This is a genomic window from Ensifer sp. R1-3 (genome assembly GCF_056739175.1).
On record NZ_CP096515.1, the window covers coordinates 170,193 to 620,267 of the forward strand.

Sequence of the window (450,075 nt, forward strand, 5' to 3'; positions counted from 1 at the left end):
CTTGCCGCGCTGCCGAGCCTGCGCGCCTTTGCGATGTCGCTGATCGGGCGGCACGACCGGGCGGACGATCTCGTGCAGGACACGATCATGAAGGCCTGGGCCAAGCAGGATCATTTCGAGATCGGTACCAACATGAAGGCCTGGCTTTTCACGATCCTGCGCAACGAGCTTTACAGTCAGATGCGCAAGCGTGGGCGCGAGGTGCAGGACAGCGACGGCCACTTGACGGAAACGCTTGCGCATCACCCGGAACAATACGGCTCGCTCGATCTGCAGGATTTCCGCCGGGCGCTCGAACAGTTGCCGCCCGATCAACGCGAAGCGATCATCCTTGTGGGGGCCTCGGGCTTCTCCTACGAGGAGGCCGCCACGATCTGCGGCTGTGCGCTCGGAACGATCAAGAGCCGCGTCAACAGGGCGCGTCAGCGGCTGCAGGAAATTCTACAGGTCAGGGGAGAAAACGACTACGGGCCTGACGAGACCTCCGCACCCATCACCTCGCGTGCCTTCGTTTCGTGAATCGATCCTGCAGCGCGGTCGTATCGGACGCGCAAGGGCCGCGGTAGCACCTCGATTTGTTGCATGTCCTTGAATCGGTAACGATTCAAGGACATATGCAGTAGAGCGGTGCCGGATAGCGGTGGCTCGGGAACGGAAGCGGGCATTCCGAGGGCTGCGTTCGATCGACGGAGCGCGGTCGCCATATTGCTCCAATTTGCTGTATGTTTTCATCCTTGGATCGGCTCCGGTCGAAGGAAACATTCAGCGGAGCCGAATTTCAGGTGCCTGCGCGAGTTTGGAGTTCAGGCCGGATGCGTGAAAAGACAGAGGCGATGCTTCCAGCGGTAGCGCAGGTGCTCGACGCGCCGGAGCGGCTCGGTGTCCTTCAGGCTGCCGTGCCGGACATGTCGGTCCCCGACGAGGATTTCGACGGGCTGGCGCGGCTTGCCGCGAGCCTTTTCGACGCGCCTATCGCTCTCGTCAGCCTGGTCGATCGCGAATGGCAATGGTTCAAGGCATGCATCGGAACGACGGAAACGCGGTCGCACGTTCGCGAGTCCTTCTGCGTTCATACGATTGCGGCAGGCGATGGCGGCCCCTTCCTCGTGCTTGATGCCTCCCGCCATCCGGCGTTCCGCCACCGCCGGGCGGTCGGCAGTCCGCCATTCGTGCGCTTTTATGCGGGCGCGCCGATTGTTCTGGACGGTCAGGCGATAGGAACCGTCGCGGTTCTCGATGTCGAGCCCCGGTCCGAGGTCTCGGCCAAACGGCAAAGCGAGCTGCAGCGCATCGCAGGTGTCGCCGCCTCGCTGTTCAAGCTGAAGGACGAGGCGCGCCGCCGTGCGCTCAAGGAGGCCGCGCTTTCCCGCGAGGAGCAGCGGCTCGCCATGGCGCTCGACGCGGCCAATGTCGGCAGCTGGCTCTGGGACATTCGCGCGGGTACGGTCTCCGGCAATGGCGCGATGATGCGCATGTTCGGCCTTCCGCCGGAGCGCACCGTCGGCGCTAAGGCGATCTTCTCCGCCATTCATCCCGAGGATCGCATCCCGACCTTCTCGAAGCTCCGTCAGGCGATGGCTGCCAACGAGGAATATGACGGCATGTTTCGCATCGGCACGAACGGGCGATGGCTTCTCGGCCGCGGCCGCGTGCACGACCGGGACAGCAAGGGCGCGCCCCTGAGCTTTCTCGGCATGACGATCGACGTATCGGACCAGCAGGCGTCGGTGAACCGTACGCGGCTGTTGCTGAAGGAGCTCAACCACCGGGTCAAGAACACGCTTGCAATGCTCCAGTCGCTTGCCCGCCAGACGCTCCGGCAAACGAGTGACCCGGCCGAGTTCATGACCGCCTTTGCCGGCCGGCTTCAGGCGATTTCCGAGGCGCACGGGCTCCTTTCCGACTACGAATGGGGCACGATCCACCTGTCGGAACTGATTTCGAAACAGTTGCTGCCCTATGTCAGCGATTATTCCCAACAGGTCGAGCTGCACAAGGACGAGATCCTGCTGGGTCCCGACCAGGCCGTCGGGCTTGGACTGGTGCTGCACGAATTGGCGACGAACGCCGTAAAATACGGCGCGCTCTCGGTCCCGACGGGGAAGATCGTGCTGACCGCGCGCCGCGTGGTCGAGGACGGCGAGTCCGTGCTGCATCTCACCTGGACCGAAGTGGGCGGCCCGCCCATTCGCGAGCCGCGTCGCCGCGGTTTCGGCTCGATCCTGATCGAGCGCAGCCTGGACAAGATCATCGGGAGCTCGGTGAAAGTCGAATATCTGCCTGCGGGGGTCACGGCGTTGATCCGGCTGCCGCTTTGATGATTTGCCCCTCATCCGCCTGCCGCACCTTCTCCCCGCAAGCGGGGCGAAGGGGACTCGCGGCACGGTTCGCCCCTCGGTTATCAAGGAAGATGGTGAGCCCGAGGCTTGTCCCTTCTCCCCGCTTGCGGGGAGAAGGTCGCGGCAGCGGGATGAGGGGCCACCCAAGTGCGGAATTCCAAACTATCGATCGTCGCTGCGTTTGCGGCCGCGGCTCAGTCCGAGCAGCGCGGCAACGGCAATCCCGGTCGCCGCGCCCAGCAGCGGCTGCTTGCGCAGGATGCTTGTCACTGCGACGAGCGCAAGATTCGTCCGCATCGCCGAACGGCGCCGGCGTTCGTCGGCAAGCCGGCGGTCGCGGGCGTTCAGCCCGGCCATGACGCCGATGACGACTAGGGCGGTCACCACCAGGGCGGCGGTTACCGTCAGCGCTGCGGCGACGGGCGAATAGCGCGCCGAGAGAAGCAGGGCGATTGCGATCAGGGCGAAGACGTAGGCGCTGCCGAGAAGCACGGCGATGATGGCCCAGAGGACCGCATTGCGCTTATAGCGCGACGCCGCAGCGGCGGCGTCGAACGCAAGCAGGGCCGACAGGACAGTCCCGAGTGTCCCCATAAGGTAGCTCCCCTTCATACTCGGTCAACGCGATGCCTGGCAGGTCCTCATCGGCGCAGCAGAGCGGCTGCGATGAGGCCGATGACGGCTGCGGTGCCGAGTGTCGCAAGAGGATGCTCGCGTATCGTCCGACGGACCTCCCTTTCCGTATCCGCATAGCGGCCGCGCAAGTCGGAAAGCATCTGCTCGCCGCTCTCCATCAGGGCGTGCAGGTCGGTTTCGGCCTGGTCACGGGCGCCGTGCGCCTTGGCCTTTGCGTCACGCGAAGCCGCAGCGCCGCGGTCGGCAATCAGCGCCATGAGCTGCGCGATGTCTTCGCGTATTTCGTTCAGCTGATCCTCTACCGACGGGTCGATCGCGCTGCCGTTGCGCTTGCGGCTGCCCGAGCCTGAGAACATGCCTGTCGCCATTGTCTTCTCCCTCGCTGCTGTGCCGGCGCGAAACGGCCGGCATGTGATCGGTTCATGCGAATCGGCCGGCGAAGGCACACTCCCCGGCTCTTTTGTGCGCCCGATAGGACACGCGGCGGCGCGATGTACACGCCGGCATTGTAGATCAACGCATGAGGGAGGAATTTGTTTCGGTAAATCCTGACGTTGCCGCGGTGAGCTCAGCTTCACATCGTGGCGGACTGCGGCAATACGAACGGGATATCGTGTGCCGGAGCGACGCTCACCCGCATTCGGCAGCCGAAGACCGCTTCCATGGTCTCGTCGGTCAGCACGTCTTTCGGTGCTCCGCGCGCCCGGATGCGGCCGGCTTTCATCATCACGATCTGATCGGCAAACATCGATGTAAGGTTGAGATCGTGCATGACCGCGACGACACCGCCGCCGTCGGCGCAGAATTGGCGCGCAAGCCGCATGATCGTGAGCTGGTGGCGGATGTCGAGGCTCGATACCGGCTCATCGAGCAGGAGATAGCGCGGTTCACCGTTCGCGACCGGGGCCGAGATCTGGCAGAGGACGCGCGCGAGCTGGACCCGCTGCTGTTCCCCGCCCGATAGCTCCTGGTAGAAGCGCCCGGAAAATCCGGCAAGATCGACCGCCTCGAGCGCCTGGTCGGCAATCCGGCCGTGGGCGGAAGCCTCGCCGTCGTTGGCCATGAGGCCGAGGCGCACGATCTCCCGAACGGTGAACGGAAAGGAAATGACGGTCGACTGCGGCAGCACGCCGCGCTTGAGCGCAAGCTCCCATGGTTTCAGGCTTGCGATGTCGCGACCGTTGATGGTGACCTTACCGGTCGACGGCGTGAGCTCCCCCGAGATCGCCTTCAAGGTCGTGGTCTTTCCCGATCCGTTCGGGCCGACGATTGCAGTCATTGCACCGGGGGCGGCATCGAGGGAGATGCCGTGCAGCACCTGTCTTCCGGCGAGGCGAACGGAAATATCGGATGCTCTGATCATGGCCGCAGTCAAAGTCCCATGTTCGACCGGCCCCTGAGCAGCACCCAGAGAAAGAAGGGCGCACCCACGAAGGCGGTGATGATGCCGATCGGCAGTTCGGCCGGCGACACGATCGTGCGGGCGAGCATGTCGGCGAAGATCAGCAGCGTGCCGCCAAGCAGGGCTGAGGCCGGCAGCAGGTAACGATGATCCGGGCCTATGACCAGCCGCAGGAGATGCGGAACGACGATGCCGACGAAGCCGATGCCGCCGCTGACGGCCACCGACGCGCCGGTGGCGCCGGCGACGCTGAAGACGGCAATGTTTTTCAACCGCTGGACCGGGACGCCCATGTGATAGGCAGCGGCTTCGCCGAGCGTGATGGCGTTGAGCCCGCGCGCCAGGAAAGGGACGACTGCAAGAGACACCAGGATGATCGGTCCGGCGGCGGCGATCTTGGTCCAGTTGGCGCCGGCAAGCGATCCGAGGCCCCAGAAAGTGAGATCGCGCAGTTGCTTGTCGTCCGCGATGAAGACGAGTACGCCCGTCACTGCACCGGCAAGCGCGCCCAGCGCAATGCCCGCCAGCAGCATCGTCGCGACCGACGTCTGGCCGCCGCGGGTCGCGATCCGGTAGAGCAGCAGCGTGGTGGCAAGGCCGCCGAGGAAGGCGCCGAAGGGGAGGGCATAGAAGCCGAAAACTGCGAAGAGCGGGCCAAAGGCAACGTCACCGAGCACGATCAAAAGCACCGCGCCGAGGCTTGCGCCGGAGGAAACGCCAACGAGGCCGGGATCGGCCAGCGGGTTGCGGAAGAGGCCCTGCATCACCACGCCGGAAACGGCAAGCGACGCGCCGACGAGCATTCCGAGCACGGCGCGCGGCAGGCGAATATCGAGGATGATGATGCGGTCGCGCGCGCTCATGGCCTGATCGGTCTCGCCGGAGAGCCAGCGAAAGATACTGGAAAGCGATGCATCCGCCGCGCCGGTCGTTATCGACGTCATGAACGTCGCCGCCGCAAGCACCGCCAGCACTGCGATCAGGCAACGCGCCAGGCCCGCCCGGTCTCCGCTGCGCCAGTCGCGGACGATCCGGGCGGCAAGTGCCGGCCTGCGCATCGCGCCTTCCATGGCCTCACTGCGAGGCATTGGTCTTCTTTCCGTAGATTGCGGCGTTCAGTTCGCGGATGGCACCTGCCGTGCGGGGGCCGAAGCCGAGCAGATGCAGCCCATCCATGCGGATCAGTGCCTTGTTCTTCGCAGCCGGGGTCAGGCTGAGCGCCGGAAGGGCGAAGAGTTCGTCGGGGCCTGCAGCGTGGCTCCCGCCGCGATTCATCATCAGGACTACATCGGGCTTGGCCTCGATGATCGCCTCCTCAGTCAGTGCCTTGTAGCCGGGCAGGGTGCCGACGGCGTTGACCGCGCCGGCAAGCTCGATGATGCCGGCGGCGGCGGTGCCGGTACCGGAGGCGAGAACCCTGCCGCCCTGGGTGCTTAGAATGAAGAGGACACGCTTGCGCTCGCCTTGCGGGCGAGCGGCACTGTCGGCCACGGCGGCGGCGAGATCCTTCTCCACGGATTGCGCGAGCGTTTCGGCCTTTTCCTTCACGCCGAGGAAAGCGCCGATCGCGCGGATCTTATTGACGATGCCGTCCTTGTCATAGGTCTCGGGGACGCTGGTGAAGGGAATGTTCGCCTCTTTGAGCACAGCGAGCGCTTCCGGCGGGCCGCTGCCCTCGACGGCGACGATTGCCGTCGGATTGACTGCGAGGACGCCTTCGGGCGCCAATTGCCGCATGTAGCCGACATCCGGCAGCTTGGTTGCCGCCTCCGGGTAAATGCTGGTGGAATCGCGGCCGACGAGGCGGTTCTCCTCGCCGAGCGCATAGATGATTTCAGTAATCGCGCCGCCCACCGAGACGACGCGGGAGGTGTCCGGCTGCTCGAGCACCTCGGCCATCGCCGGGCGCAGGAAAGGCGGGGCTCCCGGCGCAAGCGAGGGCAGCACGAAGGGCGCCGACAGCGCGAAGGCCGCGAGGGCCATTTCCCAACGCCGAAGACGGCGGATAGCGAAGCCGTTCATCATCACTTCCTTCGAATCAATGCATGTCGTCCCAAACCGCCGCCCGGTTGGGCGGCACCATCAGGCCGCGACGACGGCTTCCAGACGGGGCAGCTCCTCGACCAGGCTGCGCCATTCGGCCCTCTCCGAGGAACCTTCCTTACGCTTCCCGAAAAACTGGATGATCATCTCGCCCTTGGCGTCGAGCCCTTCGAGGGAGGTCACGTGTCCGTCCGCGGTCGGCTTGCGCACGGCCCAGAGCTCGGCGATATGGTCGGTGCGCAGATGCAGATGGAAGGTTTCATCCATCACGTTCAGCCACGGCCCCATCGTGCCGATCTTGACGACCGGACCGGAATGAATCTGGATGACGCCGCCATTGCCGACGAAGCACATGATCGGCAGCGCCGTCTCTGCAGCACTGCGCATCATCATCTCGATGCAGGCCGTGTCGAGCCGCCAGGCGAAGTCGTCGCCGATCGCGTGCAGCGCCCGGCGCCGTCCGATATTGAGCTTGCGCAACATGCCGGGGAACTGATGCGTGTCCGTGAGCTTCGACCAGCGGTCGCGCAGCTCTGCCGTATCGACTGCGGCATCGACCGCATCGTCGGTTGCGGGCGCGCCGGCATCGGCGATGAAGTCCTGCGACTGGTCGTCCAGGCGAAGATCTTCGACCATCTTATCATAGGCGGCGAGGTTCGACTGGGGACGCAGATGAACCTTGTGGACGGCATGACCCCACTTGTCGAAGAACTGCAGGCTGCGGCGAACCTCCCCTTTCGCATCCGTCTTGGTCACGGCGAAACCATGTGCCCAGGCGCCCGGAAAGATGCGCAGGTCGATTTCGGAGCCAAGCACCAGAGCCGCGGCGTGTCCTTGCTTGATGTTCTCGTAGACGCCGACCTTTTCGTGGACGGCGCTTTCGTTGCGGGTAAGCGCAAGGACTTCGCCCAGCTCCTCGACGCGCTCGAGGAAGCGGCCGGCGCTGCTTTCGATCCGGACGGCGGTGAGGCCGCATTCGGCAGCGACGAGCGCTGCCTCCGAAATGCCGAGCTTCGCGGCGATGTCACGTTCGCGCAGCTTCGGATTCTCGGCGCGATAGGCCCGGATTTCGGACGGGGTGGGGCGCATGCTCTCAGTCATCGTCATCTCGCTACTTGTTCAGAATCAGCTTGCCCTGGCGGGTGATCTTCATCCGGTAGATCGTCCCGTCGTGGGAAATGAGAATCTCGTTGTGGCCGCGGAAGAGGTCGTGGCTCTCGACGATCGGTTGCGGCCGGTTCAGCGGCGCCACGGTTTGCGGGGATCGTGGATTATCGGTGTCGTTCGGTGTCACGGTCTTGCCAATTCGCGAGTTGGAGACGAGACGAGCGCGTCATCCATTGGTCCCGCCCATTCCATTTAGTATCTTGACTTCATTACTCATATTTCTTTAAGGACGCAATACCGGAATGTTGCGGTCAACTTAAAAGCAACGCGTGCGGGGACCCAATGGACCGACGCGGACAGCGAGTGGTGTCAGGATGACTTATTTTTCCCGTTTTGCCTTTGCGGCCTGCGTAGCTCTCGTCACGGCAGGGGCAGCCCGAGCGCAGGATGCCGCCGCGCCGGCCGGCCTTTCGATCGAGCTCAACGAGATCGCGCCGTCGGAAAAAGGATGCAAATTGACCTTCGTCGCCGGTAACGCGCTGGCTCAGTCGCTTTCGAAGGTTTCGTTCGAATTCGTGCTCTTCGATCAGAAAGGCCTGGTCGAGCGCATGGCCGTGCTCGATTTCAGGGATCTCCCCGCGGGCAAGACGAAAGTCAGGCAGTTCGATCTGCCGGGTACGAAATGCGAGGCGGTGAAGAGCCTGCTGATCAACGATGCACCGACCTGCGTCGGCGAAGGCGTCGACAAGAGCGCCTGCATGACCGACCTGAAGACCGGCTCGAAATCGGCCGTGGAACTCAAGGGCTGAGGTTCGCGTCCTCGAAATTGCCGGCGGAAGGCAAGACAGAATGAAACACATGGCGAAATGGGCGGCGGCGATCGGCCTTTCCCTACTGGCGCATGCCGGCGGGGCGATGTTGCTTGCGCCCGAAGAGGAAAAGGAGCTGGCGCTCATCGCCGGCGGCTCCACCGTGGAAGTGTCGCTGCTCGGCAATGCTTTCGAAGATACCGTCCAGGCGGGGGACCCATCCGAAGTGGTGGAGCCGGCGGAAGAGACGCCCGAGGAACTGAAGCCGACCGAAAGCGAACCGACGGAAGAGGTGGTCGAAGCCGTGGAGCCGGTGCCGACCGAACCTGTCTCCCAGGAGCCGTCCGAAATGACGCCGACGGAAGCGGACGTCATCCTTCCCGCAGGAGAAATGCCGGCGAGCCAGGTCGAAGAATCAGACGTGATCGCAAGCATCGCTCCGGTCGAGACCGTCATTCCGCAGGAGAGACCGGACCCTGAGGAAGTCCTGAAGCCCGAAGTCGAGAAGGTTGAGCCGAAGAAGGAGCCGGCGAAGAAAAAGAAGGTCGTCCGGAAAAAGGCAGGTGAGGGCGGCACTCAGGCGAAATCGCAGAAAAAGGGCAAGGCCGACGGCGCAGAGACTGCCACGGCGGCTGCCGCCACGGGAGAAAGCCGGGGCGCCTCGCGGGAAATCGGCAATGCCGCGGTGTCGAACTATCCCGGCAAGGTCAGAAGAAAGCTGACCCGCGCTATTCGCTACCCGGCCGAGGCTAGACGGCAAGGCCTGCGTGGAGTTGCCCATGTCAGCTTTACCGTAACGTCCGGTGGTGGGGTGGCAAGGGTCGGCATAACGAAGAGCGCCGGTTCGCCCGTCCTTGATCAAGCCGCGTTGGAAACCGTGCGCCGGGCAGCACCCTTCCCAGCCATTCCCGCCGGGGCGGGGCGCGACAGATGGGAATTCAACATTCCGGTGGCCTTCACCCGGTGAATTCAGGCTGCGACCTGCTTCCGCGAGCAAGGAATATGCCGCGGGAGACAGGCTCTAAAAATATGATTAAAGCACTCATGTTTATACTTTACTCCCTCTATCAAGTTTTATAGGTTGCCTCCGTCACGCAACCGATCGGTGTGTGCCAAATCTGATTGGCGATGGACGGCAATGCCGGCGTCGCGGAGCAAGACGGAGACGACGGATGGGTGGCAAGCGGCACCAGAATTCAGGCAAGGGCGGCAAGGGCAGGGCGAAAGACGCGGCGAGCGCGCCGCAACCGAATGCCGGCAAGGTAACGCTCGAGGGCCGCAGCTTCCTCTATGTCGGCGGGCGCGACTGCCAGGTCGCGCATCTGCGCCAGATCGCCAGTTCCTACGGTGCGGAACTCATCCACCATGACGGTGGTTTACGAGAGGCGGTATCGCGCATCGATCGTGTCCTGCCCTCGGTCGACTGCGTCTTCTGCCCGATCGACTGCATCAGCCACGATGCGTGTCTTCGCGTGAAGACGGGCTGCAAGAAGTGGGGCAAGGCCTTCGTGCCGCTGCGCAACGGCTCGAAGTCGAGCCTCGAGCGGGCGCTTCAGGATCTGACCGGAAACGGCAGCGAGAATTGAACCATATACGAGCGGTCAGACGGCATTCCTGCCGGCCGCATGGAGCTTTCAAATGCATGACGAGCGTCCCGATCAGATGACGATGATCGGTCTCCACAAACTCGCTTCTCAATTCGGTGACGGACTGGTCCCCGAGCTCTACGAGCTTCTCACCCGCCGGGCACGGATGCTGGAGGAAAACGAAAACGTGACCGAGTTTCCCAGCTGGCAGGCGCGCCCGCCGGCGAGGGATCCTCTCGGCCTTGCGCCGCCGAGCGAGGGAGCTATCCTGCCGTTTCCGCGAATGAACGCGCAGCCCGTCTCGCAAAAGAAGGCCTAGGAGAGTTAACGCATGTACTTCGCCATGAACCGTTTCCGTGTCGCAGCCGGTCAGGAGGAGGCCTTCGAGGCGGTCTGGAAGGCGCGCGACTCTTCTCTCTCGGAGATGCCGGGCTTCATCGAATTCCATCTGCTGCGCGGCGACAGCGTGCCGGAGGAAGGTTACACGCCCTTCATTTCGAAGTCGGCCTGGGAGAACAGGGACGCCTTCATCGCCTGGACCAAGTCCGACAATTTCCGCGCGGCGCACCGAAGCGCCGGCGAAAACAAGGCAATGTATCTCGGTCCGCCGAAGTTCGAGGGCTTTACCGTCGTCGAGGGTGCCTGATCTTAGGCCTGTCGAAGGCACCTAGCCTTTGAAGCTGCGCAGCTTTCCGGAAATACCCTACGTCTCACGCGTCCTCATCACGCTTCCGAAGCAGGAATGCCCCGATCGCGACGGCAAGCCAGCCGGCCATCATCGTCAGGCCCCCGAGCGGCGCTGACATTGGAAAGAGGCCGTGGCCCGAGAAATGGCGCATGGTGAGGTCTCCGGCAAAGAGTGCCGTGCCTGCCGCCAGCAGCAAGGCAGCGAGGGCGGCGGTGCGGAAGTGCGCCCATCCGGCATGAAGCGCGACCAGCGCCGGTGCGTGGGCGAGGCACATGGCCGATGCGCCGCCGAGAAGACGCGGATCGCCATGCGAAGCGGCGGCGGCACTCGCGACGCCGAAGAGGCCCATGAGGCCGGCGACGAAAAGCATGGTCGAGCGCAGTCCGCTGTTCGGCATCCTGGCTATTCCTTGTTCTGCATATGATGGGCGAGCCGGGTGATCGGCTCCAGAATGATCTCCCTCAGCTTCGGGTGGGAGACGGTTTCTTCGAGTGCGCGGGTGAAGCAGAGAAGCCATTCGTCGCGCTCGACAGGCCCGATCCCGGCAATGAAGTGCCGGCGGCGCAGCATGGGATGGCCGCGTTTCTGCACATAGATCGGCGGTCCGCCAAGCCAGCCGGTCAGATATTCGTAGAACTTCTCCTCGCTGCCGGTCAGATCCGGCGGGTGGATCGCGCGGCAGTGCGCAGCCTCCGGCAGGCTGTCCATCAGTTCGTAGAAGCGCTGCGTCAGAGCACGCACGGTGGCATCGCCACCGATCGCCTCGTAAAGCGTCGTCGTTTGCGGTTCCGTCATGGTCACAATCCTCGCCGGGATTGGTACAGCGCGCGACCCGGGCGGGCAATGGCTCGCCATTCCTTCGCTTGCGGCTTTTCGGCGCGGCAGGCCTGCTCGTTAGGAGGAGGCGTGGAAAACGTGTCGCCTATCGCTCAAGCCAGTTTTCCAGACTAAGGCCACGAACGCGGCTGAACTCACGGATATTGTCCGTCACCAGCGTCAGGTCCAGCGCATATGCATGCGCGGCAATCAACAGATCGTTGGAGCCGATGGTCTGCCCCAGAGACTCCAATTCCGCACGAATGCTGCCATATCGGGTGTCGGCCGGAATATCCAATGGCAGCACCGGGACGATTTCCAGCAAGCTTTCGACCTTGGCGAGCAACTTCGCCGATCCCATTTTTGTGCAACCATACCGCAACTCGGACGCGACGACGATGCTGGTGTAAATCTCCTTCGGGCCGATCCGTTCGATGCGTTGCGCAGCCGGTCCGAACGGATTGTGAATGACGTCGCTGATAATGTTCGTATCGAGAAGATACCCGTTCAAAAGATTTTCTCCGGCCGGGCGGGCATATCCTCAACATCCGGGAACCGGTCTTCAGGTCCGAGGGGAGCTTCCTTCTTCCACTCCGCGAGAAGCTCCACGATATCGGCTGGCCTGGCTATCGGTTCGATGATGAGTCTCGTTCCTTCGCGACGGATCAACACACGGTCTCCAGGCAACTCGAACTCCGCAGGAATACGGACTGCCTGGCTGCGGTTATTGCGGAACAGCTTTACTTCTTTAGGTCGCGATGACGGCAACGGGACGGGCATGGCATTCGTCTCTTTTGTATATGCCTAAATGTATATGCCGAACCATGTCAGATCAAGTATGATCTGCCTCGGCGCGACAAACACCGCCTGAAGAAAGTGACTTGACAAACCGTCCAGACGGTATGTTTATGGGCCATGACAAGCGCCCCCTCCAGGAAGAAGCAACCGCAACGCGTCCGCCGGCAATTGCTGGAGGTTGCGGCACGCCTGTCGCTGGAGCAGGGCATCGCCGCGGTGACCCTCGACGCCGTATCGCAGGCGGCGGGTGTCAGCAAAGGCGGGCTGCTGCACCATTTCCCCAACAAGCTGGCTCTCCTCGACGCCCTCTTCGATGACCTCGTCGCGCGTTTCGACAGCGCCCTCGACGAAGCGATGGCTGGAGATGCCGTCGAAAAGGGACGCTTTACGCGGGCCTATCTCGGCGTCTGTTTCGCGCTCGACGCCGAGGCGGAGGCGCAAGGCTGGCAGATGCTGACCATTGCGCTCCTGGCCGAGCCGCATCTCAAGGAGCGTTGGCGCGAATGGGTGGCGCGCCGGTCCGCGCAATTCGCCGCCACGGACAGTTCGCCAAGTTGCCTGCTCGCCCGCTTCGCCGCCGATGGCGTCTGGCTGTCGGATCTGATGCGCAGCCATGACATCGAAGCACCGACCCGGGCGATCCTGCTTCAGAAGCTCAACGCGCTTTCGCTGGAATAGAGGGGCCAGACCGGTGCCGCTTTCCCATACTTCGATCGGAGACGTTCCTTGAATCCCGCCACGCTCTACACTGTTCTGGTGATCGCCATCGTCTTCGAAGTGCTCGGCACTTCCGCCATGCAGGCGGCGCAGCATTTCACGCGGCTGACCCCCACCGTGCTCATGGTTCTGTGTTACGCAGTCGCCTTCTTCTTCCTCTCCTATGCGCTGCGCTACATCCCGGTCGGCATCGCCTATGCGCTCTGGAGCGGCCTCGGCATCGTGCTGATCTCGATCGCCGGCTACGTGGTTTTCGGTCAGAAGCTCGATCTGCCGGCCATTCTCGGGCTGGCGCTCATCATCGCCGGCGTGCTCGTACTCAACCTCTTCTCGAAGTCCACGTTCCATTGAGCGCGTGAAGATCGCGGCCGGCGTCCTGCAAGTTTTCGCTACAGCCTATCCACTGAAATTCCCGGATATTCATTGAAATGCGCGATCCGTTTCAATAGCATCGCGCTTCGTCTCCGTCCGGACGCGAGGTGGCGATGTCCCATCCCGATCCCCTTGATATAACGAAGGAAAATTTGGGAATGCAGGCGGTTTTCGACGGCCATAACGATGTGCTTTTGCGCCTTTGGCAACATGCACGCGGCGGTGCCGACCCAGTGGCGGAGTTTTCGGAGGGGACCGACAAGGGCCATATCGATGCGGCGCGCGCCAAGGCAGGCGGTCTCGCAGGCGGCCTCTGTGCGATTTACGTCCCATCCGGCGATCTGGTGCTCAAGACGCCGGATGAGAATGGCCATTACGCGACGCCCATGGCGGCGCCGCTCGACCACTTGCCTTCGCTCGCGACCGCGATGGAGCTTGCCGACATCGCGTTCAAGCTCGACCGCGCAGGCGCCTGGCGGCTTTGCCGCTCGGTTGAAGAGATACGTGCGGCGATGGCCGACGAGGTGTTTGCCGCCGTCCTGCATATGGAGGGCTGCGAGGCTATCGGGCCCGACCTCGCGGCGCTCGAGACCTTCCATGCCGCCGGACTTCGCTCGCTCGGCCCCGTATGGAGCCGTCACAACGTATTCGGCCATGGCGTTCCCTTCGCCTATCCGATGTCGCCCGATACGGGGCCCGGCCTTACCGAAGCCGGCTTCGAACTCGTGCGCGCCTGCAACCGGCTCGGCATTCTGATCGACCTCGCGCACATCACGGAAAAGGGTTTCTGGGACGTGGCGAAGACGACCGACCAGCCGCTCGTCGCCAGCCACTCCAATGTTCATGCGCTGACGCCAGTCGCCCGCAACCTGACCGACCGGCAGCTCGACGCCATCCGCGAGAGCCGCGGGCTCGTCGGCCTCAACTATGCGACGACGATGCTGCGCCCCGATGGGCAGGAGAACGCGGCGACGCCGCTTTCCGACATGGTCCGCCACGTCGACTATCTGGTCGAGCGTATGGGTATCGACTGCGTGGCGCTCGGATCCGATTTCGACGGCGCAACCATCCCCGAGGAAATCGCCGACGCGGCGGGAAATCAGAAGCTCGTTGCCGCGCTGGAAGACGCCGGATATGGTGACGCCGAACTGGCAAAAATATGCCGGGAGAACTGGCTGAGAGTTCTGGGTCAGGCATGGCACGAGCCTGCCTGATCATCATGAAGAAAAGCCCGAGAAGGGTTAAAAGAGGGAAGCGCAACATGATGCATAAGCTCAACGGACGTTTTCGAGTTCTTGCCGCCTCGGCGGCACTCGCCATGGCGATGGGTGCGGCCCAGCCGGCCTTCGCGGAAACGCCGAAGGATACGCTGGTCGAGGGCTTCGCGTTCGACGACATCATCACCATGGATCCGGGCGAAGCTTTCGAGCTCTCGACCGCCGAGATGACCAGCAATACCTACAGCCTGCTCGTCCGGCTCGATCTCAACGACACGTCCAAGGTCGTCGGCGATCTCGCCGAAAGCTGGACGGTCTCCGATGACGGACTGACCTATACGTTCAAGCTCAAATCCGGCATGAAATTCGCCTCCGGCAATCCGATCACCGCCGAGGACGTCGCCTATTCGTTCGAACGCGCCGTCAAGCTCGACAAGAGCCCGGCCTTCATTCTCACGCAGTTCGGCCTCACCGGCGACAATGTCACGGAAAAGGCGAAGGCCGCCGACGCGGAGACCTTCGTCTTCACGGTCGACCAGCCCTATGCGCCGAGCTTCGTGTTGAACTGTCTGACGGCGACGGTTGCTTCGGTCGTGGACAAGAAGCTCGTGCTCGAGCACGTGAAATCCGTGACGCCGAGCGACGAGTACAAATACGACAACGATTTCGGAAATGAATGGCTGAAGACCGGTTATGCCGGGTCCGGCCCGTTCAAGCTGCGCGAATGGCGCGCAAACGAGGTCGTGGTGCTGGAGCGGAACGAAAACTTCTACGGCGAACCGGCGAAACTCGCCCGCGTCATCTACCGCCACATGAAGGAAAGTTCGGGCCAGCGGCTCGCGCTCGAAGCCGGCGACATCGATGTGGCGCGAAACCTCGAACCCGGCGATTACGAGGCTGTCGGCAAGAATGCCGATCTGGCGACGGCGAGCGCTCCGAAGGGGACGGTCTACTATATCAGTCTCAATCAGAAGAACGAGACGCTGGCAAAACCCGAGGTACAGCAGGCCTTCAAGTATCTGGTCGACTATGACGCGATCGGCGCGACGCTGATCAAGGGCATCGGCGAGATCCACCAGAGCTTCCTGCCGAAGGGCGTGCTCGGTGCTCTCAACGAGAATCCCTACACCTTCGACGTCGCCAAGGCGAAGGAACTGCTGGCGAAGGCCGGCTATCCCGACGGCTTCACGGTCACGATGGACGTGCGCAACACTCAGCCGGTGACCGGCGTTGCCGAATCCTTCCAGCAGACGCTGGCGCAGGCGGGCGTGAAGCTCGAAATCATTCCGGGTGACGGCAAGCAGACGCTGACCAAGTACCGCGCGCGCAACCACGATATGTATATCGGCCAGTGGGGCATGGATTATTTCGATCCGCACTCGAATGCCGATACATTCACCAACAATCCGGACAATTCCGACGAAGGCACGAACAAGACGCTTGCATGGCGCAACGCCTGGGACGTTCCGGAACTCAGCAAGAAGACCAAGGACGCGCTCCTCGAACGCGACAGCGCCAAGCGCGCCGATATCTACAAGGAGCTGCAGAAGACGGTTCTGGAGAATAGTCCGTTCGTCTTCATCTTCCAGCAGACGGAGGTCGCCGGGCTTCGCGGCAACCTCCAGGGCTTCAAGCTCGGACCGAGCTTCGACACCAACTACGTCTGGAACGTATCCAAGGAATAGTCGAAAGGACCGTTCCCTTGAGCATGAGCGGAATTGAACCCATGAGCGGGCGCCGGCGCGCCCGTTCCCGGAAGGCGTTTGTCGCGGTACTGCAGTTTCTCGTCGTCGTGGCAACCACCTATCTCGGCCTTCTCGCCGTCACCTTCTTCATCGGCCGCGTCATCCCGATCGATCCGGTGCTTGCCGTTCTCGGCGATCGGGCGCCGAATCACGTCGTGGAACGCACGCGCGAGGCGATGGGGCTCAACCTGCCGCTTTACCAGCAGTTCTTCATCTACTGCCGGCAAGCATTCACCGGCGACTTCGGGACTTCTGTGCTGACCACCAATCCGGTCATGGCGGATATCCGCCGCGTCTTTCCGGCGACCATGGAACTCGCGACGCTCGGAACGCTGATCGGTGCATTCATCGGCGTGCCGCTCGGCGTTCTCGCCGCCGTCAAGCGCGGCAGCATCGCCGACCAGCTGGTTCGCGTCATCGGCCTCGTGGGCTATTCCGTGCCGATCTTCTGGCTGGCACTGCTCGCGCTGCTCGTCTTCTATGCGCGGCTGCAATGGGTCGCCTATCCCGGCCGCATCGATATCGTCTACGAATACAGCTTCACGCCGGTTACCGGTTTCTACCTCCTGGACTCGGCCTGGCAGGGCCAATGGGATGTCTTCCGCGACGTCTTCCGGCACATCATCCTGCCGGCTTCGCTGCTCGGCTATTTCTCGCTCGCCTATATCAGCCGCATGACCCGCAGCTTCATGCTGAACGAGCTGCAGCAGGAATATATCGTTGCGGCGCGCGCCAAGGGGCTTTCTGAGGCGCGGATCATATGGACGCACGCGCTGCGCAATGCGGCGGTGCCGCTGGTGACGGTGATCGCGCTCTCCTATGCCGGCCTGCTCGAAGGGTCGGTCCTGACGGAGACCGTATTCGCCTGGCCGGGGCTCGGCCTCTACATCACCAATTCGCTGCAGAATGCCGACATGAATGCCGTTCTCGGCGGCACGATCATCATCGGATCGGTCTTCATCGCCATCAATCTCCTGTCCGACCTTCTCTACCGGACGCTTGACCCGAGGACGCGCGCCCGATGAGCCTTGCCAGCGAAACACGCCCGATGACGCGCCGCGAGTGGCTGCTTTCAGATCGCCCGCAGTCGCGGATCCAGGCTCGGCTCGGCCGCGCCTATATGACCTGGCGGCGCTTCTCCGCCAACCGGCTTGCGGTGCTCGGCCTTTGCATTCTGCTGGCGCTCGTATTCGTTGCGATCTTTGCCGATGCGCTCGCGCCTCACTCTCCGGTCATCGGAAACCTTGCCGGCGCACGGCTTCTGCCGCCCGGCAGCGAAGGCTACCTGCTCGGTACGGACGACCAGGGCCGCGATATCCTGTCCCGGCTGATACACGGTTCGCGGCTGACGCTCCTCGTCGTCCTTCTCGTCGCAATCATCGCGGCACCGGTCGGCCTGATCGTTGGCGCCGTCGCCGGCTATGCCGGCGGATGGGTCGACGCGGTCCTCATGCGCATCACCGACATCTTCCTCGCCTTTCCGAAGCTCGTGCTGGCGCTCGCCTTCGTCGCGGCGCTTGGCCCGGGGATCGAAAATGCGGTGATCGCAATCGCCATCACCTCCTGGCCGCCCTATGCGCGCATCGCCCGCGCCGAAACGCTGACGGTGCGCAATTCCGATTACATCGCCGCGGTGCGGTTGATGGGCGCGTCGCCGCTGCGCATCGTCTTCCGCCATGTCATGCCCATGTGCATGTCGTCGCTGATCGTCCGCGTTACGCTCGACATGGCCGGCATCATCCTGACTGCGGCTGGCCTCGGCTTCCTCGGTCTCGGCGCCCAGCCGCCGCTGCCGGAATGGGGTGCCATGATCGCCTCCGGCCGGCGCTTCATCCTCGACCAGTGGTGGGTGGCGACCATGCCCGGCATCGCCATTCTGATCGTCAGCCTCGGCTTCAACCTACTCGGCGACGGGCTGCGCGATGCGCTCGATCCGCGGGAGAGCGGCCAATGAGCGCGCTTCTGACCGTCGAGGACCTCCGGGTCCGGTTCCCGACGCGCACTGGGGTTGTCGAGGCGGTCCGCGGCGTTTCCTTTACCCTCGGGCGCGAGCGCCTCGGCATCGTCGGCGAAAGCGGCTCCGGCAAGTCGCAGACGGGCCGCGCCATCATGGGGCTGACGCCGCCGCATGCGGAGGTGACGGCGAAACGGCTTGCCTTCGAAGGAATCGACCTTCTTTCGGCCTCCCCGAAACTCCGGCGGGACCTGCGCGGCAAGCGCATCGCCATGATCCTGCAGGATCCGAAATATTCGCTGAACCCGGTGATGAGCATCGGACGGCAGATCGTCGAGACCTTGCGGCGGCACGAGAAGGTCGGCCGCGCGGAAGCGCGGGAGCGGGCGCTCGACATGCTCGCGGCCGTGCAGATCCGCGATGCTTCCCGCGTCTTCGACCTCTATCCGCACGAGGTCTCGGGCGGCATGGGGCAGCGGGCGATGATCGCGATGATGCTGGTTGCCGGGCCGGAACTCCTGATCGCGGACGAGCCGACCTCGGCGCTCGACGTGACGGTTCAGCTCGAAGTCCTCGCGATCCTCGACAAGCTGGTGGCGGAACGCGGCATGGGGCTGATCTTCGTGTCGCACGACCTGCGCCTCGTCTCGTCTTTCTGCGACCGCGTTCTGGTGATGTATGCGGGCAGGATCGTCGAGGAGATCGCCGCGTCGGAACTCGGCAATGCCAAGCATCCCTATACACGAGGGCTCCTGAACTGCATGCCGGTGATCGGGGCGGATCGCCATCCATTGCCGGTTCTCGACCGGAAACCGGAGTGGGCGCTATGACCGAGGCCGTATCCGTCGAAAATCTGAGCGTCGTCTTCGACGAGTTCAAGGCGCTCGATGCCGTCAGCGTGGATGTCGCGAAGGGCGAGTCCTTCGGCCTCGTCGGCGAATCCGGCTCGGGCAAGTCCACCCTTTTGCGCGCCGTCGCCGGGCTCACCGCCGCAAGCGAGGGGACGATCCGCGTTTCGGGCCGCGAGGTTCGTGGCACGCGGCGTGACAAGGCCTTTTATCGGGCGGTGCAGATGGTGTTCCAGGATCCTTACGGTTCGCTGCATCCGCGCCAGACGGTCGACCGGCAACTGATGGAGCCTCTGGCGATCCACGGCATCGGAGACGGCGAGCGCCGCATCCTGAAGGCCCTGGACGAGGTGGGCCTCGGTTCCAGTTTCCGCTTCCGCTATCCGCACCAGCTCTCCGGCGGCCAGCGCCAGCGCATCGCGATCGCACGTGCGCTTATCCTGGAGCCCTCGATCCTGCTCCTCGACGAGCCGACCTCCGCGCTCGACGCGTCCGTGCAGGCGGAAGTGCTGAACCTTCTCGAAGAGGTGCGGCGCGACCGCGGCCTGACCTTCATCATGGTGAGCCACGACCTCGGCGTCGTCACGCACATGTGCGAGCGGCTGGCCGTGATGCAGAACGGCCGCGTGGTGGAGCGGCTGAGTTCGGCTGACCTGGTGGCCGGCCGCATTGCCGAGGAATATACGCGCAACCTGATGGTCGCGAGCAAGGGGTTCAGGCGGGAAGCGGTGGCACAAAGCGCGTAGGGAATGGACCCTCTGTTCAACCGGGTTGATACTCGACATTTTAGACCGGGATGATGGTCGACAGATTCTGGGTAGGGTTGTGTGCGTCAAGTTCTGCAAAATGGGCGGTCATGCGTGCTGGTCATGCGGCTTGACGGAGTGCGAGTTTCTTGTGCTCTCGCAGGTCGTCCATGTTGATGTAGCGATTGGCCTCCATCCAGTTTTCGTGGGTTTCGACGGCGAGGGCGCGGACGAGTCGTAGGCAGCTCTCGGTGTTGGGAAAGATGCGCACGACGTAGGTTCTGCGGCGGATTTCCTCGTTGAGGCGTTCCAGCATGTTGGTGCTCTTGAGGTGCTTGTGATGCTGGCGCGGCAGACGAAAGAAGGTCAGCGTCTGCTCGATGGTTTCCTCAACCCAGGAGGTCAGGCGCGGATAGCGGGCCGACCATTTTCCCAGCCACGCGGCGAGATCGGCCTTCGCCTCATCAAGGTCGCGGCGATCATAGAGCCATCGAAGCTCCTGCAGGCAATCGTCGCCATGTTTGCGCGGCAGGTGATCGAGGGCGTTCCTGAGGAAATGCACGTAACAGCGCTGCCAGGCAGCTTCCGGGATCACCTCGCCAATTGCCGCGACGAGACCGGCATGGTCGTCGGAGACCACCAGTTCGACGCCCTTCAAACCGCGCCCTTTCAGCCTGACGAGGAAGTCCTTCCAGGCGCAACGGCTTTCACGGCCGGCCATCTCGACCGACAGGATCTGCCGCCGTCCGTCCCAGTCGATGCCGACAGCGATCAACACCGCCTGGCTCATCACCACACCGGCCTCGCGCACCTTCTCATAACGGGCATCGAGAATCAGGTAGGCAAACGGCTCTTGAAGCGGGCGCTCGGCAAAGGCCTTCAGGCTCTCGTCCAGCCGCTTGTTGATCGCCGAGATCGATGACGCCGAGAAGGCATGGCCGCACAGCTCCTCGGTGATCGCCTTGACCTTCCGCGTCGACACCCCTTGCACATACATCTCCGCCAAGGTTGCCACCAGCGCCCGCTCGGAGCGCTGATAGCGTTCGAACAATTCGGTGGAGAAGTGCCCCGAGCGATCCTGCGGCACCCGCAGCTCGAGCTTGCCCACCCGCGTGATCAGCGTGCGGCCATAGTGGCCCGAACGGTAGCCGAGCCGCTCCGGCGTGCGCTCGCCTTTCGCAGCTCCCAGCGCCTCGTCCATCTCCGCTTCCAGCACCTCCTGCATCACCGTGCGGATCACCTCGCGCAGCCCATCGGGGTTCGAAAGCAAAATGTCTTTGACGGCGGCGCTGGCTGTCTTACCTTCAGTCTTGGTCATGGTGGCGTTCCTTCCAGGGAATCAGGTGACGTCAACATCACCAGCCTGCCATGACCGCCTCTCTCAGTGAATTTGCAGAACCTTCAGCACACTACCCTGGGTAGCCGCGGTCTGAACCCCCCCGTTGCCCCTCACCCTAACCCTCTCCCCGCGCGCGGGGAGAGGGTTAGGGTGAGGGGCAGGGCCTTGCTTCGGGACAATCTGCCCTGCGGGGGAGATGCGCGGCAGGGCAGAGGGGAAATTGCTGATACCCACCCGGATCCCGCTCCAGATCACGATGTTTTTAGGTCCGATCGACTAGAAATGTGAAGGTGTTCGGTTCCAACAAGTTAAGACGCGGGATGCAGGCGGAAAACCGCACGCACTTTTCCTCATCCCGCTCTAACCCCGCGGCAGCTTGTCCCGTCCGATCAACGCGCCATGGTGGCCGATCACGGCGGCCGCAATACGGGCGGCGAAGGCCGCGGCATCTGCCGGTCTGTCGCCGCTGGCAAGACGGGCGAGGAAGGAGCCGTTGAAGCTGTCGCCGGCGCTGGTCGTGTCGACAACGGCGGAAACCTGCGAGGCGGGAACGTGAACCCGGTCTTCACCCGTAAAATCGAGCGTGACGCCGTTTTCACCATCCTTGACCGCAACGTTTTCGGCGCCGAGCGCGCGATAGCGCTCGATGGTCGCTTCCACTGATGCATCGCCGAAATGCGTGGCCTCGTCGTCGAAGCTCGGCATCACCATCGTTGCCGCCCGGCCACCGGCTTCGATCGTCGCGCGCATCCGAGCGGCGTCGTCCCAAAGGCGCGGCCGGATGTTCGGGTCGAAGACGACCTGCCGTCCGCCCGCCTTTGCCCGCCGAAGCTCCGCAAGCAATGTTTCTGCCGCGTCCGGCGACAGGATCGCCAGGGTGATTCCCGAGAAGAACACCACATTCGCCGCCTCGATCGCCGCCCGCAGCCGATCGGGATCGTCGGCGAGCAGTTTGGCAGCGGAAGTCGAGCGCCAATAGGAGAAGCTGCGCTCGCCGTCCTTGAGATGGATCATATAGAGGCCGGGCGTCCGGCCTTCGATCCTGCGGATGTGCGCCGTGCCGACGCCGGTGCTCTCGATGAAGGCCAGCAGCTCGTCCGAAACGGTGTCGGTCCCGACGGCCGTGAAATAATCGACCGTCCAGTCCGCCGGCAGGAAGAGCCGGGCGTAGTAGGCGGTATTGAAGGTGTCGCCGGCATAGCCCTTGCGCAGCATGTCACGCTCCGCCTGCATGAGCTCCACCATGCATTCGCCGATCGAAAGCAGTTTCCCCGCCATTCAGTCCTCCCTTTCCGCTGATCCGAATTAAGCGCATGTCACTGCGCGAGCAAGCGAATGTTGACGACGGCGTTTACTCGAAGAAGCGGTGAAGATAAATCTGGCATTGCTAAATCAATCATGGAGAGTTGCGCATGCCGGCGGCATCGGGATCTGACGAAAACTGGTGGCGCGGAGCGGTGATCTATCAGGTCTATCCGCGATCCTTCCAGGACACGGACGGCGACGGAATGGGCGACCTTCGCGGCGTCACCCGTCGGCTTCCCCATATCGCCTCGCTTGGGGTCGATGCCATCTGGCTCTCGCCCTTCTTCACCTCGCCCCAGGCGGATATGGGCTATGACGTTTCGGATTATTGCGACGTCGATCCCATGTTCGGCACGCTCGCGGATCTCGACGAGATGCTGGCGGAGGCCCATCGGCTGGGGCTCAAGGTGATCATCGACCAGGTGATCTCGCATACATCCGACCGGCACCCCTGGTTCGTCGAAAGCCGCTCGAGCAGGACCAATCCCAAGGCGGATTGGTATGTGTGGGCCGACCCGAAGCCGGACGGCACGGCGCCGAACAACTGGCTTTCGATCTTCGGCGGTCCGGGCTGGGAATGGGACGGGGTGCGCCGGCAGTACTACCTGCACAATTTCCTCTCCTCGCAGCCGGACCTCAACTTCCACAACCCGGAGGTTCAGGAGGCGGTGCTCGCGACGGTCCGCTTCTGGCTCGACCGCGGCGTCGACGGTTTCAGGCTCGATACGGCGAATTTCTATTTCCACGACCGGCTTCTGCGGGACAACCCACCGCTGGTGCCGGATCCGGACGCGACGAGCCGCGATGCGCCGGAGGTCAATCCGTACGGAATGCAGGACCACCTATATGACAAGACGCAGCCGGAAAACCTCGATTTCCTGCGCCGGTTTCGGGCGGTGCTCGATGAATATGGCGGCCGCGCGACAGTGGGGGAGGTCGGGGACGGGTCACGCTCGCTGCAGACGGTTGCCGCCTATACGAGCGGCGGCGACAAGCTGCATATGTGCTATACCTTCGACCTGCTCGGACCGGAATTCACCGCGCGCCACTTCCGCCGCTGCGTCGAGAATTTCCAGTCGACGGTGACGGACGGCTGGGTCTGCTGGGCCTTTTCCAATCACGACGTGATGCGTCATGTCAGCCGCTTCGCGCTGCGCGAGGCCGACCGGGAGCGCGTGGCGAAGCTTGCGATCTCGCTGCTTGCCAGCCTGCGGGGCACCATCTGCCTTTATCAGGGAGAGGAGCTCGGCCTGCCGGAGGCGGAGCTTGCCTTCGAAGAATTGCGCGACCCATACGGCATCCGCTTCTGGCCGGCCTTCGCCGGACGTGACGGGTGCCGGACGCCGATGGTCTGGGAAAGAGAACTGTCGAATGCCGGCTTTTCCGCCGGAACCCCCTGGCTGCCGGTTCGCGATGGGCACCGGATGCTGGCGGTGGACGCGCAGGAGGGCGTGGAAGGGGCGGTGCTCGAGCACTATCGCCAGACCCTTGGGTTCCGTCGGGCGCAGTCCGCGCTGGTCGACGGAGACATGATCTTCCTGGGCACCAACCAGGACCTTCTGGTCTTCACGCGGGAAAAGGACGATGAGCGGCTGCTGTTCGTCTTCAACCTGACCCAGGAGCCGCAGACGTTTCACCTCCCGACGACGCTCGTCGCCGAGCCGCATCCGATGCCCGGTTTTGCACCGGTTTTCGCTGATAATGCGATCAAGCTCGCCGCGCTCGACGTTTTCTGCGGGAGGTTGCGTTAGAGCACTTCCAGGAAAAGTGTGTAACGGTTTTCCGTCCGGAAGTGCGTTAGATCAAACGGTTAGAGCATTTCAGTTTTTCCATGAAACAGTGAAGGGCTCTAGTGGAGTTGAGGTGCCGCTGCGACAGTGAATGCGGCACCCCCTCTGGCCAGAGGGGGCTTTCCGGATGCCGCGCCTCGACCGTCACCCGATCAGCATGAACCTGTCCACATCCACCAACCCGCGGTCGGAAATCTTCAAATGCGGGATCACCGGCAGCGGCAGGAAGGCGAGTTGCAGGAAGGGCTCTTCCAGCGTGGCGCCCAGGGCGAAGGCGGCCTGGCGCAGATGGTGCAGGGTGTCTCGCACGCGCTCGTAAGGTTCGAGGCTCATCAGGCCGGCGACGGGCAGGGCGATCTCGCCGGTGACCTTGCCGTCATGGACGACGACGAAGCCGCCCTTGATCTCGCCGAGTCGATTGACGGCAAGTGCCATGTCGTCGTCATTGACGCCGACGACGCAGATATTATGGCTGTCATGCCCGACGGTGGACGCGATCGCACCCTTCTTCAGGCCGAAGCCCTGGACGAAGCCATTGGCATGATTGCCGTTGACGCCGTGGCGCTCGATCACGGCAACCTTGATGATGTCCCGGTCGAGATCGACGCCGGTCCGGTTGCCTTCGGCGGGCAGGCGATACCGGCGGTGTTCGGTGATGATCTTTCCGGGCAGGACGCCGAGCACCGAAGTCTCGCCTTCGTTGTAGGGGAGGCCGAAGTCCGCGGCCTTGACTTCGCGTGCCTTGACGCTGTCGAGCCCCACCGGTTCGACCGGCTTGCGTCCGGCGAAGAGTGCATCCGTAACGCGCCGCCCGGCGGAAAGGACGAGTTCGGCCTTGCAGTTTTCCAGGCTGTCGACGACGACGAGGTCGGCGCGCCAGCCAGGTGCTACGAGGCCGCGATCGCGCAGGCCGAAGGCACGCGCGGCGGAAATCGAAGCGGCGCGATAGATGGCGAGCGGCTCGACGCCGGCGCTTATAGCCGTGCGGATCATATGGTCGAGGTGGCCCTGCTCGGCGATATCGAGCGGATTGCGGTCGTCGGTGCAGAGAGCCAGATAGGGCGACAGCCGCTCGGTGAGGATCGGCATGAGGGCCTGCAGGTCCTTGGACACGGAGCCTTCGCGTACGAGGATGTGCATGCCCTTGCGTATCTTTTCGAGCGCTTCCTCCGCGCTCGTGCATTCGTGATCGGTGCGGATCCCCGCCGCGAGATAGCCGTTCAGTTCCTTGCCGCGGAGCAGAGGAGCATGGCCGTCGATATGCCCGTCCTGGAAAGCATCTAGCTTGGCGAGGCAAACCGGATCCTTGTTGACCACACCCGGGAAGTTCATGAATTCGGCAAGGCCGATTACCTTCGGGTGATGACGGAAGGGCGTGAGGCGCCCGACCGGCAGGTCGGCACCGGACGTCTCCAGGTGGGTCGCCGGCACGCAGGAGGAGAGCTGGACGCGGATGTCCATGACCGTCTCCATCGCCGAATCCAGGAAATACTGGATGCCTTCGGTGCCGAGCACATTGGCGATCTCGTGCGGATCGCAGATAACAGTGGTGATACCGAGCGGCAGCACGCAGCGGTCGAACTCGTGCGGGGTAACGAGCGACGATTCGATGTGGAGGTGCGTGTCGATGAAGCCGGGAACGACGATGCGGCCGGTAACGTCGATCTCCTCGCGGCCCTCATAGTCGCCGCAGGTACCGACGATGCGCTCGCCCGAGATGGCGATGTCGGAGGCGACGAGCTCGCCGGTGACGAGATCGAAGAACCGCCCGCCCTTGAGCACGATGTCTGCCGGTTCACGGCCGACGCCCTGATCGATGAGACGCTCCAGCGCTTCGGACATGTGTGCACCTCGCCCTTGATGTTGATTCACGACAATAACCCTCTCCCCGGATCCGGGGAAAGGGCTTCGCAGCTGGTGAGGAACGCGTCAGATGTTGTTCTTCAGCACGTCGCGCAGCTTGTCGAAAAGCTCGTCGATCTGTCGCTTTTCGATGATCAGCGGCGGCGACAATGCAATGATGTCGCCCGTGGTGCGGATCAGGAGGCCTTTCTCATAGGCCTTCAAGAAGGCCGAGAAGGCGCGCTTCGTCGGCTCCCCTGCGATCGGCTCGAGCTCGACCGCGCCGATCAGTCCGATATTGCGGATGTCGATGACATGCGGGCAGTCCTTCAGCGAGTGCAGCGCCTCCTCCCAATAGGGGGCAAGCTCGGCGGCGCGCGTCAGCAGGCCTTCTTCCCTGTACGTGTCCAGCGTTCCGAGTGCCGCTGCCGAGGCGATCGGATTGCCCGAATAGGTGTAGCCGTGGAAGAACTCGATAAGGTGTTCCGGCCCGGTCATGAAGGCATCGTGGATTTCCGATGTCACGAAGACCGCGCCCATCGGAATGACGCCGTTGGTAAGCCCCTTGGCCGTGGTGATGATATCGGGCTTCACGTCGAAATATTGAGCGGCGAAGGGCGTGCCGAGACGGCCATAGCCGGTGATCACTTCGTCGAAGATCAACAGGATGCCGTGCTTCGTGCAGATTTCGCGCAGCTTCTGGAGATAGCCCTTCGGCGGGATGAGAACACCGGTCGAGCCGGCGACGGGCTCGACGATGACTGCTGCGACCGTCGAGGCGTCATGCAGGGTGACGATGCGCTCGAGTTCGGCTGCGAGATCGGCGCCGTGCTCGGGCTCGCCGCGGCTAAAGGCGTTCTTGGCCGGCAGGTGCGTGTGTGGAAGGTGGTCGACGCCCGTCAGCAGCGTGCCGAACATCTTGCGGTTGGCGACGATGCCGCCGACCGAGATGCCGCCGAAGTTGACGCCGTGATAGCCGCGTTCGCGGCCGATGAGCCGGAAGCGCGAGCCATTGCCCTTGGCGCGGTGGTAGGCGAGAGCGACCTTCAAGGCGGTATCGACCGACTCCGACCCTGAGTTGGTGTAGAGAACGTGGTTCATGCCCTCGGGCGCGATATCGACCAGCCGATTTGCGAGCTCGAAGGCTTTCGGATGGCCGAGCTGGAAGGCCGGCGCGTAGTCGAGTTCGCCCGCCTGTTCGCGAATCGCCTCGGTGATCTTCGGCCGACAGTGGCCTGCATTGACGCACCAGAGCCCCGCGGTCCCATCGAGAACCGTCCGCCCGTCATGGGTGGTGTAATACATGTCCTTGGCGCCGACGAACAGCCGCGGCTCCTTCTTGAACTGCCGGTTCGCCGTGAACGGCATCCAGAAAGCGCTGAGATCGTTGGGCGTGGTGTTCAGGCGGTTGGACATGTGTTTCCTCCTCGTCGAGTCCCGGCAATCCGGATTTGCCAGGCCGGATTCTTTACCCGCTGGTCAAACTATCAGCCCGCCGATGGGCGTCAAGCCAGGCGAAACGATCCGCTTTTCACGGCCTGGATCACGGCACTCAGCGTGTCCTCCCGGGTGTGTCCTTCGGTCGGGAGAACATGCCGTTCAAGGGGGCCGAGCGATGAGAGTTGCTGATGAAGCGCTGCGATGGGCACCGGGTCGGTCAACGTGTCACCGCCGCGCTGTTGGCAGCGCCGGATGGCTACATCGAGCGGCGGACGCAGAACGACGTAGTGGAGCGGTGCCGTTATTTTCCTGAACGGTTCCAGGAACCACGGTCCGACGATCCCGTCCACAACGACGAAATAGCCGCCACGTGCGTAGGTTGCGGCCACTTTCGTCAGCACATCGACGACGACGGCGTTTTGTTGGTGAGCTTCAGGCAAATAGGGTGGGATCGCCCCGTTCTTGATGAAATGCCAGAAGTCGTCGCAGTGAAGATGGACCTTCGACGATCCGGGCTCTGCGGCGAGCGCCTGCGCTGTCGTGGTCTTTCCGGAGCCGGGTGGCCCGGTGAGGACGAGAATTTCGCTTTCAAGGTTCATGGCGCGATCATGTAGCACGATGCTGCGGGCCAGTCAGCGACAGGACGGAGGAGAAGGCTGCTCACCCGCCAAAAATGAAGCCCCGCGATCGGATCGGCGGGGCTTGAGGAGGCGGTGCTGTTCGGTCGAAGGACGTCTTGGGAGATTACGCCGATTTGCGAACGAGAGGCTTTTCTTCCACGGCATCGGTGTCGTCGCCGTAAATGTCGGATAGTGCGCCCAGAATCTTCAATACGGCGTCGGACGAGCTCGAATAATAGATCGTCTGTGCGTCACGACGGGTGCTGACCAGATTCTGCGCACGAAGCTTCGAAAGGTGCTGAGAAAGAGCCGATTGGCTCAGCCCGACCTTATGGGCCAGGGCGCCAACCGCCATTTCCTCCTTGACGAGAGAGTCGAGGATGAGCAGGCGTTTCGGATTTGCCATGGCCGAAAGGAAACCGGCTGCTATCTCGGCGTCCTCGTGTTTTTCAGGCGGAAGAGGCTGCATCGTGTGCTCCATGCGAAAATTCATCACACGTAGTTATGATTGATGAAGCACGATAATTAGCCGTGATGCATAAAAGGGCAACCACCCCCTGCAAGAAATGGGGGTAGCTAAGATGCGATTAACGGTAAAGTTTTTTTAGAATTGGCCGTAATTCGGCCGCGTCGGCAAGGGGCGTCTCAAACTCCAGGCGGCGCAGACGGTCGCCGTCCGACAGGTCGAGCCCTGCCGAATCGATGCCGACGATCTTCCAGTCGCCTTCGGGTGCGCGGCAATGAGTGGTTGCATAATATCTCACGGCTTCGGCGTGATCGGCGTTCATGTGCTCGATCGCGCCGCCTTCCATCTCCGCGATCGCGGCCGCGGCCGGTGACGCGATGGCAAGATCCTCAGCCGTCAGCACATAGGCGCGGCCGAAGCCGCCATTGAGGCTTGCCCGCAATGGGTTGAGTCGGAAGAAGCCGAAGTCCGGAAAATCGACATAGAGTTTGGACTTGGGGTGCCGGCGAAGGAATCGTTCGCGAAGACGCAGGTGGAGCGCGCAATCCCGCGGGACAGCCTCCGCCTCGCACTGGACCGTCAGTCGCGGATGGGCGAGCGGGTCGCCTTTGCCCGGCTCGCCGGTCAGCAGCGAAGCACGCCGGTCCGCCGTGAGCGCTTGAGTATGGGTCGAAAGCCGCGACACGAGGATGACCGGCGTTCCGTCGATGTCGATGCCGACGAGTACACGGCTGACGAAGGGGAAACCATCGCTCGCCGGCTCTATCGCGGCAAGCGCGCCGCTTCTCGCCGAACGAAGAAGCACACGGGCAAGCTTGCGTGCTTCCTCGTCCGTCTCGCGCAGCACATTGGGTTTCTCGCTCATGATCGCCTCCTTCCGGCGGGCCGCGTCAACCTTTGTTGCGGTGGCGCGTCAACCCTTCGACGATGTTTTGCGCGTCGATGGTCCCGACGACGGAGCCGTTGTCGACCACACCTATGCTGCCCGGCTGGCGCGACATGGCGTCGAGAATATCGACGAGCGGCGTGGTGGGCCTGGCCGTTGCCGAAACGCCGGTACTGGCGGCGGCTCGCCCGACGCCGGTCTGCATCACATCCTTCGCCGTCAGCATGGTGATCGGGTTCATGTGCTGGACGAAATCGGCCACGTACTGATTTGCCGGCTTCTTCACGATCTCCTGCGGCGTCCCGCACTGGATGATCCTTCCGCCTTCCATGATGGCGATGCGGTTGCCGATGCGGAAGGCCTCGTCGAGATCGTGGCTGACGAAGATGATCGTCTTTTTCAGCCGCCGCTGGAATTCGAGCAGTTCGTCCTGGAGGCGCGTGCGGATCAGCGGGTCGAGAGCCGAGAACGGCTCGTCCATCAGCAGGATCGGGGCGCCGGTGGCAAAGGCTCTTGCGAGGCCGACCCGCTGCTGCATGCCGCCCGAGAGCTCGTTGACCTTGCGGTCTGCCCACTTGGCCAGGTTAACGAGTTCAAGCTGCTCGCCGACTCGCTTTCTTCGTTCGGCATCGGCAACGCCGGCCAGTTCGAGCCCGAACCCGACATTGTCCGCCACCGTTCGCCACGGCAGGAGCGCAAACTGCTGGAACACCATCGAGACCGTATGCATGCGGAAGTCGCGGAGCGACTTGGCGTTGCAGCGATAGGGGTTCAGCGATCCGTTCGCGGTCTTGACCTCGACCTCGCCGCGCACGACCGGCGCGAGGCCGTTGACGGCCCTGAGCAGCGTCGACTTGCCGGAGCCGGACAGACCCATCAGAACGAGGATCTCGCCTTCATTGATGGTCAGCGAAGCGCCGGCCACGCCCAGCACCAGGCCCGTGGCTGCACCGATCTCGTCGCGCGTCTTGCCCTGGTCGACCATCTGCACGGCAAGTTGCGGGTTCTTGCCGAAGATGATGTCGACGTTCTTGAAAACGACGGCGTCGCTCATGCGCCTTCTCCTTCATCGGACGAGCGGAAAAGACGGTCGAGAACGATCGCGAGAATGACGATACAGAGACCGGACTCGAATCCCCTGGCGATGTTTACCGTGTTCAGAGCCCTGAGGACAGGCACGCCGAGTCCGTCGGCACCGACGAGCGCCGCGATCACCACCATCGAGAGCGACAGCATGATGGTCTGGGTCAGGCCCGCCATGATCTGCGGCATGGCGAAGGGCAGTTCGACTTTGCGCAGCACCTGCCAGGGCGTCGCGCCGAAGGATTCGGCGGCCTCGACCAGCGCCGGCGGCGTCGAGATGATGCCGAGCCGCGTCAGCCGGATCGGCGCGGGGATGGCGAAAATGACGGTGGCGATCAGCCCGGGTACCATTCCCAGTCCGAAAAGGATCAGCGCCGGAATGAGGTAGACGAAGGTGGGGATCGTCTGCATCAGGTCGAGGATCGGCCGCATGATCGAGTAGATCCAGGCACGGCGCGCGGCAGCTATGCCGAGGGGCACGCCGACGGCCATGCTGACGAAGGTTGCCGCAAGGACCAGCGCCAGCGTCTCCGTAGTCTCCTGCCAATAGCCCTGATTCACGATCAGGAGCAGCCCGAGACAGGTGAAGGCGGCAATGCCGAGGGAGCGCCGGAACCACCATGCGAGCGCCGTCACGACGGCGATGATGATAAGCGGGTGCGGCGTCTGGAGGATGTAGAGCAGGACCGAAATGATCGCCGAAAGCACATTGGCGAGCTGGTCGAAGAACAGGTTGAAATTCGTCGTCAGCCAGTCGACGAAAGACTTCGCCCAGGCGCCGATCGGGATGGGGTTTTCAGTCAGGAATTCCACGAAACAGGGTCCCTCTTGCCAGGGTCAACACTCAGGTCGGAAGACCGGTGGAAAAAAGGCGGGGTGTTTCCCCGCCTCACTGCATTTCCCATATCGGAGCCGATTTGAGCATGGAACATGCAGCAATTCAAAATGCTACGCGTGATCTGCCGCCGATCAGAGGCCGAGGGCGGCCTTGACCGCGGCCATCCCGTCGCCGCCATCCTTGGTCGTGACCCCCGCAAGCCAGGGTTCGATGCTCTGCGGATTGTCCTTCAACCACCCGGCCGCAGCTTTCTCCGGGTCTTCACCGTCGTTGAGGATCTTGCCCATGATCTCGTTCTCCATCTGGAGGGAGAACGAGAGATTCTGGAGAAGCTTGCCGACATTCGGGCATTCGGTCGTGTATCCGGCGCGCACATTGGTGTGCACCGTCGCACCGCCGTAATTCGGGCCGAATACGTCATCGCCGCCGGAAAGATAGGTGAGCTTGAAATTGGCGTTCATCGGATGCGGTTCCCATCCGAGGAAGACGATCGGGTCGCCGGACTTTTCGGCGCGGGCGACCTGGGCCAGCATCCCCTGCTCGGAGGATTCGACGACTTCGAAGCCCTTGAGATCGAAGGTGCCTTTTTCGACCATGTCGATGATCAGGCGGTTGCCGTCATTGCCCGGTTCGATGCCGTAGATCTTGCCGTCGAGTTCGTCCTTGTGGGCAGCGATATCCTTGAAGTCCTTGATGCCGAGCTCCGCGCCCTTGGCATTGGTCGCAAGCGTGTATTTCGCGCCTGCGAGGTTTTCGCGCACCGTCTCGACGGATTTATCCTCGCGGTAGGGGGCGATATCCGCTTCCATGGTCGGCATCCAGTTGCCGAGGAAGACGTCGATGTCCTTGTTCTTCAGCGATGTGTAGGTAACCGGCACCGACAGCACCTTCACGTCCGTCTCGTAGCCGAGCGCCTCGAGGATGGTCGTCGCGGTCGCCGTCGTCGCTGTGATATCGGTCCAGCCGACGTCGGAGAAGCGGACGGTGCCGCAGCTTTCCGGCTCGGCTGCAAAAGCGCTTCCGGCAGTCAGGGTTGCCATGCAAACGGCTCCCGCCAGCATGAATTTGAGAGAAAGCGTCCTTATCATCGTCGTCGTTCCCCTGCCTTATGTTCTTTTTTTAGCCAAACACCAATGAAGCGCGAATTCAAGCGCCCTGGCGTTTAAAGAAGTGTATTGCCTCAGTACATTAACGGGATGCACAATGCGACGCCTGATGTCGCAATGCCCGCGAAATGCCGGCCCGCCGAACCGATCAGCACTTGCGGGCCAAAGCATGTGCGTCCTTGCCGAAAACTGTGAGTCGCTGCGGGATGCTCTGGTCATCGGACGCGTGCCCCGTCATGTAGCGGGCACGATGTCCGGAGATGGGACCATGTCCAAACTTTATTTCAGCTATGCGACGATGAATGCCGGCAAGAGCACGCTGCTCCTGCAGGCCGCCTACAACTATCAGGAGCGCGGCATGCGCGTCGTGATGCTGATAGCAGCCTTCGACGATCGCGCCGGCCAGGGTCGCATCGCGTCTCGCATCGGGCTGGAATCGGAGGCGATCCCCTTCCGCGCAGAGGATGATCTCCATGGGCTGATCGAGCGCCTGAACGGCGACGGCTCCGGTGAAATCGCCTGCGTCTTCGTGGACGAGGCGCAGTTCCTCGGTGAAGATCAGGTCTGGCAGTTGGCGCGTGTGGCGGATCGCCTCGGCATTCCGGTCATGGCCTATGGCCTGAGGACGGACTTCCAGGGCAAGCTCTTCCCCGGCTCCATGGCCCTGCTCGCTATCGCGGATGAGTTGCGCGAAGTCAGGACCATCTGCCATTGCGGGCGCAAGGCAACGATGGTCGTCCGCCTCGACGGCCGCGGCAAGGTCATGCGGGAGGGCGCGCAGGTGGATGTCGGCGGCAACGAGAAGTACGTCTCCTATTGCCGTCGCCATTGGGACGACCGGATGCGCGAAGGCTGACGCGCAAGCCGACCGGCGGCGATGCACCGGCCCTGCTGCCCTGCACTCGAAAAAGCGGCCACCGCCCTTGTCGTTCCGTGCTAAACATCCTTTATATAAGTGCAATCAAGGGCTGAAACGGTCCGGCGTGCACTGCTGGCTGGCTTGAGGGGAGAAGGCAATGGCGACGCTGCAGAATTTTGATACGGAGATCGAGAAGACCAGAACCGTCGTCAAGGACATGCGCAGCAAGCTCGAGCAGTCCGGCGTCGTTCTCGAGCAATTCGCCAAGGCGGACACCAGGCTCGGCGACGTCAATTTCGATATCGAGAACGCCCGCATCCAGGACGTCGTCAACCAGCAGAAGGTGATGGAAGCCAACATCGCCGATCTGATCATCGGACTGGAAGACGCGACCAATGTCTTCGGTGCCGAGTTCGAGAGCATGAAGAGCTATACCGGCTACGAGAAGTTCATCGGCATCTTCTCAAGGCAGAAGATGCAGCGCTTGCGCACCGATCGCGTGCGCAACATGTCGCTTGCAGGGAACCTGCAGGAACTGCTTTCGAAATCGGACACCATCGTCGGCATCCTCAAGGACCAGAAGGCGATCCTCGACCAGCGATACAAGACCTCCGAGCAGAGCCTCATCCAGGTGATCGAGCGCCGCAAGGGCACGATGGCGGCGCTGGAACAGACGCAGAAGCGGATCGAAGAGCTCAACCCGCTGCTGCTCGATATCGAGAACAGGATCGCCGCCTCGACAGACCAGAAGACCCGAACCGACCTCGAGGGCGAGCGCTCGCAGCTTGCGACCGAATACAACGAAAAGCAGGCGAAGGAGCAGGAGCTTCTGGCCGAGAGCCAGACGCTCGAACGCTACACGGCCATGTTCCAGACCTTCGTCGATTCGCTGAACAACCAGATCGCCGCCCAGAACACGCTGATCAACAAGCTGACCATCGACACGGAACAGCGCATCGTTCTCTACAAGGCGCTGGAAGATTCGTTGAAGACGGCTGCGCAGCAGGACGTGGCACACAAGATCAACACGCTCGGCAGCCAGGTGGACACGGCCGCCGAGGAGACCATGGCCGGGATCGGCGCGGCCGCGCAGCGCCACATCGGCGACTTGCTCGAGATGCATGAAAAGAACATGCTTGCGACGCAGGATATCCAGCGGCGCAAGAAACTCGCCGACGACGCCTTCGCGCGCCGCTTCCAGACGGTGATGGACAAGCATAATGCCGCAAATTATGTGAAGCAGTGATCGGCAAGACGGCAATGACCCGATTTCCGACCGCCTTTCGGCATTGGCCGGGAGAGCTGCCATGAATACCGCCATTTCTCCGGCCGTCAGGCAATATTTCGGCTCCATCCGCGCGGCGCTCGCAGGGCTCGAGCTCTTCCTCGGAGACCGCAATTCGCCGCTTTACCGTGACACAGTCGTCGGCGAGATCATCGTTCCCTATCTTGCCCGGCTGAAAGCCTCGATCGCCTGCTGGGAAAACCGGATCGGTTTCGTCGAACAGTTTCGCATCTCGCGCGCCGAAAGCGGCTTTCCCGTTTTCCAGAACGTGCTGGAACTCGAGAACGACCGGCAGAATGCGGAGAAGCGGCTTGCGAGCATTCCTTCCGCCGATGCGCTGCGCGAGGAGATGGTCGATTTCATCCTGAGGCAGAAGGCGTTCCCCGAGGCGCTTCAGGCGCGCATGGCCGAAAGGCTCTATCTGGAGCAGATCGGCAAGGGGGATATCTTTTCGCCGTTCGTGCTGCCGGAGACGATCCGGGTCGCGGTCAATTCGAAGACGATGCGGCCCTTTTACGTCGTTTCCTGGGGCGCGTTCGACGGCAGCCAGACGCTGCCGATGATCTATATGGCGACGATCGAGGATTCCTCGGAAAATATCGTCGAGATGCTGGTGACCGAGGATGGCAAGCTCAATCCGGACGTCCAGATTCCGCTGCCGGTCGGCGGCCTGCTCAATCCGGAGCTCGCAAGCCGTTTTGACGATTTCGCCTCCAAGAACAGCACCTATTCGCTGACGCCGGTGACGATCGCCACCAATCTCGACAGGGACTTCCCGGAACTGCATCCGAAGCAGCTTCGGCGGATCGTGCTCGGCCCCTTCTATTCGGCGGGCATCACCGAGAACAATGCGAGGATCAACGACATTCTCTCCAGGGTGCGCAAGACCGAGAATGCGTGGCTGCTCACCTGGACGGTGCAGGAAGTCTTCTCGAAGGCGGAGCGGCCGGCGACGCGCGGCTTCTGGTCCTCCACCCAGGCGCAGGAGGAGTTTCACATCGACACCGCCGATCTGGAGGCGGCGCGCATGGGGGTCAGCGCTTACGAGAAGCATGCCCTGGTGCCGCATGACGCGTACCAGGCGCTCTATGCCTCCGGCGAGGCCGCCCAGGTCTTCGGCGATTACAAGGTGCATGTCATATCCGGCAACCAGGTGGTGAGCGAGGTCTGAGCCATGGCATTGAACACAGGGCTGACGACGCTGCATGAGGACGAGATCGCCAGACATCAGGCGGTGGCGCAGAGCCTGGTCACCAAGCTTGCCATTGTCGAGCGGGACGATGGCGCCGCCGCCACACCGCTGGCAGGAACGGGGCGCCGTTTCGTCTCGACGGTCTCGACCGGCGGTCAGCGCCGCAGCCGCGAGGTCGAACTCGCACGCACCATCCAGGCGGTTCGCAGCGCCGATCCGCTCCTGTCGCCGGCGCAGCATTCGGTACTCTATCGCACCCGCCGCGGTATCCAGGTGGCGATGGCCGTTGCCGATGTCTTCGCGCGGCAGACCAACCTTGAACAATTGCAGGCGCGTAACGCCACCGCGCCGCTGACCGGCGAGGATGCGGCTCATTTCAAAGCGCTGCTCTCTGCTTCGGCCTATATCGCCGCCTTCACGCTTGCCGCCTATCTCGGCGCGACGCTGCAGGGAGAGGGCGAGCCGGTGGACGATGCCGCAGAGCCGGATTTCCTTTTCGACACGCCGCAGGATGCGCTGAAAACCATGGTTGCCGGTCTCGACCGCAGCATTGCCGGTGCGCCGGACGAGCTCGCGCTGGTCGCACGGGCCCGGGCCTTTTCCCGCATCGCGATCGAGGGGCTGATTGCGCGCAAGGCGCGTTTCACCGGTCTGCAGAATTTCGAGAGCGTGCACATCCGGCTCGACCAGGACGATTTCACGCTCAACGGTTTCGACGTCGCGCCCGGGCAGAAGCGCAAGCCGCTGGTGATGACCTTCAAGAAGCCCGAGGAGATCATCGGCAACCACATCGCCAAGTACCAGGCGCTGAAGCTCGCCAAGATGCTGATGGCCTACGACTTCGACCGGCAGATGAACCCTTTCGTCGAACTCGGCGGTTTTCTGTTCACCTTCATCGGCGACGGCATGCCGGGCACCGGCAAGACGATCCTGATCCAGATGCTCGCCGGCATGCTGCACGAATATTGCGGCATCGCCGGTTATCCCTTCCATTACGAGAATTTCGGCGTCGACCAGATTTCCTCCTATCAGGGCAAATCGGGGCAGAATTGCAAGGAATTCGTCAACAATGTCGTGAACCCGCGGGCGATCGGCTTCGGCACGATCGACGATGTCGACCAGGTGGCGGCAAAGCGCTCCGACGACCGTGCCTCGGCCGGTCAGCACGAGGTGACGGCGGTGCTGATGGAGAGCTTCGCCGGCGCCTCGACGGTGGTGCGCGGCAACTGCACCTTCGGCATGTTCTCCAACTATCCGGAGAATGTCGACGACGCGCTGCGCCAGCGCGCCGGCGCGCGCTGGCTGGTCGACGGGCCGCAGACGGAGGACGACTATATCGACATCTTCGCGCTGCTCGTCGGCAAGAACCACCAGATCCCGCTCGGCGAGCATGATCTCTATGCCGGTCAGGAGATCAAGCGCGCCGTCTCGCAATCCTATGCCGCGCATGCGCAGCCGCAGGAGGAGGGGCTTGCCGCGGTCTGGGAACGCTATCAGAAGGAGAAGGGCAAGATCGCCACGCTCGCCGATGTCGGCGGCTATCTGCATATGATCAAGGAGGCGGAACCCCGCTTCACCGGGCGCGCGATCAGGAACATCACCGATGCCGTCAAGCTGAGGGCCATGGACGTCGAACTGCCCGACGACTGGTTCAAGGACGCCGGCTCGTTCATGCATAGGCCCTACGACGAGAAGAAGGCGATGATCGAGGAACTGCGAGGCCCGATCACCATCGACATGGTGCTGCAGGAAATCAATCGCTATGCCGATAGCGAGTTCCGCTACACCGACAAATCCGACGATGCGGCCGTCGGCGAGATCATCCGCCGCGAGCGCCAGCGCGAGAGGGCGATCCGAGAGATCGAGACGATGAAGCGCGAGGGCAGGTGGCAGGGATGACGGTTGTGTTCGCGGCATTTGCCCTCCACCTCGGGGCTGCCCCTCACCCTAACCCTCTCCCCGCGCGCGGGGAGAGGGGACGAGATCCCATGGGCGCGTTGTCGGGTGCGATTGAACACAACGGTGTCCCCTCTCCCCGCGCGCGGGGAGAGGGCTAGGGTGAGGGGCAAGAGGGCGGACCAAAAGAAATGAGAGGAGCGAACGAACGCAAGACAGAACGCGCGAGAGGTCTGCGGCAAAGCGACAACGATGCAGAAGCGCTCCTTTGGTCGGAGCTGAGAGACCGGCGTCTAAACGGCTTCAAGTTCGTCCGGCAGGTCGCCATCGGTCCTTACTTTGCTGATTTCGCCTGCCGTGATGAGAGGCTGGTCGTCGAGGTCGACGGCAGGCAGCATCAAATCGGCAGCGGCGATGCGAGGCGCGACAAGTTCATGGTCATGAATGGATGGAGTGTGCTCCGCTTCTGGAATACGGACATCTTCAATGACCGCGCCGCGGTACTGGAGACGATCGTGGCGGTGCTCGAGAAGCGGTTGGTGCGGGAAGTGAGGAGTGCGGATTTGACGTTCATTCCGGGGGAGAAGAAGAGATGAGTCCGGTGTTGAACTTGGCGTCTCGGTCTGCCCCTCTCTTCAGCCTATTGCCCCTCACCCTAACCCTCTCCCCGCGCGCGAGGAGAGGGGACGCCGTTGTGTTCGACCGCACCCGACAACGCGCCCATGGGATCTCGTCCCCTCTCCCCGCTTGCGGGGAGAGGGTTAGGGTGAGGGGCAGAACGCTGAGGAGCATGGCCGCATGAAGCGCCTTTTGGAAGCGGAGCTCATCTATGGACGGCTGCTTGACATTTCCGAGCCGCATCTCGTCGCGCGCTACAACAAGGCTCTCAAAGGCTTCGGGCTGAAACCGACGGCTCTTCAGCGGTTCAGCATCGACATGACCGGCTTCTCTCCCGAAATCGCCGAGGAAATCGGCGACCGCGACTATCTGGATCCGAACCGGGTCAACCGGCGCTTCATCATCCTGACGCCGGCGCAGGCGGAGCTGCCGGTCGTGCACACGAGCTTCTCCAACACTGCGGCACTGATGCACGAATTCTTCAACGCCAATGGCCGCGCGATCAACGCGATCACCATCAAGGATGCGCTCTACGGCGAGATCGAGGATTCGGTCTCGGTCGTCGAGGACATTGACGATCTGCTTTCCATCAATGAAGTCCGCTTTCGGGTGCTTTCGGCCGAGGACATGCTCGGCAAGGCGACCGAACTGCGCGAGCTCGTGGACCGGCTGAAAAAGGTGCCGAACGCCTGGGCGGACGACGCGATGCTCGATCGGATGGTCGAACTCGCCAGGACGACCGGCGACATAAGGCAGAACGTGCTCGTGCCGGACGAACTCGTCTTCCGCCATGAGGCCTTCTGGGCCAATCACTTCGGCGGCGTCTACGTCTTTCTTGACGAGAAGACGACGACTGTCATCTGCGACCCCTCGGTGCCCGGTTTCCGCCGGTCGCGGCCCTGGCAGGTGAGCTACATCGCCATAACCGACCACGCCCGCATCTATGACTTTCTGGCGACGACCAACCGGCTGCAATTGCCGCAGGCATCCTGGGTGCAGGAGTCCGGCCTGTTCCAGCATCGCGCGGACATGGTGATCCGCGGGCTCGTCGACGCCGCCGACCCGAATGCAGACCTGATGAATGTCGACCGGATATGGCTGCAGACCTGGATCCACCGCAATGCGGCGCTCGTGGCGCGCGACGGGATTTACCCCTTCCTTCAGGAAATGGCGCGGGCGATCGCCGCGACGGGCACGGTCAGGATGCAGGACGTCGCCGCGGAGAACCGGTTCCTGCTCGTCCGGGCCGCCCCGCAGCATCCGGATCAATGGCTCGTCAACCGCCTGATCTCCGAACTCGTCCCGCGCGATTTCGTCTCGCGCTTCGTGTTCGACAAGCAAGGCTTCTACAAAGCCTATGAGGGCTACAGCGAAAAGTTCCGCGAATATGTTGTTGCGACACTGACCGGCACATATCTCAAGGACAAGGCCGCCTTCCGTCACAAGCTTTACGGTCTCAAAGAGGAATAAAACATGTTCGATCCGATCGTTGCGTTCTTCCAGCGTGTATTCACGGCGATCGGCCGTGGCATCGGATTGGCGGTGGCGTGGCTTCTCTGGCCGTTCGTCGCGCTCGGCAACTGGTATGGGGGACGAAGCTGGATCATCAAGGGGCCGATCGGCCTGATCCTCCTCTGCCTCGTGCTCTTCTACGCCTACTTTGTCTGGCAGACGCAAGCCTGGACGAATTTCGACCCGGACTATGTCGACCGATACAAGCTCGCCGACCGCAGGACGCCGGCCGGTTCACCCGTCAGCGGTCCGGGGGCAACAACGGGACAGTCAGGCTCGGCGGCTGACGCAAACCAGGCCGCCGCGGTCGCTCCTTCCGGTGCGGACAGTACGACCGAAGCCCTTGCCGTGGCCCAGCTTCCGGCCGGGACGGTCTGCCAGACTTCGGCCATCGTCGACGTGGCGGCCGACCTCATCGACCTCAATGTCAATCAAAATGCCTGGATATCGTCGATGCTCGGCTACAAGCTCGGCTTTTTCGGGATTGACTGGGACGACACGCCCTGGCTCGACAACAAGGCGTCCTTCCAGCGCGGCGTCAACCAGGCGGTGCGCCGCACGTCGGTGGAACTCGTCGATTCGCTTGGGCGCGTCCGTGGCACGTCGGGGGTCAACAACGAGCTCCAGAACGCGCGCGGAAGCATCCAGTTCGACGAGGAAACCTGGTATTTCGGCCTGAACCCCTTCGGCCCCAAAACCCCGACCCCGAGCTTCTACCGCTCGGCTATGCGCGATCTCAGGAAGTTCAACGTCTCGCTCGGCAAGTGCGAAGCGATCTTCGACGGCCGATCCGACAACATGGTCGAATTCCTCGACCGGGTCGCGAACGATCTCGGCAATACCTCGGCGATCATCCGCGAACGTTCGGAGTTCCACAATGGCGGCTGGTTCGACACGCGGGCGGACGACCGCTTCTGGTTCGCCTTCGGCCAGCTCTACGGCTATTACGGCATTCTCTCGGCCGCCGGCGCCGATTTCGAGAATGTCGTCACCCAACGCGGCCTGGCGCCGATCTATACCGAAACGATGAAGCAGCTTCGCGCGGCGCTCAGGATCCAGCCGCTCATCATCTCGAACGGACGCGAGGACGGCTGGATCATGCCGACGCACCTGGCGACGATGGGCTTCTACATCCTCCGGGTTCGATCGAACCTCGTGGAGATGCGCGATATTCTTGCCCGTTGACGGGCGGCATGTCAGCGTAAGCGATAGGAAACGGAACTTGCGCATTCTCGCGGAGGAGGCGGGATGCGCGGGGCAAACTGGGGGGAAGCCGTGGGAGAGGTAAAGTCCGACATCGAGATCGCGCGCGCCGCGCGCAAGCAGCCGATCATGGAGGTCGGCGCGAAGCTCGGCATTCCGCCGGAGCATCTGCTTCCCTACGGCCATGACAAGGCCAAGGTCAGCGCCGAATTCATCGCTGCGCAAAACGAGAAAAGGAACGGCCGGCTCATTCTGGTGACGGCGATCAACCCGACGCCGGCGGGCGAGGGCAAGACGACGACGACCGTCGGCCTCGGCGACGGCTTGAACCGCATCGGCAAGAAGGCGATCGTCTGCATCCGCGAGGCGTCGCTCGGTCCCTGCTTCGGTATCAAGGGCGGGGCGGCGGGCGGCGGTTACGCCCAGGTGGTGCCGATGGAGGACATCAATCTCCATTTCACCGGCGATTTCCATGCGATCACGTCGGCGCATAATCTGCTCTCCGCCTTGATCGACAATCATATCTATTGGGGCAACGAGCAGGCGATCGACATTCGCCGCATCGCCTGGCGGCGGGTCATGGACATGAACGACCGGGCGCTTCGCCAGATCGTCGGCTCTCTCGGCGGCGTCGCCAACGGCTATCCAAGAGAGACCGGCTTCGACATCACCGTCGCCTCGGAAGTCATGGCGATCCTGTGCCTGGCTATGGACATCAAGGATCTCGAAAAGCGGCTCGGCAACATCATCATCGGGTACCGTCGTGACAAGAGCCCGGTCTTCGCCCGGGATATCAAGGCGGACGGGGCGATGGCGGTACTGCTCAAGGACGCGATGCAGCCGAACCTGGTGCAGACGCTCGAGAACAACCCCGCCTTCGTCCATGGCGGCCCCTTCGCCAATATCGCGCATGGCTGCAATTCGGTCGTGGCCACCACGACGGCGTTGAAGCTTGCCGACTATGTGGTAACCGAGGCCGGCTTCGGCGCCGATCTCGGCGCCGAGAAATTCTTCGACATCAAGTGCCGCAAGGCAGGGCTCACGCCCGATGCCGCCGTAATCGTCGCGACTGTCCGCGCGATCAAGATGAACGGCGGCGTGAAGAGGGAAGACCTCGGGAGAGAGAGCATCGAGGCGGTCAGGAAGGGGTGCGCCAATCTCGGCCGCCACATCCAGAACGTCAAGAAGTTCGGCGTACCGGTGCTCGTCGCGATCAACCATTTCACCTCCGATACCGAGGCCGAGGTCCGGGCGATCAAGGATTATGTCAGAACGCTCGGTTCCGAGGCGGTTCTGTGCAAGCACTGGGCCGAGGGTTCGGCGGGCATCGAGGAGCTCGCTTACAAGGTCGTGGACCTCGCCAATGCCGGCCATTCGCAATTTTCGCCGCTCTACCCCGACGAGATGCCGCTCTTCCAGAAGATCGAGACGATCGCCAAGGACATCTATCACGCAAGCGAGGTGATCGCCGACAAGCTGGTGCGCGAACAGCTCCGGACCTGGGAAGACCAGGGCTATGGCGATCTGCCGATCTGCATGGCGAAGACCCAATATTCCTTCTCCACCGACCCGAACCTGCGCGGAGCACCGACGGGCCACGCCGTGCCGATACGCGAGGTTCGGCTGGCCGCCGGCGCCGGCTTCATCGTCGTGATAACCGGCGAGATCATGACGATGCCCGGCCTGCCGAAGGTGCCTTCTTCGGAGCGGATCCGGCTGAACGAGCAGGGGTATATTGAGGGGTTGTTCTGAGGTGATTAGAGCTGGGCTGCTCCTCTCCCAGGCTGCCCCTCACCCTAGCCCTCTCCCCGCAGGCGGCAGGGCTATCGCATATGAGCGATAAGAGAAGTGAGGAATTCGTCATCCCAGCCCGCCTTTTTAATTTTCCGGCGGATGGAGGCCTTGTCGGGGTGCGATCGCAAGAGGTTGAGAGCGATCTTGCGCAAGAACGCAATGTTCTGCGGGCCGTTGTCCTTGCGGTTTCTGGCGGCGTCCTCGCGGAAATGCAGGTTGTTTTCGATTTGCCAATGGGTTCTTACAACCTCGATCAGCGCGCTCGGCGACATGGTGGTGGAGAGCAGGAAGTAGCGGACATGGCTGGTCAAATGGCCGTTGGTATGACGGCTTGTGGTCTCGACGCAGCCGATGGCCTGCAGGCCCGGAAAGTTGATATCGTCGACAGCCACAACGCTGGCACGGCGTGTCTCGGTGCGGTCATGGGCAGTCTCGGCTGCAATCTGGATGCTCTCGACGTGGTCGGCGTCCTCGATGCGGGCGAGCGCCTGGGCCAAGAGGCCGGGCTGGTTGGCCTTCAGTGCCAGAGCATAATCGCCGCCGGCAGCGAGGATGGCGCGGGCGGTGTCGGGCCGGCAATGCAGGGCATCGGCGGTGACGATAGAGCCCTCCAGTGCCAGCAGCGCGAGCGCATCGAGAGCCCCTTGCACCTCATTGCGGCCCGGCGCGAGCTTTTGGCCAATGACCAGACCGGGACCGGCAGCCCAGACATTGACGAGGTGGAGTGGCGTGGCCTTGGCGGCGCGCCGGTAGGCACCGCGCACCGCCTTGCCATCGATCGCTACCACCCCTTCGAGACCCTGCGCAAAGCTCGCCGTGAGACGGCGAAAGGCCGCGTCAAAGGCATCCGGATCGAGATGGCGGAAGACTGTGGAGAAGGTGTCATGGCTGGGAATGCCATAGGGCAGCGGCACGATTGTCTTCAGCCATTTTTTCTTGGCGACACCGAAATCGGCCATATCGGTACAGCTTTCCGCACCGCAGACAATCGCCGCAACGGCAATGAACAGGATCGACGTCAACGGATGGCGCGCATTGCGACCGCGCGGATCGGGCAAATCTTCAAAGCAAGCGGCAAATCTACTCATCGAGACCTCCAAGTCAGCGGAGAACTCCAAGAATCGATTTGCCGCAACAAAACAACCGCTTATTTGCTAAATGCGATTCCCCTGCCGCAGGCGGGGAGAGGGGACGAAGGAGGCGCCGCTTGTGTCCTTCTCCCCGTGAAAACGGGGAGAAGGTGGCCGGCAGGCCGGATGAGGGGCGGCCGCACCCCCTCAACGGCAATAGCGGTACCCGTTTTTCCGCTCGATGACATCCAGATGCAAGTGGTCTTCATGCGCCGCATCGCTGCCCGGATCGAGCACGGTCGTGAAATAAAGGCAGGCCGACGCCGTGACCGCCCGCTGGAATGCGCCGGTAAGGGTTCCGTCCTCGTCGCGGGGCTGGATCTCGACGGTCTTGCCGTCGCTGAGAGTGAACGAGGCGATGTCGACCGCGTTGCCGCGCGCATGTTCGGAGATCTTCCCGGTGTCTGCATTGTTCCTCAGGCGGCAGACATAGGTCGAGGCCTGGTTCAAGGCGGTAATGCGGGTCTCGGGGCTGAAGGCGCTGCTCGTGGCCGGGGCCGCCGTTTCCTTGGTCCAGCGGGCCAGCGCCAGCGCGGCTTCGCAGCGCATCACTCCCTCGGGCTTCAGGGTCACGCCCGGCAGGATCGCGCGGACCTCAATCGGCTTGTCGATGCCGCACCCCTTGCCGTCGTCGATGCGGTCTACTTCGGAAAAGCTGCTCCCGAGCGATTTGAGTTCGGAGAGACAGGACGCATATTCCTGCGGGTTTTCCTTTTCGATCGCCAGGACCGGCACGGCGTCGAGGGCGTCGTCCTTCCAGCCCGGGGGTAGATCCCCGTCGGCGCGAGCATCATTCCCCGTCCGACCATTGGACTTTTCCTCTGCATCGGCACCATTCGCCGGCGGCGTGGCGGGCTTGGGCGTCGGCGTCGGCTGATCATCGCCGCTCGAGGGTCGCGCCAAAGGCATCGGACCCCGTTCGGGCAGCGTTGCTCCCGAAACGAGAAACGCGACGATCAAAATTATCCCGGCGTGGCGCATGCAGGTCCTCTCCATCTCTCTGCGGCCCCAGTCGGCGAAACGCACGAAGGAACGATCCTGTTTCAAATTGTGCTGAAACTGAGGACGAGGGCGGTTCGCAGGCGATGGAGATGAAGATCGGACCCCTAGATTTATATTGACAATCACACTCATGTTTTCTTATGTGACGAAAATAAGGCGCAAATAGATCGCCTTGCCCGATTCCGCACTGCCCAGCCAGCCCTTGAGTTCGCCGCTCAACAGCAAGCCCGGCCAACACTTTCAAAGGACTGGTCCATGCTCAACCGGCATCATCGCCTGGCGCTTTTGGCTTGCACGGCATTCGTCACCCTAGCCGGAACAACATTTTCCTACGCCCAATCCACTGAAGGGCCAGCGGGAGCCGGCGAAAAGCAGGGGCGCGTGACGGTATTGAAGAAGCTCTCTGTCAAAGGAGGCGAGAAACAAGGCGTGGCCGATACGCCGCTCGCGGAACAAGTGACGGAGGAAGAGCTCGATAACAACCAGATTACGAGCTTCGAGGATCTGGGCAGGAGCCTCGAGCCGGGCGTGAACTTCAACCGGACCAGCGGGAGCGTCAATATACGCGGCCTGGAAGGGCCGCGCGTCCTCACGACTATTGACGGTATTTCCATCCCCTTCATCGATGATGGCGCGCGTGACGCCGACGGCGGCATCGACAGCTTCGATTTCTCTGCGCTTTCGACGATCGACATCGTCCGCGGCGCCGATTCCAGCCGCGCTGGCGGTGGCGCGCTGGGTGGCGCGGTGGTTCTCAACACGCTTGAGCCGGAAGATCTCATCGGCGAAGGCAAGACCTGGGGTGGAATCTTTAAATTCGCCTATGACGGCGAAGACGACAGCCTTGGTGGGTCCGCTGCCGTAGCTGCGCGCTACGACAACACCGCGGTCCTTTTCCAAGGCGGGTATAAAAAGGGCAATGAGCAAGAAAGCAACGGCGATGTCGGCGGCTATTCCACGACGCGCACGGAGGCCGACCCCGCCGACTACGACCAGAACAATCTCCTGTTCAAGGTCCGGCAATATACCGACAGCGGCCATACTTTCGGGTTTACGGCCGAGCGCTTCGACCGCGACAAGGATATCGACTTCTTGTCCGGCCAGAGCCTTACCGGCAATTACCGGCCGGGCGACTACGACAAACTGGACAACACCCGGCGCGAGCGTCTGTCGCTGGACTATGAATTCGAAGCCACCGATGACAACGCCTGGTTCGACAGTGCCTCGGCCACGGTCTATTGGCAGCGCCTGCTTCGTGAAAACGGTCTCGACGCCTTCCGCAGCACCTCGGTGATCGGCGACTATTCCCGACTCAACGAGGCGGAGGATGAAAGCTTCGGCGCAAGCGGCTACGTCGACAAGTACTTCGACATTGGCTCCCTCCAGCACAAAGTTACGCTCGGCGGCGAATTTGCCATCGGGAAGCTACACCAATATTCCTCGGGCGAGGATAGCTGCGACACGGCGCCGAGTCCTTCCTGCAACTTCCTGCACACAAACCAGTCGGACAGCCCCGACGTCGACAGCAGGAAGATCGGCATCTACCTGCAGGATCGCATCTCCATCGGTGACGGACCTTTCGCGCTGACGCCGGGTCTGCGCCTCGACTGGTACGACTACGAGCCTGAAAACACCGCAGCCTACATGCGCAACCCCAACTATGACGGATTGCCGCCAGGGCAGAGCGACCTGGCACTGTCGCCGAAGCTGCTTGCGACTTACCAGGCAACGGAAGACGTCGAACTTTTCGCGCAATGGGCAATGGCCTTCCGGCCGCCGACCGCCGAAGAACTATATCTGAACTATGGTGCGCCGGGCAGCTATCTGAGCATTGGCAATCCCGATCTCAAGCCCGAAACGAGCCATGGGTTTGAAATCGGCGCAAATCTCGGGGACGACGACTTCGGCGGCCGAGTCAGCGCATTCTACAACCGCTATAAGAACTTCATTGACGAACGCTTTTCTCGCGATCCGACCGGCACCTACCCGATCGGCATCACCGAGGCGATAAACCGTGCCAACGTCTCCATTCACGGGATCGAGGTGTCGGGCCACAAGGTCTTCACCAACGGTATCCATGTGCGCACCGCGCTCGCCTTCGCCTATGGCCGGGATTTGGACACGGACGAAGTGCTTGGCTCCGTTGCTCCGCTCAAGGGAGTCCTCGGCGTCGGCTACGCCACTGAGACTTGGGGAACCGATGTCATTCTGACGGCTGCGATGGACGTTTCCGACAAGTCGACCAACAACTTCAAGGCGCCGGGTTACGGTATCGTCGACGTGACCGGCTGGTGGGAACCGGAGCAGATGCCGGGTCTCCGGGTGAACGCGGGCATCTACAACGTCTTCGACAAGACCTATTGGGACGCGATCAACACGCAGCAGGACTCGTTTATTCAGCCCGCCGAGTACTATTCGGAGCCGGGTCGCACCTTTAAGATTTCGCTGACCCAGCGGTTCTGAAGATCGAACGACAACAGATGAGAGGGGCGGCCGCTGTGGCCGCCTTCTTTTTTCACAGAGCCTGATAAGCTCCGAGGTTTTTCCCGCTTGCGCGCCATCGCAAGCCGCGCTAACACTTCCGCCCATGGCAAACACGCAGAACATTTCGATCTGGTGGTGGGCTCGCTGAGGCGGCCTTGACCAGTCATGCGTGATTGAGAGATGGAGCCGCCCGGAGATTTCGAGGCGGCTTTTTTCGTATTCGGGCCGCGTGGAAAGACCGGGCTTTTACGGAGCGAGACGAATGGCAGCGGTAATTCTGGAAGACGGCGCGGAGAGTTATACCACGAAGGGTGGCATCGTCGTCACCCGCAGGCGGCGCGAGGCATCCTACAGCGACGCGATCGCCGGTTATGTCGACAGGCTGGACGAACGCCGCGGCGCGGTCTTTTCCTCGAACTACGAATATCCCGGCCGCTATACCCGCTGGGACACTGCGGTGGTCGACCCGCCGCTTGCCATCTCCTCCTTCGGTCGCTCGCTCTGGATCGAAGCCTATAACGAACGCGGCGAAGTGCTGCTGGCGCTGATCGCCGAGGATCTGAAGTCCGTTGCCGACATCACGCTCGGCTCGCTTGCCGCCCGCCGCCTCGACCTCACCATCAACGAGCCCGATCGTGTCTTCACCGAGGAAGAGCGGTCGAAGATGCCGACGGTCTTTACGGTTCTTCGCGCGGTGACGAACCTCTTCCACTCGGAGGAGGACTCGAACCTCGGCCTCTATGGCGCTTTCGGCTACGACCTCGCCTTCCAGTTCGATGCGATCGAACTGAAGCTTTCGCGTCCGGACGACCAGCGCGACATGGTTCTCTTTCTGCCGGACGAGATCCTTGTGGTCGATCACTATGCGGCCAAGGCCTGGATCGACCGCTACGATTTCGCCAGGGAGAACCTTTCGACCGAGGGCAAGGCAGCGGACATTGCTCCCGAGCCGTTCCGCAGCGTCGACAGCATCCCGCCGCACGGGGATCACCGCCCGGGCGAATATGCCGAGCTCGTCATCAAGGCGAAGGAAAGCTTCCGTCGCGGCGATCTGTTCGAGGTGGTGCCGGGGCAGAAATTCTACGAGCGCTGCGAAAGCCGCCCGTCCGAGATTTCCAACCGGCTGAAGGCGATCAATCCGTCGCCCTATTCCTTCTTCATCAATCTCGGCAACCAGGAATATCTCGTCGGTGCTTCGCCGGAGATGTTCGTGCGCGTTTCCGGCCGGCGCATCGAGACCTGCCCGATCTCCGGTACGATCAAGCGCGGCGACGATCCGATCGCCGACAGCGAGCAGATCCTGAAGCTCTTGAACTCGAAGAAGGACGAGTCCGAGCTCACCATGTGCTCGGACGTCGACCGCAACGACAAGAGCCGGGTCTGCGTGCCGGGCTCGGTCAAGGTGATCGGCCGGCGTCAGATCGAGATGTATTCGCGGCTGATCCACACGGTCGATCACATCGAGGGGCGCCTGCGCGACGATATGGACGCCTTCGACGGGTTCCTCAGCCACGCCTGGGCGGTGACCGTTACCGGCGCGCCGAAGCTCTGGGCCATGCGCTTCATCGAGAGCCACGAGAAGAGCCCGCGTGCCTGGTATGGCGGCGCGATCGGCATGGTCGGCTTCAACGGCGACATGAATACCGGGCTGACCTTGCGTACCATCCGCATCAAGGACGGGATCGCCGAGGTGAGGGCGGGTGCGACGCTCCTCTATGATTCCAATCCGGAAGAAGAAGAAGCCGAAACCGAACTGAAGGCCTCTGCCATGATTGCAGCCATCCGCGACGCGAAATCCGCAAACAGCGCCAAGTCAGCGCGCGATGTCGCCGCCGTCGGCGCCGGAGTCAGCATCCTGCTCGTCGATCACGAGGACAGCTTCGTCCATACCCTGGCGAACTACTTCCGCCAGACCGGCGCGTCCGTCACCACCGTGCGCACGCCGGTGGCCGAGGAAATCTTCGACCGGGTCAAGCCGGACCTCGTCGTGCTTTCGCCCGGTCCCGGCACCCCGAAGGACTTCGACTGCAAGGCGACGATCAAGAAGGCGCGGGCGCGGGACCTGCCGATCTTCGGCGTCTGCCTGGGGCTGCAGGCGCTCGCGGAGGCCTATGGCGGCGACCTTCGTCAACTGGCGATCCCGATGCATGGGAAGCCCTCGCGCATCCGTGTGCTCGAACCCGGCATCGTCTTCTCCGGCCTCGGCAAGGAGGTGACGGTCGGGCGCTATCATTCGATTTTCGCCGATCCGTCCAATCTGCCGCGCGATTTCGTGATCACGGCCGAAAGCGAAGATGGTACGATCATGGGCATCGAACACAGCAAGGAGCCGGTGGCGGCCGTGCAGTTCCATCCGGAATCGATCATGACGCTCGGCGGCGACGCCGGCATGCGGATGATCGAGAACGTGGTTGCCCATCTCGCCAAGCGGGCGAAGACCAAGGCAGCCTGACCTCCTGCGCGTCGGCTGGACCGGCTCGAGGCATTCGACCGTTTGACAAGCGGCCCGTGATCGCCCATATGGCGCCCATGATCCGCCTGCGCGAAAACCCGCGCGGGCGGTTTTGCATTTGAATGGCCTTGCATCTGCAACTCGTTTGCATCTGCAGGAGGAATGAAGATGACCGGAACCGACAATAGAACCATCCTGCGACTCGCCTTCTGGGGCATCCCCCTGTCGCTGGGCGTGATGGGCCTTAAGATGCTCGCCTGGTGGGTGACGGGCTCGGTGGCGCTCCTGTCCGACGGGCTGGAATCTTCCGTCAACGTGGTCGCCGCGGTGATCGCCTATGCGATGATCGGCTATGCGGCAAAGCCGGCCGATGCCGACCACCCCTTCGGGCATCACAAGGCGGAATACTTCTCCGCAGTCATCGAAGGCGTGCTGATCGTCCTGGCGGCGTTGCTGATCATCTGGGAGGCCATTCCCGAAATGATGGCACCGGTGCTTCTGAATGCACCGACGCTCGGCCTCGCAATCAACTTCGCTGCCGGCGTCGTCAATGCGATCTGGGCCTATGTGCTCATCCGCGCGGGCAGCCGCCATCGCTCGCCGGCACTGAGTGCGGACGGCCAACACATTCTCTCGGATGTCGTGACCTCCGTGGGCGTGCTCGTCGGCCTTCTTCTTGCCATCGCCACGGGCTACGCGATCCTCGATCCGCTGCTCGCCGTAATTGTCGCGGGCAATATCCTGTTCCAGGGCTGGAAAGTGATTTCGCGTTCGGTCGACGGGCTGATGGACAAGGCGGTGCCTGCGGACGAGGAGGAGGCGATCAAGGCGGCGATCGCGGCCAATGCCGGCGGCTCTCTCGGGGTCCACGACCTGAAGACGCGTCAGGCGGGCCCGGCGATCTTCGTGGATTTTCACATGGTCGTGCCGGAGGCGATGGCGGTCGGTGACGCGCACGACATCTGCGACCGGATCGAGGATGCGATTCGCGTCGTACATCCGGGCGCGGGGATCGCCATTCACGTCGAACCGGAAGGCGAAAAGGCGCACGGGGTGCGCGTCAAAGTTAGTGGAGCATCACGGAAATGACCAAGACTGACGTATCGGGACTTTCACAACTGGGGGCAAAGGTCGATCTGCCCCAAAGCCCGGAAGAGGCGGTGCTCGAAAGAGTGCCGAGCGGGCATGGCGGCACGGATTTCGTCGTCCGCTTTACGGCGCCCGAGTTCACCTCGCTTTGCCCGATGACCGGGCAGCCCGATTTCGCCCACATCGTCATCGACTATGTGCCTGACGGCTGGCTGGTGGAGTCGAAATCGCTCAAGCTGTTCCTGCATTCGTTCCGCAACCACGGCGCTTTCCACGAGGATTGCACGATCGAGATCGCCAAGCGCCTGGTTTCGCTTCTTTCTCCGAAGTGGCTCCGGATCGGCGCCTACTGGTATCCCCGCGGCGGCATCCCGATCGACGTTTTCTGGCAGACGGGAAACCCGCCGGAGGGCGTCTGGCTGCCGGATCAGGGCGTGCCGACCTATCGCGGACGGGGATGATGGCGTCTGCGCATTTGCAATGGCGGGCTTCATGAGCAGGCGCCACGCCGGTGACGAAATTCTGCTTCCGAAACTGCCCACGGGTCGGGAATGGACGCCGGTTCGTCACGGCGAATCCGGTGACCGCGTCGTCGCAGCGACGGCGGCGCCTATGCGAAGATTGCGAGCGGCAAGGCCGCAGCACTGCTCGAGGGGGAGCGCGATCGTGTCGCCTGGCTGGCGCCGTTCCGCCTGGGCTCGCCCTCCGTCTGCGAGTGGATCGCGGCAGAGAATGAAGCATGCCTCGTCATCAGCGCGCTGCCGGGTGTGCCGGCAAGCGAGCTCTCCGCGGTCGATCTCAAGAAAGCCTGGCCGTCGATCCTGCGGCAATTGAAGCTGCTGCATGAATTGCCGACGGAAGCCTGCCCTTTCGGGCGGCGGCTCGCGTCGATGTTGGACCGGGCTGCGGATGTCGTCCGGCGCGATGCCGTCAATCCGGATTTCCTGGCCCCGGAGGATCAGAACACTCCGCCGGGCGAACTGCTCGACGCTCTGCGGGCCGAACTGCCGAGGCACCTGATCGACGAGTCTTCCGATCTCGTAATCTGTCATGGCGACGCATGCCTGCCGAACTTCATGGTCGATCCGGATACACACCGCTGCACGGGCGTGATCGACCTGGGTCGGCTCGGAACGGCGGATCGATACGTTGATTTTTCGCTTCTGCTTGGCAATGCTCGCGAAAGCTGGACCGGAGAAGCCGATGCGGAGACCGCGCGGGACTGCCTCTTCGACATTCACGGGATCTCGGCACCGGACGAAGACCGTCTCACTTTCTATCTTCGGCTGGATCCGCTGACCTGGGGATGAGCCGCCTGCCGCTTCAGACGGATTGACCTATTGATCAAGCCGAAGTGCTTTTGACAGGCCGATCTTTTCCAGTTCGGTCTGGAGTATCGGGTCGAAAGCGACCTTCCTCCAAAGCACTCGGTAGCCGAGATGCCGGTAGAGCTGAAGCGCCCGCTCGTTCCGGGCCGCCACCTGGATTGCGGCTTGCCCGTATCCACGCTCGGCGATTTGCGCTTCGAGCGCCTTTATGAGGCCCGATCCGGCGCCCCGTCCTTCGAAGGCGGGAGCCACCCAGATATCGCTGATGACGTCGTCATCGTGTTCGCGGGCGCCGAGACCGGCAGGTTCTCCGTCGACTTCAGCGACGAGAATGCGAGGCCCCAGTTCCCGCACGAACGGCAGGAACGGGTTCTTCTGTTCGGTGGCCGCTGCAACATGTGCCGGCACAAGCGGCTTTATGCCTTTGCGCCAGGCTGCAAGGCCGATTTGAGCGAGAACGTCCGCCTCCTGCGGCAGCGCACAGCGAACCAGCATCATCCGAAAATCAAGACCATACCCGCTATGGCCGTTATTCCGCCGACAACACGAGTGACGACGCCGCGGTCCGCAAGCCGCGCGAGCTCCATGCCGAGACCGATGCCGGCAATGTGCAGGAGAACGGTCGAGATCACGAAGCCTGCTGCAAACGACCAGGTGCCGGCCATTCCCAATTCTCCGCCGTGGGCATGGCCATGGAAGAGCGCGAAGACAGAGACGACGGCTGCAGCCGTTGTCGCGTCGAGCCGGACGGCCACTGCGACGACCAGACCGAGCGCCACGACGGAGGCGAGGATGGCCGGTTCGACAAAGGGCAGGGGAGCGCCCGCCCGGGCGAGGACGAAGCCGAGCACCATCGTTGCGACAAAGGCAGCCGGCACGCTCCACAGCGCCCTGCCGCCGATCTGGGCCGCCCAAAGGCCGACAGCGATCATCGCAAGGATGTGGTCGGCTCCGAACAGCGGATGGGAAAGGCCCGCCATCAGCGACCCGTGTTCGGCTGGATCGAGATGGGCGAAGGCCGGTGCGGAGGAGCCGGCGAAGAGCGCGGCTGCGAGAAGGACGGATTTCTTCATTCTGGGCCCCCATACAGACATTGATGACCCGCTGATCTTATTGGGCTCCTGTCGGCTGTCCATACGTCATTTGGCGGGCCCTGTGCTGGTCGGCCTTCTTCTTGCCATCGGCACGGGCTACGCGATCCTCGATCCCTTGGTTGCGGTGATCGTCGCCGGCAATATTCTCCTTCAGGGCTGGAAGGTCATTCGCTTTCGGTCGACGGTCCGATGGACAAGGCGGTGCAGGCGGACGAGGAGGAGGCGATCAAAGCGGCGATCGCGGCCAATGCCGGCGGGTCGCTCGGGGTCCACGACCTGAAGACGCGGCAGGCGGGCCCGTCGACCTTCGTGGATTTTCACATGGCCGTGCCGGAGGCGATGGCGGTCGGTGACGCGCACGATATTTGCGACCGGATCGAGGACGCGATCCGCGCGGTCCACCCGGACGCGAGGATCGCCATTTTGTCGCGAGGTAGGAACCTTTTGTGATTGCTTGCTGGGCGTCCGCCCATTTTGCACGCCGGACGGTATCTTTGAAGGAGAGGTTTGCGAGAACGCGGGACGATTTCCGACGGCAGACGAACATGGATGGCCATCCCGGCTGCCGTCGTCGTTATGGTCTCGGCCTGACGGTTCTATCAGAACCGCGAGCGTATGCCCGCCATAACAGTCAGCGGCGCCCCGGGACGCGCGCCGGATGGGGAAAAGCCGGCATTATAGGTTTTGTTGAACAGGTTCTGGGCCACCCCGTACAGTTTCATATTCGGGCTTAGATCGACTTCAGCCGAGAGGTCCACCAGTATGCGGCTATCGACCCGATCCGATTCGGCAACCGGACCGCTTCCGGCCGTAGCCCGTGCGACATCCACCCAGTTGATCAGCGTATTCAACCGCGCCCGTTCCATTTCCAGGCCGACGCCCAGCGTTATCTGGTTCTGCGGGGTATAGGGCAGCTCGTCGCCCGCCGTTACTTCGCCCCATAGGTCATAGTCGCTCTCGAAACTCGACCGGAACCTGGCGTTCGTGTAGGTGTAGGCAAGCGTTACCGGAACCTGGAAGCCGTTGCTATCGATACTGCCGAATGTGCGGCCAACGGTCAATTCGATGCCTTTGACGCTGACCTCGCCGCCCTCGAACTGATCACCAATGGTGCAATTGCCTCCGGTGGATGCGGTGCAGGTTCCAAGCAGGTTCGAGTAGCTGTTGATGAAGCCTATGGCGCCGGCGCGCCAGCCGTCGGAATCATACTTCACGCCGGATTCGTAGTTCCATGAAGTCTCGGGATTCACGTCCGATCCCGGAGCGGGGCTGGCAAAGCCGCGATGGACACCGGCCACCAGCAGAACCTCGTCGGTGGCGCTCCAGGTTGCCGACAGACCGGGGATGAACACATCGACATAGGACTGTTTTGCAGTGGTCGGCCCGTTGCGGCCGGGGTCGGCGCTCCCCCAGTTCGTCTGGTCCAGATTGATCGATTCATAGCGCAGGCCGGGAACGAAGGTGAACGGTCCGGCTTCGATCGTGTCGCGCGCGAAGAAAGCCCATGCCTTGGCTTCATTCAGGCGGTTGGACTGGCTGCCCGGCGCGCCCGCGGAGGTCAGGATCATGCGCCCATTGACCATCTGGTAGCGATCGTCCTGCTGGAAGCGGTCTTCCTCGTCCTGATGATAGCGCGCGGACAATTCGAGTTCGTGGCTGAGTTCGCCGGTATCGAAATTCGTGGTCAGCACGCTTTGAATGCCGGTCGCCTGATAGGCGCGGGCGTTGTTGCGCACACGCAATGCCCCCGCTCGGCCGGTATATCCGTCCGCACCGACGATATCGGCCATCTGCGTCGAATACGTATCGGGGTCCGCCAGGATGTTGCTGAGGGATACCCAGCCGGTATCGGAGTCGTTACGGACATCGTTGAGCTTGTACCAGGCCCGCGTGGTATCGGTACGGTAGACGGTCGTCGTCAGGTTGATGTCGGGTGTGATCTCGTAACTGTGGCTGAATTGATAGATATTATGCGCGGCGTCGATCACGTCCTTCTGACTGGCGTTATAGCGCCTGAAAGGCGTGTCCTTGAAATCGTCCAGGGTCAGGCCGAGATAGGTCTCATTGCTGGTTTCATCGTAGTTTTGATACTTGAACTCGAAATTCTGCGTTCCATCGGCCGTGCGAAAGCCCAGCTTGCCGCCCCAATCGGTGAGATCGAATCCGGTATCGCCGCCGCGATCGATATCCTTGAAGCCATCCGATTTATCGTAAAGCCCTTCGATGAGTCCGCCGATCTCGAACGCGTCGCCCAGCGGCGCCCAACCTCCGGTCCAGGCGTGGACACGTCGGCCGCCATAGCTGCCACCGAGAATGTCCGCCTTTCCGGTCAGCGTTCCGATATCGGAATCGGGAATAGGGGTCGAGAAAAGATTGATCGCGCCGCCAACGGTCATCGGACCGTATTTTATTGCTGCCGGTCCCTTGGCCACCTCTACCCCCGACATGCGCGCCATCTTGGGAAAATAATAGGCCGCAGGCGCCGCATAGGGTGCCGGCGCGATCAGGATGCCGTCTTCCATGACCGTTATGCGGGCATTGCGGTCTGTACCCGAACCACGGATGCCTATGTTGGGCCTAAGGCCGAACCCCTCTTCCTCTTGAAGATAAACACCCGGAATCTGCCGCAATACCCGATTGGGGTCGCTATAGGAAAAGCGCTCCATATCCGCCAGGTCCAGCCGCTGGACCGAACCGCCGATCGCGAATGCGTCGGATTTGTCCGCGGTGACGATAATAGGAGCGAGCAAAGTTCTGTTTTCTTTGGGAGCTTCTTGCGCTTGCACAAGTATAGGCATGCTCCAAAAGCCGGCACCAACTACAATTGCCAGGCGACTCGCGCTTGATCTCCATAGAATCATTCTAAATTTCCCCTCTGCCCCCAGAGTTGCCAGTTCAAAACTTCTAATATGAAATTATTCTATACCTAACAAGTCAAGATTTTACGTAGATCGTACGAATTATCGCGTGACAAAACCAAACTGGTATGCGTTAGTGATTCGAGAAAGGAGGTTATGTCCATATAAGTTCACAATAGTACTTATAAATTGCTAAGCAACGACCGTATAATACTATAAACATTACTAAATATTGGAATATAATTTCAAATAGAATATAAATTATACTAATTCCATCTAAAGATGCGAATTTCTGGATTCGGGTTGTTGGAGATCAGGCAAGCCGTTGCAACGTATCGTCACGGCGCGGCGGTGGTTCGCATTGTTTTCGCCGTCGAGTCGCATTATCTGGTTGGAAGACATTTCATGAGGAGTCCGAAGAATGCGGAACGACGACGACCAGGAAGAAAAGAAGACCGAATTGCCCTTGGGCAAGGAGACGGAGGCGAACCTTTTCAAGTCGCGTTCGATTTTCATTTACGGAACGATCACCCAGGAATTGGCGCAGAAGGTCTGCTCGCAGCTCGTGGCGCTCGCCGCGGCCAGCGACGACGATATCCGCCTATTCGTCAACTCGCCGGGCGGCCATGTCGAATCCGGCGACAGCATCCACGACATGATCAAGTTCGTGAAGCCGAAGGTCTGGACCATCGGCACAGGCTGGGTCGCGTCCGCCGGCGCGCTCATCTATGTCGCCGCGCCGAAGGAGCAGCGCCTGTGCCTGCCGAACACCCGCTTCCTGTTGCACCAACCCTCGGGCGGCACGCGCGGCATGGCTTCCGACATCGAGATCCAGGCGCGCGAGATCATCAAGATGAACGAGCGTCTGAACCGGATCTTCTCCGAAGCGACCGGACAGCCGGTCGACAAGATCGCCAAGGACACGGATCGCGATTACTGGCTCGGTGCGGAAGAGGCGAAGGCCTACGGTCTCGTTTCGCGCATCGTCACCTCCATCGCGGAGATTTAGTCCGGGCGGCCCCTCATCCGCCTGCCGGCACCTTCTCCCCGCAAGCGGGGCGAAGGGACTCGTGGTGCCGCTTCAGTTTCCTCGCGGGGAGAGGACTAGTCCGAGTTAAACCCCAGGAGAGGGCGCTCTTGCTCCCTCTCGCCAAGGCGTGTATAGGCTTTTCCATGACTCAGGCTGACGCACATAAGATCGCAGCGATCTTTTCGGGACACGATGCCAATCGTGCTCCTGCGCGCGCCTTCGCCTCCCTTCTTCTTCTCGGCCTTATCCGCGGTTGCCGGGTTCGCTGAGGAGCGCCCGGCGGCCGAAAAGCCTTGCCGGCACCTGCTCCTCGAAATCCAGAAAAGCTGAACCAAATCGCGCGGCCCCCGCGGCATCGCCATCGCAATGTCCTGAATGATTGGCTATTGCATGCGGCAGGCTACGCTCAAGTGACGAAGAGAAGCTGCACATGATTTTGAAATCGCATTCCATCAAGACCGGCATGCCCGAGGCGGCTGTGAAATATCAGCCCTATCCGCAGATCGCGCTGCCGGATCGCACGTGGCCGTCAAAGGCGATCACCGAGGCGCCTATCTGGTGTTCCGTGGATCTGCGCGACGGCAACCAGGCGCTCGTCGATCCGATGGGTCACGACCGGAAGGCGCGCATGTTCCACCTCCTCCTGGACATGGGCTTCAAGGAGATCGAGATCGGCTTCCCCTCCGCGTCGCAGACGGATTTCGATTTCGCCCGCTGGTGCGTCGAGGAAGGCAACGTTTCCGAAGACGTGTCCCTGCAGGTGCTGGTCCAGTGCCGGCCGGAATTGATCGCGCGGACCTTCGAGGCGCTTGAAGGTGCGCACCGGCCGATCGTACATTTCTACAATTCGACGAGCGAGCTGCAGCGCCGCGTCGTCTTCGGCAAGGACGTGGCCGGCATCAAGCAGATCGCGACCGACGCCGCCAAGATGATCACCGACATGGCCGCGAAAGCGGGCGGCGGTTATCGCTTCGAATACTCGCCGGAAAGCTTCACCGGCACCGAACTCGAAGTGGCATTGGAGATTTGCAACGCCGTGATCGAGATCGTCCGGCCGACGGCGGACAACAAGCTCATCGTCAACCTGCCCTCGACCGTGGAGATGGCGACGCCGAACATCTATGCCGACCAGATCGAATGGATGTGCCGCAATCTCGACAATCGCGAGAACCTGATCGTCTCGCTGCATCCGCACAACGATCGCGGCACCGGCATTGCCGCCACCGAGCTGGGGCTGATGGCGGGCGCCGACCGTGTCGAGGGGACGCTCTTCGGCAATGGCGAGCGCACCGGCAACGTCGATGTGGTGACGCTGGCGCTCAACATGTTCACGCAGGGCGTCGATCCCAAGCTCGACTGCTCGGACATCGAGCGGATCAAGGAAGTCTACGAATATTCCAACCAGATGGTCATTCCGGAACGCCACCCCTATGTAGGCGAACTGGTCTACACGGCCTTCTCCGGCTCGCATCAGGATGCCATCAACAAGGGCATGAAGGCGATCAAACAGGCGAACAAGCCGACCTGGGAGGTACCCTATCTGCCGATCGATCCGCGCGATGTCGGACGCAGCTACGAAGCGATCATCCGCATCAACTCGCAATCGGGCAAGGGCGGTATCGCCTATATCCTGCAGGAGGACTACGGTATCAATCTGCCGCGCAATCTGCAGATCGAGTTCCGTGAGGAAGTCCAGCGCATTACCGACGAGGAAGGTAAGGAGCTGCCCTCGAAGCGCATCCATCAGCGCTTCATCGAAAGCTATGTCGAGCAGCCGGGCGCGCGCATCAAGTTCGTCGACCATCACACCTACCCGGCAGGCGAGCACAAGGGCCTGCGCGTCGTTGCCGCCGAAATCACGGATGGCGGCGAGACCAGGCAGATCGAGGGCAAGGGCACGGGCCCGATCGACGGCTTCATCAATGCGCTGTCGATCTATCTCGGCATTGAACTCTCGGTGGCGGATTACTCCGAGCATTCGCTGCAGCATGGTTCGAACGCCGCTGCGATCGCCTATGTCGAGGTCGAGTATCCGGGCGGCAAGCTCTTCGGCGTCGGCATCAACACCAATATCGTGGCCGCCTCACTGGAGGCGATCGTCTCGGCTGCCAACCGCGTGCTGGACGTGACGGGGAAGTGACGCACTTGTCCTCGTGAGGGCCCCTTGCCCTGACCCTCTCTCCGCGTGCGGGAGAGGGGGAGCGCCCATTGAGCCGATTTCTATAGGTGGGCTATCCGTTTCGGTATATAAGGATATCCGCGAAAGGATATCCTTATGGCTCTCTACATCAAAGATCCCACCGTGGACCGAATGGCGGAAAAACTTCAAGAACGCCTAGGTGTCCGCACAAAAACAGATGCTGTCCGCATTGCTCTTCAACACGAACTGGATCGTGTGGAAGACGAAATTCCGTTGCGCGAAAAGCTGGCCGCGTTGCGGCAACAGGCGCGCGACCGGCTAGGCCCGCCCGTTCACGGGGTTGATATGAAAAAGCTTATGGATGAGCTTTGGGAGGAGGGCGAGTGAGCTTCGTCGACGCCTCCGTCATCGTTGCGATATTGAACGAGGAACCCGGCTTTGAGGAATTGGAAAAGCGCCTGAGCGACGCGGACGGGAAGCTCTGCGTTTCGCCGCTCGTGCGTTTCGAGGCGGTCGCCGCTCTCACGAGACTGCGCATCATCGCCACCAAGGGCAAAGCAGATCGCAGCGATTTGATTGGCGAAGCCCGTGAGTTGGTCGACAGCTTCATTCAGGCGCTCAGTGCAAGCGAGGTCACGATCGATTCCCACACGGGCGTTCGCGCCCTCGATGCGATGGCCCGCTACGGGAAAGTCGCGGGCCACCCGGCGGCCCTAAATCTCGGTGATTGTTTCGCCTATGCGGCCGCGAAGGAGTCTGGGCTGACCCTGATCTACAAGGGGAATGATTTCTCGCAAACCGACCTGGGTTAGAGCACTTCCGCCTTTCTCCGAAAAGCGGAAATGCTTCCAACATTGACTCATATGCGATAGCCCTGCCTCCTATGGGCAGAAGGTCGCGGCGGCTCGGGGCAGTTCCTCGGTGTTGATCAGTCTCAAATATTCGCCGCCACCGTTTCGGCAAGGTCCTGCAGAGCGGGATCGGATGACGGTCCGATCATCACGAATGAGACGCCTTCGCGTTCCCAGGAGACCAAGCCGAGGTCGCCGCGGATGGTCTCGCTGAATTCGTCGGATTGCTGTCCATCGCCTTGCTTGAGAAAGCAGATGGTGAAAACTTCTGCCTCGCGGTCACGATAGACGAGCTGGGCGACCGGTCTTCCGTTGGCGGCGAGGAGCCTCGCGCCTTCGAAGGACAATCCCTTGCGGTCGAGGTTGGGGACAGTGAAGCTCACGCCGACGCTTGCGGCAAGCCAGGTCTCGATCTCTGCCGCCTGCGTTCCCGGCACCTCGACCAGATGCTCCTTCTGGCGCGAAAAGATGCGGTGAGATCCGACGATATCGTCGATCCAGGGGCGGTCATCGGCCTGGTTCATCGGCTCGGCGAAATCCGTGGCGCTGCCGAGAATGAAGCCGGCGGCTCCGCCGAGCAGGAAAAGGGCGGTGGAAGCGGCGAGGATGCGCGGCCAGATGCGGGCGCTTCGCCTTGGAAGACTGGCCGTCGTTACCCGCTCCGACTTCGGGTTGATGCCGGGGCCTTGCTTTATCTGGCGTACCAGCGCCAGCGGCACCGGATCATGGAGGAAGTTTTCGAAAGCCCCGTTGCCGTAGGCGCTGCCCGACTTGAGCTTTTCGAGCAATGCCCTTGCCTCGTCGTCGCGTGCGAGAAGAGCGTCAAGTTCGGATTTTTCGCTTTCTGCGAGTTCGCCGTCGATATAGGCGGACAACCGCACCTCGAGCGCTAGCCCCTTCGTTTGCAGCAACGGTCAGGCCCTCCTTTCCGTATTTTCGGACAACATGGCTGCGAGCCTGAGCCGCGCCGTCGACAGTCTGCTCATGACCGTACCGACCGGGATGCCGAGGATCTCCGCCGTTTCCCGATAGCTGTGGCCTTCGACATTGACGAGGAGGAAGACGCTTGCCAGTCCCTCCGGCATGGACAGGATCATCTTCTGCACCTGATTGGCATAGGCGGCCTTTTCGGCCGTTGCTTCGACGTGCGGTTCGTCCCGCTCGAAAACGTCGACCGCACCGGCGCTGCGCACCTTGCGCTTGCGGATTTCGTCCACCCAGAGATTGCGGGTCATCGCATAGACCCAGCTTTCCAGCCGGCCCTCGCCGTTCCAAAGGTGACTGCGCGCGATTGCCCGCTCGCAAACTTCCTGGACAAGATCGTCGGCGTCATTGGCATTGCGGGCCAGCGTGATCGCGAAGCGGCGCATTTTGGGCAGCAGGCTGACCAAATCCCGTCTGAAATCCTTCATTTCTGCCGCTGGGCGCATTGCTCTTCCAGTGAAACGTGCCGGATCGCGCGTCCATTCGCCATCCGGACGCACCATCAATGATATGGAACATTTGGTCCTAAGTCTGCAAGGGAAGAGCCGGAACGGAAAGAGGTTTTTGCGCCCCGGCAACGGTTTTCCCCACGGCGCCGCGCGTCCTTGAATCGGCCGGGATCGAAAGGCTTCCGGCGCTTCAGAAATACGTCGTTTCGGCGAGCACCACGCCGGTCGCGTCCGGGTTGATCGCGTAGCGCTCCCGGGTCAACCGCCAGTCTCCGGGCTCGCCGTCGACGGAAAAGAGATTATAGGCGGCGACGGGCTTGCTGCCGCCGGGACCCTGCGAGGCGGATGCGATGCCGACGACCGGCACCGGCCCCGTATGCCCCTTGAGCCAGTGGAGCGTATTGAGATGCGTGTGGCCGTGCAGAACCAGCTCGGCCCCGCCCGCGGAGATGGTGGCAGCGAAACGGCGGATGCCGATCATGCGCTTGTGCATCGAGGTCGCGCCGCGGATCGGCGGGTGATGGATCATGACGATGCGGAACAATCCGGCTTCGCCGGCCTGGCGAAGGAGGTTGACCGTCGCGCGTGCCTGTCGCGGCCCGAAATAGCCGCTGGCGGCGAAAGGGGGAGTGGCCACAGCCGTCGAGCAGCCGATCAGCGCCACCTTGCCGCGCACCCGCATATAGGGAAAGCAGGCATGCTTCTTCATCCAGCCGCTGGGGCCGTCATCGCCGCGCATGAAGGGATACCATGCATGCGTGATCTTCTCGTATGCGCCGGGCACATAGGCGTCGTGGTTGCCCGGCACGACCGAGATTTCATTGGGGTCGCCCGCTTCCGCAAGCCATTCGGTAACCGCCTCGATCTCCAGGGAAGAGGCGAGATTGACGAGATCTCCGGTAATCGCCAGGTGATCCGGATTGCGCACCTCGATGTCCTTCATCAGGCAGTCGAGCGTCCCGGGAAAGAGGTGGCGCACCCTGTTCCTGTGCCAGTTGACGAATCCGGTGATCCGCTTGGAGGCGAGTTCGCGAAGGGAGAGATCGGGCAACGGCCCCAGATGGACATCGGATATATGCGCAAGTTTGAACATTGATCCCGTCTAGCGCATATTCCCGTGAAGGGGAATCAGTAATGGACTATTCCCGGACACCGCGAATGTGAGGAGAAGGCGTATGGACGAGAGCCGCGGGCCGGAGATGCCCTCCTGGCGGCTCCGCTTTCTGACGCGGTTTGCCCATGTTTATTTCGCCCTGGCGCGCGGCATGACGCTCGGCGTGCGGGCTGCCTGTTTCGACGATGAGGGGCGGGTCTTTCTCGTAAGGCATTCCTATCTGCCGGGCTGGCATCTTCCCGGCGGCGGACTCGACCGCAACGAGACGGCGGTGGAGGGCCTTGCCCGCGAGCTCAGGGAGGAGGGCAACCTCGTGCTGACGACGGCACCGCTGCTCTTTCAGGTCTACTACAACCGGCGCACCAGCAAACGCGATCACGTCATCTTCTTCCGCTGCGATAATGTCCGCCAGGAGCGGCCGAAGCGTGCGGATCTCGAAATCGCCGCGGCGGGCTTCTTTCCGCTCGACGACCTTCCGGCGGACACGACCCCTGCAACCCGGCGCCGGCTGGCGGAGCTTGCGGGAGACGTAGTGCCGGATAGGTTCTGGTAGGCGACTGATCGCGTCGGATCGCCCCCTCATCCGCCTGCCGGCACCTTCTCCCCGCAAGCGGGGCGAAGGGACAAGCGGCTAGCTCCATTTTCTCTCATCCTGGTTCAAAGGCTATCCCGCCCGTGCGGCGCTTCAAGGTCGAGCGCCGGCCCCACCGGCACGATGCCCGTGGGATTGATCGTCGTATGGCTGCGGTAATAATGCGCCTTGATGTGGTGCATATTCACCGTCTCGGCGACTCCCGGCACCTGGTAGAGCTCGCGCAGATAGCCGTATAGGTTCGGATAGTCCGCAATGCGGCGGATGTTGCATTTGAAATGGCCGACATAGACCGGATCGAAACGGACGAGAGTCGTGAACAGCCGCCAATCGGCTTCGGTCAGGCGGTCTCCCGTGAGATAGCGCTTGGACGCGAGGCGGTTCTCCAGTTCGTCCAGCATGGCGAAGAGGGCGGTGACGCTCTCCTCATACGCCGCCTGGCTGGTTGCGAAGCCGGCCTTGTAGACCCCGTTGTTGACCGCGTCGTAGATGCGCGCGTTGAGCGCGTCGATTTCCGGCCGCAGTTCCTGCGGGCAGAAGTCTTCCGTCGAGCCTGTCAGACGATCGAAGGCCGAGTTGAACATGCGGATGATTTCGGCGGACTCGTTCGAGACGATCGTGTTCTTCCGCTTGTCCCAGAGGACCGGCACCGTCACCCGGCCGGAATAGACCGGGTCGGCGCGCAGATAGACTTCCCAGAGCATGCGCGAGCCGAAGAGGTGATCGGCGGTGCCGCCGTTCTCGCCCCCACGATCCTCTCCCCCACGCTCTTCGCCCTTGAATTCCCAGCCGTTGGCCAGCATCAGCGGGTCGACGACGGAAAGCGAGATGAGGTCTTCGAGCTTCTTGAGCTTGCGGAAGATCAGCGTGCGGTGCGCCCAGGGGCAGGCAAGGGACACGTAGAGATGATAGCGGCCCGCTTCGGCCTCGAAGCCGCCTTCGCCGGAAGGGCCGGGCGATCCATCTGCAGTGATCCAGTTGCGGAACTGCGATTCACTGCGCTTGAAGTGACCGTTCGTTGCACGCGTGTCGTACCAGACATCCTGCCAGACGCCATTCACCAGCCTACCCATGGGCCAACTCCTTTCGATCGTTTGCTGACGCCATAATTAGTGCTGAGAACCGCGGCCGATAGATGTGAAATTCCGAACAGTGCGTTTTACCCTTTGACTGGCGGCGTTTTTCTGCTATCGGCGAAAAGGTAGCTCTTTCATCTGGGAAACGATCACCACCATGATCCTGTCGGGAAGCCTGCGACGACGCTGATGCTGCAAACGCCCATTCGGGGCGAGCCATCCTCCATGTCCGTTCGCATGCCGGTTCTCGACACATGAAAAAGCACGATCTCGTCTATCTGACCGAAGACGCATCCCACGACGCAGCCATCGAAATCATCAATGAAGAGGCCTTCGGGCCGGGTCGCTTCACCCGCGCCGCCGCGCGGATTCGCGAGCAGGGACCCCATGACCGGGCGCTCTCCTTCATCTGCGCCGATAATGGCGAAACGATCGCATCGGTCCGGATGACGCCGGTGACCGCCGGCTCGGTGAAAGGACATCTGCTCGGCCCACTTGCCGTCCGGCCCTCGCACAAGAACCAGGGCATCGGCCGGGAACTCGTCCGCATTGCAGTCGAAGCGGCGCGCCGGAAGGGCTCCGAAGCGGTTATCCTCGTCGGCGATCCGCCCTATTACCAGCCGCTCGGTTTCGAGAAGGTGCGCCATGGCGCGCTCCAATTCCCGGGTCCCGTCGATCCGGCGAGGGTTCTCGTCGTGCCGGTCGCGCCGGACGTTCACGCGCGGCTTGAAGGCATGATCGCCTGGCGGGATGACGGCGCCACCTGCCTCACCGCGCGCGCGGAGGCGCAAGGGGCGGCTGCCTGATACCTCGCCGGCGTTTACCGGCCCTCGCGATACCAGGTAGCCGAGATGAGGAAGAGCAGTGCCGCCAGGCCGAAGAGCCCCGCGAAAAGCGAAAGAGAATCGATGCCTTTCAGCACCGTCTCGTCGGTCATGCGCAGCGACAGGCGTTGATCGTCGGCGACGCGGACGGCGCCGCGAACCGGGAGGATAGACGGGAGGTCGACCGGTCCGTCGGCGCTCGCCAGACGGCGGACCAGGCCCTTCGTCTTCTCCGCCCAGGGTTCGATCTTCTCTTCCGTGGAAATCGCCGCCTTGAATTCGGGCGCATCGACGTTGCCGACATGGACGAGCGTCGTCAGTTCGTCGTTGGCAACTTCGAAGAGGCCGATTTCATTGGTCTCGACCTCAGCCTTGTAGAGCCCCGGCTCGCCTTCCGTGAGCGTGACTTCCTGGGTCCGGCCGGAAGGATAGGTGAGGGTTGCCTGGCCGGGATCTCCTTCGATCGTCTGGCGCGTGATCTCGAGCGTCCGGCCCATCGCGCGGGCGGTAAGCGCCTCCTCTTCGAGCGCCGGTTCCTGCATCAGCCAATGCGCCGTGCGGCGATAGAGCGAGACATGCGGCCCACCCCCTTCGAAGCCGCGCGCCCACAGCCAACCCTGGTCGGAGAGCAGCATGGCGACACGCCCCTTGCCGACGCGGTTGAGGACCAGCAGCGGCTTGCCGTCTGCCGCTTCCATCACCGTCTGGCCGAGCGGCCTGTCCACATCGACGGTACGGAACCAGCGGCCCCAGGCCGGCGGTTCGTCCGCTGCCCCTTCGAGCCCGCGGGTGACCGGATGCTTCTTTCCTTCCTCCGAGAGCCGGGGGAAGAACGCCTTCTCGTTCATGACGCCGGTCGGCGTTGCCGGCAGCACCGCCGCAAGCGGGGTCGCGGCGATCGAATCGTCGCCGGCGTGCTCCGGCCCGGCGGCGATCAGCAACGCTCCACCGTTCTGCACGTATTGGGCTATGTTGTCGTAATAGAGGATCGGCAGCACGCCACGATGCTGGTAGCGATCGAAGATGATGAGGTCGAATTCGCTGATCTTGTCGACGAAAAGCTCCCGCGTCGGGAAGGCGATGAGCGAGAGTTCGTTGATCGGCGTGCCGTCCTGTTTCTCCGGCGGCCGCAGAATGGTGAAATGGACGAGATCGACCGCGGCGTCGGATTTCAGGAGGTTGCGCCAGGCGCGCTCGCCCGCATGCGGCTCTCCGGAAACGAGGAGCACGCGAAGATTTTCGCGGATGCCGTCGAGCACATGGACGGCGCGGTTGTTCGTCTCCGTCACTTCGCCGGCAACCGGATTGACGGCGAATTCGAGGATGTTGTTGCCGCCGCGCGGTACGGTAAAGGTAAACGGAACGTCCGTGCCGGGCTCCGCCTGCTCCGTGGCGATCTCGTTGCCGTTCAGGCGGATCGTCACCTCGGCGCTGCCGCCGGGAGCCGCGCCGTCGTCCACGACCCGGAAGGTCATTCTCTGCTGTTCGCCGACGATGCCGAAGCGGGGGGCGCTGACGATTTCGATGCGCCGGTCGAACTCGTCCGGCTTGCCGCTGATCAGGGCGTGGACGGGTGCATCGAAGCCGAGCTTCTGGTTGACATCCGGCACGTCGTGGATCTGGCCGTCGGTAATGAAGATGGCGCCGCCGACACGGGCGGGCGGCACGTCTGCAAGCGCCGTTGTCAGGGCGCCGAAGAGCCTGGTCGAGGGCGCCTCGGTTTCCTCGCCGTCGGCGGCTTCGACGATGCGCGCCTCGATCTGGGGGAAACGGGAAAGGCGTTCCTTGAGACCTTCGAGCGCCTGGTCCGTCTGCGCGCGGCGGTCACCGTTCTCCTGGCTCTGGCTGCGGTCGACAACGACGGCGACAATGGTGGAGAGGGGTTCGCGCTCCTCTTGGAAGAGGACGGGATTTGCAAGCGCAAGGCAGAATGCGGCAAGCGCCGCCGCCCTGATCCAGGCTCCGCGAACGCCGCGCCAGATGCCGAGTGCCGCCAGAACGGCTGCGACAAGCGTCAGTGCCGCGAGATAGGGCCAGGCGAGAAGCGGCGAGAAATCGATTGTCATCGCCGGGTCCTCATTGTCCGAGCCGCTCGAGCAGGGCGGGCACGTGCACCTGGTCGGCCTTGTAGTTGCCGGTCAGCATGTACATCATGATGTTGACACCGGAGCGAAAGGCGTATTCGCGCTGCATTTCGTCCGGCGGCACGGTCGGCAGCAGTGCGACTCCATTCGAATCCACTGCCCATGCACCGGCAAAGTCGTTGCCGGTGATGATGATCGGCGTCACCCCGTCGCCCGGTCGCGCCGGCCGGTTGCTCGGTTCCTCGCGACTATCGAGCTGGGATTCGATCCAGAGGGGGCTGCCGGTATATCGGCCGGGAAAATTCGTCAGCAGATAGAAGGCCTTGGTCAGGACATGGTCGGCCGGAACCGGCTCCAGCGGCGGTATGTCGAGATTGCCGAGGATCGCCTGGAGACGTTCGGTGTTCGCGCTGGTGCCGTTCGATGAAGAGCCGAGCGAGGAAAACTGATCGCGCGTGTCGAACAGCACCGTGCCGCCCGCCCGCATATAGGCATCGATTCGGCTGACGGCTTGCGGGCTCGGCATGGGCGCGCTGGCGGAAATCGGCCAGTAGATGATGGGGTAGAGGCTCAATTCGTCCTTGGAGATGTCGAGGCCGACGGGCGCGCCGGGCTCGAGCGTGGTGCGATAGGTCAGGAAGTCGGTAAGGCCTCTCAGCCCGTCTTCGGAAAGGCGGTCCACCTCTTCCTCGCCGGTGACCACATAGGCGAGGTGCGTGGTGTCCAGCCGCTCGAGGATGCGCTGGTCGTCCGGACGCGCGTCGTCGGCATAGGCCTGCGGCGGGGCGAGGGAGAAGGTTCCGGCGAGGACTATGATGATTGCCGAAGTGGCCCTTGCCATCCGAGCGCGTGAAAAGACGCCACCCATGAAGAGAACGATCAGGGCGTCCGCGAGCAGCAGCAGGAGGGCGAGCGTCATCAGCGCCGGCTTCAGCGACCAGCTTTCCGCACCGGCCAGCCGCTCGGAGGTATGGGGGCCGGCGGTGGTCATGTCGATCCGCTTGAGCTCGGCGTCGCGCGGTAAGAGATTGAGCGCCGTGAAGCCGTCCTCGGAGCCGTAGAGCCCCGGAGGATTGTCGGCTGTCGCGACCGGTGCCTTGCCGGGCACGATGTCGAGGGGACGGGCATTGCCCGTTTCGGCGACGAGCACGCCATCGGCGTTCAGAAGCCGGTAGGGCGGCAAGGTCTGCGCCTTCACGGCCTTGCCGTCGCTGGCGATACCGCCGCCGCGCGAAAGCTGAACGCTGCGGCGGAGCATCTCGACGAAATGGCCCGAGATCGGCAGGTTCGACCATGTGGCCTCGGCGCTGACGTGAAAGAGCACGATGCGGCCCGCCCCGCGTGTCGCAGTCGTGACCAGCGGTGTGCCGTCGGCGAGGTTTGCCCATGTGCGCTCCGCCAGATCGGCTGTCGGTTCGGCCAGAACCTGCCGCTTGACGAGAATGTCGGTGGGGCGGGCCATGCCGGCGAAGGGGCTGTTGCCGGGATAATCGGCGAGCGGCTGCGGTTCGGACCAGGAGAGCGCGCCGCCGAGCGCCCGTTCGCCCTGGCGAAGGGTGACCGGGACGAGCGGATCGTCGGCAGGTGCGGCTGCCAGCCGGGGGCCGGCGAAGCGGATCAGCGTGCCGCCATTGTCGATCCATTTCGCAAGCAGGGGGTAGGTCTCTTCCGGCAGCCGGCCGATGTCGGCCATGATCAGAACCGAGGGACGCTGCTCCAGAAGCTCCGGAATCGCAACGGCAAGATCGCTCTGGCGGGGCTCGACGAGATCGGCATAGGGGGCGAGCGCCCGATTGATATAGTAGAGCGGCGAGAGCAGCGGCTGCGACAGGTCACGTGCCTCGCCGCTCAACAGAGCCACGCGACGGCGGCGGAAGCCGTCGTCGAGGAGATGCTGGGCGCCGGCAGTCGCGGCTCCTTCGATGCCGATGCGGGCGAAGTCGTTGCGCAGTTCGAACGGGGCCTCGATCATCCCCTTGGCGGTCGCTGCGCCGGGTGCGAAATCGATCGTACCACTGGCGATCGCACGGCCGCGGGTATCGAAGGCAACGATGGGAAAGGAACGGCCGTCGTCGGTCTTCAGCCGGCTCGCCGTCACCGACATGCCGCCGGACTCGTTGCTTGTCGCGGTGAGTGCCACGGCCTCGCTGCCGTCCGCTTCGATCACCTTGAGGCCGGCCGCGCCGATCCCGGCCAGTGCCTCCATCGTCTTGCCGTCGCCCCCTTCGATGCCGTCGGTGAGGAAGGCGACCGTTCCGGGAGGAGCGTCTTCGAAGGCCGCCTGCAAGGCCGCGATTGCGGAACCGCGGTCGGCAGGCAGCGGTTCGGGTCTCGCCGCCGCCAGCCGGTTGCGCGCAGTGCTCGCCGATCCGGGCGTCGCGTCGTGCTGGCGCTCTCCGGTGAAGACGATAGAAACCGCAACATCCTTCGCCTCGGCATCGTCGATCAGCGCCGAGGCGGCTTCGACACGCCGCTCCCAGTCGGGTGCCGTTGCCCAACTGTTGTCGATCAGCAGCGCCAGCGGCCCGGAGGTCGCGAGCGTATTGCTGCGCGGGTTGAAGACGGGGTCGGCGATCGCGAAGATGACGGCGGCGGCCATCAGCATCCTGAGAAGGGTCAGCCACCAGGGGCTTTTCGAGGGCGTCTCCTCGCGCTTCATCACCGAGGCCAGGATGCGCAGCGGCGGGAAGATTTCGGCCGCAGGTCTCGGGGGCGTCATGCGCAGCAGCCACCAGATCACCGGCAGTGCCACGAGTGCTGCCAGAATGGCGGGGTTGGCAAAAATGAAGGAGAGGCCGCCGATCATGAGAGCCCCCCATGGACGGCTCGGCCCGGCATGCCTGAAAGATGCATATGCACCGCGACCAGAGCTTCCGACGCCGCCCGATCGGTTCTGTGCGGAATGAAGGTCCAGCCGAGATGGCGCAGGCTCGTGCCCAGGCTGTCGCGGCGGGCGCGATAGGCACGCTGGTAATCCTCGCGCAGGATCTCGGCGCGCCCCGCGGTCAGCTTCTCGCCGGTTTCGGGGTCGGTGAACTCGGTTCTGCCGGCATAGGGGAAGACTTCCTCCGCCGGATCGGCGATCTCCACGACATGGCCTCGCAGGCCCCGGCGGGCGAGTGGTCCAAGTCGTTCCATCACCCGGTCGGCCGGGTCGAGAAAATCGCCGATCAGAACCAGGTCGCTGGCGCCGCGTATCATCCCGGTATCGGGCAGGCCCTCCGAAAGCGGACTATGCATGATTGCGGTTGCCAGCCGCTCGGCGGCATTGCGTGCCGAAACCGGCTCCATCACGCCGGGGCAGCCGATTCGCTCGCCGGAACGGGCGAGAATTTCGGCAAGCGCCAGCATCAGCACCAGAGCGCGGCTTTCCTTCGAAACGGCGCCGAGCGTCGATTTGTACATCATCGAGGGCGAGAGATCGGCCCAGAGCCAGATCGTGTGCGCTGCCTCCCATTCGCGGTCGCGAACATAGGTGTGGTCGTCCTTGGCGGAGCGGCGCCAGTCGATGCGCGAAAGGCTCTCGCCGTCGCTGTAAGGGCGGAACTGCCAGAAGTTCTCGCCGATGCCGCGCTTGCGCCGGCCGTGCCAGCCGGTGATTACCGTGTTGGCGATCCTGCGCGCTTCGACGAGACAGTCTGGCACGAGCATCGCGCGCTGCTGCGCGCGCGACAGGACCTCACCGGACGGGGTACGCGCGACAATGTGCCCGATCGAGGCCATGCGTCAGCCCTTGGCCCGCTTCACCAGGTCGGCGATGACGTCGCGCACCGACATGCCCTCGGCGCGGGCGGCGAAGGTCAGCGCCATGCGGTGCTGGAGAACCGGCTCGGCGAGCGCAAGGACGTCGTCGATCGAAGGGGCAAGCCGCCCGTCGTAGAGCGCGCGGGCGCGGGCGCAGAGCATGAGCGCCTGTCCGGCGCGCGGACCCGGTCCCCAGGCAACATTCTTGTCGGTGTCGGCATTGCCGTTGCCGGGGCGTGCGGAACGTACCAGCGCCAGAATGGCGTCGACCACCTTCTCGCCGACAGGCATCTGACGGATCAGCCCCTGGACCTGCTGCAGGCGGCCTGCGTCGATCACCGGCCGCGCCTCGGTTTCTGCGAGGCCGGTCGTCTCCAGCAGGATCTGTCTTTCGGCAGCAAGCTCGGGGTAGCCGACATCGACCTGCATCAGGAAACGGTCGAGCTGGGCTTCGGGCAGCGGATAGGTGCCCTCCTGCTCCAGCGGGTTCTGGGTTGCGAGCACGTGGAACGGCTGTGGCAGGTCCTTGCGGTCGCCCGCGATGGTGATGTGATACTCCTGCATCGCCTGCAGCAGGGCCGACTGCGTGCGCGGCGAGGCGCGGTTGATCTCGTCGGCCATCAGGAGCTGCGTGAAGATCGGGCCAGGAATGAAGCGGAAGGAGCGATGACCGGCCGCGTCCTGGTCCATCACCTCCGAACCCAGGATATCGGAAGGCATAAGGTCGGGCGTGAACTGAATGCGGCTGTTGTCGAGCCCGAGAACGGTGCCGAGCGTGGCGACGAGCTTGGTCTTGGCGAGCCCCGGAACGCCGACAAGCAGCGCGTGTCCGCCGGAAAGTACCGCGAGCAGCGTCTGTTCCACGACGCTCTCCTGACCGAAAATGACCTTGCCGATCTCGGCGCGGACCAGCGCGATCTCTCCGAGCGCCGCCTCGGCTGCGGCGACGATCGCCTTTTCGTCGGCCAGTTCGGTCGCGCCTCTCATTACACTCATTGCAAGTCTCCCGGTCGTCCGCTTCTGGATCGATCGCCGATGCCGGCTGTCCAGTTCCTGTTTTTCAATTTAGACCCCGCGGGGCGGCTGACAAGCCGCCGCCGTCGCACTATCTCGTGAGCTTGACACCAAAGCCTGAAACATTGCGTTCCAGGCGCGAATGCGGACATATGCGCCGAAGCGAGCTTGTGGTGCATACCCGACGCTACAGCGCCGCGTCTTATCAGACGCGCAAGGCTTGCTGTAGCATTTTTAACTGCTGCATGCTTTGTCCTCGATCGGCTGTGATCAAGGGAACATGCAGCAGGCAACGGCGTCATGCTTCGGACGCAAGATCGAGACCAAACGGGACGGAACGATGGCAGAAGCCAAGATTCAGCAAACGGGCGATGCGGCCGGCCTGGCGGCGCTGATCGCACGCGCTGCCGGGCAGACGGGCGGCGAGGCGAGAGGGTTGCCGCCGGTCGACCGCTGGAATCCGCCGTTCTGCGGCGACATCGACATGGAAATCCGGGGCGATGGAACCTGGTTCTACATGGGCACGCCGATCGGCCGCCAGCCGCTGGTGAGGCTGTTCTCGACCGTGCTTCGCAAGGACGACGACGGCAAGACCTACCTCGTCACGCCTGTGGAAAAGGTCGGCATCCGGGTCGCCGACGCGCCGTTCATCGCCGTCGAGATGAGCGTGACCGAGAAGGACGGCGACAGGGTGCTGACCTTCCGCACGAATGTCGGCGACGTGGTGGAGGCGGGGCCGGAGCATCCCTTGCGCTTCGTCATCCACGGCGACAATCGCGAACTCAAACCCTATCTCCATGTGCGCGGGCGGCTGGAAGCGCTCGTCTCGCGACCGGTGATGTACGACATCGTCGAGCTCGGCGAGACCATCGCGGTGGAAGGGGTGGAGATGTTCTGCGTCAAATCGGCCGGAGCGATCTTCCCGATCATGCCCGCGGCCGAGCTGGAAGCTTTGTCCCGATGAGCAGTCACCCATACTCCGCCGACGAATTCCGTCGCCGCGCGCTGCAGCAGGCGGGGGGGCCGATCGAGACTTCCTGGCGCGATCACGGCGACTTCCTGCTGAACCCGGGCATCGTATCCTATCTCGAGTCCCTGCATCTGAAGGACGCCGCAGTCCTCGTCCCCGTCGTCGACGACGGCGAAGACGCCAGCGTCATCTTCACCCAGCGCACCTCGAATTTGCGCAAGCATTCCGGTCAGGTCGCTTTTCCGGGCGGTGCGGTGGATCCGGAAGACCACTCCATCGAAGTCGCCGCGCTCCGCGAGGCCGAGGAGGAGATCGGGCTCGATCCGCGTTTCGTCGAGACGGTCGCGCGGCTGCCGCATTACATGGCCATGTCCGGCTTCCGCATCACGCCGGTGCTTGCGGTGGTTCAGCCCGGCTTCGTGCTCGAGCCCAATCCGGAGGAAGTGGAGAGCGTGTTCGAGGTGCCGTTGTCGTTCCTGATGAATCCGCGAAATCATGGACGAGGAAGCAGTCACTGGCAGGGCGCTGAGCGCCATTTCTATCGCATGCCCTATGGCGAAAGGAACATCTGGGGGATCACCGCGGGGATCGTCCGCATGCTCTATGAAAGGCTCTATGCATGACTTCCATTGTCGCCGAGCGCTGGTTTCAGGCTCCTCATCTGCGCCGCATCTTCGACCTGTTGAACGCCGATGGCGGCGAGGTTCGGGTCGTCGGAGGCGCGATCCGCAACAGCCTCATGGGTTTACCGGCCGGTGATGTCGACCTGGCAACCACCTGGCGTCCCGAGGAGGTGACCGAGCGGGCGGGGGGCGCCGGCATCAAGGCGGTGCCGACGGGAATCGACCATGGCACCGTGACGCTCGTCATCGAAGGTGTTCCCTATGAGATAACGACCCTGCGCCGCGACGTCGCGACCGACGGGCGTCGCGCCGAAGTGGCCTTCGGGACCGACTGGAAAGCGGATGCGGAACGCCGCGACTTCACCATCAACGCACTCTATGCCGGTGTGGACGGCGAGATCATCGACCATGTCGGGGGCCTCGGGGACATCGAGACGCGGACGGTGCGTTTCATCGGCAGCGCGGCCGAACGCGTGGCGGAGGATTATCTCCGTATTCTTCGCTTCTTCCGTTTCTTTGCGCATTACGGCAGCGGCCGTCCGGACGCCGAGGGCCTGAGGGCCTGCGCCCAGGCCCGCGCGAAGCTCGCCACGCTTTCCGCCGAACGCGTGTGGACGGAGACGAAGAAGCTGCTTTCGGCCGACGACCCGGGTCGCGCGCTCCTGTGGATGCGGCAGGCGGGTGTCCTGAGCGAGATACTGCCCGAGACCGAGAAATGGGGCATCGACGCCATCCCGGCGCTGATCGCGGCGGAGAAGAGTTTCTCCTGGAGGGCGGACCCGCTCCTGAGGCTTGCGGCGATCGTCCCGCCGGACGCCGCCCGGCTCGAGGCCATGACCAAACGTCTGCGGCTGTCGAAGGCGGAGAGCGCTTACCTCGACCGGTTCGCCGAAGCGCCGGAAATCGCCGCTACTCTTGCGGATGCGGCGCTCGACCGCCAGCTCTATCGCCATGGCACCGAAGGCATCGTCGTCCGGCTGAGGCTTGCACTTGCCTCGGCGCGCCGCAAGGCCGAAACCGATCCGGCATTCCTTGCCGACAGCGCGTCCTTTCATCGGCTCCTTGCACGGGCGGAGAAATGGCAGCGGCCCGTCTTCCCGTTGAACGGTGCCGATGTCCTCCAACTGGGGATTCCCGCCGGTCCTAAGGTGGGGGAGGTGCTGGCAGAGCTCGAAGCCTTCTGGGTCGAGCGCAACTTCAGCGTCGAGCGGGCGACCCTCGTCGCCCGGCTCGAGTCGATGGTGCGGTCGGGTTGAAACCGGTTCGGGCCGCGGTCAGGCGACCTTGGTTTCGTCGACGATGCGGGCCTTGATGTTGTCGACCATGTTTTCGCGGATGATCGTCTCGCCATGAGTCTCGCGCATGTGCTCGACGACCCGGCGCACGATTTCCGCATCATTGTCAGCGCGGGTGTGCCAAGCGCAACCCGGGACGAGCGAACCGCATTCGAATAGGCGCATGGTGTTCCTCCTTCCTACAATCGGCAAAGCCTCCCCTAGAAAAGCCTAGCATCAACCCGCGCTCTCGCCAAATTGTTCCGGCCCGGACCCCGAGCGAAGAAAATCCTGTAAACGGGCACTTTGTTGGTGCTATGCCTGTGACAATAGAGGATCCAGCAAAGGCCGCATTCACACATGACCGCTGTTCAATCGGAACTGATTTCCGCTATCAGAAGCATTCCGGACTATCCGAAGCCCGGCGTCATGTTCCGCGACATCACGACCCTGCTCGGCAACCCGCGGGCATTCCGCCGGGCGATAGACGAGCTCGTCCATCCCTATGCCGGTACCAAGGTCGACAAGATCGCCGGCATCGAGGCGCGCGGCTTTATCCTGGGCGGCGCGATTGCGCACCAGCTTTCGGCCGGCTTCATACCCATTCGCAAGAAGGGAAAGTTGCCGCACGACACGGTGCGGATCGCCTACAGTCTGGAATACGGCGTGGACGAGATGGAAATGCACAGGGACGCGGTCGCTCCCGGCGACAAGGTGATCCTCGTCGACGACCTGATCGCCACCGGCGGCACCGCCGAAGGCGCCGCCAAGCTCCTGAAGCAGATGGGTGCGGACATCGTCGCAGCCTGCTTCATCATCGATCTGCCTGAGCTCGGCGGACGCAAGAAGCTCGAAGCGCTCGGCGTCAATGTGCGCACGCTCATCGAATTCGAGGGGCATTGAGCCCACCGGTTCATAGGCTAGGACCAAACAGCTGGCCCCGGCCCTTCAAGCGAATTCGATGACCTTGCTCTCGAAGCGGATGACCGGCTCGCCGTGCTGGTTCTCGCCCTCGCAGAGGATCGTGTTGATCCGCCAGCCGGGTCGCGAGGCGACGATCCGGGCCTCCAGTAGAGTGACCGCATAGGTGATCGTGTCGCCGGCATAGACCGGCTTCAACCACCTGAGTTCCTTGAACCCGGGCGAGGGGCCGAGCTTCGGCGCGTGCAATCCCTCGGCTGCAAGGCGGCGGATCTCCTCCTTCCAGAACCGCAGGAAGCACTGCATCCAGCCGGCGCTGGTATGCCAGCCGGAGGCGCAAAGGCCGCCGAAAAGCGACTGTCTCGCCTGCTCCTCATCGACGTGGAAGGGTTGCGGGTCGAAATCGCGGGCGAAGCGGACGATGTCCTCCGCGGTGAATGTCAGGCTGCCGGTGACGACCTTTCGCCCGGCCTGGTAGAGCTCCTCCAGCGTCATCATGCGCGCGCCTCCCCATTGCGGCGCCTGAACATGACAGAGCATTCCGAAACCGCCACGGCTTCGCCGCTCTGGTTCTCGATCTCGTTGCGAAACTTGACGAGGCCGATCGCGGGCTTGGTCTTCGACGGGCGCGCCTCCAGGACCAGGCTGAAGCCTGAAAGGACATCTCCGGCAAGGACCGGCTTCTTCCACTCCATGAAGTCGATGCCCGGTGACCCTTGCGAGGATGAATTGCCCAGAAAAGCATCGATCATCATCCGCATGCCGACCGCGCTCGTGTGCCAACCGGAAGCGGCGAGGCCGCCGAGAATGCTGCTCTTGCCGACCTCTTCGTCCAGATGCATGGGCTGCGGATCGAACTCACTGGCGAAGGCGATCATGTCGTTGGCCTGCATCAGGACCGGGCTGTAGTCGAAACGCCGGCCCTGAGTGAAATCCTCGAAATACAGCATGCCTCATTCTCTCCTTCACGCCGCCGCGCGTCCTGACATCCTCACAAAGGCCCGCCCTTACGTGGCTTCAGCCTGGCCGATTTTCCAGGTTACGCATGTCGATTGTTCATTGGATCACCTTACTGAAAGTCGTGCGTGGCAACTTTTCCCGCAAGGATCCGCCCGTGACAGAATTGAACAAGGCCCCTGGCGGCAGCCGCCGAAAAGGGACTCATATCAGCCGATCGTGTCAATGATCTTGATGCTTTTATTTCGGCGCGGGAGTGATTGCCGGACCGGCAAAGGCCGTAGCAAGGCGGCCATGACGAGACACTTTGGGCATGCCGTCCGGCGTTCGCCGCCCATGCAGGTTCTGCAGCTGGATCACGATGATTTTAGGCCGGGCCGACCTGGAATCATGAACGTGATCGGTTCTGACAAGTTGAGACGCGTGACGCGGGAGGAAAACCGCACACAGGTTTTCCTCATCCGCTCTAAGTATTGAACCGGAAATGGATGACGTCGCCGTCCTGGACGACGTATTCCTTGCCTTCGTCGCGAGCCTTGCCGGCCTCCTTCGCGCCGTTTTCGCCGCCATAGCCGATATAGTCGTCATAGGCGATCGTGTTGGCGCGGATGAAGCCGCGTTCGAAATCCGAGTGGATGACGCCGGCGGCCTGCGGCGCCTTGGTGCCGCGCGGGATCGTCCAGGCGCGCGTCTCCTTCGGTCCAACCGTGAAATAGGTGATGAGATCGAGGAGCTTGTAGCCGGCGCGGATCAGCCGGTCGAGGCCGGCTTCCTCGAGACCGAGCGCCGCGAGGAATTCCTTCGCTTCCTCTTCCGGCAGCTGCGCCACTTCGGACTCGATCGCCGCCGAAATGACGACCGTTTCGGCGCCCTGCTCCCTGGCCATCTTCTCGACGGCGCGCGTATGCTCGTTGCCGGTCGCGGCGTCGCTTTCGGCGACGTTGCAGACGTAGAGAACCGGGTGCGAGGTGAGCAGGTTGAGGCTCTGGAGAATGCGCAGCTCATCGGCGTCGAGCTTGGAAAGCAGGGTGCGCACGGGCTTGCCTTCCTGCAGCAGCTTCAACGATGCTTCCATGATGGGAAGCTGCGCCATCGACTCCTTGTCCTTGCCGGTCGCACGCTTGCGCGTCTGTTCGGCACGCCGTTCGAGGCTGTCGAGATCCGCGAGCATCAGCTCGGTCTCGATGGTGTCGGCGTCTTCGACCGGATGGATACGGCCTTCGACATGGGTGATGTCGTCATCCTCGAAACAGCGCAACACGTGCACGACGGCATCCACCTCGCGGATGTTGGCGAGGAACTGGTTGCCGAGGCCCTCGCCCTTGGACGCGCCGCGCACCAGCCCGGCGATGTCGACGAAGGAGATGCGCGTCGGGATGATCTCCTTCGACTTGGCGATGTCGGCGAGCTTGCGCATGCGCGGATCGGGCACGGCGACTTCGCCGGTGTTCGGCTCGATCGTGCAGAACGGATAGTTCGCCGCCTGCGCCGCCGCCGTCTTTGTCAGCGCGTTGAAGAGTGTGGACTTGCCGACATTCGGCAGCCCGACGATACCGCATTTGAAGCCCATGGCTGAAACCCGTCGTTCCTGATTGCTTGGCCGTGGCTATGGGATAAAGGAGAGGGACGGTCAAGCTTTTCGCGCATTTCCGATTGCCTCCGGAGGCGAGTTTCACTTGAATGCGCGCGATCGGAGGGCGATATTGGCAATACTGGATGCGGAAAACGCAGCGCGGTTTGCCACGCCGCAGCCGGCGCGGCCGCCAACGCTTTTCTCATGTCATCGACGGCGGATTATCGATGAGCGACAATGATGTAGCCGCAAAGCGCCTGACCAAGCCGAAGCTCGAGCGGCCGAAGCTCTACAAGGTCCTGCTCGTCAATGACGACTTCACGCCGCGGGAATTCGTGGTCATGGTGCTCAAGGCCGTTTTCCGCATGAGCGAGGAGGCGGGCTACCGCGTGATGATGACGGCCCACAAGATGGGCACTTCGGTCGTGGTGGTGTGCGCGAAGGACGTCGCGGAGACCAAGGCCAAGGAGGCAACCGACCTCGGCAAGGAGGCGGGCTTTCCGCTGCTGTTCACGGCAGAGCCGGAGGAGTGAGGCAGCGGCCCGCGCGGTTGGAGCGGATGCGGGCGGAAAACCGCTCCCACTTTTCCTAATCCCCTTTCGGCCCGAACATCTTCTTCAGCATGTCGGCCATAGGGCCCGTCACCGGCAGCTTTTTCGGCTGGGCCGTGGTACGTGCCTGATGGATATGGGATTGCGCCGCCTGCTTCTTCACAGCGACGGGCTTTTCCTTCTCGGGCTTGCCTCCCGTTGCCAGTGCGATCTTGTTCATGAGCTGCGAATCCTCGCCCTTCACCAGCATCGCGGCATTGTCGGCGATGGCCTCGAGCAGGAGCGAAAGCCAGGCCTGGTCGGCCTTGGCGAAATCGCCGAGCACATGCGCGTGGACCAGATCCTTGACCCCCGGATGGCCGATGCCGAGCCGCAAACGGCGGTATTCCTTGCCGCAATGGGCGTCGATGGACTTGATGCCGTTGTGCCCGCCGTGGCCGCCGCCGGTCTTGATCCGGGCCTTGCCGGCGGGAAGGTCCAGTTCGTCATAGATGACGACAATGTCCCTCGGCGCGAGCTTGTAGAAGCGCATCGCGTCGCCGAGGGCTTCGCCGGAGAGGTTCATGAAGGTCTGCGGCTTCATCAGCAGGACGCGTTCGCCGTCGATCTCTCCTTCGGAGATCTCCGACTTGAATTTCCTCGACCAGGCGGAAAAGCCCTGGCGCCGCTGAATGGCGTCGACGGCCATGAAGCCGATATTGTGGCGGTTGCCGGCATATTTCGGGCCGGGATTGCCAAGTCCCGCGATGATCAGCATGCGGCCAAACTCCTGATGCTCCGCCTCTGGGCAGTGGCGATGCAGAGCGGTTGCGGGCACGCCTGCCCCTCGTCCCGCTGCCGCGACCTTCTCCCCGTTCTGACGGGGAGAAGGGGTATGCCGCGCCCTCTCAGGTCCCCTCTCCCCGCAGGCGGGGAGAGGGTTAGGGTGAGGGGCGAACCTTGCCCCGTCAAGTCATGCAGCCACCCCAAATCACCGACATCGAGGCGAGTCAATGCCAATCTCGCCGCCAGCTGAGGGTGCACCGTTTCAAAAGAAAACCCGCCCCACGAAAATGGGACGGGTTTCTTTCACTCGGGGCGCGGCACGGCCCGGATCGGGCGACCGCTTGAAGCAGAGATCAAGCCTCTTCTTCGCCGCCCTCGGCTTCTTCAGTCGGTTCGGCTTCCTGCGTGCGGCCGGTGATCGTGGCGACCGTGAAGTCGCGATCGGCGATGACCGGGGTCGCGCCTGCGGGGAGCTTGACGTTCGAAATGTGGACGGTGTCGCCGATCTTAAGGCCGGTGAGGTCGACCGTCAGGGATTCCGGAATGTTGTCCGCGGAAACGTTCAGCTCGACTTCGTGACGAACGATATTCAGTGCGCCGCCCTGCTTGAGGCCCGGGGACTTCTCTTCGTTTTCGAAGTGAACAGGAACCTGAACGGAGACCTGGCTGCCCTTCGAAACGCGAAGGAAATCGACGTGCATGGTGAAGTCGCGGACCGGATCGAGCTGATAGTCCTTCGGCAGGACGCGGATCTTCTCGCCGTTGACGTCGATCGTCGCAACGGTGGTCATGAAACCGCCGGCATGGATCTTCATCGTCACCTCCTTGGTGGACAGCGCGATGGAAAGCGGGGGCTGCTTGTCACCATAGATGACAGCCGGAATAAGACCGTTGCGGCGAAGTTCACGGGAGGACCCCTTACCAACCCGATCGCGCGTCTCGGCCTTGAGCTCGTAAGTTTCGCTCATAGGTAGACCTTTCTGTGTTATTTGGAGAGTTCGTCCGTCAAAGGCGGAAAAACCTGAAGCCGCCGGGCGGCTTCATCCGCGTTGCCTCCAAGGGTGTCTGCGCGGACGCGGGGTCCATAGCCGAGAACGGGCTTAAATGCAAGGCGCGGCGTTAGGCCGAGCACGCATCACCCCTTACCCTTGGCGAAGCGCGCCAGCGCCAGCATCAGGCCGCCCGCGACAAGGCCCCAAAAAGCCCCGGACACGCCGGCGAAGCCCACGCCCGAGGCAGTGACGAGAAAAGTGATGGCGGCCGCCTCTCGCGTTTCGGCATTCGTGAAGGCGGCAACTGCGGAGCTCGAGAAGGCGCCGATCAGCGCGAGGCCGGCAACCGCCTCGATCAGCACCGATGGCGCGAGGCTGACGAAGGTCGTGACGGCTCCGGCCAGGAGGCCGAAGACGACGTAGGCGATGCCGGCATTGATCGCCGACCAGTAGCGGCGGGCGCGGTCGGGATGGGAATCGGAGCCGGCGCACATCGCCGCGGTGATCGCCGCAAGATTGACCGCATGTCCGCCGAAAGGTGCGCTCAGCAGCGTGAAGAGCCCGGTCGTGGCGAAGAGGGGACCCGGATCGGGGTGGTAGTCATTCACCTTCAGGACCGCGATGCCGGGAATGTTCTGCGAGGCCATCGTGACGATGAAAAGCGGAAGAGCGATGCTGATCAGGGCGGAGGTGCTGAAGGAAGGCGAAACGAACTCGGCCTGCGGAACGAGCGCGGCGGAGAGCCCGGCCAAGGCGCCCTCCGGCATGTCTACCCCAAGCGCGACGACAAGAACGAAGGCGATGAGCGCGGCCGGGACGGCATAGAGCCTGCTGACGCTGCCGACGACCGCCCAGGCAAGAACGATCGGCAGGCCGAAGAGGGGATTGAAGGCGATCGCCTTCACCGGCGCGAAGCAGAGACTGAGGAGCACGCCCGCAAGCATCGCATTCGCCAGCGCCGGCGGAATGGCGGACACGATCCTGCCGAGCGGCTTCCACAGGCCGGCGATGATGATCAGCAATCCGCAGACGAGAAAGGCGCCCACGGCGGCGTTGAATCCGCCCTCCACCACGCCGGAACTCGCGAGCAGGGCCGCGCCCGGCGTCGACCAGGCGATGCTGACGGGAAGCCGCGTGACGGTGCTGACGAGGATGGCGCAGACACCCATCGAGATCGACAAGGCCATCAGGCCGGAGGCCGCCTGCGCCTCGTTCGCGCCGACGCCGGTAAGCCCGTGCAGAACGACCGCAAAGGAGCTGGCAAAGCCCACGAATGCAATCAGCACGCCCATGAACAGGCTTTGGACGGAGAAATCACGAAGCATGGCTGACAACCGGATGTTGCGACGAGTCGGGAATATCGTTTCGAGTAGCACATCATCCGGCCTGTCGATACCGCCTGTCGGTACAGCCCTGCCGAGCGCCCTCGGTGCGGGGAGAAAGACTTTAGTCAGGGTGGACCTGCCGCTGGATCGATGTCTATAGTTAGAAAGGGGGAATATGCCGTTGCAGAGTTCGGCGCCCGTTTGCGCCGCAGAACGCTGTCCAGGCGGAGGAGGAAGCGTGGATTCTTTCCGCGCGCTTCGCTTGTGAGCGTCGATCAGCCACGGGTCGGTTGGCCCGGTCGCCGCGATCCAGGGAGGGAGCGAATGCCTTCAATCAGGGACCACTCCGAGCGGGTCTACCGCATCGCACATCAGTCTTCCGCTGCGGTGACTTCGCCGGTCGCTGCATCGTGGCGCCGTTGCATGACGCTGCACGGCCTGGCGCCGGAGGAAGCGCGTTCGCCCTGGCGTCTTTCGGAGATCGAGTTCCGGCAGGCGCGCGAAAGCTCCGGCGCCCTCATCGCAGAGGCGGCCGGCGAGCTCGACCGGCTGTTCGCCACTGTCGGCAAGGCCGGGTGCTGCCTGCTGCTTACCGACGGAAAGGGCGTTGCACTGGAACGACGCGGGGCCGGCGGCGACGATGCGGACTTTCGCGGTATCGGGTTGTGGTCGGGAACCGTGTGGAGCGAGGCGAGCGTCGGGACCAATGGCATCGGTACGGCGATCGCGGACGAGCGTCCGGTCGTAATCCAGCGCGACCAGCACTTCCTCAGCCGCAATATCGGCCTGAGCTGCGCCACGGCGCCGATCCGTGACGAGAGCGGCAAGCTCGCCGCGGCGATAGACATCTCCACCTGCCGTGACGACGCATCCGAGGCGACGCTTTCGATTCTCTCGCAGGCGGTGCGCGATGCCGCAGCGCGAATCGAGGCCAATCTTTTCCGCCGCGCTTTCGTCGGCGCCCGCATCGTTCTCGTACCCGTCGACCGGGCGGGACCTGCACTGCTTGCGGTCGACCGTGACGATCTCGTTCTCGGCGCGACGCGGGCTGCCCGGCTGTGGCTCGGGCTCGACGACGAGCGTATCGCCGCCGGCGTCCCGGCTTCCGACCTGCTTCAGGAAGACCTCCCGGGCGAGGGCGGCGAATTGCCGGACGCGGAACGTGCGGCGCTGCGCCGCGCGCTCTCCCGGGCGAAGGGCAACGTGTCCATGGCGGCCGATCTCCTCGGCATCAGCCGCGCGACCCTCTACCGCAAGATGAAGCGATTGGCCCTGAACTGACAGCATCGCGATGGGCGAGGGGACTTCGCGGGGTGCGGCTTGTCCCTTCGCCCCGCTTGCGGGAAGAATGTGCCGGCAGGCGGATGAGGGGCAGCTCCCAGCGGACGATGCTGCGACGCAGCAGCGCAGCAGGCGCCCACCTGTCGCAATTCTGAAACAGTCGGTGCCATCAACCGCGGCGCCGCCCTACCGGAAAAGCGCATTCGGCCTCACTCTCCTTCCACAGCAACCGCACCGCTGTCTTTTCCAAGGGAGGAAGTCCATGCTGCATCAGAAGATCGTCGAGAACCCCTACAAGCAGAAATACGGGAACTTCATCGGCGGCGAATGGCGCGAACCCGTTGCAGGCCGCTATTTCGACAACACGACGCCGATCACCGGCGGCACGCTTTGCGAGGTCGCGCGTTCGGACGCCGCCGACATCGAGATCGCCCTCGACGCGGCGCACGCCGCAAGGGAGAAATGGGGCCGGACCTCGACGACGGAGCGGTCGAACATTCTGATGAAGATCGCCGCCCGCATGGAGGACAATCTGGAGCTTCTGGCACGGGCGGAAACCTGGGACAACGGCAAGCCGATCCGCGAGACGATGGCCGCCGACATTCCGCTGGCGATCGACCATTTCCGCTATTTCGCGGCCTGCATCCGTGCGCAGGAAGGCTCGATCGGCGAGATCGACCACGACACCGTCGCCTACCATTTCCACGAGCCGCTCGGCGTCGTCGGCCAGATCATTCCCTGGAACTTCCCGATCCTGATGGCCGCCTGGAAGCTTGCGCCGGCGCTTGCCGCCGGAAACTGCGTCGTGCTGAAGCCGGCTGAGCAGACACCGGGCTCGATCCTCGTCTGGGCGGAACTCATCGGCGACCTCCTGCCGCCGGGTGTCCTCAACATCGTCAACGGCTTCGGCCTCGAAGCGGGCAAGCCGCTCGCCACCAGCCCGCGCATCGCCAAGATCGCTTTTACCGGCGAGACGACGACCGGACGGCTGATCATGCAATATGCCAGCCAGAACCTCATCCCGGTCACGCTGGAGCTCGGCGGAAAGTCGCCGAACATCTTCTTCGCGGACGTCGCCAGCGAGGACGACGACTTCTTCGACAAGGCGCTGGAAGGCTTCGCCATGTTCGCGCTGAACCAGGGCGAGGTCTGCACCTGCCCGAGCCGGGCACTGGTACAGGAGAGCATCTACGACCGCTTCATGGAGCGGGCGGTAAAGAGGGTCGAGGCGATCCAACAGGGCAATCCGCTCGATGAAGCAACCATGATCGGCGCCCAGGCTTCGAGCGAACAGCTCGAGAAAATCCTCGCCTATATCGAAATCGGCAAGGAGGAAGGTGCCGAGGTGCTGACCGGCGGCGGGCGCAACGTGCTCGAAGGCGATCTTTCCGGCGGCTACTACGTCAAGCCGACCGTATTCCACGGCCACAACAGGATGCGCATCTTTCAGGAGGAGATTTTCGGGCCGGTCGTGTCGGTCACGACCTTCAAGACGGAAGCCGAGGCGCTGGAAATCGCCAACGACACGCTCTACGGGCTTGGCGCCGGCGTGTGGAGCCGCGATGCCAACCGCTGCTACCGCTTCGGCCGCGCGATCGAAGCCGGCCGGGTCTGGACGAATTGCTACCACGCCTATCCGGCGCACGCCGCCTTCGGCGGTTACAAGCAGTCCGGCATCGGGCGCGAGACGCACAAGATGATGCTGGATCACTATCAGCAGACGAAGAACATGCTGGTCAGCTACAGCCCGAAGGCGCTCGGCTTCTTCTGATCCGGCCGCTGTATTTTCCCTGGATGCGGGCGGGGCCGTGCAATCGTCCTCGTCCCGCGCCAGCCTGATCCCTCCCGGCGGGCTCCCGATGCTTCATCGGGGGCCTTCCGGCTTCTGCGAATGAGGAGATGCAAATTGAGCGACGGTGCAATGGAGCCGCGCGTGCTTGCGACGGATGCGGCGATCGACCTCATCCGCGAAATCCGGCGCGATCATCCGGATATACTCTTTCATCAGTCGGGCGGCTGCTGCGACGGCTCGTCGCCCATGTGCTACCCGGCGGACGATTACATCGTCGGCGACAACGACGTGAAGCTCGGCGAGATCGACGGCGTGCCCGTCTATATCAGCTCGAGCCAGTACGAGGTCTGGAAACACACGCAGCTGATCATCGACGTCGTGCCCGGCAGGGGCGGCATGTTTTCGCTGGATAACGGCCGGGAGAAGCGCTTCCTCACCCGCTCGCGCCTGTTCGGTGGCGGCGAGGTTTGCCTGGTGCAGCCCCGCGGCTGACCACGGGAAATTTGTTCGCTTTTTGTTCGGTTCGTGCTATCGCTGGTCATCTTCAAACGGCGGATGACGGGGCATGGAAAAGCAGCAAGACAAGCATCTGAAATTCCGCGCCTTGCACGATCGCGAGGGCAATTTCGTAATTCCCAATCCCTGGGATGCAGGTTCTGCGCGCATTCTCGCGGCGGTCGGCTTCGAGGCGCTGGCGACGACGAGCGCCGGGCTTGCCTTTTCCATCGGCCGGAGGGATTCGGCGGCGGCTCTTGCGCGCGACGTCATATTGCAGAATGCCCGCGATATCGTCGAGGCGACCGAATTGCCTGTGTCCGCGGATCTGGAGGACGGCTTCGGTAAGGATCCCCTGTGCTGCGCCGAAACGATTTCGCTGGCGGCAGGCGTCGGGCTCGTCGGTGGCTCGATCGAAGACGCAACCGGTGATGCCGCCGATCCGGTTTTCGAGTTCGGCCTGGCCGTGGAACGTGTTGCCGCCGCCGCGGAGGAAGCCCGCAAGCACCCCTTTATCCTGACCGCGCGGGCCGAGAACTTCCTGTGCGGGCGGGCCGATCTCGACGATACGATCCGGCGCCTCGTCGCATTCGAGGAGGCCGGTGCGGATGTCCTCTATGCGCCGGGGCTTCCTGACATCGAAGCGATTCGCACGGTCTGCTCTGCCGTCAAACGCCCGGTCAATGTGGTCATGGGGCTCGCCGGGCAGGTCTACACAGTGGAACAACTGCAGGAGGCGGGCGTGAAGCGCATCAGTGTCGGCGGCTCTTTTGCACGGGCGGCCCTTGCGGCACTCATGAGCGCGGCACGAGAGGTCAAGGAGCACGGCACTTTCACCTATGCGAAAAGTGCCATGCCCGCCCGTGAGGCAGCATCATATATGCTGGACGTCAAAAGGTGATGCCGGCCGCGTCTTGACGAGACGCTCGGCGTCGTAAACGTCAATCGAACAGGCTCGATACCGATTCTTCCTGGCTCGTGCGGCTGATCGCCTCGCCGAGCAGTGCGGCGGTCGAGATCACACGGATATTGTGCGCCGACTGCACTGCCGTCGTCGGCTGGATCGAATCGGTGATCACCAGTTCTTTCAGCATCGAGGACGTGACGCGCGCGACGGCGCCGCCGGAGAGGACGCCGTGGGTGATATAGGCGGTGACGCTGGTCGCACCGTTCTTCAGCAGTGCCTCGGCGGCGTTGCAGAGCGTACCGCCGGAATCGACGATATCGTCGATGAGGAGGCAGTCCTTGCCGTTGACTTCGCCGATGACGTTCATGACTTCCGATTCACCGGGGCGGTCGCGACGCTTGTCGACGATCGCCAGCAGACAGTCCAGCCGCTTGGCGAGGGCCCGGGCACGCACGACGCCGCCGACATCCGGCGAAACGACCATGACGTTCTTGAGATTGTAGTTCTCCTTGACGTCTCGCGCCAGGATCGGAATGGCGTAGAGGTTGTCGGTCGGGATATCGAAGAAGCCCTGGATCTGGCCGGCGTGCAGGTCGAGGGTCAGAACGCGGTCGGCACCGGCTTCGGTAATGAGATTGGCGACCAGCTTGGCGGAGATCGGCGTGCGAGGACCGGGTTTTCGGTCCTGCCGGGCATAGCCGAAATAGGGGAGCACGGCGGTGATGCGGCGAGCTGAGGAGCGACGAACCGCGTCGATCATGATGAGAAGTTCCATCAGATGATCGTTCGTGGGGAAGGATGTCGACTGGACGATGAAGACGTCCTCGCCGCGCACGTTCTCGCCGATCTCGACGAAGATTTCCTGATCGGCGAAGCGCCTTACTGTGGCTTTGCCGAGCGGCAGGTTGAGATAGTTGCAGATCGCTTCGGCCAGCAGCCGGTTCGAATTGCCTGCGAAAACCTTCATTGACGGTCCGCCTTGAGCTGGCGCGGCCACGTCCGGTCGTCCGGGGGGGTGGGTTCTCCGCGCAGATTCCGTGAGCCATTCCGATTGCGGGCAATCACTGCGGACGGCCGCTGTCAGAGCTGATCGGCCGCTTTTTAGCGTCCTTGAAGGTGAATGCAAGGGGATTGCTGCGGCGCAGCGCTCAATATCCGAAAAACTTTGCGTCAGCCGGCCAGGATGACGGCGATTCCGGGCCGGTTGGCCGAAAATCGGAGAACGCGGGCAAGCGGAGCCCGAGCGGAGGCGCTATCCCGCGGTCGACCGACGCCATTCGACATAGGCGTCGATCGTCTGGCTGGCGATCGCCTCCATCGTTTCTGCCGGGACGGCGCTCCAGGGGTCGGCCGCGGTCTTTGCAACGGAGTCCTGTCCCTGGATGCGGTGCAGGCGATTGCCGCTGCCGTCGAGTATGTCCCAGACATAGACGACCGTCGTCTTGCCGCCGTCGTTGAGCGCTGAAAAATATCCCTTGAGGATATGGTCGCTGGTTTTGTCGGTGGAGCTTTTGATCGCGAGCCCCTGGCTGCGCGCCGAGGCGCCGAGCTGCTTCGAGAGCGGCGTGACCGCCTGGACCGGCGCGCCGATGATCGGCAGAAAACGGATTCCGCCCGAGCCCGTCGTAGCTGCTGCAGGCGATGCGGCGGCTTGCTGCGTTTGCGCGGGCGCCTGCGTTGTTTCGACCGGTGTGGGCTGTTCGCCGCCATTCTCTTGCGTCGCTTCTTCCACAGGCGGTGCCTGATGCCGAGCGATCTGGGTCGGCGCCGCCTGAGGCTGCATCGTCTGTACCGGTGCTTCACCGCCGGCGAGACGGTTAGCCTGGCCTTCCAGCGTGCCGGCCGGGTCGGTGTAGTCGCTATAGCCGACATTGCCGGCTGCATGCTGCGGAGGCGGGCCTGAAATGTTCGGCTGCGCCGCGAAGGCGGCCGAGCGGCCCGGCGGCACGCTTTCCACCGGCATCACCGCGGTCTGCGCCGACATGGCGTCGAGATCCGACTGGGTCACCGGAGGGGAGCGGAAACTGCCTTCGCCCACGTCCACCTGCGGGATCAAGGCGTCTGTCGTGTTGCAGCCGGCCAAGGCTGCGGCAAGGCCAAGGCTTGCGATCGGATTGATCTGCTTGCGCATCGTTCCCACCGTCTCCGCTCGAACATCCCGGCGCCGGATGCGGCGGCTGCAGCGCCGGCGCGCCCTATTGGACGCGCAAAGGTCGCTGCAGCAGGATCAGCCGCCGGCGCGTTCTTCACTTCCGACGGAAATCATAGGGCGATTTCCTTACGCAGATATGAAGTCCAGTCCGTAGCGCGAGAGCGGGCGGGGGGTGTCGGCCGTGGTGAGATAGGTCTGGCCGAGCGTCATGGCGGTGCCGCTGTCCGAGTCCATGATGATCATGTGGACGAAGAGGGACATGTCCGGCTCGATCTCCTGCGGATTGCCGATATGGAACATCTGGTGCTCCATCCAGGAGGGCGAGAAGCGTGCGCCGAGCGAATAGCCGCAGGCGTTCAGACGGTGCCGGGCAAGGCCGCGCTCGTCCATGATCTTGGCATGCACGTCGAAGACGGTCCCGAAGGTATTGCCGGGTCGAAGCACCATTTCGATAGCCTGGATCGTTTCCCGGCAGGCGCTGTAGAGCTCGCGGTGACGGTTGGTGGGCTCGCCGATCACGACCGTGCGCATCATCGCCGCATGGTAATGGGCGCTGACACCGGCCCATTCGAGCGTGAGCTGATCATTGGCGTCGAGGTTGCGCCGGCCCGCCTTGTAGCGGCAGAGCAGTGCGTCGGCCCCGGAACCGATGATGAACTCATTGGCCGGATAGTCGCCGCCGCCGGCGAAAACGGCGCCCTGCATGGCCGCGAGGATATCCGCCTCGCTACCGCCCGGGCGGATGAGCGGCAGCGCCGCGTCGAGCGCGTCGTCGGCAAGGCTCGCCGCCTTCTCGACATGAGCGATCTCCGCCGGGCTCTTGATCAGACGCAGGCGGCTGACGAGCAGCGACGCGTCGACCAGTTCCCCGAAAGTGGAGAGCTGGTGGTCGACGAGGCGCGCCGTTCTTCCGGTCATGCCGTGCGTGTCGTATTCGACGCCGATGCGGCGGCCGAGGAGATCGAGTTCGCTGAGCAGGTTCTTGAGGTCCATGGCCGGATCGGCATTGACCCGATCCACCCATATTTCGATGCGCTCGATATTCGACGTATGACGCGCCTGGCGCAGGTCGGCCGAACGGGTGAGCAGGACCATCGAACCATCCCGCTTGACCACGAGCGACTGGAAGAAGCAATAGCCGAAGGTGTCGTAGCCGGTCAGCCAGTACATGCTCTCCTGCGCGAAGAGCAGTATCGCGTCGAGCTTTTCTTCCTGCATCTTGGCCGTGAGCCGCGCCAGGCGGGCCGCATATTCTTCTTCGGCGAAATGAAGCGCCATCTCAAACCTCCCGTATGGAAATCGCTGATATCTGCCGCCCGTAATCAGGCTCCTGCCTGTGCGTCGTTCGGCGATAGGAGAAGAAGCGGTCTTCGTCCGCATAGGTGCAGATGCCGAGGTTTTCCGCAGTCACGCCGGCCTCGGCCAGCCGCCGGACCGTCAATCCGGGAAGGTCGAACATGGCATGGCCGTCGCGGCCCGACGGCGTGAAAAACGACGCATAGCTTGCCTCAGTGGCGACGAAGCGGGCTACGAATTCGGGGCCGACCTCGTAGTGGCTCCGGCTGATCGACGGTCCGAGGCAGGCGATGATGCGCTCGCGGCGGGCACCGAGCGAGATCATAGCCTCGATGGTGCTTTCGAGCACGCCACCCAGCGCGCCCTTCCATCCGGCATGGGCGGCACCGATCACGCCTGCTTCCGGATCGGCGAAAAGGACCGGGCCGCAATCGGCGGAGAGAACGCCGAGGACGATGCCGGGCGTTGCCGTCACCAGCGCATCGGCATCCGGCCGCGCGCCGTCGTAACCGGCGTCGACGATGATCGCGTCCGGCGAATGCACCTGGTGCACCGTGGCAAGCCGTCGTGGCTCCGCGCCGAACCAGCGGGCGACCCGGGCTCGGTTCTCGCCGACCCGTTCCCGCTCGTCGTTCGAGCCGAGACCGACATTCAAACCGCGGTAGATGCCCTCGGAGACCCCTCCCTGGCGCGTGAAATAACCATGTGCAATTGCCGGGCCTGCCTTTGCGCCGAAGAGCGGGCTCTGCACAGGGGATAGCGAGGCATCATCCTGCATTCGGTGTTTTCGCCCTCGTGATTTTCTAAGCTTCGTTGGAATTGAGGGCGCGTTGCGGCCCGTCGACTTGCAGCTGATTTGCCGGCGCGATGTTGACCCGGCAGGCGGGGACTGTCAATCGCCCTGCCGGGGCGAGGGACCCGAGGCGGCGCACGGCCGGCGCTAAGACGCCTTCTTCCGGAAGGGCGCCAAGGCGACTTCCGGACTGCTTACCACCAGCACCTTGAACAGCTCTCCCATCTTTCCCGCGCCGGAGCCCGCAAGCCGCTCGACATCGTCGCGGATGCTTTCCTGAGTCGTCTCGTCCTTGTCCCGGCCGAGAGTCGAGGCGCGTTCCAGGAGGCCGAGGCCGACCAGGAAATCACCCTGACGGACAAGTCCGTTGATCTGCACGCCCTCCGCTTTCGCACGGCTCGCCAACTGCTCGAAATCGACATGGCTGGTCAGGTCGGCGAGACCGGGATTGGCAAGCGGCGGATCATATTCGTGATTGCGGACGGCCTGCAGCGTGTCGCCGTAGCCGGTCGCCAGATGGCCGTAGTCGATAATGATCGCCGTGCCGCCGCCGGCGCGGAGGCGCTCGCAGAGCGCGGCCATCACCGCGTCGCGGGCGGGGGAGATCTCGAAGATCGTGCCTTCCGCGACGGCTGGCGCGGGAGAGGGCAGCAATGCGGGATCAATGCCGGCAATGCCTGCAGCAAAGGTCAATCGGCCCTCCGAATCGAGGCCGACCATGCGCTCACGGAACCCCTGTGCGGTCCGCACGAACTGACGGATCGGAATTGCGTCGAAAAGTTCGTTCGCAGCCAGGAGCAGGAATCCGGAGGGGAGGCTGTCGAAGCTCTCATGCCAGCGGACCTTGCCTTCGTGTTCGGCCAAGGTCTCGGCCTGCAGCCTGCGAAGCCGGTCGCTGGTTTCGACGAGATGAACGGTCGCTGTCCGGTATAGTGCCGGCGCCAGCCGCCGGATGACGCGGAGCATGTCGGACATCATCGTGCCGCGGCCCGGACCGATCTCGGCGATAATCGCGTCCTCAGGCGTGCCGTGCTGCTGCCATGCATGCACGAGGAATATGCCGATCATCTCCCCGAAGAGCTGGCTGATCTCCGGCGCGGTGGTGAAGTCGCCCGCCCGTCCGAACGGTTCGCGGACGCGATAATAGCCGTGCTGCGGATCGGCAAGGCAGAGGGAGAAATAGTCGGTCACGCTGATCGGCCCGTTGGTCCGGATCAGCGCCTCGATCTTGTCGGCGAGAGGATTCGTCATGACTTGTCCAGTCAAGCGGCGGCAGCCGCGCTGCGCGCCCGCGCAATGGCCCAGATACCGACCAGTGCCATCGGCAGTGAAAGCACCATGCCCATGGTAAGCCAGTCTCCGGCAAGATAGCCGATCTGTGCGTCCGGTTCGCGGAAGAACTCCACGAAAATGCGGCTCGCGGCATAGCCGCAGACGAAGATGCCGGTGACGAGGCCGGGCATTTTCAGGGCTCTGCGGCGATAGACGAACCAGGCGAGCACGACGAGAAGCACAATGCCCTCCAGGGCCGCCTCGTAAAGCTGACTCGGATGACGGGCGAAGGGGCCTCCCGTCGGGAAGACGACCGCCCAGGGCATCGAGGACAGGCGGCCCCAGAGTTCTCCATTGATGAAATTGGCGATGCGCCCGAAGAAGAGCCCGATCGGCACCACTGCTGCCACGACGTCGAACAGGCTCCAGAGGGGGATCGCGTTCCTTCGCGCAAAGATGATTATCGCCAGGGTCGTGCCGAGAAGGCCCCCATGGAAGGACATGCCGCCGTTCCAGATCTGGATCGCGCGGACGGGATTCTCGAGGATGGAGCCGAGATCGTAGAAGAGGATGTAGCCGATGCGCCCGCCAAGCACGATGCCGCCGGCCGCCCAGAGCAGGAAGTCGTCGAGCTGCGCCAGGTTGAAGGGGGCGGTGCCGTTGCGCCAGAGCGAAGCGTTCTGGATGATGCGGCGCGCATAGAGCCATCCGAGCAGTATACCCGCGACATAGGCCAGCCCGTACCAGCGCACGGCGAGCGGCCCTATCGTGAAGATGACGGGGTCGATTTCGGGGAAGGGTAGGATGGCGAGGCGGGTCGCGATTGTTTCCAAGGTCTTCTCTCGTGCCGGACCGATGATTTCGGCGGAACATGACGAGCGAATCCGGCGCGGTCAAGCACCGCTGCCGCCGCGCAACGACGCCCCAGCCTCTTTCGAACGTAGAAAGGCGGCCGCAGCACGCTATACTGCCCCATTGCCTCATCGCGAATTCAAGGGTCCTGGAGAACGATGAGCGGCGTCGCGGACGTCATTTTCCTTGCATCCTCACTCCGGGGACCCTACCTGAAATCATGAGCTCCGCCGCATGTGGCGGGATGGAAATGGAGACCGGAAAGATGAGCACAGGCGCCAACCGTATTCTCGATGATCTCGCCCGGCTGATGACGGATGCGGCGGGCGCGGCCCAAGGGGTGCGGCGCGAGGTCGAGGCGGCATTCCGGGCGCAAACCGAAAACTGGCTGAATTCGCTCGATGTCGTGAAGCGCGAAGAGTTCGAAGCGGTCAAGGAGATGGCCGCGCGGGCACGGGACGAAAACGACGCTCTCCTTGCTCGCATCGAAGCGCTGGAAGCACGTTTGGCCGCGACCGGTCCGGCGGCCGCCGACATCACGACGGGCAAGTAAAAGAACCTGCCTCACGCCGGCCTTCGATCGTCGTCGACCATCGAACCGCGTGCCTTTGCGGTTCTCACGGAGGCGGATGCGGCGCGGGGCCAATCGGCCACCCCGCCGTCGCCCGACGCATTTCACTTCGCTGGCGTCACGGTTAACAAAAACTGAAAAGTTTTCCACCTGTGGACACTGGCAAAAAACCTTTATCGCAGAGTCGTTTAAGCAGCCGCGCTGAATCAGAATCATAGCGCGGGGCGCTATTCTTCCCGGCAATTTTTAGGCTCAGGGGCTGGCACGCTGACTCTGCCGTTATACACTGATTTTAAATGATGATTCGACACGGACCATGCAAGCTCCGGGCAGGGTAAGTAAGCCAGGATAGTCGCAGGTCCAGCAATCATAGTGTGTTCGTATCCGGTACTGGGTTTGCAGTGTTGCGTCCTGTGAGCGTGACTTTGCGCGCCTTAGCCGCGCCTTTAGGGTGATGCATGAGCCTTTTGGAAATGGAAGCCGAGCGCCAGTCCAACCCGGTCGATATGATCGAGTTCGTTGCCGCGAACAATGACTGGTCCTTCGAGCGATCCGGCGAAGACGAGATCGCCATGACCGTCGAAGGCAGGTGGGCGGACTACCATGTTTCCTTTTCCTGGATGGAGGAGTTCGAGGCGCTGCATCTGGCGTGCGCCTTCGACATCAAGGTGCCGGACAGCCGCGCAAACGAGGTGATCCGGCTTCTGTCCCACATCAACGGTCAGGTGCTGATGGGTCATTTCGATCTTTGGCGCCAAGAAGAAGTCATCATCTTCCGGCAATCTCTGTTGCTCGCCGGTGGAGCGGAACCGACGAACCAGCAGGTCGAGGTGCTCCTTTCGAACGCGCTCGACGCCTGCGAGTCCTATTTCCAGGCGTTCCAGTTCGTCGTTTGGTCGGGCATGGATGCGCAGCGCGCGGTCGACGCGGTATTGTTCGAGACCGTTGGGGAGGCATGAAGTGAGCATTGCCGTTTCGGGTCCGATCGTGCTCGTCGGCGCCGGCAATATGGGCGGCGCCATGCTCGCGGGCTGGCTGAAAAGCGGAGTGCGTAGCAGCGACGTTCTCGTCATCGATCCGGGCCCGTCACCGGCGATGGCAAAGCTCCTGGCGGATAGCGGTGTGCAACATGCGACCTCCGCTCCGGCGGGCGGTAAGGCGGGCGCGATCTTCCTCGCGGTCAAGCCGCAGGTGATGGAAACGGTGCTGCCACCCCTGAAAGGGCTCGTCGGTCCGCAAACCGTGATCGTTTCAGTGGCCGCCGGCAAGACGCTGGGTTTCATCGAGCGGCACCTGGGTGAGGCGGCGACGGTGCGCGCCATGCCGAATACGCCGGCCATGATCGGACGCGGTGTGACCGGCGCCTTCGCGAATGCTCGCGTCAGCGAGGCCCAGCGCGCGCTGGTGCATGATCTGCTGAAGGTCAGCGGCCCGGTCGAATGGGTCGGGAGCGAAGCGGATATCGATGCCGTGACCGCCGTCTCCGGCAGCGGCCCGGCCTATGTCTTCTATCTCGTCGAGTGCATGGCGGAGGCCGGGCGCAAGGCCGGACTCGAGGCGGACCTAGCCATGCGTCTTGCTCGGGAAACCGTCGCGGGGGCTGGTGAACTCCTCCATCAGTCCCCCGACGATGCAGCGCGCCTGCGGCAGAACGTCACTTCGCCCGGCGGTACCACGGCGGCTGCGCTGGCGGTATTGATGGCGGATGACGGCATGCAGCCGCTCTTCGACCGGGCCGTTGCGGCGGCGCGCAAGCGCGCGGAAGAGCTGGCCGGGTAATTCCTGGCGAGACAGCGTGTCCCGCAATTCACTCTGAAGTTGTCGCAATCGTTCACGCTTTTGGTCGTATGTCGAATCGGCCCATCGACGTGATCCGGGGAACATTCATGACCGAAATCATTTCCTATGCCGATTTCGAGCGCGTCGACATTCGTGTCGGTACAATCGTAGAGGCGGAGCCCTTTCCCGAGGCACGCAAGCCGGCAATCAAGCTCAAGATCGATTTCGGCCCTGACATCGGCATCAAGAAATCCTCCGCGCAAATCACGGTGCACTACAGGCCCGAGGAACTCGTCGGCAGGCAGGTTCTGGGTGTCGTCAATTTTCCGCCGCGCCAGATCGGCCCCGTTCGTTCCGAGGTGCTCACGCTCGGCTTCGAAGACGAGGCCGGCGCGATCGTGCTCGCATCCACCGACAAGCCGGTGCCGAACGGCAAGAAGTTGATGTGATCTTCCCCGTATTTACGTCGGCACACGCACCGTCGCTCGCAGGCCGCCGAGGGGGCTGTCTGCGAGCGTGACATTGCCGCCATGGCTGCGGGCGATGTCGCGGGCAACGGCGAGGCCGAGGCCGGTGCCGGAACTGTCGAGATTGCGGGCCTCGTCCAGGCGGAAGAACGGTTTGAACACGTCTTCGCGTGACCGTTCGGGAATGCCCGGTCCGTCGTCATCGACGGTGATGGTCAACCATTTCGCGCTCTGGCGCGCCTCGATGTGCACGGTGTTCGCATAGCGATAGGCGTTGGACGCGAGGTTGGAGACGAGCCGCGTGAAGGCGTTCGGCCTCACGTGAATTTCGTTCTCGCCCTGGATCGCGGTTGTCAGCGTCTTGCCATACAGCTCCGCCTCCGCCGCAAGCCTGGCCATCAGATCGCTGAGTTTCAGCCGGCCGACATCCTCTTCCGCGTCTCCTCGGGCGAAGGCGAGATAGCCTTCCAGCATGTTCTGCATGTCCTCAACGTCCTGGTTGAGGCTCTCGAGGTCCGGATTGTTGCCCACAAGTGCCAGCTGCAGCTTGAACCGGGTCAGGATCGTCCTCAAGTCGTGGCTGACGCCGGTCAGCATCGCGGTGCGCTGTTCGATCTGGCGCTCGATCCGCTCGCGCATCAGGATGAAGGCGAGACCGGCGCGCCGGATTTCATTGGCACCCCGCGGTGCGAAATCGTCGATCTTCTGTCCCTTGCCGAAGCTCTCCGCTGCGCTTGCCAGCGCCAGGATCGGCCTGATCTGCCCGCGCAGGAAGAGAATGGCGATCGTCAGCAAGACGAGCGATGCGCCGACCATCCAGACGAGGAAGATGTGTGTGTTCGATGCATAGGCCTGATTGCGGCGGGCATAGACCCTGAGAATGCGGTCGTCTTCAAGCTTGATCCGGATTTCCACGATCTTCGAATTGCCGACGGTATCGATCCAGAAGGGACGCCGGATCTGGTCCGAAATCTCCTCGCTGAGGATCTGGTCGAGGATTTCGAAGAAGGGCTTGGGACGCGGCGGCGGCAGCTCTCCGCCCGGCTCGACGGTTATGTTGAGGTCGAGCTGATCGCGGGCGATGCGGACGATCTGGTCGATATCGCCCTCCCGCGGGAAGGTCGTGATCAGGTCGACGATGGCGGCGATGTCGTTGGTCACCGCCGAGGAGAGGCGCTGGGTGACGAGTTGCCAGTGCCGCTCCATGAACACGAAGGCGACCACGGACTGTAGCAGCACCATCGGGATGACGACGATCAGAATCGAGCGCGCGTAAAGACCCATCGGCAGCCGGCGCCGCAGCCAGCGGACCACGCGCTTCCAGCCGCCGTCCGCGGGTGTCGTTCCTTCGCGCTTCAAACCGTCAAAGCTTGCCATGGCCCTTGATCCGGCCCTCGTTTCTGGCCCATCGTCAGTCAACGCTCAGCCGGTAACCGATGCCGCGAACGGTCTGCAGCCATACGGGGTTGGAAGGATCGTCCTCGATTTTACGCCTTAGCCGGTTTATCTGCACGTCGATCGTGCGCTCGCCGACCTCGGCGTCGTCGCCGATCAGCTCGTGGCGCGGAATGGTTTCGCCGGCGCGCTGCGAAAACAGCGTCATGATCTCCTGCTCACGGTCGGTGAGGCGAATATGGTCGGCCCCGCGGCGCAGTTCCTTGCGCACTACCGAGAAGGTGTAGGGCCCGAAAATAACCTGATCGACCTTGTGTGTCTGTGTCGGCTGGTTGCGGCGCAGAATGTTGTTGATGCGGAGCACGAGTTCGCGCGGCTCGAAAGGCTTCGGCAGGTAGTCGTCGGCGCCCGCCTCCAGCCCTTCGATACGCGAATTCGCCTCCGCCAGGGCCGTCAGCATGATGATCGGCACGGACTTGATCTGCCTGAGACTTTGCGTCAGAGCGATGCCGCTTTCCCCCGGCATCATCACGTCGACGACCAGAAGATCGAAATCGATGCCTATCAGCTTTCGCCGGGCCTCGTCGGCATCGGCTGCCGTCGTTACGCGAAATCCCTGTTCGACCAGATAGCGGTTGAGCAGGTCGCGGATGCGCCGGTCATCGTCGACGACCAGAAGATGCGCCGCATCGTCGGAGACTGTCGCCTTTGCTATCATCATTCGGTACCCTCATTGCCGGTCAAGCCGGAAAGGCTGCGCCAAAAATGCCGGAGACCGTGCAGCACATGCGCCGCGGTCACCCATTCTCATTCAAGGGGCTACCCGTTTTGCCACGAACGACGAGCCGACGTCCAATCAGACGCGCACAGGTCGCGTAACATTTTGAATCGTTGTGTGACTCTCGGGCGCCTTCCCTGCAGTGCCGCACGTCCGGCGGACGCGCAATGGCCGCTGTAGCACTTAAGCCGCTGCATGTTTTTCTCCTTCAATGGGCGAGGATCAAACGAAACATGCAGTGGATCAGCCCGCAACGTCATTCATCATATTGGCGAGAAACCGCTTCACGGTTTCCCGCGCACCCGGTCCGGCCTTTGCCAATGCATCGGCTATGCGGCGGGACTGTGGCTCGGCAAGCGCCCGCGCCAGGGCCTGGCCGTCCGGTGTCGTGTAGAGCATGCGCTGCCGCCGGTCTTCGGGACCGGTCACCTGCCGGATATAGCCGGAATCGATCAACTGCTTGAGGACGCGGGCAAGGCTCTGCTTGGTGATCTTCAGCGTTTCAAGAAGATCCGCGACCGTCATGCCGGGTTCGCGGTTGACGAAATGCACGACGCGATGATGCGCGCGGCCGAATCCGCTCTTCTCGAGAATGGCGTCCGGGTCGCCGGTGAAGTCGCGATAGGCAAAGAAAAGCAGCTCGATGATCTCGAAATCTATCGTGTCCACATCTTCGCCAGCGCTGTCGCTTATGCTCTTGTCCCTGATCTGGCCGACCACGCGGTCATATCCTTTCAATCGAAATGCCGTTCGAAACATACCGCAATATATGTCAGTTTGGTTGACATATTTCCATCGAGTCGCAGGCATCCAGATCGAAGACGTGCAAATTTACGCATATCGCGCCTCGGCGATACGCAGAAAAGGCGGCCGCAGCCGCCTTTTGCCTTGCGATGGATATCGCCTGAAGGCTCACGCGTGCTTGCCGACGAACTGCCCGACAATGCCGTTGAGAACGCCGCCGCCGATGAGGGCGCCGATGGCCTGCATGGCCAGACCGGTCGCGGCGGCCTCTCCGCCAAGCATCTGGATCAGGAACCCGCCGCCGAGGCCGCCGATGGCTCCGACGATCGTGCGTGCCACGACTCCGAATGCCTGCTGCTTCAGCATGGCGCTGGCCGCGTTTCCGCCAGCTGCCCCCGCAATCAACTGGGTAATGATAGGCACTAATGCTTCCATCGATCCCTCCGTCCTGCGACCCCTCATCCAGAGCCGCGACATACCGGACAACCCGGCACGGGAAGGTTGAAGCTGAAGGGGAGATTTGTCAATTTTGCCACCACTGGTGTCGGCCACAGGTGACGATCCGGAAGCGGGGCTGGGGGATAGTCGTTTGAGTTGTTTCGGGAATTCGTTTCGGGGCGCGCGAGAGGGCACGAGGAGCCGCGAAGCCGCACCACTCGTGCCCTCTACTCTCGGCGCGTTTTGGACGGGTGATTCGCCGTGACGCAGCGTTCTGCAATTGACGCTGCGCCACCATGCCTTTTCCCTTTTCGCTGACGCTCAGCGATAGACGTAGACGACCCTTCTTGTGCCCGGATCGACAAGGACGGGCTGGCCATTGATGGTCACGTACTGATACTCGTAATCAGGAATGGGCTGGACGGCCACCGTGTTCGGCAGCGTGGCGCCGACCACGGCTTCGCCCTCTACATAGACGGTGTCGACCGGATTCTCGGTGATATAGGTGCGCACCGTGGGAGGCGGAGTCACCGCTTCGACCTCCTCGACCGGACCCACCAGTTCGAGCGGTTCGGACGGCGCCACCACGGTCTCGCCCTCATAGGCGACCGTAGGGACCGAGAGTTCCGTGCGGCGCTCCTGGATAATGGCGGTCGTGCCGCCCATGTCCGTCGCCAGGTAACGGGCGTAAGCCCAGCCGCGCAGGCCGTTGACGTCTATGCGGCACCAGTTGCTTCCCTCCATGCAGCCATCGAGCACGGCAGCGCTGCCGCGTGTGGCGACGCCGACCGCAGGGTATTGGGGGCCCGGTCCGGCGCGCACATTAAGGTCCGTCAGCGTCGTTGCGCTCATTTCGGCATAGGCTGCGGGAATGGCGGCGAGCATCGCACCGGCTGCCAAAGCCGCTCTGAGCGAGGCCGCTTTGAACAGAGTCGGAGAGAGAGTCTTCATCATCTTGCTCCTCTTTCATTTGCAGGCCAGAACGCGCCGCGCCTCAGGGATGTTCCCCCCGTGACATCACGAAATGTGAGGATGAAACATATTGCCGTCGTCAAGCGTTGCCCGGGCTGACGGAAGCTGACGAAGTCTTCCCTATATTGTCGCCGGCAATGCGCGGCCGATTTATCGATTTCTGCCCGACACAGGCTGGCTCCAGCCGGGAGTGACGAGATGCAAGGTGAGTTATCGGACGATGCCAAGCTTGCTGCCAAGCGGTTGCGTCCGCTGGTGGTGGTCGTCGTGACAGCGAAGCTCGTGGTTTCGGTGCTGCTGCTCGCGACGGTGCAATATTCGCCGCCGGCTTCGGAAATCGTGGCACTGCGCTGATTTGCGCTGTCATACCGCTCGCTTATCGCTATAGCTGGGAAAACGGCCTGGATCGGGAAGGGCTTCTCACTTCCAGGCCACCTCACGAGCAAGAGCGAGGCATGGTCCGATGTTACAGGCAGGCATTATCCCGGTAACGCATTTCGAGCAGAACTGTACGGTCCTGTTCGATAGCGAGACCAAGGAAGGCGTGGTCGTCGATCCCGGCGGCGACGTCGACATCATCCTGCAGACGATCCGCGAAAACGGCATCGCGTTGAAGGCTATCTGGCTCACACACGGCCATATCGATCACGCCGGCGGCGCCAAGGAATTGAAAGACGCACTGGGGCTCGACATTGTCGGACCCCACAAGGACGACCTGCCGCTGCTCGAACGCCTGGAGGATCAGGCGGAGCGCTTCGGCCTCGCGATGAAGGTTCAGAACGTCGTGCCGGACCGCTGGCTTGAAGAGGGCGATACCGTCTCCTTCGGCGACCACGTTTTCGAGGTCTTGCATTGCCCCGGCCATGCGCCCGGTCATGTGGTCTATTTCAACCGGGCACAAAATTTCGCCCATGTCGGCGACGTGCTTTTTCACGGCTCCATCGGCCGTACCGACCTGCCGGGCGGCAATCATCAGCAGCTTCTGGATTCGATCCGGGACAAGATACTGCCACTCGGCGACAATGTGGGCTTCATCTGCGGCCACGGCCCGGGCGGGCAGATCGGCGAAGAGCGGCGTACCAATCCGTTTCTGCGCGGTCTTTGACCGGTGCGAAAATGAAAAGGGCGCATGACTTCTCCAGTCATGCGCCCTTTCGGTTCGTACGCGGCGGCTTTCAGCCGGCGTTGCAGAAATGGCTGCGGCCGTCATAGCCGACGAAGGTTCCGCTGTCCGGATTGAACGAGCGATAGCGCTGCGAGCAATAGCGATACCAAGCCGGTGTCCAGGGCTCGAGGCCGTAGGTCTCGACCGCCACCGGACGATAGACGGGCCGATAAACCGGGCGCGGACGATAGACGGGGCGGGGCTCGTAATAGTCGGGCTCCGGATCGATATAGACCCGCTCGCCGTAATAGCGCGGCGGCGGCGGCGAGGCGATCGCGCTGCCGATGAGCGCGCCCGCGGCCAAGCCAACTGCGCCCGCTACCCATGCATCGTCGTTATTGCGATGGCGGTGCCCTGCCTGGGCGGTGCCGAAGGTCGGGATAACGATGGCGGCCGCGGCGACCGACAGGACGGCTGCTTTGATGAATTTGTTCATGGGCTTCAATCCTATGCATGCGACCGGATGGTTTCCGGATTTCATGATGAACAAAGTCTATATAAGCCAAACTGAACGGAGCCTGAACGAAAAAACCCGGCAGAACTGCCGGGCTCGAACTTAACTTTCAGCAGAGAACAGCGTTAGCCGACGATCTGCAGGTTGACCGCCTTCGGTCCCTTGCCGCGGCGATCCGGCTCGGTGTCGAAGGACACCTTCTGGTTTTCCGTGAGACCGCTCAGGCCCGAGGCCTGCACGGCAGAAATATGTACGAAGATGTCCGCGCCACCGTTTTCAGGCTTGATGAAGCCAAAGCCCTTGTCTGTGTTGAAGAATTTTACAGTGCCAGTCTCGGCCATGCGTCAGGTCCTTTTCTCTCCACCCGCGTTGCGGGCAGCATTGCAGTTTTGCCCGATATGGGCGTGGGGGCAGTTCTCGACAATTGAGGAAAGGGTCCTGGTTATCGCGACCAGCCGCAGGAAGGAATAACAGCCTCCCCCCGTTGGCCGCCCGGAGTGGGTTGCGTCTCCGGCCCGCTTTTATTCAAGATCTTCCCGTGTTCGCAGATTGCCCGAACACAGTAAGAGTGATGGGTTTATTTTGAATTGGCAAGCAAAACTTTTCTGACGAGGTATTGCGTCTTCTCATTGCTCAAAAAGAGGTCAGTTGGTCGTTTTGACTCGCGTATTCAAAAAGCATTGCAAGCTGTTGAATTCAAAGCTTTTCGACCAAAGATTGGGGCGCGGCAGGATCATTTGCGCCAAATTCCGTCGCTCATGGGTATGCCGCAACTTTGTGCAGCCTGGTTTCCCGGTCCAAGCGCCTGATATCGCTTGTCGTTCACGCAGCGCACGGTTCCGAGGGACCATCGCCTTCATGCCTACAGAAAAACTGCAGGATATATTCCCGGCTCAAGCGAAATTCGCCGTTCCAAGCAAAATTGAGGGGTTTCGGAGAGTATTAGTAGTATTAACCCGGGCGCCAAGCGCGCGGAGAAATTGCACGGAACGGGCATCAGAAGCCGCAGTTCAGACAGCAGCTTGCGCGGCCTCGCGACGTTTCTTCGTCAGTTCCGGCACGAGCTCGACCGCAAGCATCGCCAGGAAGATGACGGCGCAGCCGACGTAGCCGACCGGAGTGATGGTCTCGCCGAGCAGCAGCACCCCGAACAGGGCGGCGAAGAGCGCTTCGCTCGAGAGGAAGATGGCAGCCTGCGGCGCCGTCGTATAGCGTTGGCCTACGACCTGGCAGATGAAAGCGATGCCGCTTGAAAAAATGCCGGCGTAGAGGATCTGCGGGAGGGCGCCGTTGATCGCATCGAGGCTCAGCGGCTCGAACAGGCCGGCCAGTACGCAGCCTGCAACGGCGCAGACGGCGAACTGCGTCATCGACAGGAGCATCGGCCGGCCCGTGGCCGGAGCGAATAAGCCGACCAACATCAGCTGAACCGCCCAGAACAGGGCGCAGACGATCGTCAGCATGTCCCCGCCGGTCAGCGCCGAGAGCGCGCCGCCGCTCAGGAGAAAGATGCCGAAAGCCGCGAGCAGGGCGGCCGGCCAGATGACCCAGTGCGGCCGGCGGCGCAGGAACACGACAGTCAGTACCGGCACGAATACCACGTAGAGCCCGGTCAGGAAGCCGGAATTGGTGACGGTGGTGGTGAGCAGGCCGTATTGTTGCGTGACGGCTCCGCCGAAAAGCGCCAGTCCGACGAAGACGAAGTTGCGCATGGCGTTTCGCGGCAAGGGCGTAGCGGCCTGCTTCTTTTCAAGGAGCGCCAAGGGCAGTGCCACGAGTGTCGCGATCGCAAAGCGCAGGCCGATGAACCAGAGCGGTCCGATCGCGTCCATCGCCGTCGACTGCGCTACGAAGCCCGCACCCCAGATTGCACCGGAGAACAAGAGGAAGAGATTGGCTTGAATGCGAGTCACCGCTTGGCTCCGGGGTCGTGGTCCTGCTCACGGGAGGCGCGCGATCTTCGCGCCATATTCCGCGACTTTCGAGAATCACCCCGAAGCCATGCTGCTCAGGTGATTGCGACCTCGCTCTATCAGTTGCGATTTTTGCGGGCAAGCCGCTCCGTGTTGCCGTCAGGCCCGACAGCCGTTCCCCAGCGGGCTCATTGCGTCGGAGCTTTGGAGACCCTGAGCACTGCGCCGTCCTCCTCGTCGGTGACCATGATCAGAGCCCCGTCGGAAGCGACGATGACGTCGCGGATGCGGCCGAATTCTCCGTCGAACAACCGTTCCTCGTTGGTGACAGCGCCGGTCTCGTCGCGGTCCAGGCGGGCAAGCAACTGGTACTTCAGTGCAGCGACCAAAAGGTCGCCGTTCCACTCCGGAAACATGCTGCCGCGGTATACGGCGATCGCGCCGGGCGCAATCGATGGGTCCCAATAGAAGAGCGGCTGCTCAAGACCTTCCTTCGCGGTGCCTTCGCCGATCTCGACTCCGGAGTAATCCTTGCCGAAGGTGATCACCGGCCAGCCGTAATTTCTGCCCGGCTGCGGGTTGTTCACCTCGTCGCCGCCGCGCGCGCCGTGCTCAACGGTCAAGAGCTTGCCGCCTTCGGGGTCGAAGGTGATTCCTTGGGGGTTGCGGTGCCCTATGGACCAGATTTCCGCCAGCCCGCCGGTACCGCCGCGATAGGGATTGGAGGCGGGAATGCTGCCGTCGGCGTTGATGTGGAGGATCGAGCCGGCATGGTCGCGGGAGTCCTGGGCGCGTTCGCCTTCGCCGCGATCGCCGATGCCGAAGAACAGGCTGCCGTCCTTGTCGATGGCGATGCGCGAGCCGAAGTGCTGCCCCTTCCGGGTGAACTTGTTCATCCGGAAGATCTCCTTCACTTCCGTCAGGCTCTGCTCGTCCTGCGAAAGAGCCGCCCGCACGAGGACGGTGCCGTAGCCGCCATCACCGCGGACGGAGAGAGTGAGATAGAGTGTCCTGTTCGTTGCGAATTGCCGATCGAGGGCGACGTCCAGAAGGCCGCCCTGGCCGTGTGCGGCCGCTGTGGGCACCCCCTTGATCGCAGCCGACAGCTTGCCGTCGCGCAGAATGCGCAGCCGGCCCGGTCGTTCGGTGACGATCAGCGCCCCGTCGGGCATGGCTTCGACCGCCCAGGGATGCTCCAGTCCGGAGGCAAGCGTCTCGACGAGGACGGTTCCTGTCTGCGTGGGAAATTCCCGCGTCTCCTGCGCGGCGGCAGGGGACGAGGCGAAGGCGAGAAAGAGCGAGACTGCAGCCGCCATCGGGAATGCAAATACTGTTGCTATGTCCCTTGAGCCGCCAGCATTCCAGCGCGTGTGCCGCATTGCATTCCTCCGGTCCGTCCGTCTGCGCAAATGCATCGTGCCGTCTCGGAGGTCCGAACGCGCGAGCAACGCACAAACTGGAGCGGCACGCACCGGCCTTCAAGTCAAATCGGATCAAAACGGCTTTATCGCACCGACCCTGTGGTGAGCGGTCCCGGCGCTTCTCGGATCGCCTCGAGGCGCCTCGGCTGGGGTTCGCGTTCCGTCGCGGGAGGGTGTCGTGCTTCGTTTCTCTGGAGCAGGTACTGCGCGACCTCGTCCTTGGCCTTCATGTAGAAGCCTTTACCGACGAGCATCAGGCCGGCAAGGGCGAAAAGGGCGACAATCGCCACGACGACCGTCTGGATCGCCGACAGTCGTGCGAAGAGGTCGGCGCTCGGCTGCGACCCGTTATCGTTGTCAGCCATGGCGCCCGGCCTCGGACTGGACGTGAGCCGTCGCGGGCTGCTGCCCGATGTCGGCTTGCGTAGTCACCTGCGTCATCAATCCGAGGACCATCACGATGCAGGCCGCAAGTGCGGCGAGCGCGATATAGAACCCCCAGCGTGCCTCGCTGCGGCGGGTGCGCGAGGCGGCGACTTCATCATCGAGAAACATAGCATACCCCCAAGATGCCGATGCATCCGCATCGCGAAATGGCGCTTGGAAATCGGCTCTTGCGGGACGGAATTGCGGCGCGCTGAGACAGTTGTTGTGGCGAAAAAAAGGCACGCCTCGGCCGCGAAAAAAGCGCCGGAGTTTCCGGGCGGGGGCGCGTCGACCGATGTGCGTCGGCAGCCGCTCGGCCGCATGAGGTCATCCGGTTTCGATCGATCGCTTTGATCGCACCTATGAAACTTTGTCATGGTGACGCATTTTGCGCTGCCTTGCCGCCGTTTTTCGCCTGAAGCGCTTGCAAGACCGGGCGTCTTTCGACATAGACCTAACCGCTATGGAACCCCGGTTTTCCGTACCGTAGCGCCTCACGCCGTCTCGAAACGATCAGGAAACACACCATGGCCTTCCTTGCCGATGCCCTTTCCCGTGTAAAGCCTTCCGCCACCATCGCTGTTTCGCAGAAAGCCCGCGAGTTGAAAGCGAAAGGCCGCGATGTCATCGGCCTCGGCGCAGGGGAGCCGGACTTTGACACGCCTGACAACATCAAGAAGGCCGCGATCGACGCGATCGATCGCGGCGAGACGAAGTACACGCCGGTCTCCGGCATTCCGGAACTGCGCGAAGCCATCGCGAAGAAATTCAAGCGCGAGAACAATCTCGACTACACCGCGGCGCAGACGATCGTCGGCACCGGCGGAAAGCAGATTCTCTTCAACGCCTTCATGGCGACGCTCAACCCGGGCGACGAAGTGGTGATTCCGGCACCGTACTGGGTCTCCTATCCGGAAATGGTGGCGCTGTGCGGCGGCACACCCGTCTTCGTCCCGACCAAGCAGGAAAACAATTTCAAGCTCAAGGCCGAGGATCTCGACCGCGCGATCACGCCGAAGACCAAGTGGTTCGTCTTCAACTCGCCGTCCAACCCCTCGGGTGCGGCCTATTCGCATGAGGAGCTCAAGGCGCTCACGGACGTTCTCATGAAGCATCCGCATGTCTGGGTCCTGACGGACGACATGTACGAGCACCTGACCTATGGCGACTTCAGGTTCGCGACCCCGGTCGAAGTGGAGCCCGGCCTCTACGAGCGCACGCTGACGATGAACGGCGTCTCCAAGGCCTATGCGATGACCGGCTGGCGCATCGGCTACGCGGCCGGGCCGCTTCATCTCATCAAGGCGATGGACATGATCCAGGGCCAGCAGACTTCGGGCGCCGCCTCGATCGCGCAGTGGGCGGCCGTCGAGGCGCTCAACGGTCCGCAGGACTTCATCGGGCGCAACAAGGAGATCTTCCAGGGCCGCCGCGATCTCGTCGTCTCGATGCTGAACCAGGCCAGGGGCATTTCCTGCCCGACGCCGGAAGGCGCCTTCTACGTCTATCCGTCCTGCGCCGGGCTGATCGGCAAGACCGCGCCTTCGGGCAAGGTCATCGAAACGGATGAGGATTTCGTCTCCGAGCTTTTGGAGACCGAAGGCGTGGCTGTGGTCCACGGCTCGGCCTTCGGCCTCGGCCCAAACTTCCGCATCTCCTACGCGACTTCCGAGGCGCTGCTGGAGGAGGCTTGCCGCCGCATCCAGCGCTTCTGCGCCGCCTGCAGATAATTCTCCTGCAGACGACATGAAGAAGCCCGCCGTCACCGGCGGGCTTCTTCATGTTCAGAGCTTGATTCAGCGATCTGCCAGTCCGATTCAAGCAGCAGTCCTACCCCATTGAAACAGAATCATTTTCGCTTCCGGATCACTTCGACGACGGCGGAGATGTCGTCGCCGTGGCCGCCACTGTCGACGCGGTCGCCCGCCAGCCGCAACATGGGTCGCATGAAATCGGGGGCGACGCCCTGTTCTTCGCTTGCCCTAACGATGTTCTCGAGCGCGATCTTCTGCATGGCGATGTTGGAGACGACATCGCGGCCGTGCATGCCGCTGTCGATCTTGCCGGCGAGGTCGGGCAGGGTACCGCTCATCGCCTCGATCCAGGGCAGGAGCAGCGGCAGGAAGTCGACGGCCTTGCCTCCGTAGCCGGCGCTGGTCACCAGCGCGCTCGCATGCAGGAAGCCCGAGAAGAGCCCGTACATGCCTGATAGCAGCGCTATGTCGTAGAGCGAAGCCAAACCCTCGTCCTCACCAAGGTGACGGCTTTCGGCAAGGGCTTCGAGGGTTGAACTGTGCCGATCGAATAGCGCACGCGAGCCGCTGTAAAGGATCAGGGCGCCGGCCCCGCCGATCATCGGCGGTATCGCCATGATCCCCCCGTCGAGATAGATCGCTCCCCTTGCCGCCAGCCACGTGCCGAGTTCCCTGGCGTCACCCGGCGTGCCGTTCGTCAGGTTGAGGAGGTCACGGCCGGCAAGCGCCTCCTGCGCCTGTTCCAGGACCGCACGTGCGGCGGGGTAATCGACGAGGCAGAGGATGGTGAGCTCGCTCGCCGCAATTGCTTCGGCCGGGCTTTCCGCGATCTTCGCACCGGCGCCGGCAAGCGGCTCGGCGCGCGATCGCGTCCGGTTCCAGACCGTGACGGTATGGCCGTTCTTGAGAAGCGTTCGTGCAAGCGCCGTACCCATGGCGCCCAGGCCGAGAATTGAAATGCTGCTCATTGATTGTACCTTTCTCGAAATCATTCAGGCGGCGGTCGAGAGCTTCTGGCCGAGACCGCCGTCCACGGCGAGTTTCGCCCCGGTCGTGAAGGTCGCCTCGAAGGCGAGGAAGAGCACGGCGCGCGCCACTTCATCCGCGGTGCCGTTGCGCTTCATCGGCGTGATGTTGTCGCCGAGCGTCTTGAACTCGGCGCGCTCGGCTTCGGTGATGCCGGCGACGCCCTTGGTCGGCGTATCGATGAAGCCGGGGCTGACGCTGTTGACCCGGATACCGCGCGGCAGAAGCTCGGCGGCGAGCACGGATGCGAAGGAGACGAGTGCCGCCTTGCTTGCGCTGTAGACGCTCATGCCCGGATGGCCGCCCTCGTCGGCGACGGAGGAGGTGAAGACGATCGATCCGCCTTCGCGGATCAGAGGCGTCAGCCGTTGCACGGTGAAGAAGGCGCCCTTGGTGTTGACGGCAAACTGGCGGTCATAGGAAGCCTCGCTCACCTGATCGAAGGGCTCCAGTTCCGAGACGCCGGCATTGATGTGCAGGAGATCGATCGCTCCGAGCGTCTGACCGGCGGCCGCACCGAGCACGGCGATTTCGTTGAGATCGGCGATGTCCGAGCGCAGTGCATGCACGCGCGGGCCGAACTCCTCCCTGATGCGGGCGATGTTGCTCTCGTTGCGGCCCGTGAGCAGTACCTCGGCGCCGCCCTCTACAAGCCGTCTCACGGTCGCCAGGCCCATGCCGTGGGTCCCGCCGATGACGATCGCCTTCTTTCCCTGATAGTTGCCCATGTCCGTTTCCTTTCGGTTCAACAATGATGATGAATAGATGCACTTGTGGACGAACTTGTGCTAGATGGCTCTGTGTGGACCTATCGTCCATGTTTGTGGATGATGGAAAGCCATGGCCAATCTCAACGACTTCACGTTCTTCGTTCACGTCGTAGACCACGGGGGGTTCGCGCCCGCCGCGCGCGCGTTGAACCTGCCGAAATCGACGCTCAGCAAGCGCGTGGCCGAACTCGAAAAGGATCTCGGCGTGCGGTTGATCAACCGCACGTCGCGTCATTTCGCGGTGACCGAATCCGGCAAGGATTTTTACCGCCACGCGGCGGCGATGATGATCGAGGCGGAAGCGGCGGAGAATGTCGTCAGGGGCAGACTTGCCGAACCGAGCGGCACGGTGAGGATCACGGCTTCGGTGCCGACCGCGCAGCTGTCGCTGGCGCCGCTCTTGCCGCAGCTCGCACTTGCCTATCCGAAGCTGCGCGTGACGCTGCATGCGACGGACCGCTTCGTCGATGTCATCCAGGAAGGCTTCGATCTTGCCGTGCGAGACCATTTCGCACCGCTGCCGGATTCCGGCCTCATCCAGCGCCGCATCGGATTCCAGGCTAAGCTGATCGTCGCCTCACCGCTCTATTTGCAAGGGAACGGCACTCCCGAACGCCCGGAGGATCTCGATCATCATGATGGGCTGCTCACGTCGCTGGCGTCCGAAGGCTGGGTGATGGAGCGCGCCGATGGGTCGACCGTGTCGGTCTCGCCGAGGCCGCGTTTCGTGGCCGACGAATCCCGCGTCCTGCGAGAAGCAGCTCTCGCGGGTCTCGGCATCACCACCTTGCCCGGCAAGCTTTGTCAGCAGGAGATCGAAAGCGGCACGCTTATCCGCATTCTTCCCGAGTGGACCGCCGGCAAGGTGATGACGACGATCTTGATGCCGCACCGGCGCGGGCAGCTTCCCTCCGTGCGGGCAACGGTCGATTTCATCGCCGAGCGTCTCGTCGACGGCTGATGCAGGAAGGCCCGCACGAGGCGGGCCTTGAGAACAACTCAGCGCTCGGCGAGTGCCGGTTCGCCTTTCTTCTCGCGAATGAGATTCAGGAAGCGGCGGAAGAGATAATGGCTGTCCTGCGGGCCTGGCGATGCTTCCGGGTGATGCTGGACGGAGAAGACCGGTCTGCCGTCGACGCGCAAGCCGCAATTGGTGCCGTCGAAGAGCGAGATGTGAGTCTGTTCAACACCTTGCGGAAGCGAGTTCGCATCGACCGCGAAGCCGTGGTTCATCGAAACGATCTCGACCTTGCCGGTGGTGTGGTCCTTGACCGGGTGGTTGGCGCCGTGGTGTCCCTGGTGCATCTTCTCGGTCCTGGCACCGAGCGCCAGTGCCAGCATCTGGTGGCCGAGGCATATGCCGAAGACCGGGATATCCGTCTTGAGAAGGTCCTGGATGACCGGCACGGCATATTCGCCCGTCGCGGCCGGGTCGCCCGGGCCGTTCGACAGGAAGATGCCGTCCGGCTTGAGCGCCAGGACTTCCTCGGCGCTCGTCTGAGCCGGGACGACGGTGACACGGCAGTTCAGGCCGGCGAAGAGGCGGAGGATGTTGCGCTTGACGCCGTAGTCGAGAGCCACGACGTGATAAGCGGCGTCGGTCTCGCCCAGCGTCGAGTAGCCCTCGTTCCAGACCCAGGGCTTCTCGTTCCAGCGGTAGGACTGGCCGGAAGTGGCGACCTTGGCGAGATCGAGGCCCTCGAGGCCGCTCCAGGCCTTTGCCTCGGCTTTCAGCGCCTCGACGTCGAAGACGCCTGCCGGGTCGTGGGCGATGACGGCGTTAGGCATGCCGTTTTCGCGGATCCAGGCCGTCAGCGCCCGGGTGTCGATGCCGCAGAGCCCGATGATGCCGCGCGCCTTCAGCCAGGCGTCGAGGTGCTTGGCTGCGCGGTAGTTGGAAGGCTCGGTGATGTCGGCCTTGAAGATGACGCCGACGGCACCGTGGCGGGCGGCAGGCGTCAGATCCTCGATGTCCTCGTCATTGGCGCCGATATTGCCGATATGCGGAAAGGTGAACGTGACGATCTGCCCGAGATAGGAGGGGTCGGTCAGGATTTCCTGGTAACCGGTCAACGCCGTGTTGAAACAGACCTCGGCCTGAACCTTCCCGGTCGCGCCGATGCCCTTGCCTTCGATCACCGTGCCGTCGGCCAGAACGAGCAGGGCAGTGGGTTTCTGGATTGTCCATGCGGGTGTCGCGGTCATCGTCTCTATCCCGTTGTGGCCGAAAGCGAGGCTTGAAAGCCGGTCGGTTCAGGGCCATTTCAGATCGCATGCGGCATGGCGCGCGGAAACCCCGCGGGAGAAAGTTCATGCCGATGTACGTGCAGGTGCCGGAAAATAGCCAAAGGCTCTGGCAAGGTCAACCAGCCGCTGTGAATTGTATGGAAATAAAATGCCTTATAATTCAATCGGTTGCCAAAGACGTTTGATTGTACCTGCCGCACTGGTTTAAGACGATGACAAAAGAACGCATCGAACCGGCCCCGCAGATAAAGCCCTGGGGTCGGTTTCGACATGGAGTTAAGACATGCGCGAGCATTTCGCCAATGCACTGAAAGAAGCCCTCAAGGCCAAGGATACCCGGCGCGTCTCGACCGTCCGGCTCATCCAGGCCGCGATCAAGGACCGCGACATCGCCAATCGCGGCCACGGCAAGGACCCGGTCGGCGACGACGAGATCCTGCAGATCCTTGCGAAGATGATCAAGCAGCGCGAGGAATCGGCCCGCGTCTATGACGAGGGCGGGCGGCCGGAGCTTGCCGAGCAGGAGCGGCAGGAAATCGCCATCATCAACCAGTTCCTGCCGGAGCAGCTTTCCGAGGAAAAGGTCAAGGAAGTCTGCGCCAAGACCGTCGAGGAAATCGGTGCGCACGGGCTGCGCGACATGGGCAAGTGCATGAACGCCCTGAAAGAGCGCTATCCGGGCAAGATGGACTTCGGCAAGGCCTCCGGGGTGGTCAAAGACCTCCTGAAGTAAGCCGCAGCGCCCGCTTCGGCGGGCGCGCCTTCCCTGGGCGGCTGACGGCAAACGACCCGCGCCGCGCCGGCCGACAAGCGTTACCCCTTGGCTTTAGCGCATGCCTGTGAATAGCGGGCAAGGCGCAGGCTGCCTGTGGCTTCCTTCGGCCATGCCGCTTATATGGAGGTTTGCGTGCATGTCGTTGCCCGAAGCCGCTGCACGGGCTCGGGCGACATGCAGTAGAGGTAACCATGCGCTTTTCACCGTCCTTTCTCGATGAGATACGCGACCGCGTCCCCATTTCGGACGTGATCGGCAAGCGCGTCACCTGGGACCGACGCAAGACCAATGTTTCGCGCGGCGATTATTGGGCCTGCTGCCCGTTCCACGGCGAGAAATCGCCGAGCTTCCACTGCGAGGATCGCAAGGGCCGCTATCATTGCTTCGGCTGCGGCGTTTCCGGCGATCATTTCCGCTTCCTGACCGAGCTCGAGGGCCTGAGTTTTCCGGAGGCCGTGCAGCAGATCGCCGATCTGGCGGGCGTCCCGATGCCGCAGCCGGACCCGCAGGCCGAGCAGCGCGAGCGGGAACGTACGAGCCTGCTCGACGTCATGGAACTGGCGACGCAGTTTTTTCAGGATCAGCTTCAGACGGCGAACGGGGCAAAGGCGCGCGCCTATCTGCGCGAGCGCGGACTGACCGGCCGCACGATCGAGACGTTCCGTCTCGGTTTTGCACCCGACAGCCGCAATGCGCTGAAGGAGTTTCTGGCCGGCAAGGGGATCGGCAAGGAGCAGATCGAGGCCTGCGGCCTCGTCGTGCACGGCGACGGCATTCCGGTCTCCTACGACCGCTTCCGCGACAGGATCATGTTCCCGATCCCGTCCGCGCGAGAAAAGGTGATCGCCTTCGGCGGGCGCGCCATGTCGCCGGACGCCCCGGCCAAATATCTGAACTCCAACGAGACCGAGCTCTTTCACAAGGGCAATGTGCTCTTCAATTTCGCCCGCGCCCGGCGGGCCTCGCAGGGTGCCGATGGCGCAGGCACGATCATTGCCGTCGAAGGCTATATGGACGTGATCGCGCTTCATCAGGCGGGGATAGAAAATGCCGTTGCGCCGCTCGGTACGGCGCTTACCGAAAATCAGCTCGATCTCTTATGGAAGATGACGACCCAGCCGGTGCTCTGCTTCGACGGCGACGGCGCCGGTGTCCGCGCCGCCCATCGGGCCGTCGATCTCGCGCTGCCCCATTTGAAGCCGGGCCGGTCCGTGCGCTTTGCCCTGTTACCGGAGGGCAAGGACCCGGACGATGTGGTGCGCCATGACGGACGCGAGCCCTTCGACAAGGTGCTCGCCAATGCCCGCTCGCTGGCCGACATGGTCTGGCAGCGCGAGGTGCAGGGCGGGGATTTCGACACGCCGGAAAAGCGCGCCGAACTCGAAGCGCGGCTGCGGCAGGTGACCTCGGTAATCGCCGACGAGAGCGTGCGCCGCCACTATGGGCAGGACATGCGCGACCGCCTGAATGCGTTTCTCCAGGGGAGCGCGCCGTTCAGAGGCGAAAGGCGGCCGTTCGAGCGGGGCGGGAGGCAGGCGGGCAGGCAGGGCGGCAGGGGCTGGTCGCCGGCTCCCAATCCGGTCATGGGCGCGGCCGTGGAGGCTGGGACCGCCGGTAGTTCCAAACTCAATCAGATGCTGAAGGCCGGCGGCTCGCTTCGCCCGCCGGTACTTCGCGAGAGCGTGCTTGCATTGACGATCGTCAATCATCCGCAATTGCTGTTCGACGAGTATGACGAGATCGCCACGATCGAGTTCGACCACCGTGATCTGCAGCGCTGCTGGGCTGCGGTTCTGAACGCCGCGGCGGCCAACGGATTGCGGCTGACGCGGGAAACCCTGATGGAGCAGCTCGAGGCGGAGGGTTTCTCGGCGCTGATCGGCGCCCTGGACCAGCAGGTGCGCTATGCGCGGCTCTGGACGGCAACGGCGGCGGCGGCTCCGGAGGATGCGCGCGAAGGTTATCTCCAGGCCCTGACGCTTCATCGGCGGACGAAGGCGCTGCTCTGGCAGAAGCGGGAGCTCGAGCGGGAGATCGCGGAAGCCACGGCCTCCGAAGACGTGGAGCAGGGTCAGCGGCTCGTGCGCGCCATGGAGGAGGTGCAGCTCGAGCTGCACCGGATGGACAAGCTCGAAGCGATCATCGAAGGCTTCGGCGTGCTTTCCGGCCGCGTCAAGGGGCCGGCGGCTCGGTAGCCGATACTCTCACGACGGGCAGGTTGAGCAGCGGCCCGAGCGGGTTTGCCTTCGATCAGCCTCGACTCCATACTGCGTGCTCCCGATGAAAGCGATTCCATGCCCGAAAGCCACAACACCGGCCGCCTGTTCGAAACGGAAGGCGTCAGCAATCCCCTCGATCTCCTGAAGCGTATCTACGGTTATTCCACCTTCCGCGGCCAGCAGCAGGCGGTCGTCGACCATGTGGTTGCCGGTGGCGATGCCGTCGTGCTCTTTCCGACGGGGGCGGGAAAATCGCTCTGCTTCCAGATCCCGGCGCTCTGCCGCCGGGGCGTCGGCATCGTCGTTTCGCCGCTGATCGCCCTGATGCGCGATCAGGTGGAAGCGCTGAAGCAGCTCGGCATCCGGGCCGCGGCACTCAACTCTTCATTGACGCGGGACGAGGCGATTGCCGTCCGCCGCGCACTTTCGAGAGACGAACTGGATCTCCTCTACGTGACGCCGGAGCGCGCCGTCACCGATGGCTTCGCCGAAATGATCGCCGATGCCGATATCGCCCTTTTCGCGATCGACGAGGCCCATTGCGTATCGCAATGGGGACATGACTTCCGCCCGGAATATCGCGGCCTCGGCTGCCTCGCCGAGCGCTTTCCCGGTGTGCCGCGGATCGCGCTTACCGCCACCGCGGATCCCCACACGCGCGACGATATGATCGAGCGGCTGGGACTCGGCGGAGCGCGCGTTTTCGCCTCCAGCTTCGACCGCCCGAATATCGCCTATGAGATCGTGGAACGCGATCAGCCTCGCCAGCAATTGCTGCGCTTCCTGTCGCGCTTCAAGGATGCAAGCGGCATCGTCTATTGCCTGTCGCGCGCGAAGGTCGAGGACACGGCGGAATGGCTCGATGCACAGGGCATCCGTGCGCTTCCCTATCATGCCGGCATGGAGCGGGCGGCGCGCGACGCGCATCAGGATGCATTCCTCAAGGAGGAAAACCTGTGCCTCGTCGCAACCGTCGCTTTCGGCATGGGAATCGACAAGCCGGATGTGCGCTACGTCGCCCATCTCGATCTCCCGGGCTCGGTCGAGGCCTACTACCAGGAGACGGGGAGGGCGGGTCGCGATGGTCTGCCTTCTGAAGTGTGGATGGCCTATGGCATGGCGGATGTCATTCAGCGCCGGCGGATGATCGACGAGGGCGGAGCGCCCGAGGAAATCAAACGCATCGAGCGGGCGAAACTCAATTCGCTGCTTGCCACCTGCGAGACGGCAGGCTGCCGGCGCCAGGCCATCCTCGCGCATTTCGGGGAGGCTCATCCTGGCGGCTGCGGTCATTGCGACACCTGCCTGAAGCCGGTCGAGACCTGGGACGGCACGGAAGCGGCGATCAAGGCCCTTGCCGCCGTCTACCGCACCGGAGAGCGCTTCGGAACCGGCCATCTGATCGATGTGCTTACCGGCAGCGTCAACGAGAAGACGGAGCGATTCGGCCATGTCGACATGCCGGTCTTCGGGGCCGGCAAGGACCTGCCGGCGCGCACCTGGCAATCGATCTTCCGGCAATTGCTCGCCGCAGGGCTGATCTCCGTGGACCACGGCGCCTTCGGAGCGTTGAAGCTCGAGCCCGAGGCCCGCAGCGTCTTTCGCCGCGAACGGCAGGTGCTCTTCCGCAAGGACCGTCCGAGTTCCGGCAAGGCCAAAACCGCACGCGGGTCGAAGCCGGCCAGCGAACGATCGGACCTCGCGGGATCCGATCTCGAACTGTTCGAGCGGCTCCGGTCCGAGCGCCTGTCTCTCGCCCGCGAGATGGACGTGCCGCCTTATGTCGTCTTTCCGGATACGACCCTGATTGCGCTTGCCAAACGGCGTCCGCGCGATTTCGAGGAGCTGCTCGACGTTCCCGGCATCGGCGAGAGCAAGCGGGAGAGATATGGCGAAGCGTTTCTCGCTGTGATCGAGGCGTTCGAGGGCTAGGGTCGAATGATCATCCGCCCCTCATCCGCCTGCCGGCACCTTCTCCCCGCAAGCGGGGCGAAGGGGACTCGCGGCAGCGGCATACTCGTTCCCTCGCCCCGCTTGCGGGGAGAGGGTTGGGGTGAGGGGCAAACCACGTGGCGTCGAAACAAATTCCATGAGCGGTGCCATCGTGTTAGTCCTCTACAGCGCCGCGCGTCTTATCAGGCGCGCAAAGGTCGCTGTAGTAGACGGTGATGTCCTTTGATCGCGAGCACCCAGCCATGACCACGGCCTTCCTCTCCCATCTCCGTTCGGAACTCGAAGACCTCAAGCAGGCCGGGCTCTACAAGTCCGAGCGTGTCATCACCTCCAAGCAGTCGGGCGAGATCGAAGTCGCTTCCGGCGAGCGTGTCCTGAATTTCTGCGCCAACAACTATCTCGGCCTCGCCAACAGCGAGGAGCTTGCGCAAGCGGCGAAAAGCGCGCTCGACCGTTACGGCTACGGCATGGCCTCGGTGCGTTTCATCTGCGGCACGCAGGAGGAGCACAAGGAGCTCGAAGCGCGCATATCCTCCTTCCTCGGCATGGAGGACACGATTCTCTATTCCTCCTGTTTCGACGCGAATGGCGGTTTGTTCGAGACGCTGCTGGGCGAGGACGACGCGATCATCTCCGACGCGCTGAACCATGCCTCGATCATCGATGGCGTGCGCCTCTCCAAGGCCAGGCGCTTTCGTTATGCCAACAACGACATGGCAGCACTGGAAGAAGAGCTGAAGAAGGCGGAAGGCAGCCGTTTCAAGATGATCGCCACCGACGGCGTCTTCTCGATGGACGGCATCATCGCCAATCTCCAGGGCGTTTGCGATCTCGCCGAGAAATACGGCGCAATGGTCATGGTGGACGACAGCCATGCGGTCGGCTTCGTCGGCAAGCATGGGCGCGGCTCCGCCGAACATTGCGGCGTCGAAGGACGGGTCGATATCATTACCGGCACGCTCGGCAAGGCGCTTGGCGGCGCTTCGGGCGGGTATACGTCGGCGAAGGCCGATGTCGTCGAGTGGTTGCGCCAGCGCTCGCGGCCCTATCTGTTTTCCAATACGCTCGCGCCCGTCATCGCCGCCGCTTCTCTCAAGGTTTTCGAGCTGATCGAAAACGGCGACGCTCTGCGCAACCGCCTTTACGCAAACGCGGCGCTCTTCCGGAGCGAGATGTCCGGCCTCGGCTTCACGCTTGCCGGCGAGGGTCATCCGATCATTCCGGTCATGCTTGGAGATGCGGCGCTCGCACAGGAGATGGCTGCGCGCATGCTGAAGAAGGGCGTCTACGTCGTCGGCTTCTCCTTCCCGGTGGTGCCGAAAGGGCAGGCCCGCATCCGCACGCAGATGTCCGCCGCGCACAGCGAAGCGGATGTCCGCCGTGCCATCGCGGTCTTCGAGGAGGTGGGCCGCGAACTGGGCGTGATCTAATTGGCACAGGCGAGGATCGAGCGATGACCAACATGATGAAGGCACTGGTCAAGACGAAGCCGGAGGTCGGGCTCTGGATGGAGCGCGTGCCGGTGCCGGAAATCGGGCCGAACGACGTCCTGATCCGCGTCAGGAAATCGGCGATCTGCGGCACCGACGTCCACATCTGGAACTGGGATCAATGGGCGGAGAAGACGATCCCGGTGCCGATGGTCGTCGGACACGAATTCATGGGCGAGGTCGTCGAGGTCGGGCCAGCCGTCAGCAAGCATCATGTCGGCGAGCGGGTTTCCGGAGAAGGTCACATCGTCTGCGGCAAATGCCGCAATTGCCGCGCGGGCAGGGGGCATCTCTGCCGCAACACGCTCGGCGTCGGCGTCAACCGCCCCGGATCCTTCGCCGAGTTCGTCTGCCTTCCCGAATATAATGTCGTGTCGATCCCCGACGACGTGCCGGACGAGATCGCCGCAATCTTCGATCCCTTCGGCAACGCCGTGCATACGGCGCTCTCCTTCGATCTCGTCGGCGAGGACGTTCTGGTCACCGGTGCCGGGCCGATCGGCATCATGGGGGCGATGGTGGCCAAGCGTTGCGGTGCCCGCAAGGTGGTGATCACCGACATCAATCCCGTTCGTCTCGATCTCGCGCGCAAGCTCGGCATCGACCACGTCGTCGACGCGTCGAAGGAAAATCTTGCCGACGTCATGCGGGTGATCGGCATGACCGAGGGCTTCGATGTGGGGCTGGAAATGTCGGGCGCGGCGCCCGCTTTCCGCGACATGATCGACAAGATGAACAATGGCGGCAAGATTGCGATCCTCGGCATTGCGCCGGCGGGCTTCGAGATCGACTGGAACAAGGTCATCTTCAAGATGCTCAACCTCAAGGGCATCTATGGCCGCGAAATGTTCGAGACCTGGTACAAGATGATCGCCTTCGTCCAGGGCGGGCTCGACCTCTCGCCGATAATCACCCACCGTATCGGCATCGACGATTTTCGCGACGGCTTCGAGGCGATGCGCTCGGGCAATTCCGGCAAGGTGGTGATGGACTGGTAGACGGAGCCGCAGTCGCGATCAATTGCCAGGGCATTCTTCCGGAAAAACCGTGCAACCCTTGTCTTTCTTTGGGGCGCTCCTACATGTTGAGCGAAAGCTGATAAACAGCGCAAAAACCCGTCCATGAGCGTTTTTTGCCGATTTAGGCGGTTTTTCGCCGGAAACGCTTGACGGGATGAAAAATTCTGGGAATCACCATTTCAAGCAGAAATGGCGACATGGTACGGCGGATAGGAAATCATGCCAGGGACGTTTCAGTGGCAGGACTGTCGAAGCTTGCCCGTTCATCGCTGTCGTGGTTAATCAGGAATTAAATATCATCCCGTTACGTCAGGGGAAATAATCGGTGGCGGGTACGCGGCGTGCCCGGACCTCCGAGTGGCATTGATTACCGGGCGCCGGCCGGTTGCGACAAGGAAAGCGACGAATAAATGGCAACAAAAGTCAAAGAAAACGAAGAAGCCGACGTTGAACGTGAAGGTGCACCGGACGGTCCGCTTCTCGATCTTTCCGACGATGCTGTCAAGAAGATGATCAAGGCCGCCAAGAAGCGCGGCTATGTGACCATGGACGAGCTCAACTCCGTTCTGCCCTCCGAAGAAGTGACTTCCGAGCAGATCGAAGACACGATGTCCATGCTTTCCGACATGGGCATCAACGTCATCGAGGACGAGGAAGCCGAGGAGGCTGCCGCCAGCGACGACGATGACGGCGCCGACGAGGGCGAAAGCGAAGGCGGCGAACTCGCGCCTGCTAGCGGCACCGCACTTGCAGCCAGCAAGAAGAAGGAGCCGACCGATCGCACCGACGATCCGGTGCGCATGTATCTGCGCGAGATGGGCTCCGTGGAGCTTCTCTCGCGCGAAGGCGAAATCGCCATCGCCAAGCGTATCGAGGCCGGCCGCGAAACGATGATTGCCGGGCTCTGTGAGAGCCCGCTTACCTTCCAGGCGTTGATCATCTGGCGCGACGAGCTGAACGAGGGCCAGACGCTGCTGCGCGAGATCATCGATCTCGAGACGACCTATTCCGGCCCCGAGGCAAAGGCTGCACCGCAGTTCCAGAGCCCGGAAAAGATCGAAGCCGACCGCAAGGCGGCGGAAGAGAAGGAAAAGGTCCGCAGGACCCGCACTGCGGCGAACGACGACGACATCACCAATGTCGGCGGCGAAGGCCAGGCACCCGAGGAAGAGGAGGAGGACGACGACGAGTCGAACCTCTCGCTCGCGGCGATGGAAGCGGAACTGCGTCCGCAGGTGATGGAGACGCTGGACGTCATAGCCGAAACCTACAAGAAGCTCCGCAAGCTGCAGGACCAGCAGGTGGAAGCGCGCCTTGCCGCGACCGGCACTCTGTCGCCGGCGCAGGAGCGCCGCTACAAGGAGCTGAAGGACGAACTGATCAAGGCCGTGAAGTCGCTGTCGCTCAACCAGAACCGCATCGACGCCCTGGTCGAGCAGCTCTACGACATCTCCAAGCGCCTGACGCAGAACGAGGGCCGCCTCCTGCGCCTGGCCGAATCCTATGGCGTCAAGCGTGAGGCGTTCCTGGAGCAGTATTCCGGCGCCGAGCTCGATCCGAACTGGATGAAGTCGATCAGCAATCTCGCCGGCAAGGGCTGGAAGGAGTTTGCCAGGGCCGAGAACCAGACGATCCGCGACATCCGCCAGGAGATCCAGAACCTTGCGACGGAGACCGGCATTTCCATCGCCGAGTTCCGCCGCATCGTATCCATGGTGCAGAAGGGCGAACGTGAAGCGCGTATCGCCAAGAAGGAGATGGTCGAAGCCAACCTTCGTCTGGTGATTTCGATCGCCAAGAAGTACACGAACCGCGGTCTGCAGTTCCTCGATCTGATCCAGGAAGGCAACATCGGTCTCATGAAGGCGGTCGACAAGTTCGAGTATCGCCGCGGCTACAAGTTCTCGACCTATGCCACATGGTGGATCCGGCAGGCGATCACCCGTTCGATCGCCGACCAGGCCCGCACGATCCGCATTCCGGTGCACATGATCGAGACGATCAACAAGATCGTCCGCACCTCGCGCCAGATGCTGCACGAGATCGGCCGCGAGCCGACGCCCGAGGAACTGGCGGAAAAGCTCGCAATGCCGCTCGAGAAGGTGCGCAAGGTCCTGAAGATCGCCAAGGAGCCGATCTCGCTCGAAACGCCGGTCGGCGACGAGGAAGATTCGCATCTCGGGGATTTCATCGAGGACAAGAATGCGTTGTTGCCGATCGATGCGGCCATTCAGGCGAATCTGCGCGAGACGACCACGCGCGTGCTCGCCTCGCTCACGCCCCGCGAGGAGCGCGTGCTGCGCATGCGTTTCGGCATCGGCATGAACACCGACCATACGCTGGAAGAAGTCGGCCAGCAGTTCTCGGTCACCCGCGAACGCATCCGGCAGATCGAAGCGAAGGCGCTGCGCAAGCTCAAGCATCCGAGCCGTTCGCGCAAGTTGCGCTCGTTCCTGGACAGCTGATCCCTGGACCTTTTCATCGATGACAAAGCCGGGCCCAGTGCCCGGCTTTGTTATTTCGGCTCTACTCCCGGCGCAAAACCGTACGTCATTCTCCTCGAATTGCTTTATACTTTGCGTCCCGAGGCCGCACATGAATGCGCGAATGCGCGCCGGCCTTTTTCAGATACAGGGCATCTTGAGCGCCTTCGGCCGAAGGCGGGATGCTTTGCGGGAGGTGTGAGATGACGACTTACGTTCTGCTTCTCAATTGGACTGAGCTCGGTATCAGAAATGTGCGCGAGTCCCCGAAGCGGCTCGACGCGGCAAGGAGGCAGCTCGAGGAGATGGGCGGTTCCTTCAAGGACTTCTACCTGACGATGGGCGAACACGACATGGTTGCGATCTGCGAAGCGCCTGACGACGCAGTCGCCGCGCGGTTCGCTATCACGCTCGGCATGAACGGCAATGTGCGTACGCGTACGCTGAAGGCCTTCCCAGAGGCCGCTTACCGCGAACTGATCGGCACGCTCTGATAGAGCGCTTCCGGATCGCCCCTCATCCGCCTGCCGACACCTTCTCCCCGCAAGCGGGGCGAAGGGGACTCGCGGCGCCTGCCGCATATATTCTCCCCCACAAGGGGGGAGACGACAAGCGGCTTGACCTTCACCTATCCCAAACGATGCCGTCGGCAGACCGTATTGGAAGCGAAAGCCAGGCGGTTTCTCTCCGCGGCAACGGCTCCCGCCAGAGGAGCAGATCCGCATATGCCCTAGCCCGCAAGCGAGCTCGAGGGTTAGTCCTCGTTAAAGGGGTGAGGGGCAGACCACCTTCGCGCACGCGTAAAAACCGATCCTTAAGATTTACGTCTTATCAACCTCTCTCAAACGAGAGGTTCCGCGATGCGTTGGGTTTTTGTCGTCGTCCTCCTGTTGTTGGCCGGCTGCGGAACGGTGCCGAGAGAAACCCGGAACGCCTGTGCGGTTTTCGAGCAGCGAGATGGTCTTTTCAACAATTGGCGCCGGGCTGCTTATGCGGCAGAGCGCGAATATGGCGTGCCCGTCCCGGTGCTGATGGCGACGATCTATGCGGAGTCCGGCTTCCGCCATAATGCCAGGCCGCCGCGGACGAAGCTCCTCGGCTTCATCCCGTGGACAAGGGTCTCTTCAGCCTACGGCTATTCGCAGGCGCTTGACGGCACCTGGGCGCGCTACCAGGCCGAGACGGGCCGATGGACGGCGCGCCGGTCGGATTTCGGCGACGCGATCCGCTTCATCGCCTGGTATCACAATCAGAGCCACCAGCGGAACGGCATCGCCCTGAACGACACCTACAGGCTCTATATCGCCTATTATCACGGCCACAGCGGCTATGCCCGCGGCAATTGGAGCGATACCGCAAAGGCCGGCGCCAAGAGAGCATCCGGCATGGCCGCGAACTACGCGCGCCAGTTGCGCGGCTGCGGCTCGTGACGCGAGCGGGTGGCGGCAGCCATCAAAATGTCGTTCCCCTGTCGGAACCTGTGCTCTTCGATCGTCCTGGTGATGTCTTTCAACACGTGGAGGAGACGAAAATGGCGTATGTGGACGGTTTTCTCGTTGCAGTACCGACGGCCAACATAGAGGCCTACAAGAAGCTGGCGAGCGCGGCGGGCGCGGTGTGGAAGGAGCATGGCGCGCTCAATTACGTCGAATGCCTCGCAGACGACGTGCCCTATGGCGAACTCACATCATTCCCGCGCGCGGTTCAGGCAAAGGACGACGAGACCGTCGTCTTCTCGTGGATCGTCTACCGGTCGCGTCAGGACCGGGACGCGATCGTCGCCAAGGTAATGGCGGATCCGAGACTCCAGGGCGACGAATGGAAGTCCATCTTCGATGGAAAACGCATGATCTATGGCGGGTTCGAGCCCTTTCTCGAATTATAGGATCGGCGTTGCCGGCTGCTGTACGATCCGCTCATCATGGAGCGAACCGGATGCCGGGCGGGCCCCGTACGTCTCTGGACAAGCGGGGCCACCACAAAGCAGGCGGAGGGGGAATGGCGCAGACCGTCATAACCATATCTACGAAGGGGCAGGGGCTTTACGAGTTCACCGCCGAGGCTGACGGCTTCGTGCGTGCGTCCGGCGTGGCCGAGGGATTGCTCACGGTGTTCGTCCGTCATACTTCCGCTTCGCTGATCATCCAGGAGAACGCCGATGCGGACGTGAAGCGTGACCTCCATGCCTTCTTCCACCGGCTGGTGCCGCCGTCCTCCGATCCATCGATGAGCTGGGTCGTCCACACCATGGAGGGGCCGGACGACATGCCGGCGCATATCAAGGCGGCACTCACGCAGGTTTCGCTCGGCATTCCCGTCATGCAGGGGCGCCTGGCGCTTGGAACCTGGCAGGGGCTTTATCTCTTCGAACACCGCGACCGGCCGCACCGCCGCGAGATCGTCCTGCATCTCGGCAGCTGACGAGGCGCAGGTCCGGCAGTAACCGTCCGGGCGGACGTTGCCATTTTCTCTTTCCGCGCCGCCCGCGCTCTGCGGTAGAGTGAAGCGGAGGCCAATTTCGGAGGAGAGAATGACAGACGCCCAGACGATAGCCAGCCATTTCATCGAAGCTCTGAACGACCGCGACTTCGACACGCTTTCACGCCTCGTCGGCGAGGACGTCGCGTTCGACTCGCTGACCGGGGAGCGGACCCTCGGCGCCGGCGCGCTCAGGAGCTGGGTGATGAATTATTTCCGCCATTTCGACGAGAGCTTCGGCGACGTCGTGTTGATGCGAGACGCCGCCGGTGAGCGCGTGGCGGCGGATACGACCGCGCGCGGCACCTATCGCGAGACGATGGCCGGCTTTCCCGAAGCCTCCGGTCAGGCCTACTCCATTGCGAGCGTTTTCGTCTTCGAGATCGAGGACGGCCTCATTGCGCGCCTCAGCCACTACCGCAATAGCCGCCTCTTCGAGCGGGAGCTCGCGAGCCCGATCTAGCCGTTTGACCCAACGCACTTCCGGACGGAAACCGTTACAAATTTTTCCTGGAAGTACTCTTTCCTGCCGGATCAATAACTTAGCCTGCCGTAAAGCGCCTGGGGACGAAGCGATTCGTCGCGCGTCAGGGGCGTGATCAACCTGAATACTGCATGAACGGAGGGTTCCGGTGCCGTTCAGTTTGGCCGGCCTATGTTTGCCTCAATCGTCAACCAGAACCGCTTCGTCACACCGGAGAAAAGCAATGAAAAAGTTCCTCGTTAACGCCGCCGTCGCTGCCGTGATCGGATTGACCGGTCTGGTTTCCACGGCCTCGGCTCAGTCGCTCACCCTGGAATTGGGTCCGGGCGGCGGCGTCCACTACCGCGACCACGACCGCCACGACGACTGGCGCGATCGCCGGCACTACGACCGCCGCGACCGTCGCGGTCGCTGTGCACCCGGCCTCGCGGTCGACAAGGCACGCGACCGTGGCCTTCGCCGCGCCTATGTTGCGGACGTGACGGGTCGCCGCGTCGTCGTCGAAGGCCGCCGTCACGGCCACCGCCAGGCGATCGTTTTCGCCAACGCCCGCGGATGCCCGATCATCGGCCGCTGGTAAATCCAAGGATTTCCGTCCCGTCTCCCCCGGCCGACGGAAATGGAGCCCTCACGCCCTGGCGTGGGGGCTCTTTGCTTTGCGACCGCGCTACTGATTGACGGCGAATGTCACGTTGACGGTGACGTTGTAAGCATTCTCGCCGGTTGCCATCGGAACCGAATCAGCGGCGGCAAATTCCTTGGCCATGCTGCGGACCACGGGGATCGGCTCGGGCCGGGAGGGCTGCTCCGCGATCTCGATAACGCGTCCGAGCGAGACCCCCGCCGCCTCGGCCAGAACCTTGGCCTTGTTGATGGCGTCAGCGACCGCGGCCTTGCGGGCTTCCGTGATCACGGCATCCGGCTTGTCGTTGGTGAACTCGATCCCGCCGCCCTGATTGACGCCGAGGGTGACGGACTTGTCGAGGATCTCGCCGAGCTGCCCCAGATCCCGCACGCGCACGCCGACGCCGTTGACGACCTGATAGCCCACCAGTTCCGGCGGCCGATTACCGCCGTCATTGTTCGGCGGATAGTGATACTGGGGATTGATCGAGAAGCCGCTCGTCTGCAGATCGCGCTCGGCGATCCCGGCCTGCTTCAAGGCCGAGAGCACGTCTGCCATCGCCTTGTTGTTGGCATCGAGCGCTTCGCGCGCGGTCTTGGCGTCCTTGACGACGCTGAGCTGCAGGATCGCCATATCCGGAGCGGTCGTCGAGCGGCCCTCGCCGGAGACCTTGATCACCGCCTGACGGCCCCTGACGCCGTCCGGACGCCCCTTGCCATCCCCCTTGCCGGCGGTGCTTTCCTGCGCCGCCGCTGCGGCTGCAAAGGCGCCGGCAAAGGCGGCTGCGACTGCGGCGACATGAACGGTACGGGCAATGCGTGTAGAAAACATGGACGTTTCTCTCCGGTTGTTTATCCTCGATTCCATGCTTACCGATTGTGTAGCTATTGCGGCAATGGCTTGTCGGCAAAAAGGTTTTACGCTAGAGCCTGCACAGCGGACTGCCATTGGTCCGCAACCGCCGGCGACGACGGCAGGGCCTGTAGCTCAATGGTTAGAGCCGGCGGCTCATAACCGCTTGGTTGGGGGTTCGAGTCCCTCCGGGCCCACCATTTATTTTCAGTATGTGATGATGAATGGCGGCATTCCAATCTCCGTTTGTCGTTGCATCAGCGGGAACGATGAATGTGGGCCGATTCCAACCTAAGAACGACCTTCGTGAGAGTTGCACTCGAAACTCACAGGGATTGGGGATAACCGGTGAGACCTCAGCCGCCTCATTCTCTCTTCGCTGACATCAACTCTCCGGCCTTCGTCCCGGCTGAAGACATGCCTGAATGGATAGAGGCAACCTTCCTCGATCCGTCGTCTCCGTTCCGCAAAGATGTCCGAGCGATCGTCGATGCAGCCAACCAGCCGCCAGTGATCGCGAGAGGGCAGATCGCCATGCTTGCGGCACCTGCCAGCTAAGGGTGGCCTTAGGTCAGAGGTATTCTAAGGTTTGGCCCTTCTGGCCGTAGCCGAAGACTCGGAATCCACTTTCGGTCTCTTCCCCAGGTAGGTGAATCGCCTTCAGGGCATCTCTGATCGCTTCTCGGTGAGCGGGATCATCAGCGGTGATGTCCACGTACAAGATGCTGGCATAGTCACCTGACCGAAAATGATGGAACCACTCACGGTGATAGCCGGAGTAGTGGCCATTGACGTCCTTGCAACGCCAGAGCGGTCGCCGATCAAGCGCATGCATCGCCAGACGCAGTTCGTCCCACTTTGTGTTGTTCATGACGGAGTGCTGCGGATACACTGATTTTCGCTTCCGGGTGATGAGTCGACCTGACCGGCGCCTGACCGAGAAATAGCAAAAGCAAATTTCTGCGAAGACGTGAAGACCTTCATCGTGCAAAGGGTCGCCTGCTTCCACACGCCTTCGATCTTCGTCGATGCGGTCAGGAAGACGATTACGCACCGTTTGTAGAAGGCTACAATTCGACGAAGAAGGCCCGTAGTAACCTGGCAGCGAAGTGGAGGGTGTGGCTCGAAGACCCGCAAGACCTTCCTCGATGATACGGCGACTATCGCCATCAGCCATCTCGCGGTTCGGCTGCGCACTCTCCAGCGAAAGGCAGTGAACCAGGGCAAGATGCGGCGGCGTCATTGCTCAGCGTAATGTTCATGGATACGGGATGGGGTTCATACTGCGATATGACACAGACGAAATCCACTGACCCGTTGCCATTCGTACCCGCAAGGCCGAAGCCAAGCCGCGGATAGAAATCCGAAACCATTGCGTTGCGCTCTGTTGGTATATAGCGCCCGCGAATGCTGACCACACCGGCAGACACCGCCTCCTCGATCAGGCTGTTCATCAAGCACTGTTCAACGCCCCGCTCAAGGACGCGGCACGATTGCAGCCAGGTGTCGATCTCCCATTCGGAACCCTTCTTGAGGACAATGACGACTCCGATCGTCCCGTGCTGTGCAAACTTATCGTCGAGCCTTATCTGCCAACCGATAAAGTTTGGATCTCCCTGCATGCGCCGAACGTCTTCCTCGTTGTAGCGGCGCGTGGTCAGGTTGAACTGGTTGGACTTGTTGATGAGTTGAACGATGCGCGGGCGGCCTACCTCGTCGAAGGGTGAGATGGTCATCCGCATCTCTAGGGACTTCAGATACTCCTCATAATTGCCCACCCGCGCGCGGATCTCCGCAACTGCCGCACGCCCCCCGTAGCTGTTTGCCCGCGCCAGATCGTCGCAGTTCAGCGGCAGATGGTCGAAAAGACCTGAACCCGCGACGCGATCGATGAAGAAGGACGGATCCTCGCCTACCTCAATTGTGGAAACGAGCGGAAGCTCCCGTCGGACGCGTTCGCGTTCGGCAGGATTGTCGTCAACATAGGCAAGTGACTCAAGACCGAGACCGAGTTTTTCGGCGATCGCACGAATATTAGTGGCCTTGTCGTCCCAATTGGCCTGAAACACGGCGATGTGCTCTTCTTTTAATAGCATATCAGGGTGCCGCCGGAACGGCTCACGCGCAACGGCATCGGTGTTTTTCGAACAGACGGCGAGGACTACTCCGCGTTTCCGGAGCCCCAGGACGAAGTTTTGGAACGCGACGAAGGCCTCTCCCTCTGCCGAATTCTGGCCGATCCGGATACCGGCGAGACCGTCGTCGCCAATGACGCCGCCCCAAAGGGTATTGTCGAGATCGAGCACGAGGGCGCGGGCGCTCTTGCCGGACTTGGCCGCGAGGAGAGAAGCAATGTTGTCCGCCGCCAGTGGGCAGAGCTCAACATTGAAGGGCACCTTCGCCGAATGATAGGCCACCGGGTCGAACCAGCGCTCAATACCGATCCGTGAAGCAAGGGCGGCTTGGTCCCACATCAACCACCGCCCCTCAGCAGCGCCATCACCAAGCATCATGTTGACCCGCAACCGGAACCGGGCGATCGAACCCGGCGTTGCGATGTCTGCGGAGGTCAGTTGTATGCACGGCGGCAGCGTCGCAAAGATTGCCGGGCATCCGGTCTTCGATCGCGCCGCCTCGGCGATGGCGGAAGCGATCCTTTCGGCCTCAAGCACAGCCTCATCCTCGGCGACCCTGTCCAGCAGTGGCCGTTCCCCTTGGAGGGTGCTCTCATCCAGAACGGCAAGCACGGCATCGAGTCCCCGCTCGAAACAATTTTTGGCGGAGAATGCGAAGCCAGCTACCCCGTCGTATGGCGCTTCATGCGCCGAGACGAGGAGACCACGCGCCAAACCTGCCGCACCCAAGGGATCGCAGAGATAGCTCAGCGTCCGGTTTCCGAGGAGGCCGAGTTCGATGCGGGTGAAGCCGTTTCCCTTAATTTTGCCCAGCCGCTTGCCGAGGCGCTCGATCCTGAGCTGTTGGCGTGGGCCCAACTGCTGGTTGGTCACCGATCTGGTGGCGGCGTAGTCGGGCATTTCGCCGCCGGCGGCAATTGCCTCGAGCTCGGCCACGCGTGCGGCCCAGTTCTCCTCAAGCGGCGGTCTCCACGGAAAGAACGTGTTCATAAAGCCGTGCCTCCCCGCGCCGGGGCGTTGATGATCGATCAGTTCTGCTTGCGCTTGACCACGGCATCGATAAGGCTGCCGAGGTTCTTGAAACCTTGCACCTCAGCCGTGCTGAAGCGGACTGCGAGCTCCTGCTCGATCAGAACCATCAGTCTGACATTGGACAGGCTGTCCCATTGCGGAACGTCGCGGGCCGTCGTCTCCAGGGTGATCGGGCCGTCGTATTCATCGAACAGCTCACGGATCACGTCTGCGACTTGGGATAGATAAAGTTGATGGTCAGACATTTGTTCAACCTTGGTTTGGCGGCAGTTTTCAGGCCGTCGACAGCGCTTTGCGGTGCGCGATTCAATTCCTTGCAGTTCGTTCGAGATAACTGTTTCTAAGCCGATAACTCTTCACCTCGGTCCGGATACGGCGCTCATAGGTCTCGACGTCTGCCGCCGTCAGCCTGTTTTCGCCCGTCGAAAGTGACGTAAGTGTTCGCCTGAGTAGCCCCGGGTTATAGACGTGCCCAGGATCACGAAAGTTGCCGAGGTCACCGGCAATCCTGGGGTCATCATCCCATGCAAACACGCGCACATTGCGCAGGGTGTCTATCGATTGGACAAAGCATCGCCGCGACAGCAGAACCTCGTCCAGCAACGTCGCGCTTATGTCGCTCATGCGAAAATAGTAATTGGCGTAGGAGAGGATGGGTATGATGACGTCGACCTGCACGCCCTTCTCGACGAATTTCCGAATCCTCGGCACGAGCTGCTCATTCACGGCACTGAAGCTCGCACATGTCCTGCCGCTCGGGGCGTCAACGACCGACCGATACTCTTCGATCACGGCCTGCAGTTCAGCCATTTGGGCGGGCATCTGAAAGGAGCGGTATTGCCTCTCCGTGAACTTGGCGTACCCTTCGTCGTCTTGCGCTTCGTAGCTCGTCTCCCCCAACAGGACCTTCCATGTTCGCCGCAATGATTTCAGGTCGACCATTCGGATGTCGTCGCTGATTTCCTCGTCATAGAGATACTCTGGAAAGCCCTGGCGCATCTTTTCTGGGTCGAGAATGTACATCCAGTCAAACGTGATGATGATCCGTTTGGCTTGCGCGTTGATGGCGAGTTGATCGAGAACGATGTCGCGGTCCATCGGTCGCGGCCCGCCATAGCTGAGATTGTAGGCTACGACATTTTCGCCCAGCACTGCGGATATGTCATCGGGGGAATACATGGCCGTGGTCGAGCCGCCGACAAGAAACGTGTTGATTCCCGATTGTTTCGAAACGAGGTCTACCCACCGCACGACGACATCGCGCGGGACGTCGTTGCGCGTCAGTTTGAGCCTGGCTCCCCAGCGGTAGATGTCGTATGGATCCGTCGCAACGACGATCGTCACCATCGAAAGATACCCCAGCCAGACAAGACAAAAGGTCACGATCATTGGAAGGGCGACGCGCCAGCGTGGCGAGAAGCTCGGTTTCTTGCGCAGCGTGCCCCTCCGGCCATGCACATGCTCCGCTCTCAGCCACCGACCTGCGGCCGACGGTAAATCCGGATTTGTCGACACGACAAGCATCCTTCCGGTCATGGCTTAAAATCCCTGATAGAGGAAAGGCGGCTGCCGCGAGACATAGTGCAGCGACGAGATGGTGAGGATAGCGGCAAAAGCAGCCCAACCCCAGGAAGGTCGCCAGATGTTGCGCAGGAACGCGAAGCCGTAGCTCTCGTTTTCATAGGTCATCATGGCCGGCCGATAGCGGCGCATCAGTTCCACGGCGTTTGGCATGAGATAGATGATTGAAAATGCACAGAACAGCATGAGCACGGGCTCACGCATTTCGAAGGCCGATGGGGCATCGAGTGATGCGCCGAACATCTGCGCATAAAGATGAAACGCGGCACCGACGCTTTCGGAGCGGAACATCGCCAGGCTGAAGCAGATCAGCATAAAGAATATGACCCGTTCCACCAGCAATCGGATGAACGGCGATGTAACCTTGCACATGCGCTTGTATTTCTTGCTGCCCCTTATCTGCGCCTCGGCCGCAGACCAAACGCCTTGCATCAGGCCGAAGGCCACGAAGGTCCAGGCGGCGCCATGCCATAGGCTGAGAACCTGAAAGTTGATTAGCATCGGCAGCCAGAGGCCGAGGATCTGTGTCGGCAGCGGTGAAAGCCGATGCACCGCGCAGTAGCGCGTCCCCGCGATTGAAAGCGGCGTAAATAGGAAACGCGCGATCACGCGCGTCAGAGTCATGTTCCAGCGCCGGTAGTAATCGAGGATACCATTGGCTTTGAACGGCGAATAGAAGTTGAGCGGGTATCGCAGACCAAACATGCGCGCGAGGCCGAGCGCCATGTCGGAATAGCCTGAAAAGTCAAAATAGAGCTGCGCCATGTAGGAGAGAGCGCCGATCCAGGCATGTGCGGGATCCATCACCGCTCCGGCTCCCGCAGCACCAAAGACAAGATCGACGGTTGGTGCAATATTGTCGGCGATGACGACCTTCTTGAACATGCCGATCGAGATAAAGGCGAGTCCCACGGCGATATCGAGGGGGTCAAAACTGATGAACTTCCTGGATTTTACCTGGGGATGGAATTCGTGCAGATAGGTAATTGGGCCGATAATCAACTGCGGAAAGAAGCTGACGAAAGCGCCATAACGGCAAAACGCCCAAAAACCGGACCTCAACGAACGAGTCCCTTCGAAAAATTCGACCACGCTCTTTTCGCGAACATAGGCATCCGCCAGAAAGGCCGCCTGATGGAACGTGTAGAATGAAATACCAGCCGGTATCGCCACGCCGGCAATATCGGTCAGGAAGTCACTATTTTCGCCAAGGAGGACTGTAACTATCTTGTATTTGAAGTAGCACAGTGAGGCTATGTTGTATCCCTGACCGCACCCATACAGCACTCGTCGATATGGATTACTGTCGTCCGTAGCAAGGAGTGCGTTGGAGACTCCGAAATTGACAAGCAGGGCGACCAGCAGAAGAAATACCGAAGATATTCCATAAGGGGCATAAAAGATAATTGACGCCGTGAAAATGACCAGTAGTGCTTCATTCCTGCCTCGCGTCAAAAGCGCAAGGTAAAACGCAATAAGTGTCACCGGCAGGAAGAGAAATAGGAAGAGTGGATCGATAAAGATCATATCAAACCCAACCAATGTCAAAATTGGTCCGCAGCCACTTATCTGAGGCTGCGAATCCTACATGTGATGTAATTCGTCTTTGTCTTGCGATGCCAACGCAGCTCGCTGCGGAGCCCGAATGTCAATAAGTTTTTGACAGCCTTATTTGACGCTGCCGAACAATGAAGAGATAACTATAGGTTATGCACCGAAACACGAGGTTTTCGGCAGAGTCTTCTATTGCAGCTAAAATTCAGGGGTAAAAAAAGCACGCATTGAAAGAGATGTAAATAGGATAGTAATGCCTTCGGCCTATGTGACTGCGATTCAAAATTAAAACCTACGGGGTGTTGACGAAAATGCGTTGGCGCCGCTCTCCTGAAGCCGGTGCTCCTTTCACGCGTGACCGTTGAGCGGCGCGAGCGGATCTCCCTCGGCGCCCTCCACGGTCGCTCTTGTCATGAGTTCGACAACCAAGCCGGCCCGAGTGACTACGAAAGCAAGACGCCTCTTGAAAACCGCGCCATAGCAGGGGGCAACCACCACCATTCCGCCATCTGCCTCGAGTTTCGCCACGTCGTGCTCCAGATTGTCTGAGAACAGGCAGACGTGATCGAGACCGCCGCCCTTGGCCAGCCGACTCGCGACGGGATTCGGCCCGTCACGCAACGGAGCCACCAGTTCGATCGGAACACTGTCGAGATAAATAAGGAGCGCGCAGGACACATTCTGGGCCGGATCGATTGCAGGCGGCACAACCAGCCTAGCTCCCTGCTGCGTCCACGTTTTCAGCGCACGATCCATGTTCGGCACGACGAACCCATAGTGGAACACTTTACGCGGGTCGAAAGTGATATCTGCCATAGCTGGTGGCCCTGCTTGGGTTTAATGGCGTGATTTTTGCACGGGACGTTAACCGACCCGGCGCGGCTGCGCGAGCAGTTTCTTGCGGAAGACCCCGAAGGCTTCGATAGCGGAAGCAGGAGCGGCAAACGCCGCTCCGTTGTTGAGTAGTACCTTATTGATGACATCGATCTGCGCAGGAATTTGCGGATAAACGCGCCAAGCCAGTGACAGGGTTGGCAAGATGGAGCCTGCTCTCGTCCCAAGTCGCAGCGGCGTCACTGTCCAGATCAATCCTTGCTCGGCTGGATGAGGGTGATTTGCTCTTGGTGGCCGGCCGCCCAGGGCATGGCAAGACCACGCTCGGCCTTCAGCTGTTGCTCGACGCTGCCCGAGACGGCAGAAAAGCGGTCTTCTTCACGCTGGAGTTTACAGAACAGCAGGCGAGGCGGCACCTTCGGTCTTTGGACGAGGGGCGCCACGGTCTCTGCGATAAGCTGCAAATCTTGACGTCTGATGATATCAGCGCGGACTACATCATTCGCCATTTATCGGGGTCGGAGCGGGGGACGGTTGCCGTTATCGACTATCTGCAGATACTGGATCAGCAGCGAAGCAAGCCAGCACTCTCGGATCAGGTTCTGGCTCTTGCAGATTTCGCCAGGAAAGCCGGGGTTGTGGTTGCGTTCATTTCGCAGGTAGATCGGTCGTTTGATCCGGAAAGCAAGCGCCTGCCGGACATTCGGGACATTCGTCTCCCTAATCTCGTTGATTTGCGGCTCTTCAACAAAGCCTGCTTCCTACACAATGGTGAGGCCCGGCTTCAAGACGTTGCCTAATGCGCTCAACTGCCGCGATGTCCTGGAAGTGTCGCGGCAGTCGGTCCGGCAGTGACGGGTGTTGGCGCGATGCCTGAACAGAGCTTGCACGAACGTGGCTTTACTCATCGGTTGCCGCTTGCAAATCACAGGATTTCGATTTTACGCCAGCCGTTTTCAGCAATACGCTTCACCGACGAAATGCTGGAGAATCGCTATGAACCGCGCGCTTGCATTCACAGTAGCCGTCCTGACCTGCTCTCCGCTGTCGGCACAGGCCCAGGACACCTCCATGAGCTTCTTCGTCACCAGCGCAAATCCGGGCAGGGGTGGCGACCTCGGAGGCCTGGCCGGAGCCGACGCATACTGCAATTCTTTGGCGACGGCGAGTGGTTCGACGGGCAAGACCTGGAGAGCCTATCTATCCACCGACACCGAGAACGCCAGGGATCGGATCGGAAATGGTCCCTGGTACAACGCCAAGGGCGAGAAGATCGCTGACGATGTCGCCTCGCTTCACAGCGACAACAACAACTTGACCAAGCAGTCGGCTCTCAACGAGAAAGGCGAAGTCATTCCCGGCCGTGGCGACAGCCCGAACCGCCACGACATCCTGACCGGCTCGAAACCCGATGGAACCGCCGCACCGGAAACCTGCGGAAATTGGACAATGGGCGGTGCGGAAGGCGCGGCGATCGTCGGCCACAGCGACCGCACGGGCCTGGACGATTCCGATGCGGCGAAATCCTGGAACTCGTCGCATTCGACAAGAGGCGGCTGCTCGAACGAGGCATTCAAGGGAACCGGCGGAGACGGTCTCTTCTACTGCTTCGCAAGCAATTGACGGGGCAGGGCCGCGCAACGGCGAGGCGGCCTATCGTTGACTATGTCGCGCGGGCGACCCAAAGCTAATCAGGCGGCGACCTCGCACCAATTCATCCGCGCCGACGAGGTCGTTTGCGATGCTCGCAACCAAAGTTCACGCACTTGCAACACAGGGCAATTAAGGCTTGAAACTCGTCAGGATTTCCTTGTCTCTGAAACAGCCATGCCAAAATTCGACTCCTACGTGATCTGCACTTCTCCGCGCAGCGGCAGTACGCTTTTGTGCAAGCTGCTGGCGGCGACGGGCATCTCCGGGAACCCCGGGTCCTACTTTCATCGCCCCTCGATTGCCGAATGGCTGGCCTCCTTCGAACTGGCCGCAGACGCCTCAAAGCCCGAGGCCGATATTCTGGCTACGATATTTCGAGCGGCAATCGCCAAAGGAAGCCGCGATACAGGCATGTTCGGCCTGCGGCTCCAAAGACATAGCTTTGATTTCTTCGTCCAGAAACTGGCAGTCCTGCACCCGGAACGCTCCAGTGATTTGCAACGAATTGAAGCGGCCTTCGGACGGACACTTTTTCTGCATCTCACTCGGCTCGACAAGGTTGAGCAGGCTGTCTCGCTGGTAAAGGCCGAGCAAACCGGGCTGTGGCATGCAGCTCCGGATGGAACCGAGCTGGAACGGACCGCGCCGCCAAGTGCACCTGTTTACAACTCCGATGAAATCCGAACCTGGTACGAGAGATTTGCAGCCTATGACCGGGCCTGGAACGACTGGTTCGAAATGCAAGGAATTGAGCCTTTTCGGATCGCATATGAGGCGCTTTCAGCCGATCCCCTGGGAAGCCTGCGCAAAGTACTGAGCCGACTGGGATTGAAGTGCGAGGCCGCAAGCGGCATCACACCCGGTGTCGAAAAGCTAGCCGACGCCACCAATCATGAATGGGCAACGCGTTTCCGTTTGGAGCACAATATCGCTTGAATGGTTGACCCGAAGGAGTTCAGGTCAAAAAGGGCATGATATCTACGCCGTCTCCTGGAAAGACTGTGATATGCGGGTGGTCCTGGAACAGCCGCGCCGCGGCCTCGATGCTTTCCGCCTCGACGACAAGGTAGCCGCAAAAGGGGTTCACGGCAGCGGCGACACCGTCCTTGGTCACGCGCGTCGTCTTGCCCACCATGCCACCACGATCGAGGATGGATGCGGCATTTCTGTCCTCCCACGCTGCCCACTGTTCCAGGCCGACGGCATCGACCGCGTCCTGCTCGGCCTTGGGCAGGCTGCGGAAAGAGGCGAGGTCTTCGGGCTTCATGGTGTACACGGCTAGAAAACGGGGCATCGGCGCTCTCTTCGTGGTGGTAGATGGGTACAAACTTACACTCTGTGCGGCCGAAGTCACCCGCTTGCCGCCACCAATCGTGGTCGGGAGATAGGCAGCTTCCGGCCCAAACCGGTCATTTAGGTAGTCCCGCTTCCCATTCCGAACGGAGCATGCTCATGATTGCGGTGTCCCATCTCTCGTCACCAACTTTGACAGACGACCGCCTCACTCCCTCGTGAAAAAAACCGACCTTGTTGTAGGTTCGGATAGCGGCACTGTTCCAGCTATATACGTTTAGCTCAGTTCTCTCGATTTCCGGATGAGAGAATGCCTGTTCCAATGCCGCTTCCAGCAACGATTTAGCTAGTCCTTGCCCCCGCATTGTTGGCGCGACCATGACGCGGCCAATCCTTGCAACGCCATTTCTCCAGTCCACAGCTAATTGGATATGGCCTACCAGAGCTTGAGTGGCGTTAACAGCCATCCAAGATAGCCGCTTTGGTGGTGCCGTTGTCCCGTCGATGATCATCTGTTCAAGCTGATCGTCGGTGATCGGATAAGTCAGATCAGGTCCGCCCCACTGCACCACATCGCGCTCGCTGCTGAGCCAACTGCGAAGGACTGGAAAGTGTTTTGTTTCGAAATCGATTAAATTCATCATCTGCTCATTACAAACCGAACCGAGATTAAGCCTATAGCTTGAGACATCCACAGCGCAATGACCGCTGTTGGCGCATAAAAGCCATGCCGGAAGTGGGCTCTAGTCTGTATTCTTCGGGCATAAATCTTCAATCGCTGCCAACCTAGCGAAAAGCATACTTCCCTGTTGCCAGTGTATGGCATTCCAGCCGCAGAGTCGTGCGGCATCAATATTTGCGGGCGGATCGTCGACTAGAAGTAATTGGTCTGGCCTAAGACCTGTAAGGGCAGCCACTTGTTTGAAAAAGGCTTGATCGGGTTTGCGGCTTCCTAAGGCTGCCGAATAATAGATGCCGTCACAATGGCTGCCAAGCCCAAGTGCTTCAACGAGATGCGCCGCCCGGACGTGCTCTTGGTCAGTTGCCAGATAGACTCTTTTTCCGGCCTTGCGCTGCTGACGGAGTTCTTCAAGCAGCTTAATATTCAGCCGTGCATCGTTCTCGAACCAGTAGGCAATGAAGTCATCGTAGGGGAGATGGGGAGCAATCTTTGCCAGGACCGGCTTCAGATGATCGACCGGCGCCGCCCGCCCAAGAACGATCTCGTTCCAGTAAGGAGAGAAAAACTCTTGCTGAAGGGCCGCAACTGACAGCCCGAGATCATCCTCAATGGTCGATGCCCACGGCCTTCCGTCGGAAGGGCGGCCGCAAACCAAGACGCCTTCCACATCGATCATCAACGCTCTGATCAAGGACATCTACCCCTCCGACGGTTCGGTGGTATTATGTGATTGCCCGAAGCCGTCATCGCTGTTGAGTGAAAGGCTGAAGCATTAAATCCATCTCGCGATGAGACCGGAGCACGGCCACAGGAACAGTAGGCCCGTGTTGGTCGATTTGTTTGATAAAAAGAGGCGCGTAACGCTTTTCGAAGTTCCAGATGTAGGAGAGAAAATCCATATCAGGCAAGGGCTCTGGACAACCCTCAGCCATTTCCGGTCGGACTGACCCATAGTATCGGAAAACACGCTTAAATAGCCCGAGAAGAGCGACGCGTCTTGGGACTCGAACCCACAAGACTAAATCGGTTCGCACAAGTCTGATGTCGAACGAAGATGCTCCACTGCCGTCCATGACCCATCGCTCGCGCCGAGCCAACTGCTCAATTATCGCTCGTTGTCCAGCTCGATCACGCTCTACCCATCCCGGAAGCCATCGCACGTCTCGGTCCAGCGACTGAAATTCAAGGTCGCGACACGCTGCGATCTTCGCAGAGAACGTCGTTTTGCCGCCGCCTGAACACCCGATTACCAATACGCGCTTGGCGTTCGCAAGTAGGCTTACCGCTTCCTCGGAAGAAACGTGCCGTGGCATCTACGCGACCTCCAAACACACGTGCTACAAGGTTTGTTTATTCGTTTAGCGGGACGAAGCAATGTCCTGTGTTGGCGCTGTACTACTGAGGCGGAAGTCGATTGAAGGCAAGCCTCATGTGCAACGAGGGGCTACTTCGTTTTGCCTTCTAACGAAGAAACGAAGCGATCAAACACGTTGATGTCGTAGCGGAGTTCATTGAGCGGAATAACGTCGGGAGGCAGGCCGTCATCCGGCAACGTCAAAAGCACTCGACCACCTAATGCCTTTTCCAGAAGTTCATACCAGTGGACGAGGAATGGCTGTAAGCGAAAGTGCAGTTCGAAACGATCCCGCACGCGGCAGGTGTCTTCCTCACATTGTTGTTTAGCTGTCTGGTAGTCGATGACCTTGACGAAATAAGCATCGGCGAACCCCAGCTGTTTTTCCTGGAGCGCGGTTCTCGTTGCCTGGAGTTGAAGTTCCCATTGGCGTTTCGGGAGTGCGCCGATCTGGCAAAGGCACCAGGAATAGTGCAGCTTCAAGGGGTCTGTGTCGCAGATAGCCAGACCCTTCCCCCGTTCCATCTGGAGCGCATCGCCCCATCTTTTCGCATTCCAGTCCGTCCAGTACTGAGCGGTTTCTATGCCAGTAAGGGGCTGAGCCTTTCGATCGGCCGGAAACGTCTCGGGTATCAGGTTCGATTGACCGTGCGATTTGCACCAGGTGGTCTTACCAGCCGCACTGATGCCTTCCACGACAATAATCATCATCTAGCTCCGGTCACCACTTCGACCATATCGCCTTCCATCGCAGGGCCGCAATGGCTGGTGATGGCGCAATCCGGCCGACGTGCTCGTCATCTGTCCGCCGCAAGCGGTCAATCAAGCCGGATCAATTTATGAGCGGAAATGCGCTCAAGGCGCTTGGGATCGTGACCGGGACCGCTGGATACAGATATGATCGATCCAAGTCGCCAATAGTCGGCACACCAAGCAGAGCCATGGAACGCAGCATCTCGTCTTCAATCAGCTCAAGCATGCGAATTATTGCTGCCTCGCCCCCCGCCGCCAATGCATAGCACTGCATGCGACCAAGACCAACGAGGTTTGCGCCTATTGCTAGTGCCTTTATGATGTCCGTCCCACGACAGAACCCTCCGTCGACCATCACCTTTGCTTGGCCGCCCACGGCGTCGATGATTTCTGGCAGTACATCCATCGTACCTCGGCCATGGTCGAGCTGGCGGCCACCATGGTTCGAAACATAAATCCAGTCCACGCCATGATCGACTGCGATACGAGCGTCCTCGACTGTGGCAATTCCTTTCAGCACGAGTGGAATGTCGTAGGAGTCCTTGATCAACTTGACGGTCCGCCAATCGAGACCGGCCTGGTACGCCTGACCAGGCCACTTTCCTAATCCAGCCGTCCGATGTCGATTGGCAATATCGCGGTCGCGGCGAGCGAGGACGGCGCTATCGACAGTTAGGCAGATTGCGGCACAGCCGGATGCCAGCGCACGACCAACGTATTTATGGACGGAGGCATCGTCGCCTCTGACGTAGAGTTGCGCCATTCGTAGTGCTGAAGGGGCCGCCTCGGCGACGGACTCGAGTGGTGTGCATCCCGAACTGAGCATATGGGCGACCCCGAACACCTGAGCGCCTGATGCCACGGCTGCCCCTCCACCTGGGCCGAACAGGTTCAGCGGACCGGTGGGAGCAAGAAAGATTGGCAAGCGCAACCTTCGACCGAAATGCTCAATCGAGAGGTCTACCACGCTCACATTACGCAGCACACGCGGCTTGAAGGCAATGGAATCGATTGCCAAGCGGTTGCGTTTGAGGGTCGTTTCGGTTTCCGCCCCACCTACGAGGCTATCCCATTTTTCCTTTGATAGAGCTCCTTGGGCCTTCTGTATGATCTCTTGCAAGCTCTCGAAGTCGCCCAAATGGGGAGGGCATGTAGCTTCCTCGCCTTTGCTCATCGCGCACCCCGATCGAGTGATTCCGGAGACAATTCGCCCAATACGACGTGGTGTTCAATTCGCAAGATCGCAGACGAGGCCAGAATTTACAATCTGCTATGACCGCTGTTGGTGCAATCCGGTCGGTTACCGATTATCGAAGAAGTCCATCGCGTCCGAACTCCTCCCACCCGGCCAGGTTGGAGGCGGCGTCTCCGTGTTCGGTTTCGGAATTTGACCCGCCCTTGGTGGTGTTTCTCAGCGTCCGCGTCAACTTCGCCTTATACGCAGCCCGTCTGCGATTTTCGGCGGCAGCCGCCGCGTCTTCCTCGCGCCAATCTTCGACGACGCCTCGATCGAGAATGTCTCCGACAATCCTCGGGTCGAAGACGTGAAACGTTATCTTCCTGGCGCGCCCGCGCAGCTTGACCGTTCGCGTTCCGGCGCTTGGCAAGCGACCGTCGGCCAGCCAGCGATGTCTTTCGCTCGTCTTGATCGTAAGGATGTCCTCGATCTCGCGCGGAATCACCGGAAGGGTCTCGATGTCTACCAACGCCTTGACGACGACAGCCGATGCGGCATGGAATTCAGCTTTCTCGCTTGCGGGCATCATAAGCGTGAGCTCGCGACCATCGAGATTGAGCGACTTCTTCGTGGAATGCGGAAGCCGCGCGCGAATTTCCAGAAGGATGCCCTTCATGCGGACAGATGAACCCAATGTTGCCGCTGGCGGCAGCACCCATGTCTTGAGCAGCTCGATGTGGTTCTTGTCGTGTTTCGGCATGACGCCTAGATGGGTCGCTTCCTTTAGATCGTCAATGACGTCATGCTGTTGGAGACAGAGCGTCCTCTAGGGTCAAGCCGAAAAATGTGGTAAGCGCCAGCCAACCAGCAATAACAGGAGTGAAATGGTGAGCGAACCGACCGTCGCGGATGCAACAAACCGCATTTATGAATCGCTCCAAGCGGACAATGCCGACCTCGACGCGCATATCGCGACCCTCAAGGCAGCGTTGGCGCGGGAGGGGTTGAAAGAGGCCGTCTTTGACCCGGCTAGGCTCGCGCAGAACAACCGTTCTGGCAGGAAGCTGATGCAGGCCTACTTTCGGCAGCGCGGCGTAACGGTCAAATACTCGGCTTCGTGAAGCCGTCCCATGTCGTCAGACAGGCCGTAGTAGACGGTTGACCTGATCACCCAGCTTTGGCCTTCGAACGCGAATTGCTGACCGATCAGCAAGCAAGGCTTCATGACCATCATGTCCCAACCACAGCGGCAGCTTTACGCCATCTCTGACCTTCGTGATCAGCCTGCCTTCTGCGCAACGGTCGCGGACCGGATTTGGAGGGCCTGGTGGCAAGGAGCAGGCCATCCACTGGAACACGTGACAGACCACATGCAGGAAATGCTGAACGACAACGCGCTGCCCTTCGGTCTCGTGGCCCATGATGGGGGGCGATATCTCGGATCGACGCTCATTATCTCCTGCGACCTGGACGAGCGCCCGCAATACGCTCCTTGGGTGGCTGCCGTGTGGGTCGAGGCCGAACATCGGGGTAGGGGAATAGGCAGAGCTCTCGTCGGACGCGCAGCCGAGGCGGCGTTCGATCTGGGCCACGACATCGCCTATCTCTGCGCGTTGCCGGAAAGGCGTTCCTTCTACGAAGGATTCGGATGGCGTCGCCTCGAAGAAAACGTCGGTCCGCATGGACTGACGGTTCTTACGCGTTCCCGCGAGTAAGCTCCAATTTCGACCCGTTGGAGACGTTCCCCCAAAGCAGCTTATCGCTGCGACGCGGCGGTTACCCACCACGCCTCGATGCAGGCCATGGATTGGGCCCAAACGACGATGATCTTGTGCTTGCTCGTTCGCAGGTGGATGAGAACTTCCTAAACTAAGCTTCCCCGTAACCTTCCGGAGCGATGACGCTGTTGGCTCTATTGCGGTCATTGTTTAGGGAACTGGCTTAGATGTTCGTGAATGATCTTCCACACATTCGCTTCTCTACGAAGGATAGTTGTTCCTCGCCCACCGCCCTCCAGAGCGCTACCATTTAAACTGCCCTCCACCGGAAGTGCTGCGGGGAGCGCAGCCTGCCGATTGGCGTGCTGCATCGCATTCTTCGCACCCTGCCTCTATCGGATGCAGGAAGACGAGTGGGTCGCGGGCCAGTCGATCCGAGGCTATCCTCACGATGTCGCGGGAGCGGATCAGGCGGGCTTGAGCATGGCCGACCGGGCCTTCCCGCTGCAAGCCCTCTCGCCTCAGCCAGGCGTCGGCGAGGTTAAAGTTCTGGCAGCAGTGATCGTTCTCGCGATAGTCGACGCGGATCGGCTTGCCGTTATCGAGGACCGTACAGTGTCTCGGCACCCCATAGGGAACCTTCGCGATCAGCTCGGCGAGATGCAGCGTGGTGTCCGAATCGTGTTCGACACCGAGGAGGAGCACTTGTCCATCGAGTTCATGGATACGCCCTATCGGACTTGCGGGAGCGTGCGGGGGCAGGGGCAGGCTGTCTGATGTGATGCGTGCGGCAAGCGGGCCCGTTGCCGCAAACGCGAACGGATGGTCGCTGCGCGTCACATTCTCCAGACGCCAGAAGGTGTCGGCGACTATTCCAAGGTCGGGTGTGGCAGGTGTCGCCGCCGGGTCGAACGGCTCGTCGTCGAGACCCGACCATGATGGCATGACGAGCGTGCCCTCCGGACCAATGGCGGCGCGCAGAGCGGCAATCACGCCAGGCGGCCCGCCTTCGACAGGCCGGACGCTGCGAAAGGAACAGTGAACGAGCAGGACGCCTCCAGGCTTCACCCCGAGCGCAATGAGTTGGTCAACGATTTCCGAAGTCCGCCATTCATTTTGTTGCGTCATGGATTGCCTATTGGTAACCAGCGTGGGCTGGCATTCGACAGCAAAAAGCGCGCTTGTTTGGGCCAAGCGCGCTCCGGCGAACGATCTGCAGCGGGGTTACGGCACCCTCGATCGATCCCGTTGATGATAGCATCAAAACGGCCGGCGAACAACGATGCGGAAGCTCCGCGGACGCCGCTCGGGTTGCGCCCTTTGCAGATATAGGCGGCCATGAGTTGCCATGTTCCGGCTTTTCGAGCATCTTCGCATTCGGGCTGCATGCGTTGCCGCATCGGGCTGGGAAGTGAACAATGGGACGGGCAGGTATGGCTCCGGGCGTCGCAGCCGCACATCCGGAGGTATGAACCGTGCCAATCGGTGGCGGATGCCTGCAGAGATCGCGGGCATGCTCGGCGTCCTCTTTCCATTCTCCAGCGATGAGCCGTGGGGCGGCGATTGGTTGCAGCGTGCGCTTTGATGTTCGTGCCGAAGGGGCAGGAGAGGGTTGGGTGAACGAGATGTCGACGGTCTCGCCGGTCGCCGGCGGCGCTTCCACTATTCGAGCCATTTGAGGTTTTCGTGGCGGGGCCGCATTATCGTCTGCAGACATTCGGGGAATTGCGGCTGGTCGATTCCGGCGGCGTGGCTGTGGCGTGTCCCGAGCGGGGGGCGCTGATACTCGCCCATCTCTGCGTGTCCGGGGAGAAAGCGGCTTCCCGTGAAAAGCTCGCAATGCTGATCTGGCCCGAGCGGGAAAAGAGCGTCGCCTTCAAGAACCTGCGGTCGACCTTGTGGCGCATGCGCCACCTTGCTGCGGATTTGGGACCGCTCGTTACGGCAACGGAAGCCGAGGTTACGCTGGGGGAGATTGCCTGCGACGTCGACGGTTTCCAGGCGCTGGAGCGTTCGGAGGAGGCGTTCCGCACCGGGCTTCGGCTATGGCGCGATGGGTTTCTCGCAAGCGCGGATGTGCCGCCGGGCCGCTATGCGGATTGGGTGGGAGAACAGCGGCGCCTGTTCACGCAGTTGCTGCGCGCGGCGCTTATCGGCGGCGAAGAGCGGTTTGCCGACAGGGCGCTGCTGCGGACCGCGTGCATGCACTTCCTCGAACTCGATCCGACGGATACGGCCGTGCGTCCGATCCTGGAGCGGATGACCGGCGGGGGTCTGGTCGTCGGGAGCGGTCAACCGGACAGGGCCCGGCTGCAGCAGGGTGCCTTTGCCGGAGAGCCCGCAAGGGAGACGAGTGCTCCACCGGTTGCGCCGGCACCCCGTGTCGCGCTGCTTCCGCCGGCGGCCTTCGGCAGCGATCCGATGCTTCACGCGGTCAGCGTGGCCGTGGTCGAGGACATCACGATCGGGCTATGTGCGCAACGATCGATGTCCGTCGTTGCTCCCTACACGGCGGAGCGCATACGGGATGCCGCGGACAAGGCTGCGTTCCTGGAAAAGCATGGCGTTACCTATGCGCTCGACTGCCGCATGTCGGACCAGGGGCTCTTCACGCAGCTCATTTTTCTGCCGTCCGACGCGATCGTCTGGGCGGAGCGGTTTGCGATATCTCCGGTCGGTCTCCTGCAGCAACGCCAGGAAATCGCCTTCCATGTCGCCCGGGCGGTGACGGAGCAGGTCGAGACAGGCCGTGCCGCGCGTATCGACTATCTGGCCCATCCGGAGGCCTATTACGCCTATCTCGCCGGCCTGCGAAACCTCTCCAGCGTGGGTCTTCCCGAAATCCGCAGGGCACGCGGCGATTTCAGGGCCGCGCTCAAGCACAAGCCGGATTTTGCTCCGGCGCTGAGCGGGATGGCGCGCACCTATGCAATCGAGTGGATCCTGACTGCCCGCGGCGACCGGGAACTTCTTTCGGTGGCGGAGCATCACGCCAAGGGGGCGATCGAAAGCAATGAGGACCTGCCCGGAGCACACCGCGAGTTCGGTGTCGTCAAGCTCTATCAGGGTGATCTCGACGAGAGCCTTGCGGCGCTGGATCTCGCCGAAAACCTGAGCCCGCATTATGCCGACGTGCTTTACAGCCACGCCGACACGCTCGTTCATGTCTCCCGCCCGCGCGAGGCGCTCGACAAGCTCGGCAAGGCGCTTTCGCTCAATCCGCTGGCGCCCGACACCTATTTCTGGAGCGCTGCCGGTGCCAGCTATTTCCTCGAAAACTATCAGGACGCGATCGGCTACGTTCAGAGAATGAAGGACAAGTCGCCCGGCGACAGGCTGCTTGCGGCAAGCTGGGCGATGCTCGGCGACCAGAAGAAAGCACGGGCGTACCGGATGCGGGCGTTGAAGAGCAATCCGACGTTCGACGTCGATAAGTGGCTTGCCGTCGTTCCCATGAAGGAACAATGGCAGAAGGACCTCTATCGTGAGGGGCTGAAAAAAGCGGGGTTTTGAGGATGAGGGATAGCGATATGGCGAAAGTTGTTGTGATAGGCATTCCCGGCGAGCCGGGTCTGTGGCTGGCGGACCTGGGGAACGGAACCGTCAGGCCGCTCGATCAGGTGACGGGCGACTTGGCCACGGCGAACAAGCTCCGTGCACAAGGGGGGACGATCGTCAAGAATGTCGACCTCGCAGTGGCTGTGTCCTCCGCCGACAAGGTGTTTTCGGGTCATTTCGACGGGTGACCGGTCCCGACATCGGGGGTGGGGCCGGCTTGCGCAATGAATATTCCGATCGTGTGCTGAGCCCGGAAGAGACCTTCGAACGTGTAAGGCCTCTGCTTTCCGGTTTCGGCATAACCCGCATCGCGAGGCACACGGGACTCGACAGGACCGGAATCCCGGTCTGGTGCGCCTACACGCCGAATGCACGATCCATCGTGGTTGCACAGGGCAAAGGGCTGACGGATGCGGAGGCGAAGGTTTCTGCCGTCATGGAGGCGCTGGAGCGCGCTGTTGCCGGGGAACCCGCGGTCGAAACCATAATGGCCACAACCCGGGCTCTGCGGGCGTCCGGACGGACCGCGGACCCGCTTCCGGGGCTGATTGCGGCCGGGCAGGAGGAAATCGGTCCGGAGGAGGAATTGCCATGGGCCGCCGGCTCCGATCTGATCTCCGGCCGCGAGGTGCTCGTACCGCTCGCAGCGGCGCTGCTGGACCGTACCCGGCCTTCGCGTTTCTGGATGTCGTCGGATGGGCTCGCATCGGGAAATTCCATCCAGGAAGCGACATTGCACGGGCTGCTGGAGCGCATCGAGCGTGACGCCCATGTCCTGTGGGGCGTGTCTGGGCCGGAGAGCCGTTACCGGCAATGCGTTGCTCCCGAGGGGTTCGGCGATGCAGCGCTGAATAGTCTCGTCGAGCGCATAAGAGCCGCGGGTCTCGATCTCCGGCTTTTCGACATTACCAGCGACATCGGTATTCCCTGCTTTCTGGCATTGCTCGGCCCCTCCGACATCGCCATCAGGGACGATGGTCGTTTCGTCGATGTGACAAGCGGCTGCGGGGCGCATGTCTTTGCCGTTCGCGCGGCGATCAGAGCGGTGACCGAAGCGGCGCAGTCGCGGCTCACCTTCATGAGCGGCGCTCGGGACGATGTCTTTCCCGAAACCTTCAGCCGGCCCTTGCCGGACTCGACCCGCCAGGCCGTCCTCGCGGGGCCGTGCCGGCATGCGCCGGCGGCGCCGCCTGCGGGCGGCGATCTGGACGCGCTCATGCGCCACACCATCGATCATCTAAAGGATGCCGGTGTGCAATCTGCAATTGTGGTTCGCCTGTCAGCCGAAGCTCTGCCGTTCGCGGTCGTCAAGATCTTCGTCCCCGATCTTGAGAACCCCGACGGTGAAAGAGCCCGCCGTTTCGGTCCGCGCGCGCTATCCAAAGCGCTCGCATTTTGAAGGAGCAGACCCGCAAGGCGCCTGGCGAGATCCGGCGCGGAACTCTACCGATGCGTGTGCAACGCTCGTGCAACGCGCGGAAATTCCGAAGTCGTTTATAGTCGATGTCAGGGAAGCGCACGGAATGGGGGTTCAAATGGGTAATCATCCTTCGTCCTTGACGGACACTGAAACGGAACTTGCGAGCATCGCGAGAATGCTGAGCCACATTCGCGATAGCGCCCGCGCATTGGACGCTCAGGCCGTCGAATATTGCGTCGAGATGGCGCTGCAGGCCGTTGCCAACGAGTTGCGGGATCGCAGCGAGCTCGTCATCGCGGCCGCGGGCTTCAACGCCAGAACGCACTCGTTGCAATAGCAGCGGTCGCGGGCTCGCCTCGCAAAGCGCGGTGCGGACAATGTTGCCGAGCGTGTCGGTCAGCGCGGGGAAGACTGCAATCTCTTCCTCATCTCTGTGCTTGTCACAGAGATGAGGGCAGCGCCGCGTCTGCGGCGCGGGGAAGAGTTCTTTCAGCCCAACGACTTGGGCTGGCTGGATTCCTGTGACGAGCACAGGAATGAGGAGATCAAAAAAGCCGCGGCGGGTATCCCGAATCTCAACACGCCTTGGAGCGGAGGCGATCTATGGTCGGGCGGGGGAAAAAGCGCGCTGCGGGAAGACCCGCGGCGCGTTGCTCACATCTAGCGATCCAGCTCCGGGTAGACCCTGTCGAGAAAACCCGGCCGCAGCTTCTCGCCTATCATGCAGTCTGCCGCAGCTTCGCCGGCCGCCAAACGGAGCGCCGGCTCGGGTGTCAGGCCGCTTACTTCCAGGATAAGCTTCTGGCGGATTGCGATCGCGAAATCCTCGGGTTCATGGACGGGCAGGACGAAGGAGCCGGGGCCGCCGATGACGCATTCGGCGTAATACTGGTCGAGCGGCCCGGTCGAGACCGACGGGCGGATGAGGATCGCAAGCCCATTGATGATGATCCCGCGCGATACGGCATCGTTGCGGGCAGGCGTGACCGGCGGCCCGGTATTGTTGGGCCCGTCACCGGAGACGTCGATGACCCGTCGCGCGCCCGAAAAGGCGTTCGAATCGATGAGGCCCGTGCCGAAAAGAATCGCATTGGAGATCGAGGTGCCGCGCCGCGTCCCGATCGGCCGCGCCTCCAGCTTGGCGGCGAAGGCTTCGGCGTCGGCAGCATTTTCGATCACCTGCCAGTTTACGACGGAGGCCTCGTTTACGAGCCCTGCCCATTCGAAATAGCCGATGGCGATCCGCCCGAGGAGCCCGCCCTGGACCGCATTGATGAAATCCGGGTGCCGCAGCGCCTGCAGATAGCCGGAGCGCTGCACGCGTGCCTCCTCCATGTCCATCGAGCCGGACATGTCGACAGCCAGCAACAGCTCCACGTCGACGTCGGCGGCCATGGCTGCCGTCTGTATCGGGCTCCCGCTCAGAGCCAGGATCAATGCTATCGTGCCTAACATCGCATCAGCCAATCATCGTGGATCACGCGTCGGGCGTTCTGCCCCTCTATCCCGGGCACCGCGATTTGCCGTAAAACCGGCCTCGGCCTCCGGGCCGATGTAATCCGATGAATGTACCACAGGATTGGAAATCGGCGACTGCCGGCGCGACGCGGGCCTACAATATTCGGTGATCGCGGCAAGAGCTGCGCGACCCGCCGCACCGTCACCGACGTCACCGAAGAATAGGCCACCATGTTTCACACCAGGCGGAACTCGGATATCGCATGCGTCGAGCGGCTGCAGCGCGCGGCGTTCGGCTACTTTCTTCGATATTCCGACACGGCAACCGGTCTGGTGGCCGATACGTCTCGCAAGGGTTCTCCGTCGAGTATCGCCGCCACGGGCTTCGGGCTCGCAGCCTATCCGGTCGCGGTCGAGCGCGGCTGGATCGGTCGGGCGGAGGCCGCCCGGCGTGTGCTGACCGCCCTCGCATTCTTCGCGGCGAGCCGGCAGGAGAGCGACGCGCGGGCAACCGGCTATCGCGGCTTCTATTATCATTTCCTCGATATGCGGTCGGGAGAGCGCGCCTGGCGCAGCGAACTCTCGACGATCGACACCGCGTTGCTCCTCGCCGGTGCCCTGGCCGCGGCGGCGTATTTCTCCGGCTCCGGCGAGCAGGAGAGGGAGATCAGGAGCCACGCGGCGTTTCTCTACGAGAGGGCAGACTGGAACTGGGCGCTCAATGGCGGCGATACCGTCACAATGGGTTGGCGCCCGCCCGGACGCTTCCTGAAGCACCGCTGGCGGGGCTACAGCGAGGCGCTGCTTCTTTATATTCTGGCGCTGGGTTCGCCAACACGGCCGATCGTGCCGCAGAATTACAACGCCTACACCGCGGCGCATGAATGGCTCACGCTCGATGGGGTGGCGCATCTCCACGCCGGCGCGCTCTTCGTCCACCTGTTTCCGCAGGCCTGGATCGATTTTCGCAGCGTTCGCGACCGGGGGATGCGTGAAAGGGACAGCGACTATTTCGAAAACTCCCGCCGCGCCATCAGGCTGCAGCGCGCCCATGCCGAGGAAAATCCTCATGGCTTCGCAGGTTACTGCAGCGATCTCTGGGGGTTCAGCGCCTGCCACGCGCCGAAAGGCTGGCTGCGGCTTCGCGACGGGCGGCGGCAGAGATTGCTCGGCTACGAGGCACGCGGCGCACCATTCGGCGCCGATGACGGTACGCTCGTTCCATGGGCGTCGCTCGCCGGTCTGCCGTTCGAGCCGGACGCATGTCTCGGCAGCCTTTCTCACCTGATGTCGCAATATCCCGCGCTCGTTAATGAGGGTTGCCTTCCCGGCGGCTTCAATCCCAGCCTGCCGGGGGACGGCCCCGAGGGCTGGGTGGACGACAGAATCGTCGGACTTGACCAAGGGCTCGTGGTCATGATGATCGAGAACTGGAGAAGCGGCCTGATCTGGGAACTGACGCGCAGCATTCCGGCCTTCAGCCAGGGGTTGAGCAGGGCCGGCTTTGCGGGCGGGTGGCTTTCGTCGACGCTGCCTCGAGTCTGAAACGAGGGAAGCGGCCCGTAGCGGCTTCGTTCCCGTCTGGAGTGCCGCAATGGTTGCCCTTGTTCCTGCGCTGGCTTTTGCCGCCGCGATCGGATCCGGTCTGATGGCCGGGCTCTTCTTCGTCTTCTCGGTCTGCATAATGCAGGCGCTGTCGCGGCTCCCGCCGGATCAGGGGGTCGCCGCGATGAACGCCATCAACGTGGTCATCCAGAATCCGCTGTTCCTCTTCGCCTTCATGGGAACGGCGCTGCTTGGCCTCAACCTTCTCGTCATGGCCTTCATCTGGGGCGGGCAGGGGAGTTATCTTCTGGCAGCCGGCGGGCTCGTCTATCTCCTCGGCACGCTCGCGGTGACTATCGTAGTCAATGTCCCGCTGAATGACGCGCTTGCCGCCGCCCCTGCCGGCCAGGCAGCCGCCGAGCTCTGGCAGCAGCGCTACCTCACCGACTGGGTCCGCTGGAACCACGTGCGCACCATCGCCTCGACAGGCGCGCTCGCCCTCTTCGTGCTCGGCTTCGCCCGGATCTGGCGCACTGCCGGACGGTTTTCCGTCCGGAGCCGGGTTGTTTTGAAGAACCGGATCAGCGCCCGGCATAGCGTGGCTCTCGCCGCTCTTTCCAGGCGGCAAGCCCTTCCTTGAGATCATGGCTCGGAACCATCCGTGCGAATTGCTCGCTTTCGCACAGCAGACCTTCTCCGATCGCCATGTTGAGGCCACGCGTCACGGCGGTGATGATGGCGGCGGTGGCAAGAGGCGAATGGCGAATGATGCGACCCGCAAGCCCTCGGGCCGAGGCGATCAGTTGCTCATGCGGCACGACGGCATTGACGAGCCCCATGTCCAGCGCGCGCTGGGGCGAGAACGCATCCCCGGTCAGAAGCAGCTCGAGCGCACGCTTCCGGCCCGCCAGGCGAGGCAGTCTCTGAGTGCCCCCGAATGTCGGCGGCATGGCAAGCTTGATTTCCGGCTTGGCAAAGCGCGCCCGCTCGCTCGCGATCGCGAGATGCACCGCTTCGGTCACCTCGCAGCCGCCACCATAGGCGAGACCGTTGACGGCAGCGATCACAGGCTTCGGAAAGGCCTCCAGGCGGTGCGTGAGCTGTTGGCCTCGCCGGACAAAATCGCGGGTGGCAGCGTTCACGCCCTTCGCCACGCTGCCGGAAAATTCGTGGATGTCGCCGCCTGCGGAAAAGGCGCGATCGCCGGCGCCGGTGAGGATGACCGCCTGCACCGTCTCGTCGATCTCGATACGGTCGAGAAGGGCTAAAAGCCGATCGATCAGTTCGTAGTTGAGCGCATTCAGCTTTTCGGGCCGGTTGAGGGTCAGGAGGGCGATGCCGGCCGAAATTTCGATGAGAACCGTGTCGGACATGAATTGTCTCCCATCATGTATTGACGAGCGAAGGCTAAGTCGGCGACACAGGAATGTATATTCACTAGTCGGTATACATGGCTCATGACGACGGCACCGAACACACGCGAACGCATCGTTTCCGCCGCTTCCAAGCTGTTCTATGCCGAAGGGATCCGCGCCGTCGGTGTGGACGCAGTCGCCGAGGCGGCCGGCGTGACGAAGCGAACGCTCTATTATCACTTCAAAAGCAAGGACGACCTGATTGCCGCCTATCTCGAAGGGCGTGATCAGCCGAACCTCAAGCTCTTCCAGAAATGGTTCAGCGAAGCCGAGGGCGGCGTGGCATCGAGGGTCGAGGGCATCTTCTTCAATCTCGCCCGCGCCGCCCGACATCCGAAATGGAAGGGCTGCGGCTTTCTGCGCACCTCCGCCGAACTCGCCAGCATGCCGGGGCACCCGGCGATCCGTATCGGCGCCGCGCATAAGAAAAAATTCGAGGACTGGCTCCGGCAGGCGTTCGAGGCGGAAGGGATCGTGGAGGCGGAAGAGCTCGCGCGGCAGGTCCTGTTGCTCCTCGACGGCAGCTTCGCCGTCGTTCTGCTCCACCGTGATCCGAGCTATATGGAGACGGCGGGTGCGGCGGCGGCCTCGCTCGTCAAGCTGGCGCTGTCGGAGCGGACAATCGGGAGGGTCAAATGACTGTACGACGCATCGTGCCAAATCTTCAGGTGTCCGATCCGCTTCAGGCGCATCGGTTCTATGCGGACCTGCTCGGCATGGAGGTGGTGATGGATCACGGCTGGATCGTCACATTTGCGGCGGTAGGCCGCACCGCCATGCCGCAGGTGAGCTTCGCCACCGAAGGCGGGTCCGGAACGCCGGTCCCGGCGCTCTCGATCGAGGTGGATGACGTGGACGAAACCTATCGCCGCGCCGCGGCCGCGGGTGTGAAGATCGTCTACGATATCACCGACGAAAGCTGGGGCGTGCGCCGGTTCTTTCTGCGCGATCCGTTCGGCAATACCGTCAACGTCCTTTCGCACCGGCCGAGGACTTGACCCCCCACCATACGGCAGGTGATCGAGGCGGAACATGGGAGAGCAGCCGCGACGTGGTAATCCATTGGATTGCATATACTGACCCATTGGAGTAGTGTTCGGCCATGGTGAAAAGGGTTCCCGTCAGTGTCGTGGAGACGCCGGAGTTCCTGTCTGCTACCCGCAAACTCATGAACGATGACGAGCGCGGCTTGCTGGTGGACTATCTGGCCCACAATCCCACGGCAGGCGATGTCGTTCAGGGAACGGGCGGCATCCGCAAGGTTCGCTGGGCGCTGGACGGGCGAGGCAAACGTGGCGGCGCGCGAGTGATCTATTTCTACCACGACACCGACATGCCGCTCTTTGCACTCACGGCCTATGCGAAGAACGAGCGGGCCGATCTGAGCCAACAGGACAAGAACGACTTCCGCCAGTTGACTACGATGCTGGTGGATGTTTTCAAGAGGAGAAAGCCATGAGCAAGGTTGCCGACAGCATCCGGCGCGGCCTGAACGAAGCGCTGGCCTATGCCGAGGGCAATACCGATGCGAACGCCTTTCGCGTCCATGTGCCCGAACGGATCGACGTGAAGGCGATCCGCACGAAGCTCGACATGACGCAGGAAGAATTTGCCGGACGATTCGGGTTCAGCGTCAACACGCTGCGCCATTGGGAACAGGGCTCGCGCCAGCCGGAAGGGCCGACTCGCGCTTATCTTCTGGTGATCGACCGCGCCCCGAAGGCCGTTCAGAAGGCTTTGCAGGCAGCGTGACCCTTTGCAGGGCGAGCGGAGCGCGGAGACGTTGCTCAAGACCGATGCCGCAGCGCTCTCGCCGGCCAACATCGTCGGCCGCCGCATGGTGCGAGAGGATTTCGAGCGGCTGACCGCCGTCAACGAGAAAAGGCCCGACATTTCCAGCAGCATCAGATCATCGTCAGCGCGTTCGCGACGTCGGCAACGAGATCGTCCGGGTGCTCGATGCCGATCGACAGGCGGATCGTGGATTCGAGCACGCCGATCCGGGCGCGGACCTCGATCGGCACGCCGGAATGCGTCATCGCCGCCGGGTGGCTAGCGAGCGATTCCGTACCGCCGAGGCTGACGGCGAGCTTGAAGATCTGCAGTGCGTTGAGGAAGCGGAATGCCGCCTCCTGGCCGCCGGCGATGTCGAAGGAGAAGGTCGATCCCGCCCCGGTGCATTGCGTGGCGAATACACGGCCGACCGGCGTGTCCGCGTCGTGGAACGGCAGATAGTGGATTCGCTCGACCTTGGGATGGTCGCGCAGGAATTCGGCGACGATGCGGGCGTTGTCGTTTGCCTTTTCCATACGCACAGACAGGGTTTCGAGCGAGCGGCCGATCATCCAGCAGGAATGCGGGTCGAGCTGCGTGCCGATCGAGCCGCGCAGGGCCTTCACCTGCCTGATCAGCGCCTTGGAGCCGAGAACGGCGCCGGCGATCAGGTCGGAATGGCCGCCGACATATTTGGTCAGCGAATAAAGGGAAAGGTCCGCCCCGTGTTCGATCGGGTGCTGAAAGACGGGGCCGAGCAGGGTGTTGTCGCAGGCGACGATCGGCCGATGCGCCTGTCTTTCTCCGATCCTTTCGGCAATGCGGCGGACCAACGCGACGTCGACAAGGCTGTTGGTGGGATTGGCCGGCGTCTCAATCAGGATCACGGAGACCCGTCCCTTACTCATCGCCTCTTCAGCCGCGGCATTGACGGCCGCCTCGTCTGTACCACAGGCAAAGCCGACGGCGGAGACGCCCAGATTGAGGAAGGTCTTGGCGAGCAACGTTTCGGTGCCGCCGTAAAGCGGCTGCGAATGAAGGATGGAATCGCCCGGCCGCACGAAGGCGAGAAGCGTGGTGGCGATCGCCGACATGCCGGAGGAAAAGAGCGCGCCGGCTTCCGCTCGTTCGAAAATGGCGAGCCGGTCTTCGACGATCTCGCTGTTCGGGTGATTGAAGCGGGAATAGACGAGCCCGGCACCCACGCCAGCGGGCGGTTCGCGCCGCCCGGAGACGAAGTCGAAGAAGTCGCGGCCCTCCTCGGCGGAGTGGAAGACGAAAGTCGAGGTGAGAAAGATCGGCGGTTTGACAGCACCCTCCGAGAGCTCGGGGTCGTAACCATAATTCAGCATCAGCGTTTCGGGATGCAGTTTGTGGTTGCCGATATGGGTCTTGGAAGGGTGCGGCGCGGTCATGGGTTTTTCTCCTTGGCGCAGGCAGACTCTACTACCGGCTTGAATATACCAAACGTCTGCGCACGATCCTTGCTATTTGCGATCACTTCGTTTTGATGCCCGCAATCTCTTGCCGGTGCAAAGAACCTCTCCAGTGCCTCCGCTGCACGTTTTTGTCCTTTGCAGCAGGCTCGCGGGAATTGACTGCGCGCCCGCGGAAAGCGACATTGCCGCCAGCGCCCGAAGTGGAGTCCGCCATGGAACACGTTCAGCAGACGGACCTGCCAAGACCGGTGTACCGTCACATCTCCACCTTCCTGCGTTCGTTTCCCACAAGCGGCCTCCTCGTCGGCATTCTGTTCTTTGCAGTTTCGCTGACGCCAAGTCTGATACCCAGGCCCTATCTCATTCAGGCCGTGATCTCCGGATTTTCTCTTGCGGCCGGCTACGCGGTCGGTGTGTCTCTGCGCTGGCTCTGGTCCTTCTTCGAACTCCCCGAGCCGACGGCGCGGCGCGCGCGAACATTGAAGATCGCCGCTGCGATCGTCTCGATAGCGGCTGCGGCCGTATTCCTGTGGCAGGCGGCGCATTGGCAAAACACGGTTCGGCACATCATGGGCCTCGAGCCCATCGAGAGCGCCGAGCCGGTCAAGCTCGGTCTGATAGCCGTGCTCATGTTCATCGCCCTGGTCCTCCTGGCGCGGCTGTTCCGGCTGACCTTTCGCGTGCTTTCCCGATGGCTGCAATATTTCCTCACGCGGCCGATCGCCAATGCTCTCGGCGGGCTGGTGGCGCTCGCGCTGTTCTGGTCCGCTGCGAACGGCGTGATCTTCAAGTTCGCGCTTCGTGCCGCAGACAGTTCTTTCCAGCAACTCGATGCGCTTATGGATCCCGAGATCGCACCGCCTGCCGACCTCGCCAGGACGGGGAGCGGCGCGTCGCTCGTGCACTGGGACGAGCTTGGGCGCCAGGGGCGGCAGTTCATCGCGTCCGGACCGACCGGCGCTGACATCGGCGCCTTCTTCGGGGCTGCAGCCCCTGATCCCGTGCGTGTCTATGTCGGACTGAATTCCGCCGAGACCGCGCGGGAGCGGGCGAAGCTGGCGCTGGAGGAGCTGAAGCGTGCCGGGGGCTTCGAGCGCAAGTCACTGATTGTCGTCGTGCCGACCGGCACCGGCTGGATCGACCCCGAGGCGCTCGACACGGTCGAATATCTGCTTCACGGCGACGTCGCGAGCGTGGCCGTGCAATATTCCTATCTCACCAGCTGGCTCTCCCTGCTGGTCGAGCCGGGCTACGGCGCCGACGCGGCCGACGCCCTCTTCGACGCGGTCTATGGCTACTGGACGACGCTGCCCAGGGATCGTCGGCCCAAGCTCTACCTGCACGGCCTGAGTCTTGGCGCGATGAATTCGCAAGGATCGGTCGATCTCTTCGACGTCATCAGCGATCCCTTCCAGGGCGCGCTCTGGAGCGGACCGCCGTTTCCGAGCACGCTCTGGCGTTCGGTGACGGCCGACCGCGTCGCCGGCTCGAGCGCCTGGCTTCCGCGCTATCGCGACAGCTCCGCCATCCGCTTCACCAGCCAGAAGAATGCGCTCGACATTCCCGGTGCGCATTGGGGCGCGATGCGGATCGTCTATCTGCAATATGCCAGCGATCCGGTGACCTTTTTCGATCCCCATTCCTTCTACCGGGAGCCGGACTGGATGAAGCCCCCGCGGGGGCCGGACGTTTCGCCGGCGCTGAACTGGTTTCCAGTGGTCACGGGGCTGCAGCTGCTTGCCGACATGGCATTGGCGACGACCTCGCCGATGGGCTACGGCCATGTCTACGCACCGGAACATTACATCGACGCCTGGATGGCGGTCACCGATCCGGAAGGGATTACGGCCGAGGATGTCACGCGGTTGAAGGCGCGATTCTCCGTGCGGTAGGTGCACGTCAGCCCCTCGAGCCGGGTGGTACCCCGGGGTTTGCCCCTCACCCTAACCCTCTCCCCGCAAGCGGGGCGAGGGGACGAGTTCGCTTGGGATCCGTTGAGGCCGAAGCGCCGCACAACGGTGTCCCCTCTCCCCGCAGGCGGGGAGAGGGTTAGGGTGAGGGGCAGGCTTGGGTTCAGACCGGGTTGATTGTCAACCTGGTTGAACCTTCTCCACGGGACCCTACAGACCGACCAATAGTCCCTCCATTGCGCCGATGATCTTGCGGTGCTGATGGGCATGGCGGGTGCGGAGACTCGTTGCCGCATAGACGGTCTGAGGGATGACCGGCGCGTCGGCCACGACGGCAACCCGGTCGGAGAGCCGATCGGCTGTCGCCTGCGTCACGTAAGCGGCGCCGCCGAGCGTGCGCAACAGGTCCGTGACGGCCATGTTCTGGCCGGCGGCAAGCGAAGCGCCCGAAAGGTGCGGAAGTGCCAGGCGGTGCGCCCGGTCGAAGGCCGGCGAGTAACTCGAACGGATATAGGTTTCGGGCTTCACCTCGGCCATCTCAGGAGCATCGGTGGTGACCAGCACGTAATGCAGTTCGCCGATCCGTTCATAGTGAAGGTCGGGCAGGAAATGCGGTGTGTAGAGGATCGCGAGATCGAGCTCCCCGGCGGCGAGATCGCGGTTCATCTGGTTCGAATAATCCGCCTCCATATAGATCTCGGTGGTCGGCAGATCGCGGCGGATCGCAGCCACCCAGCGGCCGGCAATGGTCTCGGCCAGGTCGTGCTGAATTCCGAGCCGCATCGAACGTTCCAGAGCGCCTGCACTCGCTACTGCACGGGTCGCTTCATGCCACTGATTCTGCAAGGCTTTCGCATAATCCAGAAAGCGCAGTCCCGCGGCGGTCGGAAGGGTTCCGCCCTTGTTGCGGGTGAAGAGCTTGCGGCTGAACTGCGTCTCCAGGGCCTTCACCCTATGGGAAACCGTGGATTGCGTGATGTTGAGCCGCTCGGCCGTCCGGTTGAAGCTGCGCGTTTCCATCAGGTCAAGAAAGGTTTCGATCAGGTCCACCTGCATTTGTGTCGCTCCTTGCTCCTACCGGGCAATCTAATCGAATTCTTCGATCAATAAAGCTCAATCGCCGCGCTTGATGGCATCAGGCTTCCCCGTCAAAAATCGCCGTAACAGAGGGAGCCAGCATGTCGAATTTGCCGTCTCACGCGCGCGTCGTGATCATTGGTGGGGGAGCCGTCGGTGCCTCCTCACTGTACCATCTTGCCAAGGCCGGTTGGACCGACTGCGTGCTTCTTGAAAAGAACGAGCTCACGGCCGGCTCCACCTGGCATGCGGCCGGCAACGTGCCGACCTTCTCCTCATCCTGGTCGATCATGAACATGCAGCGCTATTCGGCCTCGCTCTATCGCGACCTGGGTGCGCTCGTCGATTACCCGATGAACTATCATGTGACGGGCTCCATCCGCCTCGGCCATTCGAAGGAGCGGCTGCAGGAGTTCAAGCGCGTCGTCGGCATGGGCCGCTACCAGGGCATGGACCTCGATATCCTGACGCCCGGGGAAATGCGCAGCCGCTATCCCTTCCTCGAAACGCATGACCTGACGGGCGCGCTTTACGATCCCTATGACGGCGACATCGATCCGGCGCAGCTGACCCAGGCGCTCGCCAAGGGCGCGCGCGACATGGGCGCGAAGATCATCCGCTTCTGTCCCGTGACCGGTGCCCGGCGCGAAAGGGATGAATGGGTGGTCGAGACGGCGCAGGGCGAAATCCGCTGCGAATATGTCGTCAACGCCGCTGGCTACTACGCCCGCGAGGTCGGGAAGATGTTCGGCCGCGACGTGCCGATGATGGTGATGAGTCATCAGTACATTCTTTTCGACGAGATCCCGGAGCTTGCCGCCTGGTCGAAGGAGGTTGGGCACAAGCTGCCGCTCCTTCGCGATGTCGACTCCTCCTATTATCTCCGGCAGGAGAAATACGGCATGAATCTCGGGCCATACGAGAAGAACTGCCGCGCTCATTGGGCAACACCGGATGACCCGATGCCGGAGGACTTCTCCTTCCAGCTCTTCCCGGACGATCTCGAAAGGCTGGAATGGTATCTGAACGATGCGGTCGAGCGCGTGCCGATCCTGGGAACGGCAGGTCTTTCGCGCGTCATCAACGGACCGATCCCCTATGCGCCGGACGGCAATCCGCTGATCGGGCCCATGCCCGGCGTGCCGAACGCCTTCGAAGCCTGCGTCTTTACCTTTGGCATCTGTCAGGCCGGCGGGGCGGGCAAGGTGCTCGCCGAATGGGTGACCGAGGGCCGGACCGAATGGGACATGTGGTCCTGCGACCCGCGCCGCTACACGGACTATACCGACCAGGACTATTGCATCGCCAAGGGCATGGAGATCTACGGCCACGAATATGCAATGCATTTTCCGAAGCACTACTGGCCGGCCGGGCGCGGCAGGAAGCTCTCGCCGATCCATGATCGCATTGCGGCGCTCGGCGCTCAGTTCAAGCCCTATAACGGCTGGGAACGCGCCATGTGGTACGCGAAACCGGGCGACGACACGTCAGAGGCTGCGACGCAGACCTGGGGAAGGGAAGGCCCTTGGGCGAAGCGGATCGAGGAGGAGTGTCTCGCCGTGCGCGATGCTGCAGGCATTCTCGACCTGCCGGGCTTCTCGCGCTTCCGGCTGAAAGGCGAGGGCGCGCGCGAGTGGCTCTCCGGCCTCATCACCGGCCGCGTACCGAAGCCCGGCCGCATCGGGCTGGCCTATTTCGCCGACGACAAGGGCCGCATCCTCACCGAAATGTCTGTCATGGCGATCGAGGAGGATTTCTTCTTCCTGATCACCGCGGCGACGGCGCAGTGGCATGATTTCGAGTGGCTGCGGAAGTATCGCCCGGCGGACGCCGCCTTCACGCTTGACGACGTGACGGTGAAATTCGCCTGCCAGATCCTGACGGGGCCGAAATCGCGCGCGATCCTGGCCGAGGTCTCGGATGCCGACCTTGCGAAGGGGTGGCTGACGCATCAGACGGCGCAGATCGCCGGCCGCTATTGCCAGCTTGTGCGGGTCTCCTTCGCCGGCGAACTCGGCTGGGAGATCCACACGAAAGTGGAGGATACCGGCGCGGTCTTCGATGCCGTCTGGGACGCCGGGCAGAAGCACGGCCTCAAGCCCTTCGGCATGGAGGCGCTCGACAGTCTGCGCATCGAGAAGGGCTACCGCGCCTGGAAGGGCGATCTTTCCACCGATTACACGGTTTTGCAGGGCGGGCTCGAACGCTTCGTCGACTGGGCGAAGCCGGATTTCAAGGGCAAGGCGGCGCTGGAGCGTGAGAAGCAGCAGGGCGTCACGAAGCGCTTCGTGACGCTGACGGTCGAGGCCGGCGACAGCGACGCGCCCTACATGTCGACGCTCTGGTCGGGCGGCGAGGTCGTCGGCGAGACCACGTCCGGAAACTGGGGCTACCGTACCGGCAAGTCGATCGCACTCGGCATGCTGCGCGCCGATTTGGCCGTTCCCGGCCAGGAGGTCGAGGTGGAGATTTTCGGCGACCGCTTCAAGGCTATCGTCCAGCCGGACCAGCCGCTCTGGGATCCCTCGAATGAAAGACTGAAGGCATGACGAAGCCCATTCCCGCAAAAGCGCGTGTCGTCATCATCGGCGGTGGCGTTTCCGGCTGCTCGGTCGCCTATCACCTGGCGAAGCTCGGCTGGACCGATGTGGTCCTGCTCGAGCGCAAGCAGTTGACCTGCGGCACGACATGGCATGCGGCCGGTTTGATCGGCCAGCTGCGCGCGTCGCAGAACATGACACGGCTCGCGAAATACTCGGCCGATCTTTACGTGAAGCTCGAGGCGGAAACCGGCATCGCCACCGGCATGCGCCAGAACGGCTCGATCACCGTCGCGCTGACGGAAGAGCGCAAGGAGGAGATCTACCGGCAGGCCTCGCTGGCGCGCGCCTTCAACGTCGATGTACGCGAAGTCACGCCCGACGAGGTCAAGGAGCTTTACCCCCACCTCAACGTTTCCGACGTGAAGGCGGCGGTCCACCTGCCGCTCGACGGCCAGTGTGATCCGGCCAACATCGCCATGGCGCTTGCCAAGGGTGCGCGGCAGAACGGCGCGACGATCGTCGAGGGCGTGAAAGTCACCTCGGTCCTGAAGAAGGACGGCCGAATAACCGGCGTCACCTGCGAGCGGAACGGCGAGACCTTCACGATCGAGACGGAGAATGTCGTCAACTGCGCCGGCATGTGGGGCAGGGAGCTTGCCCGGCAATCGGGCGTCACCGTGCCGCTGCACGCCTGCGAGCACTTCTATATCGTCACCGAGGCGATACCTGGTCTCGGCCGCCTGCCGGTGCTGCGCGTGCCCGACGAGTGCACCTACTACAAGGAAGATGCCGGCAAGATGCTGATCGGCGCCTTCGAGCTCAAGGCGAAGCCCTGGGGCATGGAAGGCATCCGCGAGGATTTCTGTTTCGACCAGCTGCCGGAGGACTTCGACCATTTCGCCCCGATCCTCGAAATGGCCGTCAACCGCATGCCGATGCTGGAGACGGCCGGCATCCACACCTTCTTCAACGGCCCGGAAAGCTTCACGCCCGACGACCGTTACTATCTGGGCGAGGCGCCGGAACTCAAGGGCTACTGGGTGGCAGCCGGCTACAATTCGATCGGGATCGTCTCCTCGGGAGGCGCCGGCATGGCGCTGGCGCAGTGGATGAACGACGGCGAGCCGCCCTTCGATCTCTGGGAGGTCGATATCCGCCGGGCGCAGCCCTTCCAGAAGAACCGTTCCTACCTGAAGGAACGGGTCAGCGAAACGCTGGGTCTGCTTTACGCCGATCATTTTCCCTATCGCCAGATGGCGACCGCCCGCGGCGTTCGCCGCTCGCCGATCCACGAACAACTGAAGGCGCGCGGAGCCGTTTTCGGTGAGGTCGCCGGATGGGAGCGGGCAAACTGGTTCGCAAGGGACGGCCAGGAGCGCGAATACCGCTATTCGTGGAAACGGCAGAACTGGTTCGAAAACCAGCGGGAAGAGCATCTCGCCGTCCGCAGCGGGGTTGGCCTTTTCGACATGACCTCCTTCGGCAAGATCCGCGTCGAAGGCCGCGATGCGCTGGCTTTCCTGCAGCGGCTTTGCGCCAATGAGATGAATGTCGACCCCGGCCGTGTTGTCTACACCCAGATGCTGAACGCCTGCGGCGGCATCGAGAGCGACCTGACCGTCACGCGGCTTTCGCAGACCGCCTTCTTCCTCGTCGTGCCGGGGGCCACGCTGCAGCGCGATCTTGCCTGGCTGCGAAAACATGTGCGCGACGAGTTCGTGGTGATCACCGACGTCACCGCTGCTGAAAGCGTGCTCTGCGTCATGGGGCCAAGGGCACGCGAGCTCATGCAGAAGGTGAGCCCGAACGATTTCTCCAACGAGGCGCACCCCTTCGCCACCGCCCGCGAGATCGAGATCGGGATGGGCCTCGCCCGCGCCCACCGCGTCACCTATGTCGGCGAACTCGGGTGGGAGCTTTACGTCTCCACCGATCAGGCGGCGCATGTGTTCGAGACGCTGGAACTGGCGGGGGCCGATGTCGGGCTGAAGCTCTGTGGACTTCATACGCTCGATAGCTGCCGGATCGAGAAAGCCTTCCGGCATTTCGGCCACGATATCACCGACGAGGATCATGTGCTCGAAGCGGGGCTCGGCTTTGCGGTGAAGCCCGGAAAAGGCGAGTTCATCGGACGTGAGGCGGTGCTTGCAAAGCGCGACAACGGACTTTCGCGCCGGCTGGTGCAGTTCCGGCTTTCCGATCCGGAGCCGTTGCTCTTCCACAACGAAGCGATCGTGCGCGACGGAGAGATCGTCGGCACGATCACCTCGGGCAATTACGGCCACCATCTCGGGGGTGCGATCGGGCTCGGCTATGTGGCGTGCAAGGGTGAAAGCGAAGCCGATGTGCTGGCTTCGGCCTACGAGATCGAAATCGCCGGAACGCGGGTCAAGGCCGAGGCTTCGCTGAAGCCGATGTACGACCCGAAGGCGGAGCGGGTGCGGGCCTGAAAAAGACTGCCCCTCATCCTCGCGCTAAACCCGAGGAGAGTGGCAAAGAACAAGACGACGACAGCGCCATTGGGAGATGAATGATGGCTGAGGAATGCGCAGTTGCGGGTTCGAGACGGTCCGGCGGACGGGCGGCGCGCGTTGCGCTTCGTTCGTCGCCGCTTGCCGAAAACATCCGCCCCGTCCGTCCGGGCCTTTCCGGCGGACAGTACAAGCCGCTGACGGAGGCCAACGTCAGACGGATTCACGAGGCGGCGCTCGATGCGCTGGAACAGATCGGCCTTGCCAACGCGCCGCAATCCGGCGTCGAGATCATGACCGGCGCCGGGGCCATCCTCGGCGAGGATGGACGACTCCGCTTCCCGCGTGCACTGGTGGAGGACATGCTGGCCATCGCCGCGCGCGACATCACCCTTTACGCGCGTGATCCGAAACAGGACCTCGAACTCAGCGGCACGCGCGTCTATTACGGTACGGCCGGCGCGGCGGTGCACGTGGTCGACGTCGAGAAGCGCGAATACCGGGAATCGACCGCCAAGGACCTCCTGAATGCGGCGCAACTCGTCCATCACCTGGACAATGTCCATTTCTTCCAGCGAGCCATGGTCTGCCGGGACGTTTCCGACAATTTCCTGATGGACATCAACACGCTCTATGCCTGCTGCGCCGGAACGACGAAGCATGTCGGGACGAGCTTCTCCGATCCCTCGCATGTGGAGGGCTGCTTCGATCTCATCCACATGATCGCGGGCGGCGAGGACAAGTGGCGGGCGCGGCCCTTCGTTTCGAACTCGAACTGCTTCGTCGTGCCGCCGATGAAATTCGCCGAGGAAAGCTGCATCACCATGGAGAAGTGCATCCGTGGCGGCATGCCCGTCCTGCTGCTATCCGCCGGACAGGCGGGGGCGACTGCCCCGGCGCCGCTCGCGACCGCCATCGTTCAGGCGGTTGCCGAGTGCCTTGCAGGCGTCGTCTACGTCAATGCGCTTTCGCCCGGCCATCCGGCCGTCTTCGGCACCTGGCCGTTCGTCTCCGATCTGAGGACCGGCGCCATGTCCGGCGGCTCCGGCGAACAGGCATTGCTGACGGCCGGCTGCGCGCAGATGCACCAATTCTATCGCCTGCCTGGCGGCGCCGCCGCCGGCATTGCGGATGCGAAGCTTCCCGACATGCAGGCCGGCTGGGAACAGGCGATCTCCAACGTGATGGCTGGGCTCTCTGGGCTCAACATGGTGTACGAGGCGGTCGGCATGCATGCATCGCTCCTCGGCTTCTGCCTGGAGTCGCTGGTGCTCGGAGACGACTTGCTGGGCCAGGTGCAGCGCTGCATCCGCGGCATCGATGTCACCGAGGATTCGGTTTCGCTCGAAACCATGCGTTCGGTCTGCCTCGACGGCCCCGGCCACTATCTCGGCCATCCGCAGACGCTCGGCCTGATGCAGACGGAATATATCTATCCGGCGGTGGCCGACCGCACGAGCCCGAAGGAATGGGTCGAGATCGGCCGGCCGGATCTCGTCGCCCGTGCCATCGAGAGGAAGAACCGCATCCTCGCCGATGCCGCTCCGTCGCTGATCGCGACGGAGGTCGACCGGGCGATACGGGAGCGGTTCGGGATCTATTGCTGAGACGATTGTTCATGCGTTTAGTGGCAGCGATTTGCCCCCTCTCCTCGGGTTTAACCCGAGGAGAGCCCTCTTCCCGCAGGCGGGGAGAGGGGACGACCTCCAGCAGCGGTGAGGTGGAATGGGTCGGCGCCGTGCGTCCCTTCGCCCCGCTTGCGGGGAGGAGGTGCCGGCAGGCGGATGAGGGGCGGATGCAGGCGAGACCGTCGTAAATCACCGTCGGCTCGAGCCCCTGACCTCACTCACCCTATAGCTCCATTTCGGAGCGGTCGGCGCTTCATCCGGTCGGAAGGGAAAGGTGAGGAACGTCTCGAACGGGCGGCTCTGGCCGCCCGGCACTCTCAGCAGGATGAGCGCGGTGTCGTCGCCGATGTGCCTGCAGGCGTCCTGCGGGCAATCCTCGAGCGTTACGGTCAAGCGGAAATATTCGAGCGCCAAGTCCGACGCATTGGCGGCAGTGCCGCGAACGCGATAGCTGCGCCTCGTCTGGCTTGGCTCGACAGTCATATTCTCGAGCACGATATCGTCGGCGGTGAGCCCGGTTTCAGGCTGGTCCGGAGCAGGCGCTGGGACCTCGTCCGGAGCACTCTCGTTCAGCCAGACGAGGAAGGCGGCGCTGAGGGCGAGCGCGACCGCAATCGAAAGAACCGGTTCGATCCAGCTGCGGAAGCGACCGTAACGAGCCGCGAGATACACGATCGCCAAGCCCAACGGTAACGCAATCAGCCATGCCATGAAGATCCTCCTGGGAGAACCTTATATAGGGACGCGCGGCGCTGGCAATCGTTCGCGCCTGCCTCGACCCTTCTGCCTCGCAGAGGCCGCAACACTCAGCCGAAGCTCATTTCTTCAAGCTTATCCAATAGGAACCTTCGAAAGGTACCGCCGCGAAACGCCGGTTGATCTCGGCGAGCGTGGCGGCGGGATCGACATCGGGAAAGAGATCGGGGCGCAGCCACGAGGCGAAGGCCTCCGCCGCGACGATGTTCAGCGGAACGGCGTTGAAAAAATTCCAGAGGCCGTGGACACGCCCGTTGCGAACGGCGGCTATGCTCGCCATCACCGGCTTGTCCACGGATTCGGTCAGGGTTGTTTCCGCCTCTTCCGCCGTGACGCCGGGGCCGATCGAAAAGCCGCTGTATTTGCCGCCGGGCGACGAGGTGGCGATATAGACATCCGGATTCTCGGCCATCACCGCTTCCGCGTTCATCATGCCGCCCGGACGCGGCAATGCGCCCTCGGCGATGTTGCGGCTGCCGGTGATGGCGATGAACTCGCCGAGGCCGCCGACCCCATAGGCCCAGCAGCAACGGTCGGGCGCCGGGAAAGCTTCCATGAGAACTTTCGGCCCCGGCTCGGAACTCCCGGCAACGCGCTCGCGAATCCGGGCAAGACGCTCCTCGTAGAAGCGGGCGAAGTCTTCCGCCTGTTCTTCTCTCTCGAAGACCTTGCCGAGGAGACGCATGTTGTCCGGCGTGTTCTTGAGCACCTCGTTGTTGAAGTCGACGACGATGACCGGCACGCCGGTGCTTTCGAGATATTCCATCGCGCGCCGGCCCGCCTCGGTGTCCGCCTGCCAGTTGGCGAGGACGGCAAGATCGGCCTTGAGCGTCAGGATGGTCTCGAAGGAGAGCCCAGGGCCGCTTCCGTCGTCGATCAGCGGCACATCGGCGAGCTTCGGGAACTTGCGCAGATAGCTTTCGTATATCTCGGGATTGTCGCCCTTCATGTCGCCGGACCAGCCTGCGAGAAGGCTTACCGGGTCCGGATGAATGAGCGAAAGGGCCACGAGATTGAAGCCCGTGCCGAGCAGTACCGCTTTGGGCGGTGCGGGGATCGTAACCTGTCGTCCGACGGCGTCGGTGACCGTCATCGGCCATTGTGCCTGCGCCAGCGCGACGAGCGGCGAGAAGGCGATCGCCAGGAAGGCAAGGACGCGAACGAGGCTTCGGCGGCAGAGCAGCAGACGAGACAAGGCTATTGTTTCCTTTGGCTTGGAAGGGCGCAGAGGCTGCCGCAGCTCGGGATGCCCGGGAGGAGATATCTCAGGCAGCAGATCTTGCGCCGGCAGACGCGCGTCCCGTCCTCTTCCTCCTGGCGCAGACAGTCGAAGAAAGGATTGGGAGCGCCGTTGGGCATCAGCCGGCGACCGACCATCGCATCGGCCTGGTCGCTCATGGGGTCGGTCCCGGCGGTTCGAAGCGCATAATCGATGTAAACGGCGGCATTGTTCCAGGCGAGCCTGGGCGATATGCCGCCAACCGCCTTGAGATGCGGCACCACTTTGGCAAGGTGCTCGTCCACGAGCGAGCCGATCAGGGCGAAGATGTCACGCCCGTCATCGTCGCGCCACTGACCTGCAGTCGCGACCCCGAAGGCGCGGGGCAGTCCGTCGTCGGAGAGCGCCACCGTCATCTGGTCGAAATCCGCCGGCAGCGCCTGGTGGTCCAGCACCCGGGCGACGACATAGGGGATGGTCAGGGCGGAGAAATAATAGAGCGACCACATGGAGGCCACGGCGCGGCGGTCCGTGCCGCCGGAGGCCCCGGCATAGTGCGAGAGCGTCCGGTCGAAGGCGCCGGAGGCGAAGAAGTCGGACAGCGGAATGCCGTCGGAAAGATTCTCCGACAGCATCATCTTCTCGTTGCACCAGGCATGCGGTCCCGCAAAGGCCGCCGACAGACCTTTCGGCTCGTCGATTGCCGCCATGCTTTCATGCCCGGCTGTTGTCATGTCGCTTACCAGTTATAGCGCAGCGAGCCGATAACGGTGCGGCCCTGATCGCGATGGCAGTAGCCGGCGGTGCACACGGCCTCGCGGCGGTCGAACAGATTGGTGGCATTCACCTGCAGATGCAGACCCTCATATTTCTGGTCGATCGCTGCGAAGTCGTAGCCGACGGAAGCATCGAAGAGAACACGCGAACTATTCTTGAAGGTGTTTTCGTCGTTGCCGTAACTTGATCCGACGAAACGCGCGCCTCCACCCAGGCTGAACCCGTAAAAAGGACCATCTTCCGGCAATGTATAATGGGCCCAAATCGACGCCATGTGCTGTGGAGCGGACGAGACATAGTTTCCAATCGTGCCTGAAGGACCCTGAATGATCTTCACATCGGTATAGGCGTAAGAAGCTATAAGCGAAAGGCCGTTGTCAAGGCTGGTATTCGCTTCGATCTCAAAACCGCGCGAACGCAGTTTTCCCCGCTGTACCTGGATAGCGGTATCGCCGGAGGCTTCGAGATAGAGGCCATTCTTCTGATCGATGTTGAAGAGCGCGGCGGTGATCAGCGTGTTGCTGTTCGGCAGAAGGTATTTGACGCCGATTTCCTGCTGCTCGCTCTCGGTCGGCTTAAAGGGCTGGTTCGTTTCCCTGTTGATGCCGGCATTGGGCGTGAACGCCGTCGAGTAGCTTATATAGGGGGCGAGGCCGAAGTCGGTCTGGTATGTGAGCCCTATGCGGCCGGAGAACTCCTTGTCCTTCTGAGAAACCGTCGTCAGCGAATCGGTGGCGAGATCCGTGGTATCCGTATCGGTAGAGACCCAGTCGTAGCGACCGCCCACAGTCAATGTCCAGGCGTCGTAACGGATCTGGTCCTGCAGGTAGGTACCGAGCTGCCACTGGTCCTGGACCGTGCGCGTATTGAAATCGATCGGGTCGACCGGACGCCCCTGCGTCGGATTCTTGGTATCGAGCGGCGGCGACACGCCGCGCCCGTCGAGCGCACGGAAACGCAGCTTCGTATAATCGACGCCGGCAAGCAGCGTATGCTCGATGGCGCCCGTGTCGAATTTGGCTTCGAGCTGGTTGTCGATCACGAACGCGGTCAGCCGCTCGTCATATGTGCCTGCGCTGCTGTCGAGCAATGTCGGATCGGCAGCGTTCGGCGCATAGGCAAAGGCCCAGTCCGCGTCGATGTTCAGAGTGGACACGCGCGCGTTCTGGCGGAAGACAAAGGTGTCGTTCAGCCGGTGCTCGAACTCATAGCCGACACGCCCCTGCTTCTGTACCGAGTCGTTGAAGTCAGGATTGCCGGCAAATATGTCGGTTGCTTCGCCGGTGAGCGGGTCGTTGTAATAAGTTGCCGTGCCCCCCGAATTGGTGCGCGAATACTCGCCGAGAACGGTCAGCTTCGTGTCTTCGTCCGGCTTCCAGGTGAAGGCCGGCGCGATATAGGCACGGTCGTCTGCGAGGCCAACCTGTTCGGTGTCGGCATCGCGCAACAAACCGGTCAGGCGGTAATAGACAGGGTCGTTCTCATTCACTGGACCTGAAAAGTCGAACTGGCCCTGATATCGGTCGTGGCTGCCATATTGAACCTGCACCTCTCTGAGCGTGTCCTCAGTCGGCCGCTTGGTGATGAGGTTGTAAAGGCCGCCCGCTCCGGTTGCGCCGTAAAGGGCAGAGGAGGGGCCGCGCAGGATCGAAACGCCTTCCAACCCGTAGGGCTCGTTCTTGAAGATCGAGTCCACGGCGGCCGGTTGGCGCAGATTGTCACGGAATACGCCGCTATAGGTCACGTCGAAACCGCGGACGAAGAACGCATCGAAACGGGGATCGAAGCCGTAGGCTCCGACGCGCGTGCCGGGCGTATAGGCGAGCGTCTCCAGCAGCGTCTGCGGATTGCGATCCTTCAACTGCTGTTCGGTCACCGTCGAGATCGACTGCGGTGTCTCCAGGAATGGGGTGTCAATCTTCGCTCCCGTGGCGCTGCTGGTTCCGACATAGCCCTCGGCGGTGATGACCCCGCCGCTGCCGTTGACCACCAATGTTTCGAGGGCGGTGGAGTCGCCATTGGAAACGGTCTCCTGCTCTGCTTCCTGCGCCTGTGCGGTAGCGACGAGGGCAAGGGCCGACGTGCCGGCGAGGGCAAGGCGGATCAACGGCAGGCGGAGGGCGGATTTCGAGGGCATGCGACGCAACCTTAATCATTATATTTGATAAGGTGAGCTAATCACTCATGATTATGCTGAACGCAAGCCGTTTTCATGACTTTTTGAGTCATGTTCAGGATATTGTGGGAAATGTGCAACAGCAGCGTGCGGGTGCGTGCGTCGGAGCCCGCTGTTGCCCCTCTCCTCGGGTTTAACCCGAGGACTAATCCTCGCCCCGCGAGCGAGGCGAGGGGGACGAGTAGGCCGCGCGCTCGATGAAAGTAAGAGCGGAAGGGTGCCTCGAGTCTCCTTCGCCCCGCTTGCGGGGAGAAGGTGCCGGCAGGCGGATGAGGGGCCGGCCTCTAGCCGTGATTGATCATGATGTGCCGGACGGCGGTGTAGTCCTCCAGCGCATAGACCGACATGTCCTTGCCATAGCCGGACTGTTTGATGCCGCCATGCGGCATTTCGTTGGTCAGCATGAAATGTGTGTTGATCCAGGTGCAGCCATATTGGAGACGGGACGCGGCCCTCATCGCCTTGCTGATGTCCTTCGTCCAGACCGATGAGGCGAGGCCGTAATCGCTGTCGTTCGCCCAGGCCACGGCATCGTCCTTGCCGGTGAAGCGCGTGACGGAGACGACCGGGCCGAAGACTTCGCGGCGGACGATCTCGTCCTCCTGAGTGGCGCCCGCGACGACCGTCGGCTGGAAGAAGAAGCCTTGGTCGCTGCCCGTGCGGCCGCCGGTGGTGATCTCGATGTGCTTCTGGTCGGCGGCCCTTTCGACGAAGCTTGCCACGCGGTCGCGCTGGCGCCTGGAGATCAGCGGACCGATCTCGTTTTCAGTGTCGTCGTCGAGATTGTAGCGGATTGTGGAGACCGCCGAGGTGAGGTCGGCGACGAGCTTCTCGTAGATGCCGGCTTCGGCATAGATGCGGCAGGCGGCGGTACAGTCCTGACCGGCATTGTAGTAGCCGAAGGTGCGGATCCCGTTGACGACCGCCTCGAGGTCGGCGTCGTCATAGACGATGACCGGCGCCTTGCCGCCGAGCTCGAGATGGGTGCGCTTTACCGTCTTGGCGGCGGCCGCGAGCACCTTCTTGCCGGTGGCGATGTCGCCGGTGATCGATACCATGCCGACCTTCGGATGGTTGATCAGCGCGTTGCCGACGGTCTCGCCGCGGCCGGTGATGACGTTGACGACGCCTTCGGGGAGAATGTCGGCGATCAGCCGCGCAAGTTTCAGCGCCGTCAGCGGCGTCTGTTCGGATGGCTTGAAGACAACGGTGTTGCCGCCGCCGATCGCCGGCGCCAGCTTCCAGGCCATCATCATCAGGGGATAGTTCCACGGCGCGATCGAGCCGACGATGCCGATCGGATCGCGGCGGATCATCGACGTGTGGCCCGGCAGATATTCGCCAGCCGCCGGCGCATGCAGATTGCGCACCGCACCGGCGAAGAAGCGCCAGCAATCGATGATCGCGGGCAACTCGTCGTTCTTCACCGCATTGATCGGCTTGCCGCAGTTCAGCGCCTCCAGCGCGGCGAATTCGTCGGCTTCTTTCTCGATCGCATCGGCGATCTTCAAAAGGGCGTTGGAGCGTTCGGCCGGCGTCGTCTGCGACCAGCCGACGAAGGCGCGCTCGGCAGCGTCGACGGCGGCGTCGATCTGCGCGTGGGAGGCCTCCGCGATGTCGATGATCCCGGCGCCCGTCCGCGGATTGAGGATGTGTTCCTCGGCCTCGGTTCCGGCTTCGAAGCGCGATCCGATCAAGAGCTGGGTGTCCATGTCTGTTCTCCCTTCAAGTGCGAAATGTCATTTGCCGGCGCCGGCGATCTGGTCGCCGTCGCGGGTCAGGTAATAGGCGCCGAGGATCGGCAGGAAGGTGGCCATCACGACGACCATGGCGACGACGTTGGTAACCGGGCGCTGGCGCGGGCGGATCAGCTCTTCCAGCATCCAGATCGGCAGGGTCGATTGCTGCCCGGCCGTGAAGGTCGTGACGATCACCTCGTCGAAGGAAAGCGCGAAAGCGAGCATGCCTCCGGCAAGCAGGGCCGTGCCGATATTCGGCAGGATCACGTAGCGGAAGGTCTGGAAACCGTCGGCGCCGAGATCCATGGAAGCCTCGATCAGCGAGCCGGAAATGCGGCGGAAGCGGGCGACCGCATTGTTGTAGACGACGACGATGCAGAAGGTCGCGTGGCCGAGCACGATCGTCCAGAAGGAGAAGGGGATGTCGGCCATGGAGAAGGCGGAGCGCAGCGCAATGCCGGTGATGATGCCGGGAAGCGCGATCGGGAGGATGACGAGGAGCGAGATCGTCTCGCGGCCGAAGAAACGGGTCTGGCTGACGGCAGCGGCGCAGAGGGTGCCGAGGACGAGGGCTACCGCCGTCGCGATCGAGGCGACCTTGACGGAGAGCGTCAGCGCCGCCCAGACATCCGGCCGGTTCCAGGCGACGGCGAACCATTGCGTGGTCAGCCCCGGCGGCGGAAACTGGTAGCTCTTCTCCTCGGTCGTGAAGGCGTAGAGAAAGATCAGCAGGATCGGCAGATGCATGAAGGCGAGGCCGGCGGCGGCCGCGATCTTCAGACCCAATGGAGCGGAGTTCGCCTTCTCAGAGCGCATCGAAGGCCCCCATGCGTTTGGCCATCCAGAGATAGGCGCCCATGATGACGATCGGCACGACCGTGAAGGCGGCGGCGAGCGGAATGTTTCCGGCGGTGCCCTGCTGCGCGTAGACCGCCTGACCGATGAAGAGCCGCGAGGAGCCGACGATCTGCGGGATGATGTAGTCGCCGAGCGTCAGCGAGAAGGTGAAGATCGATCCGGCGACGATGCCCGGCAGCGCCAGCGGAAAGAGCACATGGCGGAAGGTCTGGGCGGGCGTTCCGCCGAGGTCCGACGAAGCTTCGATCAGATTGGCCGGCACGCGCTCGAGCGCCGCCTGGATGGGCAGGATCATGAACGGCATCCAGACATAGACGAAGACGATGAAGGTGCCCGTATAGCTGACGGACAGCGAATTGCCGCCGACGACGGGAAGAGAGAGCCAGGCATCGATCAGCCAGAGAAGGTTCAGCTTTCCGAAGAACCAGGTCAGGATGCCTTCCTTTGCGAGGATCAGCTTCCAGGCATAGATCTTGACGAGATAGCTCGACCAGAGCGGCAGCATGACGGCGAGATAGAAGAGCGCCTTCCATTTCCCCCGCGCGTAGCGGGCGGCGTAATAGGCGATCGGAAAGGCAATGAGCGCCGAGACGAGCGTCACCAGAGCGGCCATCGAGACGGTGCGGATGATGATGTCGAGATTGGATTCGCTCAAGAGCTGCCGATAGGTGGCGAGCGTGAACTCGTAATTTATGAGCCCGGAGAAGTCGTCGATCGAGAAGAAGCTCTGCAGAAGCAGCGCGAAGAGCGAACCGAGATAGACGATCCCGAGCCAGAGGAGCGGGGGTGCGAGAAAGATCGCAAGCAGCACATGCGGGTGCCGCCAGAAGAAATCCGAGAGGCGGCCCGCCGTGCTGCGGCGTTGCGGAAGCATGATGCTTTCGGCGACGATCGTCATGCGTCCTCCATCGGGTGGAGGTCGTGCGCGGCGAAGCTGATCGTGACCGGACTGCCGACCGCTGGAACGCCACGCGCCGCCGGGCTCGCCACGGCGATGCGGGCACCCTCGACGTCGATCAGGATTCGGTTGGTGGCGCCGAGGAAGCTCTGCGAAGCGACAGTGCCGGAAAGGCTCAGCACTCCGTCGCTCGGCGGCGCAATGGCCACAGCCTCCGGGCGCAGGCTCGCGAAGGAAGCCTTCAGCCCCAGTCGGCGGCAGAGGTCCTCGGAAAGCACGTTGGAGGAGCCGACGAAATCGGCGACGAAACGGGTCTGCGGACGGTTGTAGACCTCCTCCGGGCTTCCCAGTTGCTGGATACGGCCCTCGTTGAAGACGGCGATCCTGTCGGCCATCGAGAGCGCTTCGCCCTGATCATGGGTGACGAAGACGAAGGTGATGCCCAACGACTTCTGCAGCGTCTTCAATTCCTCCTGCATCTGTTCGCGCAGCTTCAGATCGAGCGCGCCCAACGGCTCGTCGAGAAGCAGAACCTTCGGCTTGTTGACGAGCGCGCGGGCGAGCGCCACGCGCTGGCGCTGGCCGCCGGAAAGCTGTCCGGGCCGGCGCGTGCCGTAGCCCGGAAGCTTCACCATGGCGAGCGCATCCTCGGCCGCCCTGCGGCGCTCCTCGCGTCCGACGCCCTTGACCATCAGGCCGTAGGCGACGTTGTCGAGAATGGAGAGATGCGGGAAGAGGGCGTAGTCCTGGAAGACGGTGTTGACGCTGCGCCGGTAGGGCGGCACGCCTTCGGCGGTCTCGCCGAAGATCTCGATGTGGCCTCCGGTCGGCTGCTCGAACCCTGCCATCAGCCTCAGGCAGGTGGTCTTGCCCGAGCCCGATGGACCGAGCATCGCGAAGAACTCGCCCTCGGCGATCTCGAGGTTCACGCGATCGACGGCACGCACGGCGCCGAAATAGCGGGAAACATTGTCGAAGAGGACGGCGGCGTTCATTGCGATACTCCAGGAGATTTCGGCGAGATTTCGGCCCCTCATCCGGCTGCCGCCACCTTCTCCCCGCTTGCGGGGAGAAGGCGACTCGGGGCTCCCTCTCGGGCTTCATTTCATCGAGCGGGCGCGGCTTACTCGTCCCCTTTCCGCCTGCGGGGAGAGGGCTACTGCATGTTTCCTTTAATCGCATCCGATTAAAGGACAAAAACATGCAGCAGATCAAAGTGCTACAGCGACCTTTGCGCGTCTCATAAGACGCGCGGCGCTGTAGGGTGAGGGGCAAACGCTTGCGCTGAAGGCAGGGCTTACCGCCCGCCGATCACACCGATATAGTCGGAGACCCAGCGATGATAGGGCACGCACTCGCCCTGGCTTTCGCATTTCGTCACCGGCGTCTTCCAGAACTTGACCTTCTCGAAGTCGTCGTAGCCGTTGGTCTTGCAACCTTCGTCGGTCAGAAGCTCGTTGCCCTTGCAGGCGGCACCGACGGAGGGGTTGGCACCGAACCAGGCGGATACATCTCCCTGGACCTTCGGCGAGAGCGAATGCTCCATCCACATATAGGCGCAGTTCGGATGCTCGCTGTCGGCATGCAGCATTGTCGTATCGGCCCAGCCCGTCACGCCTTCTTCCGGGATGACGGAGGCGATCGGCTGCTTCTCGGCCTGCATCAGGTTGACCTGGAAGGGCCAGGAGCCGGAGGCGACGACGCCCTCGTTCTTGAAGTCGTCGATCTGGATCATCGCGTCGTGCCAGTAGCGGCCGACGAGGGTGCGCTGGGTGCGCAACAGATCGAGTGCGGCCTTGTACTGATCTTCGTTGAGCTCGTAAGGATCCTTGATGCCGAGATCGGGCTTGTGCGCCATCAGGTAGTTGGCGGCGTCCGCGACATGGATCGGGCCGTCATAGGCCTGGACGCGGCCCTTGTTGGACTTGCCGTCGGGCAGCGTCATTTCCTCGAAAACGACTTTCCAGCTCTTCGGCGGCTGATCCTTGAAGGCTTCGGTATTGTACATCAGCACGTTCGGGCCCCAGACATAGGGGGTGCCGTAGTGGACGCCGTTGGCGGTGTGCCACGGCGCGTTCTGCATGCGCTCGTCGATCGTCTTCCAGCTGGGGATGAGATCGGTATTGATCGGCTGGACGCGCTTTCCAGCGACGAGGCGCAGCGATGCGTCTCCGGAGGCGGTCACCAGGTCGAAACCGCCTTCGTTCATCAGCGCGACCATTTCGTCGGAGGTGGCCGCCGTCTTGACGCTGACCTTGCAACCGGTCTTCTTCTCGAAATCGGTGACCCAGTCGTAATTTTTGTCGGTCTCGCCGCGCTCGATATAGCCCGCCCAGGCGACGATCGAGAGCGCACCTTCGCTCTGACCGAGCTCTTTCAGCGGCTCCTGCGCCAGCGCAGGGGCGGCGAGGCCGAGCGACAGGGTAAGTGCGGTGCAGGATTTCAGGATCTGCTTCATCGGAAGTCTCCCCAGTTTCATGCCGTTAGCGGCTTTGTTCCCGGATCGAAGCGTGCCTTGGTTTCTCCGTATTCGCAAATTCATTAATCAGAATGCCGATATCGGTATTTCCGATATCTGAGTTCATCGCGGGCGGGCGCTGCGCAGCGCTTCGGCGACGCCGACGAAATCGCGCGCGGACTGTGGCAGGCTCGAACCCTTGCGCCAGACCATGCCGACCTGCACCACCGGCAGCGCCCCGGAAACATCGCGGCTTTCGATCCGGTCGCCTTCGAGCGACCAGGGGCGGTAGACGAGGTCAGGCAGAAGCGCGATGCCGGCGCTGACGAGCGGATGGCCGATCGGCAGCCACAGGCGGTAAGGAGAGGTTTCGAGGATTTCCGCCTGCAGCGCCATGCGGTCGCGCAGATTCGAGATGACCATCACGGCGACGTCGAGCTCGCCGCCGATCAGGAGGTGCTCGAGATAGGAGCCATTGTCCTCGATGGCGCTCACCTCCACGCCGGGGCAGGCGCGGCGGTAGCGCGCAAGCAGGTCGGAGAGCACGTAGCCGGCGACGAGGGACGTGACGCCGAGATTGAGCTTGCCACCGCGTTCCTCGCGGCTGTCGGAGAAGCTGCGCCGCGCATCGGAGACATCGGCGAGGATCTTGGTCGCGTGGCGCAGAAACTGATGCCCGTTATGGGTGATCGCAAGGCCGCGGGGGTGCCGGTCGAAGAGCTCGACGCCGAGATCGGTTTCGAGCTCCTTGATTGCCTCGGTGATCGATGATTGAGAGATGGAGAGGTTCTGCGCCGCGCGGGTGACCGAGCCCTGCTCGGCGACGGCGACGAAATATTGCAATTGCCGGAGTGTGAATGCCATGTGCGAATTAACACCGTGCGCCGCAGGGAACGCAAGCACGGCGTGAACGGCAGCAGGGCTGACGCATTTCGTCGTGCACGCCGGCGCGACGCTGTTAAGGTGCGGTGAGGGGGAACAGGATGGATTCGAAAACGACAAAGCCAATGCCGACGGAAGCGGGGATTCGCGCCTTTCACGAACGTTGCGAGGCGTTCTATCCCGCCGATGCGGTCAATGCCTCCGTCGAGCAGCAACGGCAATGGTATGATGCACTCTGCGCCGAGTTCGACGCGCCGTCTCCCGAAGGGCTGACCCGGCGGGACGAGCGGGTGGCTGGGCGAATTCCGGTGCGGTACTACCGTCCGGCGGAGGTCGCGAGCGAGACGCGCGTCTTCTATATCCATGGCGGCGGCTTCGTCGTCGGCTCGCTTGAGAGCCACGATGCGATCTGCGCCGAGCTTGCCCATGGTGCACGGGTCGAGCTGGTGTCGGTGGACTATCGCCTTGCCCCCGAACATCTATGGCCCGCAGCCTTCGAAGACTGCTACGACGTGCTGGGAGCGCTTCTTGCCGATGGGCGCCCGCTCGTCGTCGCCGGCGACAGTGCCGGCGGCAACCTGTCAGCCGGTATCGTACTGAAGGCGAAGGCTGAGGGGCTCGCCGGCATCGTCGGCCAGGTCCTGATCTATCCCGGCCTCGGCGGCGATCTGACGCGCGGCTCCTATATCGAGATGGCCGAGGCGCCGCTGCTTTCCACCGCCGACGTCGACTATTACCGCGAGGTGCTGAAGGCACCGGCGGATCAACCCTTTGCGCACCCGCTGAAGGCCGCGGACCTGTCCGGGCTTCCCCCGGCCTATGTTTCCGGCGCCCATTTCGATCCGTTGCGCGACGATGCGCGCGCCTATGCAGCCCGGCTCGCCCAGGCGGGCGTGGACGTCACCTACCGGGAAGAGCCGCAGATGGTCCATTCCTGGCTCCGGGCGCGCCGCATGAGCCCCGGCGCACAGGAGGGCTTCGCCCGTCTGGTGCAAGCTGTGGCGAGATTGGCCGGTACGGCTTGAGGCGGCGATGAGCGGCGAGACGGATCTCAAGCGACTGCTGGCAGAGATGGAGCCGATGCTGCATGACGGCGAGTATGTCTATTGCACGGTTGAAGGTCGCGCTGCGGCCTGGTTCGCGCTTGAGCCGATCGGAACCTTTCGCGAAAATGAGGGGATTACGCTCATCCTCGAGCGGGCCCGTGCCGAGGCGGCGGGACTTTCCTATGGACCGGTGCTGCGGCTGATTACGCTCAGCGTCCATTCCGCACTCGAAGCCGTAGGACTGACGGCGGCGGTTTCCGGCGCACTGACGCAGGCGGGCATCAGCGCCAATGTGGTGGCGGCCTATTACCACGACCACATCTTCGTGCCCGCGGCGGACGCGAAAAGGGCCGTCGAAGTGTTGCAGACGCTCAGCCGCAGGGACAACTGAACGCAGTGAGTTTGAACCTCTCCCCGTACGCAAGATCGGGGAGAGGGGCATAGAGACGTCTTCCCGAGTCCCCGTCAAAACGCGTCAAAACGGGGAGAAGGTGCCGGCAGGCGGATGAGGGGCGGTCGCGCGCCGATCCCTCACATGAAATCCCGCCGGATCCGCTTCTCGAAGGTCTTCTCGAAGATCTTCGTTTCATCCTCGAAAGCCTCGACCTTGGCGGAGGTGATCCACTCGGTTTCCGTACAGCCGAGGCGGGAGGTCGAGACGGTCTTCAGCGATTGCTGCCCACGCCGAGCGATGCAGGTCCAGGTCGAAACGCCCGTGATGGAGTGCGGATCGTCCGGTGCGATCGTCCAGGTTTCGTCGCGGATGTCCTGCGTCGCATTGCCGGTGCCGGGATGCTCGACGAGGCCGGTATTCTCGTAGATCCGATAATGCGTCCGGCCCTTGGTCATGTCGCGTTCGACGATGCGGCGCGTTTCGGCCGGTGAATGCTCGATATAGTGCGGCAACGGGTCGGGATTGGCCGGCTGCGGCACGACGATCTCGCGATGGTCGCCGAGAAGCGGCAGGGAAAGCGAGACGCTGGCCGTGTCGATCGTGACGCCCGGATCGGTCGGCGACGGCAGGATGATCGGCCAGTAGGATGTCGACAGCGACAGCCGGATGCGGTGGCCGGCACGGAAGCGGTAGCCGCAGGCATCGAGCACCAGCGTGACGCGCGTCTTGCGGTTCTTCTCCATCGGCACCGGCTTGGCATTGCCGTTGCGGTGCGCCAGGTTGAGAACGCCGAAGGCGACGCGGGTCGACGTTCCGTCCGGATGGACATCGACGATACGCGCGGCGAGATTGGCGGTTTCGGCACTGCAGGAAAGCTCGAGGTCGAGCACAGGCTGGCCGAGATAGTCCTCCGCCTCGAGCAGCGGGTGCGTGTCGAAAGTGAGCGAGCCCGCATCGTCGATGCGCTGGTCGCCGGGCATCTCGGCGTCGGGTTTCAGCGTGAAATACTCACCGGCAGCAGTGCCGGTATCGAGCGGCGAACGCAGGTAAACGTCGCCGATCCCGCGCCTGGATGGGGAACCGGCCGCCAGGCCTCCCTCGCTCGAAACCGCGAAGGTCCGCATTTCCGGCGTGGTCCAGACGTCCTTGGCGATCCAGCGGCCCGGGTCTTCATTGCGCCTGACCGCGGGCCTCGGACCGTCGAGGATATAGGCGCGCATCTGCGGCAATTGCTCGGCATCGTTCTTTTCGTCGCGAAGCCAGCGGTTCCACCAGCGGATCGCCTCTCCGAGAAAGTCTGCTCGCGGCTTCGGCCAGGCGAAATGCGGATATTTGTGGACCCACGGGCCGATGAGCGCCTTGGCCTTGCCGCCGAGCCCCTCGACCGCCTTGATCGGCGTGTTGCGGTAGCCGTCCGCCCAGCCGGCGATCACCAGCGCGGGGATCGGAAAGCCGTCGAAATCCTCTGAGATCGAGCCATGCCGCCAGAAATCGTCGCGGCGCTGGTGTTCCAGCCATTCCTCCAGGAAGAAGGGCTCGTTCTCGAGGCGCTCCAGCCACATCTCCCGCCAGCGCTCGCCGACGAGTTCCGGGTCGGGCGATCGGGACTGGTAGGCGAGCATGGTTGCCGCCCAGGAGAGTTGCGCCGAGAGATGGCAGCCGTTCTTGTAGTGGATGTCGTCATTGTAGCGGTCGACGGTCGAGGCGATCGAGATCACCGCCTTGAGGGCCGGGGGCTTGAGGGCAGCTACCTGCAGACAGTTGAAGCCGCCCCAGGAGATGCCCATCATCCCGACCTTGCCGTTCGACCAGGGCTGTGCCGCAATCCATTCGATGATCTCGCAGCCGTCGGAGAGTTCGCGCGGGGTATATTCGCCGTCGATCACGCCCTCGGACTCGCCCGAGCCGCGGATGTCGACGCGAACGCCGGCGATCCCGGCGGCCGCGAAGGCAGGGTAGGTGGATTCGTCCCGTGCACAGGTCCCGTCGCGCTTGCGGTAGGGCAGGTATTCCAGGACTGCCGGCACCGGCTTCTGCTCGGTGCCCTCAGGCATCCAGATGCGTGCGGCAAGCCGGGTCCCGTCCTCCAGGGTTATCCATTCGTTTTCGATGACGGTGAAATTACGCTCGGCCATGTTGGCTGCCTCCGATCGGTGCTTGACTGTTGAGACGCGAGGCGCAGGCGGAGAACCACCTGCACCTTCCCGTTGCACTTTAGCTGTCGAACCAGACGCGGCTTCCGACGTAGCCGTTGGAAAGGTCGTTGCCGATGTCGTGCACGAAGCCTTTCAGCGAAGCGGAGGCGGCGTTCACATAATCATTGAAGACCGGCAGGATGAGGCCGCCTTCGTCGCGCACCATGAGTGCCATGGTGTGGTAGAGCTCCTTGCGCTTGGCTTCGTCAAGTTCGGAGCGCGCCTGCAGGAGCAGTTTGTCGAAGTCCTCCCGCTTGAAACGCGTGTCGTTCCATTCCGCACTCGAAAGATAGGAGGTGGAATAGCGGGAATCCTGCGTCGGGCGGCCGCCCCAGTAGGAAGCGCAGAAGGGCTGGACATTCCAGACATTGGTCCAGTAGCCGTCTTCCGGCTCGCGGCGTACTTCGATTTCGATACCGGCCTTGCGGGCGCTTTCCTGGAAGAGGACCGAGGCATCGACCGCGCCCGGGAAGGCGGCATCGGAGGTACGCAGCAGGATCGGCCGGTCGTGGCCGGACTTCTTGTAATGGAAGGCGGCCTTGTCGGGGTCGTAGGCGCGCTGCTCGATGCCTTCAGGTGCCAGCGCGTAGTTTTCGTTGACCGGATAATCGTTGCCGAGCGTGCCATAGCCGCCGAGCACGCGGTCGAGAATAGCCTGCCGGTCGATCGCATATTTCAGCGCGAGCCTCAGGTCATTGTTGTCGAAGGGGGCCGTGTCGCAATGCATGAGGAAGCTGTAGAAGCCCTTGCCCGAGGTCTGCAGGATCTCGACGCGGGGCGCACGCTTCAGAAGCGGCACGGTCTTCGGATCGACGCCGTTGATGAAATGCACCTGCCCGGAGGAAAGTGCCGCAATGCGGGCCGTGTTGTCGTTCATGACGATGATCTCGACGCTGTCGACATAGCCGCGGTCCGAACGCCAGTCGGCGGTGTTCTTCTCGAAGGTTGCCCGGATGCCGGCCTCATAGCTTGCAAGCTTGTAGGGCCCAGTGCCGATCGGCGAGGCGGGGTTGTCGACGCCGCCGCCGGGCTGGATGATGAGATGATAGTCGGTCAAGAGGAGCGGCAGGTCCGCATTGCCTTCCGTCAGCGTCAGGACGAGGTCGCCGGCTTTTTCCTCGATCGCCTTGACGGACCGCATCAGCCCGAGCGCTCCCGACTTGGAGCCTTCGTCGGAATGCCGCTTCAATGTTGCGATCACGTCCGCGACGGTCAGTTTCTTGCCGTCGTGGAAAGCGATGTCGTTCCGGATCTTGAACGTCCAGACCGAAGCATCTGCCGACGACTCCCAGGAGGAGGCGATCGCGGGCAGCGGAGCGCCGGTCTCGGGGTGGGACTCGACCAGCGTGTCGCCCCAGAGATGGCCGATCACGAAGGATACCGAACCGCTATAGCTTGCCGGATCGAGCGAATCGGTCGTCGCTCCGCCGTCGAGGCCGAGCTTCAGGTGGCCGCCGCGTTTGGGCTCCTGCGCTCGTGCCTCGCCCAAGCCGATGGAGCTCCCGATGCCGGCGGCGAGGCCGAGCGCTGCCGTGCCTGCGAGGAAACCGCGCCGGTTGATGCCGGCCGGTACGATGAGGCCGTCGGGACGCTTCGTGAATTCGGTCATTTCCAGTTCCCCTTGCGTGTTTTGTTCGAGAGAAACCTAGCGCCTGCCGGGCACCAGACAATTTCGCGACTTGACGCGTTTTTTCGCTGGTTTACGCTACCCGCAATCCGAGGGGTGGAGCACTTGCAGCAGGACGACACATTCGCAACAAATCTGCGTTTTGCCTGTGCGACGCGGCGCTCGATCTCGCAGGTTTGCCGGGAGATCGGCATCAACCGTCAGCAGTTCAACCGCTACATCAATGGCGAGGCGCGGCCTTCCGCTCACAATGTAGCGCGGACCGCGGCGTTCTTCGGGCTTTCGGCCGAGGATTTCTCACTGGCGCCGAAGCTCTTCGAGGCCCGCATGATCCGCCCCGAACGACACCGTCTGGAAGCGGGTCAGCTTCTGGAAGGATTTCCGGGCGATGCCGCAGCCCTTCGCCACCATTTCGGCTACTACCAAACCTATCATCTTTCGCTCTCCTGGCCCGGCTTCGTCGTCTGTTCCTGCGCGCATATCTACGAGGAAGGTGGCTCGATCCGGGTGAAGTCGATCGAGCGCATTCGCGATAAGGCGAACGAGATCGAGCAGTTCTCGAAATATGTCGGCCTTGTCACCTTCTGGCGAAACCGCATCTTCATGGCCGAGCGCACGGTGGGGCAGGCGTCGATGCTGGCGCAGACGATCCTGATGCCATTCGAGGTGCACCAGCGGGTCTATCTGCGCGGCACCACGATGGGGGTCTCGTGGCGCAAGGAGAACCTGCCCTACGCCTCGCGGATGATCTGGCGGCATATCGGGCTGGATCCGGACAAACGCCAGATGCTTTCGCGCTGCGGGCTGCTTCCGTTCGGATCGCGGCATCTGCCTTCTGCGGTCCGGCGCTTCCTGGAGGCGCCGGAGGCCGAGGTGCTGACCATTCCGGCGGAATATTGACGGATGCGCGTGGCGGCCGCCACGCGCATTCAATTGCCGGCGCTCTCCATCCGCCGCGTCTTCAGCACCTTTTCCAGCCAGCCGATTTCCATTTCGGGAACCGACTTCAGGAGAAGATCGGTATAATCGTCGAAGGGCGGCGAAAGGACCTTCGATTTCGGGCCGAAACGCACCAGCCGGCCGCGATGCATGACGGCGACGCTGTCGGCGATTGCCCGGACGATGGCGATGTCATGGGTGATGAAGACATAGGAAACCGCGGTTTCCTCCTGCAGCTTCAGGAGCAGGTTGAGGATGCCTTCCGCCACCAGCGGATCGAGCGCCGAGGTCGGCTCGTCGCACAGGATGAGCTCCGGTTTGGCGGCGAGCGCCCGGGCGATAGCGACGCGCTGCTTCTGTCCGCCGGAGAGCTCGGCTGGGTAACGATCGAGGAAGCGCGTCCCCATTTCGATCTGGTCCAGCAGTTCCTTCACCCGTTCGGTCTTTTTGGCGCCGTGCATGCCGAAGTAGAAGGAGAGCGGCCGGCCGACGATCTCGCGCACCGTCTGGCGCGGATTCATCGCCGTGTCGGCCATCTGATAGATCATCTGGATCCGGCGCAACTCGTCGTTCGTCCTGCCTTTCAGGGCCTTAGGCAGTTCCTTTCCTTCGAAGGTGATGCGCCCTTCGCTCGGCGGAAGCAGGCCCGTGATGACGCGCGCGAGCGTCGATTTGCCTGAGCCCGATTCGCCGACGATTGCCAGTGTCTGGCCCTTCGGCAGGTGCATCGAGACGTCGTGCAATACCTTGAAGCCGTTGGCGTAACCGGCATGCACATGTTCGATCTTGAGAAGCGTGTCGGTCTGGTCCGGAGCTTCGTCGCGTTTCGCCTGGCGGACGCTGACGAGGGCGCGGGTGTATTCTTCCCTCGGAGCCTCGATCACCTGCTTGGTGGTGCCGTACTCGACGGTCTTGCCGTGGCGCAGAACCATGATGTCGTCGGAGATCTGGGCGACGACTGCAAGATCGTGGGTAATGTAGAGGGCCGCGGTATCGGTCTCCTCGATCGCGTGCTTGATCGCGGCGAGCACGTCGATTTGGGTCGTCACGTCGAGCGCCGTGGTCGGCTCGTCGAAGACGATCAGTTCCGGGTTGGGGCAGAGCGCCATGGCGGTCATGGCGCGCTGCAACTGCCCGCCCGATACCTGATGGGGGTAGCGGTCTCCGAAGGTTTCCGGATTGGGAAGGCCGAGCACCCGGAAGAGATAGAGCGCACGCTTGGTCGCCTCGTCACGGTTCATTATGCCGTGGCGCAGAGACGCCTCGATCACCTGGTCGCCGAGCTTGTGGGCGGGATTGAAGGCTGCGGCGGCGGATTGCGCCACGTAGCAGACATGACGTCCACGAACCGAATTGATGCCGCCCCGGCCGAGCTTCAGGATGTCGCGGCCGTTGAGCAGCACCTCGCCGCCGGTGATGCGGCAACCGCCGCGGCCATAGGCGAGCGCCGAGAGGCCGATCGTCGACTTGCCGGCGCCGGACTCGCCGATCAGACCCAGCACCTTGCCCTTTTGGAGATCGAAGGAAACGTCCTCGACCAGCGTCACCACTTTCGGCGGTTCGCCCGGCGGATAGCTCGTCGCTTCGATCTTCAGGTTCTTGACGGAAAGCAGCTCAGGCATCGCCGCGGCCTCCTTTCAGGCTCGAGGTGCGCTTCATCAGCCAGTCGACGACGAGATTGACGCAGATGGCCAGTGCGGCGATCGCGGCGCCCGGGATGAGCGCGGCCGATATGCCGAAGATGATGCCGTCCTTGTTGTCCTTGACCATGCCACCCCAGTCGGCGGCCGGCGGCTGAATGCCGAGGCCGAGGAAGGAGAGGGTGGAGAGGAACAGGATCGAGAAGGCGAAGCGCAGACCGAACTCGGCGAGCAGCGGCGACAGCGTGTTCGGCAGGATTTCCCGGAAGATGATCCAGACATTGCCTTCGCCGCGCAACCGCGCCGCTTCGACGAACTCCATCACCGCGACATCGAGGGCGACGGCGCGGCCGATGCGGAAGACGCGCGTCGAGTCGAGCACGGCCATGACGAGGACCAGGATCCAGAGATGCTGCGGCAGCACCGCGAGAACGACGAGTGCGAAGATCAGCGTCGGCACCGCCATCATCAGATCGTTGAAGCGGGAGAAGAACTGATCGACGAAGCCGCCCGTTACTGCCGCGGTGAAGCTCAGGATCATGCCGAGAGCGAACGACAAGACGGTTGCCGCCAACGCCACGAAGATGGTCGTACGGGCGCCGTAGATCAGGCGCGAGAGCAGGTCGCGGCCGAGATTGTCCGTGCCGAGCAGGAAATCGCCGCCTGCCGGCAGCCAGATCTCGCCGACCACCTCACGCTCGCCGAAAGGCGCGAGGACGGGTGCAAAGAGGGCGCACAGAAGTGCGACGGCAATGCCGATGATGCCGATCCAGGCGCTGAAGGGAATAGATCTCAGGTTCATCGCGGGTGCCTCAATCTCGGATTGGCGAGAATGGCGAGAATGTCGGCCGCCATGTTGAGGAAGATGTAGAAGGCCGCAAAGATCAGCCCGCATGCCTGCACGACGGGCATGTCGCGCACCGTCACGGCATCCACCATGTATTGCCCCATGCCGGGATAGACGAAGACGACTTCGACGACGACGACGCCGACGACCAGATAGGCGAGGTTCAACGCTATGACGTTGATGACCGGCGCCACGGCATTGGGGGCGGCGTGGCGCGCGATGATGCGGAACGTGCCGAGCCCCTTGAGTTCGGCGGTTTCCACATAGGCGGACGACATGACGTTGAGGATGGCCGCGCGCGTCATGCGCATCATATGGGCGAGGACCACGAGCACGAGCGTCGCGACCGGAAGTGCGATCGCCGAAAGCCGCTCGGTGAAGCCCATGCTGTCGTAAACGGTCGCCGGGAAAGTGGCGACGCCCCATTTGACGGCGAAGAACATGATCAGCAGATAGCCGATGAAGAACTCCGGCAGCGAGATCGCCGCAAGCGATATCACGTTGATGATCTTGTCAGGCAGGCGGTTTCGGAATTGCACCGCGAGCATCCCGAGCCCCACGGCGAGCGGCACGGAGATGAGCGCCGCGAAGAAGGCGAGGAAGAGCGAGTTGCCGAGGCGGTTGCCGATCTGCTCACTGACGGAATTCCTGCTCGCCCAGGACGTGCCGAAATCACCCTGCACGGCGCCGCCGAGCCAGCTGAGATAGCGCTCGCTCCAGGGGCGGTCGAGCCCGAGATCCTTGCGGATGTTCTCGACGGCCTGCGGCGTCGCCGACTGACCGAGATAGGTGGTGGCGAAATCGCCGGGCAACGCCTCGATGCCGCCGAAGATCATCAGCGACACGGCGAAGAGCAGGCCGACGCTCAGTCCCAGGCGCTGAAGGATCAGCGCCGCGAGAGGACGGCGAAAGGCGAAGCGCCGCCAGAACGTGCCGCCGAGCTCGTCGGCGGTCGGGTTGGGTTTGGCTGGGACACCGGAAAGATCGGGGGACCGCAGGGCTGTCTCGCCTGCGGTCGCATCCGTCACGACCGGACCCGTGATCGGTCCGCTTTCCATCATCAGGCGTCCAGCCATACCCTGGTCGCGACATAGCCGTTCGACATGTCGTTGCCGATGTCGTGGACGTAGCCCTTCACCGTTTTACCGGCCGCGTTCACGAAGTCGTTGAACATCGGCAGGATCAGGCCGCCTTCGTCGCGCACCATCATCGCCATGGTGCGGTACATGTCCTTGCGCTTGGCCTCGTCGAGCTCGGAACGTGCTTCGAGCAGGATCTTGTCGAAATCCGGACGCTTGAAGCGGGTGTCGTTCCAGTCGGCTGTCGAGAGATAGGCGGTGGAGTACATCTGGTCCTGGGTCGGACGCCCGCCCCAATAGGATGTCGAAAAGGGTTGGACGTTCCAGACGTTGGACCAATAGCCGTCGCCCGGCTCGCGCTTGACCTCGATCTCGATGCCCGCCTTCTTGGCGCTCGCCTGGTAGAGGACAGCGGCATCGACCGCGCCGGGGAAAGCGACGTCCGAGGTGCGCAGCAGCACCGGACCGCTATGGCCGGATTTCTTGTAGTGGAATGCCGCCTTGTCCGGATCGTAGGCGCGTTGCTCGATACCTTCGGGGAAGAGCGCATAGGTGTCGTTGATCGGGAAGTCGTTGCCGACCTTGCCGTAGCCGCCGAGGATGCGCTGGACCAGAGTCTCGCGGTCCATCGCATATTTCAGCGCCATGCGCAGGTCGTTGTTGTCGAACGGCGCCGTGTTGCAATGCATGATGAAGACGTAATGTCCTCGGCCCGACGTGTTGAGGATTTCGACGGTCGGCGCCTTCTTCAACAGGTTGACCGTCTTCGGGTCGACGCGGTTGATGAAGTGGACCTGGCCGGAGGACAGCGCCGCGATGCGCGCCGTCGCATCGTTCATCGCGATCAGTTCGACTGAATCGACGTAGCCGCGGTCGGTGCGCCAGTCGTCGGCGTTCCTTTCGAATGTGGCGCGTACGCCCGGCTCGAAGCTTGCGACCTTGTAGGGGCCGGTCCCGATCATCGCGTCGGGATTGTCCGTGCCGCCGTTCGGCTGGATGATGAGGTGATAGTCGGTGAGCAGCAGCGGCAGGTCCGCATTGCCCTCCGTCAGCGTCAGGACGAGCTTGTCGCCGTCGGCCTTGATTTCCTTGATTGATTTCATCACGCCGAGCGCGCCGGACTCGGACTTTTCGTCCGTGTGTCGCTGCAGGGTCTTGATGACGTCGTCGATCGTCAGTTCCTTGCCGTCGTGGAATTTGACGCCCTTGCGGATCGTGAAGGTCCAGGTGGCGGCGTCGGCGGAGGGTTCCCAGGATTCTGCAAGCGCCGGCACCGGTTCGCCGGTCGTCGGGTGGCTCTCGACGAGCATGTCGCCCCAGTTGCGGCCGACCACGAACATGAATTGCGACAGCGCCTTCGCCGGATCCCGCGAGTCGGTGGCAGCGGCCCCTTCGAGGCCGAGCTTCAGGTGACCGCCGCGCTTCGGCTCCTGCGCCGCGGCGCTGGACGCAAAGAGCGTATTCGCCGTCGACGCGGCAATGCCGAGGGCGGCAGCGCGTCCGAGAAATTCACGCCGGTTCATTTTGCCGAGCATGACCTGACGTGCCAAATAGTCTTTGTAATCGCTCATTCCCCTGTTCCCTTCTTCAGCCGGCATTCGCCGTTCGTTGTGATTGGTAGAGTGTTCGCGTATTGCCATCGGTCGAGATGGCCGGAGGTGGTTTGCAGTCCACCGTGATCGTCTCTATCCTGACCTCCTCATTTGGTCTCTTTGCGCGTTATCCGCGCTGTTCATCCATAAGGCTAACCGCTTGGACGGGGCTTGTAACGTCCTAAATTATAAATCTTTTCCATAAGCATGTCTTATGGAATGACTGCTCAGCCGCAAGCGCCGGTGCTCGCGGCGCGTCACGCTGAAACGCCGGCATCCTCCGGCTTCCACTCTGTCCGCGGCCGAAGCGGCCGCGTATCTCAGCGTCCCTTCCAGACCGGGTCGCGCTTCTCCGCAAAGGCGCGGGCGCCCTCGAGCTGGTCCTCGCTCGAATAGAGGACATCGACTGTCCTGAACTGGCGACGGGTGACCTTGTTCATGGTCGTCTGGAAGTCCCGGCCCTCGGCATCACGGACCACTTCCTTGATTGCGGCATAGACGAGCGGCGGGCCGCTTTCGAGCAGGCGCGCCAGTTCCCACGCGCGGTCCATCAGCCGTCCGGCCGGCAGGATCTCGTTGACGAAGCCCCAGCGGTTCGCTTCGACCACGTCGAGCCAGCGGCCGGTGAGCAGCATGTCCATGGCGATATGGTAGGGGATGCGCTTCGGCAGCTTGATCGAAGCGGCATCGGCGAGCGTACCCGAGCGGATTTCCGGGAGTGCGAAACTCGCATGTTCGGCTGCGAGGATGATGTCGGTCGAAAGCGCGATCTCCAGGCCGCCACCGCAACAGATGCCGTTGACGGCCGCGATGATGGGCTTGTTGAGGTCGCGCAGCTCCTGCATGCCGCCGAAACCGCCGACGCCGTAATCTCCATCGACAGGGTCGCCTTCCGCCGCCGCCTTCAGGTCCCAGCCGGGGCAGAAGAATTTCTCGCCGGCGCCGGTGATGATCGCGACCCGAAGCTCCGGGTCGTCCCGGAAATCGCGGAAGATCTCGCCCATGACGCGGCTGGTCTTCAGGTCGATGGCATTGGCCTTCGGCCGGTCGATCGTGACTTCGAGAATGGCGCCTTCGCGGCGCGTAAGGATCGGTCCGGTCATGGGCGTCATTTCCTCCGGCGGATCAGGGCGTCGGCGGCAACGGCTCCGTGGCCGTCCGGCAGCACCATTATAGGATTGATATCGAGTTCTTCGAGTTTGGAAGCGTTTGCAACGACATAGGATGCCGCGGCAGCGACAGTACGTATCAAGGTGTCGATATCGCCCTTCGGATTGCCGCGATAGCCATCGAGCAGCCTGCTGATTTTGAGCCCCGCAATCGCATCGCGGATACTCCCTTCGGTGACCGGCAGCGTGAGGATCGCGGAATCCTCCAGCAATTCGACGAGAATGCCGCCCGCGCCGATCGTCAGCACCGGACCTGCGACCGCGTCGCGCGTCGCCCCGACGATCAGTTCCGCCACCGGCTTGGCGATCATCTTCTCGACGAGGTAGCCGGAGGCGACCGATGCCATGCCGCGCGCCGCCTCGATGACCTCGTCACGGTTTGTCAGATTGAGCCTGACCGCACCGGCTTCGGTCTTGTGCGCCACGCCGAGGCCCTTGAGGACCACGGGGAAGCCGAGGGACTCGGCCGCCGCCGCGGCTTCCTCGACTGTCGCGGCGCTCCTGCCGCCGGGAACGATGACGCCCGCGGCTGCGAGCTCATCCTTCGCCTCGGCTTCGCTCAGGGTGACGATCTCGCCTCCCTCAGGACGCGAGCGAAGGAGGGGAGGTGCTGCGGGCTTCGCCCACACCGCGCCGATCGCAGCGGCGGTCTCGACGGCGGCGAGCGCCTCGTCGATACCGAAGAAGGGCACGACGCCCGCCGACACCAGAGAGATCGCGGTTTCCTCGGGCATGTTCTCGCCGAGGCTGGCGACGATGCCGGCGACCGCGCCGGTAGCCTTCGTCGAATCGATGACCGCCTCACAGGTCGTGACCCAGTCGGCCGCGTCGCAGCGATCGAGCCGCGGGAAATCGAGCACGATCAGGTTGAGCGCGTAGCCGCCGTGCATCATGGCCGTGAAGGCGGCCGTCTGCTTCTCGCGATTTCCCCAGACGAACGTGTGGTAGTCGAGCGGATTGGCGATCGTCACCATTTCGCCGAGGCTTTCGCGCAGCGGCTGGCGTTGTTCCTCCCTGAGTGCCCGGAAATTGACTTTGCGCCGGACGCCGGCATCCGCCATCAGCGATGCCTCGCCGCCCGAACAGCTCATCGAGGAGATATTGGCGCTGGGCAGCGGCCCATGAAGATGCAGCAGCTTCAGGGTTTCGAGCAGCTCGGGCAGCGTGTCGACGCGGCCGATGCCGAGGCGGGCGAGCAGGGCCGAGGAGACCCGGTCGTTCCCGGCCAGCGAGGCGGTGTGGGAGACGGTGGCAAGCTGGGCGGCTTCCGATTTCCCGACCTTCAGCGTGACCACGGGTTTGCGCAGCTCGCGGGCGCGGGCGGCAAGCCTTTCCAGCGCCTCGATGCTGTCGAAGCCTTCGATATGGAGACCGACGGCGGTGACGCGCGGATCCTCGAGCACGGCGCAGGCGATGTCGGAAAGGCCCGTCTGCGCCTGGTTGCCTGCCGTCATGACATAGGCCAGCGGCAGCCCGCGCTTCTGCATCGAGATATTGCATGCGATATTCGAGGACTGCGTGAGGATCGCGACGCCGCGTTCGACCCGGGGCATGCCGTGCTGGTCGGGCCAGAGCAGCGCGCCGTCCAGCATGTTGATGAAGCCGTAGCAGTTGGGGCCGACGATCGGCATGTCGCCGGCCGCCGCGACGAGCGCCTCCTGCAGGTCGTTGCCATCGGCAAGCTCGTTTGCCGCCTCGCGGAAACCGGATGCGTAGCAGACGGCACCCCCGGCGCCGCGCGTGGCGAGATCGCGGACGATCTCGATCGTGAGCGCGCGGTTGACCCCGACGAAGGAGGCATCGGGCGCCTCCGGCAGGTCGGCCACCGAGCGATAGCAGGGGCGGCCGAGGATCTCTTCTTCGCGCGGATGGACCGGCCAGATGTCACCGGCAAAGCCCATCTTGTCGCATTGTTCGATGACGCGGCGCGCCTCCTTGCCGCCGAAGACGGCGATGGAGCGTGGGCGGATGAGACGGTCGAGGGAGCGGGGAGGGGTGGTCATTGCGTCACCTTCCGAACGCTGCCATGCCCCTCATCCGGCTGCCGCCACCTTCTCCCCGCAGGCGGGGAGAAGGGATATGCCGCGCCATTCTGCTCAACTGCAGCCACTGCGCAAAGGGCGTCCCCTCTCCCCGCGCGCGGGGAGAGGGCTAGGGTGAGGGGCAAACTGCCGAAACTAAAGCGCTGCCGCATCACTCAAGCCCCCAGCGGCCGGAGCAGATCGCGGCTGATGATGTGTCGCTGAATCTCCGACGTTCCATCCCAGATGCGCTCGACGCGGGCGTCGCGCCAGAAGCGGGCGAGCGGCAGGTCGTCCATGAGGCCCATGCCGCCATAGATCTGGATCGCCTCGTCGGTGACGCGGGCGAGCATTTCGGTGGCAAAGACCTTGGCCGAAGCGATCTCGCGGTTGGCCGGCAGGCCCTGGTCGAGCCGCCAGGCGGCCGAGAGCGTCAGGAGGTCGGCCGCGTCGATCTCGGTGATCATGTCGGCAAGCTTGAAGGAGACGCCCTGATTGGCGCCGATCGGCTTGCCGAACTGCTTGCGCTCGGCCGCGTAGGAGAGCGCGTAATCGAAGGCGCGACGGGCGCGGCCGACGGAGGTGGCGGCCACGGTCAGGCGCGTGGCGTAGAGCCAGTCATTGGCAATATCGAAGCCTTTATGAACCTCGCCGAGGATCTGGGCGGAAGGCAGCCGGCAGTCGTCGAAAGTCAGGATGCAGTTCTTGTAGCCGCGATGCGAGACGGAATTGTAACCCTCGCGGATTTCGAAGCCCGGGGTGCCGCGGTCGACCAGGAAACAGGTGATCTTCTTCTTCGGTCCGCGCGGCGTCTGCTCCTCGCCGGTGGCGATGAAGACGATGACGAAATCGGCGATATCGGCATGGCTGATGAAATGCTTCGTGCCGTTGACGACCCAGTCGTCGCCGTCCGGCCGCGCGAAACATTTCATGCCGCGCACGTCGGAGCCGGCGTCCGGCTCGGTCATGGCGAGCGCGTCGAACTTGTCGCCGCGGACGGCCGGGAGCAGGTATCGCTCGCGCTGATCCTCGTTGCAGGCCATCAGGATGCCGGACGGCCGCCCGAAGAAGACGGTGAGGCCCATGGACCCGCGTCCGAGCTCGCGTTCGACCAGCGTGAAGGTCAGATGGTCCAGGCCGGCGCCGCCGACCTCTTCCGGGAAGTTGCAGGCAAAGAAGCCGAGCTCCTTGCACTTGCGGGCGATTTCCAGCCCGAGTTCGCGCGGCACCACTCCGGTCCGCTCGACCTCGTTCTCATGCGGATAGATTTCGGTCTCGACGAAGGTGCGGACCGTGTCGACGATCATCTGCTGTTCTTCGGTCAGTGCGAAATTCATTGTTCTCCCTCGTCCATTCTGGTCCGCGCGGCAGATCGCTCCTCAACGATCCACTGCGGAGCTCTCGGGCAGTGTCTGCCCCTCTCCTCGGGTCTGCCCCTCACCCTAACCCTCTCCCCGCTCGCGGGGAGAGGGGACGTGCCCCACGGTAGATGGGGTGCAAGCGGCTGCGGCATATCCCTTCTCCCCGCAAGCGGGGAGAAGGTGGCGGCAGCCGGATGAGGGGCTGCCGCACGCAATCCTTACCGCTTCTGCCCTACATGCCGCCCCGCGCCATCAGGCGCGTCCAGCTTCGCATGACCTTCCGCGATCGGCTTCAGCTTGGCCATCACCTCCGCCGGAGCCGGCACGGACTTGCCGGCCTTGGCGTCGACATGCAGCATCATCTGTTCGGCGGTGGCGATGACATCGCCCGAAGCCGCATCGTGAATGCGCGTGAAGAAGTGAATGCGCTTCTCGTCCGACGAAAGGAGCTGCAAGGTCGTATAGAGCGCCTGTCCGAGCTTGGCTTCGCCGAGATGGCGGATGTGGGTTTCGACCGTGTAGTAGCTGTGGCCGGCCTCGACATAGGCGAAGTCGACGCCGATCACCTTGAGCAGTGCATCGGAGGTGTCGCCGAAGAGCTGCAAGTAGCGATGCTCGGTCATGTGGCCGTTGTAGTCGACCCAGGCGGCGTTGACCTTGGTATCGACCAGACGCAGCGGCCCGGACGCGTCCAGGCTCTTCGACGGGCTGCCGCCCTTTTCCCAAAGCCGCTTCTCGAAATCGGCGAGCAGCTTGCCGGCACCCCAGCCTTTGCCGCCGTCGCCGGCCTTCAAGGCATGCATGATACCGACGAGGTTTTCGTCCCGGATGCGTTCGAGTTCGCGGATGGAGCGACCGGCGGCCTGCGCGTCCGATTGTGCCCCGATCTTCTCGACAAGCGCGTCGTCGAGATCGACCACGTCGGTGAATTTCGTCCAGGGCCATTTGAGGCAGGGGCCGAACTGGGCGAGGAAGTGGCGCATGCCCGCTTCGCCGCCGGCGATGCGATAAGTCTCGAAGAGACCCATCTGTGCCCAGCGCATGCCGAAGGAATATCGCATGACGTCGTCGAGCGTCTCGGTATCGCAGATGTCGTCCTGGATCAGCCAGAGCGCTTCGCGCCAGAGCGCTTCGAGCAAGCGGTCGCCGACGAAGGCCTCTATCTCCTTGGCGATGACGACTCCCTTCATGCCGATCTCGGCGACCGCTTCCTCGGCGCGTCTGATCGTTTCCGGCGAAGTCTTCCTGCCGCCGACGAGCTCCACCAGCGGCAGCAGATAGACCGGGTTATAGGGATGCGCCACGAACATGCGTTCGGGATGCTTCATCTCGGCCTGCAGGGCGGACGGGAGCAGGCCCGAGGTGGAGGAACCGATGAGGGCGTCGGGCCGGGCGGCCGCATCGATCTCGTTGATGACGCCGCGCTTCAACGGCAGCCGTTCGGGCACGCTTTCCTGAATCCAGTCAACGCCCTCGACCGCTTCCTGAATGCTCCTGCAGAAGGTGAATTTGCCGCGCGGCGGCAGCGGCGCCATGGTCAGCATGCCATAAGCGCGTTCCGCATTCGCCATGACCTCGCCGATGATGCGCTCGGCTTCCGGATGCGGGTCGAAGATGTTGACGTCTATTCCTGCAAGCGAAAAACGCGCAGCCCAGGCCCCGCCGATGACGCCGCCGCCGATACAGGCGGCCTTGGTGATTGTGGTCATTCCCCTCTCCTCGATTCCTTGGAATCCTAGTCTACCCCTCCAGTCGAGTATGCCCCTCACCCTAACCCTCTCCCCGCAGGCGGGGAGAGGGGACTGGGCGCCTACGGCTTGCGTCCTTCTCCCCGTTTCAACGGGGAGAAGGTGCCGGCAGGCGGATGAGGGGCCGAACTGACTCTTACCGCTTCGTCAGCTTCAGCTTCCTGCGGACCTCTTCCGGACCGATGATCTTCGCGCCCATGCTCTCGACGACGGAGACCGCTTTCTCCACGAGTTGGGCATTGGTCGCGAGCTGGCCCTTGCCGACATAGAGATTGTCTTCCAGGCCGACGCGGACGTTGCCGCCGGCAAGGACCGCGGCGGCGGGATAGGCCATGGCGTTCCGGCCGATCGAGAAGGCGGAGAAGGTCCAGTTCGAGGGCACGTTGTTGACCATGGCCATGAAGGTGTTGAGATCGTCCGGCGCGCCCCACGGAATGCCCATGCAGAGCTGGATCAGCACCGGATCCTCGATCAGGCCTTCTTCGGCGAGTTGCTTGGCGAACCACAAATGCCCGGTGTCGAAGGCCTCGATCTCCGGACGCACGCCGAGTGCGGTCATCTGCCGTGCCATCTCGCGCAGCATCGACGGCGTATTGGTCATGACGTAATCGCCCAGCGAGAAATTCATCGTGCCGCAGTCGAGCGTGCAGATTTCCGGCAGGCATTCGGCGACATGCGCGACGCGTTCGGTGGCGCCGGCCATGTCCGTGCCCTTCTCGTTGACGGGGAAGGGGCTCTCGACGTTACCGAAAACGAGGTCTCCGCCCATGCCGGCGGTCAGATTGAGCACCACGTCTATATCGGCGGAGCGGATGCGATCGGTCACTTCCCTGTAGAGATCGAGCCGCCGGGCAGGCGCGCCGGTCTCGGGATCGCGGACGTGACAGTGGACGACGGCGGCACCCGCCTTGGCGGCCTCGATCGCCGACTCGGCGATCTGTTTCGGCGTGACCGGAACGTGGCTGGATTTCGAGACGGTGTCTCCGGCGCCGGTGACGGCGCATGTGATGAACACCTCGCGGTTCATGCTGAGCGGCATTGATGTCCTCCCTTTCGTTGTCCGTATTACGAGCCAGAAAGTGCGGCGCTGCTTTTCATGGATAGAACCATCCTATACATTATCGGAATTCTCTGGAGGAAGTTTTGCCTTGGACAGCAGCATCGCGCAGGCGCAGCATATCGATCTTCTGATCCTGCCGGAGACCAATCTCATCCTTGTCGCATCGGTTATCGAACCGCTGCGCGCCGCCAACCGCATCGCCGGGCGGACGCTTTACAGCTGGAGCCTGTTCAGTCCGGACGGGAGGGCGATCGAAACGAAGAGCGGCATTCCCGTTCCGGTGGCCGGCGCCTTCCGTCCGCAGCGCGAGACGGCGCCGCTCTTCGTGCTTTCCAGCTACCACTGGCAGCGCAGCGCCACCTCGCAGCTCAAGATGCTCCTGTCGCAGACGGCGCGGCACCGCGAGATGATGGCCGGCATCGAATCCGGCTCCTGGCTGCTGGCGGAGACGAGCCTCCTCGACAATTTCTCGGCCACCACCCATTGGGAGGATTTCGAGGATTTCGCCGCCGCCTATCCGCAGGTGACGATGGTGCGCGAGCGTTTCGTCATCGACCGAAAACGCATCACCACCGGCGGCTCGCTGCCGACGCTGGACCTGATGCTGGAACTGATCCGCCGCGCGCACGGCTATTCGCTGGCGCTCGAAGTGTCGCGCCTCTTCATCTACGAGCAGGAACGCACCCGCGGCGACCTCCTGCAGGTACCCGCAATCGGCAACATGCGCATTCTCGACACCCGCGTCGGCGCCGCGGTCAAGCTGATGGAAGAAACGGTCGAGGCGCCGCTGACGCTCGCGCGGCTGGCGCGGCGCGTGGGGGTCAGCGCCCGGCATCTTCAGGATCTCTTCAAGGAGACCATGGGCGTCGCGCCGCACGAACACTATCTGGCGCTGCGGCTCAACGCCGCGCGGCGCAAGGTCATCGAAACGCGGATGGAGTTCGCCGACATAGCGGCGATTTCCGGCTTCAACTCGTCGTCTTCATTTTCGCGCAGCTATCGCGCGCATTATCGGGAAAGCCCCAGCGAGACGCGCCGGCGGCTCAAGCTGAAAAACTGATTCAAGGGCTTCATGCGGCAACTGAGCGAAGGTGAGTTTTGCGAGTCGAATCAGCGATCTGCCGCAAGTCCCTCGAGAAAGGGTTCAGCGGTCAGACGACCGTCTCGCCCCCGTCCACCACGAGGATCTGTCCGGTCATGTAGGAGGAACGGTCGGAAACAAGGAAGAGGATCGACTCGGCGATCTCGTCGACGCTCGCCCAGCGGCCGAGCGGAACCCTCTCGCGGATATAGGCTTCGATGGCCTCGCGCCCGCCCATCTGGTCGATGAAGGGCTCGTTGAAGGGCGTGTCGACCCAGCCGGGGCAAAGAGCGTTCACCCTGACGCCGTATTTCGCATAGTCGCCCGCCATCTGCCGGGTCATGGCGATGACTGCGTGTTTCGTCGTCGTATAGGCGATCATCTCACGATCGTAGAGAACGCCTGACGAGGAAGACGTGTTGACGATCACGCCGCGGCCTGCCTTCTTCATCGAGGGCATGACGAGGCGGGCGGCCATGAAATGGGCGCGGACGTTGAGGTTCCAGGACCGGTCGAAACCCGCCACCTCGACCTCTTCCAGGTCGCCGGCGACCTGCGCGCCGGCGTGATTGTGCAGGATGTCGATCCGTCCGTGCCGGTAGAGAATATCGGCAATGCCGTCCGCAAGCGCGTCGTCGTCGGTGACGTCGACCGCGAGCGCTTCAGCGCTGCCGCCCCCGGCGGCGATCGCTGCCACGGTGTCGCCTGCGGCTTCCACGCTGCGGTCGACGACCACCACATGTGCGCCTTCGCGGGCCATGATGGCGGCACCCGCCCGACCGATTCCGGAGCCCGCTCCGGTCACGATCGCGATCCGGTTGTTCAGGATCATTGTTTCACTCCCCGGATTTGCTTTTCTTTTCGCGCATGAGCACGCGGGCGGTCAGGATAAGTAACAGCGAGGCGACCAGGACCAGGGTCGCGATCGCGTTGATTTCCGGCGTCACCCCGCGGCGGATCGAGGCGAAGACATAGATCGGCAGGGTCGTCTTCGAGCCGGCGACGAAGAAGGCGATGATGAAGTCGTCGAAGGAGAAGGTGAAAGCGAGGAGAAAGCCCGCGAGGATCGACGGCAGGATCTGCGGCAGCACGATCAGCCTGAAGGTGGTGAGCGGCGTCGCATAGAGGTCGCCCGACGCCTCGACGATGTCGCGGCCGAGGCTCGCGATGCGCGCCTTGACGATCATGGTGACGAGCGCCATCGAGAAGAGCCCATGGGCGGCGATGATGGAGCCGTAACCGAGTCCCAGTTGCGGCGGCTGCTCGCCGGGCCAGAGGGCTGCGATCGTCGGGTTGACGAAGGAGAAGACCGCGACGAGTGCGACCAGTGTCGCGATGCCGATGACGACGCCCGGGACGACGATCGCCGCGGCGAAGAGTGCATCGAAGAGCGCCCGCATGCGAGAGCCAAGCCGCTCCATGCCGAGTGCGGCCATGGTGCCGAAGACGGCGGCAAGCGTGGCGCTGGTGAACGCGATGATCAGGCTGTTCTGCAGCGCCGAGACGAGAAATGTGTTGCCGAGCGCCTTGCCGTACCAGGCGAGCGAAAAGCCCGTGAACTCGCTCGCATTGCGTCCGGCATTGAACGAGAAGAGCACGACCAGCGCGATCGGCGCATAAAGGAAGAGATAGACGGAGGAGATGAAGGCGCGCATCAGACGAGATCCACCTGTCTTGTTCCGGCGACCTTCCAGGCGATCCGCATCGCCACCATGAGGACGACGACGACGACGGCGACGAGGGTCACGGCGATCGCCGATCCGAAGGGCCAGTTCCGCGACTGCAGGAAGAGATCGACCAGCGCATTGCCGATGAAGAAGACCTTGCCGCCGCCGAGCAGCTGCGGGATCAGATACTCGCCGAGAAGCAGGATGGTGACGAGCGCGACGCCCGTCATGACGCCCGGCAGCGACAGCGGCAGAGTGACGCCGAGAAAGGTGGAGACGGGCTTGCCGCCAAGATCGGCGGAAGCCTCCAACAGGCGGCGGTCGAGCTTTTCCAGGCTCACATAGATCGGCATGATCATCAGCGGCAGATAGCCGTAGACGATGCCGAGCAGCACGGCGCCGGGCGTGTTCAGCATGCGGACGTCCTCGATGCCGATCATCGACAGGAGATTGGGAATGCCGCGCGAGCCGAGGATGTACATCCAGGCATAGGTACGCACGAGCAGGCTCGTCCAGAACGGAACGACGACAAGCGAGACGAGGATGAGTCGGTAGCGCGGGTTTGCCTTGACGGCGAGGTAATAGGCGACCGGATAGGCGACGACGAGGCAGAGCAGGGCGCCGGCCGGGGCGAGCATCAGCGTATTCCAGAACGCGGCCGCCCGCGTCGGCAGATTGGCGAACTGCGCAAAGGTGAAAGCCGGCTGGTATCCGCCTTCAGGCGCCCGCTCGCCAAAGGCGAAGACGAGCATGGCGATGAATGGGAGAACCAGGAAGACGGTGAGCCACACGGCCGCCGGCGCAATCAACGCCGCCGTAACCAGGTTCCTCTTCGTGTTCGTTGCCACGCGCATGATTTGTCCGTCAGAATGCGTGTTGAGATAGCCCCTCATCCGGCCTGCCGGCCACCTTCTCCCCGCAAGCGGGGCGAAGGGGACTCGCGGCGGCCGCGAGCCTGTCCCCTCTCCCCGCGAGCGGGGAGAGGGCTAGGGTGAGGGGCAAATCGCGAGCTCAAGCCGATTTGAAACGCGCCATCAGCTCGGCGCGGCCCGGATCCGTCAGCGTCACCGCGGCGCCGAACTCGAGCGGGGTGAGGGCCGCTTCGTCCGGATAGACGATCTTGTTCGAGGTGACATCGGCCGGAAGCAGCTTCATGACGCGGCTGTCGGTCGTCGGCGCGCCGTTGGCGATGTGTTCCTTCACGGCGTTTGCCGGGGTCATCAGGTAATCGAGCAAGGCGTAGCCGGCGGGTTTGTTCGCTGCACTCTTCGGGATCGCGTAGAAGTCCGACCAGATCTCGCCCCCGTCCTTGCCGAGCACGAACTTGATCTCCGGCATGTCGCGGTTGAGTTGGGCCCCGTCATTGGTCCAGCACATCGTCATCCAGGCATCGGTCGCGCGCATCGACGGCTGATAGTCGCTGTTGATGGCATAGAGATGCGGTTTGACCTTGATCAGCAGCTCTTCGGCCTTGGCGAGCTCTTCGGGCTTGATCGAATTGAAGGAGAAGCCGAGCGAGACCAGCGCATTGCCGATCGTGGTGAGCTGATAGTCGTGCACCATCGCGCGGCCGTCGGCTTCCGTCATCGCAATCTCGAAGAAGTCCTTCCAGCTCGCAACCGGCGCCTTGATCTTGTCGGAGTTCACCGCGATCCCGGTGGTTCCCCAGTTCTTCGGCACGGCATAGGTCTTGCCTTCGACAATGCCTTCATTGGTGAAGCGCGCATTTTCCGTCGAGGCGTCGTAGTTGGGCAGCTTGGAAAGATCGAGCTCGTCGATCAGGCCGAGCTTCACATAGGTCGAGATCGTGTAGTTCGTGGGCACGAAGAGGTCCCAGCCGGTGCCGCCCGCCTGCAGCTTCGCCAGCATTTCCTCGTTCGAGCCGAAGACGTTGACTTCGACCGCGACGCCGGTCGCGGCGGTGAAGGCTTCGAAGGTGGCGGGATCGTGATAGTTCGGCCAGGTGGCGATCGACATCTGCGTGCCGAGGTCGCCGGCGGCGTAAGCGGCGGAGTTGAAGAGGCCGGGCTGGCGCGCCAATACGGCCGTCGCGAGGCCGAGGCCGGTGACGCCAAGGAAGTGGCGGCGCGAAACGGAGCCGCGCTTCAGGCGCATCAGCTCGTCGGCAAGCTTGTCCTCGGTGATCGGGGCATTCTCTCTGTACCACTTGGTCATGATGCTGTTCCCTTATCGTTGACGTCAATTGATTGCGGCAGATCGGGCCCCTCAGGCCGGAAAGACATGCATTGCATTCGGGTCGAAGCTGAGCCCGATCCTTTCGCCGGGTTCGGCGAGATCGTGGTCGTTCAGGCTGCGGCGGTCGGCGGTAACGAGAAAATCGCCGAGGCCCTCGACCTCGACCGAATATTCGACGGACGAGCCCAGGAAGATGCGGTGGGTCACCGTGCCCCGCAGCGCAGCGCTGCCGTCGCGCACCAGGCTTATCGCCTCCGGGCGCAGCGCCACCATGACCGGGCCTGCCGTGCCGTTGGCGCGGGCGGGCTCGGCAAGTCCGACGCCATTGGCGAGGATGACGGCGCCGGCGCCGGGTTCGATCGTCCCGGCAATGCGGTTGGTCTTGCCGACGAAATCGGCGACGAAGAGGCTTGCCGGGCGGTCGTAGATCTCCTGCGGCGGCCCGATCTGCACGATGCGGCCAGTGCTCATGACGCAGACGAAGTCGCTCATCGAGAGCGCCTCTTCCTGATCGTGCGTGACGAGCACGAAGGTGATGCCGAGCTCGCGCTGCAGGCTCTGCAGCTCGATCTGCATGGCGGTGCGCAGCTTCTTGTCGAGCGCTGCGAGCGGCTCGTCGAGGAGCAGCACCTTCGGCTTGTTGACGATGGCGCGGGCGAGCGCCACGCGCTGCTGCTGTCCGCCGGACATTTCGTGGATGCGGCGCTTGCCGAAGCCGCCGAGTCGGACCATCTCCAGCGCCTCCTGGGCGCGCCGGGTGATCTCGGCCGCCGGGATACGGGGGCGCATCTGCTTCAAGCCGTAGGCGACGTTCTGCTCGACATCGAGATGCGGGAAAAGCGCATATTGCTGGAACACCATGTTGACCGGCCGGCGATAGGCAGGCACGCCGTTCATCGGCTGGCCGCCGATATAGACCATGCCTTCGCTCGGTTGCTCGAAGCCGCCGATCATGCGCAGGCATGTGGTCTTGCCGCAGCCGGATGGGCCGAGCAGCGCAACGAAGGCGCCCTTCGGCACCGTCAGGTTGATGTCCGATACCGCCGTCACGCTGCCATAGCGTTTGGCGACCGAACGGAATTCGATGTCGTTCGTCGAAGCGGATGTCACGTCTGTTCCCTGCGGTCGTTCTTGGAATTGCTCGCGGTTCATGCACCGCCGCTTCCACCGTCATTATCGGATAGCCTAGTCAAAAGCGCCCGGGCCGGTATATACCCCAAGAGAGGTATTTCAACCCAAAGCGCCCTGTGGAAGGAGTATACCCCAGAGCGGCGGAGCGAGCCGGGAGAACCGTTTGGGCATCGACCTCGACAGACTTTTTCAGGCGATGGCGCCGCTGGTGAACGGCGCGCCGATGGATGACGAGGCTGTCGGCTGCACATTCCGGGGACTGATGTCCACCTTGATGACGTTCGATTATGTCGTCGTCTTTGCCTACAGGGGAAAAGAACGGCCGCTCGACCTTTACAGTACGTTCGACGCCGAGGATCACGTGCTCTTCGTGAGCCTCTATCAGGCCGGACCTTATCTGCTCGATCCGTTCTATCACGCCGCTCGTGCCCCCAAGCCCGGCGTGTGGCGCATGCGGGAACTGGCACCCGACCGTTTCTTCTCGAGCGAATACTACCGGACCTACTACGTCCAGACGGGGCTTGCCGAGGAGGTCGGCTTCTTCGTGCCGGTCAGCGAACAGGTCACCGTCGTCCTCTCATTGATGCGGCGGGAGGCGACGGGCGTCTTCAGCGCGACGGAATTCGCACTGCTGAAGAAGGCGGAGCCGCTGGTGGCGGCTTTCGTGCGCCATCATTGGGCGGAACTCGACCGTCGCTTCGATACGGCGCTCGCGAAAAAGGGCAGGGGCCGCCGGAAGGCGGCGCATCCGCCGGCAGACGGGGTCTGGCGGCATCTCAACCTCACCGAGCGGGAAGCCGCCATCATCGAACTCGTGCTTCAGGGGCATTCTTCCGAATCGATCGGATTGAAGCTCGGCATCTCGACGGGCACGGTCAAAGTCCACCGCCGCAACGTCTATCGGAAGCTCGGCATTTCCTCGCAAACCCAGCTCCTGTCTCTCTACATCAAGAATCTCGGTCAGTAGAGAGACCGGCCTCCGCTTCTCCCGCTCGCCAGACTCCCTTGGCTTTTCGAAAACTCAGCGGAACGCATCGCCGATGTGCCCGCGTTTTTTCGGCATGCCACCAACTGAGACTTGACAATTTTTTCAACCCATGAAAATTATTTCATATCGAGATAAAAATATCATGCGCTGCAAAAATTATCATGCAATGCAGCATGGGTGGAGGATATGGCGATCATCGGTGGAATGGCTGTCCGCGACGACGAGGCGAGCATGGCGACCCGCGCCGCCTGGCTGCATTACGCGGGCGGGCTGACCCAGGCCGAGGTCGCCAAGCGTCTGGGACTGACGTCGCTCAAAGCGCACCGGCTGATCATGAAGGCCAATCAGGAAGGCTTGGTGAAAGTCTATATCGACGGGGACGTTTCCGAATGCGTCGAGCTGGAGCAGAAGCTTTCCAGCCGTTACGGCCTGGACTATTGCGAGGTGGTCCCGGACTTCGACAGCGACGACCTGCCGCTGAAGGCGCTCGGCATCTCCGGGGCACAGTTTCTCAGGCGCGAGATCGAGCGCGGAGAGACGGCGCTGATCGGCGTCGGCCACGGACGCACGCTCGCAGCCAGCATCGAGTACATGCCGCGCACGGCGAGCAACAATACGCGCTTCGTTTCGCTGCTCGGCGGGCTCACGCGAAAATTCTCCGCCAATCCGCATGACGTGATCCACCGCCTGGCAGAGCGCACGGGCGCCGAAGCCTATGTGATGCCGGTGCCGTTCTTCGCCAACACGGTCGAGGATCGCGATGTCCTTTTCAGCCAGCGCGGCGTGCGTGAGGTCTTCGATCTCGCGAAGTCGGCCGACCTTCTGATGGTCGGAATCGGCACGGCCGAGCGCGAGGCGTCGCTTGTGGCGACCGGGATGATCGAGATGCGCGAAATAGCGGAGATTCAGAAAGCGGGCGGCGTCGGCGAGCTGCTCGGCCACTTCTTCGACGAGAAGGGCAGGCCGATCGAGACCGCGCTTTCGAACCGCACTTTCACGCTTGGCCGGCAGGACCTGAAGAACCGCCGCACCGTGGCGATTGCCGGGGGCAGGGTCAAGACGCGCCCTATACGCGCGGTCCTGGAGAGCGGATTCCTGAGCGGGCTCATCACGGACGAGCGCACTGCGCAGACGCTGGCCGCTTGAGAAACATGGGACCGAGGAGCGACGAAAATCGGCGCTGCGGTCCGGGGAGGCAATACCGGTTGGGTAGCCGGCAGCTCAGTCGAGCAGTTTTACCCGTAGTGGAGGAGAGAACAGATGTACGACAAGGAGAAAGACCTCATTGGCGCATTCCTGCGCGGAGAGGTGGACCGTCGCGGCCTGTTGAAGGGCCTTGGCGCGGCAGGCCTGACGGCGGGCACCGCCGGCACCCTGTTCAACATGATGTCGACCCAGGCGCTTGCCGCCGACTTCGACTGGAAGGCACATTCCGGCAAGTCGCTGAAGCTGCTCCTGAACAAGCATCCTTATGCGGATGCGATGATCGCCAATCTTCAGGCGTTCAAGGACCTGACCGGCATCGAAGTCACCTATGACGTCTTCCCGGAGGATGTCTATTTCGACAAGGTGACGGCGGCGCTCTCTTCCGGCTCGTCGGAATACGACGCCTTCATGACCGGCGCCTATATGACCTGGACCTACGGTCCGGCCGGCTGGATCACGGACCTCAACGAGTGGATCAAGGATCCGGCGAAGACAAATCCGCAATATGGCTGGGACGACTTCCTGCCGGGCGTCAAGGCTTCCTGCGCATGGAACGGCCAGCCGGGCGGTGCGCTCGGTTCGGAAGATGCCAAGCAATGGTGTATTCCGTGGGGCTACGAGCAGAACAACCTCTCCTATAACCAGGAGATGTTCGAAAAGGTCGGCGCCAGCGTTCCGAAGAACCTCGATGAACTCGTCGCCACGGCGGCAAAGCTCAACAAGGACGTAGGCGGCGGCGTCTACGGCATCGGCGTGCGCGGCTCCCGTTCCTGGGCGACGATCCATCCGGGCTTCCTTTCCGGCTACGCCAATTTCGGCCAGAAGGATCTGAACGTCTCGGAGGACGGCAAGCTTTCGGCCGCGATGAACACGGCGGAATCCAAGGCCTTCCACGCAAAATGGGTGCAGATGATCCAGGAAAGCGGCCCGAAGGACTGGTCGACCTATACCTGGTATCAGGTCGGCACGGACCTCGGCGCCGGCGCCTCCGCCATGATCTACGACGCCGACATTCTCGGCTATTTCATGAACGGCGGCGACAACAAGATGGCAGGCAAGCTCGCTTACGCTCCGTTTGCCGCCAACCCGGAGGCAAAGGCTCCGACGCCGAACATCTGGATCTGGTCGCTGGCCATGTCCAACTTCGCGAAGGACAAGGATGCGACCTGGTATTTCCTGCAATGGGCATCGGGTCTCGAGCACGCGATCTTCGGCGCGACCAAGATGGACTTCGTCAACCCGGTCCGGGCATCGGTCTGGAAGGACGAGATCTTCCGCGAGCGGCTGAACAAGAGCTATCCCGGATATGTGGAGATGCACGACGTTTCGGCGCCGGGCGCGAAGATCCACTTCACCCCCCAGCCGCTTTTCTTCGACCTCACCACCGAATGGGCGGCGACCCTGCAGAAGATGGTGGCGAAGGAAGTGCCGGTCGACGAGGGTCTCGACAGGCTTGTCGAGAGCATCAACCGGCAGCTCGCGGAAGCCGGGCTCGGCTGATCGCACTCCCGGCTTGGAACGGAAGCGGGCGGACATCATCGGACGTCGCCTTCCGCTCCAGGCCAGCCCGCCGCCGGCGGGCCGCCGTTTCGGCACGAAAAACAGATGGAAGAGGGGGTCTGGCTGCGCCGGCCGCGGCCGACCCCGTATGTCATAGACACAGGCATTTAGACGGAGCTGGCCATGGCTTCAGTAACGCACTCCAGCCCAAGGGGCAGCAGGTTCAGGATCAGCAAGAGGGCCTTGCCCTATGTGCTCTCCCTGCCGGCGCTTCTCGTGTGCATCGGTATCCTGATCCCGTTCTTCACGGCGGTGATCTATTCCTTCCAGCGCTACCGGCTCAGCCAGCCCTGGGCACGCCAGTTCAACTGGGGTGAGAACTATCTGAACTTCTTCACCGATCCGGGTTTCTGGAACACGCTGAAGATCTCGCTGCTCTATGCCGGCGTCACCGTGACCCTGGAGCTGCTGCTCGGTCTCGGCATTGCGCTGCTCCTGCAGCGCCGCTCGACGGTCAACAACTTCATCTCGATCATGCTGCTCCTGCCGCTGATGACGGCGCCGGCGCTTGCGGCGCTGATGTGGAAGCTGATGACCAATCCCGGCTTCGGGATCCTGAGCTATCTCGCAAGTCTCGTGGGCCTTGAGAACTTCCGCTGGGCATCGTCGCCGGACACGGCGCTGCTGACCGTCGTGCTCGTGGACATCTGGGTCTATACGCCCTTCATCATGATCCTGCTGCTCGCGGGCCTGCGCTCGCTGCCGACGCAGCCATTCGAAGCGGCCGCGCTCGACGGCGTGCCGCGCAGCTTCGTCTTTTTCCGCATCACCCTGCCGATGCTCACGCCCTATATCCTGACGGCGACGCTCTTTCGCCTGCTCGATTCCATCCAGCAGTTCGACATCATCTACGCGATGACGCAGGGCGGGCCCGGAGACACGCTGACGGTCTTCCAGGTCGAGGCTTACCTCAACTTCTTCCAGTCGACCAATGTGGGGCGTTCCGCGGCGCTGCTGATCATCCTGTGGGCGATCACCTACGCGCTGTCGAACATCTTTATCAAGAACTGGCTCCGGCTGCGCGAACGCGCCCGCGGCGAAGCGTAAGGAGGCCGAAAATGGAAACCACCTCTCCGGTCGAAAGACTCCTGCGCGGCGTCGCGCTTACCCTGGTCGTCGTCTTCTTCATGTTCCCGATCGTCTGGATCTTCCTCATGTCGTTCCAGACGAACGAGACGATCCTCAGAATACCCCCATCGGTGGTCTTCACGCCGACGCTCGAGAATTATGCGGCGCTGATCACCGGCAAACTCCAGACCGCTTCCGGCACGCTCGATATCGCCTTCATGCGCAATCTCGGCAATTCGGTCCTGCTGTCGGTCGCTTCCGTAGCGCTGGCGCTGGTCCTCGGCGTGCCGGCGGCCTATGCCTTCGCTCGGCACAAGTTCAGGGGATCGGAGGACATTGCCTTCACGCTCCTCTCCTTCCGCTTTGCGCCGCCACTGCTCGTGTTGCTGCCCTTGACGCAGTATTTTCAGTGGCTTGGCCTCTCGAACACCTATTTCGGTCTCATCTGGATCTACCAGCTGATCTGCCTGCCGCTCATTCTCTGGATCGTGCGCGGCTATTTCGAGGACATCTCGGCCGACGTCGAATATGCCTATCGCATCGCCGGCCACTCCTGGTTCTCGACGTTCCGCAAGATCGCCCTGCCGCTGGCAGGTCCCGGGATCGCAGCGGCCGGTCTGCTCGCCTTCATCTTCGCCTGGAACAATTTCGTGTTCGCCCTGGTGCTGGCTTCCGCAGACAAGCAGCCGGTGACGGTCGGCGCGCTGGCTTTCGTCACGGCCTCGGGCATCCAGTACGGCCAGATCGCCGCCGCGATCGTGCTCTCGATCACGCCGACGCTCGCACTCGCACTCTACGCCCAGCGCTACCTCGTCGAAGGCCTGTCGCTCGGTGCGGTGAAGGGATAATCGAATGACAACGCTGCAACTGAAAAACATCGTCAAGCGCTACAAGAGCCAGACGGTCCTGGACGATCTTTCGCTCGACGTGGCCAATGGCGAGCGACTGGTGCTCTTCGGTCCGTCCGGTTCCGGCAAGACCGTTCTGCTCCGGCTGATCGCCGGCGTCATCGAACCGGATGGCGGCCGGGTCCTGATCGGCGGCGAGGACATGACGGACGTGGACGCGGAACATCGCGGCCTCGGCATGGCGTTCCAGAACTTTGCGCTGTTCCCGCACATGAGTGCTTTCGACAACATCGCCAGCGCGCTGACCTCGCGGAAGTCGTCCAGGGATACGATCGCCGCCGGCGTGCACAAAGTCGCAAAGCTCCTGAAGATCGATCATGTGCTGAGCCATCATCCGAAGGCGCTCTCCAACGGCCAGAAGCAGCGCACGGCGCTTGCACGCGCCCTCGTGGGCTCGCCGCCGCTGCTGCTCCTCGACGATCCGCTTCGCAACGTCGACGCCAAGCTGCGCTTCGAGATGAGGCTGGAACTGCCGCGCCTGCTTGCCGCTCAAGGGGCGACCGTCATCTACGTTACGCAGGACTACAAGGAGGCAATGGCGCTCGGCGACCGCATCGCGGTCATGGCGCATGGGCGTATCCGCCAGATCGGCACGCCGGCGGAAATCTACAACGCGCCCGCCGACATCGAGATCGCCCGGCTCTTCGGCGATCCGACCATCAACCTGCTCGATGTCGTGCCGCAGCGCGGTCCGGACGGCGCCTTCGTCGAACTCTCCGACATGCGGCTGCGCCTACCGGGCTTCGGCGCGGAAATTATCGAAAAGCAGTGCGTCCTCGGCCTGCGCCCGGAGACGATCGCTTTTGCCGAAGCCAGCGCGCATGGCGCGATTCCGGTGACCGTCGAGGCGGAAACGCCGCTCAACGAGAAGACCGTGACGCTGGCGCTGACCGCCCGCGGCCGCGAGATCCTGGTGTCCCGCCCTGCCGGTACCCCCGGCCCGGTCGCCGGACCGGCGCATATCGCAGTCGACGGGCGGGCGGCCTTTCTGTTCGACAAGGCGACGGGTCAGCGCATCCTTCCTTCCGAACTGGCATCCAAGCGCGATGGAGAAGCGGCATGAACGCTACCGCTCTTTTGATCGACAACGTCGACAAGTTCTATGGTCCGGTCGACTACGGCGTTCACGCCGTGAAGCAGCTGAAGATGGAGGTGAAGAAGGGTGAGATCATCGCGCTTCTGGGCTCCTCCGGCTGCGGCAAGACCTCGACCCTTCGAATGATTGCCGGCTTCGAACCGGTATCGCGCGGCACGATTTCGGTCGCCGGCCGGCAGGTGCATATGCTTGCGCCGGTCCGCCGCAACGTCGCCATGGCCTTCGAGGGCTATTCGCTCTATCCGCCGCTGACGGTGCGGGAAAACATAGCTTTTGCGCTCAAGGCGTCGAAGCTTTCGCAGAGCGTCGTCGAAGAGAAGGTAGCGAGCATCGCCAAGCTGCTCGAGATCGAGGATATTCTCGGGCGTTATCCGAGTTCGATTTCCGGCGGCCAGCAGCAGAGGGCGTCCCTCGGGCGTGCGCTCATCCGCGATGCCGACCTGCATCTCCTCGACGAGCCGATGGGCCAGCTCGAGCCGCAATTGCGCGCCGTGCTGCGCGGCCGCATCAAGCACTACATCAAGGAGCGCGGGCTGACCGCCATCCTCGTCACCCACGACCAGACCGAGGCGAATGCGCTCGCCGACCGGATCGCCGTCATGGAAGGCGGGGTGCTGCAGCAGTTCGACACGCCCCAGAAGATCAAGGAACGGCCGGCGAATCTCTTCACCGGAACCTTCGTCGGCGAGCCGCCGATGAACGTCTTCGAGGCAAGCATCAGCGGCACGGATGCTCGCGTGACCTTCGGCCTCAAGGACGGCGTCCGGCTCGAGTATCAGGCCGCCGATTTCTCCCATGCCGTCCGCGATGCGCTGATGAAGCGCCAGAATGTGGTTCTCGGCATCCGGCCCTATTCCGTCCGGCGCAGTGCAGACGGAGTGACGGGCCGCGTTGCCGTCAATCAATGGCTCGGCGACCAGACCCATATCGCGGCCGATTTCGCCGGCGGCACCATGGTGCTGGTCGAACATGACCGTACCAGCCTGGAGATCGGTCAGCCGATCGGCATCCGGCTCGACCCTGCAAGCCTCCACGTCTTCGACAGCGAGAGCGGTATGGCGATCTCGCACGGCGAGGAGCTCGCCTGATGCGCGACATCCTCATCGGCATCGATGCCGGGACGTCCGTCATCAAGTCGGTCGCCTTCGATCTAGGCGGCCGGCAGCTGGCGATGACGGCGGTTCCGAACAGCTATGAGGCGGTGGGCCGCACCGGCAGCGTTCAGGAGTTGCGGCGTACCTGGACGGACACAGTCAAAACCCTGGTCGAGCTCTCGGCCAGGATCGAGAACCTCCCTGGCCGTGTTGCCGCCATCGCGGTGACCGGTCAGGGGGACGGCACCTGGATGATCGACAGAGAGGGCGAGCCGGTGGGCAAGGGCTGGCTCTGGCTCGATGCGCGCGCGAGCGCAATCGTCGAGCGCCTGCGTGCCGAAAGCGGCGATGCGGAGCGTTTCTCGCGCACCGGCTCGGGTCTTGCCGCCTGCCAGCAGGGCCCGCAGCTGCGCTGGATGAAGGATCATGCGCCGGAGATGCTGCAAGGCGCTGCGACCGCTTTCCATTGCAAGGACTGGCTCTATTTCAACCTCACGGACAAGCGCGCGACCGATCCCTCGGAAGCGAATTTCACCTTCGGCGATTTCCGCAAGCGCCAGTATTCCGATGAGGTGATCGACTTTCTCGGTCTCAACGAACTCAAGCACCTGCTGCCGGAAATCGTCGACGGGGCGAGCACGCATCACCCTCTCTCGGCCGCCGCCGCGGCTGCCACGGGCTTGCCGGCGGGGACGCCGGTGGTGCTCGGCTATGTCGACGTCGTCTGCACGGCGCTCGGCGCGGGCCTTTACGATCCCGGAACCGACACGGGCTGCTCGATCATAGGCTCCACGGGCATGCACATGCGTCTGGCGGCCGGCGCCGACGATGTCCGGCTCAACCAGGATCACACCGGCTACACCATGTGCATGCCGATACCCGGCACCTATGCGCAGATGCAGTCGAATATGGCGGCGACGCTCAATATCGACTGGATCCTGCAGTTTGCGGGAGGTCTCCTCAAGGGCATGGGGATCGAGAAATCGAAGAACGATCTGCTCGCCCATGTGGACGGCTGGCTTTCCGAAGCGAACGAGACTCCGCTTCTCTTCCAGCCCTATATTTCGGAGGCCGGTGAGCGCGGCCCCTTTGTCGATGCCTCGGCCCGCGCCTCCTTCGTCGGGCTTTCGATCAACCACGGCTTCGGGGACATGGTGCGCGCGGTCTTCGACGGCCTCGCCTTTGCCTCGCGGGACTGTTACGCCGCGATGGGGCCGCTACCGGCCTGCGTCCGTCTGTCGGGAGGAGCTGCGCGCAGCGCCTCGCTACGCCGCATTCTCGGCGGGGCTCTCGGCGCCAGCATCCAGACCAGCGAACGCGAGGAGGCGGGTGCCGCCGGTGCGGCGATGATCGCCGCCGTCTCTCTGGGCATCTATCCCTCCATGGCCGACTGCGTCCGCGAATGGGTGCGGCCGCACCATCGGCCGGCAGAACCCGCGGATGAAGAGCTCGCGCGCCGCTATGACGCGCTTTTCCCCGCTTACAAGCAGTCGCGCCTCGCGCTTCAACCCGTCTGGCATGCGCTCTCCCACGCAGCCGGAACGGGAAACCAACAGGAAAGACCGCAATGAAGAAGATAGCCATTATCGGCGACCGGTTCATGCTGCCGGATGTTTTTCGCGACAAGATCGTCGAGGCATGCGGCGACGAGCATGAGATAAGCATGCTCGAGCTGCCCTGGCCGGACGTGCCGATGGAGCACGGCTATGCCGTCGAGGGGATGGACGGCCTCAAGGAATATCTCGGCAAGCCCGGGGACATCGTCGACTTCGTCGGCGACGCCGAAATCCTCGTGACGCAGCTTGCGCCGCTGTCCCGAACCATGCTGGCCGACCTGCCGGGATTGAAGCTCGTCGCCGTCTCGCGCGGCGGTCCGGTCAATATCGACATGAAAGCCGCTCGCGAGGCGGGCGTCCTCGTCGTCAATACGCCCGGCCGCAATGCGAGCGCCGTCGCCGAATTCACGATCGGTGCCATCCTCGCGGAGACGCGCCTCATCCGCGTGGGGCACGAGGCGCTGAGGCGAAGCGAATGGCGGGGTGATCTCTACCGCGCCGACCGCACCGGCCGCGAGCTTTCCGAAATGACGGTCGGCGTCATCGGCTACGGCAATATCGGCACCAAGGTGGTCCGGCTGCTTCGTGCTTTCGGCACCAAGGTGCTCGTCCACGATCCCTATGTGCAGCTCAGCGCCGAAGACCGGAATGCCGGCGTCGAACACGTCGCGTTGGACGAACTGCTTGCCCGCGCCGACCTGGTTACGCTTCATCCGCGCGTCAGCGAAGAGACGAAGAACATGATGAATGCGGAGACCTTCGCGAAGATGAAGCCGGGGGCGATATTCGTGAACACGGCCCGCGGGCCGCTCTGCGACTATGACGCGCTTTACGAGAATCTCGTCAGCGGCCATCTCGCAAGCGCGATGCTGGAGACCTTTGCCGTCGAGCCCGTGCCGGAAGACTGGCCGCTCTTGAAACTTCCCAATGTGACGCTGACGCCGCATATAGCGGGCGCGTCGGTGCGCACCGTGACCTATGCGGCGGAAATGGCCGCAGAGGAAGTGCGCCGCTACATCGCCGGCCTGCCGCCGGTCAATCCGTGCTGAGGTAGGACGATGAACGAACTTCAACTGCGCCAGTCGATCATCGACCATTGCCGCCACATGAATGCGATCGGCCTCAACCAGGGCACTTCGGGCAATATCAGCCTGCGCCACGGCGGCACGATGCTGATCACCCCGTCTGCGATCCCCTATGCCGAGATGACGCCGGACATGATCGTCGCCATGCCGATCGAGGGCGAGTATGGCGCCTGGGCAGGGCCGAAGAAGCCCTCGGTCGAATGGCCCTTCCACCTCGACATTCTGCGGGCGCGGCCGGATGTCGGCGCCGTCGTTCATACCCACGCGACCTTCTCGACGATCCTCGCGATGGCGCGCAAGCCGATTCCCGCCTGTCACTACATGATCGCCGCCTTCGGCGGTTCCGACGTGCGCGTCGCCGATTACGCCCGCTACGGCACGAAGGCGCTGTCGAAAAACGTGCTGAAGGCGATGGAGGGGCGTTCCGCCTGCCTCATGGCCAATCATGGCATGATCGCGACCGGTTCGAGCCTGGAAAAGGCGATGTGGGCGGCGGTCGAGCTCGAGACGATCGCCAAGCAATATTACCACGCGCTCCTGATCGGCGGTCCGGTGGTCCTGCCGCAGCAGGAAATCGCCGGCGTCATCGAGGGATTTGCCACTTACGGCCATCAGGACAAACCCAAGGGCGAGGCCGCCTGACCGCATGACGACGACAGGAGACAAGCACGTGAGTTCCGAAACCGGCACATACGACCTTTTCGTCATCGGCGGCGGCATCAACGGGGCGGGCATTGCCCGCGACGCGGCAGGGCGGGGGCTCTCGGTCCTCCTCTGCGAGAAGGACGATCTGGCGCAGGGCACGAGTTCCCGCTCCGGCAAGCTCGTCCATGGCGGCTTACGCTACCTCGAATATTACGAGTTCCGCCTGGTGCGCGAAGCCCTGATCGAGCGCGAGGTTCTGCTGGAATCCGCACCTCACATCATCTGGCCGATGCGTTTCGTGCTGCCGCACAACCCCGCCGACCGGCCGGCCTGGCTCGTGCGGCTCGGCCTCTTCCTCTACGATCACCTGGGCGGCCGCAAGCGACTCCCCGGCACGCGGGTGCTCAACCTGCGCACGGCCCCGGAAGGCGCTGCGATCAAGCCGGCCTATCGCAAGGCCTTCGAATATTCCGACTGTTGGGTGGACGATGCCCGCCTCGTGGTGTTGAACGCGCTCGACGCGAAAAAGAAAGGCGCCCGGATACTGACCCGCACCGCCTGCACCAGTATTCGCCGGCGCGGCGACCTCTGGCACGTCGAGATGACCGATGCCGAGACCGGCGCGAAGACGGAGGCCAAGGCGCGCTGCGTGGTCAACACCGCCGGGCCTTGGGTCAACGACGTGATCGGCCGGGTTGCCGGACTGAATTCGAGCCGCAGCGTGCGCCTCGTCAAGGGCAGCCACATCGTCGTGCCGAAGTTCTGGGAGGGGCGGCAAGCCTATCTCGTCCAGAACCCAGACAAGCGCGTGATCTTCATCAATCCCTATCAGAACGATCTGGCGTTGATCGGCACCACGGATATTCCCTATGACGGGCGGCCTGAGGACGTCACGGCCGACGAAAACGAGGTCGCCTACCTTCTGAAATCGGTGAACCGCTATTTCAAGCAGCAACTGGCGCCGGGCGACATCCTTCACAGCTTCTCGGGTGTGCGTCCGCTGTACGACGACAATGCCGAAAATCCGTCGGCGGTGACGCGCGACTATATCTTCGAGCTCGACGCCGGGAAGGAAGCGCCGCTGCTCTCGGTGTTCGGCGGCAAGATCACGACCTTCCGCAAGCTCTCCGAGCACGCGCTCGAACGGTTGAGGCCTTTCTTTCCCACGATGGGCCCGGCCTGGACGGCGCGTGCGCATCTACCGGGCGGCGACATGGCGGATGCGGATTTCGACCAGTTCCTCGGCGAACTGCGCGCGCGCTACCGATGGCTGCCGGCGGACCTCGCCAAGCACTACGCCCGGCTTTACGGCACGCGGGCGCATGATCTGATCGGCGGCGCCACCTCGCTCGACGAGCTTGGAACGGCGTTCACCCCGCTCTTCCGGGAGCGGGAAGCCCGCTTCCTCATAGAGAATGAATGGGCGCGCACGGCGGAGGACCTGATCGAGCGGCGCACGAAGCACGGCCTGCACATGAGCGAAGCCGAGAAGCGGGCCTTCAGCGGCTGGTTCGAAGGCCAGCAGGCTGCGGCGTGAGAAGGAAGAATTGATGTTGCGAAGCTCCGAATTCGAAGCGCTTCTCGATCTGTCGGCGCGTGTCGGCGCCGATCCGGATCTCGTCCAGGGCGCGGGCGGCAATACCTCGATCAAGGAGGGTGGAACCCTCTGGATCAAGGCTTCCGGCCTGTGGCTTGCCCATGCCCGTCGGCGCGACGTGATGGTGCCGGTCGCGCTCGACCCGCTGCTCGACGCGCTGGAGCGGGACGACCCGGCGACGGAGAAGGCGCAGGATTTCGTCGTCAGGGATCTGAACCCCTCGGGCCTTAGGCCGTCGATCGAAACCACGGTCCACGCGCTGATGCCGCAGAAGGTGGTGGTGCACGTTCATTGCGTCGAGACGATCGCGACCGCCGTTCGCGCCGACGCGGCGGCGATTGCCGGGGAGAAGCTTCAGGGCATTCCCTACGCCTTCGTTCCCTATGCCAGGCCGGGGTTGCCGCTCGCCAAGGCAATTGCCGAGCGGATTCAGGCGGACACCTCGGTCCTGGTGCTCGGAAATCACGGGCTCGCCGTCGCCGCCGAGACGGTCGGGGACGCGGCGCGTCTTCTCGCAGAGGTATCCCAACGCTTTGCCGTGCCGGTGCGGCAGGCGCCTTCCGCCGACCTGGAGGCGCTGTCGCGCCTTGCGGTCAACAGCGCCTATCGGCTGCCCGACGACGGGCGGATCCACGATGCCGCGACCGACCTCGAAAGCTGCAGAATTGCCGCGGGAGGCAGCCTCTATCCGGACCACGTGATCTTTCTCGGCAAGGGATCGGTTGTCGCCGCTCCGGGAGAAAACGCGCTCTCTCTCGAAGAGGGCTTCCGTCGCGCCGGAGAGAGCCTGCCGCCGGTCCTTCTCTTTCCCGGCAAGGGCGCCTTGGTGCTCAAGGATATTTCGGCCGGCGCGCTCGCCATGGCGCGCTGCCTTTCGGACGTGACGGCGCGAATCCCGGACGGTGCAAGTCTGCGCTATCTCACCGATGCGGAAAACGCGGAACTTCTCGGCTGGGACGCGGAAAAATACCGCCAGCAGCTGAACCGTGCAGGGCAGGTGCTGCAATGAGCGGGCAGGGCAAGCTCGTTCTCGGAATCGACCTTGGCACGTCCGGTGCGCGTGCCGTGGCCATGACGGCTGCAGGCGAGATCGTCGCATCGGGCGCAGCCAGGCTTACCGCCTTTTCCGATGACCATCGCGATCCGCTCGGCTGGTGGAAGGCGGTTCAGGCCGCGCTTGCGCAGGCACTCGAAGCGATCGACGGCTCGCATATATGTGCGGTCGGCATCGACGGCACGTCGGGCACCATGCTCCCGGTCGCTGCGGACGGCGCGCCGCTCGCGACGCCGCTCATGTATAACGACCCGGTCGGCGACACCGCCATTCTGGAGCGCATCGCCGTCCATGCGCCCAAGGAGAGCGCCGCGCATGGCGCGACCTCGGGGCTCGCCAAGCTGCTGACCTTCCAGTCGCTCCCGGAGGTCTTCCGTGTCATTCATCAGGCCGACTGGATTGCCGGCCATTTCACCGGGCTTTATGACGTCAGCGACGAAAACAACGCGCTGAAGACCGGCTACGATCCCGTTGCCCGCAACTGGCCGGAATGGCTTGCGCGGACCGGCGCGCGTATCGATCTTCTGCCCGATGTTTTGCCGGCGGGGGCGCCGGTCGCGACGATCTCGCCTGCCGCGGCGGAAGCCTTCGGCCTGCCGAGCGAAACCGTTATCGTCGCGGGTACGACGGATGGCTGCGCCTCTTTCCTTGCGACCGGGGCTGACCGGCCTGGTGACGCCGTCAGTGCGCTGGGCACGACGCTGACTGTGAAGATGCTCTCCGACAAGCCGCTCTTTGCCCCGGAATTCGGGCTCTACAGCCACCGGATCGGCGACATGTGGCTTGCCGGCGGCGCCTCCAACACAGGCGGCGCGGTTCTCGCCGCGCATTTCAGCAACGATCGGATCGCCGAGCTTTCGGATCAAATCGATCCGGCGAGCGACACGGGCCTCGACTTCTATCCGCTGCTGAAACCCGGCGAGCGGTTCCCGGTGGCCGATCCCGCCTTCATGCCGCGCATGGAACCGCGCCCCACGGAGGACGCCGAATTCCTGAAGGCGATCTTCGAGGGCATCGCGGGCGTCGAGCGCCTTGCTTATGAGCGGCTCGTATCCCTCGGCAGCCCGGCCCTGGGCTCGATCCGCACCGTCGGCGGCGGCGCGAAGAACGGGGTGTGGACCGAAATCCGAAAACGGAGGCTCGTCGTTCCCTTCCTGCCGGTGCTATCGGAGGAGGCTGCTGCCGGCGCCGCTCGCCTGGCGCTTTCCGGAGCGAAAGAGGCGGGCGTGCTATGAGCGTCGTCCGGGAAATTCCAGCCCTCTCTGCGGTCGCAGACGCATATGATGCCTTCCTCGTGGATCAATACGGAGTGCTGAGAGACGGGCGCGGACCCTATCCGGGTGCGGCGGAAACGCTTGTCCGCCTCAAGCAGGCCGGAAAGCGGGTCATCATCCTCTCCAATTCCGGCAAGCGCTCGGCCGAGAACGACCGGCGGCTGGAGGCGCTCGGTTTCGAGGGCGGAAGCTGGGACTGGTTCCTGACCTCGGGAGAGGTTGCCTGGCAGCTCTTGAAGCGGGAGGCCGAAGGCGAGGGTGGCCTAGCGCGCAAGTGCCTTCTGATCAGCCGCGACGGCGATCAGTCGCCGCTCAAGGGGCTGAATCTCGTCCGCACCGAGAGCGGTGAAGACGCCGACATCGTGCTGCTGGCGGGGAGCGAGGGCGATATCCATCCGCTTTCCTATTACGAAGATCTGCTGGGCCCGGCTGCCCGGCGAGGCATCCCGTGCCTCTGTACCAACCCGGACAAGGTTATGCTGACGAGGAGCGGCCCGGCCTTCGGCGCCGGTCGCATCGCCGAGCTTTACGAAGAGCTGGGCGGTCCTGTCCGCTGGATCGGCAAGCCGTTTGCCGACATCTACGACTTCGCGCTCGATTTTCTCGGGCGGCCGGACCCGCGGCGCGTCTGTGCCATAGGCGATAGCGTCGAGCATGACATCGCCGGGGCTGCGGCGGCCGGGCTCGGCTCGGTGCTCGTCGCCACCGGCATTCTCGAGCACCGGTCGGACGCGGAGCGCCGGCAGCTCTTCCGGGAGCACGGCGCGAGCCCCGATTTCATCCTCCCGAAATTCCTCTGGTAGCAAGGAGCCGGCAATGGCCTTCACGCTGTCGCTCAACACCAATCCTCTGGTCAACCGCTTTGCCGAGGCGGACGACCTAATCGACACCATCGCCGAGAAGATCCGTATCGGTCATGTCCAGCTCACCCATGAATTCGTCAATCCCGGCTGGCCGGCGGCGACGATCAACAAGACGCTCCGGCAGTTTCGAACGGCGCTCGGCCGTACCGGCGTGAAGATCACCTCCGGCATGACCGGCCCCTATGGCCGTCTCAATCATTTCGGACATCCCGACGCGGACGTCCGGCGCTATTATGTCGACTGGTTCAAGACCTTCGCCGATATCTCCGCCGAGCTCGGCGCTTCCGGCATGGGTACGCAATTCGCGATCTTCACGCTCAGGGATTATCACGACCCGGCGCGTCGGGAAGAACTGATGACGATCGCCATCGAATGCTGGCGCGAGGTGGCAGAGCACGCCAAGGCCGCGGGCCTTTCCTATGTCTTCTGGGAGCCGATGTCGGTCGGCCGCGAGTTCGGCCACACGATCGAGGAGTGCAGGGCACTCGACCGGCGTCTGGCGGCAGCCGACCTGCCGATCCCGATGAGGATGATGGTCGACATCGACCATGGCGACGTCACATCGCCGAACGCCGCCGATGTCGATCCCTATGCCTGGGCGGAGGCCTTTCCGCGGCAGTCGCCGATCATCCACGTCAAGCAGTCCTCGATGAACAAGGGCGGACACTGGCCCTTTACGGCCGTCTACAACAAGGACGGCAGGATCACGCCCGAGCGACTGCTCGACGCCGTCAGGAGGGGAGGCGGCACGGACAACGAGATCTGCCTCGAACTCTCCTTCCGCGAACGTGAACCGACCGACCGCAACGTGGTGGAGATGATCCGGGAGTCTGTTGAATTCTGGGAGCCGTTTATCGACACCGGATTCAATGCTTCGAAATATCACATGTGAATGTAACAAAATCCCAGATTTGAGTTGAAAAATAACATAAGAATGTTACCTTTCCCTTGGCGCAGCGGAGGCTGCACCTGACGGGACGATACGATGAAACCGGAAGACAGACGCCAGGCGATCATGGATGTTCTGATGGAGGCTGGGACAGCCTCCGTCGAGGAACTCGCCCTTCGCTTCGGCGTCAGCAAGATGACGGTTCATCGGGACCTTGACGATCTCGAACAGGCGGGGCTCCTGCGGAAGGTCCATGGCGGCGCTTCCATTCAGTCGAGCCCGCAATTTGAAAGCGATTTCCGGTACCGTGAAAAGATCGCGACGGGCGAGAAGCGCCGCCTTGCGGAACATGCGGCGACGCTGATCGAGCCCGGCCAGAGCATCATCATCGACGACAGCTCGACGGCCGGAGCGATCGCCGGATTTCTAAGGGATATTCGCCCGCTCACCGTCATCACCAACAATCTCGGCGTCATTGCCGATCTTTCGGGAGCACCGGGCATCAACCTGATCGCGCTCGGCGGTCATTACAGCAAGAAATTCAACGGCTTTTTCGGTGTCGTCACCGAGGAGGCGCTGCGCTCGCTGCGCGCCGACGTGGCCTTCCTGTCGAGTTCGGCCATCGAGGGCGCGTCAGCTTTCCACCAGGATCAGGAGGTCGTGCAGATCAAGCGCCAAATGGTGAAATCCGCCAGCCGCAAATATCTCCTGGTGGACCACGGCAAGTTCGGCCGGTCGGCCCTGCATTTTCTGATGGGGCTCACGGCCTTCGATGCGGTGCTGACCGGAAACGAAGTGTCCGAGGGGAATGCGGCGGCGCTCGGTGACGCCGGCGTCAAGCTCGTCAGGATCGACGTCAGGAAAATATTGGAGAACGCATGAGCAAGTCTGGTCCCTGGGTCGGCACGAGCTGGAAGATGAACAAGACGCTGGCCGAGGCAATGGTCTTCGCCGACGGTCTTGCTGCCGCCGACGATGCGCGCGATCAGCGGATACAGCGCTTCGTCATTCCTCCGTTCACCGCCGCGCGGCAGGTGAAGGAAAGGCTTAAGGCGACGAGCGTCAAGGTCGGTGCGCAGAACATGCACTGGGACGATGCCGGCGCCTGGACCGGCGAAATTTCCCCGGTCATGCTGAGCGATTGCGATCTCGACATCGTCGAGCTCGGCCACAGCGAGCGGCGGGAGCATTTCGGCGAGACCGACCGCACCGTGGGCTTGAAGACGGCAGCCGCCGTCAAGCATGGGCTCGTGCCGTTGATCTGCATCGGCGAAACTCTCGCGCAACGCGAAGCGGGCGAGGCGGATACTGTCCTGAAGCGCCAGGTGGAAGGCGCCTTTGCCTTTCTCGAAGGCGCGGCGCGGAAGGCGCCCGTTCTTCTGGCTTACGAGCCCGTCTGGGCGATCGGCGTCAACGGCATACCGGCGACCGCCGACTATGCGGACGCCCGCCATCGCCTCATTGGCGAAGCCGCCGAGCGTGCACTCGGCGTGAAGGTTCCGGTGCTCTATGGCGGCAGCGTCAATCCTCAGAACTGCGAGGAATTGATCCTCCAACCCCATATCGACGGGCTCTTCATCGGCCGCTCCGCCTGGGACGTCGGCGGCTATCTCGACATTTTGCAACGCGTAGCCCGGGCGATCTGAGTTGCCGGGCAACAACACCTTAGGGAAAGGAAACGACATGAAAATCGCGATTGGAGCCGACAGCGCCGGCAAGCCCCTGCTCGACGTCATCGCCGCGCATCTCGCCAAGAGAAGCGATCTCGAAGTCAAGGACCTGAGTCAGACCGGCTACTATGCCGATCTCTCCCGCGATCTGGCGCAGACGATCACGGCCGGCGAAAACGAACGCGGTATTCTGATCTGCGGCACCGGCATCGGCGTGTGCATCTCGGCCAACAAGGTGCCCGGCATCCGCGCCGCGCTGACCCACGACACCTATTCCGCCGAGCGGGCGGCCAAATCCAACAACGCCCAGATCATCACCATGGGCGCGCGCGTCATCGGCCCGGAACTGGCGAAATCGATCGTCGATACGTGGCTCGCCTCCGAGTTCGACCCCAACGGTCCGTCGGCGGCAAATGTCGAAGCGATCGACCGCCTGGATCAGGCGAAGTAACGGTCGCGAATTCTGCCGCGCATGCTGATCCTCCCTCATGCGCACGCAGCGAGACGCCCGGCAGCAATGCCGGGTGTTTTCGTTGGGGCGGTGTGCCGGGTGCTCCCCGTTTTTGACGCTACGGCATGCACATATCTCTTGTTGTCCGGCCCTTCGCGGATTTACTCCGGAGTGGCGGCATCTGTATTTCCAGCAGTGGCGAGGCTTGGGGATGGGTCCTTGGGATCAAACCCGTATGCGCTAACATTGGCATTAGCGGTCACCCGCCCCTCAACCGCCTGCCGGCACCTTCTCCCCGCAGGCGGGGAGAAGGGACAAGCGGCGCCAACTGAACCCCGCATTCACTGTCCGCCCGAGGGAGCGAGCGGGCGCGGCATATCCCTTCTCCCCGCCTGCGGGGAGAAGGTGGCGGCAGCCGGTTGAGGGGCAATCCCGACCGAGCGGGGTTGAGGCGGTTGGGTTCCCGAGGGATCCCTTTCATGGGCAGTATCCGCCGCATCGGCGCGCAAGAGATATGTGCATGCCGTAGCATTTTTGACGGGGAGGAGGGACAAGCCGCGAGGCCGCGAATTCCCATCGCCCCGCTTGCGGGGAGAAGGTGGCCGGCAGGCCGGATGAGGGGGAGGTCCCGCCCTTTACCACTTCTTGCTGAGCTTCAGCGTGAAAGTCCGGCTTTCGCCATAGCCGCAGGTCAGGAGACCCTGGCAACCCGCCACATATTCCTTGTCGAACAGATTGGCGACGTTGAGCGACGCCGTCCAGTCGTTCTTCTCGTAGCGGATAGCGGCATCCACGAGCGTCGCAGCGGGGACTTTCTTCGTGTTCTCCGCGTCGGCCCAGGATTCCCCCTGGTAGCGCACGCCGGCGCCGAGGCTCACGCCCTCGAACGTGCCGTTCGCAACCGTGTAGTCGAGCCACAGCGACGCCTGTGTTTCGGGAATGAGAACCGGTGTATTGCCGATGAGACTGGCGTTGAGATCTTCCGTGACCTCGAGATCGGTATAGGAGAAGGCGCTTATGATCTTCCAGTTGGTATTGAGATTGATCTTGCCCTCGAGTTCGACGCCTCTCGAACGGACCTCGCCAAGCTGCGAGTTGACGAAGAAGCCGGGAACGGCAATTGAGACGTTCTGCTTGGTTATCTGGAAGACTGATGCAGTCAACAACCCGTCGATAAAGGAGGGCTCGTATTTGACGCCCGCCTCGTATTGATAGCCTTCCTCCGGCTCGAGCGCGACCATCTTTGCCGGATTCGTCGGATCCGATGGATCGCTCGTGCCCGTGCCGACCAGCGGATTGAAGAAGGTCGCAGCGCTTACATAGGGCGTGAGGCCGTTGTCGAACTCGTAAGCGAGGCCGGCACGGCCACTGAAGGCACCGTCATTCGATTCGTAGCTCGTGCCGATCGCGGCGTCGGATTTGGTGTCCACATAGTCGTAGCGGCCGTTGAGCGTAACCAGCCAGCCCTCGCCAAAACGAATCTGGTCCTGTGCGTAGAGGCCGATCTGCTGCTGCGTGACGATCTGATCGAGATATACGAAATTTGCACCCTGAGGTGTGCCGTAGACCGGATTGGTTGCGCTGATCGGGGTCGCGCCGCAGCATGCCTGAATATGGTCGAGCCGGTAGTATTTGTAATCGAGGCCGGCGAGGAAGGTGTGGGTCGTGGCGCCGAGATCGAAATCCGTTTCCGCCCGGTTGTCGATCGAGAAGCTGTCGACTTTCGACGTCGCCTCGAAGCCGATTCGGTTCAGGAGGTAGTCCGGACCGGTAGGTGCGCCGCCGACATAGCCATAGGTGTACGGGTACTTCTCGTGTTTGTGAAGATTGGCGTAGCGGGCGTTCTGGGTGAAGGTCCAGCCATTGTCGAAATCGTGCTTGAACTCGTAGCCGAGCATCTGCTGCGTATAGCTGCCCTCGTCGATATCAGGCTCGCTGTAATAGGCATCCCGGTCGATCTTGCCGAAGGGCGCGTCTTCGACGGTTCCGACATAGGGCAGGAAGCCGTTGCCGACATGGACCTGATCGAGGCCCTGGAGCAGGCCGAAGACGGTCAGGCTGGTTGCGTCATCAGGCGCATAGCTTACCTGAGGAAGGATGAAGCCGCGCAGGTCTTCGGAATAGTCCGAATAGTTGTCGCCGCCGGCGACCTTGCCGGTGAGGCGGTAGCGAACCGTTCCGTCATCGTTCAGCTTGTCGTTCACGTCGAAGCCGGTGAAGGCATTGCCGTTGCTGTTGATGCCGACCTCGGTGTAGTAGAGCGGCTCGTCAAGCGGCCGCTTGCTGATCAGGTTGATGATGCCGCCCGGATTGGACCCGCCATAAAGCACGGAGGCCGGCCCTTTCAGCACCTCGACCCGCTCCAGCATGAAGGGGTCGACCTGGAAATTGCCGAAGCCGAAGCTGAAGAGCGGCAGTCCGTCGAGGAAGAGGCCCGTCTGTGCCGCATCGAAGCCGCGGATGTAGAACCAGTCCGTATCCGGGTCGGTGCCGAACGGTGCCGACAGGACGCCCGGCGTATAGCGCAATGCTTCATCGACCTTGTTGACCACGGCGCGGTCGTCCAGTTCCTCACGCCCGACGACGGAGACCGACTGGGGGATTTCGTTGAGCGGCATGGCGGTCTTCGACCCGGTCGCGGTCGCCTTTGCGACGTAGCCGTCCACCGGTCCGGTCGCGCTGGCGCCGGCCGCATTGCCGCCCTCGACGACGATTCGCTCGAGCTGCGTGGCGTTTCCCTCCTGCGCCAGCGCGATTCCGCTCATCATCAGCGGCGCGAGCGCAACTCCGCTCGCCAAAAGAGTCTTCAGATGCGCCCCGCGGATCCTGCACTTCATCTCATTCATGCCCCGAAATCGGCCGGTCCCGCCGTTGCCCCGCGTGACCGGTACTGTCAACGATAAGATGAGTGTCTAGATCAACTATTTTGGCGGCGCTTGTCCCGATATCAGGAAATTGAACGATTTTGGGCAAAACTGCGCGGTGCCGGCGGACTCGTCAGGCGGTGTGACTTTTCTTCCAGAGGGCCGGAGTCGTGCCGACTGCCTTGCGGAACACACGGGTGAAGTGCGCCTGATCGGCAAAACCCGTCTCGGCGGCAATCGAGGTCAGCGGGGCGTCGCTCCTGAGCAGCATCTGCTTTGCCCGTTCGACCCGCGCATTCATGTGCCACTGGTGAGGCGCGACACCCGTCGAAGCCTTGAAGGCGTGGCTGAAGTGCGATTGGGAGAGGCCCGTGAGGCCGGCGAGCTCCTCGAGCCGGACATTACGGGCGAAATTCTCCTCGATGAAATCGACCGCCCGCCGCAATTGCCACGCCGCAAGCTGGCTGCGCTTGCGGCCGCTTCGCTTGCCGATCTTCATGAGATCGATGAAAAGCGCCACCGTAAGACTGTCGCCGTAAAGATCGTGGAGGGGCTGGGGATTGAGGCACTCGGCCGCGATCAGCCCGGCAAGCGTGAGGAAGCGTTCGTCCTGGAACATCAGCCGGGGCGTCTCGATTGCCGCGGCGTCCAGGTCTTCCTTCAGGCGCCTGCCGAGCGCATCGACGTCGAAGTGAAGATCGAGATGCCGGATGTAATGGATGTCCACGACATCGGTCCAGAGCTCCATTCCGGCCGGAATATAGGAGAGGGCCTGCCGATGATAGTTCTGGACGGCACCCTTGCCGTTCGCGGCGAGCTTCACCCTGCAATTGCCGCCGCCCCTGGCATCGAGCACGATGAACATGCGGGGGTCCTCGGCGACATAATAGCCGCCCGCATGCGGAACGCATTCCACGTCCCAGACATCCGCAACCACACCATTCCACTCTCGGCGGTTGAGACCGCCTATGATCGAAAACCCGCTGATCCTGTTCTGCATGCGCGGCTGGAACGTCATCGTCGCTTTCTCCGGTCCTGCCGGCTACAAGGCAAAACCGCAACAATCCTTCTCATTTAAGTCAAGTTTATTAGCGCGCAACGCGCGGGTTTTCAATCGCTTCAATGCCAAGGCGCGCGGCCATGCCGGCCGCGCGCCTTGGAATGCCGGAGGGCTGCCGCGAGTCTCCTTCGCCCCGCCTGCGGGGAGAAGGTGGCCGGCAGGCCGGATGAGCGGCAGCACCGTTCAGGCGTCGACCAGCGCAAGCTTCGCACGCGCATCGAGAATCTGCGCGCAGGCATTCGCGGCTTCCTCGCCCTTGACGACGAAATGGTCGCGGAAGAAGGCGATCAGCGGCTCGCTTTCCTGGAAGTTGTGGGGTGTCAGGACCGCGGAGAGCACCGGCACGTCGGTATCGAGCTGGACGCGCATCATGCCGTCGAGCACCGTGCCGGAGACGAAGTCGTGGCGATAGATGCCGCCATTGACGACGAAGGCAGTGCCGAGGATCGCCGCGTAGCGGCCGGTCCTGGCGAGCGCCTGCGCATGCAGCGGGATTTCGAGCGCTCCCGGCACGTCGAAGATCTCGACATCGGCGGCGCTGCCGCCGAGTTTCGTCCATTGCGCGACGAAGGCGTCGACGCAACGGTCGACGATATCGGCGTGCCAGCGGGCGCGGACGATGGCAATTTTGGCGGAGGGATGGGAAAGTATGGTCATGGTCTCAAGCCTTTCAGGGTTGGCATTTTTCCAATGATCCCGTCGGGCGAACATGCATGCGCGAAGACCCCGGGGAGGGGCGACGCTTCTGCTTGCTCTCTTCCATCCGGACTATAACCGTCGGCTCCGGAATTCGACCGGATCTGCTGACCTTCGCACGAAATGCGAAGCGCTCGCGGGCTCCGACCACCGACCATTCCCGATCCTGTGTTCGCTACCGCCGGTGGGGAATTTCACCCCGCCCTGAGAACGCTTGCGACTATAGCGGCTGTTTCGCCGCCGTCAAATCTGTGCTGCGACGTGAAAGCGAAAAATCACGACAGAATTTTCCAAGGATTTCACGCCCCTGAACAATTCATTCCGGCCGCCTCTATTCGCGGATGACGAGCAGGTCCTTTGCCGCGAAACGCAGCGTGACGCTCTCGCCGGCGACCGGTGGGGTCATGCCCGGATCGTTGAACATATCGAAGGAGATGATGTCTTTGCCGACCCGCAGCTTGGTGCGGATGACGGAGCCGAGAAAGCTCCTCGATACCACTTCGCCCGGAAGTGCGGTATCGCCCCTGGCGCCCTCGGCGATCGAGCCTGCTTCCGGCCTGAGCGCCAGCGAGATGCTGTCGCCGCCTTTTGCCCCGGCAATCGGCTCTTTCAGTGAGATGCGCTGCCCGCCGATGGTGACTGCGCCGCTTGCGGGATCGGCCACCTTGCCCTCGATGATGTTGAGCGTGCCGACGAAGGAGGCGACGAAGCGTGTCGCCGGGGTGTTGTAGATCTCGAAAGGGGTGCCGATCTGATCGGCGCGGCCGGAATTCATGACGACGATCCGGTCGGAGATCGACAGTGCCTCCTCCTGGTCGTGCGTCACGAATACCGTGGTGATGCCGAGCTGCTGCTGGATCTGGCGGATCTCCTCCCGCAGCGAGATGCGGATCTTTGCATCGAGCGCGGAGAGCGGCTCGTCGAGGAGCAGCACCTGCGGCTTGACGGCGAGGGCGCGGGCAAGCGCCACGCGCTGCTGCTGTCCGCCGGACAATTGATAGGGGAAGCGGTCCGCCAGATGCTCTAGCTTGATCAGTCCGAGCATCTGCTTAACCCGTGCCTCGATCTCCGTTTTGGAGGCGCCGGCGACCTTGAGGCCGAAGGCGACATTGTCGTGGACATTCATGTTGGGAAAGAGCGCATAGGCCTGGAACACCATGCCGATATTGCGCTGGTTCGGCTTCAGCGCACCCTGGTCCTTGCCGTCGATGAAGATCGAGCCGCCGGACGGGGTCTCGAAGCCGGCAATCATGCGCAGGATGGTCGTCTTGCCGCAGCCGGAGGGGCCGAGAAAGGAGACGAACTCGCCCTTGTCGATGCCCATGTCGAAATTATGCACGACCTGAACCGGGCCGAAGGATTTCTGAATATTGGTCAATTGCAGGAATGCCATGTGATCAAGCCTTGGCCGGAGCGGATTTCTGGAAGCGCGACACGAGCTGGATCAGTCCCATGCTGAGCCAGGTGATCGCGAATGCGATGACGGCGAGCGCCGAAGGCTCATAGGCCTTGTTGGCGCCGACGAGCTGCAGATAGGGGCCGAAGGCGGGGCGGTTGAGCAGCGCCGCCATAGTGAATTCGCCCATGACGATCGCGAAGGTGATGAAGGCCCCGGAAAGCACGCCGCTCATCACATTCGGGAAAATGCAGCGGAATAGGATCGTCGGCCACTTGGCGCCAAGGCTTTCCGCGGCCTCCGTCAGCGTCCTGACATCGATGGCCCGCATCGCCGTGTCGACGGCGCGGTACATATAGGGAAGAGACAGCGTCATGTAGGAGAACATCAGGAGCGCGTTGGTGCCTGAAGTGGAGCCGGTCAGCGGCAGGAACGATGAGGAATTATAGAGTCTGAGATAACCGAAGACGATGACGATCGCAGGAATGACGAGCGGCAGCAGGGTGATGAACTCGATGACGGGGCGGACCTGAGGCAGGCGCAGCCGCACCCAATAGGCGGTCGGCACCACCAGCAGCATGCCGAAGATGATCGTGAAAAACGCCATCAGCATCGAATAGCCGAAGGTCTCGCGAAACTGGAAGTCGGAGAAGACCGACCGGTAGGCGTCGAAGGAATAGGCATCGCGGCGCATGCGCAGCGAGAATTCCAGCGTGCCGAGCAGCGGAATGATGAAATAGCTCGCCCCGATGGCGATGGCGATCCAGGCGCCGAGACGTCTTGCCTTCATTTCTGCCACCGTTCGGCGCGCATCCGCAGCCAGATGTAGAGAATATTGGAGATGCCGGTGATGACGATCATGCCGAGCGCCAGCGCATAGCCAAGGTTCGGATTATGGAGCACGTCGCCGCGGATCTGCGCATAGAGCAGGATCGGCACGATATTGAGCGAACTGCCGGTCAGCGCGTAGGCGGTGGCGATCGCGCCGAAGGCGTTGGCGAAGAGCAGGAGCGTCGTGCCGAGCAGGCTCGGCCAGAGGATCGGCAACGCCACCATGCGCCAATATTGCCAGGTGGAGGCGCCGAGAATTTCGGAAGCTTCGCGCCATTCCTTCTTCATGCCGTCCAGTGCCGGCGTCAGGATCAGAACCATCAGCGGGATCTGGAAATACATGTAGGTGATGGTGAGGCCGAGGAAGCTCAGGAGGTTGAAGCCGGTCGAATAGAGGTTGAAGCCGAACCAGTCGCGCAGAAACACGGTGACGAGCCCGGTGCGGCCGAGGGTCGCGAGAAAGGCGAAGGCGAGCGGAACGCCCGCGAAGTTGGAAGCGACGCCGGAAAAGGTAAGGAGGCCGGAACGGATCCACTTCGGCATGCCGCCGAGCACGATGGCCCAGGCAAGAAAGAAGCCGATGAGGGCGCCGCCGAGCGAGGAGGCGACCGACACCCGGATCGAGATCCAGTAGGCGGAGAGGATCGACGGGGTGAAGAGGTCGGCGATGTTCTTGAAGGTGAATTCGCCCGCCGGCGTCAGAAAGGCGCCGGTGACGAGATAGAGCGTCGGGACGACCAGGAACATCAGCGCGAAAATCATGAAGGGTGCAATACCCAGCCAGTCGATAATCGCTCGTTTGCTGATCAGAGGTGCTGCTGCTGTTGTCGTGGTCATAAAGCTTTCGGCTGTCCCGGCATCGGAGGAAAATGACCTCCCCGCCACGTATGAGGCGGGGAGGCACGCAATGGCAGTTACTGCACGCTCGCGCCGACGACGCTATCCCACTTGGTGGTGATCGCTTCCTTGCCCTTGGCCTGCTCGTCGAGTGTCGGGAACACGGCCTTTTCGTAGGATTCGGCCGGCGGCAGCTTGTCGAGCATCTCCTTCGGAACCTTGCCGTTCTTGACGAGGTCGTTGAAGCGGATCGGGTGGCAATAGCCCTTCAGCCAGCCGAGCTGACCTTCGTCCGAGTAGAGATACTCCATCCAGAGCTTGGCGGCGTTCGGATGCGGAGCGAAGGCGGAGATCGCCTGCACATAGACGCCGGCGACGACGCCGGAGGCCGGGACGACGACTTCGACCGGCGGGTTGCCGTTCAGGCTGTCGCGCCAGGAGAGGCCGTTATAGTCCCAGGCGATGATGATCGGCGTCGAGCCCTGCGCAAGCGAGGCGGACTTGCCGATGACCGGGACGAAGTTGCCGGCCTTGTTGACCTCGGCGAAGAACGCCAGGCCGGCTTCGCCGGCCTTGGCCGCATCCGTTTCACCGGCCGCAAGGCCGGCGGCGTAGACCGCCTGCACCGCCTGGTTGGATGCGCGCGGATCGCCGGCGAGTGCGACCGAGTTCGCATAGTCGGACTTCTTGAGGTCCGCCCAGTCCTTCGGCACGTCCTTGACGATATCGGTGTTCACCACGAAGGAGAGAACGCCGTAATAGTCGCCGTACCAATAGCCTTCCGGATCCTTGGCCGTGTCCGGGATCGTGTCCCAGGTCGACACTTTATAGGGTTGAATCAGGCCTTCGGCCTTGGCCGAGGGGCCGAAAGAGAGGCCGACGTCGATGACGTCGGGGGCCTGCGGGCCGGTGTTGCCCTTGTTGGCCTTGATCGCCTCGATCTCGTCGCCGGAGCCCGCATCCGGGTTCAGTTCGTTGACTTCGATGCCGTATTTGGCCTTGAAGCCGGCGATCACGTCGCCGTACCCGCACCAATTGTGCGGGAGCGCGATTGTCGTCAGCGTGCCTTCCTTCTTGGCGGCTGCGATGAGCTCTTCGCTCGGCTCGGCAACGGCTGCTGCCGTGGTTGCGAGCAGCATGGCGGTCGAAAGCGAGAGCAGGCGTTGAGTCCTTGAAATCACTGGCGTTCTCCTTATTGGGTTTTCAGTCAATTTCGCCGATGCAGTTAAAGATATGCGATGAAGCCTATGTGACAGGCTTTGTCCCGTCTGCGGCAGATATGTCGGCTTCGGATCAATCCGCTCCGGTTGCATTCGAAAGTCGCCTGAATGCTCTTCCATCAGGAATTCAAGCCGCCGGAGCCCTCCTAGACCGGCTTTCGGAAAATGCGGGTCGAATCGAAAAGGCCCTCCAGCGTCTTCATCCGGCCCCGGGTTTCATCCCAGTTCGAGCTCTGCACGGCCTCGACCAGCGCCTCCACGAGGAAGAGCAGCATGACCGAACTGTCCCAGGCCGAAGGAACCTCGATCCGGGCGCGGAAGACCTTGGACGAAGACTTGGCGACGGGAGAGCCCCACTGGTCGGTAAAAAGGATGATCTCGACGCCGCGGTTGCGGGCGAAGCGGGCGAGCGTTTCCATCTCCTGCTCGTAGCGGCGGATATCGAACAGGATCAGGACGTCTCCCGCCTTCATGTCGAGCACGTAGTGCGGCCACGAACTCGGATTGGCGGCGATCTGCGTCACCCCGGTGCGGATGACCTGGAGATGGGTGAAGAGATAGTCCGCAATCGAGCGGGTGATGCGCCCGCCGACGAGATAGACCTTGCGTTTCAGGTCGGCGACGAGTGCTGCGGCCGTGTCGAACTCCGCCGGCTCGATCTGCGACAGCGTCTGGCGCATATTGCCCATGATCGCATCGGCGAAACGATTGAGCGTATGGGTTCCCGGCGCGCTGGCCGCCCAGCGATCATGTTTCGCGATGGGATTGGAGATCGTCGCCTCGAGCTCCTGGTGGAGCCGCGCCTGGAAGTCCGGGAAACCGCGAAAACCGAGTTTCTGGACCATGCGGGCGACCGTCGGCGTCGAAACGCCGGCGTTCTCGGCGACCGTGGTGATCGAACCGAGACCGGAGACCGGGTAGTTGTCGAGAAGTGTCTCCGCCAACTGCCTTTCGGCGCGCGTCAGCGCGGCGAAATGTGCGTTGATCACATCCGACACCGTCATGGAAGCCGTGTTGCCGTTCAATGTTCGCCCCTCGGCCGGTCTTTGCCAGCTTGTAAGAAATTAAACATCGCTGTCACAATCGGAGTCAATCGCAATTTTGAAAAGATCGTTTCAGTTTTCCATTGACACCTGCCGATTCGTGAAGAATTCTCTTCACAATCATCGTCTGACGAGGCATTGGGGAGCCGGTTTTGACGGGGCTTTTGACTGAGGCAGAGGGCGACCCGGTCGCGATCGAGAATGCGCAAGCGAAGGGAGAATTCCTCTTCGTCTGCGAGCATGCCTCGAACCGCATGCCCGAGAGTTTGGGAACGCTCGGGCTCTCGAAAGAGGCGCTCGAGAGTCATGTCGCCTGGGATCCCGGCGCACTGGCGGTCTCCCGATTGCTCTGCGAAAAGCTCGACGGCACGCTGATCCACCAACGCTTTTCGCGGCTCGCCTATGACTGCAACAGGCCGCCGGAGTCCGACGCGGCGATGCCTGTTCTCAGCGAGGTCTATGACGTGCCCGGCAACAGGAGCATGTCGGCGGCAGAGCGGCGTTCGCGGGTGGAGGAGATCTATCTGCCGTTTCACGAGGCCGTCACGCGCGCGGTTGCAGACCGCAAGGCCGCGGGCAGGCGGCCGGTTCTCGTGACGATGCATAGTTTCACTCCGATCTATTTCGGCAAGCCGCGGACAGTCGAGTTAGGCATTCTGCACGATGCCGACGGCCGGCTCGCAGACGGCATGCTTGCCGCCGCAGCCATCGGCGAGGCGGGATACGACGTCCGCCGCAACGAGCCTTACGGGCCGGCCGACGGTGTGACGCACAGCCTGATCGAATACGGCATCCGCTTCGGCGTGCCGAACGTCATGATCGAGATCCGCAACGATCTCATCCGCGATAAAGTCGGCCAAAGGGTCATGGCCGATTATCTGGCGGGGCTGCTCGCGAAGAGCGTAGCTGCCCTTCCGGCGCACTAGAAGACCCTGGGGGAGCGGCCAAAGCCGCGGTGCTGCTCCGGTTGCCGGAGCAGGGTGACATGATCTTCCGCAATGGCGCGGCGGGTCTTGGAGAAACAGGGGAAAAGGATGTCAGACTACACCGAAGTCGATAAGAAGCAGGATATGCAGATCCTGCATTCGATGGGCTATGCCCAGGAACTCGAACGGCGAATGAGCCAGTTCTCGAATTTCGCCGTCTCCTTCTCGATCATCTGCATTCTGTCGGGCGGCATCAACTCGCTGGCGCAGGCGACATCCGGGGCGGGAGGCGCCGCGATCGGCATCGGCTGGCCGCTCGGATGCTTCATCTCGTTCGTCTTCGCGGTCGCCATGGCGCAGATCAGCTCGGCCTATCCGACCGCCGGCGGCCTCTATCACTGGGGTTCGATCCTCGGCAACCGCTTTACCGGCTGGCTGACCGCATGGTTCAATTTGCTCGGTCTGGTCACCGTTCTCGGCGCCATCAATGTCGGCACCTATTATTTCTTCATGGGCTCGTTCGGAACGCCTTACTTCGGTCTCGAGGACACGACGATGACGCGCATCGTCTTCCTGGCGATCATCACCGGCGCGCAGGCGCTGGTAAACCATATGGGCATCGGACTGACGGCGAAACTCACCGACTTCTCGGGCTATCTGATCTTCGTTACCGCCATTCTCCTGGCGCTGGTCTGCCTTGCCGCTGCCGACACTTACGAGATCAGCCGCCTTTTCACCTTCTCCAATTATTCGGGCGAGACGGGCGGCAATGTGTGGCCGCAAACCTCGGGAACCTGGGTGTTCCTTCTCGGGCTGCTGCTGCCGATCTACACAATCACCGGCTATGACGCCTCGGCCCACACCTCGGAGGAAACGGTGAAGGCCGCACATTCCGTGCCGCGCGGCATGATCTCCTCGGTGCTCTGGGCGGCTCTCTTCGGCTACATCATGCTTTGCTCCTTCGTGTTGATGATTCCTGACATGGACGAGGCGGCCAAGCAGGGCTGGAACGTGTTCTTCTGGGCGATGGATGCGCAGGTCAATCCGATCATCAAGGACATTCTCTACCTCGCCATTTTCGTCAGTCAGTGGCTGTGCGGGCTGGCGACGGTTACCTCGGTTTCCCGCATGATCTTCGCCTTCTCGCGGGACGGCGGCCTGCCGGCTTCCAAGGCTCTTTCAAAGGTGAGCCCGACCTATCGCACCCCTGTGGCGGCCATCTGGACGGGCTCCATTCTTGCGGTGCTCTTCGTCTGGGGATCGTCGCTCGTCTCCATCGGCGACACGCCGGTTTACACGATCGTCGTCTCCTGCACCGTCATCTTCCTCTTCTTCTCCTTCGTGATCCCGATCACCCTGGGTCTGTTCGCCTGGGGAACCTCGAAGTGGGACAAGATGGGGCCGTGGAATCTCGGTGAGGGCATGTTCAAGCTCTTCGCGATCCTTTCTATCGTCGCCATGGTGCTGATCTTCGTCCTCGGCATTCAGCCGCCGAACGATTGGGCGCTCTACATCACCGTCGGCTTCCTGATCGTGACGGGCATCATCTGGTTCGCCTTCGAAAACCGCCGGTTCCGCGGTCCGCCGATCGGCGACGAGGTTGCGCGCCGCCAGGCGGAGATTGCCGCTGCCGAAAAGGCGGTCGGCGAAGCCTGAACAATAACAAGAGAGTGGGGGTCGCGACCGCGATCCCCGCTTCGTTTCGCGGTTCAAGGGAACGGCCGCGCCGAACATGGGATGACACTTTCATGAGCTATTCGTTCGAGGAACTGAAAGAGGATGTTGCCGCCGGGCGCATCGACACGGTGCTCGCCTGTCAGGTGGACATGCAGGGCCGCCTGATGGGCAAGCGGTTTCATGCGGAATACTTCGTGGAAAGCGCGTGGAAGGAAACGCATAGCTGCAACTACCTGCTTGCGACGGACATGGAGATGGAGACCGTGCCCGGTTACAAGGCGACGAGCTGGGAGAAAGGTTACGGCGACTACACGATGAAGCCCGACCTTTCGACGCTCCGGCGCATTCCGTGGCTCGAAGGCACGGCGCTGGTTCTCTGCGACATGCTGGACCATGACACGCATGCGGAGGTGCCGCATTCGCCGCGCGCCATCCTGAAGAAGCAGGTGGCGCGCCTCGAAGCCATGGGCTTCAAGGCCTATATGGCGAGCGAGCTCGAATTCTTCCTCTTCGATCAGTCCTATGACGATGCGCGGCTCTCAGGATATCGCGACCTGCAGCTCGCCAGCGGTTACAACGAGGACTACCACATCTTCCAGACGACCAAGGAAGAGGATGTGATGCGGGCGATCCGCAACGGCCTTCAGGGAGCCGGGATCCCGGTCGAGAACTCCAAGGGCGAGGCGTCCGCCGGCCAGGAGGAGATCAATGTCCGTTACGCCGACGCCCTGACGATGGCCGACCGGCATGCGATCATCAAGAACGGCTGCAAGGAAATCGCCTGGCAGCGCGGCAAGGCGATCACCTTCCTCGCCAAGTGGAACTACTCGGCCGCCGGCTCCTCGTCGCACATCCACCAGTCGCTCTGGAGCAAGGACGGCGAAACGCCGCTGTTCTTCGACAAGAACGGGCAGTACGGCATGTCCGAGCTCATGCGCCACTATGTCGCCGGTCAGCTCGCCCATGCGAGCGAGGTCACCTATTTCCTGGCGCCCTATATCAACTCCTACAAGCGCTTCATGGCCGGTACCTTCGCTCCGACCAAGGCGATCTGGAGCAAGGACAACCGCACCGCCGGCTATCGCCTCTGCGGCGAGGGCAGCAAGGCAATCCGCATCGAATGCCGCGTCGGCGGCTCCGATCTCAATCCGTATCTTGCCTTTGCCGCCCTGATCGCGGCCGGCATTGCCGGCATCGAGAACAAGATGGAACTGGAGGCGCCGTTCGTGGGCGACGCCTATCAGGGCAAGGAGGTGCGCGAGATCCCGCATACGCTGAGAGAGGCGAGCGAGGCGCTCTCCGGCTCGAAGATGCTGCGCGCCGCTTTCGGCGAAGAGGTCGTAGACCATTATGTGCACGCCGCAGAATGGGAGCAGCAGGAATATGACCGGCGGGTGACCGACTGGGAGGTCGCGCGCGGGTTCGAAAGGGCGTAAAAACGCCCCTCCCCAACCCCTCCCCACAAGGGGGAGGGGCTACGTTGCGGCACCCTCCTACCGAAAGCCGATGCCTCCACAAGTGGCATGGCCGAATTACTGTGCGGAGCGGTGCCGCAGGTTAAGTCCCTCCCCCTTGTGGGGAGGGGTTGGGGAGGGGAATTCATTGTGAAATGAGAACAGGAAGACGATCATGACGATGATCCGATGTGTTTCGCCGGTCGACGGCGAGGTTTATGCCGAGCGCCCGGCAATACCGCTGGAGATGGCGAGGCAGGCCGTGGCACATGCGCGCCTCGCGCAGAAGGCCTGGGCCAGGCGCCCGCTCGATGAGCGTGTGAAGCTGGTGCTTGCCGGCGTCGCACGCCTCAACGAAATGGTCGACGAGGTGGTGCCGGAACTCGCCTGGCAGATGGGCCGGCCGGTGCGCTATGGCGGCGAATTCAAGGGATTCAACGAGCGCTCCAATTACGTAGCCTCGATCGCGGCCGACGCGCTGAAGCCGCTCGTCGTGGAGGAGAGCGACCGCTTCGAGCGGCGCATCGCGCGCGAGCCGCATGGCGTCGTCTTCGTCATCGCTCCGTGGAACTATCCCTATATGACCGCGATCAACACGGTCGCGCCGGCGCTGATGGCCGGCAATACCGTGATCCTCAAGCACGCCAGCCAGACGATCCTCGTCGGCGAGCGCATGGTGCGCGCCTTCATAGAGGCGGGCGTTCCGGCGGACGTTTTCCAGAATCTGTTCCTGGATCACGATACGACGGCGGCGCTGATTGCCGCCAAGAGCTTCGACTTCATCAACTTTACCGGATCGGTCGAAGGCGGCCGGTCGATCGAGCGGGCGGCGGCCGGCACCTTCACCGGCCTGGGGCTCGAGCTCGGCGGCAAGGATCCGGGCTATGTGATGGAGGATGCCGACCTCGACGCGGCCGTCGACACGCTGATGGACGGCGCGACCTACAATTCCGGCCAGTGCTGCTGCGGCATCGAGCGCATCTATGTGCATGAATCGCTCTATGACGCCTTTGTCGAGAAATCGGTCGCCTGGGTTTCCAATTACAAGCTTGGCAATCCGCTCGATCCCGAGACGACGCTCGGTCCGATGGCCAACAAGCGCTTTGCGGCAACCGTGCGCAATCAGGTCGCCGATGCGATCTCCAAGGGTGCCAAGGCGCTGATCGACCCGAAGCTCTTCCCGCAGGACGATGGCGGTGCCTATCTCGCGCCGCAGGTCCTTGTCGATGTCGATCATTCCATGGAGTTCATGCGCGAGGAGACCTTCGGGCCGGCCGTGGGCATCATGAAGGTGAAGAGCGACGCCGAGGCGATCGAATTGATGAACGACAGCCGGTACGGTCTCACCGCGTCGCTCTGGACGAAGGATGCGGAGCGCGCCGCACGGATCGGGCGTGAGCTCGAAACCGGCACGGTTTTCATGAATCGCGCCGACTATCTCGATCCGGCGCTGTGCTGGACCGGCGTCAAGGAGACCGGCCGGGGCGGCTCGCTCTCGGTGCTGGGCTTCCACAACCTTACCCGCCCGAAATCCTATCACCTGAGGAAAGTAACCGCATGACCATCGCCGCCAACTGGAGCTATCCGACCGCCGTCAAATTCGGCGCCGGCCGGATCAAGGAGCTTGCCGACCACTGCAAGGCGCTCGGAATCAAGAAGCCGCTGCTCGTAACGGATCGCGGACTTGCCCCGATGGCGATCACGCAGCAGGCGCTCGATATTCTGGAAGCGGGTGGCCTCGGACGCGCGATCTTCGCGGACGTCGATCCGAACCCCAACGACAGGAACCTCGAAGCCGGCATGAAAGCGTTCCGTGACGGCGGCCATGACGGCGTCGTCGCCTTCGGCGGCGGCTCGGGCCTCGACCTCGGCAAGTGCGTCGCCTTCATGGCCGGCCAGACGCGGCCGGTCTGGGATTTCGAGGATATCGGCGACTGGTGGACCCGCGCGAGCGTCGAAGGTATCGCGCCGATCGTCGCCGTTCCGACGACCGCCGGTACCGGGTCCGAAGTGGGGCGCGCCAGCGTCATCACCAATTCGGCAAGTCACGTGAAGAAGGTGATCTTCCATCCGAAGTTTCTGCCTGGCGTCACGATCTGCGATCCGGAACTCACGGTCGGCATGCCCAAGGTGATCACCGCCGGCACGGGCATGGACGCCTTTGCCCATTGCCTCGAAGCCTATTCGTCCCCCTTCTATCACCCGATGTCGGCCGGGATCGCGCTCGAGGGCATGCGGCTCGTCAAGGAATACCTGCCGCGCGCCTATAAGGATGGAGCGGACCTCGAAGCCCGTGCCAATATGATGAGCGCGGCGGCGATGGGGGCGGTCGCGTTCCAGAAGGGGCTCGGCGCGATCCACTCGCTGTCGCATCCCGTCGGCGCGATCTACAACACCCATCACGGCATGACCAACGCCGTGGTGATGCCCCCGGTCCTGCGGTTCAACCGCTCCGCGATCGAGGAAAAGATCGGTCGCGCCGCCGCCTATCTCGGCATTGCGGGCGGCTTCGACGGTTTCTACGACTATGTGCTGCGGCTCCGGGAGGAACTCGGCGTACCGGACAAACTTTCCGCACTCGGGGTCGGCACGGACCGTATCGACGAGATGGCCGAGATGGCGATCGTCGATCCGACGGCCGGCGGCAATCCCGTCGAACTGACGCTCGATGCCGCGAAAAAGCTCTTCGCAGAATGCATTTGACGGGAGCCGTCGTTAATTTTTTCAAGCCCGGAAAATCCATGTTTTCCGGGCTTTTTCGTTGCCCTTCAATGGAAAATGCGCCCTCCGGTTAACTTTTGGGGGCCAAAAGTTTCCATTTCGTTAACCATGTTCTGCAAGGTTCTATTAAGAAAACCGCGCGTCGGGCAAAGCTGGGCGGACCGGAAACGAGCAAGGACGAGGTGAGAGAAATGGCGGTCATCACATTCGCCAATGCAAAGGGCGGTGCGGGAAAGACGACCGCGGCGCTGATCCTGTCGACGGAACTGGCGAGGCAGGGGAATCGCGTCGTGGTACTGGACGCCGATCCGCAGCGCTGGATCACGAGCTGGTCCGAAGTGTCCGGCCGTGTGGCCAATCTCGAGGTGATTTCGCACGTCACTCCGGCTTCGCTTCCCTGTCATATCCGCGAGCTCAAGGGTGAGGCCGATTTCATCGTCATCGATCTCGCCGGCGCCAAGGACGCGATCGTCGCGTTGGCGCTGGGGCTGTCCGATCATGTGCTGATACCGGTTCAGGGCTGCGCCATGGACGCGCGTGGCGCCGTACAGATTCTTGAACTTATCCGCCATATCGGCGAGAAGGCGAGGGTGCGCATCAACCACTCGGTCGTCTTGACGCGCGTCAATTCGCTGGTGACGACGCGGGCGCTGCAGACGATCAAGGCGCTGCTCGCCTCGCGCGGCGTTTCGGTCCTCGATACGCCGATCGTGGAGCGTGTTGCCTATCGCGAAATCTTCGAGTGCGGCGGCACCCTGCAGATGATGGACCCGAACCGGGTCAGCAATCTCGACAAGGCGCGCGAAAACGCATACGCGCTTGCCGCCGAGGTGCAAAACCTGCTCCCCGTGACCGCACGCCGCGCCCTGATGTCCCGCCTGCGCTCGGCTTTGCCGCGGGCGGCGTAGCGATCGCTCGCGAAGGGCGGTTGCCGTTCAGAACCGTTTGTCGATGAAGTGTTTCGCCTGGGCGCCGGCGTGGTAGAAGGCGGACTTCAGAGTCCGCCACGGATCCGGCGTGACCGGCGTCTCCGCAAGCGGTATCGCGGACGTATCGCCGGTGACGTGGCGGGCAAGCGCCCGCCCGAAGACGGTGCCCGGCGCGATCCCTCGGCCGTTATAACCGCTGATCGATACGACGTTGGGAGCGAGCACATGCATGGCTGGCAGATTGTTGGTCGTCATGCCGATGCGGCCGTCCCACCAGTGCTCGAAGCGGAAGTCCCCGATATAAGGAAAGAGTTTGCGCACCGAGCGCGCGGCGAAGGCCCGGTGCGTGCCTGCGGCGATCGCATCCAGCCTGCCGATCGAGCCGAAAATCAGCCGGTTCTGCCGGTCCATGCGGAAGGAGGTCATCACCAGCCCCGTGTCCCAGGCTCCCTGGCGTTCGGGCAATATCCGCGCGGCCACGTTGTCGGGCAGTGGATTGGTCGCGAACTGGAAATAGGGAAGGATCGTGAGTTCCTGCCGGTACTCCTTCCATGGGACGCCGGTGACAAGGCTCCCATAGGCGTTGGTCGCAAGAATGACGTGACGGGCCGTTACCGTTCCCCGCGGGGTCTTCAACTTCCAGAGATCGCCTTGGCGGCTGGCTGCAAGGAGGGGGGTATCGGTGAAGATTTCGGCGCCGGCGGCAAGCGCTGCACGGGCCAATCCTCGCGCATAGGCGAGCGGCTGTATCGTTCCGGCGCGGCGGTCGAGCAGTGCGCCGGTGAAGCCCTCGGCTCCTGAAAGCGCGTGCGCCTTTTCAGCCGAAAGCACCTCGACCGGAGCACCGCGCTTTTTCCATTGCGCCTCGCGCTCCCGGATTTCCTTGAGCCCTTCCGCGCCGACCGACATATGCAGCGTGCCGTTGCGAACGGCTTCGCATTCGATTCCATGTTTCGCAACGAGATCGTAGACGAATGACGGGCCGTCGCCGAGTTCGTCGAGAAGCCGGTTGCCCGCCGCTGCTCCGAGCGTTGCGATCAGGTCGTCCGGCTGCACCCACATGCCGGCATTGACGAGGCCGACATTGCGGCCCGAACCGCCGAAGCCGATCATCCGCGCTTCGATCACCGCAGTCCTGATGCCCGTCTCCGCCAGATGAAGTGCGGCCGAAAGGCCCGTGAAACCACCTCCGACGATCGCCACCTCGACCGTCAGGTCGCCTGCTAGCGGAGCGGTGCGCGGAGCGGCCGGTGCCGTCGCATGCCAGAGATTGGGGAGAGCACGCTCCGTTGCCATCGCGGACAGTTCCTTAAGGTCAGGGGTGTTTCGTCTGTGATAAAGGCAATGCGGCGGAGTTTTTCATGACAATGTTTCATGACGTCATGAGGCTGCTGCGACCGGCAGGGGGGTATGGCCTTCGAAGCAGCTCAAGCGCGTCGCGATCAACCGCATTGACGCGGCACGCTTGGCTGATTGTCGTGCCTCAGTCGACGAATTCGACCGTGACGCCGGTGCTCACCATCTTGCCGAGTTCGGTCGCGTCCCAGTTGGTCAGGCGGACGCAGCCATGGCTCTGGGTCTTGCCGATCTTCGACGGCTCCGGTGTCCCGTGAATGCCGTAGGTCGGCTTCGACAGCGCGATCCAGACGGTGCCCACCGGGCCGTTCGGACCCGGTTGCAATTGCAGGATCCTGTCGTTCGCGCCCTGCTGGAAGTTGATCTTCGGGTTGTAGGTATAACCAGGATCGAAGGCGATACGCTCGACATGCACCGTACCGGAAGGCGACGGCGTGTCGGAGGAACCGATGGTGGACGGATAGGCGGCGATCAGTTTCCCCGCCTCGTCATAGGCGAGCACCTGCTTGCGGGCCTTGTCCGCGACGATGCGCGCCACCTTGCCCTTCTTGTTCGGGCCGGGATTGACGACCTTGATCGTAGTGCCGGGAATTGAAAAATCGACACCGGGATTGAGCTCGCGCAGATACGCCTCGTCCATGTGGAACTTCTCGCCGAGCATCTCCGTCACGGACGTGAAGGACAGATGCGGAAGCTGCGCCTTGTGGGCGTAATCTTCCGGGATGGAGGCGACAAAGGGGCCGGCCGCATCCGCGGCGGTGATCGTGTAGGTCGTGATCGGCAAGCCGCCGTTGAAGCGCAGCCGCTCCAAAATGTCTTCGGTATTGTTCGGATCGAGCGTTTCACCCGTTGCCTGCTGCCAGGCTTCGATGGCCTTGGTGACGTTCGAGCCCATCTTGCCGTCGATCACGCCGGGAGAAAAGCCCTCGCGGTCGAGGAAGACCTGCAGGGCAGCGATCTCAGCGCGCGACTTTCCCGTCACCGTCATGGCCGGCGGCATCGGCTGTGCCAGCGGGTCATCGTATTGCGGATCGTAGGCAGCCTCCTCGCGATCGGAGAGCGAGGGAAGGCTGTTGGGCAGATCCTCGCGCTCGACCGGAGCGGGCGCAATATCGCGATATTCGGGGATGGCGCCGGTAAACTCGCCGGGCTCGGAATAGCCGTAACCGCGATCGCGGGGCTCGGGATAGCCATCGCGCCCGTATTCGCGGCGCCGCTGTCCGCGACCATAGCCGTCATTCGGCACGACGGTGGCGACGATATTGCCCCACGGATCCACGAGCACCGTGCGTCCGCGGCGGTCGCGCATGGCATGAACCTCGGCCTCTCCGGGGATATAGTCGAGAATGTCGCCTTCAGGCGTGACGAGCATCACGTCGCCGCCGCCCCAATAGCCACCATAGGCATCCTGTGCGTTGGCGGGCGCAAGCTCCATGGCCATGAGGGCGAGTGCTGCGAAGAGCGAAAGGCCGGTGCGGGTCGCGGGCGTCACTAGGGAACCTGTCTTCATGGCGGTTGCTTTGCGGCGGTACATACCGATTTGGACGTTAATGTGAAAAAAGTGAATTCATCATGAACAGCCGGTTAAATTAGTTAGGCCAACATCCTGCCCATTGCAACGCTCGCCGAAATGGCCCGGTTCCGAGGCTTCGACTATCATGGATTCCCTGCCTGATTCCGGGCTCCTTCTCTGGAGGTGAAATGCGGACGACCTTGAACGCGGCCGATGGCGCGGCGAGCCACCTCCTGTTCGACCCGTCCTCGGCACTCGATGTCGCGGCCTTCGTCGTCGCCGGTGTCGATCTGTCGCCGGGCGCGGCGATCCCCTCGGACGGCGATCCGCGCATCGACCGCGCGCTCGCGGGTTTCCTGTTTACCTGCGGTCCCGAGCACATTCGACATCCCGAGGCTCTGGAAGGCGGCGCCGGCGCATATTATCCCCTGCATGGCTCGCTCGCCGGAACGCCCGTCAGCCGGACCGAGATGTGCGGTGCGGGCGATCGTTGTACTGCCGTCACCGAAGTCGATCTCGCCTGCGGCGGCCGGGCGGCTATCGAGCGCCTCTGGCAAGTCGATGCGGCCGCGCACGCCGTGACGCTTGCGGACCGCGTCATCAACATCGGTTCGTCTGCCTTTGCGCCGATGATGATGTATCACATGAACATCGCCGGCCGGCTGCTCGGCGAGGAAACGCGGATCGAAAGTCCGTCGGTCGACGGCGGATCGCTTCCCTGGCGCTTCGGCGAGGGGGAAAGCGCGCATTTCTGCCGTCCGGCCGTTGCCTGTGACGGATGGTCGGAGGTGGCGCTGACCGCAATGCCGGGTCTTAAGGGGCGCGCACTGCGCGTGCGGTTCCGGACCGACACGCTGCCGTTCCTGCAGATGTGGCGTTGTCAGCGCGGCGGCGCCAACGTCGTCAGCATCGAGCCGGCCTCGCATCGCCTGGCGAAGCGGCCGCAGCTTGCCGCAAACGGGGAGCTCGATCCTCTTCAACCTGGCCAATCGCGCGATTATAGCCTGGCTTTCACCGTCTCCTGATGACGCCTTCTCGATTGACGCCGCCCGGCGCCGGGCCTAAATCAGGGCAACGCTTTTCTTGAGGGACGCCACATGGACATTCGCCAGATCAACGATGAGTACTCGGTTTCGGGCCAGATCACCGTCGACGACCTCGACGAGATCAAGGCGCTCGGCTTCAAGTCCATCGTCTGTCATCGCCCGGATTTCGAGGCACCCGATCAGCCGACCTTCGACGCCATCGCCGCGCGTGCCCAGGAACTCGGGCTGGAGATCACCCATATCCCGGTCGGCCCGATGGGCGTGACCGCGGACGCGGTCAAGAGCATGGTCGACGCTCTCGACGAATTCCAGCGCCCGATGCTTGGCTATTGCCGCTCCGGCGCCCGCTCTACCGCAGTCTATCAGCAGACACTGCACATTCGGGGCTGAGGCGCCGAAAACGGTTGTGACGAGGGCTTCGCTCCGCGAATCATCTCACGGATTGCGATCTCTCTCTCATCCCTCGAGCACTGAGGAGGTTGGCAGGCCTACCGCGATGCTCGCGAAGACGGCCGAGATCACGCATGATCTCGAGATGCAGACACGTCGAACGCAGTGGTTTGATCGGGCCGCCTCTGCCCCTCATCCGCCTGCCGGCACCTTCTCCCCGTTTTACGGGGAGAAGGAACAAGCGGACACTGCTTCGTCCTCTTCTTCTAGAGGGCGGAGACGGGGCTGGGAGCTTGCCGCTTGTCCCTTCGCCCCGCTTGCGGGGAGAAGGTGCCGGCAGGCGGATGAGGGGCTTTCGAGAATTCCGCTGAGCGCCGCATTACGGCGGCCCCATCCTACCCGTTCCGGATCTCGCTCAGCGTCCGCGTCGGCGTGATCGCTTCCGGGTCGAGCTTGATCTCGATGATGGCAGGCTTGCCGCTCTCACGCGCCCGCAGGAAGGCGTCTGCGAATTCTTCCGTCCTCGCCACCGTTTCGCCGTGGCCGCCATAGGCGCGGGCGAGCGCTGCGAAGTCCGGGTTCGTCAGATCCGTGGCGCTGACACGGCCGGGATATTCGCGCTCCTGGTGCATGCGGATCGTACCGTAGATACCGTTGTTGACGACGAGCGCGATGATCGGGAGTTCATAGCGGACGGCGGTCGCGAACTCCTGGCCATGCATCAGGAAACAGCCGTCGCCGGCAAAGCAGACCACCTCGCGATCGGGATGCAGATGCTTGGCCGCGACTGCGGCCGGCAGGCCGTAGCCCATCGAGCCGGAAGCGGGAGCAGCCTGCGTCCCGTAACGGCGGAAACGGTGGAAGCGATGGAGCCAGGTGGCGTAATTGCCTGCGCCGTTGGTGAAGATCGTCTCCGGCCCCGTATTCGCCTCCAGCCAGTTCACGATCGGTCCCATCTGGACGTCGCCCGGTCCCTTTTCCGGCGGCGTCGACCATTTGAGATAGGCCGCATGCATTTCTCCGGTGCGGGCGGACCAGTGGGGCTCGGCTGAAGGCGTCAGGCTCGAGAGCGCGGCGACGAAGTCGCGCGGGCTCGCGGCAATTGCGAGGTCCGGACGGTAGACCCGGCCGAGCTCGCCCGGATCCGGATGGACATGCACCAGGGTCTGCCTGGGGTAGGGGACGTCGATCAGCGTGTAGCCGGAGGAAGGCATCTCCGAGAACCGCCCGCCGACGAGGAGGACGAGGTCGGCTTCCCGGATCTCGCCTGCCAGCGACGGATTGATGCCGATGCCGACATCGCCCGCGTAGTTCGGATGCAGGTGGTCGAAAAGCATCTGGCGGCGGAAGGAGCAGCCGACCGGCAGCTGCCAGCGCTCGGCGAAGCTCTGGAACCCGGCCACGGACTCGGCGGACCAGCGGGTACCGCCGAGAATGGCGATCGGCCTTTTCGCGGTGGAGAGAAGCTCTGCAAGCTTGGCAATCTGGCTTGGGCCCGGGTGGCTTTCCACCGGCTGGTAAGCGCGGGCGGCCGGTGCCTCGGTGCTCTGTGTCAGCATGTCTTCCGGCAAGGTCAGGACCACAGGCCCGGGACGGCCGGACGTCGCGACGGCGAAGGCACGCGTCACGAATTCCGGGATGCGCGCCGGATCGTCGATTTCGCCGACCCATTTTGCGACTTCGGTGAAGGCCCGGCGATACTCGATCTCCTGAAAAGCCTCCCGCTCGCGGGCTTCGCGCTGCACCTGGCCGATGAAGAGGATCATCGGAACCGAATCCTGCCGGGCCACGTGGAGGCCGGCGGAGGCATTGGTCGCGCCGGGGCCGCGGGTGACCATGCAGATGCCGGGCTCGCCCGTCAGGCGGCCCCAGGCATCCGCCATCATTGCGGCCCCGCCCTCCTGCCGGCAGACGACGATCTCGATGTCGGCGTCGTAAAGCGCATCAAGCACCGCCAGATAGCTTTCTCCCGGAACGCAGGAGATGCGCTTCACCCCGTTTGCGGCAAGCGCCTCCACCACCAGTTGTCCGCCCGTTTTCATATGCACCTCCCAATGCTGTCCTGTTTTGCCGATGTCAAATCGCCGGCGACACCGGCGCGATACCAGCCGTTTTCTGCACCTGCCGCTCGCGCCAGATGATATAAAGTCCTGAGCCGATGATGATCGCGATGCCCAGCCATTTCAGCGCGTCCGGCAGATCGCCGAAGACGAGCCAGCCGAAAATCGTCGCCGAGACGATCTCGAGATATTGCAGCGGCGCGAGCACCGAGGCCGGCGCCGCCCGATAGGCATAGACGCCGAGCACGCCGGAGATCGTCGCGGTGACGCCGACCCCGAGCAGGTAGTACCATGCGCGCCCGTCCGGCCAGACCGGATCGAAGACGCTCGATCCGCTGCCCTCGCCGAACCAGAGCAGCGCGAGACAGAAGAGGCCTCCCCAGATGCCGGCATGGAACTGCATCGACCAGGGGTCCTCGTTCTGCGCGACCATGCGCGTCACGAGCAGGAAAACGGCGAGGCCGAAGGCGGCGACGATCGGAAGAAGTGCGACCAGACCAACTTCCTGCATGCTCGGCTGGATCACGAGCAGCGAACCGAGGAAGCCGACAGCGCAGGCGGTATAACGGCGCCAGCCGATCGTCTCCTTCAGGAAGATGCTGCCTAGAATAGTGAGGATGATCGGTTCAACGAAGAAGATGGCGATGGCATCGGCCACCTCCATGACCTTCAGCGTGGTGATGAAGGAAAGCATGGTCACCACCAGAAGGCCGCCGCGCAGCGCATGCAGCGCACTCTTGCGCCATGTGAGATCGAAGAGCGTACCGCGCACAAGGACGATCGGCAGGATGAAGACGATCTGCAGCAGGAAGCGTGCCGCCGTGATCTCGGCCGAGGGAACCGTCGCGATGGCTAGCTTCGAGAAGATGTCGATCAGCGGCGACAGCAACACCGAAAGGACCATCAGCGTCAGGCCGTAGGAAATCCGGTTGTGGTCGATTGCAGCCTTGGAAAGGGAGAGCTCGCTCATTGACCGTGGCGCTTTCCCCGGACTGCCTTAAGGCACCAGGCGGCGAATTCCTCCGTCGCTTTTTCCCGGCCGATCTCGTTGAGCGTTTCGTGGCGCATGCCCTCGTGAATTGCGATCGTGACATTCGTCATGCCCCGCGCTTTCATGCGGTTGCCCAGCCAGCGAACGGCCTCTCCGTTGAGGGTGGAAGGATCGGCGCCGCCGCCGACGAGGTGTACCGGAAGGCTCGACGGCAGCCGCGACAGCCGGTCGGGGCGGGCACCGGCGAAGGCGAAGGCGAAGACGTCGAGCCACAGCGATACGGTCGGGTCGAAACCGCAGTGCGGATCTTCGATATATCTGGCGACCTCGCTTTCATCGCGCGAGAGCCAGTCGAAATCGGTCTGCCGGTCGGCGATGGTGGTGCTCCAGGCGCCGAAGGTGAGTTTCGTCACGAGCGGACTTGGCACGTCCGAACCCTTCAGCATCTTCTCGATCGCCAGCAGCAACTGGCCGCCGCGCCCGGCAAGGCCCGGCCGGAAATTGGAGTTCCACACAGCGAGCGCGTCGTAGAGGTCCGGATCGGTTTCGGCGGCGTTCAGCGCGATCAGTCCCCCCATCGAATGGCCGAACAGCACGACCGGCAGGCCTGGATGAGCGGCCGCTGCCATATCGCGGAGTGCGCGCAGGTCCGTGACGACCTTCGCCGCACCTTCCCGCTGGGCGAACATGGCGGGAGGCGCATCGGGGGCACAGCTCGTGCCGTGGCCGCGGTGGTCATGGGCGTAAACGTGGAAACCTTGGGTGGCCATGGTTTCGGCAAAGCGGGCATAGCGGCCGGAATGCTCGGCAAGGCCGTGGCTGATGACGAGAATGCCTTGCGGTTCGCCTGACGCGCCGACATGGCGCCAGCCGAGTGTCGCGCCGGTCGGGCTTTGATGCGTCCTCACCTGCCCGAACATGCCATGCGCTCTCCCCCACTTGCGGATGCCGTACGGATATCAAATCGATTTGGGTGGGAAAGGCAATCGCAGCTTGTTGCTCGTTGCGCATGAGATCACAACGAATCCGCGGATACCGATTCAGGGTTGCAATTTTCCCGTATATGGGGTTATTTGTTCCTGTTTTGTTTTCCTTTAGAGGGTTTGGGGCAATGAAGACAAGGGCGATGATGCATCTGATGAGGTTGGCGGCGCTGGCGCTGGGGTTGGCGAATGCGCCCCTCGCGGCGGCTCAGGAGAGTTCGGCGAGCGAGGGCGAAACCGGCGGGGGGAGGACGGAATATGTGCTCGCCGTCAGCTGGCAGCCGGGATTCTGCGAGACGCGGCCCGATCGCAAGGAATGCGTCGGCCAGACTGCGGAGCGCTTCGATGCGACGAATTTCTCGCTTCATGGCCTATGGCCGCTCAAGAAGAGCTATTGCGGCGTGGAAGCGGATCTGAAAGCGCGCGACCGCAAGGGAGACTGGCTGGAACTGCCGGAAGTCGACATGGGGGACGAGACGGCCAAGCGCCTGCTCGTCGCCATGCCGGGTGTCAAGTCCGGCCTGGACCGGCACCAATGGCTGCGCAACGGTACCTGCCAGACGGCAAATGCCGAGGACTACTTCGCGCTGCAGCTCCGGCTTCTGGACGAGCTCAACCGTTCGGCTGTGCGTGCGCTCTTTGCAGACGGGATCGGCAAGGAACTTGACGAAAAACAGATCAAGCAGGCCTTCGACCAGGGCTTCGGGGCGGGGGCCGGAGACCGGGTGCGCATGCGTTGCCAGTCGGTGAACGGCCGCGACGTGATCACCGGCCTGACGATAGGGCTCTCGGGCGACCTCTCGGGCAAAGCCGAACTGGCGGATTTGATCCAGGCGGCGGGGCCGACGGAATTCAAATGCGCGAAGGGGATCGCAGACGCTGCCGGGCGGGGCTGATCGGGGGCGCAATTCGCATGGAGGGAGCGGCGGGGCAGCGTTGGGGCAAGGGCCTTTGACGTTGCCCCGCCACCATAATTCGCCTACATAGCGGGCAAAATTCCCTTCCGATGCGGAGCATTCCTTTATGGCACGTCAATTCATCTATCACATGGCCGGGCTGAACAAGGCCTACGGCAACAAGAAGGTCCTCGAGAACATCCATCTCTCCTTCTATCCGGAGGCGAAGATCGGCATTCTCGGCCCGAACGGGGCCGGTAAGTCGACCGTGCTCCGGATCATGGCGGGCCTCGATACCGAATATACCGGCGAGGCCTGGGTCGCCGAAGGTGCGAGGGTCGGCTATCTCGCGCAGGAGCCGCAGCTCGATCCTCAGAAGAACGTGCTCGAGAACGTGATGGAAGGGGTGGCCGCCAAGAAGGCGATCCTCGATCGCTACAACGAGCTGATGATGAACTATTCCGACGAGACGGCGGACGAAGGCGCCAAGCTCCAGGACGTCATCGACAGCCAGAACCTCTGGGACCTCGACAGTCAGGTGGAAATGGCGATGGAGGCGTTGCGTTGCCCGCCGGGCGATGCGGAGGTCACCAATCTCTCCGGCGGCGAGAAGCGCCGCGTGGCGCTTTGCAAGCTTCTGCTGTCGCAGCCCGAACTGCTTCTGCTCGACGAACCGACCAACCACCTCGACGCGGAAACGATCGCCTGGCTCGAAAAGCACCTGCGCGAATATCCGGGCGCCGTGCTGATGGTCACGCACGATCGATACTTCCTCGACAACGTCACCGGCTGGATTCTCGAGCTCGACCGCGGCCGGGGTATTCCCTATGAGGGCAACTACTCCGCCTATCTGCAGTCGAAGGCCAAGCGGATGGCGCAGGAAGGACGCGAAGAGGCCGCCCGCCAGAAGGCCATCAGCCGTGAGCAGGAATGGATCTCTTCAAGCCCCAAGGCCCGCCAGGCGAAGTCCAAGGCCCGTATTCGCGCCTATGACGAGCTGGTCGAGGCGGCTGCGGACCGGCGTCCGGGCGACGCGCAGATCGTCATTCCCGTTGGCGAACGCCTTGGGCAGGTGGTCATCGAGGCGGAAAATATTTCCAAGGGCTATGACGACCAACTGCTGATCGAAGGCTTGAGCTTCAAGCTGCCGCCGGGCGGCATCGTCGGCGTCATCGGCCCGAACGGCGCCGGCAAGACGACGCTCTTCCGCATGATCACCGGCCAGGAGCAGCCCGACGACGGCTCTATCCGGATCGGGGACAGCGTGCAGCTCGCCTATGTCGACCAGAGCCGCGATGCGCTCGACGCCAACAAGACGGTCTGGGAAGAAATCTCGGGCGGCAACGACATCATCAAGCTCGGCAAGCACGAGGTCAATTCGCGGGCCTATTGCTCGACCTTCAACTTCAAGGGCGGCGACCAGCAACAGAAGGTCGGGACGCTTTCGGGCGGCCAGCGCAACCGCGTTCACCTCGCCAAGATGCTGAAGTCCGGCGGCAACGTCGTCCTGCTCGACGAACCGACCAACGACCTCGACACCGAGACCCTGGCGGCACTTGAGGATGCGCTCGAAAACTTCGCGGGATGCGCTGTTATCATCAGCCACGACCGCATGTTCCTCGACCGCCTTGCCACCCATATCCTCGCCTTCGAGGGCGACAGCCATGTCGAGTGGTTCGAAGGCAATTTCGAGGACTATGAAAAGGACAAGATCCGGCGTCTCGGCCCGGACTCGGTCAATCCGAAGCGGGTAACCTACAAGCGTCTGACGCGTTGACCGTCATACGCTTGCGGCGGCGCATCGCTGAAGCGTAGAGCGGCATGCGTCCAGATGGATGCCAAGAACAAAAGTCCTTCACGGCGCGGACGCGCCGTGGCTGGATGCCTGTGACAAGCACAGGCATGAGGGGAGTGTTTGGGCTGCCGTAATCGACCGGTATCGGTGAACGGGCGCCCGATCCTTCCTCATCCTTGTGCTTGTAACAGGGATCCAGCAGCGCCGCGTCCGCGGCGCCAGAGAGTCACGGCGAAACGCACGTCCGTAAGGGCGACCGCAAGGTCGCCCGCTCTTATCCTCCAAGCGCCATTCTGTTGCCCTTATGCGCAAATCTCTTGCGCCGTCGCCGCAAATCACATAAACATATCTTTATGTGTTGATGGGGAAGGCTATGGCTGATCGGGAAACGCTTGGTTTGGATGCGCTGGTCGACGTCCTGAAAGCGGCGGGCGAGCCGACGCGCCTGCGCCTGCTGGCATTGCTCTCGGCCGGCGACCTGACGGTCACCGATCTTACCGAAATTCTCGGGCAGTCGCAGCCGCGCATTTCCCGTCATCTGAAATTGCTGGCCGAGGTCGCGCTCATCGATCGCTATCAGGAAGGCGCCTGGGCCTATTTCCGTCTGCGTCAGGAGGGCCGTCGCGTCGCGCTGATCCGCGAGCTTCTCGCATCGGCTGCGGCCGACGATGCGATTCTGGCCAGGGATGCGATCCGACTTGCCACGTTGAAAAGAACCCGCGCGGAGAAGGCGCAGGCCTATTTCAGCCGCAACGCGGCCGAATGGGACAAACTCCGACGTCTGCACATCGCCGAAGGCGACGTCGAGGCGGCGCTCAAGGCGATGGTCGGCGACGAGCCGGTCGACAGCCTGCTTGACCTCGGCACCGGTACCGGACGTATCCTGCAGCTCTTCGAGGGCATCTACCGGCGCGGCATCGGCGTCGACGCCAGCCGCGACATGCTGGCGGTTGCGCGGTCCAACCTGGACAGGGCCGGCATCACCAAGGCGTCGATCCGCCACGGCGACATCTTCAACCTGCCGCTGGATGGTCAATCCTTCGATCTCGTCACGATCCACCAGGTGCTGCATTATCTCGAGGAGCCCGAGGCGGCGATTGCCGAGGCCGCGCGCATGCTCGTACCGGGCGGCCGGCTCGTGATCATCGATTTCGCGCCGCACGGGCTTGAACATCTGCGTGACGACCACGCCCATGCGCGCCTCGGCTTCTCGCACCAGACGATGAGCGAATGGCTGCAGAAGGCGGATCTTTCGCTCGAGAAGACGACCGATCTTGCGCCGGAAGGCGGGCAGGAGGGGAAGCTGACTGTCACCATCTGGCTGGCGCGCGACCAGCGCGCGGCCGAAACCGTTGCCGACTTGCCGCGCCAGCGTCTTCATGCAGGGGGAGTTTGAGAATGAACGGACGGACGCCTTACCCCGTGGACTGTGACGGGCTTAGATTTTCCTTCGAGTACTTCCCGCCGAAGAACGACGAGATGGAGACGCAGCTCTTTCAGACAGTCACGGCCCTCTCCGTTTTCGCGCCCGCCTTCGTCACCGTCACCTACGGTGCCGGCGGGTCGACCAAGGCGCGCTCCCTGACGACGGTCAAGCGGATGATCGGGGAGATGGAGATCGCGAATACGGCGGCGCACCTCACTTGCGTCGGCGCGCCGAAGGCGGAGGTGGATGCGGTCATCGACGAGTTCCTGGCCTGCGGCGTGCGCCATTTCGTGGCATTGAGGGGTGATCCGCAAGGCGGTATCGGCAGCGTCTACGAGCCTTTTCCGGGCGGCTATGAGAATGCCGCCGCCCTCGTCAAGGCCCTGCGGGCGCGCGGCGATTTCGAGATCTCCGTCTCCGCCTATCCGGAAAAGCATCCGGAGAGCCCCGACGTCGCTGCCGACATAGACATGTTGAAGCGCAAGGTCGACAATGGCGCAACGCGCGCGCTTACGCAGTTCTTCTTCGACAATGACGACTTCGAGCGCTATCTCGAACGCGTAAGGCGTGCGGGCATCGCGATACCGATCGTACCCGGGATACTGCCGATCAATAATCTCACCCAGGTGCAGAAATTTGCCGGTCTTTGCGGCGCCAGAGTTCCGGAGTCGATCGTTTCGCGGCTGGGCCCTATTGACGATCAGCCGGAGGAGCGCTTCCGGGAGGCGGCCCATATCGCGGCCGAACAGGTCGCCGATCTCGTCCGGCGCGGCGTCAGCGATTTTCACCTCTACACGATGAACCGCCCGCAGCTGATCACCGCCGTTTGCGAACTGATGGGCTATGATCCGGAAATCACGCCGGCTCAGCCGGCCGACACGGAGCGCTCAGTCCGGGCGGTCGCGAGGGCATGACGGCCGACCTCGGATAACGCAGCAGCAATAGCGAAAGCCCATGAGTGCCGCAGCATTCATGGGCTTTCTGATTGTTGCAGCCTGTCGAACTATTGCGCCTGAGCGGCCGTCAGACATGCCTCGCTGAAAAAATGGATTTTCCGGAAATTAAAGTCCCCGTTTCGGCTGGACTGTCAGTGGCCCTGGATCACACGAAAAGCATTACGGCCACGAATGCGAACGCTGCACTGATCATAAGGACGTTCAACGAGTGTGTAAGTCCCATAAGCTGATCCTCCCTGCGTTGACGGGTAAAACATAGGGCGAAAAAACGGCATGTGAAAGCGAAACTTGTGCTGCACTGCGAAATTCCGTATGTCAGATTTTCTCGCGAATACATCTAAATTGCTGAAATTATTTAATTATTTTGGAATGCCACATTTTATTCACAATTCCTGCCGGGAGGTTAATGTAACCGTCTGTAACGCTGCGTGAGTGTGTGAAAATGACGGTGAATCACTTCATCGGCGTGCGCCGGGGCGGGATTGCGGCGCGCGGAACGGTCACCGTCCGGCGGAATATCCGAGCTTCAGGACGCGCCCGTCCAGGATCGCCAGGCCGGCGGCGATGAGCAACATGCCGCCGACGTCCGTCGCCTGCAGCATTTCTCCCAGGAAGAGATAGCCGAGCAGGATGGCGCTTGGCGGGACAAGCAGCGTTACCAGCGACGTGTTGGTGGCGCCCGCTTCGGCCATGATGCGGAAGAACAGGATATAGGCATAGGCGGTTGAGACGAGCGCCAGTCCGAGGATCGCGAGCACGGTCGTGAGCGGCGGCATCGGCATGGTCCATGGCATGTCGACGAGGACCGCGACCGGCAGCATGATGAGTGTCGATGCCGTCAATTGCCCAGCGGCCGTCACCGGCGGGGCCAGATCGCGGAAGCGTTTGCCGTAAGTCGCGGAAAAGCCGTAGCTGACTGCTGCCAGGACCGGCAGGACGAGCGCCCAGAGCGGCACGTCGCCGGCAGTGCCGAAGAGGCCGGCAAGCGCACTCGGTCCTATGAGCACGACGGTACCGGCAAGCCCGAGCAGGCAACCGCTGAACTTCGCGGTGCTCAACTTCTCATCCTCGGTCGCGACATTGGCGATGAGCACCGTCCAGACCGGCGTCGTGGCGTTGAGGATTGCCGCGAGACCGGCGCCGATGTGCGTTTGGCCGAGAAAGATGAAAGCATGCGGAATGGCGTTGTTGATGAGCCCCATGAGCAGGAATTCGCGCCAGCGCCCGGCGAGCGCCGGATATATGCCGTGTCGGCCCCGAAGATAGAGATGCAGGGCGAGGGCGGCGAGGCCGAGACGCAAAAGCACGAGCGTGAAAGGCGGCACATGGGCAACGGCGACCCGGGCGAAGAAGAAGGAGCCGCCCCAGATGAGACCGAGCAGCCCGAGCAATGCCCAGAGGCGCATGGTCATGTGGGTGCTGATGGAATTTGCGGATGAAGCCATATCTTGCCTGCGCAGCAGCTACCGCATCGGCCCGAAAATCGGACGATTTTCGGAAAGCACGATGCGTCGGCTGAATCTAAGCCGGGATAGGAGCCCGACAATTCTGAATTGTGCAAGCAGTATTGCAGCGAAGCGGGTGTTGCCACCCGCTTCTTGTGTCCTGCAAAAGGTTAAAGCGCCTCCAGCAGGCCCGGTGTTGCCCACCCGTCGGCGGGAATCCCGAGCTTCAACTGCTCCTTCTGCAGCGCGGCCCGCGTGCCCGAGCCGAGAATGCCGTCGATTTTGCCGACGTCATGGCCAAGTGCCTGCAATCTGGTCTGCAGGGCCTTCATCTCGGCGTCGCCGAGCCCCGGTTCCGGATTTCCCTGTTGATAGGGAGGCGCACCGGCAAGCCGGGTCGCGAAATAGGCGGCGGAGGTCGTGTAGATGAAGGACTGGTTCCACTCGAGATAGATCTTGAAGTTCGGGTAGGTCAGGAAAGCAGCGCCTTTGCGGCCCTGAGGGAGCACCAGCGAGGCTTCGAGCCCACTATTGGAGGTGTTGCCGTCACGCGGCGCGACACCGAGTGCGAACCAGTCGCCGGCGGTCATGCCGGGCTGCAGGCCGGTCTTTTCCCATGGCAACTGCTCCGGAACGCGGACCTCCTGAATCCATGGTTCCCCGGGCTTGAAGCCCAGGCTCTGGATGAATTTCGCCGCCGTCAGAATGGCATCCGGAGAACTCTTCTTGAGATTGACATGGCCGTCGCCGTCGCCGTCGACGCCATAGGCGATGATGTCCTCAGGCAGCATCTGTACCTGACCGATCTCGCCCGCCCAGGCGCCGGTGGTCGCCGCGGGATCGAGATCGCCGTGCTGCACCATCTCGATTGCGGCGAGAAGCTGCGGCCGGAACATTTCCGGGCGGCGGCAGTCATGCGCCAGCGTCACCAGCGCATCACGCGTATTGAAATCGCCCTGCACGGCGCCGAAGTCGGTCTCCATGGCCCAGAATGCGGTGATCACGGGCGCCGGTACGCCGAACTCCTGCTCGGCCCGGGCAAAGACGTCGGCATATTCCCGCATCTTCTGCGCACCGATGTCGAGGCGCGACTTGCTGACGGTACGCTTCGAAAACTCGGTGAAGGTCTGCTTGAACACGCCCTGAGCGCGGTCGCGGCTCAGCACCTTCTGGTCGATGGCGGCGCCTGCGAGCGCCCGATCGGCGACGTCTGCGGGGATGCCCTTGGCGACCGCTTCGGCCTTGACGCCCTCCAGAAAGGAGCCGAGGTCGCCGCCGCACGCGGCGGCTGGGTTCCCCGGTTGAGCCGGAGCTTGCGCCAGGGCCGGCGCGCCGGCGATCGCAAGGAATCCGAGGGAGAGAAGGGCTTTGCGCGCTGTGGCTGTCATTACAATTCCTTTCCATGCCGGCCGCACAGGAATGCCGCCGGGCCCGAAGTCTGTCGAGAATGAAATCTATCGATGCTCTCTCAGAGCATTATGACCGAATGAAGAAAATGCGGACCATGCCGCCGCGTCCTCTGGTCTATCTTGCCTGCGAGACGGTCGCGACCCACTTCTGCCAGTTCCTGGCGGAACCGGCGAAGGCGTTGATGTCCGTGCTGCCCTGAATGCCGGGGATCACGCCGGTGCTGGTATATTGCCAGAAGGCCCAGCGGCGTTCGACGTAGATGTCCTTCGGGTGCTTGGCTACCGAGCGCACCCAGAAATGATAGTCGTTGAAGGCGCCGACCAGATTGTCATGGTGGAAGTCGACGGACGTGTAGATGATCGGCCGCTTGCCGTAATGGGCCTCGAGCCGATCCATGAACCGCTTCATTTCGGACCGCACGGTTTCCGGCGCCGGCCGGTGACGGCAGGTCTTGGATTCGCCATTCCATTCGACATCCAGGACGGGCGGCAGGTGGACGGCGCTCTTCGGCACGTTGGCGATGAACCAGTCGGCCTGGGCGTCGGCGGTGGAGCAGAAATAATAGAAATGATAGGGCGCGTAGGCGAGGCCGACGGCGCGCGCCTGCTGCCAATATTCGTGGAAGCGCGAGTCCACCCGGTCCTTGCCCTCGGTTGCCTTGATGAACGCGAAGGACACCCCGGAATTCTTAACCTTCCGCCAATCGATGTCGCCGTTCCACTTGGAGACGTCGATCCCGTGAACGCTGTGATGGTGCGGCGTGCGGCCGCCGAAATCCTGCGGATCGGTGTCGTGGAAGCGCGGCTGAATGGAGGCCGTCTTGACGAGATCGTAGTCGGTGGAGGTACAGGAGGAGAGAATGGTGGCGATGGGCAGCAATGCCAGGAGAAGCCGGCGCATAGGGGTTCCGTTTCGAGACGAACGACGATCCTGCCTCACGCGATGGTTTCCATGATTGGTGATGTCCCCCAGGGAGGCGTGACCTCCTTTTCACCATATCATCGTAAAAATTGCGTTAGCTCAAGTGTGAATTGCAGCCGAATGCAATCCGGCACCGTCCGCTACGGTGCCGCGCGGCGATAGACGACAAGCCAGGCATAACCTCGTCCCAGCGATCTGACCTCGAGCGCCGCTCCGTTTCTCTCGGCTCTTTTGCGCATCACATCGAAAAGCGTTTCGCGCGGCGTGACGTGGAAGCGTCTGAGCCAGGCCTGGAGGAAGCGGCGGAAGCCGGCCGGCCAACCTTCCTGCTGGCCGAAGTCGGCGATATGCAGCGAGCCGCCCGGCTTGAGCGCGGCAATCGCGGCATCGACCGCCTTTTCCCATTCGGGAACCATGGAAAGGGCGTAGGAAATGACGATCCGGTCGAAGCCTTCCTGATCGAATGAGGCGGCGGTGAAATTCGTCGCGTCGGCGACCCGCAACACTGCGTCCGGCCGATTTTGGCGCCGGAGCTTGGCTTTGGCGGTCGCCAGCATTTCGGCCGAGATATCGAGGCCGAAGAGGCGCGCACCGGGGTAGAGATCCCCGATCACGGCGAGATTGCGGCCCGTGCCGCAGCCGACTTCCAGCACCGATGCGCCCGGCGGCGGGTTCAGTTCACGGATCAGCGTGTCACGGCCGAAGAGATAGTATTTGCGAGTGAAATCATAGATGTACCGCTGGTAGCGATACATGCGGTCCATCAGATGAGCGTGGCTTTCATTCGCGGTCTGCACGGCGCTCATGCTTTCTTCCGGTAGATGTGGAAGCCGCCATAGATCGCCGACCGGTCTTCAGCGCCGAGCCTCATCGAAGTCTCGGCATCATAGTGCCACTGATCGAGGAGCGTGGTGGAGAGGCGCCCCGGCAGGATGCTCGCTTCGGCCGCCGTGCGGAAGATCACGACCGCGCCGGCGTCGGCGGTGCGGGTGATCTCCGTCCAGAGGTCGTTCAGCTGCTGGTCGGTCATCCAGTCCTGTGCGTCGAGGAGCACGTAGCGGTCGACTGAGGCGGCGGGCTTGCCGGCGAGAAGCTCCGTGAAGCTCGCATGGTGGACCTCGACGCGCTCCGCATTGTCGCGAATCGCTTCGTATCGCGATGCCTGAAGATAAGGCGGCAACTCGCCCTCGTCCGGCCGCGGGTAGCGCCGTGCAAAGGCCTGCCAGGCGAAGTAGTTATCGCGCAAGGGGAAATGACAGGTCAGCTTTTCCAGGCGATTGCGCAGCACCGCGGCGACGGATTTCTCCCGGCTCAGGCTCGCGAGTTCGTCGAACTGCTGCGGCGGGATGCCGAGGCCGAAAAGGGAGCTCTTGCGGCTGGTGATCCAACGGATGACCGGACGCTCGAAGAGCGGAGCGAGCTTGTCGTCGAAGAACTGCCGCTGCTCGCGCATGGAGCGCGCCTTGACGAAATCTTCCGGATTGATGCCGTGCAGCCGTGCGAGAGCATGGCTGGCGGAAATGAAACGGCCAAGCAGGCCGGTACGATAAACGTTGCGCCCGAAGACGCCGATGCGCCGGCGGCCGGTGAGATCTCGGCCGTTCCAGTAGGCGCGCGTTACCGGATCGAGCTTCGGCGCGAGGAACACGTCGTAGGCCTGGCCATTCGTGCGCGTACCTTCGACGGCGAGGAACCGCACCACGTCCTTGTGGCTCGGCAGGTGGCGAAAGGCAGACAGCTTCAGCCGGTTGAGCGCGATGTGATGGGGGTTGAGATCGACCACGTCTATCCGGGCAGGCTCGGCGGAGAGATAGGTCAGCATGTTGCAGCCGCCGGAACCGATCGTCACGATCCGATGTCCGGGACGGATCTGCATCGCTTCCATGTCGACAATCGGGTCCTCCCAGATCTGCGGGTAGACGAGTCCGGAAAAGAGCAGCCCGAACAAGCGTTCGGAGAGACCGGCGGGGGAGAGAGCTTTATGCTGCAGGAGTGCGCTTTTCAGTTTCGGATTCTTCTTGCCGAAGCCGGCATCCGGGGCGAAGTCGGTCATCTTGCCTGTCGTCCAGTTGAAACTGAGCCGCTTCTAAGGTGACTCGGCTACACTTTGATGACGAGGTTTCGCACAGGGGCTTGCAGGGATTCGGGTATTGCCTCTCATCTGCCTGCCGGCACCTTCTCCCCGCAAGCGGTGCGAAGGAGACTCGCGGCGACCACCAGGCCCTTCCGACAAAGCGGTTGCGGTGACGGCATTTTGCGACGAAAGGGCAAACCGGAGGAGAGGTCATCCTCACCACCTGAGCCTCTGCTGCCGGATACAAGACGCAATAGTCATGTACACTGGTCAGACGGGCGAAAGCGCTGTAGCACTTTATAAAAAGGGCAGGAGGGCGAGAATGAAGGGTCTGCTGAAGACGCTTGGCGGGCTGGTTGTGGCTACGCTCGCGGGCCTCGTTGGCTGGCTGGCGCTGTTCCCGCCTGAACTCCTCAAGGTGGGCGATGGCTATGCCGCCAAGATCGTCTGCTCCAATGTGTTCCTCGCGGGACGCGATCCGCAGGAAGTGCTGGCGGAGGACGTGCAGGCGCCTGGCCACCCGCTCCTGGAGCTCGTGCGCGTTTCGGTCGATCGGGAAGAGCAGAGCGTAACGGCGCGTCTCCTGGGCTTTGCCGCCCCAGGCCGCGCCGTCTACCGTCCGGGCCGCGGTTGCGCCAATGTGAGCGGAGGCAGCGCCGAGGCCATCGCGGGGATGCGCGGGACCGAGTCGGCAACGGCGCCGCTCGCCCCCGATCCGAGCCTCGACTGGCCGGACGGGGACAAGCCGGACATCGACCCGGCCATTCAAAAGCTTGTCGAAGATCCGGCACTGGCAGGTCCGGGCATGCGTGCAATCGTGGTCGTCAGGGATGGCAGGCTGGTCGCGGAAACCTATGCGGCGGGCTTCGACCGGAACACGCCCCTGCTCGGCTGGTCGATGACGAAGTCCGTGACGGCGGCGATCATCGGCCGGCGCATTGCCGAAGGGCGGATGGATCTGGCCCAGACCAATCTGGTGACCGAATGGAACGGCGACGACCGGGCTCGCATCAAGCTGACGGACCTTCTCGCGATGCAGAGCGGGCTCGATTTCAACGAGGATTACGGCGACGTCACGGACGTGACGCGTATGCTCTATCTGGAAAGCGACATGGCCGGCTTCGTCGCCTCGAAGCCGCTGGAAGCGGCTCCGGGCACGAAATTCGCCTATTCGAGCGGCACGAGCAATCTTCTGTCCCGGCTCTGGATGCAGACATTCGACGATCCGGCCGAAGCGCTTTCCTATCCGCGCGAGGCGCTCTTCGCTCCGCTCGGGATGACGAGCGCCGTTATGGAGACGGATGCAAGCGGAACCTTCGTCGGGTCTTCCTACATGTATGCGTCGGCACAGGATTGGGCGCGCTTCGCCGAGTTTCTGCTTCAGGACGGAAGCTGGAAGGGGAGGCGGCTCCTGCCGGAAGGTTACGTGTCCTTCATGCGCACGCCGACTGCGGCTTCCGGGGGCGACTACGGGGCCGGCCAGGTCTGGCTCCAGGAAAACGGCACCCGCGCCGGAACGGCGAATTTCCCGCCCGATACGTTCTGGATGCTTGGACATGACGGGCAGGCGATCATGATCGTCCCCTCGCTTCGCCTCGCGGTCGTCCGCCTGGGGCTGACACCGTCGCGCCTCGGCTACGACGTGCAGAAGCTGAATTCGAGGATAATCGACGCGCTCGATTGAATGATGTCTGGCAGATAGGCCAGCCGCTGGTCGCGGCTTACCTCATATTCAGCTCGTCGAGCATGCCCTTGCGCTTGGCATGGTAATAATAGCCGCTGGCATAGAGCCTTACCGCGCCGTCGTGCTGGTTGTCGGCAACCATCCACGCTCCGCGCAGGTACTTCGTCGCGTATTTGAGGTTGGTTTCCGCGTCGAAGAGACCTTCGGCCGGGCCCTCATAGCCGAGACCCTTGGCCGTGTTGTAGCGGATCTGCATCAACCCGTAATTGCCTTTGCTGTAGGCTCGCGGGTTGTAGTTGCTCTCGCGCCTGACCACCCGGTGCACCAGCTCGAGCGGCAGACCGTTCAGCTCGGCATAATGTTTGATCAGCCTGTCAAGCTCCGGCCGCGAGCTGGTCGGTGTTTTTCCGGGCTTCAGCGAATCGGGAATGACGCTTGCGACCGCGCCGACTGCGGTGCCGATCACGCCTGTCTTCGGGCGCTCCGTCGGAACGATCATGCGCTTGGCGACAAGTGTTTCCAGGCCGACCGGCTCGCCGGTGTCGAAATCCGATTCCCACGAGGCGGCGACCCCGATGAACGGGACCGACTGTCCGGCGCCTTTTTCGGGCACCGGCGGCGCGGCTGCCGGGGCGATACCTGCCGAGGCGGGTGTCGCCATGGCCACTTCAAAGGGCTGTGCGGGTTTGGCCGCCGGCACGGCTACCGACTGGGGAGCCGCGAAAGCGAGGGTCGTGTCTGTCGCGGGCGCCGTCTGCGTTTCGCCGGCGGAACCGGTTCCTGCGGCGCTTGCCGGCACTGCCGACGAGGTTTGCGCGGTCAATGCGGCCGACGTGCTCGCCGCTGCGCCGATCGGCGCAGGCAGCGCGTAAGCCGTCGTCTCTGTGCCCGGCTTCGGCAGGGGCGTGACCGTCTGCACGGCCGTTAACTCCGCAAGCGACGTATGCTCGACCGTGGAACACCCGGAAGCAACGGCGACGGAAACGAAGGACACGGCGGCAAGTGCCCGCTTCGAAAGGGGAATACGGAAATTCGCCATGCTGTCACTTTCGTGCTTCTGGGCCCCGTAGCCCCTGCAAATCAGCGGTTGCCACCCGCCGCGCTTGAATCTCCATTAACCTATGCCGCCGGTTGCGGCAAGCACGTGGGAGCATTTCAGAGACTGCTCATTTCAGGACGTGGCGCGCTTCAGCCCCGCCGTCAGAAAGCCGGCGCCGATGAGCAGCGAACCACCGAGGCGGTTGACGATTCGCCGGACATTCGGCTTGCGGATGGTGCTTCCGGCTGCGGCAGCAAGCCAGGCATAGAGCGCCGCGTTGATCGTCGCGAGTATCAGGAACGTCGTCTCGAAGATCGCCATCTGCGCGAAAAGCGGCCGCGACAGATCGAGGAACTGGGGCAGGAAGGCGACGAAGAAGAGAATGCTCTTCGGGTTAAGTGCGGTCACCGCATAGGTGTGAATGAATATCCGCAGCGGTCTTTCCGCAGGACTCGTTTCAACGGTGCTCCCGCTGTCGTTGGCGACCGGCGCCCTCCAGAGTTTGATGCCGAGCCAGACGAGATAGGCGGCGCCGACCCACTTCAGCACGGTGAAAACCGCCGCCGAGGTTGCAAGCAGGGCACCGAGGCCGAGCATCGACGCGGTCATTGCGGTGAAATCGCCAAGAGCGACACCAGCCACGGTCGCGCCCGCGATCTTGCGGCCGTGGCCGAGCGCGTAGGAGATGACGAGAAGGATCGTGGGGCCGGGAATGGCAAGCAGCACCGCAGACGCGGCGGCAAAGGCGAACCAGTGTTCGAAGGACATGAAGGGGCTCCGCGGTTGAATGCTCGTGAAGAGGAGGGAGCCATGCCGGCGCGCAGCCGTCAACTCCTCCCGACCAGAAGCCCCAGCGAGAAGCGGTTCGCCGCTTCAGAAAACAGCGAACCGTTCCTCGTCGTTCATCAGTCGGCCGTCTGCCACTTCTGGCCGACGACATCCATGACCTCGCCGAACCACTTCGCGGACGTGTCGAAATGCTTTCCGCCCTTGATGCGCGGGAACTCGATCGTGCGCAGCCGCCCGCCCTGATCCTCGTCGTGGCCCGTCACGCCGGAGACCTTGTTGAGCGCGCTCTCGACCGCCAGATCGACCATGCTCTGGATGAGGCGCAGATCGTCGACATTGGCGGGGGCGGAGCGTGCATAGTAGCCGGACTTCTGCACCATTGAGCGCTCGGCGCCGAGGAGCGCCGCGAACTGCTTGGAGAACCAGTTTCCGACGTTGATCGTATCGATCTTCACATGGCCGAACGCGTCGCGCTTGACCGTCTCGCCGGCGGCCTCCCGTTCGGCGACGATGGCGTCGAGGCAGGCGCCTTCGCTCACGAACAGCGTGACGAAGCCGGCTCGATCCATGACTTCGCGCAGGCGCGCGGCTTCCGCTTCGAGATCGAACGCCATCTCGGGAAGGTAGAGGCCGTCGATGTTCTTCAGCTGTGCGTTCATCATGAAGCCGTCGACATATTCCTTGTTGCCGGCCAGCTGGATATAGGCGCGCGCGGTTGCCGCGGTCAGCCAGCCGCAGTGTCGGCCCATGACCTCATGGACGACGAGGGTGCGCGGCGCGGCGCTCTGTTCGTTGCTGACATGGTCGAAGAAGCGTGCGCCGTATTCGGCCGCCGTCCAGGCGCCGAGCGTCTGGCGGATGGGCACGACGTCGTTGTCGACCGTCTTCGGCAGGCCGACGACCGTCAGATCGTAGCCGTTGGCCCCGAGATAGGCTGCGAGATCGGCTGCGGTGGTGTTGGTATCGTCGCCGCCGATCGTGTGCAGGATGCTGATGCCGTCGGACGCGAGCCTCTCGGCCGCGACGCGCAAAGGATTCTCCCCTTCCTTGACGAGGCCGCGCTTCACGCAGTCGGCAGTGTTGGTGAGCTTCACGCGGCTGTTGCCGATCGGCGATCCGCCGTGGCGGTGGAGCACATGCGCCTTCTCGCGCATGGCCGGGGTGATTTCGATCCGGTCGGCGAGAAGCAGGCCCTGATAGCCGGAACGGTAGGCCACGAGCTCATAGTCCGGCGCGATGTCGGTGTAGCGTTCGATCAGGCCGCCGACAGCGGATGAAAGGCAGGGCGCGAGCCCGCCTGCCGTCAACATTGCGACTTTCTTCTTGGCCATGGGGTCCTCCTGGGGATTTCGGCATCAAGCGATCGCTCGTGAGATCGACCGCATTCTAATTCCTTGCCTTGGATCAAAGATAGCGGTGGTCTAACCCAAATCCGATGGAAATTAAATGACAGGCCTGTGGATCGCGAGAAATGGAAACCGGCTCGCGGTTGCGGCGTTGCGCCTGAAAGTCGCACGGTGGCGTCCAGGAATTCGATTGAGATTTGTGGCGATATGAATTATTGAGGGGCCATCACAAATTCGTCATCCATGATGATTGACGCGGCTCTGCCGCTTGCAAATCGCCACCGCATAAGATCATGCTCGCGTGGTGGACAGGGAACAATCGCACTTATGTCATTTTGGGACAGCCTGCTCAAAATCGTCACGACCACTGGTAACGCGCTTACGGGAGTGGTCGAGGCGGTCCGGACGCTCTTCGAAGGAGATCCGGAAACTCGGCGAAAGGTCGCCTTTTCGGTCGCCATGATCGCCCTTTCGGCGAAAATGGCGAAGGCCGACGGCATCGTGAACGAGGCCGAGGTGAGCGCCTTTCGCGACATCTTCAAGTTTCCCGCGGACCAGGCGAAGAACGTCGCCAGGCTTTACAATCTCGCCCGCCAGGACGTTGCCGGCTACGAGGCCTATGCGGAGAAAATGGCTTCGCTCTGCTCCTCCTGCGAGAGGAATTGCCCGATCCTCGAAGACATCGTCGACGGCCTCTTCCATATCGCGAAGTCCGACGGGGCGGTGCACGAGAAGGAACTTACGTTCCTGAGGCGCGTGGCCGAGATATTCAGGATGGACGACGAGCATTTCGGATGCATCATGGCGCGCCACGTTCATGGCGACGACCGCGATCCCTATCAGGTTCTCGGCGTTTCGCCGAAGGATGACTTTTCCGCGATTCGCAAGCGCTACCGCGTTCTCGTTTCCGAGAACCACCCGGACATGCTCGTGGCGCGCGGCGTGCCGGAAGAATTCCACGCGATCGCCAACGATCGCATGGCCGTGCTCAACGCGGCCTACGAGGCGATCGAAAGAGAACGTCGCGCCGCATGACATCCGAGACCTGCGATTTCCCCGGCGCTCATCTCGTGCCCTCGCCCAACCATGGCGAGCGCGCCGGCGGGCGCAGGCCGGATATGATCATCCTTCATTATACCGGCATGGAGACGGCGGCGTCCGCGCTCGACTGGCTCTGTCGCGAGGAAAGCCAGGTCTCCTGTCATTATTTCGTGGACGAGGAGGGGCGAATCGCCCAACTGGTGCCGGAAGAACGCCGGGCCTGGCACGCGGGCAAGGGCGTCTGGAAGGGCGAGACGGATATCAATTCGTGCTCCATCGGGATCGAGATTGCCAATGCCGGTCACCCGGGCGGCCTCCCGGACTTCCCTGAGGCACAGATCGAGGCGGTCGCCGAATTGTGTCTGGACTGTGGCGAACGCTGGCAAATCACCCCGGAGAGGGTGCTTGCGCATAGCGATATCGCGCCGATTCGCAAGGTTGATCCTGGAGAAAATTTTCCTTGGGATGTGCTCTTTCGTCGCGGGGTCGGACACTGGGTTGAACCGGCGCCCGTGAGGGGTGGCCGCTTCTTTCAGCGCGGCGACAGCGGTCAGCCCGTGGAAGCGCTCCAGTCCATGCTTTTGCTTTATGGTTATGGAGTTGAAATCACTGGGGATTTTTGCGCGAGAACCGAAGGCGTGGTCGCCGCGTTTCAGCGCCATTTCCGACAATCGCGAGTAGACGGCATCGCCGACGTTTCCACCATCGATACGCTGCACCGCCTGCTTTCGGCATTGCCGATTTCCAACGCCTGACAGGCGATTTTTGTTCCCCCTAAATTAGCGTGGGTTTGTTTTTCGTGCACGATTTTCTCGTGCTGCCACATGTTTACCATGATGCGCCGGTCATTTCCGTTGCATCAACTGCAGGGGATGTGGCGCCGAGCGCGGCACCTTTGTCAATGAAAACGATCGGGAAATTCGATCGTGGCGGTGGGGTGCGCCGCGCGATCGGTTCCCCAGACCGGAGACTTCAAACTAAATGAGAATAGCGTCTGTTGCTGCGGTGGCGGCATGCCTTGGCATGTTCTTCGCCGGGATTGGTACGTCGTATGCGGGGGGCATCGACAAAACCGTCAAGACTTCTGCGATTCCGTCGGTGACCAGAACGACGGGTTATCCGAAACCCGACCTGACATTGCCACGCGGATCCCAATATACGATCCTCATCCAGTCCTATGCCAAGCAATACGGCATTCCGGCCGATCTCGCTCACGCCATCGTCGAGGTCGAGAGCAACTTCAATGCCAAGGCTCGCGGAAGCGCCGGCGAGGTCGGTCTGATGCAGATCAAGCCGGCTACGGCCCGAATGATGGGCTATACCGGCTCGATCAAAGAACTCTACGAGCCTGAGACCAATATCAAGTTCGGGATGAAGTACCTGGCGAAGGCGCAGGAGCTTTCGGACGGGACGACCTGCGGCACCATCCTCAAATACAATGCCGGCCATGGCGCGAAGCGAATGAACCCCGTTTCGAAGCGCTACTGCGGTAAAGTCAAGAACATCCTGGACTGGCTGTGATCTACCGGATGTGACGCTGCAAGACATAGGCCGGATGGGTATCGCGTTCCGGCATATTGTTGATTGTTCGAAGGAATTCGGTGCGGAAGCCTGAACGGCATGCTATCTCGGTCGCGAAGCGAACATCGGGGAAGGGCATGTCGGAAAGCGTTGATTTCGTCATTGTTGGCAAGGGGATGATGGGCGCAGCAGCGGCGCGTCATCTTGCGAGGGCAGGCGCCGGTGTCGCGCTTATCGGCCCCGATGAGCCGGAGGACTGGGCGAACCACGGCGGCGTTTTCGCCAGTCATTACGACAATGCCCGCATCACCCGTACGATCGACGACGACCCGGTCTGGGCGCGTCTCGCTCGGCGCTCGATCGACCGCTATCCGGAAATTGCACTGGAGAGCGGCGTCGAATTCTATTTTCCCGTCGGCTGTCTGATCGCGGCTCCAGCTCCCGGCGGCGCGTTCGATTATCTCGAGAATGTCGAGCGTGCCCGCGACAGACTCGGTGTCGAGGCGCCGCTGATCCCTGGCGACGACCTTGCCGGGCGGTTTCCCTGGTTCCGCTTCCCGCAAGGCTATGCCGGAGTTCACGAGGCAAGCGGAGCAGGCTACATAAATCCTCGTTCGCTCGTCCGCGCGCAAACGATCGCAGCCGAGAAATTGGGTGCACGGGTGATCCGCTCGGAGGTGGTCTCGGTCGAAGACGGTCCCGATCGCGTGGTGGTCAGGACCATCGACGGGCACCTGGTTCGTGCCGGCCGCGCCCTGGTCGCCGCAGGCGGCTTCTCGCTATCGCAGGCGCTTCTCCCGCGGGCGCTCGATCTTGCGGTAAAGGCGCGCACCGTGCTTTTTGCGGAGGTCGGCGCGGATGATCTTCCCATCTATCCAGGCATGCCATCGCTGATCGGGGCCGCGCCGGAGCAGGAGAGAAGCTACTATCTGTTGCCGCCGGTTGCCTATGCCGACGGCAGACACTACATAAAGATCGGCGGCGATCCGACCGATCGGATCCTTGCGAGCGAGCCGGCGATCAGGGATTGGTTTCGAGGCGGTGCAAACGCGGAAGCGGCCGAACACATGCGCGGACTGCTCGCCGAGACGATCCCCGATCTGAGACCCGTTTCGACGCATTATTCGCCCTGCGTCACCGCGTTCACGCGACACGGCTATCCTTATATAGGTTTCGTGAGCGACCGCATCGCCGTGCTCACCGGCGGCAACGGCCAAGCTGCCAAGAGCTCCGACGAGATCGGCAGGCTCGGCGCGGTGCTGGTGGCGGACGGCCGGCTCGAGGCGGACGAGTACGAGACGGATTTCGCGGTCGCGTATCGTTAAGTAACCGCCGGACGGGGCGGCAGCGCCGATTTCTCTGGCGCTCGCTGCGCCGGTCGTTTAATGAGCCTCTGCCAGTTGGCCGGGCAGCCGCGCCTCGCAAGTGCCGAAAGGCCGCGGGGCGAGGAAAGTCCGGGCTCCACGGAAACACGGTGCCGGATAACGTCCGGCGGGGGCGACCCCAGGGAAAGTGCCACAGAAAGCAGACCGCTCCGCTTGCGGAGTAAGGGTGAAAGGGTGGGGTAAGAGCCCACCGCGGACATGGCGACATGGACGGCACGGCAAACCCCACCGGGAGCAAGACCGAATAGGGACGACACGGGCGCGCAAGCGCCCAGCCGGTTTCCAGGCGCGTCGTCCGGGTGGGTTGCACGAGGCTGCGCGCAAGCGCAGTCCCAGATGAATGGCTGCCAAGTTTCGTCTCTCCGGAGGCGGAGCCATACAGAACCCGGCTTACAGGCCAACTGGCTTTTTTCTTTGCAGCGCTCCTGCGGCAAAGCACGTCTCCTGAATTTCCCTGGTTCCTGCGAATCACGCCTGCGAGGTTTGCCGCACCTCACCGGCGTGGCTCGCTTTTGCGCACGATTCCAAGGGATTAGGGTTCGGATCGTAACCCTTTGTTAAACTTAACAACCTATCAATATTTGATCATCCGCAAGGCTGGTTACGAGCTTCTCCCATTGACGCCCATTTGGTCCCATGTTATCCCATAATGGTACTGCGCAAGGGCCGTGCAATGGCCCGCCATCGCGAAATTCGAGGCTTCCGTCGATGGAAGGATCAGGCGGGCACGCACGTGCCCGGCGGGGGATCTTTGCGCGGTCGTGCGAGTGTATGTGCGGGCCGATGATCGTGGCCCGTCAATCGGGGGCGGCCGTTTCGCGTCATGAACCGCTTCTTGTCACATGTTACGAACCGGATCGATGCCAAGGGGCGGGTCTCCGTCCCTTCGGTCTTCCGTGCCGTGCTTTTGGAGGCGGGCGTGCGGGAGTTATACTGTTTTCAGGACTTCGTCTTTCCGGCGATCAGCGTCGGCGGACCGGAGCTTCTGGACCGGTTCGAGAAGCAGATGGCCGCCGAGGATCCGTTTTCGGATGCGGCCAACGAGATGTCGCTCCTTGTTCATGGGGGCGGGGTCTATGTGAAGCTCGACCCGGAGGGCCGGTTGATGGTGACGGATTTCATCCGCGACTTCACCGGCATCTCGAACGACGTGACCTTCGTCGGGCGGGGCGATCATTTTCAGCTCTGGGATCCGCAGGCGTTTGCGAGGGCGCAGGCGGAGGCCAGGGAAGGGCGCAAGCAACGGGGGCTGCGTTCGCAATAGAGTGGAGAGGCGGAATGGTGACGGATCAAGGCGGCGGAACTTCTGAAGCCGACGGCGGACCGGTTCGCCACATTCCCGTCCTCCTGAAGGAAGTTCTCGCAGCTCTGGACCCCGCTCCCGGCAAGATCATTCTCGACGGCACCTTCGGCGCCGGCGGCTACGCATCCGCCATTCTCGATGCCGGTGCCGACGTCGTCGCGCTCGACCGCGATCCGACGGCGATCGCCGCGGGGCAGTCCATGATGCACGCCAGCGGCGGGCGGCTGAAGCTCGTTCATTCCCGTTTTTCCGATCTGACCGAGCATGCGCCGGCACAAGGGCTCGACGGCGTCGTGCTCGATATCGGCGTCTCTTCCATGCAGATCGACGAGGCGGAGCGTGGCTTCTCCTTTCAGAAGAAGGGGCCGCTCGACATGCGTATGTCGGCCGCCGGCGTTTCCGCCGCCGATGTCGTCAATCGCGCGAAGGTGTCGGACCTCATCCGCATCTTCGGCTTCCTCGGAGAGGAAAAGCAGGCGGGGCGGATTGCGCGTGCCATCGAAAAGCGCCGCGCCGAGACGCCGTTCGAGACGACCCGCGATCTCGCAAATCTCATCGAGACGGTTACGCCACGCAAGGCCAAGGACAAGATCCACCCGGCAACGCGCGTCTTCCAGGCGCTGCGCATCTTCGTCAACGACGAGCTGGGCGAACTCGCCCATGCCCTGTTTGCGGCCGAGCGGGCTCTGAAACCCGGCGGCCGGCTTGTCGTCGTTACCTTCCATTCGCTCGAAGATCGAATCGTAAAGACGTTCTTCCAGGATCGCTCCGGCAAGGCGGGCGGCTCCCGCCATCTGCCGCTGGTGACGGCGCGCGCCGCAACCTTCACGCCAGTCGGCAAGCCTATGGTTGCGGCAAGCGAGGAGGAGGCGTCCCGCAATCCTCGTGCCCGGTCCGCGAAGCTGAGAGCGGGTGTCCGCACCGAGGCTCCGTCGCCGGGCGCCGATCTTTCGATTTTCAATCTGCCGGAACTGGCGAGCCTTGCAAGGCTGGGGGGCTAGAAGACGATGCTCAGAACGCTCGATATTGTCCTGATCGTCATCATGACGGCGGCCGCGACGGTCACCTACACGATCAAGCATAAGGCCGAGAACAAGCTCGAAGAAGTGCGCAGGCTCGATGCAGCGATAAAGCTCGAAGAGGACACGATCGATCTGCTCAAGGCCGACTGGGCGCTTCTGACCCAGCCGAACCGGCTGGAGAGGCTGGTGACTGTCTTTGCAGCCGACCTGCAACTCGCGCCGACCCCCTCGACGCAGCTGGCGCGGCCGGAGGAACTGCCGATGCTGAGGGCCGATCTGCCTCCTTCCGAAGAGGACAAGAAGGCCAAGGACAAGGCGGCTGACAATATCGCCGCCGTCATCGAGGCAGATAATATCGCAACAGGTTCGGTGGCGCGCTGATGTCGTTTCTCTCTCGTATCATGGTGCTGAAGAGCAAGGCGCATTTTTCGGCGGGCGGCAATAATCGCCCCGCCGACAGCGGGCTCAACGTCACTTTCGAAGGAACGCGCAAGAAGAGCGCAAGCCGGGCGAAAAGCCGGGTCGCGATCATCATCGCCAGTTTCGGCCTCGTCTATGCGGTGATCGGAGGGCGCCTCGTCCAATACGGTCTCGCGCAGCCGGAAACGGTTTCCTCGATCGGCCGCGCCGACAGTCTCATGGCCTCGCGGCCGGATATTCTCGACCGCAACGGAGAGGTTCTCGCAACCGATATCCGTACCGTCTCGCTCTATGCGGAGCCGCACAAGATCGTCGATGCCGACGAGGCGGTGGAGCGTTTGGCGACGGTGCTTCCCGATCTCAACGCGCGCGAGATCTACAACAAGCTCAAGTCGAATTCGCGCTTTCAATGGCTGCGCCGACAACTGACGCCGAAGCAGCAGAGCGAAATACTCGCGCTCGGCATCCCCGGCATCGGCTTCCGCCCGGAGAAGCGGCGCTTCTATCCGGGCGGGCCGACTGCCGCCCACATTCTCGGTCACGTCAACATAGACAACCGCGGCGTCGCCGGCATGGAGCGCTACATAGACGAGCAGGGCCTCGCCGATCTTGCGGCGATCGGAATGACCAGCGATGCCAAGCTCGAACCGGTCAGGCTTTCGATCGACGTGCGCGTACAGAACATCGTGCGCGACGTCATCGACGCGGGCATGAAGAACTACCAGGCGATTGCCGCCGGTGCCGTCGTGCTCGACGTCCATACCGGCGAGGTGCTGGCCATGGCCTCCGTGCCGGATTACGACCCGAACAGGCCTGCGGAAGGCGCAGAAGAGGGCTGGATGAACCGCATGTCGAACGGCACGTTCGAGATGGGCTCCACCTTCAAGACCTTCACCATCGCCATGGGCCTCGACTCCGGCAAGGTGACGCTCAACGACAGTTTCGATGCGACGGCGCCGATCCGCATCGGCGGCTTCACGATCAAGGACTTCCACGGCAAGCGCCGCGTGCTGACAGTGCCGGAAATCTTCCAGTATTCCTCGAATATCGGCACCGCCAAGGTCGCCGACCTGATCGGCATTCCGGGCCACAAGGAGTTCCTCACCCGGATAGGCCTGCTGACGAGGCTTCCGACCGAACTGCCGGAAGTCAAGGCGCCAAGCCAGCCGCGCGAGTGGAAGAAGATCAACTCGATCACGATCTCCTTCGGCCACGGCGTTTCGACGACGCCGCTGCAGACGGCGGTCGCAGGTGCCGCGCTGGTCAATGGCGGCAAACTCATCCCTCCGACCTTCCTGCCGCGCAGCGAGGAAGCGGCGAGCGAACTCGCGAGCGCCGTGGTCAAGAAGAGCACCAGCGAAGACATGCGCTATCTGCTTCGCTGGAACGGCATTGCCGGTTCCGGCAAGCGGGCGCTCGTTCCGGGTTTCAATGTCGGCGGCAAGACCGGCACGGCCGACAAGGTCGTCAACGGCCGCTATGCCAGCGACCTGAACTTCAATGCCTTCCTTGCGGCGTTTCCGATCGACGATCCCAAATACATGGTGCTGACCTTCATCGACGCGCCGAAGACCGGCGAAGGCGGGGGACGCACGGCCGGTTCGAATGCCGCCCCGATGGTGCGCGACATCATCAGCCGCTCCGCTCCGCTGCTCGGCGTGGAGCCGAAATTCGGAGAAGACGGTTCTGCCTTGCTTGTGTCTTATTGACCGTGAAATGAAAGGCGGACGATTCGCGATTCCGCTGCATGGCTCCCTGAAGCGGAGTCGATTCAAGGACGAGACCATGCTGCATTCAAAGTGTTACAGCGACCTTTGCGCGTCTGAAAAGACGCACGGCGCTATTGGATCATATCGATGTGAGACGTGCAGTTCATGAAGATCACGGATCTGGCGGGATCGAGTTTCCCGGAACTTTCGGCGCAGCTGAAGGGCGACGCCGCGACCATCGAGATCGGCGGCATCACGGCCGATAGCCGGCAGGTCAAGCCCGGCGACCTCTTCGTCGCGGTCGCCGGATCGAAGGCGGACGGGGCTGCCTACATAGCGGACGCGCTGTCTCGCGGAGCTTCGGCGGTCGTCGCCGGAACCGGCACCCCGGCAGAAGCGGGTGCGCCCGTCTTTGCGATCTCCGACCCGCGCAGGTTCCTTGCAAAAGCGGCATCCAGCTTCTACGGACGCCAGCCGGAGACGATGGTGGCGGTCACGGGTACGGCCGGAAAGACGTCCGTTGCCTCCTTCACCCGGCAGATATGGGCGCATAGCGGCTTCTCGGCGGCGATGATCGGCACCACGGGGGTCGTGGCGCCCGGCCGCACCGAATACGGCTCGCTGACGACCCCCGACCCGGTATCCCTGCACAAGCTGCTTGCCGAACTTGCCGATGAGGGCGTGACCCATGCGGCAATGGAGGCTTCGAGCCACGGGCTGGACCAGAGGCGGCTGGACGGGGTCGAGCTCGCGGCCGCCGCCTTCACCAATCTCGGCCGCGATCACATGGATTACCATCCGACTGTCGAGCACTACATGGCCTCCAAGATGCGCCTCTTCGGGGCGCTCCTGCCGAAAGGTTCGCCGGCGGTGATCTTCGCAGACGACCAATGGTCCGCCGAGGCGATCGCTGCCGCTCGCAAGGCAGGCCACGATGTGCGCACCGTCGGGCGCAACGGCGATTTCATCGCGCTGAAGCGCGTCGAGCACTTCCGCCACAAGCAGTCGGCGGAGGTTCATGTCGGCGACGACATCTACGAAATTCACGTGCCGCTCGCCGGTGATTTCCAGATCGCCAACGCGCTCGTTGCCGCGGGCCTCGCAATGTCCACCGGGATCACCGCAAAGGCGGCATTCTCGGCGCTGGAGAGGCTGCAGGGCGCTTCGGGGCGCCTGGAGCTCGTCGGACAGACGAAGGACGGCGCGCTTGCCTATGTGGATTACGCCCACAAGCCAGACGCACTCGCAAACGTGCTGGAGTCCGTGCGTCCCTTTACCACCGGCCGGGTCGTGGTGGTTTTCGGGTGCGGCGGCGACCGGGACAAGGGCAAGCGCCCGATCATGGGAGAGATTGCCAGCCGCCTCGCCGACGTCGTGATCGTCACCGACGACAATCCGCGTTCGGAAGTACCGGAAGTGATCCGTGCCGAGATCATGGCCGCGGCCAAGGGGGCTACGGAAATCGGCGATCGCGCCGAGGCGATCCGCGCGGCTGTCGGCATGCTGAAGACCGGCGATACGCTGATCGTTGCCGGAAAGGGGCATGAAGAGGGGCAGACGGTCGGTTCCGTGACGCTGCCTTTCTCCGACCACGCGGAGGTCCGCAAGGCACTGGGAGGTCTTTGATTTGAACTGGCTCTGGACAAGCAGCGATCTTCTGGCCGCGATGAACGGCCGCCCGGTCGGAAACCTGCCGGAAGGTATCACCGGCATTTCGATCGACAGCCGCACGATCGGCGACGGCGAGGCCTTTTTCGCGATCAGGGGCGATCGCGTCGACGGCCACGACTATGCCGGTATCGCGCTTGCAAACGGAGCCGCGCTCCTGGTCGTCAGCGAAGCGAAGCTGCCGGCGCTCGGGCGCCTGATCGCCCCGATGATCGTCGTCGACGACGTGCTGGAGGCGATGATCCGGCTCGGTTGCGCGGCACGCGACCGCAGCGCGGCGAAAATCATCGCCGTCACGGGATCGGTGGGCAAGACCACCACGAAGGAGATGCTGAGGCACGTGCTGTCGCCCCTCGGCCGGGTCCACGCCTCCGTGGCGTCCTTCAACAATCACTGGGGCGTGCCGCTGACGCTTGCGCGCATGCCGGAGACGACCGATTTCGGGGTCTTCGAGATCGGGATGAACCATGCGGGCGAAATTCTGCCGCTGACACGGATGGTTCGTCCGCATGTGGCTGTTGTGACCAGCATTGCCGCCGCCCATCTCGGCAATTTCACGAGCCTGGACGAGATCGCGGCGGCCAAGGCCGAAATCTTCGAAGGCGTGGTCAATGGAGGTCATGCGGTCATCAATCGGGACAGCGCGCAATACGATCTCCTCGAAAGGGCGGCTGCCGCGGCCGGGGTGAGCGATGTCCATTCCTTCGGCGCAAATCCGAGATCGGAATTCCGTCTGGCCGAGTTCGCCGGCGGAGCGGAAGGCTCGGTGCTCTGGGCCGGCATCGGAGGCAGAACGCTTGAAATCGCGATCGGCGCCCCCGGGCGCCATATCGCGGAAAACGCCTTGGCGGCGATCGCCGCGGCGACGCTGGCAGGCGCGGATACCGACCGCGTCGCCGCGTCGTTTGCGACCATGCAGCCGGAAAAGGGCCGGGGGCTGCGGCATCGCCTCAGGATCGGCACCGGGCACCTCACCGTGATCGACGAGAGCTACAACGCCAATCCCGCGTCGATGCGGGCGGCGATCTCGCTTCTTCGCGACGCCGAGCCGGCGCCCGGCGGGCGACGCATCGCCGTTCTCGGCGACATGCTGGAAATGGGCGAGCATTCGGCGGCTGTTCATGCGGCGCTTGCGGGACCCGTTGTCGAGGCGGGTATTGCCGATGTCTGGCTGGCCGGACCCGAGATGGCCCATTTGCGCGACGCTCTGCCGCCGGAGGTATCCGTCGTTCATCGAGATGTGGTGGGCGATCTCACGGCCTACGCCCTCGGCGCGGTTTCGGCCGGCGACGTCGTGATGGTCAAGTCTTCGAAAGGCACCGGTTGCGCAAAGATCGTCCAGGCGCTTCTCGATGCCTATCCGCAGGAGACGGCCGGAGCAGGGGAAGTATAGGGACGTTGCCACCGCTGCATGTTTCCTCGAACCGGAACCGGTTTACGGAAGAACATGCGGCAACTGAAAGCGTGACGGCGGCTCTTGTACGCCCGAAAGGGTGCGCGGCGCCGCAGTGCTGGTGGATACGGCCTTCGGCCAGGGGAAATGGCCTAACATAGTCGAACGCAAGCGGGTATCTTCTGGCAGATGATTCTGTTGGACGATGTCCGATTATAAACTTCTGGGGGAAAGGTCCCTTATGCTGATCTGGCTTGTGGAACTGGCGGACCACTTTCAATTCTTCAATCTCTTTCGCTACATCACCTTCCGTACGGGGGCGGCTCTCTTTACCTCTGCCTTGATCGTGTTCCTGTTCGGCCCCGCCATGATCGCCTCGTTGCGCATCCGCCAGGGCAAGGGCCAGCCGATCCGCGCCGACGGCCCCCAGACGCACTTCAAGAAGGCCGGTACGCCGACCATGGGCGGGTTGATGATCCTGACCGGCATCGTGGTGTCGTCGCTGCTCTGGGCCGATCTGTCCAGCATCTACGTCGTATCGACGCTTCTGGTGACGCTCGGTTTCGGCGCGATAGGCTTCTACGACGACTATCTCAAGGTGACGAAACAGTCGGAAAAGGGCTTCTCCGGCAAGGCACGACTCGGCATCGAGTTCGTGATCGCCGCCGTTGCCGTCTTCTTCATGATGCAGGCGGCGCTTTCCGCAGGGGCGGCGGGTTCCACCTTCGGCTCGTCGGTGACCTTTCCCTTCTTCAAGGACCTGATGCTCAATCTCGGATATTTCTTCGTGCTGTTCGGCGGGTTCGTCATCGTCGGCGCGGGAAATTCGGTAAACTTGACCGACGGCCTCGACGGGCTCGCGATCGTTCCCGTTATGATCGCGTCGGCCGCATTCGGGCTGATCGCCTATCTTGCGGGTAACGCCGTCTTCGCCAATTACCTGCAGATCCATTTCGTGCCCGGCACCGGCGAACTCGCGGTGATCCTTGGCGCCGTGATCGGCGCGGGACTCGGCTTCCTGTGGTTCAACGCACCGCCTGCCGCGATTTTCATGGGCGATACGGGTTCGCTCGCGCTCGGCGGCCTGATTGGCACCGTGGCCGTCGCGACCAAGCACGAGATCGTCATGATCATCATCGGCGGGCTCTTCGTCATCGAGACGCTGTCGGTCATCATCCAGGTCTTCTGGTTCAAGCGCACCGGGCATCGCGTGTTCCTGATGGCGCCGATCCACCATCACTTCGAGAAGAAGGGCTGGACGGAAAGCCAGGTGGTGATCCGTTTCTGGATCATCGCAGTGATCCTCGCAATGGTCGGCCTCTCCACGCTGAAGCTGCGGTGAGCCACGATGATCCCGGTCACCTCACTCAAGGGCAGGAAGGTCGCACTCTTCGGGCTAGGCGGCTCGGGCCTCGCTACGGCTCAGGCACTCGTTTCGGGCGGCGCAGATGTCGTGGCGTGGGACGACAATCCTGACAGCGTCGCCAAGGCTGCTGCGGCCGGAATAGCCACCGCTGACTTGCGCGGCGCCGACTGGCATGCCTTCGCCGCCTTCGTGCTTTCGCCCGGCGTTCCGCTGACGCATCCGAAGCCGCACTGGAGCGTCGATCTCGCGCATCAGGCCGGCGTCGAGATCATCGGCGATGTGGAGCTCTTCGTGCGTGAGCGGCGCAAACACGCGCCCGATTGCCCCTTCATCGCCATCACCGGCACCAACGGCAAGTCCACGACGACGGCGCTGATCGCCCATATCCTCAGGACAAGCGGGCGCGACACGCAGCTCGGCGGCAATATCGGCACCGCGGTGCTGACGCTGGACCCGCCGAAAGCAGGGCGCTTCTATGTCGTCGAATGCTCATCCTACCAGATCGACCTTGCGCCAACGCTCGACCCGACCGCCGGGATACTGCTCAACCTGACGCCGGATCACCTGGATCGCCACGGCACGATGCAGCACTATGCGGACATCAAGGAGCGTCTGGTGGCGGGGAGCGGAACGGCGGTGGTCGGCGTCGACGACAGCCTCTCGAGCCTGATCGCCGATCGGGTGGAGCGGGCAGGAACAAAGGTCGTGCGTATATCGCGCCGCCATCCGCTGGCCCAGGGCGTCTATGCCGAAGGCTCGGCGCTGATGCGTGCGCAGGACGGGGCATCGTCGCTCTTTACCGACCTCGCCGGGATCCAGACGCTGCGGGGAGGGCACAATGCCCAGAACGCTGCGGCTGCGATCGCCGCCTGCCTGGCGGTCGGCATCTCCGGGAAGGATATCGTCGACGGCCTCAGGAGCTTTCCGGGCCTCAAGCACCGGATGCAGCCGGTTGCGAAGAAGGGCGAGATCGTCTTCGTCAACGACAGCAAGGCGACCAATGCAGAGGCTGCAGCCCCGGCGCTTTCGAGTTACGACAGAATCTACTGGATCGCCGGCGGACTGCCGAAGGAGGGCGGCATCACGTCCCTGGCGCCGTTCTTCCCGAAGATCGTCAAGGCCTATCTGATCGGAGAGGCGGCACCCTCCTTCGCCGCGACACTCGGCGAGGCAGTGCCCTACGAAATCTCCGGGACGTTGGAAAAGGCGGTTGCGCACGCGGCAGCGGATGCGGCGCGGGACTCGCAAGGTCCTGCGGCCGTGATGCTTTCTCCGGCTTGCGCAAGCTTCGACCAGTACAAGAACTTCGAGGTGCGCGGAGATGCCTTCGTCGGCCATGTGGCGGCGCTCGAGGGCGTGAGCATGCTGATCTGACGGCTCCGGCCGGTAGTGGATGTTGGCGCACTAGGCGCCGGGAAAGGGGACAGACTGATGGTAAGCCGAGCCGAACGTGGCCCCGTGGCCGACTGGTTCTGGACGATCGACAGATTTTTTCTCGCCGCCTTCATCCTGCTGATGGGCGTGGGCTTCATGCTCTCCTTCGCCGCAAGCCCCCCGGTCGCCGAACGGCTCGGCCTCGACAGCTTCCACTTCGTCAAGCGCCATGCGCTCTTCCTCCTGCCGTCGCTGGTGGTGATGGTCGGCATCTCCTTTCTCTCGCCGCGACAGGTGCGGCGCACGGCGATCATCCTGCTCGTGATTTCCACGGCGATGATGGTGCTGGCTCTGTTCTTCGGCCAGGAGGTCAAGGGTTCCAGGCGGTGGCTGTCGCTCGCCGGCATTTCGATACAGCCCTCGGAATTCATGAAGCCCGCCTTTGTCGTGGTCTGCGCCTGGCTTTTCGCCGAACATGCACGGCAGCCGGAAATTCCCGGCAATCTGCTTTCGATCCTCCTCTTCGGTATCGTCGGGGCGCTCCTCGTCGCCCAGCCCGACCTCGGCCAGACCATCCTCACGACGGTGGTCTGGGGCGGCATGTTCTTCATGGCGGGCATGCCATGGCTCTGGATCATCGTGCTCGCGTCGGTGGCGATAGGCGGGTTTTTCGCCGCCTATTCCATCCTGCCTCACGTCGCCGGCCGCATCGACCGGTTCCTGACCGGAGAAGGCGATACGTTCCAGGTGGATACGGCCCGCGAGGCGATCATTCGCGGTGACTGGTTCGGCCGCGGCCCGGGCGAGGGCGTGGTGAAGCGCATCATTCCGGACAGCCATACGGACTTCATCTTCTCCGTCGCTGCGGAGGAGTTCGGCATCGTCTTCTGCATGGTCGTCGTCGTGATTTTCGCCTTCGTGGTTATGCGCGGCCTCAATCATGCCTTCCGTGAGCGCAACGATTTCAACCGGTTCGCGGTTGCCGGGCTGGTCCTGCAAATCGGCATTCAGTCGATGATCAATATCGGCGTGAATCTGGAGCTGCTTCCGGCCAAGGGCATGACGCTCCCGCTGATTTCCTATGGCGGGTCGTCGATGGTGGCGATCTGCGTGACAGCGGGATTCATTCTGGCACTGACGCGTCATCGGCCCGAGAAGCGTGCCGTCGAGCGCAGCCTCTTTCGATCGGGCGTCGGAGTGCCGGCGGAGTGAGACATGGATAAAGGCATCATTCTTCTTGCCGCCGGCGGGACCGGCGGGCACCTCTTTCCAGCCGAGGCGCTGGCGTATGAGCTGAAAGCGACGGGTTATTCCGTGCATCTGGTGACGGACAGCCGTGCCGAACGCTTCACGGGGAAGTTCCCGGCCGACGAGATTCATGTCGTGCCGTCGGCGACGATCGGCTCGAAGAATCCGGTGAAACTCGCCCGGTCGGTGTGGAAGCTCTGGACGGGTCTGAGGGCGGCCCGGCGACTGATTGCCAGGCTTAAGCCCAGGGCCGTCGTCGGCTTCGGCGGCTACCCGACGGTGCCGCCGCTGCTTGCGGCCACGGGCATGGGCATTCCGTCCATCATCCACGAACAGAACGCGGTGATGGGCCGCGCCAACAAAATGCTCGCATCGCGGGTCAAGGCCGTCGCCGGCGGCTTTCTTCCGGAAGGCACCGGAGCCTTCGCGGCAAAGACCGTGGCGACCGGAAACCCTGTGCGCCCCGCGGTACTGAAGGCTGCCGGGGTTCCTTATGCGGCGGCTGCCGGCGATGCGCCCTTTCATCTCGTGGTCTTCGGTGGCAGCCAGGGCGCGCAATTCTTCTCGAAAGCGGTGCCGCAGGCGGTCTGCCGGCTCGACGACGCGCTGCGCCAGCGGCTGAAGGTGACGCAGCAGGCCCGGCCCGAGGACCGGGAAGGCGTCATCGCGGTCTACGAGAAGCTCGGCGTTCCCGCTGAGGTATCCCCCTTCTTCACCGACATGGCCGGTCGGATCGCTTCGGCGCAGCTCCTTATCTGCCGCTCGGGCGCTTCCACCGTTTCGGAAATCTCGGTCATCGGACGACCGGCGATCCTGGTGCCATATCCCTACGCTCTCGACCACGACCAGGCAGCCAATGCCGCCGCACTCGCCGCGAAAGGCGGGGCGCGCGTGATCGCTCAGGTGGAGCTCAGCGCCGAGCGTCTCGCCGGCATCCTTGCGGATGCGATGAGCAACCCGGATGCGCTGGCGCAGATGGCGGCTGGCGCCCGCCAGACCGGCAAGCCGGATGCCGCGCGCTTGCTTGCCTTGCTGGTAGAGGCTATTGCCAGCGGCTCGACAGTCGCGAAGTTCAAGGAAACACGCTCATGAAGATGCCGAAGACGATCGGGCTCGTACATTTCATTGGTATCGGCGGCATCGGCATGAGCGGTATTGCCGAAGTCCTGCACAATCTCGGCCATCGCGTCCAGGGTTCCGACCAGGCCGACAGCGCCAATGTGCAGCGTCTGCGGGAAAAGGGCATCAGCATCTCCATCGGGCACAAAGCGGAAAATCTCGGCGATGCCGAGGTGGTCGTCGTCTCGACGGCGATCAAGAAGGACAATCCCGAGCTCATCGCTGCGCGCGAGAAATTCCTGCCGGTCGTGCGCCGGGCCGAGATGCTTGCCGAGCTGATGCGCTTCCGCAATGCGATTGCGATCGGCGGGACGCATGGCAAGACGACGACGACCTCGATGGTCGCCGCCCTGCTCGATGCGGGCGGCCTCGATCCGACGGTGATCAACGGCGGCATCATCAACGCCTACGGCACCAATGCGCGCATGGGCGCCGGCGAATGGATGGTGGTCGAAGCGGACGAATCCGACGGCACGTTCCTGAAGCTGCCGGCCGACATCGCGGTCGTCACCAATATCGATCCCGAACATCTCGACCACTACGGCAGTTTCGACGCCGTGCGCGCGGCCTTCCGGCAATTCGTCGAGAACGTGCCCTTTTACGGATTTGGCGTGCTGTGTCTCGACCATCCGGAAGTCCAGTCCATGGTCGGCAAGATCGAGGACCGGAAGGTCGTCACCTACGGCGAGAACCCCCAGGCCGACGTGCGCTTCCACAATATCCGCATGGACGGTGCGACCTCCATCTTCGATATCGAGATCCGCCGCCGCCGCACGGGCCAGGTGATCGAGATCAAGGATCTCAGGCTGCCGATGCCCGGACGCCATAATGTCTCGAACGCCACGGCTGCCGTAGCGGTCGCACAGCGGCTCGGCATCAAGCCCGAGGACATTGCGAGGGGTCTTGCCACCTTCGGCGGCGTCAAACGCCGCTTCACGCTGACGGGCGAATGGAACGGCGCGCGCATCTTCGACGATTACGGCCACCATCCGGTCGAGATCAGGGCGGTCCTGAGGGCGGCGCGGGAGGCGTGCCAGGGGCGCATCGTCGCGGTTCACCAGCCGCATCGCTATTCGCGCCTGTCGAGCCTCTTCGAAGACTTCACCTCCTGCTTCAACGACGCCGATACGATCCTGCTCGCTCCGGTCTATGCGGCCGGCGAGGAAGCCATAGAGGGCGTCAGTTCGGAAGCGCTTGTCGACCGCATCAAGGCTGCCGGCCATCGCGATGCCCGCCACGTCCCCGGACAGGAGGCACTGGCGCCTGTTATCGCGAAGATTGCGCAGCCGGGCGATTTTGTGGTTCTCTTGGGAGCTGGCAGCATTACCTATTGGGCCGCGGCCTTGCCCAAGCAGCTCGCGGAAATTTCAGGAAATCGAGCATGAAACAGGTCAACGGTCAGAAACTTCTCGATTCGCTCGGAAGCGGCGTCGCTGCAATCCGCGGACGTCTCACGCCCGATGCCCCGATGGACCGCGTCACCTGGTTTCGTGCGGGTGGTCTCGCCGAACTCATGTTCCAGCCGCACGACACCGACGACCTCGTCGCCTTCCTGAAGCTGGTGCCCGAAGAGGTGCCGGTGATGGTCGTCGGCGTGGGCTCAAACCTGCTCGTGCGCGACGGCGGTATTCCGGGCGTCGTCATCCGGCTTTCTGCGAAGGGCTTCGGCGATCTCGAACTCGCCGGTGAAAACCGCATCAAGGCGGGCGCGATCTGCCCGGACAAGAACATCGCCGCCATGGCGCTCGACCATGGCATCGGCGGCTTCTACTTCTATTACGGCATTCCCGGTTCGATCGGCGGGGCACTCCGCATGAACGCCGGCGCCAATAGCGGCGAGACCAGCGAACGCGTCGTCGAGGTCCATGCCGTCGACCGCAAGGGCAACCGGCATGTCCTGAGCAAAGCGGAGATGGGCTATGGCTACCGCCATTCCGGCGCGGCCAAGGAGCTGATTTTCACGCATGCGATCTTCGAGGGTTATGCGGAAGACAAGACCAAGATCCGCACCGACATGGACGCCGTGCGCCAGCATCGCGAAACGGTGCAGCCGATCCGCGAGAAGACCGGCGGATCCACCTTCAAGAACCCGGACGGCCATTCGGCCTGGAAGCTGATCGACGAGGCCGGCTGCCGCGGGATGATGATCGGCAATGCCCAGATGTCGCCGCTTCACTGCAATTTCATGATCAATACCGGACAGGCGACGGGCTACGAGCTCGAATATCTCGGTGAGACCGTGCGCCAGCGGGTGATGGAGCATTCCGGCGTCAAGCTGGAATGGGAAATCAAGCGGGTCGGCAATTTCATGCCGGGCTACGAAATCAGGGAATTCCTCGGCCGCGCCACGGCCTGAGCCGAAATCAGGACCAAAGAAAAGGGCCGCGACGGTCATCCGCCGCGGCCCTTTTTTCAGGATTATTCCATCTCAGCCCGAGACCTCTTCCTCGTTCGAAAGAAGCAGGCAGACGAGCGTGATCGAAGCCGCCGCCAGCAGATAGTAGCCGACATGGCCGAGGCTGTAATTGGTCGCGAGCCAGGTGGCGATATAGGGCGCCAGCGACGCGCCGAAGATGCCGGCGAGGTTGAAGGTCATCGAGGCTCCGGTATAGCGCACCGCGGTCGGGAAGGGGGCCGCCAGTGCGGCGCCGATCGGCCCGTAGGTGAGGCCCATCAGGCCGAGGCCGACGATCGAGAAGACGAAGGCCCCGCCGAGACCGGACGACAGGAGCGGTGCCATGAAGAGGCCGAAAACGCCGATCCCGATCGTCGTCAGTACCAGCACGAGACGGCGGCCGAAGCGGTCCGAAAGGATGCCGGAGACGGGGATCATCAGGCCGAAGAAGACGACGCCCGTCATCTGTACGAGGAGGAACTGTTCGCGCGAATAGCCGAGCTTGGTCGTGCCCCAGGAGAGCGAGAAGACGGTCATCAGATAGAACAGGACGAAGGTCGCGAGCGCCACGAAGGTGCCGAGTACGAGGCTTCGCTTGTGCGAGCGGAAGATCGCGGCGACCGGCACCTCGACGCGCTCGTGCTTGTCGATCGCCTTCTGGAATTCCGGCGTTTCGGTGATCTTCAGGCGGACATAGAGGCCGACGATCACGAGCAGCACGCTGGCGATGAAGGGAACGCGCCAGCCCCAGGCGAGGAAGGCCTCTTCGCTCATGACCTCGCCGAGGATGAGGAAGGTTCCGGCCGACAGGATGAAGCCGATCGGCGCGCCGAGTTGCGGGAACATGGCGTACCAGCTCCGCTTGCCTTCAGGCGCATTCTCGGTGGCGAGCAACACCGCGCCGCCCCATTCGCCGCCGAGGCCGAGGCCCTGGCCGAAGCGGCAGAGGGCAAGCAGCAGCGGTGCCACGACGCCGATCGTCGAATAGGTGGGCAACAGGCCGATGACGACCGTCGAGATGCCCATGGTCATCAGCGCGGCGACGAGCGTCGCCTTGCGGCCGATCCGGTCGCCGAAGTGACCGAAGATCACGGCGCCGAGCGGGCGGGCGAAGAAGGCGATCGAGAAGGTGGCGAGGGACTGCAGCATTGCCGAGGTCGGATCGGCTGCAGGGAAGAAGAGGTGCGGGAAGATGATCACCGCTGCGGTCGCATAGACATAGAAGTCGAAGAATTCGATCGTCGTGCCGACGAGGCTGGCGAACAGCACCCGGGCAGGGGAGTTCACGGCCTGCCGATGCAACGCACCATCCTGCGGCGACAGCGAGGTTGTCGCGTCTGTCATTGGTTCGTTCCTGGAGCAATTTGCGGGAAAGCGAGTAACTCTCCCCGCCGGAATTGCGTAGTTTCATAGGGTTAGATCAGTTCGCTGTCCGATGGACACAATCAAACGATCTGGCGGTCATGCCGTCTTGGGAGGCGGGCGGCCGGTTCTTAGCGCAAGTTTTCACATCGAGAAAGCCTGATTTCGTAAGAAATGCGAACTAAATGCGCTTGCCGGCGAAGGAATATTCCACCGGCATATCGCCGCCCGTGTGCTCGATCAGCCGGCATTCCCGCCTACGCGAATTCATTGTCTTCCCGTATTGCGGGCATCGCCTGAAAATACATCTCCCGCTTGACGGGAATCGAATACTGGAGAACTCTCGCCGGCGAAGCGTTTTGCTTCGGTTCGGGGGAATATTCATGTTCAGGAAGCTCTCTGTGGAATTTCTCGGTACTTTCTGGCTCGTTCTCGGCGGGTGCGGCAGCGCCGTGCTTGCCGCTGCCTTCCCGGAGGTCGGCATCGGCCTGCTTGGGGTCTCCTTTGCCTTCGGCCTTACGGTGCTGACCATGGCCTATGCGGTCGGCGGGATTTCGGGCGGTCATTTCAATCCGGCGGTATCGGTCGGGCTTGCCGTTGCCGGCAGAATGCCGCCGGCAAGCCTCGTCGGTTACATCCTCGCGCAGGTCGCCGGCGCGATCGCCGCAGCTGCCGTGCTCTACGTGATCGCCAGCGGCAAGGCCGATTTCCAGCTTGGCGGTTTTGCCGCCAATGGCTACGGCGAACACTCGCCGGGCGGTTATTCGTTGACGGCGGCGCTCGTCACCGAGGTCGTCATGACCGCCTTTTTCCTGCTCATCATTCTTGGCTCGACGCATAGCCGTGTGCCTGTGGGCTTCGCGCCCATCGCCATCGGCCTGGGGCTGACCTTGATTCACCTCGTCTCGATCCCGGTCACCAACACCTCGGTCAATCCGGCGCGTTCGACCGGACAGGCGCTGTTCGTCGGCGATTGGGCGATTTCCCAGCTCTGGCTCTTCTGGGTCGCGCCGCTGATCGGTGCGGTCATCGCCGGAATCGTATGGAAGATCGTCGGCGACGATAGCTAGGTCGAGAGAGATAGCGCGACGCAAGACCTTGTAGAGCCCGCCTGCACACGCAGGCGGGCTCTACCTTTCCTAAGATTATTTCCCTTGCAAGCCACAGAAAGCTCTGATTCAGCTAGGAAATCTTGTCTCTGGTTGATTCTTGACGGGTGTCGCCGAAGCGCGTTTCGCGGCGAGAGTTAACCAAAGTAAACACTTCATTAACCATAATGTCGTTGTAGTGGTTCTACGCGGCGGTCTCGCGAATCGCGGCTTCGAAATCAGCCAGATGCAAGCAAGCTTCGCGATAGTGGCGTATTGTTTGGGGGTTTGAATGAGCAGCAAGCATGTTGCTGTCCTGTTGGGCGGATTTTCCTCGGAGAGGCCGGTGAGCCTGTCTTCGGGGACTGCTTGCGCGGATGCCCTGGAGGCCGAAGGCTATCGCGTCACGCGCGTCGATGTCGGTCGCGACGTCGCGGCGGTTCTTCAGGAATTGCGTCCGGATGTCGTCTTCAACGCGCTTCATGGGCCGTTCGGCGAGGACGGGACGATCCAGGGCATTCTCGAATATCTCGAGATTCCCTATACCCATTCGGGCGTTTTGGCCTCGGCGCTGGCCATGGATAAAGACCAGGCAAAGCATGTCGCCAAGGCTGCCGGCATTCCGGTTGCCGAAGCCTTGGTCATGGACCGGCGCAGCTTCGGCAATCAGCACCCGATGAAGCCGCCTTACGTGGTGAAGCCGGTCCGCGAGGGGTCGAGCTTCGGAGTGGTGATCGTCAAGGAGGATCAGTCGCATCCGCCTCAGGTGATCACCTCGAGCGAGTGGCGCTACGGCGACCGCGTCATGGTCGAGCGCTATATTGCGGGGCGCGAATTCACCTGCGGTGTCATGGGCGATGCAGCCCTCGGCGTCACTGAAATCATTCCGCAGGGGCACGCCTTCTACGATTACGACTCGAAATACGTAAAAGGTGGTTCGAAGCACGTCATACCTGCACAGATTTCACCAAATATTTACCAAAAAATACAAACACTGGCGTTGAAGGCGCATCAGGCGATCGGTTGCCGCGGCGTCAGCCGGTCCGACTTTCGTTTCGACGATAGTGGGGATGGTGAGGGCGAGTTGATCTGGCTCGAGATCAACACCCAACCCGGCATGACCCCAACATCCCTGGTGCCCGAAATGGCGCAGCATGCTGGCCTTCAGTTCGGTGAATTTCTCAGGTGGATGGTGGAGGACGCGTCGTGCTTGCGCTGAGGGGCAGAAGGGGCAAGAGGGTTCGTTACCCGGCCGGCGGTGTCGCCGAGGCGGATGAAGCGTTCGTCCTGCCGCGGCCGCTGCGCAGGGGCGTGCGCTTTCTGATCAGCCTTGGCGCCGGTCGAATCCGCTTCCCGAATCATACCGGAACAGTAGCCGCCGCAGCTTTCATGGTGGCGACGGGCCTCTATGGCATGTCGCTCGGCGGCCATACGCAGAGCTTCGCGCAGGTCTCGACGACTGCCGCCGGCTTCGCGATCGAGGACGTCCGCGTCTCCGGCAACGCGCAGACCTCCGAGATCGACATCCTCCAGCAGCTCGGCCTGGACGGCACGACCTCACTGGTGGCGCTCGATATCGAGGAGGCGCGTCGGCTGATCGGCGAACTGCCCTGGGTCGAGACCGTCACGGTTCGCAAGGTCTATCCGGGTACGATCGAGGTCGTTCTCAAGGAGCGCGAAGCCTTCGGTATCTGGCAGCACGGATCGGATCTCTCGCTCATAGAGCGCAGCGGCAGCGTCATCGCGCCGCTCAGGGACAACAAGTTCGCCAGCCTGCCGCTTTTCGTCGGCCGCGATGCGGAGACGGCGGCGGCCGCGTTCTACGACGAGTTTTCCCGCTGGCCGGAGTTCCGCTCCCGCGTCAAGGCCTTCGTGCGCGTGGCCGGGCGCCGCTGGGATCTGCGGCTCAACAACGGCGTCGTGGTGAAGCTTCCCGAAAAGGATGTTGCCCGCGCGATGAGCGTGCTCGCCGGTATGCAAGACACGCATCAGTTGCTCGAGCGCGACATCGCCGCCGTCGATCTCAGGCTCGAAGACCGCACGACCGTACAGTTGACGCCGGAAGCTGTGAAGCGCCGGGAAGTCGCACTCAAGGCGAGGGAGAAGATGCTGAAAGCCCAGGAGAAGCGGATATGAGTCTGTTCGGATCCGCCAATTTCGGCCTTCCGCGTCTGAAGCCCTTGCCCTCGAAGCGGTCGCATGTCGTGTCGGTGCTCGATATCGGCTCGACCAAGGTGGTATGCATGATCGGCCGCCTGACGCCGCGTGCCGAGAGCCAGATACTGCCCGGGCGCACGCACAGCATCGAGGTCATCGGCATCGGTCACCAGAAGTCGCGGGGCGTCAAGAATGGCGTCATCGCCGATCTCGACGCGGTCGAAAGCGTCGTCCGGCTTGCGGTCGATGCAGCCGAGCGCATGGCGGGACTGACGATCGACAGCCTCATCGTGAATGTTTCCGCCGGCCGCCTGCAGAGCGACGTCTATACCGCGACGATCGATCTCGGCGGGCAGGAGGTCGAGGCGAACGATCTGAAGAAGGTACTCGCTGCCGCGGGGCACCAGTCGCTGCGCACCGACCGCGCCATCCTGCACTCTCTGCCGACCGGCTTCTCGCTGGACGGCGAGCGCGGCATCCGCGACCCGCTGGCGATGTTCGGTGACGTTCTCGGCGTCGACATGCATGTGCTGACGGCGGAGCGGCCCGCACTGAAGAACCTCGAGCTCTGCGTCAATCGCGCTCACCTCTCGGTCGAGGGCATGGTCGCGACGCCTTATGCCAGCGGGCTTGCGGCACTCGTGGATGACGAGGTCGAGCTCGGATGTGCGGCCATCGACATGGGCGGCGGTACGACGACGATCTCGGTTTTCGCCGAAGGCAAGCTCGTCCATGCGGACGCGGTCGGCCTTGGCGGCCACCACGTCACGACCGATCTGGCGCGCGGCCTGTCCACCCGCATCGAGGATGCCGAGCGCCTGAAGGTCGTGCACGGTTCGGCGCTTCCGAACAGCGCGGACGAGCGCGATATCATTTCGGTTCCGCCGATCGGCGAAGACGACCGCGACCAGCCGACGCACGTGCCGCGCGCTCTGGTCTCGCGCATCGTTCGCGCTCGCATCGAAGAGACGCTGGAACTCATACGCGACCGCATCCAGCGGTCCGGTTTCAGCCCGATCGTCGGCAAGCGCATCGTATTGACGGGGGGAGCCAGCCAGCTGACCGGTCTGCCGGAAGCGGCGCGGCGCATTCTTGCACGCAATGTCCGCATCGGCCGCCCGCTCGGCGTATCCGGCCTGCCGGCCGCTGCCAAGGGCCCGGCCTTCTCCACGGCCGTCGGGCTGATGATCTACCCTCAGGTCGCCGACCTCGAGACGCATGCCGCCGGCAGCGGCATGTTCTCCACCCTCGGCGGCAACAGCCGTTTCGCCCGGATGGGGCAATGGCTGAAAGAAAGTTTCTAGATCGCTCGGCATATCGCCGGACGAGACAGGTGTTCGAGTTTGAAGGAATTGGCCGGCTCGGCAAGGCGGCCAGGGAAAGAGAAGGAACAGGACTATGGCCATCAACTTGCAGAAGCCGGACATTACCGAGCTGAAGCCGCGTATCACGGTCTTCGGCGTCGGCGGCGGCGGCGGCAACGCCGTCAACAACATGATCACCGCCGGGCTCCAGGGCGTCGATTTCGTCGTCGCCAACACGGATGCCCAGGCACTCACCATGACCAAGGCCGAGCGGATCATCCAGATGGGTGTCGCCGTCACCGAAGGTCTTGGTGCCGGCTCGCAACCGGAAGTCGGCCGTGCGGCCGCTGAAGAATGCATCGACGAGATCATCGATCACCTGCAGGGCACGCATATGTGCTTCGTCACCGCCGGCATGGGCGGCGGCACCGGCACGGGCGCTGCTCCGATCGTCGCCCAGGCTGCCCGCAACAAGGGTATCCTCACCGTCGGCGTCGTCACCAAGCCCTTCCATTTCGAAGGCGGGCGCCGCATGCGGATCGCCGACCAGGGTATTTCCGATCTTCAGAAGTCGGTCGACACCCTGATCGTCATCCCGAACCAGAACCTCTTCCGCATCGCCAATGACAAGACGACCTTCGCGGACGCCTTCGCCATGGCCGACCAGGTTCTTTATTCCGGCGTCGCCTGCATCACCGACCTCATGGTCAAGGAAGGCCTCATCAACCTCGACTTCGCCGACGTCCGTTCGGTGATGCGCGAAATGGGCCGCGCCATGATGGGTACGGGCGAAGCCTCCGGCGAAGGCCGCGCAATGGCCGCTGCGGAAGCCGCGATCGCCAACCCGCTGCTCGACGAAACCTCGATGAAGGGCGCTCAGGGCCTGCTTATCTCCATCACCGGCGGCCGCGACCTCACGCTCTTCGAGGTGGATGAGGCTGCCACGCGTATCCGCGAGGAGGTCGATCCGGACGCCAACATCATTCTCGGCGCGACCTTCGACGAAGAGCTCGAAGGCCTCATTCGGGTTTCCGTCGTCGCCACCGGCATCGACCGCACGGCCGCGGAGGTGGCCGGCCGCTCCGCCGACTTTCGTCCGGTAGCGCCGAAGCCGATCGTCCGCCCGTCCGCCGCCGTTCCGGCTCAGCCGCAGCCGACTGTCTCGCTGCAGCCGGCGCCGCAGCCGCAGCCGGTGCAGCCGCCGCTCCAGCAGCAGAATGTCGACCACATCGCGCTCGCCATTCGCGAAGCCGAAATGGAGCGCGAGCTCGACATCGCAGCGCGCGCCCAGGTCGCCGCACCGGCACCGCAGCCGCAGCCCCACCTCCAGGAAGAGGCCTTCCGTCCGCAGAGCAAGCTCTTCGCCGGCGTCGCTCCGGCGGAGGCCGCACCGGTCATGCGGCCGGCGCAGCCGGCACCGCGCCCGGTCGAGATGCAGGCGCCCGTCCAGCCGCAGATGCAGGCGCAGCCGGTCCGGCAGGAGCCCACCCAGGTCGTGCGGCAGCAGGCCGAGCCGGTACGCATGCCGAAGGTCGAGGACTTTCCGCCGGTCGTGAAGGCAGAAATGGACCACCGGACGCAGCCGGCGCCTGCGCATCAGGAAGAACGCGGGCCGATGGGACTCCTGAACCGGATCACCAGCTCGCTCGGGCTGCGTGAACGGGAAGCGACGAATGTCTCGTCCGACATGACCGCCGCGGCACCAAGCGCCGCCTCGCAACAGCGCCGGCCGCTTTCGCCGGAAGCCAGCCTCTATGCGCCGCGTCGCGGCCAGCTCGACGATCACGGTCGCGCTGCACCGCAGATGCGGTCGCATGAAGACGATCAGCTCGAAATCCCGGCGTTCCTGCGTCGCCAGTCGAGCTGATACCTACGGCGCCGTGCGTCCGATCGGACGCGCAACGTCGCCGTAGTACTTTCAGTCGCCGCAGTTTTTCCTGAGCCGGCTCCGGTTCAGGGAAACATGCGGAGGCTGTTCCTTCACCTTGCCGATGCCCGGGCGCCAGCCCGGGCATTTTTCGATTTTTTACGCGAAATCAGAAGCTTATTAATTGCATTGCGCGCATATGAATTGCGTAACAAAACGAAACGAACAGTGATTTGGAATGGTGCCTCCAAACTCTTATTTTCATGATCGGAATTGGGGACGCATACGATTCGATCGGGCGCTGTTAGTTCGAAGACGAGATTTCCGCCGGCTGCGCGGGGTCCCGGTACTTCGTCTTGTGTCTTGAGCAGCGTGGCACCCTTTAGGATTTTGGCCGAAGGCCGCCTTGATTGAAAGTGACGAGAATGGGAATCGAACTGCTCGGGTTTCAGACGACGATCGCAAACCCGATAACCCTCAAGGGAATTGGCGTTCACTCCGGTGCGGAAGTCGAGATCACCTTCCAGCCGGCCGATGCCGACGCCGGGATCGTGTTCCAGCGTGTGCTTGCCGGCGGCCGGCTGAGCGAATTCCGGGCCGTCTCGTCGCAGGTCGGCAACACCGATCTGTGCACCGTCCTTGGCCTCTCGCCGGCAACCTCGATCGCGACGATCGAGCATGTCATGGCGGCGATCTATGCGCTCGGCCTCGACAACTTGTTGATCGAGGTGCATGGCGCTGAAATGCCGATCATGGACGGCAGCTCAGCCCCCTTTATCGAGGCGATCGAGCAGGCAGGTATTCATTCGCTTGCCGAGAAGCGCCGCTATATCCGCATTCTCAAGCCGGTGCGCATCGAATCGGGCGCTTCCTGGTCGGAATTCACGCCCTATGACGGCATGCGCTTCGAAGTCGAGATCGACTTCGATTGCCCGCTGATCGGCCGTCAGGCATGGAAGGGCGACATGACGCCTTCCGTTTTCAAGCGGGAGCTGTCGCGGGCGCGTACCTTCGGCTTCATGCGCGATGTGGAGCGCCTCTGGGCAGGCGGTTTCGCGCTCGGCTCGTCACTCGAGAACTCTGTGGTAATTTCGGACGACAACACGGTCATCAATGTCGAGGGCCTGCGGTATACGGACGAGTTCGTCCGCCACAAGACGCTCGATGCCGTAGGCGATCTTTCGCTGGCGGGTGCTCCCTTCCTCGGCTGCTACCGCTCCTATCGCGGCGGGCACCGGATGAATGCCAATGCCCTCAAGGCATTGCTCAGCGATCCGACCGCCTATGAGGTGGTGGAAACGGCAACGCCGCGCCAGCGCACCCGTTCGCGGGACATGGTGGCGGTTGCCGCACCGGGCTTTGCGCCCTGGTCCGCCTGACGGCATAGGATATTCCTTCTCCAGTCGCCGGCCGAAAGGCCGGCATTTTCATGATGATTCGATAGTTGCCCTGAGTAACGCGTGTTCTTCGGCACCTATTTTCACGGTGCCAGAGGCGCTTTACACATCCGAAAAGGGGTGCAGCGCTGCAGCGCGCCACAAATTTGCATGAATTGCCGATCATGACGTTGCGGTCTTGAGGTAACTTGCTCTAAAACGCGCAAGTCTGGCGCGATGCTAGGCGCTGAGTGAAACGGGAATATCCGATGGTTCTTGCAGTTTCTGTCGACATAAGAAAATCAGCGCGCGTCGCCGCGGTCGTTCTTGCGGCTATCGCCGGCTCCAGTCTGATCACGGCCTGCCAGAACGATCCGGACATCGACATCACCAAGCTCACGGCCGAGACCGATCCGCCGGACGTGCTCTACAACCAGGGCCTCGCAAACCTGAACGCCGGCAAGACGACGGAAGCGGCGCGGAAGTTCGAGGCGATCGACAAGCAGCATCCGTTCTCCGAATATGCCCGGAAAGCGCTGGTGATGAATGCATTCGTTGCCTATCGCAACGGCCAGTATCAGGACGCGATCAACTCGACCAACCGCTACCTGAATCTTTATCCGCAGTCGGAAGACGCAGCCTACGCGCAATATATCCAGGGCCTCGCCTATACGAAGCAGATTCCGTCGGTGACGCAGGATCAAAGACCCGCGGCGAAGGCGATCGAGGCAATGCAGGTGGTCGTCGATAAGTATCCGGACTCCGAATATGTCGACGATGCGCAGGCAAAGATCCGCTTTGCACGCGACCAGCTCGCCGGCAAGGAGATGCAGGTCGGCCGCTATTATCTCGAGCGCAAAGAATATCTGGCAGCGATTTCGCGCTTCCGCACCGTCGTCGAGCGGTATCCGACCACCAATCAGGTCGAGGAAGCGCTTGCCCGCCTCGTCGAAGCCTATTATGCGATGGGCGTGACCGGGGAAGCCCAGACGGCGGCAGCGGTTCTCGGGCATAACTACCCCGACAGCCAATGGTATGCAGACTCCTACAAGCTGCTGCAATCCGGCGGGCTTGAGCCGCGCGAAACCGGCACGTCCTGGATCGCGCGCGCGGGAAAGAACCTCATCGGCGCGTGATTTTCCCGGCGCCTGACAACGAAGATATGAAACCGGATGCTCGCCCAGCTCGCGATCCGCGATATCGTCCTGATCGAACGGCTTGACCTCAGCTTCGATGCCGGGCTTTCGGTGCTGACCGGCGAAACCGGCGCGGGCAAATCCATTCTTCTCGACAGTCTGTCGCTTGCGCTGGGCGGCCGCGGCGACGGTTCGCTCGTGCGCCACGGCGAGGACAGGGGCCAGGTTACCGCTGTCTTCGACGTCCCGGCCGGCCATACGGCGCGGCTCTTCCTGCGCGAGAACGGCATCGACGACGATGGCGATCTGATCTTCCGCCGCGTGCAATCGGCCGACGGCCGCACCAAGGCGTTCATCAACGACCAGCCGGTTAGCGTTCAGCTGATGCGGCAGGTCGGCCAGACGCTCGTTGAAATTCACGGCCAGCACGACGATCGGGCGCTTGTCGATACCGACGCGCACCGCACGCTGCTCGATGCTTTCGGCGGTACCACCGAAGCTGCGGAAGACGTCGCAACCTTCTATCGCGCCTGGAAGGATGCCGAGCGCTGTCTGAAGAAACACCGCGAGAAGGTGGAGGCAGCAGCCCGCGAGGCGGACTATCTGCGTTCCTCCGTCGAGGAACTCGAGACGCTTTCGCCACGCGATGGCGAAGAGGAGGAACTCGCCGAGAACCGGGCCCGCATGATGAAGGCCGAGCGCATTGCCGGGGACATCAGCGAGGCATCCGAGTTTCTGAATGGCAACGCCTCGCCGGTACCGCTCATCGCGTCGCTCGTCCGGCGGCTCGAACGCAAGAGCCATGAGGCACCCGGCCTGCTCGAAGAGACGGTCGAGCTTCTGGATGGGGCGCTGAACCAGCTTGCGGATGCCCAGATGGCGGTCGAGCGCGCGCTCCGCGACACCGAATTCGATCCGAAGGAGCTGGAGCGCGTCGAGGAGCGGCTTTTCGCTCTGCGCGCCGCTAGCCGCAAATATTCAGTTCCCGTCACCGAACTGCCGGCACTTGCCGCGCGGATGATCGCAGATCTTGCCGATCTCGACGCCGGCGAAGAGAAGCTGAAGCAACTGGAAATACAGGTCGCCGAAGCCAGGGCGGCCTTCGATGTTGCGGCCCGCTCACTTTCCGAGAAGCGCCACAATACGGCTGCTGCACTTTCGGCCGCCGTCATGGAAGAACTGCCTGCGCTGAAGCTCGAACGCGCCCGCTTCATGGTCGAGGTGACGAGCGACCCGGGATCGCCGACGGCCGACGGGATCGATGCGGTCGAGTTCCACGTCCAGACCAATCCCGGCACCAGGCCGGGACCGATCATGAAGGTCGCTTCGGGTGGCGAGCTCTCGCGCTTCCTGCTCGCGCTGAAAGTGGCGCTCGCCGATCGCGGTTCGGCGCCGACGCTCGTCTTCGACGAGATCGATACCGGCGTCGGTGGCGCCGTGGCGGATGCGATCGGCCAGCGCTTGAAGCGGCTTTCGAAAACCGTGCAGGTGCTTTCCGTCACCCATGCGCCGCAGGTTGCCGCGCGTGCGGCGACGCATCTCCTGATTTCGAAGGGGCCTTCCGCGGAAAAGACCGAGATGATCGCGACCCGCGTCGCCCGCATGGACGAAGCGGCACGCACGGAAGAGATCGCCCGCATGCTCGCCGGCGCCTCGATTACCGAGGAGGCGAGGGCCGCAGCCGCGCGATTGCTCGCCGGCAACGGTTGAATAGCCCTCACGTTCCTTCGCGTCGGTTACCCTCAAAATCGATTCCGATTTGAGGAATCATGCAGTAAAAGCGACTCCAAAGTTCTGGAGCCGCATCCATGCTGAATCAAAGAAAATCCGTCGAACAATTGAACGAAGCGGAAGCTGCCGAGGAACTCGCCTTCCTGGCGGCGGAGCTTGCCCGCCACGACATGCTTTATCACGGCAAGGATGCTCCGGAGATTTCGGATGCGGACTACGATGCGCTGAAGCGGCGGAACGATCTGATCGAAGAGCGCTTCCCGGTACTTGTCCGCGAGGACAGCCCCTCGCGGAAGGTCGGTGCCGCACCCTCGCTGACCTTCGCGCCGGTCGTTCATGCGCGGCCGATGCTGTCGCTCGACAATACCTTCTCGGACGAGGATGCCCGCGCATTCGTCGCCGGTGTCTACCGCTTCCTCGGCAAGCTCCCGGACGGCTCGATCGCCTTCACGGCCGAGCCGAAGATCGACGGGCTGTCCATGTCGCTGCGCTACGAAAACCGGCGGCTCGTCACGGCAGCTACCCGCGGCGACGGCACGACCGGGGAAAACGTCACCGCCAATGTCCGCACCATCGGCATGATCCCGCAGACGCTTCCCGCGGACGCGCCTGATGTCGTCGAGATCCGCGGCGAGATCTATATGGCGAAATCGGACTTCGCCGCGCTCAATGCCGAAATGGCGGCGCAGGGCAGGCCGCTCTATGTCAACCCGCGCAATACGGCGTCGGGTTCGCTCCGTCAGCTGGACGCGAAGGTGACGGCGAACCGCAAGCTGCGCTTCTTCGCCTATGCCTGGGGTGAGATGTCGGCGATGCCGGCGGATACGCAGCTCGGCATGGTGGAGACCTTCAAGGCCTGGGGATTCCCGGTCAATCCGCTGATGCAGCGCTTCTTCTCCGCCGACGAGCTCCTGGAGCACTATCACCATATCGAGCGGGAGCGTCCGGACCTCGACTACGACATCGACGGCGTCGTCTACAAGGTCGACCGGCTCGATCTGCAGGCCAGGCTCGGCTTCCGCTCGCGCAGTCCGCGCTGGGCAACGGCGCACAAGTTTCCGGCCGAACAGGCTTTCACGCGTCTGAAGGGCATCGACATTCAGGTCGGCCGTACCGGCGCCCTGACGCCCGTCGCGCGGCTGGAGCCGATCACCGTCGGGGGCGTCGTCGTCACCAACGCCACGCTGCACAACGAGGATTATATCCGCGGCGTCGGCAACACCGGTGAGCCGATCCGCGATGGGCGCGACGTCCGTATCGGCGACATGGTGATCGTCCAGCGGGCAGGGGACGTGATCCCCCAGATCGTCGACGTGGTGATCGACGAGCGGCCGGAAGGGGCCGAGCCCTACAGGTTTCCGGCGACGTGCCCCATCTGCGGCAGCCATGCGGTGCGCGACATCAACGAAAAGACGGGCAAGGTGGATGCCGTGCGCCGCTGCACGGGCGGTTTCGTCTGCCGTGCGCAGGCGGTCGAGCATCTGAAGCATTTCGTCTCGCGCAATGCCTTCGACATCGAAGGCCTCGGCTCCAAGCAGATCGAGTTCTTCTTCGAAAGCGAAGACGAGAATCTGAGGATCCGCACCGCCCCAGAGATATTCACGCTCGAAAGCCGCCAGGAGGCATCGCTCAACAAGCTCGAGAACATCGACGGATTCGGCAAGGTAAGCGTCCGCAAGCTGTACGAGGCGATCAATGCCCGCCGCTCGATAGCGCTTCATCGCCTGATCTATGCGCTAGGCATCCGCCATGTGGGCGAGACGACGGCCAAGCTGCTTGCGCGCTCCTATGGCAGCTACGAGCATTTCGGGGCCGCCATGACCGAGGCGGCGGGCTTTTCGGGAGATGCCTGGAACGAGCTGAACAGCATCGACGGCATTGGCGAGGTGGTCGCGCGCGCCATTGTCGAGTTCTACAAGGAGCCGCGCAACCTGAAGGTCGTTTCCGAGCTGCTGCAAGAGGTTACGCCGGAAAGCGCGGAGTTGCCCGTCGCGACCGACAGCCCCGTCGCCGGGAAGACGGTGGTCTTCACCGGATCGCTCGAGAAGATGACGCGCGAGGAGGCGAAGGCGAAGGCGGAGAGTCTCGGCGCCAAGGTGGCGGGATCGGTGTCGAAGAAGACCGACATCGTCGTCGCCGGCCCCGGGGCCGGCTCGAAGCTCGACAAGGCCCGCGAACTCGGCGTCCAGACGATGGACGAGGACGAGTGGCTGGCGCTGATTGGCGGGTAGAGCGTTCACTTGCCCCTCATCCGCCTGCCGGCACCTTCTCCCCGCAAGCGGGGCGAAGGGGACTCGCGGTGATGCTCCGCTTCTCGGGCGCTCAAGGAGAAATGGCGATCCAGCAGCTTGTCCCTTCTCCCCGTCAAAACGGGGAGAAGGTGGCGGCAGCCGGTTGAGGGGCATTCCGCGTGACCCGTTACAGCGCCGCGCGTCTTATCAGACGCGCAAAGGTCGCTGTAGCACTTTGATCTGCTGCATGTTTTTGTCCTTTAAGCGGGGACGATTAAAGGAAACATGCAGTAGTTTAGATCGTCACGCCTGCTGCTGTGCCGACATGTCCATCCACATGAACTCCCAGACGTGGCCGTCCAGGTCCTGGAAGCTGATGCCGTACATGAAGCCGTAGTCGATCGCCGGCTTCCATGGCTTGCCGCCCGCGGCAATAGCCTTGTCGAACATGTCGTCGCATTCGGCACGGCTCGCGGCGGAGAGCGCAGTGATGACCTCGGTGCCCTTGGCCGTGTCGCTGATCTCGCCGACTATGAAGCTACGGAATTTCGGCTCGGTCAGAAGCATGGCGAAGATATTGTCGTCGATGACCATGCAGGCGGCGGTCTCGTCGGAAAACTGCTCGTTGAATGTGAAGCCCAAAGCGGAGAAGAAGGACCGGGAGGCTTTCAGATCCTTGACCGGCAGGTTGACGAAAATCATGCGCATGGGGTGCTCCTTGTTGAAGATGGGATGAGCCAAGGACGAAGACATGTGCCGCATGCCGACAGGTCTCGCCGAATTTTGTAGCCTCCCTCGTAATCGACTACGTCTGATGCGCCGATCAGGTGCGGCGCTTCGAATTTGAGCCCATTTCCGTTTGTATTTTTGCGCTGCACAAGATAGAGCTTGCAGCCAAAATTTGTGCAATTGCCTTTTCGCGGGGCTGGCGCCCGCAGCCGCGCGTCTTATCGGACGCGCAACTGTCGCTGTAGCATTTTGACGATGCAGGAGCCATATCAGCGAAGCGGGGCGTGTCCAACGTCCCGGCGGATTGGAGGGTCCGGAATGAGAACCATCAGCACCATCGCCGATCTGCGAGAGGCCCTTGCCGAGCATCGGCGCGCGGGCAGATCCATCGGATTGGTCCCCACCATGGGCTATCTTCATGTCGGCCATATGGAGCTCGTGCGCCGCGCCCGCAGCGAGAACGACGTGGTCGTCGCCAGCATATTCGTCAATCCGCTGCAGTTCGGCGCGAACGAGGATCTTGGCAAATATCCGCGCGACCTCGCCCGTGATCAGGCGCTGCTGACCGATGGCGGCGTCGATTTCCTTTTTGCCCCCGGCGTTTCCGACATGTATCCGCGCCCGATGGAAACGGTGGTCGACGTGCCGAAGCTCGGCTCCGAACTCGAGGGCGCAGTTAGGCCCGGCCATTTCGCAGGCGTTGCGACGGTCGTAACCAAGCTCTTCAACATCGTCCAGCCGGACCGCGCCTATTTCGGCGAAAAGGATTTCCAGCAGCTCCAGATCATCCGGCGCATGGTCGAGGATCTGGCGCAGCCGGTTACGGTCATCGGCGTACCGACGGTGCGCGAGGAGGACGGGCTCGCCTGTTCGTCGCGCAACGTCTATCTGACGACGCAAGAGCGGCGTGCAGCCGCAATCGTGCCGAAGGCGCTGGACGAGGCCGAGCGGCTGATCGCAAGCGGGGTCACCGAACCGGCCGAGGTCGAGAAGCGTGTCTTGGAATTTCTCGCCGGCGAGCCGCTGGCGCGGCCGGAAGTGGTGGCGCTGCGCGACCCGGAAACGCTTGAGCCGGTCAGCGAGATCGAAGAAAAGCCGGTCCTGCTCCTGCTCTTCGTCCGCTTCGGCACCACGAAGCTGCTCGACAACCGCGTGATTGCCCCGAAATCCGCCCGTTTTGCAAAGGTAGCCTGAGAATGAGCGTCCAGACCACGAAACGGCGGCTCAGCCCCGCCAGCATCGAAGCCCTGAAGGGTGAGCGCCCGATCGTCAGCCTGACGGCCTATACGACGCCGATCGCACGGCTTCTCGATCCTCATGTGGATTTCCTCCTCGTCGGCGATTCGCTCGGCATGGTGCTCTACGGCCTCGATACGACCGTCGGCGTCACGCTCGACATGATGATTGCGCATGGCCAGGCGGTCATGCGCGGTTCGGAGCGCTGTTGCGTCGTCGTCGACCTTCCTTTCGGCGCCTATCAGGAATCCAAGGAGCAGGCCTTCCGCAGTGCCGCGCGCATCCTGAAGGAAACGGGCTGCAGCGCAGTGAAGCTCGAGGGCGGTGCCGAGATGGCCGAGACGGTCGAATTCCTTGTCAGCCGTGGCATTCCGGTGCTCGGCCATGTGGGCTTGATGCCGCAGCTCGTCAACACGACGGGGGGCTACCGCTCGGTCGGGCGCAACGAGAAGGAGGTGGCCAAGATCCGCCGCGACGCCAAGGCGATCGACGATGCCGGCGCTTTCGCCATCGTGGTCGAGGGAACGGTGGAGCCGGTCGCCCGCGAGATCACTGCCACGCTGCGCGCGCCGACCATCGGCATCGGTGCTTCGCCGGCCTGCGACGGCCAGATACTGGTATCGGACGACATGCTCGGTCTTTTCAACGATTTCAAGCCGCGCTTCGTCAAGCATTTCGCCGAGTTGGCACCGACGATCTCAAAGGCGGCGGAGGCCTATGCCAATGAGGTGAAGGCGCGCAGCTTTCCGGGCATAGAGCACACGTTTCAAGTAAAGCGCTGACGTGTCGGGGCGGGCGCGTTCTTTGCGTCCGCCTTCTTATGGTAGGCCGACCGAGCACCAGGTCTCGTGTGCTCGTTCGGGAATGACGCGCGTCCAACCATCAGAAAATTCAATCGCCGCATCAGAGTAATTGAATTGTCGCGATCTGCGGCAGCCCCTATCTGTCCGGCATGCTCGTTACGGGCGGCCCCGCAGGAGAATTTCATGAGCAGAGGCGATTTCCGGGAAGGGCTGCGCGGAGGCTTTCCGATCATGCTGGCGGCGTCGCCCTTCGGAGCGCTTTTCGGCGCGCTTGCGGTGGATAACGGGTTTTCGATTGCCGATGCGGTATTCATGAGCGCCACCGTCTATGCGGGTGCAAGCCAGATGGTCGGCATCGAACTCTTCGGAAGCAACGTGCAGCCCTGGCTGGTGGTGCTCTCGGTCTTTGCGGTCAACTTCCGCCACGTGCTCTATTCCGCTTCTCTCGCCAAGCACATCCGCCATTTCAGCTTCGTTCAAAAGCTGATCGCATTTTTCCTGCTCGTGGACCCGCAATATGCGGAGACCGAACAGCGCGGCCAGCGCGGATTGCCGGTCACCTTCGCCTGGTATGCGGGCTTCGGCGTCGTGATCTATGTTCCATGGCTCATCAATACGCTGATCGGTGCGATCTTCGGGCAGTTGATCGGCGATCCCAAGGCGATCGGCCTCGACGTGCTCCTCCCGATCTACTTTCTGGGGCTCGTGATGAGCTTCCGCACGCGCGACCGCTTTCTGCCGATCGTGGCCGTGAGCGCCGTCGCTTCCGTCGCTGCGATGCATTTCGTCGGCTCCCCCTGGCATGTCAGCATCGGCGCGCTTGCCGGCGTCCTGCTTGCGGCCTGTCTGCCGCCGAAGCGACCGGCGACCGAAACCCACGCCGTGGAAAAGGAGGCCTGATCCTTGGACGCGCAACACCTCGATCTGCTCTATCTCATCGTCGCGGCGGCGGTCGCCACTTATGTCACGCGCTTCGGCGGCTACGTGCTTATCACGCAGTTGAAGAACATACCTCCGCGCGTCGAGTCTGCGTTGAACGCAGTCCCGGCGGCTGTACTGACAACGCTGGTGGCGCCCGCCTTCGTCTATGGTGGCATGGACGTCGCCGCAGCGATGCTCGTCGCCTTCGTCGTCGGGCTGCGCTTTTCGACGCTTCGGATGCTGCTCGTGGGCTGGATCGCGGTCATGGCGATCCGGCACCTGATCATGTAGGTTCCCGCCGCCTGAGCATGGGTCCGGCCGCTCGGATTGGCGCCAGGCCGGTTCTGGACTATCATCTTCTCGTTGCCGGGGAGGCAGCCGCCCCCCGGCCCACGGAGGAGCGACCATGATTACCAGAATTTCCGTTGCGCTGTTTCTCGCGCTTGCGCCTGTTACCGCGTTTGCCAACCAGTGCCCCGCCATGATGCAGGCGATCGATGCGGCCATGCCCAACGCATCATTGTCCGAGGCCGACATGGCCAAGGTGAAACAGTTGCGCCAGCAGGGCGAAGACTTGCACAAGGCTGGCGACCATGCGGGCTCGGAAGCAGCGCTCGGCCAAGCCAAGACGATGCTTGGGATCTGACCGGAAAGGGGCCTGCGCCCCATTCAGACTATTGTCGGATTAAGGCTGCGATTCAGTAAAATTCGCGGGTTACGCGAGAGCGTCGCCGCAAATATAACCATGCTGTTGGTTGAGAAATCGACCCTCCCAACGGAGGCCCGGCGGTACCCCAGCCCCAGCCCACACCGCCGGGCCGCCCGTTCCGACCCTATCGCACGATTGCTTCCGTAGCACTGGCCAGCCAGTCTCTCGTTTCCGTGCCCGACAGCAGCGGCATCAGCTTTTCCAGCGTTTCCGCGTGGTAAGCGTTCAGCCAGTCAAGCTCGTCGTCGGTCAGCAGGGCGGGAAGGACGAGCCGGCGATCGATCGGGCAGAAGGTCAGCGTGTCGAAGCCGAGCATAGGCTGGTCGCCGCCCTCGATCTCCTCCGGCTCGCGCACGACGACGAGATTCTCGATGCGGATGCCGAAGGCGCCGGGGCGATAGTAACCGGGTTCGTTGGAAAGGATCATGCCGGGCAGCAATTCCTGCGTGGCAAGCCGGGCAATGCGCTGCGGTCCTTCGTGGACCGAGAGATAGGAGCCGACGCCGTGGCCGGTCCCGTGCGCATAATCGGCGCCCGCCTTCCAAAGCGCGATCCGGGCGAGCGGATCGAGGTCGACGCCGCGTGACCCCTTCGGGAAGCGCGCCGTGCTGATTGCGATCATGCCCTTGAGCACGAGCGTGAAGAACCGCTTCTGTTCTTCCGGCACCGCGCCGATCGCGACCGTGCGGGTGATGTCGGTCGTACCGTTGATGTATTGCGCGCCGGAGTCGATCAGGAACATGGTACCGGCCTCGATCCGCCGGTCGGTTTCGTTCGTGACCCGATAATGCATGATTGCGGCATGCGAACCGGCGCCGGCGATCGTGTCGAAAGAAACGTCCTTCAGGGGGTTCTGCATGCGCTCGCCGACGGCCGCGCGCGTTGCCTCCAATTGCCTGGTTGCGCCGATTTCGGTGACGCTGCCGGGCTCCCTCCCGTCCAGCCAGGCGAGGAACTCGACCATCGCCGCACCATCCTGCAGGTGCGCCCGGGTCGATCCGGCGATCTCGGCTGCATTCTTGCAGGCGCGCGGCAGGCGGGCGGGATCGACCGCCTCGACCACCGAACCTTCCTTCCTGCGAATCAGCTCGCCGATCGCGAAGGGGGCGAGATCCGGATCGATCATGATGGCTGCGCCGGTTGAGGCGAGGGCGGCGAGCCGATCGTCGAAGCTCGCGGGCGCCATTATGTCGGCGAGCTGGGTCAGGTAGGCTTCCTGCTCGATGCCGGTCTTGCGTTTGTCGAGGAAAAGCTCGGCGCTGCCGTCCGCATGGATGATCGCGCGCGCCAGCGGGTGCGGCGTGTGCGGCACGTCACTGCCACGGATGTTGAAGGTCCAGGCGACGGAGGAGGGATCCGTGAGAACGACGGCGGCGGCCTTCGCCTTTGCCACGCCCGCCGCGATCTCCGCGATCTTGTCTTTCGCCAATTGCCCCGCATGCTCGACCGGCTGGATCGTCACCGGGCCGAGCGGCGTTGCGGGACGGTCGGCCCAGAGCCGGTCGAGCGGATTGTGGTCGAGAAGGACGACACTGCCGCCGATCGCGGCAAGCGCTTTTTCGAGCCGGCGAACTTCCGCCGCGGTGTGCAGCCAAGGATCGATGCCGAGGCGGAAGCCCTTGGATCCATGGCGCTCCAGCCAGACATGCGGCGGTTCGCCGATGAGATCGCCGCCGGTGAAGACGCTGCCGTCCACCTGCTCCTTGAGCTGGGTTACATAACGGCCGTCGACGAAGACGATCGCTTCGCGCTGGGTCACGAGCGCTACCCCGGCCGAACCGGTAAAGCCCGTCAGCCACGACAGCCGCTCGGAACTGCGGGGCACATATTCCCCTTGAAATTCGTCGGCACGCGGCACGAGGAAGCCATCGACGCCCAAGGTTGCGAGGGCGGCACGCAGGGCGGTGGTTCTCTCCTTGCCGAACTGGGGCGTGGAGGTGACTTCGAAGGATTGGAACATGGACTTTCCCGGTAAGCTTGGCGGAGACCGCAGGTGAGATGGGCATGTTAATGCATCTCTTCCAAAAGTGGAGCAGCGGTTTTGGAATAACGACCTGCATAAAGTAACAACTTAAACTCGTTCGCGCAGGGGGGAGACGAGATTCGCCCATGAACAGCGTGTACCTCGGGTGGTGCAGGACGCGCATTTGCCCATTTGTCATACATATGCACGCGGCGCATGGCACCCATGCCGGAATGTATCTTTCTCTATCGGAATTATGGTTTATAAGCCCGCTCAACGAACACGGACGAACGTCCGCCGGTTCAAAAGACTGCAGTTCCGAGAATAGTTGGTCATCTGTTCTCCTCCTCCCTCAGGGTGGCCAGCTTCGGAACGGTAGAGCCCGCTTGAGCGCTCCTCCTCCTCAAGCTCGCGGGTATGGTCGGCCAAAAGCCGGTCAGCAGGCGATGCTTCGGCATCGCCTTTGTTTCGAGAAGGCCGCCCCGTCATGATGGACCGGGCGGCCTTTTCGTTTTCTCGGTTCCCCTTTCGGTCGATACTCCTTCTATCGTCATCACTGCGCTTGGCGCAGGAGGGAGGATCCAGTTCGGCGCAATAGAGCCTGTCCGGGACGGAAGTGCCTGTGGAAACAGGCGGTGTCCACGGGAAAACAAATGAAGAACGGTTTGCTTCGTGATATGCCTGCTTACGGTCGACTTGCGAGGATATCTCTCAAACGGAGCATACAGAGGTTGGAGCGGCGATGCTGAAAACCGATACCCGCCAAGCGAATTGGCGCCGTGCCAATCCAGGGAAATACGATGCTCATCTCGCTGTGCAGCGAGCAGTGAAGGCAGGCGAACTGGAAAAGCAAACGTGCGAGGTCTGCGGGATCGAAGCGGTCGATGCCCATCACGATCAATACGACGAGCCTTTAAAGGTGCGGTGGCTTTGCCGCCGACATCACACGAGGCTTCATCACTACGGCGAAGACATGTTTCCGATCAGGGATGCACTTTAGAGATCCCCGGAGCTGAATTACGGCAGGGCAAGTTGGTCTTGCCGTCAGCGCGGCTGGATCACGATCAGCGAATGTAATTACAACGTTCTGGAACGATCGTACTACCTCGATTCCGGCCAAGAACCGGTTGGTCGCTTCAGCGATGCGTTTCTTGAGAAAGTGCGACAAGCTTTCGTGCCGTTTTTGGCGGCAGGATCAGCGCGGGTCAATCGAACCTGACGGCGCGCCGGACCCCGGCGACAGCGTGCAAGAAATACGAGCGTATAAATGACGACCTTGATCGGGTATGCGCGAGTCTCGAAAGCGGATGGCAGCCAGCTTCATGACCATCAGCGCGATGCACTGATCAAGGCCGGCGTTCTACAGGAACATCTCCATAGAAATGCGGCGTCCGGACGCCGCGACCGGATGCGTCTGCGATAGGTGTGACTTACCTGGTCAGATGAATGGTTACCCAGCCATTGCGCCAGAGGGTGCGCGCATGTTTGAGGTTCTGGCCGTTATAGGCTGCGAGCACCTTCCAGCGCTGTTCGGCGAGAATACCGGAAAGGATGACCGAACCGCCCGGAGCGAGGTTGGCCACAACTTGCGGCGCCATCTTCATCAGCGGCCGCGCCAGAATGTTGGCGATGATGAGGTCGAAGGGGCCGTTGGTGCTGAAGGTGGTCGAGTGGAAGCCGGGCGCGGTGGCGAAGGTCAGGCCGGTGACGACGCCGTTGCGACGGGCGTTGTCGGCGGCGACGCGGGTTGCGATCGGATCGATGTCGGTTGCGAGCACCGGGACGTGCAGGAGCTTCCAGGCGGCGATCGCCAGCACGCCGCTTCCCGTCCCGAGGTCGAGCGCGTTGCGGACGGGCCGGGAGCGGGCGACGGAGGCAAGCATTTCGAGGCAGCCGGCTGTCGTGCCGTGATGGCCGGTGCCGAAGGCCTGGCCGGCGTCGATCTCGATGGCGATCTCACCCGGCTTCACCTTGTCGCGATCGTGCGAGCCGTGGATGACGAAGCGGCCCGCGCGCACGGGGGCGAGGCCCTCCAGCGACTTGGCGATCCAGTCGACATCCGGCAGCACTTCGCGCTCGATCGGAAGATGCGAAAATTCGACTTCGAGTGCCTGAGCGAGGCGTGATCTCACGCTCTCCTCTTCATCCGTCATCATGTAGACGGAGGCCTCCCAGACATCCCGCTTCTCGTCGATCTCCATGGTCGCGATCGCGTAATCGTCTTCTTCGAAAATTGCGCTCATGACGTCGAGGACGGCTGCCGCCTGCTTCTCGGTAGTGGTGACGAAAAGTCGTATCTCGCTCACGGTGCTTTCCTTCGGCGTGCAGCCATTCAAAAGGGCCACAGCGGCTTCGGCGCGTCCGATCGGATGCGCGGCGCTGTGGGCGGTTCGCCGCTATCATGAATGAGGTACAAAGGCAAAGCGCCGGGTTTACCGGCGCCCGCAGGATACACGGGCAAACATTGTTAGCCGCGCGTGAGGTTTTCCAGCTTCTTGACGGCCGTTTCCGGGTTTTCGCCATAGGCGATCGTTCCGCTGAACTGGCCGTTGGCGTCGAGCAGGAAGACAGAGGCGGTATGATCCATCGTGTAGTCGCCGTCCGGCTTTGCCTCGTCGGTGGGGACTTTCTTGTAATAGACGCGGTAACCCTTGACCATTTCCAGCACCTTGTCGGGCGGACCGGAGATGCCGGTGATGCGCTTGGACACGTTTGAAACATACTGGCCGAGCACTTCGGGTGTATCGCGCTCGGGATCGACGGTGATGAAGTAGGCCTGCAGCTTGTTGCCCTCGGGATCGACCTTATCGAGCCAGCCGTTGAGTTCGAACAGCGTGGTCGGGCAAACTTCCGGGCAATGGGTGAAGCCGAAGAAGAGCGCCGTCGGCTTGCCGGTGAACGCCTTCTCGGTGATCTGCTCGCCATTCTGGGCGACAAGGGTAAAGGGCACGCCGAAGGGGCCGGATGCGGCCTGCTGCTTCGGCTGGGTCATGTCGAAGGTCAGCCAGCCGAGGACGGCCACCATGACGAGAATGGCTACCCAGAGAACGATGCGTATGGATTTCATCATTGCCACCAGTCTGTTGCTGCCCCGACGCATCTGAGACAGACGCGCGGCGCCGTCGGGCCGTCAGGAATGTAGAGCGTTGATACCGCGTCGGACACACGGGTGCAAAGGGGACAATTGCCGCAGGTTCGCTTGAGGCGGTGCGTCTCAGATGCACCAGGCGAGACCGGCTTGCGCCAGCGACAGGAAAATGTCGGCGCCATTCGCGATCCAGCCTTTGAAGGCGAGCAGGAAGACGAGCGCGAGCACGCCGGTGGCGAGGGCGAAGATCAGGGGAGAGAGCGACTTCTTGGTATCCGTGCGCATGAAGCGATCATAGCACCGTGAGACGGAAGGAAAAGGGCAGCAGCGGTCGAAACGCGCGAACTTCCGCAAAGTCGCGGGCAGTGTTTTAGCGATTGTTTAAGGTCTGTTTGCCACTGTCCGCCGACGCGGAGAAGTGCACCACTTCGATATGACATGAGGTCATCCGGTTGATCGAGCCCGGTTTTCCGCATCGATCGCAACGGAGGACCCCGCCTGCCGCCGGCGGGTCCAGCTATGGACTGCCATATCGATGAACACCGTTCCATCCGCCAAGGGAAAGCTTTCCGTCAGCCTACGCCTTGCGACGCTTGCGGGCGCAGCCTTTCTAGGTTTCGGTTCCGTTCTCGCCGTCGGCCTTTATGAGCAAGGCGGCTCGCAAGAGGCACTCGACAAGGCGGTTATCGCTCAGCGCGGCATGGGAACGCTCGAGGAAATGCGCCTTGCCCGCCTGGAGCTCGTGCTTGCGGCAATGGACACCATCGTCGACCGCGGCGAACGCCGGATACAGCCGGAACGTGCGGCCCAGATCGGATCCTCGCTCGAGGTCATCGAGGGCAGGCAAGCCGATCTCGAAGCGCTCGCGCGTCTTATCGGCAAGCCGGAAGTTCTTGCCGGTTTCGAATCGGATATGGCCCAACTGCGCAAGGCCGTCGAGCAGGACCTGAAAGCGCTCGTGGAGGCCGGAGCGCCAGCCGAGGAATTCGCCCGCATCGACGATGTCATCGACGCCGCAGGCGAGCGCGTGGGCGCATCGCTTGCGCAATTGGCCGATGCCGCAGCCAGCCTGGCCGCGGGGCGCATCGCCGATGTCCGCACCAGTGGTGAGCATGCGCTCATGCTCCAGGCAGCCGCCTGTTTGCTGGCAATGGCGACCCTGATCGGCCTGATCTGGTTCCATGGGAACGTCTTGCGCCGGGGCATCCTCGGTCTGCGCGACAGCATGCGGCGGATACATTCGGGCGATCTCACGGCTGAAGCGGCGGGGCTCGACCGCGGCGACGAAATCGGCGAGATGGCACGTTCGGTGGAGCTTTTCCGGGTCTCGGCAATCGAGAAACGCGCGCTCGAGGAAAGGGCCAGGGCGAGCCGGCAGGAAACCGAGACGGAACGCGAGCGTCACGAGACGGAGCGCGAGCAGGCGATCGGACTGATCAACACCGCAGTCGAAGCCCTCGGCGGAGCGCTCAATCAGCTTGCAGACGGCAATCTGGCGGTTGCGATCCGCGAGCCTTTCGATGGCGGGCTCGATGCGTTGCGCCGTGACTTCAACGACACGGTGGAACGGCTGAGCCAGGTCCTTTCGAGTGTCAAGGAGAATACCGCCTCGATCGAATCGAACGGGCGGCAGATGCGCAGCGCTGCCGACGATCTGGCGCGGCGGACGGAAAAACAGGCCGCGTCGCTGGAGCAGACGTCGGCCGCGCTCGAGGAAATCACCGTCACGGTGAAGACAGCGACCGAGCGCGCCGAAGAGGCGAGCCACATGGTCGACGAGACACGCATCAATGCGGAGGAGTCCGGGCGCATCGTCGGCGAGGCGATCGCCGCCATGGCGCGCATCGAGGGCGCTTCCAGCGAGATCGGCAAGATCATCGACGTGATCGACGAGATTGCGTTCCAGACCAATCTGCTGGCGCTCAATGCCGGGGTCGAGGCCGCGCGGGCGGGGGAGGCCGGCAAGGGCTTTGCCGTCGTTGCCCAGGAGGTGAGGGAGCTCGCCCAGCGCGCTGCCGGTGCCGCGAAGGATATCAAGGCTCTGGTGAGCCGCTCGGGCAATGAAGTCAAGACCGGCGTCAGGCTGGTTCAGGAGACCGGCGACGCGCTCGGCCGCATCGGTGCCAAGGTGGCCTGCATCAACGAACATATGAGCTCGATCGTCATGGCGGCGCGCGAGCAATCGACGGGCCTTCGCGAAATCAATACCGCTGTCGCTCAACTCGATCAGATGACGCAGCAGAATGCCGCAATGGTCGAGCAGACCAATGCGGCCAGCCATACGCTTGCGCAGGATGCCGAGAAACTCAGCGAGATCGTCGGGCAATTCCGCCACGGGCAGGCGCGCGAGACGGCGATTCGCACGGCGGCGATCCAGCCGCCGGGCAGGGCAGGCTCGGCGACGGCAAGCGCTCCGGCGCGGGCGGCAACAGCGACTGCTGCCGCGCTCGTGTCGCTTCGCAAGCCCGCGGCCGCGCAATCATCCACGCGTCCAGCTTCATCTCCAGCAAAGGCGTTGATGGGAAAACTGGCTGGCGCATTCGGTAACAGGCCGGGATCAACGCCGTCGGTAACGGCGTCCGGTGAAAATTGGGAAGAGTTTTGATCATGAGCAACGCAATCAAGCAGTCAGGCGCCTATCTCGAAATCGTCTCCTTTCACCTGGGCGAACAGGAATTCTGCATCGACATCATGGCAATCCGGGAAATCCGCGGTTGGGCACCGGTGACACCGATGCCGCACACGCCGCCCTATGTTCTCGGCCTCATCAACCTGCGTGGCGCGGTGATCCCGGTCATCGACATGGCCTGTCGTCTCGGCATGAAGATGACCGAGCCGTCGGAGCGCTCCGCCATCATCGTCACCGACATCAACGGCAAGCTCGTCGGACTGCTGGTCGAGCAGGTCTCCGATATGATGACGATCCGAAGCGAAGACCTGCAGCCCGCGCCGGAGATCATCCCGGAAGCCCAGCGCGCCTTCTGCCGCGGCATCGTCGCGCTTGAAAAATCCATGGTCTGCTTCCTCAATCTCGACACCGTCATCGCCGAGGAACTGGCGCAGGCGGCCTAGATCACGATGCTTCCAGGTCGGATCGACCTCACGAATGTGATCGATTCGAAGAAGTTAGGGCGGGATGCGGGCGGAAAGCCGCACCCACTTTCCTCATCCCGCCCTGAGGATCGCCACGCACGGTTTCTGCAAAGGCCCGCGAAAGCGGGCCTTTTCGCATGAGCCGGCAGACGCTCGGCGGCTACTGCACGGCGGTCGGCATCACGGCGGAGCGAGCAAATGTGAAAACGTACCGGTCGCGCGCAAGGAACCCCTGCACGCGAAACGAGTTATGAACAGGCAGCATTTGGCGAGAAGCCCTCTGCTGGTGATTACAGCCTCCGCGTTTGGAAGCTGATGTGGAAACAGACAGGAGCAACGCCATGAAAGTTTCTTTCAGAACATCGCTCGCTGCATTTGCCCTCTCATCGGCGCTTGCCGGCGTCGCCGTGCCGGCCTTTGCAGACAGTTACTATCCGGGCATCGACCCGCATAATCCTCCGGGCACCCAGAACAGAGGGGCGGTAATGGTGCCGGCACGTCCCTATTATGTCGATCCTGCCCCGACCGGCAGCGTCTATGTCGATCCCGCACCGACGGGCAGCGTCTATGTCGATCCGGCGCCGACCGGCAGCATCTACATGGAACCGGCGCCGGGAAGCCGAGCGACCAACGCGCCTGGCCGGGTACGTGAACACTATACGAACGAGTATCAGGGCCCCGGCGACGGCGACTATTATCAAGGCATCTCGCCTCCGGCTCCCCGTCCCTAAACATTTTTAGTTCCTTCGAGCGCATTGCGCTTTCGCGGACCATCGCCTTCAGAGGCGATGGTCCGCCGCTGTATGCTCTTTCAGTCCAAGGACGCGCCACGATGCCGCCCCGGTGGTGGTGGGGGCGGTCAAGTTACAGTTACGTAATGAGCATCACTCTTGGATGAGCAAAAGTGACAAATCGTCAAACGCTTTCGACCGGTGCCGGGTGTTATCTTGGTAACCGCAGCATCCGTAGGAGGCTCGTATGCTGAACAGTAGCATCCATTGGGAGGTGGGATGCCTAACGGACATAGGAGTTAATGCCATGAGAGTTTCTCTGAAAACATCATTTGCTGCATTTGTCCTGTCATCCGCCTTGGTCGGTGCCGCGGTGCCAGCCTTTGCGGACAGCTATTATCAGGGCCTCGACCCGAACCACCCTCCGGGAACCCAGAACCAGGTACGCATGCCGGCGTCGCGTAACCTGCCTCCGTCTTCGGTCGACCCGACTGCAACGGGGAGTATCGACGGCGGCCGTATGATGTCTCCAGGCGGTACCTACCAGGAGAGATACGACCCGGGTGAGGGCGACTACTATTGGGGCATTGTGCCGCCTAAACCGTAAGGCGCGAAATCAGCTACTGCATGTTTCCTCGAGGCGTACCAGCTCAAGAGACGATGTATGCGGCGTAAAATGCGGCAGACCTTAGTCTCGCAGGAAGCGCGCACTGTAGCTCGGAAGGGGAGTGCGGAAAACCCGTACTCCCCTTCCGGCCGCCTTGATCTGCTGCGTTCGCCGGATCGATTATTCCGGTCGCCCATTCTTCCAGGTGACCGATTGGCCATAGAGCGGGACCGTGGTGATCGACATCTTGGCCGATCCGTCGGTCAACTGCCTCGAATGCGCCAGATAGATCAGCGTGTCGTTGGCCTTGTCGTAGATGCGGGTCACCAGCAGGTTCTTCCAGATGAGAGACAGTCCGGAACGGAAGACTTCCTCTCCCTCCTTCGACAGGTCGATATCATCGATGGCGATGGGGCCGGTCTGGCGGCAGGCGATGGAGTTGTTCGACGGATCCTCGAACCAGTTGCCGTTCTTCAGGCGGTCGATGACGCTGCGATCGAAATAGGTGACGTGGCAGGTAACCCCGGTCACCTTCGGGTCGCTTACGGCATCGATCTTGATGTCGTTGCCGAGCCAGTCGACCCCGACCTGGCCAACGGTTTCGGCGTGGACCGGCGAAACCGCTGCGGCCGAGACGGTGAGGCCGGCGACAAGCAAGGCACGGATGCGGCGCAACATGAGTATCCTCCAATGAACTGCACCGTTCAGATAGGCAGCGGATGCTGCAATGCAAGCACCGGCCGCCAGACCCGTCGATATGCAGGATCCATCGTGCGAGAAGTCACGCCGAGTGGCGCAGTTCCGACCGGGCAGCACGGGCTTCGCGCAATTGCGCGGCGGCTGCCGCAAGGGCGCGGGCGCTGGCGTCGATGCGGCGATCCCTTGCTACCGAGCAACGGTCGCGACCATCCGCCTTTGAGTCGTAGAGAGCAAGGTCGGCGCGTATCATCACGTCGGTAATCGTCTCGCCCGCAATGGCGGCGGCGATCCCGATGCTCACGGTCAGACGGATGCGCTGATGCGAGCGGCCGGCCGGCGTCTCACGCACCACGCGGCAGATATCCTCCGCAAGCGCCCTTGCCTGCTCTTCCGTGTGGTCCGGCAGGACGATGCCGAATTCCTCGCCACCGATCCGTCCGAGGACGCCCCGTCCGGCGAGGAAAGCCGAGACGGTATCGGCAAAATGCGCGAGCGCCATGTCGCCGCAGGCGTGCCCATACTGATCGTTGATTTGTTTGAAGAAATCGAGGTCGAGCAGCAGGAAGGCAGCCGGCTCCTGGCGTGCCACGCACTCGGCGAAGATCCGCTCGCCCTCTTCCATGAGCGTCCCGCGTGACAGCGCACCGGTCAAGCCGTCGCGTGCGATCATGGCCCTCAACCCGGCGATGACCCGGGCCTGCATCGTGAGGATCATGGCCAGGAAGAGGAGGGGAAGGCACAGCACCCGCATGGTGACGAGCAGGAAATCGAACAGGCTCGAAGCGGGCGAGCCCGGCGGTCCCGGCAAGACGTGCGCCGATGGGCCGAGGGCATGGGCAAGGGCGGTGAAAACCACGGCGGCGGAGCCGACGACAACGACCTGGATCGCCGGCTTTTCGCCCGGCCAGCGGTCGGCTGCGGCCAGACCAAGGACGAGAAGTAGAGCTGCGACAACGCCCGCAACGACGATCATGCCGGCGGCCGGGCTGTCGTGGCCGCCGAGAGCGATGATGAAGCCGAGCACGCCGCTCGAGAACGCGAGCACCAGACAAAGCGAGGCCGGAATCGACAATGCGAGGAACCGGCGGAGGCCCTGGAGGACGAAGAAGAGGGCAACGGCGAGACCCGCATAGCCGAACATTGCGGCGACCGGCGCCTGCAACGCCGCCGCAACCGTCAAGGCGCCTGCCGACGCTGCCGAGAGCGCGCAACTGGCGGAGAACTCCCGAACACCGGCAACCGGCCGCAGAGAAAGGAGAACGGGTAGCATGGCAAGAAGTGCGATGACCGGTATGGCGGAGAGAAAGCTCATTTCGAAACGGCCTGTCGTGCTAAAATAAAGTGCGGCTTGCGTTTCAGCCATTATGCGAGGCCATTGGTAACGATGGCGCATTAACGAAAGCTGGCGAAATTCGCTGCAATTTGAGCGATCACTCTCTCCATAGTTGTGGCGATCGGTCGCAGAGCTTTTCAGGGAGCGGTGTCATGGCCCAGGAAGGCATATCCTTTGCAGACATACCCTTTGCAGACAGGGCCGATGCGGGTCGAAGGCTTGCTCGCGTCATCGAAGCGCATCTCACCGAGAAAGCGGACTTCGCCGACCCGCTCGTGATGGCATTGCCGCGCGGCGGCGTACCGGTCGCCTTCGAGGTGGCAAGAACTCTCGGCGCGTCCCTCGAGCTCCTCATCGTTCGCAAGATCGGCGCACCGGGGCATCCCGAATTCGGTCTCGGAGCGCTGGTCGACAGCGACGAACCGCAAGTCGTGCTCAATGCCGAGGCAATGCGTATCGTGAATCCTTCCGAGAAGTACGTCCAGGCGGAGACCGAGCGGCAAAGGCTCGAACTCGCGCGACGCCGCGTCCTCTATCTGGGCGACCAGGCGCGAATTTCTCCAAGCGGTCGCAATGTCATCATTGTCGACGACGGCATTGCCACGGGCGGAACGGCCAAAGCTGCGGCGAAAGCCCTGCGGCAGGCAGGTGCCGCGGCACTGATGCTCGCCGTGCCGGTCGCCCCGAAGAGCGCGATCGCAAGCCTGGGGGACGACGTGGACCGGCTCGTCTGTCTCGCCAGCCCCACCCCTTTCCATGCCGTCAGCATCTATTACGACGATTTCGAGCAGACCACGGATGCCGAGGTGATCGCGCTGTTGAGGCAGGCGAGGGGCGGTGACACAGGCTTCGGGCAAAGATAGTTGTAATGCGCCTGAACTTGCGAACGAGGATTGAGAATGTCCGACTATCTTGCCATACGCCCGGTAACGCGCCTCGACTATGAGCAGTGGCTGCCGCTTTGGGACGGCTACAACGCCTTTTACGGCCGAGCCGGCGAAACCGCGCTCCATCCCGACATCACCCGGATGACCTGGTCCCGCTTCTTCGATGCCTATGAGCCGATGCATGCGCTGGTCGCCGAAAGCGAGGGGCGGCTCATCGGACTGACGCACTACATTTTTCACCGCAGCACGACGTCGATCCAGCCGAATTGCTATCTGCAGGACCTTTTCACCGATGAGGCCGCCCGCGGCAAGGGAGTCGGCCGGGCGCTCATCAACGGAGTCTACGAAGCGGCGAAACGCGTGGGGTCGCCGCGTGTCTATTGGCTGACCCACGAGACCAACGACACGGCGATGCAGCTCTACGACAAGGTGGCCGAGAAGTCGGGCTTCGTTATGTACCGAAAGATGTTTTGAGGCCGACAAGGTAGAGCGGAAAACCGCTGCACGGTTTTCCCGGAAGTGCTCACACCCGTTCTACGAACCCATCCAGCACGCGCTTCTGCCCGGCGCGGTCGAAATCGATCGTCAGCTTGTTGCCCTCGATCGCCGCGATGTTGCCGTTGCCGAACTTGATGTGGAAGACCCGGTCGCCGACATTGAAGCGGGAGGGCTCGGCGCTCGTCGACTTGGCGACGAGCTCGCCTTCGATGGTGCGGGTGCGGGGGCCCGATTCGCCGTAACCGATGCGTTCGATGGCGTGGCCGGAGCGGGTGCCCCAATTGTCTCGGGTGGCCTCCGACCGGTGCTGCTGGGCGCGTTTCCAGCCGGGCGTCTGGTAATTGTTCTCGAAGGGATCGGCCTTGTCGAAGCGCGACTGGCCGTAACCGCCGCGACCGTAACCGCCATAGGAGACCTCCTGTTCGGCCACTTCCACATGAGCGATCGGCAACTCGTCGAGGAAGCGCGAGGGAAGCGTCGATTGCCAGAGGCCGTGGATGCGGCGGTTCGAAACGAACCAGATATGACAGCGGCGCTTGGCCCGGGTGATGCCGACATAGGCGAGGCGGCGCTCCTCCTCCAGACCTGCGCGGCCGCCCTCATCCAGGGCGCGCTGATGCGGGAAGAGCCCTTCCTCCCACCCCGGCAGGAAGACGGTGTCGAATTCCAGCCCCTTGGCCGAATGCAGCGTCATGATGGAGACGGCGTCCATATTCTCGTTCTGCTCGGCGTCCATCACCAGCGCGACGTGCTCGAGAAAGCCGCGCATGGACTCGAAGGCTTCCATCGAACGAATGAGCTCCTTCAGGTTTTCGAGGCGCCCGGGCGCTTCCGCCGATTTGTCGGCCTGCCACATGGCGGTATAGCCGCTCTCGTCGAGGATCTGCTCTGCAAGTTCGGTGTGCGGCGTCGTTTCGAGCAATGTCTGCCAGCGGTGGAAATCGGCGACGACGTCGAAGAGGCCCTTGCGAGCCTTCGGCTTCAATTCGTCCGTCTCGACGATGTCGCTTGCCGCGGCCAGCATCGGGATGTCGCGGGCCCGGGCATAGTCGTGCAGGGTTCGGACGGTCGTCTCGCCGAGGCCGCGCTTCGGCGTGTTGACGATCCGCTCGAAGGCGAGGTCGTCGGCGGGCTGGCAGACGAGGCGGAAATAGGCCATGGCATCGCGGATTTCGAGCCGCTCATAGAAGCGAGGGCCGCCGATGACGCGATAGTTGAGGCCGAGCGTGACGAAGCGGTCTTCGAATTCGCGCATCTGGAAAGAGGCGCGCACGAGGATCGATATGTCGTTCAGATTGTGCTTCTTGCGCTGGAGCTGCTCGATCTCTTCGCCGATCGCGCGAGCCTCCTCCTCGGAGTCCCAGGCGGCATGAACATGCACCTTCTCGTCGTCGGGATTCGTGCGCTCGGTAAAGAGCGTCTTGCCGAGCCGGCCCTCGTTATGGGCAATCAGATGCGCCGCCGCGCCGAGGATATGCTCGGTCGAGCGGTAGTTGCGCTCCAGCTTGATGACCTTGGCGCCGGGGAAATCCTTCTCGAAGCGGAGAATGTTGTCCACCTCGGCGCCGCGCCAGCCGTAGATCGACTGGTCGTCGTCGCCGACGCAGCAGATGTTGACGGTGGGTTGCCCCTCACCCCGGCCCTCTCCCCGTTCTGACGGGGAGAGGGGGGATTGCGAACGCGCCGCTTGTCCCTTCTCCCCGTCGGACGGGGAGAAGGTGGCCGGCAGGCCGGATGAGGGGCGATTTCGCGACGCTTGCGTCTGCTGGGCCAGCAGCCTCAGCCACATATATTGCGCCGTGTTGGTGTCCTGGTACTCGTCGACGAGGATGTAACGGAACTTGGCGTGATACTCCTTCAGCACGTCCGGATTGGCGCGGAACATGCGGATCGGATGCAGCAGCAGGTCGCCGAAATCGCAGGCATTCAGGGTCAGCAGCCGGTTCTGGTAGGCGGCATAGAGCTCGCGGCCCTTGCCGTTGGCAAAGGCGCGGGCATCGCCTTCCGGGATTTGCGACGGGTCCAGGCCCTTGTTCTTCCAGGTGTCGATCATGCCGGCGAACTGCTTGGCCGGCCAGCGCTTGTCGTCGAGGCCCTCCGCCTGGATGAGCTGCTTGATGAGGCGAACGACGTCGTCGGTGTCGAGGATGGTGAAGTCGGACCGCAGGCCCACCAGCTCGGCATGGCGGCGGAGGAGCTTGACCCCGATCGAGTGGAAGGTGCCGAGCCAGGGCATGCCTTCGACGGCGTGGCCGACGAGCACGCCGATGCGCTCCTTCATTTCCCGCGCCGCCTTGTTGGTGAAGGTGACGGCGAGGATCTGCGAGGGATAGGCGCGGCCGGTCGAAAGGATATGGGCGATCCGCGTCGTCAGAACGCGCGTCTTGCCGGTGCCGGCGCCGGCGAGCACGAGTACCGGACCTTCCAGCGCCTCGACTGCCTCCCGTTGCTCCGGATTGAGCCCGGAGACATAGTCCGGTCGCTGGGCCTTGTCGCGGGCGGCCATGGCGCGCGCGGCGATGCCGCCGCCGGCGGCCGCGGGTTTCCGCGGCGCGGGCTCCTCGTCGAAAAAGGGAATATCGTCAAAACCTTTGGTCATGCGGCCCAATGTAGTGATTCGGGACCGAAAGGCCAGAAAGGATGTTCTTCTTTTATTCCGGAACCTTCGCCCACCCGGGCATGCCTGTGGAAAGACTGGTGTTTTCAGGCCGGCATGCCGAGTTTTTATGTTCTGCCGGACGCGTCGAACACCGGATCGACCGGCACCTGCAGGGCCGTCGCGAGCTGGTTGGTCTTGGCGGCAAGCGAAATGACGCGCAGGAGATCCGCGTGCTCGGCGTCCGTCATTCCCTTGGCCCTGGCGGCGGCGGTATGGGAATGAATGCAGTAGCCGCAGCCATTGGTCACGGAAACGGCGATATAGAGCATCTCCTTCACCAGTGGGTCGAGCGGCGAAGGCGTCGCCATCACCGCCTTGACCTCCGCCCAGGTCCGCTCCAGCAGGCCGGGGTCGAAGGCGAGCCAGAGCCACATATTGTTGATGAAGTCCGATTTCCGGGTCGCGCGGATGTCGTCGAAGACGGCCTTGACGCGTGGGTCGGATTCGGGACCGGATGGCGGCGCAACAGTGCTCATGCTTGCTCCATGCGTTTCAAACGAGAGCGAAGACGCGGGCCGGGCCGCCGGTGCCGCCGCGGTGCTTGGGCGCGCCGAGGACCAGCGTCGCGCCCTTCGCCGGCAGCTTGTCGAGATTGGCGGCCGCCTCGAGCCCCCAGCGGCCTTCCGGCAGCCAGGCGTAGTGGGCGGCGAAATCGGGTGAGATGCCGTGGTCGAGCGAGAGCGTATCGACGGCAATGCCGGCTGCCCTCGTGTCCTCGATCAGGAACTTGGCTGCTTCGACGTGAAAGCCGGGGAAATGCATCTTTCCAGCCGTGTCGGCATTGCGGAACTTGTCGCTGCCGAGATGATCCGACCAGCCCGACAGCATGGCGACGCAGGCGTTCTCGGGAATGTCCCCGTTGGCGGCGATCCACGCTTTGATGTCGTCCGGCGTCAGCTGCGCATCCGGATCGGCGGCCGCCTTCTCGCGGATGTCGACGACGCAGAGCGGCACGATCAGCTTGTCGAGGGGCAGCTCCGCCACCGAAAGGCCGTCGGCGGAGAAGTGCAGCGGCGCGTCGACATGAGTACCGGTGTGCTCGTTCACCCGAAGTTCGAACAGGTTGAACTTGTGTTCGGCATATTTGAACTTCTGCTCCCGGAAGAATTGCTGCTGGCCGAAGAAGGTCGGAAACTCCTCATGAAGTTCATGGGTGAGATCGGTGACGCTGCCGTGGCCGGCGGCAAGCGCCGGAGGTACGATTCCCATGCCGGCGGCGGCAATGCCTGCCGTACCGACCGCGGCCGCACGGAGCAAACCGCGCCGCGACACCATCCGCTGCTTGACCGATTCGATGACGCATGCATCGCACATTGCCGTCTCCCTTCGTGTCGAGAGCCGGCCCGAAACAGCCGCCGGCGACGAACAGAATAACCGAGCCACGCAAGCTGTAAACATGCCGCCGCCTCACCGCCGGCGTGTGCGTTTCAGGACGGGCGCAAGCGCCATCATGCCGCCACCAAAATCGCTTTTGTTACAATTGCGTAATGATGCCATTCCGAGATTGCCCGGACGTCTGCAAACAACGATAATCAGCGCAAATCGGAACGTTCCATCGGGTGCGCGCCTCGTTGGAGCGCGCTTTTCTTTTGGAGAGCTTTTCTTTTGGAGACATGAATGCGCTTTTGGAATCAGCTCGCGATCAGCGTCGTCGTCCTCGCCGTCGGGGGCGCCGCGTGGGTGCGTCTTGCGCCCGGAGCGGGTGAGACCTTGGCCGCGATCGGGGTTTCGCAACCGTTGATCGATGCCTTGTCGGGACCGCAGGGCGGCGAAGGGGCAAGGGGCGGTTCGGGCGATAGCGAGCGCGGGCAGGGTCGACGAAGCGGCTTCGCGGAAGCACCCCTGGTCGTCGTCAAGCCGGCCGAGCGCGCCGTCGTCAACGACAGGCTGAACGCGATCGGCAACGGCGAAGCGATCCGCTCGGTTACCGTGACGCCGACCGCAACGGGAAATCTCACCGAAATACTGGTGAAGTCGGGCGACAGGATCACGGAAGGCCAGGTCATCGCGCGCCTCGACAGCGACGACCAGATGATCGCTGCCGAGCAGGCGCGGCTGACGCGCGACAGTGCCCGGGAGAAGGTCGAGCGCTACCGCAATCTCAGCACCGCGCGCGCAGTGACCGTCGTCGAGGTGCGTGACTCCGAAATCGCGCTGCAGGCGGCCGAACTGGCGCTGAAAACGGCCGAGCTCGACCTGAAGCGTCGCGATATCGTGGCGCCCTCCAAGGGGGTGGTCGGGATCATCACCGTCAATATAGGAGATTACGTCACGACCTCGACGCCGATTGCCGTCGTGGACGACCGGTCGCAGATCCTTGTCGATTTCTGGGTGCCCGAGCGCTTCGCCGGCAAGATCTCCGTCGATCAGCCGGTGACCGCGAGCGCGATCGCACAGCCGGGACGCGCGCTTCAGGGCGTCGTTCACGCGATAGACAACCGCCTCGACCCGGAGAGCCGGACGCTCCGGGTCCGGGCGCGACTCGAGAATCCGGATGACATGCTGCGCGCCGGCATGTCCTTCTCCGTCACCGTGGCATTCGACGGCGACCGATATCCCACCGTCGACCCGCTGGCCATCCAGTGGAGCTCCGAAGGCTCCTTTATCTGGCGGGTCAAAGGCGACAAAAGCGAGCGCGTGCCGATCAAGATCATCCAGCGCAATCCCGACAAGGTGCTTGTCGATGCGGAACTCGCCGAGGGCGACCGCGTCGTGACCGAGGGCGTGCAGCGGCTTCGCGACGGCGGCGTGGTGCGCATCGCCGGCGAGCCTGCGGCCGAGGCCGAGCAGAAGGTCGCGGGAGACGCGCAATGAATATCGGTATGGGAGGCCATCAACCGGGTGGAGGGCAGGGCGGAAAGACGGGTTTCACCGCGCTTTTCATCCGCCGGCCGATCTTCGCCCTGGTCGTCAACACATTGATCGTCGTGGCTGGTCTTGCCGCCTGGAATGGCGTCGAGATCCGCGAACTGCCGCAGGTCGACCAGCCGGTGGTCTCGGTCACGACCGAGTTCGACGGCGCCTCGCCGGAGACGATCGACCGTGAAGTGACCTCGGTCATCGAAGGTGCCGTCTCGCGCGTGCAGGGCATCAAGGGCATTTCGTCGTCCTCTTCGTTCGGGCGCAGCCGGGTCACGCTCGAATTCTCCGACACGACCGATATCGGCCAGGCAGCCAACGACGTTCGCGATGCGCTCGGCCGGATCACCGGCCAATTGCCTGATGATGCCGACGAGCCGCGCATCGTGAAGGCGGATTCCGACAGCCAGCCGATCATGCGCCTGGCATTGACCTCCGACACGATGAGCATGGACGACATGACGCTGCTCGTCGAGAACGAGATCAGCGACCGGCTGGCGGCGGTCGAAGGCGTTGCCGACGTCACCGTCTACGGCGACCAGGAGAAGATTTTCCGTATCGACCTCAACCAGGCGAAGCTCGCCGGACGCGGCGTCACCGTGGCCAATCTTCGCGAGGCGCTTTCCGACGCCTCCTACGATGTGCCTGCAGGCTCGCTGACGAGCGCAAGTCAGGACATTTCCGTTCGGGCGACGGCCGATCTTCAGACGCCCGAGCAATTCGAAAACCTCATGCTCGGCAACAATGTCCGGCTTCGCGACGTGGCGACCGTGACCCTCGGCCCGGATACGGGCACCTCGGCGCTGCGCTCCAACGGCCGCGAGGGTATCGGCCTCGGCATCATCCGTCAGGCCCAGTCGAACACGGTCGATATTTCCGAAGGCGTGCGCAGCGTTGTGAACGCGATCTCCTCGGATATCCTCCCGACGGGAACCGAGCTCAAGATCACCAGCGACGACGCGGTGTTCATCAACGGCGCCATCCACGAGGTGGAGATCGCACTCTTCGTCGCCGTTTTCATCGTCACCCTCGTCATCTACCTGTTCCTGCTCGACTGGCGCGCGACGCTCATCCCGACCATCACCATGCCGATCGCGCTGATCGGAACGGTGGCCGCGATCTATCTTGCGGGCTTCTCGATCAACATCCTGACGCTTCTGGCGATCGTGCTTGCGACCGGGCTCGTCGTCGATGACGCGATCGTGGTGCTCGAAAATATCGTGCGGCGCCGGGCGGAGGGCCTCGGTCCGCGCGCCGCCGCCGTGCACGGTACGCTCGAGGTCTTCTTCGCCGTGCTCGCGACTACGGCGACGCTGGCGGCCGTATTCGTTCCTCTCTCCTTCCTGCCGGGGCAGACCGGGGGCCTCTTCCGTGAATTCGGCTTCGTGCTCGCCTTCTCGATCCTCCTGTCGTCCTTCGTCTCGCTGACGCTCTGTCCGATGCTCGCCTCGCGCATGCTGACGAAAGAGCCGCATGAGCATGACGGGGTGATGCAGCGCTTCGGACGGCGCGCTTCCGCCTTCTACCGCGTGACGCTTCGCGCCTGCCTCAATGCGCCGCTCATCGTCTTCGCGGTGGCCGCTTTCTTTACCGCCGCCGGCGCTCTGGGCTTCCTGACGCTCAAGTCGGAGCTGACGCCTAACGAGGACCGTTCGCAGGTCATGCTGCGGATCAACGCGCCGCAGGGCGTCTCGCTGGAATACACGCAGGCACAGCTACGCCGCATCGAAGAGGGCCTGCAGCCGCTGCTCAAATCCGGCGAGATCAGCAATGTGTTCTCGATTTCAGGCCAGGGCGGCTCGGCCAATAGCGGCTTCATGGTCCTGACGCTTGCCCCGTGGGAAGAGCGCGAGCGCACGCAGGGCCAGATCGTCGCCGACATCAACAGGGCGACCTCGAAGATCCCGTCGGTTCGCGCCTTCACCATCCAGGCGAACAGCCTCGGTATCCGGGGTGCCGGCAGCGGCCTTCAGGTCGCGCTTGTCGGCAACGATTATACGAAGCTGGGCGACGCGGCGGCGAAGCTCGTCAGGGCAATGGAGGATACCGGCCGTTTCGAGAATGTGAGGCTCAACTACGAGGCCAATCAGGCGCAATTGTCGGTGACGATCGACCGCGAGCGCGCCTCCGACCTCGGCGTGGACATAGGTGGCCTCTCCTGGGCGCTGCAGGCGATGCTCGACGGCAGCAGCGTCGTCGACATCTTCGTGGAAGGAGAAGCCTATCCGGTCAAGCTGCTCTCTTCCACCGAGCCGCTCAACGACCCGACGGACCTGCAGAACATCTTCGTCAAGGCCGGCGACGGCCGCATCGTGCCGATGTCGTCGATCGCAACGGTCGAGGAGAAGGCAGTGGCGCCGCAGCTTTCCCGCGAGTCGCAACTGCGCGCCGTTTCGCTCTCGGCGGGGCTGAAATCCGATCTCGCACTCGGCGAGGCGCTGTCGATGGTCGAAGAGATGGCCGAACCCCTTCTGCCGCCGGGATCGCGGGTCATGCCGCTTGCCGAGGCCGCGACACTGGACGAGAACGCCAACGGCCTGTTCGTTACCTTCGGCTTCGCGCTCGTCATCATCTTCCTGGTGCTTGCGGCGCAATTCGAAAGCTTCGTGAGCGGCCTCATCATCATGTCGACCGTGCCGCTCGGTCTCGCCTGCGCCGTCTTCGCAATGATCGTGACCGGCAACACGCTGAACATCTACAGTCAGATAGGGCTCGTCATGCTTGTCGGCATCATGGCCAAGAACGGCATCCTGATCGTAGAGTTCGCCAACCAGCTCCGCGACCGGGGGCAGGACGTCCGCAGTGCCATCGAGAATGCCGCCAATATCCGTCTCAGACCGGTGATGATGACCATGATCGCGACCGTCGTGGGCGCGGTACCGCTGGTGCTGGCAAGCGGTGCCGGCGCCGAAGCGCGCATCGCGCTCGGCTGGGTCCTCGTCGGCGGGTTGGGCCTGGCGGTGGTCGTGACGCTCTACCTGACGCCGGTCGCCTATCTGGTCATTGCCCGCTTTACCAAGCCGCATGCCGACGAGGAGCGGAAGCTGCAGGAGGAGATGAACGCGGCCGAGGTGCTCAAGATCTGAGATGAGCGAGATCTGGCGCGCAGTGGCAGGTGGCGCGGTGCGATTGCCGCGAGATCGTCAGAAGCCGCCTGCTGCGGCAGCGAGATAGATGACGGTGGCGAGCGCACCGAGGGCGCTGCGGCCGGCATGGAGCTTGCCCCAGCGCTCGATGAGTTCGCGGGTCTCCGCATTCGCCTGATCCGGACGGGTCGTCTCCAGGCGCTGATTGACGGGCATGATGACGAACAGCGTATAGGGCCAGTTGAGTATGATGACGGCCGCTCCCAAGCCCCAGAGCGCATCGCCCGACTGCCACCATGCCACAGCGCCGAGAAGGCAGGAAACGATCGCGAGAGGAGCCTGCATCTCGAAGCCGCGCCGATAGGCGGGCACCCATTCCCGGAGCGCTGCGCCTCCGTCCAGGGCAAGCCTGGCAGGCTGTTCAGCCACATTGATGTAAATGGCGGCGCCGAAGAAAATCGACGCGGTGATCAAAGCAAGCAGCCCGAACATGCGACGTTCTCCCTTTCCGGACATAATACCCTATAGGCCTGCAAACAAAAGACGCATTCGCTGCAGCGCCGGTGCAGTTGGCCGGACTTGTGACAAGCCGGTATCACCGGCGGTAATTTTTTGACGCGAGGGCACTCCAAACCGGTGAACTTCTGGACAAAGTGATTCCGATTTGCACAGTAGCCCGTTGAAATGTAAGCGCTTCCGGCCGGCCGGCTGGCTACAGCGCCGCGCGTCTTATCAGACGCGCAAAGGTCGCTGTAGCACTTTGATCTGCTGCATGTTTTTGTCCTTTAATCGGATACGATTAAAGGAAACATGCAGTAGGACGCGTCCGGATAAGGACGGTGTCGATCTTCGAAGCCGTCCAAAGCGCCCGAGACGGATTTGCGAAAGCGGAGGCGGGAGAGTGAGCTCTCGCGTATTTTCCTTGTCGCGCCGGACCGGTGCCCTTAATTCGAGTGCGGATTAGGGATAGATTATGCGGGCGCTCAAGACGAAAGAGCGCTCTTCCGGGTGCCGCGAAGGCGCATCGGGAGATGAGAAGGAGAATTTTCGTGGCGTTGAACGCAATCCGGGCAGGGGCGAGAAACGAGAACGGTATCGCGGCGGCCAAAACACACCTCGCCACACGCTTCGGCGATCGATTCCAGACCGGTGAAGCCATCCGGGCCCAGCACGCCAACACGACGACCTACATTCCCGCGCAGCTCCCCGATGCCGTGGTTTTCCCCGAAAGTGCCGCCGAGGTGCGCGAGATCGTGGAGATCGCATGTGAACACCGCGTGCCGCTCATCCCCTTCGGAACGGGCTCCTCGCTTGAAGGTCACGTCAACGCGCCCCACGGCGGCATCTCCGTCGACATGATGCGGATGAACCGCGTGCTCGCGGTCAACGCCGAAGACCTGGACTGCACGGTGGAGCCGGGCGTGACGCGGGAGGAACTCAACAGCTACCTGCGCGACACCGGTCTCTTCTTCCCGATCGATCCGGGCGCGAACGCCTCGATCGGCGGCATGGCGTCGACGCGTGCATCGGGCACCAATGCGGTGCGCTACGGCACGATGAAGGAAAACGTGCTCGCCGTCACGGCCGTCGTCGCCGGCGGGCGCGAAATCAGGACGGCCCATCGGGCGCGCAAGTCGTCGGCCGGCTACGACCTGACGCGCCTCTTCGTCGGCGCGGAAGGCACCCTCGGCATCGTCACCTCGATCACGCTGCGCCTGCAGGGCATACCGGAGGTGATCTCCGGCGGCGTCTGCCCGTTTCCGACGATTGCCGACGCCTGCAATGCCGTGATCCTGACGATCCAGTCCGGCATCCCGGTGGCGCGCATAGAACTCCTGGACGCGTTGCAGATGAAGGCGTGCAATGCCTATTCGGGCCTGACCTACCAGGAAACGCCCACCCTTTTCGTCGAATTCCACGGCAACGGGGAGAGCGTCGAGCTGCAGTCCCGCCAATTCGCCGAAATAGCGTCGGAATTCGGTTCTACGGGTTTCATCTGGACGACCAATCCGGAAGAGCGGGCACGGCTCTGGAAGGCACGGCACAACGCCTATTGGGCGCAGAAGAGCCTCATGCCCGGGCGCGCCATTCTCTCCACCGACGTCTGCGTGCCGATTTCGCGCCTTGCCGACTGCGTCGCGGCGACGCATGAAGACATTGCTGCGCATGGCTTGGTCGCGCCGATCGTCGGGCACGCCGGCGATGGAAATTTTCATGTGGGGTTGCTCTTCGACGACAAGGATGCGGCTGATGTGGCGCAGGCGGAGGCTTTCGTCGAGCGGCTGAATGCGCGGGCGCTGTCCATGGACGGCACCTGTACGGGCGAACATGGGATCGGGCAGGGCAAGATGCCGTTTCTTGCGGCCGAACTCGGTGATGCGCTGGATCTGATGCGGCAGATCAAACGCTCTCTCGATCCCGACAACATCTTCAATCCGGGCAAGATCTTTGCCTGAGACTTGCAAAACCGGCTCAAAGCCGCAATGCAGGGGGCGAACGAACTGACGGGAATGTGACACGGTGCTGGCGCGAATTCTGGTTACCCTCGGAGGACTGTTGGTTGTCGCGCTCTTTGCCGCGCTGATCGCACCCCTGTTTATCGACTGGACCAGCTTCCGTAACGATTTCGAGCGGGAGGCAAGCCGTATCATGGGCAAGCCCGTGGTGGTCCACGGCAGCGTCGATGCGCGTCTCATTCCCTTTCCTACGGTCACGCTCAAGGACGTCCGCGTCGGAGCGAGCGACGGCGGCGCACCGCTGATTCAGGTCGCGCAGTTTTCGATGAGCGCGGAGCTTGCGCCCTTCCTGAGCGGCGAGGCGCTGATATTCGACATGCGGCTCGACCGGCCGAAGGCGCGGCTCCGGCTCCAGCCCGATGGCACGCTGGATTGGGCACGCGGGTCGCGCGCCGCGATCCCCGCCCATACGGTCATCCTGGAGAAGGTGGAGATCGCCGACGGCGAGATCGAGTTCGTGGATGAGCAGACGGGGCGCACGCGCCGGGTCAGTGACCTCTCCGCCGACCTCTCGGCCCGCACGCTCGCCGGACCTTGGAGGGTCGAGGGCCGTGCGACGCTCGACGGGGAGGCGGGAAGCTTCTCGTTGTCGAGCAACACCGTCGACGAAACGGGCGCCTTGAGCCTGCGGGCGCGGCTGGTGCCGGACGAACGGCCCTTCGGCGTGGAGCTCGACGGCGATCTGAAGATCGTCGATTTCAGACCGGTTTATGCCGGGCGCTTCACGCTCACGGAGAACCGGCCCGCCAGCGAGGTCAAGGCGGACGGCGCCCTTCGCATCAACGGCGAGTTCCAACTCACCAACGAAAGCATCCGCGTACCGGAATACCACTTCGAGATCGGGCCGCCCGACGATCCCTATATCGTCACCGGCGAGGCAACGCTCGACACCGGCAAGGACCAGAGATTCCTGCTGATCGCCGACGGCCAGCAGATCGATGTCAGCCGCATCGGCAATTCCGGCAGCAGCGGCAAGACCGGGCGCGACCCGGCCATTTCGCTCCGCCAGCGGATCGACGCAATGCTGGCGATCGCCGCCGATATCCCTATTCCGCAGGTGCCGGGACGGGCCAGTCTGAAACTTCCGGCGATCGTGATCGGCGACACGACGGTGCGCGACGTCCGCCTTGACGTCCGGCCCGACGGCGCCGGCTGGATCGTCGACAATGCGGTCGCACTCCTGCCCGGCCGCACGCAATTGGAAGCCAAGGGCCGGCTGAACCTCAAGGAGCAGCGCTCCTTTCGCGGGGACCTCGTCATCGCCTCGAACCAGCCATCGGGATTTGCCAATTGGCTGGCGGGATCGGTCGATCCGGCGATACGCACGCTGAAAACGGCCGGGTTTTCGGCGACGGTCAATCTGACCGACACTCTGCAGCAGTTTGAAAACCTTGAAGTGGCGGCAGGTCCGGCCACGTTGCGCGGCAGGATCGAGCGCCAGTCCTTCGCCGAGCAGCCGCCCGCGCTGTCGTTGCAGTTGAAAGGCAACCGCATAGATCTGGAGGCGCTTCAGGCCCTTGCCGGCCTTGTCGCGGGCGACGCCTCCACCGGGACGTTGCTGCAGCACGCCATCGCCGCCGATCTTTCCGCCGAGACATTCTCCGCTTTCGGTGAGGAAGCGCATGACGTCCAGGCGGTGCTCACCTTCAAGAACGGCCAACTGCAGGCGGAGCGCGTGGCGATCGGCGCTCTTTCCGGCGCACAGCTTGCCTTCTCCGGCCGCATGAGCGGCGGGCTTGAAAAACCGGTCGTGTCGGCGAAGATGAAACTCGCCGCGCAGGAGCTTACGCCCTTCCTCGAAATGATCGGACGGCATAGCGCGGCCCATCCGGCGCTCGCACGGCTGATCGAGGCCGGACCCTATTACTCCGACGCTGCTTTCGATGTAACACTGACGGCCGGCAACAAGGAGGGTAACGCGCCCTTCACCTTCGGCGTGATCGGGACCGCCAACGGAGGCAAGATAGCCGCCAGCTATCAGGCGCCCGATCTCGCCCAGGCGCTCGCCGGCCAGGGCATGCTGCTGGAGGCGACGCTCGAGAATCCGCAGACATCCGTTCTCCTGGGGCAGGCCGGATTGGACCCGCTGCCCTTCGAAGCGGACGCAAACGGCATTCTTGCCATAAAGCTGCAGAGCACGGACGGCTCGAAGACCAATGGCTCGCTGACCTTCACCACCGAGCGGACGTCGCTTGCGGCGAACGGTGTCTTCGATCTTGCGCGCGCGCACTATCTCGAAGGACAGGGGAAGCTCACGCTGAAATCCGAGGACCTGGAGCCCTATCTGCTGTTGCAGGGCATCGGGCTGCCCCAAATGGGCAGCGGTTTGCCGGTGACGGCCTCGGCTGAGTTTGCAACCGACCCCGAAAAAATCTCGATCACCGCAATAGAGGGCAAAGCCGACCAGAATGGCTTTGCCGGCGCGCTTTCGATCGACCGCAAGGTCCCTGGCAAGGCCGAAGGGGAGCTTGCGATCGACGCCCTCGATCTCGCCTGGCTCGGCGAAGGCGTTCTAGGGCAGGTCCACGACACAAGTACCGGGGGACTGGCGCTGGCACCGGTCGTAAAACCGGCATGGACCGGACTCGATGTGGCGCTCAACGTAAGTGCGAAGCGATTCTGGCCAGGCGTCTACGGCCCGGTGACCGGCCTTGCCGGGAAGCTGCAATGGAAGGGCGATGAACTCGCACTCAGCGACGCGACGGGAGACTGGCTGGGGGGCAAGCTCGCGGGGCGGCTGCAATTCGGCAATGCCAATGGCTCCGGCTACCTGCGCTCGAAGTTCGATCTCACGGGTGCCGACATTGCCGAAACGGGTTGGGTGCGGGCGACTGGCCCGGTGGCGACCGGCCGCTTCGATCTTGCGGTGGCGATGGAGGCTGCGGGCGCAACGCCGCAGGCAATGGTGCATTCGCTCAGCGGATCGGGAACGGCGAGCTTCAACGGGCTTACCCTCAACGGCATCAATACGGCGGCGCTGCCGCAACTGATGGCGGCCGCGGACGCCATGAAGACTGATATCTCGCCCGATGCGATCCGCAAGGCTGCAGAGAACCTGCTCTTCACCGGCCAGTCGGTCGTCGGCGCTGTGAAGGTGCCCTTCGGCATAGCAGGCGGAACCGTCAGGGCGCAGAACGTCACCGCGGGCGATGGCAACGCCGCCTTCAGCGGGGAGGCCGCTTTCGACTTGCCGGCAGGGCGAATGAACGGAGCGATCGAACTGACGTTCCGTCCGGGCGAGGAGGCGCTTGCGGGAGCAGAGCCGCGCGTCCGGTTCGGCTATGCCGGGCTGCTTGCATCGCCCGGTGTGACGGTCGACGTCACGGAGCTTTCGAACTTCCTGTCGCTCAGAGCCTTCGAGCGTGAGCGCAGGCGTGTCGAGACACTACAGGCGAATGTGCTCGAAAAGCAACGTTTGCGCCGCGAGGTCTCGCTTTATCGGGCGCGCGCGGCGGAGCGTGAGCAGCAGCGATTGCGGACGATCGCCGAAGAGCGCCGCCGTCAGGCAGCGGCGGCGGAAGCGGCGCGGATGCGGGCGGAGGCGGAAGCACGAGCCGCCGCCGAACGCCGCGCGGAGGAGGAGGAGCGGCTGAGAATGCGGCAGCTGCCGCCGCGCAGCATCGGTCGCCAGCAGACGCCCGTCGCTCCGCCGGAGGATGGCGGCACCCGACAGGGGCAGAATGCGGGCCCGCCGGCAGGTCATGGCCTGAATTTCGATATGCTTCCCGACATTACTGTGCAGTAGCAGAGCAGTGGCGGCACCCGCCCCTCATCCCGCTGCCGCGACCTTCTCCCCGCAGGCGGCTACGGCATGCACATATCTCTTGCGCGCCGGTGCGGCGGATACTGCTGATGAAAGGGATCCCTCGGGAACCCAACCGGCTCAACCCCGCTCGGTCGGGGTTGCCCCTCAACCGGCTGCCGCCACCTTCGCCCCGCAGGCGGGGAGAAGGGATATGCCGCGCCCGCTCGCTCCCTCAGGCGGACGGTGAATGCGGGGTTCAGTCGGCGCCGCTTGTCCCTTCTCCCCGCCTGCGGGGAGAAGGTGCCGGCAGGCGGATGAGGGGCGGGTGACCGCTAGTCCAATGCCAATGTTAGCGCATATGGGTTTGATCCCAAGGACCCATCCGCAAGCCTCGCCACTGCTGGATACAGATGCCGCCACTCCGGAGTAAGTCCGCGAAGGGCTGGACAACAAGAGATATGTGCATGCCGTAGCCGCAGGCGGGGAGAAGGGATATGCCGCCCTCTCTACAGCGCCGCGCGTCTTATCAGACGCGCAAAGGTCGCTGTAGCACTTTGATCTGCTGCATGTTTTTGTCCTTTAATCGGATACGATTAAAGGAAACATGCAGAAGTCGCCGACGATCCAACGGCCTGCGGAGAGCTATGCCCCGCCTTTCGCATCGGCGCGTGCCTTGACCCAGGCGAGCACATAGACCCGTAAGGCCGACGACAGATTTCCATCCTGGCCGCGACCGTCGTCGATCTCGGCGATGAGCCGCGCGAGCGGCATGTCGCGGTCCCTGGCGATCGATTTCAATTCCAGCCAGAAGGGTTCTTCGAGAGTGAAGCTGGTGCGGTGTCCGTGCAACGTGGCCGAATGCTTGATGACCTTCCCCTTACTCATAAGCGGATTCAAGCGGCTGCCAATTTGATTCGGGAAACTGCCGCAAGTCCTTGAGTGGGAATCGCTTTTGCGGCGGCGGTCGTCACGGCTTCTCCCGGTCGACTGAAGTCTCGCCGCCCGCTTGATCGAGCCTGCCCTGATCAAGCTTCTTCGCTGCCTTTTCGTTCAAGGCCTTGGTCAGGGTTTTCTCGGCCTTGCTGCGGCCGAAGGTGACGCGATTCTGCTCGGCCTGCTTTTCCTGTTCAGTCCGAGCCTGGCGTTTGCGGAACTGACGCAGATTGATCACGTCGCCGGCCATGGTCCGCGCCTCCTGGCGTCGTCAGTTTTTCTTGCGGAAGGAATCGAGCGAGACGACGGAAGCGCCGCCGCCCTTCGGGCCGTCAGGCTTTTCCGTGCTGTCGTCAGTTGCGGTTTCGGTGGCTTCGTCGAGGGGATAAGCGGTTATTTCCGCCGAATCGGCTGCTTCCTCCTCGCCGGCCGCCACGTCGAACTCCAGTTCGAAGTTGACCGAGGGATCATAGAAGCCGCGAATCGCATTGTACGGGATCACAAGCTTTTCCGGTGTGTCCGAGAACGAAAGGCCGATTTCGAAGCCGGTCTCGGTAACCTTCAGATCCCAGAACTGGTGCTGGACGACGATCGTCATCTGTTCCGGATACTTGGCCTTGAGATGTTGCGAGATCCGGACACCGGGCGCACCGGTCAGGAACGTAATGAAGAAGTGGTGATCGCCGGGCAGATGGCCCGTGGCGGAAACTTCGGCCAACACCTTGCGAATGACGCCGCGAAGCGCGTCCTGCGCCAGAATGTCGTAGCGAATATGGTCCTGGCCCATTTGGTCCCCGTTCTCTTCAAGTCACTTGATGCATGATTCCTACGACCGGAACTCCATTCAGGAAATCATGCAGCGATTCAAGGTGCTACGGCCAAACCTGCGCCTTGACTATGTCGGCGCCGTGGCCTGCTCCTTCATTGCCCGTCTGTTTATGACGAGTCAATTATTGAGGCATCTATAGACCATTTCACGACGGGGGAGAAGGTGAAGGCTTCTGTTGCCAGGTGCCTTCGGACCCCGCCTTACGGTGCTACCCGGAAGGACTTGATTTGAAGTGTCGCACCGCCGTTAGGCAGCGAGACGTGCTTCAGCATAGTTGTCGTTTGCAACTATAAGTTTAGCCCGATAACGGTGGTACAATGCCGAGCAAAAAGTCGATCTTTACGCCCTTGTCGATCCTATTTCGCCCCCATCAAAAGCCGGTCTGCACAGGCCGGTTTTTGGTGGAGGCGCCGGGTACCGCCCCCGGGTCCAATGGGTTTATTGCATCGCCCGTTTATTGCCATAGCCGCCCGAAGACGGCACTCGTCATATAGGTCTTTCCGACGCCCAAGAAAAGGGCTTCTCGAGGGAAATGACGGATTTATGTCGGTCTCGCCAACTCCGCACGAAATGCTTGACTTACACGAGCGGCGTGAAAAACTCCGCCTGCTGCACGCGGTTCGCGAGAAGGGCGGCAGCTTTTGAGAGCAAGTGCAAAGTGGAGGCTTCATGACTGATTATCTTGCGGACGTGCAGAAGTATGACAGCAGCGCCGACGAAGCAGTTGTCAACAAGATCGTGCGCCATCTCGGTATCGCCCTTCGCAATAAGGATTCCGCCCTCGTTTCGGCCTCGGATCCAAAGGAACTGGAGCGCGTCAGGGAAAAATGGTGCGAGAAGAAACTCGGCGTCGGCGGGTCAGATGCAGATGCCGCTATTGCCGCGACGGCCAAAGCGATGGCGGATGATCGCAGCAAGTCGCGTGTGACCTTCTATTATCTGGTCGCCAAGAATCTGGGCAAGCTCCAGACGCTCTGAACGAGGCTGGTTGGCAATGCGCTTTCCGGTCGGCGACGAGCCGGCCGGGCGCAGAGCTGCCTCGGCGGCGCCGTGACCCGGCGCCGATCGTCTTTTATTCGCCCCCTGTTTTCGGCTATTCGCGCGCGCCGACACTGTCGGGCCACAGCGACTGGATTTCCTTGGGCAAGGTGTCGCGTACCTTTGCAGTCTGGCCAAGGTCGACATGCCGTGCCAGGACCCGAAATACGCTCCTCGCCGCGTCGGCGGGATCGACCGGACGCGTATCCTTCATTCCTTCAGCGATCCGGGCGAGAAATTCGTCGAGCGAACGGGTGCCCTTGTCCGGCGGGTGGTTCGGCCGGTATTGATCGTAATAGGCGCCTCGCACGATCAGCGGAAGCTCCGCGCCGAGATGGGCCGCGATTTCCGGAGGAAGCCGGTCCCGCAGGACCCGGAGCACAACGGTCAGGATGTGCCAGGCGACTTTCCGGTCGGGTCCGTGTTGTTCCATGATTTCGCCGAGCCAGATATGGGTCGTCTGCAGTGTTTTCTCGAAGACGTCGAGACCTGTGGCGCTCATCGTCACCTCCCTTGCTTGTTGGCTGAAGCGCAACCGCATGTCTCTCTGGTGGAGCCTGTTCAGGCACGAACATGCAGAATTTCGCGTCCCGCGAAGAACGCGGCGCTGTCGATTGGCCTAACAGCCATCCGCCGCGATTGTTTCGCCGCTGCCGACAAATACTGCTCCGCCTCGTGCTGCCGAACAGGGTCGCGATGGCGGAACATTCGCGGTTCAGTGCGGTTAAACGAGGGAGTGAACCAAGGGCGCCCCGGAACAAGTCGCAGAGCAGGAGGAAGGCCGATGACATCGTCCAAACATCCGAAGACACGCCGCCCGAGCGACAAGGACCTGAAGCAGGATCCTGGGATCGGACGCACGAAGGGCATTCGCGAACCATCGGACTACGAAGCCCTGAAACGCGGCAACACCATCGAAGGAGATGTCGCGAACGACACGACCGCGCAAGGCGGCGCGAACCCGGACCAGCGCGGTCGCACCAACAAATAGGAGCAAGGCAATGGTCGGCAGAAAGACGCAAGAGCAGCAGAAGCGCGTGCTGCAGGGCCACGAGAACACGTCGAACGCGGACAAGGACTTCAATGCCGAAGCGGATCTGCACCGTTCCGACGCCTTGAGAAAGGCGCAACGGAAAGGGCAGGACTTGAGCACCGAGCATGGCGATGCCCGCGAGGCGGACGATCGCAGCATTCTGCGCGGGAAGAATCAGGAGAGCAGGCATCACAAGGGCGCCGGCGACTGACGAAGCTCGGCCGGCGGCCGGCACTTCCGAAAATCGATGAAAGGAGACTGCGATGGCTCACGCCAGCAAGAAGAACATGGGAAAGCCCGACAAGGGCAAGGGCGACGGTAGCGGTGCGCAAACCGAGCTGAAGGAAGGCGTCCTCGGCGAAAACGACGTTCTGTCGAACAGAGACAAGGCGCAGCATTCCGACTCGCGCGGCCTCGACGAGAGGGCGGTAAGGAACGAGCAGTATCAGGACCACGCCGCAAACCGACGCCCGTCGAAATGAACCGGCGGGCACGTTACCGGAGATCTTGGGCGGGTTGGCCCGACCCAAGGACGGCATGGCGATTCGAAGTGCGGGAAAACACCTTTCCACCATTGGTTCGCGCGGCGGTTCGTTCTATTTTCGCAGCTACGAACGAATCGTCGGCGGAAAAGCATGCGACAATATCTCGATCTCCTCGAACATGTGATCACAACGGGAACCGACCGGGGCGACCGTACGGGTACGGGCACGCGCTCGGTTTTCGGCTACCAGATGCGCTTCGACCTGTCGCAGGGTTTTCCGGTGCTGACCACCAAGAAGCTGCATCTGCGTTCGATCATTCACGAGCTTCTGTGGTTCCTCAGGGGCGACACGAACGTCGCCTATCTCAAGGACAACGGGGTGAGCATCTGGGACGAATGGGCGGACGAAAACGGCGAGCTCGGACCGGTCTACGGCTATCAATGGCGCTCCTGGCCGACGCCCGATGGCCGACATATCGACCAGATCGCGGCGCTGGTCGAAGGCCTGAAGACCAATCCGAATTCCCGCCGCCACATCGTTTCCGCCTGGAACCCGGCGCTTGTGGACGAAATGGCGCTCCCGCCTTGCCACTGTCTGTTCCAGTTCTACGTGGCGGACGGGAAGCTCTCCTGCCAGCTCTACCAGCGCTCGGGCGATATCTTTCTCGGCGTACCCTTCAATATCGCTTCCTACGCTCTGCTGACGATGATGGTGGCGCAGGTGACGGGGCTCGAAGCCGGCGATTTCGTTCATACGCTGGGTGACGCGCATATCTACCGCAACCACTTCGAGCAGGCGCAGCTGCAGCTGACGAGAACGCCGAAGCCGCTGCCCAAAATGGAAATAAATCCGGCGGTGAAGGATATATTTTCGTTTAGATTCGAAGACTTTGAGCTCGTCGGCTACGAAGCCGATTCACATATCAAGGCGCCGGTCGCGGTCTAGCTAAAGCACTCGGTGAAAGCCGGTTCTCGCGTTCCCGGTGGTGCTCCAATGGGAGGTTTCCATGCTGACGCTGATCCACGCGCCTTTGTCGCGCTCATCGCGCATATATCCGGAGTGACGGTGAACAATCCGGGGCTCGCGAGGCTTTACACCGAAATGTGTGCGCATGTGATCGACGCGCTTACGCGGCACACCTATCTCCTTGGCGAATCGATGAGCGCCGCCGATCTGTTGCTTGCAAGCGCATTGCAGTGGATGCGCAAGATCCTGCCGGAAAGCGACGTGATAGATCGCTATATTCGCGTCGTCACGGACCGGGCGGCGTTGGTTCGCGCGCGTGAAATCGACAGCAAGCCGAGTGGTTTTCATGACTGAGGCGGAGCAGAAGATGACGACCCGACCGAAGATCGTTTTCGTCGTCGCTGTCGCGGCGAATGGAATAATCGGCCGCGAGGGCGATCTGCCCTGGCGGCTTTCGACCGATCTCAAGCGCTTCAAGGCGCTGACGATCGGCAAGCCGGTCGTCATGGGACGGAAGACCTGGGCCTCGCTCGGGCGGCCCTTGCCCGGCAGGCCGAACATCGTCATCAGCCGCAACCCCGATTTCGAGGCTCCCGGCGCGGAGGTGGCGCCGTCGCTGGAAACGGCGCTCACGATCGCGCGGGAGCGGGCGGCCGCGGTCGGGGCCGACGAGATTTGCATCATTGGCGGCGGCGAGATCTACCGTCAGTCGATCGGCATGGCCGATGTGCTGCACGTGACCGAAGTGCAGGCGGAGGTGGATGGCGATACACGCTTCCCCTCTATCGACCCGGCGACTTTCGAGAAGGTGTTGGAGGAAGATCTTCCGCGCAGCGAGAAAGACAGTCACGCAATGCATTTCGTGACCTGGCGCCGCCGCACGCCGCCGCCGGAAGGTGCCGGAGCCTGAGCGGTCTTCGGCGCTTATCCATGCTCTTGCCTATCGCTGCGGCGCAGCGGTGAACAATTTTAACGCATTTACGGTGAACTCGGCCGTATCGCGTTGAAAGCAATGCACATGATACCTATAACGGGTTCACATCGTGACCGGCCGCAATGCCTGCGGGGCGTTCAGCGACAGAGTTTCTTGGAAGTGAGGATTTGATGCCCTGGAGCAATCAGAATGGCGGCGGCGGCGGCCCGTGGGGCGGCGGCGGCGGCAATCAGGGGCCATGGGGCCAGGGGCCCAACCGGCCGCGCGGCGGGAGAGGTGGTCCGCCGGATCTGGAAGAGATCATCCGGCGTGGCCAGGACCAGTTGAAGAACGTGGTTCCGGGAGGCTTCAACGGCGGGATCTTCGTCATCGTCGGCCTGTTGATCCTCGGCTTCGTCCTGCTGAATTCCATCTATACCGTTCAGCCGGATGAACGCGGCGTCGAGATGCGCTTCGGCAAGCCGAAGGAAGAAATCTCCATGCCGGGCCTGCACTATCACTTCTGGCCGCTCGAAACCGTCGAGATCGTCAAGGTGACGGAGCAGCAGCAGAATATCGGCGGCCGCACGGGCCAGTCGAATGCCGGCCTGATGCTCAGCGGCGATCAGAACATCGTCAACGTGCAGTTCTCGGTGCTGTTCTCGGTTACCGATCCGAAGGCCTATCTCTTCAATGTGGAGAACCCGGCCGACACGCTGCAGCAGGTGGCCGAAAGCGCAATGCGCGAGGTCGTCGGCCGCCGTCCGGCCCAGGACATCTTCCGCGACAACCGCCAGGCGATCGCCGCGGACGTGAAGAACACGATCCAGGCGACGATGGATTCTTACGGCGCCGGCATATCGGTGAATACCGTTGCGATCGAGGATGCCGCACCGCCGCGTGAAGTGGCCGATGCCTTCGACGAAGTGCAGCGCGCCGAACAGGACGAAGACCGCTTCGTCGAGGAGGCGAACCAGTACGCCAACCAGGTGCTCGGCAGGGCCCGCGGCCAGGGCGCCCAGATCCGCGAAGAGGCGGCCGCCTACAAGGACCGCGTCGTCAAGGAAGCTCAGGGTGAGGCTCAGCGCTTCATCTCGGTCTACGACGAATATTCCAAGGCCCCGGAGGTCACGCGCAAGCGGCTTTACATCGAAACGCTGCAAGGCGTTCTCGGCAAGTCCAAGAAGGTCATTCTGGACGAGAAGAACGGCCAGGGGGTGCTGCCCTATCTGCCGCTCAACGAAATCGGCAGGCCCGTTCAGTCGGGAGGAAACCAATGATCAACAATCGCAGTTCAATAATCCTGATCGTCCTCGCCGCCGTCCTGTTCGTCGTCTATTCCTCGGTCTTCGTCGTGAACGAGCGCCAGCAGGCGATCGTCGTTCGCTTCGGTCAGATCCGGGAGGTGAAGAGCGAGCCGGGTCTCTATTTCAAGCTTCCATTCGGCTTCATGGACGCCGACCGCGTCCAGTATGTCGAAGACCAGGCACTCCGTTTCGATCTCGACAATATCCGGGTGCAGGTCTCCGGCGGCAAATTCTACGAAGTGGATGCATTCGTCGTCTACAAGATCGCCGACCCCCGCCGCTTCCGACAGACGGTTTCCGGAGACCGGGAATCTGCGGAGTCGCGGCTTAGGACGCGCCTCGATGCGTCGCTGCGCAGGGTCTACGGTCTGAGGGGGTTCGAGGCGGCGCTTTCCGACGAGCGCGCATCGATGATGCGTGAGGTCCGGACGGACCTCAGCGCGGATGCCGAGTCGCTTGGCCTCAATATCGAGGACGTGCGCATCCGCCGTACGGACCTGACGCAGGAAGTTTCGCAGCAGACCTACGACCGGATGAAGGCGGAACGTCTGGCCGAAGCCGAACTGATCCGTGCCCGAGGCAACGAGGAAGGCCAGCGACGCCGCGCGATCGCCGATCGTCAAGTGGTCGAGATCGTTGCCGAAGCGCAGCGTGATTCGGAAATCCTGCGCGGTGAGGGCGAAGCGGAGCGGACCCAGATATTTGCCGACGCATTCCAGCGCGATCCGGGCTTCTTCGAGTTCTACCGGTCGATGGCTGCCTATGCGCAGTCGATCGGCAGCCCGGACACAACCATCGTGCTGTCGCCGCATTCGGAATTCTTCCGTTATTTCAACAGTGCGGACGGTGCGGATCAAACGCCACCGAGCCCGGGCCTGGCGGCGCCGACCACCGCAGATTGAGCGGACGATGTCCGACTTTCTGACCGGTCTGGCTTTTTTCCTGATCATCGAGGGGCTGGTGTACGCACTGGCCCCTTTGGTTTTGGTGGAACTGGCGAAGCGATTGCCGTATGTCCCTGAACATCAGCTCCGATTGGCCGGATTGACTTCGGTGGCCGTCGGCGTCGGGCTTGTATGGTTGCTTCGAGGATAATGCGAATGCCACATAAATTGCTCATCCGGCTGGTCGATGCCGAATATGCCATTACCCGTCTGAACGTCGGATCCGCGATTCCCGAGTGGCTGCCGGGTCCGGGGTTCTGGACGGTTTCCAGTTCCCGCGAGGAAATGACGCTCGTCTGTCGCGCCGCCCGTGTTCCATCGAGCGTGCAGAGTTCGCTCGGCTGGCGCTGCTTCCGCATCGAGCAGCACTTCAGTTTCGACGTGCCCGGCGTTCTGTCGTCGGTGCTGCGGCCGCTTTCGGAGGCAGGTGTCGGCGTCTTCGCCAATTCGACCTTCAGCACCGACTACGTCTTCGTCGCGGGGTCCAATCTCGAGCAGGCCGTGGAGGCTCTGAAGGAGCACGGACACGAAATAACCATCTGAGGCGCCGCCGGTTCGCTGCCCGGATCAGGAAATCGTGTTTGGACGCTTCGGAATTCCGCCGTATCTTCAAGAGAAGGTTCGCGTGTTGCGCGTCTCGATCAGGCCGCGCTGCGCTGTAGTTCGTTGCAGCCGAACGATGTTCATGCATCATCCTTGCCGGACGGCCGGGGACCGGCGTTACGTAAGGGAAATGATAGGAGCCTAGCGACTTGTCGAAACGACCCGAATTCTTCCGCGGCCTGGTGCTGGCGGCCGCGACGGCACTCATATTCACCAATGCGACGCTGGCCCAGACGGCCACGTCCCGGCCTCCGGCCGGCCCGCCGTCCGTTGCCGATCTCGCCGAGGGACTGCTCGACGCCGTCGTCAACATATCGATTTCGCAGAACGTCAAGAGCGACGACGACAATGCGCCGATGCCGCAGGTGCCGGAAGGATCGCCGCATCAGGAGTTCTTCGACGAGTTTTTCAGGGGACAGGGCGGCGAGGGCGGCCGGCCGCGCACGGTCAACTCGCTCGGTTCGGGCTTCATCATCGATCCGGCCGGATACATAGTCACCAACAACCACGTCATCCAGGATGCCGACGATATCGAGATCAACTTCTCCGATGGGTCGAAACTGAAGGCGAAGCTTGTCGGCATGGATACGAAAACCGACCTCGCCCTCCTGAAGGTCGAACCGAAGAAGCCGCTCAAGGCCGTCTCCTTCGGCGACTCGCGAAAGATCAGGATCGGCGATTGGGTGATGGTCGTCGGCAATCCGTTCGGCCTTGGCGTATCCGTGTCCGTGGGTGTCGTCTCCGCACGCGGTCGCAATATCAATGCCGGACCCTACGACAGTTTCATCCAGACCGATGCGGCCATCAACCGCGGCAATTCGGGCGGTCCACTCTTCAACATGCAGGGTGAGGTCGTCGGCATCAATACGGCGATCCTTTCGCAGACCGGCATGTCGGTCGGTATCGGCTTTGCCGTGCCGGCGGAGCTTGCGGTGAACGTCGTCAATCAACTCAAGGAATTCGGCGAAACCCGCCGTGGCTGGCTCGGTGTACGGATCCAGCCCGTCACGGACGATATCGCCGAGAGCCTGAAGATGGAGCTGCCACGCGGCGCGCTCGTTTCGGGCATCATCGAAGGCGGTCCGATCACCAAGGGCGAGATCAAGCCGGGCGACATCATCATCCGCTTCGACGGAACGGATATCGCGGAAATCCGCGACCTCATGCGCACTGTCGGCGAGAGCCCGGTAGGCAAGGCGGTCGATGTGGTCATCATCCGCGACGGCAAGGAACAGACCGTTCGCGTGACGCTCGGTCGGCTGGAGGATGGCGAGCAGCTCGCCAATGCGAAACCGGGGGAAGTGCTGCCGAATGGCGGTGAGGCGAAGCCCGGCGAGCCGCCGGCCGCGCAACTGCCTGCGAGCGACACGGTGCTCGGAATGAAGCTTGCCGAGCTCGACGCCGACAGTCGCCAGAGTTTCGGCATCGCCGAAAGCGTCAAAGGCGTCGTGATCACCGAGGTACAGCCCAATTCGCCCGCGGCGGAGCGTCGGGTGGAGCCGGGCGAGGTGATCGTCGAACTCGGTCAGGAAGCAATGGAAACGCCGGAGGATGTCACCTCACGCGTCACCGAACTGAAGGCCGACGGGCGCCGCAACGCCTTGCTGATGATCGCGAACAAGAGCGGCGAACTGCGCTTCGTGACGGTGCGGATGGAATAGAGCTCGCGCTCCCGGCCGTGGCGACGGGGTGCTACCGCTTCGCGGCCGAGCCATCCCGCCGCCATTCTTCCGCGGTTGTTGCGTAAAGCACGTGGCGTCTGAGATGGGGATGCGTGTCCGGGACGCCGGGATGATCGAAGTCGCGCTTGGAATCCGGGCGCATGCCGATCCGCTTCATCACGGCGGTGGAGCGAGTGTTGGCCGGAACGGCGATGGCGCCGATCTCCCCGAGCTTCCTCTCGCTGAATCCATAATCGAGAAGCGCCCGCGCTGCCTCCGTCACGTAGCCCTTTCCCCAATGGCGGACAGCCAGGCGCCAGCCGATCTCGACGGTACCGTCGGGCAGGTGCGGTTCGAGGTCGGTGCGTGCAAGTCCGCAGAAGCCGATCGGCGCGTCGTTCTCACGGAGCGCGAGCGCGAAGAAGCCGAAGCCGGTTTCGCGGATGTTGCGGTTGTTGCGGTCGAAAAGCGCGTCGGCCTCCGCGCGGGTGCGGCGGAACGGGAAGAACTCCATGACCGCGGGATCGCTGTTGATCTCGGCAAAGAGTTCGCGATCGGTCTCGATCCAGGCGCGGAGCCTGAGCCGCCCGGTCTCGAGGATGATCACGTCACGAAATCCGTCCTGCGGTATCCCTGGAGATAGAGCAGGGCGGTGAGGTCGCCATGGTCGATACGGATCTTCGCCTGTTCGGCAACGACGGGCTTGGCGTGGAGCGCTACCCCAGTGCCGGCAAGCTGCAGCATTCCGAGATCGTTGGCACCGTCGCCGACGGCGATGACGTCCGCCGGCGTGATGCCGAGCCGTTCCGAAATGTCGATGAGCGCGTCGACCTTGGCCTGCTTGCCGAGGATCGGCCGGGCAACGTCGCCGGTCAGCTTGCCGTTCTCCTCAACGAGAATGTTGGCACGGTTTTCGTCGAATCCGAGCTTCTCTGCGATGGGGCCGGTGAACACGGTGAAGCCGCCGGAGACGAGGGCGCTGTAATGTCCCTTCGCCTTCATGGTGGCGATCAGTTCGCGGCCACCCGGCGTCAATGTGATACGCGTGGCTATGACCTCCGCGACGACGGTAACGGGCAGGCCCTGGAGAAGCGCCACTCTTTCGACGAGTGCCGGCTCGAAAGCGATCTCGCCGTTCATGGCGCGCGCGGTGATTGCCGCGACCTTTTCCTTCAAGCCGACTTCCGCGGCCAGCTCGTCGATGCATTCCTGTCCGATCATGGTGGAGTCCATGTCGGCGATCAGAAATCGCTTGCGGCGGCTTTCGGCATCCTGCACGGCGACGTCGATCGCGGCGCCGGCGACCGCCTGGCGCAGCCGAGCTTCCGCTTCGCCGGCCTCGGCGCCATCCCTCAATACGATGTCGCAGGCAATACCGTCCGCGAGCCAATAGAGCCCGGATGCATCGAGCCTTTCCGCCGCCGCTTCCGCGCGTGCCGGCGTCAGAACGGGATTTGACGGATTAGCGATAAGCGTGGCAACGAGAGCCATGATGCAAAACCTTGCGAGAGACATCGACGCGATCCTGATAACCGGGCCGACGGCCAGCGGCAAGTCCGCGCTCGCGGTGAAGCTCGCGCAAAGGCACGGCGGCGTCGTGATCAATGCGGATAGCATGCAGGTTTACGGGACGCTGAAAGTTCTGACCGCGCGGCCGGATGAAAGCGAGATGGGTGGCGTCGAGCATTTCCTTTACGGTCATGTCCCGCCGGGCCGGGCCTATTCCACCGGCGTGTGGCTCCGCGAAGCGGAAGCGCTCGTGGCGCGGCTGGGGAAAGAAGGGCGGCTGCCGGTCTTCGTCGGCGGCACGGGCCTCTATTTCAAAGCGCTGACGGGAGGGCTTTCGGATATGCCCGAGATTCCGCTCGAAACCCGCAAGCGCTTGCGCACCCGCCTGACGGAGGAGGGGGCCGAGGCGCTCCACGGTGAACTTTCCGTACGCGATCCGGAGACGGCGGGGCGCGTGCGGCCCAGCGATGGGCAGCGTATCGTGCGCGCGCTGGAGATAATCGAGGCGACGGGAAGGCCGATCGGATCTTACCAGCAGAGCCGTGGGCCGGTGATCATCGACCCGGCGCGAGCGCAGAAAATCGTCGTATTGCCGGAGCGGCCGGTTCTTCATGGCCGTATCGATCGGCGCTTCGAGACGATGCTTGCGAGAGGCGCCGTCGAGGAGGTCCGCGCGCTTCTCGCGCTCCGCCTTCCTCCGGAGATGCCGGTGATGAAGGCGATCGGCGTCCCACAGATCGCAGCGATGCTGAAAGGCGAGATGAGCGAAAAGCAGGTGATCGAGGCCGGCGCGGCTGCGACGCGGCAATATGCCAAGCGCCAGATGACCTGGTTTCGCAACCAGCTTGACGAGACCTGGCAGCGTATCGAGGACCCGGATGCCTTGGGCTAGATCACGATTTAGGTCGGGTCGACCTGTTTGACCTCCTCATCCCTGTCACAAGCACAGAGATGACGGGGGAGAGAGATTGTAGTCCCTATGCTGCGGTCTGAAGCGGCATCAGCAGCATCAGTCGATGCCGTGTTCCTTCAATACCGCCTCTTCGTCGCCGCTGATCCAGCCGAAAATCTTCGGCTCCCCGTCACGCAGCTGAACGAGGTAATGGACCTCGAAATCGATGGTGACATTCGGCTGCTCCTCCGCGTCGAAGACGGAGCGCCAATCGACCTGTACCAGAAAATGCAGCGCATCGATCGGGGTGACAGTGGTTTTGCGGATCTTCAATTCCCTGGTGCCGATCGCGCGATAGCGGGCGTAGCCCTTCTCCATGGAAACCGTCAGGGTTTCGTCGTTTTTCCCCGTCATGACTCCGGCCGGCGAGGCGGCGATAAAGTCCGAGGCGAAGGCGGAGGTCGTATCTCCGACCGGAAGCGTCCCCGCAAGGACCTGATTGGCCATGCTCTCGTAGCGCTCGAAGAAGCGCCTCAAAATCTCTTCCATGATTTTCATCCCAATTCGCTCCGCGCAACGGAGGCGGAGGCTTGCGGTGCTGCAGGTCAATCGACCGGCGTGTGCTGGTGTTGAATGAGCTTCCAGTCTGCTCCGACGCCGTGGTAGGTCGAGGTGCAACAGGCCGCATAAGGCCCGCCTTCCGCGCGTCGCGCCTCCGCAAGATAGCCGAGTACGATAAAGTTCTCGCCGATCCGGCTCATGACCTTCTCGCTGATCGTGAGATGCTCCCACCGCGGAATTCCCTGGAGACTTCGGATTATGACCGATCTTCCGCGCAGCAGACCGACCGGCGCAGGGAATGCCATGATGCAGTCTTCGTCCAGCAATTCGCGATAAGGATCGGAACCCTCGAGCCAGAGCCGCCGCTCGTTTCTCCATGCGTCATTGTCGTCCATGGTCGTCTCCTCGCCTTGACGTCACCTCAACGCTTGAGAAGAGCCCCCGGATCCAAAATTGCAATCAGCGCAGGTTCAGCTGCCGGGACACGCCGTACCGTCCGCTTCTGCTTCATTTGCGGATAAGGCTGCCGAGTGGTCGCCTGAGCAGGCTTTCGCGAAGCGACCCCTCCTGACGCGGTGCCGGCTTGCCGAAGCCCGCATCCGATTGGCCGGGCGCCTTGGCGGGTCGGCCCGATAGCCTCTCCGCCTCTCCGGACAGGACCTGCTCGCGGATCCGGCTGAAGCGTTCGATCTCCGGGTTTCCCGGCTCGGACGAGCGGGGAAGCATGTCGGGGCTATAGGGCTCGAATGCGGGGTATCGTCGCGAAAGGGAGTCCGCGACCTCGGTTCCGTTGCCTTTCCCGCTCCAGTTGTCGTCCTCGAGCACCGGCGCCTGCTTCGTCTGTGACGCCAGATAGCTCTGTTGGAAACTCGATATGTCGGGACCGTTCACGGCACGCATTCGGCTGACGATCGAACGGAGGTCGGCGAGGGGCGGCGCGTCGTCGTCAACCTTGTCGGTGATGCCGTGGGCGCGGGGCAACCGCGCATCGTCGACGCGGGCAAAGCGCATGCGCATCGGTACTGCGACCGCCTCGCCGAAGGCGATTGCCTCGCCGTTGCCGATCGACGAAATGAAGCTGGTGGTGGAGATCGACGAATTGGCGATCGCCGAGCGGATGATTTCCTGGTCGCGATCATTGGCGAGCCGCATGGCGAAGACCGTCGAGCATTGCGACAGGATCGTAGGATCGAGCTCGCCCGGCCGCTGGGTGATGATGCCGAGCGAGACTCCGTATTTGCGACCCTCCTTGGCGATCCGTGCAATAGCCTGGCGTGTCGGCACAAAGCCGAGCGACGGATCGGCCGGCACATAGCGGTGCGCCTCTTCGCAAACGACCAGCATATGGATGGCGCCATTGCCCCAGAGGCCTATCTCGAAGGCCATGCGGCAGAGCACGGAGGCGAGGGAATTGACGACTTCCGAAGGGATCCCGGCAAGCTCGAAGGTGGCGATCGGCTTGCCGTCGCCCGGAATGCGGAAGATCTTTGCAATCGTGTCCTCGATCGTGTCCGTGATCGTGTTCTGCGAGAACATGAAATGGTAGCGCGGATCGTTGACTGCGGAGACGATCCTGACCTTGAGGGAGCGCAGGTACGGCTTGTCGTTGCGCCCCTCCAGCCGGCCGATGCGCTCATCGATCAGCGCCAGGAGGTCGGCGATGCGGTACGGGACGGGCGTATCTGCGGTGATCGAGCTCTTTTCCGTCTGCCGCCGCATCAGGCCGGATTCGCCGCCCTTGAACGCCTTTTTTGCGTCCGCGATGACGTCGCGCAGGATATCGAGCTCGTCCGGCACCGGCGGGCGCCCACGAAAGATGACCTCGGCCAACTCCTCGAGCCGGAAGAACCAGAAGGGGAGGTCGAGCGTATCCGTGTCGATGACCACCGCCTGGTCCGGAAAGGCGGCGGCGAACTCGTTGTGCGGATCGAGGATCAGCACACGCAGCTTCGGGTCGGCGGCGATCGCCTTGTTCAGGAGCAGTGTCACGGCGGTCGACTTGCCGACGCCGGTGGTGCCGACGATCGCAAAGTGCTTGGAAAGCATGGAAGGTACATGGATGGTGGCGTCGAGGCTTTCGTCCTGCGTCAGCTTGCCGATGACGCAACTGTCCGATTGACCGGAGTCGTAGATGCGGGCGAGATCGCTCACGCGGATGCGGTGGGCAATCGCTCCGAGATAGGGATAGCGGCTGATGCCGGCGGAAAACTCTTCCCGCCCATCCGGACCGACATGAACCTCGCCCATCAATTCCACTTCGATGCGGAAAGTGTTGTTGACCTCTTCGCCCCAACCCTCGGAAATGGTCTGCATCGAATAGACGAGGGCGACGACACGGTTGGTGCCGACGGAAATCGAAACCAGTTTGCCGACCGACCAGAGCTCGGTGAGCGAAGTCTCGCCATTTTCGGCGACCGCCGCGATCGTGGCGCGCGAGCCGTTGCAGGCGACGACCCGCCCGAGAAATCGATTGCCGGGCTTCAACGTATCGCGGCGATCCGTCTCGGCGGCGCGAGGCGCCGATTGATTTCCACTTTCGAGCAACGCAGCACCTCGGGCGAAAACGCCAATCACAGCAGGATGCGCACCGAAATCCGGCGCCTGTTTCCTTGCTGGTCCCAGGATAGCGGCTGCGGTTTAATAACTGGTTGCTCACAAGCCTTGCCGATCAGGTCACGCCAAAGCCGTTGACGGATGGGGAATTTCCGTTTAACAAATCGCCCCATGAAAAATTTCGCGGTTATTCTTGTGGTGGGACGGCGCATGGGCAGGATGGTGTAACCATCCGGCGGTAGCCACCCATGCGCTGAACGAGGCTCCTGACGGGGCCTTTTTTTATGCCTTCAAACACGTTATTCACCCAAACCTGAACGAGGGACGGAAGCAGGCCAATGAGCGGAACTGAGAACCAGATGACGGGCGCGGAGATCGTTCTCCAGGCTTTGAAAGACAATGGCGTCGAACACATCTTCGGCTATCCCGGCGGTGCCGTGCTCCCGATCTACGACGAGATTTTCCAGCAGGAGGATATCCAGCACATCCTCGTCCGCCACGAGCAGGGCGCCGGCCACATGGCCGAAGGTTATGCCCGCTCCACCGGCAAGGTCGGCGTCATGCTGGTGACTTCCGGCCCGGGAGCGACCAATGCGGTCACGCCGCTGCAGGACGCGCTGATGGACTCGATCCCGCTCGTCTGCATCTCGGGGCAGGTACCGACGTCGCTGATCGGTTCGGACGCCTTCCAGGAATGCGACACGATCGGCATCACGCGGCCCTGTACCAAGCACAACTGGCTGGTCAGGGACGTCAACGAGCTCGCCCGCGTCATCCATGAGGCTTTCCGCGTCGCTCAGTCCGGCCGTCCGGGTCCGGTCGTCGTCGACATTCCGAAGGACGTCCAGTTCGCAACCGGCACCTATACGCCGCCTTCGGCCGTTCCGACGCAGAAGAGCTACCAGCCGAAGACCCAAGGGGACCTGAAGAAGATCGAGGAGGCGGTCGCGCTCATGAAAACGGCGCGCCAGCCGGTCATCTATTCGGGCGGCGGCGTCATCAATTCCGGGCCGCAAGCCGCGCATTTCCTGCGCGAGCTGGTCGAGCTCACCGGCTTCCCGATCACGTCGACCCTGATGGGCCTCGGCGCCTATCCTGCCTCCGGCAAAAACTGGCTCGGCATGCTCGGGATGCACGGGACCTACGAAGCCAACCTGGCGATGCATGATTGCGACGTCATGATCTGCATCGGCGCGCGCTTCGACGACCGGATCACCGGCCGGCTCAATGCCTTCTCGCCCAACTCCAAGAAGATCCACATCGACATCGACCCGTCCTCGATCAATAAGAACGTCCGCGTCGACGTTCCGATCATCGGCGATGTCGCCGCTGTTCTCGAGGACATGATTCGCCTGTGGCGGGCTGCGGCCAAGACGGTCGACCAGACGCGGCTTGGCGACTGGTGGAAGTCGATCTCCAAGTGGCGGGCGCGCAACTCTCTGGCCTATACGCCGAGTGCCGACGTCATCATGCCGCAATATGCGATCCAGCGGCTATACGAGCTCACCAAGGACCGCGACACCTACATCACCACCGAGGTCGGCCAGCACCAGATGTGGGCCGCGCAGTTCTTCGGCTTCGAAGAGCCGAACCGCTGGATGACCTCGGGCGGCCTCGGGACCATGGGCTACGGATTCCCGGCCGCGGTCGGCGTCCAGGTCGCGCATCCGGAGAGCCTCGTCATCGACATCGCCGGCGACGCCTCGATCCAGATGTGCATCCAGGAGATGTCGTGTGCGGTTCAGTACGGCCTGCCGGTCAAGATCTTCATCCTGAACAACCAATATATGGGCATGGTCCGGCAGTGGCAGCAACTCCTGCACGGCAACCGCCTGTCGCATTCCTACACCGAGGCGATGCCTGACTTCGTCAAGCTCGCCGAGGCCTATGGCGGCGTCGGCATCCGTTGCGAAAAGCCGGGAGAGCTCGACGATGCGATCCGGCAGATGATCGACACTCCGGCTCCGGTCATCTTCGACTGCCGCGTCGCCAATCTCGCCAACTGCTTCCCGATGATCCCTTCGGGCAAGGCGCATAACGAAATGCTGCTCCCCGACGAGGCCACGGACGAGGTGGTCGCCAACGCCATCGACGCCAAGGGCCGCCAGCTCGTTTGAGGATAAGGGTAGGAACAGGAAAATGAATGCACATCTTCAGCCGACGGGCTCCGCCTACTTCATCGCCAAGGAAACGGAGCTTGCGGAAACGCACACCCTTTCCGTTCTGGTCGACAACGAGCCGGGCGTGCTCGCCCGCGTCATCGGCCTTTTCTCCGGCCGTGGCTACAATATCGAGAGCCTGACGGTCTCCGAGACGGAGCACGAGGCTCATCTGTCGCGCATCACCATCGTGACCCGCGGCACGCCGCACGTGCTCGAGCAGATCAAGAACCAGCTCGAACGTCTGGTGCCGGTGCACCGGGTCGTGGATCTCACGGTCCGCGCCGCCGGCCTCGGCCATGAGCGGCCGATCGAGCGTGAACTGGCGCTCGTCAAGGTACACGGCTCGGGCGAACATCGGGTGGAGGCGCTCAGACTCGCCGACGCCTTCCGCGCCTCGGTCATCGACGCCAATATCGATCACTTCGTCTTCGAGATCACCGGCAAGCCTTCCAAGATCGAGCAGTTCATCGCCATCATGAAGCCGCTCGGGCTGATCGAAGTCTGCCGCACCGGCATCGCCGCGATGAACCGCGGGCCCCAGGGGATGTGAAGAAGCTCCCTCAACCGCAACAGAGACGTTCTGTACCTGTGACTGCCCCTCTCCTCGGGTTTAACCCGAGGACTAGCCCTCTCACCGCGCGCGGGGAGAGGGTACTTTGGAGCGAGAGTTCGAGGCTTGTCCCTTCGCCCCGCTTGCGGGGAGAAGGTGCCGGCAGGCGGATGAGGGGCAATCGGGGCAACGCTCGCCATGATCGCTCCTCAAATCACCTCCAGCCGCGTCTTCCTCCTCGGCGGCGGGAAGTGGCGGTCGAGTTCGGCGAGATTTTCCGTCGTCAGGTGGATATCCATCGCGTCGCGGTTTTCGCGGGCGCGTTCGGGCGAACCGGTCTTCGGGATCGAGATGACGCCGGAACACGTCTTCAAAAAGGCGAGTGCCACCTGGGCGGGCGTCGCCTGATGCGCCTTGGCGATGTGAATCAGATCGGCGTCATGCAGAAGGCGGCCCTCGTCGAGCGGTGAATAGGCCATGACCGGCACGCCTTGATCGCGGCACCGGGGCAGCAGGTCGAATTCGATGCCGCGGCGGGCGAGATTGTAGAGCACCTGATTGGCCGCGACGTTGCCGCCGTCAGGAACGGCCGACAGTTCCTCCATGTCGTCGACGTCGAAATTGGAGACGCCCCAGGCACGGATCTTGCCGGCCTTCTTCAGCTCTTCGAAAGCGGCGACGGTCTCGGCGAGCGGATAGCCGCCGCGCCAGTGCAGAAGGTAAAGGTCGACGCAGTCGATGCCGAGATTGCGCAGGCTGCGTTCGCAGGCGGCAACCGTACCCGCCCGGCTGGCGTTGGAGGGCAGCACCTTGCTGACGACGAATGCCTCGTCGCGCCGACCCTTGATCGCTTCTCCCACGATACGTTCGGCAGCGCCGTCGCCGTACATCTCTGCAGTGTCGATCAGCGTCATGCCGAGATCGAGCCCGGTTTGCAGGCTGCGGACTTCGTCGGCGGACTTCGCGCGGTTTTCACCCATCCGCCATGTCCCCTGGCCGAGCGCGGGAACCTTACGGCCGTCCGGAAAAGCGATGGTCGGGATCGGATCGTGCATGGGGGATTGTCCTGAGAGTTGGTCCAGTGCGGAGATTTAAGGCCCGTTGGGGGAAAGTCCACAAGCTAGTTGCAGCATTGCTGCCTTGGCCGGGGCGCCGCCTGCGGTCGCGCCGATAGTCTTCTCTCGAAAGAAAATGAAATTGTGCCTTGTAAGAAACACAATGATGACCTACATAGCTCGGTATCGATATTGATCGACGATATTTGTTTCTGCGCCAAGGCGCATCGTCACGAAAATCCTGACAACATCGGTTTTGATACACCGTTTTTATGCGGTGGCGGTTTTCCATGGCTATTGAAAGGACATCGACGTGGCTTCTGGAACGGTAAAGTGGTTCAACAGCACCAAGGGCTTCGGTTTCATCCAGCCAGATGACGGCGCCGCTGACGTGTTCGTCCATATTTCGGCGGTTGAACGCGCCGGCCTGTCCACGCTGAAAGACGGGCAGAAGGTAAGCTTCGAGCTGACGCAGGATCGGCGCTCGGGCAAGACCTCGGCGGACAACCTTCGCGCTCTCTGAACGGATCGCGCGTTTGTGCCCTAACACGGCACTTCATGACATTATTGTCTCCCCGCCCGTGACCACGGATGTACTGGCGCGGCGGGTTGAGATGATGAGGAAGGTCGGGCCTGTCCCGGCCTTTTTTATTGGCTGAAATTTGATGGAGGATCTCGCATGAAGGACGTCGGCAACCGCATTTTCAAGGCCGAGAAGAAGAACCCTGCGGATCGCGCGGATCAGGCCACAATTGCGTCACGCGCCATTATCGAGCAGGAGGCTGCAGCGCGTGTGAAGAAGACGGCTCGCCTCAAACAGATGCGGCTGGAGAAAGAGGCCGAGGAGGCGGCAAATCCAGTTGCCGCTCCCGCCAAGAAGGGCAAGGCGCAGAAGCGAAAGTAACCGACCTTACGGAATGTTTCTTGAAATTCGGCGCTTGCCCTATCCAATAAGGCGGCGCGAAGGGATGGCAACACTACTCGCGCATCCCGCGCAGCCGACTCCTACCTTTGTGCGGCAACGAGCAGCATCATCGGCCGGTCGACCTCTTCCGCGAGGTCCGGATTGCGGGCGATCTCATCGGCGGTCGGGCTCCACTCCCGAACGCGACGGATCGCGAAACCGGCTGCAATCAGGGTGTTCAATGTCGTGCCGAGCGTACGGTGATACTTGACGACGCCCTTGGCGAGCCAGTCGGTGACACGCTTTCCCTCGACCGAGTAGCGGTCGAGCGGCCAGATGCGGCGGCCCTCGGCGTCCGTGGACCAGCCAGGGTTCGTCGGGGCCATGTAGACCGGGTGTTCGATGGTGAAGACGAAATGCGATCCGGGCAGGAGACTCCTATGGATCGTTCGCACCAACCGGTCGAAGTCTTCGATGTAATGGAAGGCGAGCGAGCTGTAGGCGAAGCCGAAGCTCGTTTCGGGCAGAACCAGATGCTCGAGATCGGCGATTCGATACTCGACCGAAGGATCCTCCGTCTCTTGCCGCGCGCGTGCGATCATTTTCTCGGAGAGGTCGAGGCCAAGGACATGAGCCGCGCCGCTCTCCCGCGCCCAGCGGGCGAACCAGCCGAAGCCGCAACCGAGATCCAGGACGCGCAAGTCCCTGAGATCGGGCAGCATTGCGCGGATTGCGGGCCATTCGGCAGCGCCGGCGAGTCCATGCAGGGATCGCCCGAGTTGACTGTAGCCGGTGAAGAATTCGGGTCTGTCGTAAACGTTCTGTGCCATTTTCCATCTCCATGATGCCGATGGACGGGCGCCTGAACTACAGCGCCGCGCGTCTTATCAGACGTGCAAAGGTCGCTGTAGCACTTTGATCTGCCGCATGTTTTTGTCCTTTAATCGAATGCGATCAAAGGAAACATGCAGTAGAAGAAAGCCCCGTCCGCTTGGGCGAGGCTGCGGGGTTACGCGTGCTTGCGCATGCAATAGAACGCGCGGCGCTGTTGTCAGCGTGTGCGAAGCCCCTGCATCCCGCCTGTTGGGATGCCGGCGAACCGGGCGACAATGTGGGTGTCATGTTCACACATGGCGTGGCTATCCCATGGAAAACGTTAGGGGTCAAGCCTGCGCAGCATCCCCAGCTTTCGGTTTGTCACCGTGACAAGATTTGGGTGGCGGTTGCATTTGGGTCAGCTAGCTTGACCCACTGCTGCATGTTTCCTTTGATCGTAACCAATCAAAGGAAACATGCAGCAGATCAAAGTGCTACAGACGCGCGGCGCTGTAGGGGCGCCGCCCGGGGAGATTGCTCGATGCGAATCCCAGGTTTGCAGCGGCGTCCTCGGCAGACCCGCGGCTTTGGAGGAACTCATGCAACTGGATACGCTTCTGGCGCTGTTCCTGTTTGCCTTCACGACATCGATCACGCCCGGACCGAACAACATGATGCTGTTCGCCTCGGGCGTGAACTTCGGTTTCGTGCGCACGATTCCGCATATGCTGGGGATCGGCATCGGCTTCTTCGTTCTTCTCATTGCCGTGGGGCTCGGTCTCGGCGCACTGCTTCATTCCGTGCCGCTCCTCTATACGGCCCTGAAGTTCGCCGGCGGTGCCTATCTCGTCTGGATCGCCTGGAAGATCGGCACGTCTCGCTCGCTCGGCAAAGGGAGGGCGAATGCGGTGCCGATGACCTTCCTGCAGGCGGCTGCTTTCCAATGGGTCAATCCGAAGGCCTGGGTAATGGCGGTTTCGGCCATGGCCACCTATACGAGCAGCGACAGCTATCTCATGAGCGTGCTCGTCGTCGGCCTCGTCTTCGCGCTCGTCAACGTGCCGAGCGTCTCGACCTGGGCGGGTTTCGGCTCGGCCCTCAGGCAATGGCTCTCGGAACCTGCGCGACTCAAATGGTTCAACATCACCATGGCCGTCTTGCTCGTCGTCAGCCTTTGGCCGATGCTCAGGTAGTCGGCCGAGACGGGACGTTTTAGGGTCAATGCATTAAGATCAGCAGCCTTCTGTAGAGGAGCCAGGAATGTCCGAACGTCATCATGGGCATGGCGACGATCACGGCCATCACCACGACAACCACCTGACCGACATGGAAGCCCGGGTAAAGGCGTTGGAGACGGTGCTGACGGAAAAGGGTTTGATCGATCCTGCGGCGATCGACGCGATCGTCGACGCGTACGAGACGAAGGTGGGACCGCGAAACGGCGCACGCGTCGTCGCCAAGGCCTGGAGCGATCCGGGTTTTGCCGATTGGCTGAAACGCGACGCGACCGCGGCGATCGCCAGCCTCGGTTTTACCGGGCGCCAGGGCGAGCACATGCGTGCGGTGTTCAACACGTCCGAGACGCACAACCTCATCGTCTGTACGCTGTGCTCCTGCTATCCCTGGGCAGTGCTGGGGCTGCCGCCGGTCTGGTACAAGGCGCCGCCCTATCGTTCGCGCGCCGTCATCGATCCCCGCGGCGTGCTTGCCGAATTCGGGCTCGAGCTGTCGGCTGAAAAGAAGGTCCGCGTCTGGGATTCGACGGCCGAGCTCCGCTACCTCGTCGTGCCCGAGCGGCCCCAAGGGACCGACGGCTTCGGCGAGGACGCCCTGGCGGAGCTCGTGACGCGCGATTCCATGATCGGCACCGGGCTCGCCCTTTCGCCGGAGGATGTGCGATGAACGGTCCGCATGATCTCGGCGGCCAGCATGGCATGGGCCCGATCGCTCCGGAACGCAATGAGCCCATTTTCCATGCAGAGTGGGAGAAGCGGGCGCTCGGCATCACGCTTTCCTGTGGCGCTTTCGGTGCCTGGACGCTGGACGAAAGCCGGCACGCGCGCGAAAGCCTGGCCCCGGCGACCTATCTCTCCGCGAGCTATTATGAAATCTGGACTCGAGCCCTGGAAACGCTTCTCAAGCGCCATGGCTTCGTGACGCAGGCCGAGCTCGATGCCGGCCATATGCTCGACAAGGGGCGGGAGCCGAAACGGGTGCTCACAGCGGACGTGGTGGCCGGCGTGCTCGCCAAGGGCGGGCCATGCGACCGGCCGGTCGAAGCGCCGCCGCGCTTTGCCGCCGGCGACAGTGTGCGTACGAAGAACTTCAATCCGGAGAGCCACACGCGCCTGCCGCGCTACGCCCGCGCCCGGACAGGCATGGTGGAGGCCGTGCAGGGCAGCTTCGTCTTCCCGGACGACAACGCCCACGGCAAGGGCGAGAACCCGCAATGGCTCTACACGGTGGTCTTCGATGCCGGCGAGATCTGGGGTGAGGGCGCGGACCCGACGCTTACCGTCTCCATCGATGCCTGGGAGAACTATCTTGAACACGCTTAGATCGACGCCTGCTCTTCCCCGTTCCCCGCTTCTGGCTTCGGCGGAACTGCCGAAATCGCGCGAGGGCGACCCCGTCTTTGCCGAGCCCTGGCAGGCGGTCGCCTTCGCCATGACCGTGCGGCTTCATGAGCAGGGCGTATTTTCATGGAGCGAATGGGCGGAAGCGCTTTCGGCCGAGCTCTACAAGCCCGGCCGCAGGGCGGACGGCAGCGACTATTACGATTGCTGGGTTGCGGCGCTGAGCCGCCTGGTGACGGAACTCTCCATCGCTTCCGGTCCCGAACTGGAAGCGCTGGTCGGCAGCTGGCAGCGCGCAGCGGAAGGGACGCCGCACGGAACGCCGATTGCGCTCGCGAACGATCCTCCGCGTTGAAGCATCACCCGCCGTTCCATCAAGAGCTCTCTGATCCCTCGAACTGGCGATAACATTCGTCCGCAACCTTCTGCAGCAGCTCGCGCGGTACTTCGCCGGTGACGGCATAGCCGATTTCACCGTCGATCCAGTAGAACGTCTCGACATTTCCCTGGCTGGCGATCCGGAAGCTCGTTTCGCGGTTCTCGGTGTTGCGGCCGAGAAGCACCGTCAGCCGCCCGCCGGTCCCGTCTTCATACATCAGCATCGCGCCCGCCTTGCCATTGACCGGGATGAGCCGTCCTCCGACGAGCGAGAAGCCGAGCGACGAAAGATCGGGGATTTTCAGCGCGTAGTCGAGACGCTTGCCGAGCCATGTGGCGAGATGATCCCGCTGGCCGGCGCCGACCTCCACGGGGTGGCGCACTTCGCTGGCATAGATCAGGAAAGCCGACTGCGCCTGCCTGGGGAGAGCCTCGGAGGCCGCGGCGGCCAATTGCGATTGCGGGACGATGAGATCGCGTGCGTAGGCGCCGGCGAGCGCGCCTGCGGCGAAGATCAGAAATCCGGCGGCGAGGCGCCGCAGCGTGGGCGCGGGTGATGCGAGACCGGTGCTTCCTGCCGAACGGCGGGCCGTTACCAGCGCGCGATCGTTCTCGCCGCTGCGGGCATAGGAGGCGAAATTCTGTTTCAGTGCCGCCGCCTGGGCCTGCCACTGGCGCACCTCTTCGGCCCTTGCCGGGTGCCTTTCCAACCAGGATGCGATGCGTTCGCGCTCCGGTGGGCTCAATTGGCCATCCACATAGGCGTGCAGTTCGTCTTCGGAGACGGTTTCGAATTCGTCGGTCATTTCGGTCTCCGCAGGGCGATCACGTTATCGTCCTTCATCGCTTCGGCAAGCTGGCGGCGGGCCCGGGAGAGGCGGGACATCACCGTCCCGATCGGGATTTCCATCATGTCGGCCACGTCCTGGTAGCGATAACCCTCTATGACGACGAGCATCAAGACGGCTCGGTTGTCGGCCGAGAGCCGCTCGAGCCCGCGCATCAGGCGTTGCCGCTCCAGGGGATCCGCATTGTCCTCCTCCGCACGAAGGCCGAGCGCCTCGCCGAGCTCCACTTCGGGATGCTGGGCGCGGCGGCGGTGGCCGTTGCGAAAAAGATTGGTCATGATGGTGAAGGCCCAGGCGCGCAGGTTCACGCCCCGCCATTGTTCACGTCTTGCGAGCACTTTCTCGACGCAGTCCTGCAACAGATCTTCGCCGTCGGGATCGGAGCGGGCGAGGCTGCGCGAATAGCGCCTGAGCGCCGGCATCAATTCCAGGACCTCTTCCTCGAAAGCATCAGGGGCGGCGGGATCGGCCCGCGCCCCTGTTTCCGGACCGTCAGGGCCGTGCGGCATCCCATTCGCCCTTCACGCCGTCGCCGGTAACGTCACCCATCTTCTTGTCCTTTACCCAGAAATAAAGCGGCATCCCGTCCTTCGCCCATTGCTTGGTGCCGTCCTTTCGCTCAACGATCGAATAGGCACCCTCGGCCGCTGCATCGCCTTCCACCATGAAGGGCGGCCAATTCTTGGCGCAGGCATCATAGCAGGCGGAGACGCCTTTCTGGTCGTCCTTGTAGGTGTAGAGCGTCATTCCGTTCTCGGCGGCGAGCACAGGGCCTTTCTCTGATTCGACCGTTTTCACCGGCGGAGCGGCGAAGGCGGCGGCGGCCGTGCCAAGGGAAATGGCGATGGTCAACGCAAGCGTTCTCATGGGTTTCCTCCTCAAGATGTCTTCAACGCAGAACCGCGCACGGGCGGGTTCGAGGATAAGACACGGAGGGCTTTGGATTTATTCCCGGCCGCGAGTGACGATACGGACAAGCAGGAGCTTGCCGCCTTCGGACCACGCGGACGCGGTGACGCAGGTAGATCGATGGCGCTGGCCGGGTTTTCGCGCGGCTGGTCCCTTCGACGAAGGAGTGTTGTTTCCATTGACAACACAAAATTCCGTTGTTAGTCATGATAACATGAGTGCGGTCCTGCTATCCAAGAACGAACGGTCCTAAGCGAAGGGGCGTTCTTTGAAATCGTCATTTGGCAGGTTCCCGCGCCGGTTCCGGGCAGCGCTCACCTGTACAAGTATCGGCTCGCCCTCGTGGTGAAAGGCGAAAGGATGGCCCTATGAATACACTCATTGTTCGGTTGGGCGGCATGGACGATATCCGCAACAGGATCGCAGTTGCCGCCAAGCTCGCCTCGGAGGGAAAAGACCCCGAGGCCAATTCCACTCTCAATTTCGCCAGTTATGAGGATATGCACCGCATCCTCGCCCCGTCCCGTCTCGCTCTCGTCAAGACATTGGCCGGACAGGGCGCATTGTCGATCAGGGAACTCGCGCGTCGTGTTGGCCGCGATGTGCAGGCCGTTCATCGCGACGTAACCACTCTCATCAATTCCGGCGTTGTCGAGCGTTCCGACAAGGGGATCGAATTTCCCTACGAAAATATCCATTTCGAGTTCGACGTAAGAGCCGCCGCTTGAATTCACTCACGCCCGGTCGGCGACGAAGCGGGCGAGGGCGGGGCCGATCAGCGTGATTATGAGCAGACGGGCGGTCTGCAAGGCCATCACGAAGGGGAGATCGACATTGCTGGAGGCGGCGATGACCGCGATCGAATCGAGTCCGCCGGGGCTGGTCGCGAGATAGGCGGTCAGCGGATCGATGCCCGCGACCTTGATGAGCAACAGCGCAAGAAGACCGGAAAAGGATATCAGCACGACGATGGAGACGATCGTCGGCATCAGGGCGCGGCGGGCGTGCGCCAGAATTGCCCGCGTGAAGCCGAGGCCGATATTCCAGCCGAGCATCGCGAAAGAGAGCGCCAGCAGCCATTGCGGCAGTTCGATCGTAAGCGTTCCGGTAATGTTGAGGGCCGAACCGATTGCAAAGGGCACGAGGAAGGCGCCGGCCGGTACACGCAATATCTTGCCAAGGATGCCGCTCGCGATTCCGACGGCGAGCGTCATGAAGAATGGCAAACCGGCAATCGGGGCAAACCAGTGAGTTGCCGTTTCGGCTTCGACGCCGCTCACCCAGAGATGGGACACGATGGTCGCAGTGCTGGCAACGAAGACGACGCGCAGATATTGCATGAAGGCGACGAGCCGGGCGTCCGCGCCATACGCATCGGCCATCAGGAGCATCGTCGAGGCAGCGCCCGCCGACGAGCCCCAGATCGCGGTCGTTCCCGGCAGGATGCCCATCCGGGTGATCGTCCAGCCGCAGAGCGTGCTGACGCCGATGACCGACAGAATTATGGCAAGAAACAGGAGCCAATTGCCGGAAAAGGTCACGAGAAGATCGGGGCTCATCGAAGCGGCGATCATCATCGCCAGCACGACCTGAACGCAAAAGAAGAGCTGTCGCGGCAGCCGGATCGTTCCGCCATTCATGCCGACGAGCGCACCGGCGATCATCGGCCCCATCAGCAGGCCCGCAGGAATTCCGATCATTTCTAGGACGCCGGCGAAGACGGCGGAAAGCAAGGCCAGCAGGCACCACTGCCAAACGGCGGACAGACGTCCCAGTCCGCCGTTCTTGGGCAGCATCGGAGTTGAGGGCTGTTCCGGCTTCAAGGTCTTCTCCGGCGGGCGGCGCGGCTTCCTGCACACTGTATGCAGCGTACCGTTGGTAGCAGGATCGGCCGCCCCAATTCAAGGTGCAGTGCAAAAAACTGTGCCACAGCCCGTTTTGCCGGAAGTTGGCCGCAAAGTCGGTGATTGCGCAGGTGATGGCCGCCGCATGGCAGCGCGCCTCACGAGCTTCGTCGGCTGGCCGGCCAAATCCGCACTTGCGCCGGGCGGCCGAATCCTGACACTCAAGGTCATGCAGTTCGCTCCGCAACAGGATGAGGCCCTGAAGGCCGTTTCGCAATGGTTGAAGGGAGGCCGTTCTCAGCTCTTCCGGCTGTTCGGCTATGCCGGCACCGGCAAGACCACGCTCGCCCGCCATTTCGCAGAAAATGTGGATGGCGAGGTGGTGTTCGCCGCCTTCACCGGCAAGGCCGCGCAGGTGCTGCGCTCCAAAGGAGCCACGAACGCCAAGACCATCCACTCGCTGATCTACCGCCCGCGCGGCGAGGAGGAAGTGGAGGACGAGGAGACCGGCAAGACGTCGATCGCGCCGATGTTCGCGATCAACCGCCAGAGCCCCGTCGCGAAAGCGGCGCTGATCATCGTCGACGAATGCTCGATGGTGGACGAGGCGCTCGGCAAGGATCTGATGAGCTTCGGCACGCCGATCCTCGTTCTCGGCGATCCCGGACAATTGCCGCCGGTTTCCGGCGGCGGCTACTTCACCAATCACGAACCGGATTTTCTCCTGACGGATATCCATCGCCAGGCGAGGGACAACCCTATCATCCAGCTCGCCATGCAGGTGCGCGAGGGCAAGGAGATCATGCACGGCGACTACGGCACCGCCCAGGTCATCTCCAAGGGGCAGGTGACACAGCCTCTGGTGCTGGAAGCCGACCAGGTGCTGGTCGGGACCAACAGGACGCGGCGGCGCTACAACCAGCGGCTTCGCGAACTGAAAGGCTTTACAAGCGAGTATCCGCAGTCCGGCGATAAGCTCGTATGCCTTCGCAATGATCCGGCCAAAGGCCTGCTCAACGGCTCGCTCTGGCAGGTGATGAGCTCGTCCAAGGAGACGGTCAAGCCAGGGATCAACCTGATGATCCGCCCGGAAGACGACGACATGGATCGCGGCGCCGCCAAGATCAAGCTCCTGAAGGCGGCTTTCGAGGACGTCGAGGTCGAAATCCCCTGGTCCACGCGCAAGCGTTACGACGAGTTCGATTACGGCTACGCGCTGACCGTGCACAAGGCCCAGGGCTCGCAATGGAACAACGTCGTGCTTTTCGACGAGAGCTGGGCCTTCCGCGATACGCGCGAACGCTGGCTGTACACGGCGATCACACGCGCCGCCGAGCGGTTGACGATCGTGCGGTGAGGCCTCGGCCTTCCTTCATGCCTCCAGCCGTTGCCCCTCACCCGAATTGGGGATTTGGCCCCTCATCCGCCTGCCGGCACCTTCTCCCCGCAAAGCGGGGAGAAGGGACAAGCGGCATGCACTCAGTCCCGATGAACTCGAGCGTGCACCGCGAGTCTCCTTCGCCCCGCTCGCGGGGAGAAGGTGCCGGCAGGCGGATGAGGGGCTGTCGCGCGGTCGTTCACTCTTTCAATAAGTCGGTGCGATCTGCAGTTGCGGCAGCGGCCGCGGGGCGGTCTTCGTCAGGTCGGGGCCTTCACCGCTCCATTTCTCTCCCTCACCGATCAGCTTTTCGAGAAGCCGCGCCGCCTCTTCGCGCTCCGCCTTGCTTGCGAAGCGGTAAGAGGGCGGCTTCGACGTGGCGTCGTGGGCGAGCGCATAGGCGGGCTCGTAATCGGGGATCTTCGGCCGGTAGGCGTCGCTCGCGGCAATGTCGATGGTGTAGCGCTGGAGCGCCGAGGCGAGATTGCGCCACCGGATCCAGTAATGGTTCTCGAAGGAGAACCGGGCGAATGCCTCGCCGGCGGCCGTGCCTTTTTTCGAGACGGCCGCGAGGACCTCCTTCGACATGGCGAGGTTCAGGCCGCCTTCCAGCGGACTCAACGAGACGTGGACGATGCGTTCGCGATGCCCGGGCGCGCGTGACTGGAGGAGATCGCGCCAATTCTGCATGGTCGCGACAATCGCGAAGACGAAGGCGCAGAGTTCGTGGACTGCCGACTTGCGCGCAATCGGCTGATAGTGCCGCTGCCATCCCTGCCGGTTGTTCTCCGGCAGAAAGACCTCCGGCCGCGAGCCGGTATCGGAGGTCTCCGGATAAACGAGATTGATGGCGAAGGTGGGCCATCGCGGCAGCGCTCGGTCAAAGAGGTGGATCGGGAAGTTGCTGCTGATGCCGCCGTCGGAGAACCAGCAGATCCGGAACGCGGCGGGCCTCGCCCTGCGCTTCTTGCCGCCGGTGGTCAACGCTTCCGTGCTGTCCAATACGGTCTTCTGTTCGTCCTCGTCCGAAGTCGTATCTTCGGCTTCGTTTTCTCCGTCGGATCCCGGCAGGCTTTCGCGGCGGGCCGGCTCATGCAGCGGCACCGCGCTGATCAGGAGGGGGAAGCTGAGGCTCATCCGTGTTGCGACGAGGACCGGCATGTCGGCGCCATGCGGGAGCAGATAGTAATCCTCACCCGCCACGGTGACCGGCTCCCCGGCCTTCTCTACCATCCAGTCGACGACGACCTTCGGAAAAAGCGCTTCGAATTCCTTGCGCCGGAACCAGAAAAGCGCGCTTTCGAACGGCAGGCTGCGCGGCTCCTGGTGCGATATGCCAGTTGTGATCATCTTCAGGGTAACGGCGCGGTCGGAGCCCGGTTCGCCGGGGTAGCGCTCCGCCGTCCAAAGATCGCCGAAGGTGAGGGGCTGGCCCGAAGCCTTGCCGGACAGTGCCTGCAGGGTTTCGTGAAGCCAATCGGTCAAGACCATCCTTGGCCGGCGGGCGGGCTGATCCGGTGCCGTGCCGGTACAGAGGCCCATCAGATTGCGGCGCAGGACACGAGCGATGCGCAGTACCGCGAACACCGCCCCTCCCAGATAGGCGCAGATCGCAGCCGGCAAAGCTGCGGCTATCATGCCTGTTTGCCCCCCGACAGCATAAGCAAGACCCGCGAGTGCCGCGAGCAGCAGCAGCGTTTCGACGGGTGCGATGCGAACGACGCTTCCAAGAAGCGCAACGCCTTTGCGAAGAACGCCGGTGTTGCCGGCGAGTGTGACGAGCAAGCGGAATGCCTGGCCTGCGCCGGCCGCAGGCTGGAGGAGGTCCTTGATGAACCCGGGCGAGGCGAGATTCGCCGATGCCTTCGCAAGGCCTTCGAAACCGACGCGCTCCTCCGGTTCAGCGATCGCCGCCTTCGTCTGCTTCCGCCGGTCTCCGACTGCAGCCGCCGCACAAGCCGCAGCTGCGATCGCTCCGGCCGACGTGCCGCCGATATTCTTGAACCGGTAGTCCCGCGCAAGCGCCAGAGCGGCGTTCGGGTAGACGATACCGCTGGTGATGCCGCCCTTCATGACGAGATCGCAGTATTTCGCGGGAGTGCGTGCCATCGATCGTCTCCTGATGCAGATCTGACGAAAATCATCCTCCAGGCGCCGGGTGCCTGCGCGCCGTCTTTCTTTTCAAGGTTGCGCTCAAACCGTGCGGCAATCCAGTGCCGCCTGCGATTACGGCATTGTCTTTGCAACACAAGAAGGCGCGTCCTAACGCTCATCGAAGGGGAAAGGTTGCCCGGTTGCGCGTTTTGCAACTGCCCGCCGATTGACATTGATCTAACGGGCCATCAGCCTTCCCCGAGTCGGTCCCGACACCGCGTGCAGTCAGGGGTGATATTTTTCGCACGTCAGGTCGGGATCACGTCGGAAAATGCGAGACAGACAGGTCGCCCTTAAGCAGCGCCGCGCGTCTGAGCGGACCTGGCTGGCGAATGCGGGAGTGGTGCATGCTGCGCGAGAGCCGGACAAACACACCACGGCGAGCGGCCGAGCGCGGGAAGCGCCCGGGCGGTTCTTCCGTGCGTGGCGGCGAGCGGCGTATCGTCACGGCGCTTTGCTATGATCTGGTCGGGTCGACCGATCTGATGCACGTGATGGATATCGAGGATTACCAGGAGCTGATGTCCGCCTTTCAGCTTGCCTCGAAGCAAGCCATCGCATCGCATTCCGGTGTGATGCAGCACGAGGCCGGCGACGGCGGTGTTGCGCTCTTCCCGATCGAACTCGAGGCGAAGGACGCCGCCTCGCTCGCAATCCGCGCGGGGCTCGGGATCGTCGAGGCGTGCAAGCGCGTCGGCCGCGAGGCAGGGCAGGACGATCTGCAGGTCCGCGTGGGCATCGCCACGTCCGTTGCCCTCGTTCTCGAAGGATCCCGCGAAGGCTGGACTCGCGAACCGGTCACAGGCGCGGCCCTTGCCATGGCTGCCCGGCTGCAGGCCATCACGGCGCCGAACAGCGTTCTGGTCTCCGAGGAGACACGCCATCTTGCAGGCAGATCCTATGCTTTCGTGTTTCAGGGCAGCAAGGAGCTCAAGGGCTTTGCAGCGCCTGAGAAAGTGTGGCGGGCGCTCGGCCATAAAGTGGGGGTGGACCGCTTCTATGCCTTCGGACGGATGGGCGGGCCGCTGATCAACCGTGAGAACGAACTGAATACCATCGGGCAACTCTGGGACGGCGTCCTTGCGGGACAAGGCTCCGTGGTCCTGATCCAAGGGGACGCCGGCATCGGCAAATCGCGTCTTCTCAGGGAAATTCGCAGACGGACGCGCGCGAAGCGTTCCAAGCTTCTCTTCTTCCAATGCCTGCCCGGCGGTTTCCGCTCGACCCTTCATCCTCTCTTGAACAATCTCCCGGAGGCGGTGTCGGGGAGCGCAGGGCAGATGGGTCCGACGGCCGCCGCCGTGGCGGCGCTGTTCGAACGCAACGGTATCAGGGATGCGGAGGTCGTCGATGTCTTCTCCTACCTGCTTGGGGCGCAGGGTAGCCGTCTGCAGTCGAACGAAGATCCGAAGGCGATCCGCGAGAAGGCTCATCGAGCCCTGCTCCGTGCATTGGAAGCCGTGTGCCGACGCGGGCCGGCGGTGGTGGCTGTCGAGGACGTCCACTGGATCGATCCGACATCCCGTGACCTGCTTGGCGAAGCTGCGAGGATCATTGCAAAATTTCCCGTCTTGCTCGTTACCACGTCGCGCCCTTCCTATGCTTCGGAATGGCTCGACGCCGCCAATCCGACGCGGCTTGCGTTGCGGCCGCTCGATTCGGATGAAACCAGGCTGGCGATAAAGGCAAAATGGCCGGAGCACCGCCTGGCGTTGCTTCCCGATCTCTTCGACGCGACCGAACGGATATCCGGCGGCGTTCCGCTCTTCATCGAGGAGATCTGTCAATGGGTGTCGCAAAATGTCGAGCCCGACACGATGCGCCTGTCGGAGAGCGCCAACCCGTCGCATGTGTCGGCGTTCGAGTCGATATTGGAATCCCGCCTGCAGCAGTTGGGTACGGCCAGGGAGGTCGCGCGCGCGGCGGCAGTCGCGGGCACGCAGGTGACGCTGCCGCTGCTCCGGGCTCTTTTGCCGGATTTCGGCAAGAGCGCGCTTGCGAACGCAGCCGATACTCTCTGCGAGACGGGATTCCTGACGCGGATAAGGGTGCCGGGGCGGACCGCCTATGGCTTCCGGCATACGCTGATCCAGGAGACGATCTACAACGCCGTGCTGCGCAAGCAGCGGCAGGTGCTGCATCGGCGGCTCTTCACAGCGGTCAACCAAAATCGTGGCATGGCGCCCTGGATCGATACCGGTGCGCTTGCCGAGCATGCGGAAAGGGCGGGGCTTGTCGAAGAGGCTGTCCCCTTGTTCATCGCCGCGGGAAAGGAGAGTTCGAGCCGGTCCGCAATGATAGAGGCGAGGCAGTTTCTGGAGCATGCCCTGGATCTCTGCGGCCAAATGAGCGAGATCGACACTGCCGAACCTCTGAAGCTTTCGGCGTTTACGGCCCTCGGTCCGGTCGTGGCCGGTCTGGTAGGACTTAACTCGCCGCCGGCCCGGCGGTTATACGAGGAGGGCGTGGAAATTGCCCGCCGTCGTCCCTTGTCGGAACAGTCGAAGTGGTTTCCGATCTATTGGGGGTGGTGGTTCACCGGGTCCGATTTTCGGGTGATGCACGACCGTGCCCTGGAGGTGCGGTCGATGCTGTCGAAGGCCAACGAGCCGGAAATCCAGCTTCAGGTCAATCATTGCATCTGGGCGATCGATTTCAATCTCGGCCGCCACAGGGAAACGCAGGATGCGATCAAGGCCGGCCTGGCGCTCTATGACGAGAAGCGCGCCAAAGACAGCCGAACGGAGTTCGGCGGGCATGATGCGAAGGTCTGTGGCCTCGGCCAACTCGCACTCTCCCTATGGCTCACGGGGCGCACGAAGGCCTCGGACGCGGCGCTATCGAGAATGATCGCTTTCACGGACCGGATAGCGCATGCGCACAGCAAGGCACACTCCCTGGATACCGAGGCGGTGTCTGCTTTTTACCGGGACGATTTCGAAAGGCTCACTGAGGTCTCGGCGCGAATGGCGGATTTCGCCAAGAGGCACAAGATGCAGTCCCTGTCCGGCCTGTCGCTTCTTTTCAGCGGGTGGGCCGAGGCGCACCGCACGAGCCTTGCGAGTGGCCATGCGAGATTTCAGAACGGTCTGTCGCTTCTGCGCGAACTTGGGGCGGTGGCGGATCTGCCGATCTATCTCTGCATGCACGCTACCTTGCTGGGCCTTGCAGGCAAGATCGAACCGGCGATCGAGGTCGTCAACGAAGCGATCGGCAGGGGGGAGGAAACCGGCCACGCCTATTGGCTGGCGGAGTTGCACCGGTGCCGCGCAATTCTGCGGGCGCGGGCAGGCGAGCGGAAGGATGCCGTCGCTGTAGACCTGCGCTGCGCCGTTGAAATCGCGGAAAGCCAGGGGGCGACGGCGCTCGCCAGGAGAGCGAGGCATTCGATGCGGGAGCTCGGCATTGTTATCGGGCGCTGAACGAAACGGTGCGAAATCGAACGACGGCGCACGCGCGGCCCTCGCTGATCTCCATGCCTCGATCGTTTCCGCGCAGAAGGCGCCTTTTTCGGATCGCCCGGTCGAGGGGAGCCTGGAGCGCTGTCTCGCCGCCCTGGCGCCACTCTGCCGCCGCGCCCGCATTACACGGCTGGGCGACCTGACGGGCCTCGATCGGCTCGGCCTGCCGGTGATGCAGGCCGTGCGACCCGCCGCGCTTTCAGAGGTCACATCTCTCGGACGCGGTCTGTCGAGGGCCGAGGCGGCAGTCGGCGCGTTGATGGAATCGCTCGAGCGTTACTTCGCCGAGGCTGTTCCGACGGAGCGGACCTTTCTGGCGACGGCCGACCAACTCGAAGTCACCGACGGCCTTTTCGAAAACCTCGTGGTTCCCGATTGGCGCGGGACATGGCGGCAAAGGACAATTGCCTGGATCGAAGGTATCGATGTCGTCGGCGGCTCGGCGCACCCGGTGCCGCTGGAACTTGTGCATACGCGCTACAGCGAACCGCAGCCGGCCCATGACGGCGTCTTTCTGCGGACGACTACCGGGCTTGCCTGCCATACGAGCCCCCATGGTGCTTTCCTGCACGGATTATGGGAATGCCTTGAACGGGACGCGATCGCACGCGCATTCGGGACGCACGGCTTCTTCGACCGGTGGCGCATTGCGCCCTGCGGACTCGGCGACGGGGTGGATCATATCCGATCGCTCGCGGGCGCTCGCGGGATATCGTTTGCACTGTGGCTCGCTCCGTCGCCGGCGGCTGTTGCCGTCGTCTGGTGTCAGACGGTCGAGGCCGGGCTCGGGGAACCGATCCTTGCGTTGCCGACGGAAGGCTACGCCGCCGGGCCAACCATCGAAATGGCGGCGGCAAGCGCAATGCTGGAAGCGCTCTCGGCCAGGGCAGGGGCGATCTCCGGCGCCCGTGACGACCAGACGAGGGAACATTACCGCAGGAGCACCGATGCCGCGGTGGCGAGGGCCCGCGAGCTCGTCCTCGCCGATGCGGCGCCGAAGCGCGGAGAGGCGACGTCCGCGACGATTCCGGACCCCGGTACATTGCTAGACCGGGTGGTCGAAGCCGGTCTTGGACCTGTGCTGGCCATTCCCGTGGGCGCCGACGAGGAGGCGGGCGTCCATTGCGTGCGAACCGTTCTTCCCGGAGCCTCTCCCTTTTTCGTTCTGCGATGAGTATGTGATGGCCGGCCGAGGCGACAATCCGATCCTGGTGTTTCTCGGTCCGACTCTTCGTCTTTCCGAGGCGGAGAAAGTCCTCGACGCGATTTATCTGCAGCCGGCTGCGCAGGGGGATGTCCTGCTTGCGGCACATGCCTTTCGCCCTCGGGCCATGATTCTGATCGACGGGCAGTTCGAGGACAGACCGGCTGTCCGGCACAAGGAAATTCTCTGGGCGATGGCGCAAGGGATCGTCTTCATCGGCGCCGGCAGCATGGGCGCACTCAGGGCCGCGGAGCTTGACGCTTTCGGCATGATCGGCGTTGGTCTCATCTACAGGTGGTATCGACGCTTCGGACGTGGTCCTCTTTCCAGCCCTGCGCCCGACGATGCGGTCGCCGTACATTCGGGACCGCCGGAACTCGGCTTTCTGCCTTTGACGGATGCCCTTGTCGACCTGCAGCGAACCTTTTCCGCGTGGTCGCGCCTCGGTGCTGTCAGCCCTTCGGAACGCGACCGTCTTACAACTATCGCGAGAAACATGAACTTCCGGGAGCGCTCGCTTTCTGCGGTCTTGCAGGCCGCGGGCTGGGCTCAAGAGAGAAGCAGGGAACTGCGGCAGCAGATGATCGGACAGAAGAGGCACGACGCGATCCTGGCGCTCCAGCAAGCACCAACCCTTCTGGCGCAGCATCGTGGCACAGAGCAAGATGGCGACTGGATCGCGACGAACACCTTCCTCCGCGACCTGGAGGCTGGCGGCATTGACTCGAATTTGGTGAACACCTATAAATTGAAACCATAATTTAGGCATTTTTATTCCGGGGGGCAGTGTGCGATGCGTCTGCTTCGAGACGAAGCCCTCGGGTCCGGCGATTCACGCCTGGGCACGCGGTTCTGGATTTTCCCTCAGCCCCCCTTTATCCCGGGCTATGAAAAACCGGACCGCGTCTGGCTGCCGATACCGAGGGACGAGATCGGCGAAGGGCCGAGCGACGCGACGATGTATGTCGTCGATCCGCTCGATGACAAGGAACCCTACGGCTTCGACCGGCTGCCGCCGTTTCACGGCGCCGCCCGTGCACCGGTGGGACCGGGTCCGGATCTGCATTTCGACAACCTGTCTCCCGACTCCCGGGCGTTCCTTCCGGTTCATGCCTATGCGTGCGTGCATTTCGTTCTCAACATCTGGCAGAGTTATCTCGGCAGACCGGTCCGCTGGTTCTTCGACCAGACCTTTCCGCGGCTCGAGATCGTTGCCTTCGTGAACTGGGACAACGCCCAGGCAGGCTACGGCTTCCTGGAGCTTGGCTGTTCCGACATCGACGGAATAAGGCGGCCCTACGCGCTCAATTTCGACACCATCGCTCACGAAACCGGACATCTCATCTTTCTTTCGGAAACCGGTATCCCGACGGCTGTGTCGCGCGGAGACGACTTCTTCTCCTTTTCCGAGGCCTTTTCAGATCTGGTGTCGTTGATCTCGTTCCTGCACTTCGATTCCGCGATCGACAGGCTGCTCCGGCGGACGAAAGGGAACCTCCTGCTCTACAACGAGCTCAACCGCTTCGCCGAGACGAGTCCGGAAACCCAGATCCGTCTCGCCACGAATTTCCGCCGCATGTCGGAGGTTACGCGCGAAGTGCATGACCGCGCACTGCCATTCGTGGGGGCGATCTTCGATTCGGTCGTGGAACTCTATCACCGCGAGCTCGTGGCACGCGACTGCGCCGACATCCGGCTGCTCGATATCGACCTCCGGCATCTGGAGCAGGATGATTTCGACCGGTTCCGTGAGACGACGGCAGAGGCTTTCCGGATCAAGCCGATGATCTTCGGACTTGCGCTACGGTCGGCCCGCGACGCGGTGGGGCAGGCCCTTGCAGCTTCGCTGCGGTCGGTCAATCCGGACACCTTGCGGCTGGATCAGGCCGCGGCCGCTATCGTTGCGGCTGCCGATGGAACGGCCGCCGGAGTTCTGGAGGCGAATTTCGCATGGCGTGAAATCATCAGCTCGAGATAGGGGACAGAAAAGGAGAGGAAGATGAGCAATTGCAGCAGCCATCCCGGAGTGGGCAGAGAGCCGGACGGCCTGTCCGGACCAGTCTACGATACGTATAATCCGAGCGAAGTACGCCTCTACGGGCGACCGGCAACCCGAGAGGAGATATTCAAGATCACGGACGAGCAGATCCTGCAAAGAATCAAATCGTCGCTACGCGAAACTTCGCTTCGGGACGAAGACCTGAATACGCTCGTGAGAATAGTGAAGGAGGCGGCGATCGGAACGGTCGACAACGACGTTCTTGCCGGTATCTTAAAGCAGCAGATCGTCCTCGCCATATTCGATGATGAGCTGAAGTTCAGTCAGCTTCCGGTCAGCGTCAACATACCGGCGAAGAATTTCGAAAAGGGCGGCGAACGATATATCAAGAGCATCGGCGTGATATACGGCTATGCCTATGAGGGGCATTGCTACAAGTTGCCGAAGCCGCAGATCATGTATTTGCCGGAAGAGCCGCGAAAGATCCTCGGCGGGGATTGCGGATGCGACTGCGGATATGTTCCCGAACTCGGCTACGCCGTATGGCAGATCGACAAGCTCGAGCGCGTCATTGCGCTGGACGTCCGCTCCGACGACGTGAAGACCCTGGTGCTCGACGAGAACATGCCCGGCAGCCGGTCGCCCATGGCCTATGCGCAGACGATGGCGCTTGCTCCGCAACGGCATCGCGACTGAACCGCCGAGCGGCGCCGGTGCCTATTGCAGGCTGCCGTCGCCGCTTCTGTCGGCCGATTTGAAGTCGGCCATGACCCTGTTCAGGAACTCGGTTTGGCTGAGCTTCCCGTCACGATTGGCGTCTGTCGCGGCAAACTGCTGCGCGTTCAGAACCTGCGCCACTTCTTCCGAGCGCAGACTTCCGTCCTTGTTCCTGTCCAGGTTCCCGAAGGCCGAGGTCATGAAGGCTTGGTATTCCGGCCGGTCGACGGCCCCGTTCCCGTCACGGTCCAGCCGATTCATCTGGCCCTGGTTCATGGCCATCGGCTGATCCTGCGCCGCCGCTGCAATCACCTGGGAAAGCGCGAACGCCGCCACGAGGACTGGTCTTTTCATCACCCTGCTCCTTTGGGTCAGGTGCAGGTCAGGGCGCTGCCCGCTGCGCTGCCGAGTACGGCACCGCCGCCCACGGCCCAGAGCTGCCCGGTTCCCGAGCCGATGGTCGCGCCGGCCAGTCCACCGACGACCGCGCCACCGACGGTGCCCGCGATACAGCCGAACTCACCGGTCCGCCCCCCGGTCATCGAGGCGGTTTGGCAGCCGGATAAGGCGAGGCAGGCTGCGAGAGCGAGAGTGATCGTGCAATTCTTCATTTCTTCCTCCAAGCATTCCGCCCGTATGAAATACAGATCGTAGGAGGCGCCATTAAGTGGCGTCGAATGGAAAAGGACTTCCGAATATCTCCCTCGTAAGAAGAGGGTTCTTCTATTCCATTGGAAGCTGCCTCTCGGCAAAACACGCGGTCCATCTGAAAAGACGTGCGGACTGTCGGTAAATACTACCGCTGCCTATGAGTGAAAACAACTCTCGGGCCAGTTGATCACCGATCACCAATGGCAACATATGATGTCGGCCGTGATTGTGAGCTGGTCATATTTCCGTTTGGGGGCGGCTCGCCGGGTGAAGAACCACCTGTGAAGAGCTCAGTGACCGTTGATCTTGTGCGGATTGCTTACCGAGAGGATGAAGAAGGGCTCGTCGCCCTTGAGCGGCTTCAGCTTCTGCTGGCAGTTCCACGCCTCCTGGAAGCTGTCGCGCGTCAGCAGCTTGCGGTACCGCGCGGTCGCCGACATGCATTGCATCAGCGTGCTTTGCAGGCCCTCCAGTGCGGCATGAGCATAGATTTCGCCGTCCAGAGCGAAAAGCTGCGCCGCAAGCGAGGTGCTTTCGTAGAGGATGTCGGCCTCGCTATCGAGCCTGTCCGCGGTGATGAAGTCCTGGCGCAGGGGAATGCCTTCGCCGTCGTGGGAAAGTGTGACCCGGATTCCCGGCGCAGGCGCGTCATACCAGGCGAGCGCGATGGAGAATGCTAGCGCCTGATTGCCGGAAGCCGGCTCACGGCCGCCGTCGGACGCGCTTGCCTTCGCAAGCGTTCCATGTCGAAGCGCCGCCTCGCGCAACTGGGCGGCAAATCGCCCGGTGCTCTTGTGCTGCGGGCCGGTAACGCTGATGCTGACGGAGGGAAGCCCCCGGACCGCGGCCATCGGACCATTGACGAGCTTGGCCTCGGCATCGATGTCGAGCGACATTTCCGATTCCGGCAGAGGAGCAAAAAGGAGAAGCGGCAGCACCGTGAGCACGGCCCAGGGAGAGGAGAAGGGGGCGGGCTGCCAGGGCGGCCTGCGCCCGGACTGCCGGCTGCGGGCGCCCGCGGTATCGTGACCTGAAGCCACAGGCACGCTGGACGACTGCCGGCGATACTCCGGCACATAGGTCCCCTTTGGCATGACGATCTGCCATTCTTCGTCGGCGCCGTCCGTTTCGTAAAAGGCCTTGAGCAGCTTGCGCAGCTTGCCGGCATGGACGCGGACAAGCGGATCGCTGTCCGCATCGAAGGTCTGACTGCGTCCGAAAACATCGATGGCGATCGAGTAGCCCTTCAACTGGGCGCCTTCACCGAGCATCTCCTTTTCCACCACATAGGCGAGAAACGCGCGCAGCCGCTCGGAGCGCTGAAAGCCATTGCTGTCGAGAATCCGGGCGAGCGCTCGCCGGATCGTCTCGTTGCATGGCCTTTCGGCTGGCGTCATCGATGGCTCCAAGAAAAGATGCGGCTCAATGCCGGAAAAATGTTTTAGAACATAAGCAACCTTAACCTGATTCGAAACTTAGGCCCAAAGATGGTGGTTGTCAGGCCGCGCGTCGGAAAGTGCGCGTTTTTCCGGCTGAGCAGCAGAAATGCATCGATTCGCGGGCGCGCGCGGCCGTCGCCTGCGCGGTCCTCTACGGACGGGCAGCGACGGTCCCTAAGACGGCCGGATCATCCGCCGCTGCTATATTCGAGTTTCGGGTACCAGCCGGCGCCCCGGCCTTCGGGCGTGGTGTCGAGCAGGGTCCATAACGGGTCGGGATCGGGTGCGCCGCGCGGGTCCTGGCCCGGATCGGCCATCTCGCCGCTGATCTCCGCACTCCAGAAATGCCGGATCGTTCCGTCTCTCCGCGTGAAGACCGTGTAGCCCGGAACGTCCTCATCCTCGGCACTGACATAGTCTCGGGTGAAGGCGCCGTCGCTATCGGAATAAACCTTCAATTGCGTCCAGCCGCGGGCCTTCTTTGCAGCGAGCAGTCTCTCCACCGGCGAACGGGCGACCATGGCGAGTGCCACGCGCTGCTCGATATCGGGCACCTTTCCCTCCCAGCCGGCCATCAGGGAGGTGCACATGGGGCAGGGCCTTTCGCGCTGCGGTCCGAACATATAGCTGTAGATGATGAGGGTATTCTTGTCGCCGAAGAGATCGGCAAGTGTAACGGGTCCGTTCTCACTCTCGAAACGATAGGTCTTGGTCACTTCGCCGCCCGGCGGCAGTCGCCTGCGCAGCTCCGACACCCGCTCGATGTGGCGCCTCAATTCGATCTCCTCGGCGAGAAGCGCATTGCGCGCCCGGCGGTAGTCGGCACTTTCGTTGGGAAAGCGGGCGCGGTTTCGCGCTGCCAGCTCCTTAGCGGCGATCGGCGTCGTCTGCATGGTCATGTCTCACTCCTCCGGTTCGATATGGTGCACTCGGCGATTAAGTTGATATCAACGTATCTGACCGCTGTCAAAGAGGCGCGCTGCGCAGAACCGCGAATGAGCGATTCCTGTTTCCTGAAAACTGCGGTAGAACAGCGGCGTAGCCATCATTCGGCCCCTTGTGCAAATTGGGGCGTCTCGTCTGAAAGTTCCGATATGCCTGCAAAGCTCTCCGTAAATCTCAATGCCATCGCCATGCTGCGCAACCGGCGTGATCTCCCCTGGCCATCCGTGACCGGCCTCGGGCGCACCGCCTTGCAGGCGGGGGCGAGCGGACTGACCGTTCACCCGCGTCCGGACCAGCGGCATATCCGCTTTTCCGATCTCCAGCCGATCCGCGACCTGATCGACGACGAGTTTCCGGCTGCGGAATTCAACATGGAGGGCTTTCCGAACGAGGCGTTTCTCGAACTGGTCGAGCGGCACGAACCGGAACAGGTGACGCTGGTGCCGGACGATCCGGCGCAGGCGACCTCCGACCATGGATGGGATTTTCGCAAGAGCCATAACCTGCTCGGCAACGTCGTCGGGCGGCTGAAGAAGAGAGGTTTCCGCGTCTCGCTGTTTGCCGACGGCATACCCGACCCGGAGGCGCTGAAGCTTGCGAAGGAGACCGGGGCCGACCGCATAGAACTCTATACCGGACCCTATGGCGGCTGTTACGACGATCCGGAGAAAGCGGAGCGGATCGCGATCGAGCTGGGCCGCACTGCGGAGATCGCGATCGGCCTTGGCCTGGCCGTCAATGCCGGCCACGACCTGACCGTCGCCAACCTGCCGTTGCTCGTCGAACACATTCCCGAACTCGCCGAAGTCTCGATCGGACACGGGCTGACGGCCGATGCGCTCGAATATGGAATGGCCGAGACCGTACGACGCTTCCGCCGGGCCTGCGGCGAGACGGCTTAACGCGACGGATTCATAGCTCGGCGCGCCTCCTGCGTTGCGCGCCGCTTTGACGAGGGACTTCCGCGCGCGCCCATTTTGAAATGAAGCTGCGCACCGAGTGCCGGCAGTTCTCTCTATCAGGACGATCTTGCGCGCTATCCCGCGTCCATGCAATATCCATACATTGCAAGAACTCGAAAGGCTCCGAAGGCCGTGGATCGCGTGGAGGTTTCCTGGGTGCCGACCCTCGGCAGGGCGGGGGGGCCGCTGTATCTCGCAATTGCCGACGAGATCGCCGCGGACATCGCGGCGGGCCGGCTGCAGGATGGAGTGCGCCTGCCGCCGCAGCGCGCTCTGGCGGCCGCGCTCGGCATCGACTTTACAACCGTCAGCCGAGCCTACAACGAAGCGCGCCGGCGCGGCCTGGTCGAAGGTCGCGTGGGGCAGGGTACCTATGTCACGGCTCGGCGGAGGAGCGCGGTACGTCCCTCCTCGGGCGGTCTGGCGGGCGGCCTGTTGGGCAGTCTCGTCGACATGAGCATGAACCTGCCGCCGCTCTTCGACGACCCGGCTCTGTCGGAGAAGATGTGGGCGGATGTTGCGGCTCTCGATCAGCGTGGTCCCGAACTGCTGATGCGCTATCAGCCTGTCGGCGGCGCGGAGCGGGACAGGGCTGCGGGTGCGGCCTGGCTCAAGCCGCGGCTCGGCGATCTTCAAGCCGATCGGTTGGTCGTCTGTACAGGAGCGCAAGGGGCTCTGCTTGCGAGCGTCGGGATGCTGGCGACGAAGGGCGACAGGATCTGCGCCGAGGCGCTTACCTATCCCGGCCTTCGCTCACTGGCGGCACATATGGGTATCGAACTCGTGAGCGTCGGGATCGACCGCAACGGGATATTGCCTGACGCCTTCGAGGAGGCGTGCGCCCGGTACAAGCCGAAGGCTCTTTACTGCAATCCGACCCTTCACAATCCGACGACCGCGACGCTTCCGCTCGAACGCCGCGAGGCGATCGTGGCGATCGCACGCCGCCATGGCGTGGTCGTAATCGAGGATGACGCCTACGGCGCATTGCCCGCGAACCTCGTTCCCCCGCTGGCCGCGCTCGCGCCGGACCTCGTCTTTCACATAGCAGGCCTTGCCAAGTGCCTCTCGCCGGCGCTCCGCATCGCCTATCTGGTCGCGCCTGACCGATCGGCGGCCGTCCGCCTCGAAGGGGCGATTCGAGCGACAGTCGGCATGACGTCTCCGCTTTCGGCGGCCATCGCCACGCGCTGGCTGGAGGAGGGGACGGCGCAGGCGGTCCTGGCAGCGATCCGCACGGAAGCCGGCGCGCGCCAGCGGATCGCGATCAAGAGCCTCCGTGGTGCCGATCTTCTCGCCGATCGCGAGGGTTTTCATCTTTGGCTGAAGCTGCCTTCCCGGTGGAGCCGCGGCGAGTTCACGGCGCAACTGCGAACGGCCGGGATCGGCGTCGTCGCCAGCGATGCCTTCGCGATCTCCGACCCACCGGAAGCCGTCCGGCTCGGTCTCGGCGCTGCGCGGACACGCGATGAACTGCGGCATAGCCTGGACGTCATCGCCGGTCTGCTCGCTCAGTCGCCAGCGGCCCATAACCTCATCGTTTAAAGGTGATACTCCGGTGCGAAGGTGCTGCGTGGAATTGCCGCGCCCCTGAATGCATACAATTTATTGTTCTTGTATGGTTTGTATGTCATGTCTTTTTGGCCGCCCAAGCGGGTGGTGCCCGGCCGGCGGGAACGTCTCGCAAGGTTGCGGGTTTGCGGGGCACGCAGAAGACTGAAAGGAAGAACGATGCCGGATCATGAGTGGCCGCCTCTATCGCCGCTGCATACGGGATTGCGCGGTCGCTGCCCCCGTTGCGGCCAGGGGCATATGTTCGATGGCTTCCTGAAGCTCAGGCGAGGATGCGAAGTCTGCGGGCTGGACTATTCCTTCGCCGATCCCGCGGACGGGCCTGCTTTCTTCGTCATCTGCTTTGCCTGCGTGCCGAGCGTTTTTCTCGGCGTGTGGCTGGAGGTGCAATACAACGCACCCCTTTGGGTCCATCTCCTGGTCACCGGGCCGTTCATGCTCCTGACCTGCATTCCGCCGTTGAGGCCGCTAAAGGGGTGGTTGGTGGCGAGCCAGTATTTCTACAAGGCCGAGGAGGGCAGGGTGGCTCGCCGGGCCGCAGCCGCGGCGCCGGAGAATTCGAGCGAGACCGCCCTGCGCTGAACGCCGACCTCGGTCACTACCCTCGAATCAGCCCAGAAAAGGCCCGGTCGTTTTGCCGGGCCTCCTGCGACCTATGATCAGTGGGCGAGCGCCGCCCTATTCGCCTCCAGGAAGGAGGCAAGGTCGATGGGGTGCCTGCCGGTAAGGCCGGCGGTGTCGTCGGTTACGATGTCGAAATGTCCTTTGCGGGTATTGGCGTCGAAGGAGACGAGGATCGGAACGAAGAAGTCCGGCAGACCCGCATTCTTGAGACCGCCGGCCAGTGCTTCGTCAGAGACATGGACGACCTCGAGCTTCTTGCCCGTGGCTTTGGCAACAAGGGCGGCGATCTCGCCGGTTGTGAGAGCCTGCGTTCCGGTCAGGGTGTAAGTGCGGCTTTCCGCCGAGTCCGACTGGAGAGCGGAAGCGGCGGCCGCGGCAAGGTCACGGCGCCCGATGTGGGAAATCCGGCCATCGCCGGCGGAGGAGAACCATTGTCCTGCCGCGAGTGCGTGCGGGAGCGACAGGAGGAGGTTTTCCATGTACCAGGCGTTACGCAGAATCGTGTAGGGAATCCCCGTCGCCTTGATGGCTTCTTCGGTGCCGAGATGGTCGGACGCGAAAGGGATCACCGACGCTTCCGGCTGCGGCATCGACGTATAGAGGATGTGCTTCACCGCCGCCTTCCTTGCCGCCTCGACGGCGGCAAGGTGCTGCTTCAGACGCTTGCCCGGTTCGTTGAGAACATCCGTCGAAATGATGAGTATTCGGTCGGCGCCGGCGAAGGCCCGCTCGAGCGAAGCCGCATCGTCGAAATCGGCGGCACGGGTCTCCACGCCCTTCGCTGCGTAGTCCGCCAGTTTGGCAATGTCCCGGCTGGTGGCGATAATATCGGCCGGCTTCGTCTTGCCGGATGCCAGGAGGGCATCGAGCACGAGTTTGCCGAACTGGCCGGCGGCGCCGGTTACGAGCAGTCTTCCAGACATGATTTTCCTTTCTTTTCCACTTCAGCGCGTTGTTCAGCATGTCCTGTCGACATGAGCTCATGCCGAAAGCTGGTCTCTTTTTGAGAGTTGCTCTTATCCCGTGATCTGCTAAGAGCTGTAAAGGAGGCAGTTTTTTCTGCCGTGGTTACGGAAAGGGTACCGCCATGACCAGGGCGTCGGGCACGTTGAAGGGCGAGCGGGTGGCAGTCGTCTGCGGCATGCCTGTGGACATCGACAATTGTCCGGTGCGGGACGTGATGGACAATATCGGTGGTAAGTGGAACTCGCTGATGATTCTGTCGCTCGCCGACGGTCCCTTGCGGTTCTCGCAGCTCAGGCGGCTCATCCCGGACATTTCACAGCGTATGCTGACCCAGACGCTGCGCGATCTGCAGCGTGATGGATATCTGCGCCGCACCGTCTACCCGACGCAGCCCCCGAGCGTGGAATACAGCCTCACGGATCTCGGCCGCTCATTCCTTGCCGTGCTAAGGGTCTTCGTCGACTGGTCGCTCGAAAACCACCAGGCTATCCGACAGGCACGGGCGGAGTACGACGACGCGCAATAGGCGGATTGTCGCCACAGGCCTGTGGTATCGCCACGCTCATGGCAATCGGCATTGCAATCGGCGTAGGTGTTGGGGCAGCCGTGGGGTCCGCGCTCGACAATGTCGCGCTGGGCATCACGATCGCCATCGCTCTCGGTGCTGCGCTGGGCCTCCTATATCAGCGCCGTTAGGCAGGCAGCTTACTGCCGGTCGCGAAGCGAGAATTCGACCGCCGCCTCGGCGTGGATGGCGGTGGAATCGAAGCCCGGGAGCGGCAAATCGGCCGGATCGAGAAGGAGGCAGATTTCGGTGCAGCCGAGAATGACGGCGTCCGCACCTTCCGCCTTTGCTTTCTCGATGAGCCCGATCACTGCCGAGCGCGAGGCGTTCAGCACTTGGCCGGCGCAGAGCTCGTCGAAGATCACGTTGTGGGTCAGTGTCCGCCCATCGGCATCCGGTACCATCAGGTCGATATCATGTGTCTTCATGCGCTCGGCATAGAAGCCTTGTTCCATCGTGTAGCGTGTGGCGAGCAACAGGGGCTTGCGGCTGCCGGCGGCTTTCAGGCGCAGTGCCGTTTCGTCGATGATGTTGATCAACGGGACGTCGACCGAGGCATGCACCGCGTCGGCAATGAGGTGCATTGTGTTGCTGCAGATCAGGATGCAGTCCGCGCCGCCGGCGACGAGCCCGCGGGCAACATCGGAGAGAAGCAGGGCGGCGTCGTCCCAATGGCCGGCTCTCTGCAGGTCCACGATCCGCTGGAAGTCGACGGAATGCAGAAGCACTTCCGCCGAATGTAATTTGCCACGTCGCCTGCGCACGGCCTCGTTGACCAGGCGATAGTAGACTGCCGAGCTTTCGAAGCTCATGCCGCCGATGAGGCCGATTTTCCGCATTTCCATCGTCGCGTTCCCTGCTGCTGTCCTGTGGCCGGTCGGGAACGCTTCGCCACGTTCCCCGTTCCATTGCTAGATTATCGTGCGGGCCCGGTCGCATGTGTTTGCTTTGATCGGCGCTTGGCCAAATTTCAGCAAGCCGTTTGCGCCAAATCCGAATGTTCCGAAAAATTTCGGCGCACTCTATGGCAAGAGCAAGGAGTCGGAGCGTGCTTGACGAGAGAGACCGGAAGCTGCTCATGCTTCTGCAGCAGGATGCGAGCGTCGCCATGGGCGACCTTGCCGAGAGGGTGAGTCTTTCGCTTTCCGCCTGCTCGCGGCGCATTCAGCGGCTGGAGGAGGCGGGCTATGTTACCCGGCGCATCGTCGTACTCGACCGGGAAAGGATGGGCGTGCCGACCACGGTTTTTGCGCTGATCAAGACGGCGCATCACTCCGACGACTGGATCGAAAAGTTCCGCAGGGCCATCAGCGACATTCCGGAGATCGTAGAGGCGCACCGGCTGACCGGCAATTACGATTACATCGTCAAGGTGGTTCTGCCGAGGGTCGAACATTACGACGTCGTCTACAAGCAGATCGTGCGGAAGGTGGAGCTTTTCGACGTTTCCGCGTCGATTTCGATGGAAGTCCTGAAAAGTGGTACCGCAGTGCCCGTCGGCTATGCCGAGTAGGGCCGCCGAAACATCACGCGAAGACCATCCGCGGATGCAATGCAGCCATGCCGGGCGAAGGCTTGCGCTCCGGCTTGTGGAGTTGAACAGTCTTGCCAGCCAGAGCGGGATGAGGAACAGGACGGAAGACCATGCAGGAAAGACATCATGTCGTCGTGGTCGGCGGAGGTTTCGGCGGGCTGCAACTCGTCAACGACCTCAAGGGTGCGCCGGTCAAGGTCACGCTGATCGACCGGCGCAATCATCACCTCTTCCAGCCGCTGCTTTACCAGGTGGCGACCACGGTGCTTGCGACTTCGGAGATCGCATGGCCGATCCGCCGGCTCTACCGCGACCGACAGGAGGTGACGACGCTGCTCGGCGAGGTGACGGGCGTCGACACGATTGCGAAGGAAGTGACGCTCGCGCATGGGCATTCGGTCCCCTACGACACGTTGGTGTTGGCGACCGGCGCAACGCACGCCTATTTCGGCCACGATGAATGGGCGGCGGTCGCGCCCGGGCTCAAGACACTGGAGGATGCGACGACCATTCGCCGCCGCGTGCTCATCGCCTTCGAGCAGGCGGAGGTGGAGGAGGACCCCGCCAGGCGCGATGCGCTGCTGACGTTCACGATCATCGGCGCAGGACCGACGGGGGTCGAGCTTGCGGGCATCATCGCCGAAATGGCCCATCGAACGCTGCCCGGCGAGTTCCGCCGGATCGATACGCGTTTGGCCCGCGTGGTGCTCGTCGAAGCCGGCCCGCGCATTCTTCCCGCCTTCAGCGAGCAGCTTTCCGCCTATGCTTCCCGCGAACTGGAGAAGCTTGGTGTCGAGGTGCTGACGGGCACGCCGGTGACCGACTGCACCGATGAGGGGGTCACGATAGGCGAGAGCTTCGTCCCGAGCCGGACGCTCGTCTGGGCGGCGGGGGTCCAGGCCTCACCTGCAGCCAGATGGGTCGGCGCCGACGCGGACCGCGCCGGCCGCGTTAAGGTCGGGCCCGATCTGACCGCGCCGGACCACCCGGACATCTTCGTCATCGGCGATACGGCATCGGTCATCCAGGAAGACGGCAAGCCGGTGCCCGGCATCGCGCCCGCGGCCAAGCAGCAGGGAGCCTACGTCGCCCAGGTGATCCGTGGCCGGCTCACGGGCTCGCCGGCGCCGGGGCCGTTCCGCTACCGGCACCAGGGAAGCCTGGCCACCATCGGCAAGCGCGCGGCGATCATCGATTTCGGCCGGATCAAGCTCAGGGGATCGCTCGCCTGGTGGATCTGGGGCATTGCCCACATTTACTTCCTGATCGGTACCCGCAGCCGCTTTGCCGTGGCCTGGAGCTGGCTATGGACCTATCTGAGCGGGCAGCACAGCGCCCGACTGATCACGCAGAAGGATACGCTTCGGGAGGAGAGGTGACCGCAGGAGCGGATCTTCCACCTATTGCCAAGGCCGGATGAAAATTGGACAGTCCCGTGAAACGACAGTTTCATGAGAGTGCCGATGGCTGCCAAAGAACGATCCTTCCTCGCTCGTGTCCGCGAAATTCTGCCGGAGCTGCACCCGGCCGAGCGGCGGCTCGGCGATTTCCTTTGTGATTTTCCGGGGGAAATAGCGAGCTATTCCGCGCAGGAGCTGGCGGCTTTGGCCCATGTGTCGAAAGCGACCGTGTCGCGCTTCGTTCAGCGTCTCGGCTATGAAAACTACGAGGAAGCGCGGCGGCACGCGCGCGCGGACAAGCAGACCGGGTCGCGCCTCTTTCTGGCGACCGCCACCGACGCCGACGGCCGGCAATCGGTCGCAGCGCATGTCGCCCAGGGCGTCGCCAATCTCGAAGCCACGTTCCTCGCGATCGGCGAGGCTGAGATCGATGCGGCTGCCACAGCCATCCTGGAGGCACGCAAGGTGTGGGTCATCGGCTTTCGCGCCAGCCATTCCTTCGCCACCTACCTGCAATGGCAGCTCACGCAGGTGATCGAAAACATCGCTGCCATTCCCGGAGGCGGGCAGACGCTCGGCGAGCATCTGGTCAGCATCGGGCCCGACGACGTCGTCGTTCTCTTCGGCCTGCGGCGCCGCGTCGCTCTGATGGAGCAACTCATGGCGCAGGTGGAAAGAACCCAGGCGAAGTTGCTCTACATCACCGATGAAGGCGTGCCTCTCCTGAGCCGTGCGGCTTGGCACTTCCGTTGCCAGACGCTGGCGCCGGGACCGCTTTTCAACCACGTGTCGGTGATGGCGCTCTGCCATCTCCTGACCACGCGCTGCATCGAGACCGCAGGCGTGGCCGGCCGGAACCGGCTGCGTGGTATCGAGGCACTGAACGACACGCTGGAAGAGCTGTGAGTCCGCTGAATGCAGGCCGCGACGGCTTATCTCGCCGTCGATAGGGCTCTGGCTGGAACGCCTTGCGTGTGGATCCTCGGGTCAAGCCCGAGGATGACGACCGGGTCAAGCCCGAGGATGACGACCGGGTCAAGCCCGAGGATGACGACCGGGTCAAGCCCGAGGATGAAAGGATGTTTCGATAAATTGCCGCGACGAGCGTCCCCCCCTGGCTGATATGAACCGTGCACGGGCCTCGCTGCGCCGGTTTCATGCGTCAACCCCTCAGCCAGTCATCCTCGGGCTTGACCCGAGGATCCAGCCACGAGCCACCAAGGCAGGGTGACCGCGACCAAGCCCGTCAATGGCGACGCGTTGGGGCCTGCAGGGAGGGGCAGGAAGCCCTCTCCGTCGCCCCTGTGGATTCGGGGCTATGAAACTGTAGTTTCTTGGTGTATGATTGAGAAACTAAGTTTTCACGCTCGTTCAACCACAAGGGGAACAACAATGGCAGCGGAAAATATGGTGCCGACCGGCGGGAGTTCGCCGGTCATTCGACAACTGGAATCGGCTTTCACCAAAATCGGCGTTACCGGCGCGCACAAGCAGATCCTCGCCCTTGTCCTGATCGGTTGCCTGTTCGACAGCTTCGAGCAGAACACGATCGGCGTCGCCGGCCCCATTCTCAAGGAGCACTGGGGTCTCACCGGCACGGATATCGGATTTCTCAACACGATCACCTTCGGCAGCGCCGCCATCGGGCGACTGCTGTCGGGCATTCTCGGCGACCGCTACGGCCGGCGGGTCATGCTGACGATCAATCTCCTGCTCTTCACCATCGGCTCGGCGGCCTGCGCGATGGCGCCGAACTTCACCATGCTTTGTTTTGCCCGCGCGATCGTCGGCTTCGGCGTCGGCGGCGAAATCTCGACGGCGGTGACGATGCTCTCCGAATTCTGCTCGCCCAAGTTTCGCGGCACGGCTGCAGGCCTCGTGAATGTCGGCGCCGGTGGCTTCGGCAATTTCCTGGCGCCGGCATTCGGTCTGCTGATATTCACGCTTTTCCCCGGAGAGAACAGCTGGCGCTGGCTATTCGCATCGCTGGCGCTGCCGGCACTTCTGGTCGTCTTCTATCGCCGCTTTGTACCCGAGACGCCGCGGTTCCTCGCCTCGAAGAACAGGATCGGCGAGGCGAACAAGGTGCTGTCCATCCTGGCCTCAGGCTCGCTCAAATCGCGCAATCTCGTGGTGCACGAATACCTGACGACAGACCATATGACGGACGAGGCACTCGAGAAGAGCGACTGGCGGGAACTCTTCCGCGCACCCTTCATCGGGCGGACCATACCGGTAGCGATCGCCATTCTCATGAGCTATGGCGCGCAATTGTCGGTCCTGACGCTGATGCCCGTCATCTTCGTGTCGATGGGCTATACGCTCTCCGGCAGCCTGCTCTACAGCATGATCATCCAGAGCGGCAGCGTCCTCGGTGCGATCGCCGCTTCGATGTTCGGCTACTATCTGCCGCGCAAGAAGGTGCTGACCGTGGGCGCGGCGCTCGCCTGCCTTGCGGCGGTGTCGATCGTCACTCTCGGCACCAATATTTACCTCGTTCTCCTGTTCGGAGCCATCTTCCAGTTCTTCGTCCTGCTCCTCAACACGTCGATCTGGATCTATGCGCCGGAACTGTTCCCGACGAGAATCCGTGCCTTCGGGGTGGCCCTCATCCTGGCAACGGGATCGGCGGCCGGCTCGTTCGTGCCCACGATTTCCGGCATGCTGTTCGACAGCTACGGAATGATCGGCGTCTTCGGGCTTGCTGCGGGAATGTATGCGGTCTTCGCATTCTGCATCCAGCTCGGCCCGGAAACCTACGGCCGGTCGATGGAGGATCTCTCGCAACCGGCGGAGGCCGATCAGCCCAAAGCAGCGCAGCAGCAGGGGCCAGTCGCCGTGGAGCTCAGAACGTGAGCTCCCATCTCCTGCTGATCAACCCGAACAGCTCGCAGGCGACGAGCGAGATGATGGTCTCCATCGCGCAGAAGGCTGCGAACGGGCGCCTGGCCGTGGCAAGCGCCACGGCCAGGCGCAGTCCCCGGATGATCCTGAAGCCGGACGAACTGGCGGCCGCCGCCGACGAGGTGGTGGAAATCGGCACCAGACACGAGCCGGGCTGCCTCGGGATCATCGTCAGTGCTTTTGGCGATCCCGGCCTTGCCCTGCTTCGGGAGCGTGTCGGTATCCCGGTCGTGGGCATCTGCGAAGCTTCGATGCTGGAGGCTTCCCGGGATGGACGACGGTTCGGCGTTGCAACCACGACGCCCGACCTCGCGGATGCGATCGCCGAGCGGGCACGGCATCTGGGGCTTTCGCATCTCTACTCCGGCATCCGCTGTACGCCCGGCGATCCGCTCGCCGTTGCCGGAGACGAGGAGCGCCTGCGGACTTCGCTTTGGCACGCGGTTCGCGCCTCCGTCGACCTTGATGGGGCAGAGGCAGTCATCATCGGCGGCGGTCCGCTAGGACAGGCCGCCGAGCAACTGCAGCCGCTATTCGATGTGCCCGTCATCGGCCCGATACCGTCCGCCGTAATGCGGGTACTCGGGCTGTTGCAGGTCGATGCCTGAGCGCAATTTCCGCGCGGAAACTTGGAAACCGTCACGTTTCATGATCATAATTTGTCCAACCGGATCGTTTCCGCTGTCTCGTTGGAACATCGAAGCGATCCGGCTCCTCCCGGCAGTCTAGAAATCACCGTGATCAGGGAAGCGGATATCCGATGTCTTCCGCCGAAACGCCCGAAATCAGTACAGCCCTCGTCGAACAATTGATTTCCGAACAGTTTCCGCAATGGGCGGACCTGCCGATAAGGCCGGTCGAGTTCGGTGGGTGGGACAACAGGACCTTTCACCTCGGCGACGATATGAGCGTGCGGTTGCCGAGCGCCGCCCATTACGCGCTTCAGGTGGAAAAGGAGCAGCACTGGCTGCCTCGACTTGCACCGAACCTGCCGTTGCGTATTCCTGTGCCTTTAGCCATTGGGCGGCCGGGCGGGGGCTATCCGTGGCATTGGTCCGTCTATCGCTGGCTCCCGGGCGAGACCGCGACCCATGCGCCCATCGCCGATCTCGGCAGTTTTGCGACGACGCTCGGTGAATTCCTGGCTGCGCTGCAACGGATCGACGCGTGGAGCGGTCCGCCGCCCGGGCAACACAATTTCTACCGAGGCGGTCCTTTGGCCGTCTACGACCACGAAACGTGCCGGGCACTCGAAGCGCTCGAGGGCACGATCGACGTTGCCGCCGCACGTGTGGTGTGGGAGGCGGCGCTTGCCTCCGCATGGAACGATGATCCCGTCTGGTTCCATGGCGATGTCGCCTCGGGCAACCTCTTGGTCGAAAACGGCCGCTTGAGCGCCGTGATCGATTTCGGCACGTCCGGCGTCGGCGATCCTGCTTGCGACCTGTCGATCTCCTGGACGATGTTCGATGAAACAAGCCGCGCCGCATTCCGGGACGCCCTTCCGCTCGACGAAGAGACCTGGGCGCGTGGCCGTGGATGGACCTTGTGGAAGGCGCTGATCGTTGCCGCCGAGATGCCGGGCACCGATCGACTGGAAATCGAAAAATCGCGGCGGGTCATCGATGCGCTTCTGTCGGATCATTGCCGCTATGGGTAGCGAATTTTAATCCCGCGTCCTGTTGCCGATGCGGTTCAACCGGAAACGCGCGCGGTGGACTGACCGCACCACGACTGTGGCTGCCCGGTTCGCTTTCTGGCGAGCCCCTCCGATATGAGGATGTCTCCGAGGGACCTGCCGTTCCTGACGACGAGCCGCCGCTTGCCCGGCTCGTCGCCGGGGCTGGTTTCGGATGCAACGAGGGCGAAGTTTCCGGAATTCAGCAACTCGCGCAATCGTGCCTTGGCATAAGAGCCGCGCGACCGTTCCTCGTCGCATTTCGCGAGCTTCGTTTCCGGCGCGTCTATATCGGCGATGAGAATCCTCTGGCCCTGGTACAGGAAGGTATCGCCGTCGAGAACGCAGTTATCGTGGCGGATGCCGCAAAAATAAAAGGTGCCGCTCTCGGCCGGGCGCAGACTCGCCTGTTCGAGAGACTGCCTAACCGGTAGTTCAACGGGTGCAGGCGGGATCAATGCGGTCTTCGGCGCTATCGACCCGGTCTGCTCCTTCGGACGGAAAGGGATCGGAATGGTCGCCAGTTCCACCTTCTTTGGTGGTTTCTTCTCGGCCGGCTTCTTCGCCTGCGCTCTTTTCTCGGCCGGTTTCTCGGCGTGCGAAAGCAGTGCCGTCAGCTTCGATGCGCCGGGCAGATGGCCGAACTCCCCCCGATGCTCGTAGGCCACAATCCCGCCGACGATGACTGCGGCCGCCAGATACCAGCGGCCCATACCGCTCCGGCTGCTCTTGCGGGCCGTGCTGCGCTTTCGTCTTTTGGAATTTGTCTTGGTCATGGGATTCGGTCCTCGATTGCGGCGGCATTATCGGGACCAGGGGTTAGTGAAAGGTTGTCGTAGCTGCGCGGGTCAAATCATTTCAGGTTCTGCACTCTTCCCGATCCCGCCCTGACTACAGCGCTCAAGAAGGGAAGGGCGGCACCTGCGGGAGCCGCCCTTCAAGAGTTACCGTTGACGTTGCTGGACAAGCGCCCCGGCTTGTCACTTTCCCAGTCTGACCGTAAGCCGTCAACGGTCGTGATCACTCTTCTTGCTGATGCCAGGGACTTCCGTCACCGCGGCGATTGCCGCGGCTGCTTACTTGTCGCCCTTGGCTTTTCCGCCCTTGTCCTTCCCGCCTTTGCCTCGGCCGTCTTGATCGCCCTTATTGTTGTCCTGGTGGCCCTTACCGCCGTCCTGGTTACCCTTGTCGTTGTCCTGGTGGCCCTTGCCGCCGTCCTGGTTGCCCTTGTCGTTGTCCTGGTGGCCCTTGCCCCCGTCCTGGCCACCCTTTCCGTTATCCTGGTGGCCTTTGCCGCCGTCCTGGTTACCCTTGCCATTATCTTGGTCACCCTTGCCGGGATCCTGACCACCGCCGCCGTTGTCGCCGCCGCCGCCACCGCCGTTGTCGCCGCCGCCACCGCCACCGCCATTGTCGCCGCCGCCGCCACCGCCGCCACCGCCGCCGCCGCCGCCGCCACCGCCGCCACCGCCGCCGCCGCCGCCGCCGCCGCCGCCCTTGCTGCCGCCGCCTTTGCCGCCACCTCTCATCGGACCGCTTGCCGTGGAGTCGCTGCGATCGTGGCGTCCGGTGCCGGCGCCGATAGATGCCGTCGTCAGGGGCGGACACATCTTAATCTGCGCGGGGGTGAGAATCTTCGTTCGGTTTATTGCAACGCAACATGCCGCGAAGTTGTCTTCCGAAAGGGGACTGCACTGACGGGCAGTCATGCGCTGGCGCTGTACTGCATCCGCATCCGTCGTAACGATTACAGCTCCAATCGTGGCCGTGGATAGTATGAAGAATGTCCGAAATATCGATCTATTAATTCTTTTCATTTCTATACTCCTAAAAACATTAACTTTAAAAATACTTTTTAGAATTGAATTAAAATTAACTGTGGTCAATTTACAAATTGTTAGTAGATGGCCATATCGCTGCCTCATTTCGGGTTATCAACCATGGCTTAATCTATCTTAGCTAGTCTCTACGGCGGACCGGGGGACTTATGCCCGCCGTTGGAGAACGCCTCGTGAAACGCTTCATTGCGCAGACAGTCTTTTTGTTGCTGATTGCGGCCCCTGGGGCTGCCGATGCCGGTACAACCATGAGGACCGCCGGCAAGGCCTTCGCGCCGCCGGCCTTCGCATCCTTCTGCGTCCGCGAGCCGCGGCTCTGCAACACTGGCGGCGGAAAGAAGGCCGTCGTTCTCGCTCCGGAAAAAATCAGCGAGCTCAAGCAGATCAACAGCTCCGTCAATGCAAGCATCCGAGAACGCAGCGACCGCGCAAACGTCGGCAAGGAAGATGACTGGCGTGTGCCGACCGCCTATGGAGACTGCGAGGACTTCGCAATTCTGAAGAAGCGGGAGCTCCTGAAACGGGGTTGGCCGGCCTCGGCTCTGCTACTTACGGTTGCGCGCTACCGCGGGGAGGGCCACACGGTTCTCACGGTCCGCACGAGCGAAGGTGACCTCGTGCTCGACAACAGGACCAACTCGGTCAGAGATTGGTCGCGCACCCCTTATAATTACTTCGCCCGGCAGTCCCAGTCGAACGGTAAGCGCTGGGAATTGATCGCAGGCGCCCAAAATATCTGATTTCGACTGAAACGGCGCTTTTCCCGCGCGGGAAAACCGTTACTGCGTGGAAGTGATCTAATCCGCGCTGAGGGCCACCGCCGGCTGGAGGCGCGATGCGTTTCTGGCCGGCAGATAGCCGAAGAGCAGGCCGGTGAGAAATGCACAGGCGAAGGCAAGCGCGACGGGGCCAGGCGTGAAGCTGACGGGCATGCCGAAGGCTTTAGCGGCGTAACCTGTCGATAGACCGGCCACGACGCCGATCGCCCCGCCGATCGCGGAAACGACCAGCGCCTCGACGATGAACTGCACGAGTATGTCCCGCTCGCGCGCTCCGGTCGCCATTCTCACGCCGATCTCGCGTGTGCGTTCACTGACGCTGACGAGCATGATGTTCATCACGCCGATGCCGCCGACGAGCAGCGAAATCGCTGCGACCGACCCCAGGAAGAATTTCATGGTGTTCGAAGTCTCGGTAAAGGCCTCGCGCACGGAAGACATGTTGGTGATCTGGGTATCGTCCTTCCTGTGGCGCTCATTGAGCAACGCTTGAATTCTCTCCTGGGTCAGGTCTATTGCCGAGGCATCCTGCACCTTGACGGTGATCGTGCGGATGTTGCGCTGACCGAAGAGGCGCATGCTGCCGGTCGTGAGCGGCACGAGGACCACGTCGTCCTGATCGTTGCCGCCGGCGCTGGCGCCCATCCCGCTCATCACCCCGATCACCTGGAAGGGGATCTTGTTCACGAGCACGTATTGACCGATCGGGTCGGAGCCCTCCGGGAAAAGCGTCTTGACGACGGTTTCGCCGAGCACCGCGACCGGTGCATATGTTTCCATGTCGTTCCGGTTGATGAACTCGCCGCGGCCGATCTTCCAGGACTTCGCTTCCGTGAACTGCGGCACCGTTCCGTTGGCGGTCGTCTGATAGTCGATGTTGCCGCGCCGAAGCGTCACCGTGCTCGTCATTTCCGGGACGGCGAATGCGACATTCGCTAGCTCGGTGATCGCGTCCGCATCTGCCGGCACGAGGGTGACATTCGTCCCGCCGGCGCTGCCGCGGAAATTCGCCATGCTGGGGCGGACGACGAGAAGATCCGATCCCATCGACGAGATGCGGTCGAGTACCGAATTCTGCGCGCCGGTGCCGATGGCGAGCATGGCGACAACCGAGCCGACGCCGATGACGATGCCGAGAAGCGTCAGGATCGTACGGAAGAGGTTTGCCCGTAGCGCCCGCAGTGCCATCTTCACCGCTTCCGACACGTCCGCAATTGCCGCGAAGCCCTCACGCGTGCGCTGGGCGAGACCGACGGCTGCATCGGGATTGCTGCGTCCTTTCTTGGAGCGGTCGGCAACGATGTGCCCATCGCTGATCTCGATCAGCCGGTCGGCCTGTGCGGCGACCTCGCGCGAATGGGTGATGACGATGACGGTGTGGCCGTTTTCGTTCATATCGCGAAGGAGGCGCATCACCTCGTCGCCGCTCTGGCTGTCGAGCGCGCCGGTCGGCTCGTCGGCAAGGATGACGCGCCCTCCATTCATCAGGGCGCGGGCGATCGAAACGCGCTGCTGCTGGCCACCGGAAAGCTGGTTCGGACGATGATCGAGCCGTTCACCGAGCTTGAGCGACTGCAGGAGCGCCTCGGCACGATCGTGCCGGTCCCGGGCGGAAACGCCGGCATAGACCGCGGGCACCTCGACATTCTCCCGGGCGCTCGCGGTCGGGATCAGATTGTAGGACTGGAAGATGAAGCCGAAGGTGCGGCGACGCAGCGCCGCGAGCTCGTCGCTGTCGAAGCCGGAGACGTTTTCGCCTTCGATGAAGTAGCTGCCCGAGGTCGGCTGGTCGAGGCAGCCGAGAATGTTCATCAGCGTCGACTTGCCGGAACCGGATTGTCCGATGATCGCGACGAACTCGCCGGCCTCGATATCGAGGGATATATGGTGCAGGACCTCGACGGCGATGTCGCCGTTGAAATAGGTCTTGCTGACATCCTGGAGTGAAATGAGCGGGGCCATCGGCGTGCTCAGAACATCGGCGGCATGCGCATGCCGCGCCGGGTGGCATTGGGAGCGCGGCTGCCGTTCGTGGCGGAGGCAGCGTCGACGACCACTTTCTCACCTTCCTGCAGCCCGCTGACGATTTCGGCGCTCACCCGATTGCGGACACCGACCTCGACGGTGCGCGTCTGCGTCGCACCGGACGGCGCGACGACGGTCACTTCCGCTCTTGCGGGCCCGTCGGAGGCCGCGGCTTCCACGGTGCGGAGTGCCGCGCTCGGCACGACCAGCACATTCTTGGCCGCCGCCTGGACAAAGAAGACCTGCGCGCTCATCGACATCATCAATTCGCCCGTGGGATTGGGGACATCGAAGAGGGCGTAGTAGAGGACGACGTTGTTCTCGGTATCGGGCATCGGCTCGATCTGGCGCAACTTGCCGGTGAAGCGCTTTCCGGGCTGTCCAAGCAGGGTGAAATACGCATCCATGCCGAGCTTCAGCTTGCCGACATCGGCTTCGGAGACCTGCGCCTTGACCGTCATCGTGGAAAGGTCGGCGATGGTGACGATCGTCGGCGTCGTCTGGTTGGCGTTGAGGGTCTGTCCCTCCTTGGCGGGATCGTCGACGATGGTGCCGGCCATCGGAGCATAGATCTTGGTATAGCCGAGATCGACCCGGTCCCCGGCAAGGGTGGCCTTCTGCTTGCGGATCTGCGCCTCGATCGCCTGCACATCGGCCCCAGCGGCCGCATGATCGGCGACGGCCTGGTCGAGCGTCGACTGCGAAACGCTGTTGGTGGCGACGAGATTGCGCTGACGCTCGATATTGGCCTGCTTCAACACGAGCTGGGCCTTCTTCGAGACGAGCTGCGCTTCAAGATTGGCCAGTTCCGCCTCATCGATCTCGATCCTGTTCTCGATCGAGGCGGGGTCGATCTCAGCGATGAGCTGGTTCTGTTCGACCTTGTCGCCGATCCCGACATGCAGCGACTTCAACTGGCCGGAGACCTGTGCGCCGGCATCGACCGATTTGACCGCATCCAGCGTGCCGACGGCGGTCACGCTCTCTTCGATGTCGCCGCGCGTGACCGCCTGGGTGATCACGGTGGTGGCCGGCGGCGCCCCCTGGCGGCTCCAGGCATAGTAGCCCGTGCCGACAACCGCGAGCACCAGGAGCGCAAAGATCCAGGGGCGGCGCGAGCGGCGCTTCTTGCGCGGCGGCGTCACCGGAGCCGGGATGACCGTGACATTCGACGGTGTCGAACCACGCGCCGCTTCGTCTTCCCTCGTCATCGCTGTGTTGCTCATCGATTTTCTCTATCTCAGGCATCTTCATTCAAGATAAAGATCAACCCGTTCAGCGAAAAGCTTTGAGATCATTATATTTTCGTAATGTAGGGAGGGCCGCGCCGGCAAAGCGGGCTCGGGGGCGACGCAGGCAGGGAAACCGCACTCCGTCAGTGGGTTGCTCGGTTTTAGAGCAGGGCTGCCCTTAAAACGAGCCGGATATCCAAAACCGCTTGACGTTCCCCGATCGGACAATTAGAAACCTCACGAACCGTACCGTACGGTACTGATGAGGCGACAGCGAGTGCAAAACGTCGGAGCGATGAGAGAGGCAGGCGCTGCAAACGGCCTGACGGAGCGCCAGGGAGCGGTGCTCGAACAGGCGTTGCGCCTGCTTGTCGACGGGGGCGAAAAGGCGCTGACGACGGCGGGTGTGGCGCGCGCGGCGAACTGCTCCAAGGAGAGTCTCTACAAGTGGTTCGGCGATCGTGAAGGGCTCCTTTCGGCCATGATCGCCTTTCAGGCGAGCAAGGTTCGCACGCTCGACGTCTCCGCCGCAAAGCTGGACGGGGGCAGCTTGAGGGTGCATCTCGTCGCTTTCGCCAAGGACCTTCTCGACGTGCTGGCAGGCGACGTGTCGCTGGCGCTCAACCGGCTGGCGATCGGACAGGCGAGCCGGGAAGGCTCGAAGCTCGGCCACATGCTGCAGGAGCGCGGCCGCCGGCAGATCGGACGCAGGGCGGGAGCGCTGCTCGAAGCGGGCCGCAAGGCCGGTCTCCTCGCTTTCGACAACGCCGATGAGGCCTATGGCGCACTTTACGGCCTCGTCGTCTCGGACTGGCATTTGCGCATGCTTCTCGGCGAGGAGCCGGGTAGCCTGAAGAAGGATTTCAGCCGCAGGGCGGAGCGGGCGGTCGACGCCTTTCTCGCGCTCTACGGCGCGAAAAGGTAGGGCGGCCGTATCTGCGGCTGCCAAAGCGAAACGGACAAGCAAAGGGAAGGAAAATTCGATGCGCGTCTATTACGATCGTGATGCCGATCTCAACCTCATCAAGTCGAAGAAGGTCGCCATCATCGGCTACGGCAGCCAGGGCCGCGCCCATGCGCTGAACCTGAAGGATTCCGGCGCCCAGAACGTCGCCATTGCGCTGAAGTCGGGTTCCGCCACGGCAAAGAAGGCCGAAGCGGACGGCTTCAAGGTCATGACGGTTGCCGAAGCTGCCGCCTGGGCCGACCTGATGATGATGGCGACGCCCGACGAGCTGCAGGCCGACATCTACAAGGCCGACATCGCCGGAAACATCCGCGACGGCGCGGCAATCGCCTTTGCGCACGGCCTCAACGTCCACTTCGGCCTCATCGAGCCAAAGGCCTCGGTCGACGTCGTAATGATCGCTCCGAAGGGCCCGGGCCATACCGTCCGCGGCGAATACCAGAAGGGCGGCGGCGTCCCGTGCCTTGTCGCCGTTCATCAGGACGCTTCCGGCAATGCCCTCGATCTCGCTCTCTCCTACGCCTGCGGCGTCGGCGGCGGCCGCTCGGGCATCATCGAGACCAACTTCAAGGAAGAGTGCGAAACCGATCTCTTCGGTGAGCAGGTCGTTCTCTGCGGCGGCCTGGTCGAACTCATCCGCGCCGGTTTCGAGACGCTGGTCGAGGCCGGCTATGCGCCGGAAATGGCCTATTTCGAGTGCCTGCACGAAGTGAAGCTGATCGTCGACCTGATCTATGAAGGCGGCATCGCCAACATGAACTACTCGATCTCGAACACGGCCGAGTGGGGCGAATACGTCACCGGACCGCGCATCATCACCGAAGACACCAAGGCCGAGATGAAGCGGGTCCTCAAGGACATCCAGACCGGCAAGTTCACCTCGGAATGGATGCAGGAATACCGCTCCGGTGCCGCTCGCTTCAAGGGCATCCGTCGCGTCAACGACTCCCACCAGATCGAGGAAGTCGGCGCGAAGCTGCGTGCAATGATGCCCTGGATCGGCAAGAACAAGCTGGTCGACAAGGCGAAAAACTAAGATCCGCCTGCGATGAACAGAAAGGAAGCCGGAGCCCACGCTCCGGCTTTCTTATTTTCAGCGTCTTACATCGGATCCTTACCCTTCATGGCATTCGCCATATGGGACTTGCACTTTTCCTGGTCGTTCGCTGCCAGTGCCTCCTTGGCCATGGCGAGCTCCTTCTGCGCCATCTCCTTCCGGCCCGTGTCGGTGATCTGGCCCACGTCAGTCTCGAGCCTCGTCATGCCTGCCTGGTCGCAAACCATATCGGCCTGGGCAAAGGCTGGGGACACGCAAGCGGCGGATATCGCGGCTGCAACCAACATTTTCCTCAACATCTGTAACCTCCAGTTTCGTCGCTTCATGCGATACACGGCTCCAAACCGCCGAGGGACCGATCAGTTCCTTGCAGCAGGCTGCAGGTGCTCCCGCACGGGAAGCCGCTACACACTTTTCCCGGAAATGCTCCAAGCGCGCAGTGATGCCGCGGCAGATGCGTATGGCATTGAGAATCGCGACGGCGTCGCTATGGTGCCAGCGAGGCTCAGGCCTTCGAGCGAGGGCGAAATCCGATGTCACCAACACGCCGTAAGCTGACCACCATCTTCTGTGCCGACGTGCAGGACTATTCGCGCCTGATGGGCAAAGACGAGGAGGGAACGCTTGCGGCTCTCAAGCGCAGCCGGGATGCCATGGCGCGCCTGATCGAGGCGCGTGAGGGACGGGTGGTCAACACCTGGGGCGACGGGGTGATCGCGGAGTTTCCGAGCGTGGTCGAGGCGGTGAGGGCGGCGATAGACGTTCAGAACGAGTTGGCCGGACTGAATGCCGAACGGCACGGCGAGGCGCGGATGGATTATCGCATCGGCCTCAATCTCGGCGATGTGATCGCTGACGGCGACGACCTTTACGGCGACGGCGTCAATATCGCGGCCCGCCTGCAAGCCTCGGCACCGGCCGGTGGTATCGTGATTTCGAGCACCGTCTATGATCAGGTTCGCAACAAGCTGGCCGTCGGCTTCGAATTCCTTGGTGCGCTGACGGTCAAGAATATCGACGGGGGCGTTCCGAGTTATGTGGTCCAGATCGGAATGGCCGAGGGCACGGTGTCGCACAAAGGGGGCAGCGACTGGGGGCGACCGGGTGCACTTTCGGACCGCGGGACCCCGGCCGCCGACACCGGGGCAGGGCGAGCGACGATCGTCGAACGCACAGCGGCAGACCGTCGCCTTTTTGGCGTCCTCGCCGTAGCCGCAGCGGCGGTCGTTGCCGTAAATCTGCTTTCCTGGGAGGGAACGTTCTGGGCCAGATGGGCCTTATTTGCGCTGGCCTTGATCGGGGTGCTCCGTTGCCTATGGACGTCCACGCGGCTCGACCGCGGACTCGCCCTGCTCGGGGCAGCCGGATTTGCGGTCCTTGCGGTCAATCTCCTTTCCTGGGAGGGGAGATTCTGGGCGGTATGGCCTCTGCTTGGAATTGCGGTTGCGGCGGGAATTCGGTGGGTCACGCGCCGTCCCGGGCAGTGAGCACCGGCTCGCATAGGTTAAGCGGCGGAATGCATGCGGTGTAACCGGAAGTTGACGTGACTCGGCAAGCCGTGCATTGTGCGCGCCAGGGAAGATAAAGCTCAGCAGGCATTCGTATCGGGACGACGTTCAGATAAACCTTTTCGGGGGGGCACTGTGGGGAGAGGCCGGGAGTTCCTTTGTGCGGCGGCGCTGGCGTTGGCCGTGGCTGCGCCGGCAGCGGCGGCGGATCTGGTGATCGCAATGCCGCCCTGGCCATCCGGACAGGCAGCCGCGAATATTCTCAAGCTCGGCATCGCCAAGAAATTCAGCCTTGAGGCGGAGGTGCGCGAACTCGGGACGCTGACCGCCTTCATCGGCCTCGAAAAGGGGGAGGTCGATATCCAGCCGGAGGTTTGGCGGCCGAATTTCGACGAACTCGTCCGCAAATTCGTGACCGAAAAAGGCGTCGTGACGCTTAGCGAGCGTGCGGTACCGGCATGGCAGGGGATTTGCGCCACGCCGGAAGCGGCTGCGACGATCAAGTCCGTCGCGGATCTCGGCGATCCGGCCAAGACCAAGATCCTGGATACCGACGGCGACGGGCGCGGCGAAATGTGGATCGGTGCCGCCGAATGGCTTTCGACGGGCATCGAACGGGCGCGGGCGGCGGGCTACGGCTATGCGGCGAACCTGACGCTCGTCGAGGCCAAGGAGGAAGTAGCGATGGCGGCGGTCGACGCGGCGATAGCGACCGCGCGGCCGATGGTCTTCTACTGCTACGCTCCGCACCACGTTTTCAAGCTGCACCAGATCTCCCGGCTCGAGGAGCCGCCTCACGACCCGGCGAAATGGAAGATCGCGCCGCCGAACGACCCGCTATGGGTCAGCAAGTCGAGCGCCGCCACGGCCTGGGACGCCGGGCAGTTTCAGATCGGCTATGCGACGGCCTTCGCAAAGAAGCATCCGGAAGTCGCGCAGTTCCTTCAGAAGGTGGACTTCTCGCCGGATGAAGTGACGGCGATGAGCTATGCGCTCGAAGTCGAGCGACAGGCCCCTGCGGACTACGCCAGGAAATGGGTTGAAAGCCACGCGGAACGGATCGACGGATGGGCGAAATGACGATGATCCAGACGCTCTCGAAAAGACAGGCAGGCCGCCGTAAATTCGGCAAGGCGCTGCTTCTCCTCGGTCTTTGCCTCGTTCCGCTTGCAGCGCTTGCCCAAACGCAGATCTACGATTCCAAGACGAAGAAATGGGTGAACTACGACAAGAGGAAAGCGCGGCAATATTTTGCGCGAAACAATCAGGTTCCCGAGGCCTTTCGCCGGCAGATGGTGCCGTTCCGCACGGCCGAAGTCCCGGGCACGATCATCATCGATGGCAACCAGCATTTCCTCTATCTCGTGCAGCCCGGCGGTCAGGCCATTCGCTACGGTATCGGCGTAGGCCGCGAAGGTTTCGGCTGGGCGGGCATCGTTCGGGTGGGGCGCACGGCCGAGTGGCCGACCTGGACGCCGCCGCCCGAGATGGTCGCGCGCGATCCGAACGCGGCAAAATGGGCAGGCGGCATGCCGGGCGGGCCTGACAATCCGCTAGGCGCTCGCGCGCTCTACCTTTACGAAGGTGATAACGATACGATCTACCGCATCCATGGTACGGTGGAGCCCTGGACGATCGGGCTGGACGTTTCCTCCGGGTGCATAAGAATGAACAATGATGACATTATCGACCTGCATTCGCGCGTCGGGGTGGGCGCGAAGGTCATCGTGCTGATGCAGGGGGCTGCGCTCTATAAGGGCGTGTGACCGGCCGAAACGCGGCCGGACGGGCGAGAGCGCGAAGATACGGGCTATATGTGCCAAGACCGGAGGATGTGGATTTGTCGACGAGTAACGTGGGAAGCCGTCCAATTCAAGCGTCTGTGGTGGCTGCGGCCTTGCTTCTTGCCGCATGCCAATCGAACCCTGAGCCTCAGGAAATGGCCCGCACGAGCCTCCAGACAGCCCCCGCCGACCTCCAGCTCCTGTGCGCCAATGCCGTGGTCGCCCAGGCCGGCGGCGCCAAGGTCCTGCCGATGAGTTCTCGACAGCTCGATGCGACGAGCTACAGCGTCGACCTCGATGCCGCCGGTCGCAAGTTTACCTGCATCGTGGACAGCAGCGGCAGCGTGAAGTCGGTCCAGCCGGCATAGCTCTTGAGACGGGCGTATCCGGGCGAAAACCTCTTTCCGGATTCTCTTTTGCGGCGCAGTATGAATGTTGCGATGCAAGAAAAATAAAGAATAGAGTTCTCCTTCGGCAGTTATTCTGCGAATTTTCTTCCAAAAACGCGAAAATTGTGTTCTGATACCATTGTGGGTAGGAGGAGCACTATGTCCACGATCATACAGCACTTCGCTCTTTTCGACTTGCTTATCTTGGCCGGGATTTCGTTTCTCTTGGTCTGCAGCTATTTCGACGAGGGTGAAGCTTAAATATCAGGAGACATTTGCCGCCTCCTGCTGACCGGAGCGCATCCGGGCCGATCGTTGGCATTTCAAGCCGCGACGACCGCTGTTTTTGACGCTGTTACCCGGAGCGCGAACTCCTCGACGCCGTCAGCCTGCCACCGGTACTCCATCCCTAATGGCATCAGTTCTGGGCCGCTGCCGCATATCTGAGCGGTGGCAACCCTTATGAATTCGCGGCCGCCCCTCATCCGCCTGCCGGCACCTTCTCCCCGCAGGCGGGGCGAAGGAGACGGCGCGGCTCCGCACTCGTTTGCCCGATCAAAGGGACGGTCGAGAGTTCAACAAGATAGGTCAGGAATATTGACTTAAATATTGCGCTGTGTTCATGTCCCTCGGGTGCAACCGGGAGGACCTCCATGCTGGATTGGGAAAGCATTTTCGCCACGCGCTCGAGCCGGATGAAGGCTTCGGAGATCCGCGAATTGCTGAAGCTGCTCGATCGCCCCGACATCATTTCGTTTGCGGGCGGAATTCCCGATCCGGAGCTTTTTCCGAATGATGCGTTCAGAGAGGCTTATGCCGAGATTTTCGGTGGGCCGTCGGTCGGTGCCGCGCTGCAATATTCGATAAGCGAGGGCTATCGCCCGCTTCGCGAGTGGCTCGCCGGGCAGATGGCGGCACTTGGCATTCCGGCGAGCGTCGACAACATCTTCATCACCTCCGGGTCGCAGCAGGGGCTCGATTATCTCGGCAAGCTGTTTCTGTCGCCGAAAGACACGGCGCTCGTCACCTGGCCGACCTATCTCGGTGCGCTGCAGGCCTTCAACGCCTATGAACCTAGCTACGATCAGCTGAACCCCGCCGGTAACCGGACGCCGGCAGCCTATGCCCAGGCCGCAGCGGAAGCGGGCGGGCGCGTCAAGTTCGCCTATCTCTCGGCCGACTTCGCCAACCCGACCGGCGAGACGGTGGGCCGCGCCGGGCGCGAGCGCGTCCTCGAACTTGCCGAGGAGCTCGACATCGCCATCATCGAGGATGCGGCCTACCAGTCGCTGCGTTATGACGGCGAGGCGATCCCGCCGATCCTTGCACTTGAGATCGCCCGCAAAGGCGACATAAACAGCACCCGCACGATCTATTGCGGCAGCTTCTCGAAGACACTGGCGCCTGGCCTTCGCGTCGGCTGGATCTGCGCCGCCGAACCGGTGATCCGCAAGCTGGTGCTGATGAAGCAGGCCGCCGACCTTCACTCCTCCACGATCAACCAGATGGCGATCGCGACCGTTGCCGAGCGCGGCTTCGAGGAGCAGGTGGCCAAGATCCACAAGGCCTACCGGCAGCGGCGTGACGCGATGCTGTCGGCGCTCGAAAAATACATGCCCGCCGGCGTCACCTGGACGAAGCCCGAAGGCGGCATGTTCATCTGGGTGACGCTACCGAAGGGGAGCGACGGCGCTGAGCTGCTCGCCAAGTCGATCCAGACGGCCAAGGTGGCTTTCGTCCCCGGCCGCGCCTTCTTCGCCGACGGCTCCGGCGAAAACACCCTGCGGCTCAGCTTCTCCTGCGCCAACGACAGGATGATCGACGAGGGCATCCGCCGGCTGGGCGATCTCGTTCGCGGCGAGGTCGCGCAGGCGGCCTAGGCGGAAGTCGCGGCAGGCTCTGGGTATTGCCCCTCATCCGGCTGCCGCCACCTTCTCCCCGCAAGCGGGGAGAAGGGACAAGCGGCATTCACTCAGTTCCGATGAACGGTTGCGGAGAAATTTCGAGCGGCTACCGCGAGTCTCCTTCGCCCCGCTTGCGGGGAGAAGGTGCCGGCAGGCGGATGAGGGGCGGCCGCGGGTTCATAAAGTCCTGCCGTCACTCAGATATGCGGCCCGAGCAGCGACAGATCGGCTTCGCCGAGGCGGTCCTTGGCGGTCCAGAGCTGATGCCAATAGGGATAGAGCACCGGCGGCAGGCTGACGGCGTCGAGGAGTTCGCGTTCCTCGTCGGTGAGCTTCAGGCCGGCGGCGGCGAGATTGTCGCGGAACTGGTCCTCGGTGCGCCCGCCGATGATCACCGAGGTGACGGCATCGCGGCCGATAAGCCAGGCGAGCGCGATCTGCGCCGGGGACACGTTGCGCTCGGCGGCGATCGCCACCAGCATGTCGACGATCTTCCACAGCCGTTCCTCGTCGCGGATCGGCGGCTCGTTCCAGCCGGCAAGCTGGCGGGTGCCTTCCGGCGACTGTCCGCGCCTGTGCTTGCCTGACAGAAGGCCGCCCGCAAGCGGGCTCCAGACGAGGATGCCGAGACCCTGGTCGATCGAGATCGGGACCAGTTCGTACTCGGCCTCGCGTGCTTCGAGCGTGTAATGAATCTGTTGGCTGACGAAGCGCTGGCGATGTTCGAGCGCACTGATGCCGAGTGCCTTCATGATGTGCCAGCCGGAATAGTTGGAGCAGCCGATATAGCGCACCTTTCCCTGGCGCACGAGCGTATCGAGCGCTTCCATCGTTTCCTCGAGCGGCGTCTGGCCGTCCCATTCATGCACCTGGTAGAGGTCGATCACATCGGTCTTCAGCCGCTTGAGGCTCGCCTCGCAGGCGCTGATCAGGTGATGGCGCGAAAGACCGCCGTCATTCGGACCCGGGCCCATGGAGAAGCGTGCCTTGGTGGCGATGAGCACACCGTCCTTGCGCTTTCCGCCGAGAACCTCGCCGATGATCTCCTCGCAGGCGCCGGTCGAATAGATGTCCGCCGTATCGATCAGATTGACGCCCGCATCCAGGCAGAGGTCGACATAGCGGCGGGCGTCCGCGATGCCGACATCGCCGACCTGGGCGAACTTGCCGCCGCCGCCGATCGTCATCGTGCCCATGGTGATGGTCGAGATCTTGAGCCCGGAGCGGCCGAGCCGACGATATTCCATTATCTCGCTCCTTGTGTTTTTGGTCGAGTAGGGATGTTAGAGGAATCTCGCGGGTATCGCGTCCTTATAGGGAAAGAGCGGGAAATAAGGCCGCGCCTCGGCCAGCGTGCGCTGGAAGGAGGGGCGCTCCAGCAGGCGCTCGAAATAGGCGCCGAGGCTTGGATGCGTGCCGTCGAACGGGGCCACGATCCCGGCATAGAAGAGGGCGGGCGCGGCGGCGCAGTCGGCGATCGAGAAGCTTTCCCCAGCGGCAAAGCGCCGGTCCCTGAAGTGGCGTTCGGCAAGATCATAGGCGGTCGCGAGCGACGCTTGCGCATCGGCGACGCCGCGCCGGTCGTTCTCGCCGGAAGCGCGGAGCGTGTCGGTCACGATCTTCTGCATCGGCACCTGGACGTAAAGGTCGAAGAAGCGGTCCCAGAGCCGCGCCTCGAGCGCCAGGGCGTCGTCGCGCGGGATCAGCGGCTGCGCTCCGGGGTAATGCTGGTCGAGATATTCGATGATCACCGAGGTTTCCGGCACCGTCCTGTCGCGCGCACTGTCGTGCAACACGGGGATCTTGCCGACCGGCCAGACCTCCAGATAGCGCGCATGCTCCGCCGGGTTCCCGAGGTCCACGACCTGCGGCTTGAACGGAGTGCCGGCTTCGTAAAGCGCGATCAGCACCTTGTGACAGAAGGATGCGAGCGGATGAAGATAGAGGGTGAGCGTCATGCGACATTTCCTTGGGCCAAACCCCCAGTGACTATAGCGCGGATTCGGGAAGGGAAAAGTACGCTTGTCCGCAACGCCCTCGGTGGAAGTCCGTCATCGGCCTGGTCGAGGTGACGGCGCGCGGCCGCGTTGTGGGTCTGGGGGCTGCAAAGGCGCAGGAAAAGGGATCGCAGTGTCGAAGGAAACGCCGCAGAGGGGACAGAGCGACTTCACGCATGAAAACGACGCGCAAGGGCGCGTCGCAAAGTGGTACCAGCCTACAGCGGCAGACGTGCAAAGATCGCCGCAGCTGTTGTGCAGCCGGAGCGGCGCGCCTCAGCGCGCGCGGGCGACTTTCTTCGGCGACGGCAGCAGGCCTTCTCGCTGAAGCTTCTTGCGCGCCAGCTTGCGGGTGCGGCGGACAGCTTCGGCCTTTTCGCGGACGCGCTTTTCGGACGGCTTTTCGTAGGCGCTGCGCATCTTCATTTCGCGGAAGACGCCTTCACGCTGCATCTTCTTCTTGAGAACGCGAAGAGCCTGGTCGATGTTGTTGTCCCTGACGAGTACCTGCAAAGTAGATCCTTTCCGTATTTATGGGATTGCTGATTGGGTTCTTTATTTCGGCGTCCTGATGCTCAAGGGTTTGAACCAGGGCTTACCGTCGAGCGATGCCGCCTGGCCATGTTCCTGAACCGGCGAAGCCGTTTCCGAAGGATCGATGTCGTGTTCGAAGATGCGCCGCTCGAAGTTCTCCGTTCCGAACCGCACCCGATACTGCGCTTCCCCATGTTCGGCCGCGGGCAGGATCGACACGATGCGGCAGGTCCGGTCCGCAGCAGCCGTGCGCGTGAGATCGGCTCTCAGGACGACACTGTCGCCAACGCTGTAGGTGTTCCGGCCCATGGCCACCTCCTTCGTCCATGCCACCCGGAGGGCGGCACAAGCAAAAAAGGCCGGGCGTTACCCCGACCTCCTCTTGAGCGCCGCGCGTCTTTTCAGACGCGCTAGGGCGCCCCCGTCATTCAAACGCTCCCTGCCAGTACATCCGTGGTCAGCGGAGGCGAATGACGAATTTATGCGGCCCGCAGATTGTCTGCCGAGCTCTTGCCGGACTTGGTGTCGCGGACGATGTCGTAGGTAACCTTCTGGCCTTCTACGAGCGAACGCATTCCAGCGCGTTCAACGGCGGAGGCGTGCACGAATACGTCCGTAGCGCCATCGTCGGGCTGAATGAAGCCGAAGCCCTTGGTGCTGTTGAACCACTTTACGGTGCCTGAGTTCATAACGATTTCCTTTCAATCGCTAGAGTTCCCGGACGAATATCAGTCCGGTATGATCGATATTGAGAGGAAATCTGACGAAGCGCTTCGGCGCGTAGACAAAGGTCACAAGCAAGTTTCGATGAGCTATATATAAACGCTGCTTCGAGATATGCAATGGATGAACCGAATTTAATTGTGCGAGGGCCTCACCCCGTCCGGAAAATACGATCAAGCCGCTGATTTGAATCGCAAATAATATTCTCGAGGGATCGTTCGAAAACATTCGGGGGAATGCTCCGGCCGGCGGACGAGCTGAGGTTCTTCCGGCTTTTCGCTGTCACATCCCTGTAAAACACCCGCTCTATCCCTCGGCGCGATCTTTCTCCGACCGAGGGCAAACTCATGAAAACGCTTCTCCCTGCCGTCGCCGCCGCGCTCGTCGCCGGCCTTCTGTCCACTGCCGCTTTCGCTGAAAGCCTCGTGCTCTACACCAGCCAGCCGAACGAGGACGCGCAGGCGACGGTCGATGCGTTCGAGGCGGCGAATCCGGGTGTCGAGGTCGAGTGGGTGCGGGAGGGGACGACGAAGATCATGGCCAAGCTGATGGCCGAGATCGAGGCGGGCAACCCGGTGGCGGACGTGCTTCTGATCGCCGATACGGTGACGATGCAACGGCTGAAGGAAGCGGGACATCTGATGCCCTACAAATCTCCGGAAGCGGCGGCTTATGACGCCTCGCTCTTCGATGGGGAAGGCGCCTATTATTCGACGAAGATGATCACCACCGGCATCATCTACAACGCTTCCGCTTCGATGAAGCCGACCGGCTGGCAGGATCTTGCGAAGCCGGAGGCCAAGGGTCTCGTTACCATGCCGAGCCCGCTCACCTCGGGTGCGGCGCTGATCCATGCGCAGACGCTTGCCGGCATCGGCGGGCTCGGCTGGGACTATTACAAGGCGCTCGCCGAAAACGGCGCGACTGCTGCCGGCGGCAATGGCGGCGTATTGAAAGCGGTCGCGACCGGCGAGAAGGCCTATGGCATGGTGGTCGATTTCATGGCCATCCGTGAGAGGGCCAAGGGTGCGCCGGTGGAATTCGTCTTCCCGGCGGAGGGCGTTTCCGCCGTCACGGAGCCGGTCGCCGTTCTGAAGACCGCAAGGAATCCGGAGACAGCAAAGAAATTCGTCGATTTCCTGCTCTCCGAGGAGGGCCAGCAGGTGGCCGTGAAAATGGGCTATATCCCGGCGCGCGACGGCATGGCCTTGCCGGCGGGCTTTCCGGCGCGCGAGACGATCAAGGTGCTTCCCGTCGATGCTGCCGAAGCCGTCAAGAACTCCGAGGCGGATCTGAAAACCTTCTCCGGCATTTTTGGTACCAACTGACCTTCCGATGCCGGACACTGACGAGATCGCCCGCAGCCGGCGCCGGGTACCTCGCACGCCGGCTGCGGACCCGAATGCCGAGGGAGGTTCCGGCTTGAAAATGCTGGGGCGCCCTCTGCGCGTAATGGCAAAGGCGCGGTCCTGGCGGTGGCTTCGGTTCGCATTCGGCGGCGCGACGGAGGAGGGGGCCGAGCGGAGCAGGGAACCGACCCGGGCCCCGCTACCGAAGGCGCTGACGCGGACGCTGCGCGGCTTCGAGGTGCCGCCGTCACCCTACGTGACGGAAGATCGATCACCTAAGACGAACTCCTCGAAGGCCGGGACGGGGTGGCGAGCGGCATATTTTCGACTTCGTGGCCAGCGCATGTCCGCGGGCGGGGAGCCCGCATGGCTCCTGGCATTGGTGTTCGGCGCAGTCTTTCTGCTTTCGGCGCTGCCGCTGATCCGACTCGGATGGGCCGGTATCAAGGGGCTCGAAGGAGGCGAGGCGGTGAGGGTGCTCTTCGAGGCGGCGACCTTCGCGGCGCTCCGCAATACGCTGATTACGGCGGCGGGCGGCATGGCGATCTCGCTCTTCGTCGGGGCACTCTTCGCCTTTGTCGTTGCGCTTACGGATATCCGCGGCAAGCTTGCCCTGAGCTTCGCCTTCATGCTGCCGATGATGATCCCGCCGCAGGTGACGGCGCTCGCCTGGGTGGAGATGTCGGGTCCATCGAGCCCCCTGCTCAAGACGCTGGGGCTTGCACCGCCGCTCGGCAGCCCGCAGCCACTCTATTCGCTTGCGGGGATCGCCTTGCTTCTCGGCGTACAGCATGCGCCGCTCGTCTTCCTGGCGGTCAAAGCCGGACTTGCAGCGGCCCCGCGCGACGGGGTCGAGGCGGCGCGGCTTTCCGGCGCCTCGCCCTGGCGCGTCTTCCGCGACATCGTTCTGCCGCTTTCCTCTCCGGGGCTCATCGCCGGAGCGGCGATCGCCTTCGTCTCCGGTATCGGCAATTTCGGTATTCCGGCGATACTCGGCATACCCGCCGCGATCGAGACGCTGCCGACCTTGATCTTCAGCCGGTTTGCGAGTTTCGGTTCGTCCACCTTCGGCGAGATCGCCGTGCTTTCGACGCTGATCGCCCTGATTTCCGCAGCAGGGCTGCTGCTGCAGCAGCGAGCGCTCAAGGGCAGGGACTATCGCCTGATCGGCCTTGCCGGCGCGAGGGCCGCCTTCACGCTCGGGCGCTTGCGGATCGCCGCGGAGGCGCTGCTTTGGTCAATCCTGGCGCTGCTGCTGGTCGCGCCGCTCCTGGCGCTCGTCGCAAGTTCCCTGGTGCCGGCCTACGGCGTGCCGCTCAGTTTCGACACCATGTCCTTGAACGCCTATGGGGAAGTACTCTTCCGCCAGTCGATGACGCTGACGGCGCTCAAGAACTCCCTCTTCCTCGCCTCCGCCGCTGCAGTCGGCCTGCTTGCGGTCACCATACCGGCCGGTTACCTGCTCGTGACGCGACGCGGGCGGCTTGCCAGTCTGCTGGCGATCCTGATCGAGATCCCCTATGCGCTGCCCGGCATCGTGCTCGCCGTCGCCTTCATCCTTGCCTTCGCGGCACCGCTGCCGCTGATCGGCGTTTCGCTCTACGGTACGATCTGGATCATTCTTGCCGCCTATTTCTCCTCCTTCCTTGCCGTGAGCCTCAAGCCGGTGATGAGCGCCTTCCTGCAGATGGATCCCTCGCTCGAAGAGGCGGCGCGGCTTGCGGGTGCGGGGTTCCTGCGCCGTATGCGCGACGTTCTGCTGCCGCTTCTGGCCCCGGCCGCCGGCGCCTCGGTCATCCTCGTCTTCCTAATCGCGGCGAACGAATTGACCGTCTCGGCGCTCCTGTGGTCCGCCGGCACGCAGACGCTCGGCGTCGCGATCTTCAATCTCGACGACAGCGGCTCTTCCGATCTTGCCTCGGCGCTCTCCGTGCTCGTCGTCGTCATGGTCATCGGGTTGATGGCGGCGCTCGAATTCCTCGCGAAATACCTGCCGGAGGGCGTGCTGCCATGGCGCAATTGATCCTCAACCACCTGACCAAGGACTTCGGCGGCAAAGGTGCAGACCGGGTAAGGCCGGCTGTTTCGGACGTGTCGCTGGCGCTGCGCAAGCAGGGATTTCTCGCACTGCTCGGGCCTTCCGGCTGCGGCAAGACGACGGTGCTCCGGATGATCGCCGGCTTCGAGCAGCCGACGGACGGCTCGATCGAGCTCGGCGAGCGCAGGCTTTCGGATGCAACCCGCGTGCTGCCGCCGGAAAAGCGCAACATGGCGATGGTGTTTCAGTCCTATGCGCTCTGGCCGCATATGACGGTGGCGGAGAATGTCGGCTACCCGTTGAAGGTCCGCGGCATTTCCAGGGAAGCCTGGCGCAAGCGGGTAGGCGACGCGCTTTCGCTGGTGAAGCTTACGGATTTCGCCGATCGGCGGCCGGCTGTGCTTTCCGGCGGTCAGCGGCAGCGTGTGGCGCTGGCGCGCTGCCTGGTCACGGAACCGGACGTGGTGCTGCTCGATGAGCCCCTCGCCAATCTCGATCAGCATTTGAGGAAGTCGATGGAGGAGACCTTCCGCGCCTTTCACGAGCGCTCCGGTGCGACGATGATCTATGTGACTCACGACCAGGCCGAGGCGATGGCGCTTGCGACCGATGTCGCGGTGATGTCGGAAGGCAAGCTTCTTCAGGTGGCGCCGCCGGCGGAAATCTATGCGCGGCCGGAGGGGCGGGTCGTCGGGGGTTTGATCGGTCGCGGCGCGATCGTGCGGTTGAATTTGCCGGAGGGAGGGGCGCGTGCGCTCGATTGGCCGCTCCTCGGCGCCGCGCTTGGTGAGATGCCCGCGGGGGAGGAGCATGCAGGCGGGGGGCCGCTTTCCGACGTGCTCGTCCGTCCGGAGCAGGTTCATCGGGATAGCGAAGGCATTCCGATGCGGGTTCTCTCCTCGGTCTTCGAGGGCGAACGCTTCGCTCTCACACTGGCGCTGCCGGACGGGCAGAGCGTCAAAGCCTATAGCAGCGTGCCGCTCTGCGAGGGCGCTCGCGTTCCCTTCGTCGTGAGTGGAGGTTGGCGGCTTTGAACGAAGCTTGCGGCGACAGGCGGCCTTGCGGGCCGGAACCAGCCTTGGCCTTGCACGTTCCACCGTGCAGCACGACAATAGCGGCGGCTAACGATCGAGCGGATCTGGCGGCCGGCGACAGAAGGAGGCGGCGCGCAGATGTATGTCATGGCTCTTGCGACGGATTACGACGGCACACTTGCAGACTACGGTGCCGTCCGTCCTGAAACTCTGGAGACCTTGAAGAGGCTGAAGGAGAGCGGGCGCAAGCTTCTGCTCGTGACCGGGCGCGAGCTGCCGGACCTCAAGAGCGTGTTTCCCGAAATCGACGTGTTCGACAAGGTCGTCGTCGAGAACGGCGCGCTGCTCTATACGCCGGAAACCGGGGAGGAGCGGCTGCTTGCACCCTCGCCGCCGGAGGCCTTCATCGAGCGCCTCAAGGAGAAGGGCGTCGACAGGATGTCGGTCGGCCGTTCCATCGTCGCCACCTGGGAGCCGTTCCAGACAGCCGCGCTCGAGGCGATCAACGAACTCGGCCTCGAACTTGAGATCATCTTCAACAAGGGCGCCGTCATGGTGCTTCCGACGGGGGTGAACAAGGCCACGGGGCTCAAGGCGGCCCTCAAGGAGATGGGGCTTTCCTTTCTCAATGTGGTGGGGGTAGGCGATGCCGAGAACGATCACGCGCTTTTAAGGATGTGCGGCTGCGGAGCCGCGGTCGCCAACGCCCTGCCGGCGCTCAAGGATACGGCCGACGTGGTCCTCGAGGGTGTGCGCGGGGCCGGCGTCGAGCAACTGATGAACCGGATCATGGAGTCCGACTATGCGTTGTGCGCGAGTGCCCGTCACCAGGTGCCGATCGGTGAGGATGACGAGGGGCAAGTGGAGATCGGACCGCAGGACGTGCTGCTGATCGCGGGGAGTTCCGGCATCGGCAAGTCGAGGCTGGCGACCGCCCTTGCGGAGCGATTACGGGAGCGGCACTTCCAGCTCTGCATATTCGATCCCGAGGGCGACTATGAGGGGCTTGAAGGCGCCGTGACCGTGGGTAACGGGTCTGTCGCGCCTACGGGCAGGGAGGTGCTGGAGCTGCTGGCCAATCCGGACGACAACGTCGTCGTCAGCGCAACAGGCGTCGAACCCAACGACCGGCCCGAGTTCTTCGCCAACCTGATGCCGGACCTGTCGGCGCTGCGTGCCAGGACGGGCAGGCCGCATTGGCTGATTATCGACGAGGCCCATCACCTCATGCCGGCAGCGCGCGACAGTGCCTCGCTCGCGCTTTCCGACGACCGCTCCGGCATGATCATGATCACGGTCCATCCGGATTCCGTCTCACCGGATGCGCTCAAGGAGATCACTGCGGTCGCAGCGCTCGGTCCAAAGGCGCGCGACGTAATCGCGACGATATGCTCCGTCTTCGACGAGGCGCTGCCGGCCGGGCTGGACGCTTCTTTCGGGGAAGACGAGGTTCTTTTCTGGCGGCGCACGCCGCCCACGCCGGTTCGGCGGATCAAGGCCGAACAACCCCGGGAAGCCCGCAAGCGGCATACGCGCAAATATGCGGAGGGCCGGTTGGGCGAGGAGGCAAGCTTCTATTTCCGCGGTCCGAAGAACGAGATGAATTTGCGCGCCCACAATCTGACGATGTTTCTGCAGATCGCCGAAGGCATAGACGACAGGACCTGGGAGCACCATTTGCGTCGCGGCGACTACTCGAAGTGGTTCGAGGAACGCATCGGCGACGAGGAATTGGCCGGGGAGGCGGCAGGCATAGAAGAGGATCGTTCGCTCTCGCCCGCCGAAAGCCGGCAGAGGCTGGCCGAGGCGGTGCGCCGGCGCTACACCGCGCCCGCATCCGAAGCGGGTTGAGCCGGCGCCTGCCGCGGGCGTTGAAAGGACGACCTCTTTACTTTTTCGGCTTCTGCTTCGAGGCGGCGCTGCGGCCGTCGGAGCTTTTCGAACGTTCGTCGAACCGCTCGGCGCCTTTCCTAAGGTCGGACCCCTTTTGTGCTTCTGTCTTTTTCTCTTCCTTGGCGGCGCTTTTGCGCAGGCCGGTGGCGGATTGCTTGCCCTTTGCCGTCGGGGCTTGTTCGATACCCATGGCAGCCATTCCTCCTTGAGCGAAACCCAGATTGAACGTGCTCAAATATTTCTTTGTTCCTCTGCCGATGAAGGTAGTTGTGGACTGCCTTGATTTTGTCGCTCTTGCCTTCTCTGTGGCTTTTTTGAATTCCTAGAATGAAAGCGCCTGATTCGCGCCGCACCGCATACGATCTCCGTGTTCCGAGTTTTCGGGCGGCCGGGGAACTGCCCAAGGAGAAGAACCATGACGGAATACAAGAAGCCGATCATTACCGAGATGCGCCCGAAGATCACGGTCATCGGCGTCGGCGGCGGCGGCGGCAACGCGATCAACAACATGATCGCCGAAAACCTGCAGGGCGTCGATTTCATCGCCGCAAACACGGACGCGCAGGCGCTGGCGACGTCCAAGGCGGAGCGGCGGATCCAACTGGGCGCTGCCATCACCGAGGGTCTCGGCGCCGGTTCGGTGCCCGACATCGGCAATGCGGCCGCCCAGGAATCGATCGACGAGATCATGGATCACCTCGGCGGCACGCATATGTGCTTCGTCACGGCAGGCATGGGCGGCGGTACCGGTACGGGAGCGGCGCCGGTGATCGCGGAAGCGGCGCGGCGGGCCGGCATCCTGACGGTTGCGGTCGTCACCAAGCCCTTCAGCTTCGAGGGACAGCGGCGCATGCAGACGGCGGAGCTCGGCGTCGAGCGGCTGCGGGAGAGCGCAGACACGGTCATCGTCATCCCCAACCAGAACCTCTTTCGCATCGCCGATGCCAAGACGACCTTCGCCGACGCATTCATGATTGCCGACCGGGTCCTCTATTCGGGCGTCAGCTGCATCACCGACCTGATCGTCAAGGAGGGGCTGATGAATCTCGACTTCGCCGACGTCAAGACGGTGATGAAGGGCATGGGCCGGGCGATGATGGGTACGGGCGAAGCGACCGGCGAGAACCGCGCGATGCTGGCGGCGGAAGCGGCGATCGCCAACCCGCTGCTCGACGAAGTCTCCATGCGCGGTGCCAAGGGCGTGCTCGTGTCGATCTCCGGTGGCATGGACATGACGCTTTTCGAGGTGGACGAGGCGGCGACCCGCATCCGCGAGGAAGTTTACGACGAGGCCGACATCGTCGTCGGCGCGATCTTCGACCGGAGCCTGGACGGCACTTTCCGCGTGTCCGTCGTCGCGACCGGCCTCGACAGCAACCGCAGCGCCCAGCCGACGGCGCCGGAGGCCATGAACGGCCAGACGGCGGCCGCCGTTCCTTCGCGTACGCTGCAGTAGGATAGCGGATACGGCGGATGCCCCCGTACGGGGGAGATGTCACGAAAGTGACAAACGGGTGCGAGTTTTCAGGAAACACAACACTACTGCAGTTTGCCCTCTCCTCGGGTTAAACCAGAGGACTAGCCCTCTCCCCGCAAGCGGGGAGAGGGGACGTGCCTGATCGGGCACATCCCATTCCAAGCAATCTGGCGGAGGCAACAGAGCGCTGCGAGTCCCTTCGCCCCGCTTGCGGGGAGAAGGTGCCGGCAGGCGGATGAGGGGCGGGCCTTCCAGCAGCAGCTGGATATCAGTCAGGCAGGCCGGCGCGGTGCAGATCGCGGACGAAACGATCGATGAAATCTTCCGGGATGACCGGCACGCTGCCGAAGTAGAATTCGGCGCGGGCCGTTTTCACGGTCATGTCCGGCCGCCGGCGAAGAAGGCTCGCCACGGCTGAACCGGCTTCGTCGGACCGCTCCATGGCACCGAGGGAGGCTGCCAGGACCATTGCCGGCCAGAAGGTGGCGTTCTCCTGGCGCAGGGAGGCGCGAGCCGCTTCGGCGGCTTGCGCGAAGCGACCCGACTGATAGTGGGCGATGGCCACCATGTTGTAGAACGTCCACAGATGCGGATCGCGGGGGCTCAGCCGGAAGGCTTCGTTGATCGCGGCAATGCCTTCCTCCGGACGGCAGACATAGCAAAGCGCTTGCCCGAGGGCGAAGTGGCCCTGGGCGAAGCTTGCATCGAGCCTCAGCGCATTGCGCAGGTGGTCTATGCCGCGCTGCGGCTGGCCGCCGAGCGCCCGTGCCCGGCCGAGCGCAAGATGGGCAGCCGGCTCACGGTCGTCGAGCGCAATTGCGCGTTCCGCGAGCGCCGTCGCGTCGGCGATCCGCTCGGCCCGCTCGTCCAGGGGGCCATACCAGCCGAGCTGTATATGGACATAGGCAAGCCGCGCATGGGCCTGGGCAAAGGCGGGCTCGAGATCGATCGCCCCCTCGAAGAGCGCTTTGGATATCCTCAGATTCTCCAGATCGAACTTGTAAAGGTGCCATAGCCCCTTCAGATAAATGTTCCAGGCATCCATGTCCGTCGCGGTGTGGCCGCGCAGCGCAGCGAATTCGATGAAGCCGAGTTCCGGCTCCACGGTGCCGGTGATCTGCCCCGCGATCTCGTCCTGGAGCACGAAAACATCGTCCAGCATGCGGTCGTAGCGTTCTGCCCAGAGCAGCATGCCGGTCTCGCCGCTCAGCAATTGCGCCGTGATGCGGATGCGGTTCGCCGCGCGACGTATGCTGCCCTCGATCACGTATTTGACACCCAGGTCTTCCGCCACCCTCCTTACGTCGGCTGCCTTCCCCTTGAAGGTGAAGGAGGAGTTGCGGGCGACGACGCGCAGCCACCGGCATCGGGCGAGCGTGGCGATCAGTTCCTCGGTAAAGCCGTCGGAGAAATGTTCCTGTTCTTCGACGCTCGAAAGATTGACGAAGGGCAGGACGGCGATCGAGGGACGCTTCTTACCGGGCAGGGGATCGGTTTGCGCCGGCGCCGGCGGCTCTTCGCCTGCCGCGCCGCCCGGCTGCCAGCGCCAGGCGCGCAGCGGACCGGGAAGATCGGCAAATGTCCTGCAGCCGATTTCGGTCAAGGGGAAATCCACCTTCAAGCCGATCTGGTCATAGACCTGCTGCGACACACAGACGCCCCCGGGCGGCGCCATCTCCTGCAGGTGCTCGGCAACGGCAATGCCTTCGCCATGGATATCGCCATCGTCAGCGACGATGTCACCGAGATGGACGCCGATGCGCAATTCCAGACGCTCTGCTTCGGCGCCTCCGGCGTGGTCATGCATCGTTCGCTGGATCGCGACCGCGCAGGCGACCGCGTCGAGAACGCTTGCGAATTCCGCAAGCGTGCCGTCTCCCGCCTGCTTGACTATCCTTCCGCCATGGGCCGCGACCAAAGGCAGAATGAAGGCATCACGGCATCGTTTGACCGCCCGGTACGTGCCCGCTTCATCCAGTCCCATCAGCCGGCTATAGCCGACGACGTCCGCGTCCATGATCGCTGCCAGCCGCCTCATGCCGTCCGTCTCCCGGCGATGTCGTGAGCGAAAAACCGATCGGTTGAACATGTGTGAGCGGTAATTCGTGCGTAGTTTCCGGTCCGCTCCAAAGTGCCGCGGACGCCATGAAAAGTCGCATTGCGATCGCCTCGAGTGGGAGAGTAGCAATGGGGAAGCGGCAAGTCTATCGGGGCGAAAACCGCTATCTTCGGCTGACGCGCCAGATGACATTGCCGACATCGTCGGCGACGAGCAGGGCGCCCCGCCTGTCGATCGCAACGCCGACCGGCCGGCCCATCGCCTTGCCGTCCCGACCGACAAAGCCGGCGAGGACGTCTCGCGGCCGGCCGTTCGGCTTGCCGTTGGCGAAGGGCACGAAGATCACCTTGTAGCCGCTGTGCACGCTGCGGTTCCAGGAGCCGTGCTGGCCTACGAAGGCGCCGTTGGCATAGGCGCGCCCGAGCGATGCTCCTTCGGAGAATGTCAGCCCCAGCGAAGCGGTGTGCGAACCGAGAGCGTAGTCGGGTTTTACCGCCTTCGCTACGAGATCCGGGCGCGGCGGCTTGACGCGCGCATCGACGTTCTGACCGAAGTAGCTGTAGGGCCAGCCATAGAAGGCGCCGTCCCTGACGGAGGTCATGTAGTCCGGCACGAGATCGTCGCCGAGCTCGTCCCGCTCGTTGACGGCGACCCAGAGCTCGCCGCTTTCCGGGTTCCAGGACAGACCATTGGGATTGCGCAGGCCCGAAGCGAAGACCCGGGTGCGGCGGCTTGCCTTGTCCACCTCCAGGACGGCGGCGCGATATTTTTCCGCAGCCATGCCGTTTTCCCCGACATTGCTGTTGGAGCCGACGGTGACATAGAGCTTCCGTCCGTCCGGGCTCGCGATCACGTCTTTCGTCCAGTGATGATTGAGATTTCCCGCCGGCAGGTCGATGATCTTTTCCGGCGTGCCCAGGCGCGTCTGGCCGCGGGAATAGGGGAACGCGACGAGCGCGTCGGTATTGGCGACATAGAGCTTGCCCTCTGAGAGCGTCATGCCGAAGGGCGAGTTGAGACCTTCGGCGAAGGTCCTGCGAAGATCGGCGATACCGTCGCCGTCGGTATCGCGCAGGAGCGTGATCCGGTTGGCGCTTGTCGCCGCGGCGCCCGCTCGCTTCATCGCCAGCTTCATGAATGCCTTCTTGAGGCTGAAGCCTTCGTCGTGCTTGGCCGGTGCATTGGTTTCGGCCACGAGCACGTCACCGTTCGGCAGCACATGCAGCCAGCGCGGGTGATCGAGGCCCGCAGCAAAGGCGTTCACCTTCAGCCCTTTTGCCGGCGTCGGCGTGGCGCCTTCCCGCCAGCCTTTTGCGTCGGCGATGTTGACGGTCGGGATCACCGTAGGGTTGGGCTTCGGCAAGGTCGGATTCGGGCCATAGCCGACAACGCCCGTCGTACGGGCCGCTTTTTGCGCCGAAACGCCGGCGCAGCCCGCCATAAGCGCACCGGCCATGGTGATGACGATCAGGTTTCGCGGAACGGTAGTCATCCCTATGCCCTCCGGAAGAGATCGGCTGTTCTCGCAGTGAGACGGAACGCCGTGTCATACTATTCCCTTCCGCATCCGATCGGCAGCGTTCTCGGCTCGTTCCCTGCAATCTTTGCGAGGGGCCGCATTCGGGAGTATTCTCTCCTGCAGCAAGAAAAAAACGGGGCGCAGCGCGTCTCCAGACGATGCTTGTGCCTCTTCAGCGATTGTGAATGCCCGCGAAAAAATCCGCTCCCAAGACGGGAGGGAGTTCGCGCGCAGCCTTGGGAGGAAAACATGAAACACAGAGCCGAAAGCGGGGGGACATCGCGCCGCAGATTTCTGCGCGGCGCTGCAGCGGCCGGGGCGGCCATGGCTGCAGCGCCAAGCATCGTGAGGGCACAAGGGCCGGTCAGCATGCGCTGGCAAAGCACCTGGCCGTCCAAGGACATCTTTCACGAGTTCGCGCTCGACTTCGCAAAGAAGGTCAACGACATGACCGGTGGCGACCTCAAGATCGAGGTGCTTCCGGCCGGTGCCGTCGTGCCGGCATTCGGACTGCTCGATGCGGTTTCCGAAGGAACGCTCGATGGCGGCCACGGCGTGATGGTCTATCACTACGGCAAGCAGACTGCACTGGCGCTGTGGGGATCGGGGCCCGGCTTCGCCATGGATGCCAACATGATGCTGGCCTGGCACAAATATGGCGGCGGCAGGGACCTGCTCGCCAAGCTCTACGAGTCGATCGGCGCCAATGTCGTGTCGTTTCCCTACGGGCCCATGCCGACACAGCCGCTGGGCTGGTTCAAGAAACCGGTCGCCAAGGCCGAGGATCTGCAGGGACTGAAGTTCCGCACCGTCGGTATCTCGATCGATGTGTTCACCGGGCTTGGTGCGGCAGTCAACGCTCTTCCGGGCGGCGAGATCGTCGCCGCACTCGACCGCGGCCTGCTCGATGCGGCGGAATTCAACAACGCCTCATCCGATCGCCTGCTCGGCTTTCCCGACGTCTCCAAGGTCTGCATGCTGCAGGGCTATCATCAGAATGCCGAGACATTCGAGATCCTGTTCAACAAAGGAAAGTTCGACGGCCTGCCGGACCAAATGAAGGCAATCATAAGCAATGCGGTGGACGCGGCGTCGGCGGACATGGCCTGGAAGGCGATCGACCGCTACTCCACGGATTATCGCGAGATGCAGACGGCCGATCAGGTCAAGTTCTACAAGACGCCCGAAGCGATCCTGAAGCGGCAACTCGAAGTCTATGACGAGGTGGTGAAGAAGAAATCTGCGGAAAATCCGGTGTTCAAGGAGGTTCTGCAGTCCCAGATCGCCTTTGCCGAACGCGCGACACGCTGGGAGCAGGATACCGTCGTCAACCGGCGGATGGCCTTCGACCACTATTTCGGGCGAGACGGGGTCGCCAAGTCGCTCTGACTTCATCCCGATCCCGCACATCACCGGCGCGGGGCCGGTGATGTGCGGTCAGGACCTGGCCATCCCGGGGGTGCGCGTGAACGTTCAGCATCTGCTCATGAGGATCGACGCCATCAGCGTCTGGACCGGCAAGGCGGCCGCGTGGCTGATCATCGGTCTGATGGTGCTGGTCTGCGGTGAAGTCTTCAAACGCTACATCCTGAACATGCCGACCGCATGGATATTCGATGCCAGCAACATGCTCTACGGCAGCCTCTTCATGCTGGCGGGCGCCTATGCGCTGGCGCAGAACGCGCATGTGCGCGGTGATTTCATCTACAGCTCGTTGAAGCCGCGCACGCAGGCGGCGCTCGACCTCATCCTTTACATCTTCTTCTTCCTGCCCGGCATCGCCGCCCTCATCTATGCAGGCTACGACTACGCCGCATTGTCATGGCGGATCGGCGAGCACTCGACAGTCACGGCTGAAGGGCCGCCGATCTACTACTTCAAGACGGTCATTCCGATCGCAGGCGCGCTCGTCATTCTTCAGGGACTGGCGGAGATCCTGCGCTGCATCGTCTGTCTCAGAACCGGGGCGTGGCCGGCCCGGCTTAAGGACGTCGAAGAGATCGACGTCGTAGCCGAGCAGCTTGCCCATAGCGAGCATCTGGACGAGGAAACGCGCGAGGCTGCCATCGAACGCGCGCAGGACATCGACAGGGCGGCCCGGCAGCGCGGCCTCGGAGGGGGAGAGCGGTGAGTGAACCATTCCTTGGCTTGACGATGCTGGGCCTCATCGTGGTCGTGATCATGATGGGATTTCCGACGGCCTTCACCCTCATGGGTCTCGGAATGCTGTTCGGTTTCTACGCCTTCTACAATCCGGTGGAACCCTGGATCGACAATCGCGTCTTCGATCTCATGGTCCAGCGCACCTACGGCGCCATGACCAATGACGTGCTGATCTCCATCCCGCTTTTCGTGCTGATGGGCTACGTGATGGAGCGGGGCGCGCTGGTCGACAAGATGTTCTACAGCATCCAGCTGTCATTCCGGCGCGTTCCGGCATCGCTCGCGGTGACGACGCTCATCGTCTGCACTTTCTGGGGCATAGCCAGCGGCCTTGTCGGCGCCGTGGTTGTGCTGATGGGGGTGATCGCCATGAACCCGATGCTGCGGGCCGGTTACGATGTGAAGCTTGCCTCGGGCGTCATCACCGCCGGAGGAACGCTGGGCATCCTGATTCCTCCTTCGGTGATGATCATCGTCTATGCGGCGGTGGCCGGCCAGTCGGTGGTCAAGCTCTATGCGGCGACGATGTTTCCCGGCTTCTTTCTGGCGCTCCTCTATCTCGCCTATGTCCTCGGCTGGGCGATGCTCAATCCGAAGATCGCGCCGCGCCTGCCGGAGGAACAGACGCGCGTACCGGTGCCGCCATGGATGAAGCATTTCGCAGAGGTCTATTCATCCAACATGCTCGCCGGTCTTCTCGTCGCTCTCGTTTCGCCGTCACGCGCGCTCGGGATCAAGGCGGGGGAGGGACGGCTCACCTATTGGAAACTCGTCAAGAACCTTGCTGCGGCGTTCGTTCCGCTTCTGCTGACGGCGTCCACGCTCGGTCTTCTCTGGTGGTATGTCGTCATTCATCAACAGGCCGCCGCGACCGAAGCGCCGGAGGGGCTGGAAGAGCTCGGCGCGCCGCTTGCGGATGCAGGGCCTGCGACGGCTGACGGCCCTGCGACGAGCTTCTACGTCTGGTTCGGCCTCGCCGCCGCGGTCGCCGTCTTCGCGCTCCTGCGCTACTATCGCAACATGACGGCCGAACGGCTGCAGGTGGTGAAGCTCCTCGTTTCCTCAGTCATGCCGCTCGCAATCCTGACGGTGGTGGTGCTCGGGGTGATCCTGTTCGGCATCACCACTGCGACGGAATCCGCCGCAGTCGGCGCGGCCGGTGCCTTCCTGCTGGCGCTCCAGGCGCGGACGCTTGACTGGCAGCGCACCAAGGAAGCGGTGTTCCTGACCGCCAAGACGACCGCCATGGTCTGCTGGCTGTTCGTCGGATCGGCGCTTTTCTCCGCCGTTTTCGCGATCCTCGGTGGACAGGCGCTGGTGGAGCAATGGGTTCTCGCGCTGAACCTCACCCCGGTGCAGTTCATGATCCTGTCGCAGGCGATCATCTTCATTCTCGGCTGGCCGCTCGAGTGGACCGAGATCATCATCATCTTCGTGCCGATCTTCCTGCCGATGCTCCATCATTTCGACATCGACCCGATCCTCTGGGGCGTGCTCGTCTTCGTCAATTTGCAGGCTGCGTTCCTGTCGCCGCCGGTTGCGATGTCGGCCTACTATCTCAAGGGGGTGTCGCCGCCGCAGGTGACCCTCAACCAGATATTCGCGGGCATGATGCCTTACATGCTGATCGTCATTCTCTGCATGATCATGATGTATATCTGGCCGGGCATGACGCTCTGGCTGCCCGAATATCTCTACGGCTGATGCGCTTGCTGCGGCGGTGCAACGGCGCCGCCGATATGACGCGCGAATGTTCATCTGATACAGCGCCATACAAAAACAGGGCCCGCCGTCAGCGAGCGGGTCCTGGTAGATTGCGGCGAAAACTTCAATCTCTCTATATTCCCGGCGGCAATATCACGCCCGGGTGCCAAACGCACCGGGCATATCCATCACTCTCCGCCCGGGGGCCGCCGCGAGCTCGACCGGGTACATCCTCGCAATCGGAGTTCACCCTGAAGCGAGCTCCGATCTAAATTCCTACTGAAATCATTTCCCTGATTGCACCGCTATTTTTGACGAGATCGGTGGCCTTGGTCCAGTAACTTTTCAGGGCGATTTGTTACGAACTACGACCGATTCTTGCGCAAGAGGCGGCTTGAAGAGCGTTACACCCCGGGCGCCTCCGGGAATCCCGCTTTTTTGTAAAGATTTCATAAAAGCCGAACGTGTTTCGTAACGGTCTAAAAATTAGTTAATGCTTATGTGTTGCGGTGGGGCTGCTGAGAGGGAAGGCTATGAGGGCCGCGACGTTCCGCCTGCATTTGAGAAGGCTGGTGCGCGAGAGGGACGGCAACTTCGCCGTTCTTGGCGCGATCGCATTCGTTCCGATCATCGGTGCGGCTGCGCTGGCGATCGACTTCGCCGGGGCTTACTTCGAGGCGGAGAAAATCCAGAGCGCCCTCGATGCGGCCGCGCTCGGCTCGGTCCGAGCCTATGGCGAGGGTGCCACCGAGGACGACGCCTACGACGCGGCGCAAAAGTTCTTCTGGAGCAATTATGCGTTGCCGCAGGAGAGCGTCGTCGACGCGCTGGCCGTCGCCACGGAACCGTCCACGCAGGCATTGTCCGTAAAGTTCACGCGCAATGTGAATGAAGATACCGCTACCGCAGAGTTCGTGCTGGACCACAAGCCGCTCTTCCTCGAGCGCCTCCCGCTGCAGATCCGGCGCCTGGCGGTTGCGGCACGCGCGTCCGGGGCCGAGGCCTGCATTCTTGCTCTTCATCACACGGCAGACCGGGCATTCGAGGTCAGCGGCAGCGCGATTGCCGATCTGACGGGATGCGCGGTCCTTTCGAACTCCGGTGACGATCAGTCGGTCTATATCGGCGGCTCAGGCAAGCTCAAGGCCGAATGTCTTTACGCAGCGGGCGGCATCTACAGCTCGCCGCAGGCGGTACAACTCGCCTGCGAGGCCGCCGTGGAAGGGTCGCCGCGCATACCCGATCCGTTTGCGAGCAAGGCGCTCCCCAAACCTTCGGGCTGGACGGATCTTTCCGGCTGCGGCCAGGCCTTCGTCGCCGGAGGCGGCGGCAACGGCGATTGCAACGGCACCGGAAAGACACCCAAAAATGCCGACGGCTATGTGGTGACGCTGAAACCCGGCACCTATGGCGGCCTGGATCTGAAAGGAGCCGTCGCACTCCAGCCGGGCAATTACATCATCGATGGTGGCCGGCTCGAACTCGGCAGCCAGACGGTCGTCAGCGGCCAGGGCGTGACCTTCTTTCTGATGAACGATGCGGAGCTCAGGATCAACGGAGGCGCCACCTTCAATATCTCGCCCTCGCTCGAGGGCAGTTGGGCCGGCTTCTCGATCGTTGCAGAGCACGGCAACACCGCATCAGCCGTCATCAACGGCAACAGCAAATCCTCGCTGACGGGAATCGTCTATTTCCCCGACGCCGGCGAACTCCAATATGCCGGCAATGGCACGACCAGCGGTGAGTGCATCAGATTGATCGCACAGGAAATCACGCTGATCGGCAACAGTACCTTCAAGATGGATTGCAGCAAGGAGCTTGCAAATACCCACTTCAATTATCCGGGCGCCATCCGTTTAGTGCGCTGACCCTGAAAACAGCGATGCCAGCCCTCCATTGGCAAGGCCGGCGGGGCGTAGGATAATCGTCAAACAGCCGCCAAGCGACCGGCAAAAACGCGCCATTCCTGGGTCACAGTAGCGAATCGGCGAAGAAATTTGCGCCATTTGCGCAAGAGAAGCGGTCCTTGCCACAATTTCGCTTCACCTAACCGGCAAGTTTTCGCCTGCTAACCACCGGCTGGCAGGGGAATTTCGAACTCTCGCAAAGCGACCGCCATCAGGTTGGGGGCACGGCCATTGCAATTCGCGGGCCGGCTGCAACACCGGGCTGAAAATCCATATTCGATTTTCGGGGGCCGGACATGTGCAGCCTCAAAGCGCTAGAGAGTCCTTCGTGCTTGTGACGAAGGCGTGGTGCAGCCTTGACGGCTGTCGACACGGTACTGCTTACGGGCGGACCGTGCAGCGATTCAGGCATGCGGGCTTGGAGCCTTTAACGGGCGCCGGGCGCGGCCGTTTGCTGCACGCCTCGTTCAAGGACGCTCTAGCCCTTTGATTCCGGAGCATTCTTCATCCGCGATCGGGACGCATTCCCGAATGCGGAGCGGCTCGGCGCGTGCATATGCGCGTCTGCGGAAGGGGCGAACTTCTTGCGGTGGACGGGAAACGAAGAGGCAGGCGAAGGCCGGCATGACGCCGTCCGCGCCGGCTGCATGTCGCCGGATCGCAGTCGATCCGGAAACATGCAGCAAAACCAGGTGCTACGGCGACTTTTGCGTCTGATTGGACCGTAGCGCTGTGAGGGAGACCAACTCATGAAGGTTGTCGCGCTTCTGACCGCAGCATTTCTTGCGCTTACGTCACCCGACACCGCATCAGCGGGAATGCTGACCCAGGCGCAGCAATATGCCGGGCTGCACGAGGTGAAAAACAACAGGCGCCTGCGCGCCGCTCTCGGCATCAATCCGGCCCGTACGCCATGGTGCGGCCATTTCATGGGAATGGTTGCCCGGAAGTCCGGCCGGCAGCCACCGAAGAGCTATGGCATCGCCCGCTCGTGGCTGAGGTTCGGTGCTCCCGTCAAGCTGTCCTACGCACGCCCCGGCGACGTCGTCGTCGTCAGAGCCGGACGGAGCTATCACGTCGGCGTCCTGTCGCAGATGTCGAAATCGACCGCACGTCTTATCGGCGGGAACCAGTCGGGCCGCGTGCAATTGTCTTATTTCAGCCGGGCCCAGGTGGTGGCGGTAAGAAGATAGCGGCCAAGGCCGCGCACGGGTTCATCGCAACTTTCACTCTCTGGCGGACGGCTACGCCCCGGAGGGCTCGCGCGCGGCACAATCTGCAGCTTTACACTCTTGCTCGTCCCGCTCTAATCTCCGCGGCAATTCAATGTGGAATTGCCCCTGATGTCGCTTCGCCTTGCCACCTTCAATATCGAAAACCTCATGAGCCGTTTCGATTTCTCCGGCTTTCGCAATCAGCTCAAGCAGGATCGGGTGTTGCGGCTCTTCGACGTTCGCAGCGAGGCGGAATACCAACGTCTGGAAGAGGCGCGCACGATCGCGCACACGGATGACACCCGGCAGATGTCGGCGCTGGCGATTGCCGATTGCGACGCCGATATTCTCTGCCTGCAGGAGGCCGACAACATGGCGGCACTGCAGGCCTTCGAGTATGGCTATCTGTTCCGCATGGCCGGCAACGGCTATCGCCAGAAATACCTGGTCGAGGGCAACGACTCCCGCGGCATAGATGTCGCCGTGCTGATGCGGGAGGAGACCCGTGACGGCCAGAAGATCGAGTGCCTGGAGGTCAAGAGCCACGCTGCGCTCACCTATGAGGATCTCGACCTTTTCAACGACGAGCTGGCACTTACGAACAGGCCCCGCGACCGCATCTTCAAACGCGATTGCCTCGAAGTGGACGTGAGAATCGGCGGGCGGCCGCTGACCCTCTATGTCGTGCATCTCAAGTCCATGGGGCCGGCGCGCGAGGGTCTCGACGGCCGCCAGGCGACGATGGCCGTGCGTATCGCGGAGGTGAAGGCTGTGCGCCATATCATCGAACGCCGCTTCGGCCGTGGACATACGGCCGACAAAGTCTTCGCGATCTGTGGCGACATGAACGATTATCAGGAGAAGGTGAAGGTGCTGGGCGACAGGCGCAACGGCTATGAATTCTTGCCGCATGAGGAGACGACCAGCGCGCTCGACGTCCTCAGCCACGACGGTTTTGTCGAAAATCCCAATCTGCGCCGGCCGGTCCTCGACCGATGGACGCTCTTCCACAGCAGGGGGCCGGAAGATCGGCATCTCTGCCAGCTCGACTATATCTGGCTGTCGCCGGAGCTGGCGCGCCGCAACGCGGCCCGGCTGCCTGAAATCATCCGTGCCGGGCAGCCCTATCGCACGATCTTTCCCGCGGGGCAGGAGGTCGAGCGTTATCCGCGCACCGGCTGGGACCGGCCGAAGGCCTCCGACCACTGCCCTGTCGTGATGACCCTGGACATTTGAAGATGACCTTGCCCGAAACCGACCAGGCGCAATGGCCTCTCGACGGGACGATCTTTCCGGTCGCTGAAATCGATATAGAGGTCTCGCCCGAGCCTCACCCGTTCCATCTGGCAGAGGCGGAGCGGGCGCGCGAAAGCTGGGGGCGGGAAATCGCCGCGAACCCACACCTATTCGACGGCAGGATGGTACTGCAGAGATCGGTCCGGATCACAGACGGGCGCATCAGCGCGCGGGCCCATATCGTTCCCTATTCGACCTTTCTCTGGTGGCGGAAAACGAGGGCGGCGGGCGCGAGCCATATCTTTGGCATGCCGATGCTGGTCTCTTCGGACGACGCCTTGATCGCTATCCGCATGGGTGCGCATACGGCCAATCCGGGGCGGGTCTACAGCCCCGGCGGGTCGCTGGAGCCTGAGGACATCATCGACGGGCGCTGCGACGTCGCCCGCAACATCGCGCGCGAGGTCATGGAGGAAACCGGCATCTCGCTTTCCGAGGCGACCGCAGAGCCGGGCTGGCACGCCATCCGCATGGATGGCACCCTTACCGTTTTCCGCGTTTTCCGTTTGGCGGCCACGGCGGAGGAAATCCTTGCGCGGGTGGCGGCGCATGTCGCTGCCGATCCCCATCCCGAGATCGACGAGGCGGTGGCGATCCGCGGGCCGGAGCCGGCCGCACATAATTATCCGGAGTTCATTCCACCCATACTCGAATGGCTTTTTGCGCGTGTCCGCGGGCAGCAGACGGCGTGAAGGAACGCTGCCGCGGCATTTTGCCTTGCCGCCGGGGCGCTGGCGTTGCAAGGTCGCGAGCGGTGCGGCACCGCAGAGTTTTGCACCCGACGTCGCGGCGTCGGCAGAGGGGATCTTCGTAACACCGCGCTACCCGAACCGAACCCACAGCGACCCGGACCAATAAGGGGACATGTATGGCACGGCGTTACGCGATCTACGATGTCTTTACCGAGAGGCGGCTGGCGGGCAATCCTCTTGCCGTGGTGTTCGAGGCCGAGGGGCTTGCCGATGAAGCCATGCAGGCTATCGCCCAGGAGTTCAACCTTTCCGAAACGGTCTTCATCCTGCGGCCCGGCAACGCCGCCCATTCCGCCCGCCTCCGGATATTCACGCCGGCACACGAACTGCCCTTCGCCGGGCACCCGACGGTCGGAGCGGCCGTAGCAATTGCGGAAGCGGCCTACGGGGAGGCCAACAGTGCGCTCGAACTGATGCAGGTGCTGGAGGAAAGCGTGGGGCCGGTCCGCGCTGCCGTCAGGCTGAAGCCGGGAGCGGCGACCTTCGCCGAATTCGACCTGCCGCGCAAACCGATCCGGCTCCACGCGCAGTTGGACCGGCAGGAGATCGCCGACGCGCTTGCGCTCAAGACGACGCAGGTCGGCTTTGAAAATCATGTGCCGTCGTTCTGGAGCGCCGGCGTTCCCTTCGTCATGATACCCCTTCGCGACGTCGGCGCGGCGGCTTCGGTGGAATTCGATCCGCAGCGCTGGGAGCACTTGGCACCCCTTGCCGAAGGCCGGCTCGCGGCAGCCTATCTCTACTGTCGCGGCGGCATCAACCATACAGCCCGCTTTCATGCCCGGATGTTCGCCCCGGGCATGGGCCTCGCCGAGGACCCGGCGACCGGCTCGGCCGTGGCCGCTCTTTCCGGCGCCATCAACTTCTTCGACGGCCTGGTCGACGGCCATCATCCGATGCTGATCGAGCAGGGCGTGGAAATGGGCCGCCCTTCCTTCATTCATCTGCATCTGGACATAGCGGAGGGCAAGATCGCGGGCGCGCGGATAGGCGGCCATGCCGTAAAACTTGCCGAAGGGGAGCTGGCGGTCTGAAGTGGCGGCACGAAGGACGCACGAATGCACTGCGCTGAAATTTTTGCAGAAAACTTGCAAAGGGCGCTGGACAAGCCCGGCGAACGCCATTATACGCCCCACCAGACCGCTGCGAAGCGGTTCCGGTCGGGTGATTAGCTCAGTTGGTAGAGCAGCTGACTCTTAATCAGCGGGTCCACGGTTCGAGCCCGTGATCACCCACCATTCTTCTCTTCTTCTCAAAGATCCGTTCATGGCTTGCCGGATACCAATGCCTTGCTTAAGGCATGGACACTCGTTCCAAGCTTTTGAAAGCACGCGCTTCCGCATGGAAAAGCGTTACACATTTTTGCTGGAAGTGCCCTAAGCCGACAAACGGGATTACGCATAGGCGTCGTGGCCGTCATTTGCCCGTTCGATCTCGTGCGTTGCAGCACGAGCAAGAAATCCAGACCGCGTAAGGCCGTGGGCTTCGGCGAAGGCATCTATCTGCTTCAGGACACCTTCGGGAAGCGTAACGTTCACTCGAATGGCTCTTTTTGCCTCGGTTTTCACCGCGACGAGAATAGCGACGCAATCCCTGTTCTCGACGTCGGACATGACAACTTCAAGGGAGGAGGGCTCCGGGATGGCCTCGCCGTCCTCTACCAGCCCTTCAATATGCAAGGCCAAGGCTTCCTCTGCCATAGCGCGCGCGTCGTCGAGGTCGGCACCGGCGGTCACGACGCCGGAAAAATCAGGAAAGGAAACGCCGTAATCGCTCTCGGCGTCCTTGTGGATCAATCCGATATAGTTGCGCATGGTCTTACCTCAATTTCAAACCGGACTGCTTTTCAATGCTCCTGAGGGTACCGATTGGTAGATCCCTCTTCGGGTGAGGAACGGTAACCCGGCCGTGTTTTTTCGGATGTTTGAATTGAACGTGGCTGCCCTTGGTCGCAACCTCGTACCATCCGTCCTTCTGCAATGCTGCAATAATGTCGCCGCTCTTCATCTGATGCGACAATACACACGCATGTGTATTCGTCCAATGAATTTGTCAAGCCAATCTAAGGCGGCTTTCTCGGATGGTCTCGAACCGTCGGATCATCAGCTTGTGCTAAAAAAGCCAATATTCATCTCTAACGACCGCCTGGCTGGGACTTCGAAGCGAGTTCGGACGGAGAGTTCATGCGAGGTTATCTGCTCCTGACGGAGGCGAGAAGCGGGTCGAACTGGCTGGGTTCGCTCGTCAATGGCGCCGGTAATATGGGGCGCTCGAGCGAGTGGCTCTCGCCCAAGATCCATCGGCTGGATACCGGCGCCTTGTCATGGGACGCATTCTTTCAGGAACTCCTCAGGAAGTGCTCTACGCCGAACGGCGTCTTCGGCTCGAAGATATTCCCGAACCAGCTTTTTGTGACGCATGAGGTCTATGGAAGGGATTTCATTCAGCATGGCCTCGCCATGCATGACGTTGCGCTCGTATTCCTGCGGCGCAGGGATACGCTGAGGCAGGCGATATCCTATGCGCGGGCGAGGCAAACACGTAGTTTTGCCGCTCACGTCGAGGGAAGGGCCAATCCCCAATACGACTTCGAGCAGATCGCCCAATGCTTTTTCTACATTCGCGACAGCTATGCCTTCTGGCAAAGCTATCTGGAACTCACCGGCGTTGAATTTACCGAATTCGTCTACGAGGAGCTCGCCGCGGATCCGATTCCATTCGTCAGCCACTTGGCGGAGCACTTGCAGGTGCCGCTACCGGCGGAGCTGCAGACATCAATGGCAGTCCAGCGCGACGATCTGACGGAAGAGTGGATCGCCCGCTTCCACGAGGATCGCAGATCTGCGAACCTCCTGGAGGCCTATGACCGGCGCGAACATATTCCGGGAAAACTCAAGAACTTCGTCAAGTTGGGGACCCGGAGCCTGCGACCGCGGTATCCGTTTGCGTTCTAGCGCATTGGCCCGAAGTCTTGCGGCGGGCGAGTTGCGGCGGAGTTGAATTCCCGTGGCGATGCCGATAAACGCATCCTCCTGCAGCGGCCGATCGGAGCGAACCTTGAAAGATCTTCACTATCCTTCTCGCCAAGCTGAGAGTGAGCGGGATCGGAGAGGGATATTCGATCGCGTGCTTACCCGGTACGAGACCTACAAGCTCACGGCGCGTGTTCGCAAGCGGAGGCGACCGATCGAAATGTCATGCCTGACCGAGGGCGGCCAGAGGCCTCTCGGCAAAGACGACATTCCCGTCGTGTTCAATACGCATAACGATCGCAAGTTGATGCCGTCGTTTCTGGCGCACTACAGAGGGCTCGGCGTTACCCGCTTCATCTGCGTCGACGACGTATCGTCGGACGGGACGCGGGACTATCTGCTTGCGCAGGCCGATGTGGACCTCTGGAGTTCGCCGGTGCGGTATCGCGATGCCCGCAGGGGGCGTGAATGGCGCGAGGCTCTCTTCGAGCGCTATGGCTGGGACCGGTGGTATCTCAATGTCGATTCCGACGAGTTCCTGATTTACGAGGACTGCGAGAACCGGCCGCTCGGTGCGCTTCTGCAGGCACTGGAGAGCAGAGGGGAAAAGCGCCTCGCAGCCCCCATGCTCGACATGTATCCGATCGGACGGCTCGGGGCTGCCACGCTCGACAGCGACGACGGCCGCATGCCGTGGGAAATCGCCGATCATTTCGACGGCTCCGGATACGAGATCAGCTATACGAAGCGGGCGATCAGCATCACGGGCGGCCCGCGCAAGCGCAAATTCGCCCATCTGCTCGAACTCATCAAATATCCTGTCATCTTCTGGGACAAGGAATGCAGCCTGGGCGTCAGCATTCACCAGCCCTTGCCCTGCGAAAGGAATTTCCCCGCCGTCTCCGGCGTGCTGCTGCATTTCAAGTTCTTCTCCGACTACAAAGAGAAGATCGAGCAGGCAGTCGCCGACGGGCAGTACTTCGACGCTGCGGCCGTCTACCGCAAGATGCTGGAGGGTCTTCAGGAGACGGGTGAATTCGACTTTTCCGATGCATGCTCGACGCGATTCTCGAGTTCCAGGCAGCTGCTCGAACTCGGCTTTATCGCGCCCATCCGCTATCCGTAAAAGCGGCTGCGTTCTTTCAGGCTTCTATTCTTCCCGAAATGCGCGGCTGATCTGGTCCGACAGGGGCTTGATCAGATAGGAGAACGCCGTTCTTTGGCCGGTTTGTATGAAGGCTTCAGCCGGCATGCCCGGGAGCGGCTCATGGGAGCCCAACCGGGCCAATTCCGCTCCGGGTACGGCAACGCGCACGACGTAATAGGAGAGACCGCTTCGGGGATCTTCCGTAAGATCGGCGGCGATCCGGGATACGGAGCCGCCGAGCTCGGGCGTGGTTCGCTGATTGAAAGCCGATAGCCGCAGCACCACGTCCTGGCCGAGCTGGATCTGGTCGATGTCCTGTGGCCGTATGCGGGCTTCGATCGCCAGCCTGTCGCTGTCGGGGACGATGGACATGACGACGTCGGCTGGCGATATCACGCCTCCAACCGTATGGACGTTGAGCTGATGCACGATGCCGCCCTGTGGGGCGAGCATATCGATGCGTCTCAGCTGATCCTCGGCGGCGACCTTGCGTTCGGTGAATTCGCCGAGTTGCGCCTGCACCTCCCGCAGCTCCCGGCCGACCTCCGTCTTGAGATCCTCGTCGATCTGAAGGATCTGCAATCCTGTCTCGGCAATCCGGCCAGCCGCCTGGGCCTGTTGAGCGATTTTTTCGCCTCGCAGGCCCTCAAAGGTTGCCGCCCTCGTTTCCAGTTCGTTCAATCGCTGCACCGACACGATACCTCTCTCATGCAGGCTCCGAAGAGACGCGATTTCGGCATCGAGTATCGAAAGGCCCCGGTCGTAAGCCTGCTGCTGGGCATCGAGGCCGGCGATTTCATGCTGGAGCTGGACGATACGTTCGAGCAGCTGCGACCTGCGCCCCTCCCGCGACCGTCTGCGGTATTCGAAGAGCTTGCTCTCACCATTGATGGCGGAGGCGACGGCCCTTTCCTTCGCGCGGACTGTGAGTTCCGCGGGAAATTCCAGCTCGCCGCGGTCGTCCCTTTCCGCCTCCAGACGCGCCAGGCGTGCCATGAGTTCATCCAGGCGCTTCGTCACGATGCCGAGATTCGCCTTGGTCTGTGTCGGATCGAGACGCATCAGCACCTGGCCCGCTTTTACCCAGTCGCCTTCCTCCACCAGGATCTCACCGATGACGCCGCCGGTCGGGTGCTGGACCTTCTTGACATGGGAGTCGACGACGAAATTTCCCGACGCAACCACGGCCCCGGCCAATTGCGTGGTCGTTGCCCAGGCGCCGGCAGCTCCTATCAGTGCCAGGCCGACGGCCATGCCGATCGCGAGGTGCCGGCGGATGGACCGGGTAACGGCCTCAGCTTCAGTGCTTGACATCGGCGTTCTCCGTATCGCCCGCTTCGGCTATCGTTGGTTCGGTGCCGGTGTTCGCAACCACCTTGAGTGGCGCAAGAGTCCGCCCGGAAACGGAAAAGGAACGGGCTGCCGCAGGGGTTGCGTCGCCGTTCTGGCGAGGCGGCAGCTTCAGAACATGGGAGAGGACCTCGTCCCTTGGGCCGAATGCCTTGACCTGGCCGTTGTCGACGACAAGGACGAGGTCTGCGGCACCGATGGCGCTCGGCCGATGGGCCACCACGACCGCGATGCCTTCCCGGTTCCTCACCGACAGAATTGCGTCGATCACCGCTTTCTCACCGTCCGCATCGAGATTGGCGTTGGGTTCGTCCAGAACGACGAGGAAGGGATCGTTATAGAGCGCCCGGGCAAGACCGATACGCTGGCGCTGTCCGGCGGACAAAGCGGAGCCGGCCTCGCCGATGCGCGTCTCATACCCCTGTTCGAACCTTACGATGAGATCGTGAACTCCCGCGGCCTGCGCCGCCTTGACGATGGCCGTCGGGTCGGGACTGTTTTCGAAACGCGATATGTTCTCGGCGATGGTCCCGTCGAAGAGCTCGACTCCTTGCGGAAGATAGCCGATGTGCCGGCCGAGTTCCTCACGGTCCCATTGCTCGTAGCTGGCGCCGTCAAGACGCACCTTGCCGCTGGCAGGGGTCCAGGCGCCGACCAGCGCGCGGGTGATCGTCGATTTTCCGGAGCCGCTTGGCCCGATGATCCCGATGGCCCCGCCGGCCGGGACGGAAAAGCTTACGCCGGCCACTGTAGGCTTCCCGCCGGAGCCGGGCGGAATGACGGTGAGGCCCTCGACGGCCAGTATCGATTTGGGGGCGGGAAGGGGCATTGGCGGATGTGCGGGCGGGATAAGTTGCAACAGGTTCCGGAGCCGGTCCCAGCTCTGCCGTGCCATCAGGAAAGGCTTCCAGGAGCCGATAGCGAGATCGACGGGAGCAAGGGCTCTTCCCATCATGATCGAGCTTGCCACCATGACGCCTGCGGATACCTGCTGTTCGATGACGAGCCATGCGCCGACGCCGAGGATTGCCGATTGCAGGATCATCCGCAGCATCCTCGACACCGAACCGAAGGCACCGGCTACGTCGGCCACACGGCGGTTCGCCTCGAGGTACAGATGATTTGCGGAGAGCCAGCGTTGCTGCAGGCGCCTCTCAAGGCCAAGCGCCCTCACGGTTTCCGCATTGCGGCGGGCGGCTTCCATCAAGGCGTTGCGGTCGGTGCCGTATCGCGTCGCGTCTCTGGTCGGCTGCACTGACAAACGATCGGTCAGCAAGGTCATTGCCACGAGAACGAGTGCCCCGACGAGCGCCGTCATCCCGATCCAGAAATGGAAGAGGAAGCATATTGCAAGGTAAAGCGGCATCCAGGGCAGGTCGAACAGGGCTGTCGGCCCGGCACCGGCGAGGAAGCCCCTGACATTGTCCAGGTCGCGAAGCGGCTGCAGCCCGTCGCCGGGCATGCGCGTTTCGAGCGGCAGACGGACGATCGCCGCATGCACGCGCCCCGAAAGCCGATGGTCGAAGCTTTCTCCGATCCGGAGCAGAGCGCGCGAGCGCACGATCTCCAGCATCGCCTGGAAACCGTACATGAGCGTGGCCAGGACGGCGAGCCCGACAAGGGTTGGAAGGCTGCGGCTTGCCAGGACCCGATCGTAGACCTGCAGCATGAACAAGGGAGACGTCAGCGCCAGCAGATTTACAATGCCGCTGATGATTGCTAGCCCGGTAAAGGCTGTCCTGGCTGCCGGAATCACCGCCGCAGCCTTAAGCTGCGGCGGCGTCCGTTTGGAGATTCCAAACATGCTGATTTCGAGTCCGCGGGATCAAGCGACGAATTCGAAATTGCCGGCGACCAGGGCAGTCTTGGTCACACCGTTCAAGGTGATGTCGCCGAGCGCGCCGAGGTTGATGACCGTGTTGGCGCCGACCTGGGATGAGGCGGCATAGACCTCGGCGAAGCTGTCGAAGGCCGTGCTCTGCAGCGCGAGGCGCACGATGTCGCCCTTGGCACCGGCGGTGAAGCCGTTGACGGCGTCGTTGCCGATCGTCGACGACAGCGCACCGTCGATGTCCCGGTCGAAGACGAACCGGTCGCGGCCTGCGCCGCCGTTCAGCGTGTCGTTGCCGTCGAAGCTGTAGAGCCAATCATTGCCGGAGGTACCGTTCTGGACGGTGCCGACCTCTCCCAGATAGTCGAAAAGGCCGTCCTGCTGCTTTCCGCTTTTCGAGGTAACCCCGGTGAAGTTCGCCAGCGGGTCCGCGTCGACGTTGCTGTTGTGGGTCAGCGAATAGATAGCGCCGGTAAAGGTTTTGGACGGGCTCACGCCGCCGAGATCGATGCTCAGGTCGGTGTTCGCCAGATCGAAGCCCGATGAGGACGAGCTGGTGAGGCCCCTGCCGAATTCGAGGCTGTCGACCGTTCCCGTAAAGCCGGCAGGGATGATATAAGAGAAATTGCCTTCGAGAATGACGCCGCGGCTCCCGGCGATATCAACTTGGCCACCCGCCCATTCATCGTAGGGTGGAAGCGTCGAGTCGAACTGGCCGTTGCCCTCGTAATTCAGATTGGTGGCCCAGCCCTTAAGATAGTTGAGAAGGTTGGCGCTTGCTGCTGTCAGATTGATGGTTGCGACCATGGTGAGTTTTCCTTGGTTCTGGACGATGGCCGCAGGTTGATCCTGCGACAGTGTGCTGTGAGCAATTGTCCCATGTCTTGTCTCCCGAAGTGGCTTTTCGTTTCGATTGAACGGGAGCGATAGATGCGCCCCACGTTACGCATGTCGAACGGAACTTCGCCCCTCATCCGCCTGCCGGCACCTTCTCCCCGCGAGCGGGGCGAAGGGGACTCGCGGCGCCGCTCTACCCCTCAGCCCCTCAAGAGCGAGCGGTGAGGCCGAGGCTTGTCCCTTCTCCCCGTCAGCAACGGGGAGAAGGTCGCGGCAGCGGGATGAGGGGCATCCGCTTCGCTCGATGAACCGGCAATCGGGCGCGGCCGCTTCACTCGAACCACTCTAGAACTTGAAGTGCAGCGATACCGTCGCGGTCCGCCCCGGAGCGGGATAGTAAAAGGCACCCAATGCCGGCGCATATTGCTCGTCGGTAACGTTGTTGACGGCGATGCGCAGCTTGGCGCTGTCCGAGAAGCTGTAGGAGCCGTAGATGTCGAAGATCTTGTAGCCGGCGGTGTTGAACAGGCCCGCCAGCTGGCCCACCGTGGGCTTTGAATCGCTGACATAGGTCGCGCGTCCGCCGAGAACCAGCTTCCGCTCGAACAGGCGGATGCCGGCATCGAGCGTGAACTTGTTTTCCGGCGGGACGAACAGAACCGATGGCACCGGCGTGTTGCCACTCGCTGCAAGCTGGGTCCCGGACGCGGTCGGCCCGGAGTAACTGTAGGTGTCGGCGTAATCGGTTTTCAGATAGGTATAGGAGGCGCCGACATAGGCTGATCCCATGTCGTAGCTCGCCTCGATCTCGACCCCGTTCATCGTGGTATCGCCGTCGAGATTGACATGCTGGAAGAGGTTTTTGTCGAAGGTGGCGAAGTAACCATTTCCAAGCGTGATATAGTCCTGAATGGTCCTGTCGAAGTAGACCGTCTTGAGGCGCAGGCTGTCGCCGGCCGTGAACAGCCCGTCCCGTGCGATGTTGATCCCGAGCTCCCATGTCCGGCCCCGTTCCGGCTTGAGGTACGGGTTGGGGATATAGGTGGCGATGGCATCACCGGGATGTCCGCCCGACGTCAGCGCTTCCATCACGGATGGCGGCCGGTAGGTATGCGCATAGGTAACGAAGGGTTGAATTCCTTCGAAGGGCATGACGGCGATCCGCGCCGACGGAAGAAGCGCGCCTCCGGACTTGTCGATATCGACCCGTTCCAAGACCGCCTCACCGCCGCCGTAAACGGGGTCCTCGTCGTAATAGGCGCACTCGCCGTCGTCATAAAAATAGCCGCACACTCCAGGGACCACGATGTAGCGCGGCTTCCTCCCTCCGACTTCCGTGAACCCCTTCAGGCGGTATCGGTCGTAGCGAAGGCCGGCACCGACCTCCAGCCAATCGTCATGCTCCAGGGTGGCGTTGAGGAACGCGCTCGTCATCGACCGGCGGCCGACCGGGTTCAATCCCTTGTAGCCGTAGGCCTCGTCGAAGCCTTGGTCGTCGACGAGAGGCGGCGTGGTCGTCTTGCCGTCGTCGGAATAGGCCTCGCCGCCGTAATTCAGCGAGAGGTCGCCCAGCGCCGTTTCGAAACGGCTCGTATTGCCGAGGCTCCCTCCGAAGCTGGTCATCGCATAGGTGATGGGGAGCCTCGGGGTGTAGTCGCGCAGCTCGTCATTGACCACCCTGTTGTACCAGAGGCGGCCCTTGAGGTCGATCAGCTCGCTGTCGGGATCCCATTCGAATGAGGAGCTGACGGTGTTGTTTAGGTAGTTCTGCGGGTCGTCGCGCAGGTCGCCGAAGACGAGCCCGCCCTGTATCGCCTCCGAGTCGTTGCGAAGCCAGCTGAGGTCGAAGCTGAAATCGTCCGACGGCGAGCCCTCGACTTTCAGAAGCGTGCCGAAGGTTTCGAGACGCGAGAACAGAAAGGAATCGTCGACGGCGGTCGTGACGGCAAGATCGAGCAGCGGGGACTTGCCGTTCTGGCCGAAGTCGTAGTCGCCGACCCGCTTGCGGCTGACGCCGCCGAGAACCGAGAAGTCCTCCGAGAATCTGGCAGCTCCGATCAGCGAGCCGTTGAAGTAGTAGGCATTGGTGCCGGTCTCGGCATTGAGTTCGACGCCCCGATCCCGGTCCGGTTTTATGATGTCGTCGGCCGTCACCGTGCGGAAATTCACCGCGCCGCCCAGCGAGCCCGCACCGCCGACGCCGGCGACTGCGCCTTTCTCGACCTCCACCGATCGAAGGAATGCCGTGTCCACATAAACCCGCTGGCTGGCGCCGTGGCCGGCCCGCTGGAAATCCTGCCGCGCGCCGTCGATCATGGTGGTGACCCGGTTCTGATCCTGGAGGCCGCGCACATTGATTGCGATGCCGGGGTTCTGCGCTTCAGAACGGTTGCTGGTGACGCCGGCAACCGAGTCGAGCACGTCGTTGGCGTTGCGCGCCGCCCGGCTCTGCACCGCGTCACGCGAGACGACGCTGACCGAAGCCGGTTCGTCGTATACCCAGTCGGGTGTCCCTTGAAAGCCGGTGCCCGAATTGGCATTTCGCCCGGTTTTGCCGGTCACGACAATCCGCTTCAGAGCGGTCGCGCCTTCCTCCGAGCCAGGCGCGCCAGCGTCTCCTGCGGGGCCGATGACCGCAGCGCGATTGGCCGTGAACTGATAGTGCACACCGGTGCCGTCCAGCAGTTGCGCCAGCGCCTGCTCCGGCGTCATCCTTCCGCGCACCGCACGGGTGGTGACGTTCGAGGTCCTGCCCGCTGCAGCCTGGCTGATCTGGATGCCTGACTGGCGGTTGAACAGGGCGAGGGCCGAGGCCAGCGGCTGCGACGGGATATCGAAGTTGCGGACCGCCTGCGATTGTTGCGGTGTGGCCGCGATTTCCTGGGCCGCCAGTTGCGGCGCAGTGCAGACCACGGCGATTGCTGCCGAGGTAGATAGAAGGAAACCGCGAAGGTACCTTGTGGTGAATTGTGTGTCGCGCTTTGACGCTGCCCCGTATGCCATGAAATGCCCACTCTTCTGCTTGTCACAGGCACCGCCCCCGGTGCCGTCGACCAAATAGACAAAGCGGCAGATCGGTTTTTTCACGGGGTCATGAAAAAAACTTGAAAGCGGATGTCATATTTTAGAAGCGAGAGATGACGCGGGCGAAGCTCGAGATTCTCCTCACCTTGCCTCCATAAGGGTCGACCAGAGCGCCGAGCGCTTCGTCCGGCGCCGTGAGGTCGTAGATGCCCGTCACCCGCTGGCTGCCGAGCACGGGATCCGGCAGGGATATCCAGGCTGGATGGTAACGTTGAATCCGTTCCACGACGGAGAAGATGGTGGCATTAACGACGTGAAGGCGTCCCTGTCGCCAGGCGCCGATAGACGCCGCGTCGATGTCGGAGGTCGTCATACCCTGCGCATCGCGGTCGAAGACGAGCGCTTTCCCGGGCGTGAGACGCCGCTCAGCAGATGCCTCCTGCCCGGACGGAGAGGCCGTGACCAGTCCCCGTTCAAGACTTACCCGGGTGCTTTCACTATCGACCATGACGTCGAATGCCGTGCCGAGAACTTCGATTTCGAGACCGCCGGCATCGACGACGAATGGGCGCGCGGGATCGTGCGCCACATCGAAGTAGGCTTCGCCCTGAAGCAGCCTGAGGCTGCGTCGACTCTGACCGAAGTCCATGGCGATCGCGCTCCCGGGCGCCAAAGTCACGGTGCTGCCGTCCTCGAGCTCGAGGGAGCGAGTCTCCGCGGTCCCAGTGTGGTAATCCGATTGCAGGACGATCAGCAAACCGGGAACCCACGCTACGAGAAGACAGATGGCCATCGCACAAGCTGCGATCGCCAGGGCTGCTCGGCCGCCGCGCCGGGAGGGCTTGAAACTGTCCGCCGAGGGCTTGTCCCACGCGGCTGGCAACGCTCCGACGGACAACCAGAGCCGACAGGTCTTCTCCCATTCCCGCCTGTGGTCTCGGGAAGTGGTGATCCATCGTTCGAAACGCAAACGCATTTCGGGATCATCGGGCGCTTCGCGAATGCGAATGAGCCAGTCCGTCGCCTCTTTCGAGAGCTCCGCTGCATTGTCGTCAGGCGTCATGGTTCCATCATCCAGCTGCGCGTAGTCTGCATCTCGCTCACTTTGAAGATAGACAAGCGAGAGATCGGCATTTTTCAGATGTACCGAACGTTCATTCGTCATGGTCGAGGCCTGCCTTCAAGTGCTCCATGGCGTCCCTGACGAGGCGATGGGCCGTCGGTATCGAGATACTCAGTTCTTCGGCGATGTCCTTCAAAGTCGACCCCTCGAAGCGGTACAGTTCGAATGCCCGTCTCATGCGATCCGGAAGAGCTCCGAGCGCCTGGGCGACCCGGTCTGCGGCCTCGGACATCAGGAATTGGGCTTCCGGCGTCTCGACGGCCTGTGGCAGCGCCCACCACGGTATATCCGCGGACTCGACGACGTTGTTCTCAAGCTTTCGCCGCGACCGCTTGTTGAACGAAAGGTTGCGCACGATGCGAAACAGGTAGGTCTTCGGCGGCATGTGCTCGTCTGCCGTTTCCCGCACGAAGCGAAGATAGGCATCCTGCACGATATCCTCGGCATCGTCCTTCGATCCCAGCAGCGGCGCGGCATAGTCGATCAGGGACCTGCGGTGCCGCAGGTACATGTGAAAGCGGTCGCCCTTTTTTTCGATAGTCATTGTCCAGCCAGATATTCCGAGATCGCCGCGCTGGCCGTCGGCCATTCTGGAAAGGACACCGGACGAACGCGCTAAACGAGCGGCTATGCTTATTCTGTCGCCCAGAATGCCGCAACAAAGTTGATTGAGATAATCATGTTTAAAGGCTGTTTTTCGTGGAAACGCCCCTCCAAAGCGAACTTTAAAAGCGAGGATCCTCAAACTGCTCCGAATTCTGCGAAAGACGCAGCGGCAGACTTAAATTCCGGCACTTCCGGCTCCATATGGCGTTCTATGACCTCTTTGCGGTCACGAAATAGGGAAGGATGGAAATGCAGCGTTTCGGACGAGTTATGGCCATTGCGGCGATTGGTTTGGCATCTGTACTGACACTAGCCGATGTCGCCGATGCAAGGCGGGCGGGGGGTGGCTTCGGCTCACGCGGCAGCCGGACCTTTTCCACCCCGCCTGTAACCCGGACGGCGCCCGCGCCGGCCGCGCCGATCGACCGGACGATGACGCCGCGTCAGAACGCGCAGCCTTCGACCTCCACCAACCCCGCTGCGCAGAATCGCACGACCAATGCGCGCCCGGGCTTCTTCAGTGGTTTCGGCGGATCGATGATCGGCGGTCTGATGATGGGCGGCTTGATCGGCATGCTGCTCGGCCACGGTATCGGCGGCGGCATCGGCTTCCTCGGACTGCTGCTGCAGGTCGGCCTCGTCGTTCTGCTGATCTCCCTTGCGATGCGTTTCTTCGGCCGCAATCAGCGTCCTGCCTATTCGGCGCCCTCGGCATCCGGCCGCTCTTCGGCGGCGACTGCGAGCTCGCCATCCTTCCGCATTCCTCGAATCGGTGAAGGTACGGGCGGTGCCGGCGCGGCGTCGCTCGCGACGCGATCGTCCGCTGCCGCACCGGCTTCCGGAGATGGCGATGAAATCACAGTCGGCCAGGAGGATCTCGATCGCTTCGAGGCGATGCTCAGAGATGTGCAGGCTGCCTACGGAGCGGAAGATTATGCGGCATTGCGCCGGCTGACGACGGCGGAAGCCATGTCCTACCTCGCGGAAGAGCTCAGCGACAACGCAACGAAGGGCCTGAAGAACGAGGTCCGTGACGTCCACCTCGTCCAGGGCGACCTCGCCGAGGCATGGAAGGAAAACGGTAGCGATTACGCGACCGTTGCCATGCGCTACGAGAGCGTCGACGTGGTGCGCGACCGAGCCACCGGCCGCGTCGTCAGCGGCGATGCGGATCGGCCGACCGAAGCGGTCGAAATATGGACGTTTCAGCGCAAGCCCGGCGCCGACTGGCAGGTATCCGCCATCCAGGGCGTCGAGGCTTGACCTCGAGGCCATGGCGGCCCGGTTCCGTCGGGGGGAGGCTCTTGGTCATACAGGCGTTGCGACCCTCGACGGGGAAGGGCGAAGATCGGCTATTGACGGCGCCGCTCTTTGCCGCTCTTTTCTGACATGCGAGCTCGCCGTAACCTATTGATTCCAGGGCTTCGTTGCGGCGGTTCGGTGCAGTGGCTGTTTTTTTGACTGCAGCCCGGTCCAGGAGCAGCGATATGAAGAAGCTTGGCATGACAACGAACAGCTCGGGCGGGGCAGCGTTCTTCGCCGTGGCAATCACGGTGTCGGCTTTGGCCTCCAGCGCTGCCGTGGCGGCGGATTGCAAGAGCTCAGCCAGAGCCGGGATCGACTGGCAAGACTGCAACAAAAAGCAGATCATGCTTGGCGGCAGCGACCTTCCGGGGAGCAATCTGTTCAACACCGACTTCACGATGACCGACTTGCGCGGGGCCAATCTCACTTCCGCAAATCTCGAAAAGGCGACGCTCGTTCGCGCTTCGCTTGCCGGGGCGAGGGCGGACAAGGCGAATTTCAGCAGGGTCGAGGCCTATCGGGGCAATTTTTCAGCGATTTCTGCGGAAAACGCCTCCTTTGCGAGTGCGGAACTGCAGCGCAGCGATTTTACCGGAGCGCGTCTAACAGGCGCCGACTTCGAGAAGGCGGAACTCGGGCGCGCCAATTTCGACAAGGCTGTGCTGACCGGCACGCGTTTTTCCATGGCCAATCTTTCGCGCGCCAAGCTGAGCGGTGCGGTGCTCGAAGGGCCGATCGATCTGGATCGGGCCTTTCTCTTTCTGACCAGGATAGAGGGCGTCGACCTTTCCAGCGCGTCCGGACTCACACAGGAGCAGGTCGATCTCACCTGCGGTGACGGCGCGACCAAACTGCCATCGGGTCTGGCCGCGCCCGGCAAATGGCCGTGCCCTCCCGACGACGATTGAATCGTCCAGGGCGGTTCAACGGTCAGCGTTCGGTGCTGCAAGCCCGGCGGATACAAGCCTGAGACCGGGTAGGGCGGCCTGTGACGACTCCGCGCCGGATCTCCGTTCCTGCCGACTGTCGTGCGCCGCCGCTTCGGCCAGCTCATAGCCGAGAGCCAAGGCGATTGACGGCGTATGTCTCGGCGGGGATCACAGGGCGCCTCCGAACTGCTGGCGGGAATTGTGCGTACCGAGCTGCCGCTGCACCTGGTTCGCATCGGCGCCGCTGCCGAACTCGCGCTCGCGATTGAGTGCGAAGAAGGCATCGTCGACGAGGTCCGTCGCGGGTTGAGCTTCACGCTGGAAAACATGTCCATCTGCACCAAGGTGCCAGGCGAGCGAAGCCAGGCTGGAATAGGCGGAGGAGAGAAAGCACTTGAGCGCCATCTGGTTCTGCGCGTCGCTTGAACGGAGGAAATCGGCGGCGAAGAGTTCGTCGACCTGGCCATGAAGATCGGATCTGATTCGGGGGAGGGACATGTGGGTCTTATTCTCCTCGATTGACTGCCGGCGTTTCTCCGCCGCGCAATTTTTCCCTGTGTTCACTCAACATTGCACCTGACACGATACATGTCAACACGTTTTGTGTTGAGTTGACCGCCGCATCGAGGATGTCGTCGAGGTGCCGTCCAAACGAAAGGAGATCGTAACGGAGTTCGTGTCGCTCAGGCGTTGCCGGCGAGCGCGATATAATGGACCGAGTGAACGGTATTGGCTTCGAAGCGCAGCTCCTTGTGAGGGTTGAACTGCTCGAGAACCAGTTCGGAGCTGTTGTGGCGCACGAATTTCTTGACATAGGCCAGCAGGGCGCCGCCTTCCTCCAGCCGAATCTGGGCGATCACATAGTCTCCCTTCCGGACGCGCCGGCTCGGATCGACGAAGCAGACCTCGCCGTCTTCGTAGCGCGGATACATCGAATCGCCTGAGACCGAGACCGCATAGGCGCCCGAGATATCCGAGAGTATCGGCGGCGCCATGACTTCGTACAACACATTGCCGTTCATTATGAATTCACCATCAACCCCGCCGACTGCCTGACCGAAGACCGGGATCTTTTCCCCCTGGCCGATGACCTTGGCGCCGATCCGGGCGTTCGGTACGTCGATTTCGGTCATTGTCGAGCCAAGCGCCGAGCCTGTAGGGATTCGGCGGTCGGTGCCGGTCAGCAGCCAAAGCGGGTCGACGTTGAACTTGCGTCCGTAAACTTCGGCTTCGCTGAGTTCGAACTCATTCTGCCCATTCTCGTGGGCGCGATAGGTCGAGGCGACGATGCCCAAGGCATTCGCCGCGTCGGAGGCGAACCGATAGCCCGCTTTGACGCGCGCCTCGCGCAATCTTTCAGCTCTTTCGCTCATGACACGGACATAGCAATGTTGAGAACACAAATCATGTTGACAACGCGACACTATAGATGTCATTGATAAAGTCAAGTCGCGGCTGCGCTTGCTCCGTGACTGCTGGGAGCGCCGGAAAGGGAGTAGGAGAAGCGATGGTGGAGAATTCTGAACTGGCAAGGCAGACGCGGCACTATCTGGCCGTGCGGGAGCGGTTGGCCCGCCCGGGCGACGCGGCGGCCCGATCTGCTCGCATCAAAGAACTCGAAGGGCAGTTGGCCGACCTTGCTTCTGACGATGAAGCGAAAGGGCGGCGGATTGCGAGACTGGAAGCCGATCTTGCCGATGCGGGAGCCCGGCTGCTCGCGCAGGCCCGAATCCTGCTTGGCGGCCGCGATACCGGTGCGTCGAACGAGGACGGCGGCGACAGAGCGCCGATCGAGGAGATCGTTGCCGCCGTGCTCGAGGATTTTCCCGGTGTGAGCTGGGACGACATCATCAGCGTGCGCCGGGAGCGCCGGCTGGTGAAGCCGAGGCATGCCTGCATGCGCGCGGTCTATGAGCGCCGCCGGGATCTCTCGCTGGCGGGGATCGGCCGCATCTTCCATCGAGACCACACGACCGTGCTTGCGGTCGTGAATGATGGCGGTGCCGGAAGCGGAACAGCTTCCTGAGATGACACCTTCAGCCGGGCCTGGTGGCGGGCTCGCATTCCATATCCACCCTCAGTTCACCTCGGATACCGTCCCGTCCCGCTGCTTCACGGCTGGTCGTCCGCGACGGATGTCCCAATCACCACGCTCGAAAGGATTCCCATGTTGACCAAGGCCCAGAAATTGCGTGCAAAGCGCAAGGCACAACTCGGACGGCCGCGGAAGGCCAATGCCGAGCGCTTTGCCTGCGGCAAGATAAAGCCGGAGTGGTCCAAACAGGAAAGCGAAAAGGAAGCGATGGCGGTGGCGCTTGCAGCGCGCAAGCGCATGCATGGCCTCGAGACCAGAGGCGCCCTTGCCGGCTACACGCTCGGCCGGTTGTTTCTCGATGGTCGGATCACCGAGCAGCAGCGGGAGGCGGGCGACGACTACGCGGCGACGATGGTGCGCTATTATCATTTGACGGGCATTCCCTTTCCGAGCGTCAGGGCCCAGCAGATCGATCACGTAAGAGGGCACTCGGGCGAGCCAAGCGAGGCTCGCGCGTTGAAAGCGAAGAACGCGGCGGAGAGTATGATGCGGCTTGAAGGCCTGTTGCTCGGATGCGAGGAGGGGCGGCAGGTGAAAACCACCGTCTTCAATGTCTGCGTGATGGATTACGAAGGGTTAAGAATGATGCCGGAAGCCCAATTGGATTGGCTGAAGCGGGGCCTGAATGTCCTGCTCTTTGAAAAGGGCTTGCGTCAATATGGGAAGAAGGATAATTCGTTTATTCCATAATAGGAATATTATCCTTATCATCCGCCGCGCAAGAATGCCGGGCATGCCGTTGTCCCAAAACCGCTGCACTTTTGGGCGATTGAGGTTAAATGCTTTCAATGGATCCGCCTCGAACGAGCATGTCGAGGCGGATCGTTTTCTCCGAGCAGAAAGAAGGTGAGGTCCGTGAAAGCTTCAGCAACGCTCGCCTTAGCGGTGATTGCCGCATCGATAGGTATGCTGCCGGCACAAGCCCAGACGTGCAGCACGGGAATTTGCGCCGGTCGTCCCGCGGGCAGCAGCAACCACAATCTCTTCATCGAGAGGGAATACCGCGACTTCCTGCAACAGCGATATCCGAACTACGGCTCCCGCTATCGCGGCAGGGCTCCTGATATCGGCATAGGCCCCGGTGCGACGGTAGGAGGACCTTTGCCCGGAGCGGTGGACAGATCGCGCCTGCGCCAGAGGCAAAGGGTGCAGTTCGACGCCAATGCGCATCTTCGCTGGTGCCAGGAGCGCTACGCCTCGTATCGCTTGTCGGACGATACGTTTCAGCCCTTTGATGGCGCACGCCGGCGGTGCAACTCACCTTACAATTGACGTGCTGGACAATTGCCGTGCTGGGAATGCCTCAGCGTGTGTTCCGCAGAAGCTTCATGGCGACGTAAGCCGCGGACTGTGCCAGAAGCTGGGTACTGAACTGACCCTCCGCCGGATAAGTGACGCCGCGATAGCTGAGCACGAAGGCCCAGCGCCCGTTCGTCCGCTTCTCGACCTTAATTTCGCCGTCAGGTTTGTTATCTGAGTTCAACGCAGGCTTCCTCGATCGTCGTGCCGTGCCGGAAACCGCCGGCGCGAGTAACTTGCGCATCCGGCGGCGAAAGGCAAGGGCTCACGTCGACCCGGCAGCTAGCCCAGACCAGTGCTGGTGAACGCCCTGTTTTGACGACTGTCATTCAACCGCTTGCGCAGGGCCGAAACGCTCCATGACGAACGAAGTCTGGATGCCGCCCTGGAGGCGGTCGGTCTTCTCGAGTTTTACGGTGGCGAACTGGTTGGACGATTCAGGTGTGCGCTGCCAGGCGGTTGTGACAAATAGGCCTGCACCGGCGATAAAGCCGATGGCGACATAGATCCAATGATTGCGCATGGACAAAGCTCCTTCTCTCGGGAAGGCAAAATGCATCGCGGGCAGCTGTGGTTCCCCGGAACGACCGGAATGCGGGACTAAAATTCAGTCTTTAAAAATAAGCGTTCAAAGCAATGTGTTCTCGCCTCGGCACGCAGCGCCACCCGACATCGAGCACCGATGGCGAATTTGTTGCAGCCTTTCCTGCGAGGCATCAAATATCGAAGTATATACCCAAGCCCTTGTGCATCAGCCTGCTTGGATTGAAGCAGAGGCCAATGTCTTATGCAAGGAAATTATAATATACGTTTGTACAACAAAATTTGAGCAGCCTCTTCCGGGCTGCGCGCGGCCGCAGCAGACGAACTCACCTTCTGCGGTCCGCTGTAGGACATAGAAATGATTTCCCGTGGGTAATTCGAAAAACGACCGCGGTTCACGTGACGAAGGCTTGCGCACCGAGGGGCAGTTGCGCTATTCCATAAATCAAGGATAGGAATTTTATCCTCTTCCGGCTTCGGCAGCGTGACTTGTGAGATTTCGGAGTACCCGCCGCGGCTTGTTTGATCTCCTCATCACTGTGCTCGTCATAGGATCCAGCGAGACCAAGTCCTTGGGCTGGAAGAACTCTTCCCGCGCCGCAGACGCGGCGCTGCTGGATCTCTGTGACAAGCACAGAGATGAGGGATTGCAGTCCTGCTCTGATCCTCCAGAGGCGATCTCGAAGCGTCCGGCGCTCCCCCCGGCGCGGCGTGCTCCCTCACTTCCGATTCATGGTTCACGGCGATGCTGCGCGTTCCAAACGCCGCGGCGCCGTGTACGGCCGGCGATGCGCCTTCCGCGTCTCCCGAATCCGCGAGGCGGATTCGGCGTGACGACGCGTCGATCCCAAACTCGCATGATCCAGACGCCGCAATCGGCACTGAGCGAGTGGCGGCATCGCCGGCCGGAACAAGAACGCATCAGCGCAGATCTTCGAGTGCGATGTAGAGCGTTCCGAATTCGACGGGGCCTTTGTCGGCCAGCTGCGCCGGGAGCCTGTAGTAGAGAATCTCGGCATGCGGCGTTCCGTCTCCGATGAATGCTTCTTCCGTTCCGTCGGCGAAGACGCAACAGGGGGGCGGGAGCGTCAGGATCGGTGTGGACGCGGAGGCGATAGCTGTTTCCGGTAAGGAAAAGTTCAGCCGCAGCTCGTGACCGGCGAGTTCCAGGGTGCAGAGATCATTGCCGTCGCACCAGCCTGTCACATGTTCGAAGCTGTTGTCGAACTTCTGGACCCAGGCCTTGACGAGAAAGCGGGAGTCGCCGGTTCGCCCGGCCGCAGACGCGGAGACTGCAGCGGTGGCGAAAAGCATGAAGACGAGTGCACGCAGCATGTTTTCCTCGCGGAGACGCTTACAGTCGCGGAGGCTCGGGCGCCGCGTTGGGCTTGCCGAGATACTCGACGGCTATGACGAGTTTGCCGAGGGGTGTTCGCCCCGGATCGCCCGATATTCTCGGGGTGTAGTAAAGAGGAACGACGCGGGGACGCCCGCTCCAGAGGCGCAGCGCGGGAAAACCGGTGCGGGTCACACAGCAGGCATCCTGCTGCGAGGGGTCGGTCCAAAAGCTGAGCGAATACGAGGAGGCCGTCATCTCCCGCAACCGGATCACGTGCTCACCGATCGGCACGAAACAATCATCTTCTCCACCGCACCAGCCGGTCGTGTGCTCGAAGCTCCTGTTGGCCATTTGAAGCCAGGCTTTCACGAAGTAGCGCGGTTCGCGCGGCTCCCCCGCAAAGGCGGAGACCGTCGAGGCGGCAATGATAAAGGCGGTGGCAAAGTTTCGGCGCATGTTCCCCCCCGGTGTGGCGGTTAACTTTTCGATAATCGCGGTGGTGCAGTCCCGTTGCACCTCATCTGATCCGCGATTCTGGCGCAATTATGGATTGTATAAGATGGAAATAATTTGCAGAAGTTGCGGGCGTATGTTGCCGGCCCCGGGATAACGACGAGCGGAGAGGTTCTTAATGAATGATCAAAGCGCCACGCCGGGAGCGGAAGCGCCGGACGACGCGGCGGGAACGCCGGCTGCGAGAGGTGAGGGCAGTCCGTTGGGAGGCAGCTTTCTGGGAGCCGTGCAGGCGGACTTCGCCCGGCATGGTGTCAACGTCATCGCTCGTATTCGCGAGGAGAAGCCGGAAGCCTATCTGAAGCTCGTCGCGTCGGTTCTGCCGAAGGACCTGAGTGCCGCAACCGGCGGGGTTGACGGTTTGTCAGACGAACAGATCATCGACCGGATCCGCGCGCTGGACGCTGCGATTCGGCCGTTGCTTTCACTAAGGAAGAGGGCAGGCGGCCTGCGAAAGCGCGTGCCGCCTGCGAAAGTGTAGCTCTATAGGGTATATACACATCTGATCCTCTCGCGGGACCATTGCCTTGGGGCACGCAATAAACGGTTTGACCTTCGCATGCCCAAAACGATGCCGCGGACGAACGCAGAAGCGGAGGCGAGGGCCGCCGCATATATTCTCCCCCACAAGGAGGGAGACGACAAGCGGCTCGACCTTCACCTATGAATCTCAACAGGCCTCAGTTTAGTGAGTCGGCGCTACCCTTGCCGAAACCGACGCTTCGCTGCTCGAGAAGATGATGACCGCAAAGAGCAGAACGCCGGCGAAGGCGATGAGCGACGATATGGCGACGATCGGCTCCACGGCAGTGTTTCCGGAGAGCAGCAGGTAAAGCGATGGGATAAGCATGGTCACGCCGAAGGTGTAGACGGCGTACTGGATCATGGCCAGCCGTCTTGCCGCCTTTCGAGGATTGAGCGCGTGATAGCCGCCGAAAATCGCCATGGTTACCCAGCCGAGCAGATTGGCGTGGGCATGGGCGCCCGTTGCGGCATGGTTGCCTGTGATCGACATGTGCAGGCCGATCGAAATGCCGAGGATCAAAAAAACAATCGCCGTTCTGAAATAAAGATTTGCAATACGTGGCATCGGTTTCCCCTCCGAGAAAACGAGAAAATTAGCATGATCTCACGCATATGAGAACATCTAGATAAAAGGGCCTTTCACGCGGCCTCGCTGTTCCTGATGTGACAACTCGGAAAATGAAGACCGGGCTTCGAAGGAAACTGCGCCTTCTGATTGAGTGTTGCCCATATATGGGTCGCGAGGGGCGTGGAACATATTCTGCCTTTTCGCATTCGGTAGAATGAACGATGTGCTTTGTAGCGCACCCACGACTTTGGAGGCGCGCAAAAGTCGCTGCAGAAACTCGGTTTGGCGCGTGATTTCGTTCGCGGAAATTTCGATTGTGCAAGGGAGAACCGCAATATGCTTGGCACCGTCCTCCTCATTATTCTGATCTTGCTTTTGATCGGCGCCTTTCCGGCCTGGCCCTACTCGTCCGGCTGGGGTTACGGCCCTTCGGGAATTCTCGGCGTTCTGGTCGTGGTCCTGTTGATCTTGCTCTTGATGGGCAGAATCTGAAGGCCCGAGACAAACAGAGCCGATTTCACCAACTCGCGCCGTCGATGAGGCGGTGCGGGATATCTTCCCAGACCGAACGCTCGAAGACGCGCATGTTGACCCCCATGCGCCGTGAGCTGCGGCCGACCGGCGACCAGTGGGTTATGCAGCCGCAAACGCCGCAGTGATGCATGGTCAGGGTCCTGTCGCCTTGGACATATCCGACGAGCTTTTTCTCAGGATCGGTGATGCTGACCTCGCTGGAAGGATAATAGCCCCAAAGCGTGCCGAGCCTGCTGCAGAGCGAGCAGTTGCAATCGCCGAGCGTTTCGGGGCGGACGGGGACCGCGACGCGGACCGCCCTGCAATGGCAATGGCCTTCGATCATGATTTTCTCCCATCGGCGCTACGTATGTCAGCGGCAATGCGGACATTATTGATCTTATTCCGGCGCAGTCCAGCAAAGACGAAGCTAAGCTTACGCCGGCTACGACGGCAATTCGCAGCATATAGAGGCATGATCACGGATGAGCGTATCCAACCCATCCGAGGGGACCATTGCGTCCGGCCTTTCCGCGATGCTCAGGGAACAGATGCTGCTGATGGCGGAGCTCCACAGGCGGCAACGAACGAATGTCCTCGCCGGTTACCGGCCCTATGCCAAGCAGCGGGAGTTCCATGCGGCGGGCGCGGCCTTTCGCGAGAGGCTGTTCATGGCGGGCAACCAGCTCGGCAAGACGCTGGCCGGCGCAGCGGAGGCGGCGATGCATCTGACCGGGCGCTATCCCGACTGGTGGCAGGGCCGGCGGTTCGACCGGCCGATCGTCATGCTGGCGGGCTCGGAATCCTATGAATTGACCCGCGACGGCGTGCAACGGCTGCTGATCGGTCCGCCACTGAATGAGGAGGAGTGGGGCACCGGATTTCTCCCGAAGGCGGCGATCAAGGCGACGACACGCCGCGCCGGTGCTTCCGGTGCGCTCGACAGCGTGACGGTGCGGCATGTTTCGGGCAGAGCCTCGACCCTGCTCTTCAAGGCCTACGAACAGGGGCGCGCCAAATGGCAGGCTAATACCGTGGATTATGTCTGGTTCGACGAGGAGCCGCCCGAAGACGTCTATTTCGAGGGGATCACCCGCACCAATGCGACGCGCGGCGCGATCGCGGTCACCTTTACGCCACTCAGGGGCCTGAGCGCGGTCGTGGCCAGGTACCTCATGGAAAAATCGCCGGACCGCGCGGTCATCACCATGACGATCGAGGATGCTGAGCACTATACGCCGCAGGAGCGCCAAAGGGTGATCGACAGCTACCCCGCCCATGAGCGCGAGGCGCGCACCAGGGGCGTGCCGGCGCTCGGATCCGGCAGGATCTTTCCCGTGACAGAGGAGAGCATTCGTATCGATCCCTTTGAAATCCCGAAGCATTGGGTGCAGATCGGCGGGCTCGACTTCGGCTGGGACCATCCTTTCGCGGCGGCGGGCTGTGCCTGGGACCGGGACGCGGACGTATTCCATGTCACGAAGATCTATCGCGAGCGGGAGGCGACGCCGATCATCCATGCGGCGGCACTGAAACCCTGGGGCGCGGCGATGCCCTGGGCTTGGCCGCATGACGGATTGCAGCACGACAAGGGCAGCGGCGAGCAACTGGCGGCGCAATACCGCGCACAGGGGCTGGCCCTTCTACCGGAGCGCGCGACCTTCGACGACGGCACCAACGGCGTGGAAGCGGGGCTCTCCGACATGCTGCAGCGGATGCAGACCGGGCGCTGGAAGGTGTTTTCCACCTGCACGGAATGGTTTGAGGAGTTCCGCCTCTATCACCGCAAGGACGGCAGGATCGTCAAGGAACGCGACGATCTGATCTCCGCCTCGCGCTACGCGCTGATGATGAAGCGCCACGCGCGGGCGAACCACGTCAACGGAAGCTGGAATTTCACCGCGCGAAAGGTTCTCTGATGGCCGCAATGACCGATGACGCCTGTCCGCCCTCGTGGGCCGGCTGAGACCGCGCCGGATCGCCAGACACTCGACAATTCTCCATCAGCGGACAGCCTGCAGCCGCCGTCGAAAAGCCGGCGATCGCCATTCGCTGACTTGTAAAGCCGACGCCGGAGGAGATCCGGCAGCGGATGCAGGTGGCTGCCGCAAAGGCCGGATCCGGAGATGCAGCAACTGCAGGTGCAGGCGCAGGCCGATGCCGGGAAGGCGCGGCTGACGGCAGAAAACGAGCGGCGGAAGCTGGAGATCAGGACGCGAGTTGAACCTGAAACGACAACAGAACGCCGCGGAGCTGATGGGCGGCGAGCCGCTGGCGGCGGCACATATCGGAGGGATGCCGGGATGAGGCGAATAAACGACTTCGAGGATTTTTATGAAGCGCCGATGGGCTTGGGCGGTGCCCTGGAACTGCGCGATTTCAGCGAGGCGGCGAACAGCCGTCTGCCGAGCTGGGGCCGAAGGGCGGTCCGCGAGGACCGGCGCAGCGAGTTCGTCCAGGCCCGGCCGCCGGGAAGGCGTGGCCTTCCGGCAAGAACGCCCACGCAGGAGCTGATTGCGGACCAAATAGGAATCCTCATGCGGCAGATAAAGCGCCTCAATCCGAACGAGGCGTTTCTGGAACCTCCCGGCGGTTCCTATTCCGTCCAGGCGAGAGACAATCTGCAGCGGCGGCTGGACGAGCTTCAAAGAGCTCTGATCGTCGACCCCCGCACGGGGTCTCCCATCCAGCGCCACATTGCCGATCCGAGAGGCAACATCGCCTTCGAGCCGTTGGGAGGAAGCACGGTGTCTGGGCAAAATCCGGTCGACACGCACACGCTCTATCCAAACGGATCGAACTATCACAGAATGAATCCGCAGAGACACGGTTCTGGAAAACCGCCCCACGGGCATGGGCATCTGATGGGTACGGGGCCGAACACCAAGGGACAAGGCCCTTCGCTCGATATTCGTGGGAATATAGTGCCCTGGAACAGCCCTGATGCACACTGGCCGATGAGGAAATGAAATGAACGTCGACGTTTTCTTGAGATCGATCCATCTGGACGACCGCGCCTGCAAGGCCATCGTGCTTGACGGATGGAAGGATGAGGTCAAGATCCAGATGAACGCGGTATCTCGCATTCGGTCGGGCACGTGGAACTACAGTGAAGATATCCTTGATGGGTTCCTCGTTTTCGAAGGGGTCGATCACGTTTCCTTCGACCCTCCCGGTAGAATTCCGAACGACGAAATCGGCGCAATCGAGTTTCTGGGCTATGATGGCGACCGTTTCACGGTCGTTGTCGATATCGGCTCCGGATATGAGCTCGGAAACTACGTAAACGTGAAAACGACCATCCGGGCGAAGGCCGTGGCGATAGAGAAGCCAGGCGAAGAGGACGCGCGGATTCGGGAATAGCAGAGGCGAACCTTCGCCACAGGGTGCCGAGGGACCTTGTCCCTGAAATCGAAGAGCGCGGCGAAGGCATGCATCACCCCGGCCGCTATTCTCGGCTTTGGCCGGGGTCTTTTCACGAGCCACCCAAAATCAAATGCCTCCGCATCATCCGGTGCTTGCCGGTGTGGCCGATGCACGCTGGAATTTCACCGCCAGAAAGGTTCTCCGATGGCCGCAATGACCGATGAACGCCTGCCCTCGGGTTTACTGCGGCGGAGGTTTATACTGGAACCGGAGCCAACGACACGAGCTTTCCGCTCGGCCATATTGTAGCGGTGGGTAATGACGCCAATATTGCACGAAATGCAGGCGGCACCCCTGCGCTCCACAATTCGATCACCAGGTACTACGTCCCGTCGACCCACCCGAACGCGGGAGCAGCCTTGGCGGGGACCTGGCGCTCACGCGGAGTGGTCAATGGCAACGGCGAGTACAACATCATGCAAAGGGTCGCGTAAAATGGAAAAGTCCGTTTTCGAGGTCGTCACCGTCCACAAGGTCACTGATACGGCGACCTCTAGCGTTTACGATCTCGATCTCACGTTGAAGGTCAACGGCGAGGAGGAACGTTTCGAACACTACGTTTCCACGCCTGACGACTCTATTGGTGCGAACCCAGCAATCCGTATCTGGATGAAGCAGCATCCGGACTTCCCGGTTCAAAGCTATGTACCGCCGACGACGGAGCAAATCCGTGCGTCCCTACCGTTGCTGACCACTCGTCAGTTTCGTCTGGGCCTCGTCAACCGCGGCTTTAACCCGGAGCAGGTCACGGCGGCTATTGAAGCAATGCAGGAAGGTGCCGAGAAAGAGGTTGCGAAAATCGAGTGGGAATACGCGACCACGTTCAACCGTATGCACCCGCTGATCGTGACGGTTGCCGCCGTGCTCGGCCTCTCCAACGAGCAGACTGATGCCATGTGGTCGGCATCTGCCGACTTATAGACTCTCTCACCCACTGACAGAAGCGCACTATGTCGAATTGACCTTCGTGAATCGGCAAAGTGTGACGCGGATTCGGAAATACGGCCAACCTGTTACTTTATTTAGAGAATCCGAAAAAGCTTGTATCTAGTCTTTCGACGTGCGTCGTTCCAGCACATCCGGAAAAATTTTATCCGCGTTGTCAAGCTAACTTCTGGAAGTTTTCTCGAGATATTGTAGCATCCCATGGTATACTTTAGGCGCTGCTCAAATTTGTTACGAAAACCTTTCGCGCCATAGCGTTTATCAGATCCCGACCCCTCTGTGAAATCAAGAGTTGGTTCAGGAACGTATACTACCAAGCCTAATACTACGAGTTCTGACACAATGTATGACGCTAGACACCAGGGGTTTCCAAGTTCGAACCACCGCTTCATAAGCATTTCTTTAGAACTAGATCTGTATAGTCCGTAAATCCACTCGGCTGGAAAAGTGAGATTTCGTGGAACTTGACCGAATACATACTTTTCCGTGAAGTTGAGGGCCGAGTCGTTCGGGACTTTTATTCTACTTCCACTTGTCCCCACCAGCTTTGTTGGGCATGCGGCAAGAAGTTTGTCGGGATTGGCATCAAGCGCTTCTACCAGGCGCGCCAGAAAATCCTGCGAAGAATGGTCATCGCATGCGCGCAGGCAAAAATATTCTCCACGCTCCGCCCCTAGCTGTACCGCTCTCGCAAAATTTTCTATTGCGCTTACATGTTCTTCGAACTTAACGATGGAGAAGCGGCGATCCCAACTGCAAAATTGCTCGGCTATATCGAGCGTTTTATCGGTCGATTTATTGTCGAGAATGATCGCTTCAAAATCCCCGAACGTTTGGCCGGCAATGCACCGTAGACTGCTGGTGAGTGTCTTCTCGCCATTGTAGACAGGGAAAACGACGACGACCTTCGGCTTGGGCACTGATCTTTGTCTCTAGCTTTGAACTTGTCTTGCCCATATCGAATGGTGCTACGATCTGAAACGGGGCCTTCACGATAGCTGGCGCCAAACGGCCTCATCGCCGACGACATCCCCTGCGGCGACTTCCTTGAAGTCTGAGACGAGGAATGTGCCGGTTATCGGTTCTAGCGGTATGTTGGAGGCACGAGCCGGAAGAACCTAGCAACCCTCGCTCGCAGTGCTCTCTTGTGGGTCTTGAACCAGGGCGCGACTCTCTTGTTGGCGTGCTTCTCTAGCACTCCTCTCAAAACGGCCTTTTCATTCTCCGAGTAATCAGTATCAGCAATTAGTTTCCTGCTCAAGGCCACGTATGCCTTGCGTGCCGCAAGGCGCTCAACCGGATCTAAATGGTAGAAGCCTTCGCGCATGATGCGTTGGATGAATACGGAGTCGGTGACAAACGCTACTTCGCCGTGCAACATTGCTCGCATCGTCACGAGATGATCGAACGCCCACAAATATGGATACGCTTTCACTATGGAGAGACCGTCGACAGCCGCTTCGCGCCTCCAAAGGCCATAAAACCAACTGGGATGGCAGCCGAGCAGCGTCGCTGTTGCCCGAGACAGGCGATCTTTTCCCGAACTCACGGGCAACGGGTAATCAGCTTCCCTGCCGCTCGTTGTGTTAATTCTATGGATCTTCGTCACAGCCAACTTGACGTCAGGGTTTTCGTCAAGGGTCCTGACTGTCGAGCGGAGATGATTCTCGTCAGTGAGATCATCGTCCGCTCGCCACATGAAGTACGGGGCGCGTGCTAGGCCTAGCCCCTGCTTAAAGTTCTCAAGCGCAGGGATCGTTTTGTCGTTTCGAATATGGACGAACCGGCTGTCCGCCGCTGCAACTTCCGCGCAAATCTCGCTTGTACCGTCGGTTGACGCGTTATCACAAATGATCGCCTCAAAATCTACGAAGCTCTGGCCACGGATGCAATCTAAGCATTCGCGTATGGTGGCTACACCATTAAAGGTCGGTATTACAATACTTGTGCGTATCATTTGTATCCCATTGCAACCGTTCTTGGGTCAGGGTATGTGCGTTTCGGGGTTCAACTGGGGCTAGATTGACGAACAACGCGTCGCGCAGATTGCGCAACGGTAGTTCCCGTCGTGGCCTATCGTGGGGTTAAATTTGCGCGTGCCAAAAATCGATCTCTGCATTGTCTCTACACGTCGGCCAGATCTCTTAGCAACAACCATCAAAAGCTTTTCAGATAATGTTTTCTCCAATTTCGAAATAGCGGACGTTTTTGTAAATCTCGATCCCTATTTCGGTGATGAGGGTGACCACGTACGTTGCGCCGAACTAATCAAAGCGACGTTCCCGCAGTGCATTCTATTCGAGCCCGAGGTGCCGAGCTTCGCGGGAGCTGTCCAAAGGCTCTGGTCATCTACAAAGGCCGATTTTTTTTTCCACCTTGAGGATGATTGGATCGCGCTGGAGAGTATTGGAAAGGCTGCCCTTTCGCCCTTTGAAGACAAAGCCGTTTCCCAGGTAAGTTTCCATACTGCCGAAAAGAAATGGGACGTCAGAAAAAATGGCTATTTCCACAAGCGCAATGAATATTTCCGGATTTTCGGCATAAATATTCCAAAGTTTAGGACATTCCCAATATTTACTACATCACCTTGCATTTTGCGGGGCGATTTTGGAAGGCAATGTGCGACTCTAATGGACGTTTCAAAGGATCCAGAAAAGCAGTTTTATTATGGCGTCAACCCTTCTCTGGAGGCATTCGTTAAGAAACAGAAGAGTTTCGTCTACGCCCCAAGCAATGCGCCTGTAATTGCTGATATTGGGCGGGAGTGGCAGAAACTGAAGAATATGCGAAAGGTGATCCGCGATGCAACGTCCTCATGGGAGATCATTTCTGCGCCGTCTGCGGCCGCGGTGATCGACCGAGCGTAGCCATGCGAGAAGTTCTTCTTACGGGGGCGAGCGGCTTTCTCGGCCGACCCATCCCAAAATTTCTCATTGATTCCGGAGCTAGGGTTCACACCATTGGACGAACACCTTGGTCCGGCCGATCGGACGCGGTCCAATTCCACAAGATGGATCTTTTGTCGCCAGATGGAGACGCATTTGGAAGAGCATCTGAAATCGGAGCGGACACACTAATCCACACGGCTTGGTGCACCGAACCCGGTGTCTATTGGAACAGTATAGACAATCTCCGTTGGATGGCTGCTTCGCTGCAACTTGTCGATGCTTTTCTCAGAGGTGGGGGAAAGCGTGTGGTGGTTGTGGGCACCTGCGCGGAATACGATTGGCGGTATCATACGCTCGTCGAGAGGGAAACTCCTTTGATGCCATCCACACTGTATGGGCAGGCAAAGGCTTCTCTGCACAAGACGCTTGAGTGTTACGCGAAACAGCATGGAATTTCTTTCGCCTGGGCCCACGTTTTTTTTTCCGTATGGCCCGCATGAAAAGCGTCGCCGACTGCTGAGCGACCTAATTGTTAACCTTCTCACCGGCAGAGAAATGCCCGTCTCCGAAGGGCGGCAGATTCGCGATTTCCTCCACGTCGAAGATGCCGCAGCGGCAATCGCTGGACTCGCAGAAAGTAGCGTTCAGGGACCGGTCAATATAGGAAGCGGGGACGCGAAGTCGCTTCGCGATGTGATCGAGATCGTGGCAAAAGAAACGGGTAGGCCCGAGTTGGTCCGATATGGCGGGAGGTCGCCAATATCAAACGACCCTCCTAGCTTGGCGGCATCTGTAAATCGACTGCGGGATGAAGTAGGTTTTCTGCCGCGATATGGCCTTGAACTGGGCCTCAAATCCACTGTCGACTGGTGGCGCTCAGAACTCAAGGCCGCTTCCATTTAAATAATCGCGCGGGAATTATATGTATAGAGCTTGCCCTGTCTGCAATGGAATTGACGTAGTACCGAGCATTTCAAGAGCAAAGATTCCGCTGCTTCAGAATCGGGTTTACGACACAAAGAAAGAAGCCGTCGCGGCAGCCTGGGGGCGCCTAACGTTGTGCACATGCGGTAGATGCGGCTTCAGCTACAACGGTGAGTTTGATGAACGCCATATCATCTACGACCAGCATTACAACAACGATGTGCCATCTCAAGTTTTCGAACTCTACTCGGAACAGATTGCGCGCCATCTCATTAAGAAATTCGGTCTGACATCGGGCACGGTTTACGATGTAGGTTGTGGGAAGGGCACGTTTTTGCGCATACTGTGCAGACTAGCGCCGGGGATCAACGGGATTGGGATAGATCCTAGCTGCACTCCAACAGTCGAAGACAACTTCACGCTCATTCAGGACGTTTTCCATTCTAGCTCATTCCAAGCGGACACAAAGCTAGTGCTGCTAAGGCACGTCTTGGAGCACATAACGATGCCGGTAGAATTTCTGACTGAGCTTGGCAAAGCAGCGCCGAACATTCCACTCTATGTTGAGGTACCTGAACTCGGCTGGATTTTCGAGAACGGCGCATTTTGGGACTTCTGTTATGAGCACTGCAACTACTTCAGTCCCGACTCACTAAGGACTACTCTCCAGCTCGCCGGCTTCTCCGATATTGAACAAAGCTCCTCGTTTGGCGGCCAGTACCAGTGGGCTATCGCAACGGCCAACGGCGTTGCGGCGACGGTGTCATCGATTGGAGCAGATGCGATCAAGCTTGCACAATCTTATTCTGCGTCAGAGAGCGTGGAGATGGAGAAGGTGCAAGCGACTATCTCGAGCAGCGGAAGTACTGCGATTTGGGGCATGGCAACGAAGGGCGTTATTCTATCATGCCTGCTAGGCGACAAAGTGGTTACGAACGGGATCGACATTAACGGCAAGAAGCAGGAGAAATTTGCACCCCTGTCTGGAGTTCAAATCCATGCGCCAGAGTGGCTGAAAGCTAATCCTGCAGAAACAATTCTCGTCATGAACAGCAATTATGAAGGCGAGATACGGGAGGCCCTCAGGCAGCTCGGCGTAGGATCCAAAATAGTTGTAATGTAAACAGGAACGCTGTCGGCGAGCATCGATGTATCCACGCTGGCTGCCGTCGTTGACATGAACGATAGCTAATGGGCGAACCGCTTCGCAACAGACAACCTGTTCGCGAAAGCGAAGCTCCGTTCATCTCAAGTAAACACACTCCGCCTGTCTTCAGTACGACCTGCAATCTTCAGCAAAAAGGTAACCCATGACCAGAACCGTGCCTCAAGGCGCGGCGATGCTGCTCGACTTTATCCGGGAGGCGGA

Annotated in this window: 429 protein-coding genes, 2 tRNA genes, 2 other RNA genes, 8 pseudogenes and 1 riboswitch (2 of these 442 running past the window's edge); of the genes and pseudogenes, 246 read left to right on the top strand and 195 right to left on the bottom strand. The window is 62.6% G+C overall.

The genetic code is table 11. The features are described 5' to 3' along the window. On the top strand, positions 1-519 hold the 3' portion of the coding sequence (locus tag M1D43_RS00830; RefSeq protein WP_003525557.1) for an RNA polymerase sigma factor. Its footprint begins 36 nt before the window's first position; 519 of the gene's 555 nt are visible here — the last part of the coding sequence; its start codon lies off the left edge, out of view; its stop codon occupies positions 517-519. Positions 520-812: 293 nt separating this feature from the next. Then, complete coding sequence (locus M1D43_RS00835; protein ID WP_010969936.1) at positions 813-2,318, top strand: sensor histidine kinase; 1,506 nt, start codon at positions 813-815, stop codon at positions 2,316-2,318. 183 nt (positions 2,319-2,501) lie between these two features. Here M1D43_RS00835 and M1D43_RS00840 read toward each other — a convergent pair whose 3' ends face one another. The 7 genes from M1D43_RS00840 to hemP all read right to left on the bottom strand — a co-directional run bounded on the left by M1D43_RS00840 (position 2,502) and on the right by hemP (position 7,714). After that, positions 2,502-2,933 (bottom strand): hypothetical protein, encoded by a 432-nt coding sequence (locus tag M1D43_RS00840; RefSeq protein WP_003536372.1) that lies wholly within the window; start codon positions 2,931-2,933, stop codon positions 2,502-2,504. Positions 2,934-2,980: 47 nt separating this feature from the next. Then, positions 2,981-3,343 carry an ElaB/YgaM/YqjD family protein gene (locus M1D43_RS00845; protein ID WP_153313297.1) on the bottom strand — a complete coding sequence of 121 codons (363 nt, stop codon included), beginning with the start codon at positions 3,341-3,343 and terminating at the stop codon, positions 2,981-2,983. A 206-nt stretch (positions 3,344-3,549) separates the two neighbouring features. Next, the gene (locus tag M1D43_RS00850) at positions 3,550-4,338 is read right to left on the bottom strand and encodes a heme ABC transporter ATP-binding protein (protein WP_153313298.1); all 789 of its coding nucleotides are present in this window, start codon (positions 4,336-4,338) and stop codon (positions 3,550-3,552) included. A gap of 8 nt (positions 4,339-4,346) precedes the next feature. Continuing rightward, positions 4,347-5,465, bottom strand: a complete 1,119-nt coding sequence (locus M1D43_RS00855; RefSeq protein WP_013844765.1) for a FecCD family ABC transporter permease — start codon at positions 5,463-5,465, stop codon at positions 4,347-4,349. Then, a complete protein-coding gene (locus tag M1D43_RS00860) occupies positions 5,452-6,402 on the bottom strand; it encodes a heme/hemin ABC transporter substrate-binding protein (RefSeq protein WP_153313299.1) in 951 nt (316 codons plus the stop codon). Before M1D43_RS00860 ends, M1D43_RS00855 begins: the two co-directional genes overlap by 14 nt. A gap of 57 nt (positions 6,403-6,459) precedes the next feature. After that, the gene (locus tag M1D43_RS00865) at positions 6,460-7,521 is read right to left on the bottom strand and encodes a hemin-degrading factor (protein ID WP_027990620.1); all 1,062 of its coding nucleotides are present in this window, start codon (positions 7,519-7,521) and stop codon (positions 6,460-6,462) included. Between the two features lie 10 nt (positions 7,522-7,531). Further along, a complete protein-coding gene (gene hemP, locus M1D43_RS00870) occupies positions 7,532-7,714 on the bottom strand; it encodes a hemin uptake protein HemP (RefSeq protein WP_318850464.1) in 183 nt (60 codons plus the stop codon). 187 nt (positions 7,715-7,901) lie between these two features. On the opposite strand from hemP, the gene M1D43_RS00875 reads away from it, so the two are divergent. From M1D43_RS00875 to hmuQ, 5 genes are all read left to right on the top strand, one after another. After that, positions 7,902-8,336 carry a hypothetical protein gene (locus tag M1D43_RS00875; RefSeq protein ID WP_027990618.1) on the top strand — a complete coding sequence of 145 codons (435 nt, stop codon included), beginning with the start codon at positions 7,902-7,904 and terminating at the stop codon, positions 8,334-8,336. A gap of 40 nt (positions 8,337-8,376) precedes the next feature. Then, positions 8,377-9,303, top strand: coding sequence for an energy transducer TonB family protein (locus M1D43_RS00880; protein WP_153313300.1), 927 nt, complete (start codon positions 8,377-8,379; stop codon positions 9,301-9,303). Positions 9,304-9,508: 205 nt separating this feature from the next. Continuing rightward, entirely contained in the window at positions 9,509-9,922 is a 414-nt protein-coding gene (locus M1D43_RS00885) for a DUF2325 domain-containing protein (RefSeq protein WP_003536357.1), read from the top strand. A 52-nt stretch (positions 9,923-9,974) separates the two neighbouring features. Continuing rightward, positions 9,975-10,241 carry a hypothetical protein gene (locus M1D43_RS00890; RefSeq protein WP_153313301.1) on the top strand — a complete coding sequence of 89 codons (267 nt, stop codon included), beginning with the start codon at positions 9,975-9,977 and terminating at the stop codon, positions 10,239-10,241. A 12-nt stretch (positions 10,242-10,253) separates the two neighbouring features. After that, positions 10,254-10,568 (top strand): heme-degrading protein HmuQ, encoded by a 315-nt coding sequence (hmuQ, locus tag M1D43_RS00895; RefSeq protein WP_003536354.1) that lies wholly within the window; start codon positions 10,254-10,256, stop codon positions 10,566-10,568. A 64-nt stretch (positions 10,569-10,632) separates the two neighbouring features. On the opposite strand, the gene M1D43_RS00900 is transcribed toward hmuQ, so the two are convergent. The 4 genes from M1D43_RS00900 to M1D43_RS00915 form a co-directional block, all read right to left on the bottom strand. Beyond that, a complete protein-coding gene (locus M1D43_RS00900) occupies positions 10,633-11,007 on the bottom strand; it encodes a DUF423 domain-containing protein (protein ID WP_153313302.1) in 375 nt (124 codons plus the stop codon). A gap of 5 nt (positions 11,008-11,012) precedes the next feature. Next, entirely contained in the window at positions 11,013-11,405 is a 393-nt protein-coding gene (locus M1D43_RS00905; protein WP_153313303.1) for a globin domain-containing protein, read from the bottom strand. Positions 11,406-11,532: 127 nt separating this feature from the next. Next, entirely contained in the window at positions 11,533-11,937 is a 405-nt protein-coding gene (locus M1D43_RS00910) for a type II toxin-antitoxin system VapC family toxin (protein WP_153313304.1), read from the bottom strand. Beyond that, a complete protein-coding gene (locus M1D43_RS00915; protein ID WP_153313305.1) occupies positions 11,934-12,206 on the bottom strand; it encodes an antitoxin in 273 nt (90 codons plus the stop codon). The genes M1D43_RS00910 and M1D43_RS00915 overlap by 4 nt, the downstream gene beginning before the upstream one ends. Positions 12,207-12,341: 135 nt before the next feature. On the opposite strand from M1D43_RS00915, the gene M1D43_RS00920 reads away from it, so the two are divergent. The 8 genes from M1D43_RS00920 to M1D43_RS00955 all read left to right on the top strand — a co-directional run bounded on the left by M1D43_RS00920 (position 12,342) and on the right by M1D43_RS00955 (position 19,823). Beyond that, positions 12,342-12,902 carry a TetR/AcrR family transcriptional regulator gene (locus M1D43_RS00920; protein WP_107608225.1) on the top strand — a complete coding sequence of 187 codons (561 nt, stop codon included), beginning with the start codon at positions 12,342-12,344 and terminating at the stop codon, positions 12,900-12,902. A gap of 117 nt (positions 12,903-13,019) precedes the next feature. Beyond that, positions 13,020-13,292, top strand: a complete 273-nt coding sequence (locus M1D43_RS00925) for an SMR family transporter (protein WP_064744416.1) — start codon at positions 13,020-13,022, stop codon at positions 13,290-13,292. Positions 13,293-13,471: 179 nt separating this feature from the next. After that, the gene (locus M1D43_RS00930) at positions 13,472-14,527 is read left to right on the top strand and encodes a dipeptidase (RefSeq protein ID WP_028010494.1); all 1,056 of its coding nucleotides are present in this window, start codon (positions 13,472-13,474) and stop codon (positions 14,525-14,527) included. Positions 14,528-14,574: 47 nt separating this feature from the next. Beyond that, complete coding sequence (locus tag M1D43_RS00935; protein WP_003536336.1) at positions 14,575-16,215, top strand: ABC transporter substrate-binding protein; 1,641 nt, start codon at positions 14,575-14,577, stop codon at positions 16,213-16,215. 23 nt (positions 16,216-16,238) lie between these two features. Continuing rightward, positions 16,239-17,300 carry an ABC transporter permease gene (locus M1D43_RS00940; RefSeq protein ID WP_498814051.1) on the top strand — a complete coding sequence of 354 codons (1,062 nt, stop codon included), beginning with the start codon at positions 16,239-16,241 and terminating at the stop codon, positions 17,298-17,300. After that, positions 17,297-18,229: an ABC transporter permease gene (locus tag M1D43_RS00945; protein WP_153313306.1), complete on the top strand. Its 933-nt coding sequence runs from the start codon at positions 17,297-17,299 to the stop codon at positions 18,227-18,229. The genes M1D43_RS00940 and M1D43_RS00945 overlap by 4 nt, the downstream gene beginning before the upstream one ends. Further along, on the top strand, positions 18,226-19,059 hold the full coding sequence (locus M1D43_RS00950) for an ABC transporter ATP-binding protein (RefSeq protein ID WP_018095700.1): 834 nt from the start codon (positions 18,226-18,228) through the stop codon (positions 19,057-19,059). The genes M1D43_RS00945 and M1D43_RS00950 overlap by 4 nt, the downstream gene beginning before the upstream one ends. After that, positions 19,056-19,823, top strand: coding sequence for an ABC transporter ATP-binding protein (locus tag M1D43_RS00955; RefSeq protein WP_003536332.1), 768 nt, complete (start codon positions 19,056-19,058; stop codon positions 19,821-19,823). The genes M1D43_RS00950 and M1D43_RS00955 overlap by 4 nt, the downstream gene beginning before the upstream one ends. A 121-nt stretch (positions 19,824-19,944) precedes the next feature. Here the strand turns inward: M1D43_RS00955 and M1D43_RS00960 are convergent, their stop codons facing one another. Both M1D43_RS00960 and M1D43_RS00965 read right to left on the bottom strand, forming a co-directional pair. Then, positions 19,945-21,141, bottom strand: coding sequence for an IS256-like element ISRm5 family transposase (locus M1D43_RS00960; RefSeq protein ID WP_498814052.1), 1,197 nt, complete (start codon positions 21,139-21,141; stop codon positions 19,945-19,947). 381 nt (positions 21,142-21,522) lie between these two features. Continuing rightward, positions 21,523-22,440: a sugar kinase gene (locus M1D43_RS00965; RefSeq protein ID WP_107608223.1), complete on the bottom strand. Its 918-nt coding sequence runs from the start codon at positions 22,438-22,440 to the stop codon at positions 21,523-21,525. A gap of 134 nt (positions 22,441-22,574) precedes the next feature. Here M1D43_RS00965 and bglA point away from each other — a divergent pair, with 134 nt between their 5' ends. Then, positions 22,575-24,218: a beta-galactosidase BglA gene (gene bglA / locus M1D43_RS00970; protein WP_153313307.1), complete on the top strand. Its 1,644-nt coding sequence runs from the start codon at positions 22,575-22,577 to the stop codon at positions 24,216-24,218. A gap of 183 nt (positions 24,219-24,401) precedes the next feature. Here bglA and ade read toward each other — a convergent pair whose 3' ends face one another. The 8 genes from ade to M1D43_RS01010 all read right to left on the bottom strand — a co-directional run bounded on the left by ade (position 24,402) and on the right by M1D43_RS01010 (position 32,520). Further along, the gene (gene ade / locus M1D43_RS00975; RefSeq protein ID WP_153313308.1) at positions 24,402-26,099 is read right to left on the bottom strand and encodes an adenine deaminase; all 1,698 of its coding nucleotides are present in this window, start codon (positions 26,097-26,099) and stop codon (positions 24,402-24,404) included. Positions 26,100-26,186: 87 nt separating this feature from the next. Next, positions 26,187-27,515 carry an omega-aminotransferase AptA gene (gene aptA / locus M1D43_RS00980; protein WP_010969917.1) on the bottom strand — a complete coding sequence of 443 codons (1,329 nt, stop codon included), beginning with the start codon at positions 27,513-27,515 and terminating at the stop codon, positions 26,187-26,189. Positions 27,516-27,604: 89 nt separating this feature from the next. Continuing rightward, positions 27,605-28,138: an ATP-binding protein gene (locus M1D43_RS00985; protein ID WP_010969916.1), complete on the bottom strand. Its 534-nt coding sequence runs from the start codon at positions 28,136-28,138 to the stop codon at positions 27,605-27,607. 145 nt (positions 28,139-28,283) lie between these two features. After that, complete coding sequence (locus tag M1D43_RS00990) at positions 28,284-28,628, bottom strand: ArsR/SmtB family transcription factor (protein WP_013844758.1); 345 nt, start codon at positions 28,626-28,628, stop codon at positions 28,284-28,286. A gap of 118 nt (positions 28,629-28,746) precedes the next feature. Next, on the bottom strand, positions 28,747-29,490 hold the full coding sequence (locus M1D43_RS00995) for a HugZ family pyridoxamine 5'-phosphate oxidase (RefSeq protein ID WP_013844757.1): 744 nt from the start codon (positions 29,488-29,490) through the stop codon (positions 28,747-28,749). Between the two features lie 25 nt (positions 29,491-29,515). After that, a complete protein-coding gene (gene choV / locus M1D43_RS01000) occupies positions 29,516-30,565 on the bottom strand; it encodes a choline ABC transporter ATP-binding protein (RefSeq protein ID WP_010969913.1) in 1,050 nt (349 codons plus the stop codon). After that, entirely contained in the window at positions 30,562-31,407 is an 846-nt protein-coding gene (choW, locus tag M1D43_RS01005; protein ID WP_003535852.1) for a choline ABC transporter permease subunit, read from the bottom strand. The genes choV and choW overlap by 4 nt, the downstream gene beginning before the upstream one ends. A 156-nt stretch (positions 31,408-31,563) precedes the next feature. Continuing rightward, positions 31,564-32,520 (bottom strand): choline ABC transporter substrate-binding protein, encoded by a 957-nt coding sequence (locus M1D43_RS01010; RefSeq protein WP_153313309.1) that lies wholly within the window; start codon positions 32,518-32,520, stop codon positions 31,564-31,566. Between the two features lie 286 nt (positions 32,521-32,806). Between M1D43_RS01010 and M1D43_RS01015 the strand changes: the two genes are divergently transcribed. The 8 genes from M1D43_RS01015 (at position 32,807) to M1D43_RS01050 (ending at position 42,855) form a co-directional block, all read left to right on the top strand. Next, positions 32,807-33,394, top strand: coding sequence for a thymidine kinase (locus M1D43_RS01015; RefSeq protein ID WP_010969910.1), 588 nt, complete (start codon positions 32,807-32,809; stop codon positions 33,392-33,394). A 160-nt stretch (positions 33,395-33,554) separates the two neighbouring features. Beyond that, a complete protein-coding gene (locus M1D43_RS01020; RefSeq protein ID WP_153313310.1) occupies positions 33,555-34,643 on the top strand; it encodes a hypothetical protein in 1,089 nt (362 codons plus the stop codon). A 61-nt stretch (positions 34,644-34,704) separates the two neighbouring features. After that, on the top strand, positions 34,705-35,853 hold the full coding sequence (locus tag M1D43_RS01025; RefSeq protein ID WP_027990600.1) for a hypothetical protein: 1,149 nt from the start codon (positions 34,705-34,707) through the stop codon (positions 35,851-35,853). Between the two features lie 3 nt (positions 35,854-35,856). Further along, the gene (locus M1D43_RS01030) at positions 35,857-37,773 is read left to right on the top strand and encodes an AAA family ATPase (RefSeq protein ID WP_153313311.1); all 1,917 of its coding nucleotides are present in this window, start codon (positions 35,857-35,859) and stop codon (positions 37,771-37,773) included. A gap of 188 nt (positions 37,774-37,961) precedes the next feature. After that, positions 37,962-38,366, top strand: coding sequence for an endonuclease domain-containing protein (locus M1D43_RS01035; protein ID WP_153313312.1), 405 nt, complete (start codon positions 37,962-37,964; stop codon positions 38,364-38,366). Positions 38,367-38,568: 202 nt separating this feature from the next. Continuing rightward, positions 38,569-39,858, top strand: a complete 1,290-nt coding sequence (locus M1D43_RS01040) for a DUF6638 family protein (protein WP_153313313.1) — start codon at positions 38,569-38,571, stop codon at positions 39,856-39,858. A gap of 3 nt (positions 39,859-39,861) precedes the next feature. After that, the gene (locus M1D43_RS01045; protein ID WP_153313314.1) at positions 39,862-41,085 is read left to right on the top strand and encodes a DUF2333 family protein; all 1,224 of its coding nucleotides are present in this window, start codon (positions 39,862-39,864) and stop codon (positions 41,083-41,085) included. A 63-nt stretch (positions 41,086-41,148) separates the two neighbouring features. Continuing rightward, positions 41,149-42,855 (top strand): formate--tetrahydrofolate ligase, encoded by a 1,707-nt coding sequence (locus tag M1D43_RS01050; protein WP_153313315.1) that lies wholly within the window; start codon positions 41,149-41,151, stop codon positions 42,853-42,855. 71 nt (positions 42,856-42,926) lie between these two features. On the opposite strand, the gene M1D43_RS01055 is transcribed toward M1D43_RS01050, so the two are convergent. Together M1D43_RS01055 and M1D43_RS01060 are read right to left on the bottom strand one after the other, a co-directional pair. Continuing rightward, the gene (locus tag M1D43_RS01055) at positions 42,927-43,985 is read right to left on the bottom strand and encodes an ISAs1 family transposase (RefSeq protein WP_153313328.1); all 1,059 of its coding nucleotides are present in this window, start codon (positions 43,983-43,985) and stop codon (positions 42,927-42,929) included. A 189-nt stretch (positions 43,986-44,174) separates the two neighbouring features. After that, positions 44,175-45,008, bottom strand: coding sequence for an extensin-like domain-containing protein (locus tag M1D43_RS01060; RefSeq protein ID WP_192923406.1), 834 nt, complete (start codon positions 45,006-45,008; stop codon positions 44,175-44,177). 276 nt (positions 45,009-45,284) lie between these two features. Here M1D43_RS01060 and M1D43_RS01065 point away from each other — a divergent pair, with 276 nt between their 5' ends. From M1D43_RS01065 to M1D43_RS01090, 6 genes and pseudogenes are all read left to right on the top strand, one after another. Continuing rightward, entirely contained in the window at positions 45,285-47,492 is a 2,208-nt protein-coding gene (locus tag M1D43_RS01065) for a TonB-dependent hemoglobin/transferrin/lactoferrin family receptor (RefSeq protein ID WP_153313317.1), read from the top strand. Between the two features lie 124 nt (positions 47,493-47,616). Next, positions 47,617-47,661 carry a trpE operon leader peptide TrpLE gene (gene trpLE, locus M1D43_RS01070; RefSeq protein ID WP_178385068.1) on the top strand — a complete coding sequence of 15 codons (45 nt, stop codon included), beginning with the start codon at positions 47,617-47,619 and terminating at the stop codon, positions 47,659-47,661. Positions 47,662-47,775: 114 nt separating this feature from the next. Beyond that, positions 47,776-49,965, top strand: a complete 2,190-nt coding sequence (locus M1D43_RS01075; RefSeq protein WP_153313318.1) for an anthranilate synthase — start codon at positions 47,776-47,778, stop codon at positions 49,963-49,965. A gap of 168 nt (positions 49,966-50,133) precedes the next feature. Continuing rightward, a complete protein-coding gene (locus tag M1D43_RS01080) occupies positions 50,134-51,054 on the top strand; it encodes a cation diffusion facilitator family transporter (protein ID WP_027992918.1) in 921 nt (306 codons plus the stop codon). Continuing rightward, the gene (gene queF / locus M1D43_RS01085) at positions 51,051-51,515 is read left to right on the top strand and encodes a preQ(1) synthase (RefSeq protein WP_010969898.1); all 465 of its coding nucleotides are present in this window, start codon (positions 51,051-51,053) and stop codon (positions 51,513-51,515) included. Before M1D43_RS01080 ends, queF begins: the two co-directional genes overlap by 4 nt. 31 nt (positions 51,516-51,546) lie before the next feature. Beyond that, a pseudogene (locus tag M1D43_RS01090) lies at positions 51,547-52,364 on the top strand (APH(3'') family aminoglycoside O-phosphotransferase). A 27-nt stretch (positions 52,365-52,391) separates the two neighbouring features. Here M1D43_RS01090 and M1D43_RS01095 read toward each other — a convergent pair. After that, positions 52,392-52,880 (bottom strand): GNAT family N-acetyltransferase, encoded by a 489-nt coding sequence (locus M1D43_RS01095; RefSeq protein WP_192923407.1) that lies wholly within the window; start codon positions 52,878-52,880, stop codon positions 52,392-52,394. Beyond that, on the bottom strand, positions 52,877-53,455 hold the full coding sequence (locus tag M1D43_RS01100; protein WP_153313319.1) for a HupE/UreJ family protein: 579 nt from the start codon (positions 53,453-53,455) through the stop codon (positions 52,877-52,879). Before M1D43_RS01100 ends, M1D43_RS01095 begins: the two co-directional genes overlap by 4 nt. A gap of 82 nt (positions 53,456-53,537) precedes the next feature. On the opposite strand from M1D43_RS01100, the pseudogene M1D43_RS01105 reads away from it, so the two are divergent. Beyond that, positions 53,538-53,926: pseudogene (locus M1D43_RS01105) on the top strand (cation diffusion facilitator family transporter); the annotation flags it as partial. A 149-nt stretch (positions 53,927-54,075) separates the two neighbouring features. Here the strand turns inward: M1D43_RS01105 and M1D43_RS01110 are convergent. Then, entirely contained in the window at positions 54,076-56,337 is a 2,262-nt protein-coding gene (locus tag M1D43_RS01110; protein ID WP_153313320.1) for a TonB-dependent receptor family protein, read from the bottom strand. Between the two features lie 418 nt (positions 56,338-56,755). Between M1D43_RS01110 and M1D43_RS01115 the strand changes: the two genes are divergently transcribed. From M1D43_RS01115 to M1D43_RS01130, 4 genes are all read left to right on the top strand, one after another. Then, positions 56,756-57,343, top strand: a complete 588-nt coding sequence (locus M1D43_RS01115; RefSeq protein ID WP_003534438.1) for an ATP-dependent Clp protease proteolytic subunit — start codon at positions 56,756-56,758, stop codon at positions 57,341-57,343. A gap of 451 nt (positions 57,344-57,794) precedes the next feature. After that, positions 57,795-59,504, top strand: coding sequence for a 2-isopropylmalate synthase (gene leuA, locus M1D43_RS01120; protein WP_153313321.1), 1,710 nt, complete (start codon positions 57,795-57,797; stop codon positions 59,502-59,504). A gap of 135 nt (positions 59,505-59,639) precedes the next feature. Then, positions 59,640-59,891, top strand: a complete 252-nt coding sequence (locus tag M1D43_RS01125; RefSeq protein ID WP_127609688.1) for a type II toxin-antitoxin system VapB family antitoxin — start codon at positions 59,640-59,642, stop codon at positions 59,889-59,891. Further along, positions 59,888-60,316: a type II toxin-antitoxin system VapC family toxin gene (locus M1D43_RS01130; protein ID WP_003534446.1), complete on the top strand. Its 429-nt coding sequence runs from the start codon at positions 59,888-59,890 to the stop codon at positions 60,314-60,316. Before M1D43_RS01125 ends, M1D43_RS01130 begins: the two co-directional genes overlap by 4 nt. A gap of 122 nt (positions 60,317-60,438) precedes the next feature. Here M1D43_RS01130 and M1D43_RS01135 read toward each other — a convergent pair whose 3' ends face one another. The 3 genes from M1D43_RS01135 to M1D43_RS01145 all read right to left on the bottom strand — a co-directional run bounded on the left by M1D43_RS01135 (position 60,439) and on the right by M1D43_RS01145 (position 62,881). Then, positions 60,439-61,266, bottom strand: coding sequence for an anti-sigma factor family protein (locus tag M1D43_RS01135; protein ID WP_153313323.1), 828 nt, complete (start codon positions 61,264-61,266; stop codon positions 60,439-60,441). A gap of 3 nt (positions 61,267-61,269) precedes the next feature. After that, entirely contained in the window at positions 61,270-61,785 is a 516-nt protein-coding gene (locus M1D43_RS01140; RefSeq protein WP_027992908.1) for an RNA polymerase sigma factor, read from the bottom strand. 193 nt (positions 61,786-61,978) lie between these two features. Continuing rightward, positions 61,979-62,881: a metallophosphoesterase family protein gene (locus M1D43_RS01145; protein WP_003534453.1), complete on the bottom strand. Its 903-nt coding sequence runs from the start codon at positions 62,879-62,881 to the stop codon at positions 61,979-61,981. 82 nt (positions 62,882-62,963) lie between these two features. On the opposite strand from M1D43_RS01145, the gene M1D43_RS01150 reads away from it, so the two are divergent. Then, complete coding sequence (locus M1D43_RS01150) at positions 62,964-63,455, top strand: NUDIX domain-containing protein (RefSeq protein WP_003534456.1); 492 nt, start codon at positions 62,964-62,966, stop codon at positions 63,453-63,455. Between the two features lie 104 nt (positions 63,456-63,559). On the opposite strand, the gene M1D43_RS01155 is transcribed toward M1D43_RS01150, so the two are convergent. Next, entirely contained in the window at positions 63,560-64,567 is a 1,008-nt protein-coding gene (locus M1D43_RS01155) for a glutathione S-transferase family protein (protein ID WP_027992907.1), read from the bottom strand. Between the two features lie 257 nt (positions 64,568-64,824). Between M1D43_RS01155 and M1D43_RS01160 the strand changes: the two genes are divergently transcribed. Then, positions 64,825-65,376, top strand: coding sequence for a GNAT family N-acetyltransferase (locus M1D43_RS01160; protein ID WP_027992906.1), 552 nt, complete (start codon positions 64,825-64,827; stop codon positions 65,374-65,376). Between the two features lie 14 nt (positions 65,377-65,390). Here M1D43_RS01160 and M1D43_RS01165 read toward each other — a convergent pair whose 3' ends face one another. The 4 genes from M1D43_RS01165 to M1D43_RS01180 are packed head-to-tail and all read right to left on the bottom strand — an operon-like array spanning position 65,391 to position 72,218. Beyond that, a complete protein-coding gene (locus M1D43_RS01165) occupies positions 65,391-67,460 on the bottom strand; it encodes a membrane protein (RefSeq protein ID WP_010969885.1) in 2,070 nt (689 codons plus the stop codon). 10 nt (positions 67,461-67,470) lie between these two features. After that, entirely contained in the window at positions 67,471-70,284 is a 2,814-nt protein-coding gene (locus M1D43_RS01170) for a DUF4159 domain-containing protein (protein ID WP_153313324.1), read from the bottom strand. Then, positions 70,281-71,201 (bottom strand): DUF58 domain-containing protein, encoded by a 921-nt coding sequence (locus M1D43_RS01175; RefSeq protein ID WP_153313325.1) that lies wholly within the window; start codon positions 71,199-71,201, stop codon positions 70,281-70,283. The genes M1D43_RS01170 and M1D43_RS01175 overlap by 4 nt, the downstream gene beginning before the upstream one ends. 3 nt (positions 71,202-71,204) lie before the next feature. After that, complete coding sequence (locus M1D43_RS01180; RefSeq protein WP_013844747.1) at positions 71,205-72,218, bottom strand: AAA family ATPase; 1,014 nt, start codon at positions 72,216-72,218, stop codon at positions 71,205-71,207. A 358-nt stretch (positions 72,219-72,576) separates the two neighbouring features. Between M1D43_RS01180 and M1D43_RS01185 the strand changes: the two genes are divergently transcribed. From M1D43_RS01185 to M1D43_RS01195, 3 genes are read left to right on the top strand one after another with little or no spacing between them, the layout of a single operon-like run. Next, the gene (locus tag M1D43_RS01185) at positions 72,577-73,200 is read left to right on the top strand and encodes a DUF1285 domain-containing protein (protein ID WP_153314688.1); all 624 of its coding nucleotides are present in this window, start codon (positions 72,577-72,579) and stop codon (positions 73,198-73,200) included. Then, positions 73,197-73,829 (top strand): CoA pyrophosphatase, encoded by a 633-nt coding sequence (locus M1D43_RS01190; RefSeq protein ID WP_010969880.1) that lies wholly within the window; start codon positions 73,197-73,199, stop codon positions 73,827-73,829. Before M1D43_RS01185 ends, M1D43_RS01190 begins: the two co-directional genes overlap by 4 nt. After that, the gene (locus M1D43_RS01195) at positions 73,826-75,085 is read left to right on the top strand and encodes a CCA tRNA nucleotidyltransferase (RefSeq protein ID WP_153314686.1); all 1,260 of its coding nucleotides are present in this window, start codon (positions 73,826-73,828) and stop codon (positions 75,083-75,085) included. The genes M1D43_RS01190 and M1D43_RS01195 overlap by 4 nt, the downstream gene beginning before the upstream one ends. An 18-nt stretch (positions 75,086-75,103) precedes the next feature. On the opposite strand, the gene M1D43_RS01200 is transcribed toward M1D43_RS01195, so the two are convergent. Then, a complete protein-coding gene (locus M1D43_RS01200; protein ID WP_003534500.1) occupies positions 75,104-75,289 on the bottom strand; it encodes a DUF1059 domain-containing protein in 186 nt (61 codons plus the stop codon). A 174-nt stretch (positions 75,290-75,463) separates the two neighbouring features. On the opposite strand from M1D43_RS01200, the gene M1D43_RS01205 reads away from it, so the two are divergent. After that, entirely contained in the window at positions 75,464-76,006 is a 543-nt protein-coding gene (locus M1D43_RS01205; protein WP_028010466.1) for an adenine phosphoribosyltransferase, read from the top strand. A gap of 45 nt (positions 76,007-76,051) precedes the next feature. On the opposite strand, the gene M1D43_RS01210 is transcribed toward M1D43_RS01205, so the two are convergent. The 3 genes from M1D43_RS01210 to ychF form a co-directional block, all read right to left on the bottom strand. Beyond that, positions 76,052-76,522, bottom strand: a complete 471-nt coding sequence (locus tag M1D43_RS01210) for a MaoC family dehydratase (protein ID WP_010969877.1) — start codon at positions 76,520-76,522, stop codon at positions 76,052-76,054. Beyond that, a complete protein-coding gene (locus tag M1D43_RS01215) occupies positions 76,519-76,974 on the bottom strand; it encodes a MaoC family dehydratase (protein ID WP_153314684.1) in 456 nt (151 codons plus the stop codon). Before M1D43_RS01215 ends, M1D43_RS01210 begins: the two co-directional genes overlap by 4 nt. Positions 76,975-77,447: 473 nt before the next feature. Next, a complete protein-coding gene (gene ychF / locus M1D43_RS01220; RefSeq protein WP_010969876.1) occupies positions 77,448-78,551 on the bottom strand; it encodes a redox-regulated ATPase YchF in 1,104 nt (367 codons plus the stop codon). 230 nt (positions 78,552-78,781) lie between these two features. On the opposite strand from ychF, the gene clpS reads away from it, so the two are divergent. Beyond that, positions 78,782-79,087, top strand: a complete 306-nt coding sequence (gene clpS / locus M1D43_RS01225) for an ATP-dependent Clp protease adapter ClpS (protein ID WP_003534512.1) — start codon at positions 78,782-78,784, stop codon at positions 79,085-79,087. Between the two features lie 55 nt (positions 79,088-79,142). Here clpS and pth read toward each other — a convergent pair whose 3' ends face one another. From pth to M1D43_RS01240, 3 genes are all read right to left on the bottom strand, one after another. After that, on the bottom strand, positions 79,143-79,862 hold the full coding sequence (gene pth, locus M1D43_RS01230) for an aminoacyl-tRNA hydrolase (protein ID WP_153314681.1): 720 nt from the start codon (positions 79,860-79,862) through the stop codon (positions 79,143-79,145). A 361-nt stretch (positions 79,863-80,223) separates the two neighbouring features. After that, positions 80,224-80,838, bottom strand: a complete 615-nt coding sequence (locus M1D43_RS01235; protein WP_153314679.1) for a 50S ribosomal protein L25/general stress protein Ctc — start codon at positions 80,836-80,838, stop codon at positions 80,224-80,226. 167 nt (positions 80,839-81,005) lie between these two features. Then, positions 81,006-82,187: a benzoate/H(+) symporter BenE family transporter gene (locus tag M1D43_RS01240; RefSeq protein ID WP_153314678.1), complete on the bottom strand. Its 1,182-nt coding sequence runs from the start codon at positions 82,185-82,187 to the stop codon at positions 81,006-81,008. Between the two features lie 324 nt (positions 82,188-82,511). Here M1D43_RS01240 and M1D43_RS01245 point away from each other — a divergent pair, with 324 nt between their 5' ends. The 4 genes from M1D43_RS01245 (at position 82,512) to M1D43_RS01260 (ending at position 86,656) form a co-directional block, all read left to right on the top strand. Continuing rightward, the gene (locus tag M1D43_RS01245; RefSeq protein ID WP_153314676.1) at positions 82,512-83,468 is read left to right on the top strand and encodes a helix-turn-helix domain-containing protein; all 957 of its coding nucleotides are present in this window, start codon (positions 82,512-82,514) and stop codon (positions 83,466-83,468) included. A gap of 262 nt (positions 83,469-83,730) precedes the next feature. Continuing rightward, positions 83,731-85,239, top strand: coding sequence for an aldehyde dehydrogenase (adh, locus tag M1D43_RS01250; RefSeq protein ID WP_153314674.1), 1,509 nt, complete (start codon positions 83,731-83,733; stop codon positions 85,237-85,239). Positions 85,240-85,374: 135 nt separating this feature from the next. Beyond that, positions 85,375-85,752 carry a DUF779 domain-containing protein gene (locus M1D43_RS01255; RefSeq protein WP_107608200.1) on the top strand — a complete coding sequence of 126 codons (378 nt, stop codon included), beginning with the start codon at positions 85,375-85,377 and terminating at the stop codon, positions 85,750-85,752. 73 nt (positions 85,753-85,825) lie between these two features. Next, complete coding sequence (locus M1D43_RS01260; protein WP_498814055.1) at positions 85,826-86,656, top strand: isocitrate lyase/PEP mutase family protein; 831 nt, start codon at positions 85,826-85,828, stop codon at positions 86,654-86,656. A gap of 40 nt (positions 86,657-86,696) precedes the next feature. Here the strand turns inward: M1D43_RS01260 and M1D43_RS01265 are convergent, their stop codons facing one another. From M1D43_RS01265 to lgt, 6 genes are all read right to left on the bottom strand, one after another. Continuing rightward, the gene (locus tag M1D43_RS01265; protein WP_003532875.1) at positions 86,697-87,629 is read right to left on the bottom strand and encodes a ribose-phosphate pyrophosphokinase; all 933 of its coding nucleotides are present in this window, start codon (positions 87,627-87,629) and stop codon (positions 86,697-86,699) included. 285 nt (positions 87,630-87,914) lie between these two features. Further along, positions 87,915-88,793: a hypothetical protein gene (locus M1D43_RS01270; RefSeq protein ID WP_153314672.1), complete on the bottom strand. Its 879-nt coding sequence runs from the start codon at positions 88,791-88,793 to the stop codon at positions 87,915-87,917. A gap of 147 nt (positions 88,794-88,940) precedes the next feature. Continuing rightward, positions 88,941-90,092, bottom strand: coding sequence for a M24 family metallopeptidase (locus M1D43_RS01275; protein WP_003532879.1), 1,152 nt, complete (start codon positions 90,090-90,092; stop codon positions 88,941-88,943). A gap of 1 nt (position 90,093) precedes the next feature. Next, positions 90,094-90,888 carry a peptidoglycan editing factor PgeF gene (gene pgeF, locus M1D43_RS01280; protein WP_010969870.1) on the bottom strand — a complete coding sequence of 265 codons (795 nt, stop codon included), beginning with the start codon at positions 90,886-90,888 and terminating at the stop codon, positions 90,094-90,096. A gap of 162 nt (positions 90,889-91,050) precedes the next feature. Further along, positions 91,051-92,154 (bottom strand): class I SAM-dependent methyltransferase, encoded by a 1,104-nt coding sequence (locus M1D43_RS01285; protein ID WP_153314670.1) that lies wholly within the window; start codon positions 92,152-92,154, stop codon positions 91,051-91,053. Positions 92,155-92,165: 11 nt separating this feature from the next. Continuing rightward, positions 92,166-93,008 carry a prolipoprotein diacylglyceryl transferase gene (lgt, locus tag M1D43_RS01290; protein WP_010969868.1) on the bottom strand — a complete coding sequence of 281 codons (843 nt, stop codon included), beginning with the start codon at positions 93,006-93,008 and terminating at the stop codon, positions 92,166-92,168. 284 nt (positions 93,009-93,292) lie between these two features. Between lgt and M1D43_RS01295 the strand changes: the two genes are divergently transcribed. From M1D43_RS01295 to M1D43_RS01310, 4 genes are all read left to right on the top strand, one after another. After that, the gene (locus tag M1D43_RS01295; protein WP_010969867.1) at positions 93,293-93,580 is read left to right on the top strand and encodes an accessory factor UbiK family protein; all 288 of its coding nucleotides are present in this window, start codon (positions 93,293-93,295) and stop codon (positions 93,578-93,580) included. A 476-nt stretch (positions 93,581-94,056) separates the two neighbouring features. Further along, the gene (locus M1D43_RS01300) at positions 94,057-94,557 is read left to right on the top strand and encodes a type III secretion system chaperone family protein (protein ID WP_003532890.1); all 501 of its coding nucleotides are present in this window, start codon (positions 94,057-94,059) and stop codon (positions 94,555-94,557) included. Between the two features lies 1 nt (position 94,558). Continuing rightward, positions 94,559-95,377, top strand: a complete 819-nt coding sequence (proC, locus tag M1D43_RS01305) for a pyrroline-5-carboxylate reductase (RefSeq protein WP_318853459.1) — start codon at positions 94,559-94,561, stop codon at positions 95,375-95,377. Positions 95,378-95,484: 107 nt separating this feature from the next. Further along, positions 95,485-95,826: a tRNA-binding protein gene (locus M1D43_RS01310; protein ID WP_010969865.1), complete on the top strand. Its 342-nt coding sequence runs from the start codon at positions 95,485-95,487 to the stop codon at positions 95,824-95,826. 12 nt (positions 95,827-95,838) lie between these two features. On the opposite strand, the gene M1D43_RS01315 is transcribed toward M1D43_RS01310, so the two are convergent. From M1D43_RS01315 to M1D43_RS01335, 5 genes are all read right to left on the bottom strand, one after another. Beyond that, positions 95,839-97,221: an ATP-binding protein gene (locus M1D43_RS01315; protein WP_003532899.1), complete on the bottom strand. Its 1,383-nt coding sequence runs from the start codon at positions 97,219-97,221 to the stop codon at positions 95,839-95,841. 34 nt (positions 97,222-97,255) lie between these two features. Then, positions 97,256-97,960, bottom strand: a complete 705-nt coding sequence (locus tag M1D43_RS01320) for a response regulator (protein ID WP_003532900.1) — start codon at positions 97,958-97,960, stop codon at positions 97,256-97,258. A 300-nt stretch (positions 97,961-98,260) separates the two neighbouring features. Next, complete coding sequence (locus M1D43_RS01325; protein ID WP_017263267.1) at positions 98,261-98,776, bottom strand: MarR family winged helix-turn-helix transcriptional regulator; 516 nt, start codon at positions 98,774-98,776, stop codon at positions 98,261-98,263. Between the two features lie 153 nt (positions 98,777-98,929). Continuing rightward, on the bottom strand, positions 98,930-99,196 hold the full coding sequence (locus M1D43_RS01330) for a hypothetical protein (protein WP_153314666.1): 267 nt from the start codon (positions 99,194-99,196) through the stop codon (positions 98,930-98,932). A 324-nt stretch (positions 99,197-99,520) separates the two neighbouring features. Further along, entirely contained in the window at positions 99,521-100,150 is a 630-nt protein-coding gene (locus tag M1D43_RS01335) for a DUF1236 domain-containing protein (protein WP_013844741.1), read from the bottom strand. 219 nt (positions 100,151-100,369) lie between these two features. On the opposite strand from M1D43_RS01335, the gene M1D43_RS01340 reads away from it, so the two are divergent. Together M1D43_RS01340 and M1D43_RS01345 are read left to right on the top strand one after the other, a co-directional pair. Continuing rightward, positions 100,370-100,525 carry a hypothetical protein gene (locus M1D43_RS01340; RefSeq protein ID WP_003532904.1) on the top strand — a complete coding sequence of 52 codons (156 nt, stop codon included), beginning with the start codon at positions 100,370-100,372 and terminating at the stop codon, positions 100,523-100,525. Positions 100,526-100,634: 109 nt separating this feature from the next. Next, positions 100,635-101,276: an MBL fold metallo-hydrolase gene (locus M1D43_RS01345; RefSeq protein ID WP_153314664.1), complete on the top strand. Its 642-nt coding sequence runs from the start codon at positions 100,635-100,637 to the stop codon at positions 101,274-101,276. 70 nt (positions 101,277-101,346) lie between these two features. On the opposite strand, the gene M1D43_RS01350 is transcribed toward M1D43_RS01345, so the two are convergent. From M1D43_RS01350 to M1D43_RS01375, 6 genes are all read right to left on the bottom strand, one after another. Beyond that, positions 101,347-101,772 (bottom strand): BA14K family protein, encoded by a 426-nt coding sequence (locus M1D43_RS01350; protein ID WP_003532907.1) that lies wholly within the window; start codon positions 101,770-101,772, stop codon positions 101,347-101,349. A gap of 143 nt (positions 101,773-101,915) precedes the next feature. Beyond that, positions 101,916-102,131 carry a cold-shock protein gene (locus M1D43_RS01355; protein WP_003532915.1) on the bottom strand — a complete coding sequence of 72 codons (216 nt, stop codon included), beginning with the start codon at positions 102,129-102,131 and terminating at the stop codon, positions 101,916-101,918. Positions 102,132-102,800: 669 nt separating this feature from the next. Then, complete coding sequence (locus M1D43_RS01360; RefSeq protein WP_010969863.1) at positions 102,801-103,703, bottom strand: DMT family transporter; 903 nt, start codon at positions 103,701-103,703, stop codon at positions 102,801-102,803. 188 nt (positions 103,704-103,891) lie between these two features. Further along, positions 103,892-105,082, bottom strand: a complete 1,191-nt coding sequence (locus M1D43_RS01365; protein WP_003532919.1) for a PQQ-dependent sugar dehydrogenase — start codon at positions 105,080-105,082, stop codon at positions 103,892-103,894. Between the two features lie 125 nt (positions 105,083-105,207). Further along, complete coding sequence (locus tag M1D43_RS01370; RefSeq protein WP_028010453.1) at positions 105,208-105,489, bottom strand: membrane protein; 282 nt, start codon at positions 105,487-105,489, stop codon at positions 105,208-105,210. Then, positions 105,482-105,679 (bottom strand): hypothetical protein, encoded by a 198-nt coding sequence (locus M1D43_RS01375; protein WP_027992893.1) that lies wholly within the window; start codon positions 105,677-105,679, stop codon positions 105,482-105,484. Before M1D43_RS01375 ends, M1D43_RS01370 begins: the two co-directional genes overlap by 8 nt. A gap of 398 nt (positions 105,680-106,077) precedes the next feature. Between M1D43_RS01375 and M1D43_RS01380 the strand changes: the two genes are divergently transcribed. Then, complete coding sequence (locus M1D43_RS01380) at positions 106,078-107,280, top strand: pyridoxal phosphate-dependent aminotransferase (RefSeq protein WP_127541320.1); 1,203 nt, start codon at positions 106,078-106,080, stop codon at positions 107,278-107,280. Positions 107,281-107,399: 119 nt separating this feature from the next. Here M1D43_RS01380 and M1D43_RS01385 read toward each other — a convergent pair whose 3' ends face one another. Next, positions 107,400-108,272, bottom strand: a complete 873-nt coding sequence (locus M1D43_RS01385; RefSeq protein WP_153314662.1) for an NAD(P)-dependent oxidoreductase — start codon at positions 108,270-108,272, stop codon at positions 107,400-107,402. Positions 108,273-108,296: 24 nt separating this feature from the next. After that, positions 108,297-109,058 carry an SDR family oxidoreductase gene (locus tag M1D43_RS01390; protein ID WP_003532931.1) on the bottom strand — a complete coding sequence of 254 codons (762 nt, stop codon included), beginning with the start codon at positions 109,056-109,058 and terminating at the stop codon, positions 108,297-108,299. 112 nt (positions 109,059-109,170) lie between these two features. On the opposite strand from M1D43_RS01390, the gene M1D43_RS01395 reads away from it, so the two are divergent. Further along, complete coding sequence (locus M1D43_RS01395; protein ID WP_153314660.1) at positions 109,171-110,061, top strand: LysR substrate-binding domain-containing protein; 891 nt, start codon at positions 109,171-109,173, stop codon at positions 110,059-110,061. Between the two features lie 38 nt (positions 110,062-110,099). On the opposite strand, the gene carA is transcribed toward M1D43_RS01395, so the two are convergent. Next, the gene (gene carA / locus M1D43_RS01400) at positions 110,100-111,305 is read right to left on the bottom strand and encodes a glutamine-hydrolyzing carbamoyl-phosphate synthase small subunit (protein ID WP_027992889.1); all 1,206 of its coding nucleotides are present in this window, start codon (positions 111,303-111,305) and stop codon (positions 110,100-110,102) included. A gap of 325 nt (positions 111,306-111,630) precedes the next feature. Here carA and M1D43_RS01405 point away from each other — a divergent pair, with 325 nt between their 5' ends. The 12 genes from M1D43_RS01405 (at position 111,631) to M1D43_RS01460 (ending at position 124,828) form a co-directional block, all read left to right on the top strand. Then, positions 111,631-112,080 (top strand): GatB/YqeY domain-containing protein, encoded by a 450-nt coding sequence (locus M1D43_RS01405; RefSeq protein ID WP_153314657.1) that lies wholly within the window; start codon positions 111,631-111,633, stop codon positions 112,078-112,080. A 233-nt stretch (positions 112,081-112,313) separates the two neighbouring features. Next, positions 112,314-114,317 (top strand): DNA primase, encoded by a 2,004-nt coding sequence (dnaG, locus tag M1D43_RS01410; protein ID WP_010969855.1) that lies wholly within the window; start codon positions 112,314-112,316, stop codon positions 114,315-114,317. Between the two features lie 45 nt (positions 114,318-114,362). After that, positions 114,363-116,273 carry a DNA helicase RecQ gene (gene recQ, locus M1D43_RS01415; protein WP_153314655.1) on the top strand — a complete coding sequence of 637 codons (1,911 nt, stop codon included), beginning with the start codon at positions 114,363-114,365 and terminating at the stop codon, positions 116,271-116,273. 263 nt (positions 116,274-116,536) lie between these two features. Continuing rightward, a complete protein-coding gene (locus M1D43_RS01420) occupies positions 116,537-117,724 on the top strand; it encodes a glycine C-acetyltransferase (RefSeq protein ID WP_153314518.1) in 1,188 nt (395 codons plus the stop codon). Positions 117,725-117,747: 23 nt separating this feature from the next. Further along, the gene (tdh, locus tag M1D43_RS01425; protein ID WP_013844736.1) at positions 117,748-118,782 is read left to right on the top strand and encodes an L-threonine 3-dehydrogenase; all 1,035 of its coding nucleotides are present in this window, start codon (positions 117,748-117,750) and stop codon (positions 118,780-118,782) included. Positions 118,783-119,213: 431 nt separating this feature from the next. Then, positions 119,214-121,268, top strand: a complete 2,055-nt coding sequence (rpoD, locus tag M1D43_RS01430) for an RNA polymerase sigma factor RpoD (RefSeq protein ID WP_003532953.1) — start codon at positions 119,214-119,216, stop codon at positions 121,266-121,268. Between the two features lie 221 nt (positions 121,269-121,489). Next, a complete protein-coding gene (locus tag M1D43_RS01435) occupies positions 121,490-121,780 on the top strand; it encodes a GYD domain-containing protein (protein WP_003532955.1) in 291 nt (96 codons plus the stop codon). Between the two features lie 366 nt (positions 121,781-122,146). Then, positions 122,147-122,716 carry a transglycosylase SLT domain-containing protein gene (locus M1D43_RS01440; protein WP_003537532.1) on the top strand — a complete coding sequence of 190 codons (570 nt, stop codon included), beginning with the start codon at positions 122,147-122,149 and terminating at the stop codon, positions 122,714-122,716. 101 nt (positions 122,717-122,817) lie between these two features. Further along, on the top strand, positions 122,818-123,171 hold the full coding sequence (locus M1D43_RS01445; protein WP_003537534.1) for a DUF1428 domain-containing protein: 354 nt from the start codon (positions 122,818-122,820) through the stop codon (positions 123,169-123,171). Positions 123,172-123,284: 113 nt separating this feature from the next. Beyond that, on the top strand, positions 123,285-123,707 hold the full coding sequence (locus tag M1D43_RS01450; protein WP_010969851.1) for a secondary thiamine-phosphate synthase enzyme YjbQ: 423 nt from the start codon (positions 123,285-123,287) through the stop codon (positions 123,705-123,707). A gap of 109 nt (positions 123,708-123,816) precedes the next feature. Beyond that, positions 123,817-124,227, top strand: coding sequence for a nuclear transport factor 2 family protein (locus tag M1D43_RS01455; RefSeq protein ID WP_153314517.1), 411 nt, complete (start codon positions 123,817-123,819; stop codon positions 124,225-124,227). A 244-nt stretch (positions 124,228-124,471) separates the two neighbouring features. Then, the gene (locus M1D43_RS01460; protein WP_003537549.1) at positions 124,472-124,828 is read left to right on the top strand and encodes a hypothetical protein; all 357 of its coding nucleotides are present in this window, start codon (positions 124,472-124,474) and stop codon (positions 124,826-124,828) included. Positions 124,829-124,915: 87 nt separating this feature from the next. On the opposite strand, the gene M1D43_RS01465 is transcribed toward M1D43_RS01460, so the two are convergent. Further along, a complete protein-coding gene (locus tag M1D43_RS01465; protein WP_003537551.1) occupies positions 124,916-125,704 on the bottom strand; it encodes an SIMPL domain-containing protein in 789 nt (262 codons plus the stop codon). 145 nt (positions 125,705-125,849) lie between these two features. On the opposite strand from M1D43_RS01465, the gene M1D43_RS01470 reads away from it, so the two are divergent. Beyond that, positions 125,850-125,925, top strand: a tRNA-Ile gene (locus tag M1D43_RS01470). A 217-nt stretch (positions 125,926-126,142) separates the two neighbouring features. After that, on the top strand, positions 126,143-126,283 hold the full coding sequence (locus tag M1D43_RS01475; protein WP_234835312.1) for a hypothetical protein: 141 nt from the start codon (positions 126,143-126,145) through the stop codon (positions 126,281-126,283). 13 nt (positions 126,284-126,296) lie between these two features. Here M1D43_RS01475 and M1D43_RS01480 read toward each other — a convergent pair whose 3' ends face one another. Further along, entirely contained in the window at positions 126,297-126,596 is a 300-nt protein-coding gene (locus tag M1D43_RS01480; protein WP_153314514.1) for a DUF6678 family protein, read from the bottom strand. 114 nt (positions 126,597-126,710) lie between these two features. Here M1D43_RS01480 and M1D43_RS01485 point away from each other — a divergent pair. Then, positions 126,711-126,980, top strand: a pseudogene (locus M1D43_RS01485) (DUF2280 domain-containing protein). On the opposite strand, the gene M1D43_RS01490 reads toward M1D43_RS01485, so the two are convergent. The 6 genes from M1D43_RS01490 to M1D43_RS01515 all read right to left on the bottom strand — a co-directional run bounded on the left by M1D43_RS01490 (position 126,895) and on the right by M1D43_RS01515 (position 133,065). Continuing rightward, positions 126,895-128,850: an HAD-IIIC family phosphatase gene (locus M1D43_RS01490; protein ID WP_498814059.1), complete on the bottom strand. Its 1,956-nt coding sequence runs from the start codon at positions 128,848-128,850 to the stop codon at positions 126,895-126,897. The pseudogene M1D43_RS01485 and the gene M1D43_RS01490 overlap by 86 nt on opposite strands. A gap of 38 nt (positions 128,851-128,888) precedes the next feature. Next, on the bottom strand, positions 128,889-129,137 hold the full coding sequence (locus M1D43_RS01495) for an acyl carrier protein (RefSeq protein ID WP_010969848.1): 249 nt from the start codon (positions 129,135-129,137) through the stop codon (positions 128,889-128,891). 61 nt (positions 129,138-129,198) lie between these two features. Next, on the bottom strand, positions 129,199-130,428 hold the full coding sequence (locus M1D43_RS01500) for a TonB-dependent receptor (RefSeq protein ID WP_498814061.1): 1,230 nt from the start codon (positions 130,426-130,428) through the stop codon (positions 129,199-129,201). A 3-nt stretch (positions 130,429-130,431) separates the two neighbouring features. After that, entirely contained in the window at positions 130,432-132,000 is a 1,569-nt protein-coding gene (locus M1D43_RS01505; protein WP_010969846.1) for an MBOAT family O-acyltransferase, read from the bottom strand. Between the two features lie 375 nt (positions 132,001-132,375). Then, complete coding sequence (locus tag M1D43_RS01510; RefSeq protein WP_010969845.1) at positions 132,376-132,843, bottom strand: VOC family protein; 468 nt, start codon at positions 132,841-132,843, stop codon at positions 132,376-132,378. Between the two features lie 48 nt (positions 132,844-132,891). After that, positions 132,892-133,065, bottom strand: coding sequence for a hypothetical protein (locus M1D43_RS01515; protein ID WP_017265049.1), 174 nt, complete (start codon positions 133,063-133,065; stop codon positions 132,892-132,894). Between M1D43_RS01515 and M1D43_RS01520 the strand changes: the two genes are divergently transcribed. The 3 genes from M1D43_RS01520 (at position 133,050) to M1D43_RS01530 (ending at position 135,450) form a co-directional block, all read left to right on the top strand. Continuing rightward, complete coding sequence (locus M1D43_RS01520) at positions 133,050-133,661, top strand: DNA helicase (protein ID WP_498814062.1); 612 nt, start codon at positions 133,050-133,052, stop codon at positions 133,659-133,661. The genes M1D43_RS01515 and M1D43_RS01520 overlap by 16 nt on opposite strands. Positions 133,662-133,857: 196 nt before the next feature. Next, positions 133,858-134,484: a hypothetical protein gene (locus M1D43_RS01525; RefSeq protein ID WP_010969843.1), complete on the top strand. Its 627-nt coding sequence runs from the start codon at positions 133,858-133,860 to the stop codon at positions 134,482-134,484. 42 nt (positions 134,485-134,526) lie between these two features. Beyond that, entirely contained in the window at positions 134,527-135,450 is a 924-nt protein-coding gene (locus M1D43_RS01530; protein ID WP_234889455.1) for a Stf0 family sulfotransferase, read from the top strand. A 19-nt stretch (positions 135,451-135,469) separates the two neighbouring features. Here the strand turns inward: M1D43_RS01530 and M1D43_RS01535 are convergent, their stop codons facing one another. From M1D43_RS01535 to M1D43_RS01565, 7 genes are all read right to left on the bottom strand, one after another. After that, positions 135,470-135,808 (bottom strand): hypothetical protein, encoded by a 339-nt coding sequence (locus tag M1D43_RS01535; protein WP_014526947.1) that lies wholly within the window; start codon positions 135,806-135,808, stop codon positions 135,470-135,472. Positions 135,809-135,923: 115 nt separating this feature from the next. Next, a complete protein-coding gene (locus M1D43_RS01540) occupies positions 135,924-136,448 on the bottom strand; it encodes a GNAT family N-acetyltransferase (protein ID WP_010969840.1) in 525 nt (174 codons plus the stop codon). A 102-nt stretch (positions 136,449-136,550) separates the two neighbouring features. Then, a complete protein-coding gene (locus M1D43_RS01545; protein ID WP_153313284.1) occupies positions 136,551-137,186 on the bottom strand; it encodes an HAD-IA family hydrolase in 636 nt (211 codons plus the stop codon). Positions 137,187-137,232: 46 nt separating this feature from the next. Then, positions 137,233-137,802 (bottom strand): P-loop NTPase family protein, encoded by a 570-nt coding sequence (locus M1D43_RS01550; RefSeq protein ID WP_010969838.1) that lies wholly within the window; start codon positions 137,800-137,802, stop codon positions 137,233-137,235. Positions 137,803-137,933: 131 nt separating this feature from the next. Then, entirely contained in the window at positions 137,934-138,554 is a 621-nt protein-coding gene (locus M1D43_RS01555) for a hypothetical protein (protein ID WP_010969837.1), read from the bottom strand. A gap of 121 nt (positions 138,555-138,675) precedes the next feature. Further along, positions 138,676-139,770, bottom strand: coding sequence for an alpha-hydroxy acid oxidase (locus tag M1D43_RS01560; protein WP_013844668.1), 1,095 nt, complete (start codon positions 139,768-139,770; stop codon positions 138,676-138,678). Positions 139,771-139,903: 133 nt separating this feature from the next. Then, a complete protein-coding gene (locus tag M1D43_RS01565; RefSeq protein ID WP_153313285.1) occupies positions 139,904-140,533 on the bottom strand; it encodes a hypothetical protein in 630 nt (209 codons plus the stop codon). A 124-nt stretch (positions 140,534-140,657) separates the two neighbouring features. Between M1D43_RS01565 and M1D43_RS01570 the strand changes: the two genes are divergently transcribed. Next, positions 140,658-140,894, top strand: a complete 237-nt coding sequence (locus M1D43_RS01570; RefSeq protein WP_003534173.1) for a hypothetical protein — start codon at positions 140,658-140,660, stop codon at positions 140,892-140,894. Between the two features lie 102 nt (positions 140,895-140,996). Then, positions 140,997-141,488 (top strand): GNAT family N-acetyltransferase, encoded by a 492-nt coding sequence (locus M1D43_RS01575; RefSeq protein WP_017269832.1) that lies wholly within the window; start codon positions 140,997-140,999, stop codon positions 141,486-141,488. A gap of 206 nt (positions 141,489-141,694) precedes the next feature. Here the strand turns inward: M1D43_RS01575 and M1D43_RS01580 are convergent, their stop codons facing one another. Together M1D43_RS01580 and aac(3)-IV are read right to left on the bottom strand one after the other, a co-directional pair. Further along, positions 141,695-141,862, bottom strand: coding sequence for a nuclear transport factor 2 family protein (locus tag M1D43_RS01580; RefSeq protein ID WP_127541859.1), 168 nt, complete (start codon positions 141,860-141,862; stop codon positions 141,695-141,697). Further along, complete coding sequence (gene aac(3)-IV, locus M1D43_RS01585) at positions 141,795-142,619, bottom strand: AAC(3)-IV family aminoglycoside N-acetyltransferase (RefSeq protein ID WP_153313286.1); 825 nt, start codon at positions 142,617-142,619, stop codon at positions 141,795-141,797. Before aac(3)-IV ends, M1D43_RS01580 begins: the two co-directional genes overlap by 68 nt. A 558-nt stretch (positions 142,620-143,177) precedes the next feature. On the opposite strand from aac(3)-IV, the gene M1D43_RS01590 reads away from it, so the two are divergent. The 4 genes from M1D43_RS01590 to M1D43_RS01605 all read left to right on the top strand — a co-directional run bounded on the left by M1D43_RS01590 (position 143,178) and on the right by M1D43_RS01605 (position 146,806). Next, positions 143,178-145,004 carry an adenylate cyclase gene (locus tag M1D43_RS01590; protein WP_420376729.1) on the top strand — a complete coding sequence of 609 codons (1,827 nt, stop codon included), beginning with the start codon at positions 143,178-143,180 and terminating at the stop codon, positions 145,002-145,004. A gap of 17 nt (positions 145,005-145,021) precedes the next feature. Next, entirely contained in the window at positions 145,022-145,237 is a 216-nt protein-coding gene (locus tag M1D43_RS01595; protein ID WP_010969830.1) for a hypothetical protein, read from the top strand. After that, on the top strand, positions 145,234-146,448 hold the full coding sequence (locus M1D43_RS01600) for a YcaO-like family protein (RefSeq protein WP_318853455.1): 1,215 nt from the start codon (positions 145,234-145,236) through the stop codon (positions 146,446-146,448). Before M1D43_RS01595 ends, M1D43_RS01600 begins: the two co-directional genes overlap by 4 nt. A gap of 124 nt (positions 146,449-146,572) precedes the next feature. After that, on the top strand, positions 146,573-146,806 hold the full coding sequence (locus tag M1D43_RS01605) for a hypothetical protein (RefSeq protein ID WP_013844665.1): 234 nt from the start codon (positions 146,573-146,575) through the stop codon (positions 146,804-146,806). A gap of 323 nt (positions 146,807-147,129) precedes the next feature. On the opposite strand, the gene M1D43_RS01610 is transcribed toward M1D43_RS01605, so the two are convergent. Beyond that, the gene (locus M1D43_RS01610) at positions 147,130-147,924 is read right to left on the bottom strand and encodes a DUF1194 domain-containing protein (RefSeq protein WP_013844664.1); all 795 of its coding nucleotides are present in this window, start codon (positions 147,922-147,924) and stop codon (positions 147,130-147,132) included. Positions 147,925-148,158: 234 nt separating this feature from the next. Here M1D43_RS01610 and M1D43_RS01615 point away from each other — a divergent pair, with 234 nt between their 5' ends. Both M1D43_RS01615 and M1D43_RS01620 read left to right on the top strand, forming a co-directional pair. Beyond that, entirely contained in the window at positions 148,159-149,472 is a 1,314-nt protein-coding gene (locus M1D43_RS01615; RefSeq protein WP_153313288.1) for a glucoamylase family protein, read from the top strand. Between the two features lie 49 nt (positions 149,473-149,521). Next, positions 149,522-149,998: pseudogene (locus M1D43_RS01620) on the top strand (anthrone oxygenase family protein); the annotation flags it as partial. 55 nt (positions 149,999-150,053) lie between these two features. Here the strand turns inward: M1D43_RS01620 and M1D43_RS01625 are convergent. After that, positions 150,054-150,845 (bottom strand): crotonase/enoyl-CoA hydratase family protein, encoded by a 792-nt coding sequence (locus M1D43_RS01625; RefSeq protein ID WP_028011399.1) that lies wholly within the window; start codon positions 150,843-150,845, stop codon positions 150,054-150,056. An 84-nt stretch (positions 150,846-150,929) separates the two neighbouring features. Here M1D43_RS01625 and M1D43_RS01630 point away from each other — a divergent pair, with 84 nt between their 5' ends. From M1D43_RS01630 to M1D43_RS01645, 4 genes are all read left to right on the top strand, one after another. Further along, positions 150,930-151,526: a TetR/AcrR family transcriptional regulator gene (locus M1D43_RS01630; protein WP_003534197.1), complete on the top strand. Its 597-nt coding sequence runs from the start codon at positions 150,930-150,932 to the stop codon at positions 151,524-151,526. Beyond that, on the top strand, positions 151,523-151,885 hold the full coding sequence (locus M1D43_RS01635) for a glyoxalase superfamily protein (RefSeq protein WP_153313289.1): 363 nt from the start codon (positions 151,523-151,525) through the stop codon (positions 151,883-151,885). The genes M1D43_RS01630 and M1D43_RS01635 overlap by 4 nt, the downstream gene beginning before the upstream one ends. A gap of 104 nt (positions 151,886-151,989) precedes the next feature. Further along, entirely contained in the window at positions 151,990-152,346 is a 357-nt protein-coding gene (locus tag M1D43_RS01640; protein WP_234835342.1) for a type II toxin-antitoxin system RelE/ParE family toxin, read from the top strand. Further along, positions 152,343-152,639, top strand: coding sequence for a helix-turn-helix domain-containing protein (locus M1D43_RS01645; protein WP_127541854.1), 297 nt, complete (start codon positions 152,343-152,345; stop codon positions 152,637-152,639). The genes M1D43_RS01640 and M1D43_RS01645 overlap by 4 nt, the downstream gene beginning before the upstream one ends. A gap of 152 nt (positions 152,640-152,791) precedes the next feature. On the opposite strand, the gene M1D43_RS01650 is transcribed toward M1D43_RS01645, so the two are convergent. Then, positions 152,792-154,075 carry a cystathionine gamma-synthase family protein gene (locus M1D43_RS01650; RefSeq protein WP_127541853.1) on the bottom strand — a complete coding sequence of 428 codons (1,284 nt, stop codon included), beginning with the start codon at positions 154,073-154,075 and terminating at the stop codon, positions 152,792-152,794. 236 nt (positions 154,076-154,311) lie between these two features. Here M1D43_RS01650 and M1D43_RS01655 point away from each other — a divergent pair, with 236 nt between their 5' ends. Beyond that, positions 154,312-155,991, top strand: a complete 1,680-nt coding sequence (locus tag M1D43_RS01655; RefSeq protein ID WP_153313290.1) for an alpha/beta hydrolase — start codon at positions 154,312-154,314, stop codon at positions 155,989-155,991. Positions 155,992-156,219: 228 nt separating this feature from the next. Here the strand turns inward: M1D43_RS01655 and M1D43_RS01660 are convergent, their stop codons facing one another. Next, the gene (locus M1D43_RS01660) at positions 156,220-157,065 is read right to left on the bottom strand and encodes a LysR family transcriptional regulator (RefSeq protein WP_003534209.1); all 846 of its coding nucleotides are present in this window, start codon (positions 157,063-157,065) and stop codon (positions 156,220-156,222) included. Between the two features lie 122 nt (positions 157,066-157,187). On the opposite strand from M1D43_RS01660, the gene M1D43_RS01665 reads away from it, so the two are divergent. The 3 genes from M1D43_RS01665 (at position 157,188) to M1D43_RS01675 (ending at position 163,707) form a co-directional block, all read left to right on the top strand. Next, on the top strand, positions 157,188-159,635 hold the full coding sequence (locus M1D43_RS01665) for a GcvT family protein (protein ID WP_153312962.1): 2,448 nt from the start codon (positions 157,188-157,190) through the stop codon (positions 159,633-159,635). Beyond that, positions 159,632-162,079, top strand: a complete 2,448-nt coding sequence (locus tag M1D43_RS01670) for a GcvT family protein (protein ID WP_153312963.1) — start codon at positions 159,632-159,634, stop codon at positions 162,077-162,079. The genes M1D43_RS01665 and M1D43_RS01670 overlap by 4 nt, the downstream gene beginning before the upstream one ends. An 83-nt stretch (positions 162,080-162,162) precedes the next feature. Continuing rightward, positions 162,163-163,707: a trimethylamine methyltransferase family protein gene (locus tag M1D43_RS01675; RefSeq protein ID WP_013844661.1), complete on the top strand. Its 1,545-nt coding sequence runs from the start codon at positions 162,163-162,165 to the stop codon at positions 163,705-163,707. 210 nt (positions 163,708-163,917) lie between these two features. On the opposite strand, the gene M1D43_RS01680 is transcribed toward M1D43_RS01675, so the two are convergent. The 10 genes from M1D43_RS01680 to M1D43_RS01725 form a co-directional block, all read right to left on the bottom strand. Next, complete coding sequence (locus M1D43_RS01680) at positions 163,918-164,439, bottom strand: hypothetical protein (protein WP_127517676.1); 522 nt, start codon at positions 164,437-164,439, stop codon at positions 163,918-163,920. Between the two features lie 106 nt (positions 164,440-164,545). After that, positions 164,546-165,679: an ABC transporter substrate-binding protein gene (locus M1D43_RS01685; RefSeq protein WP_127615322.1), complete on the bottom strand. Its 1,134-nt coding sequence runs from the start codon at positions 165,677-165,679 to the stop codon at positions 164,546-164,548. A 2-nt stretch (positions 165,680-165,681) separates the two neighbouring features. After that, entirely contained in the window at positions 165,682-166,413 is a 732-nt protein-coding gene (fhuF, locus tag M1D43_RS01690; RefSeq protein WP_153312965.1) for a siderophore-iron reductase FhuF, read from the bottom strand. Between the two features lie 29 nt (positions 166,414-166,442). Next, entirely contained in the window at positions 166,443-168,617 is a 2,175-nt protein-coding gene (locus tag M1D43_RS01695; RefSeq protein ID WP_153312964.1) for a TonB-dependent siderophore receptor, read from the bottom strand. 323 nt (positions 168,618-168,940) lie between these two features. Continuing rightward, positions 168,941-170,368 carry a gamma-aminobutyraldehyde dehydrogenase gene (locus M1D43_RS01700; RefSeq protein ID WP_153313238.1) on the bottom strand — a complete coding sequence of 476 codons (1,428 nt, stop codon included), beginning with the start codon at positions 170,366-170,368 and terminating at the stop codon, positions 168,941-168,943. 27 nt (positions 170,369-170,395) lie between these two features. Continuing rightward, positions 170,396-171,211 (bottom strand): ABC transporter permease, encoded by an 816-nt coding sequence (locus M1D43_RS01705; protein WP_010969816.1) that lies wholly within the window; start codon positions 171,209-171,211, stop codon positions 170,396-170,398. Next, positions 171,201-172,151: an ABC transporter permease gene (locus M1D43_RS01710; protein WP_153313239.1), complete on the bottom strand. Its 951-nt coding sequence runs from the start codon at positions 172,149-172,151 to the stop codon at positions 171,201-171,203. Before M1D43_RS01710 ends, M1D43_RS01705 begins: the two co-directional genes overlap by 11 nt. After that, positions 172,148-173,146, bottom strand: a complete 999-nt coding sequence (locus M1D43_RS01715; RefSeq protein WP_192923397.1) for an ABC transporter ATP-binding protein — start codon at positions 173,144-173,146, stop codon at positions 172,148-172,150. Before M1D43_RS01715 ends, M1D43_RS01710 begins: the two co-directional genes overlap by 4 nt. Before the next feature lie 302 nt (positions 173,147-173,448). Further along, complete coding sequence (locus M1D43_RS01720; protein ID WP_153313242.1) at positions 173,449-174,609, bottom strand: ABC transporter substrate-binding protein; 1,161 nt, start codon at positions 174,607-174,609, stop codon at positions 173,449-173,451. Positions 174,610-174,732: 123 nt separating this feature from the next. Further along, a complete protein-coding gene (locus M1D43_RS01725; protein ID WP_498814066.1) occupies positions 174,733-175,473 on the bottom strand; it encodes a LysR family transcriptional regulator in 741 nt (246 codons plus the stop codon). A gap of 119 nt (positions 175,474-175,592) precedes the next feature. On the opposite strand from M1D43_RS01725, the gene M1D43_RS01730 reads away from it, so the two are divergent. Beyond that, the gene (locus tag M1D43_RS01730) at positions 175,593-176,516 is read left to right on the top strand and encodes an alpha/beta hydrolase (RefSeq protein ID WP_153313243.1); all 924 of its coding nucleotides are present in this window, start codon (positions 175,593-175,595) and stop codon (positions 176,514-176,516) included. Between the two features lie 7 nt (positions 176,517-176,523). Continuing rightward, positions 176,524-176,928 (top strand): ACT domain-containing protein, encoded by a 405-nt coding sequence (locus M1D43_RS01735; protein WP_010969811.1) that lies wholly within the window; start codon positions 176,524-176,526, stop codon positions 176,926-176,928. A 140-nt stretch (positions 176,929-177,068) separates the two neighbouring features. Here the strand turns inward: M1D43_RS01735 and M1D43_RS01740 are convergent, their stop codons facing one another. Beyond that, the gene (locus tag M1D43_RS01740; RefSeq protein ID WP_153313244.1) at positions 177,069-179,066 is read right to left on the bottom strand and encodes a CocE/NonD family hydrolase; all 1,998 of its coding nucleotides are present in this window, start codon (positions 179,064-179,066) and stop codon (positions 177,069-177,071) included. 79 nt (positions 179,067-179,145) lie between these two features. After that, the gene (locus M1D43_RS01745) at positions 179,146-180,735 is read right to left on the bottom strand and encodes an ABC transporter substrate-binding protein (protein ID WP_127540279.1); all 1,590 of its coding nucleotides are present in this window, start codon (positions 180,733-180,735) and stop codon (positions 179,146-179,148) included. A 123-nt stretch (positions 180,736-180,858) separates the two neighbouring features. On the opposite strand from M1D43_RS01745, the gene M1D43_RS01750 reads away from it, so the two are divergent. Continuing rightward, positions 180,859-181,653: a helix-turn-helix domain-containing protein gene (locus M1D43_RS01750; RefSeq protein WP_153313245.1), complete on the top strand. Its 795-nt coding sequence runs from the start codon at positions 180,859-180,861 to the stop codon at positions 181,651-181,653. A gap of 29 nt (positions 181,654-181,682) precedes the next feature. On the opposite strand, the gene M1D43_RS01755 is transcribed toward M1D43_RS01750, so the two are convergent. The 9 genes from M1D43_RS01755 to bcoG all read right to left on the bottom strand — a co-directional run bounded on the left by M1D43_RS01755 (position 181,683) and on the right by bcoG (position 194,188). Continuing rightward, positions 181,683-183,314 (bottom strand): ABC transporter ATP-binding protein, encoded by a 1,632-nt coding sequence (locus M1D43_RS01755; RefSeq protein WP_003536648.1) that lies wholly within the window; start codon positions 183,312-183,314, stop codon positions 181,683-181,685. Beyond that, positions 183,307-184,134, bottom strand: a complete 828-nt coding sequence (locus M1D43_RS01760; RefSeq protein ID WP_003536650.1) for an ABC transporter permease — start codon at positions 184,132-184,134, stop codon at positions 183,307-183,309. The genes M1D43_RS01755 and M1D43_RS01760 overlap by 8 nt, the downstream gene beginning before the upstream one ends. After that, entirely contained in the window at positions 184,131-185,255 is a 1,125-nt protein-coding gene (locus M1D43_RS01765; protein ID WP_164819221.1) for an ABC transporter permease, read from the bottom strand. Before M1D43_RS01765 ends, M1D43_RS01760 begins: the two co-directional genes overlap by 4 nt. After that, positions 185,240-186,829: an ABC transporter substrate-binding protein gene (locus M1D43_RS01770; RefSeq protein ID WP_003536654.1), complete on the bottom strand. Its 1,590-nt coding sequence runs from the start codon at positions 186,827-186,829 to the stop codon at positions 185,240-185,242. Before M1D43_RS01770 ends, M1D43_RS01765 begins: the two co-directional genes overlap by 16 nt. Before the next feature lie 341 nt (positions 186,830-187,170). Then, a complete protein-coding gene (locus M1D43_RS01775; protein ID WP_003536656.1) occupies positions 187,171-187,953 on the bottom strand; it encodes a carnitinyl-CoA dehydratase in 783 nt (260 codons plus the stop codon). Positions 187,954-187,958: 5 nt separating this feature from the next. Then, positions 187,959-190,022, bottom strand: a complete 2,064-nt coding sequence (locus M1D43_RS01780; protein WP_153313246.1) for an acetate--CoA ligase family protein — start codon at positions 190,020-190,022, stop codon at positions 187,959-187,961. Positions 190,023-190,216: 194 nt separating this feature from the next. Then, positions 190,217-191,377: an acyl-CoA dehydrogenase family protein gene (locus M1D43_RS01785; RefSeq protein WP_153313247.1), complete on the bottom strand. Its 1,161-nt coding sequence runs from the start codon at positions 191,375-191,377 to the stop codon at positions 190,217-190,219. A gap of 242 nt (positions 191,378-191,619) precedes the next feature. Next, complete coding sequence (locus M1D43_RS01790; protein WP_153313248.1) at positions 191,620-193,110, bottom strand: carnitine 3-dehydrogenase; 1,491 nt, start codon at positions 193,108-193,110, stop codon at positions 191,620-191,622. Positions 193,111-193,285: 175 nt separating this feature from the next. After that, positions 193,286-194,188, bottom strand: a complete 903-nt coding sequence (bcoG, locus tag M1D43_RS01795) for a 3-dehydrocarnitine:acetyl-CoA trimethylamine transferase BcoG (RefSeq protein WP_003536409.1) — start codon at positions 194,186-194,188, stop codon at positions 193,286-193,288. A gap of 109 nt (positions 194,189-194,297) precedes the next feature. Between bcoG and M1D43_RS01800 the strand changes: the two genes are divergently transcribed. Next, positions 194,298-195,269: a GlxA family transcriptional regulator gene (locus tag M1D43_RS01800; protein WP_014526942.1), complete on the top strand. Its 972-nt coding sequence runs from the start codon at positions 194,298-194,300 to the stop codon at positions 195,267-195,269. A 91-nt stretch (positions 195,270-195,360) separates the two neighbouring features. On the opposite strand, the gene M1D43_RS01805 is transcribed toward M1D43_RS01800, so the two are convergent. The 5 genes from M1D43_RS01805 to M1D43_RS01825 all read right to left on the bottom strand — a co-directional run bounded on the left by M1D43_RS01805 (position 195,361) and on the right by M1D43_RS01825 (position 200,305). Continuing rightward, positions 195,361-196,122: an SDR family NAD(P)-dependent oxidoreductase gene (locus tag M1D43_RS01805; protein WP_003536404.1), complete on the bottom strand. Its 762-nt coding sequence runs from the start codon at positions 196,120-196,122 to the stop codon at positions 195,361-195,363. A 4-nt stretch (positions 196,123-196,126) separates the two neighbouring features. Next, a complete protein-coding gene (locus M1D43_RS01810) occupies positions 196,127-196,945 on the bottom strand; it encodes an ABC transporter permease (RefSeq protein WP_010969801.1) in 819 nt (272 codons plus the stop codon). Beyond that, positions 196,945-197,811 carry an ABC transporter permease gene (locus M1D43_RS01815; protein WP_010969800.1) on the bottom strand — a complete coding sequence of 289 codons (867 nt, stop codon included), beginning with the start codon at positions 197,809-197,811 and terminating at the stop codon, positions 196,945-196,947. The genes M1D43_RS01810 and M1D43_RS01815 overlap by 1 nt, the downstream gene beginning before the upstream one ends. Before the next feature lie 157 nt (positions 197,812-197,968). Beyond that, entirely contained in the window at positions 197,969-199,132 is a 1,164-nt protein-coding gene (locus M1D43_RS01820; RefSeq protein WP_153313226.1) for a polyamine ABC transporter substrate-binding protein, read from the bottom strand. 51 nt (positions 199,133-199,183) lie between these two features. Further along, positions 199,184-200,305 carry an ABC transporter ATP-binding protein gene (locus M1D43_RS01825; protein ID WP_153313225.1) on the bottom strand — a complete coding sequence of 374 codons (1,122 nt, stop codon included), beginning with the start codon at positions 200,303-200,305 and terminating at the stop codon, positions 199,184-199,186. Positions 200,306-200,447: 142 nt separating this feature from the next. Between M1D43_RS01825 and M1D43_RS01830 the strand changes: the two genes are divergently transcribed. The 18 genes from M1D43_RS01830 (at position 200,448) to derI (ending at position 219,288) form a co-directional block, all read left to right on the top strand. Beyond that, positions 200,448-201,251, top strand: coding sequence for a helix-turn-helix transcriptional regulator (locus M1D43_RS01830; RefSeq protein WP_003536398.1), 804 nt, complete (start codon positions 200,448-200,450; stop codon positions 201,249-201,251). A 207-nt stretch (positions 201,252-201,458) separates the two neighbouring features. Further along, positions 201,459-202,418 carry a sugar-binding transcriptional regulator gene (locus M1D43_RS01835; protein WP_003536397.1) on the top strand — a complete coding sequence of 320 codons (960 nt, stop codon included), beginning with the start codon at positions 201,459-201,461 and terminating at the stop codon, positions 202,416-202,418. A 114-nt stretch (positions 202,419-202,532) separates the two neighbouring features. Further along, positions 202,533-203,978 (top strand): ABC transporter substrate-binding protein, encoded by a 1,446-nt coding sequence (locus M1D43_RS01840; RefSeq protein WP_003536396.1) that lies wholly within the window; start codon positions 202,533-202,535, stop codon positions 203,976-203,978. Between the two features lie 183 nt (positions 203,979-204,161). Continuing rightward, positions 204,162-205,085 carry a carbohydrate ABC transporter permease gene (locus M1D43_RS01845; protein ID WP_003536394.1) on the top strand — a complete coding sequence of 308 codons (924 nt, stop codon included), beginning with the start codon at positions 204,162-204,164 and terminating at the stop codon, positions 205,083-205,085. Positions 205,086-205,096: 11 nt separating this feature from the next. After that, the gene (locus M1D43_RS01850; protein WP_010969796.1) at positions 205,097-205,954 is read left to right on the top strand and encodes a carbohydrate ABC transporter permease; all 858 of its coding nucleotides are present in this window, start codon (positions 205,097-205,099) and stop codon (positions 205,952-205,954) included. Between the two features lie 4 nt (positions 205,955-205,958). After that, complete coding sequence (locus M1D43_RS01855) at positions 205,959-207,077, top strand: ABC transporter ATP-binding protein (protein WP_010969795.1); 1,119 nt, start codon at positions 205,959-205,961, stop codon at positions 207,075-207,077. Continuing rightward, entirely contained in the window at positions 207,074-208,198 is a 1,125-nt protein-coding gene (locus tag M1D43_RS01860) for an ABC transporter ATP-binding protein (protein ID WP_010969794.1), read from the top strand. Before M1D43_RS01855 ends, M1D43_RS01860 begins: the two co-directional genes overlap by 4 nt. Then, positions 208,198-209,775: an FGGY-family carbohydrate kinase gene (locus M1D43_RS01865; RefSeq protein ID WP_003536386.1), complete on the top strand. Its 1,578-nt coding sequence runs from the start codon at positions 208,198-208,200 to the stop codon at positions 209,773-209,775. The genes M1D43_RS01860 and M1D43_RS01865 overlap by 1 nt, the downstream gene beginning before the upstream one ends. Continuing rightward, positions 209,772-210,809, top strand: a complete 1,038-nt coding sequence (locus tag M1D43_RS01870; protein WP_028011425.1) for a 2-hydroxyacid dehydrogenase — start codon at positions 209,772-209,774, stop codon at positions 210,807-210,809. The genes M1D43_RS01865 and M1D43_RS01870 overlap by 4 nt, the downstream gene beginning before the upstream one ends. A 9-nt stretch (positions 210,810-210,818) precedes the next feature. After that, complete coding sequence (locus tag M1D43_RS01875; protein WP_153313224.1) at positions 210,819-211,487, top strand: class II aldolase/adducin family protein; 669 nt, start codon at positions 210,819-210,821, stop codon at positions 211,485-211,487. A 4-nt stretch (positions 211,488-211,491) separates the two neighbouring features. Then, the gene (locus tag M1D43_RS01880; RefSeq protein ID WP_127597963.1) at positions 211,492-213,027 is read left to right on the top strand and encodes a glycerol-3-phosphate dehydrogenase; all 1,536 of its coding nucleotides are present in this window, start codon (positions 211,492-211,494) and stop codon (positions 213,025-213,027) included. Between the two features lie 13 nt (positions 213,028-213,040). Further along, positions 213,041-214,096, top strand: a complete 1,056-nt coding sequence (locus tag M1D43_RS01885; RefSeq protein WP_010969789.1) for a class II aldolase — start codon at positions 213,041-213,043, stop codon at positions 214,094-214,096. Then, positions 214,093-215,376: an FGGY-family carbohydrate kinase gene (locus tag M1D43_RS01890; protein ID WP_153313223.1), complete on the top strand. Its 1,284-nt coding sequence runs from the start codon at positions 214,093-214,095 to the stop codon at positions 215,374-215,376. The genes M1D43_RS01885 and M1D43_RS01890 overlap by 4 nt, the downstream gene beginning before the upstream one ends. Next, on the top strand, positions 215,373-216,218 hold the full coding sequence (locus M1D43_RS01895) for a TIGR01459 family HAD-type hydrolase (RefSeq protein ID WP_153313222.1): 846 nt from the start codon (positions 215,373-215,375) through the stop codon (positions 216,216-216,218). The genes M1D43_RS01890 and M1D43_RS01895 overlap by 4 nt, the downstream gene beginning before the upstream one ends. A 13-nt stretch (positions 216,219-216,231) precedes the next feature. Next, complete coding sequence (locus M1D43_RS01900; RefSeq protein WP_010969786.1) at positions 216,232-217,170, top strand: sugar phosphate isomerase/epimerase family protein; 939 nt, start codon at positions 216,232-216,234, stop codon at positions 217,168-217,170. A gap of 93 nt (positions 217,171-217,263) precedes the next feature. Beyond that, a complete protein-coding gene (locus M1D43_RS01905; protein WP_153313221.1) occupies positions 217,264-218,049 on the top strand; it encodes a DeoR/GlpR family DNA-binding transcription regulator in 786 nt (261 codons plus the stop codon). Further along, positions 218,046-218,813, top strand: coding sequence for a triose-phosphate isomerase (locus M1D43_RS01910; RefSeq protein ID WP_153313220.1), 768 nt, complete (start codon positions 218,046-218,048; stop codon positions 218,811-218,813). Before M1D43_RS01905 ends, M1D43_RS01910 begins: the two co-directional genes overlap by 4 nt. A gap of 37 nt (positions 218,814-218,850) precedes the next feature. Beyond that, complete coding sequence (derI, locus tag M1D43_RS01915) at positions 218,851-219,288, top strand: D-erythrulose-4-phosphate isomerase (protein ID WP_003537271.1); 438 nt, start codon at positions 218,851-218,853, stop codon at positions 219,286-219,288. 635 nt (positions 219,289-219,923) lie between these two features. On the opposite strand, the gene M1D43_RS01920 is transcribed toward derI, so the two are convergent. The 8 genes from M1D43_RS01920 to M1D43_RS01955 form a co-directional block, all read right to left on the bottom strand. Further along, the gene (locus M1D43_RS01920) at positions 219,924-222,134 is read right to left on the bottom strand and encodes a TonB-dependent siderophore receptor (RefSeq protein ID WP_192923453.1); all 2,211 of its coding nucleotides are present in this window, start codon (positions 222,132-222,134) and stop codon (positions 219,924-219,926) included. A gap of 151 nt (positions 222,135-222,285) precedes the next feature. After that, positions 222,286-223,170 (bottom strand): AraC family transcriptional regulator, encoded by an 885-nt coding sequence (locus M1D43_RS01925; protein ID WP_010969781.1) that lies wholly within the window; start codon positions 223,168-223,170, stop codon positions 222,286-222,288. Between the two features lie 225 nt (positions 223,171-223,395). Further along, on the bottom strand, positions 223,396-223,869 hold the full coding sequence (locus M1D43_RS01930; RefSeq protein WP_013844648.1) for a 6,7-dimethyl-8-ribityllumazine synthase: 474 nt from the start codon (positions 223,867-223,869) through the stop codon (positions 223,396-223,398). A 90-nt stretch (positions 223,870-223,959) separates the two neighbouring features. Then, positions 223,960-224,124: riboswitch (FMN riboswitch) on the bottom strand. A 115-nt stretch (positions 224,125-224,239) separates the two neighbouring features. After that, positions 224,240-225,301, bottom strand: coding sequence for an ABC transporter ATP-binding protein (locus tag M1D43_RS01935; protein WP_153313802.1), 1,062 nt, complete (start codon positions 225,299-225,301; stop codon positions 224,240-224,242). A 4-nt stretch (positions 225,302-225,305) separates the two neighbouring features. After that, positions 225,306-226,094 (bottom strand): ABC transporter permease, encoded by a 789-nt coding sequence (locus M1D43_RS01940; RefSeq protein ID WP_010969778.1) that lies wholly within the window; start codon positions 226,092-226,094, stop codon positions 225,306-225,308. Continuing rightward, the gene (locus M1D43_RS01945) at positions 226,091-226,972 is read right to left on the bottom strand and encodes an ABC transporter permease (RefSeq protein WP_003529194.1); all 882 of its coding nucleotides are present in this window, start codon (positions 226,970-226,972) and stop codon (positions 226,091-226,093) included. Before M1D43_RS01945 ends, M1D43_RS01940 begins: the two co-directional genes overlap by 4 nt. Positions 226,973-227,049: 77 nt before the next feature. After that, on the bottom strand, positions 227,050-228,153 hold the full coding sequence (locus M1D43_RS01950; protein WP_003529193.1) for an ABC transporter substrate-binding protein: 1,104 nt from the start codon (positions 228,151-228,153) through the stop codon (positions 227,050-227,052). Positions 228,154-228,338: 185 nt separating this feature from the next. After that, complete coding sequence (locus M1D43_RS01955; RefSeq protein ID WP_003529191.1) at positions 228,339-229,217, bottom strand: MurR/RpiR family transcriptional regulator; 879 nt, start codon at positions 229,215-229,217, stop codon at positions 228,339-228,341. A gap of 170 nt (positions 229,218-229,387) precedes the next feature. Between M1D43_RS01955 and M1D43_RS01960 the strand changes: the two genes are divergently transcribed. The 6 genes from M1D43_RS01960 to M1D43_RS01985 all read left to right on the top strand — a co-directional run bounded on the left by M1D43_RS01960 (position 229,388) and on the right by M1D43_RS01985 (position 236,921). Further along, positions 229,388-230,161, top strand: coding sequence for an N-formylglutamate amidohydrolase (locus M1D43_RS01960; RefSeq protein WP_153313803.1), 774 nt, complete (start codon positions 229,388-229,390; stop codon positions 230,159-230,161). A gap of 108 nt (positions 230,162-230,269) precedes the next feature. After that, positions 230,270-231,817, top strand: a complete 1,548-nt coding sequence (locus M1D43_RS01965) for an amino acid permease (RefSeq protein ID WP_153313804.1) — start codon at positions 230,270-230,272, stop codon at positions 231,815-231,817. A 92-nt stretch (positions 231,818-231,909) separates the two neighbouring features. Further along, complete coding sequence (locus M1D43_RS01970; protein WP_003529186.1) at positions 231,910-233,274, top strand: glutamine synthetase family protein; 1,365 nt, start codon at positions 231,910-231,912, stop codon at positions 233,272-233,274. A gap of 193 nt (positions 233,275-233,467) precedes the next feature. After that, positions 233,468-234,853, top strand: coding sequence for an aldehyde dehydrogenase family protein (locus M1D43_RS01975; RefSeq protein ID WP_153313805.1), 1,386 nt, complete (start codon positions 233,468-233,470; stop codon positions 234,851-234,853). Beyond that, a complete protein-coding gene (locus M1D43_RS01980; protein WP_153313806.1) occupies positions 234,850-235,995 on the top strand; it encodes an iron-containing alcohol dehydrogenase in 1,146 nt (381 codons plus the stop codon). Before M1D43_RS01975 ends, M1D43_RS01980 begins: the two co-directional genes overlap by 4 nt. A 209-nt stretch (positions 235,996-236,204) precedes the next feature. After that, a complete protein-coding gene (locus M1D43_RS01985) occupies positions 236,205-236,921 on the top strand; it encodes an AAA family ATPase (RefSeq protein WP_003529183.1) in 717 nt (238 codons plus the stop codon). 27 nt (positions 236,922-236,948) lie between these two features. Here the strand turns inward: M1D43_RS01985 and M1D43_RS01990 are convergent, their stop codons facing one another. Together M1D43_RS01990 and M1D43_RS01995 are read right to left on the bottom strand one after the other, a co-directional pair. Next, on the bottom strand, positions 236,949-238,238 hold the full coding sequence (locus M1D43_RS01990; RefSeq protein WP_153313807.1) for an NAD(P)/FAD-dependent oxidoreductase: 1,290 nt from the start codon (positions 238,236-238,238) through the stop codon (positions 236,949-236,951). Positions 238,239-238,425: 187 nt separating this feature from the next. Then, complete coding sequence (locus tag M1D43_RS01995; RefSeq protein WP_013844647.1) at positions 238,426-239,832, bottom strand: L,D-transpeptidase family protein; 1,407 nt, start codon at positions 239,830-239,832, stop codon at positions 238,426-238,428. Between the two features lie 167 nt (positions 239,833-239,999). Between M1D43_RS01995 and M1D43_RS02000 the strand changes: the two genes are divergently transcribed. After that, positions 240,000-240,836: a DUF4432 family protein gene (locus M1D43_RS02000; RefSeq protein WP_027993165.1), complete on the top strand. Its 837-nt coding sequence runs from the start codon at positions 240,000-240,002 to the stop codon at positions 240,834-240,836. 72 nt (positions 240,837-240,908) lie between these two features. Further along, on the top strand, positions 240,909-241,247 hold the full coding sequence (locus tag M1D43_RS02005; RefSeq protein ID WP_010969769.1) for a protein tyrosine phosphatase family protein: 339 nt from the start codon (positions 240,909-240,911) through the stop codon (positions 241,245-241,247). A gap of 395 nt (positions 241,248-241,642) precedes the next feature. Here the strand turns inward: M1D43_RS02005 and M1D43_RS02010 are convergent, their stop codons facing one another. From M1D43_RS02010 to M1D43_RS02020, 3 genes are read right to left on the bottom strand one after another with little or no spacing between them, the layout of a single operon-like run. Next, positions 241,643-243,289 carry a thiamine pyrophosphate-binding protein gene (locus M1D43_RS02010; RefSeq protein WP_153313808.1) on the bottom strand — a complete coding sequence of 549 codons (1,647 nt, stop codon included), beginning with the start codon at positions 243,287-243,289 and terminating at the stop codon, positions 241,643-241,645. Between the two features lie 34 nt (positions 243,290-243,323). Continuing rightward, positions 243,324-244,277: a DMT family transporter gene (locus tag M1D43_RS02015; protein ID WP_010969767.1), complete on the bottom strand. Its 954-nt coding sequence runs from the start codon at positions 244,275-244,277 to the stop codon at positions 243,324-243,326. Beyond that, a complete protein-coding gene (locus M1D43_RS02020) occupies positions 244,274-245,218 on the bottom strand; it encodes an alpha/beta fold hydrolase (RefSeq protein ID WP_153313809.1) in 945 nt (314 codons plus the stop codon). The genes M1D43_RS02015 and M1D43_RS02020 overlap by 4 nt, the downstream gene beginning before the upstream one ends. Positions 245,219-245,409: 191 nt before the next feature. On the opposite strand from M1D43_RS02020, the gene M1D43_RS02025 reads away from it, so the two are divergent. The 4 genes from M1D43_RS02025 to metF all read left to right on the top strand — a co-directional run bounded on the left by M1D43_RS02025 (position 245,410) and on the right by metF (position 250,312). Further along, positions 245,410-246,177 carry a ribonuclease T2 gene (locus tag M1D43_RS02025; protein ID WP_027993162.1) on the top strand — a complete coding sequence of 256 codons (768 nt, stop codon included), beginning with the start codon at positions 245,410-245,412 and terminating at the stop codon, positions 246,175-246,177. Positions 246,178-246,304: 127 nt separating this feature from the next. Then, entirely contained in the window at positions 246,305-247,954 is a 1,650-nt protein-coding gene (ettA, locus tag M1D43_RS02030; protein ID WP_003529173.1) for an energy-dependent translational throttle protein EttA, read from the top strand. 391 nt (positions 247,955-248,345) lie between these two features. Next, positions 248,346-249,368 (top strand): ArsR/SmtB family transcription factor, encoded by a 1,023-nt coding sequence (locus tag M1D43_RS02035; RefSeq protein ID WP_003529172.1) that lies wholly within the window; start codon positions 248,346-248,348, stop codon positions 249,366-249,368. Positions 249,369-249,370: 2 nt separating this feature from the next. After that, positions 249,371-250,312, top strand: coding sequence for a methylenetetrahydrofolate reductase [NAD(P)H] (gene metF / locus M1D43_RS02040; RefSeq protein WP_153313810.1), 942 nt, complete (start codon positions 249,371-249,373; stop codon positions 250,310-250,312). Positions 250,313-250,854: 542 nt separating this feature from the next. On the opposite strand, the gene M1D43_RS02045 is transcribed toward metF, so the two are convergent. From M1D43_RS02045 to M1D43_RS02065, 5 genes are all read right to left on the bottom strand, one after another. Continuing rightward, on the bottom strand, positions 250,855-251,799 hold the full coding sequence (locus tag M1D43_RS02045) for a DMT family transporter (RefSeq protein WP_003529170.1): 945 nt from the start codon (positions 251,797-251,799) through the stop codon (positions 250,855-250,857). 170 nt (positions 251,800-251,969) lie between these two features. After that, on the bottom strand, positions 251,970-253,187 hold the full coding sequence (locus M1D43_RS02050; protein WP_010969761.1) for a lytic murein transglycosylase: 1,218 nt from the start codon (positions 253,185-253,187) through the stop codon (positions 251,970-251,972). Between the two features lie 136 nt (positions 253,188-253,323). After that, positions 253,324-254,109 carry a glycoside hydrolase family 25 protein gene (locus tag M1D43_RS02055; protein ID WP_003529163.1) on the bottom strand — a complete coding sequence of 262 codons (786 nt, stop codon included), beginning with the start codon at positions 254,107-254,109 and terminating at the stop codon, positions 253,324-253,326. Between the two features lie 161 nt (positions 254,110-254,270). Then, positions 254,271-254,936: a class I SAM-dependent methyltransferase gene (locus M1D43_RS02060; protein WP_003529161.1), complete on the bottom strand. Its 666-nt coding sequence runs from the start codon at positions 254,934-254,936 to the stop codon at positions 254,271-254,273. Next, on the bottom strand, positions 254,933-256,183 hold the full coding sequence (locus M1D43_RS02065) for a BtaA family protein (protein ID WP_127540335.1): 1,251 nt from the start codon (positions 256,181-256,183) through the stop codon (positions 254,933-254,935). Before M1D43_RS02065 ends, M1D43_RS02060 begins: the two co-directional genes overlap by 4 nt. Before the next feature lie 343 nt (positions 256,184-256,526). Here M1D43_RS02065 and M1D43_RS02070 point away from each other — a divergent pair, with 343 nt between their 5' ends. Further along, on the top strand, positions 256,527-257,888 hold the full coding sequence (locus M1D43_RS02070) for a serine hydrolase domain-containing protein (protein ID WP_153313811.1): 1,362 nt from the start codon (positions 256,527-256,529) through the stop codon (positions 257,886-257,888). A gap of 37 nt (positions 257,889-257,925) precedes the next feature. Here the strand turns inward: M1D43_RS02070 and M1D43_RS02075 are convergent, their stop codons facing one another. The 3 genes from M1D43_RS02075 to M1D43_RS02085 form a co-directional block, all read right to left on the bottom strand. Beyond that, positions 257,926-258,927: a lytic transglycosylase domain-containing protein gene (locus tag M1D43_RS02075; protein WP_127598213.1), complete on the bottom strand. Its 1,002-nt coding sequence runs from the start codon at positions 258,925-258,927 to the stop codon at positions 257,926-257,928. A 132-nt stretch (positions 258,928-259,059) separates the two neighbouring features. Further along, positions 259,060-259,695: a LysE family translocator gene (locus tag M1D43_RS02080; protein ID WP_028010941.1), complete on the bottom strand. Its 636-nt coding sequence runs from the start codon at positions 259,693-259,695 to the stop codon at positions 259,060-259,062. Between the two features lie 137 nt (positions 259,696-259,832). Further along, positions 259,833-261,047, bottom strand: a complete 1,215-nt coding sequence (locus M1D43_RS02085) for a pyrophosphate--fructose-6-phosphate 1-phosphotransferase (RefSeq protein ID WP_003529152.1) — start codon at positions 261,045-261,047, stop codon at positions 259,833-259,835. A 342-nt stretch (positions 261,048-261,389) separates the two neighbouring features. Between M1D43_RS02085 and M1D43_RS02090 the strand changes: the two genes are divergently transcribed. The 17 genes from M1D43_RS02090 to murB all read left to right on the top strand — a co-directional run bounded on the left by M1D43_RS02090 (position 261,390) and on the right by murB (position 279,987). Then, on the top strand, positions 261,390-262,097 hold the full coding sequence (locus M1D43_RS02090) for a J domain-containing protein (protein WP_003529150.1): 708 nt from the start codon (positions 261,390-261,392) through the stop codon (positions 262,095-262,097). Then, entirely contained in the window at positions 262,094-262,858 is a 765-nt protein-coding gene (locus tag M1D43_RS02095; RefSeq protein WP_153313812.1) for an N-acetylmuramoyl-L-alanine amidase, read from the top strand. Before M1D43_RS02090 ends, M1D43_RS02095 begins: the two co-directional genes overlap by 4 nt. Positions 262,859-263,084: 226 nt before the next feature. Next, positions 263,085-263,624, top strand: a complete 540-nt coding sequence (locus M1D43_RS02100; protein WP_010969754.1) for a lytic transglycosylase domain-containing protein — start codon at positions 263,085-263,087, stop codon at positions 263,622-263,624. A gap of 137 nt (positions 263,625-263,761) precedes the next feature. Next, positions 263,762-264,949, top strand: coding sequence for an NAD(P)/FAD-dependent oxidoreductase (locus tag M1D43_RS02105; RefSeq protein ID WP_153313813.1), 1,188 nt, complete (start codon positions 263,762-263,764; stop codon positions 264,947-264,949). A gap of 71 nt (positions 264,950-265,020) precedes the next feature. Beyond that, positions 265,021-265,418, top strand: an RNA gene (gene rnpB, locus M1D43_RS02110) — RNase P RNA component class A. Positions 265,419-265,832: 414 nt separating this feature from the next. Further along, the gene (gene mraZ / locus M1D43_RS02115; RefSeq protein ID WP_010969752.1) at positions 265,833-266,273 is read left to right on the top strand and encodes a division/cell wall cluster transcriptional repressor MraZ; all 441 of its coding nucleotides are present in this window, start codon (positions 265,833-265,835) and stop codon (positions 266,271-266,273) included. Between the two features lie 14 nt (positions 266,274-266,287). Further along, entirely contained in the window at positions 266,288-267,313 is a 1,026-nt protein-coding gene (rsmH, locus tag M1D43_RS02120) for a 16S rRNA (cytosine(1402)-N(4))-methyltransferase RsmH (protein ID WP_153313814.1), read from the top strand. A 6-nt stretch (positions 267,314-267,319) separates the two neighbouring features. Beyond that, positions 267,320-267,715, top strand: a complete 396-nt coding sequence (ftsL, locus tag M1D43_RS02125) for a cell division protein FtsL (RefSeq protein ID WP_003529141.1) — start codon at positions 267,320-267,322, stop codon at positions 267,713-267,715. After that, positions 267,715-269,463, top strand: coding sequence for a peptidoglycan D,D-transpeptidase FtsI family protein (locus M1D43_RS02130; protein WP_153320590.1), 1,749 nt, complete (start codon positions 267,715-267,717; stop codon positions 269,461-269,463). The genes ftsL and M1D43_RS02130 overlap by 1 nt, the downstream gene beginning before the upstream one ends. Before the next feature lie 165 nt (positions 269,464-269,628). Continuing rightward, positions 269,629-271,089, top strand: a complete 1,461-nt coding sequence (locus M1D43_RS02135) for a UDP-N-acetylmuramoyl-L-alanyl-D-glutamate--2,6-diaminopimelate ligase (protein WP_153313393.1) — start codon at positions 269,629-269,631, stop codon at positions 271,087-271,089. A 1-nt stretch (position 271,090) separates the two neighbouring features. Beyond that, complete coding sequence (locus M1D43_RS02140) at positions 271,091-272,524, top strand: UDP-N-acetylmuramoylalanyl-D-glutamyl-2,6-diaminopimelate--D-alanyl-D-alanine ligase (RefSeq protein ID WP_153313394.1); 1,434 nt, start codon at positions 271,091-271,093, stop codon at positions 272,522-272,524. Between the two features lie 241 nt (positions 272,525-272,765). Continuing rightward, positions 272,766-273,866, top strand: a complete 1,101-nt coding sequence (gene mraY / locus M1D43_RS02145; RefSeq protein WP_003529135.1) for a phospho-N-acetylmuramoyl-pentapeptide-transferase — start codon at positions 272,766-272,768, stop codon at positions 273,864-273,866. Positions 273,867-273,872: 6 nt separating this feature from the next. Continuing rightward, positions 273,873-275,264, top strand: coding sequence for a UDP-N-acetylmuramoyl-L-alanine--D-glutamate ligase (gene murD, locus M1D43_RS02150; RefSeq protein ID WP_153313395.1), 1,392 nt, complete (start codon positions 273,873-273,875; stop codon positions 275,262-275,264). Between the two features lie 57 nt (positions 275,265-275,321). Further along, positions 275,322-276,476, top strand: coding sequence for a putative lipid II flippase FtsW (gene ftsW / locus M1D43_RS02155; protein ID WP_003529129.1), 1,155 nt, complete (start codon positions 275,322-275,324; stop codon positions 276,474-276,476). Between the two features lie 3 nt (positions 276,477-276,479). Continuing rightward, positions 276,480-277,604: an undecaprenyldiphospho-muramoylpentapeptide beta-N-acetylglucosaminyltransferase gene (gene murG / locus M1D43_RS02160; RefSeq protein ID WP_153313396.1), complete on the top strand. Its 1,125-nt coding sequence runs from the start codon at positions 276,480-276,482 to the stop codon at positions 277,602-277,604. Continuing rightward, the gene (gene murC, locus M1D43_RS02165) at positions 277,601-279,016 is read left to right on the top strand and encodes a UDP-N-acetylmuramate--L-alanine ligase (RefSeq protein ID WP_003529126.1); all 1,416 of its coding nucleotides are present in this window, start codon (positions 277,601-277,603) and stop codon (positions 279,014-279,016) included. The genes murG and murC overlap by 4 nt, the downstream gene beginning before the upstream one ends. Then, positions 279,013-279,987: a UDP-N-acetylmuramate dehydrogenase gene (gene murB / locus M1D43_RS02170; RefSeq protein ID WP_010969746.1), complete on the top strand. Its 975-nt coding sequence runs from the start codon at positions 279,013-279,015 to the stop codon at positions 279,985-279,987. The genes murC and murB overlap by 4 nt, the downstream gene beginning before the upstream one ends. Positions 279,988-280,059: 72 nt before the next feature. Here murB and M1D43_RS02175 read toward each other — a convergent pair whose 3' ends face one another. After that, positions 280,060-281,370 carry an MFS transporter gene (locus tag M1D43_RS02175; RefSeq protein ID WP_003529121.1) on the bottom strand — a complete coding sequence of 437 codons (1,311 nt, stop codon included), beginning with the start codon at positions 281,368-281,370 and terminating at the stop codon, positions 280,060-280,062. Between the two features lie 401 nt (positions 281,371-281,771). Between M1D43_RS02175 and aqpZ the strand changes: the two genes are divergently transcribed. The 9 genes from aqpZ (at position 281,772) to ligA (ending at position 294,278) form a co-directional block, all read left to right on the top strand. After that, positions 281,772-282,458 (top strand): aquaporin Z, encoded by a 687-nt coding sequence (gene aqpZ / locus M1D43_RS02180; protein ID WP_003529119.1) that lies wholly within the window; start codon positions 281,772-281,774, stop codon positions 282,456-282,458. Between the two features lie 310 nt (positions 282,459-282,768). Beyond that, positions 282,769-283,695: a D-alanine--D-alanine ligase gene (locus M1D43_RS02185; RefSeq protein ID WP_153313397.1), complete on the top strand. Its 927-nt coding sequence runs from the start codon at positions 282,769-282,771 to the stop codon at positions 283,693-283,695. Continuing rightward, on the top strand, positions 283,683-284,612 hold the full coding sequence (gene ftsQ / locus M1D43_RS02190) for a cell division protein FtsQ (protein ID WP_318853427.1): 930 nt from the start codon (positions 283,683-283,685) through the stop codon (positions 284,610-284,612). The genes M1D43_RS02185 and ftsQ overlap by 13 nt, the downstream gene beginning before the upstream one ends. Then, a complete protein-coding gene (ftsA, locus tag M1D43_RS02195; RefSeq protein WP_010969742.1) occupies positions 284,609-285,937 on the top strand; it encodes a cell division protein FtsA in 1,329 nt (442 codons plus the stop codon). Before ftsQ ends, ftsA begins: the two co-directional genes overlap by 4 nt. 94 nt (positions 285,938-286,031) lie before the next feature. Next, positions 286,032-287,804, top strand: coding sequence for a cell division protein FtsZ (gene ftsZ, locus M1D43_RS02200; RefSeq protein ID WP_153313398.1), 1,773 nt, complete (start codon positions 286,032-286,034; stop codon positions 287,802-287,804). Positions 287,805-288,229: 425 nt separating this feature from the next. Continuing rightward, positions 288,230-289,183: a UDP-3-O-acyl-N-acetylglucosamine deacetylase gene (lpxC, locus tag M1D43_RS02205; RefSeq protein WP_340086501.1), complete on the top strand. Its 954-nt coding sequence runs from the start codon at positions 288,230-288,232 to the stop codon at positions 289,181-289,183. A gap of 266 nt (positions 289,184-289,449) precedes the next feature. Further along, positions 289,450-290,316: an outer membrane protein assembly factor BamD gene (locus M1D43_RS02210; protein WP_003529108.1), complete on the top strand. Its 867-nt coding sequence runs from the start codon at positions 289,450-289,452 to the stop codon at positions 290,314-290,316. A 36-nt stretch (positions 290,317-290,352) separates the two neighbouring features. Next, complete coding sequence (gene recN, locus M1D43_RS02215) at positions 290,353-292,026, top strand: DNA repair protein RecN (RefSeq protein ID WP_027993148.1); 1,674 nt, start codon at positions 290,353-290,355, stop codon at positions 292,024-292,026. A gap of 98 nt (positions 292,027-292,124) precedes the next feature. Next, entirely contained in the window at positions 292,125-294,278 is a 2,154-nt protein-coding gene (gene ligA, locus M1D43_RS02220) for an NAD-dependent DNA ligase LigA (protein WP_153313400.1), read from the top strand. A gap of 303 nt (positions 294,279-294,581) precedes the next feature. Here ligA and M1D43_RS02225 read toward each other — a convergent pair whose 3' ends face one another. Then, positions 294,582-294,986, bottom strand: coding sequence for a VOC family protein (locus M1D43_RS02225; RefSeq protein WP_010969737.1), 405 nt, complete (start codon positions 294,984-294,986; stop codon positions 294,582-294,584). A 339-nt stretch (positions 294,987-295,325) separates the two neighbouring features. Between M1D43_RS02225 and panC the strand changes: the two genes are divergently transcribed. From panC to M1D43_RS02250, 5 genes are all read left to right on the top strand, one after another. Next, the gene (panC, locus tag M1D43_RS02230) at positions 295,326-296,201 is read left to right on the top strand and encodes a pantoate--beta-alanine ligase (RefSeq protein ID WP_088217653.1); all 876 of its coding nucleotides are present in this window, start codon (positions 295,326-295,328) and stop codon (positions 296,199-296,201) included. A gap of 2 nt (positions 296,202-296,203) precedes the next feature. Continuing rightward, entirely contained in the window at positions 296,204-297,025 is an 822-nt protein-coding gene (gene panB, locus M1D43_RS02235; RefSeq protein ID WP_010969735.1) for a 3-methyl-2-oxobutanoate hydroxymethyltransferase, read from the top strand. Positions 297,026-297,229: 204 nt separating this feature from the next. Continuing rightward, on the top strand, positions 297,230-297,946 hold the full coding sequence (locus M1D43_RS02240; RefSeq protein WP_003536218.1) for an AzlC family ABC transporter permease: 717 nt from the start codon (positions 297,230-297,232) through the stop codon (positions 297,944-297,946). A gap of 3 nt (positions 297,947-297,949) precedes the next feature. After that, complete coding sequence (locus M1D43_RS02245) at positions 297,950-298,258, top strand: AzlD family protein (protein WP_010969734.1); 309 nt, start codon at positions 297,950-297,952, stop codon at positions 298,256-298,258. Between the two features lie 115 nt (positions 298,259-298,373). Beyond that, a complete protein-coding gene (locus M1D43_RS02250) occupies positions 298,374-298,613 on the top strand; it encodes a PA2433 domain-containing protein (RefSeq protein ID WP_003536221.1) in 240 nt (79 codons plus the stop codon). 187 nt (positions 298,614-298,800) lie between these two features. Here M1D43_RS02250 and M1D43_RS02255 read toward each other — a convergent pair whose 3' ends face one another. Beyond that, positions 298,801-300,636 (bottom strand): aminopeptidase P family protein, encoded by a 1,836-nt coding sequence (locus M1D43_RS02255; RefSeq protein WP_088217655.1) that lies wholly within the window; start codon positions 300,634-300,636, stop codon positions 298,801-298,803. Positions 300,637-301,381: 745 nt separating this feature from the next. Here M1D43_RS02255 and M1D43_RS02260 point away from each other — a divergent pair. Together M1D43_RS02260 and M1D43_RS02265 are read left to right on the top strand one after the other, a co-directional pair. Next, on the top strand, positions 301,382-301,639 hold the full coding sequence (locus M1D43_RS02260; RefSeq protein ID WP_003536225.1) for a hypothetical protein: 258 nt from the start codon (positions 301,382-301,384) through the stop codon (positions 301,637-301,639). A 267-nt stretch (positions 301,640-301,906) separates the two neighbouring features. After that, a pseudogene (locus M1D43_RS02265) lies at positions 301,907-302,044 on the top strand (resolvase); the annotation flags it as partial. A 25-nt stretch (positions 302,045-302,069) separates the two neighbouring features. On the opposite strand, the gene M1D43_RS02270 reads toward M1D43_RS02265, so the two are convergent. From M1D43_RS02270 to M1D43_RS02280, 3 genes are all read right to left on the bottom strand, one after another. Next, positions 302,070-302,945 carry a 50S ribosomal protein L11 methyltransferase gene (locus tag M1D43_RS02270; RefSeq protein WP_003536230.1) on the bottom strand — a complete coding sequence of 292 codons (876 nt, stop codon included), beginning with the start codon at positions 302,943-302,945 and terminating at the stop codon, positions 302,070-302,072. A gap of 161 nt (positions 302,946-303,106) precedes the next feature. Continuing rightward, on the bottom strand, positions 303,107-303,706 hold the full coding sequence (locus tag M1D43_RS02275; RefSeq protein ID WP_003536231.1) for an SCO family protein: 600 nt from the start codon (positions 303,704-303,706) through the stop codon (positions 303,107-303,109). 147 nt (positions 303,707-303,853) lie between these two features. Continuing rightward, a complete protein-coding gene (locus M1D43_RS02280; protein ID WP_010969731.1) occupies positions 303,854-304,012 on the bottom strand; it encodes a hypothetical protein in 159 nt (52 codons plus the stop codon). 250 nt (positions 304,013-304,262) lie between these two features. Between M1D43_RS02280 and M1D43_RS02285 the strand changes: the two genes are divergently transcribed. The 4 genes from M1D43_RS02285 to M1D43_RS02300 all read left to right on the top strand — a co-directional run bounded on the left by M1D43_RS02285 (position 304,263) and on the right by M1D43_RS02300 (position 308,158). Continuing rightward, a complete protein-coding gene (locus M1D43_RS02285) occupies positions 304,263-306,332 on the top strand; it encodes a methyl-accepting chemotaxis protein (protein WP_153313401.1) in 2,070 nt (689 codons plus the stop codon). Positions 306,333-306,334: 2 nt separating this feature from the next. Further along, a complete protein-coding gene (locus M1D43_RS02290; RefSeq protein ID WP_003536237.1) occupies positions 306,335-306,799 on the top strand; it encodes a chemotaxis protein CheW in 465 nt (154 codons plus the stop codon). Between the two features lie 362 nt (positions 306,800-307,161). After that, complete coding sequence (locus M1D43_RS02295) at positions 307,162-307,551, top strand: hypothetical protein (RefSeq protein WP_010969729.1); 390 nt, start codon at positions 307,162-307,164, stop codon at positions 307,549-307,551. 247 nt (positions 307,552-307,798) lie between these two features. Next, positions 307,799-308,158 carry a hypothetical protein gene (locus M1D43_RS02300; protein ID WP_153313402.1) on the top strand — a complete coding sequence of 120 codons (360 nt, stop codon included), beginning with the start codon at positions 307,799-307,801 and terminating at the stop codon, positions 308,156-308,158. Between the two features lie 180 nt (positions 308,159-308,338). Here M1D43_RS02300 and M1D43_RS02305 read toward each other — a convergent pair whose 3' ends face one another. Continuing rightward, a complete protein-coding gene (locus M1D43_RS02305; RefSeq protein WP_010969727.1) occupies positions 308,339-308,836 on the bottom strand; it encodes a CreA family protein in 498 nt (165 codons plus the stop codon). Between the two features lie 103 nt (positions 308,837-308,939). Further along, positions 308,940-310,220, bottom strand: coding sequence for a GGDEF domain-containing protein (locus M1D43_RS02310; RefSeq protein WP_153313403.1), 1,281 nt, complete (start codon positions 310,218-310,220; stop codon positions 308,940-308,942). 122 nt (positions 310,221-310,342) lie between these two features. Between M1D43_RS02310 and M1D43_RS02315 the strand changes: the two genes are divergently transcribed. Both M1D43_RS02315 and M1D43_RS02320 read left to right on the top strand, forming a co-directional pair. Continuing rightward, positions 310,343-311,053 (top strand): phosphoribosyltransferase, encoded by a 711-nt coding sequence (locus M1D43_RS02315; RefSeq protein WP_153313404.1) that lies wholly within the window; start codon positions 310,343-310,345, stop codon positions 311,051-311,053. 36 nt (positions 311,054-311,089) lie between these two features. Then, positions 311,090-311,551 (top strand): GNAT family N-acetyltransferase, encoded by a 462-nt coding sequence (locus tag M1D43_RS02320; protein WP_153313405.1) that lies wholly within the window; start codon positions 311,090-311,092, stop codon positions 311,549-311,551. 49 nt (positions 311,552-311,600) lie between these two features. Here the strand turns inward: M1D43_RS02320 and M1D43_RS02325 are convergent, their stop codons facing one another. From M1D43_RS02325 to M1D43_RS02335, 3 genes are all read right to left on the bottom strand, one after another. Continuing rightward, positions 311,601-314,174: an ATP-dependent helicase gene (locus M1D43_RS02325; protein ID WP_153313406.1), complete on the bottom strand. Its 2,574-nt coding sequence runs from the start codon at positions 314,172-314,174 to the stop codon at positions 311,601-311,603. Between the two features lie 125 nt (positions 314,175-314,299). Beyond that, the gene (locus tag M1D43_RS02330) at positions 314,300-314,710 is read right to left on the bottom strand and encodes a carboxymuconolactone decarboxylase family protein (protein ID WP_127638901.1); all 411 of its coding nucleotides are present in this window, start codon (positions 314,708-314,710) and stop codon (positions 314,300-314,302) included. A gap of 16 nt (positions 314,711-314,726) precedes the next feature. After that, positions 314,727-315,548 carry a cyclase family protein gene (locus M1D43_RS02335; protein WP_003534956.1) on the bottom strand — a complete coding sequence of 274 codons (822 nt, stop codon included), beginning with the start codon at positions 315,546-315,548 and terminating at the stop codon, positions 314,727-314,729. 303 nt (positions 315,549-315,851) lie between these two features. Between M1D43_RS02335 and M1D43_RS02340 the strand changes: the two genes are divergently transcribed. Both M1D43_RS02340 and M1D43_RS02345 read left to right on the top strand, forming a co-directional pair. Then, a complete protein-coding gene (locus M1D43_RS02340; RefSeq protein WP_003534955.1) occupies positions 315,852-317,048 on the top strand; it encodes an efflux RND transporter periplasmic adaptor subunit in 1,197 nt (398 codons plus the stop codon). Continuing rightward, positions 317,045-320,179 carry an efflux RND transporter permease subunit gene (locus tag M1D43_RS02345; RefSeq protein ID WP_153313407.1) on the top strand — a complete coding sequence of 1,045 codons (3,135 nt, stop codon included), beginning with the start codon at positions 317,045-317,047 and terminating at the stop codon, positions 320,177-320,179. Before M1D43_RS02340 ends, M1D43_RS02345 begins: the two co-directional genes overlap by 4 nt. A gap of 57 nt (positions 320,180-320,236) precedes the next feature. On the opposite strand, the gene M1D43_RS02350 is transcribed toward M1D43_RS02345, so the two are convergent. Next, positions 320,237-320,671, bottom strand: a complete 435-nt coding sequence (locus tag M1D43_RS02350; RefSeq protein WP_003534951.1) for an anthrone oxygenase family protein — start codon at positions 320,669-320,671, stop codon at positions 320,237-320,239. Positions 320,672-321,228: 557 nt separating this feature from the next. Between M1D43_RS02350 and M1D43_RS02355 the strand changes: the two genes are divergently transcribed. Both M1D43_RS02355 and M1D43_RS02360 read left to right on the top strand, forming a co-directional pair. Then, a complete protein-coding gene (locus M1D43_RS02355) occupies positions 321,229-322,635 on the top strand; it encodes an FAD-binding oxidoreductase (protein WP_127597285.1) in 1,407 nt (468 codons plus the stop codon). Positions 322,636-322,735: 100 nt separating this feature from the next. After that, positions 322,736-326,440, top strand: coding sequence for an AsmA family protein (locus tag M1D43_RS02360; protein WP_234889458.1), 3,705 nt, complete (start codon positions 322,736-322,738; stop codon positions 326,438-326,440). 642 nt (positions 326,441-327,082) lie between these two features. Here M1D43_RS02360 and M1D43_RS02365 read toward each other — a convergent pair. From M1D43_RS02365 to ssrA, 4 genes are all read right to left on the bottom strand, one after another. Further along, positions 327,083-327,325, bottom strand: a complete 243-nt coding sequence (locus tag M1D43_RS02365) for a ribbon-helix-helix domain-containing protein (RefSeq protein WP_003534945.1) — start codon at positions 327,323-327,325, stop codon at positions 327,083-327,085. Between the two features lie 82 nt (positions 327,326-327,407). Next, a complete protein-coding gene (locus M1D43_RS02370) occupies positions 327,408-327,623 on the bottom strand; it encodes a DUF4169 family protein (protein WP_003534943.1) in 216 nt (71 codons plus the stop codon). Between the two features lie 21 nt (positions 327,624-327,644). Continuing rightward, the gene (locus M1D43_RS02375) at positions 327,645-328,160 is read right to left on the bottom strand and encodes an SspB family protein (RefSeq protein ID WP_003534941.1); all 516 of its coding nucleotides are present in this window, start codon (positions 328,158-328,160) and stop codon (positions 327,645-327,647) included. Between the two features lie 203 nt (positions 328,161-328,363). Then, positions 328,364-328,722: a transfer-messenger RNA gene (gene ssrA / locus M1D43_RS02380) on the bottom strand. Positions 328,723-328,871: 149 nt separating this feature from the next. On the opposite strand from ssrA, the gene M1D43_RS02385 reads away from it, so the two are divergent. Continuing rightward, entirely contained in the window at positions 328,872-329,180 is a 309-nt protein-coding gene (locus M1D43_RS02385) for a DUF2853 family protein (RefSeq protein WP_003534939.1), read from the top strand. A gap of 115 nt (positions 329,181-329,295) precedes the next feature. Here M1D43_RS02385 and M1D43_RS02390 read toward each other — a convergent pair whose 3' ends face one another. Then, positions 329,296-329,742, bottom strand: coding sequence for a DUF2267 domain-containing protein (locus M1D43_RS02390; protein WP_003534938.1), 447 nt, complete (start codon positions 329,740-329,742; stop codon positions 329,296-329,298). Between the two features lie 282 nt (positions 329,743-330,024). On the opposite strand from M1D43_RS02390, the gene M1D43_RS02395 reads away from it, so the two are divergent. From M1D43_RS02395 to M1D43_RS02445, 11 genes and pseudogenes are all read left to right on the top strand, one after another. After that, the gene (locus M1D43_RS02395) at positions 330,025-330,231 is read left to right on the top strand and encodes a hypothetical protein (RefSeq protein ID WP_153313926.1); all 207 of its coding nucleotides are present in this window, start codon (positions 330,025-330,027) and stop codon (positions 330,229-330,231) included. 10 nt (positions 330,232-330,241) lie between these two features. Continuing rightward, positions 330,242-330,484 (top strand): hypothetical protein, encoded by a 243-nt coding sequence (locus tag M1D43_RS02400; protein WP_003534934.1) that lies wholly within the window; start codon positions 330,242-330,244, stop codon positions 330,482-330,484. Between the two features lie 52 nt (positions 330,485-330,536). Then, positions 330,537-330,755, top strand: a complete 219-nt coding sequence (locus M1D43_RS02405; RefSeq protein ID WP_003534932.1) for a hypothetical protein — start codon at positions 330,537-330,539, stop codon at positions 330,753-330,755. 153 nt (positions 330,756-330,908) lie between these two features. Further along, positions 330,909-331,703: a thymidylate synthase gene (locus tag M1D43_RS02410; RefSeq protein WP_028010102.1), complete on the top strand. Its 795-nt coding sequence runs from the start codon at positions 330,909-330,911 to the stop codon at positions 331,701-331,703. Positions 331,704-331,799: 96 nt separating this feature from the next. Then, a pseudogene (locus M1D43_RS02415) lies at positions 331,800-332,078 on the top strand (glutathione S-transferase C-terminal domain-containing protein); the annotation flags it as partial. Positions 332,079-332,091: 13 nt separating this feature from the next. Next, on the top strand, positions 332,092-332,634 hold the full coding sequence (locus M1D43_RS02420; protein WP_080662674.1) for a dihydrofolate reductase: 543 nt from the start codon (positions 332,092-332,094) through the stop codon (positions 332,632-332,634). A gap of 194 nt (positions 332,635-332,828) precedes the next feature. Further along, the gene (gene hflK, locus M1D43_RS02425) at positions 332,829-333,917 is read left to right on the top strand and encodes an FtsH protease activity modulator HflK (RefSeq protein ID WP_003534926.1); all 1,089 of its coding nucleotides are present in this window, start codon (positions 332,829-332,831) and stop codon (positions 333,915-333,917) included. Beyond that, positions 333,914-334,846: a protease modulator HflC gene (gene hflC, locus M1D43_RS02430; RefSeq protein ID WP_003534924.1), complete on the top strand. Its 933-nt coding sequence runs from the start codon at positions 333,914-333,916 to the stop codon at positions 334,844-334,846. Before hflK ends, hflC begins: the two co-directional genes overlap by 4 nt. 7 nt (positions 334,847-334,853) lie before the next feature. Continuing rightward, a complete protein-coding gene (locus M1D43_RS02435; RefSeq protein WP_003534922.1) occupies positions 334,854-335,039 on the top strand; it encodes a DUF2065 domain-containing protein in 186 nt (61 codons plus the stop codon). A 5-nt stretch (positions 335,040-335,044) separates the two neighbouring features. After that, positions 335,045-335,431 (top strand): ACT domain-containing protein, encoded by a 387-nt coding sequence (locus M1D43_RS02440; protein ID WP_003534920.1) that lies wholly within the window; start codon positions 335,045-335,047, stop codon positions 335,429-335,431. A gap of 209 nt (positions 335,432-335,640) precedes the next feature. Further along, positions 335,641-337,152: a Do family serine endopeptidase gene (locus M1D43_RS02445; RefSeq protein ID WP_003534918.1), complete on the top strand. Its 1,512-nt coding sequence runs from the start codon at positions 335,641-335,643 to the stop codon at positions 337,150-337,152. 31 nt (positions 337,153-337,183) lie between these two features. Here the strand turns inward: M1D43_RS02445 and M1D43_RS02450 are convergent, their stop codons facing one another. Together M1D43_RS02450 and serB are read right to left on the bottom strand one after the other, a co-directional pair. Beyond that, positions 337,184-337,759: a GNAT family N-acetyltransferase gene (locus tag M1D43_RS02450; RefSeq protein WP_318853413.1), complete on the bottom strand. Its 576-nt coding sequence runs from the start codon at positions 337,757-337,759 to the stop codon at positions 337,184-337,186. Beyond that, positions 337,756-338,643, bottom strand: coding sequence for a phosphoserine phosphatase SerB (serB, locus tag M1D43_RS02455; RefSeq protein ID WP_153313925.1), 888 nt, complete (start codon positions 338,641-338,643; stop codon positions 337,756-337,758). The genes M1D43_RS02450 and serB overlap by 4 nt, the downstream gene beginning before the upstream one ends. Between serB and miaA the strand changes: the two genes are divergently transcribed. Continuing rightward, positions 338,642-339,553, top strand: a complete 912-nt coding sequence (miaA, locus tag M1D43_RS02460) for a tRNA (adenosine(37)-N6)-dimethylallyltransferase MiaA (protein WP_153313924.1) — start codon at positions 338,642-338,644, stop codon at positions 339,551-339,553. The genes serB and miaA overlap by 2 nt on opposite strands. 117 nt (positions 339,554-339,670) lie before the next feature. Here miaA and M1D43_RS02465 read toward each other — a convergent pair whose 3' ends face one another. From M1D43_RS02465 to M1D43_RS02475, 3 genes are all read right to left on the bottom strand, one after another. Then, complete coding sequence (locus M1D43_RS02465; protein ID WP_010969710.1) at positions 339,671-340,111, bottom strand: DUF6841 family protein; 441 nt, start codon at positions 340,109-340,111, stop codon at positions 339,671-339,673. A 47-nt stretch (positions 340,112-340,158) separates the two neighbouring features. Continuing rightward, positions 340,159-340,509, bottom strand: a complete 351-nt coding sequence (locus M1D43_RS02470; protein ID WP_003534912.1) for a hypothetical protein — start codon at positions 340,507-340,509, stop codon at positions 340,159-340,161. Between the two features lie 112 nt (positions 340,510-340,621). Beyond that, entirely contained in the window at positions 340,622-342,658 is a 2,037-nt protein-coding gene (locus M1D43_RS02475) for an ATP-binding protein (protein WP_003534910.1), read from the bottom strand. Positions 342,659-343,005: 347 nt separating this feature from the next. On the opposite strand from M1D43_RS02475, the gene M1D43_RS02480 reads away from it, so the two are divergent. Further along, positions 343,006-344,784: an acetolactate synthase 3 large subunit gene (locus tag M1D43_RS02480; RefSeq protein WP_010969708.1), complete on the top strand. Its 1,779-nt coding sequence runs from the start codon at positions 343,006-343,008 to the stop codon at positions 344,782-344,784. 22 nt (positions 344,785-344,806) lie between these two features. Then, on the top strand, positions 344,807-345,379 hold the full coding sequence (gene ilvN, locus M1D43_RS02485) for an acetolactate synthase small subunit (protein ID WP_003534906.1): 573 nt from the start codon (positions 344,807-344,809) through the stop codon (positions 345,377-345,379). A gap of 209 nt (positions 345,380-345,588) precedes the next feature. On the opposite strand, the gene M1D43_RS02490 is transcribed toward ilvN, so the two are convergent. Next, positions 345,589-346,434 (bottom strand): aldo/keto reductase, encoded by an 846-nt coding sequence (locus M1D43_RS02490; protein WP_027992354.1) that lies wholly within the window; start codon positions 346,432-346,434, stop codon positions 345,589-345,591. Between the two features lie 313 nt (positions 346,435-346,747). Here M1D43_RS02490 and M1D43_RS02495 point away from each other — a divergent pair, with 313 nt between their 5' ends. Together M1D43_RS02495 and M1D43_RS02500 are read left to right on the top strand one after the other, a co-directional pair. Further along, positions 346,748-346,957 carry a cold-shock protein gene (locus tag M1D43_RS02495; protein ID WP_003533862.1) on the top strand — a complete coding sequence of 70 codons (210 nt, stop codon included), beginning with the start codon at positions 346,748-346,750 and terminating at the stop codon, positions 346,955-346,957. 156 nt (positions 346,958-347,113) lie between these two features. Next, on the top strand, positions 347,114-347,338 hold the full coding sequence (locus tag M1D43_RS02500; RefSeq protein WP_003533858.1) for a hypothetical protein: 225 nt from the start codon (positions 347,114-347,116) through the stop codon (positions 347,336-347,338). Between the two features lie 101 nt (positions 347,339-347,439). On the opposite strand, the gene M1D43_RS02505 is transcribed toward M1D43_RS02500, so the two are convergent. Further along, positions 347,440-348,168, bottom strand: a complete 729-nt coding sequence (locus M1D43_RS02505) for a class I SAM-dependent methyltransferase (protein ID WP_153312979.1) — start codon at positions 348,166-348,168, stop codon at positions 347,440-347,442. A gap of 585 nt (positions 348,169-348,753) precedes the next feature. Here M1D43_RS02505 and M1D43_RS02510 point away from each other — a divergent pair. The 4 genes from M1D43_RS02510 to M1D43_RS02525 all read left to right on the top strand — a co-directional run bounded on the left by M1D43_RS02510 (position 348,754) and on the right by M1D43_RS02525 (position 351,085). Next, positions 348,754-349,347 carry a LysE family translocator gene (locus M1D43_RS02510; protein WP_127597270.1) on the top strand — a complete coding sequence of 198 codons (594 nt, stop codon included), beginning with the start codon at positions 348,754-348,756 and terminating at the stop codon, positions 349,345-349,347. 67 nt (positions 349,348-349,414) lie between these two features. Next, the gene (gene nthA / locus M1D43_RS02515; protein ID WP_127597268.1) at positions 349,415-350,056 is read left to right on the top strand and encodes a nitrile hydratase subunit alpha; all 642 of its coding nucleotides are present in this window, start codon (positions 349,415-349,417) and stop codon (positions 350,054-350,056) included. Beyond that, on the top strand, positions 350,053-350,712 hold the full coding sequence (nthB, locus tag M1D43_RS02520; protein WP_153312982.1) for a nitrile hydratase subunit beta: 660 nt from the start codon (positions 350,053-350,055) through the stop codon (positions 350,710-350,712). Before nthA ends, nthB begins: the two co-directional genes overlap by 4 nt. Next, on the top strand, positions 350,699-351,085 hold the full coding sequence (locus M1D43_RS02525) for a nitrile hydratase accessory protein (protein WP_153312983.1): 387 nt from the start codon (positions 350,699-350,701) through the stop codon (positions 351,083-351,085). Before nthB ends, M1D43_RS02525 begins: the two co-directional genes overlap by 14 nt. A 19-nt stretch (positions 351,086-351,104) precedes the next feature. On the opposite strand, the gene M1D43_RS02530 is transcribed toward M1D43_RS02525, so the two are convergent. Genes M1D43_RS02530 through M1D43_RS02540 form a run of 3 tightly spaced genes read right to left on the bottom strand, consistent with a single transcriptional unit; the run spans position 351,105 to position 352,823 of the window. Then, on the bottom strand, positions 351,105-351,914 hold the full coding sequence (locus M1D43_RS02530) for an anti-sigma factor family protein (protein ID WP_153312984.1): 810 nt from the start codon (positions 351,912-351,914) through the stop codon (positions 351,105-351,107). Then, positions 351,911-352,465, bottom strand: coding sequence for an RNA polymerase sigma factor (locus M1D43_RS02535; RefSeq protein ID WP_127597262.1), 555 nt, complete (start codon positions 352,463-352,465; stop codon positions 351,911-351,913). The genes M1D43_RS02530 and M1D43_RS02535 overlap by 4 nt, the downstream gene beginning before the upstream one ends. Continuing rightward, on the bottom strand, positions 352,449-352,823 hold the full coding sequence (locus M1D43_RS02540) for a COG4315 family predicted lipoprotein (protein ID WP_027992347.1): 375 nt from the start codon (positions 352,821-352,823) through the stop codon (positions 352,449-352,451). The genes M1D43_RS02535 and M1D43_RS02540 overlap by 17 nt, the downstream gene beginning before the upstream one ends. A 256-nt stretch (positions 352,824-353,079) precedes the next feature. Here M1D43_RS02540 and M1D43_RS02545 point away from each other — a divergent pair. Continuing rightward, positions 353,080-353,222 (top strand): annotated as a pseudogene (locus M1D43_RS02545) (toxin-antitoxin system TumE family protein); the annotation flags it as partial. An 11-nt stretch (positions 353,223-353,233) separates the two neighbouring features. Next, on the top strand, positions 353,234-353,593 hold the full coding sequence (locus M1D43_RS02550) for an HVO_A0114 family putative DNA-binding protein (protein WP_027992346.1): 360 nt from the start codon (positions 353,234-353,236) through the stop codon (positions 353,591-353,593). A gap of 6 nt (positions 353,594-353,599) precedes the next feature. On the opposite strand, the gene M1D43_RS02555 is transcribed toward M1D43_RS02550, so the two are convergent. Then, positions 353,600-354,688 (bottom strand): AbrB family transcriptional regulator, encoded by a 1,089-nt coding sequence (locus M1D43_RS02555; protein ID WP_010969701.1) that lies wholly within the window; start codon positions 354,686-354,688, stop codon positions 353,600-353,602. A 250-nt stretch (positions 354,689-354,938) separates the two neighbouring features. On the opposite strand from M1D43_RS02555, the gene M1D43_RS02560 reads away from it, so the two are divergent. Next, positions 354,939-356,066: an ATP-dependent DNA helicase gene (locus M1D43_RS02560; protein ID WP_153312995.1), complete on the top strand. Its 1,128-nt coding sequence runs from the start codon at positions 354,939-354,941 to the stop codon at positions 356,064-356,066. A gap of 228 nt (positions 356,067-356,294) precedes the next feature. On the opposite strand, the gene suhR is transcribed toward M1D43_RS02560, so the two are convergent. Further along, the gene (gene suhR, locus M1D43_RS02565) at positions 356,295-358,196 is read right to left on the bottom strand and encodes an RpoH suppressor SuhR (RefSeq protein WP_153312985.1); all 1,902 of its coding nucleotides are present in this window, start codon (positions 358,194-358,196) and stop codon (positions 356,295-356,297) included. Positions 358,197-358,588: 392 nt separating this feature from the next. Here suhR and M1D43_RS02570 point away from each other — a divergent pair, with 392 nt between their 5' ends. The 5 genes from M1D43_RS02570 to M1D43_RS02590 are packed head-to-tail and all read left to right on the top strand — an operon-like array spanning position 358,589 to position 365,601. Further along, positions 358,589-361,663, top strand: coding sequence for an ATP-binding protein (locus M1D43_RS02570; protein ID WP_192923377.1), 3,075 nt, complete (start codon positions 358,589-358,591; stop codon positions 361,661-361,663). Next, a complete protein-coding gene (locus M1D43_RS02575; RefSeq protein ID WP_498814075.1) occupies positions 361,647-362,876 on the top strand; it encodes a YcaO-like family protein in 1,230 nt (409 codons plus the stop codon). The genes M1D43_RS02570 and M1D43_RS02575 overlap by 17 nt, the downstream gene beginning before the upstream one ends. 7 nt (positions 362,877-362,883) lie before the next feature. Beyond that, positions 362,884-363,666, top strand: a complete 783-nt coding sequence (locus M1D43_RS02580; protein WP_153312988.1) for a TfuA-like protein — start codon at positions 362,884-362,886, stop codon at positions 363,664-363,666. Between the two features lie 33 nt (positions 363,667-363,699). Beyond that, positions 363,700-364,884, top strand: a complete 1,185-nt coding sequence (locus M1D43_RS02585; protein WP_498814076.1) for a gluzincin family metallopeptidase — start codon at positions 363,700-363,702, stop codon at positions 364,882-364,884. A 21-nt stretch (positions 364,885-364,905) separates the two neighbouring features. After that, on the top strand, positions 364,906-365,601 hold the full coding sequence (locus M1D43_RS02590) for a hypothetical protein (protein ID WP_003533822.1): 696 nt from the start codon (positions 364,906-364,908) through the stop codon (positions 365,599-365,601). A 21-nt stretch (positions 365,602-365,622) separates the two neighbouring features. Here the strand turns inward: M1D43_RS02590 and M1D43_RS02595 are convergent, their stop codons facing one another. The 4 genes from M1D43_RS02595 to M1D43_RS02610 form a co-directional block, all read right to left on the bottom strand. Beyond that, complete coding sequence (locus tag M1D43_RS02595) at positions 365,623-365,976, bottom strand: EF-hand domain-containing protein (RefSeq protein ID WP_010969693.1); 354 nt, start codon at positions 365,974-365,976, stop codon at positions 365,623-365,625. Between the two features lie 17 nt (positions 365,977-365,993). Beyond that, complete coding sequence (locus M1D43_RS02600) at positions 365,994-366,233, bottom strand: glycine zipper 2TM domain-containing protein (protein ID WP_003533819.1); 240 nt, start codon at positions 366,231-366,233, stop codon at positions 365,994-365,996. A gap of 330 nt (positions 366,234-366,563) precedes the next feature. Next, positions 366,564-367,670, bottom strand: coding sequence for a hypothetical protein (locus M1D43_RS02605; RefSeq protein WP_153312990.1), 1,107 nt, complete (start codon positions 367,668-367,670; stop codon positions 366,564-366,566). A 230-nt stretch (positions 367,671-367,900) separates the two neighbouring features. Continuing rightward, a complete protein-coding gene (locus tag M1D43_RS02610; protein ID WP_153312991.1) occupies positions 367,901-368,611 on the bottom strand; it encodes a DUF899 family protein in 711 nt (236 codons plus the stop codon). A 195-nt stretch (positions 368,612-368,806) separates the two neighbouring features. Here M1D43_RS02610 and M1D43_RS02615 point away from each other — a divergent pair, with 195 nt between their 5' ends. From M1D43_RS02615 to M1D43_RS02625, 3 genes are all read left to right on the top strand, one after another. After that, positions 368,807-369,559, top strand: coding sequence for a pyridoxine 5'-phosphate synthase (locus tag M1D43_RS02615; RefSeq protein WP_003533813.1), 753 nt, complete (start codon positions 368,807-368,809; stop codon positions 369,557-369,559). A 147-nt stretch (positions 369,560-369,706) separates the two neighbouring features. After that, entirely contained in the window at positions 369,707-371,164 is a 1,458-nt protein-coding gene (locus tag M1D43_RS02620) for an aminotransferase-like domain-containing protein (RefSeq protein ID WP_153312992.1), read from the top strand. Between the two features lie 186 nt (positions 371,165-371,350). After that, the gene (locus M1D43_RS02625) at positions 371,351-371,773 is read left to right on the top strand and encodes a DUF983 domain-containing protein (RefSeq protein WP_153312993.1); all 423 of its coding nucleotides are present in this window, start codon (positions 371,351-371,353) and stop codon (positions 371,771-371,773) included. A gap of 77 nt (positions 371,774-371,850) precedes the next feature. On the opposite strand, the gene M1D43_RS02630 is transcribed toward M1D43_RS02625, so the two are convergent. Next, positions 371,851-372,738 (bottom strand): SDR family oxidoreductase, encoded by an 888-nt coding sequence (locus M1D43_RS02630; protein WP_003533807.1) that lies wholly within the window; start codon positions 372,736-372,738, stop codon positions 371,851-371,853. 164 nt (positions 372,739-372,902) lie between these two features. Here M1D43_RS02630 and M1D43_RS02635 point away from each other — a divergent pair, with 164 nt between their 5' ends. After that, complete coding sequence (locus M1D43_RS02635) at positions 372,903-373,307, top strand: winged helix-turn-helix transcriptional regulator (protein WP_003533805.1); 405 nt, start codon at positions 372,903-372,905, stop codon at positions 373,305-373,307. Positions 373,308-373,345: 38 nt separating this feature from the next. Further along, positions 373,346-373,477 (top strand): glycine zipper domain-containing protein, encoded by a 132-nt coding sequence (locus M1D43_RS02640; protein WP_272951370.1) that lies wholly within the window; start codon positions 373,346-373,348, stop codon positions 373,475-373,477. A gap of 9 nt (positions 373,478-373,486) precedes the next feature. Here the strand turns inward: M1D43_RS02640 and M1D43_RS02645 are convergent, their stop codons facing one another. Next, entirely contained in the window at positions 373,487-374,191 is a 705-nt protein-coding gene (locus tag M1D43_RS02645) for an aspartate/glutamate racemase family protein (RefSeq protein WP_010969687.1), read from the bottom strand. A 203-nt stretch (positions 374,192-374,394) separates the two neighbouring features. Between M1D43_RS02645 and M1D43_RS02650 the strand changes: the two genes are divergently transcribed. The 6 genes from M1D43_RS02650 (at position 374,395) to M1D43_RS02675 (ending at position 380,844) form a co-directional block, all read left to right on the top strand. Next, positions 374,395-374,859: an Lrp/AsnC family transcriptional regulator gene (locus M1D43_RS02650; protein WP_003533799.1), complete on the top strand. Its 465-nt coding sequence runs from the start codon at positions 374,395-374,397 to the stop codon at positions 374,857-374,859. 131 nt (positions 374,860-374,990) lie between these two features. Next, positions 374,991-376,259, top strand: a complete 1,269-nt coding sequence (locus tag M1D43_RS02655; RefSeq protein ID WP_127598612.1) for an NAD(P)/FAD-dependent oxidoreductase — start codon at positions 374,991-374,993, stop codon at positions 376,257-376,259. A gap of 84 nt (positions 376,260-376,343) precedes the next feature. Then, a complete protein-coding gene (locus M1D43_RS02660; RefSeq protein WP_127598614.1) occupies positions 376,344-377,186 on the top strand; it encodes a MurR/RpiR family transcriptional regulator in 843 nt (280 codons plus the stop codon). 486 nt (positions 377,187-377,672) lie between these two features. Beyond that, positions 377,673-379,136: an MFS transporter gene (locus M1D43_RS02665; RefSeq protein WP_192923446.1), complete on the top strand. Its 1,464-nt coding sequence runs from the start codon at positions 377,673-377,675 to the stop codon at positions 379,134-379,136. Next, a complete protein-coding gene (locus tag M1D43_RS02670; protein ID WP_003533791.1) occupies positions 379,133-379,792 on the top strand; it encodes an aspartate/glutamate racemase family protein in 660 nt (219 codons plus the stop codon). Before M1D43_RS02665 ends, M1D43_RS02670 begins: the two co-directional genes overlap by 4 nt. A 152-nt stretch (positions 379,793-379,944) precedes the next feature. Then, positions 379,945-380,844 carry an aminoglycoside phosphotransferase family protein gene (locus M1D43_RS02675; protein ID WP_153312920.1) on the top strand — a complete coding sequence of 300 codons (900 nt, stop codon included), beginning with the start codon at positions 379,945-379,947 and terminating at the stop codon, positions 380,842-380,844. A 35-nt stretch (positions 380,845-380,879) separates the two neighbouring features. On the opposite strand, the gene M1D43_RS02680 is transcribed toward M1D43_RS02675, so the two are convergent. Continuing rightward, positions 380,880-381,638 (bottom strand): thermonuclease family protein, encoded by a 759-nt coding sequence (locus tag M1D43_RS02680; protein ID WP_013844626.1) that lies wholly within the window; start codon positions 381,636-381,638, stop codon positions 380,880-380,882. Between the two features lie 300 nt (positions 381,639-381,938). Then, positions 381,939-382,679 (bottom strand): hypothetical protein, encoded by a 741-nt coding sequence (locus tag M1D43_RS02685; protein ID WP_498814192.1) that lies wholly within the window; start codon positions 382,677-382,679, stop codon positions 381,939-381,941. A 170-nt stretch (positions 382,680-382,849) separates the two neighbouring features. On the opposite strand from M1D43_RS02685, the gene M1D43_RS02690 reads away from it, so the two are divergent. Then, a complete protein-coding gene (locus M1D43_RS02690) occupies positions 382,850-383,440 on the top strand; it encodes a transglutaminase-like cysteine peptidase (protein WP_003537029.1) in 591 nt (196 codons plus the stop codon). Between the two features lie 57 nt (positions 383,441-383,497). Here M1D43_RS02690 and M1D43_RS02695 read toward each other — a convergent pair whose 3' ends face one another. Then, entirely contained in the window at positions 383,498-385,441 is a 1,944-nt protein-coding gene (locus M1D43_RS02695; protein WP_127542085.1) for a MacB family efflux pump subunit, read from the bottom strand. Between the two features lie 8 nt (positions 385,442-385,449). Then, positions 385,450-386,730, bottom strand: coding sequence for a macrolide transporter subunit MacA (macA, locus tag M1D43_RS02700; protein WP_164819266.1), 1,281 nt, complete (start codon positions 386,728-386,730; stop codon positions 385,450-385,452). Between the two features lie 283 nt (positions 386,731-387,013). Between macA and M1D43_RS02705 the strand changes: the two genes are divergently transcribed. Then, entirely contained in the window at positions 387,014-387,661 is a 648-nt protein-coding gene (locus M1D43_RS02705) for a TetR/AcrR family transcriptional regulator C-terminal domain-containing protein (protein ID WP_010969679.1), read from the top strand. A 58-nt stretch (positions 387,662-387,719) separates the two neighbouring features. Then, positions 387,720-388,739 carry a ketol-acid reductoisomerase gene (ilvC, locus tag M1D43_RS02710; RefSeq protein WP_003537021.1) on the top strand — a complete coding sequence of 340 codons (1,020 nt, stop codon included), beginning with the start codon at positions 387,720-387,722 and terminating at the stop codon, positions 388,737-388,739. Positions 388,740-388,804: 65 nt separating this feature from the next. Here ilvC and M1D43_RS02715 read toward each other — a convergent pair whose 3' ends face one another. Then, positions 388,805-389,059 carry a hypothetical protein gene (locus M1D43_RS02715; RefSeq protein ID WP_010969678.1) on the bottom strand — a complete coding sequence of 85 codons (255 nt, stop codon included), beginning with the start codon at positions 389,057-389,059 and terminating at the stop codon, positions 388,805-388,807. A 234-nt stretch (positions 389,060-389,293) separates the two neighbouring features. On the opposite strand from M1D43_RS02715, the gene M1D43_RS02720 reads away from it, so the two are divergent. From M1D43_RS02720 to M1D43_RS02740, 5 genes are all read left to right on the top strand, one after another. Beyond that, positions 389,294-390,247, top strand: a complete 954-nt coding sequence (locus M1D43_RS02720; RefSeq protein ID WP_153313820.1) for an adenylate/guanylate cyclase domain-containing protein — start codon at positions 389,294-389,296, stop codon at positions 390,245-390,247. 156 nt (positions 390,248-390,403) lie between these two features. Further along, positions 390,404-391,348, top strand: a complete 945-nt coding sequence (locus M1D43_RS02725) for an ABC transporter substrate-binding protein (protein ID WP_010969676.1) — start codon at positions 390,404-390,406, stop codon at positions 391,346-391,348. Continuing rightward, positions 391,336-392,034, top strand: coding sequence for a L,D-transpeptidase (locus M1D43_RS02730; RefSeq protein ID WP_010969675.1), 699 nt, complete (start codon positions 391,336-391,338; stop codon positions 392,032-392,034). Before M1D43_RS02725 ends, M1D43_RS02730 begins: the two co-directional genes overlap by 13 nt. A gap of 50 nt (positions 392,035-392,084) precedes the next feature. Beyond that, on the top strand, positions 392,085-392,420 hold the full coding sequence (locus M1D43_RS02735) for a hypothetical protein (protein WP_013844623.1): 336 nt from the start codon (positions 392,085-392,087) through the stop codon (positions 392,418-392,420). A 674-nt stretch (positions 392,421-393,094) separates the two neighbouring features. Further along, a complete protein-coding gene (locus tag M1D43_RS02740) occupies positions 393,095-394,321 on the top strand; it encodes an aminotransferase-like domain-containing protein (RefSeq protein WP_010969673.1) in 1,227 nt (408 codons plus the stop codon). Between the two features lie 221 nt (positions 394,322-394,542). Here the strand turns inward: M1D43_RS02740 and M1D43_RS02745 are convergent, their stop codons facing one another. From M1D43_RS02745 to M1D43_RS02765, 5 genes are all read right to left on the bottom strand, one after another. After that, complete coding sequence (locus M1D43_RS02745) at positions 394,543-395,592, bottom strand: aldo/keto reductase (protein ID WP_010969672.1); 1,050 nt, start codon at positions 395,590-395,592, stop codon at positions 394,543-394,545. 36 nt (positions 395,593-395,628) lie between these two features. Further along, positions 395,629-396,303, bottom strand: coding sequence for a glutathione S-transferase family protein (locus tag M1D43_RS02750; RefSeq protein ID WP_153313819.1), 675 nt, complete (start codon positions 396,301-396,303; stop codon positions 395,629-395,631). Between the two features lie 315 nt (positions 396,304-396,618). Next, positions 396,619-396,855: a 30S ribosomal protein S21 gene (gene rpsU / locus M1D43_RS02755; RefSeq protein WP_003537123.1), complete on the bottom strand. Its 237-nt coding sequence runs from the start codon at positions 396,853-396,855 to the stop codon at positions 396,619-396,621. Between the two features lie 42 nt (positions 396,856-396,897). Beyond that, the gene (locus M1D43_RS02760) at positions 396,898-397,185 is read right to left on the bottom strand and encodes a hypothetical protein (protein ID WP_003537122.1); all 288 of its coding nucleotides are present in this window, start codon (positions 397,183-397,185) and stop codon (positions 396,898-396,900) included. Positions 397,186-397,355: 170 nt separating this feature from the next. Continuing rightward, positions 397,356-397,565 carry a cold-shock protein gene (locus M1D43_RS02765; RefSeq protein ID WP_003537120.1) on the bottom strand — a complete coding sequence of 70 codons (210 nt, stop codon included), beginning with the start codon at positions 397,563-397,565 and terminating at the stop codon, positions 397,356-397,358. Between the two features lie 381 nt (positions 397,566-397,946). Between M1D43_RS02765 and M1D43_RS02770 the strand changes: the two genes are divergently transcribed. From M1D43_RS02770 to M1D43_RS02785, 4 genes are all read left to right on the top strand, one after another. Then, entirely contained in the window at positions 397,947-398,927 is a 981-nt protein-coding gene (locus M1D43_RS02770; RefSeq protein WP_153313818.1) for an ABC transporter substrate-binding protein, read from the top strand. A 7-nt stretch (positions 398,928-398,934) separates the two neighbouring features. Continuing rightward, complete coding sequence (locus tag M1D43_RS02775; RefSeq protein WP_153320901.1) at positions 398,935-400,971, top strand: ABC transporter permease; 2,037 nt, start codon at positions 398,935-398,937, stop codon at positions 400,969-400,971. Next, on the top strand, positions 400,959-402,020 hold the full coding sequence (locus M1D43_RS02780) for an ABC transporter ATP-binding protein (protein WP_153313816.1): 1,062 nt from the start codon (positions 400,959-400,961) through the stop codon (positions 402,018-402,020). The genes M1D43_RS02775 and M1D43_RS02780 overlap by 13 nt, the downstream gene beginning before the upstream one ends. Before the next feature lie 138 nt (positions 402,021-402,158). After that, a complete protein-coding gene (locus tag M1D43_RS02785; RefSeq protein WP_010969667.1) occupies positions 402,159-403,871 on the top strand; it encodes an HAD-IIB family hydrolase in 1,713 nt (570 codons plus the stop codon). Positions 403,872-403,908: 37 nt separating this feature from the next. Here the strand turns inward: M1D43_RS02785 and M1D43_RS02790 are convergent, their stop codons facing one another. Beyond that, the gene (locus tag M1D43_RS02790) at positions 403,909-404,103 is read right to left on the bottom strand and encodes a hypothetical protein (RefSeq protein WP_003537108.1); all 195 of its coding nucleotides are present in this window, start codon (positions 404,101-404,103) and stop codon (positions 403,909-403,911) included. A 225-nt stretch (positions 404,104-404,328) separates the two neighbouring features. Here M1D43_RS02790 and ftsZ (M1D43_RS02795) point away from each other — a divergent pair, with 225 nt between their 5' ends. Further along, complete coding sequence (ftsZ, locus tag M1D43_RS02795) at positions 404,329-405,369, top strand: cell division protein FtsZ (RefSeq protein WP_010969666.1); 1,041 nt, start codon at positions 404,329-404,331, stop codon at positions 405,367-405,369. 289 nt (positions 405,370-405,658) lie between these two features. On the opposite strand, the gene M1D43_RS02800 is transcribed toward ftsZ (M1D43_RS02795), so the two are convergent. Both M1D43_RS02800 and M1D43_RS02805 read right to left on the bottom strand, forming a co-directional pair. Then, positions 405,659-407,428 (bottom strand): adenylate/guanylate cyclase domain-containing protein, encoded by a 1,770-nt coding sequence (locus M1D43_RS02800; protein WP_153313957.1) that lies wholly within the window; start codon positions 407,426-407,428, stop codon positions 405,659-405,661. 184 nt (positions 407,429-407,612) lie between these two features. Continuing rightward, positions 407,613-408,941 carry a PQQ-dependent sugar dehydrogenase gene (locus tag M1D43_RS02805; protein WP_153313956.1) on the bottom strand — a complete coding sequence of 443 codons (1,329 nt, stop codon included), beginning with the start codon at positions 408,939-408,941 and terminating at the stop codon, positions 407,613-407,615. Between the two features lie 276 nt (positions 408,942-409,217). On the opposite strand from M1D43_RS02805, the gene M1D43_RS02810 reads away from it, so the two are divergent. From M1D43_RS02810 to M1D43_RS02850, 9 genes are all read left to right on the top strand, one after another. Then, complete coding sequence (locus M1D43_RS02810; protein WP_010969663.1) at positions 409,218-410,357, top strand: TRAP transporter substrate-binding protein; 1,140 nt, start codon at positions 409,218-409,220, stop codon at positions 410,355-410,357. Positions 410,358-410,397: 40 nt separating this feature from the next. Beyond that, complete coding sequence (locus M1D43_RS02815; protein WP_003529993.1) at positions 410,398-411,099, top strand: TRAP transporter small permease subunit; 702 nt, start codon at positions 410,398-410,400, stop codon at positions 411,097-411,099. Continuing rightward, positions 411,096-412,835 (top strand): TRAP transporter large permease, encoded by a 1,740-nt coding sequence (locus tag M1D43_RS02820; protein ID WP_003529994.1) that lies wholly within the window; start codon positions 411,096-411,098, stop codon positions 412,833-412,835. Before M1D43_RS02815 ends, M1D43_RS02820 begins: the two co-directional genes overlap by 4 nt. 533 nt (positions 412,836-413,368) lie before the next feature. Next, positions 413,369-414,703, top strand: coding sequence for a TadE/TadG family type IV pilus assembly protein (locus M1D43_RS02825; RefSeq protein WP_153313955.1), 1,335 nt, complete (start codon positions 413,369-413,371; stop codon positions 414,701-414,703). Between the two features lie 788 nt (positions 414,704-415,491). After that, on the top strand, positions 415,492-415,935 hold the full coding sequence (locus tag M1D43_RS02830; protein ID WP_003529999.1) for an NlpC/P60 family protein: 444 nt from the start codon (positions 415,492-415,494) through the stop codon (positions 415,933-415,935). Between the two features lie 150 nt (positions 415,936-416,085). Then, entirely contained in the window at positions 416,086-417,192 is a 1,107-nt protein-coding gene (locus tag M1D43_RS02835) for an endonuclease/exonuclease/phosphatase family protein (RefSeq protein ID WP_003530001.1), read from the top strand. A 2-nt stretch (positions 417,193-417,194) separates the two neighbouring features. Further along, positions 417,195-417,944: an NUDIX hydrolase gene (locus tag M1D43_RS02840; protein ID WP_153313954.1), complete on the top strand. Its 750-nt coding sequence runs from the start codon at positions 417,195-417,197 to the stop codon at positions 417,942-417,944. 176 nt (positions 417,945-418,120) lie between these two features. Then, positions 418,121-419,038: a PhzF family phenazine biosynthesis protein gene (locus tag M1D43_RS02845; RefSeq protein ID WP_153313953.1), complete on the top strand. Its 918-nt coding sequence runs from the start codon at positions 418,121-418,123 to the stop codon at positions 419,036-419,038. A 128-nt stretch (positions 419,039-419,166) separates the two neighbouring features. After that, positions 419,167-419,242 (top strand) — tRNA-Lys (locus M1D43_RS02850). Positions 419,243-419,398: 156 nt separating this feature from the next. On the opposite strand, the gene M1D43_RS02855 is transcribed toward M1D43_RS02850, so the two are convergent. Together M1D43_RS02855 and M1D43_RS02860 are read right to left on the bottom strand one after the other, a co-directional pair. Further along, positions 419,399-419,818: a type II toxin-antitoxin system HicB family antitoxin gene (locus M1D43_RS02855; RefSeq protein ID WP_153313952.1), complete on the bottom strand. Its 420-nt coding sequence runs from the start codon at positions 419,816-419,818 to the stop codon at positions 419,399-419,401. Positions 419,819-419,822: 4 nt separating this feature from the next. Then, a complete protein-coding gene (locus M1D43_RS02860) occupies positions 419,823-420,011 on the bottom strand; it encodes a type II toxin-antitoxin system HicA family toxin (protein WP_003530010.1) in 189 nt (62 codons plus the stop codon). Between the two features lie 176 nt (positions 420,012-420,187). On the opposite strand from M1D43_RS02860, the gene M1D43_RS02865 reads away from it, so the two are divergent. Continuing rightward, positions 420,188-420,958 carry a Stf0 family sulfotransferase gene (locus M1D43_RS02865; protein WP_153313951.1) on the top strand — a complete coding sequence of 257 codons (771 nt, stop codon included), beginning with the start codon at positions 420,188-420,190 and terminating at the stop codon, positions 420,956-420,958. 172 nt (positions 420,959-421,130) lie between these two features. Beyond that, entirely contained in the window at positions 421,131-422,102 is a 972-nt protein-coding gene (locus tag M1D43_RS02870) for a glycosyltransferase family 2 protein (protein WP_318853501.1), read from the top strand. 24 nt (positions 422,103-422,126) lie between these two features. On the opposite strand, the gene M1D43_RS02875 is transcribed toward M1D43_RS02870, so the two are convergent. The 6 genes from M1D43_RS02875 to M1D43_RS02900 form a co-directional block, all read right to left on the bottom strand. Next, positions 422,127-423,437, bottom strand: a complete 1,311-nt coding sequence (locus tag M1D43_RS02875; protein ID WP_153313949.1) for an HlyD family type I secretion periplasmic adaptor subunit — start codon at positions 423,435-423,437, stop codon at positions 422,127-422,129. Further along, positions 423,424-425,277: a type I secretion system permease/ATPase gene (locus tag M1D43_RS02880; protein WP_153313948.1), complete on the bottom strand. Its 1,854-nt coding sequence runs from the start codon at positions 425,275-425,277 to the stop codon at positions 423,424-423,426. Before M1D43_RS02880 ends, M1D43_RS02875 begins: the two co-directional genes overlap by 14 nt. 21 nt (positions 425,278-425,298) lie before the next feature. Further along, positions 425,299-426,111, bottom strand: a complete 813-nt coding sequence (locus M1D43_RS02885) for a calcium-binding protein (RefSeq protein ID WP_153313947.1) — start codon at positions 426,109-426,111, stop codon at positions 425,299-425,301. A gap of 375 nt (positions 426,112-426,486) precedes the next feature. Next, entirely contained in the window at positions 426,487-429,144 is a 2,658-nt protein-coding gene (locus M1D43_RS02890) for a TonB-dependent receptor (RefSeq protein WP_153313946.1), read from the bottom strand. A 121-nt stretch (positions 429,145-429,265) separates the two neighbouring features. After that, positions 429,266-430,330 (bottom strand): FecR family protein, encoded by a 1,065-nt coding sequence (locus M1D43_RS02895; RefSeq protein WP_153313945.1) that lies wholly within the window; start codon positions 430,328-430,330, stop codon positions 429,266-429,268. After that, positions 430,320-430,832 (bottom strand): RNA polymerase sigma factor, encoded by a 513-nt coding sequence (locus M1D43_RS02900; protein ID WP_013844615.1) that lies wholly within the window; start codon positions 430,830-430,832, stop codon positions 430,320-430,322. The genes M1D43_RS02895 and M1D43_RS02900 overlap by 11 nt, the downstream gene beginning before the upstream one ends. A 311-nt stretch (positions 430,833-431,143) precedes the next feature. Between M1D43_RS02900 and M1D43_RS02905 the strand changes: the two genes are divergently transcribed. After that, positions 431,144-432,157: a Tim44 domain-containing protein gene (locus M1D43_RS02905; protein ID WP_153313944.1), complete on the top strand. Its 1,014-nt coding sequence runs from the start codon at positions 431,144-431,146 to the stop codon at positions 432,155-432,157. Between the two features lie 224 nt (positions 432,158-432,381). Beyond that, positions 432,382-433,107, top strand: a complete 726-nt coding sequence (locus M1D43_RS02910; RefSeq protein WP_153313943.1) for a pentapeptide repeat-containing protein — start codon at positions 432,382-432,384, stop codon at positions 433,105-433,107. Between the two features lie 189 nt (positions 433,108-433,296). Here the strand turns inward: M1D43_RS02910 and M1D43_RS02915 are convergent, their stop codons facing one another. Together M1D43_RS02915 and M1D43_RS02920 are read right to left on the bottom strand one after the other, a co-directional pair. Next, positions 433,297-433,626, bottom strand: a complete 330-nt coding sequence (locus M1D43_RS02915) for a hypothetical protein (RefSeq protein WP_003530030.1) — start codon at positions 433,624-433,626, stop codon at positions 433,297-433,299. A 185-nt stretch (positions 433,627-433,811) separates the two neighbouring features. Next, a complete protein-coding gene (locus M1D43_RS02920; RefSeq protein ID WP_010969647.1) occupies positions 433,812-434,501 on the bottom strand; it encodes a S24 family peptidase in 690 nt (229 codons plus the stop codon). A gap of 134 nt (positions 434,502-434,635) precedes the next feature. Between M1D43_RS02920 and M1D43_RS02925 the strand changes: the two genes are divergently transcribed. From M1D43_RS02925 to M1D43_RS02935, 3 genes are all read left to right on the top strand, one after another. Continuing rightward, positions 434,636-435,154, top strand: a complete 519-nt coding sequence (locus M1D43_RS02925; RefSeq protein WP_153313942.1) for a helix-turn-helix domain-containing protein — start codon at positions 434,636-434,638, stop codon at positions 435,152-435,154. A 141-nt stretch (positions 435,155-435,295) separates the two neighbouring features. Then, the gene (locus tag M1D43_RS02930) at positions 435,296-435,913 is read left to right on the top strand and encodes a hypothetical protein (RefSeq protein WP_153313941.1); all 618 of its coding nucleotides are present in this window, start codon (positions 435,296-435,298) and stop codon (positions 435,911-435,913) included. Positions 435,914-436,129: 216 nt separating this feature from the next. Further along, complete coding sequence (locus tag M1D43_RS02935; protein WP_027989360.1) at positions 436,130-436,495, top strand: BA14K family protein; 366 nt, start codon at positions 436,130-436,132, stop codon at positions 436,493-436,495. 31 nt (positions 436,496-436,526) lie between these two features. Here M1D43_RS02935 and M1D43_RS02940 read toward each other — a convergent pair whose 3' ends face one another. The 4 genes from M1D43_RS02940 to M1D43_RS02955 all read right to left on the bottom strand — a co-directional run bounded on the left by M1D43_RS02940 (position 436,527) and on the right by M1D43_RS02955 (position 438,860). Next, complete coding sequence (locus M1D43_RS02940) at positions 436,527-436,706, bottom strand: hypothetical protein (protein WP_003530036.1); 180 nt, start codon at positions 436,704-436,706, stop codon at positions 436,527-436,529. Positions 436,707-436,847: 141 nt separating this feature from the next. Continuing rightward, positions 436,848-437,045, bottom strand: coding sequence for a hypothetical protein (locus tag M1D43_RS02945; protein ID WP_153313940.1), 198 nt, complete (start codon positions 437,043-437,045; stop codon positions 436,848-436,850). 941 nt (positions 437,046-437,986) lie between these two features. Beyond that, the gene (locus tag M1D43_RS02950) at positions 437,987-438,400 is read right to left on the bottom strand and encodes a hypothetical protein (protein WP_234889485.1); all 414 of its coding nucleotides are present in this window, start codon (positions 438,398-438,400) and stop codon (positions 437,987-437,989) included. A 19-nt stretch (positions 438,401-438,419) separates the two neighbouring features. Then, positions 438,420-438,860 carry a hypothetical protein gene (locus tag M1D43_RS02955; RefSeq protein ID WP_153313939.1) on the bottom strand — a complete coding sequence of 147 codons (441 nt, stop codon included), beginning with the start codon at positions 438,858-438,860 and terminating at the stop codon, positions 438,420-438,422. 175 nt (positions 438,861-439,035) lie between these two features. Here M1D43_RS02955 and M1D43_RS02960 point away from each other — a divergent pair, with 175 nt between their 5' ends. Then, positions 439,036-439,398, top strand: a complete 363-nt coding sequence (locus M1D43_RS02960; protein WP_153313938.1) for a hypothetical protein — start codon at positions 439,036-439,038, stop codon at positions 439,396-439,398. Between the two features lie 204 nt (positions 439,399-439,602). Here the strand turns inward: M1D43_RS02960 and M1D43_RS02965 are convergent, their stop codons facing one another. Further along, positions 439,603-440,007, bottom strand: coding sequence for a hypothetical protein (locus M1D43_RS02965; protein ID WP_003530042.1), 405 nt, complete (start codon positions 440,005-440,007; stop codon positions 439,603-439,605). 339 nt (positions 440,008-440,346) lie between these two features. On the opposite strand from M1D43_RS02965, the gene M1D43_RS02970 reads away from it, so the two are divergent. Further along, positions 440,347-440,502, top strand: a complete 156-nt coding sequence (locus M1D43_RS02970; protein WP_010969642.1) for a DUF3309 family protein — start codon at positions 440,347-440,349, stop codon at positions 440,500-440,502. Between the two features lie 25 nt (positions 440,503-440,527). Here the strand turns inward: M1D43_RS02970 and M1D43_RS02975 are convergent, their stop codons facing one another. Beyond that, complete coding sequence (locus M1D43_RS02975) at positions 440,528-440,869, bottom strand: GFA family protein (RefSeq protein ID WP_153313937.1); 342 nt, start codon at positions 440,867-440,869, stop codon at positions 440,528-440,530. A gap of 139 nt (positions 440,870-441,008) precedes the next feature. On the opposite strand from M1D43_RS02975, the gene M1D43_RS02980 reads away from it, so the two are divergent. The 4 genes from M1D43_RS02980 to M1D43_RS02995 all read left to right on the top strand — a co-directional run bounded on the left by M1D43_RS02980 (position 441,009) and on the right by M1D43_RS02995 (position 444,870). Next, on the top strand, positions 441,009-442,442 hold the full coding sequence (locus M1D43_RS02980; protein ID WP_153313936.1) for a terminase large subunit domain-containing protein: 1,434 nt from the start codon (positions 441,009-441,011) through the stop codon (positions 442,440-442,442). 384 nt (positions 442,443-442,826) lie between these two features. After that, entirely contained in the window at positions 442,827-443,492 is a 666-nt protein-coding gene (locus tag M1D43_RS02985) for a hypothetical protein (RefSeq protein ID WP_153313935.1), read from the top strand. A gap of 1 nt (position 443,493) precedes the next feature. Next, the gene (locus M1D43_RS02990; protein ID WP_027989355.1) at positions 443,494-443,886 is read left to right on the top strand and encodes a DUF6258 family protein; all 393 of its coding nucleotides are present in this window, start codon (positions 443,494-443,496) and stop codon (positions 443,884-443,886) included. 498 nt (positions 443,887-444,384) lie between these two features. Next, positions 444,385-444,870 (top strand): hypothetical protein, encoded by a 486-nt coding sequence (locus tag M1D43_RS02995; protein ID WP_153313934.1) that lies wholly within the window; start codon positions 444,385-444,387, stop codon positions 444,868-444,870. A gap of 101 nt (positions 444,871-444,971) precedes the next feature. On the opposite strand, the gene M1D43_RS03000 is transcribed toward M1D43_RS02995, so the two are convergent. Next, on the bottom strand, positions 444,972-445,814 hold the full coding sequence (locus M1D43_RS03000) for a glycosyltransferase family 2 protein (protein WP_318853504.1): 843 nt from the start codon (positions 445,812-445,814) through the stop codon (positions 444,972-444,974). A 164-nt stretch (positions 445,815-445,978) separates the two neighbouring features. After that, the gene (locus M1D43_RS03005) at positions 445,979-446,851 is read right to left on the bottom strand and encodes a glycosyltransferase family 2 protein (RefSeq protein WP_153313933.1); all 873 of its coding nucleotides are present in this window, start codon (positions 446,849-446,851) and stop codon (positions 445,979-445,981) included. Between the two features lie 139 nt (positions 446,852-446,990). On the opposite strand from M1D43_RS03005, the gene M1D43_RS03010 reads away from it, so the two are divergent. The 5 genes and pseudogenes from M1D43_RS03010 to M1D43_RS03030 all read left to right on the top strand — a co-directional run. Next, positions 446,991-447,761 carry a glycosyltransferase family 2 protein gene (locus M1D43_RS03010; protein WP_318853505.1) on the top strand — a complete coding sequence of 257 codons (771 nt, stop codon included), beginning with the start codon at positions 446,991-446,993 and terminating at the stop codon, positions 447,759-447,761. Positions 447,762-447,763: 2 nt separating this feature from the next. After that, positions 447,764-448,282 carry an NAD-dependent epimerase/dehydratase family protein gene (locus tag M1D43_RS03015; RefSeq protein ID WP_498814082.1) on the top strand — a complete coding sequence of 173 codons (519 nt, stop codon included), beginning with the start codon at positions 447,764-447,766 and terminating at the stop codon, positions 448,280-448,282. Beyond that, positions 448,230-448,685, top strand: coding sequence for an NAD-dependent epimerase/dehydratase family protein (locus M1D43_RS03020; protein ID WP_498814083.1), 456 nt, complete (start codon positions 448,230-448,232; stop codon positions 448,683-448,685). The genes M1D43_RS03015 and M1D43_RS03020 overlap by 53 nt, the downstream gene beginning before the upstream one ends. Before the next feature lie 19 nt (positions 448,686-448,704). Beyond that, positions 448,705-449,829, top strand: coding sequence for a class I SAM-dependent methyltransferase (locus tag M1D43_RS03025; RefSeq protein ID WP_498814084.1), 1,125 nt, complete (start codon positions 448,705-448,707; stop codon positions 449,827-449,829). 187 nt (positions 449,830-450,016) lie between these two features. After that, positions 450,017-450,075, top strand: a pseudogene (locus tag M1D43_RS03030) (lysozyme family protein) (it continues 747 nt past the right edge of the window).

Coding starts and splice junctions, on each gene's coding strand:
- M1D43_RS01910 (WP_153313220.1), top strand. CDS start 218,046: ATGAGCAAGTCTGGTCCCTGGGTCGGCACGAGCTGGAAGATGAACAAG.
- M1D43_RS01615 (WP_153313288.1), top strand. CDS start 148,159: ATGTTTCACACCAGGCGGAACTCGGATATCGCATGCGTCGAGCGGCTG.
- M1D43_RS02560 (WP_153312995.1), top strand. CDS start 354,939: ATGCAGTTCGCTCCGCAACAGGATGAGGCCCTGAAGGCCGTTTCGCAA.
- M1D43_RS02570 (WP_192923377.1), top strand. CDS start 358,589: ATGCTGCGCGAGAGCCGGACAAACACACCACGGCGAGCGGCCGAGCGC.
- M1D43_RS02395 (WP_153313926.1), top strand. CDS start 330,025: ATGACATCGTCCAAACATCCGAAGACACGCCGCCCGAGCGACAAGGAC.
- M1D43_RS02315 (WP_153313404.1), top strand. CDS start 310,343: ATGGCCCAGGAAGGCATATCCTTTGCAGACATACCCTTTGCAGACAGG.
- M1D43_RS01640 (WP_234835342.1), top strand. CDS start 151,990: ATGGTGAAAAGGGTTCCCGTCAGTGTCGTGGAGACGCCGGAGTTCCTG.
- M1D43_RS01885 (WP_010969789.1), top strand. CDS start 213,041: ATGTTGCGAAGCTCCGAATTCGAAGCGCTTCTCGATCTGTCGGCGCGT.
- M1D43_RS00950 (WP_018095700.1), top strand. CDS start 18,226: ATGAGCGCGCTTCTGACCGTCGAGGACCTCCGGGTCCGGTTCCCGACG.
- M1D43_RS02590 (WP_003533822.1), top strand. CDS start 364,906: ATGAGCAATTGCAGCAGCCATCCCGGAGTGGGCAGAGAGCCGGACGGC.
- M1D43_RS02365 (WP_003534945.1), bottom strand. CDS start 327,325: ATGAGTAAGGGGAAGGTCATCAAGCATTCGGCCACGTTGCACGGACAC.
- M1D43_RS02685 (WP_498814192.1), bottom strand. CDS start 382,679: ATGAAAAGAATTAATAGATCGATATTTCGGACATTCTTCATACTATCC.
- M1D43_RS02615 (WP_003533813.1), top strand. CDS start 368,807: ATGCCTGCAAAGCTCTCCGTAAATCTCAATGCCATCGCCATGCTGCGC.
- M1D43_RS02695 (WP_127542085.1), bottom strand. CDS start 385,441: ATGGCCCCGCTCATTTCACTCCAGGATGTCAGCAAGACCTATTTCAAC.
- M1D43_RS02730 (WP_010969675.1), top strand. CDS start 391,336: ATGGGCGAAATGACGATGATCCAGACGCTCTCGAAAAGACAGGCAGGC.
- M1D43_RS02890 (WP_153313946.1), bottom strand. CDS start 429,144: ATGGCATACGGGGCAGCGTCAAAGCGCGACACACAATTCACCACAAGG.
- rpoD (WP_003532953.1), top strand. CDS start 119,214: ATGGCAACAAAAGTCAAAGAAAACGAAGAAGCCGACGTTGAACGTGAA.
- M1D43_RS00955 (WP_003536332.1), top strand. CDS start 19,056: ATGACCGAGGCCGTATCCGTCGAAAATCTGAGCGTCGTCTTCGACGAG.
- M1D43_RS01325 (WP_017263267.1), bottom strand. CDS start 98,776: ATGTTTCGAACGGCATTTCGATTGAAAGGATATGACCGCGTGGTCGGC.
- M1D43_RS02980 (WP_153313936.1), top strand. CDS start 441,009: ATGAGCGTATCCAACCCATCCGAGGGGACCATTGCGTCCGGCCTTTCC.
- M1D43_RS02830 (WP_003529999.1), top strand. CDS start 415,492: ATGAAGGTTGTCGCGCTTCTGACCGCAGCATTTCTTGCGCTTACGTCA.
- M1D43_RS01725 (WP_498814066.1), bottom strand. CDS start 175,473: ATGGCATTCACACTCCGGCAATTGCAATATTTCGTCGCCGTCGCCGAG.
- M1D43_RS01625 (WP_028011399.1), bottom strand. CDS start 150,845: ATGTCCGACACGGTTCTCATCGAAATTTCGGCCGGCATCGCCCTCCTG.
- M1D43_RS01785 (WP_153313247.1), bottom strand. CDS start 191,377: ATGAATTTCGCACTGACCGAAGAACAGCAGATGATCGTCGACACGGTC.
- M1D43_RS01545 (WP_153313284.1), bottom strand. CDS start 137,186: ATGTCCTTGATCAGAGCGTTGATGATCGATGTGGAAGGCGTCTTGGTT.
- tdh (WP_013844736.1), top strand. CDS start 117,748: ATGACCAACATGATGAAGGCACTGGTCAAGACGAAGCCGGAGGTCGGG.
- M1D43_RS01810 (WP_010969801.1), bottom strand. CDS start 196,945: ATGCGCGCCTTCATCTCCTCCGTCTATCTCTTCCTTTATGCGCCGATC.
- M1D43_RS01995 (WP_013844647.1), bottom strand. CDS start 239,832: ATGTACCGCCGCAAAGCAACCGCCATGAAGACAGGTTCCCTAGTGACG.
- M1D43_RS02645 (WP_010969687.1), bottom strand. CDS start 374,191: ATGGAAATGCGGAAAATCGGCCTCATCGGCGGCATGAGCTTCGAAAGC.
- M1D43_RS02690 (WP_003537029.1), top strand. CDS start 382,850: ATGCCCGCCGTTGGAGAACGCCTCGTGAAACGCTTCATTGCGCAGACA.
- ligA (WP_153313400.1), top strand. CDS start 292,125: ATGCTGAATCAAAGAAAATCCGTCGAACAATTGAACGAAGCGGAAGCT.
- M1D43_RS02385 (WP_003534939.1), top strand. CDS start 328,872: ATGACTGATTATCTTGCGGACGTGCAGAAGTATGACAGCAGCGCCGAC.
- M1D43_RS01495 (WP_010969848.1), bottom strand. CDS start 129,137: ATGTCTGACCATCAACTTTATCTATCCCAAGTCGCAGACGTGATCCGT.
- ilvC (WP_003537021.1), top strand. CDS start 387,720: ATGCGCGTCTATTACGATCGTGATGCCGATCTCAACCTCATCAAGTCG.
- M1D43_RS01500 (WP_498814061.1), bottom strand. CDS start 130,428: ATGACCGGAAGGATGCTTGTCGTGTCGACAAATCCGGATTTACCGTCG.
- M1D43_RS01630 (WP_003534197.1), top strand. CDS start 150,930: ATGACGACGGCACCGAACACACGCGAACGCATCGTTTCCGCCGCTTCC.
- M1D43_RS02500 (WP_003533858.1), top strand. CDS start 347,114: ATGAAGGACGTCGGCAACCGCATTTTCAAGGCCGAGAAGAAGAACCCT.
- M1D43_RS02080 (WP_028010941.1), bottom strand. CDS start 259,695: ATGTCCTTCGAACACTGGTTCGCCTTTGCCGCCGCGTCTGCGGTGCTG.
- M1D43_RS00995 (WP_013844757.1), bottom strand. CDS start 29,490: ATGAGCGAGAAACCCAATGTGCTGCGCGAGACGGACGAGGAAGCACGC.
- M1D43_RS02965 (WP_003530042.1), bottom strand. CDS start 440,007: ATGCCACGTATTGCAAATCTTTATTTCAGAACGGCGATTGTTTTTTTG.
- M1D43_RS01235 (WP_153314679.1), bottom strand. CDS start 80,838: ATGAGCGAAACTTACGAGCTCAAGGCCGAGACGCGCGATCGGGTTGGT.
- M1D43_RS02985 (WP_153313935.1), top strand. CDS start 442,827: ATGAGGCGAATAAACGACTTCGAGGATTTTTATGAAGCGCCGATGGGC.
- hflC (WP_003534924.1), top strand. CDS start 333,914: ATGATCAACAATCGCAGTTCAATAATCCTGATCGTCCTCGCCGCCGTC.
- M1D43_RS01870 (WP_028011425.1), top strand. CDS start 209,772: ATGAAGAAGATAGCCATTATCGGCGACCGGTTCATGCTGCCGGATGTT.
- M1D43_RS02240 (WP_003536218.1), top strand. CDS start 297,230: ATGAGCAGAGGCGATTTCCGGGAAGGGCTGCGCGGAGGCTTTCCGATC.
- M1D43_RS02715 (WP_010969678.1), bottom strand. CDS start 389,059: ATGTTGAGGAAAATGTTGGTTGCAGCCGCGATATCCGCCGCTTGCGTG.
- M1D43_RS02530 (WP_153312984.1), bottom strand. CDS start 351,914: ATGACCGACGAATTCGAAACCGTCTCCGAAGACGAACTGCACGCCTAT.
- M1D43_RS01200 (WP_003534500.1), bottom strand. CDS start 75,289: ATGCGCCTATTCGAATGCGGTTCGCTCGTCCCGGGTTGCGCTTGGCAC.
- M1D43_RS01025 (WP_027990600.1), top strand. CDS start 34,705: ATGAATACCGCCATTTCTCCGGCCGTCAGGCAATATTTCGGCTCCATC.
- M1D43_RS02095 (WP_153313812.1), top strand. CDS start 262,094: ATGACATCCGAGACCTGCGATTTCCCCGGCGCTCATCTCGTGCCCTCG.
- M1D43_RS01205 (WP_028010466.1), top strand. CDS start 75,464: ATGACCGCTGTTCAATCGGAACTGATTTCCGCTATCAGAAGCATTCCG.
- M1D43_RS02765 (WP_003537120.1), bottom strand. CDS start 397,565: ATGAACTCAGGCACCGTAAAGTGGTTCAACAGCACCAAGGGCTTCGGC.
- M1D43_RS02225 (WP_010969737.1), bottom strand. CDS start 294,986: ATGCGCATGATTTTCGTCAACCTGCCGGTCAAGGATCTGAAAGCCTCC.
- M1D43_RS01890 (WP_153313223.1), top strand. CDS start 214,093: ATGAGCGGGCAGGGCAAGCTCGTTCTCGGAATCGACCTTGGCACGTCC.
- M1D43_RS02800 (WP_153313957.1), bottom strand. CDS start 407,428: ATGAGGCGGCTGGCAGCGATCATGGACGCGGACGTCGTCGGCTATAGC.
- M1D43_RS02875 (WP_153313949.1), bottom strand. CDS start 423,437: ATGTCAAGCACTGAAGCTGAGGCCGTTACCCGGTCCATCCGCCGGCAC.
- M1D43_RS00920 (WP_107608225.1), top strand. CDS start 12,342: ATGACAAGCGCCCCCTCCAGGAAGAAGCAACCGCAACGCGTCCGCCGG.
- M1D43_RS01160 (WP_027992906.1), top strand. CDS start 64,825: ATGAAAAAGCACGATCTCGTCTATCTGACCGAAGACGCATCCCACGAC.
- M1D43_RS02015 (WP_010969767.1), bottom strand. CDS start 244,277: ATGAGCGAGCTCTCCCTTTCCAAGGCTGCAATCGACCACAACCGGATT.
- M1D43_RS02490 (WP_027992354.1), bottom strand. CDS start 346,434: ATGCACGATCCGATCCCGACCATCGCTTTTCCGGACGGCCGTAAGGTT.
- M1D43_RS00845 (WP_153313297.1), bottom strand. CDS start 3,343: ATGGCGACAGGCATGTTCTCAGGCTCGGGCAGCCGCAAGCGCAACGGC.
- M1D43_RS02905 (WP_153313944.1), top strand. CDS start 431,144: ATGCAGCGTTTCGGACGAGTTATGGCCATTGCGGCGATTGGTTTGGCA.
- M1D43_RS01015 (WP_010969910.1), top strand. CDS start 32,807: ATGTCCAAACTTTATTTCAGCTATGCGACGATGAATGCCGGCAAGAGC.
- M1D43_RS01855 (WP_010969795.1), top strand. CDS start 205,959: ATGACAACGCTGCAACTGAAAAACATCGTCAAGCGCTACAAGAGCCAG.
- M1D43_RS02895 (WP_153313945.1), bottom strand. CDS start 430,330: ATGACGAATGAACGTTCGGTACATCTGAAAAATGCCGATCTCTCGCTT.
- murB (WP_010969746.1), top strand. CDS start 279,013: ATGAAACAGGTCAACGGTCAGAAACTTCTCGATTCGCTCGGAAGCGGC.
- M1D43_RS01345 (WP_153314664.1), top strand. CDS start 100,635: ATGTTACAGGCAGGCATTATCCCGGTAACGCATTTCGAGCAGAACTGT.
- M1D43_RS02055 (WP_003529163.1), bottom strand. CDS start 254,109: ATGCGCCGGCTTCTCCTGGCATTGCTGCCCATCGCCACCATTCTCTCC.
- M1D43_RS00960 (WP_498814052.1), bottom strand. CDS start 21,141: ATGACCAAGACTGAAGGTAAGACAGCCAGCGCCGCCGTCAAAGACATT.
- carA (WP_027992889.1), bottom strand. CDS start 111,305: ATGACCGCGACACCCGCATGGACAATCCAGAAACCCACTGCCCTGCTC.
- M1D43_RS02960 (WP_153313938.1), top strand. CDS start 439,036: ATGAATGATCAAAGCGCCACGCCGGGAGCGGAAGCGCCGGACGACGCG.
- M1D43_RS02855 (WP_153313952.1), bottom strand. CDS start 419,818: ATGCGCAACTATATCGGATTGATCCACAAGGACGCCGAGAGCGATTAC.
- M1D43_RS02350 (WP_003534951.1), bottom strand. CDS start 320,671: ATGTTCGGGCTGCTTGCTTTGATCACCGCGTCGATTTTCTTCGGCGCC.
- M1D43_RS02510 (WP_127597270.1), top strand. CDS start 348,754: ATGCAACTGGATACGCTTCTGGCGCTGTTCCTGTTTGCCTTCACGACA.
- M1D43_RS02135 (WP_153313393.1), top strand. CDS start 269,629: ATGAAGATCACGGATCTGGCGGGATCGAGTTTCCCGGAACTTTCGGCG.
- M1D43_RS01480 (WP_153314514.1), bottom strand. CDS start 126,596: ATGAACAACACAAAGTGGGACGAACTGCGTCTGGCGATGCATGCGCTT.
- M1D43_RS00865 (WP_027990620.1), bottom strand. CDS start 7,521: ATGACTGAGAGCATGCGCCCCACCCCGTCCGAAATCCGGGCCTATCGC.
- M1D43_RS01705 (WP_010969816.1), bottom strand. CDS start 171,211: ATGCGCTCTGAGAAGGCGAACTCCGCTCCATTGGGTCTGAAGATCGCG.
- M1D43_RS01815 (WP_010969800.1), bottom strand. CDS start 197,811: ATGCGCGTGGCAACGAACACGAAGAGGAACCTGGTTACGGCGGCGTTG.
- M1D43_RS01670 (WP_153312963.1), top strand. CDS start 159,632: ATGACGAAGCCCATTCCCGCAAAAGCGCGTGTCGTCATCATCGGCGGT.
- recN (WP_027993148.1), top strand. CDS start 290,353: ATGCTCGCCCAGCTCGCGATCCGCGATATCGTCCTGATCGAACGGCTT.
- M1D43_RS01125 (WP_127609688.1), top strand. CDS start 59,640: ATGGCTCTCTACATCAAAGATCCCACCGTGGACCGAATGGCGGAAAAA.
- M1D43_RS01050 (WP_153313315.1), top strand. CDS start 41,149: ATGCGCGGGGCAAACTGGGGGGAAGCCGTGGGAGAGGTAAAGTCCGAC.
- M1D43_RS01380 (WP_127541320.1), top strand. CDS start 106,078: ATGGCCTTCCTTGCCGATGCCCTTTCCCGTGTAAAGCCTTCCGCCACC.
- M1D43_RS01695 (WP_153312964.1), bottom strand. CDS start 168,617: ATGCCCTCGAAATCCGCCCTCCGCCTGCCGTTGATCCGCCTTGCCCTC.
- M1D43_RS02605 (WP_153312990.1), bottom strand. CDS start 367,670: ATGACGCCAGCCGAAAGGCCATGCAACGAGACGATCCGGCGAGCGCTC.
- M1D43_RS02880 (WP_153313948.1), bottom strand. CDS start 425,277: ATGTTTGGAATCTCCAAACGGACGCCGCCGCAGCTTAAGGCTGCGGCG.
- M1D43_RS02885 (WP_153313947.1), bottom strand. CDS start 426,111: ATGGTCGCAACCATCAATCTGACAGCAGCAAGCGCCAACCTTCTCAAC.
- mraY (WP_003529135.1), top strand. CDS start 272,766: ATGCTGATCTGGCTTGTGGAACTGGCGGACCACTTTCAATTCTTCAAT.
- M1D43_RS02105 (WP_153313813.1), top strand. CDS start 263,762: ATGTCGGAAAGCGTTGATTTCGTCATTGTTGGCAAGGGGATGATGGGC.
- M1D43_RS02680 (WP_013844626.1), bottom strand. CDS start 381,638: ATGACCAAGACAAATTCCAAAAGACGAAAGCGCAGCACGGCCCGCAAG.
- murD (WP_153313395.1), top strand. CDS start 273,873: ATGATCCCGGTCACCTCACTCAAGGGCAGGAAGGTCGCACTCTTCGGG.
- M1D43_RS01110 (WP_153313320.1), bottom strand. CDS start 56,337: ATGATTCTATGGAGATCAAGCGCGAGTCGCCTGGCAATTGTAGTTGGT.
- M1D43_RS01445 (WP_003537534.1), top strand. CDS start 122,818: ATGGCGTATGTGGACGGTTTTCTCGTTGCAGTACCGACGGCCAACATA.
- M1D43_RS00905 (WP_153313303.1), bottom strand. CDS start 11,405: ATGACGGAACCGCAAACGACGACGCTTTACGAGGCGATCGGTGGCGAT.
- M1D43_RS02470 (WP_003534912.1), bottom strand. CDS start 340,509: ATGGACGACAATGACGCATGGAGAAACGAGCGGCGGCTCTGGCTCGAG.
- M1D43_RS01990 (WP_153313807.1), bottom strand. CDS start 238,238: ATGGCAACGGAGCGTGCTCTCCCCAATCTCTGGCATGCGACGGCACCG.
- M1D43_RS00840 (WP_003536372.1), bottom strand. CDS start 2,933: ATGGGGACACTCGGGACTGTCCTGTCGGCCCTGCTTGCGTTCGACGCC.
- M1D43_RS01030 (WP_153313311.1), top strand. CDS start 35,857: ATGGCATTGAACACAGGGCTGACGACGCTGCATGAGGACGAGATCGCC.
- M1D43_RS01570 (WP_003534173.1), top strand. CDS start 140,658: ATGGTGAGCGAACCGACCGTCGCGGATGCAACAAACCGCATTTATGAA.
- M1D43_RS01820 (WP_153313226.1), bottom strand. CDS start 199,132: ATGACCAAGTGGTACAGAGAGAATGCCCCGATCACCGAGGACAAGCTT.
- M1D43_RS01300 (WP_003532890.1), top strand. CDS start 94,057: ATGAGCCTTTTGGAAATGGAAGCCGAGCGCCAGTCCAACCCGGTCGAT.
- M1D43_RS01680 (WP_127517676.1), bottom strand. CDS start 164,439: ATGGCATGGCTGATTGCGTTACCGTTGGGCTTGGCGATCGTGTATCTC.
- M1D43_RS01900 (WP_010969786.1), top strand. CDS start 216,232: ATGGCCTTCACGCTGTCGCTCAACACCAATCCTCTGGTCAACCGCTTT.
- M1D43_RS01505 (WP_010969846.1), bottom strand. CDS start 132,000: ATGATCTTTATCGATCCACTCTTCCTATTTCTCTTCCTGCCGGTGACA.
- M1D43_RS01550 (WP_010969838.1), bottom strand. CDS start 137,802: ATGCCACGGCACGTTTCTTCCGAGGAAGCGGTAAGCCTACTTGCGAAC.
- M1D43_RS02865 (WP_153313951.1), top strand. CDS start 420,188: ATGCGAGGTTATCTGCTCCTGACGGAGGCGAGAAGCGGGTCGAACTGG.
- M1D43_RS01930 (WP_013844648.1), bottom strand. CDS start 223,869: ATGACCATACTTTCCCATCCCTCCGCCAAAATTGCCATCGTCCGCGCC.
- M1D43_RS02995 (WP_153313934.1), top strand. CDS start 444,385: ATGGAAAAGTCCGTTTTCGAGGTCGTCACCGTCCACAAGGTCACTGAT.
- M1D43_RS00985 (WP_010969916.1), bottom strand. CDS start 28,138: ATGAACCTTGAAAGCGAAATTCTCGTCCTCACCGGGCCACCCGGCTCC.
- M1D43_RS02815 (WP_003529993.1), top strand. CDS start 410,398: ATGTGCGGTCAGGACCTGGCCATCCCGGGGGTGCGCGTGAACGTTCAG.
- M1D43_RS01155 (WP_027992907.1), bottom strand. CDS start 64,567: ATGGGTAGGCTGGTGAATGGCGTCTGGCAGGATGTCTGGTACGACACG.
- M1D43_RS02025 (WP_027993162.1), top strand. CDS start 245,410: ATGAAGACAAGGGCGATGATGCATCTGATGAGGTTGGCGGCGCTGGCG.
- M1D43_RS01350 (WP_003532907.1), bottom strand. CDS start 101,772: ATGAACAAATTCATCAAAGCAGCCGTCCTGTCGGTCGCCGCGGCCGCC.
- M1D43_RS01835 (WP_003536397.1), top strand. CDS start 201,459: ATGGCGATCATCGGTGGAATGGCTGTCCGCGACGACGAGGCGAGCATG.
- M1D43_RS01780 (WP_153313246.1), bottom strand. CDS start 190,022: ATGACCACCCCTCCCCGCTCCCTCGACCGTCTCATCCGCCCACGCTCC.
- derI (WP_003537271.1), top strand. CDS start 218,851: ATGAAAATCGCGATTGGAGCCGACAGCGCCGGCAAGCCCCTGCTCGAC.
- M1D43_RS02585 (WP_498814076.1), top strand. CDS start 363,700: ATGCGTCTGCTTCGAGACGAAGCCCTCGGGTCCGGCGATTCACGCCTG.
- M1D43_RS02930 (WP_153313941.1), top strand. CDS start 435,296: ATGTTGACCAAGGCCCAGAAATTGCGTGCAAAGCGCAAGGCACAACTC.
- pth (WP_153314681.1), bottom strand. CDS start 79,862: ATGCTGATCATCGCGGGACTTGGCAATCCCGGCCCGAAATATGCCGGC.
- M1D43_RS02310 (WP_153313403.1), bottom strand. CDS start 310,220: ATGGCTGAAACGCAAGCCGCACTTTATTTTAGCACGACAGGCCGTTTC.
- M1D43_RS01140 (WP_027992908.1), bottom strand. CDS start 61,785: ATGCGCCCAGCGGCAGAAATGAAGGATTTCAGACGGGATTTGGTCAGC.
- M1D43_RS02770 (WP_153313818.1), top strand. CDS start 397,947: ATGAAAACGCTTCTCCCTGCCGTCGCCGCCGCGCTCGTCGCCGGCCTT.
- M1D43_RS02400 (WP_003534934.1), top strand. CDS start 330,242: ATGGTCGGCAGAAAGACGCAAGAGCAGCAGAAGCGCGTGCTGCAGGGC.
- M1D43_RS02045 (WP_003529170.1), bottom strand. CDS start 251,799: ATGGCTTCATCCGCAAATTCCATCAGCACCCACATGACCATGCGCCTC.
- M1D43_RS02915 (WP_003530030.1), bottom strand. CDS start 433,626: ATGTCCCTCCCCCGAATCAGATCCGATCTTCATGGCCAGGTCGACGAA.
- M1D43_RS02760 (WP_003537122.1), bottom strand. CDS start 397,185: ATGGGCCGGAACACCTACAGCGTTGGCGACAGTGTCGTCCTGAGAGCC.
- M1D43_RS02535 (WP_127597262.1), bottom strand. CDS start 352,465: ATGCCGCACGGCCCTGACGGTCCGGAAACAGGGGCGCGGGCCGATCCC.
- M1D43_RS02340 (WP_003534955.1), top strand. CDS start 315,852: ATGCGCTTTTGGAATCAGCTCGCGATCAGCGTCGTCGTCCTCGCCGTC.
- M1D43_RS02065 (WP_127540335.1), bottom strand. CDS start 256,183: ATGACCGACTTCGCCCCGGATGCCGGCTTCGGCAAGAAGAATCCGAAA.
- M1D43_RS01580 (WP_127541859.1), bottom strand. CDS start 141,862: ATGCAGCACGCCAATCGGCAGGCTGCGCTCCCCGCAGCACTTCCGGTG.
- M1D43_RS02640 (WP_272951370.1), top strand. CDS start 373,346: ATGGCAATCGGCATTGCAATCGGCGTAGGTGTTGGGGCAGCCGTGGGG.
- M1D43_RS02635 (WP_003533805.1), top strand. CDS start 372,903: ATGACCAGGGCGTCGGGCACGTTGAAGGGCGAGCGGGTGGCAGTCGTC.
- M1D43_RS01245 (WP_153314676.1), top strand. CDS start 82,512: ATGCCTTCAATCAGGGACCACTCCGAGCGGGTCTACCGCATCGCACAT.
- M1D43_RS02655 (WP_127598612.1), top strand. CDS start 374,991: ATGCAGGAAAGACATCATGTCGTCGTGGTCGGCGGAGGTTTCGGCGGG.
- M1D43_RS03015 (WP_498814082.1), top strand. CDS start 447,764: ATGCGAGAAGTTCTTCTTACGGGGGCGAGCGGCTTTCTCGGCCGACCC.
- M1D43_RS01700 (WP_153313238.1), bottom strand. CDS start 170,368: ATGGACACCCAGCTCTTGATCGGATCGCGCTTCGAAGCCGGAACCGAG.
- macA (WP_164819266.1), bottom strand. CDS start 386,730: ATGAGCAACACAGCGATGACGAGGGAAGACGAAGCGGCGCGTGGTTCG.
- M1D43_RS01150 (WP_003534456.1), top strand. CDS start 62,964: ATGGACGAGAGCCGCGGGCCGGAGATGCCCTCCTGGCGGCTCCGCTTT.
- M1D43_RS01825 (WP_153313225.1), bottom strand. CDS start 200,305: ATGAACCGCGAGCAATTCCAAGAACGACCGCAGGGAACAGACGTGACA.
- M1D43_RS03020 (WP_498814083.1), top strand. CDS start 448,230: ATGGAATTTCTTTCGCCTGGGCCCACGTTTTTTTTTCCGTATGGCCCG.
- M1D43_RS01940 (WP_010969778.1), bottom strand. CDS start 226,094: ATGAAGGCAAGACGTCTCGGCGCCTGGATCGCCATCGCCATCGGGGCG.
- M1D43_RS02935 (WP_027989360.1), top strand. CDS start 436,130: ATGCTGCCGGCACAAGCCCAGACGTGCAGCACGGGAATTTGCGCCGGT.
- M1D43_RS02405 (WP_003534932.1), top strand. CDS start 330,537: ATGGCTCACGCCAGCAAGAAGAACATGGGAAAGCCCGACAAGGGCAAG.
- M1D43_RS02100 (WP_010969754.1), top strand. CDS start 263,085: ATGAGAATAGCGTCTGTTGCTGCGGTGGCGGCATGCCTTGGCATGTTC.
- M1D43_RS03025 (WP_498814084.1), top strand. CDS start 448,705: ATGTATAGAGCTTGCCCTGTCTGCAATGGAATTGACGTAGTACCGAGC.
- M1D43_RS02910 (WP_153313943.1), top strand. CDS start 432,382: ATGAAGAAGCTTGGCATGACAACGAACAGCTCGGGCGGGGCAGCGTTC.
- M1D43_RS01530 (WP_234889455.1), top strand. CDS start 134,527: ATGTCGCGCGGGCGACCCAAAGCTAATCAGGCGGCGACCTCGCACCAA.
- ettA (WP_003529173.1), top strand. CDS start 246,305: ATGGCACGTCAATTCATCTATCACATGGCCGGGCTGAACAAGGCCTAC.
- murC (WP_003529126.1), top strand. CDS start 277,601: ATGAAGATGCCGAAGACGATCGGGCTCGTACATTTCATTGGTATCGGC.
- M1D43_RS01065 (WP_153313317.1), top strand. CDS start 45,285: ATGCTCAACCGGCATCATCGCCTGGCGCTTTTGGCTTGCACGGCATTC.
- fhuF (WP_153312965.1), bottom strand. CDS start 166,413: ATGGCGGCAATCGACGAGCCGAAAGGTCTGTCGGCGGCCTTTGCGGGA.
- hmuQ (WP_003536354.1), top strand. CDS start 10,254: ATGTACTTCGCCATGAACCGTTTCCGTGTCGCAGCCGGTCAGGAGGAG.
- metF (WP_153313810.1), top strand. CDS start 249,371: ATGAACGGACGGACGCCTTACCCCGTGGACTGTGACGGGCTTAGATTT.
- M1D43_RS02805 (WP_153313956.1), bottom strand. CDS start 408,941: ATGACTACCGTTCCGCGAAACCTGATCGTCATCACCATGGCCGGTGCG.
- M1D43_RS02060 (WP_003529161.1), bottom strand. CDS start 254,936: ATGAGCGCCGTGCAGACCGCGAATGAAAGCCACGCTCATCTGATGGAC.
- M1D43_RS01055 (WP_153313328.1), bottom strand. CDS start 43,985: ATGAGTAGATTTGCCGCTTGCTTTGAAGATTTGCCCGATCCGCGCGGT.
- ftsL (WP_003529141.1), top strand. CDS start 267,320: ATGCTCAGAACGCTCGATATTGTCCTGATCGTCATCATGACGGCGGCC.
- M1D43_RS01035 (WP_153313312.1), top strand. CDS start 37,962: ATGAGAGGAGCGAACGAACGCAAGACAGAACGCGCGAGAGGTCTGCGG.
- M1D43_RS02410 (WP_028010102.1), top strand. CDS start 330,909: ATGCGACAATATCTCGATCTCCTCGAACATGTGATCACAACGGGAACC.
- rsmH (WP_153313814.1), top strand. CDS start 266,288: ATGGTGACGGATCAAGGCGGCGGAACTTCTGAAGCCGACGGCGGACCG.
- M1D43_RS01100 (WP_153313319.1), bottom strand. CDS start 53,455: ATGAAGAAATCCGTCCTTCTCGCAGCCGCGCTCTTCGCCGGCTCCTCC.
- M1D43_RS00850 (WP_153313298.1), bottom strand. CDS start 4,338: ATGATCAGAGCATCCGATATTTCCGTTCGCCTCGCCGGAAGACAGGTG.
- choV (WP_010969913.1), bottom strand. CDS start 30,565: ATGAGCGACGCCGTCGTTTTCAAGAACGTCGACATCATCTTCGGCAAG.
- M1D43_RS01710 (WP_153313239.1), bottom strand. CDS start 172,151: ATGACGATCGTCGCCGAAAGCATCATGCTTCCGCAACGCCGCAGCACG.
- M1D43_RS01840 (WP_003536396.1), top strand. CDS start 202,533: ATGTACGACAAGGAGAAAGACCTCATTGGCGCATTCCTGCGCGGAGAG.
- M1D43_RS02090 (WP_003529150.1), top strand. CDS start 261,390: ATGTCATTTTGGGACAGCCTGCTCAAAATCGTCACGACCACTGGTAAC.
- aqpZ (WP_003529119.1), top strand. CDS start 281,772: ATGTTCAGGAAGCTCTCTGTGGAATTTCTCGGTACTTTCTGGCTCGTT.
- M1D43_RS01555 (WP_010969837.1), bottom strand. CDS start 138,554: ATGATGATTATTGTCGTGGAAGGCATCAGTGCGGCTGGTAAGACCACC.
- M1D43_RS02370 (WP_003534943.1), bottom strand. CDS start 327,623: ATGGCCGGCGACGTGATCAATCTGCGTCAGTTCCGCAAACGCCAGGCT.
- M1D43_RS02250 (WP_003536221.1), top strand. CDS start 298,374: ATGATTACCAGAATTTCCGTTGCGCTGTTTCTCGCGCTTGCGCCTGTT.
- M1D43_RS01575 (WP_017269832.1), top strand. CDS start 140,997: ATGACCATCATGTCCCAACCACAGCGGCAGCTTTACGCCATCTCTGAC.
- M1D43_RS02860 (WP_003530010.1), bottom strand. CDS start 420,011: ATGAAGAGCGGCGACATTATTGCAGCATTGCAGAAGGACGGATGGTAC.
- M1D43_RS01175 (WP_153313325.1), bottom strand. CDS start 71,201: ATGGCCTCGATCGGGCACATTGTCGCGCGTACCCCGTCCGGTGAGGTC.
- M1D43_RS01190 (WP_010969880.1), top strand. CDS start 73,197: ATGAGCAGTCACCCATACTCCGCCGACGAATTCCGTCGCCGCGCGCTG.
- M1D43_RS02255 (WP_088217655.1), bottom strand. CDS start 300,636: ATGTTCCAATCCTTCGAAGTCACCTCCACGCCCCAGTTCGGCAAGGAG.
- M1D43_RS02550 (WP_027992346.1), top strand. CDS start 353,234: ATGAATACACTCATTGTTCGGTTGGGCGGCATGGACGATATCCGCAAC.
- M1D43_RS01310 (WP_010969865.1), top strand. CDS start 95,485: ATGACCGAAATCATTTCCTATGCCGATTTCGAGCGCGTCGACATTCGT.
- M1D43_RS01490 (WP_498814059.1), bottom strand. CDS start 128,850: ATGAACACGTTCTTTCCGTGGAGACCGCCGCTTGAGGAGAACTGGGCC.
- ychF (WP_010969876.1), bottom strand. CDS start 78,551: ATGGGCTTCAAATGCGGTATCGTCGGGCTGCCGAATGTCGGCAAGTCC.
- M1D43_RS02825 (WP_153313955.1), top strand. CDS start 413,369: ATGAGGGCCGCGACGTTCCGCCTGCATTTGAGAAGGCTGGTGCGCGAG.
- bcoG (WP_003536409.1), bottom strand. CDS start 194,188: ATGCCGCTCAGCATGAACCGCGAGGTGTTCATCACATGCGCCGTCACC.
- M1D43_RS01435 (WP_003532955.1), top strand. CDS start 121,490: ATGACGACTTACGTTCTGCTTCTCAATTGGACTGAGCTCGGTATCAGA.
- M1D43_RS01420 (WP_153314518.1), top strand. CDS start 116,537: ATGACCACGGCCTTCCTCTCCCATCTCCGTTCGGAACTCGAAGACCTC.
- M1D43_RS02085 (WP_003529152.1), bottom strand. CDS start 261,047: ATGGCCAAGAAGAAAGTCGCAATGTTGACGGCAGGCGGGCTCGCGCCC.
- M1D43_RS01295 (WP_010969867.1), top strand. CDS start 93,293: ATGAGCACAGGCGCCAACCGTATTCTCGATGATCTCGCCCGGCTGATG.
- M1D43_RS02610 (WP_153312991.1), bottom strand. CDS start 368,611: ATGACCATGCAGACGACGCCGATCGCCGCTAAGGAGCTGGCAGCGCGA.
- M1D43_RS01080 (WP_027992918.1), top strand. CDS start 50,134: ATGACCGGAACCGACAATAGAACCATCCTGCGACTCGCCTTCTGGGGC.
- M1D43_RS01595 (WP_010969830.1), top strand. CDS start 145,022: ATGGCGAAAGTTGTTGTGATAGGCATTCCCGGCGAGCCGGGTCTGTGG.
- ade (WP_153313308.1), bottom strand. CDS start 26,099: ATGTCCGAAGCGCTGGAGCGTCTCATCGATCAGGGCGTCGGCCGTGAA.
- M1D43_RS01875 (WP_153313224.1), top strand. CDS start 210,819: ATGAACGAACTTCAACTGCGCCAGTCGATCATCGACCATTGCCGCCAC.
- M1D43_RS01455 (WP_153314517.1), top strand. CDS start 123,817: ATGACAGACGCCCAGACGATAGCCAGCCATTTCATCGAAGCTCTGAAC.
- M1D43_RS02665 (WP_192923446.1), top strand. CDS start 377,673: ATGGCAGCGGAAAATATGGTGCCGACCGGCGGGAGTTCGCCGGTCATT.
- M1D43_RS01770 (WP_003536654.1), bottom strand. CDS start 186,829: ATGAGCGATTACAAAGACTATTTGGCACGTCAGGTCATGCTCGGCAAA.
- M1D43_RS00915 (WP_153313305.1), bottom strand. CDS start 12,206: ATGCCCGTCCCGTTGCCGTCATCGCGACCTAAAGAAGTAAAGCTGTTC.
- M1D43_RS01060 (WP_192923406.1), bottom strand. CDS start 45,008: ATGCGCCACGCCGGGATAATTTTGATCGTCGCGTTTCTCGTTTCGGGA.
- M1D43_RS01565 (WP_153313285.1), bottom strand. CDS start 140,533: ATGCCGAAACACGACAAGAACCACATCGAGCTGCTCAAGACATGGGTG.
- M1D43_RS01895 (WP_153313222.1), top strand. CDS start 215,373: ATGAGCGTCGTCCGGGAAATTCCAGCCCTCTCTGCGGTCGCAGACGCA.
- M1D43_RS01740 (WP_153313244.1), bottom strand. CDS start 179,066: ATGGCCGAGCGTAATTTCACCGTCATCGAAAACGAATGGATAACCCTG.
- pgeF (WP_010969870.1), bottom strand. CDS start 90,888: ATGCAGGATGATGCCTCGCTATCCCCTGTGCAGAGCCCGCTCTTCGGC.
- M1D43_RS01215 (WP_153314684.1), bottom strand. CDS start 76,974: ATGCTGTATTTCGAGGATTTCACTCAGGGCCGGCGTTTCGACTACAGC.
- dnaG (WP_010969855.1), top strand. CDS start 112,314: ATGCGCTTTTCACCGTCCTTTCTCGATGAGATACGCGACCGCGTCCCC.
- M1D43_RS00990 (WP_013844758.1), bottom strand. CDS start 28,628: ATGCAGCCTCTTCCGCCTGAAAAACACGAGGACGCCGAGATAGCAGCC.
- M1D43_RS02175 (WP_003529121.1), bottom strand. CDS start 281,370: ATGACAGACGCGACAACCTCGCTGTCGCCGCAGGATGGTGCGTTGCAT.
- M1D43_RS01540 (WP_010969840.1), bottom strand. CDS start 136,448: ATGAATTTAATCGATTTCGAAACAAAACACTTTCCAGTCCTTCGCAGT.
- M1D43_RS02990 (WP_027989355.1), top strand. CDS start 443,494: ATGAACGTCGACGTTTTCTTGAGATCGATCCATCTGGACGACCGCGCC.
- M1D43_RS01730 (WP_153313243.1), top strand. CDS start 175,593: ATGGATTCGAAAACGACAAAGCCAATGCCGACGGAAGCGGGGATTCGC.
- panC (WP_088217653.1), top strand. CDS start 295,326: ATGAGAACCATCAGCACCATCGCCGATCTGCGAGAGGCCCTTGCCGAG.
- ftsZ (WP_010969666.1), top strand. CDS start 404,329: ATGACGGAATACAAGAAGCCGATCATTACCGAGATGCGCCCGAAGATC.
- M1D43_RS00855 (WP_013844765.1), bottom strand. CDS start 5,465: ATGCCTCGCAGTGAGGCCATGGAAGGCGCGATGCGCAGGCCGGCACTT.
- M1D43_RS02630 (WP_003533807.1), bottom strand. CDS start 372,738: ATGTCTGGAAGACTGCTCGTAACCGGCGCCGCCGGCCAGTTCGGCAAA.
- bglA (WP_153313307.1), top strand. CDS start 22,575: ATGCCGGCGGCATCGGGATCTGACGAAAACTGGTGGCGCGGAGCGGTG.
- M1D43_RS01390 (WP_003532931.1), bottom strand. CDS start 109,058: ATGGGCAACTATCAGGGAAAGAAGGCGATCGTCATCGGCGGGACCCAC.
- M1D43_RS02000 (WP_027993165.1), top strand. CDS start 240,000: ATGCGGACGACCTTGAACGCGGCCGATGGCGCGGCGAGCCACCTCCTG.
- M1D43_RS01790 (WP_153313248.1), bottom strand. CDS start 193,110: ATGACCACAATCACCAAGGCCGCCTGTATCGGCGGCGGCGTCATCGGC.
- M1D43_RS01275 (WP_003532879.1), bottom strand. CDS start 90,092: ATGGCGCTTCATTTCGCCGAAGAAGAATATGCGGCCCGCCTGGCGCGG.
- M1D43_RS01510 (WP_010969845.1), bottom strand. CDS start 132,843: ATGGCAGATATCACTTTCGACCCGCGTAAAGTGTTCCACTATGGGTTC.
- M1D43_RS02620 (WP_153312992.1), top strand. CDS start 369,707: ATGCAATATCCATACATTGCAAGAACTCGAAAGGCTCCGAAGGCCGTG.
- M1D43_RS02465 (WP_010969710.1), bottom strand. CDS start 340,111: ATGAAAATCATGGAAGAGATTTTGAGGCGCTTCTTCGAGCGCTACGAG.
- M1D43_RS01560 (WP_013844668.1), bottom strand. CDS start 139,770: ATGAGCAAAGGCGAGGAAGCTACATGCCCTCCCCATTTGGGCGACTTC.
- M1D43_RS02840 (WP_153313954.1), top strand. CDS start 417,195: ATGACCTTGCCCGAAACCGACCAGGCGCAATGGCCTCTCGACGGGACG.
- M1D43_RS02210 (WP_003529108.1), top strand. CDS start 289,450: ATGGTTCTTGCAGTTTCTGTCGACATAAGAAAATCAGCGCGCGTCGCC.
- M1D43_RS02330 (WP_127638901.1), bottom strand. CDS start 314,710: ATGAGCACTGTTGCGCCGCCATCCGGTCCCGAATCCGACCCACGCGTC.
- M1D43_RS02600 (WP_003533819.1), bottom strand. CDS start 366,233: ATGAAGAATTGCACGATCACTCTCGCTCTCGCAGCCTGCCTCGCCTTA.
- queF (WP_010969898.1), top strand. CDS start 51,051: ATGACCAAGACTGACGTATCGGGACTTTCACAACTGGGGGCAAAGGTC.
- M1D43_RS01210 (WP_010969877.1), bottom strand. CDS start 76,522: ATGATGACGCTGGAGGAGCTCTACCAGGCCGGGCGAAAGGTCGTCACC.
- M1D43_RS01880 (WP_127597963.1), top strand. CDS start 211,492: ATGACGACGACAGGAGACAAGCACGTGAGTTCCGAAACCGGCACATAC.
- M1D43_RS01465 (WP_003537551.1), bottom strand. CDS start 125,704: ATGTTTTCTACACGCATTGCCCGTACCGTTCATGTCGCCGCAGTCGCA.
- M1D43_RS01375 (WP_027992893.1), bottom strand. CDS start 105,679: ATGTTTCTCGATGATGAAGTCGCCGCCTCGCGCACCCGCCGCAGCGAG.
- M1D43_RS00935 (WP_003536336.1), top strand. CDS start 14,575: ATGATGCATAAGCTCAACGGACGTTTTCGAGTTCTTGCCGCCTCGGCG.
- M1D43_RS01850 (WP_010969796.1), top strand. CDS start 205,097: ATGGAAACCACCTCTCCGGTCGAAAGACTCCTGCGCGGCGTCGCGCTT.
- M1D43_RS02420 (WP_080662674.1), top strand. CDS start 332,092: ATGACGACCCGACCGAAGATCGTTTTCGTCGTCGCTGTCGCGGCGAAT.
- M1D43_RS00885 (WP_003536357.1), top strand. CDS start 9,509: ATGGGTGGCAAGCGGCACCAGAATTCAGGCAAGGGCGGCAAGGGCAGG.
- M1D43_RS02900 (WP_013844615.1), bottom strand. CDS start 430,832: ATGACTATCGAAAAAAAGGGCGACCGCTTTCACATGTACCTGCGGCAC.
- M1D43_RS02580 (WP_153312988.1), top strand. CDS start 362,884: ATGGCCGGCCGAGGCGACAATCCGATCCTGGTGTTTCTCGGTCCGACT.
- M1D43_RS00930 (WP_028010494.1), top strand. CDS start 13,472: ATGCAGGCGGTTTTCGACGGCCATAACGATGTGCTTTTGCGCCTTTGG.
- M1D43_RS02835 (WP_003530001.1), top strand. CDS start 416,086: ATGTCGCTTCGCCTTGCCACCTTCAATATCGAAAACCTCATGAGCCGT.
- M1D43_RS02925 (WP_153313942.1), top strand. CDS start 434,636: ATGGTGGAGAATTCTGAACTGGCAAGGCAGACGCGGCACTATCTGGCC.
- M1D43_RS01775 (WP_003536656.1), bottom strand. CDS start 187,953: ATGACCGGACCGATCCTTACGCGCCGCGAAGGCGCCATTCTCGAAGTC.
- M1D43_RS02920 (WP_010969647.1), bottom strand. CDS start 434,501: ATGAGCGAAAGAGCTGAAAGATTGCGCGAGGCGCGCGTCAAAGCGGGC.
- M1D43_RS01635 (WP_153313289.1), top strand. CDS start 151,523: ATGACTGTACGACGCATCGTGCCAAATCTTCAGGTGTCCGATCCGCTT.
- M1D43_RS02185 (WP_153313397.1), top strand. CDS start 282,769: ATGAGCAGCAAGCATGTTGCTGTCCTGTTGGGCGGATTTTCCTCGGAG.
- M1D43_RS02780 (WP_153313816.1), top strand. CDS start 400,959: ATGGCGCAATTGATCCTCAACCACCTGACCAAGGACTTCGGCGGCAAA.
- M1D43_RS01650 (WP_127541853.1), bottom strand. CDS start 154,075: ATGACCGCGCCGCACCCTTCCAAGACCCATATCGGCAACCACAAACTG.
- M1D43_RS01265 (WP_003532875.1), bottom strand. CDS start 87,629: ATGAAGGTTTTCGCAGGCAATTCGAACCGGCTGCTGGCCGAAGCGATC.
- M1D43_RS02130 (WP_153320590.1), top strand. CDS start 267,715: ATGTCGTTTCTCTCTCGTATCATGGTGCTGAAGAGCAAGGCGCATTTT.
- lpxC (WP_340086501.1), top strand. CDS start 288,230: ATGGGAATCGAACTGCTCGGGTTTCAGACGACGATCGCAAACCCGATA.
- M1D43_RS00835 (WP_010969936.1), top strand. CDS start 813: ATGCGTGAAAAGACAGAGGCGATGCTTCCAGCGGTAGCGCAGGTGCTC.
- M1D43_RS01185 (WP_153314688.1), top strand. CDS start 72,577: ATGGCAGAAGCCAAGATTCAGCAAACGGGCGATGCGGCCGGCCTGGCG.
- M1D43_RS02020 (WP_153313809.1), bottom strand. CDS start 245,218: ATGTTCGGGCAGGTGAGGACGCATCAAAGCCCGACCGGCGCGACACTC.
- M1D43_RS02260 (WP_003536225.1), top strand. CDS start 301,382: ATGCTGAAAACCGATACCCGCCAAGCGAATTGGCGCCGTGCCAATCCA.
- M1D43_RS02750 (WP_153313819.1), bottom strand. CDS start 396,303: ATGACGCTCACCCTCTATCTTCATCCGCTCGCATCCTTCTGTCACAAG.
- M1D43_RS02285 (WP_153313401.1), top strand. CDS start 304,263: ATGAACACCGTTCCATCCGCCAAGGGAAAGCTTTCCGTCAGCCTACGC.
- M1D43_RS01315 (WP_003532899.1), bottom strand. CDS start 97,221: ATGGCAAGCTTTGACGGTTTGAAGCGCGAAGGAACGACACCCGCGGAC.
- M1D43_RS01335 (WP_013844741.1), bottom strand. CDS start 100,150: ATGAAGACTCTCTCTCCGACTCTGTTCAAAGCGGCCTCGCTCAGAGCG.
- M1D43_RS01340 (WP_003532904.1), top strand. CDS start 100,370: ATGCAAGGTGAGTTATCGGACGATGCCAAGCTTGCTGCCAAGCGGTTG.
- M1D43_RS02950 (WP_234889485.1), bottom strand. CDS start 438,400: ATGCTGCGTGCACTCGTCTTCATGCTTTTCGCCACCGCTGCAGTCTCC.
- M1D43_RS01040 (WP_153313313.1), top strand. CDS start 38,569: ATGAAGCGCCTTTTGGAAGCGGAGCTCATCTATGGACGGCTGCTTGAC.
- M1D43_RS01745 (WP_127540279.1), bottom strand. CDS start 180,735: ATGACCGAATTCACGAAGCGTCCCGACGGCCTCATCGTACCGGCCGGC.
- M1D43_RS00965 (WP_107608223.1), bottom strand. CDS start 22,440: ATGGCGGGGAAACTGCTTTCGATCGGCGAATGCATGGTGGAGCTCATG.
- M1D43_RS01115 (WP_003534438.1), top strand. CDS start 56,756: ATGCGGAACGACGACGACCAGGAAGAAAAGAAGACCGAATTGCCCTTG.
- M1D43_RS01320 (WP_003532900.1), bottom strand. CDS start 97,960: ATGATGATAGCAAAGGCGACAGTCTCCGACGATGCGGCGCATCTTCTG.
- nthA (WP_127597268.1), top strand. CDS start 349,415: ATGTCCGAACGTCATCATGGGCATGGCGACGATCACGGCCATCACCAC.
- M1D43_RS01945 (WP_003529194.1), bottom strand. CDS start 226,972: ATGACCACGACAACAGCAGCAGCACCTCTGATCAGCAAACGAGCGATT.
- M1D43_RS01460 (WP_003537549.1), top strand. CDS start 124,472: ATGAAAAAGTTCCTCGTTAACGCCGCCGTCGCTGCCGTGATCGGATTG.
- M1D43_RS01045 (WP_153313314.1), top strand. CDS start 39,862: ATGTTCGATCCGATCGTTGCGTTCTTCCAGCGTGTATTCACGGCGATC.
- M1D43_RS02390 (WP_003534938.1), bottom strand. CDS start 329,742: ATGAGCGCCACAGGTCTCGACGTCTTCGAGAAAACACTGCAGACGACC.
- M1D43_RS01980 (WP_153313806.1), top strand. CDS start 234,850: ATGACCATCGCCGCCAACTGGAGCTATCCGACCGCCGTCAAATTCGGC.
- M1D43_RS01475 (WP_234835312.1), top strand. CDS start 126,143: ATGCCTGAATGGATAGAGGCAACCTTCCTCGATCCGTCGTCTCCGTTC.
- aptA (WP_010969917.1), bottom strand. CDS start 27,515: ATGTCCAACCGCCTGAACACCACGCCCAACGATCTCAGCGCTTTCTGG.
- M1D43_RS01720 (WP_153313242.1), bottom strand. CDS start 174,609: ATGAAGCAGATCCTGAAATCCTGCACCGCACTTACCCTGTCGCTCGGC.
- M1D43_RS02745 (WP_010969672.1), bottom strand. CDS start 395,592: ATGGAATATCGTCGGCTCGGCCGCTCCGGGCTCAAGATCTCGACCATC.
- M1D43_RS02305 (WP_010969727.1), bottom strand. CDS start 308,836: ATGTTGCGCCGCATCCGTGCCTTGCTTGTCGCCGGCCTCACCGTCTCG.
- M1D43_RS01020 (WP_153313310.1), top strand. CDS start 33,555: ATGGCGACGCTGCAGAATTTTGATACGGAGATCGAGAAGACCAGAACC.
- M1D43_RS02320 (WP_153313405.1), top strand. CDS start 311,090: ATGTCCGACTATCTTGCCATACGCCCGGTAACGCGCCTCGACTATGAG.
- ftsA (WP_010969742.1), top strand. CDS start 284,609: ATGAGTCTGTTCGGATCCGCCAATTTCGGCCTTCCGCGTCTGAAGCCC.
- M1D43_RS01270 (WP_153314672.1), bottom strand. CDS start 88,793: ATGCGCAAGCAGATCAATCCGATCGCAAGCCTTGGCCTTGCCGCAGCC.
- M1D43_RS01610 (WP_013844664.1), bottom strand. CDS start 147,924: ATGTTAGGCACGATAGCATTGATCCTGGCTCTGAGCGGGAGCCCGATA.
- M1D43_RS01095 (WP_192923407.1), bottom strand. CDS start 52,880: ATGATGCTGGTTCGCTGTGCGCTGCCGCAGGAGGCGGACGTTCTCGCT.
- M1D43_RS01260 (WP_498814055.1), top strand. CDS start 85,826: ATGGAAAAGCAGCAAGACAAGCATCTGAAATTCCGCGCCTTGCACGAT.
- M1D43_RS01905 (WP_153313221.1), top strand. CDS start 217,264: ATGAAACCGGAAGACAGACGCCAGGCGATCATGGATGTTCTGATGGAG.
- M1D43_RS01965 (WP_153313804.1), top strand. CDS start 230,270: ATGTCAGACTACACCGAAGTCGATAAGAAGCAGGATATGCAGATCCTG.
- M1D43_RS01145 (WP_003534453.1), bottom strand. CDS start 62,881: ATGTTCAAACTTGCGCATATATCCGATGTCCATCTGGGGCCGTTGCCC.
- M1D43_RS02435 (WP_003534922.1), top strand. CDS start 334,854: ATGTCCGACTTTCTGACCGGTCTGGCTTTTTTCCTGATCATCGAGGGG.
- M1D43_RS01760 (WP_003536650.1), bottom strand. CDS start 184,134: ATGAACCTGAGATCTATTCCCTTCAGCGCCTGGATCGGCATCATCGGC.
- M1D43_RS02050 (WP_010969761.1), bottom strand. CDS start 253,187: ATGACAGCCACAGCGCGCAAAGCCCTTCTCTCCCTCGGATTCCTTGCG.
- M1D43_RS01845 (WP_003536394.1), top strand. CDS start 204,162: ATGGCTTCAGTAACGCACTCCAGCCCAAGGGGCAGCAGGTTCAGGATC.
- M1D43_RS01920 (WP_192923453.1), bottom strand. CDS start 222,134: ATGAATGAGATGAAGTGCAGGATCCGCGGGGCGCATCTGAAGACTCTT.
- M1D43_RS02275 (WP_003536231.1), bottom strand. CDS start 303,706: ATGAAATCCATACGCATCGTTCTCTGGGTAGCCATTCTCGTCATGGTG.
- M1D43_RS01715 (WP_192923397.1), bottom strand. CDS start 173,146: ATGAACGCCGCCGTCCTCTTCGACAATGTTTCCCGCTATTTCGGCGCC.
- M1D43_RS00880 (WP_153313300.1), top strand. CDS start 8,377: ATGAAACACATGGCGAAATGGGCGGCGGCGATCGGCCTTTCCCTACTG.
- M1D43_RS03005 (WP_153313933.1), bottom strand. CDS start 446,851: ATGATACGCACAAGTATTGTAATACCGACCTTTAATGGTGTAGCCACC.
- M1D43_RS02785 (WP_010969667.1), top strand. CDS start 402,159: ATGTATGTCATGGCTCTTGCGACGGATTACGACGGCACACTTGCAGAC.
- M1D43_RS02325 (WP_153313406.1), bottom strand. CDS start 314,174: ATGACCAAAGGTTTTGACGATATTCCCTTTTTCGACGAGGAGCCCGCG.
- ftsZ (WP_153313398.1), top strand. CDS start 286,032: ATGGCCATCAACTTGCAGAAGCCGGACATTACCGAGCTGAAGCCGCGT.
- M1D43_RS01975 (WP_153313805.1), top strand. CDS start 233,468: ATGACGATGATCCGATGTGTTTCGCCGGTCGACGGCGAGGTTTATGCC.
- M1D43_RS02480 (WP_010969708.1), top strand. CDS start 343,006: ATGAGCGGAACTGAGAACCAGATGACGGGCGCGGAGATCGTTCTCCAG.
- M1D43_RS02540 (WP_027992347.1), bottom strand. CDS start 352,823: ATGAGAACGCTTGCGTTGACCATCGCCATTTCCCTTGGCACGGCCGCC.
- M1D43_RS02010 (WP_153313808.1), bottom strand. CDS start 243,289: ATGAAAACGGGCGGACAACTGGTGGTGGAGGCGCTTGCCGCAAACGGG.
- M1D43_RS00875 (WP_027990618.1), top strand. CDS start 7,902: ATGACTTATTTTTCCCGTTTTGCCTTTGCGGCCTGCGTAGCTCTCGTC.
- M1D43_RS01395 (WP_153314660.1), top strand. CDS start 109,171: ATGGCCAATCTCAACGACTTCACGTTCTTCGTTCACGTCGTAGACCAC.
- M1D43_RS01170 (WP_153313324.1), bottom strand. CDS start 70,284: ATGATCGGCGGCCTCTCCTTCATTTTTGCCAACCCCGCCATTCTGGCA.
- M1D43_RS01440 (WP_003537532.1), top strand. CDS start 122,147: ATGCGTTGGGTTTTTGTCGTCGTCCTCCTGTTGTTGGCCGGCTGCGGA.
- M1D43_RS01805 (WP_003536404.1), bottom strand. CDS start 196,122: ATGATCCTGAACAACCGGATCGCGATCGTGACCGGAGCGGGCTCCGGA.
- M1D43_RS02675 (WP_153312920.1), top strand. CDS start 379,945: ATGTCTTCCGCCGAAACGCCCGAAATCAGTACAGCCCTCGTCGAACAA.
- serB (WP_153313925.1), bottom strand. CDS start 338,643: ATGGCTCTCGTTGCCACGCTTATCGCTAATCCGTCAAATCCCGTTCTG.
- M1D43_RS02975 (WP_153313937.1), bottom strand. CDS start 440,869: ATGATCGAAGGCCATTGCCATTGCAGGGCGGTCCGCGTCGCGGTCCCC.
- M1D43_RS02740 (WP_010969673.1), top strand. CDS start 393,095: ATGCTGGATTGGGAAAGCATTTTCGCCACGCGCTCGAGCCGGATGAAG.
- M1D43_RS01525 (WP_010969843.1), top strand. CDS start 133,858: ATGAACCGCGCGCTTGCATTCACAGTAGCCGTCCTGACCTGCTCTCCG.
- M1D43_RS02505 (WP_153312979.1), bottom strand. CDS start 348,168: ATGGCACAGAACGTTTACGACAGACCCGAATTCTTCACCGGCTACAGT.
- M1D43_RS01240 (WP_153314678.1), bottom strand. CDS start 82,187: ATGCTTCGTGATTTCTCCGTCCAAAGCCTGTTCATGGGCGTGCTGATT.
- M1D43_RS01935 (WP_153313802.1), bottom strand. CDS start 225,301: ATGGCATTCCTGCAATTGACCAATATTCAGAAATCCTTCGGCCCGGTT.
- M1D43_RS01605 (WP_013844665.1), top strand. CDS start 146,573: ATGGGGGTTCAAATGGGTAATCATCCTTCGTCCTTGACGGACACTGAA.
- M1D43_RS01660 (WP_003534209.1), bottom strand. CDS start 157,065: ATGCAGGTGGACCTGATCGAAACCTTTCTTGACCTGATGGAAACGCGC.
- M1D43_RS01355 (WP_003532915.1), bottom strand. CDS start 102,131: ATGGCCGAGACTGGCACTGTAAAATTCTTCAACACAGACAAGGGCTTT.
- M1D43_RS02945 (WP_153313940.1), bottom strand. CDS start 437,045: ATGCGCAATCATTGGATCTATGTCGCCATCGGCTTTATCGCCGGTGCA.
- M1D43_RS02660 (WP_127598614.1), top strand. CDS start 376,344: ATGGCTGCCAAAGAACGATCCTTCCTCGCTCGTGTCCGCGAAATTCTG.
- M1D43_RS01010 (WP_153313309.1), bottom strand. CDS start 32,520: ATGATAAGGACGCTTTCTCTCAAATTCATGCTGGCGGGAGCCGTTTGC.
- M1D43_RS01180 (WP_013844747.1), bottom strand. CDS start 72,218: ATGAGTGTAATGAGAGGCGCGACCGAACTGGCCGACGAAAAGGCGATC.
- M1D43_RS02300 (WP_153313402.1), top strand. CDS start 307,799: ATGCTGAACAGTAGCATCCATTGGGAGGTGGGATGCCTAACGGACATA.
- M1D43_RS01645 (WP_127541854.1), top strand. CDS start 152,343: ATGAGCAAGGTTGCCGACAGCATCCGGCGCGGCCTGAACGAAGCGCTG.
- ilvN (WP_003534906.1), top strand. CDS start 344,807: ATGAATGCACATCTTCAGCCGACGGGCTCCGCCTACTTCATCGCCAAG.
- M1D43_RS01385 (WP_153314662.1), bottom strand. CDS start 108,272: ATGAGCAGCATTTCAATTCTCGGCCTGGGCGCCATGGGTACGGCGCTT.
- M1D43_RS01665 (WP_153312962.1), top strand. CDS start 157,188: ATGTCGAATTTGCCGTCTCACGCGCGCGTCGTGATCATTGGTGGGGGA.
- M1D43_RS01330 (WP_153314666.1), bottom strand. CDS start 99,196: ATGGAAGCATTAGTGCCTATCATTACCCAGTTGATTGCGGGGGCAGCT.
- M1D43_RS02970 (WP_010969642.1), top strand. CDS start 440,347: ATGCTTGGCACCGTCCTCCTCATTATTCTGATCTTGCTTTTGATCGGC.
- M1D43_RS02810 (WP_010969663.1), top strand. CDS start 409,218: ATGAAACACAGAGCCGAAAGCGGGGGGACATCGCGCCGCAGATTTCTG.
- M1D43_RS02845 (WP_153313953.1), top strand. CDS start 418,121: ATGGCACGGCGTTACGCGATCTACGATGTCTTTACCGAGAGGCGGCTG.
- M1D43_RS01450 (WP_010969851.1), top strand. CDS start 123,285: ATGGCGCAGACCGTCATAACCATATCTACGAAGGGGCAGGGGCTTTAC.
- adh (WP_153314674.1), top strand. CDS start 83,731: ATGCTGCATCAGAAGATCGTCGAGAACCCCTACAAGCAGAAATACGGG.
- M1D43_RS01865 (WP_003536386.1), top strand. CDS start 208,198: ATGCGCGACATCCTCATCGGCATCGATGCCGGGACGTCCGTCATCAAG.
- M1D43_RS00900 (WP_153313302.1), bottom strand. CDS start 11,007: ATGCCGAACAGCGGACTGCGCTCGACCATGCTTTTCGTCGCCGGCCTC.
- M1D43_RS02440 (WP_003534920.1), top strand. CDS start 335,045: ATGCCACATAAATTGCTCATCCGGCTGGTCGATGCCGAATATGCCATT.
- M1D43_RS01755 (WP_003536648.1), bottom strand. CDS start 183,314: ATGCCTGAGCTGCTTTCCGTCAAGAACCTGAAGATCGAAGCGACGAGC.
- leuA (WP_153313321.1), top strand. CDS start 57,795: ATGATTTTGAAATCGCATTCCATCAAGACCGGCATGCCCGAGGCGGCT.
- M1D43_RS00890 (WP_153313301.1), top strand. CDS start 9,975: ATGCATGACGAGCGTCCCGATCAGATGACGATGATCGGTCTCCACAAA.
- M1D43_RS02775 (WP_153320901.1), top strand. CDS start 398,935: ATGCCGGACACTGACGAGATCGCCCGCAGCCGGCGCCGGGTACCTCGC.
- M1D43_RS01655 (WP_153313290.1), top strand. CDS start 154,312: ATGGAACACGTTCAGCAGACGGACCTGCCAAGACCGGTGTACCGTCAC.
- M1D43_RS00945 (WP_153313306.1), top strand. CDS start 17,297: ATGAGCCTTGCCAGCGAAACACGCCCGATGACGCGCCGCGAGTGGCTG.
- M1D43_RS01370 (WP_028010453.1), bottom strand. CDS start 105,489: ATGGCTGACAACGATAACGGGTCGCAGCCGAGCGCCGACCTCTTCGCA.
- M1D43_RS02595 (WP_010969693.1), bottom strand. CDS start 365,976: ATGAAAAGACCAGTCCTCGTGGCGGCGTTCGCGCTTTCCCAGGTGATT.
- M1D43_RS01765 (WP_164819221.1), bottom strand. CDS start 185,255: ATGGCTGGACGCCTGATGATGGAAAGCGGACCGATCACGGGTCCGGTC.
- M1D43_RS02290 (WP_003536237.1), top strand. CDS start 306,335: ATGAGCAACGCAATCAAGCAGTCAGGCGCCTATCTCGAAATCGTCTCC.
- M1D43_RS01075 (WP_153313318.1), top strand. CDS start 47,776: ATGGCAGCGGTAATTCTGGAAGACGGCGCGGAGAGTTATACCACGAAG.
- M1D43_RS01985 (WP_003529183.1), top strand. CDS start 236,205: ATGGCGGTCATCACATTCGCCAATGCAAAGGGCGGTGCGGGAAAGACG.
- M1D43_RS01675 (WP_013844661.1), top strand. CDS start 162,163: ATGGCTGAGGAATGCGCAGTTGCGGGTTCGAGACGGTCCGGCGGACGG.
- M1D43_RS01365 (WP_003532919.1), bottom strand. CDS start 105,082: ATGCGGCACACGCGCTGGAATGCTGGCGGCTCAAGGGACATAGCAACA.
- M1D43_RS01535 (WP_014526947.1), bottom strand. CDS start 135,808: ATGCCCCGTTTTCTAGCCGTGTACACCATGAAGCCCGAAGACCTCGCC.
- M1D43_RS02005 (WP_010969769.1), top strand. CDS start 240,909: ATGGACATTCGCCAGATCAACGATGAGTACTCGGTTTCGGGCCAGATC.
- M1D43_RS01405 (WP_153314657.1), top strand. CDS start 111,631: ATGCGCGAGCATTTCGCCAATGCACTGAAAGAAGCCCTCAAGGCCAAG.
- mraZ (WP_010969752.1), top strand. CDS start 265,833: ATGAACCGCTTCTTGTCACATGTTACGAACCGGATCGATGCCAAGGGG.
- M1D43_RS02790 (WP_003537108.1), bottom strand. CDS start 404,103: ATGGGTATCGAACAAGCCCCGACGGCAAAGGGCAAGCAATCCGCCACC.
- M1D43_RS02375 (WP_003534941.1), bottom strand. CDS start 328,160: ATGGGCCAGGACCATATTCGCTACGACATTCTGGCGCAGGACGCGCTT.
- M1D43_RS02955 (WP_153313939.1), bottom strand. CDS start 438,860: ATGCGCCGAAACTTTGCCACCGCCTTTATCATTGCCGCCTCGACGGTC.
- M1D43_RS02625 (WP_153312993.1), top strand. CDS start 371,351: ATGCCGGATCATGAGTGGCCGCCTCTATCGCCGCTGCATACGGGATTG.
- M1D43_RS01195 (WP_153314686.1), top strand. CDS start 73,826: ATGACTTCCATTGTCGCCGAGCGCTGGTTTCAGGCTCCTCATCTGCGC.
- miaA (WP_153313924.1), top strand. CDS start 338,642: ATGATGCAAAACCTTGCGAGAGACATCGACGCGATCCTGATAACCGGG.
- clpS (WP_003534512.1), top strand. CDS start 78,782: ATGAGCGACAATGATGTAGCCGCAAAGCGCCTGACCAAGCCGAAGCTC.
- M1D43_RS02280 (WP_010969731.1), bottom strand. CDS start 304,012: ATGCGCACGGATACCAAGAAGTCGCTCTCTCCCCTGATCTTCGCCCTC.
- M1D43_RS01970 (WP_003529186.1), top strand. CDS start 231,910: ATGAGCTATTCGTTCGAGGAACTGAAAGAGGATGTTGCCGCCGGGCGC.
- M1D43_RS02335 (WP_003534956.1), bottom strand. CDS start 315,548: ATGTGCGATGCATGCGTCATCGAATCGGTCAAGCAGCGGATGGTGTCG.
- M1D43_RS02720 (WP_153313820.1), top strand. CDS start 389,294: ATGTCACCAACACGCCGTAAGCTGACCACCATCTTCTGTGCCGACGTG.
- M1D43_RS01735 (WP_010969811.1), top strand. CDS start 176,524: ATGAGCGGCGAGACGGATCTCAAGCGACTGCTGGCAGAGATGGAGCCG.
- ftsW (WP_003529129.1), top strand. CDS start 275,322: ATGGTAAGCCGAGCCGAACGTGGCCCCGTGGCCGACTGGTTCTGGACG.
- M1D43_RS02295 (WP_010969729.1), top strand. CDS start 307,162: ATGAAAGTTTCTTTCAGAACATCGCTCGCTGCATTTGCCCTCTCATCG.
- M1D43_RS02075 (WP_127598213.1), bottom strand. CDS start 258,927: ATGGCGAATTTCCGTATTCCCCTTTCGAAGCGGGCACTTGCCGCCGTG.
- M1D43_RS01285 (WP_153314670.1), bottom strand. CDS start 92,154: ATGACGAATCCTCTCGCCGACAAGATCGAGGCGCTGATCCGGACCAAC.
- M1D43_RS00925 (WP_064744416.1), top strand. CDS start 13,020: ATGCAGGCGGCGCAGCATTTCACGCGGCTGACCCCCACCGTGCTCATG.
- hflK (WP_003534926.1), top strand. CDS start 332,829: ATGCCCTGGAGCAATCAGAATGGCGGCGGCGGCGGCCCGTGGGGCGGC.
- M1D43_RS01165 (WP_010969885.1), bottom strand. CDS start 67,460: ATGACAATCGATTTCTCGCCGCTTCTCGCCTGGCCCTATCTCGCGGCA.
- M1D43_RS00940 (WP_498814051.1), top strand. CDS start 16,239: ATGAGCGGAATTGAACCCATGAGCGGGCGCCGGCGCGCCCGTTCCCGG.
- nthB (WP_153312982.1), top strand. CDS start 350,053: ATGAACGGTCCGCATGATCTCGGCGGCCAGCATGGCATGGGCCCGATC.
- M1D43_RS02035 (WP_003529172.1), top strand. CDS start 248,346: ATGGCTGATCGGGAAACGCTTGGTTTGGATGCGCTGGTCGACGTCCTG.
- M1D43_RS00860 (WP_153313299.1), bottom strand. CDS start 6,402: ATGATGAACGGCTTCGCTATCCGCCGTCTTCGGCGTTGGGAAATGGCC.
- murG (WP_153313396.1), top strand. CDS start 276,480: ATGGATAAAGGCATCATTCTTCTTGCCGCCGGCGGGACCGGCGGGCAC.
- M1D43_RS02070 (WP_153313811.1), top strand. CDS start 256,527: ATGAAGGGTCTGCTGAAGACGCTTGGCGGGCTGGTTGTGGCTACGCTC.
- panB (WP_010969735.1), top strand. CDS start 296,204: ATGAGCGTCCAGACCACGAAACGGCGGCTCAGCCCCGCCAGCATCGAA.
- M1D43_RS01925 (WP_010969781.1), bottom strand. CDS start 223,170: ATGACGTTCCAGCCGCGCATGCAGAACAGGATCAGCGGGTTTTCGATC.
- suhR (WP_153312985.1), bottom strand. CDS start 358,196: ATGGCACGCACTCCCGCGAAATACTGCGATCTCGTCATGAAGGGCGGC.
- M1D43_RS01860 (WP_010969794.1), top strand. CDS start 207,074: ATGAACGCTACCGCTCTTTTGATCGACAACGTCGACAAGTTCTATGGT.
- M1D43_RS02345 (WP_153313407.1), top strand. CDS start 317,045: ATGAATATCGGTATGGGAGGCCATCAACCGGGTGGAGGGCAGGGCGGA.